402 protein-coding genes, 5 pseudogenes and 2 riboswitches (2 of these 409 running past the window's edge) are annotated in these 460,068 nt (G+C 62.2%); of the genes and pseudogenes, 190 read left to right on the forward strand and 217 right to left on the reverse strand.

All coding sequences use genetic code 11. The features are described from left to right. From JTF07_RS10685 to JTF07_RS10710, 6 genes are all read left to right on the forward strand, one after another. Positions 1-326, forward strand: partial view of an ArsR/SmtB family transcription factor gene (locus JTF07_RS10685; protein WP_204234263.1) — the 3' portion only. 10 nt of this gene lie to the left of the window's left edge; only the last 326 of its 336 coding nucleotides appear in the window; its start codon lies beyond the left edge, outside the window; the stop codon is at positions 324-326. 223 nt (positions 327-549) lie between these two features. Beyond that, positions 550-822: a GlsB/YeaQ/YmgE family stress response membrane protein gene (locus tag JTF07_RS10690; RefSeq protein ID WP_204234264.1), complete on the forward strand. Its 273-nt coding sequence runs from the start codon at positions 550-552 to the stop codon at positions 820-822. A gap of 164 nt (positions 823-986) precedes the next feature. After that, positions 987-1,652, forward strand: a complete 666-nt coding sequence (locus JTF07_RS10695) for a TetR/AcrR family transcriptional regulator (protein ID WP_204234265.1) — start codon at positions 987-989, stop codon at positions 1,650-1,652. Positions 1,653-1,700: 48 nt separating this feature from the next. Further along, positions 1,701-2,762: an acyl-CoA dehydrogenase family protein gene (locus JTF07_RS10700; protein WP_204234266.1), complete on the forward strand. Its 1,062-nt coding sequence runs from the start codon at positions 1,701-1,703 to the stop codon at positions 2,760-2,762. Beyond that, positions 2,759-4,165, forward strand: a complete 1,407-nt coding sequence (locus JTF07_RS10705; RefSeq protein ID WP_204234267.1) for a PIG-L family deacetylase — start codon at positions 2,759-2,761, stop codon at positions 4,163-4,165. The genes JTF07_RS10700 and JTF07_RS10705 overlap by 4 nt, the downstream gene beginning before the upstream one ends. Further along, complete coding sequence (locus JTF07_RS10710; protein WP_204234268.1) at positions 4,158-4,868, forward strand: glycosyltransferase family 2 protein; 711 nt, start codon at positions 4,158-4,160, stop codon at positions 4,866-4,868. The genes JTF07_RS10705 and JTF07_RS10710 overlap by 8 nt, the downstream gene beginning before the upstream one ends. Positions 4,869-4,932: 64 nt before the next feature. Here the strand turns inward: JTF07_RS10710 and JTF07_RS10715 are convergent, their stop codons facing one another. The 3 genes from JTF07_RS10715 to JTF07_RS10725 are packed head-to-tail and all read right to left on the reverse strand — an operon-like array spanning position 4,933 to position 7,431. After that, positions 4,933-5,394 (reverse strand): DUF3151 domain-containing protein, encoded by a 462-nt coding sequence (locus tag JTF07_RS10715; protein WP_204234269.1) that lies wholly within the window; start codon positions 5,392-5,394, stop codon positions 4,933-4,935. A 34-nt stretch (positions 5,395-5,428) separates the two neighbouring features. Then, positions 5,429-6,355 carry a hypothetical protein gene (locus tag JTF07_RS10720; RefSeq protein WP_204234270.1) on the reverse strand — a complete coding sequence of 309 codons (927 nt, stop codon included), beginning with the start codon at positions 6,353-6,355 and terminating at the stop codon, positions 5,429-5,431. Continuing rightward, entirely contained in the window at positions 6,352-7,431 is a 1,080-nt protein-coding gene (locus JTF07_RS10725) for a glycosyltransferase family 2 protein (RefSeq protein WP_204234271.1), read from the reverse strand. The genes JTF07_RS10720 and JTF07_RS10725 overlap by 4 nt, the downstream gene beginning before the upstream one ends. Before the next feature lie 187 nt (positions 7,432-7,618). Between JTF07_RS10725 and JTF07_RS10730 the strand changes: the two genes are divergently transcribed. From JTF07_RS10730 to JTF07_RS10745, 4 genes are read left to right on the forward strand one after another with little or no spacing between them, the layout of a single operon-like run. Beyond that, positions 7,619-9,211, forward strand: a complete 1,593-nt coding sequence (locus JTF07_RS10730) for a sodium:solute symporter family protein (protein WP_204234272.1) — start codon at positions 7,619-7,621, stop codon at positions 9,209-9,211. Next, positions 9,204-10,121 carry a dihydrodipicolinate synthase family protein gene (locus JTF07_RS10735; protein WP_204234273.1) on the forward strand — a complete coding sequence of 306 codons (918 nt, stop codon included), beginning with the start codon at positions 9,204-9,206 and terminating at the stop codon, positions 10,119-10,121. Before JTF07_RS10730 ends, JTF07_RS10735 begins: the two co-directional genes overlap by 8 nt. Beyond that, the gene (locus JTF07_RS10740) at positions 10,118-11,140 is read left to right on the forward strand and encodes an ROK family protein (RefSeq protein WP_353843935.1); all 1,023 of its coding nucleotides are present in this window, start codon (positions 10,118-10,120) and stop codon (positions 11,138-11,140) included. The genes JTF07_RS10735 and JTF07_RS10740 overlap by 4 nt, the downstream gene beginning before the upstream one ends. Then, positions 11,140-11,829: an N-acetylmannosamine-6-phosphate 2-epimerase gene (locus JTF07_RS10745; protein ID WP_204234274.1), complete on the forward strand. Its 690-nt coding sequence runs from the start codon at positions 11,140-11,142 to the stop codon at positions 11,827-11,829. Before JTF07_RS10740 ends, JTF07_RS10745 begins: the two co-directional genes overlap by 1 nt. 15 nt (positions 11,830-11,844) lie before the next feature. Here the strand turns inward: JTF07_RS10745 and nagB are convergent, their stop codons facing one another. Both nagB and JTF07_RS10755 read right to left on the reverse strand, forming a co-directional pair. Continuing rightward, positions 11,845-12,627 (reverse strand): glucosamine-6-phosphate deaminase, encoded by a 783-nt coding sequence (gene nagB, locus JTF07_RS10750; RefSeq protein WP_204234275.1) that lies wholly within the window; start codon positions 12,625-12,627, stop codon positions 11,845-11,847. 13 nt (positions 12,628-12,640) lie between these two features. Further along, positions 12,641-13,324 (reverse strand): FadR/GntR family transcriptional regulator, encoded by a 684-nt coding sequence (locus JTF07_RS10755; RefSeq protein WP_204234276.1) that lies wholly within the window; start codon positions 13,322-13,324, stop codon positions 12,641-12,643. 170 nt (positions 13,325-13,494) lie between these two features. Here JTF07_RS10755 and JTF07_RS10760 point away from each other — a divergent pair, with 170 nt between their 5' ends. The 3 genes from JTF07_RS10760 to JTF07_RS10770 all read left to right on the forward strand — a co-directional run bounded on the left by JTF07_RS10760 (position 13,495) and on the right by JTF07_RS10770 (position 15,762). After that, the gene (locus JTF07_RS10760; RefSeq protein ID WP_204234277.1) at positions 13,495-14,577 is read left to right on the forward strand and encodes an SPFH domain-containing protein; all 1,083 of its coding nucleotides are present in this window, start codon (positions 13,495-13,497) and stop codon (positions 14,575-14,577) included. A 226-nt stretch (positions 14,578-14,803) separates the two neighbouring features. After that, positions 14,804-15,328, forward strand: a complete 525-nt coding sequence (locus JTF07_RS10765) for a MarR family winged helix-turn-helix transcriptional regulator (RefSeq protein WP_204234278.1) — start codon at positions 14,804-14,806, stop codon at positions 15,326-15,328. An 11-nt stretch (positions 15,329-15,339) separates the two neighbouring features. Further along, on the forward strand, positions 15,340-15,762 hold the full coding sequence (locus JTF07_RS10770; protein ID WP_143923618.1) for an organic hydroperoxide resistance protein: 423 nt from the start codon (positions 15,340-15,342) through the stop codon (positions 15,760-15,762). 126 nt (positions 15,763-15,888) lie between these two features. On the opposite strand, the gene JTF07_RS10775 is transcribed toward JTF07_RS10770, so the two are convergent. Then, complete coding sequence (locus JTF07_RS10775) at positions 15,889-17,097, reverse strand: NAD(P)-dependent malic enzyme (protein WP_204234279.1); 1,209 nt, start codon at positions 17,095-17,097, stop codon at positions 15,889-15,891. Between the two features lie 432 nt (positions 17,098-17,529). On the opposite strand from JTF07_RS10775, the gene JTF07_RS10780 reads away from it, so the two are divergent. Together JTF07_RS10780 and JTF07_RS10785 are read left to right on the forward strand one after the other, a co-directional pair. After that, complete coding sequence (locus JTF07_RS10780; protein ID WP_204234280.1) at positions 17,530-18,072, forward strand: TetR/AcrR family transcriptional regulator; 543 nt, start codon at positions 17,530-17,532, stop codon at positions 18,070-18,072. Further along, positions 18,060-18,731 (forward strand): NAD(P)H-dependent oxidoreductase, encoded by a 672-nt coding sequence (locus JTF07_RS10785; RefSeq protein WP_204234281.1) that lies wholly within the window; start codon positions 18,060-18,062, stop codon positions 18,729-18,731. The genes JTF07_RS10780 and JTF07_RS10785 overlap by 13 nt, the downstream gene beginning before the upstream one ends. A 10-nt stretch (positions 18,732-18,741) precedes the next feature. Here JTF07_RS10785 and JTF07_RS10790 read toward each other — a convergent pair whose 3' ends face one another. Both JTF07_RS10790 and JTF07_RS10795 read right to left on the reverse strand, forming a co-directional pair. Continuing rightward, positions 18,742-19,554, reverse strand: coding sequence for a CoA-transferase subunit beta (locus JTF07_RS10790; RefSeq protein WP_204234282.1), 813 nt, complete (start codon positions 19,552-19,554; stop codon positions 18,742-18,744). Then, positions 19,551-20,483, reverse strand: a complete 933-nt coding sequence (locus tag JTF07_RS10795; RefSeq protein ID WP_252199742.1) for a CoA transferase subunit A — start codon at positions 20,481-20,483, stop codon at positions 19,551-19,553. Before JTF07_RS10795 ends, JTF07_RS10790 begins: the two co-directional genes overlap by 4 nt. A gap of 224 nt (positions 20,484-20,707) precedes the next feature. Between JTF07_RS10795 and JTF07_RS10800 the strand changes: the two genes are divergently transcribed. Beyond that, positions 20,708-21,361 (forward strand): histidine phosphatase family protein, encoded by a 654-nt coding sequence (locus tag JTF07_RS10800; RefSeq protein WP_204234283.1) that lies wholly within the window; start codon positions 20,708-20,710, stop codon positions 21,359-21,361. A 7-nt stretch (positions 21,362-21,368) separates the two neighbouring features. On the opposite strand, the gene JTF07_RS10805 is transcribed toward JTF07_RS10800, so the two are convergent. Continuing rightward, entirely contained in the window at positions 21,369-22,721 is a 1,353-nt protein-coding gene (locus tag JTF07_RS10805; protein ID WP_213018797.1) for a 2-hydroxycarboxylate transporter family protein, read from the reverse strand. Positions 22,722-22,876: 155 nt separating this feature from the next. Here JTF07_RS10805 and JTF07_RS10810 point away from each other — a divergent pair, with 155 nt between their 5' ends. Genes JTF07_RS10810 through JTF07_RS10820 form a run of 3 tightly spaced genes read left to right on the forward strand, consistent with a single transcriptional unit; the run spans position 22,877 to position 25,740 of the window. Then, positions 22,877-24,097, forward strand: a complete 1,221-nt coding sequence (locus JTF07_RS10810) for a CaiB/BaiF CoA transferase family protein (RefSeq protein WP_204234284.1) — start codon at positions 22,877-22,879, stop codon at positions 24,095-24,097. Continuing rightward, positions 24,097-25,032 carry a hydroxymethylglutaryl-CoA lyase gene (locus tag JTF07_RS10815; RefSeq protein WP_204234285.1) on the forward strand — a complete coding sequence of 312 codons (936 nt, stop codon included), beginning with the start codon at positions 24,097-24,099 and terminating at the stop codon, positions 25,030-25,032. Before JTF07_RS10810 ends, JTF07_RS10815 begins: the two co-directional genes overlap by 1 nt. Before the next feature lie 6 nt (positions 25,033-25,038). After that, a complete protein-coding gene (locus JTF07_RS10820) occupies positions 25,039-25,740 on the forward strand; it encodes a GntR family transcriptional regulator (protein WP_204234286.1) in 702 nt (233 codons plus the stop codon). A 46-nt stretch (positions 25,741-25,786) separates the two neighbouring features. On the opposite strand, the gene JTF07_RS10825 is transcribed toward JTF07_RS10820, so the two are convergent. Genes JTF07_RS10825 through JTF07_RS10835 form a run of 3 tightly spaced genes read right to left on the reverse strand, consistent with a single transcriptional unit; the run spans position 25,787 to position 28,869 of the window. Beyond that, positions 25,787-27,277 carry an amidohydrolase gene (locus tag JTF07_RS10825; protein ID WP_204234287.1) on the reverse strand — a complete coding sequence of 497 codons (1,491 nt, stop codon included), beginning with the start codon at positions 27,275-27,277 and terminating at the stop codon, positions 25,787-25,789. A 57-nt stretch (positions 27,278-27,334) separates the two neighbouring features. After that, a complete protein-coding gene (locus JTF07_RS10830) occupies positions 27,335-28,123 on the reverse strand; it encodes a hypothetical protein (RefSeq protein WP_204234288.1) in 789 nt (262 codons plus the stop codon). Positions 28,124-28,140: 17 nt separating this feature from the next. Beyond that, positions 28,141-28,869, reverse strand: coding sequence for a DUF5058 family protein (locus tag JTF07_RS10835; RefSeq protein ID WP_204234289.1), 729 nt, complete (start codon positions 28,867-28,869; stop codon positions 28,141-28,143). Positions 28,870-29,007: 138 nt separating this feature from the next. On the opposite strand from JTF07_RS10835, the gene JTF07_RS10840 reads away from it, so the two are divergent. From JTF07_RS10840 to JTF07_RS10850, 3 genes are all read left to right on the forward strand, one after another. After that, complete coding sequence (locus tag JTF07_RS10840; RefSeq protein ID WP_204234290.1) at positions 29,008-30,003, forward strand: Lrp/AsnC family transcriptional regulator; 996 nt, start codon at positions 29,008-29,010, stop codon at positions 30,001-30,003. 44 nt (positions 30,004-30,047) lie between these two features. Further along, positions 30,048-30,665 (forward strand): DUF4166 domain-containing protein, encoded by a 618-nt coding sequence (locus JTF07_RS10845; protein WP_204234291.1) that lies wholly within the window; start codon positions 30,048-30,050, stop codon positions 30,663-30,665. Between the two features lie 78 nt (positions 30,666-30,743). After that, positions 30,744-31,637: an oxidoreductase gene (locus tag JTF07_RS10850; RefSeq protein WP_204234292.1), complete on the forward strand. Its 894-nt coding sequence runs from the start codon at positions 30,744-30,746 to the stop codon at positions 31,635-31,637. 30 nt (positions 31,638-31,667) lie between these two features. On the opposite strand, the gene JTF07_RS10855 is transcribed toward JTF07_RS10850, so the two are convergent. Then, on the reverse strand, positions 31,668-32,579 hold the full coding sequence (locus tag JTF07_RS10855) for an NADP-dependent oxidoreductase (RefSeq protein WP_204234293.1): 912 nt from the start codon (positions 32,577-32,579) through the stop codon (positions 31,668-31,670). 95 nt (positions 32,580-32,674) lie between these two features. Between JTF07_RS10855 and JTF07_RS10860 the strand changes: the two genes are divergently transcribed. Beyond that, positions 32,675-33,181 carry a MarR family winged helix-turn-helix transcriptional regulator gene (locus JTF07_RS10860; RefSeq protein WP_252199743.1) on the forward strand — a complete coding sequence of 169 codons (507 nt, stop codon included), beginning with the start codon at positions 32,675-32,677 and terminating at the stop codon, positions 33,179-33,181. Here JTF07_RS10860 and JTF07_RS10865 read toward each other — a convergent pair. The 3 genes from JTF07_RS10865 to JTF07_RS10875 form a co-directional block, all read right to left on the reverse strand. Next, positions 33,178-34,044, reverse strand: coding sequence for a uroporphyrinogen-III synthase (locus JTF07_RS10865; RefSeq protein ID WP_204234294.1), 867 nt, complete (start codon positions 34,042-34,044; stop codon positions 33,178-33,180). The two genes, JTF07_RS10860 and JTF07_RS10865, sit on opposite strands and share 4 nt — an antisense overlap. A gap of 100 nt (positions 34,045-34,144) precedes the next feature. Beyond that, positions 34,145-35,839: an SLC13 family permease gene (locus JTF07_RS10870; protein ID WP_252199744.1), complete on the reverse strand. Its 1,695-nt coding sequence runs from the start codon at positions 35,837-35,839 to the stop codon at positions 34,145-34,147. 257 nt (positions 35,840-36,096) lie between these two features. Then, a complete protein-coding gene (locus tag JTF07_RS10875; RefSeq protein ID WP_204234295.1) occupies positions 36,097-37,260 on the reverse strand; it encodes an enolase C-terminal domain-like protein in 1,164 nt (387 codons plus the stop codon). A 133-nt stretch (positions 37,261-37,393) separates the two neighbouring features. Between JTF07_RS10875 and JTF07_RS20355 the strand changes: the two are divergent. Together JTF07_RS20355 and JTF07_RS10880 are read left to right on the forward strand one after the other, a co-directional pair. After that, positions 37,394-37,558: pseudogene (locus tag JTF07_RS20355) on the forward strand (GntR family transcriptional regulator); the annotation flags it as partial. Between the two features lie 39 nt (positions 37,559-37,597). After that, positions 37,598-38,077 (forward strand): FadR/GntR family transcriptional regulator, encoded by a 480-nt coding sequence (locus JTF07_RS10880; RefSeq protein ID WP_252199784.1) that lies wholly within the window; start codon positions 37,598-37,600, stop codon positions 38,075-38,077. A gap of 24 nt (positions 38,078-38,101) precedes the next feature. Here the strand turns inward: JTF07_RS10880 and JTF07_RS10885 are convergent, their stop codons facing one another. Then, entirely contained in the window at positions 38,102-38,587 is a 486-nt protein-coding gene (locus JTF07_RS10885; RefSeq protein ID WP_204234297.1) for a DUF2000 family protein, read from the reverse strand. A gap of 48 nt (positions 38,588-38,635) precedes the next feature. Here JTF07_RS10885 and JTF07_RS10890 point away from each other — a divergent pair, with 48 nt between their 5' ends. After that, the gene (locus JTF07_RS10890) at positions 38,636-39,412 is read left to right on the forward strand and encodes a helix-turn-helix transcriptional regulator (protein ID WP_204234298.1); all 777 of its coding nucleotides are present in this window, start codon (positions 38,636-38,638) and stop codon (positions 39,410-39,412) included. Between the two features lie 24 nt (positions 39,413-39,436). On the opposite strand, the gene JTF07_RS10895 is transcribed toward JTF07_RS10890, so the two are convergent. The 3 genes from JTF07_RS10895 to JTF07_RS10905 form a co-directional block, all read right to left on the reverse strand. Beyond that, entirely contained in the window at positions 39,437-40,255 is an 819-nt protein-coding gene (locus tag JTF07_RS10895) for a 2-keto-4-pentenoate hydratase (protein ID WP_204234299.1), read from the reverse strand. Positions 40,256-40,308: 53 nt separating this feature from the next. Continuing rightward, entirely contained in the window at positions 40,309-41,274 is a 966-nt protein-coding gene (locus tag JTF07_RS10900; protein WP_204234300.1) for an NADP-dependent oxidoreductase, read from the reverse strand. A gap of 110 nt (positions 41,275-41,384) precedes the next feature. Then, positions 41,385-42,347, reverse strand: coding sequence for a CPBP family intramembrane glutamic endopeptidase (locus JTF07_RS10905; RefSeq protein WP_213018799.1), 963 nt, complete (start codon positions 42,345-42,347; stop codon positions 41,385-41,387). A gap of 107 nt (positions 42,348-42,454) precedes the next feature. Between JTF07_RS10905 and JTF07_RS10910 the strand changes: the two genes are divergently transcribed. Beyond that, complete coding sequence (locus JTF07_RS10910; RefSeq protein ID WP_252199745.1) at positions 42,455-43,054, forward strand: TetR/AcrR family transcriptional regulator; 600 nt, start codon at positions 42,455-42,457, stop codon at positions 43,052-43,054. Positions 43,055-43,108: 54 nt separating this feature from the next. On the opposite strand, the gene JTF07_RS10915 is transcribed toward JTF07_RS10910, so the two are convergent. From JTF07_RS10915 to JTF07_RS10945, 7 genes are all read right to left on the reverse strand, one after another. Continuing rightward, positions 43,109-44,065, reverse strand: a complete 957-nt coding sequence (locus tag JTF07_RS10915) for an alpha/beta fold hydrolase (RefSeq protein WP_204234301.1) — start codon at positions 44,063-44,065, stop codon at positions 43,109-43,111. Beyond that, positions 44,062-44,763, reverse strand: a complete 702-nt coding sequence (locus JTF07_RS10920; RefSeq protein WP_204234302.1) for a TetR/AcrR family transcriptional regulator — start codon at positions 44,761-44,763, stop codon at positions 44,062-44,064. Before JTF07_RS10920 ends, JTF07_RS10915 begins: the two co-directional genes overlap by 4 nt. Positions 44,764-44,812: 49 nt before the next feature. After that, on the reverse strand, positions 44,813-45,838 hold the full coding sequence (locus JTF07_RS10925) for a phosphotransferase family protein (RefSeq protein WP_204234303.1): 1,026 nt from the start codon (positions 45,836-45,838) through the stop codon (positions 44,813-44,815). Continuing rightward, complete coding sequence (locus tag JTF07_RS10930) at positions 45,835-47,058, reverse strand: acyl-CoA dehydrogenase family protein (RefSeq protein WP_204234304.1); 1,224 nt, start codon at positions 47,056-47,058, stop codon at positions 45,835-45,837. Before JTF07_RS10930 ends, JTF07_RS10925 begins: the two co-directional genes overlap by 4 nt. A gap of 66 nt (positions 47,059-47,124) precedes the next feature. Beyond that, entirely contained in the window at positions 47,125-48,126 is a 1,002-nt protein-coding gene (locus JTF07_RS10935) for an NADPH:quinone oxidoreductase family protein (protein ID WP_204234305.1), read from the reverse strand. Positions 48,127-48,209: 83 nt separating this feature from the next. After that, entirely contained in the window at positions 48,210-48,992 is a 783-nt protein-coding gene (locus JTF07_RS10940; protein ID WP_204234306.1) for an SDR family oxidoreductase, read from the reverse strand. Between the two features lie 35 nt (positions 48,993-49,027). Continuing rightward, positions 49,028-49,507, reverse strand: a complete 480-nt coding sequence (locus tag JTF07_RS10945) for a MaoC family dehydratase (RefSeq protein WP_204234307.1) — start codon at positions 49,505-49,507, stop codon at positions 49,028-49,030. 144 nt (positions 49,508-49,651) lie between these two features. Between JTF07_RS10945 and JTF07_RS10950 the strand changes: the two genes are divergently transcribed. Beyond that, complete coding sequence (locus JTF07_RS10950) at positions 49,652-50,611, forward strand: phosphotriesterase family protein (protein WP_204234308.1); 960 nt, start codon at positions 49,652-49,654, stop codon at positions 50,609-50,611. Between the two features lie 74 nt (positions 50,612-50,685). Beyond that, the gene (locus JTF07_RS10955) at positions 50,686-52,083 is read left to right on the forward strand and encodes an MFS transporter (protein WP_204234309.1); all 1,398 of its coding nucleotides are present in this window, start codon (positions 50,686-50,688) and stop codon (positions 52,081-52,083) included. 73 nt (positions 52,084-52,156) lie between these two features. Here JTF07_RS10955 and JTF07_RS10960 read toward each other — a convergent pair whose 3' ends face one another. Further along, the gene (locus tag JTF07_RS10960; RefSeq protein WP_204234310.1) at positions 52,157-52,951 is read right to left on the reverse strand and encodes an SDR family oxidoreductase; all 795 of its coding nucleotides are present in this window, start codon (positions 52,949-52,951) and stop codon (positions 52,157-52,159) included. Between the two features lie 159 nt (positions 52,952-53,110). On the opposite strand from JTF07_RS10960, the gene JTF07_RS10965 reads away from it, so the two are divergent. Next, on the forward strand, positions 53,111-54,646 hold the full coding sequence (locus JTF07_RS10965; RefSeq protein ID WP_204234311.1) for an AMP-binding protein: 1,536 nt from the start codon (positions 53,111-53,113) through the stop codon (positions 54,644-54,646). Positions 54,647-54,810: 164 nt separating this feature from the next. Here JTF07_RS10965 and JTF07_RS10970 read toward each other — a convergent pair whose 3' ends face one another. Then, positions 54,811-56,754: a SpaA isopeptide-forming pilin-related protein gene (locus JTF07_RS10970; protein ID WP_353843937.1), complete on the reverse strand. Its 1,944-nt coding sequence runs from the start codon at positions 56,752-56,754 to the stop codon at positions 54,811-54,813. A 581-nt stretch (positions 56,755-57,335) separates the two neighbouring features. Here JTF07_RS10970 and JTF07_RS10975 point away from each other — a divergent pair. Then, positions 57,336-59,156 carry a sigma-70 family RNA polymerase sigma factor gene (locus tag JTF07_RS10975; protein WP_204234313.1) on the forward strand — a complete coding sequence of 607 codons (1,821 nt, stop codon included), beginning with the start codon at positions 57,336-57,338 and terminating at the stop codon, positions 59,154-59,156. 49 nt (positions 59,157-59,205) lie between these two features. Here JTF07_RS10975 and JTF07_RS10980 read toward each other — a convergent pair whose 3' ends face one another. The 3 genes from JTF07_RS10980 to JTF07_RS10990 are packed head-to-tail and all read right to left on the reverse strand — an operon-like array spanning position 59,206 to position 62,078. After that, positions 59,206-59,916 (reverse strand): response regulator, encoded by a 711-nt coding sequence (locus JTF07_RS10980; protein WP_204234314.1) that lies wholly within the window; start codon positions 59,914-59,916, stop codon positions 59,206-59,208. Then, on the reverse strand, positions 59,903-61,609 hold the full coding sequence (locus tag JTF07_RS10985; RefSeq protein ID WP_204234315.1) for an ATP-binding protein: 1,707 nt from the start codon (positions 61,607-61,609) through the stop codon (positions 59,903-59,905). Before JTF07_RS10985 ends, JTF07_RS10980 begins: the two co-directional genes overlap by 14 nt. Positions 61,610-61,649: 40 nt before the next feature. Next, positions 61,650-62,078, reverse strand: a complete 429-nt coding sequence (locus JTF07_RS10990) for a hypothetical protein (protein WP_502710964.1) — start codon at positions 62,076-62,078, stop codon at positions 61,650-61,652. A 169-nt stretch (positions 62,079-62,247) separates the two neighbouring features. Between JTF07_RS10990 and JTF07_RS10995 the strand changes: the two genes are divergently transcribed. The 3 genes from JTF07_RS10995 (at position 62,248) to JTF07_RS11005 (ending at position 65,977) form a co-directional block, all read left to right on the forward strand. Next, positions 62,248-63,633 carry a cation:dicarboxylate symporter family transporter gene (locus JTF07_RS10995; RefSeq protein ID WP_252199746.1) on the forward strand — a complete coding sequence of 462 codons (1,386 nt, stop codon included), beginning with the start codon at positions 62,248-62,250 and terminating at the stop codon, positions 63,631-63,633. Positions 63,634-63,804: 171 nt separating this feature from the next. Continuing rightward, positions 63,805-64,965 carry a YbfB/YjiJ family MFS transporter gene (locus tag JTF07_RS11000; protein WP_252199747.1) on the forward strand — a complete coding sequence of 387 codons (1,161 nt, stop codon included), beginning with the start codon at positions 63,805-63,807 and terminating at the stop codon, positions 64,963-64,965. Between the two features lie 100 nt (positions 64,966-65,065). Then, positions 65,066-65,977 carry an LCP family protein gene (locus tag JTF07_RS11005; RefSeq protein ID WP_204234318.1) on the forward strand — a complete coding sequence of 304 codons (912 nt, stop codon included), beginning with the start codon at positions 65,066-65,068 and terminating at the stop codon, positions 65,975-65,977. A gap of 2 nt (positions 65,978-65,979) precedes the next feature. Here the strand turns inward: JTF07_RS11005 and JTF07_RS11010 are convergent, their stop codons facing one another. Together JTF07_RS11010 and JTF07_RS11015 are read right to left on the reverse strand one after the other, a co-directional pair. Next, the gene (locus tag JTF07_RS11010; protein ID WP_252199748.1) at positions 65,980-67,050 is read right to left on the reverse strand and encodes a hypothetical protein; all 1,071 of its coding nucleotides are present in this window, start codon (positions 67,048-67,050) and stop codon (positions 65,980-65,982) included. Positions 67,051-67,781: 731 nt separating this feature from the next. Next, positions 67,782-68,618: pseudogene (locus tag JTF07_RS11015) on the reverse strand (IS110 family transposase); the annotation flags it as partial. Between the two features lie 499 nt (positions 68,619-69,117). Between JTF07_RS11015 and JTF07_RS11020 the strand changes: the two are divergent. Both JTF07_RS11020 and JTF07_RS11025 read left to right on the forward strand, forming a co-directional pair. Then, on the forward strand, positions 69,118-72,885 hold the full coding sequence (locus JTF07_RS11020) for a CDP-glycerol glycerophosphotransferase family protein (RefSeq protein ID WP_204234321.1): 3,768 nt from the start codon (positions 69,118-69,120) through the stop codon (positions 72,883-72,885). Positions 72,886-72,982: 97 nt separating this feature from the next. Beyond that, positions 72,983-74,614, forward strand: coding sequence for a CDP-glycerol glycerophosphotransferase family protein (locus tag JTF07_RS11025; protein WP_204234322.1), 1,632 nt, complete (start codon positions 72,983-72,985; stop codon positions 74,612-74,614). A gap of 15 nt (positions 74,615-74,629) precedes the next feature. On the opposite strand, the gene JTF07_RS11030 is transcribed toward JTF07_RS11025, so the two are convergent. From JTF07_RS11030 to JTF07_RS11080, 11 genes and pseudogenes are all read right to left on the reverse strand, one after another. Then, positions 74,630-74,770 carry a hypothetical protein gene (locus JTF07_RS11030; protein WP_204234323.1) on the reverse strand — a complete coding sequence of 47 codons (141 nt, stop codon included), beginning with the start codon at positions 74,768-74,770 and terminating at the stop codon, positions 74,630-74,632. Positions 74,771-74,968: 198 nt separating this feature from the next. After that, positions 74,969-75,313 (reverse strand): annotated as a pseudogene (locus JTF07_RS20875) (XcbB/CpsF family capsular polysaccharide biosynthesis protein); the annotation flags it as partial. 10 nt (positions 75,314-75,323) lie between these two features. Next, positions 75,324-75,665, reverse strand: coding sequence for a hypothetical protein (locus tag JTF07_RS11040; RefSeq protein ID WP_204234325.1), 342 nt, complete (start codon positions 75,663-75,665; stop codon positions 75,324-75,326). Between the two features lie 132 nt (positions 75,666-75,797). Next, on the reverse strand, positions 75,798-79,325 hold the full coding sequence (locus JTF07_RS11045) for a bifunctional glycosyltransferase/CDP-glycerol:glycerophosphate glycerophosphotransferase (protein ID WP_204234326.1): 3,528 nt from the start codon (positions 79,323-79,325) through the stop codon (positions 75,798-75,800). Continuing rightward, complete coding sequence (locus tag JTF07_RS11050; RefSeq protein WP_204234327.1) at positions 79,322-80,203, reverse strand: DUF6270 domain-containing protein; 882 nt, start codon at positions 80,201-80,203, stop codon at positions 79,322-79,324. Before JTF07_RS11050 ends, JTF07_RS11045 begins: the two co-directional genes overlap by 4 nt. Further along, entirely contained in the window at positions 80,200-81,510 is a 1,311-nt protein-coding gene (locus tag JTF07_RS11055) for an ABC transporter ATP-binding protein (protein ID WP_204234328.1), read from the reverse strand. Before JTF07_RS11055 ends, JTF07_RS11050 begins: the two co-directional genes overlap by 4 nt. Continuing rightward, positions 81,497-82,396, reverse strand: coding sequence for an ABC transporter permease (locus JTF07_RS11060; protein WP_204234329.1), 900 nt, complete (start codon positions 82,394-82,396; stop codon positions 81,497-81,499). The genes JTF07_RS11055 and JTF07_RS11060 overlap by 14 nt, the downstream gene beginning before the upstream one ends. Beyond that, entirely contained in the window at positions 82,393-84,156 is a 1,764-nt protein-coding gene (locus JTF07_RS11065; RefSeq protein WP_204234330.1) for a glycosyltransferase family 4 protein, read from the reverse strand. The genes JTF07_RS11060 and JTF07_RS11065 overlap by 4 nt, the downstream gene beginning before the upstream one ends. Then, complete coding sequence (locus tag JTF07_RS11070) at positions 84,153-85,514, reverse strand: glycosyltransferase family 4 protein (RefSeq protein WP_204234331.1); 1,362 nt, start codon at positions 85,512-85,514, stop codon at positions 84,153-84,155. Before JTF07_RS11070 ends, JTF07_RS11065 begins: the two co-directional genes overlap by 4 nt. Beyond that, a complete protein-coding gene (locus JTF07_RS11075; RefSeq protein ID WP_204234332.1) occupies positions 85,511-86,548 on the reverse strand; it encodes an MraY family glycosyltransferase in 1,038 nt (345 codons plus the stop codon). The genes JTF07_RS11070 and JTF07_RS11075 overlap by 4 nt, the downstream gene beginning before the upstream one ends. Beyond that, positions 86,548-88,485: a polysaccharide biosynthesis protein gene (locus tag JTF07_RS11080; protein WP_204234333.1), complete on the reverse strand. Its 1,938-nt coding sequence runs from the start codon at positions 88,483-88,485 to the stop codon at positions 86,548-86,550. Before JTF07_RS11080 ends, JTF07_RS11075 begins: the two co-directional genes overlap by 1 nt. A gap of 231 nt (positions 88,486-88,716) precedes the next feature. On the opposite strand from JTF07_RS11080, the gene JTF07_RS11085 reads away from it, so the two are divergent. The 5 genes from JTF07_RS11085 to JTF07_RS11105 all read left to right on the forward strand — a co-directional run bounded on the left by JTF07_RS11085 (position 88,717) and on the right by JTF07_RS11105 (position 96,550). Continuing rightward, on the forward strand, positions 88,717-90,609 hold the full coding sequence (locus JTF07_RS11085) for a glycosyltransferase family protein (RefSeq protein ID WP_252199749.1): 1,893 nt from the start codon (positions 88,717-88,719) through the stop codon (positions 90,607-90,609). A 150-nt stretch (positions 90,610-90,759) separates the two neighbouring features. Next, complete coding sequence (locus JTF07_RS11090; RefSeq protein WP_204234334.1) at positions 90,760-91,095, forward strand: hypothetical protein; 336 nt, start codon at positions 90,760-90,762, stop codon at positions 91,093-91,095. Beyond that, complete coding sequence (locus JTF07_RS20880) at positions 91,092-93,743, forward strand: glycosyltransferase (RefSeq protein ID WP_204234335.1); 2,652 nt, start codon at positions 91,092-91,094, stop codon at positions 93,741-93,743. Before JTF07_RS11090 ends, JTF07_RS20880 begins: the two co-directional genes overlap by 4 nt. Continuing rightward, positions 93,736-94,605, forward strand: coding sequence for a hypothetical protein (locus JTF07_RS11100; protein ID WP_204234336.1), 870 nt, complete (start codon positions 93,736-93,738; stop codon positions 94,603-94,605). The genes JTF07_RS20880 and JTF07_RS11100 overlap by 8 nt, the downstream gene beginning before the upstream one ends. Beyond that, positions 94,598-96,550, forward strand: a complete 1,953-nt coding sequence (locus JTF07_RS11105) for a hypothetical protein (protein WP_204234337.1) — start codon at positions 94,598-94,600, stop codon at positions 96,548-96,550. Before JTF07_RS11100 ends, JTF07_RS11105 begins: the two co-directional genes overlap by 8 nt. Here the strand turns inward: JTF07_RS11105 and JTF07_RS11110 are convergent. Together JTF07_RS11110 and wecB are read right to left on the reverse strand one after the other, a co-directional pair. Beyond that, the gene (locus tag JTF07_RS11110) at positions 96,529-97,710 is read right to left on the reverse strand and encodes a glycosyltransferase (protein ID WP_204234338.1); all 1,182 of its coding nucleotides are present in this window, start codon (positions 97,708-97,710) and stop codon (positions 96,529-96,531) included. The genes JTF07_RS11105 and JTF07_RS11110 overlap by 22 nt on opposite strands. 8 nt (positions 97,711-97,718) lie before the next feature. Then, entirely contained in the window at positions 97,719-98,882 is a 1,164-nt protein-coding gene (wecB, locus tag JTF07_RS11115; protein WP_204234339.1) for a non-hydrolyzing UDP-N-acetylglucosamine 2-epimerase, read from the reverse strand. A 239-nt stretch (positions 98,883-99,121) separates the two neighbouring features. On the opposite strand from wecB, the gene wecC reads away from it, so the two are divergent. Together wecC and JTF07_RS11125 are read left to right on the forward strand one after the other, a co-directional pair. Further along, positions 99,122-100,381 carry a UDP-N-acetyl-D-mannosamine dehydrogenase gene (gene wecC, locus JTF07_RS11120; protein ID WP_204234340.1) on the forward strand — a complete coding sequence of 420 codons (1,260 nt, stop codon included), beginning with the start codon at positions 99,122-99,124 and terminating at the stop codon, positions 100,379-100,381. Positions 100,382-100,432: 51 nt separating this feature from the next. After that, positions 100,433-101,626, forward strand: coding sequence for a PucR family transcriptional regulator (locus JTF07_RS11125; RefSeq protein ID WP_204234341.1), 1,194 nt, complete (start codon positions 100,433-100,435; stop codon positions 101,624-101,626). Between the two features lie 4 nt (positions 101,627-101,630). On the opposite strand, the gene JTF07_RS11130 is transcribed toward JTF07_RS11125, so the two are convergent. From JTF07_RS11130 to JTF07_RS11165, 8 genes are all read right to left on the reverse strand, one after another. Continuing rightward, on the reverse strand, positions 101,631-102,962 hold the full coding sequence (locus JTF07_RS11130; protein WP_252199791.1) for a TRAP transporter large permease: 1,332 nt from the start codon (positions 102,960-102,962) through the stop codon (positions 101,631-101,633). A gap of 6 nt (positions 102,963-102,968) precedes the next feature. Beyond that, complete coding sequence (locus JTF07_RS11135) at positions 102,969-103,538, reverse strand: TRAP transporter small permease (protein ID WP_204234343.1); 570 nt, start codon at positions 103,536-103,538, stop codon at positions 102,969-102,971. Positions 103,539-103,553: 15 nt separating this feature from the next. Then, on the reverse strand, positions 103,554-104,588 hold the full coding sequence (locus tag JTF07_RS11140; protein WP_204234344.1) for a substrate-binding domain-containing protein: 1,035 nt from the start codon (positions 104,586-104,588) through the stop codon (positions 103,554-103,556). Between the two features lie 40 nt (positions 104,589-104,628). After that, positions 104,629-105,759: an N-methyl-L-tryptophan oxidase gene (gene solA / locus JTF07_RS11145; protein WP_204234345.1), complete on the reverse strand. Its 1,131-nt coding sequence runs from the start codon at positions 105,757-105,759 to the stop codon at positions 104,629-104,631. A gap of 435 nt (positions 105,760-106,194) precedes the next feature. Then, complete coding sequence (locus JTF07_RS11150) at positions 106,195-107,010, reverse strand: ABC transporter ATP-binding protein (RefSeq protein WP_204234346.1); 816 nt, start codon at positions 107,008-107,010, stop codon at positions 106,195-106,197. After that, on the reverse strand, positions 107,003-107,854 hold the full coding sequence (locus JTF07_RS11155) for an ABC transporter permease (protein WP_252199750.1): 852 nt from the start codon (positions 107,852-107,854) through the stop codon (positions 107,003-107,005). Before JTF07_RS11155 ends, JTF07_RS11150 begins: the two co-directional genes overlap by 8 nt. Positions 107,855-107,929: 75 nt before the next feature. Continuing rightward, positions 107,930-109,162 (reverse strand): FAD-dependent oxidoreductase, encoded by a 1,233-nt coding sequence (locus JTF07_RS11160; RefSeq protein WP_204234348.1) that lies wholly within the window; start codon positions 109,160-109,162, stop codon positions 107,930-107,932. 73 nt (positions 109,163-109,235) lie between these two features. Further along, positions 109,236-110,027, reverse strand: coding sequence for a pyridoxamine 5'-phosphate oxidase family protein (locus JTF07_RS11165; RefSeq protein ID WP_252199751.1), 792 nt, complete (start codon positions 110,025-110,027; stop codon positions 109,236-109,238). A gap of 224 nt (positions 110,028-110,251) precedes the next feature. Between JTF07_RS11165 and JTF07_RS11170 the strand changes: the two genes are divergently transcribed. Further along, on the forward strand, positions 110,252-110,578 hold the full coding sequence (locus JTF07_RS11170; protein ID WP_096167848.1) for a rhodanese-like domain-containing protein: 327 nt from the start codon (positions 110,252-110,254) through the stop codon (positions 110,576-110,578). A 27-nt stretch (positions 110,579-110,605) separates the two neighbouring features. Here the strand turns inward: JTF07_RS11170 and JTF07_RS11175 are convergent, their stop codons facing one another. Next, positions 110,606-110,947: a cupin domain-containing protein gene (locus tag JTF07_RS11175; protein WP_204234349.1), complete on the reverse strand. Its 342-nt coding sequence runs from the start codon at positions 110,945-110,947 to the stop codon at positions 110,606-110,608. Beyond that, complete coding sequence (locus JTF07_RS11180; protein ID WP_204234350.1) at positions 110,944-111,234, reverse strand: DUF4287 domain-containing protein; 291 nt, start codon at positions 111,232-111,234, stop codon at positions 110,944-110,946. The genes JTF07_RS11175 and JTF07_RS11180 overlap by 4 nt, the downstream gene beginning before the upstream one ends. A gap of 305 nt (positions 111,235-111,539) precedes the next feature. Between JTF07_RS11180 and pgm the strand changes: the two genes are divergently transcribed. The 4 genes from pgm (at position 111,540) to JTF07_RS11200 (ending at position 115,991) form a co-directional block, all read left to right on the forward strand. After that, entirely contained in the window at positions 111,540-113,186 is a 1,647-nt protein-coding gene (pgm, locus tag JTF07_RS11185; RefSeq protein WP_204234351.1) for a phosphoglucomutase (alpha-D-glucose-1,6-bisphosphate-dependent), read from the forward strand. A gap of 106 nt (positions 113,187-113,292) precedes the next feature. Beyond that, positions 113,293-113,928, forward strand: a complete 636-nt coding sequence (locus JTF07_RS11190) for an XRE family transcriptional regulator (protein WP_204234352.1) — start codon at positions 113,293-113,295, stop codon at positions 113,926-113,928. Then, positions 113,928-115,133 (forward strand): MFS transporter, encoded by a 1,206-nt coding sequence (locus JTF07_RS11195; RefSeq protein ID WP_204234353.1) that lies wholly within the window; start codon positions 113,928-113,930, stop codon positions 115,131-115,133. Before JTF07_RS11190 ends, JTF07_RS11195 begins: the two co-directional genes overlap by 1 nt. A gap of 399 nt (positions 115,134-115,532) precedes the next feature. After that, positions 115,533-115,991, forward strand: a complete 459-nt coding sequence (locus JTF07_RS11200) for a hypothetical protein (RefSeq protein WP_204234354.1) — start codon at positions 115,533-115,535, stop codon at positions 115,989-115,991. A gap of 114 nt (positions 115,992-116,105) precedes the next feature. On the opposite strand, the gene JTF07_RS11205 is transcribed toward JTF07_RS11200, so the two are convergent. Beyond that, complete coding sequence (locus JTF07_RS11205; protein WP_204234355.1) at positions 116,106-117,155, reverse strand: LCP family protein; 1,050 nt, start codon at positions 117,153-117,155, stop codon at positions 116,106-116,108. Positions 117,156-117,400: 245 nt separating this feature from the next. Here JTF07_RS11205 and JTF07_RS11210 point away from each other — a divergent pair, with 245 nt between their 5' ends. Further along, positions 117,401-118,639 carry an MFS transporter gene (locus JTF07_RS11210; protein ID WP_096162505.1) on the forward strand — a complete coding sequence of 413 codons (1,239 nt, stop codon included), beginning with the start codon at positions 117,401-117,403 and terminating at the stop codon, positions 118,637-118,639. A 63-nt stretch (positions 118,640-118,702) separates the two neighbouring features. On the opposite strand, the gene JTF07_RS11215 is transcribed toward JTF07_RS11210, so the two are convergent. The 4 genes from JTF07_RS11215 to JTF07_RS11230 all read right to left on the reverse strand — a co-directional run bounded on the left by JTF07_RS11215 (position 118,703) and on the right by JTF07_RS11230 (position 121,151). Then, positions 118,703-119,284, reverse strand: coding sequence for a GyrI-like domain-containing protein (locus tag JTF07_RS11215; RefSeq protein ID WP_204234356.1), 582 nt, complete (start codon positions 119,282-119,284; stop codon positions 118,703-118,705). Positions 119,285-119,346: 62 nt separating this feature from the next. Further along, entirely contained in the window at positions 119,347-120,132 is a 786-nt protein-coding gene (locus JTF07_RS11220; RefSeq protein ID WP_204234357.1) for an SDR family NAD(P)-dependent oxidoreductase, read from the reverse strand. Positions 120,133-120,148: 16 nt separating this feature from the next. After that, on the reverse strand, positions 120,149-120,514 hold the full coding sequence (locus JTF07_RS11225; protein WP_204234358.1) for a nucleoside triphosphate pyrophosphohydrolase family protein: 366 nt from the start codon (positions 120,512-120,514) through the stop codon (positions 120,149-120,151). Then, the gene (locus JTF07_RS11230) at positions 120,507-121,151 is read right to left on the reverse strand and encodes a TetR/AcrR family transcriptional regulator (RefSeq protein ID WP_204234359.1); all 645 of its coding nucleotides are present in this window, start codon (positions 121,149-121,151) and stop codon (positions 120,507-120,509) included. Before JTF07_RS11230 ends, JTF07_RS11225 begins: the two co-directional genes overlap by 8 nt. A gap of 289 nt (positions 121,152-121,440) precedes the next feature. On the opposite strand from JTF07_RS11230, the gene JTF07_RS11235 reads away from it, so the two are divergent. Further along, positions 121,441-122,235 carry an SDR family NAD(P)-dependent oxidoreductase gene (locus JTF07_RS11235; RefSeq protein WP_204234360.1) on the forward strand — a complete coding sequence of 265 codons (795 nt, stop codon included), beginning with the start codon at positions 121,441-121,443 and terminating at the stop codon, positions 122,233-122,235. Between the two features lie 424 nt (positions 122,236-122,659). On the opposite strand, the gene dld is transcribed toward JTF07_RS11235, so the two are convergent. From dld to JTF07_RS11255, 4 genes are all read right to left on the reverse strand, one after another. Further along, positions 122,660-124,369 (reverse strand): D-lactate dehydrogenase, encoded by a 1,710-nt coding sequence (gene dld, locus JTF07_RS11240; protein WP_204234361.1) that lies wholly within the window; start codon positions 124,367-124,369, stop codon positions 122,660-122,662. Between the two features lie 88 nt (positions 124,370-124,457). Further along, positions 124,458-125,801, reverse strand: coding sequence for a replication-associated recombination protein A (locus tag JTF07_RS11245; RefSeq protein ID WP_353843941.1), 1,344 nt, complete (start codon positions 125,799-125,801; stop codon positions 124,458-124,460). An 86-nt stretch (positions 125,802-125,887) separates the two neighbouring features. Continuing rightward, on the reverse strand, positions 125,888-127,108 hold the full coding sequence (locus JTF07_RS11250; RefSeq protein WP_353843942.1) for an MFS transporter: 1,221 nt from the start codon (positions 127,106-127,108) through the stop codon (positions 125,888-125,890). Further along, on the reverse strand, positions 127,105-127,776 hold the full coding sequence (locus JTF07_RS11255; RefSeq protein ID WP_204234362.1) for a GntR family transcriptional regulator: 672 nt from the start codon (positions 127,774-127,776) through the stop codon (positions 127,105-127,107). The genes JTF07_RS11250 and JTF07_RS11255 overlap by 4 nt, the downstream gene beginning before the upstream one ends. Positions 127,777-127,925: 149 nt before the next feature. Here JTF07_RS11255 and JTF07_RS11260 point away from each other — a divergent pair, with 149 nt between their 5' ends. From JTF07_RS11260 to JTF07_RS11270, 3 genes are read left to right on the forward strand one after another with little or no spacing between them, the layout of a single operon-like run. Then, complete coding sequence (locus JTF07_RS11260; protein ID WP_204234363.1) at positions 127,926-128,135, forward strand: helix-turn-helix transcriptional regulator; 210 nt, start codon at positions 127,926-127,928, stop codon at positions 128,133-128,135. Then, positions 128,132-128,695 (forward strand): hypothetical protein, encoded by a 564-nt coding sequence (locus JTF07_RS11265; RefSeq protein ID WP_204234364.1) that lies wholly within the window; start codon positions 128,132-128,134, stop codon positions 128,693-128,695. Before JTF07_RS11260 ends, JTF07_RS11265 begins: the two co-directional genes overlap by 4 nt. 45 nt (positions 128,696-128,740) lie before the next feature. Then, positions 128,741-128,980 (forward strand): hypothetical protein, encoded by a 240-nt coding sequence (locus JTF07_RS11270; protein ID WP_204234365.1) that lies wholly within the window; start codon positions 128,741-128,743, stop codon positions 128,978-128,980. Positions 128,981-128,998: 18 nt separating this feature from the next. Here JTF07_RS11270 and JTF07_RS11275 read toward each other — a convergent pair whose 3' ends face one another. Further along, positions 128,999-130,417: an FAD-binding oxidoreductase gene (locus JTF07_RS11275; RefSeq protein ID WP_204234366.1), complete on the reverse strand. Its 1,419-nt coding sequence runs from the start codon at positions 130,415-130,417 to the stop codon at positions 128,999-129,001. Positions 130,418-130,433: 16 nt separating this feature from the next. Here JTF07_RS11275 and JTF07_RS11280 point away from each other — a divergent pair, with 16 nt between their 5' ends. Both JTF07_RS11280 and JTF07_RS11285 read left to right on the forward strand, forming a co-directional pair. Then, complete coding sequence (locus JTF07_RS11280) at positions 130,434-131,345, forward strand: sigma-70 family RNA polymerase sigma factor (protein WP_204234367.1); 912 nt, start codon at positions 130,434-130,436, stop codon at positions 131,343-131,345. 179 nt (positions 131,346-131,524) lie between these two features. Next, a complete protein-coding gene (locus JTF07_RS11285) occupies positions 131,525-131,821 on the forward strand; it encodes a hypothetical protein (RefSeq protein ID WP_096162434.1) in 297 nt (98 codons plus the stop codon). 55 nt (positions 131,822-131,876) lie between these two features. On the opposite strand, the gene JTF07_RS11290 is transcribed toward JTF07_RS11285, so the two are convergent. Continuing rightward, the gene (locus JTF07_RS11290; protein WP_204234368.1) at positions 131,877-133,634 is read right to left on the reverse strand and encodes an FAD-dependent oxidoreductase; all 1,758 of its coding nucleotides are present in this window, start codon (positions 133,632-133,634) and stop codon (positions 131,877-131,879) included. 77 nt (positions 133,635-133,711) lie between these two features. Here JTF07_RS11290 and JTF07_RS11295 point away from each other — a divergent pair, with 77 nt between their 5' ends. Then, the gene (locus JTF07_RS11295) at positions 133,712-134,707 is read left to right on the forward strand and encodes a LysR family transcriptional regulator (RefSeq protein ID WP_204234369.1); all 996 of its coding nucleotides are present in this window, start codon (positions 133,712-133,714) and stop codon (positions 134,705-134,707) included. A 19-nt stretch (positions 134,708-134,726) separates the two neighbouring features. Here JTF07_RS11295 and JTF07_RS11300 read toward each other — a convergent pair whose 3' ends face one another. From JTF07_RS11300 to JTF07_RS11325, 6 genes are all read right to left on the reverse strand, one after another. Then, on the reverse strand, positions 134,727-135,437 hold the full coding sequence (locus tag JTF07_RS11300; protein WP_204234370.1) for an NADPH-dependent F420 reductase: 711 nt from the start codon (positions 135,435-135,437) through the stop codon (positions 134,727-134,729). A gap of 107 nt (positions 135,438-135,544) precedes the next feature. Further along, positions 135,545-136,384 (reverse strand): NADPH-dependent F420 reductase, encoded by an 840-nt coding sequence (locus JTF07_RS11305; RefSeq protein WP_353843962.1) that lies wholly within the window; start codon positions 136,382-136,384, stop codon positions 135,545-135,547. 30 nt (positions 136,385-136,414) lie between these two features. After that, positions 136,415-136,798 carry a MerR family transcriptional regulator gene (locus JTF07_RS11310; RefSeq protein ID WP_204234371.1) on the reverse strand — a complete coding sequence of 128 codons (384 nt, stop codon included), beginning with the start codon at positions 136,796-136,798 and terminating at the stop codon, positions 136,415-136,417. Positions 136,799-136,814: 16 nt separating this feature from the next. Then, positions 136,815-137,798: an LLM class flavin-dependent oxidoreductase gene (locus JTF07_RS11315; RefSeq protein WP_204234372.1), complete on the reverse strand. Its 984-nt coding sequence runs from the start codon at positions 137,796-137,798 to the stop codon at positions 136,815-136,817. A gap of 174 nt (positions 137,799-137,972) precedes the next feature. Then, on the reverse strand, positions 137,973-138,623 hold the full coding sequence (locus JTF07_RS11320; RefSeq protein ID WP_204234373.1) for a copper resistance CopC family protein: 651 nt from the start codon (positions 138,621-138,623) through the stop codon (positions 137,973-137,975). 33 nt (positions 138,624-138,656) lie between these two features. Beyond that, positions 138,657-139,169 (reverse strand): low molecular weight protein-tyrosine-phosphatase, encoded by a 513-nt coding sequence (locus tag JTF07_RS11325; RefSeq protein WP_204234374.1) that lies wholly within the window; start codon positions 139,167-139,169, stop codon positions 138,657-138,659. A gap of 109 nt (positions 139,170-139,278) precedes the next feature. Between JTF07_RS11325 and JTF07_RS11330 the strand changes: the two genes are divergently transcribed. After that, positions 139,279-141,225, forward strand: a complete 1,947-nt coding sequence (locus JTF07_RS11330) for a M13 family metallopeptidase (RefSeq protein ID WP_204234375.1) — start codon at positions 139,279-139,281, stop codon at positions 141,223-141,225. A gap of 274 nt (positions 141,226-141,499) precedes the next feature. Here the strand turns inward: JTF07_RS11330 and JTF07_RS11335 are convergent, their stop codons facing one another. After that, positions 141,500-142,279, reverse strand: a complete 780-nt coding sequence (locus tag JTF07_RS11335; protein ID WP_204234376.1) for an enoyl-CoA hydratase-related protein — start codon at positions 142,277-142,279, stop codon at positions 141,500-141,502. 71 nt (positions 142,280-142,350) lie between these two features. Here JTF07_RS11335 and JTF07_RS11340 point away from each other — a divergent pair, with 71 nt between their 5' ends. Together JTF07_RS11340 and JTF07_RS11345 are read left to right on the forward strand one after the other, a co-directional pair. Further along, complete coding sequence (locus JTF07_RS11340) at positions 142,351-143,244, forward strand: alpha/beta hydrolase family protein (protein WP_204234377.1); 894 nt, start codon at positions 142,351-142,353, stop codon at positions 143,242-143,244. After that, positions 143,241-143,678, forward strand: a complete 438-nt coding sequence (locus JTF07_RS11345) for a MarR family winged helix-turn-helix transcriptional regulator (RefSeq protein ID WP_204234378.1) — start codon at positions 143,241-143,243, stop codon at positions 143,676-143,678. The genes JTF07_RS11340 and JTF07_RS11345 overlap by 4 nt, the downstream gene beginning before the upstream one ends. 43 nt (positions 143,679-143,721) lie before the next feature. Here JTF07_RS11345 and JTF07_RS11350 read toward each other — a convergent pair whose 3' ends face one another. Next, on the reverse strand, positions 143,722-145,236 hold the full coding sequence (locus tag JTF07_RS11350; protein ID WP_353843943.1) for a DUF1684 domain-containing protein: 1,515 nt from the start codon (positions 145,234-145,236) through the stop codon (positions 143,722-143,724). Positions 145,237-145,420: 184 nt separating this feature from the next. On the opposite strand from JTF07_RS11350, the gene JTF07_RS11355 reads away from it, so the two are divergent. Next, positions 145,421-146,800, forward strand: coding sequence for a M18 family aminopeptidase (locus tag JTF07_RS11355; RefSeq protein ID WP_204234380.1), 1,380 nt, complete (start codon positions 145,421-145,423; stop codon positions 146,798-146,800). 418 nt (positions 146,801-147,218) lie between these two features. Here the strand turns inward: JTF07_RS11355 and JTF07_RS11360 are convergent, their stop codons facing one another. Together JTF07_RS11360 and JTF07_RS11365 are read right to left on the reverse strand one after the other, a co-directional pair. Beyond that, the gene (locus JTF07_RS11360) at positions 147,219-148,211 is read right to left on the reverse strand and encodes a TAXI family TRAP transporter solute-binding subunit (protein WP_252199752.1); all 993 of its coding nucleotides are present in this window, start codon (positions 148,209-148,211) and stop codon (positions 147,219-147,221) included. A 16-nt stretch (positions 148,212-148,227) separates the two neighbouring features. Further along, positions 148,228-150,474 carry a TRAP transporter permease gene (locus tag JTF07_RS11365; RefSeq protein WP_252199753.1) on the reverse strand — a complete coding sequence of 749 codons (2,247 nt, stop codon included), beginning with the start codon at positions 150,472-150,474 and terminating at the stop codon, positions 148,228-148,230. A 338-nt stretch (positions 150,475-150,812) separates the two neighbouring features. Here JTF07_RS11365 and JTF07_RS11370 point away from each other — a divergent pair, with 338 nt between their 5' ends. Continuing rightward, complete coding sequence (locus JTF07_RS11370; RefSeq protein ID WP_204234381.1) at positions 150,813-151,583, forward strand: amidohydrolase family protein; 771 nt, start codon at positions 150,813-150,815, stop codon at positions 151,581-151,583. A 104-nt stretch (positions 151,584-151,687) separates the two neighbouring features. After that, positions 151,688-153,454: an ABC-ATPase domain-containing protein gene (locus JTF07_RS11375; protein ID WP_204234382.1), complete on the forward strand. Its 1,767-nt coding sequence runs from the start codon at positions 151,688-151,690 to the stop codon at positions 153,452-153,454. A gap of 33 nt (positions 153,455-153,487) precedes the next feature. Here JTF07_RS11375 and JTF07_RS11380 read toward each other — a convergent pair whose 3' ends face one another. Beyond that, entirely contained in the window at positions 153,488-154,957 is a 1,470-nt protein-coding gene (locus JTF07_RS11380; protein ID WP_204234383.1) for an MFS transporter, read from the reverse strand. A 294-nt stretch (positions 154,958-155,251) separates the two neighbouring features. Here JTF07_RS11380 and JTF07_RS11385 point away from each other — a divergent pair, with 294 nt between their 5' ends. Then, on the forward strand, positions 155,252-155,992 hold the full coding sequence (locus tag JTF07_RS11385) for a TetR/AcrR family transcriptional regulator (protein WP_353843944.1): 741 nt from the start codon (positions 155,252-155,254) through the stop codon (positions 155,990-155,992). 25 nt (positions 155,993-156,017) lie between these two features. On the opposite strand, the gene JTF07_RS11390 is transcribed toward JTF07_RS11385, so the two are convergent. Further along, positions 156,018-158,366 (reverse strand): thioredoxin domain-containing protein, encoded by a 2,349-nt coding sequence (locus JTF07_RS11390; protein WP_204234384.1) that lies wholly within the window; start codon positions 158,364-158,366, stop codon positions 156,018-156,020. A 149-nt stretch (positions 158,367-158,515) separates the two neighbouring features. Here JTF07_RS11390 and JTF07_RS11395 point away from each other — a divergent pair, with 149 nt between their 5' ends. After that, positions 158,516-159,406 (forward strand): hypothetical protein, encoded by an 891-nt coding sequence (locus JTF07_RS11395; protein WP_204234385.1) that lies wholly within the window; start codon positions 158,516-158,518, stop codon positions 159,404-159,406. Positions 159,407-159,408: 2 nt separating this feature from the next. Here the strand turns inward: JTF07_RS11395 and JTF07_RS11400 are convergent, their stop codons facing one another. Continuing rightward, positions 159,409-160,224, reverse strand: a complete 816-nt coding sequence (locus JTF07_RS11400; RefSeq protein ID WP_204234386.1) for a glycerophosphodiester phosphodiesterase — start codon at positions 160,222-160,224, stop codon at positions 159,409-159,411. Positions 160,225-160,562: 338 nt separating this feature from the next. Here JTF07_RS11400 and JTF07_RS11405 point away from each other — a divergent pair, with 338 nt between their 5' ends. Beyond that, entirely contained in the window at positions 160,563-162,056 is a 1,494-nt protein-coding gene (locus tag JTF07_RS11405) for an alanine/glycine:cation symporter family protein (RefSeq protein WP_204234387.1), read from the forward strand. 98 nt (positions 162,057-162,154) lie between these two features. Beyond that, positions 162,155-162,454 carry a hypothetical protein gene (locus tag JTF07_RS11410; RefSeq protein WP_204234388.1) on the forward strand — a complete coding sequence of 100 codons (300 nt, stop codon included), beginning with the start codon at positions 162,155-162,157 and terminating at the stop codon, positions 162,452-162,454. Positions 162,455-162,479: 25 nt separating this feature from the next. On the opposite strand, the gene JTF07_RS11415 is transcribed toward JTF07_RS11410, so the two are convergent. The 8 genes from JTF07_RS11415 to gcvP form a co-directional block, all read right to left on the reverse strand. Then, positions 162,480-162,908 (reverse strand): hypothetical protein, encoded by a 429-nt coding sequence (locus JTF07_RS11415; RefSeq protein WP_204234389.1) that lies wholly within the window; start codon positions 162,906-162,908, stop codon positions 162,480-162,482. A gap of 598 nt (positions 162,909-163,506) precedes the next feature. Then, positions 163,507-163,899 carry an ectoine synthase gene (locus JTF07_RS11420; protein ID WP_101573238.1) on the reverse strand — a complete coding sequence of 131 codons (393 nt, stop codon included), beginning with the start codon at positions 163,897-163,899 and terminating at the stop codon, positions 163,507-163,509. 155 nt (positions 163,900-164,054) lie between these two features. After that, positions 164,055-165,347 (reverse strand): diaminobutyrate--2-oxoglutarate transaminase, encoded by a 1,293-nt coding sequence (gene ectB, locus JTF07_RS11425; RefSeq protein ID WP_204234390.1) that lies wholly within the window; start codon positions 165,345-165,347, stop codon positions 164,055-164,057. Between the two features lie 167 nt (positions 165,348-165,514). Further along, positions 165,515-165,955, reverse strand: coding sequence for a diaminobutyrate acetyltransferase (ectA, locus tag JTF07_RS11430; RefSeq protein ID WP_204234391.1), 441 nt, complete (start codon positions 165,953-165,955; stop codon positions 165,515-165,517). 634 nt (positions 165,956-166,589) lie between these two features. Next, positions 166,590-168,086 (reverse strand): L-serine ammonia-lyase, encoded by a 1,497-nt coding sequence (locus JTF07_RS11435; protein ID WP_204234392.1) that lies wholly within the window; start codon positions 168,084-168,086, stop codon positions 166,590-166,592. 115 nt (positions 168,087-168,201) lie between these two features. Then, the gene (gene gcvH / locus JTF07_RS11440; RefSeq protein ID WP_204234393.1) at positions 168,202-168,600 is read right to left on the reverse strand and encodes a glycine cleavage system protein GcvH; all 399 of its coding nucleotides are present in this window, start codon (positions 168,598-168,600) and stop codon (positions 168,202-168,204) included. A 94-nt stretch (positions 168,601-168,694) separates the two neighbouring features. Then, positions 168,695-169,978, reverse strand: a complete 1,284-nt coding sequence (locus tag JTF07_RS11445; RefSeq protein WP_204234394.1) for an aminomethyl transferase family protein — start codon at positions 169,976-169,978, stop codon at positions 168,695-168,697. Beyond that, positions 169,978-172,929, reverse strand: coding sequence for an aminomethyl-transferring glycine dehydrogenase (gene gcvP / locus JTF07_RS11450; RefSeq protein ID WP_204234395.1), 2,952 nt, complete (start codon positions 172,927-172,929; stop codon positions 169,978-169,980). Before gcvP ends, JTF07_RS11445 begins: the two co-directional genes overlap by 1 nt. 117 nt (positions 172,930-173,046) lie before the next feature. After that, positions 173,047-173,168: riboswitch (glycine riboswitch) on the reverse strand. Between the two features lie 124 nt (positions 173,169-173,292). Between gcvP and JTF07_RS20660 the strand changes: the two genes are divergently transcribed. Beyond that, positions 173,293-173,415 (forward strand): hypothetical protein, encoded by a 123-nt coding sequence (locus JTF07_RS20660; RefSeq protein WP_286672954.1) that lies wholly within the window; start codon positions 173,293-173,295, stop codon positions 173,413-173,415. Between the two features lie 134 nt (positions 173,416-173,549). Here JTF07_RS20660 and JTF07_RS11455 read toward each other — a convergent pair whose 3' ends face one another. The 5 genes from JTF07_RS11455 to JTF07_RS11475 are packed head-to-tail and all read right to left on the reverse strand — an operon-like array spanning position 173,550 to position 179,688. Continuing rightward, entirely contained in the window at positions 173,550-174,836 is a 1,287-nt protein-coding gene (locus tag JTF07_RS11455; RefSeq protein ID WP_204234396.1) for an MFS transporter, read from the reverse strand. A gap of 4 nt (positions 174,837-174,840) precedes the next feature. Further along, positions 174,841-175,926, reverse strand: coding sequence for a phosphotransferase family protein (locus JTF07_RS11460; RefSeq protein WP_204234397.1), 1,086 nt, complete (start codon positions 175,924-175,926; stop codon positions 174,841-174,843). After that, positions 175,923-177,164 carry an acyl-CoA dehydrogenase family protein gene (locus tag JTF07_RS11465; protein WP_204234398.1) on the reverse strand — a complete coding sequence of 414 codons (1,242 nt, stop codon included), beginning with the start codon at positions 177,162-177,164 and terminating at the stop codon, positions 175,923-175,925. Before JTF07_RS11465 ends, JTF07_RS11460 begins: the two co-directional genes overlap by 4 nt. Continuing rightward, on the reverse strand, positions 177,161-177,940 hold the full coding sequence (locus JTF07_RS11470) for an SDR family oxidoreductase (protein ID WP_204234399.1): 780 nt from the start codon (positions 177,938-177,940) through the stop codon (positions 177,161-177,163). The genes JTF07_RS11465 and JTF07_RS11470 overlap by 4 nt, the downstream gene beginning before the upstream one ends. Before the next feature lie 14 nt (positions 177,941-177,954). Beyond that, positions 177,955-179,688 carry a class I adenylate-forming enzyme family protein gene (locus JTF07_RS11475; protein WP_204234400.1) on the reverse strand — a complete coding sequence of 578 codons (1,734 nt, stop codon included), beginning with the start codon at positions 179,686-179,688 and terminating at the stop codon, positions 177,955-177,957. Positions 179,689-179,921: 233 nt separating this feature from the next. On the opposite strand from JTF07_RS11475, the gene JTF07_RS11480 reads away from it, so the two are divergent. Then, positions 179,922-180,503 (forward strand): TetR/AcrR family transcriptional regulator, encoded by a 582-nt coding sequence (locus JTF07_RS11480; protein WP_252199755.1) that lies wholly within the window; start codon positions 179,922-179,924, stop codon positions 180,501-180,503. 168 nt (positions 180,504-180,671) lie between these two features. Here the strand turns inward: JTF07_RS11480 and JTF07_RS11485 are convergent, their stop codons facing one another. Continuing rightward, positions 180,672-181,472 carry an SDR family oxidoreductase gene (locus JTF07_RS11485; RefSeq protein WP_204234402.1) on the reverse strand — a complete coding sequence of 267 codons (801 nt, stop codon included), beginning with the start codon at positions 181,470-181,472 and terminating at the stop codon, positions 180,672-180,674. Between the two features lie 120 nt (positions 181,473-181,592). On the opposite strand from JTF07_RS11485, the gene JTF07_RS11490 reads away from it, so the two are divergent. Further along, entirely contained in the window at positions 181,593-182,174 is a 582-nt protein-coding gene (locus JTF07_RS11490) for a DUF1990 family protein (RefSeq protein ID WP_204234403.1), read from the forward strand. Positions 182,175-182,197: 23 nt separating this feature from the next. Here JTF07_RS11490 and JTF07_RS11495 read toward each other — a convergent pair whose 3' ends face one another. Beyond that, entirely contained in the window at positions 182,198-183,109 is a 912-nt protein-coding gene (locus JTF07_RS11495) for an aldo/keto reductase (RefSeq protein ID WP_204234404.1), read from the reverse strand. 118 nt (positions 183,110-183,227) lie between these two features. Here JTF07_RS11495 and JTF07_RS11500 point away from each other — a divergent pair, with 118 nt between their 5' ends. Next, complete coding sequence (locus JTF07_RS11500) at positions 183,228-183,809, forward strand: TetR/AcrR family transcriptional regulator (RefSeq protein ID WP_252199756.1); 582 nt, start codon at positions 183,228-183,230, stop codon at positions 183,807-183,809. Further along, a complete protein-coding gene (locus JTF07_RS11505) occupies positions 183,806-184,642 on the forward strand; it encodes a phosphotransferase family protein (protein ID WP_204234406.1) in 837 nt (278 codons plus the stop codon). Before JTF07_RS11500 ends, JTF07_RS11505 begins: the two co-directional genes overlap by 4 nt. Before the next feature lie 59 nt (positions 184,643-184,701). On the opposite strand, the gene JTF07_RS11510 is transcribed toward JTF07_RS11505, so the two are convergent. Next, positions 184,702-185,607 carry a LysR substrate-binding domain-containing protein gene (locus JTF07_RS11510; RefSeq protein ID WP_204234407.1) on the reverse strand — a complete coding sequence of 302 codons (906 nt, stop codon included), beginning with the start codon at positions 185,605-185,607 and terminating at the stop codon, positions 184,702-184,704. 162 nt (positions 185,608-185,769) lie between these two features. Between JTF07_RS11510 and JTF07_RS11515 the strand changes: the two genes are divergently transcribed. The 3 genes from JTF07_RS11515 to fabG are packed head-to-tail and all read left to right on the forward strand — an operon-like array spanning position 185,770 to position 189,042. Then, on the forward strand, positions 185,770-186,999 hold the full coding sequence (locus JTF07_RS11515) for a CaiB/BaiF CoA transferase family protein (protein WP_204234408.1): 1,230 nt from the start codon (positions 185,770-185,772) through the stop codon (positions 186,997-186,999). 30 nt (positions 187,000-187,029) lie between these two features. Then, entirely contained in the window at positions 187,030-188,193 is a 1,164-nt protein-coding gene (locus JTF07_RS11520) for an acyl-CoA dehydrogenase family protein (RefSeq protein WP_204234409.1), read from the forward strand. Between the two features lie 51 nt (positions 188,194-188,244). Then, positions 188,245-189,042 carry a 3-oxoacyl-ACP reductase FabG gene (fabG, locus tag JTF07_RS11525; RefSeq protein ID WP_204234410.1) on the forward strand — a complete coding sequence of 266 codons (798 nt, stop codon included), beginning with the start codon at positions 188,245-188,247 and terminating at the stop codon, positions 189,040-189,042. Positions 189,043-189,172: 130 nt separating this feature from the next. Here fabG and JTF07_RS11530 read toward each other — a convergent pair whose 3' ends face one another. Next, on the reverse strand, positions 189,173-190,486 hold the full coding sequence (locus JTF07_RS11530; protein WP_204234411.1) for an acyltransferase family protein: 1,314 nt from the start codon (positions 190,484-190,486) through the stop codon (positions 189,173-189,175). 46 nt (positions 190,487-190,532) lie between these two features. Beyond that, entirely contained in the window at positions 190,533-192,407 is a 1,875-nt protein-coding gene (locus JTF07_RS11535) for an amidohydrolase (protein WP_204234412.1), read from the reverse strand. Between the two features lie 103 nt (positions 192,408-192,510). Here JTF07_RS11535 and JTF07_RS11540 point away from each other — a divergent pair, with 103 nt between their 5' ends. Further along, positions 192,511-193,020: a hypothetical protein gene (locus tag JTF07_RS11540; protein ID WP_204234413.1), complete on the forward strand. Its 510-nt coding sequence runs from the start codon at positions 192,511-192,513 to the stop codon at positions 193,018-193,020. A gap of 19 nt (positions 193,021-193,039) precedes the next feature. On the opposite strand, the gene JTF07_RS11545 is transcribed toward JTF07_RS11540, so the two are convergent. The 6 genes from JTF07_RS11545 to JTF07_RS11570 form a co-directional block, all read right to left on the reverse strand. Then, positions 193,040-193,795 (reverse strand): iron ABC transporter ATP-binding protein, encoded by a 756-nt coding sequence (locus JTF07_RS11545; protein WP_204234414.1) that lies wholly within the window; start codon positions 193,793-193,795, stop codon positions 193,040-193,042. Continuing rightward, complete coding sequence (locus tag JTF07_RS11550) at positions 193,792-194,856, reverse strand: iron chelate uptake ABC transporter family permease subunit (RefSeq protein ID WP_204234415.1); 1,065 nt, start codon at positions 194,854-194,856, stop codon at positions 193,792-193,794. The genes JTF07_RS11545 and JTF07_RS11550 overlap by 4 nt, the downstream gene beginning before the upstream one ends. Before the next feature lie 8 nt (positions 194,857-194,864). Beyond that, on the reverse strand, positions 194,865-195,878 hold the full coding sequence (locus tag JTF07_RS11555) for an ABC transporter permease (RefSeq protein WP_204234416.1): 1,014 nt from the start codon (positions 195,876-195,878) through the stop codon (positions 194,865-194,867). A gap of 30 nt (positions 195,879-195,908) precedes the next feature. After that, positions 195,909-196,901 (reverse strand): siderophore ABC transporter substrate-binding protein, encoded by a 993-nt coding sequence (locus JTF07_RS11560; RefSeq protein ID WP_204234417.1) that lies wholly within the window; start codon positions 196,899-196,901, stop codon positions 195,909-195,911. A 132-nt stretch (positions 196,902-197,033) separates the two neighbouring features. Then, complete coding sequence (locus JTF07_RS11565; protein WP_204234418.1) at positions 197,034-197,996, reverse strand: inositol monophosphatase family protein; 963 nt, start codon at positions 197,994-197,996, stop codon at positions 197,034-197,036. Positions 197,997-198,439: 443 nt separating this feature from the next. Next, positions 198,440-198,595: a hypothetical protein gene (locus JTF07_RS11570; protein ID WP_204234419.1), complete on the reverse strand. Its 156-nt coding sequence runs from the start codon at positions 198,593-198,595 to the stop codon at positions 198,440-198,442. A gap of 415 nt (positions 198,596-199,010) precedes the next feature. Here JTF07_RS11570 and JTF07_RS11575 point away from each other — a divergent pair, with 415 nt between their 5' ends. Beyond that, the gene (locus JTF07_RS11575) at positions 199,011-201,923 is read left to right on the forward strand and encodes an FAD-binding and (Fe-S)-binding domain-containing protein (RefSeq protein WP_204234681.1); all 2,913 of its coding nucleotides are present in this window, start codon (positions 199,011-199,013) and stop codon (positions 201,921-201,923) included. Between the two features lie 76 nt (positions 201,924-201,999). Here the strand turns inward: JTF07_RS11575 and JTF07_RS11580 are convergent, their stop codons facing one another. Both JTF07_RS11580 and JTF07_RS11585 read right to left on the reverse strand, forming a co-directional pair. Further along, the gene (locus tag JTF07_RS11580; RefSeq protein WP_143923086.1) at positions 202,000-202,389 is read right to left on the reverse strand and encodes a universal stress protein; all 390 of its coding nucleotides are present in this window, start codon (positions 202,387-202,389) and stop codon (positions 202,000-202,002) included. A gap of 109 nt (positions 202,390-202,498) precedes the next feature. After that, entirely contained in the window at positions 202,499-203,473 is a 975-nt protein-coding gene (locus tag JTF07_RS11585) for a helix-turn-helix transcriptional regulator (RefSeq protein ID WP_204234420.1), read from the reverse strand. An 86-nt stretch (positions 203,474-203,559) separates the two neighbouring features. Between JTF07_RS11585 and JTF07_RS11590 the strand changes: the two genes are divergently transcribed. Further along, positions 203,560-204,156 (forward strand): mycothiol transferase, encoded by a 597-nt coding sequence (locus tag JTF07_RS11590; protein ID WP_204234421.1) that lies wholly within the window; start codon positions 203,560-203,562, stop codon positions 204,154-204,156. Positions 204,157-204,320: 164 nt separating this feature from the next. On the opposite strand, the gene aceB is transcribed toward JTF07_RS11590, so the two are convergent. Then, a complete protein-coding gene (aceB, locus tag JTF07_RS11595; protein ID WP_204234422.1) occupies positions 204,321-205,925 on the reverse strand; it encodes a malate synthase A in 1,605 nt (534 codons plus the stop codon). Positions 205,926-206,184: 259 nt separating this feature from the next. Further along, positions 206,185-207,495, reverse strand: a complete 1,311-nt coding sequence (gene aceA, locus JTF07_RS11600) for an isocitrate lyase (RefSeq protein WP_204234423.1) — start codon at positions 207,493-207,495, stop codon at positions 206,185-206,187. Positions 207,496-207,672: 177 nt separating this feature from the next. Here aceA and JTF07_RS11605 point away from each other — a divergent pair, with 177 nt between their 5' ends. Beyond that, positions 207,673-209,124: a helix-turn-helix transcriptional regulator gene (locus tag JTF07_RS11605; protein ID WP_204234424.1), complete on the forward strand. Its 1,452-nt coding sequence runs from the start codon at positions 207,673-207,675 to the stop codon at positions 209,122-209,124. A 49-nt stretch (positions 209,125-209,173) separates the two neighbouring features. On the opposite strand, the gene JTF07_RS11610 is transcribed toward JTF07_RS11605, so the two are convergent. After that, the gene (locus tag JTF07_RS11610) at positions 209,174-210,796 is read right to left on the reverse strand and encodes an FAD-dependent oxidoreductase (protein WP_213018803.1); all 1,623 of its coding nucleotides are present in this window, start codon (positions 210,794-210,796) and stop codon (positions 209,174-209,176) included. A 37-nt stretch (positions 210,797-210,833) separates the two neighbouring features. Between JTF07_RS11610 and JTF07_RS11615 the strand changes: the two genes are divergently transcribed. Beyond that, entirely contained in the window at positions 210,834-212,054 is a 1,221-nt protein-coding gene (locus JTF07_RS11615; RefSeq protein WP_204234425.1) for a site-specific DNA-methyltransferase, read from the forward strand. Between the two features lie 192 nt (positions 212,055-212,246). Next, the gene (locus JTF07_RS11620) at positions 212,247-212,543 is read left to right on the forward strand and encodes an antibiotic biosynthesis monooxygenase family protein (protein WP_204234426.1); all 297 of its coding nucleotides are present in this window, start codon (positions 212,247-212,249) and stop codon (positions 212,541-212,543) included. A gap of 38 nt (positions 212,544-212,581) precedes the next feature. Here the strand turns inward: JTF07_RS11620 and JTF07_RS11625 are convergent, their stop codons facing one another. Together JTF07_RS11625 and JTF07_RS11630 are read right to left on the reverse strand one after the other, a co-directional pair. Next, a complete protein-coding gene (locus tag JTF07_RS11625) occupies positions 212,582-213,316 on the reverse strand; it encodes a potassium channel family protein (protein ID WP_204234427.1) in 735 nt (244 codons plus the stop codon). A 40-nt stretch (positions 213,317-213,356) separates the two neighbouring features. Continuing rightward, complete coding sequence (locus JTF07_RS11630) at positions 213,357-214,691, reverse strand: TrkH family potassium uptake protein (protein WP_204234428.1); 1,335 nt, start codon at positions 214,689-214,691, stop codon at positions 213,357-213,359. Between the two features lie 253 nt (positions 214,692-214,944). On the opposite strand from JTF07_RS11630, the gene JTF07_RS11635 reads away from it, so the two are divergent. After that, entirely contained in the window at positions 214,945-216,399 is a 1,455-nt protein-coding gene (locus JTF07_RS11635; protein WP_204234429.1) for an APC family permease, read from the forward strand. A gap of 521 nt (positions 216,400-216,920) precedes the next feature. Here JTF07_RS11635 and JTF07_RS11640 read toward each other — a convergent pair. Continuing rightward, positions 216,921-218,225, reverse strand: coding sequence for a glycine cleavage T C-terminal barrel domain-containing protein (locus JTF07_RS11640; protein WP_252199758.1), 1,305 nt, complete (start codon positions 218,223-218,225; stop codon positions 216,921-216,923). 156 nt (positions 218,226-218,381) lie between these two features. Between JTF07_RS11640 and JTF07_RS11645 the strand changes: the two genes are divergently transcribed. The 3 genes from JTF07_RS11645 to JTF07_RS11655 all read left to right on the forward strand — a co-directional run bounded on the left by JTF07_RS11645 (position 218,382) and on the right by JTF07_RS11655 (position 220,808). Beyond that, complete coding sequence (locus JTF07_RS11645; protein WP_204234430.1) at positions 218,382-219,242, forward strand: methylenetetrahydrofolate reductase; 861 nt, start codon at positions 218,382-218,384, stop codon at positions 219,240-219,242. 145 nt (positions 219,243-219,387) lie between these two features. Continuing rightward, positions 219,388-219,888: a carboxymuconolactone decarboxylase family protein gene (locus tag JTF07_RS11650; protein WP_204234431.1), complete on the forward strand. Its 501-nt coding sequence runs from the start codon at positions 219,388-219,390 to the stop codon at positions 219,886-219,888. Positions 219,889-219,902: 14 nt separating this feature from the next. Next, a complete protein-coding gene (locus tag JTF07_RS11655) occupies positions 219,903-220,808 on the forward strand; it encodes a sigma-70 family RNA polymerase sigma factor (protein WP_353843945.1) in 906 nt (301 codons plus the stop codon). Positions 220,809-220,917: 109 nt separating this feature from the next. Here JTF07_RS11655 and JTF07_RS11660 read toward each other — a convergent pair whose 3' ends face one another. After that, positions 220,918-221,667, reverse strand: a complete 750-nt coding sequence (locus JTF07_RS11660) for an IclR family transcriptional regulator (protein WP_204234432.1) — start codon at positions 221,665-221,667, stop codon at positions 220,918-220,920. A gap of 121 nt (positions 221,668-221,788) precedes the next feature. On the opposite strand from JTF07_RS11660, the gene JTF07_RS11665 reads away from it, so the two are divergent. From JTF07_RS11665 to JTF07_RS11680, 4 genes are all read left to right on the forward strand, one after another. Then, a complete protein-coding gene (locus JTF07_RS11665) occupies positions 221,789-222,565 on the forward strand; it encodes an IclR family transcriptional regulator (RefSeq protein WP_204234433.1) in 777 nt (258 codons plus the stop codon). 141 nt (positions 222,566-222,706) lie between these two features. Continuing rightward, positions 222,707-225,220 (forward strand): GcvT family protein, encoded by a 2,514-nt coding sequence (locus JTF07_RS11670; protein ID WP_204234434.1) that lies wholly within the window; start codon positions 222,707-222,709, stop codon positions 225,218-225,220. Between the two features lie 3 nt (positions 225,221-225,223). Next, complete coding sequence (locus JTF07_RS11675; RefSeq protein ID WP_204234435.1) at positions 225,224-226,000, forward strand: electron transfer flavoprotein subunit beta/FixA family protein; 777 nt, start codon at positions 225,224-225,226, stop codon at positions 225,998-226,000. After that, positions 225,997-226,965, forward strand: coding sequence for an electron transfer flavoprotein subunit alpha/FixB family protein (locus tag JTF07_RS11680; RefSeq protein WP_204234436.1), 969 nt, complete (start codon positions 225,997-225,999; stop codon positions 226,963-226,965). The genes JTF07_RS11675 and JTF07_RS11680 overlap by 4 nt, the downstream gene beginning before the upstream one ends. Before the next feature lie 19 nt (positions 226,966-226,984). On the opposite strand, the gene JTF07_RS11685 is transcribed toward JTF07_RS11680, so the two are convergent. Continuing rightward, the gene (locus tag JTF07_RS11685; protein ID WP_252199759.1) at positions 226,985-228,133 is read right to left on the reverse strand and encodes a CaiB/BaiF CoA transferase family protein; all 1,149 of its coding nucleotides are present in this window, start codon (positions 228,131-228,133) and stop codon (positions 226,985-226,987) included. Positions 228,134-228,311: 178 nt separating this feature from the next. Here JTF07_RS11685 and JTF07_RS11690 point away from each other — a divergent pair, with 178 nt between their 5' ends. After that, on the forward strand, positions 228,312-228,713 hold the full coding sequence (locus JTF07_RS11690; protein ID WP_204234438.1) for an acyl-CoA thioesterase: 402 nt from the start codon (positions 228,312-228,314) through the stop codon (positions 228,711-228,713). A gap of 83 nt (positions 228,714-228,796) precedes the next feature. Further along, a complete protein-coding gene (locus JTF07_RS11695; protein WP_204234439.1) occupies positions 228,797-229,213 on the forward strand; it encodes a VOC family protein in 417 nt (138 codons plus the stop codon). Here JTF07_RS11695 and JTF07_RS11700 read toward each other — a convergent pair. Next, positions 229,196-229,918: a helix-turn-helix domain-containing protein gene (locus tag JTF07_RS11700; RefSeq protein WP_204234440.1), complete on the reverse strand. Its 723-nt coding sequence runs from the start codon at positions 229,916-229,918 to the stop codon at positions 229,196-229,198. The two genes, JTF07_RS11695 and JTF07_RS11700, sit on opposite strands and share 18 nt — an antisense overlap. 115 nt (positions 229,919-230,033) lie before the next feature. Here JTF07_RS11700 and JTF07_RS11705 point away from each other — a divergent pair, with 115 nt between their 5' ends. The 8 genes and pseudogenes from JTF07_RS11705 (at position 230,034) to JTF07_RS11740 (ending at position 238,126) form a co-directional block, all read left to right on the forward strand. Next, entirely contained in the window at positions 230,034-230,606 is a 573-nt protein-coding gene (locus JTF07_RS11705; protein WP_204234441.1) for an HAD domain-containing protein, read from the forward strand. Further along, the gene (locus JTF07_RS11710) at positions 230,603-231,403 is read left to right on the forward strand and encodes a glutamate racemase (RefSeq protein WP_204234442.1); all 801 of its coding nucleotides are present in this window, start codon (positions 230,603-230,605) and stop codon (positions 231,401-231,403) included. The genes JTF07_RS11705 and JTF07_RS11710 overlap by 4 nt, the downstream gene beginning before the upstream one ends. Positions 231,404-231,523: 120 nt before the next feature. Continuing rightward, complete coding sequence (locus tag JTF07_RS11715; protein ID WP_204234443.1) at positions 231,524-232,510, forward strand: slipin family protein; 987 nt, start codon at positions 231,524-231,526, stop codon at positions 232,508-232,510. A 13-nt stretch (positions 232,511-232,523) separates the two neighbouring features. Beyond that, positions 232,524-233,120, forward strand: a complete 597-nt coding sequence (locus tag JTF07_RS11720) for an HdeD family acid-resistance protein (RefSeq protein WP_204234444.1) — start codon at positions 232,524-232,526, stop codon at positions 233,118-233,120. 121 nt (positions 233,121-233,241) lie between these two features. Next, positions 233,242-234,147 carry a MerR family transcriptional regulator gene (locus tag JTF07_RS11725; protein ID WP_204234445.1) on the forward strand — a complete coding sequence of 302 codons (906 nt, stop codon included), beginning with the start codon at positions 233,242-233,244 and terminating at the stop codon, positions 234,145-234,147. A 358-nt stretch (positions 234,148-234,505) separates the two neighbouring features. Next, positions 234,506-235,264, forward strand: a pseudogene (gene erm / locus JTF07_RS11730) (23S ribosomal RNA methyltransferase Erm); the annotation flags it as partial. A gap of 653 nt (positions 235,265-235,917) precedes the next feature. Then, a complete protein-coding gene (locus JTF07_RS11735) occupies positions 235,918-237,420 on the forward strand; it encodes an inorganic phosphate transporter (RefSeq protein WP_204234447.1) in 1,503 nt (500 codons plus the stop codon). 138 nt (positions 237,421-237,558) lie between these two features. Further along, positions 237,559-237,670: riboswitch (SAM riboswitch) on the forward strand. Between the two features lie 33 nt (positions 237,671-237,703). Continuing rightward, on the forward strand, positions 237,704-238,126 hold the full coding sequence (locus tag JTF07_RS11740) for a hypothetical protein (RefSeq protein WP_204234448.1): 423 nt from the start codon (positions 237,704-237,706) through the stop codon (positions 238,124-238,126). Here JTF07_RS11740 and JTF07_RS11745 read toward each other — a convergent pair. After that, a complete protein-coding gene (locus JTF07_RS11745; protein ID WP_204234449.1) occupies positions 238,118-238,831 on the reverse strand; it encodes a metal-dependent transcriptional regulator in 714 nt (237 codons plus the stop codon). The genes JTF07_RS11740 and JTF07_RS11745 overlap by 9 nt on opposite strands. 133 nt (positions 238,832-238,964) lie before the next feature. On the opposite strand from JTF07_RS11745, the gene JTF07_RS11750 reads away from it, so the two are divergent. Both JTF07_RS11750 and betT read left to right on the forward strand, forming a co-directional pair. Continuing rightward, positions 238,965-240,083, forward strand: coding sequence for a hypothetical protein (locus JTF07_RS11750; protein WP_204234450.1), 1,119 nt, complete (start codon positions 238,965-238,967; stop codon positions 240,081-240,083). A 219-nt stretch (positions 240,084-240,302) separates the two neighbouring features. Next, positions 240,303-242,567, forward strand: coding sequence for a choline BCCT transporter BetT (gene betT, locus JTF07_RS11755; protein WP_204234685.1), 2,265 nt, complete (start codon positions 240,303-240,305; stop codon positions 242,565-242,567). Between the two features lie 183 nt (positions 242,568-242,750). Here betT and JTF07_RS11760 read toward each other — a convergent pair whose 3' ends face one another. Next, a complete protein-coding gene (locus JTF07_RS11760) occupies positions 242,751-243,641 on the reverse strand; it encodes a LysR family transcriptional regulator (protein WP_252199795.1) in 891 nt (296 codons plus the stop codon). 134 nt (positions 243,642-243,775) lie between these two features. On the opposite strand from JTF07_RS11760, the gene JTF07_RS11765 reads away from it, so the two are divergent. The 3 genes from JTF07_RS11765 (at position 243,776) to JTF07_RS11775 (ending at position 247,953) form a co-directional block, all read left to right on the forward strand. Then, positions 243,776-244,960, forward strand: a complete 1,185-nt coding sequence (locus tag JTF07_RS11765; RefSeq protein ID WP_204234452.1) for a CaiB/BaiF CoA transferase family protein — start codon at positions 243,776-243,778, stop codon at positions 244,958-244,960. Between the two features lie 13 nt (positions 244,961-244,973). Then, complete coding sequence (locus JTF07_RS11770; protein ID WP_204234453.1) at positions 244,974-246,299, forward strand: SLC13 family permease; 1,326 nt, start codon at positions 244,974-244,976, stop codon at positions 246,297-246,299. Between the two features lie 118 nt (positions 246,300-246,417). Continuing rightward, positions 246,418-247,953, forward strand: coding sequence for a lipase maturation factor family protein (locus JTF07_RS11775; RefSeq protein ID WP_213018804.1), 1,536 nt, complete (start codon positions 246,418-246,420; stop codon positions 247,951-247,953). A 49-nt stretch (positions 247,954-248,002) separates the two neighbouring features. On the opposite strand, the gene JTF07_RS11780 is transcribed toward JTF07_RS11775, so the two are convergent. Then, a complete protein-coding gene (locus tag JTF07_RS11780; RefSeq protein WP_204234455.1) occupies positions 248,003-249,265 on the reverse strand; it encodes an Nramp family divalent metal transporter in 1,263 nt (420 codons plus the stop codon). Positions 249,266-249,375: 110 nt separating this feature from the next. On the opposite strand from JTF07_RS11780, the gene JTF07_RS11785 reads away from it, so the two are divergent. The 5 genes from JTF07_RS11785 to JTF07_RS11805 all read left to right on the forward strand — a co-directional run bounded on the left by JTF07_RS11785 (position 249,376) and on the right by JTF07_RS11805 (position 253,614). Next, positions 249,376-250,026, forward strand: coding sequence for a TetR/AcrR family transcriptional regulator (locus tag JTF07_RS11785; protein WP_204234456.1), 651 nt, complete (start codon positions 249,376-249,378; stop codon positions 250,024-250,026). Positions 250,027-250,054: 28 nt separating this feature from the next. Beyond that, the gene (locus JTF07_RS11790) at positions 250,055-250,414 is read left to right on the forward strand and encodes a DoxX family protein (protein ID WP_204234457.1); all 360 of its coding nucleotides are present in this window, start codon (positions 250,055-250,057) and stop codon (positions 250,412-250,414) included. 236 nt (positions 250,415-250,650) lie between these two features. After that, the gene (locus JTF07_RS11795; RefSeq protein ID WP_204234458.1) at positions 250,651-251,433 is read left to right on the forward strand and encodes a methyltransferase type 11; all 783 of its coding nucleotides are present in this window, start codon (positions 250,651-250,653) and stop codon (positions 251,431-251,433) included. A 93-nt stretch (positions 251,434-251,526) separates the two neighbouring features. Further along, positions 251,527-252,069, forward strand: coding sequence for a hypothetical protein (locus tag JTF07_RS11800; RefSeq protein ID WP_204234459.1), 543 nt, complete (start codon positions 251,527-251,529; stop codon positions 252,067-252,069). Between the two features lie 156 nt (positions 252,070-252,225). After that, the gene (locus JTF07_RS11805) at positions 252,226-253,614 is read left to right on the forward strand and encodes a uracil-xanthine permease family protein (protein ID WP_204234460.1); all 1,389 of its coding nucleotides are present in this window, start codon (positions 252,226-252,228) and stop codon (positions 253,612-253,614) included. A gap of 27 nt (positions 253,615-253,641) precedes the next feature. Here the strand turns inward: JTF07_RS11805 and JTF07_RS11810 are convergent, their stop codons facing one another. Genes JTF07_RS11810 through JTF07_RS11820 form a run of 3 tightly spaced genes read right to left on the reverse strand, consistent with a single transcriptional unit; the run spans position 253,642 to position 256,829 of the window. Continuing rightward, positions 253,642-254,658, reverse strand: a complete 1,017-nt coding sequence (locus JTF07_RS11810) for a LacI family DNA-binding transcriptional regulator (protein ID WP_204234461.1) — start codon at positions 254,656-254,658, stop codon at positions 253,642-253,644. 24 nt (positions 254,659-254,682) lie between these two features. After that, on the reverse strand, positions 254,683-255,429 hold the full coding sequence (locus JTF07_RS11815; RefSeq protein WP_353843947.1) for a sulfite exporter TauE/SafE family protein: 747 nt from the start codon (positions 255,427-255,429) through the stop codon (positions 254,683-254,685). After that, positions 255,405-256,829, reverse strand: a complete 1,425-nt coding sequence (locus tag JTF07_RS11820) for an amidohydrolase family protein (RefSeq protein ID WP_353843949.1) — start codon at positions 256,827-256,829, stop codon at positions 255,405-255,407. The genes JTF07_RS11815 and JTF07_RS11820 overlap by 25 nt, the downstream gene beginning before the upstream one ends. Positions 256,830-257,034: 205 nt before the next feature. Between JTF07_RS11820 and JTF07_RS11825 the strand changes: the two genes are divergently transcribed. From JTF07_RS11825 to JTF07_RS11835, 3 genes are all read left to right on the forward strand, one after another. Then, complete coding sequence (locus JTF07_RS11825) at positions 257,035-258,240, forward strand: methyltransferase domain-containing protein (RefSeq protein ID WP_204234462.1); 1,206 nt, start codon at positions 257,035-257,037, stop codon at positions 258,238-258,240. A 363-nt stretch (positions 258,241-258,603) separates the two neighbouring features. Beyond that, a complete protein-coding gene (locus JTF07_RS11830) occupies positions 258,604-258,984 on the forward strand; it encodes a VOC family protein (RefSeq protein ID WP_204234463.1) in 381 nt (126 codons plus the stop codon). Positions 258,985-259,140: 156 nt separating this feature from the next. Next, complete coding sequence (locus JTF07_RS11835; RefSeq protein WP_204234464.1) at positions 259,141-259,953, forward strand: endo alpha-1,4 polygalactosaminidase; 813 nt, start codon at positions 259,141-259,143, stop codon at positions 259,951-259,953. A 187-nt stretch (positions 259,954-260,140) separates the two neighbouring features. Here JTF07_RS11835 and JTF07_RS11840 read toward each other — a convergent pair whose 3' ends face one another. Then, entirely contained in the window at positions 260,141-261,025 is an 885-nt protein-coding gene (locus JTF07_RS11840; RefSeq protein ID WP_204234465.1) for a LysR family transcriptional regulator, read from the reverse strand. Between the two features lie 88 nt (positions 261,026-261,113). Between JTF07_RS11840 and JTF07_RS11845 the strand changes: the two genes are divergently transcribed. The 4 genes from JTF07_RS11845 (at position 261,114) to JTF07_RS11860 (ending at position 266,179) form a co-directional block, all read left to right on the forward strand. Continuing rightward, positions 261,114-262,544: a CitMHS family transporter gene (locus JTF07_RS11845; protein ID WP_353843950.1), complete on the forward strand. Its 1,431-nt coding sequence runs from the start codon at positions 261,114-261,116 to the stop codon at positions 262,542-262,544. 56 nt (positions 262,545-262,600) lie between these two features. After that, complete coding sequence (locus JTF07_RS11850) at positions 262,601-263,998, forward strand: acyclic terpene utilization AtuA family protein (protein ID WP_353843951.1); 1,398 nt, start codon at positions 262,601-262,603, stop codon at positions 263,996-263,998. Further along, positions 263,995-264,294, forward strand: a complete 300-nt coding sequence (locus tag JTF07_RS11855; RefSeq protein ID WP_204234467.1) for an AtuA-related protein — start codon at positions 263,995-263,997, stop codon at positions 264,292-264,294. Before JTF07_RS11850 ends, JTF07_RS11855 begins: the two co-directional genes overlap by 4 nt. Before the next feature lie 214 nt (positions 264,295-264,508). Next, complete coding sequence (locus JTF07_RS11860; protein ID WP_204234468.1) at positions 264,509-266,179, forward strand: BCCT family transporter; 1,671 nt, start codon at positions 264,509-264,511, stop codon at positions 266,177-266,179. Between the two features lie 40 nt (positions 266,180-266,219). Here the strand turns inward: JTF07_RS11860 and JTF07_RS11865 are convergent, their stop codons facing one another. The 6 genes from JTF07_RS11865 to JTF07_RS11890 form a co-directional block, all read right to left on the reverse strand. Further along, positions 266,220-266,969: an IclR family transcriptional regulator gene (locus JTF07_RS11865; RefSeq protein WP_204234469.1), complete on the reverse strand. Its 750-nt coding sequence runs from the start codon at positions 266,967-266,969 to the stop codon at positions 266,220-266,222. 3 nt (positions 266,970-266,972) lie between these two features. Then, a complete protein-coding gene (locus tag JTF07_RS11870) occupies positions 266,973-268,325 on the reverse strand; it encodes a formimidoylglutamate deiminase (protein ID WP_204234470.1) in 1,353 nt (450 codons plus the stop codon). After that, entirely contained in the window at positions 268,322-269,572 is a 1,251-nt protein-coding gene (locus JTF07_RS11875; protein ID WP_204234471.1) for an allantoate amidohydrolase, read from the reverse strand. Before JTF07_RS11875 ends, JTF07_RS11870 begins: the two co-directional genes overlap by 4 nt. A 1-nt stretch (position 269,573) precedes the next feature. Beyond that, entirely contained in the window at positions 269,574-271,283 is a 1,710-nt protein-coding gene (gene hutH / locus JTF07_RS11880; RefSeq protein ID WP_204234472.1) for a histidine ammonia-lyase, read from the reverse strand. A gap of 89 nt (positions 271,284-271,372) precedes the next feature. Further along, on the reverse strand, positions 271,373-272,653 hold the full coding sequence (gene hutI, locus JTF07_RS11885) for an imidazolonepropionase (RefSeq protein WP_204234473.1): 1,281 nt from the start codon (positions 272,651-272,653) through the stop codon (positions 271,373-271,375). A 116-nt stretch (positions 272,654-272,769) separates the two neighbouring features. Beyond that, a complete protein-coding gene (locus JTF07_RS11890; RefSeq protein ID WP_204234474.1) occupies positions 272,770-274,071 on the reverse strand; it encodes a class I adenylate-forming enzyme family protein in 1,302 nt (433 codons plus the stop codon). Positions 274,072-274,217: 146 nt separating this feature from the next. Here JTF07_RS11890 and JTF07_RS11895 point away from each other — a divergent pair, with 146 nt between their 5' ends. After that, on the forward strand, positions 274,218-275,531 hold the full coding sequence (locus tag JTF07_RS11895; protein ID WP_204234475.1) for a PucR family transcriptional regulator: 1,314 nt from the start codon (positions 274,218-274,220) through the stop codon (positions 275,529-275,531). A gap of 67 nt (positions 275,532-275,598) precedes the next feature. On the opposite strand, the gene hutU is transcribed toward JTF07_RS11895, so the two are convergent. After that, a complete protein-coding gene (gene hutU / locus JTF07_RS11900; protein WP_204234476.1) occupies positions 275,599-277,320 on the reverse strand; it encodes a urocanate hydratase in 1,722 nt (573 codons plus the stop codon). 353 nt (positions 277,321-277,673) lie between these two features. Here hutU and JTF07_RS11905 point away from each other — a divergent pair, with 353 nt between their 5' ends. The 4 genes from JTF07_RS11905 to catA all read left to right on the forward strand — a co-directional run bounded on the left by JTF07_RS11905 (position 277,674) and on the right by catA (position 282,321). Continuing rightward, a complete protein-coding gene (locus JTF07_RS11905) occupies positions 277,674-279,308 on the forward strand; it encodes an ATP-binding protein (protein ID WP_204234477.1) in 1,635 nt (544 codons plus the stop codon). Continuing rightward, positions 279,305-280,273 carry a LysR family transcriptional regulator gene (locus JTF07_RS11910; RefSeq protein ID WP_204234478.1) on the forward strand — a complete coding sequence of 323 codons (969 nt, stop codon included), beginning with the start codon at positions 279,305-279,307 and terminating at the stop codon, positions 280,271-280,273. The genes JTF07_RS11905 and JTF07_RS11910 overlap by 4 nt, the downstream gene beginning before the upstream one ends. Further along, complete coding sequence (locus tag JTF07_RS11915) at positions 280,270-281,373, forward strand: mandelate racemase/muconate lactonizing enzyme family protein (RefSeq protein WP_204234479.1); 1,104 nt, start codon at positions 280,270-280,272, stop codon at positions 281,371-281,373. Before JTF07_RS11910 ends, JTF07_RS11915 begins: the two co-directional genes overlap by 4 nt. Positions 281,374-281,451: 78 nt before the next feature. After that, on the forward strand, positions 281,452-282,321 hold the full coding sequence (catA, locus tag JTF07_RS11920; RefSeq protein WP_204234480.1) for a catechol 1,2-dioxygenase: 870 nt from the start codon (positions 281,452-281,454) through the stop codon (positions 282,319-282,321). Between the two features lie 160 nt (positions 282,322-282,481). Here the strand turns inward: catA and JTF07_RS11925 are convergent, their stop codons facing one another. From JTF07_RS11925 to benA, 5 genes are all read right to left on the reverse strand, one after another. Then, positions 282,482-285,271 carry a LuxR C-terminal-related transcriptional regulator gene (locus JTF07_RS11925; RefSeq protein ID WP_353843963.1) on the reverse strand — a complete coding sequence of 930 codons (2,790 nt, stop codon included), beginning with the start codon at positions 285,269-285,271 and terminating at the stop codon, positions 282,482-282,484. Then, positions 285,268-286,086, reverse strand: coding sequence for a benzoate diol dehydrogenase BenD (gene benD / locus JTF07_RS11930; protein WP_204234482.1), 819 nt, complete (start codon positions 286,084-286,086; stop codon positions 285,268-285,270). The genes JTF07_RS11925 and benD overlap by 4 nt, the downstream gene beginning before the upstream one ends. After that, entirely contained in the window at positions 286,076-287,638 is a 1,563-nt protein-coding gene (benC, locus tag JTF07_RS11935) for a benzoate 1,2-dioxygenase electron transfer component BenC (protein ID WP_204234483.1), read from the reverse strand. The genes benD and benC overlap by 11 nt, the downstream gene beginning before the upstream one ends. A gap of 65 nt (positions 287,639-287,703) precedes the next feature. After that, entirely contained in the window at positions 287,704-288,237 is a 534-nt protein-coding gene (gene benB, locus JTF07_RS11940) for a benzoate 1,2-dioxygenase small subunit (RefSeq protein ID WP_286672956.1), read from the reverse strand. A 17-nt stretch (positions 288,238-288,254) separates the two neighbouring features. After that, positions 288,255-289,637 (reverse strand): benzoate 1,2-dioxygenase large subunit, encoded by a 1,383-nt coding sequence (gene benA, locus JTF07_RS11945; protein WP_204234484.1) that lies wholly within the window; start codon positions 289,635-289,637, stop codon positions 288,255-288,257. 317 nt (positions 289,638-289,954) lie between these two features. On the opposite strand from benA, the gene JTF07_RS11950 reads away from it, so the two are divergent. The 5 genes from JTF07_RS11950 (at position 289,955) to JTF07_RS11970 (ending at position 296,151) form a co-directional block, all read left to right on the forward strand. Then, positions 289,955-290,617, forward strand: coding sequence for a DinB family protein (locus JTF07_RS11950; RefSeq protein ID WP_204234485.1), 663 nt, complete (start codon positions 289,955-289,957; stop codon positions 290,615-290,617). Positions 290,618-290,723: 106 nt separating this feature from the next. Continuing rightward, positions 290,724-292,133 carry an MFS transporter gene (locus JTF07_RS11955; protein ID WP_204234486.1) on the forward strand — a complete coding sequence of 470 codons (1,410 nt, stop codon included), beginning with the start codon at positions 290,724-290,726 and terminating at the stop codon, positions 292,131-292,133. Positions 292,134-292,161: 28 nt separating this feature from the next. Next, positions 292,162-293,448, forward strand: a complete 1,287-nt coding sequence (locus JTF07_RS11960; protein WP_204234487.1) for a benzoate/H(+) symporter BenE family transporter — start codon at positions 292,162-292,164, stop codon at positions 293,446-293,448. Between the two features lie 86 nt (positions 293,449-293,534). Beyond that, a complete protein-coding gene (locus tag JTF07_RS11965) occupies positions 293,535-294,443 on the forward strand; it encodes a LysR family transcriptional regulator (protein WP_204234488.1) in 909 nt (302 codons plus the stop codon). A gap of 310 nt (positions 294,444-294,753) precedes the next feature. Next, entirely contained in the window at positions 294,754-296,151 is a 1,398-nt protein-coding gene (locus tag JTF07_RS11970; protein WP_204234489.1) for an MFS transporter, read from the forward strand. Positions 296,152-296,234: 83 nt separating this feature from the next. Here the strand turns inward: JTF07_RS11970 and JTF07_RS11975 are convergent, their stop codons facing one another. Together JTF07_RS11975 and JTF07_RS11980 are read right to left on the reverse strand one after the other, a co-directional pair. Continuing rightward, entirely contained in the window at positions 296,235-297,011 is a 777-nt protein-coding gene (locus JTF07_RS11975; RefSeq protein WP_204234490.1) for a CoA-transferase subunit beta, read from the reverse strand. After that, entirely contained in the window at positions 297,008-297,955 is a 948-nt protein-coding gene (locus JTF07_RS11980) for a CoA transferase subunit A (RefSeq protein ID WP_204234491.1), read from the reverse strand. Before JTF07_RS11980 ends, JTF07_RS11975 begins: the two co-directional genes overlap by 4 nt. 197 nt (positions 297,956-298,152) lie before the next feature. On the opposite strand from JTF07_RS11980, the gene JTF07_RS11985 reads away from it, so the two are divergent. The 4 genes from JTF07_RS11985 (at position 298,153) to JTF07_RS12000 (ending at position 303,128) form a co-directional block, all read left to right on the forward strand. Then, a complete protein-coding gene (locus tag JTF07_RS11985; protein WP_204234492.1) occupies positions 298,153-299,046 on the forward strand; it encodes a LysR family transcriptional regulator in 894 nt (297 codons plus the stop codon). Positions 299,047-299,167: 121 nt separating this feature from the next. Then, positions 299,168-300,322, forward strand: coding sequence for a CaiB/BaiF CoA transferase family protein (locus JTF07_RS11990; RefSeq protein WP_204234493.1), 1,155 nt, complete (start codon positions 299,168-299,170; stop codon positions 300,320-300,322). A gap of 29 nt (positions 300,323-300,351) precedes the next feature. Further along, positions 300,352-301,491, forward strand: coding sequence for an acyl-CoA dehydrogenase family protein (locus JTF07_RS11995; protein WP_204234494.1), 1,140 nt, complete (start codon positions 300,352-300,354; stop codon positions 301,489-301,491). 200 nt (positions 301,492-301,691) lie between these two features. Next, complete coding sequence (locus tag JTF07_RS12000) at positions 301,692-303,128, forward strand: purine-cytosine permease family protein (protein WP_204234495.1); 1,437 nt, start codon at positions 301,692-301,694, stop codon at positions 303,126-303,128. A gap of 132 nt (positions 303,129-303,260) precedes the next feature. Here JTF07_RS12000 and JTF07_RS12005 read toward each other — a convergent pair whose 3' ends face one another. Next, on the reverse strand, positions 303,261-304,823 hold the full coding sequence (locus tag JTF07_RS12005; protein ID WP_204234496.1) for a Na+/H+ antiporter NhaC family protein: 1,563 nt from the start codon (positions 304,821-304,823) through the stop codon (positions 303,261-303,263). 367 nt (positions 304,824-305,190) lie between these two features. Between JTF07_RS12005 and JTF07_RS12010 the strand changes: the two genes are divergently transcribed. From JTF07_RS12010 to JTF07_RS12020, 3 genes are all read left to right on the forward strand, one after another. Beyond that, positions 305,191-306,633, forward strand: coding sequence for a lipase family protein (locus JTF07_RS12010; protein ID WP_204234497.1), 1,443 nt, complete (start codon positions 305,191-305,193; stop codon positions 306,631-306,633). Positions 306,634-307,061: 428 nt separating this feature from the next. Beyond that, positions 307,062-308,549 (forward strand): Nramp family divalent metal transporter, encoded by a 1,488-nt coding sequence (locus tag JTF07_RS12015; protein WP_204234498.1) that lies wholly within the window; start codon positions 307,062-307,064, stop codon positions 308,547-308,549. Then, positions 308,549-309,493, forward strand: a complete 945-nt coding sequence (locus JTF07_RS12020) for a phosphoglycerate dehydrogenase (protein WP_204234499.1) — start codon at positions 308,549-308,551, stop codon at positions 309,491-309,493. Before JTF07_RS12015 ends, JTF07_RS12020 begins: the two co-directional genes overlap by 1 nt. A gap of 63 nt (positions 309,494-309,556) precedes the next feature. Here JTF07_RS12020 and JTF07_RS12025 read toward each other — a convergent pair whose 3' ends face one another. Both JTF07_RS12025 and JTF07_RS12030 read right to left on the reverse strand, forming a co-directional pair. Beyond that, complete coding sequence (locus tag JTF07_RS12025; protein WP_204234500.1) at positions 309,557-310,450, reverse strand: dihydrodipicolinate synthase family protein; 894 nt, start codon at positions 310,448-310,450, stop codon at positions 309,557-309,559. Between the two features lie 32 nt (positions 310,451-310,482). Beyond that, complete coding sequence (locus tag JTF07_RS12030) at positions 310,483-311,463, reverse strand: aldo/keto reductase (RefSeq protein ID WP_204234501.1); 981 nt, start codon at positions 311,461-311,463, stop codon at positions 310,483-310,485. 139 nt (positions 311,464-311,602) lie between these two features. Here JTF07_RS12030 and pdxA point away from each other — a divergent pair, with 139 nt between their 5' ends. Continuing rightward, positions 311,603-313,894: a 4-hydroxythreonine-4-phosphate dehydrogenase PdxA gene (pdxA, locus tag JTF07_RS12035; protein WP_204234502.1), complete on the forward strand. Its 2,292-nt coding sequence runs from the start codon at positions 311,603-311,605 to the stop codon at positions 313,892-313,894. Between the two features lie 170 nt (positions 313,895-314,064). Beyond that, on the forward strand, positions 314,065-314,847 hold the full coding sequence (locus tag JTF07_RS12040) for a DeoR/GlpR family DNA-binding transcription regulator (protein ID WP_204234503.1): 783 nt from the start codon (positions 314,065-314,067) through the stop codon (positions 314,845-314,847). A gap of 31 nt (positions 314,848-314,878) precedes the next feature. On the opposite strand, the gene JTF07_RS12045 is transcribed toward JTF07_RS12040, so the two are convergent. Both JTF07_RS12045 and JTF07_RS12050 read right to left on the reverse strand, forming a co-directional pair. Continuing rightward, positions 314,879-316,048, reverse strand: a complete 1,170-nt coding sequence (locus JTF07_RS12045) for a sialidase family protein (protein ID WP_204234504.1) — start codon at positions 316,046-316,048, stop codon at positions 314,879-314,881. A gap of 63 nt (positions 316,049-316,111) precedes the next feature. Next, the gene (locus JTF07_RS12050) at positions 316,112-317,464 is read right to left on the reverse strand and encodes an Nramp family divalent metal transporter (protein WP_204234505.1); all 1,353 of its coding nucleotides are present in this window, start codon (positions 317,462-317,464) and stop codon (positions 316,112-316,114) included. Positions 317,465-317,767: 303 nt separating this feature from the next. Between JTF07_RS12050 and JTF07_RS12055 the strand changes: the two genes are divergently transcribed. Further along, the gene (locus JTF07_RS12055) at positions 317,768-318,499 is read left to right on the forward strand and encodes a sulfite exporter TauE/SafE family protein (protein WP_204234506.1); all 732 of its coding nucleotides are present in this window, start codon (positions 317,768-317,770) and stop codon (positions 318,497-318,499) included. Here the strand turns inward: JTF07_RS12055 and JTF07_RS12060 are convergent. Further along, positions 318,489-319,229 carry a DUF1345 domain-containing protein gene (locus tag JTF07_RS12060; RefSeq protein WP_204234507.1) on the reverse strand — a complete coding sequence of 247 codons (741 nt, stop codon included), beginning with the start codon at positions 319,227-319,229 and terminating at the stop codon, positions 318,489-318,491. The two genes, JTF07_RS12055 and JTF07_RS12060, sit on opposite strands and share 11 nt — an antisense overlap. Positions 319,230-319,494: 265 nt before the next feature. On the opposite strand from JTF07_RS12060, the gene JTF07_RS12065 reads away from it, so the two are divergent. From JTF07_RS12065 to JTF07_RS12080, 4 genes are all read left to right on the forward strand, one after another. Further along, positions 319,495-320,850: a GntP family permease gene (locus tag JTF07_RS12065; RefSeq protein WP_204234508.1), complete on the forward strand. Its 1,356-nt coding sequence runs from the start codon at positions 319,495-319,497 to the stop codon at positions 320,848-320,850. 251 nt (positions 320,851-321,101) lie between these two features. Further along, positions 321,102-322,073, forward strand: a complete 972-nt coding sequence (locus JTF07_RS12070) for an AraC family transcriptional regulator (RefSeq protein WP_204234509.1) — start codon at positions 321,102-321,104, stop codon at positions 322,071-322,073. A 196-nt stretch (positions 322,074-322,269) separates the two neighbouring features. Continuing rightward, positions 322,270-322,851 carry a flavin reductase family protein gene (locus tag JTF07_RS12075; protein ID WP_204234510.1) on the forward strand — a complete coding sequence of 194 codons (582 nt, stop codon included), beginning with the start codon at positions 322,270-322,272 and terminating at the stop codon, positions 322,849-322,851. A 138-nt stretch (positions 322,852-322,989) separates the two neighbouring features. After that, complete coding sequence (locus JTF07_RS12080) at positions 322,990-324,576, forward strand: 4-hydroxyphenylacetate 3-hydroxylase family protein (RefSeq protein ID WP_143922997.1); 1,587 nt, start codon at positions 322,990-322,992, stop codon at positions 324,574-324,576. A 192-nt stretch (positions 324,577-324,768) separates the two neighbouring features. Here the strand turns inward: JTF07_RS12080 and JTF07_RS12085 are convergent, their stop codons facing one another. The 5 genes from JTF07_RS12085 to JTF07_RS12105 form a co-directional block, all read right to left on the reverse strand. Continuing rightward, positions 324,769-326,139 carry an amidase gene (locus JTF07_RS12085; RefSeq protein WP_204234511.1) on the reverse strand — a complete coding sequence of 457 codons (1,371 nt, stop codon included), beginning with the start codon at positions 326,137-326,139 and terminating at the stop codon, positions 324,769-324,771. 52 nt (positions 326,140-326,191) lie between these two features. Continuing rightward, entirely contained in the window at positions 326,192-327,724 is a 1,533-nt protein-coding gene (locus JTF07_RS12090; RefSeq protein WP_204234512.1) for an amidase, read from the reverse strand. After that, positions 327,721-329,061 (reverse strand): M20 family metallo-hydrolase, encoded by a 1,341-nt coding sequence (locus tag JTF07_RS12095; RefSeq protein ID WP_204234513.1) that lies wholly within the window; start codon positions 329,059-329,061, stop codon positions 327,721-327,723. Before JTF07_RS12095 ends, JTF07_RS12090 begins: the two co-directional genes overlap by 4 nt. Before the next feature lie 77 nt (positions 329,062-329,138). After that, complete coding sequence (locus JTF07_RS12100; RefSeq protein WP_252199760.1) at positions 329,139-330,458, reverse strand: MFS transporter; 1,320 nt, start codon at positions 330,456-330,458, stop codon at positions 329,139-329,141. 98 nt (positions 330,459-330,556) lie between these two features. After that, complete coding sequence (locus JTF07_RS12105) at positions 330,557-331,483, reverse strand: LysR family transcriptional regulator (RefSeq protein ID WP_204234514.1); 927 nt, start codon at positions 331,481-331,483, stop codon at positions 330,557-330,559. 77 nt (positions 331,484-331,560) lie between these two features. On the opposite strand from JTF07_RS12105, the gene lgt reads away from it, so the two are divergent. Together lgt and JTF07_RS12115 are read left to right on the forward strand one after the other, a co-directional pair. Next, positions 331,561-332,541 (forward strand): prolipoprotein diacylglyceryl transferase, encoded by a 981-nt coding sequence (gene lgt / locus JTF07_RS12110; protein WP_353843952.1) that lies wholly within the window; start codon positions 331,561-331,563, stop codon positions 332,539-332,541. Positions 332,542-332,567: 26 nt separating this feature from the next. After that, positions 332,568-333,110: an acyl-CoA thioesterase gene (locus JTF07_RS12115; RefSeq protein WP_204234515.1), complete on the forward strand. Its 543-nt coding sequence runs from the start codon at positions 332,568-332,570 to the stop codon at positions 333,108-333,110. A gap of 71 nt (positions 333,111-333,181) precedes the next feature. On the opposite strand, the gene JTF07_RS12120 is transcribed toward JTF07_RS12115, so the two are convergent. The 5 genes from JTF07_RS12120 to JTF07_RS12140 form a co-directional block, all read right to left on the reverse strand. Then, positions 333,182-334,027 carry a siderophore-interacting protein gene (locus tag JTF07_RS12120; RefSeq protein WP_204234516.1) on the reverse strand — a complete coding sequence of 282 codons (846 nt, stop codon included), beginning with the start codon at positions 334,025-334,027 and terminating at the stop codon, positions 333,182-333,184. After that, positions 334,024-334,953, reverse strand: a complete 930-nt coding sequence (locus JTF07_RS12125; RefSeq protein WP_204234517.1) for an ABC transporter substrate-binding protein — start codon at positions 334,951-334,953, stop codon at positions 334,024-334,026. The genes JTF07_RS12120 and JTF07_RS12125 overlap by 4 nt, the downstream gene beginning before the upstream one ends. A gap of 137 nt (positions 334,954-335,090) precedes the next feature. Continuing rightward, positions 335,091-336,287: a pyridoxal phosphate-dependent aminotransferase gene (locus tag JTF07_RS12130; protein ID WP_204234518.1), complete on the reverse strand. Its 1,197-nt coding sequence runs from the start codon at positions 336,285-336,287 to the stop codon at positions 335,091-335,093. Positions 336,288-336,549: 262 nt separating this feature from the next. Then, positions 336,550-337,476 carry a hydroxymethylglutaryl-CoA lyase gene (locus JTF07_RS12135; protein WP_204234519.1) on the reverse strand — a complete coding sequence of 309 codons (927 nt, stop codon included), beginning with the start codon at positions 337,474-337,476 and terminating at the stop codon, positions 336,550-336,552. Further along, positions 337,473-338,786, reverse strand: a complete 1,314-nt coding sequence (locus JTF07_RS12140; RefSeq protein ID WP_213018826.1) for a hydroxymethylglutaryl-CoA reductase, degradative — start codon at positions 338,784-338,786, stop codon at positions 337,473-337,475. The genes JTF07_RS12135 and JTF07_RS12140 overlap by 4 nt, the downstream gene beginning before the upstream one ends. 165 nt (positions 338,787-338,951) lie before the next feature. Here JTF07_RS12140 and JTF07_RS12145 point away from each other — a divergent pair, with 165 nt between their 5' ends. Continuing rightward, positions 338,952-340,298, forward strand: a complete 1,347-nt coding sequence (locus tag JTF07_RS12145; RefSeq protein ID WP_204234520.1) for an MFS transporter — start codon at positions 338,952-338,954, stop codon at positions 340,296-340,298. On the opposite strand, the gene JTF07_RS12150 is transcribed toward JTF07_RS12145, so the two are convergent. From JTF07_RS12150 to JTF07_RS12175, 6 genes are all read right to left on the reverse strand, one after another. Beyond that, on the reverse strand, positions 340,266-342,218 hold the full coding sequence (locus JTF07_RS12150) for a helix-turn-helix domain-containing protein (RefSeq protein ID WP_204234521.1): 1,953 nt from the start codon (positions 342,216-342,218) through the stop codon (positions 340,266-340,268). The two genes, JTF07_RS12145 and JTF07_RS12150, sit on opposite strands and share 33 nt — an antisense overlap. Positions 342,219-342,257: 39 nt before the next feature. Beyond that, a complete protein-coding gene (locus JTF07_RS12155; protein WP_204234522.1) occupies positions 342,258-343,073 on the reverse strand; it encodes an enoyl-CoA hydratase/isomerase family protein in 816 nt (271 codons plus the stop codon). Further along, positions 343,070-344,332, reverse strand: a complete 1,263-nt coding sequence (locus tag JTF07_RS12160) for a CaiB/BaiF CoA transferase family protein (RefSeq protein WP_204234523.1) — start codon at positions 344,330-344,332, stop codon at positions 343,070-343,072. Before JTF07_RS12160 ends, JTF07_RS12155 begins: the two co-directional genes overlap by 4 nt. Beyond that, positions 344,329-346,530, reverse strand: a complete 2,202-nt coding sequence (locus JTF07_RS12165) for a hydantoinase B/oxoprolinase family protein (RefSeq protein WP_204234524.1) — start codon at positions 346,528-346,530, stop codon at positions 344,329-344,331. Before JTF07_RS12165 ends, JTF07_RS12160 begins: the two co-directional genes overlap by 4 nt. 24 nt (positions 346,531-346,554) lie before the next feature. Continuing rightward, positions 346,555-348,618 (reverse strand): hydantoinase/oxoprolinase family protein, encoded by a 2,064-nt coding sequence (locus JTF07_RS12170; protein ID WP_204234525.1) that lies wholly within the window; start codon positions 348,616-348,618, stop codon positions 346,555-346,557. A gap of 310 nt (positions 348,619-348,928) precedes the next feature. Then, positions 348,929-349,309, reverse strand: a complete 381-nt coding sequence (locus tag JTF07_RS12175; RefSeq protein ID WP_252199761.1) for a cupin domain-containing protein — start codon at positions 349,307-349,309, stop codon at positions 348,929-348,931. Positions 349,310-349,510: 201 nt separating this feature from the next. On the opposite strand from JTF07_RS12175, the gene JTF07_RS12180 reads away from it, so the two are divergent. Beyond that, positions 349,511-350,965 carry an NAD(P)/FAD-dependent oxidoreductase gene (locus tag JTF07_RS12180; RefSeq protein WP_204234526.1) on the forward strand — a complete coding sequence of 485 codons (1,455 nt, stop codon included), beginning with the start codon at positions 349,511-349,513 and terminating at the stop codon, positions 350,963-350,965. 5 nt (positions 350,966-350,970) lie between these two features. On the opposite strand, the gene JTF07_RS12185 is transcribed toward JTF07_RS12180, so the two are convergent. Beyond that, a complete protein-coding gene (locus JTF07_RS12185) occupies positions 350,971-352,596 on the reverse strand; it encodes an amidohydrolase (protein ID WP_204234527.1) in 1,626 nt (541 codons plus the stop codon). 51 nt (positions 352,597-352,647) lie between these two features. Continuing rightward, the gene (locus tag JTF07_RS12190) at positions 352,648-353,970 is read right to left on the reverse strand and encodes an MFS transporter (protein WP_204234528.1); all 1,323 of its coding nucleotides are present in this window, start codon (positions 353,968-353,970) and stop codon (positions 352,648-352,650) included. Between the two features lie 137 nt (positions 353,971-354,107). On the opposite strand from JTF07_RS12190, the gene JTF07_RS12195 reads away from it, so the two are divergent. From JTF07_RS12195 to JTF07_RS12225, 7 genes are all read left to right on the forward strand, one after another. Beyond that, positions 354,108-355,106, forward strand: coding sequence for a LysR family transcriptional regulator (locus JTF07_RS12195; RefSeq protein ID WP_204234529.1), 999 nt, complete (start codon positions 354,108-354,110; stop codon positions 355,104-355,106). Further along, complete coding sequence (locus JTF07_RS12200; protein ID WP_204234530.1) at positions 355,103-356,272, forward strand: pyridoxal phosphate-dependent aminotransferase; 1,170 nt, start codon at positions 355,103-355,105, stop codon at positions 356,270-356,272. Before JTF07_RS12195 ends, JTF07_RS12200 begins: the two co-directional genes overlap by 4 nt. Before the next feature lie 88 nt (positions 356,273-356,360). Further along, positions 356,361-357,044, forward strand: a complete 684-nt coding sequence (locus tag JTF07_RS12205) for an SDR family oxidoreductase (protein ID WP_204234531.1) — start codon at positions 356,361-356,363, stop codon at positions 357,042-357,044. 224 nt (positions 357,045-357,268) lie between these two features. Then, the gene (locus JTF07_RS12210; protein WP_204234532.1) at positions 357,269-357,979 is read left to right on the forward strand and encodes a GntR family transcriptional regulator; all 711 of its coding nucleotides are present in this window, start codon (positions 357,269-357,271) and stop codon (positions 357,977-357,979) included. Then, entirely contained in the window at positions 357,966-359,117 is a 1,152-nt protein-coding gene (gene solA, locus JTF07_RS12215; protein ID WP_252199762.1) for an N-methyl-L-tryptophan oxidase, read from the forward strand. Before JTF07_RS12210 ends, solA (JTF07_RS12215) begins: the two co-directional genes overlap by 14 nt. Beyond that, positions 359,114-360,547, forward strand: coding sequence for a sodium:solute symporter family protein (locus tag JTF07_RS12220; protein ID WP_204234533.1), 1,434 nt, complete (start codon positions 359,114-359,116; stop codon positions 360,545-360,547). Before solA (JTF07_RS12215) ends, JTF07_RS12220 begins: the two co-directional genes overlap by 4 nt. Beyond that, complete coding sequence (locus JTF07_RS12225; RefSeq protein WP_204234534.1) at positions 360,544-361,689, forward strand: NAD(P)/FAD-dependent oxidoreductase; 1,146 nt, start codon at positions 360,544-360,546, stop codon at positions 361,687-361,689. Before JTF07_RS12220 ends, JTF07_RS12225 begins: the two co-directional genes overlap by 4 nt. A gap of 103 nt (positions 361,690-361,792) precedes the next feature. On the opposite strand, the gene JTF07_RS12230 is transcribed toward JTF07_RS12225, so the two are convergent. The 4 genes from JTF07_RS12230 to JTF07_RS12245 all read right to left on the reverse strand — a co-directional run bounded on the left by JTF07_RS12230 (position 361,793) and on the right by JTF07_RS12245 (position 365,575). Continuing rightward, on the reverse strand, positions 361,793-362,929 hold the full coding sequence (locus JTF07_RS12230; RefSeq protein WP_204234535.1) for an NAD(P)/FAD-dependent oxidoreductase: 1,137 nt from the start codon (positions 362,927-362,929) through the stop codon (positions 361,793-361,795). 86 nt (positions 362,930-363,015) lie between these two features. Next, positions 363,016-363,807: an amino acid ABC transporter ATP-binding protein gene (locus JTF07_RS12235; protein ID WP_204234536.1), complete on the reverse strand. Its 792-nt coding sequence runs from the start codon at positions 363,805-363,807 to the stop codon at positions 363,016-363,018. Next, positions 363,800-364,651 (reverse strand): amino acid ABC transporter permease, encoded by an 852-nt coding sequence (locus JTF07_RS12240; RefSeq protein ID WP_204234537.1) that lies wholly within the window; start codon positions 364,649-364,651, stop codon positions 363,800-363,802. Before JTF07_RS12240 ends, JTF07_RS12235 begins: the two co-directional genes overlap by 8 nt. A gap of 6 nt (positions 364,652-364,657) precedes the next feature. Further along, positions 364,658-365,575 (reverse strand): ABC transporter substrate-binding protein, encoded by a 918-nt coding sequence (locus JTF07_RS12245; protein ID WP_204234538.1) that lies wholly within the window; start codon positions 365,573-365,575, stop codon positions 364,658-364,660. A gap of 78 nt (positions 365,576-365,653) precedes the next feature. Between JTF07_RS12245 and JTF07_RS12250 the strand changes: the two genes are divergently transcribed. Beyond that, complete coding sequence (locus JTF07_RS12250) at positions 365,654-366,502, forward strand: MurR/RpiR family transcriptional regulator (protein ID WP_204234539.1); 849 nt, start codon at positions 365,654-365,656, stop codon at positions 366,500-366,502. A 4-nt stretch (positions 366,503-366,506) separates the two neighbouring features. Here JTF07_RS12250 and JTF07_RS12255 read toward each other — a convergent pair whose 3' ends face one another. The 7 genes from JTF07_RS12255 to JTF07_RS12285 form a co-directional block, all read right to left on the reverse strand. Next, positions 366,507-367,136 (reverse strand): RraA family protein, encoded by a 630-nt coding sequence (locus JTF07_RS12255; protein WP_213018807.1) that lies wholly within the window; start codon positions 367,134-367,136, stop codon positions 366,507-366,509. Further along, positions 367,133-367,534 (reverse strand): RidA family protein, encoded by a 402-nt coding sequence (locus JTF07_RS12260; RefSeq protein ID WP_204234540.1) that lies wholly within the window; start codon positions 367,532-367,534, stop codon positions 367,133-367,135. Before JTF07_RS12260 ends, JTF07_RS12255 begins: the two co-directional genes overlap by 4 nt. Beyond that, positions 367,531-368,940, reverse strand: a complete 1,410-nt coding sequence (locus JTF07_RS12265) for an MFS transporter (protein WP_252199764.1) — start codon at positions 368,938-368,940, stop codon at positions 367,531-367,533. Before JTF07_RS12265 ends, JTF07_RS12260 begins: the two co-directional genes overlap by 4 nt. A gap of 230 nt (positions 368,941-369,170) precedes the next feature. Further along, positions 369,171-369,803 (reverse strand): homing endonuclease associated repeat-containing protein, encoded by a 633-nt coding sequence (locus JTF07_RS12270; RefSeq protein ID WP_252199765.1) that lies wholly within the window; start codon positions 369,801-369,803, stop codon positions 369,171-369,173. Positions 369,804-369,808: 5 nt separating this feature from the next. Next, positions 369,809-370,219: a hypothetical protein gene (locus JTF07_RS12275; protein WP_127362643.1), complete on the reverse strand. Its 411-nt coding sequence runs from the start codon at positions 370,217-370,219 to the stop codon at positions 369,809-369,811. A gap of 17 nt (positions 370,220-370,236) precedes the next feature. After that, positions 370,237-370,851: a small multidrug efflux protein gene (locus JTF07_RS12280; RefSeq protein WP_204234542.1), complete on the reverse strand. Its 615-nt coding sequence runs from the start codon at positions 370,849-370,851 to the stop codon at positions 370,237-370,239. Positions 370,852-370,944: 93 nt separating this feature from the next. Continuing rightward, the gene (locus JTF07_RS12285; RefSeq protein ID WP_204234543.1) at positions 370,945-371,709 is read right to left on the reverse strand and encodes a MerR family transcriptional regulator; all 765 of its coding nucleotides are present in this window, start codon (positions 371,707-371,709) and stop codon (positions 370,945-370,947) included. A gap of 121 nt (positions 371,710-371,830) precedes the next feature. Between JTF07_RS12285 and JTF07_RS12290 the strand changes: the two genes are divergently transcribed. Beyond that, positions 371,831-372,001: a KOW domain-containing RNA-binding protein gene (locus tag JTF07_RS12290; protein WP_167854093.1), complete on the forward strand. Its 171-nt coding sequence runs from the start codon at positions 371,831-371,833 to the stop codon at positions 371,999-372,001. Positions 372,002-372,023: 22 nt separating this feature from the next. Here JTF07_RS12290 and JTF07_RS12295 read toward each other — a convergent pair whose 3' ends face one another. Continuing rightward, complete coding sequence (locus tag JTF07_RS12295) at positions 372,024-372,371, reverse strand: biopolymer transporter Tol (protein ID WP_252199766.1); 348 nt, start codon at positions 372,369-372,371, stop codon at positions 372,024-372,026. Between the two features lie 45 nt (positions 372,372-372,416). Here JTF07_RS12295 and JTF07_RS12300 point away from each other — a divergent pair, with 45 nt between their 5' ends. Beyond that, complete coding sequence (locus tag JTF07_RS12300; protein WP_204234544.1) at positions 372,417-375,464, forward strand: DEAD/DEAH box helicase; 3,048 nt, start codon at positions 372,417-372,419, stop codon at positions 375,462-375,464. A 4-nt stretch (positions 375,465-375,468) separates the two neighbouring features. Here the strand turns inward: JTF07_RS12300 and JTF07_RS20885 are convergent, their stop codons facing one another. The 4 genes from JTF07_RS20885 to JTF07_RS12320 form a co-directional block, all read right to left on the reverse strand. Next, positions 375,469-375,666, reverse strand: coding sequence for an Ldh family oxidoreductase (locus JTF07_RS20885; protein WP_204234545.1), 198 nt, complete (start codon positions 375,664-375,666; stop codon positions 375,469-375,471). 93 nt (positions 375,667-375,759) lie between these two features. Next, positions 375,760-376,002 carry a hypothetical protein gene (locus JTF07_RS12310; RefSeq protein ID WP_204234546.1) on the reverse strand — a complete coding sequence of 81 codons (243 nt, stop codon included), beginning with the start codon at positions 376,000-376,002 and terminating at the stop codon, positions 375,760-375,762. Position 376,003: 1 nt separating this feature from the next. Beyond that, a complete protein-coding gene (locus tag JTF07_RS12315; RefSeq protein WP_204234547.1) occupies positions 376,004-377,356 on the reverse strand; it encodes a TRAP transporter large permease subunit in 1,353 nt (450 codons plus the stop codon). 43 nt (positions 377,357-377,399) lie between these two features. After that, positions 377,400-378,755 carry an RraA family protein gene (locus tag JTF07_RS12320; protein ID WP_252199767.1) on the reverse strand — a complete coding sequence of 452 codons (1,356 nt, stop codon included), beginning with the start codon at positions 378,753-378,755 and terminating at the stop codon, positions 377,400-377,402. Positions 378,756-378,915: 160 nt separating this feature from the next. Here JTF07_RS12320 and JTF07_RS20365 point away from each other — a divergent pair. After that, a pseudogene (locus JTF07_RS20365) lies at positions 378,916-379,092 on the forward strand (helix-turn-helix domain-containing protein); the annotation flags it as partial. A gap of 54 nt (positions 379,093-379,146) precedes the next feature. After that, complete coding sequence (locus JTF07_RS12325) at positions 379,147-379,680, forward strand: IclR family transcriptional regulator (RefSeq protein ID WP_252199802.1); 534 nt, start codon at positions 379,147-379,149, stop codon at positions 379,678-379,680. Here the strand turns inward: JTF07_RS12325 and JTF07_RS12330 are convergent. Next, positions 379,671-379,850, reverse strand: coding sequence for a hypothetical protein (locus tag JTF07_RS12330; RefSeq protein WP_204234548.1), 180 nt, complete (start codon positions 379,848-379,850; stop codon positions 379,671-379,673). The two genes, JTF07_RS12325 and JTF07_RS12330, sit on opposite strands and share 10 nt — an antisense overlap. A gap of 86 nt (positions 379,851-379,936) precedes the next feature. Between JTF07_RS12330 and JTF07_RS12335 the strand changes: the two genes are divergently transcribed. Then, complete coding sequence (locus JTF07_RS12335) at positions 379,937-380,194, forward strand: hypothetical protein (RefSeq protein ID WP_204234549.1); 258 nt, start codon at positions 379,937-379,939, stop codon at positions 380,192-380,194. A 407-nt stretch (positions 380,195-380,601) separates the two neighbouring features. On the opposite strand, the gene JTF07_RS12340 is transcribed toward JTF07_RS12335, so the two are convergent. The 3 genes from JTF07_RS12340 to JTF07_RS12350 form a co-directional block, all read right to left on the reverse strand. After that, positions 380,602-381,444, reverse strand: coding sequence for a PhzF family phenazine biosynthesis protein (locus JTF07_RS12340; protein ID WP_252199768.1), 843 nt, complete (start codon positions 381,442-381,444; stop codon positions 380,602-380,604). An 87-nt stretch (positions 381,445-381,531) separates the two neighbouring features. Beyond that, a complete protein-coding gene (locus tag JTF07_RS12345; protein WP_204234551.1) occupies positions 381,532-382,116 on the reverse strand; it encodes a YdeI/OmpD-associated family protein in 585 nt (194 codons plus the stop codon). A gap of 17 nt (positions 382,117-382,133) precedes the next feature. After that, positions 382,134-383,168, reverse strand: a complete 1,035-nt coding sequence (locus JTF07_RS12350; protein WP_204234552.1) for an NAD(P)-dependent alcohol dehydrogenase — start codon at positions 383,166-383,168, stop codon at positions 382,134-382,136. 94 nt (positions 383,169-383,262) lie between these two features. On the opposite strand from JTF07_RS12350, the gene JTF07_RS12355 reads away from it, so the two are divergent. Then, entirely contained in the window at positions 383,263-383,850 is a 588-nt protein-coding gene (locus tag JTF07_RS12355) for a TetR/AcrR family transcriptional regulator (RefSeq protein WP_204234553.1), read from the forward strand. A 7-nt stretch (positions 383,851-383,857) separates the two neighbouring features. Here JTF07_RS12355 and JTF07_RS12360 read toward each other — a convergent pair whose 3' ends face one another. Then, on the reverse strand, positions 383,858-384,808 hold the full coding sequence (locus JTF07_RS12360) for an AraC family transcriptional regulator (protein WP_204234554.1): 951 nt from the start codon (positions 384,806-384,808) through the stop codon (positions 383,858-383,860). A gap of 74 nt (positions 384,809-384,882) precedes the next feature. On the opposite strand from JTF07_RS12360, the gene JTF07_RS12365 reads away from it, so the two are divergent. Next, complete coding sequence (locus JTF07_RS12365; RefSeq protein ID WP_204234555.1) at positions 384,883-385,662, forward strand: SDR family NAD(P)-dependent oxidoreductase; 780 nt, start codon at positions 384,883-384,885, stop codon at positions 385,660-385,662. Positions 385,663-385,683: 21 nt separating this feature from the next. Here JTF07_RS12365 and JTF07_RS12370 read toward each other — a convergent pair whose 3' ends face one another. Beyond that, entirely contained in the window at positions 385,684-386,346 is a 663-nt protein-coding gene (locus JTF07_RS12370; RefSeq protein WP_204234556.1) for a GntR family transcriptional regulator, read from the reverse strand. 189 nt (positions 386,347-386,535) lie between these two features. Here JTF07_RS12370 and JTF07_RS12375 point away from each other — a divergent pair, with 189 nt between their 5' ends. Next, a complete protein-coding gene (locus JTF07_RS12375) occupies positions 386,536-388,113 on the forward strand; it encodes an AbgT family transporter (RefSeq protein WP_204234557.1) in 1,578 nt (525 codons plus the stop codon). A gap of 50 nt (positions 388,114-388,163) precedes the next feature. Continuing rightward, positions 388,164-389,243 (forward strand): NAD/NADP octopine/nopaline dehydrogenase family protein, encoded by a 1,080-nt coding sequence (locus tag JTF07_RS12380; RefSeq protein WP_204234558.1) that lies wholly within the window; start codon positions 388,164-388,166, stop codon positions 389,241-389,243. Positions 389,244-389,310: 67 nt separating this feature from the next. Here the strand turns inward: JTF07_RS12380 and JTF07_RS12385 are convergent, their stop codons facing one another. From JTF07_RS12385 to JTF07_RS12395, 3 genes are all read right to left on the reverse strand, one after another. Next, positions 389,311-390,054 (reverse strand): VOC family protein, encoded by a 744-nt coding sequence (locus JTF07_RS12385; RefSeq protein WP_204234559.1) that lies wholly within the window; start codon positions 390,052-390,054, stop codon positions 389,311-389,313. Positions 390,055-390,132: 78 nt separating this feature from the next. Then, positions 390,133-390,330 (reverse strand): VOC family protein, encoded by a 198-nt coding sequence (locus JTF07_RS12390; protein ID WP_204234560.1) that lies wholly within the window; start codon positions 390,328-390,330, stop codon positions 390,133-390,135. A 176-nt stretch (positions 390,331-390,506) separates the two neighbouring features. Beyond that, positions 390,507-390,833 carry a CHY zinc finger protein gene (locus tag JTF07_RS12395; protein ID WP_204234561.1) on the reverse strand — a complete coding sequence of 109 codons (327 nt, stop codon included), beginning with the start codon at positions 390,831-390,833 and terminating at the stop codon, positions 390,507-390,509. A 99-nt stretch (positions 390,834-390,932) separates the two neighbouring features. On the opposite strand from JTF07_RS12395, the gene JTF07_RS12400 reads away from it, so the two are divergent. Then, complete coding sequence (locus JTF07_RS12400; RefSeq protein ID WP_204234562.1) at positions 390,933-391,994, forward strand: DUF2891 family protein; 1,062 nt, start codon at positions 390,933-390,935, stop codon at positions 391,992-391,994. A gap of 61 nt (positions 391,995-392,055) precedes the next feature. Here JTF07_RS12400 and hutH (JTF07_RS12405) read toward each other — a convergent pair whose 3' ends face one another. The 5 genes from hutH (JTF07_RS12405) to JTF07_RS12425 form a co-directional block, all read right to left on the reverse strand. Beyond that, positions 392,056-393,615, reverse strand: a complete 1,560-nt coding sequence (gene hutH, locus JTF07_RS12405; protein WP_204234563.1) for a histidine ammonia-lyase — start codon at positions 393,613-393,615, stop codon at positions 392,056-392,058. Positions 393,616-393,655: 40 nt separating this feature from the next. Further along, complete coding sequence (locus tag JTF07_RS12410) at positions 393,656-395,197, reverse strand: BCCT family transporter (protein WP_204234564.1); 1,542 nt, start codon at positions 395,195-395,197, stop codon at positions 393,656-393,658. Positions 395,198-395,450: 253 nt separating this feature from the next. Continuing rightward, positions 395,451-397,007 (reverse strand): zinc-binding metallopeptidase family protein, encoded by a 1,557-nt coding sequence (locus JTF07_RS12415; RefSeq protein ID WP_204234565.1) that lies wholly within the window; start codon positions 397,005-397,007, stop codon positions 395,451-395,453. Continuing rightward, complete coding sequence (locus tag JTF07_RS12420) at positions 397,004-398,707, reverse strand: amidohydrolase (RefSeq protein WP_204234566.1); 1,704 nt, start codon at positions 398,705-398,707, stop codon at positions 397,004-397,006. The genes JTF07_RS12415 and JTF07_RS12420 overlap by 4 nt, the downstream gene beginning before the upstream one ends. A gap of 32 nt (positions 398,708-398,739) precedes the next feature. Further along, a complete protein-coding gene (locus tag JTF07_RS12425) occupies positions 398,740-400,041 on the reverse strand; it encodes an MFS transporter (RefSeq protein ID WP_204234567.1) in 1,302 nt (433 codons plus the stop codon). 208 nt (positions 400,042-400,249) lie between these two features. Here JTF07_RS12425 and JTF07_RS12430 point away from each other — a divergent pair, with 208 nt between their 5' ends. The 4 genes from JTF07_RS12430 (at position 400,250) to JTF07_RS12445 (ending at position 404,025) form a co-directional block, all read left to right on the forward strand. Continuing rightward, positions 400,250-401,152, forward strand: a complete 903-nt coding sequence (locus JTF07_RS12430; protein WP_204234568.1) for an Lrp/AsnC family transcriptional regulator — start codon at positions 400,250-400,252, stop codon at positions 401,150-401,152. A 121-nt stretch (positions 401,153-401,273) separates the two neighbouring features. Continuing rightward, positions 401,274-401,696, forward strand: a complete 423-nt coding sequence (locus JTF07_RS12435; protein ID WP_204234569.1) for a (deoxy)nucleoside triphosphate pyrophosphohydrolase — start codon at positions 401,274-401,276, stop codon at positions 401,694-401,696. A 2-nt stretch (positions 401,697-401,698) separates the two neighbouring features. Next, a complete protein-coding gene (locus JTF07_RS12440) occupies positions 401,699-402,628 on the forward strand; it encodes an HNH endonuclease (RefSeq protein WP_353843955.1) in 930 nt (309 codons plus the stop codon). A 635-nt stretch (positions 402,629-403,263) separates the two neighbouring features. Next, positions 403,264-404,025, forward strand: a complete 762-nt coding sequence (locus JTF07_RS12445; protein ID WP_204234570.1) for an alpha/beta fold hydrolase — start codon at positions 403,264-403,266, stop codon at positions 404,023-404,025. 51 nt (positions 404,026-404,076) lie between these two features. On the opposite strand, the gene JTF07_RS12450 is transcribed toward JTF07_RS12445, so the two are convergent. After that, positions 404,077-404,883: an IclR family transcriptional regulator gene (locus JTF07_RS12450; RefSeq protein ID WP_204234571.1), complete on the reverse strand. Its 807-nt coding sequence runs from the start codon at positions 404,881-404,883 to the stop codon at positions 404,077-404,079. Between the two features lie 121 nt (positions 404,884-405,004). Here JTF07_RS12450 and JTF07_RS12455 point away from each other — a divergent pair, with 121 nt between their 5' ends. The 4 genes from JTF07_RS12455 to JTF07_RS12470 all read left to right on the forward strand — a co-directional run bounded on the left by JTF07_RS12455 (position 405,005) and on the right by JTF07_RS12470 (position 409,990). Then, a complete protein-coding gene (locus tag JTF07_RS12455) occupies positions 405,005-406,150 on the forward strand; it encodes a CapA family protein (protein WP_204234572.1) in 1,146 nt (381 codons plus the stop codon). A gap of 125 nt (positions 406,151-406,275) precedes the next feature. Beyond that, positions 406,276-407,484 carry a dipeptidase gene (locus JTF07_RS12460; protein ID WP_204234573.1) on the forward strand — a complete coding sequence of 403 codons (1,209 nt, stop codon included), beginning with the start codon at positions 406,276-406,278 and terminating at the stop codon, positions 407,482-407,484. Then, positions 407,481-408,650: a M20 family metallopeptidase gene (locus JTF07_RS12465; RefSeq protein WP_204234574.1), complete on the forward strand. Its 1,170-nt coding sequence runs from the start codon at positions 407,481-407,483 to the stop codon at positions 408,648-408,650. The genes JTF07_RS12460 and JTF07_RS12465 overlap by 4 nt, the downstream gene beginning before the upstream one ends. A gap of 35 nt (positions 408,651-408,685) precedes the next feature. Beyond that, positions 408,686-409,990: an MFS transporter gene (locus JTF07_RS12470; RefSeq protein ID WP_204234575.1), complete on the forward strand. Its 1,305-nt coding sequence runs from the start codon at positions 408,686-408,688 to the stop codon at positions 409,988-409,990. A 134-nt stretch (positions 409,991-410,124) separates the two neighbouring features. Here the strand turns inward: JTF07_RS12470 and JTF07_RS12475 are convergent, their stop codons facing one another. The 6 genes from JTF07_RS12475 to JTF07_RS12500 all read right to left on the reverse strand — a co-directional run bounded on the left by JTF07_RS12475 (position 410,125) and on the right by JTF07_RS12500 (position 417,551). Next, positions 410,125-411,327, reverse strand: a complete 1,203-nt coding sequence (locus JTF07_RS12475) for a CoA transferase (RefSeq protein ID WP_252199769.1) — start codon at positions 411,325-411,327, stop codon at positions 410,125-410,127. A 9-nt stretch (positions 411,328-411,336) separates the two neighbouring features. Then, complete coding sequence (locus JTF07_RS12480; RefSeq protein ID WP_204234576.1) at positions 411,337-412,206, reverse strand: HTD2 family dehydratase; 870 nt, start codon at positions 412,204-412,206, stop codon at positions 411,337-411,339. Position 412,207: 1 nt separating this feature from the next. Continuing rightward, entirely contained in the window at positions 412,208-413,386 is a 1,179-nt protein-coding gene (locus JTF07_RS12485) for an acyl-CoA dehydrogenase family protein (RefSeq protein WP_252199770.1), read from the reverse strand. 14 nt (positions 413,387-413,400) lie between these two features. After that, a complete protein-coding gene (locus JTF07_RS12490; RefSeq protein WP_204234577.1) occupies positions 413,401-414,549 on the reverse strand; it encodes an acyl-CoA dehydrogenase family protein in 1,149 nt (382 codons plus the stop codon). 93 nt (positions 414,550-414,642) lie between these two features. Next, complete coding sequence (locus JTF07_RS12495) at positions 414,643-416,358, reverse strand: FumA C-terminus/TtdB family hydratase beta subunit (RefSeq protein WP_204234578.1); 1,716 nt, start codon at positions 416,356-416,358, stop codon at positions 414,643-414,645. Positions 416,359-416,363: 5 nt separating this feature from the next. Beyond that, positions 416,364-417,551 (reverse strand): CaiB/BaiF CoA transferase family protein, encoded by a 1,188-nt coding sequence (locus tag JTF07_RS12500; RefSeq protein WP_204234579.1) that lies wholly within the window; start codon positions 417,549-417,551, stop codon positions 416,364-416,366. Between the two features lie 170 nt (positions 417,552-417,721). Between JTF07_RS12500 and JTF07_RS12505 the strand changes: the two genes are divergently transcribed. Continuing rightward, a complete protein-coding gene (locus JTF07_RS12505) occupies positions 417,722-418,402 on the forward strand; it encodes a GntR family transcriptional regulator (RefSeq protein ID WP_204234580.1) in 681 nt (226 codons plus the stop codon). A gap of 73 nt (positions 418,403-418,475) precedes the next feature. Here the strand turns inward: JTF07_RS12505 and JTF07_RS12510 are convergent, their stop codons facing one another. After that, positions 418,476-420,197, reverse strand: coding sequence for a PucR family transcriptional regulator (locus JTF07_RS12510; protein WP_204234581.1), 1,722 nt, complete (start codon positions 420,195-420,197; stop codon positions 418,476-418,478). 181 nt (positions 420,198-420,378) lie between these two features. On the opposite strand from JTF07_RS12510, the gene JTF07_RS12515 reads away from it, so the two are divergent. Genes JTF07_RS12515 through JTF07_RS12525 form a run of 3 tightly spaced genes read left to right on the forward strand, consistent with a single transcriptional unit; the run spans position 420,379 to position 424,063 of the window. Then, positions 420,379-421,392, forward strand: coding sequence for an ABC transporter permease (locus tag JTF07_RS12515; protein ID WP_353843964.1), 1,014 nt, complete (start codon positions 420,379-420,381; stop codon positions 421,390-421,392). Then, positions 421,389-423,287, forward strand: coding sequence for a dipeptide/oligopeptide/nickel ABC transporter permease/ATP-binding protein (locus JTF07_RS12520; protein WP_204234583.1), 1,899 nt, complete (start codon positions 421,389-421,391; stop codon positions 423,285-423,287). Before JTF07_RS12515 ends, JTF07_RS12520 begins: the two co-directional genes overlap by 4 nt. Then, entirely contained in the window at positions 423,284-424,063 is a 780-nt protein-coding gene (locus JTF07_RS12525; protein ID WP_204234584.1) for an ABC transporter ATP-binding protein, read from the forward strand. The genes JTF07_RS12520 and JTF07_RS12525 overlap by 4 nt, the downstream gene beginning before the upstream one ends. A gap of 101 nt (positions 424,064-424,164) precedes the next feature. Here the strand turns inward: JTF07_RS12525 and JTF07_RS12530 are convergent, their stop codons facing one another. Genes JTF07_RS12530 through JTF07_RS12540 form a run of 3 tightly spaced genes read right to left on the reverse strand, consistent with a single transcriptional unit; the run spans position 424,165 to position 428,111 of the window. Then, positions 424,165-426,102, reverse strand: a complete 1,938-nt coding sequence (locus JTF07_RS12530; RefSeq protein ID WP_204234585.1) for a S9 family peptidase — start codon at positions 426,100-426,102, stop codon at positions 424,165-424,167. Beyond that, a complete protein-coding gene (gene menC / locus JTF07_RS12535; protein ID WP_204234586.1) occupies positions 426,099-427,226 on the reverse strand; it encodes an o-succinylbenzoate synthase in 1,128 nt (375 codons plus the stop codon). The genes JTF07_RS12530 and menC overlap by 4 nt, the downstream gene beginning before the upstream one ends. 36 nt (positions 427,227-427,262) lie before the next feature. After that, complete coding sequence (locus JTF07_RS12540; RefSeq protein WP_204234587.1) at positions 427,263-428,111, reverse strand: hypothetical protein; 849 nt, start codon at positions 428,109-428,111, stop codon at positions 427,263-427,265. Between the two features lie 229 nt (positions 428,112-428,340). Between JTF07_RS12540 and JTF07_RS12545 the strand changes: the two genes are divergently transcribed. Genes JTF07_RS12545 through JTF07_RS12560 form a run of 4 tightly spaced genes read left to right on the forward strand, consistent with a single transcriptional unit; the run spans position 428,341 to position 433,865 of the window. Beyond that, positions 428,341-429,255 (forward strand): serine hydrolase, encoded by a 915-nt coding sequence (locus JTF07_RS12545; protein WP_204234588.1) that lies wholly within the window; start codon positions 428,341-428,343, stop codon positions 429,253-429,255. A 10-nt stretch (positions 429,256-429,265) separates the two neighbouring features. Beyond that, positions 429,266-430,867 carry an ABC transporter substrate-binding protein gene (locus JTF07_RS12550; RefSeq protein WP_204234589.1) on the forward strand — a complete coding sequence of 534 codons (1,602 nt, stop codon included), beginning with the start codon at positions 429,266-429,268 and terminating at the stop codon, positions 430,865-430,867. A 50-nt stretch (positions 430,868-430,917) separates the two neighbouring features. After that, a complete protein-coding gene (locus tag JTF07_RS12555; protein ID WP_204234590.1) occupies positions 430,918-432,393 on the forward strand; it encodes a serine hydrolase domain-containing protein in 1,476 nt (491 codons plus the stop codon). After that, a complete protein-coding gene (locus tag JTF07_RS12560; RefSeq protein ID WP_204234591.1) occupies positions 432,390-433,865 on the forward strand; it encodes an amidohydrolase family protein in 1,476 nt (491 codons plus the stop codon). The genes JTF07_RS12555 and JTF07_RS12560 overlap by 4 nt, the downstream gene beginning before the upstream one ends. Before the next feature lie 329 nt (positions 433,866-434,194). On the opposite strand, the gene JTF07_RS12565 is transcribed toward JTF07_RS12560, so the two are convergent. Then, positions 434,195-434,797, reverse strand: a complete 603-nt coding sequence (locus JTF07_RS12565; protein ID WP_204234592.1) for a DUF308 domain-containing protein — start codon at positions 434,795-434,797, stop codon at positions 434,195-434,197. A 31-nt stretch (positions 434,798-434,828) separates the two neighbouring features. Then, the gene (locus JTF07_RS12570) at positions 434,829-435,248 is read right to left on the reverse strand and encodes an organic hydroperoxide resistance protein (RefSeq protein WP_204234593.1); all 420 of its coding nucleotides are present in this window, start codon (positions 435,246-435,248) and stop codon (positions 434,829-434,831) included. A gap of 119 nt (positions 435,249-435,367) precedes the next feature. Between JTF07_RS12570 and JTF07_RS12575 the strand changes: the two genes are divergently transcribed. Continuing rightward, a complete protein-coding gene (locus JTF07_RS12575; RefSeq protein ID WP_204234594.1) occupies positions 435,368-435,961 on the forward strand; it encodes a TetR/AcrR family transcriptional regulator in 594 nt (197 codons plus the stop codon). Positions 435,962-436,006: 45 nt separating this feature from the next. Here the strand turns inward: JTF07_RS12575 and JTF07_RS12580 are convergent, their stop codons facing one another. Continuing rightward, entirely contained in the window at positions 436,007-436,753 is a 747-nt protein-coding gene (locus tag JTF07_RS12580; protein WP_204234595.1) for an SDR family NAD(P)-dependent oxidoreductase, read from the reverse strand. Positions 436,754-436,854: 101 nt separating this feature from the next. Here JTF07_RS12580 and JTF07_RS12585 point away from each other — a divergent pair, with 101 nt between their 5' ends. The 5 genes from JTF07_RS12585 (at position 436,855) to JTF07_RS20895 (ending at position 441,346) form a co-directional block, all read left to right on the forward strand. After that, complete coding sequence (locus tag JTF07_RS12585) at positions 436,855-437,454, forward strand: TetR/AcrR family transcriptional regulator (protein ID WP_204234596.1); 600 nt, start codon at positions 436,855-436,857, stop codon at positions 437,452-437,454. 233 nt (positions 437,455-437,687) lie between these two features. Continuing rightward, entirely contained in the window at positions 437,688-438,731 is a 1,044-nt protein-coding gene (locus tag JTF07_RS12590; RefSeq protein ID WP_204234597.1) for a DctP family TRAP transporter solute-binding subunit, read from the forward strand. A gap of 2 nt (positions 438,732-438,733) precedes the next feature. Then, positions 438,734-439,366, forward strand: coding sequence for a TRAP transporter small permease (locus JTF07_RS12595; RefSeq protein WP_252199806.1), 633 nt, complete (start codon positions 438,734-438,736; stop codon positions 439,364-439,366). Further along, the gene (locus tag JTF07_RS12600) at positions 439,366-440,652 is read left to right on the forward strand and encodes a TRAP transporter large permease (RefSeq protein WP_204234599.1); all 1,287 of its coding nucleotides are present in this window, start codon (positions 439,366-439,368) and stop codon (positions 440,650-440,652) included. The genes JTF07_RS12595 and JTF07_RS12600 overlap by 1 nt, the downstream gene beginning before the upstream one ends. A gap of 328 nt (positions 440,653-440,980) precedes the next feature. Next, entirely contained in the window at positions 440,981-441,346 is a 366-nt protein-coding gene (locus JTF07_RS20895; protein WP_353843965.1) for a class I SAM-dependent methyltransferase, read from the forward strand. Positions 441,347-441,571: 225 nt separating this feature from the next. Here JTF07_RS20895 and JTF07_RS12610 read toward each other — a convergent pair whose 3' ends face one another. From JTF07_RS12610 to JTF07_RS12620, 3 genes are read right to left on the reverse strand one after another with little or no spacing between them, the layout of a single operon-like run. Beyond that, positions 441,572-442,234 (reverse strand): response regulator, encoded by a 663-nt coding sequence (locus JTF07_RS12610; RefSeq protein WP_204234601.1) that lies wholly within the window; start codon positions 442,232-442,234, stop codon positions 441,572-441,574. Next, complete coding sequence (locus tag JTF07_RS12615; protein ID WP_204234602.1) at positions 442,231-443,487, reverse strand: sensor histidine kinase; 1,257 nt, start codon at positions 443,485-443,487, stop codon at positions 442,231-442,233. The genes JTF07_RS12610 and JTF07_RS12615 overlap by 4 nt, the downstream gene beginning before the upstream one ends. Positions 443,488-443,545: 58 nt before the next feature. Continuing rightward, positions 443,546-444,493, reverse strand: a complete 948-nt coding sequence (locus JTF07_RS12620; protein ID WP_204234603.1) for a CPBP family intramembrane glutamic endopeptidase — start codon at positions 444,491-444,493, stop codon at positions 443,546-443,548. A 316-nt stretch (positions 444,494-444,809) separates the two neighbouring features. Here JTF07_RS12620 and JTF07_RS12625 point away from each other — a divergent pair, with 316 nt between their 5' ends. From JTF07_RS12625 to JTF07_RS12635, 3 genes are all read left to right on the forward strand, one after another. Beyond that, positions 444,810-446,153 carry a hemolysin family protein gene (locus JTF07_RS12625; RefSeq protein WP_204234604.1) on the forward strand — a complete coding sequence of 448 codons (1,344 nt, stop codon included), beginning with the start codon at positions 444,810-444,812 and terminating at the stop codon, positions 446,151-446,153. Beyond that, positions 446,150-447,184 (forward strand): CNNM domain-containing protein, encoded by a 1,035-nt coding sequence (locus JTF07_RS12630; RefSeq protein ID WP_204234605.1) that lies wholly within the window; start codon positions 446,150-446,152, stop codon positions 447,182-447,184. Before JTF07_RS12625 ends, JTF07_RS12630 begins: the two co-directional genes overlap by 4 nt. Positions 447,185-447,263: 79 nt before the next feature. Further along, entirely contained in the window at positions 447,264-447,533 is a 270-nt protein-coding gene (locus JTF07_RS12635; protein WP_204234606.1) for a DUF3263 domain-containing protein, read from the forward strand. A gap of 61 nt (positions 447,534-447,594) precedes the next feature. On the opposite strand, the gene JTF07_RS12640 is transcribed toward JTF07_RS12635, so the two are convergent. After that, positions 447,595-448,158, reverse strand: a complete 564-nt coding sequence (locus tag JTF07_RS12640; RefSeq protein WP_204234607.1) for a dihydrofolate reductase family protein — start codon at positions 448,156-448,158, stop codon at positions 447,595-447,597. 278 nt (positions 448,159-448,436) lie between these two features. On the opposite strand from JTF07_RS12640, the gene JTF07_RS12645 reads away from it, so the two are divergent. Together JTF07_RS12645 and JTF07_RS12650 are read left to right on the forward strand one after the other, a co-directional pair. Beyond that, positions 448,437-449,459 (forward strand): aldo/keto reductase, encoded by a 1,023-nt coding sequence (locus JTF07_RS12645; protein ID WP_204234608.1) that lies wholly within the window; start codon positions 448,437-448,439, stop codon positions 449,457-449,459. A 155-nt stretch (positions 449,460-449,614) separates the two neighbouring features. Then, positions 449,615-450,865 (forward strand): ATP-binding protein, encoded by a 1,251-nt coding sequence (locus JTF07_RS12650; protein ID WP_204234609.1) that lies wholly within the window; start codon positions 449,615-449,617, stop codon positions 450,863-450,865. A 5-nt stretch (positions 450,866-450,870) separates the two neighbouring features. On the opposite strand, the gene JTF07_RS12655 is transcribed toward JTF07_RS12650, so the two are convergent. Then, complete coding sequence (locus JTF07_RS12655) at positions 450,871-452,181, reverse strand: Nramp family divalent metal transporter (protein ID WP_204234610.1); 1,311 nt, start codon at positions 452,179-452,181, stop codon at positions 450,871-450,873. 210 nt (positions 452,182-452,391) lie between these two features. Here JTF07_RS12655 and JTF07_RS20900 point away from each other — a divergent pair, with 210 nt between their 5' ends. Continuing rightward, positions 452,392-453,567 carry an MFS transporter gene (locus JTF07_RS20900; RefSeq protein WP_353843956.1) on the forward strand — a complete coding sequence of 392 codons (1,176 nt, stop codon included), beginning with the start codon at positions 452,392-452,394 and terminating at the stop codon, positions 453,565-453,567. 13 nt (positions 453,568-453,580) lie between these two features. Here JTF07_RS20900 and ltaE read toward each other — a convergent pair whose 3' ends face one another. Genes ltaE through JTF07_RS12685 form a run of 5 tightly spaced genes read right to left on the reverse strand, consistent with a single transcriptional unit; the run spans position 453,581 to position 457,057 of the window. Next, the gene (gene ltaE / locus JTF07_RS12665) at positions 453,581-454,609 is read right to left on the reverse strand and encodes a low-specificity L-threonine aldolase (protein ID WP_252199771.1); all 1,029 of its coding nucleotides are present in this window, start codon (positions 454,607-454,609) and stop codon (positions 453,581-453,583) included. Between the two features lie 4 nt (positions 454,610-454,613). After that, positions 454,614-455,081 (reverse strand): carboxymuconolactone decarboxylase family protein, encoded by a 468-nt coding sequence (locus tag JTF07_RS12670; protein ID WP_204234611.1) that lies wholly within the window; start codon positions 455,079-455,081, stop codon positions 454,614-454,616. Continuing rightward, on the reverse strand, positions 455,078-455,455 hold the full coding sequence (locus JTF07_RS12675) for a GNAT family N-acetyltransferase (RefSeq protein ID WP_204234612.1): 378 nt from the start codon (positions 455,453-455,455) through the stop codon (positions 455,078-455,080). The genes JTF07_RS12670 and JTF07_RS12675 overlap by 4 nt, the downstream gene beginning before the upstream one ends. Positions 455,456-455,509: 54 nt before the next feature. Beyond that, positions 455,510-456,568, reverse strand: coding sequence for a pirin family protein (locus JTF07_RS12680; protein WP_204234613.1), 1,059 nt, complete (start codon positions 456,566-456,568; stop codon positions 455,510-455,512). Between the two features lie 36 nt (positions 456,569-456,604). Next, on the reverse strand, positions 456,605-457,057 hold the full coding sequence (locus JTF07_RS12685; RefSeq protein WP_204234614.1) for a MarR family winged helix-turn-helix transcriptional regulator: 453 nt from the start codon (positions 457,055-457,057) through the stop codon (positions 456,605-456,607). A gap of 185 nt (positions 457,058-457,242) precedes the next feature. On the opposite strand from JTF07_RS12685, the gene JTF07_RS12690 reads away from it, so the two are divergent. Then, on the forward strand, positions 457,243-458,547 hold the full coding sequence (locus JTF07_RS12690; RefSeq protein ID WP_353843957.1) for a glutaminase: 1,305 nt from the start codon (positions 457,243-457,245) through the stop codon (positions 458,545-458,547). A 68-nt stretch (positions 458,548-458,615) separates the two neighbouring features. Here JTF07_RS12690 and JTF07_RS12695 read toward each other — a convergent pair whose 3' ends face one another. Both JTF07_RS12695 and JTF07_RS12700 read right to left on the reverse strand, forming a co-directional pair. Next, a complete protein-coding gene (locus JTF07_RS12695; RefSeq protein WP_204234615.1) occupies positions 458,616-459,008 on the reverse strand; it encodes a GNAT family N-acetyltransferase in 393 nt (130 codons plus the stop codon). A 68-nt stretch (positions 459,009-459,076) separates the two neighbouring features. Then, positions 459,077-460,068: the final stretch of an MMPL family transporter gene (locus JTF07_RS12700; protein ID WP_204234616.1), read on the reverse strand. The gene runs 1,315 nt beyond the window's last position; 992 of the gene's 2,307 nt are visible here — the last part of the coding sequence; the start codon falls outside the window, past its right edge; the stop codon is at positions 459,077-459,079.

Below are 460,068 nucleotides of genomic sequence, written 5' to 3' on the forward strand. Positions count from 1 at the left end.
TCGACCACCCTGAACGGGATGAGATGCGACTCGACACCGTGCTCGCCGCGCTCGCCGACCCGATTCGCAGACACATCGCCTGCCGCCTGAACAGCACCGACGACGATCATGCCTGCGCGACATTCGAGCTGCCGGTATCGAAGTCGACGTCGACCTATCACTTCAGAACCCTGCGCGAGGCTGGTGTGATCCGCCAGGAGTACCAGGGCACGTCGATCATGAACTCGCTGCGCAAGGACGATCTCGACGCCCGCTTCCCCGGACTGCTCGATTCGGTCTTCACCGCCCAGAACATCGAAGGCGGAGCGGCAGTCATCTCAGCCTGAGGCACGGACCACACCCTCAGCTTCGGACTGCAGCCAGCCGAGGCACTCGCTGCTTCGCCTGCTGCAGACAGCACGCGCCAGGCACATCACCATTGACCACTGACCGCATTGCCCAGCACTCAACTCCTCTGATATGTTGCTTACACTGTAAACATTGATTACAGTGTAAACATCGAGAGGCCTCAGGCCTCGCGCTTCCCCGCACTATCAAAGGAAACTACCCATGGGCTTCATCGCTTACCTCGTCCTCGGCCTCATCGCCGGGGCTATCGCAAAGTTGATCCTGCCGGGACGTCAGGGCGGCGGCTGGATCGCCACCCTCATCCTGGGCGTCATCGGCGCACTCCTAGGCGGCTGGATCGGCAGTGCCGTGTTCGGCGCGGGAGTCAGCTCGTTCTTCGATATCTCCACCTGGCTGTGCGCCATCGGCGGTTCGCTGATCGTCCTCATCGTCTGGGGACTCATCACCGGCCGCAGTCGGGCCGCCAAGGCCTGAGGATCGATCCCTTCGATACCTGCACATCCCCAGTGCACTCTGCGCCCCGAGCTCACCTGAGCTCTGGGCGCAGAGTCGTCTCCGGTGACCACAGGACCGCTAGGATGAATGCGGACCGGGCCCGTTCACGGATGTCCGCCGATTCACCGATGTGAGGAGATTCCATGATTCGCCGGCGTCTGAGTCGCACCGAAGTCGTTCAAGCTGCAATCACCTTCATCGACGACAACGGAGTCCAAGCCCTGACCATGAGACGGCTGGGTGCCGCACTCGGTGTCGAGGCCATGGCCCTGTACCGACATGTTCCCGGGCGCGAAGAACTCATCTCTGCGGCCGTCGGTGAACTCATCGACGATCTCTTCAATGACGATCTGATGCAGGAGAGGCCTTCGTCCTGGGAGGGCTATTTTCAATACGTTGCGAATGCGATGCGCAAGCTCGCGCTGACCCATCCGAAGATGTTTCCCCTGATGATCACCCAACCGCCAGATGCCCCGTGGCTGCGCCCACCCTTGCGCAGCATCCGCTGGGTCGACTATTTCCTCACGTCACTGAAGGAGTATGGGTTCTCCGACGATCGTGCCGTCAGCGCCTACAAAGCCTTCACCAGCTTCCTCCTCGGCGACCTTCTGCTCCAAGTATCGGCCCTGGGCGTCAGTCCAGTTCCGATTGCGGAGAACAGCAGCGACGAGCAGGACAACGAGAACCTTGGTGACTATCCGACGGTGCAACGGCTGCAGAGCAAACTCGCTGAGAACCATTCCGCCCGAGAGTTCGACGACGGACTCGACGACCTCATCGAACGACTCCGCACCGCGATGGACTCCTAGCACCCTGCTCTCTTCCGTCCAGGCACCGATTATCCCGAAGGAAACGATATGAGCAGAGACTTCGCTAGTTCCGACTCAGGTGGCTTCTCCTCTCCACTGGCCCCCTGGTTCGAGCTCCCCCGAGCGTCCTCCCAGCGTGAGGCCCTGATTCAGCTGGTCACTGACGGCACAGCCCCACCGACGAAGATCACCTCACTGCAGAACCATTTGGACCTCACCGGTACCTCGTCCCAACTGCACCAGTGGGAGGCTCTGTCGATGGTCGCGTCGATCGATGTGGCCGTCGCCCGCATGCTCGAGCCCCATATCGATGCCCTCGGCATCATCGCCGAGGCGGGTCTCGAGCCACCCGGAGACCAGACCACATGGGGTGTCTATGCTGCGGAAGTCCCTGGAAAGGTCGTCACTGTCGCCGAGGCGGATGGCTGCACCGTCATCACCGGAGAGAAGGCGTGGTGTTCCTTGGCATCAGAGTTGAGTCATGCCATCGTCATCGCCCATCGCAATGGACACGGGCAGGCTGTGGCGGTGGGCATGGATGATCCGCGAGTCCATCCCGACCAAACCGCATGGCCGAGCCTTGGTCTCCGCGAGATCCCCAGCGGGTCTGTGACGTTTGCCCAGGCTCCCGCCGAGGCGGTCGGTCCGCCCGGCTGGTACCTCGACCGTCCGTCGTTCGCCTGGGGCGGGATCAGGGTCGCCGCCTGCTGGTTCGGTGGTGCCCTGGGCCTGGCGCAGAATGCGGCGCGCCGACATTTCGCGCGCCCCTCTCCCGCACCGATGGGCGATCTCTGCTTGGGACAGCTCGATGCGGAGATCTTCGCGACCCGTTCGGTGCTCGCTCACGCGGCCGAGGCCGCAGACGGTGACGAGGAATTCTCACGCGATGATGCCTGGTCGTTAGCTCTGCGGGTGCGCAACATCGTCTATCGCGGTGCCCAGCAGATTCAGCTTTTGAGCCGAGAGCTCGCAGGGCCTGCCGCACTCACCGGCGACAGAGCCTTCGCGAAGGCCGACGCGGACCTCACCGTCTACCTCAGCCAACACCACGGGCCCCGCGACGAGGCGTCCCTGGGCGAAGCGCTCGTGAGAGATTTCACAGCACAATGAGCTTCAGTCACCTAGATGAGAGCACCAGCGAAGAGGCGTGGGTTCAGGCCGGAGCCCTCGACCTTCCTCTCCTGACCGACGATGTCTGTGCTGAGGGTGGTTCCGTCCTGGTGCTCGCGGCCCACCCCGATGACGAAGCATTCGGCGCCGCCTCGCTGCTGTCTCACGCTCTGGCGTGCGACGCCGATGTGACGGTGCTTCTGTTCACAGCCGGGGAGAAGTCGCACCCTCATTCGACCACACACACCCGAATCCGCCTCAAACAAGTTCGCCTGCAGGAATTCGAAGCTGCGCTGAGCACGCTGGGCCCGTCAGTGACGAGCAGATTCCTCGAATTCGAGGATGGCAACCTGGCCGAGCACAGCGACCAGATACTGCAGGAAATTGTGTCGGAGCTCTCTGCAGCTCAGGGGCCAGTCTCCATCGTCGCCCCGTACAGCCGTGATGGGCACGCCGATCATGAGGCACTTGGTCAGGCCGCTCTGGCTGTGGGACGGCGAAGCAGGGCAATGGTTCTCGAATATCCCATCTGGTATTGGCACTGGGCTACACCCGAAGACTCACAGTGGCGATCGTGGCGCTTCCTCCCTGACCCTGAGGGCCTGGACAGGCAGGCGGTCTTCGAATGCTACCCCTCGCAGACTCTGCCCCTGTCCGACCAGACCGGCGATGAGGCGATCCTCAGTCGGGCACAGTTGGAGCACTTCAACCGAGGCGGCGACACTTTCAAGGTGACGGACTTCGGCGCCGACAAGTCGGAGACAGCTGCCGAGGCGGGTGTCAATGACGCGCACACAGCCTCACGGGTCTTCGACGGCGTCCACATTGATCGCAGTGATCCCTGGGCCGTGCGTGATTCCGCATACGAGATCTCCAAACGTGCGACTCTGCTCGCCCACCTTCCGCAGACCTCGTTTGCCCATACGCTGGAAATCGGCTGCTCCATCGGGGTCCTCAGCGAAGAACTCGCTGAGGTGAGTGAACGCGTGACCGCTGTCGATGCCAGCAGTCAGGCTCTGACCATCGCCGAGCGGCACCGCCTGGACAACTCCCGAGTCAGTTACATTCGCGCCACGGTTCCATTCGAGTGGCCCGAGGGGCTCTTCGACTGTGTTGTCCTGTCCGAGACGGGCTTCTACCTGTCTCGAACCCAGTTGCATCAGACTCTGCAGCGCATCAATGAGTCCACGACTCACAGTTTTGTGTTGGTGCTCTGCCATTGGAAGGGCGAGATCCGCGATTGGCCCTCGAATGCCGATGAGGTCCACGACAGCTGCCTGAGCTTCTGGCCTCAGCACAGGGTCGAGTTCCATGCTGATGCGAAGTATCGTCTCGACATCCTCACTGTGACGAAGCCCCCGAACGATTCTGCAGCAGCTGCCGGGGGCGACACCGATGATTGATGTCTTTGCGGTCATCGTCCCGGCGCACAATGAGGAAGATGAGATCGAAGGCTGCCTCGAATCGGTGATGGCCTCGATTGCGCACGCACGGCACACCTCCACAGTCGTGCACATCCGGGTGATCGTCGTGGCCGATGCGTGCACGGATAATACGCTCGACCTGGTCACGGACTTCGCGTCTCGGAATCCGATTGTCGAGGTGGTCACTGTCTCGTTCAACAATGTTGGCAACGCTCGCAATGCCGCCGCCGAGTACTTCATCGGACAAAGGGGCATTCACACCCAGCAGGCGCTTGATGCGATGTGGCTCGCGTTCACCGATGCCGACAGCCGCGTGCCCGAACATTGGATCGCCTCCCAGATCCGTAATGCCGAGCTCGGTGTCGACTGCATCGTGGGCACGGTTGCTCCGAGACCTGAGACCGGGTCGTCCGAGCTCCTTGCCAAATGGCATGACGCACATGAACTGGGCGAGGACCACCCGTTTGTCTTCGGGGCCAACCTTGGTGTCCGCGGAACCTACTTCGAACTCGTCGACGGAATTCCGCCCCTGCCATGCGGTGAGGACGCGGCCTTGGTGGCTGCGGTTCTCGAGGCCGGCGGCCGGGTGCTGCGCACCGACACCTGCCGGGTCCTCACCTCAGCTAGGTTGGAAGGACGAGCCGCAGGCGGCTTCAGCACCTACCTGCAGGAGCTGGCGTGAACTGGCTCCCAAGACAGCATGGAGCCGACCTCCCGCGATAAAGAGTTCTTCTTCTGAGGAGCCGCTACTCCCCCGCCGCAATCGCGTCGATGGCAGCTGGGTCTGACGAGCGCAGGAACTCTTCGATCCGCGCCGCTTCTTCACCTTCGCCGATCGCGCCGGCAGCACGACCCAGGGCGTTGAGCGCGCGCAGGAAACCGCGATTGATCTCATGCTTCCACGGGATCGGACCGGCTCCGCGCCATCCGGCGGCACGCAGCGAATCGAGGCCCCGGTGGTAGCCGACGCGAGCATAGGCGTAGGCGTCCACGAGGCGGCCCTCGCTGTGTGCTTCATCGGCCAGGATCGCCCAGGCCAGGGATGAGGCGGGCAGGCTGGCAACGATGTCGATGGGCTCTTCGCCGGCGTCGAGGCGTTTCTTGGCTTCAACGTCCGCGTGGTCATCGGGCAGGTAGGTCGGCTGGGGGCCGAGCTGCGCGGCGTCGAGGTTCCCGATGTGCGATGGGTTGCCGATGGGCTGTGTCATGTCATCTCCTGATCATTGATCTGGTGCAGGGTTGTCAGTTGGACTTCACTTCTGAGGGCTGGATGGAATACGGGTTGGTGCTCAGGGCTCCATAGATCCCAGCGTCGGCAAGTTCCTTGAGCTGCTTCTCGTCCTTGACTCCGGTGGCCCAGACCTTGAGATCCGACCCGGTCCATTGTGCCGCCGTCGCCGCGTCCACGGCAATCATGGTGTATCCCGAAGAGGACAAGGACTCCGTTGCGGATGCCGTCGGATCACCGGTGAACATCACGGCAACCTCGGCGTCGGATGCGGCCTTTGCGACCTCGGCATCATCGGTGCGCACGATGGTCGAATCGGCGATGTCCGCCTCGGCGATCTTCTGCAGCACTGGGGTCGCCACCTCGGGTGATTCGACCAGGGGCATGAGCACGGTGGCTCCAGCCATCTCATCGACCATCTGGTCCCAGGTGATGGGCTCACCGGGTGCGGTGTTCTTGCGCGGAGGCGTGATGTCCTGGCCGAGGAATGAATCGCGATCCAGCGAGGCCAGGTCCTCCTTGAGCTCCATCGCCTTGGGCGCGGACTTCGGATCCGCGGCGACGATGGTGCCATCGCCCAGTTCCGACAGGGTCGGTGCGGGCAGGTAACCGAACTTCGCATTCTCGGTGAAGGCGAATGCGGAATTCGCCGGGTAGACCTCGGAACCGCCGTCGAGGGCGGCGACCGCGGGCTTGTTGAGCGAGTCCACGGTCAGGTGGTCCTTGCTGCTGAACATGTTGAACCCGAGGACGGCGACGACCGCGATGACGACGATGATGCCAGCCCACAGCGGTGCGTTGAACTTCTTCGGTGCCGGACGCTCGGGCACCGGAGCGCGTCCGGTCTCGAACGGCTCGTCGGCAGGCTGTAAGCTGCCTGCTTGTGCGCGAGTGTTCTGCTCGCGTTCACTGCGACCGTAGCGACGATTCTTCTTGCTCAACGACTGCCGTCTTTCGTCGATCCAGCGCCGGTGACCAGGCCCCGCAGGAATCCGGCACCCCAGCACAGGTGCATGGTGGGCAGGATGAGACCGAACCAGGCGCGTTCGCGTCGCCCGCAGTCCTGAGCCGCCGAGGCAGTCGCGAGGATTGCCGACACGTACCCCAGGCTGGGCACATGAACCAGAGAGGTGAAGCGGCGCAGGAATTTCGGCCATGTCTTCGTGCGCCCCGTGAGCTGCAGGAGGGCTTCGATGACGCTGGCGGCCATCCCGAGGACCAGTATCGGCGGCGCAAAGTAGCGCAGCGAGTTGGCCGACCCGTAGCGACGGATGAGTTCAGCGCGCCAGATGCCGGTGGCCCAGAACTGCTGGGAGATCTTCGACCAGGAATCCCGCGGCCAATAGGTGACTTCCATATTCGGGTTGAACCAGATGCGCCCGCCTGCGGTGCGGATGCGCAGGTTGAGTTCCCAGTCCTGTCCGCGTTTGATGCCTTCGTCGAACCCGCCGAGGTGGTCGAAGACCTCACGACGGTAGACACCGAGGTAGGCCGACTCGGCCTCGCCCGCTTCGTCTCCGGAATGGTAGGCAGGACCGCCGAGGCCGACGGGTGACATGTAGGCCCGGGCCACTGCCTTCTGGAAGGAGGTGCGTCCGCGGGCGAGCATGAGTCCCCCGCAGTTCGCGGCCTGCGTCTGGCGCAGGGTGTCGATGGCCTGCTCGGTGTAGTCGGTGCGCAGCCCGGAGTGTGCGTCCACGCGGATGATGACCGGATGATGAGTCGCGGCGATGGCCAGGTTGAGGCCGATCGGCGTAGCCGCCTGGGGATTGTCAACGGTCTGGATCCTCGGATCGTTGGCCGCCATGTCCGCGATGATGCGGTTCGTGTCATCGGTCGAGGGCCCGAGGGCGAGGACGATTTCCTTGTCTCCCTCGTAGTCTTGGGCCAGGATCGTGGTGATCGCTTTGGCGATGTGCTCGGCCTCATTGAGGACCGGCATGATGAAGGAGACACCGGGGCGTTCGGCCAGTGGCGGCAGACCCTCCGGCGTCAGGATCTCAAGAGTTTTCGACACGCCTCCAATCTTCCCACACGCCCACCGTCTCGGTCTTGAGGGGTTGCTCAGGAGCGGCGGTGAGCATCAAGGCTTGTGCGCCTGCCTACATTCAGCGTAGATTGGCAACATAGGACATCAGACGTCTTATGTATCAATCGGGATCTGCATCGACGCGTTCCCGTTCGGACTCACGTGAGGAGGGAGCATGGACGCTCCGGGACTCGGCGGCCTGAACTGGGCCGTGATCATCATCTATCTGCTGGCAACGCTGGGAATCGGGGTCTGGTTCACCCGCAAGGCGAGCGCCGGAACCGACTCCTTCTTCAAAGCCAACGGCCGCATCCCGGCCTGGGCGGCAGGCTTCAGCATCTATGCGACGACGTTGTCTGCCATCACCTACATGTCCACACCTGAGCAGGCCTTCCTCACCGACTGGTCCTACGCGGCCGGCAATGTCGCCATCTTCGCGATCGTGCCGCTCCTCGTCCTGTTCTACATCCCCTTCTTCCGCAAACTCGACGTCACCACCGCCTACGAGTACCTCGAGGAACGCTTCGGCCCCACCATCCGTGTTCTCGGATCGGTCCTCTTCGTGCTCTTCCACATCGGACGTGTGGCCATCGTCGTCTATCTGCCGACACTGGCCATCAGCTCGGTGACCAGTATCAGCCCTGTGCTCGTTGCCGCCGCGGTCGGCGTCCTCTCCGTCGTCTACACCTTCCTCGGCGGTATCGAAGGCGTCATCTGGTCCGACGTGGTCCAAGGGATCATTCTCCTCGTCGGCGCAGCCGTGATTCTCATCTTCGGTATCGCCGCCCTCGATGGGGGTCTGGCCACAGTGGCCGCTGACGCGGCAGCAGACGACAAGTTCATCTCGGCCGACAATTGGAAGTTCGGCGGAGCAGCGGCTGCCATCCCGATCGTCTTCCTCGGTTCCGTGTTCAACAACCTCCACCAGTACACCGCCAGCCAGGACGTGGTGCAGCGCTATCAGACGACCGACTCTCCCAAGAGCACGATCCGGTCCCTGATCGTCAACGGGTTCCTCGCGCTGCTGACCATTCCTCTGTTCTACGGAATCGGCACCGTCCTCTACAGCTACTACCAGCACGCCGAGGCTCTGCCTTCCGGATTCAACACCTCGGCACTGGTGCCCTACTTCGCCGTCACCGCACTGCCGGCAGGCATCTCAGGTCTGCTCATCGCCGCGATCTTCGCGGCCGCACAGTCGACGATCTCGTCGAGCCTGAATTCGATCTCCGCCTGCGTCACCGTCGACATCAGGGATCGGTTCTTCCCGCCCAAGAACGGCCCGGCACGAACAGGCGTCGGCTTCTCCCGACTGGTCATTGTCATCGTCGGAGCGATCTCGGTCGGGGTCGCCCTCTACCTGTCCGCGACCGATCAGGCCCAGACCTGGGACCTCTTCCTGTCCATCACCGGACTCTTCGGGGTTCCCCTCGCCGGTGTCTTCGCTCTCGGCATCTTCACCACACGAGCCAACAGCGCCGGAGTGCTCAGCGGACTGGTACTCGGTGCCGCCGTCGCCTGGTACGTCCAGGACGTCGCGGGTCTGACACCTTTCGCAGTCTCGGCCGTGGCCTTCGTCGGCGCCGTCGTCTTCGGCTACATCATCTCCCTGTTCACCGGGTCGCAGAACCGTCGCGCCGTCCACGACGTGACGGCCCTGACGATCTACGGCAAACGTGACCAGTACACACGTCGCATCCCAACCTCCCCGACGACAACCTCGGCGGGGGACAGCAACAGCATCAAGCAAGGACAGACCAATGAGTGAATTCCACGGCATCATCCCCCCACTGCTGACTCCACGCACCGAAAGCGGAGAGCTGGACCGCGAGAGCACTTCGGCCCTCGTCGATCATCTCGTTGACGGCGGGGTCCACAACATCTTCGTTCTCGGCTCCTCCGGTGAGGTGCCCTACCTCACCGCGAGCGAACGCGACCAGGTGCTCGAAACCGCGCTCGAAGCTGCCGACGGTCGGGTCCCGATTCTGGTCGGCATCAGCGAGCAGACGACCGGTCGCGTACTCGACGAGGCCAAGCGACTGCTCTCGATCGGCGGAGACGCCGCCGTGGTCACCACCCCCTTCTACGCCCTCTCCGATGCCGCCGAGATCGAGCAGCACTTCCGCACGGTCGCCGAACGCCTCGACGTTCCGGTCTTCGCCTACGACGTCCCCGTGCGCACCCACTCCAAACTGCCCCATGACGTCACCGTGCGCCTCGCCCGCGAGGACGTGCTGGCCGGAGTCAAGGATTCTTCGGCCGATGACGTGTCCTTCCGTCGCCTGCTCATCGAGACCAAGGATCTGCCCGACTTCGCGGTCTTCACCGGCCACGAGGTGGTCGCCGACGGTGCGCTCCTCGGCGGCGCCGCCGGCATCGTCCCAGGTCTGGGCAATGTTGACCCAGCCGGATACGTTCGCCTCTTCGACGCCGCCCGAGCCGGTGATTGGAACGCAGTCGCAGCCGAACAGGACCGCTTGGCCCGACTGTTCCAGATCACAGCTGCGCCCACCCCTGGACGCGTCTCCCCCGGCGCCGCCGGCCTCGGCGCATTCAAAACGGCCCTGGCGCTTATGGGCGTCATCGCCTCCAACCGCATGGCCGAACCGATGCTCGCACTCGATGCAGAGGAGACCAACCGCGTCAGGGAGGTCATCTCCGCCGAGGGGCTTCTGTGACCTCAGCTGCCATCGTCGCCGTCGATGTCGGAGGCACGAAGATCCGTGCCGGTTCCGTCATCGACGGGGTCTTGGACCACCTCCGGGAGGTGCCGACGCCCGCAGCCGCTGGTGCCCACGCCATCCTCGACTCCATCGCCGAGGTGGTTCGCGGGGTCATCCGTGACACCGAGGTATCGTCTGTGAGTGGTCCCGCCCCCGCCTGGAAGGTGGGCATCGGGTCCGCCGGAGTCATCGATCCCGAATCGGGAACCGTCGTCTCGGCCACGGACTCCCTGACTGGTTGGGCCGGGACCGCGTTGACGTCCGAGGTCACGGAGCGTCTTAGGGTCGAGACTCGAGCCGTCAACGATGTCCATGCTCATGCGCTCGGGGAGGCACTGTCCGGTGCCGCCCGCGGAACCCGAAGCTCGCTGCTCGTGGCCGCCGGAACGGGCATCGGTGGCGGATTCATCACGGACAACCGACTGCTCACCGGCCGCCATTGCGCGGCGGGCCACATCGGTCACGTTCCGGTCGCCGCCGCGCAGGGCCTGTCCTGCCCCTGCGGGGGCCGGGGGCACCTTGAAGCGATCGCCTCCGGGCCGGCTGTGCTCTCGGCTTACCGTCGAGCAGTCGCCGAACGAGGCCCGAGTGGGTCACGGGTGACCACGACGCGTAAGTTGGCCGAACTCGCCCGTTCCGGGGACGCACCGGCTCAACGTGCGTTCGAGCAGGCTGGCCGAGCCCTGGGCACTGCCCTGGGCGGTGTGGCCAATGTGCTGTCCCCCGAGGTCATCGTCATCGGCGGCGGCCTTTCGGGAGCCGGTGAACTGTGGTGGACCCCGCTGCGCGAGGCGTTTGCGGCCGAACTCATTCCCGCCGTTCGCGGGCTGCCCCTTCGCCCGGCACAATTGGGACAGGATGCTGCTCTCATCGGCGCGGCGAGCCTGTGGTCGACCGGCCGCGGACCCGGCAGAGACACCCATAGTAGGGACACCCACGGAACCACGATGACCAGCAGCGAGGAGCCTCAGTGATGTTGACCAAGCAGGAGATCGTCGATTCCCTCCGCGGAGGTCTCATCGTCTCGGCCCAGGCCTACCCGGGTGAGCCCATGCGTGATCCTCGAACGATGGCTCAGGTCGCGGCTTCCGCTGTGCGCGGCGGTGCGGCTGCCGTGCGCATCCAAGGCATCAGTGACATCCAGGCCACCCGGTCCGCCGTGGAGACTCCGATCATCGGGCTGTGGAAGGACGGTTCCTCCGACGTCGTCATCACGCCGACCTTCCAGCACGCGCACGCCGTGGCTCTGGCCGGCGCTCAGGTGGTCGCCCTCGATGGCACTCGCCGAGCACGCCCGGACGGACTGAACCTTGCCCAGACCATCACACGCCTGCATGAGGAGACGAACGCTCTGGTCATGGCCGATTGCGGCAGTCTCGAGGATGCACGTGCCGCGGCCGCCGCCGGTGCTGACTTCATCGGCACCACTCTGGCCGGGTACTCGGGTGAGCGCCCGCCGACGACCGGTCCTGATCTTGAGCTTGTGCGTGAGATCTGTGAGGCAGATCTGGGACCGATGCTTGTCGCCGAGGGCCGCATCCATTCCCCGGCTGATGCTGCGGCGACCTTGGCCGCCGGTGCCCAAGCCGTGGTCGTGGGCACAGCGATCACGCACCCGACGACGATCACGTCCTGGTTCGTCGACGCCTGCCAGGATCGCTGACGGCAGGACCTGAGCTCAGAGCCTCTGCCCGTCGAGCTTGCTTGCGTAGGTGTGTCGGTAATAGTCGCCCAGCTGCAGTCGAGACGCGGCCTCGTCGTCGACGAGGATCGTGACATGGGGATGCATCTGCAGCACGGTGGCCGGCCACATCGATGAGACCGGACCTTCGACCATCTGGTGCACTGCCTCTGCCTTGTGACCCCCGGTAGCGATGAGCACGAGGTGACGGGCTTCGAGAATCGTTCCCAAGCCCTGAGTCAGACAGTGCTGCGGGACTGCGTCGATATCATCATCGAAGAAGCGAGCATTGTCGATCCGCGTCTGCCGGGCCAAGGTCTTCACCCGCGTCCGTGAGGACAGGGACGATCCGGGTTCATTGAAGGCGAGGTGGCCATCGGTGCCGATGCCGAGGATCTGCAGGTCGACTCCCCCAGCCTCGGCGATGGCACGGTCATAGTCAGCCGCGGCCGCACCGAGGTCTTCAGCCGTCCCATCCGGGCCCTGCACCGCCCCCTCGGCGAAGTCCACACGGGAGACGAACTCGGCGTCGATCACGTTGCGGTAGCACTGCGGATGCGAGGCCGGCAGCCCCACATACTCGTCGAGCATGAAGCCGCGAACCCCGGCGAACGAGAGTCCGTCCTGCTCGTGACGCTGCGTCAGCTCATCGTAGACGCTGAGCGGACTCGATCCGGTTGCCAGGCCCAGTACGGGTGAAGGCTCCTCGCGAACAAGACGCTCGATTGCGTCGGCGACGAGAGTGGACAGCTCGTGTTCAGGGGCGATGATGACTTCCATCAGTTCTCTTCTCTCAAACGACGTCGCGGTCGAGGGCTCGGGCAATCGGGTCATAGTGGACTGTGATCGCAGCGTGAAAGGCCCCGACATCTCCATTTTGGGCTGCCTCGAGCATCTGACCGTGCGCTTGTGCGGTCTGTTCCAGATCGGCGGCCACTGCGACGTTGAGCCGGGGAAGCACTGCCGTGTGCACGTCCCAGAAGGCAGCGACGAGCTGGCCGACGAGCGAATTGTCCAAGGCCGACAGCAGCCCCGTGTGGAATGCCCGATCCTGCTGGGGAAACGAGCGCCCCTCCTTGGCCATGGCGACCATGTCATCGACCAGCGCTGAGAGCTCAGGGTTCGTAGTGCCTTGGAGACTTCTCACTATCGCCTCGGACATTCCGAAGTCGAGGGCCCGGCGGACTTCGACGACGTCCCGCAGGGCGCGCAGGTCATCGCCGGGACTGAGCACTCCGCGGAAGACCAGTGCCTCGACGAGCGCGTCGAGGGACATCTCGCCGACATAGGTTCCGTGCCCGTGCCGGACGTCGACGATGTCGAGTGTCGACAGCTTGCGGATGGCTTCCCTGATATTCGATCGGGAGACGCCGAGGCGGTCGCACAGTTCCCCTTCGGTGGGCAGGAGATCGCCGGGCCTGAGCCCATCGGAGAGAATAAGATCCTTGATCCGATCAGATGTCGTTGCCTTCGCCATCCTCGCCCTCCACAGATCGATTAGCACCGGACCTCCATTATACGTCTGACATCAGATGTACTGCCACCGATTGATTTTGAGAACCCTGACACAGGACCCGCCGTTGTCACTAGAGTGGTCAGCAACAGATGTTGTCCGAAGCACCGCACCTACCCAAGCTCGGAGGAGCCATGGAAATTCTCACCGGCGGCGTCATCGTCGTTATCGTCATCGTCCTCATTCTTGCCGTCCTGCTGTTCGGCAAGCTGAGGACCAGCTTGTTCTTCACGGTCAAGACGCAGGAGAACATCATCGTCGAGCGATTCGGCAAGTTCAAGAAGGTTGCGAAGCCGGGCCTGAACTTCAAGATGCCGCTCGTCGAAACCACCAGCAAGCCGATATCGCTGCGAGTTCAGCAGCTTGAGGTCAACATCGAGTCGAAGACGAGCGACAACGTCTTCGTCACCGTTCCGGTGGCCGTTCAATACGTCGTGGAGGAAGACAACGTCACCGACGCCTACTACAAGCTGGCGAACTCCGAGGAGCAGATCCGATCCTATGTCTTCGACACCGTGCGTTCCGCCCTGTCGGGACTGACCCTGGACACGGCCTTCGAGTCGAAGGACGATATCGCTGAAAACGTCGAACGTCGCCTCTCGGAATCGATGCGCCGGTACGGGTTCAAGATCGTGAGCACCCTGGTCACGGATATCACCCCGGACTCGAAGGTCCGCGACTCCATGAACTCGATCAATGCCGCACAGCGCGATAAGGTCGCCGCGCAGTCCCTGGCCGAGGCCGACAAGATCAAGCGAGTCACCCAAGCTCAGGCCGAATCCGAAGCGATGCGACTGCACGGCGTGGGCGTGGCCGCTCAGCGCAAGGCCATTGCCGAAGGTATCGCCGAACAGTACGCGAAGCTGCAGGAAGTGGGTATCGACAAGACCGCCGAGCAGCTGCTCATGATGACTCAGTACTTCGACACCATGCAGAACGTGGCCCAGGAGGGCCGCTCGAATGTGCTGTTCATGCCCTCAAACCCGGGCGGCCTGGGCGAGATGACGCAGGAGATCAGGAACACTCTGTTCGCGGCCAACGCATCCGAGGATGCGAAGAACACCACCGGGCTGCACGGAGCCACCGGGCCCCAGTCTCAGCAGCAGTCTGTGTCGAAGGCGGCACAGAGCGCCCGAGCTGACACGAAGTCGGCCCTCGACCGCGCCGCCCAGCAGGCGCGCACCGAAGACTGGAATTCACCCGCCGACGATGCCTGAGGCGAACAGCCTGCGGCAGGTCTTCTGAAACGACCACCTGATATGCGCAGACGGGCGCCAGTGCGAAATTTCGCACTGGCGCCCGTTTGCGTGCTGACAGGAACTTGCACGCATGCAGGCACCGATCGAAGCAGCCGACTCCGAGCGACCCCATCAGCATCCGCCTGGGAATCAGCGGTTCAAAATTTCAGTTGTGCACAATTTAATTGTGTGCAACCATTAAGGCATGGACCCGCTCGCACTCGACAGGCAGCTCTGCTTCGCCCTCTACTCGGCCTCTCGAGCGATGACCTCGACCTACCGTGATCTCCTCGACGATCTCGGCATCACCTATCCGCAGTACGTAGTGATGTTGGCCCTGTGGGAGCACTGCCCTTCGGGGAACTCGTCGCAGGACAACAGAGCCGCACCGAACCATGACCCCGGGACGAGGAGCACAGGCCTCTCGGTCAAGGAGCTGGGTTCACGACTGCAGCTCGATTCGGGAACCCTTTCGCCGCTGCTGACTCGCCTCGAGGGTCTCGGGTTTGTCACCCGCCGACGCTCGACAGCGGACTCCCGCAGCGTGTTCGTCGATCTCACGTCGCGGGGAGCAGCCGCCAGATCCGATGCCGATTGCATTCCGCGCGATCTGGCCGAACGCACGAAGATCGACACCGACGAGATGTCGGATCTGCTCGACGCACTGCAATCCCTGACGCGCAATCTCCGCGAGACCCCCACGACACACCACACAATGCATCACCGATGAAAGGACTGATCATGAAGGCTCTCTACACCGCAGAGGCGCTGGCCACAGGAGAAGGACGCGACGGGCACGGACGCACAAGCGACGGGAAGGTCAATCTCGACCTCGCCACCCCAACCGAGATGGGAGGGTCCGGCAAAGGCACGAACCCGGAACAGCTCTTCGCCGTCGGCTATGCCGCGTGTTTCCACTCGGCCCTTCGCCTCGTCGCCGGACAAGCCAAGGCAAATATCGACGACTCCGCCGTCGGGGCACAGGTGAGCATCGGCAAGAATGATGAGGGCGGCTTCCAGCTCGCCGTCGCACTCGAGGTCACTCTCCCTCACCTGGAGCAGACCGAGGCCCAGGCGTTGGCCGACAAGGCTCACAAAGTCTGCCCGTATTCCAATGCCACACGCGGAAACATCGAGGTCACAATCACCGTCACCGACGACTGACCTCGTCAGCCTCGACCGATCCACCCTCCCAAGAGGGTCCCAGCGATCACAGACACCAGAAAGAGCTTCGGGCTCGGAGGGCATCTGCCCGCCGAGCCCGAAGCTCTCATCTCATCGAATGCCGAGTCAGCGCCTCGCGACGCCTTCGGCATCCGCAGCGGCCTCAACCGCAGCAGCGACGGCTGGAGCGACCCGCTCGTCCATCGCGCCGGGCACGATGTAGTCCGGTCGCAGGTCATCGCCGACCAGGTCGGCGATGGCACGCGCAGCGGCGAGCTTCATCGCGTCTGTGATGTCGGTGGCTCCCACGTCCAGGGCTCCGCGGAAGATTCCGGGGAACGCGAGGACGTTGTTGATCTGGTTCGGGAAGTCGCTGCGTCCGGTGGCCACCACTGTGGCGTACTTCGCGGCGATGTCCGGCAGAACTTCCGGGTTCGGGTTGGACAGGGCGAAGATGATCGCGTCATCAGCCATCTGCGACAGGTGCGCCTCGTCGATGGTGCCGCCGGAGACTCCGATGAACGCATCGGCACCGTTCAGCGCTGTGTCGATTCCGCCGGAGATGGCCCGTGGGTTCGTCTCGGCGGCGAGTGCCTGCTTCGTTTCGGTGAGATCGCTGCGGCCAGCTTCCACAACGCCCTTGGAGTCGAGGACGACGACGTCGTCGACACCGGCATCACGCAGAATCTTGACGACGGCCACACCGGCTGCACCAGCTCCTGAGACGACGACACGCAGTGACTCGAATGGCTTGTCGACCACGCGCAGCGCATTCGTCAGCGCGGCGAGCACGACGACGGCGGTTCCGTGCTGGTCATCGTGCATAACGGGAATGTCGAGGGCGGCTTTGACGCGGTCCTCGATCTCGAAGCAGCGAGGCGCGGAGATGTCTTCGAGGTTGACGGCGCCGAAGGTCGGAGCCATGCGCACAATGGTCTCGACGATCTCGTCGGTGTCTTTGGTATCAAGCACGATCGGGATCGCGTTGAGTCCGCTGAAGCTCTTGAACAGCGCGCACTTGCCCTCCATGACGGGCAGAGAGGCCTTGGGGCCGATGTCACCGAGGCCAAGCACAGCCGAGCCATCGGAGATGACGGCGACGAGGCGGCCGGTCCAGGTGTGGGTGCGAGCCAGTTCCGGCTCGTCCTTGATCGCAGTGCAGACCTTGGCCACGCCCGGCGTGTAGGCGATCGAGAGATCGCGCTGGGTCTCGAGCGGTCGAGTGAGCTCGGCGGAGAGTTTTCCGCCTTCGTGTGCGGCGAAGATCTCCCCATCGGTGATGGCAGGAGCAGAGGTCTGTGCCGACTCTGCGGCAGTTTCGGTCGTAGTCGTCATGATTGATCCCTTAAGGTCGTGTGACGGCCGGCTGAGAACCAGTGCTGTCATCGAATTTCGGCGATCACTGCTCGTGCACCGAATGGTGCTCGAGACAGCGCTCGGTCAGGACTGAAGGCCACGCGAAGGTTGGTGCGGTGACGTCTGCGATGATGCGTGCCCTGACCCCTTTGTGAAGGAATCGGCGACCATGCGCAGTGCAGAAGCGGCACGCACAAGAGCGAGCTTCGACCTTGTGGGTCGCTTCCGGCAACTTGGCCAGCATAGACCAACACCGTCGCCGGGTCACCCGAAATCGTCACCTCCACCGAGGTTTACCCTCATTCCAGCGGCATGTTCATCAGACCTTTGACCACAGTTTGACCACCGCGCCTCCGATTTCGCCGTCTCCGGGCCTCGCCAAAGTAAAACGTTCGTTGTACAGTTGCGCTCATGCCCACTACACGCACCGACATCGTCGCCAGCTGTGAGCCCGTCTTCGACCGGCACGGCTTCGCCGCAACCGGCATGGACACCCTCACCGAGGCGGCCAACGTCTCCACAAGGACCCTGTACAAGCATCTGGGCAGCAAGGCCGGACTCACGGTCGCCGTCCTCGAGGCCCGGATGGAGCGCTTTTTCAGCACGTGTACGGCGTCGACCTTCGACGAGCTGCTCACTGACCTTGAACGATGGATCGAAGCAGAAGGTGCCCGCGGCTGCCTGTTTCTGCGTGCTCAGGGAGAAGCCGATGCACTGAGCGCCGGGGCTGGGGTCTCCACGGTGGTCGCGGAATATCGGCAACGACTACGTTCGCTCATCGGCCGCCTCGTCATCAGCGAACTCGGCCGCGAGGATGAGACTGTGTCCGATGAACTGCTCATCATTTTCGAGGGAGCAACATCGACAGCCTCATACCTGGGCCCGCAGGCCATCATTGCGGCCCGCAGCGCGGCGAGCACCGTGCTGATGAGAGGAGATCCATGCACCTGCTGACCGTCTTCGCCCACCCGATCCGCACGAGCTACCCGGGAGCGGTGATGGATGCCTTCCACGAACCGTTCCTGGCCGCAGATCACTCGATCGATGTCCTCGACCTCCACGACGAGGACTTCGACCCACGATTCACCGAGGCGGACCACACCCACTTCTGGGGCGGTCCGATCCCGTCCGGCATCGCCGGTATGCATCAGCGGGTCGAGGCAGCAGACCGGTTGGCGTTCGTCTTCCCGGTCTACTGGTGGTCGATGCCGGCGCTGATGAAGGGGTGGATCGAACGGGTCTTCACCGGCGACTGGGCCTATCAGTACGGTGCGGGTGTTGCCGACAGAGGCAAGGAGCCGCTGACCGGGCTCCTCCCCCGCGTACCGGCAGCGCTCCTCGGAGTCGGCGGTTCCAAGCAGCGCACGTATGACAAATACGGGTATGGGGAAGCGATGCACGCCCAACTCGACATCGGCATCTTCGCCTACTGCGGAATCACAGATGTCGAAAGCCACCTCATCTACGACGTCGAGGGTGAGCACAACGCCGATAACCGAACCGCCGGAACCGCCCAGGCGCGAGACATCGCCACCGCATTCGCGTCTGAGACCCGCACTCCGAGAAACGCCAAAGTGGATTATCTCGAGTACCGTTCAGCGCGCTCGGCTTGATCAGCTCAGCTCAGCGCAGATAGATGCGGGTGGGGTCGAGATCGTCCCTGAGCACGGCCAACTCTTCGGGCGTAGGTGCCTGAGTCGTTTCGAGGTCAGTCGCGACCTGCAGGTCCCATCCGGTCTGTCGGACGACCTCGGCGGGGTCGACTCCTGGATGAACCGCGCTCAACGTCAGTTCTTCGTCCTGGGCGAATCGGGTCATGATTCCCAGGTCCGTGATCACATGGGTGACTCCTGCACCGGCGGGCATGGTGCCGACCTCATACTGTGCCGCCCGGTGGGGGCTGGGCGAGGTGACGAAGTCGAGGGTCTCGACGAAGGTTCGCGGGGTGTGGCGACGCATGACGAGGAAGATCTCGGCGGCCCCGGCCATGGCCTCGATCGCTCCCCCGGAACCGGGAAGCCTGCTGTCAGGGTGTTCCCAGTCATCACCGATCAGAGTCGAGTTGAGGCTGCCGTAACGATCGACCTGCGCTGCACCGAGGAAGCCGACGTCGATCCGCTGCCCCTGCAGGACATAGTTGAACAGGTGGGTCATCGGAATCACCGAGGCGGCTCCCGGCACCAGCACAGAGTCGGAGATGGTGCGCGGAAGGTCCGGTGGCCTGGCCCCAGTGACACCCGATTCGTAGACGATCTCGATCTCCGGTGCCACGGTGCGCTGAGCCAGTGAGGTGGCCAGCGTCGGCAGTCCGTGTCCGGCGAAGACGACTCGGCGTCCGGCGAGGGCTCGAGCCGAATGGATGGTGAGCAGTTCACTGCTCGTGATGCCCCCACCGATGCTCTTCGTGTCGGTGTGTTCAGGTGTGCCAGCGGTCATTGCCGACCTCCATAGTTGACGGGTGTCGAATAGGCGTCACGGATGCCCAATTTGTCGAAGTGGTCGGCTCCGAGCAGGGCCAGGAACTCCTCATGGTCTGCAGTGTCGTGGATGTTTGTCTGCAGCCACTGCGTGACCGACTCGGCATCACGGGCCAGAGCCGACCAGTCGCGAGAGAAGGCGTCATCGCGGTCGTAGTATCCCTGCACGGCGTGCGGGTGCGCGCCGCGTGGCACCTCAACGACAGCGTCGACGACGTGGGAGGGAACGATCGTGCGGTTCGGGTCGGAGCGGATGATGGACTCGTCGACGATCTCTTCAACGGTGACGATGAGCCGGCGGCCGGCGAAGGCTGCCTCTGTCTGGATCCCGAGCATTCCCCAGGCCTGCACATTGCCGGCGGAGTCGGCACGTTGGGCGTGGATGACTGTGAGGTCCGGGTTGAGGGCGGGGACGACATAGATCGGCGAGCCGCCGAATGGGTCATCCACGGCCTTGATCCGAGGATTCTTCTGGGCGAGATCGCTTCCCCGGTAGGAGGCGATCGGTTGGAATGGGAGTTTCGACGCTCCGGCCTGGTACCTGGCCACCATTCCGCCGTGGCTGTATTCGTCGAACCACAGCGGCTCCGGATCCGAATGCTCGACTCTCCGACGAAGTTCGTAGAGGGAGCCTGCCGAGCTGTTGGCTACGAAGGCAGCGATCAGTCCCGTAAGACAGTTCGCGCCGAGGAGCTGGTCGACGATGACATCACAGGACATGCGCGCCAGGGTGAGATTCGAGAACTTCTGACGGATGATCTCGTGTGCAGCAGCGACTGGCACGAGGTGCCCGAAGCCCTCCAGCGCGACCGTATCTCCATCGTTGAGATGGGTGCTGATCGCCTCTGACAGACTCATCGTCTTGTCCATCGCGTCCTCCTTGAGCATCGATTGACTGTGACCTCGATCATCCTGCCAAAACAATTTATGCCAGTCCAATGCAGAAACTGCCCGCCATTCATACATTCTGAGCATTATTTGCCACTGGTCGCTGTGTCGCGAGATTGTGTCGACCGAACGATCGCTCAGGTTCGATCGGCACCGTAGACTCGAACTCGATCGGCAATTGTGCGCACCGGCTCCGATGGCGGACGGTCGAGATGAGGAGAGACATGAGTGTTCTGTATCTGGTCCGACATGGCCAAGCATCATTCGGCACCGATGACTATGACCGGCTGTCCGTTCTCGGCAAAGATCAGAGCCGCATCACCGGCGAGCATCTCGCAGCGCAGGAAGTCGCACCGGTTCGCATCATCCACGGTGAGATGCTGCGCCAGAGGCAGACTGCCGAAGGCATCCAGGCCGGACTCGGAATCGGCCTGGATCCTCATATCGACTCGGGCTGGAACGAGTATCGGGCCTGGGAACTCACCGGAGCACTGAGTGACCCCGATCCTCGTGCGCCGAAGGATTCCACGATCTTCCAGGCCGAGCTCGAACGCGGGGCTGCCCGCTGGGCCAGCGGAGACCACGACGGCGACTATACGGAGTCGTTCACAGAGTTCACCACCCGCGTCAACACCGCCCTCGATGACGCGTGCGCGGCGATGAGTTCTGGCGAATCCACGATCGTCGTCTCCAGCGCCGGGGCAATCGCGTGGACGGCGGCCAGATTACTCGGCGGCGGCTTCGACCAGTGGATGGCATTCAACCGGGTGACCGTCAACACCGGAATCACGCGCATCATCACCGGTCGCAGCGGCACCAGCCTCATATCGTTCAATGAACACGGCCACCAGATCCCAGAGCAGGTCACCTACCGATAATCAACCTCTACAGCAGGTACGGGGCCAACGCGGACAAGGCAACGAGGACCAGGCCACCGCCGATGCGTGAGGAGATCGACAGGAACGGCAGCAGGTTCAGCCTCTGCGAGGCCTGCAGCACAGCAAGGTCACCACTGGATCCGAAGTCGGCCAGTCCCAGCCCCGCTGAGATTGCCGATTCGATCCAGTACAGCTTGACCAGCCAGCCGACGAAACCGGCAACGAGGGTAGCCACGACCACGGTCAGCAGAGTCATCGCCATGTATCCGGGATCCGAGACCAGCGAGAGCACTTCATCGATATTGATGGCAATCACGCTGATGGCGACGAGGATCGCAGGAATCATCGCGTTGGCGACGAAGACGTACCAGAGGTCGACCGACTCTTCCACGTACTGCGGCATCGGGACGAAGATCTTCGCCAGTGCGCAGATGAGGATGAGGAACACGTAGGCGTGCAGTACTGGAAACAGATCACTGAGCAGGTTCGACACGGTGAAGAGTGCGCCGGCGATGAAGAAGCCCATTGCGGCCAGCTTGACCGCTGCCGCCGGTGAGCCGAGCTTCTCAGCCGTCGCTTCGGGCAGACGAACTCCCTGGGCGAGGACCCCATTGCCGTTGAATGCCTTGAGACGGTGCCCGTGCTTCTTGCCCACATTGTTCAGGACCGCAGCGATGATGATGCACATGATGTTGGCGACCGCGACCGCCGGCACCAGGGCTGTCAGGTATTCGGCCGCGGATCCCCCGCTGTTGTGAGCGATGATCTCTGAGATCGGAATGGCTCCAGCTGCAACGCCGCCACCCAGAACCGGTCCGGCGACGAAGAAGATCGCATAGCCCGCACCGACTCCGGTGACCTGTCCGATCAGCCCGATCACGGTGAAGCACGCAGCGATTGTGACGATGATCGGGATGAGAATTCGGGCGCCGGCCTTGATGAGCAGGCTGCGAGGCATCCCGAGGATGCTGCCGGTGATGAGCGCCGCCACGACGAATTCCCCGAACCCTGAGGTGTCATAGAAACTGGTCACCAGGCCTTCGATGGAACCAGGGAGAACACCGACGTATTTGAAGATCGCCGGAACGAGGATGCAGAGAATGACCCCGCCGCCGATCACCTTGAAATAGGGGATGGAATTTCCCACCCACATCAGGATCCCGCCCAAGGAGATGACTACCGCGAAGGCCGCCGTCATCCCGGTCCCCTCAGATGTGAGGCTCACCGCGATGAGGGCGATGATCGCCATCGGAATGAATGCCAGGATTGGCAGCCCCATAATCGTGCGATCGAATGACCTCGCGCTCTCCTGCACCTTCTCCGCCTGCGCAGAGTCCTCTTTGACTTCTCGACTTGTCATGATTGTTCCGGTCCTACCTGGTAGACAAACTTCGTTGATTGCATACAGATTCGTGTATGGTGTTTCTGGAATCGGCTCCATTGCTGGGAACGATTGAAAGCATACCTCAGAATAACGATTGATTGTATGCAACTTGTTGTTTCAAAGGAGAACCAGTGAACGAAGTGACATCGCGACCCTCAGGTACAGGACCGCTGAGGGGAATCCGCGTTCTTGAGATGGGACAGCTCATCGCCGGTCCCTTCTGCGGACAGCTGTTGGGCGATCTGGGCGCCGAGGTCATCAAGATCGAGGACCCCAAGAACGGTGATCCGATGCGCCAATGGGGACAGGCCACCATCAAGGGGTCATCACTGTGGTGGTCCGTCCTGGCCCGCAACAAGAAATCCGTGACCCTCAACCTGCGCACCCCAGAAGGCCAGGAAGCTGCACGAGCATTGGCGAAGTCCGCCGACATCGTCGTCGAGAACTTCCGTCCGGGCTCACTCGAGAAATGGGGGCTGAGCCACGAAGAGCTCCAGAAGAACAACCCCGGACTCATCATGCTGCGCGTCTCCGGGTTCGGCCAGTCAGGGCCTTATTCCAAACAGGCCGGCTACGGGTCCATCGGTGAAGCCATGGGCGGTCTGCGCTATGTCGTCGGAGACCCGTCCACTCCCCCATCACGGGTCGGTGTCTCGATCGGTGATTCCCTGGCGGCCCTGTTCGGAACAATCGGCGTTCTCGCCGCACTCCAGGAAAGGCACAACAGCGGCCTCGGCCAGGTTGTGGACTCTGCGATCTACGAATCGGTCCTGGCAATGATGGAGTCCATGGTGCCCGAGTGGGCAGACGACGGCATCCAACGCGAACGCAGCGGTTCGACCTTACCCAAGATCGCGCCCAGCAACGTCTACCCCACCGCAGACGGTCAGTGGCTCATCATCGCCGCCAATCAGGACACGGTCTTCGCTCGCCTGGCCGCGGCCATGGGCAACCCCAGACTCGCCGAAGATCCGGAGTACTCCACCCATACAGCCAGGGGCGAGCGCCAAGCCGAACTCGACGAGCTGGTCGCCGAGTTCTCAATGCAATTCAAGGCCGACGACCTAGTCGAACTCCTCAACGAGCACTCCGTGCCGGTCGGGAAGATCTTCCGGGTCGAAGATATGCTCAGCGATCCGCAGTACAAGGCCCGCAGGTCCGTCGTCGAGGTCGAGAGCAAGGACTATGGATCGGTCACGATGCAGAACGCCTTCCCCCGGCTCAGCCGCACAGACACCGCCGTGCGGTGGGTCGGGCCCGAGCTCGGCCAGGACACCGACGAAGTGCTCACAGAGGTCGGCTACGACCATGGTGCACTCACAGATTTAAGAGACAAGGGTGTGATCCGCTGATGTGGAATCTGCCAGAGCGTGCTCGCGTCGTCGAGGTGGGACTCAGAGACGGTCTCCAAGCAATCGAGGCGCCGCTGTCCACCGATCGCAAGATCGCCATCGTGTCCGAGATGATCGCCGCCGGATTCAAAGAGATCGAGGTCGCCTCCTTCGCTCACCCGAAGGTTCTGCCGCAATTGGCCGACGCCGAGGCTGTGCTGGCCGGAATCCCCCGCCCCCCTGATGTGCGCTTCCGCGCCCTCGTTCCCAACGCCAGAGGCGCGGTTCGAGCCGCACAGTGCGAACTCGACGAGCTGACGTTCGTCGTCCCGGCAGAGGACGGCATGGCGATGAAGAACCAAGGGACGACGACGGACGGCCTCTTGGCGCAACTGGACGAGATCAGAGAGGTCTCACGAGGTGCAGGACAACGACTCATCGTCGCCGTCGCCTGCGCCTTCTTCTCCCCCTGTTATGGACCGGTGTCGAAGGCGGCACGCGACAAGGTCGTTCGGAAAGCGCTCGAGGTCGGGGCCGACGGCGTCTACCTCGCCACGACGACCGGCGAGGAGACCCCATTGGAGGTCTTCTCCGGCATCAGCGAGACCAAGCGCGATTTCCCAGACCTGGAAGTCGGTGCGCATCTGCACAACCGCAACGGCTTCGCCCCGGCGAATGCTTTGGCTGCCCTGTCTGCCGGCGCCGACTGGCTCGAAACTTCGGTGGCCGGGCTCGGCGGAGACATGTGGTTCCCCGGGGACCCGAGTGTGCTGGGCAACATGGCAACCGAGGATCTCATCCACCTGCTTGATGGAATGGGCATCTCCACCGACATAGACTTGAGCCGTGTCAGACATATATCTGAAAGTCTCATCGAAGAGACGAGCTTCCCCGTCTCCTCGTTCGTCAGCCGAGGTGGCACCCGTGAGGAACTCGCCAACGCATCGTGGGGATAGTTCCCGATGCCTCTAGACGATGACGCGATGCCGCCTCAGTTCGGCGACTCGCACTGGACCGAAGTCAGCTCACGCATCCTCGGCTTGGTGGTGTCCGGGGATCTGCCACCCGGGTCATGGATCCGTGAGAATGACCTCGCCGGCCGCCTCGGTGTGAGCCGGACCCCCATTCGCGAGGCGTTCCGTGAATTGGTGGGCGTCGGTGTCGTCGAGGTCGTACCGCGCCGCGGAACGCGTGTGCGCAGCTATGACGCCGAGGAGATCGAACAGATCTACCGCTCACGTGCGGTCATCGAACCCTATGTCATGTCCGAAAGCGTCGGACGGCTGACCGAGGATGACTTTTCCTCACTGTCCGAGCTGAGCGAGCAGATGAAGAGCCTGGGGTCCGATCCGACGACGCGGCACCACATCGCCTCGGTGAACAACGAATTCCACGCCATCTTCATCCGCAGCAGTGCGGCCCAATCCCTCATTTCGACGACGTACAACCTCATGATTCCCATCGTGGTGGCGAAGCTGTTCGCGTCATACTCGGACAACGATGTGTCATCGAGCATGAACCATCACGATGAACTCATCGCTGCGGCCCGGGCCGAGGACAAGGAATGGGTCGCGGCAGTGAGCAAGACACATATCATCAGTGGGCTCAACCGGTTCAAGGCCATGCAGATCGAACAGACGCCGGGGCACGACGACCTCCAATAGGCGTCGTGCGCCGGGGCCGCCGCAGTCTCAACCACCGCGCGGGTCCCTACTGCCCGGCCGAGCGTCCGTCTTTTCGCAGCGGCGGTGCCACGACGCCGTCTGGGATCGGCGGCAGGTACGGAGTCTTGGCCATGATCTGGCCATGCTCACGTTGGGCATCGGCCAAGAGCTGAGGATTGCTTGCAATTGCCGTCGCGGTGGCCGCCATGGACTTCGCCGCGTGGATCATGCCCTTGTGCGCGGACGGCAGTTTGCCCTGTGCCACCGTCTGCCAGGCGTGGAATGGTGTGCCGAGAGCTGCCGTGGACGAGCTGATCTGGACTGTGGGCACCACCCAGCTCACATCGCCGACGTCAGTGGAACCGGTTCCCTGATGACGCGGCATATCTGGATGAAATGGGGCTATGTCGTCATGAATGGCTCGCTGGTCATCAGCTGCCCATCCGACGTTGCGCTTCGCCTCGGCGATGGCACGATCATCCAGACTGACGGCGAACCCGGCGGCTGCAGCCTGATCTTCGGCGTCGAAGGGCACCGGCCCCAGTTGGTTCAGCACTCCGTTGAGTGCCTGCTCGAGTGCCTCGTTGGGCAGCACCTCGGCGCAGGCACCGTCGAACTCGATCTCCAATTCAGTCTCTGTCATCAGCTCAGCACCTCGGGCGATCTTGACCACACGTTCGTAGAGGTCCTGCATCTGCCGGGTGTCCTCGGCCCGGACAACGTAGTAGACGCTGGCGTGGGCTTGGACGACGTTGGCAGACCTGCCGCCAGCATCGGTGATCGCGTAGTGGACACGGGCGCTGTCGGGCATGTGCTCACGCAGGAAATTCGTTCCGACGTTGAGCAGTTCGACCGCGTCGAGGGCGGAGCGCCCCAGGTGCGGCATGGCACCCGCGTGCGCGGCGAGCCCGGTGTAGTGGAAGTAGACCTGTGAGTACGACAGGGTCAGGTGCTGCCTGGCGTTGGTGGTCGGGAACGGGTGCCAGGTGACGGCAGCGTCCACGTCGTCGAAGGCACCGGACTGGACCATGAAGGTCTTACCGGCGGCGGCTTCTTCAGCCGGGCAGCCGTAGTAGCGGACTTGGGCTTCGATACCGGCGGCCGCGAAGTACTCGGCAGTGATGACCGCAGCCATGAGCGCACCGGAACCGAGCAGATGATGCTGGCAGCCGTGCCCGTCGCCCGAGGTGTTCGCCGGGTCGGGGGTGCGTGCAGGATTGCCGGCCTCCTGACTGATGTCGGCAAGGGCATCGTACTCGCCGAGGAAGGCGATGATCGGTCCAGAGGTGCCGCGATGGGCACTGAACGCAGTCGGGATGCCTCCGACGGCCTCGGTGACGGTGAATCCGTGTGCCCGGGCAGCAGCCTGGTGCTTGTCCTGGGCGCGGAACTCCTCCCAGCGCATCTCAGGGTCGTCCCAGATCGAATCCGCCATCGCGATGAATTCCGACGCTGCGGCATCGGCTCTCTCGACGATGGCGTCCAGGTGTTCGGCTTCCAATGGTTGACGGGTAGGTGTGGTGGGGTCTGCGGTCATGGTGGTGCCTTTCACTGGTGGCGTGGTGTCGCTGGCTTCAGTTTGGTCCGGTCGGCGTCAGTCCTGCTTGGCCGCCTCAGCTCGCGGACTCGCGAGTTGCTGTGCGCCCGCCTCGGCAGAGACTGTCGAATCGGTCGCCTCGGCCTTGGGCGCGGGCTTGAACATCAGCATCGCGATGACGGCAGTGAGGACCACACCGAGGAACGGAGCCGCGTTGGCCAAGGCCGGCGTCAGCGGGGCCAACCCATAGATGACGACGATGCCGACGATGAGTGCCGTGACGATGAGCTTCGGCTGCTTGCGGTTGCCGATGACGTTCTGCATCACGAAGGCTCCAAGGACTGCGGGAACCACGTACGTGGTCACAGCACCCAGCACATCAGCGGGGATGACGGTGAGCAGCCATTGGCCGAAGACGCCGACGATGAGCATGAGGCCGATGACATGGATGAGTGCGGCCGAGCAGATGGCCAGGGCCGCTGCGATCTGCGCCTGAGGCGTGCCGGATTTGGCCTTGATGCTCTCCTGCGCGGTGACGGCTGCGGGAAGGAGCTTCGTGGAGATGTTGCCGATGAGGAAGGCCTGGTACATCGCGCCGGGGCCCAGGATCGGGAAGTACGAGATGGGTTCGATGACCCAGATGACGCCCATCACCGCGGCGATCGCCACGACACAGGCGACCAGGGTCATCGGCTCGATGGAGTAACCTCCGAACGCGACGAGCATGAGCGGGCCCGAGAGCATGGCGGCCATGCCGGCGAGCATGGTGATCGGCCCCCATGTGGACGTCGTCTTGTCGAAGTCGGCCATGGGGTTGGCTGTGGTGGGGTTGGTGCTTGCAGACATGGTGTTCTCCCTGGATCTCATGAGATGAAGTAGCCGACGGCGATGGCGACGATCATGGCCGCGCCGAGTGCGAACTCGCGCAGTATGGGTCTGTTCAGCCACTGTGCGACCAGCGTGAGCAAGAGCATCACGCCCGCCGAGGTGACGAAGACGATCGCGGCATCTGAGCTGGCCGCGAACTCCTTCAGACCCAGAGTGAAGAAGGCTCCCAGGAGCGCTGCGGTCGGCAGGAGCGCCCAGCGTGCCGAGCGTTTGCGTGCGGTTTTCGTGGTTGTTCCCTCTCCCAGGCCGCGTTTCATGATCGGGGTCATGATGAGGGTGACGACCATCCAGCCGCTGCCGCCGATGGCCAGGGCCAGCAGCATCGTCACCAACATGTTGCCGTCGACGTTGGGCTCACCGAGTCCGGTGCCCATGACGCCCAGGGCCAGGTTGGCCGCGATCGTCTCATAAGCGGCGCTGCCGATGAGTCCCAGGCGGGTGATCGTGCTGGGAGTGCCGAAGAGCGGAAGCAGGGCGAGCGCCACCAAACAGACCGCGATCGAGGGGCCGATCGCCGAGATGCCACCGGCGCGGAAGGCCGTGTTCACCTCGGTCCCGCTCATACCCACCTTGACCGCGGCACTCTTCGCTGCGCGCAGGTAGATCACGCTTTGGACGGCGATGATGACGAGGACGGCGATCGCACCGATCCACAGCAGCGGATGGCTGACCGTCTGTGCCAGAGTCGACGTGGTCTTCTCCATGTGTTGTGCCTTTCGCATCGAGTCGTTTCCCGTCGTTGGGTCGAACGATCTGCCAAGTGATGCTAGTCACGCAGTGTGCTCCGGACGCCAGATCGCGATGATTCTGTGACAATTGACGATATTGTGATCGATTCCCTGATGTCAGACAGCGATGCCCGGCTGATTCACGCACTTCAGCTCGCCCCCAGAGCGACCTGGAGCGAGCTTTCACGGGTCCTGGCAGAGAGTCCTGCCGTTTTGTCCCGACGCTACGATCGTCTGCGTGCGGCTGGGGTGGCGAAGGTCATCGGGCACCCTTCCGGATTCAACATCAGCCGCAATCTCGCCTTCGTCGAGATCGAATGCGAACCCGGATCACTTGCCGCGGTTACGGCGACCCTGGTGGAGCTTCCGATGGCGATGACCTTGGACGTCACATCATCGGGCACCTGCCTGATCGCCACGTTGATCGCGCCAGACGATGAGTCTCTCGCGGCTGTTCTGCTCGACACTCTGCCGAGCCTGCCTGGCATCCGGAAGGTGCAGACCCACATTGCCACATCGACGCTGAAGACGGGAGACAACTGGAATCTCAGGGCCTTGGACGCCGAGGAGGTCGCCTTGCTGCCTGCCCCACGTCCTCCGCGAGCTCGAGCCGCGCGAACACTTGAACCGCAGTTTCGCAGTGATCTGATGGCCAGTTTAGGCAGGGATGCGCGCAAGCCCGCTGCGGCCTTGGCACGCGAACTGGGTGTCAGCGAGCAGAAGGTCCATGATGCGATCGCTCGGCTCGTTCACACGAAGCAGTTCCTGCTGCGCACCGATGTGACCAGCGCGTGGAGCGAATGGCCGGTCCACGTCTGGTACTTCGCCGACATCCCACCGCGCCAACTCAGCACGGTCGCAACGGCGCTGTCCGCGCATCCGGAGATCCGGTATGTCGGCACGTCGGCGGGGCCGGCCAACCTGTCCTTCGATGTGTGGCTGCGCACCTTAAGCGTCATGCACGTGTTCGAGGAGAGGATCTCATCGCTGGCCCAGGCCGGAATCAAACTGCGCCGCCAGGTCATCCTGCGCACCCCCAAACGCGTGGGACACGTCCTCAATGATGCCGGTCGGTTCACAGATCGCTACATCCCGCTCTCGGGGCTGTGAATCTCACACGCCGCCCGACCTGAGCGACACATATACTCGCAGGCATGGAGCCTGAGACGAGATCGCCGTACGAGCGGACTCTCGGTTCCCAATTGTCTGAACTGCATCCGGTGCTCCAACGCTACTTTGCAGCGATTCCCGCAGGCTCCGTCGGCATCGGCGAAGGCATCTTCGAACGCTTCGGCACTGAACGTTGGTGGCTGCGGCCGCTGCTCGGGTGGTTGGCACGACGTCATGTGATTGTGCCCGGGATGCACCACAAGGTCCCGTTTCGGATCGAGAACCGAACTGTTGCTGGCTATCAGACCGCGGCCCGCACCCTGGAACTGGAGTCGGGCACATGGACGATGGTCGACGCGGTGTCACTGTCTGAGTCGGGCCGAGTCGTCGATGTGCTTGGCCGACCGGCCCTCGTGGAGGCTGCCTTTGATGTCGCGGCGGATGACGGTGGGCTGAGCCTGAGCAGCCGTAGCGTCACGGTGCGGTTGGGGGCCATTCGTCTGCCTGTCCCGAAGGTCATTCGTCCGGTGATCGCCCTGAGTGAGCGCTTCGACGCCGAGGCGGCTCGCCAGTGCGTACGACTCACCGTTGATGTCCCTGCCCTGGGTCGGGTGTATGAGTACACCGGGTCGTTCACCTATCGAATTGAGAAGGAGACGTGAAAGCGGAGGCGTCCGGGCTGTTTATCTGAGTCTGGTCGCGACCTTGTTCCTGCGAAGCCCACTGCGTAGCCTCGGGACATGGTGAAGTATCAATGGACAGCAGCGGACATGCCCTCATTGGATGGCCGCACCGTGGTCGTCACCGGGGCCACCAGCGGTGTCGGCGCCGCCACCGCGACCGCGTTCTCACGCGCGGGAGCGCATGTTGTTCTGGCCGTCCGCGATGTGCAGCGCGGCAGGGATGCCGCGCGCACCATGGGCGGAAGCACTGAAGTCCGAGAACTCGATCTTGCCGATCTGTCCTCGATCGGATCGTTCGTGCAGTCCTGGGACGGTCCGCTCGACATTCTGATCAACAATGCCGGAGTCGCCGGGCGCCGAGGTGCTCGCACCAAGGACGGTTTCGACCTCCAGTTCGGCACCAACCATCTGGGCCATTTCGCACTGACGAACCTCCTCTTGCCACACATTTCCGATCGCGTGGTGACTGTGGCGTCGGGCGCGCACAAAGCAGGCGAGATCCATTTCGACGATTTGACCTTGAGCAGACGCAGATACGGATTCGCCGAGGCATATGGCCAATCCAAGCTGGCCAATCTGCTGTTCGTCCTCGAACTCCAGCGTCGCCTGCGCAGGGCCGGTACGAAGGTTCGCTCCGTAGCCGCCCATCCCGGCTATTCGGCAACGAACCTCGGGACCACAGGTCAACCCAAGGCCCTCGTTGCCGCGGCGAATCTGGCAGGACGGCTGTTTGCCCAAAGCAGTGAACACGGCGCCCTGCCCACACTGTTCGCCGCGACTCAGGACCTCCCTGAGGCCAGCTATGTCGGTCCGGACGGTCGCGGGGAGCTGCGCGGATCCCCCACCTTGGTGGGACGATCGGCGAAGGCCAGCGATCTCACGACTGCTCGTCGCCTGTGGGAGGTCTCTGAGCAGCTCACCGGCGTCAGCTTCGGCCTCGATACGGATTAGCTCACCCGGCCGATGATGAGAGCTGCACCCTCAGTCTGTGGCGGCAACGATGACGACGACCTTGCCCTTGCCGCTCTCGGCGTTGTCATGTGCCTCGGCGATATCTTCCAGCGGGAGTTCAAGGTCCACGCGCGGCGTATAGAGTCCGCGCTCACCCAGTTGGGCCCCGCGTTCGATCAGGGCGGATTCGTTCCGAGCGTCGACCTTTTTCGCGCCGAGCTGGGCCGCCCCTTCGTCATCGATAACAGTAACGACGCGAGCCGGGTCACCCACGATCTGGACGAGGTCAGGCAGGGACGCGGACGGCGCCAAGTGCACGGCAGCGCCGATTCCCTCGGGAGCGAGTTGGACCAGACGCTCGGCAAGACCATCGCCATAAACTGTCGCAGTGATACCCAGAGTGGTGAGGTAGTCCAGATTGCGTTGTCCTCCGGTGCCGATCACTGTGGCTCCGGCAGCGAGGGCCATGGCGACCGCTGCTGTGCCGACTGCCCCCGACGCCCCCTCGATCAGGATGGTCTGGCCATCGAGATCACCGAGCTCCTCGATTGCTGCGGCCGCGGTTGCCGAAGCGAGCCCTGCTGCAGCTGCCTGGGCAGTGGACCACCCCGAAGGAGCGTGACTCCATGCGGTGAGCACGGCGTATTCACCGCTGGTATCGCTCACCCCGCCAAGACCGAATACGCGGTCGCCCACGCTGGTCCCTTCGACCCCATCGCCTACTTCGTCGACGATGCCGACGGCGTCTCGCCCAGGGACAGCAGGAAGATCCAAGGGCAGAAACTCCCGCACACTGCCTGCACGGATGATGTAGTCGATGGGATTGACGCTGACGGCCTGCACAGCGATGCGAACTGACCCTGGAATCGCGTGTGGGTCGGGGGCGTCTTCAACAGTGAGGACTCGCGGTTCGCCGTAGGAGTGGAAACGTGCTGCTTTCATAGGACTTCCTTGCTGAGCGGGAGAGACGATTCTTTCTGCGGAAAGTAACTCTAGCAGAAATGCTTTCCACGGAAAGCAACGCTATGATTCCATATATGATGCCGGACTCACACCTCACCTCTCAGCAGGATCGCACCTGGAACCTACTGGTCGGCGTCATGATGTGGCTCCCTGCTGAACTCGACGCCTTCCTCCAGCGAACCACCGGGCTCAGCCACTGTGAGTACCAAGTGCTGCGCTGGCTCTCTGCAAGCGAGGAGCGCGAAATTCATATGAGCCGTCTTGCCGCAACGGCAAACGTCACGCCCTCCCACCTCTCACGGATCGTGGCACGACTCGAGAAGCAGGGCTGTCTCACTCGTTCGACCGACCTGGCCGACGCCCGCAAGACCCTCGCACGTCTGACCGATGCTGGGACTCTCATCGTCGAGGAGACCGAGCCTGCATACGTTGCCGAGGTGCGCCGACATGTCTTCGACCGACTCGATCAGCAGGCGATCGAACAACTCGAGACTCTGACCGAGACGATCCTCACGCCCCTCCGCAGCGACTGCGTAGCAGTGCTGCCGGCCCGGAACTCGCACGAGAAACGTGCAGTTTAACTGCGACGGTCTTCCCCTGCCTGCTTCCGCGCCGAAAGTTCGGCGACCATCGAACGCACGAGCGAACCCAGGCGGAACCTCTCGGGGGTCAGCGGCCTGATTCCGTGCTCCACCAGCGGTGCCCCCGTGACGTTGCCGACCACCGCGGCGAGCACACCGTTCTCGTCGGCGAGAGCGGCGAGGACCGCCGGCAGCAGATCCTGGTCCCGAGCGGAATCCAGGAATGCGGTGACCCCGGGCGCCGAGGTGAAGGCCACGGCATCGCAACGGCGTTGTGCGACGAGGCCGACGGCTGCCACCACGGCCTCCGGATCGGGCGCAGGGCCCCACCGGTAGACCACCAGAGAGCTGACCTCGGCACCGGCTGCGGCGAAGGCGTCGTCCAGACCATCGGCGCCGGCACCATGGTGCTGCACCGCAATCCGAAGGCCGCGCACGCCCTCGTCGAGCAGGACCTCCTGGATCTCGGAGTTGGTCTCTGATTCAGCAACCCAGGCTGGTGTCAGCCCGGCGGCTTGGATTGCGCCGCGTGCCTTGGGACCTCGGGCGATGATCCGGGCGCCTGAGAGCATGGCGTGCCACTGTTCACTGAGGCCCTCGGCCTCGGCGACTTCGGCCCAGCCGTTGAAGCCGACGCCGGTCGTGACCACAACGACGTCGGGTCGAGCATCGATGAGGGCACGCGTGCGTGCGACGAGCTCAGGGTCATCGATGTTCGGGATGACCGACAGTGTGGGCGCGTGCACGATGGTCGCACCGTGCCGTTCGAGCGCACCAGCAAACTGTTCGGCCTTCCGCTGGGCAGTCAGAATCACACGGCATCCGGCCAGCTGACTGCTGCGGTCACTTCGAGACTCGTCCATGCACACATCCTTGCTTCCGCTGGACGTCAGGGCAACTCGCGGATCGAGGTCAGGGACGCTGAAATCGGCTCGGCTGATCTCTCGGATCCACGACGGCCTCTCACATAAATGCGGCAGGCGTCGAGAGCAGGTCAATCCCCCACAGCCAGGGGAGCACGAGAAACACTGCTGCAATGATGAACACCAGGGCAAATATGTTGATCCAGAATCCGGTCCTCACCATCTCCAGGATCGTGATTTTCCCGGTTCCGAACATGATTGCATTCGGTGGTGTCCCCACTGGGAGCATAAAAGCGCAGTTGGCTGCCATTGCGCATGGCACCATCAGCGCGTACGGGTGGATGCCAAGGGCAAGTGCGAAAGCCGCCATGACTGGGAGGATCATCGTTGCAGTTGCAGCGTTTGACGTGATTTCCGTGAGGAACAGCACGAGCGCGGTGGAGATGACGATCACGAGGAGGATGTTGATCCCGTTCAGGTTACGCAGCTGTTCGCCGATCCACTCGGAGAGGCCACTGTCGACGAAGCCTGCGGCAATGGCCAGGCCGCCGCCGAACAGTAGAAGAATTCCCCACGGAATCTTGGTGGAATCCTCCCACCGGAGAATTCGCTTCTCTTGGGTGCCGCGGCTCGGCAGCGTGAACAGAACGATCGCACCCATGATGCCGATGACGCCGTCGCTGATACCCGGAAGCAGATCTTCCCAGATGAATGAGCGGGTGACCCACATGAAGGCAACACCGATGAAGACACAGAGAACTGTCTTCTCCTGGCTCGACGTTGCTCCAAGGGCAGCCTTTTCGTCCCTGATGAGTTCTTCTCCGCCCGGCAGCTGTTTGAAGCGGACCTTGAACTTCACGCCTGTGAGGTAGAGCCAGGTGAGAGTCAGCAGAATGATGACGATGGGGACTCCGAACAGCATCCATTGCGCGAACGAAATGGTCTCGTCGAACAATTCTCCGACCGTTGCAGAGAGTACGGCGAGAGGTGGCGTGCCGATCAGAGTTCCCAGCCCTCCGATGGTGGCCGCGTACCCGATGCCGAAGATGATCGATTTCTCGAACTTGGGGAGTTCGTCGTGGTACTCGCCTCCACGCAGAGATCGCGCGGCCTGGTAAGCGACAGCCAAACCGACGGGGATCATCATCATTGTGGCCGCGGTGTTGGACACCCACATGGAGAGGAAGCCTGTTGCGACCATGAAGCCGAGAACAATGCGGCGCGGGCTCGTGCCGATCGCTGCGACGATCGAGAGTGCGATGCGTTGGTGCAGATTCCACTTCTCCATCGCGATCGCCAGGGTGAAGCCCCCGATGAACAGGAAGATGATGTCATTGCCATAGGCGGCAACGACCGAATCTCCGTCGAGCGCTCGGGTAAGAGGAAGCAAGACCACTGGAAGCAGAGATGTAGCAGGGATGGGGATCGCCTCGGTGATCCACCATGTCGCTACCCAGAGCGTGCTGGCGAGGACTGCCTGCGCCTCAGAACTCAGCCCGTCAGGTTTGAAGAAGACGAGAGTGAGTGTGAAGAGCAGTGGTCCGAGAAACAGCCCCGTCAGGCGTGCAGGCGTGTAACCGGGTCCACTGGGGTCCGGAGCCTTCTCCGCCCCGGCCTCGTCGGTGTGCTCGGAGCGGTCTGTGGTCGACGTGCCTTCAGCTGCGCCGCTCATCGCCATGGCTTGGATACCGGCTGGCTTTCGGACATTGGAGAACGTGAGGATCTTCTTGATCTCGTAGTGCGACGCCCACAGGCTTGCCCATATGGCGTTGAGATGAGAGTGTGCTGTTGCCATTGCTGTACCTTCTTTGGTCTCTTGCTCGGCGTATGTATTGCAGTGTCAGATCGTGAGTCACGCGCGAAGCGCTGTCCGACTTCGTCATCAGATGGAACTGTGATGCCGGGTGTGTAGAGGCCGGTCGGTGTGAGAGGAAGAGCCGGCGGCGTTGACGGCGATCGGTTGGCGACCCGGTAGAGGCAGATCGTTCGTAGCAGCTGGCGGCCCCGTTCTGCCGAGAAGGCCACGGGGGCCGCCAGTCGGATGTGGTGAGATCAGGTGTGCAGGTTCCGCAGCACCTCGTAGAACGCGGCCTTTCCTTCCAGCCCGATGCCCGGCAGGTCTCCGGGTGATACTCGGCCTTGGGAGATGACAGCGTCGTCGGTGAATCCGCCCGTGGGCTGGAATTCCCCGGGATATGATTCGTTGCCGCCGAGTTTGAGCGCGGCGGCAATGTGCAGTGAGAACTGGTGACCGCCGTGCGGGATGCAACGGCGCGATGACCACCCGTGTTGGGAGAGCATGTCGAGGACACGCCTGTACTCTGTCAGGCCATAGCTCAGAGCGGGGTCCACTTGGATGTAGTCACGGTCGGCACGCATGCCCCCGTATCGAATCAAGTTGCGAGCGTCTTGGACAGAGAAGAGGTTCTCACCGGTGGCAATGGGATTGCGGTAGTTCTCCGACAAAGTTGCATTGAGTCCGTAATCGAGTGGATCGCCTACTTCCTCGTACCAGAACAGGTTGTACTGGTCGATGGCTTTGCCGTATTCGAGCGCGGTGTGGAGGTCGAACTTGCCGTTGACATCGACCATGAGCCGCGAGCCATCCCCGTCGAGTACGTCAATGACGGCTTCGATGCGCTCGAGGTCTTCGGCGAGGTCGGCACCACCGATTTTCATCTTGACGTTCTCATAGCCGGAAGCCAGGAAGCCTCGCATCTCGTCCTGCAGGTCGTTCAGCGTCTTGCCGGGGGCGTAATAGCCACCAGCTGCATAGACGAAGACGTCATCGTCGGGATTGCCATCACCGTAGTGGTCGGAGATCCAACGGTACAGAGGAACTCCAGCGATCTTGGCGGCCAGGTCGTGGAGTGCCATATCGGCAACGCCCACCGCGACAGAACGTTCACCGTGACCGCCCGGCTTCTCGTTGGCCATCATGATGTCCCACGCCTTAGCTGGGGAGAGCTCGCCGTCGTCGGTGATCTCGTCAATCGATGCGTTTTCGAGTCGTGGCAGGATGCGGTCGTTCAATATGGCAGTGGCGTTGTACCGACCGTTCGAGTTGAAGCCGTAGCCGACCACCGGCTTGCCGTCGACAATGACATCGCTGACAAGCGCCAGGATCGTGCAGTCCATCTTGCTGAAATCAATGTAGGCATTGCGCATCGACGAACTGATCGGAATGGTGCCCGCATGAGCAGAGACAATCCTCATGGTCCTCCTTCTTCGGATTAGGATCTTATAAGACTCTTATAAGATGGTTATACCGTACACTGGCCGGACGAGCGGTACAAGGCCGAAAGGGCCTTTTCTTGGGAATGGGGTCACCATGAATGGCGCTGGCGTAATGCCGAGCAAAGGTTCGCAGGCGTACGCGGAGCTTCGGCGCCGGATCACATCAGGCGAGCTCGCTCCTGGGTCGCGCTTGTCGCAGTATGAACTCGCAGCGAACCTGGGGATGAGCATCACCCCACTTCGTGAAGCAATCCGACGGTTGGCGAGCGAAGACTGGCTCACAATAGATGCCCATCGGGACGCACGCGTCGCCCCGATGAGCGCATCCGAGGCCCGTCATCTGCTGGAGGTCCGCTACTCGCTGGAACCATCAGCCACCGAATTGGCCGCCAAACGCAGAACCGAGAGGGACATTGCCGCAATGAAGGCCGCGGCCGACAACCTGCTGCCTGTGACTCGGGACTGGGGGGAGGAAGCCATCGGTGCGCACAGGGCCTTCCATCGGTCCATCTACGTCGCCTCGCACAATGACGTGATGGTCAAGCTCTTAGACGACCTATGGGACAAATCCGATCGGTACAGACGCATAGGCCTCGAGCTTCCCGCTGGCGCCAAGCCTCGCACCATCGATCAGAATCAGCACCACCAGATCCTCGAACTGGTCATTGCCGGCGATGGAATCGCAGCCGCCGATCTCGTCCGCACCCATGTCAGGAACAGCCTCGGCGCCGAAGTCACGGGAGCTCTGGAGAACCAAGAGTTCGGCTATTTCCCGTTTGCAGAGCATTTCGCCTGAGAGCCGGGAACCTGCGGATTGAGATCACCCGTGCATCCGCGCGCCTTTCACCAACCGATCCACCGCATTCTTCGGCCCGCGCAGAGCAATGCCGACTAAGTTGAGATCATCGGCCGCGACCGCAGCCACAGCCTCACGGTTGGCGGCATCGTGGCCGGTCGAGAACAGTTCCTGCGTGTACACAGCCATCGGTATCCCGCGGCCCAGCGCCTTCGTCCGAGCCGTGGCCAGCACCTCGGCGCCGGCGGTCATGACGAGGACTGGCTGGCGCAGCATCGGAAGATAGTCGTTGCCGTCGGCATCTCGGTAGCTCTCCCCCACCAGGTTCGGTTCGCTGGTCGCGATGCCGGACATGAGGAACGCGGTGACGTTGAGCTCTTGCCAGGGCAGCAGATCATCGCGCAGGACCACGACGACCTTCGTGTCGAAGCGGACCACCTCGGTGCTGGCGGGACTGACCGCATCGGTGGTGCCTGCGACTGTCTCTGCTGTGTTCGTGTTTTCGTGCATGCTCCCACTCTTGTTCAATTCCCCAGGTGGGTCTTGTACGTTTGTGACATGGCTGATGTGATCCACGCGTGGCACCCGGATGTGCCCCTGGTGCAGGAGGTGCTCCACGCACAGTTCGAACGTCATGCCTATCCGTCTCACACTCATGATTCATGGACGGTTCTGCTCGTCGATCAGGGCACCGTCACCTATGATCTGGACCGGCACGAGCACCAGACGACGAACTCGACGGTGACGCTGCTGCCGCCCCAGGTGCCCCACGATGGTCGCTCGGCGACTCCTGATGTCCCGTTTCGCAAGCGTGTGCTCTACCTCGAACCCGAATGGCTGCCACTGGACGCCGTCGATGCCGCAGCGCAGACACCGATGCTCGTCGACCCGGGCGTCACCTCGACGGTCGGCCAGATCCATGCCGCGTTGAATGACCCGGCCGATGTCCTCGCAGCCGAGTGTGGAGTCCTTGCGCTGCGTGACCTCGTGCAGCCGCACCTGAAATCACCAGTCGACACGGCTTCCGACAAGCCACTTGCTCGTCGTCTGCGCTACCTGCTCGATGATCGCCTGGACGAGACCTTCACCATCACCGAGGCGGCCGCTGACTTAGGTTCCCACCGCAGTCACCTGGTTCGGGTGTTCACCCAGACTTACGGGATCGCCCCGCACCAGTACGTCATCGGCCGTCGCGTGGACCGCGCACGCAGGCTTCTCCTGTCCGGATTCTCCCCCGCCGAGGCGGCCGCCCAGTCAGGCTTCCACGACCAGTCCCATCTCACCCGGCACTTCCGCCGGACCTTAGGAACGACCCCGGGTGTGTTCGCGGCCTGAGGCTCTCAGCGGTAGGTCCTCGGTTCAGGCCACGAACGTGCAGGTGACAACACCCAGACCGTCGAACCTCGCGGACAAAGAATCACCCGGTTCAACTGGGATGGGTTCGCTGCACGTGCCCGTAGTGATGAAATCCCCCGCAGCCAGACCGATGTCGACGGCGGAGAGCTCATTGACCAGCCAGGTCAGCGCTGCGGCTGGGTCACCGAGAACGTTTCTGCCTACTCCCTCAATGGTTCGGGGCCTCGATGGGCCCTCGACGTCGGCGGTCATCGACACCTCAGCCAGATCGCGCGAGGTCCAGGTCTTCTTCGCCGCGGGTCCCAGCACGAAACGATGTCCGCAGGCGTTGTCGGCGATCATCTGCAGTGCACCGGCTGTGGTGACATCGGTGAAGCGGGAACTTGGCAGTTCGATGCCGAAGTGCAGCGCAGCCACCGCCTCCATCACCTCGTCGAGGGTGTAAATGTCTGTGCGCGGAGGCAGCGCCGTGCCGAGGACGAATACGAACTCCGGCTCGGCCAGGCACATCGAGTTGCCGCTCAGCGACACGGCCTCCCCGTCTCCTTGGACGCGGTCGGCGAGCACGCGACCACCCAGCGGGCCCGCGACATTGATATGCCGTTGCCCGGCCTCGCTCGTCGCCGCGATCTTCCACCCTCGGGTGGGTTGCCCTTCCAACTCGGCAGAGCGGGTCTGCATCGCGTAGGCCTCTGCCCGAGTCGCAGGAACAGCTTCTGCCGGGAGCGCATCGATCGCTGCCCCCTGCAGACCCACCTTGTGCACGGCGGTGGCACCGCGTTCGATCTTCTCCGTCGAAGACATCGCATTCACGTCCGTCATGGGATCAGTGTGGCACGCCACGATCGAACCGTGGAGGTGTGACCGTCAAGCGGTCATATCGTCAGCACTGTCTTCGGCAGGTGGCCGTCGTCCATCTGCCGGTGAACGGCCACAACGTCCTCGAGCGGGGCCATGGCCGGAGCAGGCACCTGAAGCCCCCCGGTCTCGATGAGCTCAGCGACATATTCGAGCGCAACATGATCCGGTTCGACGATGACGTTCGTCCAGCGGACGCCCGCCTGTGCGGCAGCCGCGTCGAGGCCTTGCTGCTGCCCCGAGGGCACTCCGACGACGATCCCGTCGGGTTTGGTCAGTGGAACTGCGCGAAGGGCGAACTCCCCACCGATGAGGTCGATGACGACGTCGACATCACTGATTCCTCCGCCGCCGAGGTTGGGGTCGTCGAACTCTTCACTCGCGTAGTCGATCACCCGGTTCACACCGAGAGACTCGAGATGCTTGCGCTTCTCTCCCGTTGCGTGACCGATGACAGTCGCGCCCAGCTTCTTCGCCATCTGCACAACATAGGTGCCGACGGTGCCGCCACCGCCGAGGACGAGCACGCTCTGTCCTCTGCGCACGTCCGCGGCTTCGTGCACGATCTGGTACGCCGTTGTGGCAGGCAGAGGGATCGACGCTGCAGTCGCGAAATCCAGAGAATCGGGAATGCGTACAAGGTGGCGAGACGGTGAGGTCACAAATTCGGCATACCCGTTGGCCGGGTAGGGAAAACGGGGCATCCCGAAGACGCGATCACCGACAGCGAAACGATTCACCCCATTGCCCAGGGCGGAGACCTCGCCTGCGATATCCCACCCGAGGGTGATGGGGAATGCGCCCATGAGCTTTGCCACAGATGCTCCGCCACGAGTCTTTCCGTCGACCGGGTTAACTCCCGCATGGCAGACGCGCACCTGAACCTCGGTGGGAATGGGTTCGGGGATCGGTGCGTCGTGGATCAAGGTGAGGACTTCCGGCCCGCCGAATTCGTTCTGGACTACCGCACGCATCTTGCTCATCTCTCCTCACGTCTGCTTCGCCCTGGCCTGCTGCAGTGACACATCGAGGGCAGAGGATGGGGTCAGACAGTGAGCATATCCCGCACATCGGCATCGCTGGAGTTGACGTCTCACTCCTCGTCTCCGCGTTGGAACCCATCATTTGGGGTGAGAGCTGGGCCTGACTTGCGTGTCCACCACCAGATGATCGCCGTGATGACCACCATGACGAGGGCGGGAAGAAGCTGATACGGCGTGCCGACACCGGCGGATCGGTCTCCGATGGCCGCTCCGAAGTCAATCCGCAGATAGAAGGCCGCAAGGAAGCTCAGGGTGTTGAGCAAGGCGTGGAGGACGATTGCGATCTCCAACCCACCCGTGCGCCACGTGATGATGGACAGGCAGGTGAACAGAGTCAGATACCAGGTGATGATGTACGGATCGGTGGATCCGTGCATAGCGGTGAATGCCGCGCTGGTGACGACGATTCCGATGATCAGCCCGAGGCGCCGGCTGTGCGTCCAGCTCCCGAGGATGCGGAAGACCAATCCGCGGAAGCCGTATTCCTCGCCCGCCGCCTGCAGCGGAGTCAGGAGGAAGGTGAAGAGGAACATTGCGATGAGATCCGCGTGCGACCAGGGGACTTCTTCAACTGGTCCCAGAAAGCCGATGGCGTTGACGATGAGCCACGCGGGACCGAACACCAGAAGCGATTTTCCAAGCAGGTCGAATCGGAACCGCGAGGACACGGAGTGCAGCGACCCTGTGGGCTTTCCGTAGAGCCAGCGCTGGATGAGCATGCTCCACGGGATGAGAAGGGCAAGGCCGATCATGCTTCCGGCGTGCCGGGCAGGCGTGTAGTCGGATGGACTGTTTCCCAGCCCCGTGTCGATGACGGCGCTGAACCAGTTGGTGCCGAGGGAGAAGAAGACCAGTCCTGCCAGCAGCAGCACGATCGCAAGGATGCCGCGTCCTATGCGCCGATGGCTGCCGGTGAAGACTCGGTGATACTCCACTCCTCTGGGAATTGCAGAGAAGTCCCTCGGCTTCCCCTCAGGGCTGAGAAGCCAGACAGGCCTGCTTGACGTCGTCATGAGATTCCTTCCACGGTGACCACCAGAATACCCCCTCGGGCAATACAGTGTATTGGTGACTTGATGGTCACTAGCGTAAACTACTAATACGGCGTAATGGAAGGGGGATGATGGAACTTCAGCCACCAGAGGGCATCAGCAGCAGAGACAAAATCCTGTGGGCTGCCGCGACGATGCTCGGAGAAGAGCCCGGAGCGATGATGAGCGTGCGGGCAGTTGCCAAGCGGGCCGGAGTCAGCACGGGGTCGCTCCAACACCACTTCCCCACCAAACGTGCGCTGATGGACGAGGTGATCGCTCGGGTGTATGACCTGATCATTCCCGCCGACGCGATGCACGACACGTCAATACCTGCACGGGAGAGACTCGTGGCATGCCTGCAACGACTTCTCGTATCGGCCGGAGCCGATCCGCGAGAAGCGTGGCGTGAGACCTTCGACCGTTACATCGCAAACGAACCCTCCGAAGGCGCCAGGGCACAGTTTCTGGCCAGCGAACGAGAGCTTCACCGCCGCATCGAATACTGCCTGAATACCCTCGAAGACGAAGGCGCATTGCAACCGGGTGACAACGCTCGACGAGCTCGTATCCTCTTCACCTTCGTCAACGGGCTCTCGATCGCACAGGCACTGCCCTCTGACGACGAGCATCTGCCCACCGAAATCGACGCGCTGTATGCGGTCGCCGATTGGGTGCTATCGCAATGACTATCTGGCACTCGCGGCGCGGACACCTTCGATCGGCACCTGCCCTGCCTGCACCTATGAAGACGAGTGTTCTCGCGCCACAGCGATGGCCTCACGCGCAATCTCAGCGGGGTGCGATTCCGGTAGCCAATGGGATGCGCCTTCGAGGGGGACGAATCGGTATGGGCCTTCGACATACTCGACTGTCAGCTCCGCAGTGGCACGCGGGAAGGCGATATCTTCACTGCCCCACACGAAGGTCGTCGGAACGATGACTGGAGTGCTCGACAATCGAGCACGGCCATCCGCGGCCTGGTAGTACTTGAGCACCGAGTCCATTGCTCCAGGCTCGCTCAAGCGCGCTGCGTAGGAGGCCGCCATGTCATCAGGGACGTCACCAGCGTAGAGAGCGATGAGCCTCTCTGCGTTGTTGCGCAGCAGAGTGCGGGCAACTCCGTCCGGATGGTCCTGGATCGCGCGCATGTATTCCATGCGCTCGTACTGGTCGGGGTCCGCCTGCACCTGCTTGGCATGGGCGATCGGATGTGGAGTCGAGACGACGGTGTTCGTCAGCAGACGCTCTGGATGGTTCGCAGCGTAATGCCACGCGACCATCCCACCCCAGTCGTGACCGACAAGGTGGAAGCGGCCCAGTCCCACCGAGCGTGAGATCTCGTCGAGATCCGCGACCAGATGGGGCATTGTGTACTCGTCAACAGATTCCGGGCGCGCGCCCGGCGAATATCCCCGCTGGTCATAGGCGAACACGCTCATCCCCTGTTCCAGGAGCAGCCCGGCTGTCTTCTCCCAGCAGGAGGCGTATTCGGGCCACCCGTGCAGCAGCAGCGCATCTCCCAGCCGCGGATCTGGACGGGCCGGTGTCGCCTTGAAACCGGCGAACTCCCCGCCCGAGGTGCTCACCGTCAGCGCTCGCGCATTCTCAACGAACGGCAGTTCGAGCAGGCGAGCGGCCACCGAAGCGTTGTCGAACGGAGCGCCAGCGCTGGCGGCAGGTGTCGCTGACGATGTCATGGAGACCCCTCGGCGCGACGGGAACCGTCGGCGGGAATGCCCAGTGCGTTGACCCACAGCTTTGTCGCGGTCTCCACCAGGAGGTCGTCCGAGCCCCAGTCCGGTTCGTCCAATGCGTATTTGTAGTAGGCCATGCGCCCGACCATGAGCGACAGTGCGCTTGCCGACATGACCGGGTCAAGACTCGGATCGGCGAAGCCTTCATCCTGAAGCTTCTTGACCCACTTGCTGTTGCGCTTGGCGAAGGCCTGCCCGCGATTGAGGCGCAGCTGCCGGAACTCCGGATCGACCGATGCGACCTGCTCCAGCAGGAGCATCAGCCTGGCATTGCGCTTGTACGCCTCGATGTAGGCCCGATTACCGGCCTCGAGCGACTCCACGACGGTGCGATTCTCATGATGCTCCTGCGGAGGACCAGGATGGAGCATGTCCTCCTGGGCCTCCTGCAGAACCGCGGCCAGTGCCTCTTCTTTGCTGTCGAAGTAGGTGTAGAAGGTACCCGTTGAACACTGGGCTTCCTTCGTGATGTCCGTCAGACGCGAATCGATGAAGCCGTCGCGCTCGAACACGGCACGGGCAGCGGCGACGAGGGAGGCGCGAGTGCGCAGTCCACGCGCGGTCGTCGGGAGGTCACGCTTCGGTGCCGCACCGCCGTGTGCAGGCGGATTCTCACCGTGTTCTTCGTTCTTCGACATCATCAGCCCATCATACGATCCGCTGTGTCGCCGGCAGCTGGCGTCGAGCGCCTCATGATGCCAACCCGTTCTCTCTGGCGACATCCCAGCCGTGGTCGATGAGCGCTTGGATGTTCTCCGGCGTCGGGGTGAAGCCGGCGGCGTTGGCGGGGTTGTCGAGAACCCTGCGATAGACACCTTCGGCGATGATGGCGACCTTCCAGACGCCGAGCACGTGCCAGAAGCCCAGGCTCTGCCCGCTGCGCCCGGACGCCTGCAGATATTCCGCGGTCATCTCGGCTCGAGTCGGAAAGCCCTCGACCATCGATGCGGCGAACATTCCGCAGGGCATCTCACCTGCCTGAGTCCAGTAGGCGAGCGCACTGCCGGTATCCGCCAGCGGATCCCCCAGGGTCGAGAGCTCCCAGTCGAGAACTGCACGGATCTCCCCGCTGCGCTCATCGATGATGACGTTGCGGACGTGGAAGTCACCGTGGACCAGCCCGATCTCGTCCGATTCGGGCTGATGGTCCATGAGCAGCTGGCTGAGGGCGTCGAGATCAGGCCGCTCCTGGGTTCGGCTCTCCTCCAGCTGCCGAGTCCACCGTTTGAGCTGCCTCGGCGCGTAGGGCTTCCGCGAGGCCAGCTCGCCCAGTCCCACAGCATCGATGTCGACGGCGTGGACCTTCGCCAGCGTCCGTGCCAGGTCGAGGCCGAGCCTGCGCCGCGCCTCTGGACTCAGTGCCCGTGTGGTCTCCTCATCATCGACGACCGTTCCCTCGACGTGTTCCATGAGGAAGACGGGGACGTCGGCGACACCACCATCGGTGCACACGCCGATGGTGGTCGGGACCGGCACTCCGGTTCCCTGCAGCGCCGACATGATCCGGTACTCACGTTCGACGTCGTGCGCCGAGGCGAGCAGCCGGCCCAGCGGGGGCCGGCGGGCAATCCAGGAATGTCCTGCCTCATCGTCGATGCGGTAGGTGAGGTTCGATTGCCCTTGGCCGACCCTGGTACCGCTCAGCTCTCCGGTGACCGGTTCGCCGATGTCGCGCATCCAGGCGGAGAGCGCTTCCAGGTTGAGCTCGACGCTCATCCGGCTTCCCGAGCATTCTTTCGCCGGCGCAGCTCTCGCCGGGCGATCGAGCGCTTGTGCACCTCGTCGGGTCCGTCGGCCAGTCGCAGGGTGCGCAGGTGAGCGTAGAAGCCTGCCAGCGGGAAGTCGTCGGTGACGCCACCGCCGCCGTGGACCTGGATGGCGCGGTCGACGATCGTCAGCGCCATCTCGGGTGCTTTGACCTTGATGGCCGCGATCTCCGTCGCCGCTTCCCTGTTGCCCACGGTGTCCATCATCCATGCCGCCTTGAGCACGAGGAGGCGGGTGGCTTCGATCTCGATGCGCGCCTCGGCGATCCACTCTTGGATGTTGGCCCGCTCGGCAACTGGCTGCCCGAAGGTCACCCGCTGTTGAGCCCGGTCGATGAGCAGGTCGAGGGAGCGTTCTGCCATACCGATCGACCGCATGCAGTGGTGGATGCGGCCGGGACCCAATCGCGCCTGGCTGATGGCGAAGCCTTCGCCTTCGCCGGAGAGCAGTGCGGACTTGGGCACCCGCACGTCTTCGAAGAGGATTTCGGCGTGACCTTCGCGGTCCATGTACCCGAACACAGGCAGTCCGCGGACAATCGTGATTCCCGGAGTGTCCTTGGGCACGACCAGCATCGACTGCTGGCGGTGGGTCTCGGCGCTGGGGTCGGTCTTGCCCATGACGATGAAGACCTTGCAGTTGGCGTGAAGCGCATTCGAGGCGAACCACTTCCGACCGTTGAGCACGTAGTCATCACCGTCGGAGGCGATGCTCATTTCGATGTTCGTCGCATCGGAGCTGGCTACAGCCGGCTCTGTCATGCAGAAGGCTGAGGCGATCTCACCCGCCAGCAGGGGCTTGAGCCACTTCTCCTTGTGCTCGTCGGTCCCGAAGAGGGTGAGCACTTCCATGTTTCCCGTATCCGGGGCATTGCAGTTGATGGCTTCGGGCGCGATCTCCGGGCTTCGGCCTGTGATCTCAGCGAGGTGGGCGTACTGCACATTCGTCAGTCCTGCGCCCCATCCCTCGTAGGGCAGGAACAGGTTCCACAATCCTTGGCTCTTCGCCTCACGTTTGAGGTCGTCGAGGATCGGCGGGTGGAAGTTCGGATCTCCGGATTCCGCACGCTGCTGGTGGTAGACCGACTCTGCCGGGTAGACGAATTCGTCCATGAAGGCGTTGAGTTTGTCTTGGTATTCGCGGGTCTTCTCATCGGGTGCGAAGTTCATGGTTCCTGCTTTCTGATCAGTTCTGTTGAGTGGTGCGACGTGTATCGAAGGCGCCGAGGCGGCTGGTCATTGCGCGGCGGCGGCGCCGTCATCGGCCTCACCGTTGACCTCGAGGAGCACCTTGCCCCGCACGGAGCGAGAGTCGATGATCTCGAGTGCTTCGCCTGCCTTCTCCAACGGCAGGACAGTGTGGACGGCCGGGTTGAGATCACCGGTGGACAGATGGGGCCACAGCGATTCCCATTGCTCGGCCACCATCCCCGGGCGCACGGCCACAGCAGCACCCCAGCCGACTCCGGCGACGGAGACATTGTTGAGCAGCAAGCGGTTGACCTTGACCTCCGGGATGGAACCAGCCGTGAAGCCGAGGACCAGGAGGGTGCCGAACGGTGAGAGGCAGCGCAGGGAATCGGTGAAGCGATCTCCGCCGACGGGGTCGGCGACGAGGTCGACTCCGCGCGGGAAGATCTCCTTGACGGAGTCCTTGAACCCGTCGGCGAGGACGACATGCTGGGCGCCGAGCTGAGTCACCGTCTCCGCCTTCTCCTGAGTGGAGACGACGGCGATGACTTCCGCCCCGTAGGCCAGTGCGACCTGCACCAGTGCACTGCCGAGGCCGCCGGCTGCACCGTGGATGAGGACGCTCTGTCCTGCTTCGAGCCGCCCTCGCACACGAAGTGCGAAGTCTGCCGTGAGGAGGTTCATCGGCATTCCGGCTCCGGCTTGCAGCGAGACGGTCTCCGGCAGCGGTAGGACGCTTGAGGCGGGAACGGCCATGACCTCTGCGTACGCTCCGGTGCCCGCGACGCCGACGACCCGGTCGCCGACGGCGAAGCCGGTGACCCCTTCTCCCACGTCACGCACGGTTCCAGCGACCTCCGAACCCATGGTGTAGGGCAGAGGCGGCTTCATCTGATACTGCCCGCGCGATTGCAGCAGTTCGGGGAATGTCACTCCCGCGTAGGCGACGTCGATGAGGACTGTGCCCTGTCCTGCCGAGGGGGTGTCGACGTCGGCGAGCGCGAGTGAGCCCGGTCCGTCTGTTGCGTTGAGCTGTACTGCCTTCATGGTGTCTGCTCTTCCTGTTTCTCTGTGTCTGAGGGGCGGAATGTCTGCGGGGCGGAGAGTGCCAGCGGCGGGTTTTCGCCGCCTCAGATCCCTGTTGATGCGACGACGCCGCCGTCGACGACGATGGTTTCGCCGACGACGTAGTCACCGGCGCGCGAGGCGAGGAAGGTCGCGGCTCCTGCCATGTCCTCGGGTCCGCCGATGCGCCCGGCGGGGATGCGCTGCTGCACCTCGTCGCCGTTGTCGCGAGCGTCTTTGTTCATCCGCGAGGGGAACGCGCCGGGCGCGATGCCGCTGACGATCACGCCTTCGGGCGCCAGCCGCGCCGCCAGGCGTTTGGTCAGGTGGATGACTCCGGCCTTGCTCGCGTGGTAGCTGTACGTCTCGTTCGGGTTCGTCCTGATGCCGTCGATCGAGGCGATGTTGATGACCTTGGCGAGGTGGTCTCCACCGGCGGCGGCTGCACGCAGCTCGGGGGCGAGTTTCTGGGTGAGGAAGAACATGGATTTGAGGTTGAGGTCCATGACCTTGTCCCAGCCGTGTTCCGGGAACTCGTCGAAGGGTGCACCCCAGGCGGCCCCGGCGTTGTTGACGAGGATGTCCAGGCTCGACTCATACTCTCGCAGTCGCGAGACGACGGCGTCGAGTCCCTCCGGGGTGGAGATGTCGCCGGGGATGGAGGTGCAGGTCCCCTTCTCAGACATCTCAGCTGCCGCTGCGTCGCATTCCTCGGCCTTGCGTGCGGTGATGTAGACGCGCACGCCGAGTTGGACGAAGCCTTCGGCGATCATTCGGCCGATGCCGCGTGAGCCGCCGGTGATGAGCGCACAGCGGCCTTCGAGGTTGAAGAGTGTTGACATGTTCATGCGGATTCCTTCAGTCGTGTGGAGAGACTCGGGTGTCAGACTTCTGCGCCATGTTCGGTGAAGAAGCCGATCGATTCGGCCACGCACACGGGCTTGTCGATGCCTTCGGCTTCGAAGACCTGAGTCGTCGTGATCTGGGCGGACCCGGTCTTCTTTCGCTCCACCTCGGTGACGGTGGCATGCATGCGAACTCGTGAGTCCACTGGACGGGGGTTCGGGAAACGGACCTTCCCGTACCCGTAGTTGAGGCTGTGAGCGAAACCGTCGAAGGCCATCAGCTCCTCCATGAAAGCCGGGCCAAGGGAGAGTGTGAACAGGCCGTGGCCGATGGTTCCGGCAAACGGTCCTGCTGCCGCCCGCTCCTCGTCGACGTGGATCCACTGATGATCATTCGTCAGATCGGCGAAGGAGTTGATGTCGTCTTGGACCAGCACATGCCAGCCGGTCGGGCCGAGCTCTTGGCCGACGAGTGCCTCGAGGTCGGCGATCGAGGTGGGGCGAATGGGAGTTGTCATGGTCTGCCTCTCTGTGGGTGCCAAGCCACACTTGAAATTGAGTTCATATTCGATAACGTAAGAGTAGCCGTGTGAGCCGCATCACTTCAAGTGGCGGTGGCATCTGGTGCACGGTCGAGCCACGTATGCGAAGGAGCAGCACCTATGGCACAAGTGCAGACTGTCACCGGTCCCATCGACAGCAGCAGCCTCGGCAGGACCCTCGTCCACGAGCACATCTTCATCGTCAACGAGGAGATGCGGCAGAACTACGACATGGGGTGGGACGAGGAGGAGAAGATCGCCGACGCCGTGGCGAAGCTCAATGATCTCAAGGCCGCAGGCATCGACACGATCTTCGACCCAACCGTCGTCGGACTCGGACGCTACATCCCCCGGGTTCAGAAAGTGGCGGAGCAGATCGATCTCAACATCGTCGTGGCCACGGGACTCTACACATTCAATGATCTGCCGCATAAATTCGATCACCACGGCCCGGGGCTGCTCATCGATGAGCCGGAGCCGCTCGTCGGTCTCTTCATCGCTGATATCGAGACCGGCATCGCAGACACAGGAGTCAAGGCGGCGTTCCTCAAGTGCGCCATCGAAACGCCCGGCCTCACTCCTGGAGTCGAACGCACGATGCGCGCCGTCGGTCAGGCGAGCGCGCAGACCGGTGCGCCCATCACGGTCCACACGAACCCGAGCACCGAATCGGGCCTGGTCGCACAGAGAGTCCTCAAGGAGGAGGGCGCGGATCTGAGCAAAGTGGTCATCGGGCACTCCGGGGATTCGACCGATATCGACTACCTGATGACGATCGCGGACAACGGATCCTTCCTGGGAATGGATCGCTTCGGAATCGATGCCTATCTCCCGACCGAGCAACGCGTGAAGACAATCGTCGAACTCGTCCGCCGCGGATATGCCGAGAAGATCACTCTCGCCCATGACGCGTCGTGCTATATCGACTACTTCACGCAGGAGGAGAAGGAGACAGCGCAGCCCAACTGGCATTTCCGTCACATCAGCGACGAGGTCATTCCGACTCTGCTCGAACGTGGCGTGAGCGAGTACGACATCGACACGATGCTGGTGAAGAACCCGCGCCGCTATTTCGAGTGACATCGCTGCCACGACGGACATCACCACGACACACATCACCCACCGAGCAGCCTTCAACGAACAAAGGACGCCACATGCCCCCAAACTCCACCGCGAACCTCAGCCGCAGAGACTCAAAGGTCCACGCCGGAAAGCACGGCCGACTCCGCGCGGCCGGACTCATCGGCTCATCGATCGAGTGGTACGACTTCTTCCTCTACGGCACCGCCGCGGCACTCGTCTTCCCGCACGTGTTCTTTCCGGACGCGGAGGGCATCAACGGCGTACTCCTGTCGTTCTCAACCTTTGCCACCGGCTTCATCGCCCGACCGCTCGGCGGGCTGCTCGCGGGCAACTACGGGGACAAGCTCGGCCGCAAACCCATGGTCGTCATCTCATTGCTGGCAATGGCGATCTTCACGTTCGCCATCGGGTGCCTGCCCGCAACCGCGACCATCGGCCTCACGGCACCGATCCTGCTCGTGACGTGCCGGTTCCTCCAAGGTATCGCCTGCGGGGCGCAGTGGGGTGGCCTTGCGCTTCTGCTCAGCGAATCAGCCGGGCCCAAACATCGGGCGTTCTCGGGTTCCTTCATGCAGGTGGGAGTCCCCTGTGGAGCGCTGTTGGGCAATCTCGTCTTCGTCATCGTCTCCACGTCCATCAGCCATGAAGCCTTCATCTCGTGGGGATGGCGGGTGCCGTTCTGGGCCACAGCACTCCTCGTGCCGGTCGTCATGTACATCCAGCTCAAGATCGAGGACTCCCCCGAGTTCGAAGCGCTCAAACGCGAAGTCTCGGAAGTCTCGGCACACAAACCCGCTGTCGTGCGTGCACCGCTGTGGCAGGCAGTGAAGTCGAACTGGAAGACGATCCTGCTCGCCTCCGGCACACTGTCGGCCACGAACTGCGTCTTCTACATCACGATCGCCGGCGCCCTGTCCTACGGCACGACGTACCTGGGCATGGATTACAACAGCATGCTCATCGCAGCCATGCTCTCCACCGTCGTCGCGATCCCAGTGACTCTCCTCGGCGGCAGGCTGGCCGATCGGATCGGACGTCGACCGGTCATCATCATCGGCGGAGTCGGGATCCTCATCTGGGCCTTCCCCTACTTCGCTCTCATCAACGCAGCCAACATGGCCATGTTCACGATCGCGGTCAGCGTGGCTGCCGTATTCCAGTCACTCGTCTATGCTCCGGTCGCCTCGTATTTCGGCGAGCTGTTCGCACCGCAGATCCGCTTCTCCTCGGTGTCACTGGCCTATCAGCTCAATGCGATCATCGTGTCGGGATCGACGCCCATCGTGATGACTTGGCTGATCGCGAAGATGGATGGTTCGACCGTGGGCATCGCGCTCTTCGTCTGCGCCACGGCGTTCATCACCATCGGCTGTGCCATCGCTCTGAGAGAGACCAACCCCAAGGCGGTCAGGCAGTCCCCGACGGCCGTTCCCGGCGAGCACCTGCACGCCAACAGCATAGGAGACTGAGGTCTCAGACGCAGATTGAGCGGCAGGGACGGATCCCTGCCGCTCAATCATTTCCGCAGTGGCGTTCAGCTCATCAGTGCCCCTGCAGCTTCGCCTGGTAGCGGCGCATGCCGCGCAGCCACCTGTCGTAGTCCGAGCCCTTCATGCGGTACATGTCGAGGACTTCGGGGTGGGGCAGGATGAGGAAGGTCTCAGCCTCGATGGCGGCCATGACGGTGGTGGCGACGTCTGCCGGCTCGAGGACGTTGCCCGCCTCGGCGACTGCTCGCTGTCCGGTCAGCGCATCCCCGGTGATCGCCTTGGGATCCTCACCCCACAGGATCTTCGTGTTCACACCCATCGGGGCGAGCACGGACACGCGCAGACCCTCGTCGCCATAGGTCACGGACAGCCATTCGGCGAAGGCGAGCGCGGCGTGCTTGGTCACCGAGTATCCTGCCTGTCCGATCTGAGTAAGCAGCCCCGCCGCCGAGGCGGTGGCGACGAAATATCCTTCCCCGCGCCCCGTCCACTCGGGGACGAGTCGTTCGGCGGCGCGGATGTGGGCCCGCAGATTGACGTCGATGACTCGGTCCCAGTCGTCCTCGCCGCCGAGACCGGTGGCTCCGGTGATCCCGGCATTGGCGAAGTAGAGATCAACCTGCCCCAGTTCGACTTCGGCGGCGGCGAGCAGCCCGGTCACGCCCTCTGCCGAGGACACATCCCCCGTCCAATGCGGCTGCCCCAGCGTTGCCGCGGTGTCGGCGACCTCCTCGGCGAGGTCAGCGAGGAGCACTCGCGCCCCGCGTTCATGCAGGGCCGCTGCGATCGCGGCACCGATCCCTCCGGCCGCGCCGGTGACTACCGCGTTCCGTCCTTTGAGCTCCATCGACTTCCCCCTTCAGCACAATGCCCCACCTCATTGTGTGCAGGGCCACATCCATCTATAGTTGAACCCGCACTCAGTTTCAAGTAAACAGAGCGGCGATGATGGGCGCCGGACCCGGCACGGGTCCACTCCTGCACCGTCGTGATCCAAAGGAGTCTCATGGCCGCGACCCTGCGCACGTCAATCATCGATCTGCTCATCCCCTGGGCGCAGACGATCCCGGACTCCATTTCAGTGCGCACTCCCCCTGGCCCGGACCGGGTCTCGCTGTCTCATCTGCGCTTCCTCGGCGAGATCGAAGCCGCACGCGATCGCTGCCGTGCCTCCGGTCTTCTCCCGGGCGATCGGACGGTGCTCATCGCCCCATCGTGCCCGGAGTTCCTCATCGAATTCTTCGGCGCCCACGCCGCCGGACTTGCGACCGTCGCCGTCAATCCGCTCTCGACGACCCGGGAGCTGGACTACATCCTCGAAGATTCGGATGCAGGGCGTCTTGTGGCCCACCCAGCCATGGCCGAGGCCGGACGCAGCGCTGCGAACGGCCGCGGCATCGACTTCGACACCCTGCCGTTGGTCGGCAACGAGGGGCCGAGCCTTCGGCTGAGAGAGGACGGCGTCGCCGAATTCGATCGTGTCGACTTCGACTGGGACGACCTGGCCGCTCTGCTCTACACCTCGGGCACCACCGGCAAGCCGAAGGGCGCCATGCTGTCCCTGGGTAACTTCATCGCCACCACGGACATCGTCAAGGAGATGACTCAGACCTCCCCTGATGACCGGTCGGCCACCGGCCTGCCACTGTTCCACGTCTTCGGGCTCGCCGACATGGCCCTGCCCGCTCTGAGCGCCGGTGCCCCTCTCACGCTTTTCACGCGGTGGGATCCGCAGGCCTTCGTCGATGCATTGGCGAAGGACGAGGTCTCCATCATCTCCGGCGTGCCCACCATGTGGATGTCGGTGCTCACGAACGCTGATGGTGCCGCGACACCGAACCTGCGGCTCGTCAGCTCCGGCGGTGCGGCGATCGCCGGAGAGGTGCTCCGCAAGGTCGAAGCGCGATTCTCTGCACCCGTGGCAGAGGGATACGGACTGACGGAGACGGCGGGGCTGGGCACCTTCAATCCGCTGTTCGGGACGAGGAAGGTCGGAAGCGTCGGCCTGCCCACACCTGGCTTCGAAGTCAAGGTCATCGACCTGGAAGGATCACCGCTTCCTGCAGGTGAGGTCGGCGAAGTTGCCCTCCGCGGCCCGGCAGTCATGCTCGGGTATTGGAAGAAGCCTGAGGCCACCGCCGAGGTGCTCGATGACGAGGGGTGGTTCCGCACCGGCGATCTGGGCCACCTGGATGAAGACGGATACCTATTCATCGTCGACCGGATCAAGGACCTCATCATCCACGGCGGCTACAACGTCTACCCGCGTGAGGTCGAAGAGGTCCTCTACGAGATCCCCGGAGTCGCTCAGGCCAGCGTAGTCGGCACCCCCGATGAGAAATACGGGCAGCAGGTCACCGCTGTCATCGCCCTATCCCCCGGAGCCCACCTCGACGCTGAAGACGTAGAGAAGTTCGCCAGGGAGAACCTGGCCGCCTACAAGATTCCGCGGATCATCGAGTTCGTCGAGGAGCTGCCCAAGGGACCGAGCGGGAAGATCCTCAAGCGCGAGATCGTGGCGATGTACTCGCGGAGTTCGTGACCATTCGGACGAGACGATGATCCGTCTCCGTCATCTGTGTGCCTCGGCTTCCCAGACCAACGCATCTGATTCCCCACCGAGTCGATGAATGCCCGAAGGCGTCGCCGGATCTCCCAGCGGAGATTTTGACGACGCCTTCGGGGTTCGACTCAGAATCATCTACATCATGCCTGACGAGTGCTCCGCCGTTTCGAAACAATGACGGTGATGATGCCACCGATGACAAGCAGCAGCCCCAGGCCGCCGAACGTCATGGCCCCGGTTGCACCGGTTCTCGGCAGGTGGCCGCCATCACTTCCCTCATCGGACTCCTCGTCGCTCGACGCAGAGCGTTCGGCAGATGCACCGTCAGCAGATCCGGACGCGCTCGAACCCGACGAACTCGTCGGGTCCTGATTCGCATCCGAATCGGCTTCGGCAGTACTCGCCGGGTCCGCACCAGTCGCAGCGTCGCTTTCCGCACCTTGATCAGTCGTCGCGCTGGCATCGATGCCCGGGTCAGACGAACCCGTATCGCTCCCGGTGGGGTCGGTTGAGGCATCGACGCCAGCCTCCGGGTCAGCAGCTACGTTCGCATCCGACTCCGCACCTGGATCAGAAGAAGCATCGACATCCGCTTTCGGGTCATTGGAGGAGTTCTCGTCAGCCTCCGGATCAGACGACGCACCGGCATCGGCGCCCGGGTCAGTTGAGGTGCTTGCGTCAGCTTCCGGATTCGCCGATGCATCATCGCCTGCGTCGGCCTCTGGATCAGCCGATGCGTTCATGTTTGCATCGGAGTCGGGCGTAGCAGTCTCTGACTTCTCATTGACGACATCGGAGAAGACCTGTTCAAGATCGTCACCGTTGACTGCCACCGTCTGCGTTTCTTCGGAGATTTCATAACCGTCAGGAGCCCGGGTCTCCTGCAACGTGTACTCGCCCCAGGCGAGATCAGTGACTTCGAACTGCCCAGCGGTGTCGTTGACATCGAGTTCTCCGTTGTCGGCCACGACGAAGTCGTGCCCGTCTGGACCGGTGAGGGTGAACTCTGCTCCGGCCAGGACATCCCCGCTCTCATCGATCTTCTTCCAACTCAGAGAACCCGGGATCTGCTCATTGACGAACTGACACGAGATGATTGCATCCGTGTCGACTGTTTCTGTCAGTTCGAACCCGTTGTCGATGTTCTTCGTTCCGACTTCTCTCCCATCAGCGGTGCAGACGGCATTCGCTCCCGATTGTTGTTGCAGCCGATAACCGTCCTGCTGCTCTTCGAATGCCTGAACACCATCGGCGGGTGTCTTCAGCTTGAAACTCACGGTGCCATCAGAGTTAGTCAGCTTTTCAACTCCATCGACCGAATCCGGTGAGGAGATGGTCCAGCCCTCGCCACGGAATTTCGCCGTCTCAGAGCCATGTTCGCCAACTCCTGGGTCAATGAGCTTGGTGACGTTGAGAGAGCCGCGACAGCTCTTGGCAGCGATCTCACGGAGCTGTTTGGTCAATTCTGAATAGTCGGAGATGACATAGTAATCGTCGTTCGCCGCAGGGCCTGAAACCAACTTGATATTGTCTTCGTTGATTCCGCTCCCGACACCGAGACCGACAACCTTGGACCCCTGAGATTTCAGAGAGTTCGAAGATTCCACAGCCTTGTCGACATCGATCTGGTCTGTCCGCGTACCGCGATCGCTGTTACCCCTTTCGGAGCCAGGCTCTCCGTAGGCTGTGGGTTTGCCATCAGTCACGAAAAGCACCAGATCGTGACTCTTGCCGTCAAGCTGGCCAAGCCCACGATCCCAGTTCGTTCCACCTGAGTCCTGCGGTACGCGTTGCAACGCGTCTATCCGCTGATTCAGAGAATCGACGGATTCGGAGGTTGAAACAGAGCTGCTGGCAATCGGTTCGTTGGTGCCATCTGGTCCGAACGTCGCAAAGGTATTGACGGACACTCTGCTTGGCGTGCCTGAAAGACCACTTGAGACAGCTTTCGCGGCCTCTTTCGAGTCGATGACATCAGAGTCGGACAATGAATTCGACAGGTCGAGAACGACGCTGATGTCCAGACCACATTTTTCGGGCAATGAGGGATTAGGCAACGGTTCGACTGCAGCCTGGGCAGGCACAGCCGAAAAGCCGAACAGCGCTGATGAGGCAAGAACAGATGCCGCCAGTATCGTCGCACCATGCCTTCGCAAGTGACGTCGTATGAACAAAAGGGTACTCCTTCATGGGAACCACCCAGTCTCCGAAACCGGAAGCGTTCTGGACAACGCCACCGAAACGATCGGACACCGGCAGTGGAAAAGCACGGACCAGTCAGTTGTGAGGTCCTGCAGGCACCTAAACCTGCAGGACCTCACTGGGAATGAGTTCAAGACTCAGAGGGGGTTGTCGAGGCGAGCCGCATCCCAGCCGCCGTCTCGACAGTGAAGCGGCGGGTGATTCTTTGCCTCTTCATTAACTGAGACCCACGAGCAATTGCTTTCGTTCGCGAGTGAGAAGTTTTTCTTCTTCGATACAGAACCTCGCTGCCGAATCCTTTCGGATCGGTCGGCGTCGAACAGATTCTTGTTTGACACAGGAGTAGTCCTGTAGAGTCTCATCACCCCTGATGTACCCCGTACTGTTATCCCCATTTCTTCGAGGTCTCCAACATGTCGGTTCGACAGACGTACCCTGACCCTGCCAATCTCGAGTGGCACGCATGAGCGAGGCGTGGTCTTCCCCACGCCACGACCTTGGCTCCTCTTTCGAGCACTCGTCCGACACTACTCAGCGCAGTGACTCCGAACTGTGCGCGCAGATCCGGCAGAGTTCTCCGAATTCGCCGGCTGGTCGGGCGGCCTTCGGAGAGCTCTACGCCCGGCACAGGTTGCCTGCACTTCATGTGGCTCTGCGGCTTAATCGAGATCGCAGCCGAGCAGAGGACTCAGTCTCCGAGGCGTTCACCAAAATCTGGCAGGCCTGGGGAAACGGTGCCGGGCCCAATGACTCGTTCAAGCCCTATCTCATGGCCGCGGTGCGTTCCGAATCGTACAGACGTAAGGCCACGACTCGTGCGACCACCGCCGTTGAGCCCGACGTGCTGAGCTTTCTCGCAGGCCCAGAATTGCTCGACTACGCCAACGAGGTGACAGAACGCGATCAGCTGGGCCGAGCGTTCAAAACTCTGCCTGACTCGTGGCAGTCTGCGATCACGATGATCGACATCGACGGGGTCCCGGTCTCTGCGGCGGCGGAGTCGATGGAGCTGTCGCCGAATTCCTTCAATTCGCTCCTACGTCGTGCCCGAGAAGGACTTCGTGTGGCTTATCTGCAGGAGTATGTCGCGCCGAGTCGCCCAGAGTGCGCAGAGTACTCGGCTGATCTCGCAAGTTATGTTCGAGGTCGGCTGGGCTCGAGACGAGTGAATTCCCTCGAAGCCCACCTGAGCCAGTGCAAGGACTGCGACCCACAGGTAGCCAGACTCCGAGACCTCAATACAACTTTCCAAGCGTGGATAACCCCTGTGGTGATTGCGGCCGCGCTCATCAAGATCGAGCATTTCCCCACCAGTGCAGTGCCCGCAGCAGACGGAAGTATATGGAGCCCGGTGCTTGGATCGTCCTCAGGCGAAGGAACAGGAGCAGTGGGAACAGGGACAGGGACGAATGTCGGACCCTGGGTAACAGCAGCCTCGGCAGACACCACGACTGGCGTGGGTGCAGGCGCTTCCGGCTCCGGTGTGGGCAGTCTCGCCGTGGGCACTGCCAGTATCAAGATCACTCTCGCCTGCATCGCCGCCGCCGTGACCATTGTCGCAACCGCAGCCGGCATCGTCGCGATACAGAACGATTCTGCCCCGCAAACGCCGTCCGCCGCCGGTCATTCAGACGTTCCAGCGACCACTTCCACTCCGACGACCGAACCTGTTCGAGACGACGGAGATCCGGAGCCGCGACCTTCAGCCGCACAGAGCAAGAATCACGGTCCGCAGCACGACAAGCCCTCAGCACAGGCATCTCCTCGTGACCCGTCAAGTCCCGGGAAACCTGTCGACGTTCCTCCGACGGAGTCAGAGCAGCCACCGCAATCTGGGAATGCCGATGACCATGCAGCGGACTCCAATGAAGTTCATCCAGAGCCGAACGCGGCACCCTTGCCGCAGCCTGGTCCGGAATCAGACAGCGCTGCAGACAGGCCGCAGGAATCACCCGCCGATGACGAAGAACCGGCTGCGCCTTCCGAAGAACCGACCGACGCCACTCACAGCAAGGCAACCAGCGAGACAGACTCAGCCGGACGCTCGAACGATGATACCGGCGAGGCGTCCACAGAAGAGCCCAATCCGGACGTTGAGCCCAACCCGGGTGACGAGTCGGCATCGCACGATGACGAATCCGAGCCTGGGGAGGAATCGCCCAGCCCCAGCGAGACGTCAAACTCGGGTGAGGAAGAGACTGGCTCCGACGACACGGCGACTGCCTCAAACGACGACGAGGGAATCCACTGCCATGACTTCGACTCGTGGTATTACTGCCACTGACTCATCAACGTCAGCCGGCTAGCTTCCCACCGCACAGACCCCAAGCTCTTCACACCCACCGGTACTCATACTCGGGCCGGCCCGGCGTCCCATGTCGTGGCTGCTTGACCGCCTGCTTCGTCTTCACCAGATGCTCCAGATACCGGCGCACCGTCACGCGTGAAAGATCCAAGGCCGTTGCAACCTCGGTCGCTGATACCGCCGAGGAAGCATCCCGCACGACACCAGAGATCGCTGTCAGAGTCTCCTCGATCAACCCCTTGGGCAAACGGCCTGAGGAGACCGAACGCAGGGCGCTGAGCGCGTTGTCCACCGAGGCCTGCGTGGCCAAGGAACCGGCGCCGGCACCGTCGAGGTTGAGGCGGAAGTCCCGCTGGTTCTCCAGCTTCTCGCGGAAGATGGTGAAGGTGAACGGTTTGATCAGATACTGCGTCACCCCGCTCGAGATCGCGGACCGGATGACCTGCAGGTGGCGCACCGCAGTGATCGCGATGATGTCGGCACCGTAGCCTCTAGCGTTCATCCGCTTGGCCACGTCGAGCCCGTGCGAATCGGTGAGATTCATGTCCAGCAGCACGATGTCGACCGGATCCCCACTCACTCCGAAAGCCTCGAACTTCTCGAGCGCATCGTGACCGGACAGGCAGGTGCCGGCGACGACGAATCCGGGCACCCGGCGCACGAAGTCCGCGTGAGCCTCGGCTGTCATCGGGTCGTCTTCGACGATGAGCACCCGCAGTTCGCGTTCATCGGCCATCATCGCCTCCTCCCTGTTCGTTCCCGGCATCGTTGCTACCCTCGCCGAGGCTATCGGCAGTCAGCGGCAATGTCACCGTGAAGATCGCTCCCCCGTCGGATTCGACCTCGAGATCTCCGCCGAGTCTCGTCACAGCCTGGCGCACCAGCACCAATCCGAACCCGCGCCCACCGGATCCAGCCGGCGCCGCCTTCGCAGAGGTGCCGAGATGGAAGATCGCGTCGATCTCCTCCGTGTCGATACCCGGCCCCGAGTCCGCAACCGTGATGATGAGCTCACCGTCGGCGGCGACGAAGTCCGCCCACACATGTCGCTCTTCAGAGTCCGCTGCAGCATCGAAGGCGTTGTCGAGGAGGTTGCCGGCCACGGTGACCAGGTCGCGAGCGTCCAGGCTGCTCGGCGGAAGCTCACCGACAGCGGTGACGGTCAGCTCGATCCCGCGCTCGTGAGCCTGGGCGGCCTTGCCGATCATCAGTGCCGTAATAAATGGCTCGTCAAGGGAATCGACGAACGAATCGGTCAGCCGTTGGGACTCCTGCTGATCCCGAACCGCGAAGTCCAAGGCCTCCCGCGAACGCCCCAGTTCAATCAACGTCGCCACGGTATGCAGACGGTTCGAATGTTCATGAGTCTGGGCCCGCAGCGCCTCGGACAGGGTCCGCATCGTCTCGAGTTCACCGGTGAGTTCCTGAATGTCCGTACGATCGCGCAGAGTTGCCACTGTTCCCCCAGAACCAGCACCGCCCCCGCTGACCCCTCCACGATCGGGCTGGCTCGCCTGCTTCTGGTTGACCACGAGCACCCGGTCACGGGTCAGGTGGATCTCATCGACGGCATCCCGACCCGACGACAACAACGATGACACGGACTGAGGCAGGGCCACCTCGGCGAGGGGGATGGGAGTGCGGTCATCGGGCTCCGGTAGACCCAGCAGCTCAGCGGCCTCATCGTTGTAGAGGACCAGCTGCCCATCATCGTCGACGAGGATGAGGCCCTCTCGCAGCGAATGCAGCGCGGAGTCGTAGAACGCGAACAGGGATTTGAGCTGCTCGGGGCCGTAGCCGAGGGTGACTCGGCGCAGATAGCGGCTGAGTATCCAGGAGCCCAACCCACCGAGACCGATCGCGGCGAGGCCGACGATGATGATCTGCGGCAGTGCGGCAGCCCGGGCCACCGACAGGGTCTTCAGCGTCACCCCGACCGCAACCATGGCTGTGACCTCGCCGGATGCGTCGGTGACGGGCACGATCGCGCGCACCGACTCCCCCAGCGTGCCCTCGTACTCCTCGACCTGGCTCTCACCGGACAGCGCCTGATCGATGCTGCCGATATAGTCCTTGCCCAGCTGCTGGGGGTCGGGGTGCGTGTAGCGGGTGCGGTCGCGGTCCATGATCGTCACGAAGTCGACCTCGGCGGTGTCGATGACGGTCAGCGCATAGGGCTGGAGCTTCGCCGAGGCATCGGCATCCTCCACCGAGGAGATGACGAAGGGGTCATGGGCCAGGGTCTCGGCGATGGAGAGCACCCGCTCCGAGGTCGCCTGCCGGGCAGAGCCCAGCGTCGAGACGTAGCTGGTGATGGACAGTGCGACACAGACGACGGCGATGAGCGCCAGCTGCACGAAGAAGAGCCTGCGCGCCAACGTGCCGCTGCGCCGCCGGTGCCGGGTACGGCCGAGCGTCCCCGATGCGTTCACTGCCCAACTGCCCCTTCGTCGATGACGACGACCTTGACACCTACTTCTTCTTGAGTTTCTTCTTTTTCTTGTCTCCGGTCGTGAACATCAGGGCCAGTCCGATCGCGGCCAGCCAGGTGTCCTTGGCCACGGCAGTGCCGGACTCGGAGGGGCGGATGCCGTCGTCCTGGGTCATGGAGTCGATCGCGAAGTAGTTCGCGACGAGCCCGGCGGAGAACGTCGTCAGAGCGGCTCCGGCGATGCGGGTGGGCACGAAGGGCAGCAGCAGTGCGGCACCGACGGCGATCTCACCATAGGACAGGAACTTCCCGAACTGAGCGGGAGTCATCTCTTCAACGAACGGGACACCATTGGCGGCCATCTGCTGCAGGCCGGCGGCGGATTCCTCATCGAGGCCGAGTTTGCCGATGCCGGAGTTGAGGATGAACGCACCGGGAACGGCGCGCAGAAGTGCTGTATCGAGTCTCATGAGCATTCCCTTCGTTTCGTGATGTCGTACAGCCCCACAATAGTCGACGATGTGATCGCGGCCATGAACACTATGAACGCAACCGAGACAGCCGTCACAGTCTCTGGAATGCTCATGGAGAAATTCTTCGCGGCCCGATGTCGCGAGCACCACCACTCAAGGAGGAGACATGGCAACGTTGCCATCAGACAACACCGTCGCCGAGGCGGATCCCACCCCGCCCCAGCGCAAGAAGGACCGTACGCACTGGCTCTACATCATGGTCATCATCGCCGTGTTCGCCGGTGCCGCCATCGGACTCATCGCCCCCGAAGCCGGTAAGGCGCTCGAACCGCTGGGCAAGGCCTTCATCGCACTCATCAAGATGATCATCGCCCCGATCATCTTCTGCACCATCGTCCTCGGCGTCGGCTCCGTGGCCAAGGCGGCCACCGTCGGCAAAGTCGGCGGCATCGCTTTGATCTACTTCCTCATCATGGCCACCTTCGCCCTGGTCATCGGCCTCGTCGTCGGCAACCTCATCCACCCGGGTGAGGGCCTCAAGCTCGAACCCTACGAGGCGGCCGCAGACGGGGAAACCAACGGAACCGTTGACTTCCTCATGAGCCTTATCCCCGGTGATATCGCGGTGCTGCCGACCCTGGTCCTCGCCCTCCTCGTCGGATTCGCCCTGCAGTCGATGGGCAAGGCCGGCGAACCCGTCCTCAAGGGTATCGGCCACATCCAGGCCGTCGTCTTCAAGCTCATGATGATGATCATGTGGGCCGCTCCCGTCGGTGCCTTCGGTGCCATCGCCGCGGTTGTCGGCAAGACCGGTTGGGCCGCGATCGGTGCGATGGCGACCCTCATGGGTGCCTTCTACCTCACCTGCGCCCTGTTCATCGTCATCGTCCTGGGCTCCATCCTCAAGGTCGTCACCGGCCTCAACATCTTCCTGCTGCTGAAGTACCTGGCCCGTGAGTTCCTTCTCATCTTCTCGACTTCCTCGTCCGAGTCGGCTCTGCCGCGTCTGATCGCGAAGATGGAACACGCTGGAGTCTCGAAGCCCGTCGTCGGAATCACCGTGCCCACCGGGTATTCGTTCAACCTCGACGGCACCGCCATCTACCTGACCATGGCCTCGCTGTTCGTCTCCAGCGCCATGGGCATGCCGATGAGCATTCCTGAGCAGATCTCGCTGCTGGTGTTCATGATCATCGCTTCGAAGGGTGCCGCCGGTGTCTCCGGTGCGGGCCTGGCGACCCTGGCCGCGGGCCTGCAGTCACACCGCCCCGAACTCCTCGACGGCATGGGCGTCATCGTCGGCATTGATAAGTTCATGTCCGAGTGCCGTGCCCTGACGAACTTCACCGGCAACGCCGTGGCCACCCTGCTCATCGGCAAGTGGACCCACGAGATCGACATCAACCAGGCACGTGCAGCTCTGAATGGCTCCAGCCCGTTTGACGAGCAGTCGCTTGAGCCTGATGTTCACGGTTCGGTGGCAGAGGCCACCCCATCGGCCGCGGTTGCCGACGAGCCGGATGAGAAGGGCCGGGTCACCGTCAACGCCTGATCGCCGAAGCAGCAGTCACCACCGATGCGGGTGCCGAGACTCCTCAACAGGGAGTATCGGCACCCGCGTTGTTTCGGCACCACCCGAACCGAATCGGTGACATGCTGAAGCCAGACGACAAGACATCTTCGAACGAAAGAGGGTATGGCTGTGGGTGCCAACTCCCCGGGCATGATTAACCCCATAGCCATCCGCGGCACCCTGGGACTGGCACTGGCCATGGGAATGGGCAGGTTCTTCTACACACCCGTCCTCCCGCTCATGGTCGCCGCCCTGCACTGGAGCTCGGCTCCCGGTGCCTGGATCGCCACACTCAACTACGTGGGATACTTCATCGGTTCCTTGATCATCGCCCGCGGCTGGGTTGAACCCAGCCGAGGCGTCTACCGCTTAAGCCTCGTCGTCTCCACCCTGTGCCTGGCCGCCATCCCCCTGACGTCGAATCTGATCTGGCAGGGGTCGGTGCGCACACTGGCCGGAATCGCCTCAGGCCTGATCTTCGTCTGCATCACCCAGCGCATCCCGTTCGTGGCCCGCAGACCTGCCGATTCCGGCCTCGTCTATGCGGGAATCGGCACCGGCATCCTTATCTCCGGAGCCATCGTCCTGACCACCGGTTCTCTTGTCGATTGGCGCGAGCTCTGGCTCATCTGCGCACTCCTCAGCGCCGTATTCACCGCCATCGCCTGGACCTGGCCTATGCCTGCACGCGAAGGCGATAGAGCTGCTAGGCCGCCCGCCGAGGTGGCCGGCGCGAGCGAGCATCCCACCGTCATCCCGACGGCCCCGATCGTCCGCCGGGCCATGACGGTGCTGACTGCGGGCTACTTCTTCCAAGGCTTCGGCTACATCATCATCGGCACCTATCTGGTCGTACTGGCCAAACCGGTCTTCGGTGAGACAGCTGCCGCATCAACTTGGGTTGTCGCCGGCATCGCAACCGCGGCCTCACCGTTGATCTGGTCGAACGTCGCCGCCCGCATCGGCACCCGCCGCGGACTCGTCGTCTGCTACTGCCTGCAGGTCGGTGGAGCCGTTCTCGCGGTCTTCGGCACCAATCCGGTCCTGCTCCTCATCTCCGCGGCACTCTTCGGTGGGACGTTCGTCGGGGCGGTCATGATGACCATCGGCGAGGGCTCTCAGATGGGCATCACCGCAGCCGCGGCCAAACTCACGACCTGGTACAGCCTCGGTCAGATTGCCGGCCCCGCGCTGGTCGCCCTTGCCCTGAGTGGGACCATCGTCGGCAGCTTCATCGCTGCCGCGGTTGCCCTGCTTCTGGCCATGGCTTTGACTCTGCTCGGCTCGCTGGCTGGCAACGGCAAGAGATGACCATCCTTCCCGCACCCACCCAACGACATCTGTCGCATCGTCCCCGCTATGATTGAAACTGCAGACTAAGTACTGATCACACCGAGGGAGACGCACCGCGATGGCGAAGCTGAAGAAGATGGTCTCGGCAGTAGGTTCCATCAAGGACCTCAACAGCGCCCGAGCCGAGTTTGACGATGCCTCCCGCATCCTGCCCGACGAGGCGATCTTCCCACCCGATGACATTCGCCCTGCGCAAACTGATGCCCGTCCTCTTCTGCTGCGGATCACGCATGCCGCCGAGTCACAGAAGACCGATAGCCAGGGTGACACCTTCGCGGCCATCCATATCCCTGCCGCGAATGACTTCGCGGTCGTGATGACACTTAACCCATCGGCGCAGATCGAGTCGGGTCAGACCTTCGCCACGATTGCCGATGAAGGTGGTTGGCCGGTCATCGTCGCCATGGTCGAAGACATCTTGGGTGTTCGCATCGATCACGTCGCCGAGCTCGAAGCCTCTGCCCTGGGCGCTGTCGTCAATGAGCTAGGTGGCCTGCCGGTCTACAGCCGAACCGCGTTCTCAGCAGGCGATGTGGAGTTCATCGAGGGCACCAACAACCTCAACGCCACGTCAGTCGGCGCATTCGCCACCGCCGACCCGGTCGACGACGCCGGCCAGACACGCACCCGCAATCAGCGCGCCGCACTGCGCGCCCTCATCCAAGCCCTCAAGACAGGCGGCCTGGCCAAGGACCCCAACAAGGGGGCGACTGTGCTCGGTCATTTCGCCAGCGGCATCCATCACGATCAGGCCCTGACGACGCTGGAGCTGGCCAAGATCGCCCACAGCCTCCGCCAGCTCGAATCAGATGACATCGCCGTCGTCACCATCCCCACGACTTCGCGCCGAGAGGACAACGGAACCGTCATCATTGACCTCGACGCAGAGGCCATGCCGGCGCTCAAAGACGCACTGGCTGGCAACGACCTGCCCGACTTCTTCCGGTACCTGGTGTCGCTGGGGTACTGACCCTATTTCTTGCGCATGATGAACACGGTCACCGAGCTACCTGCTATATCAATGTTGAGCTCGTTGTCGTCAGCGCCCGGGCTCGCTGCTGCACTCGCGCTACCGGTCTTCTTCGGCCCACTGTAAGGGATCGTGTCCGGCAGCGGATTGGATGGAATCACTTGAGTCGCGCTTTTCGCATCGTTCGAGGGTCCATATACCTGAGAAGCCCTGTCGACTGAGAATCCCTTCGGCAGATTCAGCGACACTGGATTGCCTCCGACCTCGGCAGCATCATTGGCGTTGATAATCGTCGTCACGAGCGTCTTGCCGTTGTCCTTCGACACGGTATAGGCGCTCATGTTCCCACCGCCCTTCACCGAGGTCTTGGTAAATGTTCCTCCGATGCTCGGGACGACGAGCCTGAGCCCCAGCATGTTGGGCCGGGGAACGAAGGTATCGGATCGCTGCCCGTGATCGGCCGGGTCGCAGATCAGCGACATCGGCGCTCCCCCATTGCAGGCACCGAGCATAGAGTGCATCGCCATCCGTTCCACCCCGAGCTGCGCCGCGTAGAGAGTGTAGTCAGCAGCCCACAGGGCCGAAGCGTTGGTCAGCGAGGTGTCGTTCGTTCCGGGGCAACTCGTCGGACCGGTCTCTTCAAGCCAGAGAGGAAGGCCAGCAGAGTCGGCCTTCTCTTTGCCGATCCCCAAATTCTTCCTTGCCGACTTCTTCGCCAGGGGATCGATAAGATTCTCCGCTTGGGGCCCACGTCCGGGCACCTCTCCGGCATCGCATTCAGGGAGTTGATACCAGTGCTGAGTGATCGCGGTCTTGTGCTTGACGTCCGAATCGGCAAATGTCTCCATCCACTCACCGTCGTAGACATCCGGGCCAATAGTGGGAGCGTCGGGGCGTTTGGCATGGATCGCCTTCGCATATGCTTCAAGCTGCTTGACGTACTTCTCCTTGTTCCACCCGTTGCCTCGAACAGCCCCGTTGGGCACGTCCTTCACCGTGTACCCATTCGGCTCATTCCCGATCGCAAGACCAACTAAGGAATCGCCGAGGATGTCGACCGCATGAGCTGCCATGTCGGCTCCACGTTTGGGATCGTATGTTCCCAGCGGGATGCCGAGTGTCACGGTGGACCCGGTGGTATCGACAAGCATTTTCAGGCGTTCGAGATCATCCGGGGTAATTGTGGTTTGCTCGGAATGTTCGGGCTTCTCTGACCTTGACGTCCAAAAGGTTCGCCTATCGAGGGCATTGCCACCGAAACGTAGAGCAGGTGAACCGAGTGTTTTCAATTGCTCGTCAAAGTTGGACTTCGCAGGGTCCAGACGCGAGTCGGCAAGGTCAGTGGCTTCCAAGGAGATGCCGAGGTTATCGGCTCGTAGATCGCGGGACTTCTTACCCGTCGACGTGCTAACTATTGCTGATTCGCCATCGATCTCGCCACTGGAGCTTTGCTCGAAGAGGGTCGGGGTCGGACTCGATCCTTCAGACGCCGACCTATTGTGAGCGGGCTGCTCATGGTCAGAATTCCCGGGAGAACAGCCGACGAGAAGGAGAACGATTATTGTGCAGGCGGCGAATATTCTGGCCAGCATCAGCCGACTCCCCCCCCTGTCCTACATGCGTCAATACAATCGGCCTGCGCCCCGATACATGTTCCCATGAGAACCAGCGGCCGTATCTCAACTATCGCATAGTGTTTCGCTGTGGAATTCATCGGTTTCGCCGACCACGCGATCAGGTTGTCGATAATCTGTTTCGGTATTCGTCTGAATAATCAATAGCCTTCAGTCCGGCCGATTCCGAACCCAGGAGTCCTGAAAGCAGAAAAGTCACCGGCTGCCAGGAGGATCTGGGCCGCGGTCTTAACGCCGACTCCCGGCATGGACGTTAAGACCTGAAGAAGAGGGAGCGAATCAGCCAACGCTTCAGCTTCCGCTTCAATCTCTTTGCGCTCAGTTTTCAACGCTTGGATTCTGGTTGCGTGTCGCGGCACCACGGACTCCGATGCCTCAGTGCCTGGCACGGTCACAGTCTGCTCAGCCAGTGCGTCAAAGATGGCATCGATGAGTGCCGATGGATCTTTACGAGTGTGGTTCTTCGCCCACCGCTTCACCCCAGACTTCCCAGCCGACCGCAGCCCAGCCGGCCCGCGATAACGGACCAACAGATCTAACACGATCGTCCTGGTCAGGACTGTGCCCTTGAAGACGCGCTCCAACGCAGGGTGGATCTGCAACAACAAGGACCGCAGCCTGTTGATCGCTCTCGTGATGTCATGGGCAAGGTCCTCATCGGTTCCAGCCAGGACCTTGAGATTGGCCAAAACGTCGGACTCACGATCAACGGACCGAAGCGTGTGCGGCATGCTTCTGGCGGTGTCGGCGATGATGAACGCGTCCCGCGCATCAGTCTTCGCCTGCCCTGGATACAGGTCGGCAGCCTTGCGCATCGCAAGCCCGGGCAGGTAAGCAATATCGGCACCGCAGTCGTGCTGCAAGGTCGTAATCACGTCCCGAAGCGCACCCTCGTCCTGCGGAAGTTCGTGATCGAAGACCCGCTCACCCATCGGATTGAGTCCGCACCCGTGATGGTTAGTTTTTCCGACGTCGAGGCCTAACCAGACGTCGTATTCGTTGTTCATGACAGTCCTCCTCGACCATCCACACCAGTGGCCGTTGGTTGTCATGACACCCGATGCTGGCACCCACGTTATGACGAGACCTCAACACGAAGTTGGGTCGAGCCCCTATCAGCAGTCAACCCGCGTCCTGGATTCCTGGCGGCAACACCCCCCGGATCATCAATGACAGGGCAAATCAGCCATACCAGGACCAGCGACCAGGCCCTGTTCGGGGCCTGCCAATAAATATAGGGGCACCCCCCTGCTGAAGTGGCTAGCCGCCGTAGAACCGTCCTGAAAGCGCCATCAGGGGAATAATCGCCAAGTTGGACGGCCGCATTTCCGATCATGGTTTTGATGTGGCTGCGTCTCGATCCGGCTCAATAGGATCGCGGAACTGAGTATAGGGAGCCATAGCCATCAGGACGAATGAAGCAAAGCGCTAGAATCGCCTAAAAGACAAACCTGACCGACAGCTGCCAGTCGGCAACCGTGATCACACCAGCCGAAAGCAACAGCAATGACAGATGAGCCCTCGACCGTCACGATGCGCAAAATGACCGGAGCCCGCCTGGGAAAATATCTGGAGCACCGCGGCCGACTTGAAGCCGCTCTATCGATCTATCGACGCGCGTTCGCCTCTCCGCTGGCGCCAAGGGAAGCTTGGGCCATCGGAAACTGTCTCTATCGATTGCAACGGTATGAAGAGGCTCTACCTCTTCTGAGGGTCGCCGCCATTGAAGATGGGGGCGCCGAACAGCGCATCAACCGATATCTCAACGCTGTCGACTACATTGGGGATTACGCGGTCGAATTCGACGCCTTAGACGACTCTTCGTCGCTCAAATCGAAGGTCTCAAAGCGGCATGCCAGGCATTTGGAGAGGTTAGGCGACAGCGAAGGCGCGCTTGCAGCTTATCTGGCTTCCAACTCGTCGGATGATGTCGAGGTTCTCGACAAAGTCGATCAGCTGACCCCAGCCTCTGCGCCGGCATGGCAGCGCATCGAACGGCACAACGCAACAGCTGACTTCCACCGCCGCGACTCGACGTGGTTGCGAAAGCTCGGAGACCTGCTGTTCGAAGCTCACAAATTTGCTGAAGCCGGCGAGGCATACTCGCAACTGCTCTCGGTCGATGACTCGTCTTCTTGGGACTCCTACTGCGCGGGACTCAGCTTAGAGTTGGCAGGCAACCCTGACTATCAAAAACACTATGAACTCGCACGGCAACTCGACTCCTCGCTGGACGCGGAGACATATGGAATCGGCGTTTTCCATGAGAAAGCACTACGCTACAAGCGGGCCGGACACGCGTATCGGGCCGAAGCCGATCAGACACTCTCACCAGCAACTCGTGCAGAGCTGCTACGCCGAGCTGCTCTAACCTTCCAAGGTGCGTTTGACCTGAAGGAAGCGGAGTCTGACATTCTGCGGGCAATCGCCCTACGGCCGCAACGACCTGAATTGCACGCCTTGTTGTCACTCAATTCCTATCTACTCAACGACTTCTCCAATGCATCCGCATCTGCAGTACGCGCCCGACGGCTCGGCGACACCAGCGCAGAAATCAAAAATCTCAATTTTCTGAGCTACGTTCGCACCGGAGAATTCGAACGGGCCGTCACGTCCTTCCTTGACAAGAGCATCGAGGAATTGCGAGTGGCGTTCGATAGAGGTTCAAACAATGAGGAATCGGCTCCAGGATCGATCGTCGTGCCACAGGATCTCCCGGACATCGAGTCACACCGCCAATGGTCCCAGGTTCTGCTTGACGCAGGACTTTTGGCTGCCTCAGCCGACCTCTTGACGATCGGTATGGAGCGATATCAGGCGCATTTCGAGCACTCGGATGCGCTGCAGGCCGCCAGCGCGCTAATGTTAACGGGCCGAGCCGAGGAGGCTGCCCGCCTCATTCACCAATCCATTCGCTACACCGATCCTGTCCCGAAGATCTATGGCAATCCGAAAGTCCCGGGCCTTGGAACGATCTTCATGTATCGGTCGTGGCTGGACACCGAGCCGATTCGGCCGAAGGACATCCTATTCGAGTCCAATCTCGGCCTAACCGTCGATTGCAACCCACTGGCCATCTACCGGTACATCCGTGACAACGAGTACGACGACTTCACGTTCTACTGGGCCGTCGACAAAGACACTGTCGTCCCGATCGATGTCTGGCAGGATCCAAATACCGTCATCGTCAGAAAGAACTCGTCTCGATACGTCAAGCTCCTAGCGACGGCCGGATACCTGGTGAATAACTCAACTCTACCGACATACTACGTCCGGCGTTCCGAGCAACAGTATCTGATGACCTGGCACGGCACCCCTTTCAAGACACTCGGAAAAGACCAGCCCGAGCTACTCGGCCACGCTAATATGACCAGGAACCTTCTCCAAGCTTCCATCGTGTTGCATCCCAACAGCCATACGCAGCGTGTTCTCATGGAAAGTTGCGATGTCGCTGAACTCGCAACGGCAAAGTCTGTGATTACCGGCTATCCACGCAATGATGCCCTCAATGGTCACAAAGCAGAGAGCAACCAGCGCAGCGAGAAGCCATTCGCGCTCTATGCTCCGACTTGGAAGCCCGATACCGAGCTGTCTGACCAGGCAGCTTCTGTCGCCGAGGTCGTCAGCGCATTTGAAGCTCACGGCTACGACGTCGCCGTCCGAGCCCATCACTACGTGGAATCGAAACTCGCCGAACTCGCCCCGGACGTCAGCACAGTACCGCGAAACACCCCGACGAATGACTTGCTACCCCAGGTCGACGTGCTTGTCACCGATTATTCGAGCATCTACTTCGATTTCGCCATTCTGCGCCGACCGATTATCTTCTTCGTCCCGGATTGGGACGACTACACAACCGCACGCGGAGCCTACTTCGCGGAGGATCACCTTCCGGGGCTCGTCTGCCGGACACCTGCGAACCTCAAAGAAGCGATTGAACGTCTGGACACGGATCCTCATGAGGCTCGGCCAGCTGAGTCGTTCATCAAGGAATATGCCCCGCAAGACGACGGGCAAGCCAGCGCGCGTGCCACTGACCTCCTGCTGAGAGGCGATCGTGCGGGCTCAACCTCCGCCTTCGCCTCCGCGGCTACACAGAAGAACGTGCTATTCCGACAGAGCTTCATCCCCAACGGGATGACTTCTTCGTTTGTGAATCTGGCGAGATGCCTGCCACGTGAGAAATATCGTCCGTTCGTACTTACAGATGCAATTGCCGTGCGGTCGGATGATGCTCGGGGCGAGATGGTCAGGTCGCTACCACGCGATGTGGGTGTCATAGGTCGGATCGGAGGGCACGCTGTTTCACGCAAAGAACACCTCGCGCTCCGTGCCATCTCCGGCGATTCCTCGGCGATCAGTGATGAGGCAAGGCGCATCCGCAGAGAATCTTTCGAGTTCGAGGCATCACGCGTGACTGGAAACGCCCAATTCGACAAGGTCATCGAATACGACGGCTATTCCTCATTCATGGCAAATATAGTTCTGGGGCATGCCAGTCGCACACGCGCGACTGGGCTTCTTCTCCACTCGGATCTCAAACGCGAAGCGGCACTGCGGTTTCCCGAGATCTACAGAATCATAGACCAAATTTCTGAGTTCGATCGCGTCGCCGCGGTCTCACCCTCATTAGCCGAGATCAACGAGGAGGGGTTAGCTTCCCTCGGTGCCGGGAGCCCAACAATCGGTCATGTTCGAAACGTCATTGACGCCGAATCGATGACCCGGCGCTCGTCGGAGCCTATAGCTCCTGACTTGCGAGGATTCCTTGAGAGTTCCGGCGAGTTGATCATCTTCCTGGGGCGACTTTCGCCGGAGAAGAATCTCGCAGATACAATTCGTGCATTCGCAAAGGTGCATGCGAACCGTTCCCATGTCCGTCTACTAATCATCGGGGATGGCCCCGAGCGCGCGAAGCTGGGTGCGCTGGCTAAGACTCTGCTTCCCAACGGTTCGTATAGATTCGCGGGCCACCGAAGCAATCCATTCCCCTATCTGGCCGCAGCAGACGCGCTAGTCATGTCATCCTTCCATGAAGGCCAGCCAATGGTCATTCTCGAAGCACTGACATTACGCACCCCGACAGTGGCCATGCACATCCCGACACTGTCTGAATTCGAAGACCTGCCTGGGGTCGTCGTCTCTGACTTCGACGCCGATTCACTCGCGCTGAAGATCGGTTCCGTGCTATCGGACTCTCCTGCCGTCGGCTTCGACCCAGCGGTATACGTCGAATCCGTTCTCAGCGAGTTTGATCTCGCGTTCGGACAATAGCGGAACACGGCCTGAGTTCAGCAGGCCTCATACGAGCTCAGAACTAGCTTTCCGGCCGAAGGGCGAACTCAACAGTACTCGAAATAAGGTGGAAGCTGTGAAGGATACGCAGGAACAAAAACACAAGGATTCGTGGGGGAGGAAGTGGCTTCAGACAGTCACGGACAGGGAAGAGCGCAAACAGCTGTTCCACGAGTTCCAGCAGACAGTCGATTGTCACCCCGAAATCATCTTCTATGAGAGCATGTCCGGTGCAAAAATGATGGACAGCCCTTTCTCCATCTTCGAGCATCTGTTCGAATGCCCTCCAACCGACAGCGGCTATCTTCACGTGTGGTCCGCCAGGTCTCAGGAAGTTGTTCCGCTACGGTATAGCGATCTCGATTCCGTGGTCACGGTGCGACGTCACACTCCAGCATATTTCTACTATCTCGCGCGGGCCAAGTACGTCATTAGTAATTCGGCATTGCCCGAATACTTCGTTCGTCGGCCAGAACAGCGCTACCTCAATACATGGCATGGGATCGGCTACAAGACGCTAGGACGCACCGACCGGAATCCCTTGGGAGCTGCTCTCGCAGTGTCGAACATGCTTCAGGCAACACATGTGATTAGTCCATGCGAGTTCATGACCGGAATCCATCTTAATGGATTCTCCATGGCCAATACGTTCGCAGGTAAGTTTGCAGAAACAGGATACCCTCGGATCGACGCTACTTTGAACGCCAGCGAATCCGATAAGAATGAGCTGTATTCGATCCTGGGGTGTAAGTCTCAAGAGCGAATCGTCACTTATGCTCCAACTTGGAGAGGCGAGGCATTCGATGTCGACCGCCTGCGATCTGACCTGCACAGTCTGGCACAACTAGACTGCACAGTCGTCTTCCTGGGGCACCACCTTATGCTCAAATATGTCAGTCTTGACATCCTGGACGAAGTTGTCGTTCCTCCGGAAGACGTAAACACCAACCGACTGCTGTCAATCACTGATGTTCTCATCACGGATTATTCGAGCATCTTCTTTGATTTCCTAGTAACCGACCGCCCCATCGTTCACTATGTCTACGATTACGCCGAGTATTCGATCAACCGCGGGCTTAACCTCACAAAGGACGAATTACCGGGGCTCGTTGCTTCCACCTCGGACGAACTCATCACCGCTGTTTCGTGGTCACTAACCACGGGACTAGGCGCCACTGGAAACTATCGTGACCACTTGGCTCGGTTCAATCCCCATGATTCTGGCGACAGCACCCGCCGAGTAGTCGACTGGTTTCTCCGAGATCGCACAGCGTTGGTACGTCAGCTCGAGGGGATCAACGAACACCCTCGAATCGTTTTCTGGGGCGGTCGCCTTGGCGCCGACGAAGTCCTCGACACCTACTTTCGGGAGATGAAGACCACTGCTGAAAATAACGACGCAGATGTGTCGCTTTTCATTTCTCGATCGGTACGCAGAAACCAAGCAGCTATGAAATGGATCCGTTACTTGGGGCCATCGATCTCAATCATTGTGCGCGACGAATACTCATTCGGAATGACGGCTGACGAGCGTGCTGCGCGCGAGGTGGCGGGAACGCAACGATCTGGTCTGGAAACGTTGGCCTACGACAGGATTTATCAGCGGGAGTACCGACGAATGTTCGGAGACACGCGATTCGACGAGGTCCTCCAGTTCCCCGGTCTCTCACACTTCTGGAAACGACTTTCCCAGGAAGCCTATAAGTGAACCGTCACATCGGTGCTACGGAATCGAGAGTGCGCCGACCGGAATTTCCAAACCGAGAAGTAACGAATTGATGGCCATGACTTGAGCATAGATTGTCTTCGGCGCCACATCAGGATGCTTATTGATGCCGGTGTTCTGCGAATCGAAGATGGTCATTCTCTCCTGCAGCGGCTCGATCACCTCGGACGTGTAGGCGAACTGCGGAGAACGGACTGAAGTGATAAGAACTGAGCCCAGTTCGGGTGCGTTCCGATCACGCGAAATCTCGGTAAAAAGCTCTTGGAATACTTCCTGTTTTGACCGCGGAAAGGCACCGCCTGCCGTGAAGTGATAGTCATTTTTGTAGGTTTCGTACTAATCGTCCGACAGAATCGGGTCGACCGCTACATAACGCCAGCCACCGGCAATCCCGTGATAGACAGCACCGGTACCACCCTTGGATGCCCCGTAGATCACAACCTTGTCACTAGGAACAGCGAATCGATTCACCATTTCGTCGATCAGTCGGTAGATGTTGAAGCTGTTCTCAGGAAGTGCGGTCGTGTCTAGGTAGAAGGCCCCTTTGACTCCCCCTATGTCAGCCACTCGGAACACTGCGGTATGCGGCGCTAAGTACTTCTGTAGCGTCGCGAAAGACGGCCGAAAATAGCGAATCAGTCGCGCTCGTGAACTGACTGGTGAGAAAACCACCACAAGCCTCTCAACTCGATCACTGAGGGGGGTCTTCTAAAGTGTAGAAAATCCCGCCGGACGACACGCTGATGGCTCCGCTTTTCACCGCCGGCCAATGATGGCGCAGACGGTCATGACGGATGAAACGGCTCTCTCCGTCCGCGTGGTAATAGAGCGAATAGCCGAGATTCGTCAGTTTCAGAATCAGAAGTTTGGCTCGCGCATCTGACAGGGCGATCTTCATGAGATCCCGCCTCGGGTCCAGACCGGGAGCCGACTGCACACGGAAATAGCGCGGTAGCCCCTCGTTTTCGGCGACGGCGAGATCGATGTCGCCGGGCCCCTTGTGGGCGACAATCCATAGGATGCTGTTCTTCACGGCTACACGTTACCCCCATGCGAGTACGCTCGGATCCGGTGGCGAGAATCTACCAATTTGTAATGTGGATCAGGGCTCTACTATGGCAGCAAGCGATGTACGGTGAATATCATTTGCGTACGTGAAGACACTCTACGTACTTGCCTCACTGTTGGTGAGCCCGATTCCGTCATTCCGCTTCAGCGCATGTTCTTCCACGAGTCGAACCAACTCACCCATCGCTGGCCACTGCTGGCTACTTGCAGGCACTATCCGCCCATTTGCAAATCCGTCAGAGACAATTTGCAACAACTCAGTGAAGTTCTCGGCTACGTTACGGCCCTGGGCCCAATCGGGATAAGTGCCTCGTTCCTTTCCATAGCTTTTGAGATCCGGCACGAAATGCACTGCCATGCCGCCCGTCAAATCGAAGTCGTAGACGATAGACGAGTAGTCGGTGATGAGAACATCGGTGACTGCCATCAGATCTTCGACGTGAGGACAGTCCGAAACATCCTTGACTCCCGGGAGGTCCGTTTTCTCAGGCTTCGCCACGTGGTGCGCACGCACGAGAACGCGAGCATCGGTCGCTTCCGCGAGCCTCTGCGGGTCGAGAAACTGTCCCCAGCACATTTGACGACCGTCCCGATCCGAGTTCCTCCACGTGGGCACATACAGGATTATTCGTTCATCAGCGTCTAAGCCTAGTTGCTTCCGTATCTCGTCCTGTCGGCGGAGACAATGGAGCAATCGAGCATTTCGTGGCTGTTCTCCCACGACAATTTTGCCTTCGTGTCCCAGGCTCGCACGCAGGCTTTTCGCCGCCTCCTCCGACTGTGCCAACAGCAGATCCCATTGCGGTACCTCGATCCGCATAATACGACGGTAGCTCAGAGGCACCTCGCGACGTGAAATGTCCAACAAAAGCTTCTTGATCGGTGTCCCGTGCCAAGTCTGGAGGTAGAACTGCCCCTCGCGCTTTCGTGTGTAATACGGGAAGTTGTTGTTGTTGACCCATACCCTGCTCGTTGCCATCGCCTTGTGCCATGCCGCGGTTCCCTCTACCACTGGGATGCCACCGTCCGGTACATCGATACGGCGATCACGCACTGACCAATAGAGTGGGACTTCCTCCCTCTTAGCCTGAATTGCGTCGAATATTGCCCGAGGATTGTCGTTAGCGGACTTTCCGTTGTAAGACTCAAAGACGATCCCGCTCGCCAGCGGTCCCCAATCCCGATTGCGCAGAGCAAAACGGCCATACTTAGTCCGTTCCTTGGATGACCATGGTGGTGATGCCGTAATGGCTACAGAGCCGGAAGCACGCCCCTCAAGTCGGATGGTGTTCCATTCCGTGAACACATCGACAGGACGAATCGCGAGCTTCCCGGCGACTCTTGCCCATGAATCGGAAGTCTCAGGCGTGGTGCCGAACCGCACGTGATATCCGCCCGACAGTTTAGCTACGGTGCCATTTTCCGGACCAGCCGTCGTGAGGTTATAGACCGTTGTGAATCCACCGTCGGCATGCATCGTGGTTTCCTCGGGAGCAATCGTCTGTCTGGATGATTTGAGGACTACGCTGAGCCTTTGCGGAGGGTCAATTCTACCCGTAAGCATGAGTCGATCTCGGTCGCTGCCGGCGCCCGTCACGCTGACTCGGACCGCCCGTTGGGCGACCTTCACTTTTCCGGCAATATTAGGCTCAGGCCGAGCGCTTCCAGTATCGGGAAGAAGATAATCGACGGAATCATAGTAGACATCTGCCGTCTGTCCATCGGCCTTCTTGGCTCTGAGCGCCCATATCCGGTCTCCACCGGCCTTGTATGCGTCAGGCAGCGGAGGGAGCGCTCCGCTGAAGATCGAACGGTTCTGAACAACTAACTGGTGGGTCTGATGGCGGTGAACCAGCTCAAGTGCGCGGACATCTGCATCGGATGACAAGTTCACGGTGATTCTTCCGCCCTGGACGGAGACGTTCTTGGCAATGATTGGAACAGTAGGGAGCGAGACAGGACGGATTGACAATTCATCGTGCTCGTCGGCGATGACAGTTACACGCTGACCAGCGACCATTGGACTGGGTGCAATCATCCCAACCACCGTAGACGAGGTTGCGGGCGCTTTGAGGCGGGTAACCCTAGCGTCAAATACCCCGAAGAGGTCGATTCCTCGCGGTGAGATATCGTCGATCTCTCGGAAGTCGAAGCGAACCCTGAAACCGCCACCGGCATAGCTACGCCACGGATCTCCGGCTTCTAGGTCAACCCGATTGTCGTCTCGGCTGTCGACTGGCAAGTCGAATACTGTGGCCCCGTCCATCACGCCTTGGATCCGAACACCAAGTTCGGTTGGATCGATTCCAGGAATATAGGCACAACCTTGGAGTTCAAGCACTCCTTCGCTCACCCACCTGGCATTCCTCACTAGGACAACCGGTCTAAAATCTACCTGCCGTGCCCTCAACAACTGCGAAGGCAACCGAGTTTCGAGTCGGTCCACATATGTAGGAGCAACATTCCAACGCCCATCGGCATACTTCAAAGGCACTGCAGTTGTCTCTTCGAGCCGCGTGCCGAGAATTTCTTCGATATCGTCAAGTCTGCCGGTGGCCACAACCCACATGAAAAGTCGTTCCTGAGCAGGGATAAGCTTCCATGCTCGCCGTGGCATCGTCTTCTTCAGATCGTTCGCAGCCGTGCACACCGTTCTGCGAAACCTTTTTGATGCCGTGTCCAAATACTGTGCATGCATGGCAAGATCCGTGCCCATCCAGATAGCATAGGCCCTTGTTCTAACATTGTCCGGCTCATGTTTGAGCACATTGCTGAGTGCCTCAATAACCTCCAACTTGGCGCGCAAGTCTGCCAGTCGGGCTTTGCGCCGAGAGCGTGTGTCCCGGCCTTCGGCCAAGCGCCATGCGTACACATCAGTGGTCAGCACATCAATTGCTGCAGCGCCGACCAGCGCCCGGTAGACGGGTTCTTGATCTTCATAATTGGAGTAGGACTTCATGTGGCCGACGTGCCGATCCCAAAAATCGCGTCGATAGACTTTGTTCCACAGAACCGGCTCCTCAAGCAGTTCAGGCATGTCATCGAGTCGAACGGCCAACCGTTGACGGGCATGCACACTCGCCGTCAGCTTCGGCCGCGATCTTCCCACCGCACCAATTCGGATATATGACCCCGTTGCGATGTCAGAGCCGGTGCGATCGAGGGAGTCGACCATGGTGGCGTAGGCATTCGGTAGAACTTCATCGTCTGCGTCTGCGAATGCGAGATAGTCTCCGCGAGCTGCTTCGACACCGCGATTGCGTGCAACAGCCGGACCGGAGTTGCGACCGGTAATCACATTGACTCGACCATCAAGTTCCGCGACCTGTTTCGCCTTCGCCACAGTATCGTCATTGGAACCGTCGTCGACGAGGAGAACTTCGAGGTCGATGCCCTTTTGAGCGAGGATACTGTTCAGGCACTTCTCGATGAAGTCACTTGCGTTGAATGTCGGCACCACGATGCTGAGGGAAGGCCTGTCTTCCCCACGGCTGGCCCACTCCGCCGCGACCGAATCATCCGAGGAGTCATCGGTGAACTTGGACTTTCGTTTATAATCCCGGAATCCTTCGATTCCGCCGTGCCGCAGGTGCCACAGTGCCTTACGCCACTGCCGACCGGTCACGGGTGTCCACCACCAATCTCCTTTGTCTGTTCGAGAATGCTGTCTACGAGCGAAATATAGTCAGCTTCTCGGTAGTGGAACGGTTGTGGGCCCCACTTGTGGGTCTTGTCGATTCGAACCTGATTGCTTGACCTCACCACCGAAGCCGGCACCAGCAATCGTGCTTCTTTACGATACCGGATGTAGTTCGTGTTCGCCGCTAACGCTCTGTCCGCATAGTCCTCAGCCTCCGTTGGCTTGACGGTTCGCAAGGTTGTCCAGGCGTCGCCGAGACCGCCACCTCGGGACAGGGCTCGTCCAGCGTCACGGGTACCCCGCTGAAGTTTCCGCCATTGCCTTCCAAGTTTTGCAATACCGTCGTTCTGTGGGTGCTTCGCACCATCGACGGCTCCCGCCCATTCGATATCGAGCAGTAAAGTCTTATCCCACAACCCTGCTTTATCGAGGCCTGCCTTTAGTTTATCGAACCCTGACTTCCATGCCTCGAAGTGTTCGTCGGTACCGAACTCAACCAAACGTGCTCCTGCACGACGCGCGACCCGAGCGACTCCACTGGATTCGACTTCAAGTGAGTTAGTCATGGTCGTCCCATCAAGAAACAGCCAAAAACCTCGTCGTTCGTCAACGAGGTCGATAAGAACGAGGTCAAGATCCTCTGCATTCTTTACGATTCTTGCGATCCCATTGCCTTTGAGGTCGCTGGTCACCATCCGTTTCTGGAACGCAGAATCGAGTCCGCTGATATCGACATCTTTGGAACCATGCGGCGATTTGAGACTCGTCACCGAATGCCGCGCAACGTAGGTGACCACATTCGACGCGGGGATGAACTCACAGGTGTCACGACTGACGCAGGAGCCGAAGATCGCGATATTCATGTGTGTGAGTCCTGAGCAATCGAGTCGGTCGTCTCCCTCAGTTTCTGACGCTCGAGATAACGTTCATCAGCAATCTTGCGTGCCCTCGATTCGAGGCGTCGACCAGTCAGGTCATCTGATGCAGCCACCGATGAAGCTCTGTCCTTGGGATCCGCCGCGCGGAGGACAACCCTTTTATTACTTGGGCGCAACCGCAGAGGCGGTGGCTCGTCGTGGATTCGTGGCGCGCTGACTGCTTCAGACGCAGGCTTGGGCAAGACTGGGAATTTCGCAACAGCCAGTTGTTCGACGTCGATTTTCTCTGTCCACACCTGTGACTCTGCTGCAGCCAGGAGCGGTTCTTCCGTCTCTTCGATTTCATCGACGTGAGTATTACGCCTTACGTGGCGAGCATTTTCTGGTCGCTTCACCTTGTTAAGGCGGGAAGCATGACGCGGAATCGGATCTCTGATCAATTCGGGTTCAAGAATATTGATCTCTTCTTTGACGGCGCTGCTGACGACATCGTGAAGAAGCTTGTCCGCAATATCCTCCTTGCCTTTGGCAACATTCCAGGCCCACCACCGGTACTTTTCAGCCACAGCCTCGGCAGGGCCATTCATGAGAATCTCACCCTTATGCATCCACACAGCACGCGTACACAGCTCCTGGATCACCTTCGCTGCGTGGTTGACAAGCAGAACGGTGCCAGCTTCAGCAAGCAATTCGTCCATAGCTTTTTCGCTTCGTTCTGCGAAGGTCGCATCACCGGTCGAGAGAGCTTCGTCGATGAGCATGATCTTCGGTCGCGCGGCCAGCGCGATTGCAAACCGCAGCCTTGCGCCCATTCCCGAGGAGTAGGTCCCCATGGGACGGTGGATGGCTGCGCCCAAAGCGGAGAGATCGACGACATAGTCGAAAGCTTCGGCCGCTTCCTCCGGTGACAGCCCCATGGCCAGACACCCCAGACGGACATTTTCACTTCCAGACAGTGCCGGCTGGAGAGCCGCACTCACGCCGAGGAGCAGAGGCTGATAGCGGACGAGAATACGGCCGCGATCGGGTTGTTCGACTCCTGCAACATTACGCAGGAACGTCGACTTACCGGAGCCGTTAGCACCGACAATGCCAACCATCTCACCTTCGCGAGCGATGAAGTTCACTCCCCGCAGTGCACGGACGGTCGTCTGCCCTTGGCGCCCGCGCAGAACATTGCCCACACGTCGCAGCCCCTTGGCCTTCAGGCCCGGATCATTGGTGTTGACGGTATAGCGCACCTGGACGTTCTCCGCCACGATGTTAGGTTCTTGGAGCTCAGAGTCGACCATAGCTCTCCTCCCCTCGCCAGAAGAATAGGAATCCGACGATGAGCAAGCCGAAGGCCCAGACGATTGCCATGAACCACAACCACGGAGATGAGTCGGTAGCGTAAAGCAGGGAATTCCTCACCAAAGTCAGATAGGCGTGCATCGGGTTGAACTGCATTGTTGCCAGAATCGCAGGATGATCAGCCAGGCGATCTTCGATGGAGAAGAAGACGCCCGAACCATACAGCCAGAACCGACTGACGATGGACATGAAATTCGTCAGGTCCGGGATCTTGTGGCCTACTCTCGCCAGGAAACAAGCGAGTCCGACGTTGAAGATCGTCTGCAGAATGATAACTGGAATAACGAGGACAACTCTCCAAGTAATCACGTCTGGAGGGGTGATGACAGCGATGAGCAGAACCATGACGACGGCGGTTGGAATGAAGTCGAGGAAGTTCCGCACGACAACGGAGATCGGCAGGGCCGCGCGCGGGAACTGGAAGCCTTTGATCATCGAGGCACCCGACCGGATCGCCCCGGTTCCGCCAGTCATGGACTTACCGGTGAACTGGAAGAAGAAGACACCGATGATCAGATAACCGAGGAAGTTGTCGATATCACGATCGGATTCGAGGATGAATCCGAAGATGAACCAGAAGGCCATCACCGACAGCAGTGGATTGAGGAACAGCCAACCGTAGCCGAGAAGGTTCTTTCTCGTCGACCCGCTCATCTTGGCCCGAGATTCGGCCAGGATGAAGTGCCGACGGTTCCACAGCGCCCCAAGGTAGCTGCGCAGGCTGGTGCGTCGACCAACAGGGACGAGCCCCTCGCTCGAGACAGACGGAATCGAGCTCAGGCCCAGCGGATTTGTCGCCACGCTTGAGCTTGTCGTCTCACTCACCTGACACCAACCTCTGTGAGCTGCGAATAGACCTGTCCGTATCGACGACCGATGTCCTTCCACCTCCGAGTCCCAAGAACATGTTCACGTCCATTCTGTCCCAAACTCTTTCTCGCGCTAGGATCGCAGGCCAACTGAGAGAGCACGTCTGCCAGCCCCTGGGGACTCTCCGGATTGACATAGAGGCCTGCATTTGCCGGGACCAATTCCCTCAGCGCCGGCAGATCGGAGATGATCACCGGACGGGCCAAGCCCATTGCTTCGATCGGTTTGATCGGGGTCACAAGTCCGCACACCGGCACGTTCTTACGGGGGACGACGATTGTGTCGAGCGCCAGCTGACGCTCAATCGCCTCAGTCTGAGACACCCGTCCAGTGAAGACCGCGTGCTCGCCCAGAGCCTTGGCACGTTCTCGCAGCTCTGGCAGCGCGACACCGTCTCCTGCAATGAGGAGCCGCAGATCAATGCCTTGGGCGCGCGCAAGGATGACAGCGTCGACCAGGACATCGAGGCCTTCATAGCCGACGACCGAGGCAGCGGTGCCTACCCAGATTCCCTCTTCAGACATTCCGAGGCTGGCCCTGACCTCAGCCGGTGTGCGGGAGACGTCAGCGTTGACGACGGCGTCGGAGACCGAGTTCGGGATGAGGGTGATCTTGTCTGCCGGTACTCCGCCCGCAACGAGGTGGTCACGCATGGTTTCGCCGAGTGTGATGACCGCATCGGCAGCCGTAGCGACCTCAATCTCTTTGGCTCGCATGAGTTGGAAACGCTGGCTGGATCGACGGGCTGCGCGATCGGCAAGAGTGGATCCGCCTGCTGCCCAGGTTTCTTCAAGCACGCCACGGACCTCGTAGACCCACGGCAGGCCAGCAGCGTGCGCTGCTGCACCGGTGGCCAGACCGTTGACATAGTGCGTGGTCGTGTGGAGAACCTGGGCCCCACATTCCTGTGCCTGAGTGGCAAGCCAGTCTGCCTGATCACGCAGACGGGCAGAGGGTGTGGGCAGCGGACGCAGCGGCACCTGCCGCATGTAGTCGATACCGTCGACGGACTCGACCGGGCCTGAGCTTACCCGCCCGATCGTCACCGGATAGGAGGGCCGGGTCGCTGCGGCCACCCGGTGTCCGGCATCCTGCAACGTGGTGAGGATGGCGTGCGAACGATATGCGTATCCGGAGCGGGTGTGGGGCAGAGAGTTCGTCAGCACGTGCAGGGCCGCGGGCCGGTCGGTCTCACCCATCGTGGAGCTCGTTGAAACCGGCTTCGCGGCTCGGACACGCCTGGCCGTGACGTGACTCGTTGCGGTGGGCCACCAGCCTGGCTGCAGGCAAAGCCGTTCGTCGACGAGCCTAGTGCGACGAGCACCGTCGGGCAGGACGTCGATCGCCTCGTCGAGCTGACCTTTGGTCCAGCGAATGCGTGAACTCAGAGCGGCAGCGTCGGCCACCGAGTCAGCGATGCCTTCGGCCTCGTCGAGGAGTCCGAGGTTAAGGGCGATCTCTCCCAACAACCTGGACGGCGTCAGAGATTTCGACACGAGGCACTTCGCCTTCGTCTCCTGCCCCAGCAACCAGGCTGATGCAGCCTGTCCTGCATCACCGGGCACGAAGCCGAGGGCATGGCCGATGAGGCGCGAAGCTGGCCCGGGCAATCGCCGGGCGAGCTGCATACCGAAGAACACACGATCATCGTTGATGTGGGACGCCGTCGTCGAAGCCACATTGGCAAGCTGGCGGACGAGGAAGATCAGGTTCATGAGACCGCCTGTGTGAGGACACGCTCGTAGCTGTGACCCATAGCCGCAGCCGAGGCGTGCCGGATCACCCATTCACGAGGTTTCTGACCGGCAGGAGGATTAGTGCCGAATTCTTCTCCGGCTTCAACGCGGTGTCGCATCCGAGTCATGGCCGCGGACACTGAAGTGACATCCCCGGGAATCGCCACTTCACCGGCTGCGGTGCTGGTGATGATGTCTGCGGCCTCGCCGGCGACGACGCCCAGGACCGGGATCTTACGAGCCATAAGCGAATAGAGCTTCGAGGGCACCGTGCATTCGTAGGACTCGAGTGGGCCGAGACTCACGAGGCCAGCATCGGCCCAGTCCCAGTGGGCGGCGAGTTCCGCTCCTGCGTGCTGAGAATGGAACTCGACAGGGACCCGGTGTTCAGCCGCCACGGACTTGAGTTCGGCCGAAACCACACCATCGCCGACGATGCGCAGGCGCACGCCCTCGGTGTGGGCCAGAGCACGGATCGAGGTGCCCAGGTCCTGGGAGCGTCCGACGGTGCCCACGTAGAGCAGATTTAGTCCGGTGCGTGCGGCAGAAGAGCTACGGTTCACGAAGTCGGCTGCGTTCACGGGCTCCTCAGCCGGTGGGATCAGGGGAATCGCTCCAGTGGCGGTCAGCCCGGAGGCACCTTCGAGCTCTGCAGGAGAGACCCCGCTGCGCACCACCTCGGCGGTCACGCCCCGCTGCTCCAAGCGGTGCTTGAAACCATCCGTAGTGACGACGACGACCGCGGCGCGACGCTGGGCACGGGTGAGAAGATCCGGCAGGAGCCGATGTTCGAGAGAGCCGGTGAGTGTGCCCGGCAGGTATTTTCCGAGGGCACCGGTGACCAGGTTCATCTCAGAGATGAGATCCGGCCAGGCGTCGCGTACCTCGGCGACGTGCGGCACGTGCAGAATCCGGGACAGGGAATCTCCGGCGAGCAGGAACGGTAGTGCCGGGGTCGTGGAGACGATGACATCGGGTTTCATCCTGCCGCGCAGCCGGTCGATGACGGCGGATATGGCACCGGTGGCCGACACTGTCTGGTCGAGCATCTGTCGCGCCATAGACGAACCACTGTGCAGATAGGGAACCCGCAGGATCCGTTCGCCGTCGATTCCGGTGTCCCAGGTGCCGCCGAGGCGCACTGCGACTCGACGGCGACCTCGACCAACCCGGGACCCGAAGAATCCGTCTCTATCGGGATAGGGGTAGTGCGGGTGCGGGGCGACGGTGATGACCTGATGGCCGGCGGCGCGGAGGTGGTCGACAAGTATCCGCCACCGACGCTGTGGGGCACCGACCTCAGGGTAGTAGTAGTGACTGAGAAGCAGGATCTTCATGCATTGACCGCCTTTGCTGTCTCACGTCTATTCAGCCACATCGGCAACAGTGCGTAGAGGGCCAAAAGACCTGCCCAAAACACATGAGACGGATAGGTTGCCGCAGTGTTTCCTGCGATCAGGGTTGGTACGGCCAGAATACAGGCGAGGACGCTCAGTGAAGCGTGGAAGAGCGAGACGCTTGCGTGCGACCAGCCGGCCTGTTGGATCCGTTGATAGATGTGCTGACGGTGCGGGAGGAGGATGTTCTCTCCTTTGAACAGGCGAAGCACAAGGGTGAGTCCGACATCGAAGAGGATGAAGATCATAGGTGCGATGATGACTACGATCGGCACACCGATGACGAACATCCACACCGCGATGGCGAAGACCGCTGCGCCGATGCCGTAGCTTCCCGTGTCACCTAAAAAGGCCTTTGCACGACCGAGGTTGAACGGCAGAAATCCGGCCGCGGCTCCGGCCAGCGCCAGGGAGAGCAGCGCGAGGTCATTCTCATCGATGTAGTACCCGACGAAGGCGAACCAGGCGCCGGTGACGATCGACCAGCTCGTGACATAGCCGTTGAGGCCGTCGACGAAGTTCACAGCGTTGACCAGGGTGACACCGATGACGGCGAAGACGAGGACGTGAGCGATGCCCTGCGTGGAGAACAGAGCGATGCAGGCGCTGAAGACCACCGCGAGGATGACCTGCCCGAGCAGACGGCCGACCGGCTGCAGCGAATCAAGATCGTCGCTCATTCCGATAGCAGAATAGCACCAGGTCAGCACCAGGAATCCGACGGGCAGCATGAGACTGCCGAGACCGTATACGCCATGTTCGGTGACGTTCCAGACCATCGCCAGCACGGTCGCCACGGTGATCCCGCAGCCGATGGCGACTCCCCCGCCGCGCACGGTTGCCTGTGTATGGGATGAGCGGTGAGACGGCACATCGACGACACCCGCCCGTCGCAGCAGCGGAAAGGCGACGAGAGCGCTGACCGTTGTGACCACTGCGGCCACGACGAAGATCACCAGCGACTGCAGATCCATCAGCTGGGGGTCCCGACGTCTTCAGCTTTATCATCTGAACCAGTGATCTCCGGACGCTTGCGCTCCAGCGACGGAGCAAGGACACGGGTGAGGTCGTCTTCGAGTTGTGTTCGCCGAGTGTAGACGCCGGCATCTCGAGAGGCATCGACGAGTCTTCTCAGCGCGTCGAGGTCGATCGGAGTGATCGGCACCTGGGTGATAAGCGGATGAGTCGGCCGGACATCTTCCTCGCCCGGAGACAGGAGTGCCTCGGTCAGCTTCTCCCCTGGCCGCAGTCCGGTGTAGACGATACGAGCATCAGAGCGCCCGCTGAGTGCGATGACGCGATGGGCAAGATCGTTGATCTTGATCGGCTCACCCATATCGAGAACGAGTGTCTCACCGGGGCGGCCGATGGCCGCAGCCTGCAGGACGAGTTCGCAGGCTTCATCGGCCGTCATGAAGTAGCGGGTGACTTCTGGGTCTGTGACCGTGACCGGATCGCCAGCCGCGACCTGGGCGACGAAGGTCTCCAGCACCGATCCGCGGGAACCGAGCACATTGCCGAAGCGCACGGACATGTATTTCCGGCCCGAGGCTGCAGCCACCGAGGCGACTGCGCGTTCGATCGAGAACTTCGTGCGGCCGAGCACTGAGGTGGCTCCAGCTGCTTTGTCCGTCGAGATGTGGACGAAGGATTCGACGTCGTTGGCCACCGCGGCGTCGAGCAGGTCGAGACTGGCACCGACGTTGGTGCGCACCGCCTGTTCAGGGAAGCGTTCGAGGAACGTCAGGTGTTTGAGCGCCGCCGCATGGAAAATGATGTCGGGTTTGACCTCAGCGACGAGCGCATCGATGAAAGCGGTATCCCGCAGGTCACCGAGCACTAGGTCCTCACTGGTCAGTAAGGCTGAGCCCTCAAGCCCGAGCTGGGTGGCGTGCAGACCGGACTCGTCCCGGTCGGTCATGACGAGTCGTGCCGGGGCGAACCGGGCAACTTGTTTGCACAGCTGGGAACCGATCGATCCGCCGGCTCCGGTGACAAGCACGACACGGTCAGTGATGGCAGACGAGATGTCCTCGACATTTGTCGTGATTGGCTGGCGTCCGATGAGATCTTCCAGACTGACGTCACGGAAATTGCGATGCCGCAGGTCGGCCACATCGGTTGATTCCGGTTCCGGTCGGCTGTAGTCGGAGACAGCGAATCGCGGCATGATCTTGATCTCGACTGGCCTGGATTCGAGATTCGAAGCGATGGCTTGGAGTTCTTCAGGAGGCAGGTCGGTGATGGCGATGAGCACAACGCTGGCTCCGGTTCGGTCAACCTGGTCCGCAATGCTGGAGATGGGTCCGAGCACGCGGATTCCGTTGTAGCGCAGATGTCGTTTGCTCGGATCATCGTCAAGCATCCCGACAGCCGCGTATTCGCCGTGGGAGTCCTGGGCGATCATGTCGAGGGCCAGGGTTCCCTGGCTGCCAGCCCCGACGACGAGGGCCGGCCGAGAGGATCCGGAGGACGTCAACGTCCGATGGCGCAGATTGCGACGAATCCAGTTCTCCAAGCTCTTGACCACGAGCATCATGGCTCCGGCCGCGATCGGCACACTGGTGGGAATCAGCAGCCGGTCGGCGAAGACGAATTCGGCGACCCACATAATTCCCACACCCAGGGCCACGGTACCGGCAATCGCCGCGAACTGATCGGTCGAGCCGCGGCGATAGCGTCCACGATAGACAGCCAACGGGCCGCAGACGAGGAAGACAACCAAGGCGATCGCGGCGCAGACGAACATGCCGAGGAAATTCACGCGGTCGAAGTAGAAGTCATAGCGGACAAGAGTCATCGCGATGACAAGAAAAGCGAACACAATTCCATCAGTGACGGAGAGGATGAATGCGAAGAGGCCCTTAGCCAGAGGGGTGCGTGAATGAATGGGTCCGGAGTTGCTTCCCACAGTTCTCATTTCACTCGACTCACGCGCTCTGATTCGGTGGTCGAATCTGTGAGACAGACCGTGCCACAGCGGCCGCAGCCAGCGCTTTCCAACTCCCCGATTATACTATTGACTATGACAGAATTGACACAAAAGTAGTGTAGCCAACATTAAGATTCGGTTGCGGATCCTGGATCATTGCAAGCCGGCATGGCTGAACGGAGCGCGAGTCTCCGAGAAGAGGAATGCACTTTGGCCACAACGCCGCTTCACACCCTGAGAACTGCACTGTGGCATTGGCGGAAGGGCGGGTTGTCCCAGCTGTCGGCATGGAGCCGACGCCGCTCGATCGCTCAGGGGGCGGCAGAGGCCCCACCGCAGATTGCCACCGGATCGCTGTCTGAAGAGGTTCTGGCCGAGCTGTTTCCTCCCATGCCGGTCCCCGATCGCATCCCCGTATTCGCGCACACGCGTGTCGGAGTCATCCTCGACGAGTTCTCAGCTCAGAGCTTCGGCTTCGAATGGTCGACAACGGAACTCACTCGCGGTGATTGGTCGAATCAACTCGATTGCCTCGACTTCGTCTTCGTCGAATCGGCTTGGAACGGCAACGGCGGTGACTGGAAGTTCAAACTCAATGGTCCTTCTGGCCCAGGACCTGACGTCGTCGAGCTGCTTACAGAATGCCGACGCCGAGGACTGCCGACCGTGTTCTGGAACAAGGAGGATCCGCCGCATTTCGAGGATTTCCTCCCCCTGGCGAAACTCGTCGATGTCGTATTCACCAGCGACGTCCGGCTCGTCACCGAATACCGCGCACGGCTGGGTCATGACCGCATCGCTGTCCTCCCGTTCGCGGCCCAGCCCGCTATCCATAACCCGTCCAGACCCGCCAGGAATTTCGCGGCCCGTGATATTGCCTTCGCGGGGATGTACTTTGCCCACAAGTATCCCGAGCGCCGGCAACAGATGGATCTTCTACTCGGTGCCGCCGAAGCGGCCTCGGGCCGGATGCAGCATGGGCTGGAGATCTTCTCCCGTTTCCTCGGCGACGATGAGCGCTACCAGTTCCCGGGCAGCTTGGCCGACCGAGTGGTGGGCGGTCTCCCGTATCGGAACCTGCTCACCGCGTACAAACATTTCAAGGTGTTCCTCAATGTGAATTCGGTCGTCGACTCTCCCAGCATGTGCGCCCGTCGCATCTTCGAGATCTCGGCCGCTGGGACCCCTGTCGTGACCACTCCCAGTGCAGCGACCAGAGAGTTCTTCCCCACTGCGGAGGTGCCGCAACCGGAGACTTCTGAAGAGGCGGGATGGACGCTGCGAGCATATGTCCGCAGTCCCGAACTTCGGGATCGCACTGTGCATCTGGCGCAGCGGCGGATCTGGGCCGAGCACACCTACTCTCACCGGGCGATGACCGTCATGGACTCACTTGGAGTCGACTACGAGCAGCCATTTCCGACCTCTGTGTCGGCGGTGGTGTCGACGAACCGTCCGGACCACCTCGGCGAGGTGCTGATCACACACGCTTCTCAGGTGCACAGAGACAAGGAGCTCGTGCTCGTCGCCCACGGTTTCGATGCTCCCACCGATCTTCGGTCACGGGCGCAGAACCTCGGGATCGAGAACCTGCAGGTCGTCGAGGTCGGAGACGACCAGCCGCTGGGAGTCTGTCTCAATCGAGGCATCGCTGCCGCCTCGGGCGAAGTCATCGCGAAGATGGACGATGACGATGTCTACGGTGCCCACTACCTGAGCGATCAATTGGCAGCACTGCGCTATTCCGCGGCCGACCTTGTCGGAAAGCAGGCGCACTACCTGCACATGCGCGGCAGCGACATCGTCATCTGCCGGTTCCCCGAGCGGGAGCACAGGTTCACAGACCTTGTCATGGGCCCGACCCTGATGGCACTGAAGTCGACGCTTCTGGAACATCAGTTCGCAGAGCGCACCCTCGGCGAGGACACAGACCTGCAGAATCGTCTCATCACGGCCGGAGCCAGAATCTACTCGGCCGATCGATTCAACTTCGTCCAGATCCGAGGATCGCACTCGCACACCTGGGCTGTCGAGGACAACCTGCTGCTGGCCAATGGGGATGTCCACGCGTTCGGATATGCGAAGGGACACTACTGCTTCTGAGCCTTCTCGGGCACGGGCCTAGGAGCGTCGGGGAACTCTTCATGAGTGGAGAGTGAACTGTTGATGAAACCAGCACGATCGCCTGGTTTCCGCCAGTAGCGTGGCTGAGAGCTGTGAAGAATCCGCAGTGGAAGCGAACCTGGAGCCCACTTGAAAATCGCCACGAATGACACCGAGAGTGTCGACGTCATCCGGCGCAATGTCGCCGCAATCGTCGATGAAGCGTCGAAGTCGAACGTTGATCTCACACAGGAACTCCTCACGGCATACGAGCGTGAGTCGAAGCTGCTCGGTGGCATCCGCAAGCGTGAGAAGGAGATCGCTCGGCTGAAGTCCGAAGTGGCGAAACGAGACGCGAAACTCGCATCGGTGACGGAACGCCTGGAGCGCCTCCTCGAGTCCAAGGCCATGCGGGTCCAGCGAGCCTATTGGCGACTGCGCCGCCCCAACGACAACGGCACTCGCCTCGAAGGGTCCCTCAGGTGAAGGACTCTGAGGTCAAGCGCAGACAGGATCAGATCGGTCAGCGAATCCAGGAGCTCAAGTCGCTGCGGACTCGGCAGAAGGCCCTCCACGAGCACACGAACTCCGACTATTTCCTCGACGGGCTGCTCGGTCACCACCCGTACCTCGTTCAGGCAAGGACCAGGGCAGAGTATCTCGAACGCTACGCGTCCTTTGCCGGCCCGGTCGAGGACAAGATCTCCAGCCTCATCGCGGAGTCACAGAGACTGCCGGTCGTCACCAGGCAGCGTTGGGACACTCGACGTGATCTGCGAATCGGCATCATCGCCGACCGATTCCTCTTCGACTCACTCAAAGATGCGGCGCACTTCGTGCCGATCGACCCTGACGGCGCTGAGGAGCAGGTGGAAGAGCTCGACCTTCTGCTGATCACCTCGGCCTGGCGTGGGCTTGACGACGAATGGTTCAACGTGTCTCTGTCCGGCTCGCCGGCCCGGCATGCGCTGGAGACGTCAATCGTGCCCCTGGTCCGGGAACGCGGAATTCCCATTGCGTTCTACTCGAAAGAGGATCCGCCGAACTACGCGCGATTCGCATCGCTGGCGAAGCTGGCCGATCACGTGTTCACGAGCGCGATCGAATGCGTCCCCAAGTACCGCAGCTACCTCAACCCAGAAGTGCCTGTCTCCGTACTGCCGTTCGCAGTCAACTATGTCCATCACAATCCACTTGGGTGCATGCGCCACCAGGGACGAGAGTTCGTGTTCGCAGGTTCCTGGTTGGAGCACAAGTATCCCGAGCGGAAATCAGCCGCCCTGCGGATCTTCGATGGACTACTCGAGGCCGGTGCCGAACTCACGATCGTCGACCGGAACCTGGAACTGGATGAGGAGCGCTTCGCGAATCCCGAACGCTACCTCTTTCCCGAACGCTACCTTCCGCATCTGCACCGCCCGTTAGATCATGAAGTGCTGCTGGGTCTGCAGCGACTGCTGCCGGTCAGCATCAATCTCAACTCGGTCACGGCCAGCCAGAGCATGTTCGCCAACCGCGTCATCGAACTCCAGGCGATGGGCACCTACGTCGTGTCCAACTACAGCGCCGGGATGAATTCGCTCCATCCACAGGTGTGCATTCCTGACAGCGTCCTCGACATGAAGCAGACCTACCAGGCATTGACCCGGTCAAGCATCCGGCAGGCTCAGGTGGCGGGCATCCGACATGCCTTCACCGATAACACCGCCTTCGACCGCATCGATACGATCGCCGAGGCAATGGGGCTGAGCACTGGTGCACCCGAGCACACCGTCTACGTCACGGGACTCTCAGCTCACGAATTCGAAGAATTCCGCGCCACTCAGACCTATGCGGGTCAGTTGGAGCGCCTCGACGCCGTAGGTGAGAGCCAGGCGGCAGGGCCCGATGGTGACGTCGTTCTTGATCTTGCGGGAAGCGCACCGGCCGGACCGCACCTGGTCCAGGACGCCGTCAACGCCTTCCGTTATTCGGATGTCGACGAGGTTCTCGTACGCCCGATTGATTCCACTGACGGTCTCTTTGAGTACGTCGATCGTGCGGAACGGTCCAGGACCGACGACAACCGGCAGATTCGGGCCACGTGGGTACGACAGGGGGCTCACCTCGGCGAGGTTGATGATGTGCCGCGTGCGGCAATGGCCATTGCCTCCGATCTCACTGCTGATCGTGTCGGATCCATCACGGTCACGGCTGAGCCTGAGATCAGCGTCGTCGTGCCCGTGTACAACAACGGCCCGCATCTGAAGTTCAAATGCTTCGAATCCCTGCGCCGGTCTTCGATCTTCGACCGTGCCGAGGTCCTCCTCATCGATGACGGCTCGACCGATCTTGAGACTGTGGCGATCCTCAATGAACTCGATCGCACCTACCCCAACGTTCGAGTGCACCGGTTCCCGCCCGGTGGCTCGGGAAGTGCCTCTCGACCGCGGAACAAGGGCCTCGAGCTCACCCGCACCCCGTATGTGACGTACCTCGACCCCGATAACGAACAGACTAATGACGGCTTCGCCGAGCTCCTCGCGATGGTCAAAGACAACGATTACCAGTTCGCCATCGGCAACATGGTGCGGTTCAAGGACAAACGCATCACAGTGAAGAACGCACCGATTCTGCACTCCGTCGTCGGCGAGGATGGGCAACTGGGGAACAACGCACTCTCACGGGTGAAGTTCCAACCGATGAGCATCCAGGCCCTCGTCGCCGACACCCGATGGCTCAAGAGTCTGGGTATCTACCAGCCGGTGGGAGCTGTAGGACAGGATTCGTACTTCTTCCAGCAGATGCTCTTCCATGCCAATCGAATCGGCCTGACGAACACGGCCATCCACACCTACTACGCCGCGGTAACGAACTCCACGGTCAACGCCATCGGCCCCCGCTTCTATGAGAAATACCTGCCGCTGGAAGAGCATCGTGCCACCTGGCTGCGGGATGTGGGGCTACTTGAGGACTACAACGCGAAACGACTCGAGCCCTTCGTCAAGGGGTGGTTCGTCAAGAAACTCGACTTTGTCGCACCCGAGGACCAAGCCGTATGCCGGGAGCTCATCCGTCGTCTGACCCAGTTCTACGGAAAGTCCACATGGACGGATCCGGACCTCGCCACATTACACTCAACCGCACATGGCTGAGGCTGAAGAAGTCACAGCGCCTCCCATCGACAAGCTCGGAACGCTCCTGCCAGGCGACCCTGTGACACGTCGTCCCGGGTGCTTCCAACGCTTCGATTTCCTCGCTGGCAAAGTCACAGTACCAGCAATGCTGTGGTGTCACCCCAGATCCACCGGAGCCCTGCTGATCGCGTTCAATGGCGCTGTTCGCCGAAAGAAGGCGAAGAATCCGGCGGAGATCTTCCAACGCAGCACCTGGGTTCATGACATCGACTCTGATGTCCTCTTCCTTGCCGATCCGACTCTGCGTACCGATAACAAGATCTCCATCGGTTGGGGACAGGGCCAACCGGGCGCCTATGCGATTCCGGCGATGGCGCAGACCGCCTTCTTCGTGGCAGAGCACCTTGGGGTGGCCTCATCCAAGCGCGTCTACTACGGCAGCAGCGCTGGAGGCTTCCAGGCGCTCCAGGTCGCTGCCCGTGATTTCAGTTCCTGCGCACTGGTGAACAATGCTCAGATAGATTGGACGCTCTACGCACGACAGAACGTTCAGGCAATCTGTCAGACGTCCTATCATGGCCGATCAGCGGCGGAGATCACGAAGGCCTACCCCGACAGGACATCGACGGCTCGGGCCTTTGGCGAATTCGAGAATATTCCACGCACCAAATACCTCCTCAACACCGCCAGCCAGAACGATGCGGCCAAACAGTTACCAGCTCTCGTGTCTGAACTGGGAGCAGGCACCGCGCCTACCCAGCAGCGAGTGGACGTGTCTATGTATATCGACCCGGCTGGAGGACATAATCCTCTGCCGAAGTCGAGAACCATCACAGAGATCAACCAGATGTTGAGTGAGGTGTCTTCAGCTCATGAGTGACACGGACCAGCCGCAGGTGGCGTTGGTCGGCGCGCTCGAACGTTCCAACGAACTCATCGCCGAGCCCGGTGCCGACCTGAGCCTCGTTGTGCAGAAGATCTCTGGGGAGCTACGCGATGTCTCGTGGTCGAGTCTTGCGTGCCGGGTCCTGTTCCGCTGTGCTGTCCTCGAAGGCTCATCGAACCGTGCCCGCTTTGTGTCACTTGTGCTCAGCGCTCGGGGCCATGCTGAGACTGCTCGCTTCCTCGCTGGCCACGGAGCCTCGTCTGGAGCGAAGCCCTGGCAGCGACGCCGCTTGGCGGAACTCAGTGACATACCAGCGAGCGCTGAACCTGCTGCCTCGACTCGCGGCCGATTCTGTCTCGAGGTCGATGATGACGGTCAGGTACGAGTGTGTGAGCGCTTTGTGTCCGGGGGGCGGGTGTCCGGCACTGTTGACAATCGCCGCGAACCCGAAGGAGCACTCTCCGTTCCCGACGCCGGCTGGCTGCCGGACTTGATCACAGCGCTCGATCGCGAACCGGTCGGCATCCACCACGACGTGCTCACAATCAATGTCGGCAACGGAGAACACGCTCTTCGTTCACTGCGTTCCGTGCTCCCTGCCATCCAGCTGCTGCCCGTCGTCCCGGTTCTGTTGACGTCGTCCGCAGCTGCGGTTCCCGACATTCTTGAAAGCCTGATTTCTCTGCGTACGGACTGTCTCAGCCCAGTCATTGCCGCACCCACTCGCTCTGGAGAGTACGGACTGATCACTGCAGGGGGAGGCGAACTCCTCGACGCAGGTCCGACCGAGGACTTGGTACTGGGAACGGTTGAAGACCTGGTCAGTGTCGCTTCGGCAGTGGGCTTGCTCGATCTCTATGACTCACCTGTGCTGAGCGCTCAGCGAGCTGGGCTTGTCGAATCGTTCCGCACTGAATCAGCCGCGTTATTGCCCGTGCAGAACTCCACTCGTGCATTCTCACGGGCCCTGCGTTTTCGCGGAACGTCTCGGACAACTTCACAGCTGAGAGCAAGGCTCATGGACCACCTCGTAGTTTCCGGATTCTTCGATGAGGCGCAAGCTCTCCTGAACACCGCTTTGCCGAGTGACCGGGACCGTGTCCGCAGTGCATTGTCGATGCGATCGGTGCCTGCTCAGGGACATCATGAGTTCGAGTCAGTCAACACTTTCGCTGGGCCAGTCCCAGCAGAATCGAGTACCTACACCATCACAGTCGGCGGTCTGCCAATCGACCTGCGGTTCGACGACAGAGGCTTTGACACAACGGTCGTGTTCTTCCATCCCGCGATCACAAAAGCGGTCAAAAGGTATCCGTTGTTCTCGGGAGCAACATTCTCCGAACATCTCAAGGCGAACCGCCTCTTCGTCAGCGACCCGTCGCTCTATGTCGACCAACGACTGAAGCTCGGTTGGTATGCTGGCAATAAGCTCCAACCAAAGTTGCAGGATGAACTGGCTGCAATCATATCCAAGTTCGTACGGACCGAGCAGCGCCTTATCTTCTTCGGTGCCTCCGGAGGCGGATTCGCCTCACTCTTCTATGCGACGAAGTTCCCTGGCTCCATCGCTGTCCCGGTCAATCCGCAGACAATGATCGGTGCGTATGTGCCTGCGATCGTCAATCGATATCTGAGTCATGCATGGGATGGATCGACTCTCGATGAGATTCCGGTCTGCACTGATGTTCGTGGGCTCTATCAGAACCCGGTCGACAATGTGGTGGTCTATGTGCAGAACTCAGGCGATACCGATCACATGGACCACCACTATGCGCCGTTCATGGATGCCCTGCCCAAAGGCCATCGAGTATCTTCGCTGCTCGTCGACGCCGGCGAAGGACACGTTCCGCCGCCGCGTGAACAGCTCGGGCAGATTCTCGAAGAGGTCATCGGCGGGGCCTTCCCCGGCGAGCGTCCTCATGCCACGTGCAGAGGGTAGGCGAGCGTATTCACCGGGGTATCACCGTTGAACTGACGCAGTTCGATGCTCCACAGGGAGGCGCGAAAACCCTGCTCGATTGACCATGAGCCATCTTCGGCATCGCATATTGATGTGCCCATCTGCTTGAAGTCTCTGCGGCCTCGTATCCAGAGTTCGATGCGGGTCCCTGGTGTACCGACGCCGAGGAACTCGCTGCGACCGGGCCTCAGGCGCTTACCCGGCAGTGGGGAGCGCGCATAGAAGAACGGTTCGGAGTCACCGAAGATGTCAGAATTGATCCGAATGCACTTCTCCTTGACAGACTGTGTCCGCTTCTTCAATTCAAGCAACTCGTACTGCTGGGGTTGGGTGCGCCGCCAGGTCAGACCCATCGTCGCTGGGGTCGACTCATGATCGCGCACACTGTTTTGGAACGCATCGAGGTCGATTCCGAACGGGTCCAGGTCCGACTGCTCAAGAGCTCGCATCGAATCACCGAATTGTGCGATCCGGGAATCGTATTCCCCATCGCCCTGACGGTGGTACAGGTAGAGCCAGTCATCGGATCGAGATTCGACGCTATAGGCCCGCCCGCCTCGTTGGACAGCCGTTCGCAGCCACTTCCGATGTGAGGACAGCATGAGGTCGCCGACCTCATCGGCAAAGCCGAAGAACGAGGAATTCGGGACATGGCTGGGATAGACGAGTTCACCACAGTTTCCACGTGGCGCGTCGATGCCCAGCCCTCGAGGGGTAGTGGCAACCTGCGCACCGTTGGCGTCTGGGTCGAATACCACGAAGTGGGCGTCATGGAGTCGGGCAGAAATCGCGTCATCGTCATCGAGCATCTGTGCGTGTACTCGACGACGAGGGTGAGTCTCTGCCTGTATCGCCTCGCGGACAGCATCACTGAGCCCAGAATGATCAGGCACGAAGTGGAAGCGAACCCGATCCGACAGACCGTGGGCATCGAATACGTCGCGAATGTCGCCGAGGATGTTCGACGGAAGCTCTGAATCGACCAGGATTGCCCAGATCAGGTCCCGATCCCCCATGTGCGCGACGCTGGCGGCAGTGATGCAGTTGAAGAGTCCAAGCCGGGTCTTCCACCAGACGGGGTCGAAGATTCCGACACCCATACGAGTGACGAGGACTGTGCGCACCTCCACTGCCATCATCTGGCCAGTCAGTCGGCGAAGACGGCCGCTGGTGAGAACTCATCGATTCTCTCACCGACTCCGAGCAGTGCTTCGATCGCGGCTACGGAACGTGCTGCTCCACGCCCGTCACCGTAGGGGTTTACCGCTCTGGCCATGGAATCGTAGGCCACGGAATCATCGAAGAGTCGGGCCACCTCGGCGACGATGAGGTTCTTGTCGGTTCCGACCAGCTTCACGGAACCGGCGTCGACGGCTTCGGGGCGTTCGGTGTTCTCGCGCATGACAAGGACGGGCTTACCGAGGCTTGGAGCCTCCTCCTGAATGCCACCGGAGTCCGTGAGGACCACGTCGGATGCGGCCATGACCGTTGTGAACTCACCGTAGGACAGTGGCTCAGTGACCAGGACATTCTCGAACTTGTCGACTCGGGGAAGCACTGCTTCGCGCACAAGCGGGTTGCGGTGTGCGGGCAGGAGGATGAGGAGGTCGGGCCGTGACTGTGCAAGTTCAGCCAGGGCGTCGCCGATGTTCTCCATTGCCGAACCGAGGTTCTCTCGGCGGTGAGTGGTGACCAGCAGTTTCGGCCGGTCGGCAGCCACGTAGTCTGCGACGATCGGGTCCGTCGGTGCCACATTCATGTCCACTGCGAGGTGGAGTGCGTCGATGACGGTGTTGCCGGTGACGACGACGTCGGCGGGGCTGATGCCCTCGGCGAGGAGATTGTCTCGCGAACGCGGGGTCGGTGCGAGGTGGAGCGCTGAGAGTTGGCTTGTCAGCTTTCGGTTCGCTTCTTCGGGGAAGGGGCTGTGGAGATTGCCCGATCGCAGACCTGCCTCGAGATGGATGACCGGGATGCCGCGGTTGAACGCCGCGATCGAGGCCCCCATCACCGTCGTCGTGTCGCCTTGGACGAGGACGGCGTCCGGTGCGGTCTCTGCCAGGGCTGCGTCGAGTTCTGCAATGACGCGTGAGGCGATGCCGTTGAGAGTCTGGCCCTTCGACATGATGTTGAGATCCGTGTCGGGCACGATGCCGAAGAGGTCGTTGACCTGGTCAAGCATCTCCCGGTGCTGCGCGGTGACAAGGGTGAGGGAGTGCAGGGAGCTGCTGGCTTCGATGGCGCGGATGAGGGGCGCCACCTTGATGGCTTCCGGCCTAGTGCCGAAGACAGTGAGGACTGTGGGGGTCAAAAGCACTCCTGGTCAAGAGAACTGGGTGCGCCGTAGGGTTCACGGACGAATAGTCTTCATTATCCCATCACGTTTGTCGCGCAATCTCGCAGTGATTATCGACCCTTTGCCGCTCGTTCACTCACTATTGTCCGGATCGCCACTCGAAGTGCCTTTCTGTCGACCATTCTGATGTAGTTGCCCATTCTGCGATTCGGGTAGCATCAGAATCTGTTCAGCAACAGTTTGGAGCACCATCCATGAACGCTATCGCCCTTAACAACCGACCTTCGGTCGCAGTGATCGGTCTCGGTTACATCGGTCTGCCGACTGCCGCGGTCCTCGCCAGCTCTGGGGCGGATGTTGTGGGGGTGGATATCAACCAGGATGCCGTCGACGTCATCAACGCCGGCCAGGTGCCATTCGTCGAGCCCGATATGGCGACGACTGTTGCCGGTGTCGTCTCCCAGGGCTACCTCCAGGCGACGACGGTGACTCCGCACGCGGACAACTACATCGTTGCCGTCCCAACGCCGTTCACCGATGGCAAGAAGCCTGACCTGTCCTACATCGAAACCGCGGGCAAGCAGATCGCACCGCTGCTCGAGGGTAATGAGCTCATCATCCTCGAATCGACGTCACCTCCCGGTGCAACCGAGTTCCTCGCCGAGACGATCCTCACCGTTCGCCCGGACCTCACGCTCAAGCCTGGCAGCGCCCAGTCGATCTACTTCGCCCATTGCCCAGAACGCGTTTTGCCGGGGCGCATCATGATCGAGCTGCGCACCAACGACCGCATCGTCGGCACTCTCAACGGTGAGGCCGGCGAACGGGCGCGTGAACTCTACGAACTTTTCTGCGAGGGCGAGTTCCTCATGACAGATGCTCGGACGGCAGAGATGGCGAAGTTGACAGAGAACGCCTACCGCGACGTCAACATCGCCTTCGCCAATGAGCTGTCGATGATCGCCGATGGCCTCGACATCAACGTCTGGGAACTCATCCGACTGGCCAACCACCACCCTCGGGTGAACATTCTGCAGCCCGGTCCCGGAGTTGGTGGCCACTGCATCGCCGTCGACCCCTGGTTCATCGTGGCCACAGATCCTGAACGCTCCTCCCTGATCAGGACCGCCCGCGAGGTCAATGACGCCAAGCCGGGCTTCGTCCTCGACAAGCTGTTGCCCCAGGCTAAGCGCATTGCCGATGTGCAGATCGCAGCACTGGGGTTGGCATTCAAGCCAAATATCGACGATCTACGGGAGAGCCCTGCCCGGCAGATCGTGGGTCGTCTCGCAGACGAGCTCCCACAGGCGAACATCATGGCCGTCGAACCCAACATCGAGGAACTGCCTTCCGAATTGGATGCGCGTAAGAATGTGACGCTGACAGAGATGAACGAGGCCGTTCGTGCCGCCGATATCGTGCTGCTGCTCGTCGACCACAACGAGTTCGTTCGCCTGGACCGGACGCTGCTTGCCCAGAAGATCGTGCATGACACTCGAGGCGTGTGGAGCTGAGGGGGCACCCACACGTATAGCTCGGGGAGGCCGACACTGTAGATTCGGCTTATGTTCATTGCAGACCCGGTTCTTGAGGTCGTTGAAGACCTTGCTGAACGCATTCAACGCAGCGTCGCCGTCGACGATGCTGAACTCAACTACCTTTCGCACAGCACCCACCGTTTCGGTGACGAGGACCAGCTGCGACTGCGTTCCATCTCCGAGCGCCAGTTAATCGCACCAATCCGCGAGTACGTGATGTCGATGAACTTGGAGAAGGTTCGCGAACCGATCTGCATCCCGGCAACGCATGATCACGGATTCGACCGCGACAGACTCCTCGTGCCGATCCGCTCATCACACAGACTGGTCGGGGTGATTTGGATCATCCACAAAGCGACGCTTTCGGAAGAGGAGCACAACGCTTGCATTCAAGCTGCTGAGCATCTTTCCAAGCTCATTTCGACCTCAGACGACGAAATCAAAGAAGCTGTCTTCGAACGTGTACTGCACGATCTTGTCTCTGGGAGCGAAACGTCGCGGCATATGGCCGCGGAGGCACTGCACTCACGAGATCTCTTCAATTCTGGACGTCCAGTCCTGGCGATCGCCACAGCGCGCGGCGACTCCACCGAGCTGTCTGCCGAGGAACGACAGGGGCTGCGCCATGCCTGGGCTGACGCCGAACAGCGGAATCGCTCGCAGGTCTTCTCTGCGACTGGTCGCACGCATGGTTTCGGCCTACTCGAACTTTTGCCGGAGACATCACACGACGATGTAGTCCGCGCCTGCGAATCCATCAGGACGCAGGCTTCGGCTCACCTGCCCGAACACTGTGGTGCCCTGCATTGGGGTGTCGGGGCTCAGCGGGAATTCGACGGCGTCCGCTTCGCCTATCGTGAATCGCTCTCGGCCATTCGCATCGGAATCCGCCAGGGCAGGCCCCTCAGCCTTTGGGAAGACCAGCCGCTGGATGCCTTTCTCGATTCTGCTGTGCCGGAAACGATACCGGTAGAGCAACTCCCCCCGTTACTTCGCGAGACGATCCGAACAATCAGTCCAGAAATACTCGACACTGTCTCCACTTACCTCGACTTTGCGGGCGGTGCCGCGCGAGTGTCAGAAAAACAGCACCTCCACCGTGCAACGGTCTACTACCGAATTAAACAGTTCGAGAAGCAATCCGGCCTCGACCTAAGGTCAGGTCGAGACCGGCTACTCATTCATCTGTGGTTCCAGCTGCGCGAGCGCTTCGAAGAATGACGTGTCATTGCGGGGTGTATCCGAGGACCAGCTCCGGCAACCAGAGAGACAGTTCCGGAACGAACGTCGTCAGCCCAAGAGTGGGAATCCAGCCGACGGCGATCATCAGCAGAGTTGGCTTCATCATTTCATTGATCGGCGCCCGTCCCAGCTGCGAACCGAAGTACAGCAAGGGCGCCGTAGGCGGGGTGATATTAGCCATGCCGAGGTTCACACCGACGATCGCTGCGAAGTGAATCGGGTCGACTCCGATCCCTACCGCGACGGGCAACAGGATCGGAGTGACGAGGAGGACCCCACTGACGTCGTCGATGAGCATTCCGAGGATGACGATAAAAAGGTTGATCATGAGCAGGATGATGACAGGCTGTTCCGAAATGGAGAGTAGTACCGAGCTGATGGCATCGGGCAGCCTTTCCATGGTGAAGATCCGCGACAGCACCATCATCGAATAGGCCATGATCATCACAACACCGGTGGTCGCAGCGCCCTCGACCAGCACATCTTTCAGGTCTCTGACCTTGAGCTCACGATAGACCCACAAACCCAACGGGATCGTGTAGATCGCGGCTACAACGGCAGCCTCAACGGTGGTGAGAATGCCGCTGTAGATGCCGCCGAGGATGATTACCGGCAGAAGAAGCGCGGGAATTCCAGTCACCGTGCGCTTGCCGAAGGTGCGCGCAAGTTGCTTTGTCGGCACCGGCTCAAGAACCACGCCCCCTTTCCTGCCTACGTTCACCTGTTGGCGCGAACCGGCACGCATGTATACCAAGGTGACTACGCTAAGCAGCACCGTAAGAATGATGCCTGGAAGCAGCGTCGACAGGAATGTGGCAAGAACGGAGACGTTGGCCAACCACGCGTAGAGGATCATGATTCCGCTGGGAGGAATAAGCAGACCAAGGATGGAGGCATTGGCCAGCAACGCCGCAGCGAAACCGCGCGGGTACCCGGCTCGATGTAGCTTACCGAACATGATCGAACCGATCGTCGACAGCGCCGCGAGGGCGCTACCAGAGATCGAACCGAAGATTGCGCAGGCTAAAACCGAGGCAACGCCTAGACCACCTTTGATGCGACCGAGTAACACTTCGGCCCATTTGACGATGACATCGCCGACTCCGCCCTTTTCGATGAGCTTGCCGGCGATGATGAACATCGGGATAGCTAACAGCAACGTCGAATTGAGCTGGCTGAACCCATAAGGAAGGAGGAAGTTCGGGTCATACCCGAGGGAGAGGACGAGGAACACCGCCACCCCGAGGAACGTCCAAACGACCGGGACGCCAAGAGCAAGGAGAACGATGAGAAGAATGAGACCGATGAGCAGCATAGACAATCAGTTTTCCTTCTCTTCATAGGCATTGATGCCCTCTGCGGAAGCCTCAACATCGACTGATTCAGACCGCTCGGCGGATCCGGTGCGGAGGGTCGTGATCTCTGAAAAGAGATTCACTGCGGTGTAGAAGGTCATCAGCACGAATCCAACGAGTACCGCCACCTGCACCGTGATAAGTGGAATCTCGTACACCGAGGTGCTTTTGGGACGGGAGAGACCATGTTCGACATAGAGAAAGGCCCACCAGCTGAGGATCAATCCGATGGCGACGCTGATCACCGCAACTATTGCCCGTATGGCCCCTTTTACCCTCCTATTCCGAATGTAGGACTGAAGGACATCTGCTGAAATGTGGGTCCGTTGAGCACTGGCGTACGAAGCACCGATGAAGTACATCCAGAGGGTCGGAATTAGGATGAGTTCGCTCAGGCCCAGCATCGTTGTCTCGAATACATAGCGAAGTATTACCTGTGCGAAGAGCCCGATGATCACGCAGGCGCAGCAGATGAACATGATCCATCGCTGTGCAGAGATTAGACCTTTTGCTCCAGAGGCGAGAAAAGTCGTCATTGATATAGCCCTTCCTCACGCGCTCGGAGGCGTGTAGTCGAAGCCCATCTCGGTCGAGAGTTCTTCGATCATCTTCACTTGGCCGGGGTCGCCGAGGATCGACCATGCGGACTTCCGAGCGTGCTCGGCGAAGCTCTTCAGGTCGGCATCGTCGAATTCGACCACCTCGATGCCTTCGTCCGCCATCTTTTTCCGGTAGGTTACCTCAGCATCTTTCGAGATATCGAAGCTGTTTTTGGTCATTGTCTTCCCAGCCTCCCTGAGAACATCCTGATCTGCTGGAGACAGCGATTCGAATGTGGGGCGATTGATCAGTAGATGGGTCGCTTCGAACATGTTGTTGTACTGGTAGTAATGGGTGATGACATCCTTGAACTGCAAGTAGTTGACCAACGGATGTCCACCTGTCCAACCGTCTACAGCTCCCGTCTGTAGTCCCTGATAGACATCGGCGTATGCCATCGATACCGTGCCAAATCCCATCGATTTCGCATGCCCTGCGGAAATCGGTATCTCTGGCACCCTCAACATGACGTCCTTGTCGGCTCCCATCTCGGCCGGAGAGGACACGGGGCGGTTGGTCGCGATGCCTCCGAAACCTTCTGCGAACAGCCCAAGGAGTTCGATATCTTGAGCACGATGGATCTCCCTCAACTGCTGTCCGAGCAGCGAGTCGAGTGTGAAGTAGCGATACACGTCCGAGTAGTTCGTGAAGAGGTAAGGCAGAAACTGGATCTCAAGTCGATTGTCGAGGCTGGTCGGGGTCGAGATCAGTCCCATGTGCATGGTTCCCTGCCCGAGCTCGTCATACATCAATGTGTAGTCACCGAGCTGGTTGTTCGGGTAGATCTCCATTCGAACTCGGCCTGACGTCCCTTCCTCGACAGTCGTCGCCATCTTCTGCAATTCGGTAGTGTTCGGATGCTCGTCATTGTTTTGACCAGCTACGCGGAGAATGAGCGCACCATCATCGTCCGAGCTAGCGCATCCTCCAGTTGCCAGACCGAGTGCAATTGCACCGGCCGATGCGAGCAGTTGTCGACGTTTCATCGGGGGTTCCTGCTCCTTCGAGCGTAGGAGAACAGCAAAATCATGCTGAGAATCGGGCGGGAGAGAGATGCCCGATCGAGTGTGAAGTTGAACCTGACATGGCCAGGTCCTTTGCGATTTCGCCCATTACAGGGGCCATCTTGAATCCATGGCCGGAATAGCCGCCGAGAACGAAGACTTGACTGCTTCCGGGGACGGGTCCGACGAGCGCATGTTCATCGCTGGTGTAGGCATCCATGTGGACGGACACCCGGGACGGGGTGGTCCGCAGTCCGGGGTGGCACCTTGCAACTTCTCTGTTGATTGCGTCGAGTTCGGCCAGGTCGACATCCCGGTGCAACTGCTCGGGGACGACGACGTCACCGAAGGTGTTCACACTGCCGATCTTCGTCATCGTTCCTTCCAACGAAGGAATACCGAATGTCTGAATTTCTCCTCCGACCCTCCCGAATGCCGGAAAGGCGTCCGGAGTGTACTCGTGGAGCCGATCTGACAGATACCAAGTCATCACTATCTTCTTCGACACCAAATGAGCGGAGAACTGAGGAAAGACGCGGGCAGTCCAGGGCCCCGCCGTGACGATCACTTTGTCGAATTCGTGGACTGCACCACCCGCAGTGATCTGGACGCCCGCAGGTATTTCGTCGATCGCTTCGACCTCCGTATGGTCATGGATCGTCGCGCCCAAGGCCGCCGCGCGCTCGGCCGCGGTGAGGACAGCCAGTTCTGGTCGGATGACGCCTCCTTCACGATCGAGGACAGAGATCTCTCCGTCCTCGAGCCGATGCTGAGGATAACAAGCCATCGTTTCGGCGCGGTCAAGAATTACATGATCGATCTCGAAGTCTTCTACCGAGCGAATGACGTTGGCAATGCGAGGGTCTTCTCGGGGACCGATCATCAAGGCGCCGTTGAGTGTGAGAAGGCTCTGCCCAGTCTCAGCTTCGAGCTCTCGCCACAATCGGCGAGAGGCCTTGAGCAGAGGGACATAATCGGCTCCCTCCATATAGGCGGTGCGAAACATCCGTGATTCGCCGCCCGCGGCCGACCGTTCGTGGGCAAGTCCATACTGTTCGAAACCAACTGCGTCGATGCCCGCCTTCGCCAACTGCCAGAGCGCCATGCTCCCCATTGAACCGATTCCGACGACCGCGACTCTAGGGCTACTCATTCTTCTGTTCCTCCTGTGGGCCACAAGCTCGTGTGCCTCGTCTTCGATGGCACCTTCACTCATCGAAGCAGAAAGAATCCTTGACGTCATCAGTCAGTCGTCAAAACCTGGTCGCACCGAATTCGACAATTGTTGTAATTGCGTGCCAGGTGCTCCGCAATCTAGACCGTTTAAGCAGTATGTGATGAATTGCCAGTCGACACCGAGCCTCCCGAAAACGCTACCGTCATATCAATAGGATTGGTCGTCCTCGCCTCGAACATCAGTGCTCTGCCCATCGACTCCCCCAATTTCGACCAGTTTGATCATTCACTACTCGCGCAGAAAGACACGGTGAAACTCGGCAAGGAGCTGCTGGCTAGTCTCAAATCGTGCTGTGAATGCTGATAGGTGCCTGGTCAAACGACCGGGCACCTATCAGCATTCACAGCAGGGTCAGTCCTTCTGCGCCTTTGTGAAGGCCTGATATTCCTTGATGACGTCCGCCGCCGGACCGTCGGAACGCAGGACACCCTGCTCGATCCACAGCGCACGGTTGCACGTGTCCTTGATCGTGCGCATCGAGTGCGAGACGAGGAAGACCGTACCGGCGTTCTCTCTGATCGCACGGATTCGGCCCTCGGACCGGTCACGGAACTTCTTGTCACCGACGTTGAGTGCCTCATCGACGATGAGGATCTCGTGCTGGACCGAAGTCGCGATGGCGAACTTCAGTCTCTGGGACATGCCCGAGGAATAGGTGCGCATCGGCAGATCGATGAAATCGCTCAGTCCGGTGAACTCGACGATATCGTCGAACTTCTCCTCCACCTCGGGGCGGGTCAGCCCCAGTGCCAGGGAACCGAGAACAATATTGCGCGCACCAGAGAGATCAGGAATCAACGCTGCGCCGACGCCGAGGAGGTTCGGCCTCGAGGTCGCGTAGATCGCGCCTTCCGAGGTGGGCGTCAGTCCCGTGATGGAACGCATCAGCGTGGACTTGCCGGAACCGTTGGAACCAATGACACCGATGGATTCGTTCTTGTGGGCGACGAAGCTGACGCCCTTAAGGGCATGGACCTCGCGAAGTCCGCGCCGCTTTGTCATCACGTCTTTGCTGCCGAGCTTGAGCTTCTTACCCGTCGCCAAGGTCTTGTAGCGGACGTGAACGTCGTCGCAGACCACAACGGGCGGATGGTTCTTCGTCACGTCGGGAAGACTGCCGGTGTCGTAGACAACGTCATTGGATTCGAGATCGTCATTGTCACTCATCGCGACCGAACCTCTCCTCGGCCTGCCAGAAGAAGACGAAGCCGATGATGAAGATGCCGAAGGCCCAGATGGCCAGGTGCCAGAAATAGTCGTAGGGGATGACGCCATCCTTCATGAGGATTCCACGAGCAATAGCCAACACGTTGTTCAACGGCTGCCAATCGGCGTAGGGCTGCAGAGCGGGGTTGATCTTCTCAACCATGACCTTGAGGTCGAAGAAGACACCGGAGGTGTAGAAGATCATCCGCGAAATGAAGGGAGTGACCTGAGAGAGGTCACGGAAATGGACAGTAGCGCGGGCGAAGATGAAGGCCACGCCCTGGTTGAAGATCCAGAACAGGATGACGAGTGGGATGAAAAGGAACCAGTCCCAGCTGGGCCTCGCCCCCCACAGCATGACAAGGAGTGCCATGAAGATGAAGGTGGGGATGAAGTTCAGCAGGTTCTGAAACACCGTGGCAATGGGCAGAACGATGCGCGGGAACGGCAGAGACTGCACAAGGGATGCGTTCGAGATGATCGACTTCGCACCGCCGTTCATCGAGGTGTTGAAGAACTCGAGGACGAAGACGCCGATGATGACGAAGGGAGCGAAGTCCGGAGGACGCGCGGTGGCGCCCTGCATGATGAAGCCGAAGACCGTGCCGTAGATGAGCGCGGAGAATGCGGGTCGCAGAAGCACCCAGAGCATTCCGAGGCGGTTGCGTTCGTTCTCACTCTGCATCCGGTACTTGGCGAGAGTGTAGGTGAAGTCGCTGCGAGTGATCAGCTGCTTGATGTACTGAGGCAGTGACGGCCGACCGCCGACTCTTTCGAGCCCATGCTCCTCAGCTAGCTTAGCCATATCCATGTACAGAAGTTTCTCTCGTCGGCGACTGGGGCGAACACAGGAAGTCTACGTGATGAGGGTGGCCGATTCTCACAGTCGACTATGAGCCTTGAAGTCGAAATCAGGGTCGTCGATCTGGGCCCGAGTCGGAATGTTATTACCTGCCAGTATTCGACGGGCGGCTGCCTGCATGGGCGGCCAGTTGAGAGTCTCGACACCGACGAGCCGTGCATCTGGGCCAGATCCATCGAAGTGGAAGACCTGGAATTTCTTGCCGCTCGGATCGTGTCTGATGATCGCTTCGGTAGCATCGGTGCTGGTCAGGCCTGCAGTGAAGACCTTTTCCGGGCCTTGGAAACTCCAGTGCCACGGGATATCAGACCAGGGTTCGGCTTTGCCGGCCACGTCGGTACTCAGCAGTTCGGCGAGGTATTTGCCGTGGCTTTCGGCCACCGGTTCGCAAGCCCAGGGATGGTCAAGGGCGAAGGTACCGTCGGTGATCTGCGCGCAATCACCTGCCGCCCAGACGCCTGGGTGAGATGTTGCCAATTTCTCATTCACCTCCCACGCCTCGGCGGGTCGGAGGCCATCGATGGGAATGAGGGCTGGGCGGGCTCCGACACTGGTGACGAACAGGTTGTGAATGTCTGCCGGGATCTCGTCCGGGCTGCTGGTGTGGGCAATGAACGTCACGCCGGCTTCTTTGTGCTTCTCAAACAGTGCCTTGCGCACTGGTGCAGATAGTTGCTTTCGCAGGGGTTCGTCGCCGCGCAGGTAGACGGTGGCTTCATGTCCAGCGGCGACCGCCGAGGTCGCCACTTCCATGCCCAGGTACCCGGAGCCCAGGACGCCGACGTTGAGCGGGGCACCAGATTCGGCGACGAACTCACGGATCCATTCGGCCTCGGCCAGGTTGTACACGGGCAGGGCATCCGGGTAGCCGGGGATCTCCGGCCGGTTCGCCTCCATGCCCGTGGCGAGGATGCAGTGGGTGAAGTCCAGAGTCTCCCCCGACGCCAAGTGGACGGTGCCTGCTACTGGGGTACCGCCGGTGGGACCGGCCTGCTGGGACTGGGCCGCCGCCTCGGCGAGCGTGATCTCTGTGGCCTTGTCACGAACGAAGGTGATGAACTCACCAGCTTCCAGGTGGAAGGGCAGGTGGTACCGGGAGTCGTCGAAGAGGTGCTTCGACAGGGGCGGCCGTTCGCTGGTCTCCCCCGCGGCCGGGTCGACGAGCGTGACCGCCCGACCGCGTTCGCTGAGCTCCCGGGCGGCGGTGGTTCCGGCTAGCCCTGCACCGATGATGACGATCCTCTTTGCCATGTCTCCATGCTAGACCGCAAGCAACGAAGTGTGGTGTGAGATGAGACGCTGCAGTGTTCAACACGGCCTGGGCTCAGAGTTCTGTGGTGCTGCTGCCTCCCCCGGTGCGCTGTCCCGTGACCTTGGCCTTGACGATCTGGGCCAAGCCCGCGACCTTGCCGCCCTTGAGACCCCAGTGCTGTGCGGATTCTCCGGTGACCTTGATGAGCCCGAGGTCCGGGTCATTGAGTCCGCCTTCGAACCAGGTGGCAGCTTCCTTGTTCCACAGCTTTGCGAGCTTGGCCTGATCATCGACGAAGTCGACCCGACCGGCCACCGAGAGCCAGTTGCCCGCCTCGGAGACGGCGATATTGACATGCTGATTCTGCAGCAGTGCCGTTGCTTGGTCGCCCTGCAGACCGATGAAGAACCACACGTCACCGTCGTCGGTGACCTCTTGGGGCACCATCGGGTGGGCGAGCAGCTTGCCGTCGTCGAGGGCGGTCGTGAGCATCACATAGCCGCTGTCGCGGAGGATCTTCACGACGTCCTTCTGCTCGAGGGACCCGGTGTCAGCCCCACCTGCTGTATGCGTCGTGTTGCCCGTTGCTGCTGGGCTCGCGTCGGAGTCTTTCTCAGCAGCCTTCACAGCGCTTTCATCGACGGCCGTATGTGAGCCGTCGGGGTTGCGGTGGAGAGTCACACCGATGTCAGCGGCCGTGTCCTGGGCACGGTCTTCGACGTTCTCTTCGGTGTAGCCGACCTGCGTGTGCGATTCGACGTCGGAGGTGCCGCCAAGTGGCTCAGTCGCCTCGTCGAGCTTCGCTGCGGCATCGCGTGCCTTCTTCTCGCCGGTGGATTCGTTGCTTATGTCTCTGTTGCTCATCAACATTCCCTTCACAGACGATTCTTGCCCCAAGTCTCACACGGGGCCGCGAACAACAGAAGAGGGCGCAGAGAAGTTTCCAGGTTTGTCAGGCAACCATCAGACACTGATTCACTCGAGGTCAGATACGTGGCCACGTGTCAATCGGATGAGGTGCTGTGCTCGACGAGGCTGTCGACGGTCGCGGGATGCACGGCGAATGTGCTCATGCCTAGACTGTGAGCATGGATGAAGAATCAGTCTCCGTGACAGAGATCCCCGAAGGCGCTGCCATCATCGACGTTCGTGAGGACGACGAATGGGAGGCCGGACACATCGAGGGCGCACTGCACGTGCCACTGGGCGAACTGCCCACCCGACTCGACGATCTCCCCCTCGATGACGACATGTACGTCATCTGCCGCACCGGCGGACGCTCCCACCGCGCAGTCGCCTGGCTGAGCAACAACGGCTTCGACGCCTATAACGTCGCCGGCGGCATGGGTTCTTGGAACCTCGACCACGGCAAGCCGATCGTGTCGGAAAACGGCGAGGAGCCCTGGGTGAAGTAGAGGTCCCTCGGCAGAGGAGCGCCTCAACTATCCGGCGACGAACTCCTGGATGATCTCCGGAGATGCGTGAATGCACAACATCTGCAGGTTGCCGCCTCCGAAACTGCGGAAACGGTGAACAGTCTCCGCCGCAACGGTGACGATATCTCCTGCATGAGCCTCAAAACTCTCACTGTCAGCCTCGATACGTGCCTCGCCAGCCAGTACCACCCATGTCTCCGTGTACGGATGCCGGTGCAGATCGGGACCCTTCCCCGCTGGCACGTCGACCCAGAAGAAGGAGACATCGGCCCCATGCTCTGCGCCGATGAATTTCGCTGTCGCTGACCCGGGCAACAGCGTCTGATTGCGGTCGGTGATCGTGATCATGCCGGTCTGCTCGCTTTGCCATCGAGCCAGAGGGTGTCCGACTCGTCGCTATGGACCCCCTCTGTGCCGACATGCTTACTGCCGATCTGCGGCCCCTTCTTGATGACGTGGACCAACGCCATGCCATGTCCGCGGCCGAGCCCGTAGTCAGTCTTGAGCCAATCGAGGATTGCCCCGGCCTTCACCGCAGGATCGTCATAGCCGTGAGTCTTGGCGATGTCGATGAGTTCGCGCGGAGTCAGCCCCGTCTTGTCTTCGATGGTGTCGAGATAGGCCTGGAAAGACATGTCATTGTCCTTTTATCGTCGCAGCGCCGGGCTCCAATGCTCGGCATGCGTGTGTCTGAATAGTACGGCCAGGCGGTAGTCCCAGTCCATGGACGCGAATTTGAAGGCCTACTTCGTCGGATCCGGGATCTCATCGGGACGATACTTCGGCACGGTGATGAGCCTCGGCGAGGGAACGGGCTGTTGCAGAAGGGCCGGGCAGGTCGCCGGCGAATTTCAGGCGGCGTTGGACCCTCACCGTCCACGATGCAAGAACCCCGTGGACACAACTGTGCGAGGCGGTGGGAGTTTGGCACAGTAGTTCTATGACTACTCGCGCCGGCCAGCTGGCCCAGGACAGGGATCTCGTCGATATCTCCGCACTGCTTGATTCGTATTACGATCTCGTCCCCGACTCCTCCGTGCCCGCGCAGGCTGTGAGCTTCGGGACCTCGGGACACCGCGGGTCAAGCTTCAACCGTGCGTTCAACGAAGCCCATATCGCAGCGATCACCGCCGCCATCGTCGACTTCCGCAAGAAGCAGGGCATCCATGGGCCCATCTTCTTGGGCCGTGACACCCATGCGCTGAGCGAACCAGCGTTCCTCACTGTTCTCGAGGTCCTCGCCGCAGCGGAGGTGCCGGCGCTCATCGATGAGCGCGACGGCTTCACCCCTACTCCTGTGCTCTCCCACGCGATTCTGGGTTTCAACGCGGGCAAGACCGCAACAGATGCTCAGGCCGACGGCATCATCGTGACCCCCAGCCACAACCCGCCCTCCGACGGCGGCATCAAGTACAACCCGCCGCACGGCGGCCCGGCCGGCTCAGAGACGACGACGTGGATCGCCGAGCGTGCGAACTCCTACCTTGAGGCCGGATGGGAGAAAATTCCGCGCACCGGGTTCCAGCGGGCCTTCCATCTGGCGAACACCGAGAACTTCGACTTCATCAGCAACTACACGAATGACCTCGAGTCGGTCATCGACCTCGATGTCATCCGCAGCTCCGACATCCACATCGGCGCTGATCCTCTGGGCGGCGCCAGCGTCGACTACTGGGCCGCAATCGCCGAGGACTTCGACCTCAACCTCACCGTCGTCCATCCCGAGATCGACCCCACCTGGTCATTCATGACCCTGGACTGGGACGAGAACATCCGCATGGACTGCTCCTCGCCCTACGCGATGGCCGGGCTCATCGCCTCCCGCAACGACTTCGACATCGCCACAGGCAATGACGCCGATGCCGACCGCCACGGCATCGTCACCCCCGACGCCGGGCTGATGAACCCCAACCACTATCTGGCGACCGCGATCGACTACCTGCTCGACAACCGACCAGAATGGTCATCCAGCGCCGGCATCGGCAAGACCCTGGTCACCTCCTCGATCGTCGACCGCATCGTGTCCGCCCACGACAGGCCGCTGTTCGAAGTTCCCGTCGGCTTCAAGTGGTTCGTCCCCGGACTCCTCGACTCGACACTGGCCTTCGGCGGTGAGGAATCTGCAGGTGCCTCATTCCTGCGCCGCAACGGCAAGGTCTGGTCGACAGATAAGGACGGCATCATCATGGCCCTCCTGGCCGCAGAGATGACGGCCAAGACCGGACAGACTCCGTCCCAGCGGTACGCAGGACTGGCCGCGAACTTCGGCACCAGTGCCTACGCCCGCCAAGATGCCCCCGCCACCCGCGCACAGAAGGCGAAGCTGGGGGCACTCGACGCCTCCCAGGTGAAGGCGAAGACCGTCGGCGGTGAACCGGTGACCTCAACTCTCACCTCGGCGCCGGGAAACAACGCACCCATCGGCGGACTCAAGGTCACGACCGAGAATTCGTGGTTCGCGGTGCGCCCCTCCGGCACGGAGGACGTGTACAAGATCTACGCCGAGTCACTGCGCGATGAGGACCACCTGCGGGCCGTCCAGCACGACGCACGGACATTGGTGGATGGGGTGCTGGAGCAGGGGTGAACCCAGCTGCACCATGACCGGTCCCGCCTGCTTCGGTAGGTCCAGGGCCGGTCTTCTCCGTTGGATAGTCGAGTACCGAATCTCGATGTGCAGTATAGTGCTCATCATGTCGATGAAGAGCCCGCGCATCCAGACCTTCCTCGATCGCGTCGGGCACCGGGCCCGCAGCCTTCGCAAGGCGCGGGGGTGGACCATTCAGCGCCTGGCCGACGAGGCTGCGCTGAGCCGACGTATGCTCACTCAGATCGAGCTGGGACAGGCGAATCCGAGTCTGGCCACCATCGACCGCATCGCCCACGCCCTCGATGTGAGCTTCGCCGATCTGGCTCTCAGCGATGCTGCTGCCGCGGGACCCGGCAACTCGACGCCCTCGCCATCAGAACCGGGGCGGCCTGCGAACCTCCGCAGCACCGACCATTCAGATCCCAGCAACGATCACCCCCTGGCCTGGGAGGGTCCGCACGAGAGCACCGCGTATATCCTCGGCGCTTCGTCGACTCCCGGCACAGAACTATGGCGGTGGCACCTGGGACCGAGCGTGGCCTATCAGGCTGAAGCCGACCGCGCCGGGACCGAGGAGATCCTCCACGTTCTGTCCGGGGTACTCGTGGTCGAACTCAACGACGAATCTCTGACACTGTCCGCGGGAATGTCGAGAAGAATCTCCACCGACCGGGGCTACTCCTACACAGCCGGCCAGGAGGCCCCGGTCGACTTCATCCGCGTGGTCATCGGTGCCTGATGACGCGACCTGAAGCTGATGCATCGCAAGGCGAGGGCGGTTCGTCGCGTTCTCGCATCAACGTGCTGCGCTGGCAGATCGGCTACGGGACGTTCGGTGTTCCGCAGGCGGCGGCACCCATTGCCTTCGCCCTCCTCGCACTGCCGCTGACCGGGTCCGCCGAGTCAGGTGCCGGCCTGGTCTTTGCGATGACGGCGGCACAGATCCTCGGCTCGGTGCCCATCACTCGCCTAGGCCACCGTTTCGGCAGCGTCGGCTACCTGCGCACACTCATCGCCTTCCGGACGCTCGGGCTGCTCGCGGTGACGATCCTGGCCGCTGCCTCGGCACCGTTCGGATACCTCATCGTCGCCGTCGTCGTGGCCGGGCTGGTCAATGGTGCGGCCTACGGCTACATGCGAACACTGCTCAACCACCTCGTCGAGCCCTCGGGAATGCCACGCGCCCTAGGAATCGCAGCCACCCTCAACGAGGTCGCCTTCGCCACCTCACCAGTGCTGGCATCCCTACTCGGCGCCTGGTCACCGGTTGCTGCGATGGCTGTTGTCACCGTCCTCGGCGCGGGGCCGATGCTGCTCATCCCTGCCATCCCCGAGGCCCGGTCGACGCCTGCGACCGTGTCGGGTTCGGGGCGTCGAGCTCCGGTGCCGGGTGCGGTCTGGATCTGGCTGTTCGCCTCCGGAGCGACCGGAGCCTCCATTGCGGGAATCGAGGTGGGAGCGGTGTCCTTCGCACTGTCGTTCGGGCTCAGCCCGGCCTGGGCGTTCCTGTTTGCCCTGGCGATGTGCATCGGCTCGGTCCTCGGCGGAGTCTGGGTGAGCATCCGCAACCGCATGCCCGGGCGGTGGAAGGTCACAACCTTCTTCGCCATCACCACGCTCGCCTTCTCCCTGCTCCTCGTCGATGGGCATATTGCGCTGACACTTGCCGGTGCCCTCATCGTCGGATGGTTCCTGCCGATGCTCGACACCTTCTATCTGCTCGCACTCGACAGCCTTGCACCGGAGGAACGCCGAGCCGAGATGTTCGCACTGCTGCGGACGACGAATGCCCTGGGCATCATGGCCACAAGTGGCCTGCTCGCCCTCCTCGGGCTGACGGCAGCGCTCATCGGAGCGCTCGGGCTGCTTGTCATCGCAACAGTACTGGCGGCGGCCTACTTCACACGCGGACAGCGGAGCCGGCGGGAAGTGCCGCTGGGGTGACAGGGACCGCGTGCTGGCCTGCGCAGTCGACGGCAACGCCGAGCAACCTCGGCGAGGTCCGATCACGATCGGATTTCACTGTTCTGTCGAAAACGTAGCAAATGGTGCTTCGCAACAAACGTTCGTCACGGTCGGGTCTCCTCTGCCCAGGACTTCGTCGAACCGCACTATCAGGCAATAGATGTTGTGGTGTGAGAGCCTTTGCTCCGGTATGTGTCAGTCACCGCCGCAGGACTGCAGACAGCTCGTCTCCAAGCTGTTACTCACTCCGAGCGTCCTCCCAGCCGCTGTGGTTCTGACTTCAAGCGCGGCGGCAATACTGGGCCGCGTCACTGATGTGCCACCCATCCGGTGGCATCTCTGACAGAAAACGCCCCTCGAAGAAGAAGGATCGACACTATGAAGACCACCATCCGCAATCGCACAGCAGCTCTGGGAATCGCCGCCGTCGCCGGCCTCGCAGGAATCGGCCTGGCCAGTGGCCCCGCGCTGGCAGCCCCCGCACCCGCAGAGGGTACGAGCTCAGCCGCCGACGCCGCACCGCAATCGGTTCACTTTCCCACCGACACCGGCATCTACGCCGATGAGCTAGTCAGAGCCTGGGGCGCAGACAACGCCGACCGGGTCGAAGCCTTTGCCTCACCGCAGGTCGTCGAGGCTCTGAACGAGCACGGCAACGAGGATGCGACCCACTGGGTCAGGACCGGCGGCGACGGAGCCGCAGGGACCATCTATTCGACCTATGAGAACACCGTCACCGGCGAGACGATGTCCGTCGGTGTCTCCAATGAAGAAGTGTCGAACGGCGGCGAGTGGGGCGCACCTCACGGAGTCCACAAAGTCCAGTTCGGCAACTGAGGCAACCTCACCCGATACGGGTGCGAAGAACCCCGCCCCTGAGAACTCAAGGGGCGGGGTTCTTCACGTGCACGGGTGGGCGGGGCCACCTCGGCGAGGTATCTGGTCTGACGTTTACAGGTGCGACTCCGGAGCGTTCTGGACGTACTCATCGAGGGTGTCGTTTTTGTACGCGTCCTGGACCTTCTTCAGTTCCTCTTCGTCGACGTTGACGATCGACTGACCGTCACTCGAGGTTCCGACTCCCGCGGTTGGGGAGGTGAAGAACTCGATGTCACCGGGGCGGACGTCGCGCATCGCGAAGGCCGTGGCAGAGATGTACTGCGCGTCGAGACCGGAGTCGACGTACATATACGGAGAGAAGTCCTTGACCATGTTCTGGATCTTCTTCGGGTTCGACAGTGTGTCTGCGGAGATGATCTCGTTGGTCAGTCCCCGGATGAAGGCCTGCTGGTTGCGGGCGCGCTGGAAATCGCCGTCCTGGAAGGACTTGCGTTCGCGCACGAAGGTCAGCGCCTCGTCACCGTCGAGGACGTTCTCTCCCTTGTCGAAGGTGTAGCCGTTCTTCTCAAAGCTCTGCTCCGAGTTCACGGTCACTCCGCCGAGGCTGTCGGTCAGTGCCTTGAAGCCCTCGAAGTCGATGATCGCGACGTGGTCGAGTTCCGTGCCGATGAAGTCCGAGATCGTCGACACGGCCAGGGGCAGGCCACCGGTTGAGAGTGCCGAGTTGATCTTGGCCTTGCCATGGCCTTCGATGTCGACCCAGCTGTCACGCGGGATCGACATGACTTGGACATCGGATCCGGACTCCGGGATGTGCATGACCATGATCGTGTCCGAGCGCAGTCCGCGAGAGTCGTTGACGTCGACCTGGTCCATGGGTTCGTCGGAACCCAGCAGCAGGATATTCGTGCCGCCGTCTTCCTTCTGATCGTCAGGACGCTGCGTGCCGAAGATCTGCTCGTCGGTGAGCTTGTTCGCGTTGTTGTCGAAGGTCCGACCCACGTTCCACAGGTAGAGGCCTACACCGAGCACGCCGAGGATGACGATGACGAGCAGGGCGACAAGGATCTTGCGCCACACTTTCTTCTTTTTGCGTTTGGGACGCTGCGGTCGGTCTTCCTGGCTGTCGAACAGATCATCGAAACTGCTGTTGTCCGTCATCGGCACTCCGGGTTTCAGTCAATGCGGCGTGGGTGCCGGCGGGAGAGGATTGCAATATCAGCAATTATATAGCTTTTGTTACATTCCCCCGGACACCTTGCCCCGGTGCTCGGCTGTGTCTTGCCTGTGACCTGGGTTGATCGCTCGCCTGCGACTCGAATGACCGTCGCCGAGGTGACTCGACTCACCGGTAACAACGTCATATCCGTATAGTGGGCGCTTCATGCGCTAGGTAGACTTTGCTGGTGTTCAACAACTATCGGGAAATTCTGTCTCTTCCCGGTGCTCTCAAGTTCTCCTTGGCCGGTCTTGTTGCACGTATGCCCATCGCAGTTCTGGGCCTGGGAATCGTTCTGTTCATCCAGGGCGTCAGCGGCTCCTATGGTCTGGCAGGCATCGTCGCCGCCGTGTACATGATCGTCCAAGCTCTTGCCGGCCCCGGGATCGCGCGCCTTGTCGACCGTCGTGGCCAAGCCACCGTCATGGTGCCCATCGTCATCACCCACCTCGTGGCGCTCTCGCTGCTCATCGTCTCCGTCTACGCAGACTGGTGGGTGGGCCTCATCTTCGTCTTCGCCGGAATCGGCGGTGCCACTGTCGGCTCCGTCGGTTCGCTGGTGCGTTCGCGCTGGTCACACATCGTGGATTCGCCGAAAAAGCTGCAGACCGCCTTCTCCTGGGAGTCCGTCGCCGATGAGCTCCTCTTCGTCACCGGCCCCGTCGTCGCCACCGTGCTCGCCACTGCTGTGTTCCCACCGGCAGGCATCATCCTCTCGATGCTCACCGCCGGGATCGGCTCGGCTCTGCTCTACATCCAGAAGTCGACCGAGCCCCCGCCGATCGAACGCACCACAGAGGCTCGCGGGCACGTGTTCTCCAATCCGGGGATCTTCACGATCATCATCGTCAACGTGTTCCTGGGTGTGAACTTCGGCGCCATCGACGTCATCGCCGTGGCCTTCGCCGACGAGCAGGGTGTGAAGTCCCTGGCCGGCATCCTGCTCAGCGCCTTCGCCCTGGGCTCACTCATCGCCGGTGCGCTCTACGGGTCGAGGAACTGGAACTCTGCAACCCATCACCGTTTCGGCGTCACCGTTGCCCTGCTGGCCATCGGCGCGTGTTCGATGATGCTGGCCCAGGGAATGGTCTCCTATACGATCATCCTGTTCATCGTCGGCTTCACGATCGCCCCGAGCCTCATCGGCGCCAACTCCGTCATCGAGGCACTGGCACCGCCGAGGCGTCTGACTGAGGCCTTCGCCTGGCTGGGCACATCCTTGGGCTTCGGCGTCGCCTTCGGATCGGCCCTCGCCGGCAACATCATCGACGCCGCGAATGCGAAGACGGCGATGCTGCTGCCGGCCGGCTGTGCCATCGTCGGTGCTCTCTTGGCGCTGTCGCTGCTCAAACTGCTCAACCCGAAGCGGTCGAGTCACGAGGTCAGGTCAGCCCGGGACCTCCGGCGGGTGAACATCGAGGAGTAGCCGGGGCTGGGGGTGCGGTCAGTCACGGTATGCCTTCCGATGAGTGCGTGGAACGCCGCGTGTTCAATCTGCGGCCACAGGGTCACGCAGGATGGTGCGTAGCCTGTCTTGCGGTGTCTGACGAGTGAAACCGTCGAGATGGATTTCAAGGTGTGGGCCGCTTCGGTGGACTCTGCGCTTCTGTGCGAGCGCGCCGAGGCGTTCGAGAGTTGCGAACTCCTCGGAGAATGGTCCGTGGTGCATGACCTGGACGACGTCCTGTTCGGGCGTGGTGTGCAGCTCGATGGCGTCGTTGTTGCGATCGGCACTGCTGGCTGCGCGAACTCGCACAGCAGTCAGGTCCTCGATCGTCGTGGTATCGGGGATGGCGGCCAGGACCCGGTAGATCAGTGAGGGCACAGGATTGACGGTGTAGAAATCCCCGATCTCGACCGGAGTCGATCCCTCGGGATACCAGTACTGAATCTCAATGACAGGGCCCTTATCCCCGGTGATTTGGCGAGCGACGTCGCCAAGGAGGGCCATCTTGCGGTAGAACTCGTCGGTGCCGGGTGATCCGGAGCCAGCGATAGATGCGTAGGTCACCGCGGGGACGCGGACGAACTCGGGGTCGTCTGAGGCATGGAGGTGTGGGGCTGTCGTCATGGGTGGGTCCTCTCAATCTGAGCCAGCGGCCCGGAGGTCGATGATTGTGGTGGTGAATGTGTTCACGCGCTGTAACCGCCGTCGATGTCAAGGGAGGCGCCGTTGATATAGGCGCCGTCCTCACTGGCCAGGTGGGACACGAGGGATGCAACCTCGTCTACTCGGCCGAATCGTCCGACTGGGATTGTTGCGCGAAGCGTGTCTCCGTAAGGTCCGTCCTGGGGGTTCGCCGGTGTGTTCACAGGTCCGGGCTGGACGTTGTTGATTGTGACACCGCGCGGGCCAAGTTCACGCGACAGACCACGCACGAGACTTGCTACCGCACCCTTGGTCATTCCGTAGATCGACGTGACATCGTCCGGGAAATGATTCGCGCTGACGCTGCCGATCACGATGACCCGGCCACCTTCTCCCAGGTGTGGCGTACTGAAGCGAACGGTGTCGAGAGTTCCTCGGATGTTGACATTGATCATGTGATCGATCTCGTCATCGGAGAGCTGATCGACGCGCTTTTTCGTCCCGCCGCCGGCGTTTGCCACGACGATATCGAGGCGCCCCTCCTGGGCGGTGGCGTTGGAGATCACTTCGCGAATCTGTGCCCGATCGGCGCTGTTCGCCTTGACTCCTATAGCCTGGCCACCGGATTCGGCGATACGCGTCACGAGCGCGTCCGCCTCTGCAGTGGCTGAGGCATAGGTGAAAGTCACTCGCGCGCCCTCGGCCGCGAGACGGCTCACTATTCCGGCGCCTATCCCACGGGCACCGCCCATCACCAACGCGACCTTCCCTGCGTGCCGGTTCTCAACATAGTTCTTGGTGCCGTTTTGAATGGTGGTGCTGTGTGTCATGGAGTCCTCGCTGGTTTCAATGTGAAGGGTTGACGGGTTCGGTGCGGGCGATCGTGCCGTTGAGTCCGGTGCGAATGTTTGCCATGGTGTCGGTGAAGGCCTGATCGATGTCGATGTCGAGCCTCTCGGCGAGGACGAAGACCCACCACAGGGTTTCGGCGAGTTTGTGTTTCAGCTCGGCCTCGCTGTCGCCGTCGATCCCCCATGTTCCGTCCTGGGCGAGAATGAGGCGGCCGATGTAGCCGACGTCGTTGGAGAGGCCGAGCATGAGCTCGTGGAGAGACCACGTCTCGCCATTGAACCGTTGCTCGAGGATCTCGTAGAGGCGACGGACCTCGAGTGCTTCATTTCGTGCCGAAGCGAGGTTTCCTGATTCAGTCATGTGTCATGCCTTTCGAATTGGGATGTGAAGGGGTTTGTGTGGGAATCGCGGATTCGGGTTCTGGAAAGACTGCAAGCGCGCGGCGGGCCAGAGCGATGAGCGCTTGCCGGGGTTCGCCATCGGCGGCGCGAATGGCAAAACCGGTGGTGAGTGTGATCATGAACCGCGAGAGCTCCTCGGCGTCTTCATGGTATGGAAGGTCGCCGTCGCGGATCGCGCGGCGGAATCGGGCGGAGAGTCGCTCTTGGATGGCCAGGCGGTTCTTCGCGAGCAGTGAGAAGGCATCCGCTTCATCTGTGACCATCGCCTGGACGGACAGACAACCAGGCGGACGCCCGGGGGTCGTTACCGCCTCAGCGTTGCCGACCAGGAACGACTCGGCCACCTCGCGCGCCGTGGGCTTGGCCAAGGCGGCCTCGACATACTCCATGTTGCGTGCGATGTAGCGCTCCAATGCTGCGCTGAACAACTGCGCCTTATCACCGAACGCCCGGTACAGAGCGGGTCGACTGATACCCATTGCCCCTGTGAGCTCAGCCACTCCGGCCGCGTCATAGCCATGCCGCCAGAACGTCTCAACAGCAGCATCCAGGGCAGCCTCCGGTTCGAATGCGCGTGGCCGTCCTCCTGGCGCCATCAGCGCCTCCCTTCAGTTACGTATCGATCGGTACGTAAATAGTATTGCACATTCTGCAGCCGAGTGGTGCGTTCGAAGTCAATGACGGCTAAAAGCTCGGTCGCCTATCCCTGCACTACTCCGCCCGGCCTCGACGCCTCTCCGGTACCTGGTAGTACCGGATGGCCCCGTATCGCACTGGTGATGAAAGCGAGCGCCACGTAGGCTCGGGAAGTATCATCGGCAACAGTCAAACTGGCTTCACCTACGGCATCTGCCTCCGCCTTTGTTCAGCCCGAAAGGGGCTCGCATGCTCATTGATCTTCACAACCGCACTGCCCTTGTCACAGGTTCGACGCAAGGTATCGGAAAGGCGATCGCCGCCACACTCGCTGATGCCGGGGCCCGCGTGGCAATCAACGGACGCCGCCGCGAGAGCGTGGATTCGGTCATCACTGAACTGCAGTCCGAGTCCGCCAGCCGCGACCTCATCGCAGCTCCCGGCGACGTCACCGACGAGGCCGGCACCTCAGACGTGCACGCCGCTGCTGGCGACATCGACATACTGGTGAACAACCTCGGCATCTTCGGAGCGACGTCAGCGCTGGGCATCTCCGACGAGGAGTGGCGACGCTACTTCGAGGTCAATGTGCTCTCGGCCGCTCGACAGATCCGCAGCGCTCTCCCGGGAATGGAGGAGCGTGGTTGGGGTCGTGTGCTCAACATCGCCAGCGACTCTGCAGTCGTCATCCCGGAAGAGATGATCCACTATGGCATGTCGAAGACCGCCCTGTTGGCGGTCTCGCGAGGATTTGCGAAAGACGCCGCCGGCACAGGTGTCACCGTGAATTCAGTGATCGCGGGCCCCACACACACCGGCGGAGTCGAGAACTTCGTCTACGAGTTGGTGGACCCCGCCACCCCGTGGGATGAAGCTCAGCGCGAGTTCATGCTCACTCACCGGCCGCAGTCGCTTCTGCAGCGGCTCATCGAGCCCCAAGAGATCGCGAACACGGTGGCCTACCTCGCCTCGCCGCTCGCGTCAGCCACGACCGGTGCCGCAGTGCGAGTCGATGGCGGGTACATCGACTCCATCATCCCGTAGGCATATCCTCCGTCTGCGTGATCAGGAGGTGGGCTCAACCAGTGCGCAGCTCGATGTCGCCGTTCTCGGTTGTAACGTCGATCAGGTTTAAGCGCCTTATCTTCGACGGCTTGCAACCCTCCATACGTCCAGAGCTCGTGGTTCTGCTCGTCTTGGCCGGGCCCCTGCGGAGAGAAGGGAAATCCGGGAAGCGCAGGAATGATCACGGTGAATGCGTCAGCAGCTTCGCCGCCGTGATGCGTGGGCTCTGCTCAGCGTCTGGCGCACTCGACAAGCTCGAGCGCAGTGCTCGACCAGCCATTCGTAAGAACGAGCGGGAGGGCACCGGAGACCTCTGCATCGAATCGCCGATAGCGGATTGGCGTACCGGAGACCAGCTGGATATCGAAGGTGCTGACCAAGCGAAACGTTCACATCCAGAGGGTCATCCCCAGTTCTTGTGCGGCGAGGTCTCTCCGACGCCCGGGTTGAAGACGTTGCAGGGATCGAGTTCTTTGAAGTGGGCTTCCATCTCCGGCGGCACCTGGTAGAGACGACCGTAGTTGTGCTCGGCGGGCACGGCCGCTCCGCGTGCCTCGAGCAGCGCCGTCATCTGCTTCTTCAAAGCGATCGGGTCGACTCCCTTCTTCGCCACATGATCCTGGGTGAAGACGTGGCAGAAGAAGTGGCCGTAGTAGGAACTGATGTGCAGCTGGTCCGAGATCTCCGTTGGCAGCACCTCGAGCCAATCCTCGTCATCGCGTGTCAGCGCAACGTCGAAGGTGATCATCTCCGAGGACTCTTCGCGGTGGAGATTGAAGTAGCGGGTGGCAGCACTGGCGGCACCGAAGCGGTGGAGCATGGCGGACTGAGCCTCATCGGCAGTGCAGATGAAGAATTCACCGTCACGGCCCGCCTCGGCGAAGAAGGTCGTGAGGAACTCCTCGGTCCTCTGCTTCTGGTCGCCGCTGACGACGAGGAGCAGATGGTGTTCAAAGCGGTCGCGGTACTCAAGCATTCGGTCCGGCAGCTGCTGCGGCAGCAAGCTGAAGGCACCCTGCGCAATGGAATCGGCGACGGTCTGCCCGAAGAAGGGCAGCTTCGCGAACACCCCGTTCGCCCAATTCTTCAACGCGAAGAGCTTGATCTGTTCGCGGCTGCCTGCGTGTTTGACGGAGACGAACGTGTCCTTGCCGTACTTCTCGGCAAGGTCGAAGGAGGGCCGTCCCATGTACTCACCGGAGATCGGCAGCGGCATGTCCGAGGTCAGGATCGCCCGGCGCAGGGCCTCGAGCTCGGCGGGGCTGTTGGTCCCCACGTAGAAGGTCGTCGAATCCTTCTGCTTGGGGAAGGTCCGCGTGCGCACGGCGAAGACCATGAGTTTGCCGGCCGACCCTGACGCCTCGTGGAGGAACTTCGGGTTGGCGTTGTAGCGGGCAGGAGAATCGGTGATCTCGCGGACGTGCTCGCTGTATTCGGTATCGGGGCTGTCTTCCGGGGGCGGCGTGACATCGGCTTCGTCCCATTCCCCGCGTTGGAGTTTGTCGAGGATATGGGCCGGATCATCGCCGAGGCTGATGCCCAGGTGATTGACGAGTTCGACCCTGCCCTCGTCATTGACTCGGGCGAAGATCGCGTGCTTCGTGAAGGCCGGGCCCTTGCGAATCTGGCTGCCGCCGGAGTTGTTCGCGATGCCGCCGACGACCGAAGCACCGATCGAGGACGAACCGATCACCGAGTGGGGTTCACGCCCGTGAGGTGCCAGCTTGTCATCGAGTTCGTACAGCGTGGATCCGGCCAGACACACGGCCTCACGAGCATCGTTGATGAGATGGATCTGGTTGATGCGCAGGGTGGAGATGATGACGATCTCACGGTCGTAGTCCTGATCGCCGGGGCCCGAGCCTCCGGTCAGGCCGGTGTTCGCCGACTGTGGGATGACGATGAGATCGTGATCGACGCAGACCTGCAGAGCCCGCCACATATCGACAAGGCTGCCCGGCTTGAGGACAGCGAGCACATTGCCGCCGCCGAAGCGATTGCCTTTGGCGAAGGGTTCCGTCGCCCGGGCGGAGGTGAGCACATGACGACTGCCCATGATGTCGATGAAGGCGCTGACCGCCGCTGATGGTCTCTGTCGTTGACTTCCGAACATTGTTGATAGCTCCTCTTGCATCGATGCGAACGTTGTTCACTCTACAAACCTGCGGATGGAATGGCGCCTGCGCCCATCCGTTATTTGTTCATGTGTCCCCATCGTCTGACGGGTCATTGTCGGCGCGACCTTCGTGCTGACGTTTTTCAGCACGCATCCGATCCCACTCGGTCAGACGCTTCGCGATAATGTGCTCGTAACCGTTGCTGGTGGGTCGGTACACCTTCTCCGGTTCCATGCCTTCGGGAAAGTAGTTCGCACCGGAGAAGCCTCCCGGCCTGTCCGGGTCATACTCGTAACCCTCCCCGTAGCCGAGGTTCTTCATCAGCTTCGTCGGGGCGTTGAGAATATTTGCTGGTGGCATGAGAGACCCGGTCTGTTTCGCGAGCTTCTTCGCGGCGTTGAATCCACGGTAGACGGCGATGGACTTCGGTGCGGTTGCGAGATAGACGACAGCTTGGGCGATGGCGAGTTCCCCCTCTGGGGAGCCCAGACGTTCGAACACGTCCCATGCCGCCAACGCTTGCTGGATGGCTTGCGGGTCGGCAATCGCGATGTCTTCGTTGGCGAATCTGACCAGCCGTCGGGCGATATAGAGGGGATCTTCCCCACCCTCAAGCATGCGCGCCAACCAGTACAGTGACGCGTCGGGGTCTGATCCGCGCATTGACTTGTGCATCGCGGAGATGAGGTTGTAATGCCCCTCTTGGGCTTTGTCGTAGATCGGTGCGCGCTGTTGAACCAGCTCGACAAGGCCCGAGGTGTCGAGAGTCCCGCTGACGGTTTGGAGTTGTTCGATGAGGTTGAGCAGGTAACGGCCATCGCCGTCAGCCATCGCCACCAGGGCATGTCGTGCCTGCGCATCAAGAGGCAGTTCTCTTTCAGTGGTTTCCTCTGCTCGTGTGATGAGCGTGGTCAGCGCTTCCTCGTCGAGGCGTTTGAGGACGAATACCTGAGCGCGGGAGAGCAATGCTGAGTTGAGCTCGAAGCTGGGGTTCTCCGTGGTCGCACCGACGAGCACGACCGTGCCGTCTTCCACGTAGGGGAGGAAGGAATCCTGCTGGGCGCGGTTGAAGCGGTGGATCTCATCAACGAACAGCATCGTCCCCTGGCCGATCTCGCGGCGTTTGGCAGCTGATTGGAATACTTTGCGGAGTTCGGCGACACCGGAGAAGGTCGCTGAAACCGATTCGAAGACGAGGTTGGTGCGCTCGGCCAGCAATCGCGCGATAGTTGTCTTCCCACAACCCGGTGGTCCCCACAGCACCATCGAGACCAGCCTGCGTTCGGCGAGCATCCGACCAATCGGGGCCTCTTCCCCCAGGAGGTGATCTTGCCCGATGACATCGCCGAGGGACTTCGGGCGCAGACGATCGGCCAGCGGGCGGCCCACATCGTCAGGCTCAAACAATGACGGCGGTTCTTGGCTCACGATGTCACCTCCATCTTCATAGCCTAATTGCCGCGGCTGATCGAATGGTGCTCGCGCCGCTGTCTATCGCGAGGGACGCAACGGCGTTACGCGCGAGCCTTCGACGCCAGCGACACCGCGGAGAGGCTGAGCAGACAGATCACTGCGACTGCCCCAAGCGAGATGCTGTAGGGCATGAGCGGCAGCAGCGCCGCGAGCACTGTGGGCAGCAGGAACCCGGAGTACGCCAGCGAGTAGTAGACGCCGGTGATCCCCGCGAGGTCCTTCGGCTCGGCGATGGCCTGGACGATGACCAGACCGGCCACCACGCAGATGCCATACGCGATGCCGAGGACAATGGCGACGACGAAGGCGACGATCGGGTTGGCAACCAGTGCCGCGACGACTGCCAGCCCCATGCCGAAGGTCATGAGCGTGAGCCCGACGACCAGCGCACGTCCGCCCGTCCACCTGTTGATGCGTGGGACGAGGTTCTGCACCAGCGCCCCCGCGCCCAGGGTGACGACGGTCAGCACGGTCGCGTACATGGTCGTCCACTCCCCCAGCTCATCCTGGACCAGAGCGGGCATGACCGCGTAAGCGACACCCGCTGCGGCGAAGACCCACGGTGCGGCTGGGATGATGAGGCGGATGAAGGTGCGATGGCCGACCAGCGGTATCCGCAGGCCCCGCCACCAATGATGGGCCGACCGGCGTTCCCTCGTCAGGGTCTCCGGCGCGGTGAACACGATGAACAGCGCCACGATGGACAGCAACCCGTGGACCGCGTAGGGAATCGTTTCGGGCATCGGCCCCCACTGCGCCAGGCAGCCGGTGGCCGCCGCACCCATGGCGAATCCCACTGTCAGCGTCAGCGCCGGACGGCGAGCACCGGCGGTGATTCCGGCCTTGTGGTCAAACGGTGGTGACGAGAGTTCCTTGATCCAGCTCGTGCCCACCGACATCGCCACTCCCACGCCGATTCCCGCGAGCACGCGGCCCACACACAGCAGCCAGAAGAGGTTGAAGCCGATGCCAAGAAGAACACTGCCGATAATGGCGGCGATCGTTCCGGCAATGAGAATCGGTTTGCGTCCACGTCTATCTGAGAGCGCCGAGGCGACCAGGAGCCCCGGTATCAGTCCCCCGACGTACATGCCGAGAAGGAGATTGGCCTGCCAGACCGCGTAGCCGCCGTCCTCTTCGTACATGTGCACGAGTGGGGTGAAGTGGTTGCCGCCCCAGGCGAGCAGGAACATGGCGGGGGCGACGCGAAGCCAAGCACCACCTCGGCGGTGGGCCTCTGTTGTTGCGGTTTCCGAGGTCACTGGTTCTCGGGGAAGTGCGATGACTGAATGTGCTCGCGCACGACCTTTCCGAAGCCCTTGGCCTCGCCGCGTTCTGCGAGATCGGTGAGCTCGGCATGCTCGTCGAAGAGCGTGCGCAGCGAACTGGGCTGATCGATGACCACTTGGTAGGTCAGGCGGGCCAAGCGCGGGCCCATCGTGGTCAGCATCTCCTCGACAATGCTGTTGCCGCCGCTGCGGATGATACGGGCGTGGAAGGCGTAGTCGGCACTGGCGAAGTCGAGTGGATGACTGGCATCCAGAGCCTTCTGCTGCCGGTCGAGGAGCGTGCGCAGGTCTGCCGCCAGCGGCGCGAAGTCGCTGTCGAGAGTCAATGCCTGGACGGCGTCGGTCTCGAACATGGCGCGCACCGCAAGCAGGTCGCGGCGCTCCTGACGGGTCACCGTGGTCACGATCGCGCCCTTCTTCGGCACGAGGCGGACCAGCCTCCAGCGCTCGAGTTGGAGCATCGCCTCCCGAGCCGGTGTGCGACTGGCCCTCTGAGCCTCGGCGAGCTCAGCCTCGGTGAGGAGTTGGCCGGGCTCGTAGCGCTGCTCGATGATCTCGCGGGCGGCCCACGCAGCCATCCGCGCAGCGATCGGGGAAGCATCGTCGGTGGTCTCCCACGGGAGCGTCAGCAGGTCTTTCATTCCTCCACGCTATCAGATGCATACATTGATAGATGCATCAGTGATCAGGGAATTGCTGTGTCAAATATTCTTGACATTAAGATGTCAACGATGCTTTACTTTTTATGTAAAGAATCATTGACATTGCAAATGAGGTGCGAGGAAGCAGTATGGATGTTCAGACGTCGAGCCTCAAACAGGTTCGCAAGGCGGCTGGCTACACGCAGGCCCAGCTCGCCCAGCTCACAGGCGTATCGCGTCAGACCATCATCGCCACCGAACGCGGCGACTACGCACCCAGCGTGTACCTGGCACTGCGGATCGCCCACTCCCTCGACACCACTGTCGAAGAGATCTTCTCACTTCAGGAGGAAGCATGAGCAACACCGACAAGGCTCACCGGCCCAACGCTCTGGCCGACCGGATCGCGGGACTCAACGATCCGTCGATGGGAGATGAGCGCGAACGCGATGTCATCCTCCGGGCGTATATGTTCGGCTCGGTCCTCACCATCTACGTCTTCCTTGCCCTCGCCGTTCTCTTCGCAGTCATCGGAGCAGGATTCTGGACCCTTCCTCTGCTGCTTGGCTCAGGAGTGCTGAGTGTCGCAGCGGCCAGTTACTGCAAACGTGAAAACGTCGATTTTGACCTCGCAACGGCGCTCTCTTCGCCGAGGCGGCTCATCATCTCCTACGTCACATGTGGTGCGTTCGCAATCGCCTGGGTCTTCGCCATCGGGTTCCATCAGATCACCGGCCGCCCTCTTCTCCCAGCAGGATTGGGTTCGATTGTGGAAAGCGCCAACGGCAGTTCCCTTGTGATCGGCGGGATCGTTGGAATGGTCCTTGCGATTGCGGCGATGACCATCACCCGCCAGCGCAAGCTCAAGCAGGCCCGCCTCCAGGCCGCTCGGGCCGCCGAGATCGAAGACGAGGACTGATACCCGCCTCGTCAGCAGCAAAACTACCCGCTGCAACGGGATGAAGTGGCATTACCCGTCAGCGTCCTGCTCATCGGAGACCTACTGCAGGCCATCGGCACAGGCCTACTCACACCGATCGGCATGAACATCACCCTGGCTGTCTCCCCGCGTGAGGAGTTGGACATGGTCATGGGCATCATGGCCGCCATGACCATATTGGGGCCGGTGCGGGAGCAACGTTCTGGTCAGCGCGCCGCGACTCAGTTGACTGACGCGCATGAGGGGAAGCTGCCCGCAGTCTGAACGCCACACACGGCAAGCTCATCTCAGGTTGCTGAAGTTCCCGCGGAAGACCCCGGCCGGGTCCCGCTCCTCCTTGAGCCGACGCAGCCGCAGCAGCGACTCTGCGGGCAGCGCATCCGCGAGGCTCTCGCTCGGGTTGAGGAACGTCACCGGCTTGCGTCCGGTCGTCGGCAGAGTCCGCGCCAGATCTGCCTGCTTCTTCGTGATGGACTCAGCGGCCACCTCGGTGATGGGCAGTCCGAACATGTAGACGCTGAACTGTTCGCTCAGTGCCCCGTGCGGATTGTCAGTTGCTCGTGCAAGCGCTCCGCCGAGGTGCCTGACCTGCACCGATAGCAACGGGTCAATGGGTGTCTCCAGCAGAGCGTCGAGCGCGGCATCATCCAGAGTGGTGAGCAGCTCTGCGCGGGAGCTGCCGGGAACAGGGTCGGTCGGTTCGGCAGTGATGGTTCCCAGTTCTGCCACGCTCATCAATGCACGAGTGTCAGAGAGCGGCGTCGGCAACGCTTCGCTCGCGCGCATCAGACTGCGAGCCTCGGCCTCCTCCCCGAGGGAGGTTGAGTCGATCGCGACCATCGGGTCTGCGCCGGGGAAGCTGAGGAGCTCCAGCCACAGATTCAGATGATCCGGCGCAGTCGCCGTCATCGACCGGAACACCTCGGCGACCTCCCTGGCATGGACGGCTGGCCAGAGTTGGCGCCCACCGAACACCTTCGGAGCCTCGTGCAGCTGAACCTCAAGACCGGTGACGATGACGAGTTCGCTTCCCCCGCCGCGCAGAGCCCAGTAGAGCTCGGGATCCGTATCCGCTGTGACCCGTCGGGCCTGACCCTCGGCGTCGACGATGTCGAATGCGCGGATGTTGTCACCCACCCACCCGAAGGACCGGCCGAACCAGCTCAGGCCACCGCCGAGGGCAACACCGGCCACCGTCACCACTGGTGAACTGCCTGGAAGTCCCGTGAGTCCGTGCTTGGCTGCGGCAATCTGCAGCTGCCCGGCTTTTGTGCCGGATCCGATCGTTGCCGTGCGCTGGCTCAGGTCGATGTCGATCGAATTGAGCTGGGTGGTTCGTAAGAGGATCGCCCCGCCTGCTCGCCCGGTCGCGCCGTGGCCGGACGGTTGGGTCGCGATCGACAGGCCCTGAGCCCGGGCGAAGCGCACAAGATTGCTGATGTCGCCGACGTCAGCCGCCTCGACCACGGCGAGGACGTCCTGGTCGATGGCGCGATTCCATGGTCGATGAACCTCGTCGAAATCTGCGCTGCCGGGGAACCAGAGGCGTCCCTGGACAGTTGCTTGCAGCTGGACAAGAATGGATGTCGGCAGAAGAGTCACAATTGCTCCTTGGCTGGTGTTGGTGCGGATGTTGGTCAGTCCGACATCTGCCGAACGTACCCATGAGTCGTTTCCCACGACGAAAACGTGACGAGTCACCACCGGCAGGATGGCTATGACATCGAATTCGACGCCCCACCCCCTCGCCGAGGTGGCCGATCAGTTCTCCCTCCATCGACCCAAGCTGTTCGCCATCGCCTACCGCAGCATGGGATCTCCCTGGGCCGCTGATGACGTGGTGCAGGAGACGTGGATTCGATTGCAACGAGCAGACATCGCGGCCGTCGACAACCTCGAGGCGTGGTTGACGACGGTGACCTCCCGAGTGTGCATCGACCTCATCCGCCGCGACGCCGCGAGACGCGAAGACCTGCGCTGGTCCGCGTCGGCCGAAGAGACGGCGGCGGAGGAAGCGCTGGAGGGTCAACCGGCAGACAGTGCCGTGCTCAAGGTCGATCTGTCGGCTGCTTTGGCCATTGTCCTCGATACTTTGGGGCCTCTGGAGCGTCTCGCGTTGGTCTTGCACGACTTCTTCGCGCTGACCTATAACGACATCGCCCCCATCGTCGACCGCACGCCCATCGCGACCCGCCAGCTGGCGTCCCGTGCACGAGCGCGCCTGCGTCGCGTTGACGTCACCAGCGTTCAACACAGGCAAGAGTCTGCGATCACGGCCTTTCTCTCCGCAGCCCGTGAGGGAGATTTCGGCGGTCTGCTCCAACTGCTTGATCCCGAGATCGAACTGCGCAGCGACCCAATGGCCGTGGGGTTGGCCCGGGCTGGTGCAGAATTCGGCGCACCTCTCCTCGATCGCGAAATCGCCGGCGCTGACGCCGTGGCCCGAGTTTTCAACGGACGCGCTCAGGCGACCAGACTTGTCCATATCGATGGCGTTCCCGCTGCCGCGTACCTCGTCGATGGCGCTCCTCGGGCAATCTACTGGTTCCGGTTCGCATATGGCAGGGTCGTCTCCGTCGATGTGCTCGCCGATGAGACGATCCTGGCCTGTCTCGACATCATGGTCTAGGTGTCGTTCAAGAACTCGGAACTCGTAGGCACTGTGGACAACGCCGGTAATACCGGTAACGCAGTCAATACAGAATGCGAGACATTTTTTACTCAACGATCCTTGTCAGTTATTGTAGTCCTCGGCGCTATTCCGCGCTCAACGTCGAGCACAATTACAGAGGAGATTTCCGGGCACCCATGAGCTGGGCATTCGGTGGTGTGATCAACGTGGAATCAGTTATCTGGAGCGCCATCACCCTCAGCCTCATCACCGGAATGCTGTCGAAGGCATTGCCTCGAGTTCCGGGCGCGGTCGTGGGAACCGCGTGGGGAGCCACTGCACTGGCGGTGACCGGAGCTCTTCTCGTCAGAGACACCGCCGACACCAACCTTGAGATCGTTGGGCTCGGGCTCTTAGCCACTTTCCCGGCCTTCCTCACAGGTTTCACCCTGATCAGCCTCGTCGGGGATTGGAAGCGCGAGCTCACCGCCTGACAGCTCTGGCGGTGAGCTCGCGGCCCGAGGAACGCCGTCTCACTCCACTGCTGCTTCACTCCACGAGCTTGCCGACCTGGCTGATCTCCTCGACTCGCATGAGCTCGGCGACCTCGGGATCGACGGCGGGAATACTCTCCTTCACCACCCCGGTCGATGGCGACCACACGAGGTTGACCTGCAGGTTCTCATCCTGCTCGGGGTAGTCGCTGCGGTTGTGGCAGCCACGGGTCTCGCGGCGCTCGAGTGCGCATTCCAGCGTGGCGCGCGCTGCCAGAGCCGAGGATCTGAGGTCGAAGGCGTGTGAGAGGTCGGAGTAGCCGGCGATGTCGGGGTGGATGCCCACGTCGCTCATGCGCGTTTCGATCGACGCGAGCTTCTCGAGCCCTTCGGCCAATCCGGCCTCATCGCGGACGACTCCGGCATGGGCGGTCATGAGGTTGCGGATCTCGCGCTGCAGCGCCCTGACATTCTCCGTCCCCTCGGAGGACAGGAGATCATCGATCTCAGCTCTCGCCTCGGCGATGGCAGATTGCGACCGCACCTGCGCCCCCAGCTCAGACGAGTACGCGATGGCGGACTGACCGACGATGCGGCCGAAGACGAGGAGTTCGATGAGCGAATTGCCGCCGAGGCGGTTGGCCCCGTGCAGCCCGGACGAGGCCTCGCCGATGGCCCAGAGTCCCTCGACGTCGGTGCTGTGCTCGACCGGGTCGACCCACACCCCGCCCATCGAGTAGTGCGCGGTCGGGGCGATCTCGATCGGTGACTGGGTGATGTCGAGCATCTGCGTCTCCATCATCGTCTGGAACACGCGGGGCAGCCGGTTCATGATGGTTTCGCGTGGCAGGTGGGAGACGTCGAGCCAGATGCCGCCGTTCTCCGTGCCGCGGCCCTCGGCGATCTCGGTGTAGGCGGCTAGGGCCACACGGTCGCGGGTGGAGAGTTCCATGCGCTCGGGGTCGTAGCGTTCCATGAACCGCTCTCCCAGTCCGTTGCGTAAGATTCCGCCCTCACCACGTGCGGCTTCGGAGACGAGGGTGCCGGCAGCGTTCTCTGGTTCGATGATGCCTGATGGGTGGAACTGGACGAGCTCGGCGTCGCGCAGGCGGGCTCCTGCCTCGACGGCCAGGCGGAAGGAGTCGCCGGTGTTCTCGTCGCGGCGGGAGGATGTGCGGCGCCAGATCCGGTTGTGGCCACCGGCTGCGAGGATGACCGCGTCGGCATGGATCCGGTAGCGGGAGCCGTCGACGATGTCGAAGCCGAATGCGCCGAAGATGCGACCGTCGGCGACGAGGAGTTTGGTGATGTAGACGCGGTCGAGGATAGGGACATTCAGGGCCTCGGCACGATGAATGAGGGTGCGCTGGATTTCGAGTCCCGTGTAGTCGCCGGCGAAAGCGGTGCGACGCCAGGTGTGGGCGCCGAAGAAGCGCTGCGAGATCCGACCGTCGTCCTCCTTCGCGAAGTCCATTCCGTATCGCTCCAGGTCAGAGATTCCCTGCTCGGCTCCCTGGGTGACGATTTCGACGGTGCGGGGGTTGGCGAGGTCATAGGATTCCTTGATCGTGTCGGCTGCGTGCTGCTGCCAGGAGTCGTCGGGGTCCATCGTGGCCAGGGCCGCGTTGATGCCGCCGGCGGCCAGCGAGGTGTGCGCGTCGTCCTTGGGTCGCTTGCCGACGGCGAGGACGTCGGTGCCGGATTCGGCGACCTCGATCGCGGCGCGCAGGCCGGATCCGCCGGTGCCGATGACCAGCACCGAGGTGGAGATCGTGTGTTCGTGTGCGTGGGCATTTCCCTGTGTGGAGTTCATGTATTCCACGCTAGGTTCGGCCGCCTCATGCGTCCAATGTATTGTTTCGCTTGAGTTGATAGCGATACGCTATGAACATGAATCTGGAACAGCTCGCGAGCTTCGTCGAGATCGCCAACACCGGTCATTTCACGAGGGCCGCTGCCACGCTTCACCTGGCCCAACCCTCATTGAGTCGGCAGATCTCGACGCTGGAGAAGGAGCTCGGCTCCGAACTCTTCCATCGCGCCCATGGACACATCAGTCTCACCGCCGCAGGCGATACGCTGCTGCCGACCGCTCGACGAATGCTCGCCGACGCCGAGGCGGTCCGTCGTGACATGGATGAGCTCGCCGGGCTGCGCAAGGGGCGGATCCGTTTGGGCGCGACTCCGACGCTGTGCGTCAGCCTCGTCGCCGAGGCGATCAGCAGCTTCCATCATGAGCATCCCGGGGTCGAGCTCGAGCTTGTCGAGAAGGGGTCGCGTGAGCTCATCGAGGCGCTGGGTGCCGGCGAACTGGACCTTGCACTCATCACGCGGACGTTGACTCCGAGCGCGCAGATGCCGAGGTTGCGGATGCGGGAAGTGCTCAGTGAGGACCTGGTGGTGATTGCGGGGGCGGATGGCGGTTCGGGCGGGCTCGGCTCACCGACGGATTCCGATGGAGGACGGGGAGGTGCTCTACTCCTGCCCGGTGAGACGGTCACGTTGGCGGAGGTCGCGGCACTCCCCCAGGTGCTGTTCCATCACGGATACGATCTGCGCGAAGCCACCTCGGCGGCCTTCGATGCGGCCAGGTTGGCACCGAACATCGTCGTCGAGGGAGCCGAGATGGACGCAGTGCTGCGCTTCGTCGAACGCGGACTGGGGGTCGCAATCGTCCCGGCCATGGTCCTCGTCGATCGGCCGCGCCTGACCTCGGCACAGCTGCTGGAGCCGAGCCTCTCACGCACGGTCAGCCTCGCCACCCGAGCGGACGTACGGCCGACCAGAGCCGCCTCGGCGATGGAGACAACGATCCTCTCGACTGCGAGGGCCCTGACCGAGGAGGACACCGGACTGGCGGCGTATGTGCGGCTTGTAGACCGATGATGCCCCCGGCGGCTGATTCCTACATGAACTCGCCCACCTTTTTCATTGCCGCGTCGAAATCTTCAATCTGGTCGCGGTCTTCGTGGTACCTGCCGATGTCCTGGCGGGTGGTCTGCTGCAGTCCGGTGCGCATCTCATCGGCAGTCATGTCCTTGCAGTAGATAGGTGTTCCGGGCTGCAGTCGCCATGATTGCCCAAGATCGCCACCGTCTACAGGGTCGAACCCGAGCTGGACGATGAGCTCAGATACCTTCTGCTTGTCCTCTCCAGACGGCCCAGCGACAGTGAGGCCCAACTTCTGGCCCTCGTCATCCGTCCCCTTGTATTTCAAACTGGGGGCACCAATATTATTGAACACCTTGAAAACTGGACGCCCAAGGATGCCAGCGACCCACTCGCTGTCGGCAGTACCCTGATCGAGCGCGTCAATGTTGCCGTCTCGGACAGGGTAGTAGTTGCCGGTGTCGATCACGATCGGCACGGACATCAGTGTGGATTTGAGGGACTCCGACAGTGTGCCGATCGCCTTCTGCGGGAGGCTGAGAATCACGATGTCGACGCCATCAGCAGCCTCATCCGCCCACACTGGCGTGATCCCATCGTCGTTCTCAAACTCGGTCAATGACGACGGCTCCCGCGAGTTCGCGATGCGCACCCGATGTCCGATCGACGCGAGCTTGCGGGCGAGCGTTCCCCCGACGAGTCCAGCTCCGATGATTCCAATTCTCATATGTGTCCTCTTCCATCGTGTGACCCCTCATCCGGGAGACCATCTCACATGCAGTTCGTGACCATCACACGCGATCGTGTCGATCCTTGTCTGCCGGATAATCCGGTTTACATGAATAGGACGCGACTGAGTCGTACCCCGAAGCTTGAATCGGGGTTGGTGGTGCTGTCACCTGCTCGCTCAGCGAAGGCAGCAACAGCAATATCTCGCCGTTTCGGCAGCCGTTCCGCCTGCGCTGAGGCCAATGCCTCGGGCAATTCTTCGCCGGTGAGGTCCGTGCAGTACGCAGGCGCACCGGGCTGCTGTCGCCAGGAGTCGGCCAAGCGACCAGCATCGAACCCGTCGAATCCGGTGTCGCTGACCAGGTCCATGCCGATTTGACGATGCGTCGGATCGTCGGCTGCGACAGGAATAGCGATGCGATCGGCGCCGCCTGCAGGTTCGCCCTTCTCCGCCAGTGAGGCGGAACCGATGGCATTCCACGCTTTGACGACCGGGCGACCCAACTGCTCGGTCACCCAGAGGCTCTCGACCTGCCCGGCGTCAATCGCCTCGACCCTGCTGTCGCGGACCGGGTAGTAGTTCGAGGTGTCGATGACGATCGTCTCGGGTGCTGCACCGGCAATCGTCGCAGCGATCTGCGGCATGCGATTGAGAGGAATGGAAAGGATCACGACGTCGACATCTCTCACGGCCTCATCCGCCGTGACGGCCTCCGCTCCACCTGCCAGCACCTCAGCGCCGATCGTTTCTGGCCCGCGCGAATTGGCGACCTTCACCTCATGCCCTGCTGAGCTCAATGTGCGGGTCAAGGTCTCCCCGATGTGCCCGACGCCGATAATGCCGATCTTCATGTCGCTCCTCATCTGTCCTGAGTTCGAGTCGGCCTTGCTTCGGCCGATTTTCTCGTTGTACCCCCATCGTCCAACGTTGACATAAATGTCAATGTCAAGAACGGAGCAAAATCACTCGAGGGATCAGGTCAGCGAGACTTCATCCGCACTGGCTCGATCCATCGCCGCGATGTACCGATCGAGGGCATCAAGATTCTGCTCGAGGAACGCGATGCGACCTTCCATCTTCTCCCGCTGCTCGAACAGCAACGCACGCAATTCAGGGTCGGGATCGGCCACTACGGTCTCGCGCGTATCGTTGAGACACGGAAGCATGTCGCCGATGATCCGTGTCGGGATTCCCGAGTCGAGGAGTCCGCGGACCTTGCGCACGCGTTCCACCAGGTAGTCGTCATACTCGCGGTACCCGTTGTCGAGGCGACGTGGCGCGATGAGGCCCTGCTCCTCGTAGTAGCGCAGCATTCGAGTGGGCACCTCGGTCTTCTTGGAAAGCTCACCGATTCGCATTGTGAAACTCCCGGAATCAGAACCAGGCGTCGGCGAGCAGCTTCAGGGAACGCTCGGCCGTTGCTGGGTCGTAGGCGTAGGTGACGGTGATGAGCTCATCTGCCCCGGTGCGCTCGACGAACTCTGACATCTGACGGGTCGCAGTCTCGGGTGAGCCCACGGCGCTGATCTGAAGCATCGGGTTGTCACCGCCGCCGGCCAGCTCACTCGGGTCGACCGGTGGCTGCAGCCGACGGCGGCGACCGCGGCCGATGTCGGCGAACATCTGCTTGACCGACGTGAACTCGCGCTCAGCCTCTGCGTCAGTCTCTGCCACCATGACGTTGATGCCGGCCATGACGTAGGGCTTGTCGATCTGCGCGGTCGGTGCCTCGGTGGTGAAGGATTCACGGTAGACGCGGACTGCCGCATCGATCTGATCCGGAGCGAAGTGGGAGGCCAATGAGAACGGCAAACCAAGCTGACCGGCGATCGCGGCGCCGTTCGTCGTCGAGCCCAGCACCCAGATGGGGACGTCGGTATTGGCCGAGACAGCGGATTCGATCGGCATCGTATGAGCCTTGCCCTCGGAACTGAACCAGCCCTGCATGTCATAGATGTTCTGGGCAAAGGACTGCGGTTCGGCCGAGGAACGGCTGAGCGCCTGCGCTGTCATTCCGTCTGTGCCCGGCGCGCGGCCCAGCCCAAGGTCGATGCGATCGCCATGGATGTTGGCCAAAGTGCCGTACTGCTCGGCGACCATGAGCGGAGCATGGTTGGGCAGCATCACTCCGCCTGAGCCCACACGGATCTTCTCGGTCACCGACGCAGCTTGTGAGATCAGCAGCGCCGTGGCACTCGCAGCCAGTCCCATGGTGTTGTGATGCTCAGCGAACCACAGACGACTGTAGCCGAGCTCATCGGCCAGGCGTGCGGCCTGCATCGAGGTGTCGATGGCTTCGCTGGCGGTGGATCCGTCACGGATGGGGACGAGGTCGAGAATATTCAGTGGAACGGACAAAGTGATGGGTTCCTTCGGTCGAGGGTCTAAGAGATCAGTCGTTAAGGCCAACAGCCGCGCGCCGAGGTTCTATTCCGCAAACGTGCTCAGACGCGGTGAGGCCCCGAGCACATATGCGCTCGGGGCCTCACCATCAGTTCAGAGCTGATCTCTCATGTCAGCGTCGGATCAGCATCACTCGTTCTTCGGGCCGTCTCCCGAATCATCATCATTGGTGGTGCCGGGCAGGCCCTGGGCCTTGCGCCGCATGAGGAGAACGACGATGACGATGATCGCCAGGCCGCCGACTCCGAGCAGAACGATCATCGGTGTCGACATGCCGGAATCACTTCCGGTCGATTCGCCGATCTCGCCGCGCTCTTCGGTGTCCTTGCCCGGTTCGTCGACGACGCCGCCGCCGAGTCCGGCCTGTGAGGACTCTTCGACCGAGCCGCCGGCACCTTCGGCGTCAGCGATTGTGAAGTCGAAGTCACCGGAGATCGGGTGACCGTCCGATGACACCACGCGCCAGGTGACCGTGTAGTCACCGGGCTTGAGGTTGTCGGGCAGTGCAACGGTGAGCTTCTTGCCGTCGACAGCGAGTTCACCTGCGGAGACGTTCTTGCCGTCGATGACGACCTTGACCTCGGAGCCGACCTCCTGGACTTCACCGGAGAAGGTCATCTCGATCCATTCAGGCTGCTGGTCGACCGTCGTTCCATCCTCGGGGTTCGAGGATACGAGCTGGTCGTGAGCACTGGCCGGGGCAAAAGCAAAAACACTCAAAGTAGCCACCAGCAGGGCAGCGAAGCCGAGCTTGAGGGCGGACCACGTGGTTCGAGTCATGTCAGTTTTCTCCTTCAACAATTACCTTCAGTATCACCGAGTCTGCTCGGCCAAAGAGTGCAGATAGTCTGTGATTCCCGGCACGGACACTTCAATTGTCTCAAGAGTTTCTTCGAAATCCTTTAATTGCCCCGCCCACGGGTCGGGAACATCCGGTGCGGGAGCATCGGCTGGCGTCTCCTGAGCCACCCGCGGATCGAATTCGCGCAGCATACGCAGCTGCGGGCGCACCTCGGCGGGGAGGTCTGCGATGAGGTTCTGCAGGGCCTGGTAGTGCCTGCGGGTCATCGCGATGGCCACGTCACGTTCGGCCAACCATTCGGAGGTGATCTGGCGCGCCACGTGATCCTCGGTGCGGTACCCAGCGGTCTTCAGCACCCGTGCCTGAGTGGGGTCGATGGGGTTGCCGGCCTCTTCATCGCTGATGCCGGCAGAGTCCACGACCGCCTCGGCGCCGCTTCGTTTCAGGTGGCTCTGGAGCACGCGTTCGGCTGTGACCGAACGACAGATATTGCCCGTGCACACGAACACCACGGATGCCGCCATTGTGCGTTCCTCCTCGTCGACCCGATACCCACAGCTGCGGTGGGCCACCAGCGCATGCGCGCCGGAAAATCCTGACCACTGTCCCTACTGATCACGATACTGTTGCACCATGACATCTGTTACATCGAACGCTTCGGCGCGCCCTCAGGACGATCTGTTCCGCCACATCAACGGCGAGTGGATCGACTCGTTCACCATCCCCGACGACCGTGCCGGCGACGGCGCGATGCGCGAACTCTTCGACACCGCTGAGACCAAGGTCCGCGACATCATCACCGCCGTCTCCGACGCCCCACAGGAGCCGGGCAGCGAAGGCCAGAAGGTCGCGGACGTGTTTTCCTCGTTCATGGATCTCGACCAGATCAACTCGCTCGGAGTCACTCCCCTCGATTCCTCCTTCGCCGCCATCGACGCGGCCGAGGACAAATCCGAGCTGGCGAATCTGCTCGGCCGCCTCGAGACCGAAGGCGTCGGCGGTGTCCTCGGCGGCTACGTCACCGCCGATGCGAAGGACTCCGACATCTACGCCCTCTACCTCGTTCAGGCCGGCATCTCCCTGCCCGACGAGGACTACTACTTCAACGATGACCACGCCGAGGTGCGCGTGAAGTTCGTCGATCACGTGAAGAAGATGTCCGCCCTCGGCGGGATCGGTGCCAAGAGCGGAATCTCCGACACCGAGGTGGCCGCCAAGGTGATGGCGTTCGAGACCGCCCTTGCCCGCCACCACTGGGACCGGGTCGCCTGCCGTGATGCGGAGAAGACCTACAACAAGTTCACCCTCGAGCAGCTGCGCGAACTGGGCCCGGGCTTCGACTTCGACTCCTGGTTCTCGACACTGGCTGCCGATGTCGACGGTGAGCTGTCCTACCTGGTCGTCGGCCAACCCTCTTACGTCACCGGCCTGGCCGAGGTGTGGGAGCAGACCGACATCGAGACGATCAAGACCTGGCTGCGCTTCTCCGTCCTCTCGGACACGGCCTCGCTTCTGACCGATGAGATCGTCGAGGAGGACTTCGACTTCAACGCCCGCACCCTCTCGGGCACACCTGCTCTGAGGGAGCGCTGGAAGCGCGGTGTCGGACTGGTGCAGGGCCTCCTCGGCGAGGCTGTGGGCAAACTCTACGTCGCACAGGAATTCCCACCGGCGGCCAAGGACGCGATCGACCACCTCGTCGAGATGCTCATCAAGGCCTATGACAAGTCGATCAACGAGCTCGACTGGATGAGCGCGGAGACGAAGCAGAAGGCCCTGATCAAGCTCTCGAAGTTCACACCCAAGGTCGGCTACCCCGAGGTGTGGCGCGAATACCCGGCCGCGATCGACTCCTCGGATCTGGTCGGCAATGTCCGTCGCTGCTCCCGCGCGGAGCACGTGCGCCAGATCAAGCGCATCGGCAAGGAGATCGACCGCACCGAATGGCTGATGACGCCGCAGACAGTCAACGCCTACTACCACCCGGTGATGAACGAGATCGTCTTCCCGGCCGCGATCCTGCAGCCGCCGTTCTTCGACGCCGCCGGTGATGTGGCCGCGAACTTCGGTGCCATCGGCGCGGTCATCGGCCACGAGATCGGCCATGGCTTCGATGACCAGGGTTCGCGCTACGACGGCGACGGCAACCTCGTCGACTGGTGGACGGCCGAGGATCGGGAGCGCTTCGAGGAGCGCACCAACGCCCTCATCGCCCAGTACGAGGCCCTGGTTCCGGCCGGCCTCGAATCATCACAGCATGTCAACGGCGCACTGACCGTGGGCGAGAACATCGGCGACCTGGGCGGGCTGTCCATCGGCTGGAAGGCACTTGAGCTGGAGTTGGGTCGGGTGCCGTCGTCCGATGAGGCCGCGACGTTCTTCGAAGCCTGGGCCAAGGCCTGGCGGGCGAAGATGCGCACCGAGGAGCGCGTGCGACGGCTGAGCATCGACCCCCACGCGCCGGAGGAATTCCGCTGCAACCAGGTCGTGAAGAACATGACCGCCTTCCACGACACCTACGGCGTCAAGGAATCCGACGGCATGTACCTGGCCCCAGAGGAACGCGTCACCATCTGGTGAGCCGGGTTCCTGGGCTGGCCGGCAGAGTGCTTGGGCTGGCCAGCAGGGTGCCTGGGCTGGCCAGCAGGGTGCCTGGGCTGGCCAGCAGGGTGCCTGGGCCGGTGAGCCGGGTGCTTGGGCTGGCAAGCAGAGTGCCTGACCCTTGGAAGTGAGCCGCCGCCTGTCTGTGCCGCCAGCAGTGACCGCACCTGCTAAACCGCCCCGACGTCACTAATGACGCGCGGCGCCGGGCGAAAATAGTGACGTCGGGGAGTTTTAGCGAGAATGCATCGGCTCAGGAGAATTGGGCGAAGTCAGGTCGGCGCTTCTCCCTGAATGCGGTGAAGGCCTCGAGCGCCTCGGGGCTGGCAAGGCGCTCAACGAACAGTGCGGATTCGGCGGCGACCTGCTCCAGCGTCGGTTCCACATCACGCATCAGCCGCTTGGTCGCCGTCAGTGATCCTGCAGGCTGAGCCGAGAGCTTCGCGGCGATCGTCTGCGCCTGTTCATGGAGCTCGGCTGCAGGCACGATCGCGTTCGCGACTCCGGCCAGCACGGCCGACTGCGCATCCAGCGACTCTCCGAGCGCGAACATCGCGAATGCCCGAACGTGGCCGATTCGCTGGGTCAGCAGCCTGCTCGAGGCGGCTTCGGGAACGAGTGCGAGGCTGACGAACGGGGTGCTCAGCTGGGCGTCTTCAGTCAGAAGAACATAGTCGCAGTGCAGAAGCATTGTGGTTCCGATGCCGACAGCTTGTCCCTGCACGGCCGCCACGATGGGCGTCGAAGAGTTGACCAGCGCTCGGATGTAGCGCTGGACAGGCTTCTCTTCGGCGGAAGCGGCTCCCTTGTCAGCCGACTGCTCGGCGAAATCGCCGATGTCGTTTCCCGCAGTGAAGGTGTTGCCAGCCGAGCGCAGGACGACTGCCCGGATGGAGGAGTCTGTGTCTGCGCGCTCAAGGGCATCAGCCAGTTCGTCGTACATGTGGTTGGTCAGAGCGTTCTTCTTCGCCGTCCGCGTGAGCGTGACTGTGAGCACGCCCTGGTTCTGAGCGATCACGATGTCCTGGGCCATTGGGTCAGTCTCCTTCAGAATGATGAGCCATGGTGTTTCGCACCATCAGCATGTGAGGTAGATTACTTCGCATGCGAAATAATATCAACGAGATCGAGGCTGTGAGCGTCCGCATCCCCACATCATCCGGTCCGATCCATGGACACGTGATCGAGCCGGGGAACTCCGAGAGCATTTCCGCAGTCGTCGTGCTCCACCCGGCCACTGCTGTCCCCGAGCGTCTCTACAGGGGATTCGCTGAGTTCCTGGCCGGCGATGGCTTCGCCGTCATCACCTACGACTACCGAGGGACCGGCAACTCAGGTGCGCCGAGTGAGAACCGGGGCATCCGAATGCGCGACTGGATGGCCCTCGATGTTCCGGCAGTCGCGCAGTGGGCCAGCGAGCGGTTTCCGGATGTGCCGCAGCTTGCGGTCGGGCACAGCATCGGCGGCCATGCCCTGTCACTGGATTACGGCTCATCCGGGCTGCGGGGGTTCGTGACCGTCGCGTCTCACGCCGGTGTCACCGCCGCCATTCCGAAGCTCTCGGAGAAGCTGCGAGTCGGCCTTGTGCTGCGCGTGCTCGGCCCCCTCACGGCTCGGCTCCTCGGGTATGTGCCGGGCCGCCGCTTGGGCCTGGGTGAAGATATGCCCGGCGCGTCGATGCTGGAATGGAGCAGATGGTCGAGACTGCCCCGCTACTTCTTCGACGACCCTACAATGGGCGCCGAGGCTCGAGCGGCGCGGGTGACGACGCCTGTCCTGGCGATCGGATTCAGTGATGACCTCTGGGCGACACCCGAGCAGATCGATGCCATTGCCGATCAATTGACCAGCGCCGAGTTGGAACGACGCACCATCGACCCAGGTTCCGTGGGCGCCTCGGCGATCGGTCACATGGGATTCTTCCGGCGAACGAATCGGGACGCTCTCTGGCCCGAGGTGAGCGCGTGGCTGCGACAGCGACTGGAGTTGATCCCATGAGCCGCGCCCGCACGCCTCGCCTGATCTTCCTCCTCAGCAATGCCGAACGCGCCGTCCGACGATGGATCGAAACTCGTGGCAGGTCGAACGGCATGACGGCCGCGAAGGGCGGGGTTCTGCTGTATCTGCGCCAGAACCCGGCGGCGACAATGAGCGAACTCTCGGCAGCGCTGCGGGCTTCCCCCGCCGGTGCCAGTGGGCTGTTGGCGAGAATGGAAGCTGGCGGACTCGTCGTCCGCGCCCCGGATGAATCGGATCAGCGCATCACACGGGTCACGCTGACTCAGCAGGGCAACCACGTTGCCGGCGAGACGATGACTGCGCTCGGCAGCCTCAACGCAGCTCTGACCGAGGGATTCGATGAGCAGGAACTGGCCATAGTCGCTCGCTGGCTGAGTCACGCCGCCGACGTCCTCAACACCGCTCAGCGGTGACGGCCCCTCCAGCGTTCAGCGGTGATGGCCCGTCCAGCGCTCCTCAGCGGTGCTGGCGGATGAGGCAGACCATGCGGTAGTCGAACTCTTCCCAGCTGGTGATCGGGGCGTTTGCCTCCATGGCCGCCTCAAACTCGTCGATCTCGTCGAAGTCCGACTCCAGCGGGATGTCGTAGGACATCTCGACGTAGATGAGTCCGCTCGCATCGGTGTGCGCAACGACGAATCCGGCGTTCTGCGGCGTCAGCTCATTGTTCATCACGATGAGCAGCTTGCCGTCGGTGCCCGCGTACTCTTCCTCGATGCCGTCGACATAACCCTCGGACTCGCGCAGTTCGCGCTGAGCTCGGATGACGAACTCGGCATACGCGCCGATGCCGATCACGGGGATGCGGGAGGTCAGGGCCTCGGTCGCGACCTTGACCAGGCGCGACCTCGCCTTGCGCGTCAGCGGCGCGACATCGCCTCCGGACATGGCAACGCCGTCGAAGCCGACCAGCGATTGAGCGTTGTGTTCGTGATTCGGGTTGAGCAGCGTGGTGTCGAGTCCGAAGCGGGCATACCACGGCCGGGTCACCTCGGCGCTCTCTTCGTCCCACCACACGTAGAACAGGAACGGCACGTTGATGCCAGCTTCGGAGAAGTAGAACGGCGGGGTGCGCTCCCCCGCGGTGACCTCGAAGGGAACGACGTTGCCCTCGATCGGTGCCGGGCAGGTGGCGAAGGCAGTGAACGCGAACGGGTAGTTGACGGCCCGGTTGAAGTCGACGACCAACGAGCCGTCTTGGTTCGGGACACCGAGGTCGAGGGTCCTCCACGCGGGTGTGGAGACTCCATTCGTGGAGTCGTGGAAGTCGAGCTGCAGCCCGCTGGCGGGGTTGCCTGTGGCTAAGAGCTTCACCTCGCCTGCCTCACTGGCGAAGGAGACGGTGCCGACTGCCGGAGTCAGCACGTTCAGGTCGTCCTGCGCCGTGTTGATCGTGTGCACTTCAGGCTTCTCGAATGGAGTGAATTTGGCGAGGAACACGAAGCTGAGGTTCGGTTCGAAGACGGGAACTTCGAAGAACTTGCCCAGCAGCGGCGACTTGGAATCGCGCACTCGGATTCCGATCCGTCCGGCACGGTCGATGAGTTCGTAGAGCACATTGCCGACGGTGAACCATTGGAGTGATCCACCGGCAGGCAGCTTCGCGCTGAATCCGTTCTCTTCGACCCGCACTTCGGGCCCTGCGATCTCGGTGATCTTCGGCAGAATCGTGGTGTCGCTCGGCACCGAAGCCGAGCTGGAAGGAGACGCAGCATTGATGCTGGGGCCCGCCTCGGCGGACTTGCTCATGAGGTCGAAGGTCGCGGCAGCGGGACCGGCTTTGATCCCAGGCTCAAGGGCCACACTGACCCAACCGTCATCGTCGACGGTGAAGGTGCCGGGAGCGTCGGGCCAGGTCGTCGTGTCTTCGAGCCAGTGCAGACCGGACACACTCAGCCAGCCGAAGGGAGTCGCCAGTGCCGAGTTCCTAGAATCCCGCCATGTGTTCCATTCGGTCACGAACTGGTTCACTTCGAACACTCCTTGCATTGCATTGCTTCTTGGCGCTGGTTCACGGGTTCTCGGGTGATGGACGGCGCAGCCCGAGCGGTCGATGGCTCCTGGAGCACCGGCCCCTCGCCCGCTGCTGTGTCGACGCGGCCTCGAAAACCAATGCCCTTGTGGCCAAAGCTACCGCAAACGATAGGCTGTGAAAATGAGTACATCGCCCGTGAGACCACGTACGAAAACCCAGGTCGCAGCCGATCTGGCAGACTTCATCAGTTCTTCTCCCAGCTCCTATCATGCCACCGCGACGGCGGCTGCACGATTCGAGGCCGCAGGTTTCCTCCAACTCGACGAGCGCGAGAAATGGTCTCTCGAGCCTGGTCAGAGCCACTATGTGATTCGTGACGGTGCGATCATCGCATGGCGGACTCCGGCAAGCAAAGTCGGCGCCTCCGCCGCCCGCGCGAATGGACCGTCCAACGACTCAAGTGAACTTTTCAGCAATTCGGGTGGACTGCCCGGCACGGTTCCCGGCTTTCGCGTGTTCGGTTCTCACACGGACTCCCCAGCCTTCAAACTCAAGCCGGGCGAGGAGTTCACCGCCGAGGGAACTCGGCAAATCGGCGTCGAGATCTACGGCGGGCCGCTGCTCAACTCGTGGCTCGACCGGGAGCTCGCACTGGCTGGGCAGCTCAGCCTCGCTGACGGTTCCGTCGTCCTCGCGCAGACCCCGCCCATTGCGCGAATCCCACAACTGGCCATCCACCTCGACCGCCAGGTCAATGACGGACTGACGCTGGACAAGCAGCGCCACACGACCCCCATCATCGGCCTGGCAGGTCTGGCTGAGGCCGATGTCATCGAGATCCTCGCCGCCTCCGCCGAGGTGGATCCTGAGCAGGTCGTGGGACACGACGTCTACACGATCCCCGTTCAGTCCCCCGGGCTCTTCGGTGCCCAGGAGGAGTTCTTCGCCGCGCCGAGGTTGGACAACCTGTTGTCTGTCCACGCCGGTGTCTCCGCGTTGGTCGACGTCGATGCTGCGTCGTTGGATTCCATCGCACTCTTCGCCGGGTTCGACCATGAGGAGATCGGGTCGAGCTCACGCTCCGGTGCCTGCGGGCCCTTCCTCGCCGACGTCACCGAACGCATCATCGCCTCCCTGTTCCCAGGGTCGACGCGCAGCGACTACCTGGCTGCACTGGCCTCGTCGATCTGTGTGTCCTCCGACGCGGGGCATGCGGCCCACCCGAACTACCCGGAACGCCACGACCCTCATGTCCGGCCCCGCCTCGGCGGTGGTCCGCTGCTGAAGCTCAACGCCCAGCAGCGCTACGCCACGGATGCGGTGGGCACCGCCGTCTGGTCGCAGGCGTGCGCGGCGGCTGGTGTTGAGTACCAGAACTTCGTGTCGAACAACGCGATGCCCTGCGGGTCGACGATCGGCCCGCTGACCGCAACCCGCCTGGGCATGACCACCGTCGATGTGGGCCCGGCGCTGTATTCGATGCACTCGGCCCGCGAAATGGTCGCCATCGAGGATGCCGTGTCGCTGGGTGCGGCTGCGAAGGCGTTCCTGCAAGGTTGATCGCGGAGCCGCCGGGGTGGTCGCGTTCCCGCAGCGTGTCGCGTTCCCACGGGGTGATCGCGTTCCCACGGGGTGATCGCGTTCCCACGGGGGTGTCGCGTTCCCGCGAGATGGGGCTGAGTGCGGCGCTGTGCTGCCGTGGCCGCGGTGCGGTGCCGACATGCTGGCGCGAGGCTACTGGTTCGCGCGGAGTCGAGCTCTACAGGTTAAGTCAGGCTGAGTTGGTTGCAACCAACTCAGCCTGACTTAACGTATAGAGCTCACTCGAAGCACACCTCGCGTGCGGTTACTGGCCGGTCGAAGGATCCGCAGGACTCTGAGCCACGCGGCTTGATTCCAACCAGCCTCAGACAACCGGTCTCAGACAGCCAGCCGTCAGCCAGCGATAACCAGCCGTCAGCCAGCTGCCGGCACCTCCCTACTTGTTCAGCTCCTCCAGGGCCTTCTTCGAGCCCGGATGGAGTTTGATCGGATCAGGTGTCTCGGCGTTTTCGAGCTTGATGTCCTTTGCCGCTGCGTGGACCTTCTCCAGGTCCGCCTTCTTGTCATAGATCAGCTTCGTCAGAGCGCACGCTGTACCTTCGTCCATGTCGTTGCGGACCATGAGGACGTTGGGGGTGACGATGGTCTTGACGGTCTTCACACCCTTGTACGTATCGGCGGGGATCTCGTCGACCTCGTAGACCGGGTTGATCTCCTTCATCGGGTCCTCGAGCTTGGAGATGTCGATGAATTCGACGTCCTTGCCGTTCGAGGTGAAGAGGTCGGTGACGCCGGCCGTCGGCAACCCGCCGGACCACACCATGCCGTCGATCGTGCCGTCCTTCATTCCGTCAACGGTCTTGGTCAGGTCGAGGCGCTGAGTTGTCACATCGTCCTTCTTCAGCCCTGCCGTTTCGATGAGGCGATTGGCGATGACCTCGGTGCCGGACTTCGGCGAGCCGGTGGAGATCGTCTTACCCTTGAAGTCCTTGACGGATTTGATGCCTGCGTCCTTGCGCACGACCACGTGAGTGAAGTTCGAGTAGATGCGCGTCAGTGCCGAGATGTCTTCCGGCTTCTTGAAGTCCGCGTCACCGTTGACCGCGTCGGCCGCTGTATCGGCGAGTGAGAATGCGACGTCGTAGTCCCCGGATGACAGCTGCTGCAGGTTCTGCACGGAGGCACCGGTCTCGGCTGCGGTGGCCTTCAGATCGGAGTTGTCGGAGATGATCTGCGCCAGACCGCCGCCGAGGACGTAGTACACGCCCGTCGAGTTTCCGGTGGCGACGGTGATCTGCCCGGAGGCCGCGGTGCAGTCGCCGCCGCCCTCGCCTGCCGGTTTGGCTTCCTGCTTACCGCCGCATGAGCTCAACGCCAGCACCGCGGCAACGGCTGACGCCGTGATTGTGAACATCCTTGTTCGCTTCATGGACTTCGTCCCTTTCTCAGTTGGACTCGGCCGGAGATCCGGTCGAGTGTGTTTCGGTGGATCCGATATCGCTGGTCGTCGCCGAGGTGGTCGTCGGTTTGCGACGCAGCAGCAGGTGAACGATGACGGCGAGGATGAGAGCGGAGAACCCGATCATCATCGACATGGGCTGGAGGTAGAGCAGGGCGCCTGCGGCGATGAAGCACAGAATGCGCTCCGGCCAGCCCGCACGGCGGATGATCCAGCCACCGGCACCGGCGGCGAGTGCGGCCACGGCGAATGCGGAGACGAGCCCGGTCCATACCGCGCCGATGAATCCGCCCTGGGCCACGAGGCTCGCACCCTCGGGTGTGAAGGTGAAGGCCAGCGGGACCAGGAACGCAGGAATCGCGTACTTGCAGGCCTGCCACATCGTTGCGATGACCCGGCCACCGGTGATCGCCGAGGACGCGACGGCCGCCAGAGCTGTCGGGGGTGAGACCTCGGACAGGACGGCGTAGTAGAAGATGAACATCGCGGCGGCCGCCTCGGGGACACCGAGTGAGATCAGTGCCGGGCCGACGATGACCCAGCTGATGATGAACGAGGCCGTCACGGGCACCGCCAGTCCGAGGATGGTCACGGCCACGGCAGCGAAGATGCAGGTGAAGATGAGGACCGCGGTCGGGTCTGTCGACAGTGCCTGCGCGCCCTTGATGAGGATGTCGGAGATGACCTGGCCGAGGCCGGTCTTCGTGATCGTCGAGACGATGATGCCTGCGGCCGCGCAGACGCTGGTCACCGGCAGCACCGAGCGGATGCCCGAGGACAGTGCCCCGTAGAAGACGTCCCAGATCGCGAGGAGAATCGCTTTCGGCTCGCCGAGGCGGGAGATGACGATCTCGATGATCCCGAAGCCGATGCCCACCAGGGTGGCGTAGACGACGGCCTTGAAGGGTGCCATGCCCATGGAGAGGAAGACGACGATGATGCTCAACGAGATGAAGTGATAGAAGCCCCTCTTCAGGATGGGCCACGCGCGCAGGCCAGGAGGCGGCGTGTAGTCGACCTCGATCTTGCGGGAGTCGATTTCGATGGCGAGGAAGATACCCAGGTAGTACAGAAGGGTCGGGACCACAGCCCACAGCAGAACGAGCCCATAGGAGACGTTGAGCAGCTCCGCGATGATGAAGGCGGCGGCGCCAAGGGTCGGAGGTGAGAGGATCGCACCGATGCCGGAGGCTGCGAGCATTCCACCCGCGTTCTCCTTCGGGTAGCCCGCCTTCTTCAGCACGGGCCATGTCACGGCACCGAGTGAGACTGCAGTGGCGGTGCCGGAGCCGGATACTGTGCCCAGGAGGAAGCCGGAGAGAGCGACGGTGCGTCCCGGCGCTGCCTTCGACTTCTTGAATAGTGAGAAGCTCAGGTCGATGAAGAAGCTTGCTGCCCCGGTCTTGTCGAGGACGGCTCCGTAGATCGTGAAGAGGACGATGTAGGTGGCCGCGACGTCGAGGGGGATGCCGTAGAAGCCGGATGCATCGTTGTACAGGGCGTTGACGATCTGGTCGAAGTTCTGGCCTGCATGGGATCCTGGCCAGCCGATCGGAATGTAGGCGCCGTAGTAGCTGTAGAGGAAGAACACGATGCAGAAGATCGGCAGAATCAGGCCAGTGGTTCTGCGCGTCGCCTCAAGGACGAGGAGAAGGAGAATGCCGCCCATGATGACGTCGAGCGAGGTCAGTGAGCCCTGCCGGTTGAGGAACTCGTTGAAGCCGCCGGAGAAGAAGGGCAGTACCGGGTAGGCGCAGGTGAGGAAGGTGAGAACGACGAGCACCCAGTCGATGATCGACGGATTGTCATTCGACCGGCGATTGGCCTTCCTGCGTGTTTTCGCGGTGGAGTCAGCAGCCGCACCGCTGCCAGCGTCGACAACGCTTCCAGCGCTGCCAGAGCCGACATCACTGTCGACCGCCTCGGCGACTTCCAGCGCCTGGTCGGCGACATCGCTCTTGCGGCCGAAACCTGGCCGGTAGCAGATGAAGACCAGTGGCAGGACGAACGCCAGGAACCACATGAGGTAGTACTGATTGCCTTGAGTCAGCGGGAAGAACACCTGTTTGAGAACGAACAGTGACACGACGAAACACACGATCCCCACGCCGAGGTCGAGCCTGCGTGTCAGGGTGCGCTGAGGAAGCTCTTCATCGTACTGCGCGATCAGTTCGTCGACGTTCGTCTGCGGTATCGGGTTCGCAGGCGACGCCTCGGAAGGACGTGCGGACATCATTGTCCTTTCGGATGCTCGGGTCATGAAGCTCAAGCTATGCTGCTCAGGGACTGTTGTGAACTACCTCACAATATACCGAGCGTCCGCTCACCTTCCTCTCCCGTGTCCCGACCAGCGGTCATATTGTCGAGATCGTTACTCGCAGTGCCGATAGGTGGGACTGGGACACCGTTCTCACGGCAGTGCGCCCCCACTTCGTCGCAGGGCACCCCGACCTCGTCGCAGGGCACCCCGGCACACGACGGGGCTTCACGATTCAAGTTCCGCATTCACCGACCGAGTGGCCGCCCTTTGAGATGAAATGTGCCTTGCCATATACGGGGTAGATTGGGGCCATGAATTCTCCGACTCCGGTCTTCGACTCACACCTGCACATCATCGACCCCAAGCATCCCCTCGTCGAGAACAACGGCTACCTGCCGGGCCCCTTCACGGTCGAGGATTATCTGATGCGCGTCAGCGGTCTGGGCATTGCCGGCGGAGCAGTGGTCGCCGGGTCATTCCAAGGGTTCGACCAGTGTTACCTTGTCGATGCCTTGAGCACTCTTGGCCCCGAGTTCGTCGGCGTCACTCAACTTCCCGTCGACACATCCGATGATCGCATCCTGGAGCTCGACCGCGACGGAATCAAGGCACTGCGCTTCAACGTCGCCCGCGGAGGCTCAGCAGTCTTGGACGACATGGAACATATGGCTCGTCGAGTCTATGACCTCGCCGGGTGGCACTCGGAGCTCTACATCGATGCCCGCAGCATCGATGAGGATCTCAGTGACCGCATCGCCGGTTTGCCCGCCGTGAGCATTGACCATTTCGGTATGCACCGCGACGGACTGCCCGCCCTGCTGAAGCTGGTCGAACGTGGCGTCAAGGTGAAGGCGACAGGCTTCGGCCGAGTCGAACTCGACCCTGCCACCACGATGCGAGCGATCGTCGACGTTGACCCCTCGGCACTCATGGTGGGCACGGATCTGCCGTCGACCAGGGCTCCTCGACCGTTCGAGAACACAGATTTCGACATCATCCGTGACACCCTGTCGCCTGAAGAACTCACCGCGGTGTGCTGGGACAACGCCGCAGAGTTCTATCTGGGACGCGAACGCAACTGATCACGAGGCCATCGAGAGCCTGGTCGCGGGGCAGCGGGCCAAGTCCTCGCGAAACACGGGCTCGTCTTGGCCTGCGTTGACCTCAATCAAGTAGCATTCCACGGATGAACTCCCCACGATCGAATCTCGCATCCACTCTGCACAACCTCGATGGCCGCAGCTACGGAAATTACAAGCAGATCCGTGGCAGCTACGAGTTCGGGCCGGTCACCGTGTTCATCGACCGGGTCCAGGTCGATCCTTTCGCCTCACCGTCGAAGGTCCGGATCAGGATCAACCGCGCCGAGGCGGGGTTCCCCACTGACATCACTACCGAACGCACAGATCGCGTCGCAGCCGCTGACTTCCTCTTCCGCGTCGGTGATTCATTCCTGCACCGCAATGACCGGCGTTCGATCATCCTCGGACGTCCAGGGCAGGAGGTGCTCGAACGCACCAACGTCCTCATCGATGACGAAGGCTTCGAGGCACGTCTGCTCGTCAATCTCCCTGCTCGGGGCCGTCGCATCCTGGGCCATCAGGCAGCTGACATCCTCACCCGGGATGTGCCAGAGCTCGCTCAAGCCATGTTCGTCTACTCCGATCTCGCTGCCGCCTGCCCGTCTGCCAAGAACCAGTCCGGCAAGAACCAGTCCGGCAAGAACCAGCCCAGCCAGGTCCAGTCTGGCAGGAACCAGTCCAGTGACGACCTGCGCGAGCATGTCCAACTCCACCGGGATCAGCTGGAACTGCAGAGCCACCTCGGCGAGGAAGGTCTTCTCGCGTTCATCGGCAATGGCGCGATCCTGCCGAGGCGATCCGGGGATTCTGACATGCCGATGGATTCGAACGCTGTGGCCTTCACCAGCCCGAGTTCACTCGAGCACGCATTCACGCTCTCGAGCGGACGGAAGCTCACCGGCATGGCGATCCCCCGTGGTGTCACTGTCATCGTCGGCGGCGGCTATCACGGCAAGTCGACGATCCTGCGTGCCCTCGAACGCGGCGTCTACCCCCACATCGCCGGAGACGGGCGTGAGTGGGTCATCACGGAACCCAGTGCCACCTCCATCCGGGCCGAGGACGGTCGTGCCGTGACCGGCGACGACATCTCGCCCTTCATCAACAATCTGCCATCCGGCACTGACACGAGAGCCTTCACCACAACGAACGCGAGCGGGTCCACGTCGCAGGCGGCCAACCTCGTGGAAGCCGTGGAAGTCGGTGCTCGTTCGCTGCTCATCGACGAGGACACCTCGGCGACGAACTTCATGATCCGCGACGATCGGATGCGCGCGCTCATCCCAGCCGACCGCGAACCCATCACCCCCTTCGTCGATCGCATCCGTCCGCTGTTCTCCCACCGAGGCGTCTCCACGGTGCTGGTCGCCGGTGGATCGAGCGCATTCTTCGAGGTGGCTGACCATGTCATCGCCCTCGATGCGTACGTGCCCCATGAGGTCACCGAGAAGGCGCACGAACTCGTGGAGGTGAAATCAGCCGATGACGCAGGAGAGGCGTTCGCCACGCCCCGGCCCCGGATCCCAACTGCGAAGGCGCTGCACCCCAGCTCGAAGACGAAGTCGGCGAAGGCGAAAGGGCTTGGCCAGGTTCAGTTCGGCAAGGCCTTCATCGACCTGACCGCGGTATCCCAGCTCGTCGACCCGCAGCAGACGACAGGCATCGCCGAGGCGCTTGAGTATATGGCCGAGATCTTCGACGGCCAGATCTCACTCACCGAGGCTCTGGCCGAGGTCGAGGACATGCTCGACGCACAGGGAGTCGACGGGCTGACCGGCAACCGCGATCATCCGGGACATGTCGCCCGCCCCCGGGCACAGGAGATCGCGGCGGCGCTCAACCGCTTCCGAGGTCTGCGCCTCGTCGACTGAGCTTGGGTGCGAAACAGACTCGCGGGCACCTGCTCAATGCTCGTCGGCTTCCCTCGAGTCGGTCAGCGTGCGAATCCCGATGACCGACATCACCAGCACGATACCGGCGAGGACCGTGAACGAAATCTGCTGTGAGTGCACGAAGCCGGCAACCGTCGCCGAATCCCAGGCCCCCTGCGGCAGTGTGCTGCCGAGAACCGTGGCCATGATCGTGCCGACTATCGCAACGCCCACTGCATTGCCGAGCTCTTGAGCGGTGTCGTTGAGCGCCGATCCGATCGACGTGTGCGTCTCAGGCAGGGCGCCGAGGAGGGCGACCGCACCAGTCGTCATGATCGTCCGCATCCCCATAGTCATGATGAGCATCCCGACCGCGCACCAGAGGAAGCCGTGTGTGAGCGCGAAGATCCAGATGATGAGGCTGACGAGGACGAGCGCAATACCGCCGATCGAGGTCTTACGGTGGCCGAATCGGGCCACGGCGCGATCGACGAACGGGCCGGCGAGCAGCATGCCCGCGACGAACGGAAGGTTCGCCAATCCCGCCTGGAATGCGGACCAACCCCAGGCGAACTGGTAGAGCTGAGTCGAGACGAACATGACTCCGACCATGGCGATCATTGTCGCGGTCTGCAGAATCGCTGACCCGCTCACTGTCGGCAGGGCGAGCAGTTTGAGATCGAGCATCGGATCCTCGGCGGTCTTCTCACGCCAGATGAATCCGGCAAGGGAGAGCACACCGGCGGCGAAGACGATCACCGTCAACGGTGCAGCCCAACCGTTTTCGACCCCAGCGGTGAAGCCGTAGAGGAGGAAGCCCAGCGAGGCCACAGACAAGATGCCGCCGGGAATGTCGGCACCGCCTTCGCGACGGTCTGCCGGGTCGTCCTCGGCGACCCCGAAACGCACACCGAGCCAGGCGATGACCGCGACAGGGGCGTTGACCACCAAGAGTGCCTGCCAGGGCAGATTCGTGATCGCCAATCCGGCGATGGTCGGGCCCACGGCGAAGCCGATCATCGAGACGACCACGATGAGGCCGATCGCCCTCGTGCGCAGGTCATCACGGTCGAAGAGGCGGAAGATCAACGACATGGTCAATGGGGCGATGAATGCGGCGAAGACTCCTGCCAGTGCTCGCACCGCGATCAGCTGTGCGGGCGTGGAGACGAGCAGCACCGCGAGTCCGGTGAGACCGAACAGCACGAGGCCGAAGAGGAGGGTCCGACGGCGACCGAGCTTGTCGCCCATCGTCCCGCCAACCATGAGCAACCCGCCGAACGTCAGCGAATAGGCGCCGACGATCCACTGCAGGTCTGCTGGAGAAGCGCTGAGGTCTCGCCCGATCGTGGGCAGAGCGACGTTGAGAATCGAGTTGTCGACCATCTCGACGAGCATGGTCAGACACAGAGCGAGAAGAGCGGGCCAAGCAGCTCGGAGACTCTGCGGTTTGCGTGCTTGCGTATCGGCGGATGAGGTGATCGAGGAGTATGGGGAGGACATGTAGGTCCTTTCGCGGGTAGGTCGAAAGGTCGGCGGGAGTGCCGGCGAGAGAAGAACGTTGCGATCGAACAATGTTCGCCAATGGAACGACGTTCGATGCATCGAACTGTGTTCGAGGATAGAACGGTGTTTGATTGAATGCAAGTCTCTCGGTAGATTCAAGGCATGGCATCTGAGACTCCCCCGCGTCCGCGAGGCGACCACAACGTGAATTCACGCAGCCAGGACCCTCGTGATTCATCGACGGACGCTCAACGCAGGAGCATTCCCTCCCGACGCCGAGGTGGTCGTGGGGTGGCGCGCACGCGTACGTCCCTCTCGCTGGAGCAGATCATCGAGGCCGCGATCACCACGCTCGACGCCGTTGGGGCGGAGAAGATGACACTGCGCGGACTGGCCGCACAGCTCGACAGCGGCGTGGCCAGTCTCTACTGGTACGCCGCCGGCAAGGACCAACTGATGGCCATCGTCTCCGATGAGCTGCTGGGACGTGCATTGGACGAGGCCGAGGCCCTCGAACGTGCTGATCAGCCGCACCCGAAGCAGTTTGAGAACTATCCTCCCCCTGAGCCCGATGGCCGCACGAGCACCGGTACCGCTGAGGGCCTGCTGCAGATTCGACGGCTCGTCCTGTGCCTGTTCGTCCAGATGCTCGAGCACCGCTGGCTGGCCTCCCAGCTCATCAAGGCGGGCCCCGATGAGCAGAATTCGCTGACCTACTGGGAGCTGGTCGGTCAGGCCCTCCAGAATAGTGGGCTGGACCTGACCCGCCAGCTTCAGGCGTCAATGGTCGTGTCCACCTATGCTTCCGGCATGGGCGCGGAAGTCTCTCAGCGTGCGATCGAACGTGAAGCCGCCGAGGATGCCGAAGCCCAACAGACTGCCCAGATCGACCACTGGGCAAGTTTCAGTGAAGAAGACTTCCCCTTCGTGCACTCCGTGCTCGGCGAGTTCGAGAATCTCGACGAGGCATCGGACTTCATCATGGGCCTCGACCTCGTTCTGTCAGGCCTGGAACGCCTCACCTGGGACTGAACTGCTTGAAGGGTGAGGCTACGACTCAGAACCCGTCGAGCTGCTCGAGGAGTTCGCCCACTGTGGCCACGGGCAGCGAGCACTGCGTCCCTCGGCAGACGATCGCTGTACCTTCGGGCACCTCGACCTCGGATCCGCTCACGCCCGGGACTCCGGTAGAAGTGGTCAGGAGCGTGACCGCAGGGTGCCGGGCAGCAAATCCGCTCAACTCGGCATTTCGAGTGGCCACACGCACCGGGCTGAGTGCTCGTTCGGACTGCCACAGCGCGTGACCGCAGCCGCGCGGGGCTCGGCCGGCGAGTGCCCTATAGACACCGAGCAGGCGATCGCGCAGTTCAAGAAGTCCTCCAGTGCTCAGATCCTCAGCCTCAGCGGTGCCAGCGGACGAGTCGCCACCCACCGCAAGACTGGCTGTCGGGCCATTTCCAACACTGCTGTCGACACCGAGCTCTGCGAGCAGAAGCGCCACCTCTGCTGCGGCAGATCTGCCGGAGGGCACCGTGTTATCCACCGGATCGGATGCTCTCACACTCAGGATCTCGTCGCCCATGGAGTCGAATACCTCGAGCGTCTCCCCTTCAGCAGTGAAGTCGGCGAACATCGTCGCGCTCAACGACACCAGGTCACTCACCTGCACGGACGCCCCCGGCAGCTGTCGAACTGTGATGCCGGCAGTGATGAACTGTGCCCAGTCAGCGAGTCCGGCCTGGCCGGGTCCAGGTGTGTCGCCGGTGAAGCTGCGGCGGACGTTGAGCCTCGAATCGGAGCTGGCACCACCGGCGCTCACGTCTGAGTCGCCGTCAACGCGTGGACCGGAGTCGCCGAAGCGCGCCAGCATCGCGTCCCACAGATGGACTGCCGCACTCCCCCAGCTCACCGACGCATCAGTGTCTGCGGAAGCCCCGGCATCACTCGTCGCGTCCGCATCGCCTGTGGAACCGGTGTACAGCGCCGCTTCGGCCAGAGCCGTCACTGCCAGTGAATTCCATTCGGTGATCGTCTTCTCATCCCGCGCCGGCTGGGACCGCTGCTCCAGCAATTCTCTGAGCCCGGATCGTTGCGCGGCCGTCGCCGAGGTGGCCCACGGCGCGGGATGCTCCTCGTCGAAGGGCACCTCGTCCATGCCCAACCAGTCGATGATCCGGATGGCGGCGATGACGTTCCCGGAGAGCTCTGCGCCAGCCGGCGATTCGACGAGTTGGAGCAGCCCCTCCTGCCCCACCTCGGCAAACTCCTCGGGTGTCACGACGTAAGCGGCGCCCTCTTCCAGCACACCGTCAGCGTTGAGGGAGTCCGCGTCGAGCGCGGCGATGAAGCGGTCCCCGTCGGACATGTCCGCGTTGAGGAAATTCGCGGTGTCGGTGACCTCGCGTTCGGCGAGCGCCAACCACTTAGAATCCGGGTTGAGCGCGCGTTCGACCTTCGCCCACTGGACGGCGGCGCGCAGGTAGAGCGCATTGTCGTAGAGCATCTTCTCGAAGTGCGGCACGAACCACTGCCGGTCGACGCTGTAGCGGGCGATGCCGCCGCGCACCTGGTCACGCATGCCGCCGCTCGCGATCCGTGCGAAGGTGCTGCGCACCGCGATGAGGCAGTCTAGGACGAGCTCGCCCTCGAGATGTCCGTCGGCGCCGACCCTGTCGACCTTTCCGGGAGCAAGGCCCCCTTCCCTCGCCGAGGTGGTCCCACCCAATCGTACGAATGTGGCCAAGAGCTGCATGAGGTTCATCAGCGGCGGGAACTTCGGTGCCTTGCCGAACCCGCCCCACGCGGGGTCATACGAGTCGAGCAGGGACTCGGCTGCCGAGTCGAGCTCCTCGGCGCTCAGCAGTTGGGAGGCGGCTTCGGCCGGCAGGGCATCCGAGACGGCGCTGGCCATATCGGCGAGCCCACGATCCAGGCGTTTGGTCATCTCGGTCACCTCGTCCCGACGCTCCATCCACGACTGGGACACGGCCGCGAGCACCTGGGTGAACGCGGGCAGGTTCCCCCGCGGTGCCGGCGGGAAGTACGTCCCAGCGTAGAAGGGACTGCCTTCGGGTGTGGCGAAGATCGTCATCGGCCAGCCGCCCTGTCCACGCATCGCCTGGAGGGCGTTCATGTAATAGGAGTCGATGTCCGGGAGCTCTTCGCGGTCGATCTTGATCGGCAGGAAGTTCTCGTTGATGACGCGGGCTATGGCCTCGTCCTCGAAGGATTCGTGGGCCATGACGTGGCACCAATGGCATGTGGAGTACCCGATCGAGACGAGCAGCGGCACGTCTCGACGGGCCGCCTCGGCGAGGTTGTCCTTCGTCCACATCCGCCAGTCGACGGGATTGTCGGCGTGGGCGCGGAGGTACGGACTGGTGGACGACGCGAGTTCATTGGCCATGGTCCCAGCGTCTCATCCGGAGGCCCCTGCTGAGAACCGGCCCTTCATTCCACCGGCCCTGACCATGGCGTCGACCGCTGCTCAGAACCATCCCTTTACCGACAAGCCACGTGGTCAAAAAGCGTATGGTTCTGTGGGATGATTCCACCATGGATGAGGTGACGTATTCGCAGACGAAAAGTCCTGGAGCAGGTACCGCCGAGGACCAGAATCCTGCTCTCAGCGGCGCCCTGACCCCGATGCGCTTCACAGTGGTCGCACTCGCGTTCGTCGTTCATTTCGTCGCTTGGATCGGCTACTGCGCACTCATGGTCGCCTCGTCCAACTACTACTTCGCCCAGGGCGTGCCCACCGGAGTCGCCATGTTCGTCCTGGCTTGTGTGGCCGGTGCCGCTGCCATCGTCATCGCGCGCGAGCTGCCGCCCATCCCGCGCAGCATTGTCACCGTGCTCAGCATTGCTGTCTTCGGAATCTCCGGCCTCGCCGAGGTGGTCGGACGCGTCGAACGACCGACGCCGGAACTGATGGTTGTGACCTTCGCAGAAATTGTCCCGCTCATCGGCATGTTCGTCTTCCCCTTCATCATCGCGGGGGTCCTCGTTGCAGTGGCGAGCAAGCCTGCGGTGGCGGGCCGGCCGACAGTCGGCGCAGGTATCGTGCTTCTTGCCTGTGTGGTGATCGCGTTCTGCTGCCTCCTGCCGTACTTCGGGGTCCTCGATCCGACTGCGCTGCCCTCATGGTTCAGGACGGAGTTGCCGATCGCACTGAACTCCGGAGTCGGCACGGTTGCCGTGGCGTTCGTGCTTGGGCGTGTGCAGCTCCGCGCCCTGTCGTTCGGCTGGTCTCTGGCCATCCGAGCCTTCGGCTTCGTCACCCTGGCTTGCGGAATGCACCTGTGCAGCCTCTCGACAGGTCTGCTCGTGGGCTTCTATCCTCTTGGCGACGGCGGCAGGATGTTCTGGAGGGGAGCCACGTTGGGGTTCCCCATCGGCGCAGCGGCCCTGCTCGTCTCTGTGGCAGCGGCGAGGCGTCGGCGCTGACCTCAGAGGTCTTCGACGACCGCGACGAGCCGGTCGGGCCTGTTGGTGATGATGCCATCGGCGCCGAGGTCGACAGCCTTCTCCATGTCTTCGACGCTGTCGACGGTCCACACAAGGCTCGACATCCCCAGCTCGTGAACATGGCCGAGGAAGGTGGCATCGGCCGCGATGTACTGGGGATTGACCTGATCGACCCAGGTGGCAAAGTCGCGCAGTTCGTCCGGGCAGGGCCGCCCCAGAACCCCGACGGGGATCTCCGGCGCCAGCGCGTGGAACTCACGAATGAAGGCCCAGTCACCGGACTGGACGACGAGCATCCCCGCCGCCAATGCCCGGTCCAGATAGTCAGGCGATGCGGTCAGAGATTCAACGAGCGCCTGGGCGAACCCCGGGTATTGGGTGGGGTGTTTGACCTCGAGGAGCAGCCCGGTGCGGGTCACGTGCACCAGATCGAGCACCTCGGCGAGAAGAGGGACCCGGACGCCGGTGAACGATTCGGACTTCCAGCTGCCCGCGTCGAGGCTGGCGATCTCTGCTGTGGTCATGGTCTTCACGCTGTAGTCCGTGCGGTCAGGATGGGCGAGGCGGACATTCGTCGTCCGCTCCACGGTGACATCGTGGATGACGACGAGTTCTCCGTCAGCATTCATGTGCACGTCGATCTCGAGCATGTCGGTGCCCTGGTCGATGGCGGCGACGAAGGCCGGGATCGTGTTCTCCGGATAGTCAGCCGACGCGCCACGATGCGCGATGACCAGAGGCGGAACCCGGGTGTGGGTGACGGCCTCGGAGGCGTGGTTTGCGAGGGTGATTGGCATGGCGGGGACTCCTCAGAGTTGGCGACTCGGTGCAGGCTCGAGCGGCCGATGGTGCAGTGTATTGCGGACAACCCTAAGCAACCCGAGCAATGAACGGATGATGTCTGGGTAGACGCGACGTGAATGCTGGCTGGGTCAAGCGTCAGTTTCGGTCGGCTTCCGCCTTCCTGAGGGGATTTCACCTGTGTGAGGGACTTGCACAAGGGCGATGTCATGCGTTTCCTCACTTCGGTGGCAGACTGGAGGGCAACTGCAGAAGTAGCACATGGTGTTCACACACCCACATAGCCGCACACCCACATACCAAGCACTGAGCTTGTCGAAGGAGGCATAGATCGATGGAGATGCTCCAGAGCGCATTCGACAGCGTCAGCGGAGTCATCACGTACGTTCTCGTCGCAGTTCTCATCCCCACAGGGTTGTACTTCACGATTCGTACGGGTGCCGTCCAGCTGCGGCTGCTGCCCGAAATGTTCCGCACGATCGTGGAGCCCGGCGGACACGATTCCGACGGCAATCGGAACATCTCTCCGTTCCGTGCCTTCTCCATCTCCGCCGCCTCTCGTGTCGGCACGGCCAATATCGCCGGTGTCGCTCTTGCCATCTCCTTGGGCGGTCCCGGTGCGGTGTTCTGGATGTGGCTGACTGCCATCGTCGGCGGCGCCACTGCCTTCGCTGAGTCCGCACTCGGGCAGCTCTACAAGGAAAAGGACGGGCCGAACTTCCGGGGCGGTCCTGCGTACTACATCAACCGCGCGCTGAACATGAAGTGGCTCGGTCTGGTCTTCGCAGTCATCGTCGCCATCACCTATGGCATCGTCTTCAACTCCGTGCAGTCGAACTCTATCGTCGACGCTGTCGGAGCATCATTCAACGTCGACGATTCCAACTTCGCCTTCACCGCAATCACTGGTGTGGTCGTCGCGGTCGGGGCCTACCTGATCTTCGCCGGTGGTGCCAAGCGCATCTCGAACGTCTCCGCATACCTCGTCCCGATCATGGCCGGACTGTATCTGATCGTCGGCATCATCGTAGTGGCGATCAACCTCGGCGCTGTCCCCGGAATGATCGTCACCATCTTCAGCGACGCGTTCAGCTTCAACTCGATCGCTGGAGGCTCGATCGGCTCGATCATGCTCATCGGTGTTCAGCGCGGCCTGTTCTCGAATGAGGCCGGCATCGGTTCGGTCCCGAACGCGGCGGCGACGGCGTCGGCATCGCACCCAGCCAAGCAGGGCTTCGTTCAGGCACTCGGCGTGTACTTCGACACGATCCTCGTCTGCTCGATCACCGCTTTCATCATCCTCCTATCGAACCCGGACTACGGCAGCTCGGCCGAGGGGGTCCAGCTGACGCAGACTGCCTTGAGCGGACAGCTCGGCCAGTGGGCGATCCACTTCCTCACGTTCGCAATCTTCCTCTTCGCGTTCACGTCGATCCTCGGCAACTACTACTACGGCGAAGCCAATATCGAGCATCTGACCCGCAGCAGGACCGCGCTGCGCATCTATCAGGTGATCGTGATGGTGGCTGTCTTCATCGGCGGGATCGCCGCACTCGACCTGGTCTGGACGGCGGCAGACATCTTCATGGCGATTATGGCGCTGATCAACCTGTTCGCGCTCCTGATGCTCTCCCCTGTGGTGTTCAGCCTGTTGAAGAACTATATGGAGCAGCGTCGCGCTGGGCTGGAGCCGATCTTCCGCCGCGGTGACCTTCCCACCTTCAAACGCATCAACACCGATGTCGACGCCTGGGACGGCACGGACGAAGTCACCACGGCGAAGTTCTGGCAGGACCGTGGCAAGAAGGTACGCCCGGACGACGAGTGATGCTGCCAGCACAGTGATCGTGAAGCCACATCGGGCGTCCCCTTCTCAGGGAGCGCCCGATGTGGTCTCCAATGTCCTCTACATAGGAGAAAGTTCCCATGACTGTGGATCGCACAGAATTGGCCGAATCCCTCGCCGAGGCGACCGGATGGTCGGTCACGGCCGATTCCCATCGAGTGACGTTCACCAATGATGATCCACCGCAGGTGGTTATCTGGACGGTCACCGATGCGGACCTCGGGCGCATCCGTTACTACGAGAACCTCCGCGCAGCAGGGTACGGGGGCCGCAAGACCGCCGATCTCGGGGCCTTGTGGCTGCCTCTCGCCGAAGCGCTAGGTCCGTTCGAAGGATCCCGGGGATATATGCAGGGGGCAGACCTGACAATCCGCGAGTGACTTGCCAGTCGTCACTCGCGGACAGTCAGCGCTTAGATGACTTCGAGGTGGCGCCGGTTGCCCAGCTGACCTGGCTGAAGGTCACGCGATAAGTCTTCTTGCTCTTCGTCTTGACCTTGTACGTGGCCGTGCCTTTCTTGGCAGTCACGGTCTTGATGGTCTTCCACTTGCTCCCGGACTTGACCTGGAACTTCACCTTCGGGTTGTAGCTGCGCTTCTCATCCCATTTAGGGTTGTAGTACTTCGTCTTCGACGTCAGAGTAACGGTCGTGCCGCGGCGCTTGCTCGACAGTGAGGCGTACGTCTTGCCGCGGACGTAGAAGTAGCCCTTGGTGTAGTCGGGACCCTCAACCTTCGCGTACTCATCGTCTTCGTAGTCGCCGTAGTAATAGGCACTGATCTCGGAAGGGCCAAGCGTGTATTTACCCAGGCCAGAAGATGAAGGACAAATCATGTACCGGTCCTTGGATGCGCCTGCGTATGAAGAGAACCAAGCCGAATCATCGTAACCGTGTCGGCCTCTCACTTCGACATCAACGTCCCAATATTCAACCTTCGACTTTTTGTGCTTCATATACAGATTCGTATATTTGCAGTTCCAATCGGAGACGACAACGCTGTCGCCCGACAACTTGGTCACGTCGAAGGATGTACTTGCCGCCTCCGCGGACACAGCTGGACCGACAACGAGGGCTGCTGCCGCAATGGCAGAGACGAGGGCACGCCTGATGAACTTCATAGAGACTCCGAAGGTAAGAGGTAAGAACTGGGATTGCCAGAGTTGGAGTCTTGGAATGTTGAGTCGGCAGCGTCAGGTATCGAAACTTGAAAGTTGTATGACCGAAGAGTACCACAGCTGAAGTGGGCCTGGTTGGGACTTCGTCAGAACACCGAAAAGGTGGCCACGAAACCAAGCGCAAGCCGCGCACAATGCGGACTAGTCTCGGTTCCGTGGCCACCATTTTTGTGGTGCCCGGAGGCCGGACGATGCTTCAGTGTCTGATCAACGATCAGCCACCTCGGCGAGGGAGCTTCTCAGCTCACGAGAGGACTCAGTCCTCTTCGACGATGAGCGGGTAGACGCCGTTCTCGTCGTGGGTCTCACGGCCGGTGACCGGCGGGTTGAACACGCAGGCCATGCGCAGCTCTTCGTCAGCCACGACGGTGTGCTTCTCGTGTCCGTCCAACAGGTACATGGTGCCATCGGAGAGCGGATAGGTCTCGCCGGTCTCCTGGTCGGTCAGAGTACCCTTGCCCTGCACGCAGTACACAGCTTCGACATGGTTCTGGTAGTGGAAGGTCGAGGTCGTCCCGGCGTAGATCACGGTGTCGTGGAGCGAGAATCCGACACGTTCCTTGCCCAGCACCATGCGGCGGCTGCGCCAGGTCTCTGACTTGATGTCGCGGTCTGTGTCATTGAGGTCATCGCGGTTGACTACGTACATTCGTGGTCCTTTCATTTGGCATATCAGACGGGTTGCCGATGTTTCAGTCGAAATGTCGACCGATCCACCGGCAACGCGTCATACAAGTTTCATGCTTGAGTCTCGGCGAACCGAAGCTCAGGTCTACAGGCTCTCGCGCTCAGCTGGGAGCAGGCTCAGACCGCCGCTGGTTCTGCGGCCGGAGCGAACTTCAGCACAGCAGCCTCGATGATGTCGAGACCCTGCTCCAGATCATGCGAGGAGATGGTCAGCGGAGGCATCATCTTCGTGACCTCATCCTTGGGACCGGAGGTCTCGAGGAGCAGGCCGTTGTCGAAGGCTTCCGCTGCCACCTTGCCGGCGATCTCGTCGTCCTCGAAGTGCAGTCCGGCGAGGAGTCCGCGCCCACGGATGGATGCCCCCTCTGCCTTCTCCACAATCGAGTCGAGGCGCTGGTGCAGTGCGGCGATCGTGTCCGCCAATTCGTTCTGGAAGGTGTTGTCTGCCCAGAAGTTCTTGATCGCGGCGGTCGCCGTGACGAATGCGGGGTTGTTTCCGCGGAAGGTTCCGTTGTGCTCGCCTGGCTCCCAGACATCGAGCTCGGGACGGAAGAGAGTCAGTGCCATCGGCAGACCCGAACCGGAGATCGACTTCGACAGGCATACGATGTCAGGTTCGATGCCGGCCTCTTCGAAGCTGAAGAATGATCCGGTACGGCCACAGCCGGCCTGGACGTCGTCGACGATGAGCAGGATGTCGTGCTTCTTGGTCAGCTCGGACAGAGCACGAAGCCATTCGGCGCGAGCGGCGCGGAGGCCACCTTCGCCCTGCACGGTCTCAACGATGACAGCGGCTGGCTTATCGACGCCGGAGCCGGAGTCTTCGAGGACCTTCTCAAGCCATAGGAAGTCAGGGATCTCGCCGTCGAAGTAGTCGTCATAAGGAATCTTCGAGCTGTTGGTCAGCGGAATGCCTGCGCCTTCGCGCTTCATCGAGTTGCCAGTCACCGACAGCGATCCCAGGGTCATGCCGTGGAATGCGTTGGTGAAGGACAGCATGTGCTGACGACCGGTGACCTTACGAGCCAGCTTGAGGGCAGCCTCGACGGTGTTGGTTCCCGTTGGTCCGGGGAACATCACGGTGTAATCGAGTCCGCGCGGCTTGAGGATGAGGTCCTGGAAGGTCTCGAGGAACTCACGCTTGGCCGGGGTCTTCATATCCAGCGAGTGCAGAACAGCACCTGACTGGAGGTACTCGACCAGAGGGTTCATCACGACAGGGTTGTTGTGCCCGTAGTTGAGAGCCCCGGCGCCGGAGAAGAAATCGATGAATTCCTTGCCGTCTTCATCCCACTGCTTCGCGCCATGTGCCTTGGCGAAGGTGGCGGGCCAGGAACGCGAGTATCCTCGCACGGCTGATTCGCGGGTTTCGAAGATGTCGGGAGTTGTGGTCTTAGAGGTTTCGGTCATCACTTGAGTCCTTTCGACTTCTGGATTACGCGCTTGCTTCGTGAGCAAGCAGCTAGGCGGTGGCCGCAACCGATCAGTTTCGGGTACGACTGTCGCCGGTCGGCGTCCTCAGGCGGAATCATCAGATCCCCAGGGCGCCTGGTGGCACCACGCTTCTCAGCGGTGCATCACAGTGGTGCGATTTCGTACAGGTACTCGGTGTCGTGGCCGTCCGGGTACAGCTCCGGAGTGATCAGCGCACGTCGTTCGCAGTTTGCGTCGCGCTGCTCAGCGAATGACTGGAACAGACGGTTTGACGCGTCGTTGTCATCGGTGATCGTCGTCTCCAGGCGAAGCGCATTGGTGCGATCAGCCAGCTCGTTGAGCATGGTCTTCGCCAATCCGTGTCCGCGGAAGTCCGACGAAACTGCGACCTGCCAGATCATCAGCGTGTTGGGCCGATCCGGGCGGGTGTAACCGGTGACGAACCCGGCGGGCTCTCCGCCGATTCGCGCGATGGTCGAGGTTGCCGAGAAATCACGACACCAGAGGATGTACGAGTACGAAGAGTTGAGGTCGAGAACGGCCGAATCTTTAGCCAGTCTCCACATGTGTTGTCCGTCCTCCATGGTCGGAGTACGGACATCGGTTTCTGTTTGAGGTTCAGCGACTGCGTTTCTCACGCCCCCAAACCTAACGACCTGAGGATGAGCGTCAACTCCGAAATCGGCGATTCACGCCACATTCGTGGGTGATTCCCGCGCGTGTCCCCCAAGTCACGAACCGGGGCTTCCCCGTGGCATCTCTGGGATGCGCCAGGGCGCTCCTCCGCGCTCATTCCGGGGCAGAGCTTCGTTATCGTTTCGTTACATTCCAACGGGCTTGGAACAGCGGTTCCACGCCTGTTCCACGTTTCGACGTCTCCTCTGGACATGACTGAGGGATGACTTTCTGTGTGTGGTGCTCCAGCTGTACGCGATGCAGGAAGAGACAGCCAGAGGAGACTTCTGGCCGACACAACGCCGGTGCCCCCAGACACCGGTGCACGCAGCGTCTAATCGGATCGCAGGCGTGGTCTCGATGGCGGCACAGCCTCTGACTGGGGCTTCCCTGCAGGCAGTTGTGGTCCCGAGGGGAGCAGGCCGCAGGGCAGCAGGGCAGGCGAGCCTCGGCCACACAGACGAGCAGCGCAGTGGGCCGGCTCAATGAACCGGCTCACTGCCACGTGAGGCCCTGCCGCGTGAAGCTGCCTCACGGGTTACTTCAGCATTCGACGACGTTGACGGCGAGGCCGCCCTGCGCTGTCTCCTTGTACTTCGAACTCATGTCCGCCCCTGTCTGGCGCATCGTCTCGATCACCTCGTCGAGGCTGACTCTGTGCTGGCCATCGCCCCACAGGGCCATCCTCGAGGCGTTGATGGCCTTGCCGGCGGCGATCGCGTTGCGTTCGATGCACGGGACCTGCACGAGCCCGGAGATCGGGTCGCAGGTCAGGCCCAGGTTGTGCTCCATGGCGATCTCGGCGGCGTTCTCGACCTGCTCGGGAGTTCCGCCCATGATGGCGGCCAGTCCCCCGGCGGCCATCGACGACGCGGATCCGACCTCGCCCTGACAGCCCACCTCGGCGCCGGAGATCGATGCCCTCTCCTTGTACAGAACACCCACCGCCGCCGAGGTGAGCAGGAAGTCCACGATCGCCGTGTGCTTAGCGGCCTCGCCGCCCTTGACCACGGAATCCACGTAGTTCAGCGCATAGTGGAGGACAGCAGGGATGATGCCGGCGGCACCATTCGTCGGCGCGGTGACCACACGGCCGCCCGAGGCGTTCTCCTCGTTGACGGCCATGGCGATGAGGTTGACCCATTCCAGGTAGTAGCCGGGATCGCGATCGGGGTCCTCGGCCTTGAGCTTGAGGTACCAGTCGTGGGCGCGCCGCCGCACCTTGAGTCCGCCGGGCAGATACCCAGAGCGATCCAGGGACGCCGAGGCGCATTCCTCCATCACGGAGTAGATGTGGAGGAGTCCGTGGCGGATCTCGTCCTCATCGCGCATCGACTTCTCGTTGACCAACATGATCTCAGCGACGGACATGCCCGTCTCCTTGCATCGCTGCAGGAGTTCAACGGCCGAGTGGAACGGGTACGGCAGCTCTTCGCTGTAGGACTGCAGCTCGGCGTCGACGACCGAATCAGCAACGGCGAACTCTGTGGCGTCGTCTGCTTCCGACTCAGCAACAGCCTCGGCGGCCAGCTCCTTCTCACGGAACTCGGTCTCAGATGTGACGAAGCCACCGCCCACGGAATAGTAGGTCTCTTCGGCCAGAGTCTGACCCTCGGAGTCGAAGGCGGCAATGGTCATCGCGTTCGTGTGGCGGGGCTTGATCGTCAGGGGACGCTTGACCATATCGTCTTCGGTGAAGGCGATCTCGACGCCGCCGTCGGCAGCACCAGTGCCACCGACAGCGTCGCCGAGGAGGATCGTGCCCGTCTCGGACATGCGAGTCCGGCGGGCGGTGAGTTCATTGGCTTCGACGCGATCGGGTGCACAGCCTTCAAGGCCGATCAGGATGGCGTCGAAGGTGCCGTGACCGGCACCGGTGGCGGCAAGGGATCCGAACACATCAACCTTGATGCTGGAGACGGACCCGAGCTTGTCGCCCAGAAGTGTGAGGAAGCTCGATGCCGCTCGCATCGGGCCGACGGTGTGGGAACTCGACGGGCCGATGCCGACGGTAAAGAGATCGAAGACGCTCAGTGGCATGGAAGATACTCCGATTCTTTTCGGGTGATCGATGGGACCGACTAAGGCCGGAAGTTCCAGCCCGGTCGGACTGCGTCGTTCCAGCCGTGGCCGGTCCCATCGGTCGGAGGGTGTGTCAGAGGGAATTGGCCTCTGCGTAGCCTGCTGCGTCCATCACTTCGCCCAGTTCGGTGACCGTGACTTCGAACAGCCAGCCGTCGCCGTAGGGGTCGGAGTTGAGCAGTCCTGGGTTGTCCGTGGCTGTCTCGTTGATGGAGGTGACTTCACCGGTCACGGGGCTGTACAGGTCAGAGACCGACTTAGTCGATTCGACCTCGCCACAGGTCTCGCCTGCGGTGACGGTGTCGCCGACCTCGGGGAGATCCACGTAGACGACCTCACCGAGGGCGTCAGAGGCGACTGCAGTGATGCCGACCTTCACCGTGCTGCCGACGATCGCGTCAGCGCTGGCGTTGATCCACTCGTGTTCGGCGGAGTAGGTGAAGTTCTCTGGAAGTGGGGGCAATTGCGCCATGATGGTCCTTTTCTGCTTGATTGACAGCTGTGTGGGTGAGCAGGTGCCCCCAGTGTACGAGTCACCCGGGGGCACCAGCACCAGGTGCAACGGATCAGTTCTCGCCGCGTTTGTAGAACGGCAACTCGGTCACTGAGAATTCATGCGCCTTGCCGCGGATGTCGACGAATACGGGCGTGCCGGGATCGGCGAGTCCGCGCTCGAGGAACGCCAGGGCGATGGGGTGACCCAGCGTCGGCGAAGGCTGTCCGGAGGTGATGGTCCCGACGGCTGTCCCGCCTTCGGCACCGACCTCGTCTGCCGAGGCGAAGACGCTGGCTCCCGAGCGTGCGGCGCGACGGCCAGCCGAGGTGAGTCCGACGAGCACGCGGGCCGGTTCAGTCTCTCCCAGCTTCGCCAGTGCCTCACGTGCGGCGAAGTTCTCCTTCGTCTTGAACCCGATCATGCGGCCGAGTCCGACGTCGAAGGGCGAGGTCTCGAGGCTGAGTTCGTTGCCGTAGAGCGGCATGCCCGCTTCCAGGCGCAGCGAATCACGTGAGGCCAGGCCGCAGGGCACGAGGCCGTAGTCGACTCCGGCCGTCGTCAGGGTCTCCCACAGACGCTCGGCGGCAATGTTGGGAATATAGAGTTCGAAGCCGTCTTCGCCGGTGTAGCCGGTGCGCGCGAGCATCAGGTCGATGCCCGCGATCGTCAACGGCATCCACGCATAGTACTTCAGCTCTCTAACCGCCTCGCCGACGGTGATCCCAGTCGAGTTGACCGAGGAATCATCTGCGGCGCCGTCGACGGCAGCATCGTTGGCCGCTGATCCGTCCGCTGCGGTGGTTGCGGGGCCGAACTCCCCATGTGCACCCTCGTCGAGGGCACGGAGGATGATGGCCTCGGAGTTCGGTCCCTGCACGGCGATGAGCGCCGTGTCCTCGGACTCGTCGAAGAGTTTGGCATCGGCTCCCGGGGACTCGTCCCGCAGGAAGTTCTGCAGCCGTTCCTTCAGGGTCGTGACGACGGTCGGGGTATTCGAAGCGTTAGGGACGATGAGGAACTCTTCGTCGCCGACCCGGTAGGTGATGAGGTCATCGAGAAGGTAGCCCGACTCGTTGACCAGCACACCGTACTTGGCCTTGCCGATCTTCATCTTCGAGTACTTCGCCACGAGCGCGTAGTCGAGGAACGCGGCAGCATCGGCGCCGGTGAGACGGACTTCGCCCATGTGTGAGAGGTCGAAGATTCCTGCGGCCTCACGCACGGCACGGTGCTCGGCCAGCTCGGAGCCGTACTTCAGCGGCATGTCCCAGCCGCCGAAGTCGGTGAAGGATGCGCCCAGCTTCTCGTGAGTTGAGTGCAGCGGGGTCTCGCGCGTCGAGTTCTCAGTACTCATCAGTCGTCCTCTTCATCGTTGACTTCGAAGGCCTCTGGCGGCGGGCAGGTGCACACCAGGTTACGGTCGCCGTAGGCACCGTCGATGCGGCTGACCGGCGGGAAGTACTTGGTTGCCTTCAGTCCCTTGACCGGGAACACGGCAGTCTCGCGGGAGTACTTGGCATCCCAGTCGTCCATCACGACGGTTGCCGGGTGCGGGGCACCGGCCAGTGGGGACTCCTCGTAGGTGTACTGATCGCCGATCGAGTCGATCTCTGCGCGAATGACGCGCATGGCTTCGATGAAGCGGTCGAGTTCATCCTTGTCCTCGGACTCGGTCGGTTCGACCATCAGTGTGCCCGGCACCGGGAACGCCAGGGTCGGGGCGTGGAAGCCGAAGTCGATGAGGCGCTTGGCCACATCCTCGGCGGTGACGCCGGACTGTGCTGTGGCCTCGCGCAGGTCGAGGATGGTCTCGTGTCCGACGAGTCCGTGCTCACCCGAGTAGAGGATGGGGAACACGTCATGGAGCTTGGCCGCCAGGTAGTTCGCACCCAGGAGTGCAGCACGAGAGGCCTCGCGCAGTCCGTCGCCGCCCATCAGCTCGAGGTAGGCGAAACTGATCGGCAGGACGCCGGCTGAGCCGAACAGCGAGGCCGAGATCGGCAGCTCGTGCGCGTCGTCATCCCCGGCCACGAGTTCCGCCGAGGTGGGATCGCCGGGCAGGTACGGGGCGAGGTGTTCGCGCACCGCGACAGGTCCGACGCCGGGTCCGCCACCGCCGTGGGGGATGCAGAATGTCTTGTGCAGATTGAGGTGGGAGACGTCGCCGCCGAACTCGCCGGGCTTGGCCAGACCGACCATGGCGTTGAGGTTCGCACCGTCGACGTAGACCTGACCGCCGGCCGCGTGGATCTTCTCGCAGACCTCACGGACCTCGGATTCGAAGATGCCGTTGGTCGACGGGTAGGTGATCATGATCGCGGCGAGCTTGTCCGCGTTCTTCTCGATCTTCGCGTCGAGGTCGGCGATGTCGACCGATCCGTCCTCGGCTGTCGCGATGACCTGGACCTTGAGTCCGGCCAGGACAGCGGAAGCGGCGTTGGTGCCGTGGGCCGACTGCGGGATGAGCACGACGTCGCGGTCGGTGTCACCGTTGGCGACGTGGAAGTTGCGGATTGCGAGCAGGCCGGCAAGTTCGCCCTGGGAGCCGGCGTTGGGCTGCAGGGACACCCGGTCGTAGCCGGTGACCTCGACGAGCGAGTTCTCCAGGCGGGTGATGAGGGTGCGCCATCCGTGCGTCTGTTCGACAGGGGCGAAGGGGTGGATCGAGGCGAACTCGGGCCAGGTGATGGGTTCCATCTCTGCTGCGGCGTTGAGCTTCATCGTGCACGAGCCCAGCGGGATCATCGTCCGGTCCAGCGCCAGGTCCCTGTCGGCCAAGGTGCGCAGGTAGCGCATCATCGAGGTCTCGGAGCCGTGTGCGCTGAAGATCGGGTGGGTGAGGAACTCAGTCGTGCGGTGGAAGCTCTCGTCGAAGGCCGGGGTGGGCACGTGGTTGGCTCCGAATGTCCCCGCTGAGGCGGCCTCGAAGTTCGCTTCATCGACCCGGGCGATGATGCCCAGTGCCTCGAGCAGTCCGTTGGCATCGGCGACCGAGTGGGATTCGCCGAAGGAGACGCCGATGGTGTCGGCGTCGATGACGCGGACGTTGTAGCCGCCGCGCTCTGCGACGACTCGGGCTGCTTCTGCGTCGGCAACACGGATGGCAACGGTGTCGAAGAACTCACGGCTGACCACCTCGGCGCCGGGGGCGGTGTGCGCTGCGGTCGCGAAGGCCTGGGCCAGGCGGTGGATGCGGGAGGCGATGCGGGTGAGGCCGACGGGGCCGTGATAGACGGCGTACATCGAGGCGACGTTGGCCAGCAGGGCCTGGGCGGTGCAGATGTTGGAGGTCGCCTTCTGGCGACGGATGTGCTGTTCACGGGTCTGCAGGGCCAGACGGTAACCGGGCTTGCCTTGGGCGTCCTTGGACACGCCGACGAGGCGGCCAGGCAGCTGACGCTGGAGACCGGACTTCACGGCCATGAAGCCAGCGTGGGGCCCGCCGAAGAACAGCGGGACGCCGAAGCGCTGGGCCGAGCCGACGGAGATATCAGCACCCTGGGAGGCAGGATCCTTGAGCAGGGTCAGGGCCAGGAGGTCGGCATCGAAGGTCACGAGTGCGCCGCGGTCGTGGGCGCCGTCGACGGCTTCGGTGAAGTCACGGATGACGCCGGTGGTGCCGGGCTGGGCGCAGACGATGCCGAAGATGTCCTCGCCGGCGAGCCCCTCGGCCAAGTCGGCGACGGTGACGCGGAAGTCCATGGCCTTCGCACGGGCGCGGACGACGGCGATGGTCTGCGGGTGGAGTTCGGAGTCGAGGACGACGGTTGTCCCCTTCTTCACTGCTCGACGCATGAGAAGGACAGCCTCGGCGACGGCGGTGGCCTCATCGAGGAGCGAGGCGTTGGCGATGTCGAGACCTGTGAGGTCCTGGACGACCTGCTGGAAGTTGAGCAGCGCTTCGAGGCGGCCCTGGGAGATCTCCGGCTGGTAGGGGGTGTATGCGGTGTACCAGGCGGGGTTCTCGACCAGGTTGCGGCGGATGACGGCCGGAGTGATCGTGTCGTAGTAGCCCTGGCCGATCATCTGCTTGCGCATGATGTTCTGACCGGCGATCGCGCGGAGGTCATCGAGGACCTCGGCTTCGGAGCGGCCCGTTGGCAGGTCGAGTCCGTCGATCTGAATGGATTCTGGGATGGCTGCGGCCGACAGTGCTTCGAGGGAGTCGTAGCCGAGTTCGGCCAGCATTGCTGCAGTGTCGTCGGCGCGGGGGCCGATATGCCGGTCGGAGAAGGGGCGTTCGGTGTCTCCGGTGGGAGCCGTGGTGTGCGCGAGTGAACTTGTGTGGGCGAGTGAACTGGTCAATTGCCGTCCTTGGGTCGGTGTCGCGCCCGCCTATGGAGGACGCACTGAGCAGTGGCGGTCCTCCCCGATCTGTCAGACGTTCACCGCGCAAGCGCAGTGGCGGTCCTTCAGATATGCCTGCAATCGGTGGTACTGGGCCTGAGAGTTTCCCGGGGAGGGAATTGCACCTACGGCGCTGCTTCGCACTGTTCGGGCAACCGGTGGTTGCGACAGTTGAGCAGCTCTCCCACGTCATGTCTTAACGGCAGTATTCAATTGTGTGGTTTTGCGTGTTGCTGGTGTGGCTAAACTCTTATGACTGGTGTGGCTATGAACTTATGGGGCTCAGTCTAGTGGCTGGGATCACGGCGGACAAACACCGTGATGAGGCTCGAATACCAGCAGTCGAACATCGTGTTCAGCGCCTTCAGCGAGACCCGCGAGATCCGCGCCTTCAGCGCCTTCAGCGAGACCATCCGCCCTGAACGCCCACCTGTGGCGGAGTAACGGCAATTGATGTGGAGGAATGGTCGTTCGAACACGGTTTGTGCGACCATTCCTCCACAGACAGTTCAGCCAGAGCGGCCGATTCTCCTCAGCGAACGAGGAGAATCAGGCGTTGCCGCCGGCGGAGAACCGCATCAGATCTCTGCGAGGTCCTTGCCCTTGGTCTCCGGCAGCAGGACCATGGCGATGACCGTACCGAGGCACAGCAGGATCACCCAGCCGCTCGAGAGCCAACTGAGATCGAGCGAATTGAACAGCCCGTTGAGATAGGGCGCCGTGCCACCGAAGACTGCGACGGACACCGAATAGGCGAAGCCGATGCCCTGGGTCCTCACCTTCGTCGGGAATGCTTCCGAGAGCACCGCGGACAGCAGCGCACCGGACATCGCGACGATGAGGAGGGCAACAGAGGAGGCCACGAACAGTGTCCATCCCGCCGAGGTGATCATGGCCATGAGCGGAAACTGGAAGACGACCATGAGGAGACCGAAGCCGATGATGACCGGGCGACGACCGATCTTGTCCGAGAGCGCTCCCCAGAATGGCAGGGAGATGAGCGCAATGATCTGTGCGCCGACCGTGGCCCAGTAGGCCGTCTGCGCGTCCATGCCGCGTTCGGTGATCGCCAATGTCGAAGCGTAGGACGACCAGGTGTAATGGGCCGCGGTGATGCCGGAGGTCATCAGGACGACGAGGACGATGGCGCGGGCGACTCGTCGGCGATCGAGCGGTACGACCGCAGCTGTATCGGCTTCTTCGGCTTCGAACACGTCGCTTTCAATCATGCCCCGGCGCATATAGAGGGCAACCAGTGCGAGCAGACCACCGAGTGCGAAGGGGATCCTCCATGCCCAGTCGCCGACAGCTGCTTCGGAGAAGACGTTCGTGATGATGCCGCCGATGGTGTAGGCCAGCACGGATCCGCCGAAGATCGCGACGAAGACGATGCTGCCCCAGAAACCGCGCCGATGCGCGGGAGCGATCTCCGCGATATAGGAGTTCGCGGTCGCCGATTCACCTCCGTGGGCAAAGCCCTGGGCCACGCGAACGAGAAGGAGCATGATCGAGGCGAAGATGCCGATCTGCCCGTACCCGGGCATGATCGCAATGAGGAATGACCCTCCGGCCATGATGAGCATGGTGACGATGAGGACGAACTTCCGGCCTCTGCGGTCAGCGATCCTGCCGAACACGATTCCACCCAGGGGCCGCATCAGGAATCCGACTGCGAAAACGCCGAGCGTGGCAAGGACCGATGACACCTTGTCATCACTGTTGAACATGGCCGCGGCGATGAATGGAGTGAACACCGCATAGGCGCTCCATTCGTACCACTCCAGAACATTGCCGATGGTGCTGGCGAAGACCGAACGCCTCTTCAGACGCAGAGGCGCCGTTGCCGCTGCTGCTTGTGCTGTCATTTCTCTACCTTTCAAGGTTCTTCGAGATCGCCGAGGCGGACTCGAGGAGCAGTGGAACACCCTGTTTGAGTGAACCGGTGAAGTCGCCAGCGGCCGGAGCTTCGCCCGAGAGCCAACGTGTATAGATCGCTTCACTGAAAATCGCTGCCTTCCACAGCGCCAAGGTCTGATACCAGGGCAGCGCGGAGAGGTCGAGGCCCGTGTGTTCTTGGTACCTCTGCATCATCTGCGCGCGATCGAGGAAACCGTCCTGACTGGTCACAGGCGTGAGATCCATGATGGTCTGCGGATACTTGGGATCTGCGTAGGTCGCGGTGAAGTACCCCAAGTCCGCCAAAGGATCGCCCAGCGTCGACATCTCCCAGTCGAGGATCGCGGCCACTTCGATCGGCCGGTCCGGCTTGATCATCGCGTTGCCGGCCCGGTAGTCACCGTGGACCACCGAGTGGCGCTGCGTCTCCGGTCGGTTGTCCTCCAGCCATTGACCGATGCGGGCGACTTCGGGCAGGGAGCGTGTCGTGTTCTGGTCCCACAGCGAGGAGAACAGAGCCACCTGTCGCTTGAGGTATCCGTCCGGACGTCCGAGAGCCGCCACATCGGGGACGGTCACGTCCACGCTGTGCAGAGACGCCAACTGATCGACGAGGATCTCGCTGAACCGCTGCCTGTCGCTGCGCTCATTGAGGATCGCCGGGAGTGCATCGGTGACGACGAGGCCGTCGACGAAGTCCATGATGTAGAACGGAACCCCGAGAACCGACTCGTCCTCACAGACCTGCAGGATCCGTGGAACATCGACCCCCTGGGCACCGAGCGCGATCTGAATCTTCGCCTCGCGCACCATGTCATGGGTCGATTTCGGAATCGGCGGCCTGGGGCCACGTCGCAGGACAACATCAGCGTCACCTCGGCGAATCCGGTAGGTGACATTCGACTGTCCCTCTCCGATCCTCGACCACTGCAGCCGGCCGCTGCCGATCCCGCAGGCGTCGAAGTACTCCGTGAGCGGCTCGGTGACGAGCAATGGCGGTGCCGGGAGTTCGGCGGCTTCAGCGAAGGTGTCGACGACATCGACGAGAGTTGCACTCAAGGGGTACCACCAACGACATCGCGACGTGGCTCGCCTGCGGCGACTTCCTTCCGACGCTTCGACGAGGCGCGGCGTGAGATCGCAAACTTGTGCGTCTCGGTGGCGCCGTCGTAGATGCGGAAGGGCCGGACTTCATTGAGGTACTGGATGAGCGGAAGTTCATCTGAAACCCCGTCGCCTCCGCACAGCTGCACGGCTCGGTCGATGACCCGATAGACGGCTTCCGAACAGTAGACCTTGGCGATCGAGGACAGAGAGCCTGCCTGCTTCTGATCTCCTTCGAGGACGAGCCCGGTCTTTGTGATCATGGCGTCAGCGGTTTCGATGTCGATGACCGACTGGGCGATCAGCTCTTGGGCCAGTCCCTGTCGGGCCAGAATGTCGCCGAACACCTCGCGGTTCTCACACCGGTCGAGCGCGGTGTCGAGGGCTCGGCGGGCCAGACCCAACCACCGCATGCAGTGCGTGAGTCGAGCCGGTGCCAGACGGACCTGGGCGTAGGCGAATCCCTGTCCGGGCGCGCCGAGAACTGCGGATTCGGGTACGCGCACATCGGTGAAGTGGACGTAGGGGTGACCGCCTGCGATGGTCCGGTCGACGGTGTGGATCGACCGGCCCACCTCGATGCCGGAAGTGTCCCGGTCAACGAGGAACATCGTCGCCGACTGACCTCTTCCTGAAACTCCCTCACCTTGGGACGCACTCGAATCTGTGGCGGCCATGACGATGAAGAAACTCGAGAGTTCGGCCCCGGAGATGAAGCGCTTGTCACCGTTGATGACCCAGTCCTCGCCATCTCTGATTGCCGTGGTGGCCAATGCTGCTGGGTCTGACCCGGTGCCGGGATGCGGTTCGGTCATCGCGAAGGACGAGCGGGCATCACCGGAGGCCAGCGGTGCCAGGTAGCGCTGCTTCTGCTCGTCGGTGGCGATGAGTCCGAGCATGTGCATATTGCCTTCGTCGGGCGCCATGCAGTTGAGGACAGCGGGTCCGATCGGCGAGTATCCAGCCTCTTGGAAGATCGGCGACCAGTGTTCGATCGGCACGCCCTGTCCGCCCCATTCCTTGGCTACATGGGGAGCGAAGACACCGGCCGACTTCGCTTTGGCCTGGAGATCCAGACGCACATCTTCATCAAGGTAGACTCCCGGCCGAGGCTCGGCGGGGATGACGACCTCACGGATGAAGGTCCTGGTCCGGAGCCGCAGCTCCTCGACTTCGGTGGGCAATGCGGTCATGCTGTTCCTCCTGCGGTGATGAGTCCGCCATCGGCGGTGAGCACCTGGGCGGTGATCCAGTCGGCATCGGAGGAGGCGAGATACGCCACCGCTGCTGCGATGTCGTCCGGGGTGCCGAGGCGTTTGAGCGGGTAGGCGTCGGCGACTTCCTTCTCCTTGCCTTCGTAGAGGGCGGTGGCGAAGTTCGTCTTGACCACGGCCGGGGCCACGGCGTTGACGCGGATGTCGGGCCCGAGTTCGACTGCCAGGGTTCTGGTCAGGTGGGAGACGGCGGCTTTGGAGATTCCGTAGAGGCCGATGCCGGGGCTGGGCACCTCACCGGTGACGGAGGATACGCTGACGATCCGCGCCCTGTTCTCCCGGAATCCCAGCCTTTCGTGATGGACGGCGTTCTGGATCCAGGCGAGGGTGCCCAGGACGTTGACGTCGAGGACCTTGCGGGCTGCGTCGAGGTCGAGGTCGATCATCGATCCGTAGACGGGGTTGATCCCGACGTTCGTGACCAGAACGTCGAGGCGACCGTACGTGGAGGCGATGGTGTCGAAGACTTCCGCACGATGATCGGCGTCGTCGGATTTTCCGGCGATGCCGACTGCGGTGCCCTCGGGGAAGGTCGCGACCACCTCGGCGAGAGCCTCGGGTTTGCGCGCGGTGATCACCACCTTTGCGCCCTCGGCTTGGAGCCGCTTGGCGATCCCGAGTCCGATGCCACGGCTGGCTCCGGTCACCAGGGCAATCTGGCCTTCGAAGCGACGGCCGATATTTGGCTCAGTCATGTTCACTCCTATCATCATGGTCTGTTCCCCGCCGCTCTCTGGCCGCGCAGCAGCCTGCGTTGGATCTTTCCGGTGTGTGTCTTGGGCAGGTCGCCGATGATGTGAACGGTCCGCGGATATTTGTATGCCGCGAGCCGTTCCTTCGTGAAGGCGATGAGATCGTCACCCGTGGTGGTCTCGCCCATGCGCAGCGACACGAAGGCGACGACCGTTTCACCTCGGTACTCGTCGGGCTCGCCGACCACAGCGGCCTCGAGCACGGCAGGATGTTCATAGAGGACGTCCTCGACCTCTCGCGGCCACACCTTGTAGCCAGACGCGTTGATCTGGTCCTTGATTCGATCGACCAGGTAGATCCATCCGGCGTCGTCGATGACGGCGACATCGCCGGTGCGAAACCACCCCTCGTCGAAGGCGGTCTCATTTGCCTCGGGCTTGTTGAGGTAGCCGGGAGTGATCTGCGGTCCGCGCAGTTCGAGTTCACCGGCACTGCCATCGGTCACGACCTGCTGATCGGCGATGCCGACGACGCGGGCTTCCAGACCGGGAAAGGGCACTCCGATGGCCAGGGTGTCGGTGGCCGGGTCCACGGGAGCCTCGGTGTTCGGTGGGACTCCGATGACCGCCGAGGCGGTTTCGGTCATTCCGTAGATGTTGTGGATATAGAGTCCGAACTTCTTCCGGAACCGATCGACCGTGGCCGGCGGCACAGGTGCACCGCCGGAGTAGAGGAAGCGAATGCTGGCGAAGTCCGCCGAGGTGGCTGTGGAGTGTTCGAGCAGAGCGTTGTAGACGGTGATCGAGCCTATGGTCACCGTGACTCCATAATCCCGAATGGCCGTGACGATCTTGTCGGCATCGACGCGACCGGTGAATGCAAGGGTGATCGGGAAGACCAGTGAGGTGGCGGCGCAGGCAACTGCTCCCGTGATGTGGAAGAGCGGTGCGACGGCGAGCATCACGTCACGCTCGCCCAGCCCGAGCCACTGCCCGTATCCCATTGCCACGCTCATCACATTCCGGTGGGTAGCCACCGATCCCTTCGCCGGTCCCGTGGTGCCGGACGTGTAGGTGAGCAGGGCCGGGTCGTCGAGACCGGGCAGCAGCTCCTCGTGTCTCGTCGACCCTGCCCGGTGCGCGTCGAGAAACGTTTGCCACGAGTCGATGTCGACACCAGTGCTGCCAGCGGATGCCTGTGCCGAAGGAGTGGGCTTGGAGGCGGCCGCCTCTTCAGTGCGCCCCGACGAGTACTCGCCATCGGTGGTGGTGAGCACCCACCTCACGGAGCTGTCGGCCACGGTCTGCACGAGGGATTCGAGGTCACCTTCGTCGCAGACAACAGCTGCTGCCTGGGAATCATCGATGAGCGCCCGCAGCTCTCGCCCCCGGTACATGGGGTTGAGGACGAGCGGGACGACACCGAGCTTCCACGCGGCCATCAGTGCCACCGCGAACTGCGGAACGTTCTGCAGATAGATGCCGATGATCGTGGACTTCCCGAAGCCCCGGGCGAGGAATCCGGCTGCGAGGGCCTCTGCATCCCCATCGATATCCGCGGTGGTGAAGATGCGGTGCTGATAGACGATGGCAGTCTGCCCAGGGTTCCTGTCCACACGGGCGTTCCAGGCATGAGCCACTGATTTCTCGCGGATATCCGGGTCGAGGCCGACACCCGCAGGATAGAGCTGTGTCCACACGTGCGACGAGGCGGGGGCCGTATCAGCGGTGTTCAGGCGTTCATTCGTCATCGAACATCCATTCTTGGTCTGGGGGCTTTCGCTTGGACCGACCGAGCGCTCGCTCGGTAATGCCTGTATCCTAGGTCACAGGAACCAAAAGGCACAAGGGGTCGACTGCGCTTCGCAGCGGGAGCGTCAGCGCTCAGCCCCTGAGTACCCGTAGATTAGGACTGGAAGCAGTCATCGCCGTTCGCTTGAGACAAGGAATTTTCGTGGGCAGTTGGAGAAATTATCAGACGCCGTTGCTTCCTCCGATCCTGCAGGCGGCGCTGGAGAACTTCGTTCACGGCGGCTTCCACGGAACCAGCATTCGCCAGCTTGCTCATGCGGCCGGCCTCTCCGTTCCCGGCCTCTATCACCACTATCAATCGAAACAGGCGATCCTGGCGGAGATCGACAGGCTGGCGATGGTGGATCTCTGGTCGCGCAGCATTGAGGCCTTGTTCGACGGCCCGCAGGAGCCCCTCGCCCGCTTCGAGCGACTCATCGAATGCCTGCTGCTCTTCCACGCCCAGCAGTCGGACATCGCCTTCATCGCGTTCAGCGAGATCCGCAGCTTGCAGGGCGAATCGCGGGAGGCCCATATTGCCGCACGTGACCGGCAACAGCAGCTTCTCGACGACGTGGTCGCCGAATGCGTCTCCGACGGCAGCTTCGCGACAGAATTCCCGCGGGATGCTTCCCGCGCCATCACCACGATCTGCACCGGTGTATCCCAGTGGTACCGCCCAGGCGGCGAGCTCGATCCGGCCGGAGTGGCCGAGCGGTATGGCAGAATCTGCCGCCATGCGGCAGGACAGCTCGCCTCAGACCATCCGCGCTGAACACCTTCTTGCGGCGGAGTAACGGCTTCCTGTCGCGGAGTAACGGTTATTCCTGCGGAGTAACGGCAATTGATGTGGAGGAATGGTCGTTCGAACACGGTTTGTGCGACCATTCCTCCACAGACAATTCAGCCAGAGGGGCCGATTCTCCTCAGCGAACGGGGAGAATCAGGCGTTGCCGCCGGCGGTGATGACTCCCCCATCGGCGGTGAGCACCTGGGCGGTGATCCAGTCGGCATCCGAGGACGCCAGGTAGGCCACGGCAGCGGCGATGTCCTCGGGAGTTCCGAGACGCTTGGCCGGGTAGGCAGAGGAGACTTCCTCTTCCCTGCCTTCATAGAGTGCGGTGGCGAAGTTCGTCTTCACCACGGCTGGGGCAACGGCGTTGACCCTGATGTCGGGGCCGAGCTCGACGGCCAGTGATCGAGTCAGATGTGAGACCGCTGCCTTCGAGATGCCGTAGAAGGAGATACCCGGGCTCGGCCGGTCCCCAGCGACGGAGGAGATGCTCACGACCCGCCCCTTGTTCTCACGGAAGCCCAGCTTCTCGTGATGGACTGCCTCCTGCACCCAGGCGAGCGTGCCGATGACGTTGACGTCGAGGATCTTGCGAGCGGCATCGAGGTCAAGGTCGATGAGCGGACCGTAGACCGGGTTGATGCCCACGTTCGTGACCAGCACATCGAGTCGACCGAACTTCTCCGCGATCGTGTCGTAGACCTCCGCGCGGTGCTTGGGGTCATCGGACTTCCCGGCGATGGCCAGGGCAGTGCCTTCGGGGAACTGCGCGACCGCCTCGGCGAGGGCCTCGGGTTTGCGGGCGGTGAGGATGACGGTGGCGCCTTCGGCCTGCAGCCGCTTGGCGATGCCGAGTCCGATTCCACGACTGGCACCGGTGATGAGTGCGACCTGACCGGCGAATCGCGCGCCGAGGTGAGTCTGGTCTTGGGTGCTGGCGTGTTCTGTCATGCGTGAACTCCATCGTCCGTCGAGTTAACCGAGCGTTCGCTCAGTGCTGTGTTTGTATCGTAGGCAGGAGCGACCGACAATCACAAGGACGAGTTGGTCGGCAGCACCAGGAGATGACGGATGAACCGATTGAAGCAGACACTCGACCTGGGCCCGGCCGAGCTGTTCCCGATGGCAAGAGAGGCGATCCTGACATGGAAGCTGCAGGAGTCTGCCGGTGTCATCGCGCGTCCAGTCCGTCGTGTTCATGTCGGTCAGGTCGTGAATCTCTGGCTCAATCCGACTTGGCCGCTGCCTGCACCGCGTCTGCGCGGACGCGAGCTCACAGTTCCGGTCGGATCCTGCGAAGTCATCGAGGTCATCGACGCAGAATCTGCAGCGGGTTTCGTTTATCGCACTCTCCCTGGGCACCTCGAGTCCGGGGAGCAGACGTTCCTCGTGTCCATCAGTTCGGACTGTCGCCTCGGTGTCTCCATCACCTCGGAATCCGTTCCCGGACACTCGCTGCTGAAAGCCGCCGCGCCGATGTCCCTCGCAGCGCAGCGGATGATGGCCCGGCGATACGCCGCTGGCCTGAAGCGGATGCTGCAGCAGGCAAGTGTGCGCGGGACCGACCGTCAACCTGCCGCTCAATCCGCTATGACCCCTGTCGCCGAGGCGGTCGGGGCAGCCACCCGGACCGGCACTCGCCACTCGGTCTAGTCAAGTTGGTCGAGCTTGCCGGGCTAGTCAAGTTGGTCGAGCTTGCCGGGCCAGTCGAGCTGGTCGAGCTGATCCATGACCTCGGCGGAGAGTTCGATCGCACTGACAGCGAGGTTCTCCCTCAGGTGAGCAATGGAAGTGGTGCCGGGAACCAGTACGGTATTCGCCGCATGGTGCAGCAGCCACGCCAAGCCGAGCTGCGCCGGTGTGATGCCCAATGTTGCCGCCATGTCACGAACGACAGGATGCGAACCGACCTTCGCGATACCCGGCTGCGCTCCTCCCAGAGGGAAGAACGGCATCCACACCACCCCGTTGTCGGCACACGCACGGAGAGTCGGTTCGTCGCTGCGATCGACGAGGCTGAAGTTGTTCTGCACGGCAGCGGTCACCCCGAGAACTGTCTCGTCGAGGGAGTCGCCGGTGATGCCACTGAGCCCGATGTGACCGATCTTGCCCTCAGCCCGCAGCTGTTCCAGCTCCGCCAGCTGGTCGTCCAATGCGACCAGCTGGTCACCCTCCGCAGTGATTCCGGGCCCCGCATCGAGACGACGCAGGAAGAGCAGATCGATGTATTCGACACCGAGACTTCGCAGATTATCTTCGACACCCGCTCGCAACTGGTGCGGCTTCTGCGCCGGACGGAGCGGGATCGCACCCGCCGGATCGTATTCGGCCCCGACTTTCGTCGACATCACGATCTCTTCATCGCCCGTCAGCGCTCGCCGCAGAATGTCGTTGACGAACCCGTCACCGTAGAAATGAGCGGTGTCGATCACCCCCACCCCTTCGTCGACTGCTCGCCGAACCACCCCGATCGCTGCCTGCGGATCATCGCCGAGGCGCTCAAGCTGCATGGTCCCGTATCCGACCTTGGAGATGGTGAGACCGGCGAGCTCGATCGTTGCGTCGCGTCTCGTTTCGGCGGTGCTCATGAGAGCCTCCTATGTGATAATCGTCAGCGAGCGGAGGTTCCTCCGCTTTGTGGACACCACGCTACCGGAGTGTCCTCCGTTTATGAATCCTGAATCCGACCCAATCCCAGGAGCACCCATGCGGGCCGACGCACTCCGCAACCGCAGCAAAATCCTCGCCGCGGCTCGCGATGCCTACTCAGACGGGGACGCCGGTGCGTCACTGGACGCCATCGCACAGGCCGCAGGAGTCGGCATCGGAACCCTCTATCGCCACTTCCCCACCCGCGAGGCACTCGTTGATGCCCTCTACGCGACAGAGTTGGACGCGGTCATCGCAGCCGCCCCGAGCCTCCTTGAGGACTACCCCGCCGACAGAGCACTGCACATCTGGGCGGGACGTTACTTCCAATTCGTAGAGCTCAAGCACGGAATGTTCGAAACGCTGCGTTCAGGATGGGCCGCCGGCACCATCGCCACCCCGGACACGCGCTCACGCGTGACTGAAACAATCGCCGCCTTCCTCTCGGCAGGAAGCAGCGCCGGCGTGCTTCGCAATGATGTCGACGCAAAGGACGTCACGGCTTCGCTCATAGGAATCCAACTTGGCCACGCCGTCGCCGGGGACTCTCCCGCTCAGCGCGAACGCCTCCTCGATCTGCTTCTCGACGGACTCGCGACCGGAGCCGCACACTCCCAGCCGCAGAACCCAACAGTATGAGAAGCGCTCCGCTCGGCGCAGATGCCGTCAGGCTGGTCCGCAGCGCCTCCCGCCTTCTCGGGCGCGAGCTGATCTTGGTCGATTACCTCACAGGCGGTCAGCACGCAACCACCCTGCTAGCGACCGACGGAGAGACAGAATACGTCGTCCGCGGCTTCCCTGCACATGACGATTCGGCCGTCAGGGAAGCTGAGATCCTCAACCGGATATCAGCTCTGGGTGGCTGGGTTCCCCGACTGATCGCAGTCAGCGATGAACTGCGCGATCCCGTCATCGTGACCTCGCGGGTCGCCGGCACTGCACCCTACCGCGAGCTGCCACCAGCAGTGATCGCCACGGAGATGGCGGCTGCACTGGTGCGGATCCACGCACTCGACGGAAGCGGGCTGAGACCCACTCCTGCAGAGCCCCCGCACGGACACTCTGCTCTTGGACTCCGTGCTCAGCGAGAATGGGATTGCCTGGACATGCGCGATCCAGTACTCACTCACTCGGACTTCTGGTGCGGTAATGCATTATGGGAGGCGGGCGGGCTCGCCGGAGTCGTCGACTGGTCGGGTGCACGCCGAGGTCCGCGCGGAGTCGATCTGGCATGGTGCCGACAGGATCTCGTCCTCCTCGGCTCCCCCGAAGCTGCCGGACTCTTCCTCGAGGAGTACGAACAACTGCGGGGACGCACAATCAGTGATATCCACGCCTGGGATGTGCAAGCCGCGGCTCGAGCCCACGACCGTGTTGAGACCTGGCTGCCCAACTACCTCGGCATCGGCCGGACCGAGATGACCTCAGGGATCCTGCGTCAGAGGCTCGATGCGTGGAACGCGACCCTCTGACACAGTCCGACGAGGGGCGCCGAGCCCAGGGCAAGGCGCATCAAGGCACCGCGCGGCACTCACTCTGTTACGACGGTCGGCAAGACCTCCTCCGCGAGGGTGAGCACCGCCTCCAGCGACGATTTGCCATGGTCGGTCCGGTGCGCCAGGTACAGAGTCGAGGGATCCTGCTCGATGTCGAGGGGCACGGCCACGGTTCCCGCCTCACGCGTATTCGCCGAGACCGAGTCGAAGGTGATCGAGATACCCAGTCCTGCTGCAACAAGGGCGCCGATCGTCTGCGAATCCGGCGCCGCCTGAGCCAGGCGAGGCGTGAAGCCGGCATCGTGGCACAGCCGTAAGGTGTTCTCTCGCAGCGTCGAGCTGGGATGGGCAGGCAGGGTGATGAAGTCTTCGTCAGCAAGTTCTTCCACGCGCAGAGAGGAACGTTGCGCCAGCCGATGGCCTTCGGGCAGGGCGGCGCACAGACGCTCGATCATGACCGGCCGCCCCGTCACCCCGGGCGGCCGCTTGTCCCATCTGACCAAAGCGAGATCAAGGGTTCCGTCGACCAGCCTGGCCAGGCCCTCCTCAGCGAAGACGTTGGACTCGAGGCTGAAGACGATGCCCGGACTCCGCCCTCGCGAGGCTGTCACCAGGGCAGCCGCCAGAGCCCGCGAGGATGACCTGGCGAAACCGAAGCTGATGCGCCCGGTCTCCCCCGCTGCCGCCCGCTGAACGGAATCGACGGCAAGACTCTGGTATTCGAGCATTCTTCTCGCAGGTTCGATCAGCGCCTCACCCTCCGGCGAGAGCCTCACATTCCGAGTCGTGCGCTGAAACAGGGAGACCCCGAGCTCGTCCTCGAGGGCACGGATCGTGCGACTCAGCGGAGGCTGGAGCACACCCAGCCGCGCAGCGGCACGGCCGAAGTGCAGCTCCTCGGCGACGGCGAGAAAGGCACGCACCTGCTGAATCTCCATCATGTTCCACTCTCCATCTACCTACGTCCGCGCACAGATCCCGCATTCGCTTAAATACCATCACTGATAACAATCACTTCTCATTATTGCTCACATTGCTATATTGTGGGGTGAAACACTCTGAGGAGCCTCAGAGTCGAGCAGAATCACCGGGAGCGTTCATCGATGAATGGCGAGACAACCACGAGCCAGGCACAAGCGGATCACGGGACGACCGCGAGAGATCAGGCCGCGTCCATCGCCGATTTCCTCCCACGCGCTGGCAACGGTCCCCTCTCGGGGCAAGTCGTCGTTGATTTCTCCCGTGTCCTCGCCGGTCCCTATTCGACGATGATGCTCGCCGACCTCGGCGCCACGGTCATCAAGGTCGAAAGCCCCGGCGGTGACGACACGAGGAACTGGAGCCCACCGGTCCGCGATGACGATGCCACCTACTACCTGTCGATCAATCGCAACAAGTTCGACATCGTGCTCGACTTCTCCGATGCCGATGACCTTGAAATCGCCCAGAAACTCGCTGCCAAAGCCGACATCGTCGTCGAGAACTTCAAACCGGGCGGCTTGAAGAAGTACGGCCTCGACTACAACTCGGTCAAGGACGCCAACGCTGAAGTCATCTATGCCTCTGTCACCGGCTTCGGCGCCCACAATGCGCTGCCCGGCTACGATCTCCTCGTCCAGGCCATGTCCGGGTTCATGAGCGTCACCGGCAGTCCCGACGGTTCCCCTTACCGTGCCGGCGTCGCGGTCTTCGACGTCATCACCGGTCTGCACACGACGATCGGGATCATGGCCGCAATCCAGCACAAGACCCTCACCGGCGAGGGTCAGCTGGTCGAAACCAACCTCATGTCCTCAGCGATGTCGGGCCTGGCGAACCAATCCGGAGCCTATGCCGCCGCAGGTGTGACACCGACGCGCATGGGCAACGCCCACCCCAGCCTCTACCCGTACCAGCCGATGGCCACGAAGGACGGCGAGCTCATCGTCGCCGCGGCCAACGACGGTCAGTTCGCCACCCTCGCCACGGCCCTCGGGCGACCGGACTGGGCCGAAGACGAACGCTTCGCAAGGGCCAAGACTCGCAACGCCAATCGTGACGAGCTCGAACCCGAATTACTCGTTGCCCTGCAGCAGCATACGGCTCAGGAATGGTTTGAGAAGCTCACGGCCGTGGGCCTGCCCTGCGCCCCGATCAACTCGATCTCCCAGGGAGTCGAGCGCGCCCGGGACCTCGGCCTCGACCCGATCGTCGAGACCGGTCAAGGCGAGCGCATCATCCCCACGATCCGCAACCCGATCCGACTGGCGAAGTCCGAGGTCTCCTACGACCTCGCACCACCGGAACTCGGGGCCGACTCCGATCAGGTCCGCGCCTGGATCGACAGCCTCTAGCCCCACCTCACCACACTAGGAGAGCGAAGAATGGATACTTCGGAACTGGATGACGTCCTCTCGATCGTCCGCGAATTCGTCCGCGAGAAGGTCGTCCCCATCGAGCTCGATATCGAGGCCGACGACGCCATCCCTGAGTCGATCATCAGGGAATCCGCCGACCTGGGGCTCTTCGGCTGGGCGCTGCCCGAGGAGTACGGCGGGCTGGGCATGAATGCCGAACAGGATGCGCAGTTGGCAATGGAGCTCGGCTATACGACACCGGCGTTCCGGTCCGTCTTCGGCACGAACAACGGCATCGCCGGGCAGGTCCTGGTCAACTACGGCACCGACGAGCAGAAGAGCGAATGGCTGCCGCAGCTGACCTCGGGCGATGTCGTCGCCTCCTTCGCTCTGACCGAATCCGAGGCCGGATCCGATCCCTCGGGCATGCGCACCAGAGCCGTGCGCGAGGGCGAGGACTACGTCATCAACGGCAGCAAGCGCTTCATCACCAACGCCGAGTCCTCCGACGTGCTCATGGTCTTCGCCCGCACCGATCCGAACGCGCGGGGATCGAAGGGCATCTCCGTCTTCCTCGTCCCGACGAAGACGGCCGGCGTCACAGTCGGAACCCATGACAACAAGATGGGCCAGGCCGGCGCCTGGACCTCGGAGATCTTCTTCGACGACGTCCGTGTGCCCGCCGCCAACCTCATCGGCGGTGAGGAAGAGAAGGGCTTCTACGCCGCGATGGCCTCGCTGAACAAGGGCCGCCTGCACATCGCCGCGATCTGCGTCGGCCAGGCCACCCGCATCCTCGATGAGTCCGTGAACTATGCCGCCGAGGCGAAACAGGGTGGAGAGCCCATCGCCCGGTTCCAACTGGTCCAGGCCATGCTCGCCGATATCTACACCGAGGTCGCCGCCGCCAAGGCTCTCGTACTCGCCGCTGCGAAACGCTGGGATGCCGATGAGGACCGGAAGCTCGGTCCCAGCTCTGCAAAGCTCTTCGCCTCAGAGGCTCTGGGTCGCATCGCCGACAAGGGTGTGCAGATCCAAGGCGGAACGGGCTACATGCGTGAGTCCGCCGTCGAACGCTTCTACCGCCATGCTCGCCTGTTCCGCATCTATGAGGGCACCTCGGAAGTCCAGCGCGTCGTCGTTGCCCGGCAGCTGCTCAAGGGCGCCCACAAAACCCAGTTCAACCTGTAACTCGCCTCCACGCTGAGAAGACACATCCACACGCAAAGAAAGTAGAACCTGATGACCGACGCACCAGCCACCACCGACTCCACTGCCCAGGGCATCTCCGAGATCCCCGGCCTGCTCACCGGCAAGGTCGCCGTGGTCACCGGCGGCGCCCAGGGACTCGGACTGGCCATGGCTCGCAGCCTCGTCAACTCCGGAGCCAAGGTCGTCCTCGGCGACATGAACGAAGAGAGCCTGCAGTCGGCCGTGACCGAACTCGGCGGATCCGACTCTGCCGCCGGGGTCGTGTGCAATGTAGCCTCTCTGGAGAACACACAGAATCTCGCCGATGCGGCAACGACGACCTTCGGCGGCGTCGATATCTGGGTCAACAATGCCGGCATCACCCGTGACGCGACGATCCGGAAGATGACCGAGAAGGAGTTCGACGACGTCATCTCCGTCCACCTGCGCGGGACCTGGAACGGGCTCAAGGTCGCCACCGGGCTCATGCGCGAACAGGACCGCGGAGGGGCGATCGTCAACGTCTCCTCCATCAGCGGCAAGGTCGGCATGCTCGGTCAGTCGAACTACTCCGCGGCGAAGGCCGGCATCGTCGGCATGACCAAGGCCGTGGCCAAGGAGGTCGCGTTCAAGGGCATCCGCATCAATGCGATCCAGCCCGGCTTCATCAACACCGCGATGACCGCGGCCATGCCCCAGCACGCGATCGATTCGAAGCTCGCCGAGATCCCGCTGGGCCGTCCCGGAGAGCCTGAAGAGGTTGCCTCAGTGGTGCTGTTCCTCGCCTCCGGCCTGTCCAGCTACCTCACCGGAACGGTCACCGAGATCTCCGGCGGACGCCACATCTGATCTCGCCGACGCCGCCCGGTCCCTATTCGAGGAAGAATTCGGCCTGAACCTTCGCCGAGGTGACCCGACGTCCCCGCGGGGACGTCGGGTCTTCTTGTTGTGGGGTCAGCCTCGGCGAGGGTCTGCGTGGTCAGTCTCGGTAGGAGCGCCTACGCGGGAGTTTGACCACGCCGAAGACGATCATGCCCACCAGCGGCAGCAGCGGCCAGATCCAGGTCACCCCGGATGCATTGACCATGCCCACATCGGCCATGATCGCCAGTCCCGCGCAGATCGCTGCCGCGGCGAGGATCGGCATCCACACCGGCGGAGCAGGGCGATCGTCGGGCTGCGCAGATTCGAATCGGCCGAAGATCACTACGAGGACACCGGTGATCGCGAGCAGCGCCAGGCACCACAGGGGGCGGGTCAGCCACCACACACCGGTCAGCGGGGTGGGCAGCAGTGCCTCGGCATCGAGTGCGAGGAGCACGTGGGCCAGCCCCGTCAGCGCGGTGAGATGCCAGAGGAACCAGGTCATGATCCGCTGGTTCACAAGGACGGTGAGCATCCACAGTCCGGGGCTGCGCAGCAGCGCCGCCAGCGGTCGCTGAAGCATGAGCACGATTCCCGCCTGGGCCATTCCGAGGAAGGCCATGGTCACCCGCGTCGGGGCTGAGTTGGAGATCGCATCGGTGCCGGCGGTGATCATCGAGACCGGGTACGGACCGAAGCCGACGAGGAGTCCGAGCCCGAGGGCGCCGATGGCGAAGAGCAGCAGGCAGCGCTTCAGGCTCGAGAGCCTGCCGTCGAGCCACGCATAGCCGAACTGGTGGAAGCTGGCCCACACGAGCAGGTAGTTGGGGTAGCCAGCCAGGATGCTCCCTGTGGTGATGCTGATGACGTCGATAATCCCTGCCGCGGCGATGCCGAGGACGATCGACCACCACCCCCATTTCTCCCACAGCACCAAGCAGGGCGGAGCGACGATCGCGACCAACAGGTAGGCGGCGAGGAACCAGGTGGGCACCAGGGCCATCTGCGATGCCAGCTGCACCGCAGCTGGTTCGGCGCCGAAGCTCAACGCGATGATGCAGGTGAGCAGCCAGACGAGCAGAAGCGGAATGAGGGGCAGCCCCAGGCGACGCAGGCGGGCGCGCAGCCATTCGGCGTAGCCGATGTTCTTCCGTCTCGCCGAACGCCAGGACAAAGCGTTGGAATAGCCGCCGACGAGGAAGAAGATCGGCATCACTTGGAACACCCAGGTCAGCGGGTGCGTCCAGCGAGCCTCATCTAGCAGGCCGTGCGGCTCGATGCCTCCGGTGGAGCTCACCGCGATGATCGTCCAATGTCCCAGCACGACGACGGTGATCGCTGCCGCGCGGAGGAAGTCGACTTCTCGGTTGCGGGAGTCAGGGGTGGCGGCATCGATCTTCCGAGCCCGAGCCATGAACGAGCGAAGCATATGTGAGGATCCTTTTCGGCAGGATGGGGCTTCAGGGAGGTGGCGGTCAGGCTCGGTATTTCACCTGGCCGCCGACCACTGTCAGCGCGACTGTGGTGTCACGGATCGCCTCGGCGTGGGCGAAGAGTGCTTCTTCGGATTCATAGCCGAGCAGGCCATCGTCGGAGTTGGCTGCGTTGGGATTGAGCCCCTCTGCCACATACGGATCGGTGTCGACGACGATGAAGTCGGCGTCCATGCCCGGGGCCAGGTAGCCTCGGCGATCGTCGAGTCCTGCTGCATAGGCCGGGCCCAGAGTGTGCTGCCGAATTGCCTCAGCGGCGGAGAGCCGACGTCGAGGCTGGAAACTCGTGGCCGCGTCTCCGGAGATGTTCGCCCTGGTCATCGCCGCATAGATCGCTGCGAAGGGATTGGCGGGCTCCACCGGCCCGTCGGAGCCGAAGGCCACGTGTGCCCCGGCGGCCAACAGGTCCGGCCAGGCGTAGGCGGCAAGTTGCGCGGATTCGTCGATGAGGTGAAGCAGGTGCAGGTCAGAGATGCAGTGACGAGGCTGCATGGAGGCGATGACGTCGAGTTCGGCGAATCGGGCGACATCGGCAGGCTGAATGAATTGGGCGTGCTCGACACGATGGCGCAGTGGGCGTTCGAAGCGCTCCTGCGCCTCCTTCGTGGTCTGGTGCAGACGTTCGAAGACGTTGAGCACATGGTGGTTGGCCTGGTCGCCGATGGCATGGATGGCAACAGAGATACCGGCCTCGGTGGCACGGCGTGCGTTCTCGAACAGGTCGTCCTCTGACATCTGAGCGATCCCATAGTTGGCATCCTCTGGTGCACTGCTCAGGGCGTCCTCGGGCACAGTGCCGGGGTAGGTGTAGAACTCCTGCTCGGCACCTGCCTCGTCTCCAGCCTCGCCGGGGGTCACAGTCTCTGCGTGAGCGTGCGGCTCGGGAAACGGTGAGGACATGTGACAGGTGTGCGAGCCCAGGGCTCCATCGGAGAACAGCTTCAGGCCACCTCGGCGCAGCCAGTCATCGCCGTCGCCTGTGTGCCATCCGGTCTCGATGGCCCAGGGCACCTCCGGTGAGCGCAGGTACTTCGTGACACGGATGTGCTGTCGGTCGGCTTCGCGCAGGTCGTACCACCCCAGCGTCGAGGCGATGGAGTCGAAGTCGTGGATCCCGGTCAGCCCTTGGGAGAGGAACAGCTTCTGGGTGCGATCGAGTCGCTCGACCTGTTCTGCGCGGGAGGGTTCGGGAATGAATCTGGCCACCAGGTCGGTGGCATCCTCACGGACCAGCCCGGTCAGCGAGCCCTCGTCATCGCGCACGAATTCTCCGCCGAACGGGTCCGCGGTGAGATCATCGATGCCGGCGATCTCCAGGCCGTGGGCATTCGTCCAGAGGGTGTGGAGATCGACCGACCACATCGCCACCGGGTGGTCAGGCACGGCTTGGTCGAGGAGTTCGCGATCGGGGTAGCGCGGGTCATCCCACTTGTTGATGTCCCACCCTGAACCGACCACCCATTCGCCGAACGGCATCTGGCTGGCGCGTTCTCGGATGGCGTCGACCGCCTCGGTCAAGGATCGGACATCGGAGAGATCGAGGTCGGTCAGGGAGTCCGCGTAGTGGATCGAGTGCATGTGCGCGTCTACGAGGCCGGGCAGGATGACCTGGCCGGCGCAGTCGATCTCTTCGATTTCGAGGCCCGGAATCACCGTTGTGGCTCCGATTCCTCCCGCCGAGGCGAGCGCTGCCGTAGTCGAAGACTCGGAGGCTGCGATGTCGAGCAGTTCGGCTCTGGTGCCCACGGCCACGATCGTCTCCCCCTCGACGAGGATCGAGTCGGGTGCCACCGCCGAGGTGTCATCAGGGGCGGCAGGTGCAAAACTTCGCACGACGGCATTGGAGAACAGACGCATGAGCACCAGTCTAGAGCGCAAGTGCACGCGTTCCGGGCTGGGGCGCGAGGTGGTTTCTGCGCGCCGATACCGCGGCTCTTCTACCGGGAGTAGAATCCGAGGCATGGCCACTGTCTTCAGTTCTCAGGACACCCGTCTCGCCGCGGGTGCTCGCATCGTTCTTCCTGCCATCTGGCTCGGTCTCATCATCGGCATCTCCCTCATCGAGGCGCCGCTGAAGTTCACCGCGCCGGGCATCACGATCCCGCTGGGGCTGGGCATCGGCCGTCTGGTCTTCACCGCCATGAACTGGGTCGAGATCGTCATCGCCGTGATCCTGCTGTGGTCGGTGTTCAAGTCGGCCGTCGGTGCCCGGTACCGGCAGCTGACATGTGCGGTGACGGTCGTCCTCATCGCCAAGGTCGCCGTGATCCGACCCCTGCTCAACAAACGCACCGATGCTGTGCTCGCCGGTGTCGATGACGGCGGGTCGAGCCTGCACCTGTTCTACATCGCCGCCGACGGTCTGCTCATCGTCGGCCTCGCGGCCGCACTCGTCGTCGCTGTACGCCGCTGGGTCACGATCCGACCAGCCAGTGCCGACTCGGCAGGCAGTTCAGACTCCCTGCACTGACGCTCAGTAGTACACGCACTCAGTAGTACACGGCCAACCGACCGCGCGGGCCGTCGATGACGTCGACGGGGGTGTCGAAGACGCGGGTGAGCACCTCGGCGGTCATGATCTCCGCAGGTGTCCCGAACTCGACGATGCTGCCGGTCTTCACGGCACAGATGTGATCGGCATAGTGCCCGGCGAAGTTGATGTCGTGAAGAACGATGACGATGGTCCGCCCCATCTGTGTGGCGGCCCGACGCAGGTGCGCCATCATCTGCACGGAGTGCTTCATGTCCAGGTTGTTCAGGGGTTCGTCCAGCAGGACGTAGTCGGTGTCCTGAGCCAGCACCATGGCCACGTAGGCGCGCTGCCTCTGCCCGCCGGAGAGCTCGTCGATGAACCGGCCCTCGAGGTCACTGAGTTCGAGGAAGTCGATCGCCTGGGAGATGATCTCCTCGTCGGCAGCTGTCAGGCGTCCCTTGGAGTAGGGAAAACGGCCGAAGCCGACGAGCTGGCGGATCGTCAACCTGGTGATGAAGTGGTTCTCCTGGCGCAGGATGGACACGATCTTCGCCAGGTCCTTCGACTTCGTTGACGACACGTCATAACCGGCGACCTCGATCGCCCCCTCGTCGATGCCCAGCAGGCGGCCGATCATCGTCAGCAGCGTTGACTTCCCGGCGCCGTTGGGTCCGACCAGCGCGGTGACTCCCCCGGCGGGGATCTGCAGATCGACGGGACCGATCTCGACATCGTTGCTGTAGGACTTGCGGACATCGCGCAGTGTGATCACAGGCGTCCCTTTCTCATGATGACGAAGAGGAATGCACCTCCGCCGATGACCTCGATGATGATGGAGACGACGCCCTCGGCGTAGAACAGGTTCTTCATAATGAAGTACGCCCCGCCCAGGACGACGAACCCGAGGAGTCCGGCCATCGGCAGCACGTATCTGTGGTCGTAGGTGTCGGAGAACTGGTAGGCGAGCATCGCGACGAGGAAGCCGAGGAAGATCATCGGTCCGATCATCGACACGGACACGGCCATGAGGATCGAGACGAAGAACAGGATCTTCATCATCTCGACCTTGTGGTTGAGTCCCAGGTTGCTGGTCGTGTCCCTGCCGAGTGCGAGGACGTTGAGTCGGGAGGAGCTCAGGTAGATCGCGGCGCAGGCGAGCAGACACAACGGGATGGAGACAGGGAGATAGCTGGAGTCCGAGTTCGAGATCGAGCCGAAGAGCCGGGCCGCGAGCACGTCGAATTCACTCGGTGTCAGGGTCCGCTGCATGAACGTCGCGATCGAGCCGAGTCCGCCGCCGATGACGACGCCGATGAGCAGCATGATCGCGATATTGCCGTATCGGCCTGAGAGCAGCCAGCCGTAGAGCGCGAGCGAGAGCCCCACCATGAGCAGCAGCTGCACGGTGAAAGGCACGAGCCCCTTGAGCTCGACGATCGCTGTGACCCCGAAGAAGTACATGGCCCCGGTTTGGATGGCAACGTACAGCGATTCGAAGCCCATGATCGACGGCGTGATGATCCGGTTGTTCGTCACCGTCTGGAACGCCACGGTCGCGAACGCCTGGCACAGTGCGACGACCGCGATGACGACGAGGTTCTTCATCCGCAGCTGCGCAATGAGCCAGAATCCCTCATCGGTGATCGGCATCGGGTTGTCCCAGGCCAGGAGGCCAAGGGCGATGGCCGCCGAGGCGACGATGAGGCCGACCATGAGCGACCAGTACCGCCACTTGGATGTGGGCGTGGCCAACGACCCGGAGGAGCGCCGAGGCGGTCCCGGGGTCCGCTGTATCCTCGCCGAGGCCGCGTGCTCTGTCGTCTCAGCAGACATGGCGCGCCTCATCCCCGCTTCCGCTGCCGTAGGAGGAGCCCGACGAACACCGCGGCGCCGACGACTCCGAGGATAACGGAGACCGGCAGTTCGAAGGGCATGATGATGACTCGGCCGATGAGGTCGCAGATCGTGACGATCGCAATGCCCGACAAGCAGACCCAAGGCAGATTGCTGCGCAGGTCATCGCCGCGGATCATCGAGACGATATTGGGCACGATGAGGCCGAGGAACGGCAGGCTGCCGACCACCACCGTGACGACTCCAGTGGCGATGGCCACGAGGATGGTGCCGATGAGAATGACCTGGTTGTAGTTGAGACCGACGTTCGTCGCGACCTCTTTGCCCAGTCCGGCGACGGTGAAGCGATCGGCTGTGATGAAGACCGCGATGACGACGATGACAACGACCCACAGGATCTCGTACTGGCCCCGTAGGATCGAAGTGAAGTTGCCGGCGAACCAGATGCCCAGGCTCTGGAGCATGTCAGTCTGAACCGCGATGAAGGTCGAGATCGCACCGACCACCGCGCCGAGCATGATGCCGATGATGGGCACGATGAGCGATGACTTGAGGGAGACCCGGCGCAGGAACATGAAGAAGACCAGCGTGCCGATGAATGCGGCGATGATGGCCCCGATCATCCGTGCCAGGATCGACGCGTCCGGGTAGACGATGACGGTGAGCATCAGACCCAACCCGGCCCATTCCGTGGTGCCGGTGGTCGTCGGTTCGACGAATCGGTTCTGCGTCAGCAGCTGCATGACCAGGCCGCACATGGCCATCGCCGCACCCGAGAGTACGAGAGCGATGGTGCGCGGCACGCGGGTGATCTGGAACATCTCGGCTCCCCCAACCCCGCCGAAGATGTCGTAGACGCCGGTGAAGAGGGAAAGTACGAGAAGGAGCAGGACGCCGAGGACGCCCACTGCCAACTTCCAGCTCAGCAGCTGCCCCTTTGCCCCGGCAAGGCTCTTCCTCGCCGAGGTGGCCTCGGCGAGGCCGTCGCGTGTACTCGTCATTCTCTCGATCTCAATTGCTGCTGCGCGGCGCTATTTCTGCTCTTCGAGCTTGTCAGCGAATGAGTTGAAGAACTCGGTGTAGGTCTGGATGCCTTCATTGAGATAGGTGTCCTGCGGGAAGTACACGATCTTGTCGTCCTTGACCGCGGGCACATCCTTGAGCGCCTCTGACTTCTCGAGCACCTCGGCGGCGGGAGCCGATCCCTCATCGCGCTCGTCGGGGGCGAAGGAAGCGTCACGGTCCAAGACGATCATGAGCTCGGGTTCGGAGTCGGCGATCGCCTCGACGGAGATGTCGTCTCCCTGGTGGTCCTCGCTGCTGGAGTCCACTTCGAGGGCCGGATCCAGACCGAGGATGTCGAAGACCGGTCCGACGGTGCGCCCGACAGAAGGAGCCGAATAGCCGATGTCACCCGCCGAGGTGATGAGGCCCATGGCCTTGTCATTGCTGTCGTAGGCAGCCTTGGCTCGTTTCACCGAGGCATCGTAGTCGTCGACGATCTTCTTCGCTTCGTCCTGTTTGCCGAAGACCTCTCCCAAGGTTGTCGTCTGGCGTTTGAGCTCGGAGCCGAAGTCTTCGCCATCGCGCGGATCGAGTTCGACCACGGTGGCCTCGGGTGCCAGCTTCGCAAGGTCGTCATGGAACTGTGCGAATCGCTGGCCGTTGATGATGAGGTCGGGCTTGGCCTCGACGACCTTCTCCAGGTCGGGCTCACGGTGGGATCCGAGGTCGAGGACGGAGTCGTCCTTCGTGTAGCTGAGCCCCTCGGGCATCAGAGAGACCGCCCCAGCACTGAGTTCGATGCCCCACGTGTCGAGAGTCTCGAATGTGCGGTTGTCTGTGGCGACCACAGATGAAGGAGGGCTCGCCACGCTCTGCGCTCCATTGTTGTCCTCGATGTCGATGGTGCTGCCGGAATCGGCATCGGCACCGGTGTCATCGGCGGCAGCTTGGCCGCAGCCGGCCAGAGCGAGTGCAACGACGCCGGCCAGGGCGGTGAAACGAAGACGTGACGAACCCATGGTGATCTACTTCCTGCAAAAGTCATTGATGTCAGATGAACACGAACCGTGAATTAGCTTAGCCTAAGCTTCACGAAATACGTGAGCATAATCTATCGTTATTCATCTCACATTGACAGCGGAAGTAGTCAGTCAGATCGAGGCGATGAGGCGTCGCACTTCGTCTTCGGACTCCGCAGCGGCAGTGGGACCACCTGATCCACCGCGGTGCACGAAGGCACCGGACTCGGCGGCAATGACGCCGCCGCCTGCATAGTCATAGATTCCGAGTCCTCGTTCGGCATAGCCGTTGACCTTGCCCTCTGCGAGCATGCACAGGTCGATAGCCGCCGATCCGCAGCGCCGGATATCGTCGTAGCCGTCCATGAGGGTGAACAGCTTCGCCAGCTGCGGGCCGCGATTGCCCCCGGTGTAGGCGAAGCCGGTTGCCAGCAGCCTGCCGGAGAGTCCGACCGGTGTGCCGCGCAGCCGTCGAGCGGGGAGACGATCCGCTCCTCGACCCCCGGAGAGCTGCCCCTCGACGCGATAGGCCCCACGCCCCTTCGCTCCCACCCAGGTGGCATTCAACCCCGGAGAGGCGACGAGGCCGATGAGCCACCGCTCCTCGCCAAGGCCCCGCCCGTGGGCCTCGCCTGCCTCACAGACCCCAACCGAGAAAGCGTAGTGCTCGATGTTGCGCACGTAGTTCACGGTTCCGTCGATGGGGTCCACATGCCACTCCAACGGCGGACCGTCGTCGCTCATGTCGAGGAGGTCATCGCCACCAGGGTCGAAGCCGTTGAGCCTGACTACAACCTGCGCATCGAAGAAGTCGATGGGATCCAGCGCCGGCGCACCTTCCTCACCGACCATGGTGTCCGAGGGGCGAACCTTCGCCAGGTATCCGCGGACGAGTGATTCGATCTGCGCGTCTGCGAGAGTCACGAGGTCGTTGGGCGAAGTCTTCGTATCCACCACGGAAGCGTCAAGCTGCGCCCCGAGGGAGCTGCGCCAGGCTTCCATCTGCTCCCACGCCATCAAGGATAGGTCCGAGGCGATGCGCATCAATGGCAGATCGTTGAGGGCACTGGGCAGAAGGTCGGTCTCTGAGCTCATGGTTCAACTCTAGTCGGCCCCAGCGGGGCCTCTCCTGTAACAACACTGCAATACAGGTCCGAGTGTGTACTTCTTGTATCTAAGCGTGATTGCAGCCGAACACCAGGGGGTTCGGGACTGGCGAATTCGACCAACCGGACTTCACTGCGGGGAAGAGAAATCGATACTCAGGAACCGGACTTCCCGATCGCAAGAGCACTCGACCAGAAGGCCTCTCCTCCGGCCCTGGTCGGCCGTTCATCTAATGCCGTGTGCATGATTTTCACATGATTTCCACAATAAAGAACTCTTGTTATCAAAAGGTGATAAAACGAATGACTGAGGTCACCATTGAGCAAACGAGGTGCCCCTCGGGTGCGAATCACGTCACTGTGATGCGCAGTCCCGAGGGGCACCTCGGTCCACCGTCGCTCAGCGAGCGCCTCTCCGGCGCCGCCTTGGCCCTATTTCGCGGGGGCTGGAATGGATCGTACGGACTCGCTGCGCTGGACCTGACCATGCCTGCGCACGATCTCCTGCACCGCCTGCGAGGAGGTACCCGCCGCCTCGGCGATGGACCCGAAGGTGGCCCCTTCCTCACGAGCGCGAAGAATCGCCATCACATAATCGGTATTGATCTTGGCCCGTTGACGAGAAACCTTTCGAACTGCACCAACTAAGGCTGTCTGGTCAACTGTTAATTCACGGGCGCGACGCGACATGGTTTCTTCCCCTACTTATGACTATGGCTCGATGCCATCTAGATGTGTAGTTCCATTAAATACCACGTATATGAGAATATGCCAATAATTCCCGAATTATAGAAGCTCAGGCGCTTTATTGCTCATTTTATGTAACGGTTCAATAACGCCCGCGGGCTTTCCCGTTCCTTACTTAGGGGTAACCTCGTCCGCAGTCGGCACCATCCCACTCTCTGTTGAGCGAGTACCTCACTGACAACTGAAGTGGCAGAATGCGGACATGACCACATTGGCTCACAGCTCCAGTGCACCTCGGAAGTCTGCGGAGACAGAGATGTCTCTCGCCGATGTCCTCTCGACCGAGCTCCGGGCCGCGGGGGTCCGGGACTTCAGCGTCGACGACACCGATCGTGCCGCCTACACCACTGACGCCTCCCTCTTCCGCCTGGTTCCACAGGCGATCGTCTTCCCTCATGACGAGGCCGATGTCTCGCACACACTCGCGATCGCGCGCCGGCTGGGAGTACCCATCACCAGCCGCGGCGCAGGAACCTCGATCGCAGGCAATGCGATCGGCACGGGCATCATCCTCGACTTCTCTCGCCATATGAACGAGGTCCTGGCCCTCGACCCCGAGGCGCAGTCCGCCTGGGTTCAGGCCGGATGCATCCACGCTCACCTGCAGGCACAGGCGCGGCCCCACGGCCTGCGCTTCGGCCCTGATCCCTCTACTCATACTCGCTGCACGATCGGCGGGATGATCGGCAACAACGCCTGCGGGCCACGCGCTCTGGGCTACGGACGCACCGGCGACAACATCCTCGCGCTGATCGTCATGCTCGTCGACGGTACAGTCGTCACCCTCGACGACACCGACTCCTCAGAGACGTTCCCGCGTCTGTATGAACTCGTCGGCAGGTCGCTGGGCACCATCCGGACTAATCTGGGCACCTTCTCTCGACAGGTCTCCGGGTATGGGCTGGAATCCCTGCTGCCGGAGAACGACTTCGACCTGCGCCGGGCCTTCGCCGGGACCGAGGGCACATGGGGCATCGTCCTCGCCGCGAAGATGCGCCTGGTCAAAGACCCCACCCACACCTCGGCGGTGGTGCTCGGGTACGAGGACATGGTCGCGGCCGCACATGATGCTCCCCTGCTCAAGGGGTTCCCGGTGGCGGCCTGCGAGGGCCTCGACTCGCGCATGCTCGATCGGGTCATCGAGACCAAGGGAGCCGAAGCTGTCCCCCGCCTGCCCGAGGGCGGCGGCTGGCTCGTCGTCGAACTCACCGGCGAGGACGAAGCCGAACTGGTCGATGAGACGAAGCGCCTCATCAGAGAGTCGGATGCTCTGGATTCGGCGGTGCTCGGCCCCCAGGCGGCAGCCGAGGTGTGGGGCATTCGCGCCGATGGAGCCGGTCTGGTCTCCCGCACACCCGATGGACGTGACGCCCACGCCGGGTGGGAAGATTCTGCGGTTCCGGTCGAGCACCTCGGCGACTATCTGCGTGAACTCATGGATCTGCTCACCGAGCATGGGCTGTGGGGAATTCCCTACGGGCACTTCGGCGATGGCTGTCTGCACATGCGCGTCGACTTCCCGCTCGAGGATCCCGACGGACCCGAGGTGATGCGGACGTTCATGGTCGCGGCGACGAAGCTCGTGGCGCGTTACGGCGGGTCTGTCTCCGGTGAGCATGGCGACGGCCGTGCCAGATCCGAGCTGCTGCGTCTCATCTATCCCCCAGCCGTATTGGAGCTGTTCACAGAGGTCAAGGAGCTCTTCGACCCGCAGTACCTGCTCAACCCGGGTGTCATCGTCGACCCGGATGCCCTCAGCGAGTCCCTGCGGCTGACCCAGCTGCCGCTGCGGGAGGAGCTGCCCGGAACCTTGGCCATGGCCTACGAGGGAGAGTCGGCGGGCTTCGCCTCCGCCGTCCATCGCTGCACCGGCGTCGGCAAATGCCGTGCCGACTCTGCCGACAGCGGTGGCGTCATGTGCCCGTCCTATCAGGCCACCCGCGATGAGCGGCATTCCACGCGCGGTCGTGCCCGGGTCCTGCAGGAGATGGTGTCCGGGGATCTCCTCAACTCATCGTGGCAGTCCCCCGAGGTCGCCGATGCACTCGACCTCTGCCTCTCCTGCAAGGCCTGCGGCACCGAATGCCCGACCGGCACTGACATGGCCACCTACAAGGCCGAGGTCCTCCACCAGTCCTACAAGGGCAGGCTGCGCCCGATGAAGCACTATTCGCTCGGTTTCCTGCCGCAGCTGGCACGCGTCGTCACACCCCTGGCCCCCGTGGTCAACCGCGTCTCGGGCCTGCCGGGGCTCACGACAGTGGCCAAGAAGCTGGCCGGGATCGACATCCGCAGATCCATCCCGCAGTTCGCCTCGACGACGTTTCGGAAATGGTGGGCGAAGACAGACAGCACCGCCGAGGTCGGGCCCAGCACGAAGACCCGTGAGGTGATTCTGTTCGCCGATTCGTGGTCGAATCATTTCGCGCCGCGTATCCTCGCCGCCGCCGTTGCCGTGCTCGAACGCGCTGGCGTCACGGTGCGCGTCATCGACCAGACAGTGTGCTGCGGTCTGCCCCTGATCTCGACCGGTCAGCTCGACGCGGCGAAGGCGAATCTGGGAGCAACGATCGGTGCCCTCGACGCAACCGGGGAAGTGCCCATCGTCGGGGTCGAACCCTCATGTCTGGCGACTCTCAAGGACGATTCGCAGAAGCTCTTGGCCGATGAGGCCTCGGCACGAGTCGCCTCACGGGTGCAGACCTTCGCGCAGTACCTGCTCAGCGTGGGTGCCGAGCTGCCTCCGTTGGACGGAGTCGAAGCGCTCGTGCAGCCGCACTGCCATCAGTCGGCGATCTTCGGCACTGCCGCGGACAAGGAGCTGCTGGCCAGAACCGGTGCTGCAAGCCGATTCCTGGGCGGCTGCTGCGGTCTGGCCGGAAACTTCGGCGTTGAGGAAGGACATTACGAGACCTCGGTCGCTGTGGCCGAAGTGGCTCTGCTGCCGGCCCTGCGGGAGCAGGAAGCACTGCGCAATCGGGCGCCGAACGCGCTCGGAGCCGGAGGAGCGGCCGGGACACAAGGACATGCCGGCGACGGTGAGCGAACACGGGTCGTCTTAGCCGATGGCTATTCCTGCCGCACACAGATCGCCGACCTCAGCGATGCACAGGGTGTGTCGCTGCCGGAGCTTCTCGCTTGGGGCTGGGGACTCGAACCCGCCCGCTGATACTGCTGGGCGACGGGCTCAGACACGCGGAGACTGAAGTCAGGCCGCCAACTACCAGGCTCAGGCCTTGACCGGCTCAGGCCTTGGCGGTGAGGACCGGGACCTCTGCTTCGAGCAGGATCCGCTGAGCCTGCGAGCCGAGGATGAACTTACCGATCGCCGAGCGTTTGCGCAGGCCGATGACGATGAGCTGGGCGTCGTGTTCTTCCACGAGGTCGTTCAGCGTTCCCGGCAGATCATCTTCGTGATCGGGCTGGAGAACCTCGACCGCGACGTCTGAGTCCTTGCCCAGTGCGACGATGCGGTCGATGACGTCTTGGTCGATCTCGGTCGGGGTGCCACTGGCTCCGCGTCGTTGGGAGTTGATCACGACAGCATTGCTCGACCGAAGTTTGGCTTCTGCGAAACCCGCACGCAGAGCCGCCTCACCCTCAGGAGCAGGAAGGTAGCCAATGAGAATCGTCATATCGAGAAGTATATTAGCTCTGCCCTGATTCGTTCATTCCCGTATCACCGCGAGGACACCTCACGGTCATCGCAATCGGACCTCCGACACCCGGCGTGCGCATCGCAGCTCAGCCGATGCCGCTTGCACCGGTCCTGCTCACCTGGGCCGCCCGCTCACCGAGATCGCGCAGCGCACCCAAGAGCTCCGGTGGCTCGACGACTCGGAAGTCCACGGGAGTCGCTGCGGTGATCACTGCCGCCCAGGCAAGGTCCTCGACACCGAATTCGATGCGGGTGCCGTCGGCGGTCTTCGTGATCGTCGCTGTCCTCGTCGGGAACCACGATTTGGCCTCAGCCACGGTTGCGTCGACATCGAGGATCACGGTGTGGCGGTACGCGTCGGTGGTGACGGCGGAACTCACGGCCGCCTCTGCATCGGGATGGTCCCTGGGCGCGAAGGCGAAGGTCGTTTCGTGAACCTGACTCATCCGATCGAGGCGGAAGACCCGCCAATCACTGCGAGCGAGATCCCAGGCGTAGAGATACCAATGCGCGCCGAGGACGACCATCCGCACCGGCTCCACCCGGCGCTCCATCGACTTCGTCCCCGAGCTCTCTGCGCTCTTCCGTTTCACGTGGGCGAAGGTCAGGACGCTCCGGGACGCAATCGCCGAGGCTGTCGTCATGACCGCTGCCATGTCGACTCCCGGTTCGTGACCAGCGACAACAGAGACTGCTGTGCTGATGTCCCCGATCGTCTCGCGCATCCCGGCGGGAAGCATCCCGCGCAGCTTCGCGGTGGCCGAATCGGCGTTCGAGGTGCCCAAGCCGGCGCCGTTGAGCAGAGCCAGGCCGAGTGCTGTGGCCAGAGCCTCACCGGTCTCGAGCTGCAGCGGGGGCAGAACAGTGCGCGAGTGAGCACGGTATCCGCCGGCCGCACCCGAGACAGATTCGATGACATAGCCGAGCTGGCGCAGATTCGCGATGTCGCGGCGAATGGAGCGAGGCGTGACGCGAAAGTGCGCGGCCAGCTCGGCCGCGGAGTAGGTTCGTCCCGAGGCGATCATCCCCAGCATGGACAACAGTCGAGAATCAGCGGTCATAGCGGACATTATATGTCCGCAAACGGTTGGACACTGGTGTCACAGATCCGGACAACCGGTTCTGCACCAGACGATCAGGAGAGATCATGCCGTTCTTCGCCCCATCAGTCACGACCGAGGCCGACGCCCAGTTCTCGTTCCTCGAACAGCAGTGCTCGCAGCTCAAGATCACCGCTCTCGGCCTCACCGACGAACAGGCTCGCAGTACGCCGACGGTGAGCGCACTGAGCATCTCCGGCCTCTTGACTCACGCCGCCCAGGTGCTGTTCTCCTGGATCCAGCAGGTCCGCGATCCTTCGCTTGAGGTCACGGCGGATGATTATGCCGACTACAACCGACGCTTGGGCCTCGACGGAATGTTCGATGGGTCTGCTCTTCCCGACCTCGCTATTGGCGATGTGGTCACCGCTTTCGAGACAGCCATGGCCGAGATCGACGTGGCACGCAGGGCGGTCGAGGAGAACGGGACCGATCTGTCCACGGTCGTCCCGATGCCTCACAATCCGTGGATGCCCAAGGACTTCGTCATGAACGTCCGGTGGATCCTGGGCCATCTCAACACCGAGATCGCCCGCCATGTCGGTCATGCCGACATCATCCGCGAGTCCATCGATGGCGCGATCGCCTATCAGCTCAATGCCCAGGCCGAAGGTCAGCCCTGGCCACCCGAGGGATGGAGCTGAGCTTCAGCGCAGGCGGATCACCCGCAGGAGCAGCTGAATCAGCCTGGCGCCTGCAGCACGCAAAAAACTACCCGGTTCTGCATCAGCACGGTGAGTGCGACGTGCTGATGCAGAATCGGGTAGTTGGTCTTGCCGGCCATGCCGACAGCGTCGGCGCAAGAGATTCAGGCCGCGAACACGGCGCCCTTCGACACCCTGTCGACCAGGTGGTCGGTGTAGGCAGGCATCGTGAGGAATTCGGGGAAGTCCTCACCCAGTGCGCTCTTGCGGAAGATCTCAACGGCCTCGGTGTAGTGGTCTGCGGGGTGGCGCTCGATGACTGCGAGCTCCTCGCCCATGTACCGCTCCACCAGGTCGCGGGTGACCTGCTTCCCGTTGTCCAGCGTCACCGAGTGGCGGATCCACTGCCAGATCTGGGACCTGGAGATCTCAGCGGTCGACGCGTCTTCGAGCAGGTTCTCGAGTGCGACGTTGCCGTTGCCGCCCAACCATTCGTTCATGTAGCCGATGGCCACACGGATGTTCAGTCGAACACCTTCCTCGGTGACCGTGGGGTCCAGTCCCGACACGTCGAGCATGTGCTCGGCGCAGGCGTGGGCATCGGCCCGGCGGTTGTCGAGCTGATTAGGCTTGTCGCCGAGTGCGGCGTCGAAGACCTCGAGCGCGTCATCGACCAGTCCCGGCTCGGCCACCCAGGTGCCGTCGAAGCCGCGCGAGGCTTCACGAGCCTTGTCTTCACGCATCTTCACCAGCTCCGAGGCAACGAATTCCTTGTCCGGGTGAGTGGTCATGAGGTTGCCCATGGTCCCGATCGCGTGTGCTCCGCGGCGGTGGCAGGTCGAGACGAGGCGGTCCGCGAACGCCTGCAGCAGCGGCAGTCCCATTGTCAGGTGCTCGCGATCCGGCAGCACCCACTTCGGGGAGTTGCGGAAGTTCTTCACGAGTGAGAACAGGTAGTCCCAGCCTGCGGCATTGAGGCCGGCGCAGTGATCGCGCAGCTCCCACAGGATCTCTTCCATCTGGAACACAGCGGTGATCGTCTCGATGTGAGCGGTCGCCCGGATGGTTCCCTGCGGAATGCCCATGTAGTCCTGAGCGAAGACGAAGATCTCGTTCCACAGGCGTGCTTCGCGGAAGGACTCGAGCTTCGGCAGGTAGAAGTATGGTCCCGAGCCGCTGTCGACGAGTCGGCGGGCATTGTGGAAAAAGTAGAGACCGAAGTCGACCATGGCACCTGAAGTCTCCGACTGGCTGCCCTGGGCATCGACGTGGATCAGGTGCTTCTCCGGCAGGTGCCAGCCGCGGGGACGCAGGCCGATGGTGGGCTGCTCACGGTTGTTCACGCCCGGCAGGTTGCCGCGGATGGCGTTGAACAAGTTGAGTTGTCCGCCGATGATGTTGGACCAGGTCGGGCTGGTGGCGTCTTCGAGGTCGGCGAGCCAGACCTTCGCACGGGAGTTCAGCGCCGCAACTACTTCAGGTTCGGAGACGGGGCCGGTCAGTTCGACACGACGGTCTTCGAGACCGGGGGCTCCGGCCGCGCCGGCGACCTTCCATGTGGTGTTCGCCCGGATTCCTGCGGTGTCTGGGGTGAACCTCGGGAACGTGCCGTTCCGGATGCTCTGCGCCTGACGTCCGCGGACTCCCAGCAGCTTGCCCAGACGTTCGCTGAAGCGATCGTGGAGGGCTGCGATGAAGTTGAGAGCGGACTCCGAGAGGATCGTGTCGAAGCCTGGTTCGATGGGGGCGTTGATTTTGATGTGAGACATGGGGCTTCTCCTCACCCGTCGGAATGTGTGCTGCTGATGTGCGTTGCGGTGGCTGTGCTGCGGTGATGCGATGGCTGTGCTGGTTCTGCGGTGGTGCTGGTGTCGCCGAGGTTGTGGTTGGAGCTGTGATGTCTGGTGTGCCGGCGCGGACCAACAGTGCAAACCCCGTGAAAACACTGTCGATCCGCGCCGAGTACTGGGTGACCGGTCACGCGAGGCCGGTGTCCGTCGTCGCGTGACCGGTCGGGTCACCGAAGGCTCAGCTGAACTGAGCGGATTCGGTCGATCCGGCCAGAGCTGTCGTCGAGGACTCTGGGTTCAGCGCGGTCGAGACCAGGTCGAAGTATCCGGTTCCGACCTCACGCTGGTGCTTGGTTGCGGTGTAGCCGCGGTCCTCGGCAGCGAACTCGCGTTCCTGCAGCTCGACGTACGAGGTCATCTGGTTGCGGGCGTAGCCGTGAGCCAGATCGAACATCGAGTAGTTGAGCGCGTGGAAGCCGGCCAGGGTGATGAACTGGAACTTGTAGCCCATGGCTCCCAGCTCACGCTGGAACTTCGCGATGGTGGCATCGTCGAGGTGCTTGCGCCAGTTGAACGACGGCGAGCAGTTGTAGGCCAGCATCTGGTCCGGGTACTCCGCATGGATGGCGTCCGCGAACTGCTTGGCAGCGTCGAGGTCCGGTGTGGAGGTCTCCATCCACAGCATGTCCGCATAGGGAGCGAAGGACAGTCCGCGGGCGATGCCTGCTTCGATGCCGTTCGTGATCTTGTAGAAGCCTTCAGAGGTGCGCTCACCGGTGACGAAGCGCTGATCGCGCTCGTCGATGTCCGAGGTCATGAGCGTTGCCGCTTCTGCGTCGGTCCGGGCGATCACGAGGCTGGGCACGTTCTCGACGTCGGCCGCGAGGCGAGCCGCGTTGAGGGTGCGGATGTGCTGCGAGGTCGGGACGAGAACCTTGCCGCCGAGGTGACCGCACTTCTTCTCAGAACCGAGCTGATCCTCGAAGTGCACACCGGCTGCACCGGAGGAGATCATCGAGCGCATGAGCTCGTAGACGTTGATCGAACCGCCGAAGCCTGCTTCTGCGTCGGCCACGATCGGTGCGAACCAATCGTCGACGTTCTTCTTGCCTTCCGAGGTCTCGATTTGGTCGGCGCGCATCAGAGCGTTGTTGATGCGACGCACGACCTGAGGCACCGAGTTCGCCGGGTAGATCGACTGATCGGGGTAGGTCTGTCCGGCATTGTTCGCATCGGCGGCGACCTGCCAGCCGGAGAGGTAGATGGCGTTGAGGCCGGCCTTGACCTGCTCCACTGCCTGGTTGCCTGTCAGCGCACCGAGTGCGTTGACGTAGTCGCCGGACTTGATGTCGGTGGAGGCCACCTGGTTCCAGAGACGCTCTGCACCGTGGCGAGCCAGTGTGTGCTCTTCGATCAGCGAACCGCGCAGTTTGACGACATCCTCGGGCTCGTAGTCACGAGCAACTCCCGACCAGCGGGCATTGGTGGCCCAATCGCGGCGGATGGCCTCAGCATCGTGCAAGCTGCTCTGCGTGGTGTTCTCAGTCATTCTCATTCACTCCTCGTCGTTCGGGGTTGGTGAGATCAGTCTGCCGTGACTGCAAGGGGGCCGATAGAGATTTCTCCGATGAATAATCGACTGTTTTCCGGTTTTGGAAATTATCGCGTTCTGTCATACTGATTCTCAGCGCATGTGAACCACGCCACGATGTCGAATGGAGCCGCAATGACGAGCAACGAGACTGATCTGAGGGATGCCGAAGCAGAAGCGGACACCCTGAGCATAGGCAGAAGAATTCGCTTTTTTCGCAAACAGCGTGGGCTGACCCTCACCGAGCTGGGTGAGAAAGTGGGGCGTGCAGCCTCCCAGATCTCGACGATCGAGAACGGCAAGCGAGAAACTTCTGTCACCCTGCTCAGTGCCATTGCGAAAGCCCTGCAGACCGAGGTCGCCGAGCTCATCGATCCCACCCCCGTCGATGGCAGACAGGCTCTCGAGCTTGAAGCCGAGCGCAATCAGGCCTCACCCATGTACTCCTCCTTAGGTCTGCCGCAGGTGCGGATCAAGTCGCTGCCCCATGATGCCCTCGAAGCGATCGTGGGTCTGCAGAGACAGCTCGGCCAGGTCCTCGAACGCCGTGCCGCGACCCCGGAGGAGGCTCGTCGGGCCAACCGGGAGCTGCGCGAGCGGATGCGCGAGAAGAACAATTATTTCGCCGACCTTGAGACCCAGGCCGCGGAACTTCTGCGCCTGGCCGGATACGAATCGGGCACAGTCTCCCAGCGGCAGACGGCCACGATCGCGGAGAAGCTGGGGTTCAGCCTCCACTACGTCTCTGACCTGCCCTCATCCACCAGATCGATCTCCGACACTGCGAACAATCGCCTCTATCTGCCCAATACAGATGCGGCCTTCGACCCACGCTCACATCTGCTCACGAGCCTGGCCGCGCACGTGCTCGGCCATGATGCTCCGAAGGATTTCAGCGAGTTCCTCCAGCAGCGGGTGGAGGCGAACTATCTGGCCGCCGCTGTTCTGCTGCCGCAGAGTTCGGCGGTGCCGATGCTCATCGAGGAGAAGAAGAAGCGCGAGCTCTCCGTCGAGCATCTGCGCGATATGTTCGGTGTCGGCTACGAGATGGCCGCCCACCGATTCACGAACCTGGCCACCGAGCACCTGGGTCTGCCCGTGCATTTCATGAAGGTCCACCGCTCGGGCACGATCCACAAGGCGTACTCGAACGACGGTCTGCCCTACCCCACGGACCCGCTCGGCGCGATCGAGGGCCAGTTCGCCTGCAAACGATTCACTTCTCGCACTGTGTTCCGCGTCGCTGACAGGTTCAGCCCGTACTACCAGTACACGGACACCCCTGAGGGTTCCTTCTGGTGCACCGCACGCGTACTGCCCGGCGGTGACTTCGCCATCAGTGTCGGAGTCCCCTTCGCCCACGTGAAGTGGTTCGAGGGACGAGAATCCCCGATCCGGTCCAAGTCAGCCTGCCCGGATCCCGCGTGCTGTCGCCAGGCACCCGATGATCTGGCCGAGAAATGGGAGAACCAGGCTCTGCCCTCGGCACAGATGCATGCGTCTCTGCTGGCAGCAGTTCCCCCCGGCGCCGTTCCAGGCGTCGATGATACCGAGGTCTACGAATTCCTCGAACGCCACTCCGGCTGATTCGGACGGATCACCCGTAGGCGCCGTCTGAGGTCACCGAGCGTTCGCCTCAGCCGTCCGCGTCGGCGGGACCGTCGAGGACTCGGTTCGCGACACGTTCGGCCGTGGCCAGCGCAGAGGCGGCCCCTGACCTGGGGAGGCTTCTGACTATGGTGAGTCTGCCGCGCGTGGTCACCCGCAGCTCGTCCACGAGCGTGCCATCGGCGTCGATTGCCTGCGCGCGGATTCCGCGCGAGTCGGCCCGGACGGCCGAGGCATCGATGGCAGGAACGAACTTCCGGATCTCTTCGACGAAGGCAGAGGTGCTCACGGCCGGCTTGGCTCCGCGAGCGGCGGTCTTCGCTGTCTGCGCCGCGAACTTCCAGAATCCTTTGAAGCCGACGGTCGACCCCAAATCGCCGAGGTCGAAGCCGTGCTTGTCAGAGCGTTCGCGCCCCAGCGACACGATGGTGTTCGGGCCCAGAACCAGCCCACCTCTGATGCTTCTGACCACGGATCTCTCGGAGAACGGGGAACTCGGATCGGGAACCGTGCTGATGATGCCCCGGACCACCTCGGCGGGGTCGTCGATGTCTGGGTCGTCGATGGCGTAGTAGTCGCTGGTGAACGGGACGATGCGAGGTTCCTCGTTGAACCCCGCCGCCGCTGCCAGGCGGTCGGCTTGAACGCCGGCGCAGACGATGACGAGGTCGAACACTGCCGTATCCTCGGGCCGGACCGTACGTTCGCGCTCGCGTCCGGCAGGTTCCCGGTGCTCGTCTGCACCTGTGTGCCGGGGCTCACTCCCACCCGAGGGTCGCGAACGACCTGAGGCGGGATTGGAGAATCTTTCGCTGAGACTACCGATCGTGTCTTCGACCTGTTTGAACCAATCCTGAGAGCCGAAACGACTGCGCAGCTCGTCGCGGACGTCGATGACCGGTCCGGTGGTGTTATCGCCGCGATAGGTCCGCGGAGCCTCGTGCACCTGATCGTCGATATCGCCGTCGGATTCCGCGGCGGAGTCAACGTCACTGACTGAAGCCGAACCATCGGAGCCTGAAGCGGAGTCAGCGTCGGAGCCATCAGGGCCGACAGCGGGCTCGCTCTGTTCGGGCGCTGCCGTGCGCAGGCGCAGACGAACCTCGTTGCTCATCACGTCGAAGCCGGTGACCTCTGTGCCGAAGCGGAACGTGCCGCCGGCAGCGCTGACATCGGAGGCGAGCGCCTCGGTCAGAGCCGTGAAATCGGTGACGGCCGTGTGCGGTGCGTAGAGTGCGAGGACGCCCCTGGCGTTGGGTTCGACCTCCAACATCTCCTTACGGTCAAGCAGCCGGACTCCCGGGATCGAGTTCGCTTCGGCCCGGGCGAGGATCTCCTCGAGTCGGTCGGCCTCATCCGTGTTCTGCGCAACGAGCAGCTGCCCGCACTCGCGGTAGGGAATGCCGCGTTCAGACACGAACGGGACCAGCAGCTCCACACCTCGGCGAGCGAGCTTCGCCTCCGGCGAACCCGGCTGCGCAGCAAGCGCGGGATCCACGACTCCCGATGTGTGCCCGCTCTGATGCGCGGCAAGGCGTTCTGCCTTGTCGAAGACGGTGACTTCGGCGGCGGGGAGCCTGCCGGTGAGCTCACGGGCGAGCGCCACTCCGACGATTCCGGCACCGACCACGGCCACTCGTGAAATACTCATACAGCAATCTTGGCACCGATCGCGGAGAAGGAGAAGGATGTCGACGGCCCTGAACTGGACTGGCAAGGACGCCGCCTTCGCACTCGGTCGACGGCTGATCTCCGCGGATGCTTCCGGCCGCCTCGGCGAGGGTCCGCACTTCCTTAGCGACGGTGACACCTACGTCCCCACCGTCGATGAGAACATGCTCATCGTCGGAGACAATCTGCCGGCGCTGACCGGGCTGCTTGGCACGCACCGGGGACGGATCAAGGTCATCTACATCGATCCGCCCTACAACACGGGCAACGCGCTGGCGTATAAGGATCACGGGCATGATCACGCGAGCTGGCTGAACTTCATGACGCCCCGGCTGATGCTGGCACGCGAACTCATGCGCGAGGACGGGGTGATCTTCATCCACCTCGACGATGGTGAGAGTGCCTGGGCGCAGCTGTTGGGGCACGAGATCTTCGGTGAAGCCAATTCGCTGGGCACCCTGATCCACCAGCGTGCGAAGGGCGGCGGCAACTCCCCCTCCTTCGTCCGCGGTCACGACTACGTCCACGTGTGGGCGAAAGTCGCTGATCAGGCGGGTGCGTTCCTGACAGAGAAGAAGGCGCCGGCGAAGCTCGAGATCATCGACGGCAAACGCATGCTCGTCGAAACCGATGTGCTCCGCGCCGGATTCGGCCGCTACGCTCGCGGCCAGGAACGTCGGCTCATGTACGAGGACATCCTCGAGGTCAAGGGCGCGAAGAAGCTCGCCGAGGTGGACGCGAAGTTGGGCACGGGAGAATATGTGCTGCGCGCCTGGGGTCCAGCGGGCAAACATGCTGTGGTGCGGGTGACGCCCGCGGAGAAGGCGAGTTCCAAGCTCTACTCGATCATCAAGGCCCTGGGCGGGCAGAACGACCTCGAGGATCTGGGGCTGGGTGGGATCTTCAGCTATCCGAAGCCCGTCGAACTGGTCAAGACACTCGTGGCCTCCCAGACCTTCTTCGACCCCGAAGCAATCGTCCTCGACTTCTTCGCCGGCTCGGGCACAACCGCGCAGGCGGTGATGGCTGCCAACCAACGCGACGCAGGCTCACGCACGTTCATCCTCATCCAGACCCCGGAACCGCTGCAGACGAAGAACGCGCGCAGCTTGGTGGGCGCGGACTCCGAGGACGGCTTCCCCGAAATCAGCCGACTCACCGCGGAGCGGATCCGACGTGCCGCGAAACGCCATCACCCCGATCTTCGCTTCACCGAAATCGCCGTGGCCGAGCAGTGAATTCTCATCAGCATCCTTGAGTCTCTCCTGGCGACGGTGTAGGCATGCATCAAGGCTGATCGGCCTCATCGACGCGGAGAAGAAGACCGCAGACCAACCGACCCGGTGAGAACTTCAGCGGAGATCCAGAATCGGATCGTAGGCTGAGGAACGACCGGTCAACGCCGCGAACCCTCTTCACAAGGAGCCATCTTGTCAGTCGTCGCCATCAACACCCTCACCGTTCCCGAAGCCGCACGCGGTGAACTCGAGAAGCGCTTCGCGGCACGCAAACACTCCGTCGACGGTTCGCCCGGCTTCGAAGGCTTCCAGCTGCTGCGACCGGTCTCCGGCGGTGACCAGTACTTCGTCTACACCCAGTGGGCCACCCGTGAGGACTTCGAGAACTGGCGCGAGGGGCGCAGACCCTCACACGAAACCAGCGGCAGAGAACCCGTCTCGGAACAAGCCAATCTTCTCGAGTTCGAGGTCGTCGACCTCGGCGACTGAGATTTGTCGTCGAGGGACAAGAGGAAGCGGATAGCGCTCTAGCTGTCGTTGTCCTTATCGAGTTCGCTGAAAGTCTCCACGTTCCGCGGTGTGCCGGCGATGAGGATCTCATCGTTGGCGTAGAGCGTGACGTCGCGGTCGGCGATGTCCCAGGAACCGCCTCCATCGCGTTTGAAGGCGACGATCGTGACTCCGTATTCCGTCCGCAGACCCAGCGACGCCAGCGGCACATCGGCGACTCGCACCGGAGGTGTGGTTCTGGCGAGGACGAAATCCTCATCGATGGGCAGGAAGTCCGAGATGTGTCCCTTGATGAGATGCGCCAGGCGCCGACCCATGTCGTTCTCCGGACTGACCACGTTCTTGACCCCCAGCTGATGCAGGATCTCGGCGTGGGGTTCGGTGATGGCCTTGGCCCAGATGTGCCGATTGCCCATTTTGAGGATGCGTGAGGTGATGAGGATACTCGCTTCGAGGTCGCTGCCCACTGCGATGACGACACGGTCGACCTCCACGATGCCGATCTGACGCAGAACCGTCTCATCGGTGGCATCACCGCGGGAGACGTATGTCAGCACCTCGGCGTGGTCCGACACGACCTCCTCGGAGATGTCGATGCCGATGACCTCGACTCCGTGCTTGACGAGCTCCCTCGCCAAGGAGCCGCCGAACCGGCCCAGACCGATTACGGCCACCGCGCCATGCCGGGCAGCAGGTTTCGGATTGCCGGCGAAGAACACCGCAGGCTTAGCCAACCAGGATTTCTCGTTCATTTCGACGTCCTCTCTGAACTCTCAACGGTACTGTCATCCATCAGCCGATCAGCGGCCTTTCCTTCGGCAGTTCGAATCGCTGTGGGCGCACCCGCAGGGCCAGCACCGAGGCGACCGTCACCGGACCGAGTCGCCCCAGGGCCATCGTGATGATGATGACCACTTGGCTGAGTCCCGGCAGATCTGCTGTGATTCCCGTCGACAGACCGACGGTGCCGAAGCCTGAGATGACTTCGAAGAGGATCCGATCGAAACCGAGCGACGGAGCATCGAGCATGATGACCGTGGTTGCCACAACGATGAGTCCCGAGGACAACACGATGACCGTCGTCGCCTGTCTGTGCACGGACCTGGACACTCGCCGGCCGAGCAGATTCACCGCCCGTCCACCGGTGATCTCTGTCCATGTCATGGCCCCGAGCACGAGGAACGTCGTGATCTTCACACCGCCGGCGGTACCGGCGGGGCCTCCTCCGATGAACATCAGAATGTCCATTCCGAGCCAGGTCGCAGGATGCATCTGCGAGATGTCGACCGAGTTGAACCCGGCTGTACGGGTGATCGTGGACTGGAACGCCGACGCCTGGATCTTTCCCCACACGTCGAGAGTTCCCATAGTGTTCGGGTTGTTCCATTCGATCACCGCAATGTAGATCATTCCGGCCACGAGCAGCACCGGTGTCATGACGACGACGGCACGGGTGGTCAGACTCCATGTCAACGGTGACCGGTAGCGTCTCGCCAGTTCGATGACCACCGGATACCCGAGACCACCGAGGATGACGGCGCAGCTGATCGGGCCGCAGATGAATGGGTCCGCCACGTAGTCCATGAGGCTGGTGCTGTGCAGACCGAAGCCTGCGTTGTTGAAGGCTGAGACCGCGTGGAAGACCGCGCTCCATACCGCTTCGCCCAGCGGCTCGTCGTAGAAGAGGCGCAGACGCAGGAAGAGCGCCACAGCGACGACGAACTCTGCTCCCACGGCAAGGACGACGATGCGCCGCACCATGGGTGCGATTCCTCCGATCGCAGAGCTCTTGGTCTCCGTGGCCACGGACTGGCGAAGTCTCAGACCCGTCTTGCCCGCCACCACGATCGCCAAGAGAGCGGTGAAGAGCAGGACACCGAAGCCTCCGATCTGGATGAGGGCGAGGATCACCGCCTGCCCGAAGAAGGTGAAATCTCCTCCGGTGTCGAGAACCGCCAATCCGGTCACGCTCAGCGCCGAGGTGGCGGTGAAGAGTCCGGACAGCAGCGAGATACCGCCCGGTGCCACCGTAGCGGCAGGCATCATCAGCAGTCCCGTACCGATGACGAGAGCTGTGAGGTATCCGATCACCACACGGGCGATGGCATCACGATGAGTGCTGTGCACAGCGAGAAATCTAGCACCATGTCACCCGCCGAACTCGAGACACGGCGAACTCACAGGTCGGGTCCTTGCAGCCGCCAGCACAACAGCCACCGGGTTGCCCGCTCCGCGACCCATAGGCTCTGGCTGACAGCACTCATTTGCTGAGTGATCGCACCCGTGTCCCTTTCGGAGATGGCGTTGACATTACCGGCCGGAAACTCTCAGAATCCTGCTACTGTGCACAACAGCACAGTCGGGTGAAAAGAGGGATGCGATGTCGCAACAGCAGACAGAGGTCGGAGACCGGGGCCACGGTTTCGTCAAGGCGCTTGGCACGGTCGATGCACTTTTCATCGGATTCGGGGCGATGATCGGCTTCGGCTGGGTCGTCCTCACCGGAGAATGGCTCAGCGGTGCCGGCACAATGGGCGCAATCCTCGCATTCGTCGTCGGCGGCATCATCATGTGCTTCGTCGGCACGGTGTACTCCGAGATGGTCGCTGCCATGCCGCACGCCGGAGGTGAGCACAACTATCTCATCCGGGCGATGGGTCCCAAGGTCTCACTCTTCGGGTCCTGGGCGATCACCGGCGGATACATCAGCGTTGTCATGTTCGAAGCAGTCGCAGTGCCGAAGACCGCCTTGTACCTGTTCCCGAACCTCGAACACATCAAACTGTGGACCATCGCCGAATTCGATGTCTACCTCACCTGGGCTCTCGTCGGCACCGTCACCGCGATCATCATCGCTTGGATCAATATCCGCGGAGTCAAGCTTGCTTCGCTCGTGCAGACGTTCGTGGTCTCGTTCCTCATCCTCGTCGCCCTGATGCTTCTGACCGGCGGTCTGGTCGGCGGTGAAGCAGTCAATGCCGAACCGCTCTTCACCGGTGGTGCCGCAGGCTTCATTGCAGTAGTCGCCGTCGTACCCTTCCTCTTCGTCGGCTTCGACGTCATCCCGCAGTCGGCGGAGGAGATCAAGCTTCCACCGGCAAAGATCGGGAAGCTCGTCGTGGCCTCAGTCTTCATGGCGATCGCGTTCTACATCATCATCATCGCGATGACCTCGCTGGCAATGCCGGCCTCGGACCTGGCCACCCACGACCTCGTCACGGCGGATGCGTTGGCGACGATGTTCAATTCCGCCTTCTGGGGCAAGCTTGTCATCGCCGGTGGACTCGCCGGCATCATCACCTCGTGGAACGCATTCCTCATGGGGTCGTCCCGCCTGATGTGGGCCATGGCCGTGGCCGGCATGATTCCCGCCTGGTTCGGCAAGCTGCACCCCAAGTACCGCACCCCCGTCAACTCGATCATCTTCATCGGAATCCTCTCCGCCCTGGCTCCGTTCCTCGGCTCAGCGGCCCTGGGCTGGATCGTCGACGCGGGTTCACCGGCAATCGTCATCGCCTACTTCCTCGTCAGCGTCGGGTTCATCATTCTGCGCAAGCGCGAACCTGCGATGGGCCGTCCCCTGCGCATCGGCGGAAAGGGCAACGGCGGCATGGTCATCGGCACCATCTCTGCCGTGCTCACTCTGGCGCTCTTCATCCTCTACCTGCCCATCACCCCGTTCTCCGCGCAGCTGGCGTGGCAGTCTTGGACGATGTTCGGACTCTGGCTCGCCGTCGGCATCTTCTTCATGTTCCGCCTGCCCACCGGCATCAAAGCAGGGCCCAACGCCGAAGACGAACTCCTGGCCAAGGTGAAGTCGCTGCGCAAGACATGACTCGGTGAGGATCAGCCGCAGTGAGAAGCGGCCTGCGACACGGAGGCTGAATCTCAGCAGCAGACAATTCACCGCTTCGTGTGAGCGCGGCCAAGACCATAGTGCGGCCATCGGAGACATCTCCGATGGCCGCACTACGTTGCACGCGTGTTGGTGGGCTCCACCTCACCGCAAGCCGCAAATCACCCCGCCGCAGATGTATGAATCGGCAGGACCAGTGCCTCAGGTGAAACCAGCGGTTGCTATCGGCACCGCGAGGAGGCAGCAGCCGCGCGGGGAGTCTTTGGCTCCGCGGGGAGGCAGTAGCCGCGCAGCGAGGCAGTAGCCGTGCGGGGAGTCTCTGGCTCTGCGCGAAGTCTTTGACTCTGCGGGGAGCGAGATACCCAACTGTGGTGAGCAAGATACCCAGCTGGAGGCACAAGCGAGCGCGGCCACCGGCATAGTGCACGGTGACCGCGCTCGGATCAGGGGAGCGGGACTCAGAGGCAGAGACCTCCCACTATCCGGTCACTCGCCGCCGATCAGACGGCGGCGTCGAGGCCGTTCATCTTCAGGCGTTCACGCTGGTTGGGGTTGACGCTTGGTCGGAACGGCATCTCCACCACCTCGGCGCGGACGGGCTCTCCCGGTGTGTCGGCGAAGGGCTCGGGCAGATGCACCCAGTATTCGGTACCCAGCTCACTGGCGTCGACCGGCACATGGGCCATTGCGATATTGGCTTCGAGCTCCGGCGAATACCACGGTGAGGTCACGTAGCCGACAGCCTCGCCTCCAGCGGTGGCGCTGACCAGCCAGAAGTCGGGGGCGTAGTCCGTGATCGGATTGCCGCCGACCAACAGCCCCACGAGCTGAGTCCGAAATGGTGGGGTTCCGGCTGCGATCTGCTCACGAACAGCTTCGAGCTTCGCCTTGCCGATATAGTCGGCCTCCTTCTTCCGCGGCACCTGATAGGCGAGGTTGACCTGGAACGGGTAGGTCTCGAAGTCCATGTCCTGACCCCACGAGAGGATGCCTGCGGCGATCCGGCGGTGATGGCTGGGAGCGACGACCTTGAGGTTGTAGGGAACGCCGGCTGCGAGCACCGCGTTCCACATGTCCTCGGCATACTTCGTCGAGTCCTTGAGGTAGATCTCGTAGCCCTTCTCCCCCGTGAACCCGGTCTGGGAGATGATGACATCGTGCCCGCCGACCTGGGCCTCCATGAGCCCGTAGCTGGGCAGCGTACGTCCTTCCTCACCGACGAGGTCGGCGATGACGTCGACGGACTTGGGTCCCTGGACCTGCACAGGCGAAACGTCGATCTCGGCAATGGTGACGTCGAACCTGCTGCCGACATTGACACCCTGCAGCCAGAGCATGAGATCGGTGTCGGAGAGGCTGAACCAGAATTCGTCGATCGCCACCCGCAGCAGGATCGGGTCGTTGAGGATGCCTCCGGCCTCATTGCACAGGATCACATAGCGAGCGCGCATGACGGGGATCTTGGTCGCGTCACGGGTGATGACATAGTTCACGAACGCCTCGGCGTCGGGACCCTTGACCTGGATCTGGCGTTCAACGGCGACGTTCCACAAGGTCACGTCGTTGACGAGGGACTGATACTCGACCATCATCCCGCCGTCTTCTCGGGGCACATAGCCGCGCGGGTGGTACATCCGGTTGTAGATCGAGGCCCGCCAGCAGCCTTCCTGCATGGACAGCTCCCAGTACGGAGACTTCCGCACTCGGGTGTCGATGAGCATCTCGACCGGTGTGGGGCCTGATTGGCGTAGGTTGATTGGGACTTGTCTGTCGCTTTGGTCCACTGATGGAACGTTGTTGTCCATGATGTTCCCTGCCTCAAACAGTTCTATAATATGGAACTGGATTCCCATATTATGGGTACAATTAGTGTAGGATCGAAGTATCGGCGGACGCAAGGGTTTCCGAAGTAAATCATCATCCGTCGACCACTTCCCAGGAGCCTCTCAAGGGAGCCGAGGATGTCACACGAAGTTCTGGCCTCACTGCTGAAGTCCGCGCGGTACGAAATCCTCCCCACTGCGGGCGTGGTCGACCGTGTCCACGAATATGTCGTGCCCGGCCGCGTGATCACCGTGACCGCCTCGACCGGACTGACTCTTGAGGCGACTCTGTCCACGGCAGAGCAGCTGCAGGCGCTCGGATTCCATGCGGTGCCCCACATCGCGGCACGAATGGTCCAAGGCAGAACCGAACTCGAGGAGATCGTCGACCGGCTGACGCAGGCCGGCATCGATCGGATCTTCGTCCCGGCCGGCGACGCCACCCCGCCTGCGGGTGGCTATGCGGGAGCACTCGACCTCATCATCGACCTCGCAAGCATGGCGGCACCGATCCAGCACCTCGGCGTCAGCGCCTATCCGGAGACCCATCCGCTCATCCCCGACGATGTCACCGTCCAAGCGATGTGGGACAAACGCGACTACGCCACTCACCTCGTGTCGAACCTGTGCTTCGACCCTGGAACCCTCTCCACCTGGCTGGCCAGGGTACGAGCGCGCGGCATCGATCTGCCACTCATCCTCGGCATTGCGGGCAAGGTGGAATTGGCGAAGCTGGCGCGAGTCGCTTCAAAGATCGGGGTCGGCGAATCGACACGGTTCCTGCGCAAGAACACCGTCACGTTCACCAAGATGGCCAAACCCGGCGGCTATAACCCCCGGAAGTTCCTGAACAAGCTCGCCCCCGTCCTGGACAACCCGACCATGGGCGTGGCCGGCCTCCATATCTATACCTTCAACCAGATCAAGGACACAGAGACCTGGCGGCGCAGGCAGCTTGCTGCTCTCGGTCACAACGACGAGGTCCCAAGCACATCCTGAGGAAGCAGGCGTGCCTGATCGACAACAGATTCGTGTGACCATGTCACACTTCAAGGCCGCCATCCGACGAAGTTGGTGACAGGCGAAATACGACTGTCGCAGCGTTCCCACCGGAACCTGCCGTTCCCGTCAGAAAAGGACACTCATGGCTCGCATCAGCCTCGACCACGTCAGCAAGAAGGGCTACTCCCACGTCGCTCGGCTCGACACCTACTGCCGCACCGCACTCGGCGATGAACTCTACGATCTCATCAAGCTCCGCGCCTCAATCGTCAACGGCTGCGGCTTCTGCGTCGACATGCACTCCACCGACCTGGAACGGCTCGGCGTCCCGTCCCGAAAGCTCTTCGCTGTTTCCGCCTGGCAGCACGCAGGTGCCCTGTTCGATGAGAGTGAGCGCAGTGTCTTCGCCTTCACGGATGCGGTGACGAAGCTCGGCCCGGAGACCGTGACGGACGATATCTGGGATGAGGCGGCCAAGCACTTCAATGCCGAGCAGCTCGGCGATCTGCTCCTGGTCATCTCCACGATCAACATCTGGAATCGCCTGGCGATCGCCACCGAGACCACTCCACCGGTCGGCGACGAAGCTGCAGCGCCCGCCGAGGAGACCGTCGCCTCGGGCGCGGAATCATCGGCCGACTGATCTACATTGGGAAGGTGGACGAGATCGAGCTGGGCATCGCTGAGGACACAGACGCCGTCACCGAGGCGACCCGAGCCTGGGACGCTGAGAAGGGTCGTCTGTTCGGAATCGCCTACCGCATCCTCGGCGATGCCGGCCATGCTGAAGATGTGGTCTCAGAAGTCGGCATTGCCGCAGTCGTCCACGAGCGCAAGACCGACGAGGCCATTGCTTCGTGGCCGGCCTGGCTGACAACAGTGAGCGTCCGACGTGCGATCGACCGCTCCCGGCAGCTCTCACACATCAAGGAGGACTATCCCGGCCCGTGGCTGCCGGAGCCGGTCGCGACCGATCAGCTGCCTGAGGACGCCGTCGCGAACCGGGAGCTGCTGTCGCTGACGCTTCTCCACCTTGCCGAGCAGCTGAGCCCAGAGGCTCGAGCGGCCTTCGTCCTGACTCGGGCATTCGATATGAGCACCGAGGAGGTCGCCCGGATTCTCTCGAAGAAGCCGGCCGCTGTGCGGCAGATGGTCTCACGTGCGGCACGCCGTCTCGACGTCGACCAGCCGGTGACTCGTGCAGCGGACAGGACGGTGCTGACTCGTCTCATCGACGCCATCCACAGTGGGGATCCGTCCACCGCGCTTTCGCTGCTGCTGGCCGAGGATGGCGTGTTCTGGGCCGATGGAGGAGGAAAGGTAACCTCCGCGCTCAATCCGATCTTCGGTGCCGAACGGATCACCCGGTTCTTCAGCTCCGTCATCACACCCGGTGACCCGAGCGGTCTGGACTTCAAGGGGATCGTCGACCTCAACGGCGGAGTGGTCGTCGCTGTGGTTCGTGCCGGTCACGACCATGTCCTTGAGGTGCAGGTCGATGCCGCCGACCGCATCTGCAGCCTGCGCTTGGTGAGCAATCCGGACAAACTGGGTCGGATCTGAATTCGCAGGAGAACGTCTCATTCCTCACCGGGTTGAGGCGCACCATAACCTCAGAGAGGCATGCTGCCGGACATCGCGAGAATGTCGACGACACGAGCCGCGAACGTGCCTACCGGTGGGTGACCTTGCGCTTGAGACTGCGGGAGAGCAGACCTGCCTCGTCGACGAGGAGTTTGCCGACGGTCTCGTGGTGGTCAGCGATGCGCATGGTCGGGCCCGAGATGCCAACGGCTGCGACGACGCTGCCGTCAACGCCGTACACGGGAGCGGCCAGGGCATCGAGCCCCTCCTCGAATTCCTCGTGCACGAGCGCATACCCGCGTTCGCGCACCTCGGCGAGGTTGTCCATGAGTTCCTTCCGGGACCCCAGGGTGTACGGGGTGCGCCGTTCCAGCCGGCCGGAGGGGACCGGGATGATGTCGAAGGCGTACATGATCTTGCCCAGCGCCGAACAGTGCGCCGGCACCTCCACGTCGACCCAGTTGGTGGCGCCGAGGACGAAGGTCGAATCGACCTGCGCGACCTGCACGACGCCTGTGGAGCTCGGGACAGCGAGGTTGACCGTCTCCCCGGTCTCCTCACTCAGCCGCTGCAGCGTGGGATCGGCCGCCGTGACCAGCGTTTCGACCCGATCGAAGCGAGAAGCGTAGGTCGCGAACAGAGAACCTCCGCGATAGAGCCCCTCGCCGTCACGTTCGACCAGCCCGTTGCGTTCGAGGGCGGAGAGCAGGCGTGAGACCGTCGAGCGAGCCAGCTCCGTCGACTCCACCACCTCGGTGTAGGAGATCGGGTCATCCGACTTCACCACCAGCGACAATATCTCTGCGGCGCGATCGATCGACTGGGTCCCATTGGTCATAGCGCTCAACTCCGTCGGGGAAAGATATGCCGCGGCACCATTGGCACTCCGGCGGCATTCACCCTACATCACACGTGGTTCACCTCTGTCCGTGTTGTGTCATGTGAGCTACAGTTTCGGGATGGGCAACAGCGAGACGCACTCCGGCTCCGTGCAGTCGGTTGACCGCGCGGTCACGATCCTCGAGGTCATCGCCCGCACCGGGCTCGCCGGGGTCACCGACATCGCCGCCGAACTCGGCGTGCACAAATCGACCGCCTCGCGCATCGTCTCCACGCTCGAGGCCCGCGGCCTCGTCGAACAGGACCAGCATCGCGGCAAATACCGCCTGGGTCTTGGCATCCTTCGCCTCGCAGGGGCCACCACAGCACGCCTCGACATCGTCCAGGAAGCCCGCCCCATCGCCAAGCGCCTAGCCGAGCAGACCGGTGAGACGATCAACGTCGCCGTCCTCTCTGACGGCGCGGCCCTCTACCTCGACCAGGTATCGGGCAACGCCTCTGTCCAGAGCCACAACTGGGTCGGCCAACGCATCCCCCTGCACGCAACCTCGAACGGCAAGGTCCTCCTATCGGGCCTGAGCGAGGCAGGCATCCGCACCGCGCTCGAAACGAAGCTGCCGACCTACACCCCGCACACGGTGACCTCGATCCCCCACCTGCTCACCGAAGTCGCCGAGGTTGTCGCCGCCGGGCACTCGATCGTCATCGACGAGCTCGAGGTCGGCCTCACCGCCGTGTCTGCACCCGTCCGCAACGCCCACGACGATGTCATCGCCTCGATCTCGGTCTCGGGCCCGGGCTTCCGATTCACCAACACAAAGGTCGATGCCGCCAAGGACCTGCTGGTGGCTGCGGCCGCCGACATCTCGGCACGGTTCGGCTGGCGCGAGCACTGAGGAACGCTCGCTGCACAAACCCTTGACACACCTCGGCGGGCGGAGGACGATCGAAACACCCAGTTTCACATAGTGCGTCACGTTGCATATTACGCAACATGTGCCGTTGAAGGCGAAGATGCCTTCGGAGAGGAGCCTCCTATGGCTTCCATTCCCACCCAGGCCAGTGTCGTTGTCGTCGGTGCAGGCATCGTCGGCAACAGCCTCGTCCACCATCTGGCCGAGCTCGGCTGGAGAGACATCGTCCAGGTCGACAAGGGCCCGCTGCCCAATCCGGGCGGCTCGACCGGACACGCCTCGAACTTCATCTTCCCGGTCGACCATTCCCGCGAGATCACGGACCTCACCCTCGACAGCGTGCGCCAGTACAAGGAACTCGGCGTCTTCACGCAGTCCGGCGGCTTCGAAGTCGCCCGCACCCAGGAGCGCATGCAGGAGCTGAGACGACGGATGGCCTCGGCGAAGGCCTGGGGCATCGAGTCCCACCTGGTCACCCCCGAAGAAGTCGTCGAGAAGGTGCCCTTCCTCGACCCCAGTGTCATCGTCGGCGCCTTCTGGACACCAACTGTCGGCGTCGTCGACTCCGTGGGTGCGGGGACGATGATGCGCGAATCCGCGCAGAACAAGGGCGCGCTCACGGTGTCACCGAACACCGAGGTGACCGGCATCGACGTCGAGAACGGGGCGATCGCACGCGTCCACACGACCAAAGGGCCGATCGAGACGGAAAAGATCCTCATCGCCTGCGGAGTCTGGAGTCCGCGCATCGCGGCCATGGCAGGTGCCGCGATCCCGCTGACCCCGGCGGTGCATCAGATGATCAGCGTCGGCCCGGTCCCGCAATTGGCCGAGCAGACGGGTGAGATCTCGTTCCCGATCGTGCGCGACATGGACACCTTCTGCTACGAACGCCAACACGGCTCGGACATGGAGATCGGCTCCTACGCTCACCGGGCGATTCTTCACGAACCCGACGAGATCCCATCGATCGAGGCCGCGAAGCTCTCCCCCACGGAGATGCCCTTCACCGACGACGACTTCGACCCGCAGCTCGAACAGGCCCTCGAGCTCATGCCCGATGTCCTGTCCAACCCCGACGTCGAGATCCGCTACGCGATCAACGGCCTCCTGTCCCTGACTCCCGACGGCGCTCCCATCCTCGGTGAATCACCCGAGGTCAAAGGCTTGTGGTCGGCGGCAGCGGTGTGGGTCAAGGAAGGCCCGGGCGTGGGACGAGCGGTGGCCGAATGGATGACGAACGGATGCCCGGAGGTCGACGTGCAGGGCGCCGACATCGCCCGTTTCCACCCGCACCAACGCACTCGCGAACACGTGCGGGCCCGCACCTCGGAAGCCTTCATCAAGACCTACGGCATCGTCCACCCGGGCGAGCAGTGGAACTCCGACCGCAATGTCCGCCTCTCCCCCATGCACGAGCGCGAGAAGGAACTCGGCGCAGTATTCTTCGAAGTCGCCGGCTGGGAGCGCCCCCAGTGGTACGCATCGAATGCGCCGCTGCTCGAGGAATTCGGCGAGCGCGTCATGGACCGCACCGCCGAATGGGACTCGCGCTGGTGGTCGCCGATCATCAATGCCGAACACCTCGCGCTGCGCGAGCGCGCCGGACTCGTCGACCTCTCAAGCTTTGTCATCTTCGACGTCTTCGGACCTGCAGCCCTCGATGCCGTCCAGTCCATCGTGCTGGCCCAGATGGACGTGGGCATCGGTCGCGTCGTCTACACCCCGGTCCTCGACGAGACCGGCGGGTTCCGCTCGGACCTGACCATCATGCGATTGGCCCACGATCGATTCCGGGTCGTCACGGGTGCCGCCCACGGCATGGTCGATGTCAAATGGTTCGCCGATCGGCTCCCAGGGACAGGTGCCCAGATCACCGACCTCACCTCCTCGTGGACGACGATCGGCCTCTGGGGGCCACGAGCACGCGACATCCTCTCCCAGGTCACGAACGCGGACGTCTCCCACGAACGCTTCAAGTTCGGCACAGCCCGGACCATCGAAGTCGGCTCTCTGCAGGTCCTGGCCTCCCGGATCTCCTACGTCGGCGATCTGGGTTGGGAGCTCTACATCCCCATGGAAACCGGACTCAGACTCTGGGACGTCCTCACCGAGGCGGGGACAGAACACGGCCTCGTGCCCGTGGGACTCGGCGTCTACGGCACGACCGGTCGCATCGAGAAGGGCTATCGCGCCTTCGGTGCCGAACTCGACTCCGACCGCAGTGTCATCGAGGTCGGCATGGCTCGGCCGAAGGTGAAGTCGCAGGGCTTCGTCGGCCGCGACGCCCACCTGCGCCACCGTGAGGAGGATCCGAAGGCGATCCTGTGCTCGCTCACGGTCGATGATCACACGAGCGCCAGCGGCGAGAAGCGCTACATGCTCGGCGGGGAACCCATCCGATCACAAGACGGGCAGCCGCTCATCGACGGGCACGGGCACCACGCCTTCGTCACCTCGGCGGGGTCGGCCCCGAGCCTGGGCAAGCACGTCCTCATGGCCTTCCTCCCTCCCGCCGAGGCGGTCTTGGGCAACCAGCTCACCGTCGTCTACATGGAGGAGGCCTACCCGGTGACGGTGGCCTCGATCGACGCCACCCCGCTGTTCGATCCCAGCAACGAGAACATCAGGAGGTAGACGATGGACATCCTCGTCTGCATCAAACGCATCCCCGACATCGCGGGCCAGATCACGCTCGACGGCTCCGGCACGGACATCGACGACGCCGGCCTGGGCCATACCACGTCGGCGCATGAGGAATGCGCGGTGGAGCTGGCCATCCAGACAGCCGCAGCCACCGGCGGCAAGGTCACGGTACTGACGTTGGGCCCCGCCGAGGCAGTCGAACAGCTGCGCGCGGCTGTGGGCGTGGGAGCCAACGATGGAATCCTCATCGAGGCCGAGGATTCGGGTGCGTTCGGGACTGAAGACATCGCCCAGGTCATCGGCGACGTCATCCGCGACCGCACCGAAGGAGGCCAGAACTTCGATCTTGTGCTGCTGGGCAATGATGCCGCCGATACCGGCGACTTCCAGGTTCCCATCCGCCTGGCCTACGACCTCGGATACCCGGTGCTGACGAGCATCTCGACCTTCTCTCCCGCCGGCGGGCCCGTGATCGAGGCCCGCGGGATCGGTCCGTCGGGCACGGAGATCTTCTCGCTCGAGCTGCCGGCCGTCGTCGCGGTCCAAGAGGGCGGCGTCGACCCGCGCTATCCCTCGATCACCGGACGGATGAAGGCGAAGAAGGCTCGCATCGCCGAATATGTGGCGCCCGAACCGGGTGCCGGAAATCCGCGCATCGGCCTCGAGCTGCCACCGGACACGGCGAATGAGGTCACCATCCTCGGCGAGGGCCCGGATGCAGCTGGGGCCCTGGTCGACGTTCTGGAAGAGATCGGAGTGATCAGGTCATGAGTCTCGTATTCGTCGAAACCGATGAGAGCGGTGAGGTGGCGCTGACGTCGGCCGAGGCGCTCACCTTCGCCCGCACGAACGCGGACGTCCTCGCCGGTTCGGTCCTCGAAGCGGCCGTCATCGGTACGCTCACCGAGTCCGCCCACAACCAACTCGCTGTACTCGGCGTGGACCGAATCCACCACCTGGAGTCTGCTGATCTCGAGGCGTATTCGGCCACAGCTTGGGCGCAGGCCCTGGTCGACATCGCGCCGGAGACCGGGACGGTTCTGGCCTCGGGCACTCCTCGCGGCATGGAGCTCATGGCGCATGTGGCGGTGAGAACCGGGGAGCGGATGGCGGCCAATGTCGTGGCTGCCGATGAGGAGGGCCTGCTGCGGCAGGTGCTCGGCGGGGCCGCGTTCGAACGCCTTCAGCTCGGCGGTGACCTGCAGGTTCTCACCCTCGCCGGTCACGCCTGCAAACCCGAAGAGACAACGCCGACGACACCGGAGATCCTCACCCACTCCCCCGAATCGGCGGCCGAGGATCTGCGTACCCGCGTTGTTCGCACCGAGGTCGAGACCGACGCAGACAACGACACCTCGGGCCTGACCCAGGCCCGCGCCGTCGTCGGTGCTGGTCGCGGGGTCGGTTCGGAGAACGGATTCGGCGAGGTCCTCGAACTCGTCGACCACCTCGGCGGGGCGCTGGGTGTCTCTCGCGTGGTCACGGGTCTGGGCTGGCGACCGCATTCCGAGCAGGTCGGTCAGACTGGCAGTCGGATCACGCCCGATGTCTACATTGCGTGTGGAATCTCCGGCGCGATCCAGCACATGGCCGGCATCGAGGGTGCGAAGACGCTCATCGCAATCAACACCGATGAGGAATCGACGATGGTCCAGCGTGCCGACTACGCAATCATCGGAGACCTCCACGAAGTCGTCGGGGCCGTCAATGAGGAGATCCGGAGCCGCCGCGGCTGAGCTCAGCCCCTGAGCTCGCTCACAGTCCCAATTCGGCGATCACCGCGTCGGTGTCGGCACCGATGACCGGTGCCCGCCGAGGTTGGCCCGCACTGACCGCACCAGTTGAGGTGCCCGCGCCAGTTGACGTGGGGGCGATTGCCTGTTTGAACCTCGGTGCCGGTGCGGGTTGCTCGATTCCGGCCTCATCGGTGGAGAAGAGTCCGCGGTGCTGGTTATGAGGATCGGTCTTCGCCTCGGCCATGGTGCGGACCGGTTCGACGCAGGCATCACGACCACTGAAGAGCTCTTCGAGTTCGGCCAAGGTGCGTGAGGCGAGCGCCTCGGCGAAGACTGGCCGCATGAGGGGCCAGTGCTTCGGCTGCCAATGGTTGATCTCGCCCAGCGGTTCGGGCAGGCGGTCCTCGATGTCGAGAGTGCGCACAAATTCGGCGAAGAAGGCCGGTTCGATGCAGGCAACGGACACGTACCGGTCATCGGCGGTGGGGTAGACATCGTAGAACGGTGCTCCTGAATCCAGGAGATTGCGCCCGCGTGCGTCGTGACGCCACATGCCGATTTCGGAGAAGCCGTGCATCATCGAATAGAGGAGATTCGCGCCGTCGATCATGGCAGTGTCGACGACGGTGCCGATGCCGGTGGTGCGGGCACTGGTGAGTGCGCCGAGAACGCCGACGACGAGGAGCATGCCGCCCCCACCGAAATCACCGATGAGGTTCGCAGGGAACTGCGGCGGTCCATCGGCGCGGCCGAGCTGGTTGAGCAGTCCGGACGAAGCGATGTAGCCCAGATCGTGGCCTGCCTTCTGCGACTTCGGCCCGTCCTGTCCGTAGCCGGTGATGCGGCCGTAGACCAGGGCAGGATTGAGCGCGTGGAGATCATCGGGGCCGAGGCCCAAGCGTTCCGCGGCGCCTGGGCGGAAGCCTTCGATGACGATGTCGGACTTCGCAGCCAGGGACCGGGCGAGTGCGATGCCGGCTTCGGACTTGAAGTCTGCGGTCATCGACCTCTTGCCACGGTCGAGAACAGGGTTCATGGGCTGGCCGGCTGTCTTCGGCGGATCAAGGCGAATCACCTCGGCGCCCATATCTGCCAACATCATTGCGGCGAAGGGGCCGGGGCCGATTCCGCCGAGGTCGAGAACGCGCACGCCTTTGAGCACTGCCATGATTTCCTTTCGTCGATCAAACATGTTCCACTATAGAACGATCGATCAGTCCCGAAGAGTCGGCAGGGCCGCACCCGACGATAAGAGGTCCCGGTGCTCGGGACCGTCCGGCCACCCTGGTAACCTCCCATAGTCGGAGGCGGAGAGCCTCCGAAGCAGATGAGTCGAAAGGTTGTCCGTGAAGACATTCGAGTATTCCCCAGAGGTGCGCTGGTCCGATCAGGACATGCTCGGCCACGTGAACAACGCGCGTATGATCACCCTCATCGAGGAAGGCCGCATCAGGTGGCTCCACGAGGCCAAGGCCGGGAGCTTGACCGGCGGTGGCATGCTCGTCGCCAACCAGTCGATCGACTACCTGCTCCCCGTCATGTACGGCCCCGAACTCACAATGACGGTGACCATCAAGAGGATCGGCAATTCCTCATTCACCGTCCATACGCGCGGTGACCAGAGCGGCCAGAAGGTGTTCAACTCCGACGTCGTCCTCGTCCATATCGACCGGGAGACCGGCAAACCCTCGCCGATCCCCGAGGGCATCCGCAGCATCCTCGGGGACTACCTCGCCGAAGCCGACTGAGGCTCTGCCGCCCGCAGTGCCTCTGTGGGAAGATGGCCGTTCTGTTCATGCTCAACCGGGCCTCGTGCCCATAGCCTGGGAACATGAAACTCGACGCGATCTCAATCATCACCGCAGACATGTCCGCAGCAGTGCAGTTCTACACCGCGCTCGGCCTCGACCTCGTCGACGGCGGCGCGGATGCTCCGCATTCGGAGTTCTCCTCGGGCAGCCTCCGCCTGCTCCTCGACACTGAAGCGGTCATGCTCAGCATCGATCCCGAATGGACCTGGCCGACCGGTGGCCACAAGATGTCCCTGGCCTTCGACTGCACCACCGCCGAGGCGGTTGACGCGACTTTTGCTCAGCTCACTGCCGGTGGTGCCGGTTCAGATCCCGTGGCCGGAGTCGTCCACGAGCCCTGGGATGCGTTCTGGGGTCAGCGGTACGCCGTGGTCTCCGATCCCGACGACAACTATGTCGATCTCTTCGCAGCACTGGGTTCACCGGCCCAGCAGTGACTTCTCGTCTCTCCACAGATGGGCTGCATCGGCGTAACCCGTTGCCGTTGCGGCCGCTGTGCGGGTCGAACCTGCGTCGATGAGTGCGCGTGCGGCCTGCCAGCGCAGGACCTTCGACAGGTGCTTGGGGCCGTAGCCGAACCATGCGGAAGACAGCCTCCGCAGCTGTCTGGGTGAGTATGCGAACTGTGCGGCCACCTCGGCGATGTCCGGCGCCGGTGATTGCGCACGCACGCCCAGCAGACTCGCCAGCTCAAGCGGCGTCGAGTCGATGTCGGCCCGAGACGTCAGCATCTCGGCGATGTCCACCAGCTGCCGCTGCCCGACGCCAGGTCCGAGTTCGGGGATGATTGCGCGGCTGCCTGCAGTCATCACAGCATCGAGAGGGGTCACTGCGTCGGCGAGTTCGGCCGCCGAGGTAGCCAGCAGCTGCGGGAGCACTCCGGGGTCGAAGCGCAGACCCACGACCGGCTCCGCTGCACCACCAGTCGACGCAGAATGGAAGGTTCTTGCGGTGGAGTCTGCTCCGGCGACGACGACGCGGGAATCGATGACGATGAGATCCATGCAGCCATCGGGCACGATGAGGGAAGGCTCGGACGGGACACTCACAGCCACCTCGGCGAGGGCCGATGTCGAGCGAGCGTCGGGGGTCGACGACCACAGAGAAGCGCGGAGCTTGGGGATGCGCATCTCCGTGTACATAGGGTGCTCGTCCTTCTTCAGTTTCGAGCGGTATTCTTGGAACTCATCGGCCCGTCCCAGGCCGACGCCGCCTGTTCTCAGACTAGCCGGTACGAGACTCCCCCAGGAAGGACCAATGGCAGCTGCATCCCCCTCGCCGACATCAGCACGTCGGCAGGCACGGCATGTCACTGTCTTCCTCGACGTCGACGGGGTGCTCAACTCGTACCCGGTGCCCAAGCTGCGCATCATGACCGAGGGGCGTAAGAAGCTGCAGGCCTGGCACTACGAACTGCACTATAAGCCTGCGGTGATCGCGTTCTTCGACCGTCTCGTCGAAACCCACGATGTCGACGTCGTGTGGCTCTCCACCTGGTCTCAGCGGTGCAAAACGGAGCTGGAGCCGAAGTTCGGTCTGCGCAACTCCTTCGAGGTCATTGAGATGCCCGATGAGTCTCACAACCGCTACGCCAACGATCCGCACCTGTGGTGGAAGGCCCGCGCAATGGAGGACTGGCTCGCGGAGCACGAACACGGTCGGGCCGTCTGGATCGATGACGATCTCGCAGCACCGGATACGCACGACTACTTCGTCGAGCACTATCCGGCGAACCGGCTCAAACTCATTGCTCCTGAATTCGCGCAGGGCCTGACGAAGGCGCACCTGAAGGAGATCAAGGAATTCGCCTACCCGAAAGAGGATTCATGACGCGTATCGGTCTGCTCGATTCCGGACTCGGGCTCCTCGGCACCGCCGATGCGCTGTTCCACCTGGCTCCGCACGCGGATCTGATCCTGGCCATGGACCCGGACTTCACCCCCTACGGCAGCCTCAGCCCCGAAGCCCTCGAAGCCAGGGCCCTGAACTCGGCAGCGGTGCTTGCCGAGTGGGAGCCCGATGCGATCGTCATCGCCTGCAACACCGCCTCCGTCCAAGCCCTCGAAGCCGTACGCACCTGCTACGAACCCGACATTCCCGTCATCGGCACCGTGCCGGCAGTGAAGATGGCGGCCGGGACGGGACAGGACTTCGCGATCTGGGCGACCCCGGCTACGACGGGCAGCGACTATCAGCAGAACCTCATCGACACCTTTGCCGCCGAGGTCACCGTGTCTAAGGTGGCATGCCCGGGTCTCGCCGAGGCGATCAATGAGGCTGACATCTCCACGATCGATTCCGCGATCGATGCAGCCCTGAACCAGATGGATCCCGGCATGGAGACCATCGTGCTCGGGTGCACCCACTACGGCCTGGTGGCCGACCGGATCATGGCCGCCCGAGCCGGTGCGATCACACTCTTCGACTCCCCCATTCCGGTGGCGAAGCAGACCCTGCGCAGGATCGGGGTCGAGGCCCACGGCGTCAGCCCGAATCAGCCCGACACCGGCGAGGTCATCGCCACCTATGCCTCCGGTCGACTCGTGCGCCTGCCCCAGTCACTGGATGCCTATCCCGCCGGCAAACGACTATTGGCGCGAGAGCGAATTGCGACAGCAGCGTCCTGACGACTCGCGACTCTTCGGACCATTGCCGGGAGTCGGCCCGGCAATGTCGCCGCGCCGGGTCTTTTTCGCTGCAACGGGGTTAATCTGAAAGGACAGGCAATCGTCTGAGGAGGCGGTTCGATGTTCCTCTTAATTCTCATCTTCGGTCTGATCGCGCTCGGTGCCATCGGCCTCGGAAACAGTCTGAAGATCGTCAAACAGTACGAGCGCGGTGTCGTGTTCCGCCTGGGTCGAGTCACCGAGGAACCCAAGCGTCCCGGCATGACGGCCATCATCCCATTCGTGGACAAGCTGGAGAAGGTCAACCTGCAGATCATCACCATGCCGATCCCGGCCCAGGAAGGCATCACTCGTGACAATGTCACCGTCCGGGTTGATGCCGTCATCTACTTCAAGGTCGTCGATGCCAGGCGTGCCATCGTCGATGTCGAGAACTACCAGCTCGCCGTCGGACAGGTGGCACAGACGTCTCTGCGCTCGATCATCGGCCAAAGCGACCTCGATGATCTGCTCACGAACCGAGAGCGGCTCAATCAGGGGCTGGCGATCATGATCGACAGCCCGGCCGTCGACTGGAGTGTCCACATCGACCGGGTCGAGATCAAGGACGTGGCTCTGCCGGAGTCGATGAAGCGATCGATGTCGCGTCAGGCAGAGGCCGAACGTGAGCGTCGGTCACGCGTGATCATCGCCGACGGTGAGTTCCAGGCCTCGAACAAGCTCGCCCAGGCCGCAAGCGCGATGGCGGATACGCCCGCAGCTCTGCAGCTGCGTCTGCTCCAGACGATCGTCGAAGTCGCCTCCGAGAAGAATTCGACTCTGGTTCTGCCCTTCCCGGTCGAGCTGCTTCGCTTCCTCGAGGGGAACGCCCCGAAGGCGTCGACCTCAGCCGAGGGGGTCCCCGCGGGGACGCCGAGCAGCGAGCGCACCGGCGCGTCGACGAACGCCTCGTTGAGCGCCACCTTCGGGGCCAAGGACACAGAACATTCGTTGGACGATCTCAGCGGAATGGTCCGTGCCCTCTCCGACTCGATGAGGCTCAACGAGACGATGCACCTGCCAGCATCGATCAAGCTGCCGCGCTCAGCGAGCTTCCATACCCAGTGACTACGCTTGAGACATGGATCTGAAGCGCACCGGCAGAACAGTCATCGTCAACGGCATCATCGCCTTTCTCGTGGGTGTCCTCATGATGGTGTGGCCCGGCACCAGCGCCGAGGTGGTTGTCCAGATCTTCGCTGTCTGGCTGGCCGTCATCGCCGTCTCCTCCTTCGTCCTCGCCCCGAAGGGTGGACGTTCGGGGAGCTTGGCTGCCCGGTCAGTCCTGCTGATCCTCCTCGGCGCGCTCATCTTCTTCTCCCCCATGTTCTTCGCGTCCTTCGTCGCCATTGTGACCGGGTTCGCCATCATCTTCTTCAGCTTCCTCGCCGTCACCGTCTCCCTGTTCATCCGCCGGATCGGTGTGCGGATGTGGTGGCTCCTGACAATCATCGGAATCGTCGGCATCATCCTCGGCGGCTTCTTCCTCTTCGCCCCACAGTCCGGGGTCACCGCACTGATCTTCACGCTCGCGATCTTCATCGTCTTCGTCGGCATCGCCTTGGTCAGCCTCGGCTGGCGTCTGCGCAAGACCGCTGAGGCCATTCGCCAGGATCCACACCGCAGGCCACCCGAGGATGGTGGCGGTGAGATCATCAGCGGCGAAATCATCGAGTAAGCCCCGGCCACCCCGCAGGCACGCGAACAATCGCTTCGCCGAACGGACCAGGAGTTGCACCTCCCGTAGCGTCATGTGGTCCGATGGAATCACGTCCCGCCCCACCGAGGAAGGCCTGCTGATGAATTCGTCGTTTGTTCCGCCACGTCGAGTCAAGATCGGTGATGCCGCATCGTTTGTCGGCACCACACCGCGAGCGATCCGTCACTACCACGAGATCGGCCTGCTCCCCGAGCCCGAGCGGGGCAGCGACGACCGCCGTCGCTATGGCTACGACGAGATGATCCAGCTGCTGTGGATCCGCAAGATGACTGAGGCCGGAATCGCCCTGGATGACATCCGCGACGCCTTTGTCGACGCGGCTCCTGATGGCCCCGACAGCGACCACGGCGTCGCGGGCATCCTGGAAAGGCTGGAGAGCACCCTCGTCGCCCAGGAAGCTGAACTGGCACGACAGCGGAGTGCAGTGCAGCGCATGCGCACCCGCGGCAGCAGGATGGGTCTGCTCTCCGATTTTGTCACCAACCGCTTGGAGAGCCTGCCTGAGGGCTCGCTGCGCCAAGCGGACCTGGACAACCTGCTGGTCATCGAGCGAGTGTTCGGTCCTCTCGGTGCTGCGGTCAATGCCACCCGCTACATCGCCTTGTCCACCCACCCGGGTCTGCGGGAAGAATCCGACCGCGTCGATGCCGCAGAGGAGGCCCTTGACGACACGATCGCCGTCGACGATCCCCGCGTGGCACAGGTGGCCGCCGAACGGCACGCCTTCGAACTGGCGCTGGACGCCGTGATCGAAGAATCCGGCCTGGCACAGGACGATGATGCACTCTTCGACTCCTGGGACGTTCTGCACCCTGCTGCCGCCGATGACGGTGGCGCCGAGGCCAGCCAAGACTCTGGCGGGGAGCAAAGGTCCATGAACGTGGGCGAAGCTATTGGAAAGATGCCCTACGACTGGTCCCCTGCTCGATTGCGCTGCATAGAACTGGCCGAAGAAATGTCCGCCCACGAGTCCACCTCATCATGAACAAGGTCTCGTTTCCTGGCTCAGGACACTAGATCCCACGCAGTCGGCGTGCTAACTTATTCACCATGGGAACATTAAACAGCAGCGCAACGACAGCGCTGAGCTTCTACATTCGTGATCGCCGCGCCTGACAGCGCGCTCGATTCACTTCCTGTGATCCGCTGACCTCATCGAACCCTCGGCACCACCGGTCCATTGACGGACCCGTCGCCGCCGAACCGATCGAGCAGGATCTGTAGCAGCGCGTTGTCGACCCGGACAGACATCAGCATCCGGGGCGAAGCCGCAATTCTCTGACACGTGTCTTTGCACATTGTGCTGCCCTGGGTGCTCCCTTCTTCATTTCCGGAGCGCGCCCATGCGACCTCATTCATCATTCGGCGGCCGACACGAACTCGGCCAGAACTTCCTGCATTCACCCTCAGCTCTCACGACGATCGCGAACCTCACCCGCGCCACCACCGGTTCCATTCTGGAGATCGGGCCCGGTACCGGCGCGGTGACGGCTCAGCTGTACACGCTGGGCAGACCGCTCACGCTCGTGGAACTCGACGAAACGAGGATCTCTCACCTTGAACACTCATTCCCGCGCGCCCAGGTCAGACACGCAGATGTCCTGAGGTCCAGACTCGATCAGCCCGTGATCGTCGGCAGCCTGCCCTTCCACCTGACCACACCCATTCTGCGCAGACTCCTGCACGCCGGCAGATGGCAGAACGCCATTCTGCTCACCCAATGGGAAGTGGCCCGCAAACGCGCCGGTGTCGGCGGATCGACCATGATGACCGCCCAATGGGCACCGTGGTTCGACTTTCGGCTCATCGAACGCGTACCTGCCCACGCCTTCACACCGAAGCCCAGCGTCGACGGCGGCATCCTCACCATCGATCGCCTGGCAAACAGCCTCGTGCCGGACCGGCACAGGTCGGACTACCAACAATTCGTCCGCACAGCCTTCACCGGGCGCGGACGTGGGATGAAAGGAATCCTCACGACAATGAACCTCACTGACCGCACCACGCTGCAATCGACCATGGACCGCAATGACGTCAGAGGAGACACCTTGCCACGAGATCTCAAACCCGAACAGTGGGCCGGACTGTATTCGGCCCTCGGCACGACCGAGACAAGCACCACGGAGAACCCATCAGCTGCACAGAAGCAGAGCAGGAGATCACAGAAGAAGGGAAACACAATGCGAAACAACAAAGGACACAAGAGCCCCAGCGTCGGCGCCGGAACGGGAGAGATCCCCGTGATAGCCGAGAAGCCGGTGATCACGGGCGAGATTCCCATCGTCGGCGCCGACCAAGCGGCAAAGAAGCTCGAGGCCCAGATTCCCGGTGTCGACCCGGAGGCCAAGACGAAGAGCCACGACAAGGGACACCTGCAGGCCGAGCGCGGTTTCATGCCGCAGCACGGCAAGCCGTCCCAGCCTCAGCCGCGGTGGAATCTGCCTCGGCGCCAAGGCTGACGGTCACATCACACGCGGGCACGAGCCAATCGTGCCCGCGTGTCCATCATCACAGCCAGGGTTCCGCCCGGCCGACATACTCGCTGAGCTCGAATCAGATGCCTTCCGCATACCATCTGACCTGGAAGTTCAGGTGAACATCAGACCAACTACGGCTATTGTGCATCCGCTGTTCGCCGGATGAGCTGAGTGTGTTCACTCTCCATTCATGAAGTCCTTAACCTTGCGGACATCCAAAGTGAGAATCATGGGAATCAGCCGGAAACTCACCTCGAGATCCTCACAAGGAGACACACATGCCCCAGCTCCTGGCCCCGGAGACTTTCGCTCCGAAGCCTGAAGTCGGCCGCAGCAATGATCGCCTCTGGCACTTAGCCTTTGGTGGACTGCTCACAATCACCCTCATCGCCTTCACCCTGTGGTCATTCGACTTCGTCGGCCAGGACGCGCCACGCATGGTGCTCATCACGACCGTCATCTTCGGTGCGTTCATGGCCTTCAACATCGGCGGCAACGATGTGGCGAACTCCTTCGGCACCTCGGTGGGCGCAGGTACCCTGACGATGAAGCAGGCGCTCCTCGTTGCAGCTGTCTTCGAGGTCAGCGGTGCACTGCTGGCCGGCGGCGAGGTCACGGACACCATCAAGAGCGGAATCGTCGACCTTGGCGCCGTCTCCCTCGACCCGATGGAGTTCGTCTACATCATGATGGCCGCCCTCCTCGGTGCGGCAGTGTGGCTGCTGATCGCCACCCGCATGGGCTGGCCGGTCTCGACCACGCACTCGATCATCGGCGGCATCATCGGCGCCTCCCTGACCATCGGCTTCGTCACCGGTTCCGGAGGCTTCGCCATGGTGCAGTGGTCAGAGGTCGGCATGATCGCGATCTCGTGGGTCCTCTCACCCGCGCTCGGCGCACTCGTCGCCTTCCTCATCTACGGGGCGATCAAGAAGTACGTCCTCGGCGATGCCCTGTCGATGACCCTGAAACCCCATATGCTGGCTCCGACCGGAAATGGCAGTGACGCTGCAGAAGCCCGAATGGACCTCGAACGCGACCCCGCATCTGCAACCGCTGGCGCTGTCGGCTCGCACTCCACGCTGCAGCGCTGGGTTCCACTCATCGCCGCGGGCGGTGCCGTCATCATCACCGCAATGCTCCTGTTCAAGGGCCTGAAGAACCTTGACGTGGCCATCGGCACCGTTGGCGGCATTCTCATCATGGCGATGATCGGCCTCGCCGTGTGGATGGCAGTGTTCGTCTTCGCCAAGACCCTGCGCAAACAGACTGTGCCTCGGGCGACCTTCGTCCTCTTCTCCTGGATGCAGGTCTTCACCGCCTCCGCATTCGCCTTCAGCCATGGCTCCAACGACATTGCGAACGCGATCGGGCCTTTCGCCGCTGTCCTCGACGTACTCAAGACCGGCACCATCGACTCCGAGGCGACCGTTCCTTTCGCCGCTATGCTCACCTGCGGGATCGCCCTCGTTGCCGGACTCTGGTTCATCGGCCGCAAGGTCATCGCCACGGTCGGAACCAAGCTCACGGAGATCCACCCGGCATCGGGATTCGCCGCCGAGCTCGCCGCTGCCGGCGTGGTGATGGCTGCTTCGATCAGCGGCCTGCCCGTCTCTTCCACCCATATCCTCATCGGTGCGATCATCGGCGTCGGTCTGGTCAACCGATCGGCGAACTGGAAGTTGATGAAGCCGATCGCCATGGCTTGGGTCATCACCTTGCCGGCCGCCGCGAGCATCGGAGCCATCAGCGTCCTCACCTTGCGCACGTTCTTGAGCTGATTCTCCGATAGTCGCCTCGGTGGCCTGCACAGCGGGCCGCCGAGGCGACTTTCTCATTCACCGACAGGTGGGGATATCGACACCGACAGTTCCGCTCCTGACATCCGTGTCAGCCCCTTCCGCTAGAGTCGTCCACACGTTCATGAGTCGTGGCTACCGGTACCTGGCCGGCCACGCGGCAACCCGTCATCGACCGGGTGCCCCAGGGGAAGAACGGGTCAGCGCCATCAGGCGCTGGCAAGATTCGATCCGGGCGCATGGTGCCCGAGAAACGAGTGTCACTGTGTCTCACGAGGCAATCGAACGTTGGCCGGGATTCTCCGAAACGGAAGCCCTCGAATGGAGCCGTGTGATCCTCCATCACTCTCCTTGCCCCCTGCCAGCCAGCATCAAGGCTCAGATGTCGGCGGCGATCAGGAGAGGAACTCCGGTCGCGGCACCTGGTTGGGCTCGGACGGCCGATCAGGCACGCGACTGTGGTTTCACACCGATCCTCTACCACTCACTATTCGCAGTGCTCAATGCGATCGATCCGAATTCCTTCAGGTCGCATCCGCACCATCGCCAGGTCACCCACCGCAACCAGGTTCCGGGCATACCGTTCGAAGCCGAGCTCTGGCAAGAGTGGCCACGGCTGGTGCTCAAAGAAGGTTTCTCACCGGGGACAGCGGCCGAACTGGTGCTCCTGTTCGCAACATCAACCTGATGCCTTCAGATGCACCGCCGAGGCGACCGGACGGTCCACATCTATGCGTTTCATGTCGCTTTGTCCGGCTCCGGTCTGCTCTGATTCGAGAGGGTCGCTCAACACCGAAATCGAGACAGCTCCGCCGCCTTCTCTCTCGGCGACGTCGAGGCGTGCACCCGGGCGCACCCCGACCTCGGCGAGATGGGCAAGGACTGAGGGATCCGCGTCCGAGACCCGGATGACCGTGTAGGACCCGGGTTCCGCCTCGGCGAGGAGGAGCGAGGAATCATGGGACTCGATCGTCCCGTCGGGGCCGGGGATCGGGTCACCGTGAGGATCGGCCTGGGGACGGCCGAGGAACGCGTCGATGCGATCGACAAGTCGGTCCGAGGCCGCATGTTCGAGGATCTCCGCCTCATCGTGGACCTCGTCCCAGCTATAGCCCAGGGATTCGACGAGGAACGTTTCGAGCAGGCGATGCCTGCGCACCATCGATAGGGCTATCGTCTCCCCTTTCGAGGTGAGCACCGGAGGACGATAGGGCACGCGGACGATGAGCCCGAGCTCGTCGAGACGTTTGAGCACCTCGGTGACGTTGGCCTTGGTGGTGCCGAAGCGGTTCGCCAACTCTGTGGCAGTCATCGGTGTCCCACCCCATTCCTGGGCAGACCAGATCGCCTTGAGATAGTCCTGGCTGACCTCGGACACTTCACCTGCACGCATGCGCTCAGCGTAGCCGATGGGATCAGAATCGGTCCTCGGCCCGGGTGAAGCCTGTTCCGACCGAACACGAGGGGTCACGGATCTGGAACATCTTTCGTCTGCGGGAGAAGGTGCCGCCTGGAAGAATCACAGCATGAAGATGAGGACGCATAAGTTGAGCACGACCCTGGTCTATGCAGTGACTCTCGCACTATTCATGGTGGTCATCTTCTTCCTCACGAACGCCGGCATCGACCCCCGGGCCAGCCGCATCGGGGATTTCGACCCCAAAGGTGCCGCGACGGCGTGCTTCGGCCTGCTTGGCCTCTATCACTCGATTGCGATCATCTTCTTCGACGAGGATGACTCATCGAAGTCAGCCGCTGCCGCCGCCGATTCCCACCTCCCTAGGGCGCCCGATTCGTACACCGGTTTCATCCGACAGTCCTGGTACAAGGTGCTGTCGGTGGGGCCCATCTTCGCGGTCTTCTGCGCAGCCTCGGTGTTCATCTGGCATTCGTTGGCCGAATTCCCGGGAAGTCCGGGAACGGTGTGGGGTGACTACGCCACATCACCAGCTCCCGCCCTCACCCTCTTTCTCCTGTGCTGGGCCAGCACCAATGTCGGGTTCATGTTCGCCTCCATCGCCGAGGCATTCAACCGTGATCGGTTCGGTCTCTTCATCACGGCGATGGTCATCATGTTCATCGCCGCCCTCGGCATCACTGTCGGTTTCATATTCATCCCGGAGCAGTCGACCGGCCCGGCGCTGACGATGGCCGCACTGATTCTGCCCTTGACCCTGATCACCGTCATCGGTGCTCGCGCTTGGGCCATCGCCCGAGTGAATCGCTACGATGCGAACCACCCCAGGTTGAGTGCTCGGGAGCGACGGCGTTCGGAGCAGTTCGGCCCTGATCGTCAACGCCGGCCTGCTCCAGATCCGCCGCCGTTCGACATGCTCCGGGATGGAGAGGAACTGCTCATGCACTTCAAGAGCGAGCGAACCCCGGAACCGCAGATGCTCATCGCCACGAATCAGAGGTTCGTCCGTGCCTCGATCCTCGGATCCGATCGGACCTTCATTCTCGAGCAGGCCAGTCCCGGGCAGCTCCTCGGCGCCAGCTCTGAGCGTGTGGGCCACGATCTGATGACCACTGCGCACTTCCGCGACCGCCAGGACATGCGCGTCGTCGGTGGAGATCCCGAGCAGTCCCGTGCCTTCGCCGAGGCGGTCACCCGTCTCGTACGAACAGGACAGCTCCGCAACTGAGAGCAGACTGGTCCGCGGTTGGGAGCCAGACCGTCGTGACCCCTCCTCACCGCCTTCTGCCGGGCGACACGGGCTGCCTGAAGCGAGCGAACTCGCCCTGAAAATAGGGGGCGGAGTCCCTGGCAAAGCACCGAGAGTCTACGATAGATCGGTGCCCTTTTGGGCGAGTCCAGAGTTTCCGACCGGAGGTTATGCGTGCAGGATCCCAACGAAGAGAAGATGAAACGGCCCATCGTCGAGCGTGAGCGCTTCGGCGGAACCGACAGATCTGCCCGAGACGTCGACCCTGAGAAGCGCCCTCCGATCTCCAGCACGGAGATGAGCCGCGGCCCTGCCGAGCTCACGGACGAGCGGGGATCCCGAGTCAACTGGAAGGTCTTCATCATCTCCTCGGCGGTGATCCTCGGCTTCTCGATCTGGGCAATGCTCATGCCTGGCATTGCGCAGACGACGATGAAATCGATCGTCGACTGGATCGCCACCAACCTCGGCTGGTACTACGTTCTCACAGTCACCGTCGTCATCGCCTTCGTCCTCTGGGTCGCCCTGTCCAAAGAAGGTTCGGTCCGTCTGGGCCCGGACCATTCCCGGCCGCAGTACAACCTGTTCACCTGGGTCGCGATGCTCTTCGCCGCGGGTGTTGGCATCGACATGCTCTTCTACTCCGTGACCGGGCCGATCACCCAGTTCCTGCAGCCGGTCAACGCTGATCCCGAGTCAGCGGCCGCCGCGCAGGACGCTGTGGTGTGGACGATGTTCCACTACGGCATCGCCGGTTGGTCGATGTACTCGCTGCTGGGCATGGCCATGGGCTACTTCGCCTACCGCTGGGGCATGCCCCTGTCGATCCGCGCAGTTCTCTACCCCTTGCTGGGCAAGCGGGTGCGCGGAGCCACGGGTGACGTCATCGACATCTTCGCGCTCGTCGGCACCGTCTTCGGCGTAGCCACCTCGATGGGCATCGGCGTCGTCCTGCTCAACGTCGGCTTCTCCGAACTCTTCGGTCTGCAGCAGGGCCTCGCCCTGCAGATCGCGCTGGTCATCGTCGCGGTCATCATGACGATCGCGGCCTGCACCTCCGGCGTCGACAAGGGCATCCGACTGGTCTCCGAGCTCAACCTCTGGTCCTGTGCCGCGATGATGCTCTACATCCTCGTCACCGGCAAGACGGCATTCCTGCTCAATGCATTGGTCGAGAACATCGGCCGCTTCATCTTCACTCTGCCAGAGCGCACCCTGTCCACGTTCGCCTATGTCGATGACGGCTCTGCCTGGATGGGCGCCTGGACGCTGTTCTTCTGGGCCTTCTGGCTGGCCTGGGGTCCATTCGTCGGATTGTTCCTGGCCCGCATCTCCCGTGGACGCACACTGCGCGAGTTCGTCATCGCTGCGATCACAGCACCCGTGATCTGCGACTTCATCATCGTCTCGATATTCGGCAACTCCGCTCTCTCGGAGGTCTTCAGCGGCAATAGGGACTTCGCTCAGCAGGCCATCGATTCACCCGAACAGGGCTGGTATGCCCTCCTCGACATGTTCCCGGGATCGACGTTCCTCATCGGCCTGGCCACGCTCTCCGGTCTGCTCTTCTACCTCACGAGTGCGAACTCGGGTGCGATGGTGATGTCGAACTTCAGCTCCACCATCCCCAACCCCGAGGAGGACGGAGCGAAATGGCTGCGGATCTTCTGGGCGGTCGTCACTGCTGTGCTGACGATCGCCATGCTCGTCGCGGGAGGGGTGACGACGATGGAATACGCGACCCTGATCTTCGCCCTGCCGGTGACGGTCATCGCCTACCTCGTCATGGCCTCCTTCTCGAAGGTGCTGCGCATGGAGCGAGCCGAACGAGAGGGCCGGACCCGCAGGCGCCGGACCACGGCCGCCCACGGTGGCCGCACCCCGGAGAAGACCTGGCGTCAACGCCTGGCGACTCTGCGCTCGTACCCTTCGAAGAAGTCCGTCGACAGGTTCGTCAATGAGGTGGTCGAACCCGCCCTGGAAGCCGTGGCCGCCGAGTTCCGCGAACTCGAATACACGGTCGAGCTGACTCAGGAGACTGGGGCGGAGTCCGGAATCACGGAGTCGACGCTCATCGTCGACATGGACGAACAGCGCAACTTCCAGTATCAGGTCGCCGCTGTCGAACACAATGTCCCCTCATTCGGTGCACGCAATGCCCCGCGCGGGGATGACGTGTACTACCGGATCGAGGTCTTCACTCAGACCGGCTCCGAGGGCTATGACCTCATGGGTCTGAGCGGTCAGCAGATCATCGACGACGTCCTCGATCGCTACGAGAACCACCTGTCGTTCCTCGCCTACTCGCATGAGCACTCGTACCAGTCGGTCGTCACGCCTCCGACTCCCCCGGCCACGGATTCGATTCCAGCGGTGCCTCCCTCGGCCGAGGAGATCGAGGAGATCGAGGAGATCGAGGAGATCGGCGAAGGTGATCCGGAACCTGCCGGCGAACGTCGTTGATGCGCCAGACCGTGCAGTGACCGAGACAGAGATTCATCCCTGAGTCGCCGAGGTGTTCCTACCAATGGAGGAACACCTCGGCGAGTTTTCTGCCACCTTCTTCCCCTGATCACACCCGGCAGCCAAGCTCCATCTTTTGGGCACGCTCTGGAAGCCATGCGGTTTGTGTCGGGGAGCCTCCGGTCAACTCATCGAATCCAAAACTCGTGCGGCTTGCTCTTCAATGAAACGGCGCACGATTAGGGCAGTTGTCGATGGCTGGCTGTCGCTGCGATGTACCAGGCAAATGTCCAGAGCGTGCGTATCGAGAAGGGGTATCCAGGCAAGATAAGCGGCGTCAATCTGACTGTCGACGGCGGCAAGGATCCCCACACCCGCGCCATTGCCCACCATGACCTTCACTGTTCGAGCCGAGGCCGCCTTCACCACAACGTCCGCGTGAGGCAGTCGATCTGCGACGAGCTGCCCGATCACCGTGCCAGGACGCATAGTGACCACCGGCCACATCTCCACGTCTTCCCAAGCAACTGCCTTTCTCTGCGCAAGAGGATGTCCTCTGGGTACGATGATGCCCAGCGGAAGTCCAACCAACCGAGTGCGGCTCAGTCCCTGCACCACCGGAGACTGCGGTCTCGTGATGACGCCGATATCGAGATCTCCGGTGAGCACACCGGACTCGACGTCTGACGAGTTCGCCTCCGATAGCTCGAAACGCAGGTCGGGATGCTGTTTCAGTAGCCTGGACGCCACCGGTGCCAACAGCGTCTCAGCCAAGGCCGAAATGGCGCCGATCGCGACACGACCGCGAAAAGCTCCTCCCATCTCGGCAGCGGTGCGATGAACGGCCTCTTCAGCGGCGATCAGACGGGTGAAGTGCGGGATAAGACCCTGCCCGACCGGCGTAGGACGGACGCCGGCTCGACTTCTGACGAGTAGGACCACATCGAGTTCCTCCTCGAGCAGGATAATCTGTTCGCGAAGCGTCGGTTGGCTCACTTCGCACCGCGCCGCTGCCGCGCGCAGGGAACCGAACTCCACCGCCGCGAGGAAATATCGTGCTCTCTGGACTCGCATAGTGAAATCATAAAGGTAATGCCTATCACCACTGCGAGGTTTGCACTTCTTCCTAGGTGACCTTTCAGCGCGGAAGCTGGGGTGAGCGAATATCCGCTGCACTCGCTTCACAACGTAGTGAAAGGAATTCACATATGCCAGACCAACCTTTGTCGGGAATCAGAGTTCTTGATATTTCGACCATCCTCGCCGGCCCTTTGGCTGCAACACTGCTCGGCGAGTTCGGAGCGGACGTTATTAAGATCGAACATCCGACATCCGGAGATCCGGCACGGCAGTACCCTCCGCTCGTCGGTGACACATCAGCCGCATGGGTAATGCACGGTCGCAACAAAAGGAGCGTCACGATCGATCTCCGGCATGCCGAAGCCGCCGAGCTCGTTGGCCGACTCGCGGAGAATGCGGACATCGTCGTCACGAACTTCCGCCCTGCCACGTTGAAGAAATACCACATCGACTTCGACGACCTTCGCCGATATCGCTCCGATTTGGTGATGATCCACGTCAGTGCCTACGGGCGGACGGGACCGTATGCCGACCGCCCCGGCTTCGCTCGTGTCGCAGAGGGCTTCGCCGGTTTGACCCATCGCACTGGTGACCCCGCCGGCCCTCCCATGTTCGCTGGGTATCCCGTCGCTGACGGAGTGACCGGATACTATGCGGCCTTTGCTGCTCTCCTCGCCCTCCGACAGCGAGACCTCACTGGTGAAGCACAGCTGGCCGATATCCCCCTGTTCGAACCGCTGCTTCGCATGATGGAGGATTTCATCGCGGACTTCAGTGTCACCGGGACAAGCGTCGGACGGCAGGGCAATGAGAACCCACACATCAGTCCCAACAACATGTACCGGACGAGAGACGACCAATGGGTTGCCATCCCTGCTTCCACACAGCGCATGTGGGAGAGACTAGTTGAAGTCATCGATGTTCCCGAGCTCATGGTGCATCGCACTTTGACCAACCGGATCGATCATCGCGTCGAAATCGAATCAAAAGTCGCAGACTTCGTCAGTTCCTACGATCTCGATCCATTGCTCGAGAAGCTGACTGCGGCAGGGGTCGCCGCTGGCCCACTCAATTCCGCGGAACAGGTATGCAACGATCCGCAGATTCGACACCGTGGTTCGATCATCGAGGTTGACGATGGCCAAGGGGGATCGCGTCTGGTGCAGGCACCGGCAGGACGTTTCTCCGGATTTGAGTCAACGATCGGCGGAGCACCTCCCGCCGTCGGCGCAGACACCGAAGCCGTGTTCGGGACATTGGCAGGACTGACTACCGACGACATCACCACACTCCGCGACCGCGGCGTGCTCTGAGAGGAAGTGCACAATGAATATTGCAGATATCTCGATTGTCGTGCTCCTTCTTCTCTTCACCGCCACAATGTTGCCTGGGTTCAACCTCGGGTTGGGGTGCTTCGCCGCGGCGTTTGCCTTCAGTCTCTGGGCAGGCTCTGAGACTGGTGATATCAATGCCCTGTTCCCAGGCGATTTCTTCATAATGATCGTTGGAGTGACTGCCCTGTTCGGGGTTGCACAAATCAACGGAACGCTGGACTGGATGCTGGACGGGATACTTCGCCTCGTACGTAGCAACGCCGTCCTGGTCGCATTGGTGCCGTTCTTCGCCGGCGCACTTCTGACAGCATTCGGAACACTTCCGGCTGCAGCGACTGCGATCGTGGCTCCCATTGCACTAGGTCTCTCTGCCCGCTATGGCCTGCCTGCCCTCATGATGGCCGTCCTCGGCATCATGGGCATCCTCAGCGGCCTGCTGTCCCCACTCGCCGTCTTCGGCATCACCGCCCACCAGCAAGCCGCGGCCACGGACATCACATTGCCGGAACTTGCGCCAGTGACGCTGCTCGGAGGCTCGATCCTCGCAGGCGTCCTCGTCTGCATTGGGGCCCTCATCTACACCCGGTCACGAGGTCTCCTGCCCCGAGGACGCATCCGCATACCTACTTCTGACGATTCAGAGACTGGCGGCGCCAGCAACGCCGGCACACGTGGCATCAGCGGCGGAAGCGATATCGGTGGCGGAGTCGACGCTGTGCTCCGCACCTCTCCGAGACACCGTGATCTTGTTGTGACTCTGGGAGGAATCGCTGTTGTCTTGGTCTTTGCAGTCGGATTCGATATGAACATCGGCCTCCTGGGAGCCACAGTTGCCTGTGTTCAGCTCGTCGTCCTGCGGATGGAACCTGCCCAAGCCGTCGCGAAGATTCCTTGGGGCGTCATCCTCTTGATCGGTGGACTGCTGACATATATCGGAGTGATGCAGAAACTCGGCGCGTTTGCCCGCATCAGTGAGTTGTTGACCATCGACGGATCTCCGATGATCACTCTTCTGCTTTTATGCTACATCGCCGGTATCACCTCATTCGCCGCCAGTTCCATCGCTGTCTTCGTCACTGCTATGCCGCTCATTCCGAGTGTTGTGGCAGCAGGTGTATCTCCAATCGGTGCGATCCTCGCTGTCGCTCTGTCGGCGGTGATCGTCGATATCAATCCCTTGGGAATTACAGGCGGCCTTATTCTGGGAGCGGCGCGAGAGTCCGAGCGACCTCGGCTTTTCAAACAGCTGCTGACTTACGGTCTGATTTCAGTTGTTGTCGGCCCACTCATCGTGTGGGCACTGTTTGGCTGGTGGTAGGTCCTCTCCCTGCAATTCTCCTGCCCCGGGTTATACGCAGCTCCGTTGACCTGGGCCTTGCATAGCCACAGCGACCAGACCATAGTCGAGACAGAGATGTCGAGCGCTCTGCGAATGCATGAACCGGGAGGTGGTCATCGTGGACATCACCGCGGTGCTGTCATTCTTGTCGGCCGAAGATTACACGATCGCCCGCGAGGTCCTCCAGCGCGGATTCGGCCTCCTCTTCTTCATCGCTTTCCTCAGCGCCTGGAACCAGTTCCCCGCCCTGCTCGGTGAGCGCGGGCTGACCCCAGCACCTCGCTTCATTGCACTCACCACCTCCGCTCAGGCACCGAGTCTGTTCCGGTGGAAGCACTTCACCTACACAGACCGCCGGCTGCACATCGTCTGCGGCATCGGCATGATCGTGGCGATGACCGTCGTCGTCGGCCTCCCCCAGGCCGGGCCCGCGTGGGCGACAATCCCGGTGTTCGGACTCATGTGGTGGCTCTACTTCTCGATTTCGAGCATCGGGCAGCGCTTCTACGGCTTCGGCTGGGAATCGCTCCTGCTTGAGGCCGGATTCCTGGTCGGATTCCTCGGCTCTCACGAGGTGGCTCCCTCGCTGCTGATGATCGTCTTCCTCCGCTGGTTCGTCGTCCGCGTCGAGTTCGGGGCGGGCATGATCAAGATGCGCGGGGACAGCTCCTGGCGAGATCTCACCGCCATGGACTATCACCATCAGACTCAGCCGATGCCGGGCCCCTTCAGTCGCCGAGCCCACCTGATGCCGGGATGGTGGCATCGCGGTGAGACTCTTGGCAGTCACGTCGTCCAACTCATCGCACCGTGGCTGCTGTTCCTGCCCCAACCCATCGCATCCTTCGCGGCCGTGGCCATCATCATCACACAGCTCGCTCTCGTCATCACCGGCAACTATGCCTGGCTGAATTGGGCCACGATCCTCCTGGCCTTCGCTGGGATCAGCGATTCGTTCCTGGGCTGGATCATCGGCGGCCAGTGGCCCGGGTGGGGTCTGCCTGATTATTCCGGCGCCGAGGTGGCTGACGCTTCCTACGCTTTCCCACTGTGGTGGGCGATCCTCAGCGCGGCCTTCGTCATCTGGCAGTGCGTGCTCAACATCCCTGCTCTGCGCAACCTATTCTCGCCACGTCAGAAGATGAATGCCAGCTTCAATCGCTGGGGCTTGGGCAACGCCTACGGCGCCTTCGGCTCGATGACCGAGATCCGTGACGAGATCATCATCGAAGGCACCTTGGATCCCGATGCGACGATGGACTCGGGAGACTGGCGGCCCTACGTGTTCAAGGGCAAGCCCGGTGACGTGCATCGTCGCTCCCCGCTCGTTGCGCCCTATCACCTGCGCCTGGACTGGTTGATGTGGTTCGCGGCCCTTGGTGACTACCGGCAGTCCTGGTTCTATGCGCTGCTTGAGCGCATCGGGGACGGGGATGCGCAGATCCGGACGCAGCTGGGCCCTGACCCCTTCGACGGTCAGGCACCGGCCCTCATCCGGGTCCGGATCTTCACCTACCGCTACGCCACCGGTGAGGAACGACGGCAGGCTCGGGAGGAAGGACAACCTCGGCCGTGGTGGGTGAGGTCGAATCCTCGTACCATGGTCGATCCCACGGACCTGCGGGACGGGTGAGGTGGAGGGCTCGCCCGTGTGACCGAATTCAGCTGAGTGCGTGCTGAACTCAGTCGATGCCCAGCGCCAGCAGCACGATGAGTACGACGTTGAGGGCGATGATGAGCCCCGACGCGAAGATGGCGACGAGCGTGATGATCCGTGAGTTCGCGTACTGGCCCATCACCGTCCGATTCGTCGTGAGCCTGACCAGGGGAATCATCGCGAACGGGATGCCGAGGCTGAGCACGACTTGGCTGAGGACGAGCGACCAGGTCGGGTCTGCTCCGATTCCCAGGATGACGAGTGCCGGGATCATGGTCACCGCCCGCTGCCACACGATCGGGACATTGACCCGCAGCAGGCCCTGCATGATCGAGGCCCCCGCATAGGACCCGACAGCACTCGAGGCCAGGCCTGAGGCGAGCAGTCCGATGCCGAAGAACAGGCCCACAACCTCGCCGAGGTTGGCCGACACGACCGCGTGCGCACCCTCGATCGTGTCGGTCCCCTCCTGACCGCGCAGCGAGGCAGCGGCCAGCAGAAGCATGGCGATATTGACCGAGCCTGCAATGACGAGGGAGAGCACGACGTCCCACCGACTGGCCCTGAGCAGCTGGGGAATCGACGCACGCGGTGCTGCCCCGTGCCGGTCGACGGACAGCGCCGAATGCAGGTAGATCGCGTGGGGCATCACGGTCGCACCCAACATGCTGGCAGCGAGGACCACCGAGTTCGTGCCCTCAAGTCTGGGCACGATTCCACCTGCCGCTTGTCCCCAATTCACATCGCCGACGAACAGCCCTGCTAGAAAGCCAATGGCGATGATTGCGAGCAAGGTGATGATCACCGTTTCGAAGGGGCGCTGACCACGGGTGGATTGGATCGAGAGCAGAAACAGAGACACGACGCCGACGATGACCCCACCCAGAAGCAGCGGCAGGTCGAAGAGGATCTTCAAGGCGATGGCACCACCGATCACCTCGGCGATGTCGGTGGCGATAGCCACGATCTCCGCCTGCCCCCAATATGCCAGTCGTGACCGGCGACTGAGCTTGTTCCCGAGGAGGCCGGGCAGCGACTGCCCGGAGACAAGACCGAGCTTCGACGACAGGTACTGCACGAGAACGGCGATGAGGTTGGCCGCGACGAGGACCCACACGAGCAGATATCCGTATTGGGCGCCCGCGCTGAGGTTCGCGGCGACGTTGCCGGGATCGACGTATGCGATCGCCGCGACGAAGGCCGGCCCCAGGAGGAAGAACGTCGAGACCTTCTTCGGGCGGGTCGCGGAGACTTCGGGGCTGCCGGTTTTCGATGGATCGACGCTCATAAAGTTAAGGTACATTAACTTTCACTTGCGGGCAACATCTCCGCTTGGGACTGCGCTTCTGGATTCGACTACCCCTGGTCACTGAACACAGAAAGGCCTATGATTCGACTATGCTCACTGAACATGTTCACTCACGTGCAGGTCGCCGGCTGAGAACCGAGGAGAAGATCATCTCTGCCGCCGCCGATCTGTTCCTCGAATTCGGATACAAGACCACGACCGTCAGGGGCATCGCCACACGCGCCGAGGTGTCCGTGGGCAGAGTGATGGCCGCCGGCGACAAGGACGTGCTCCTCGTTCGCTGCTACGACCGCTGGATCGGCCAGCTCCAGTCCGGGACCTACACTCTCCCGGCTCGGGCACGTGCCATCACGGAGGCCACGCAATCGGCGCGAACCGGCGCCAGGCCAGCGGCCACCTCGGCGGTGCAGAACCACCTGGTGGGGATCTTCCTGCCGTTCCTCGAATTCTTCGCCGCTCACGAGGACCTGTCCCGGGACTACGCGGCCGCGCTGATGCGCGTGGTCGGCAAGCCTCAGGTGTTCGAGACCCTGGCGGCGGACCTGCAGGACAAACTGTCTTCGAGCCTGGTCTCGATCGGGATCAGCGAGGCATATGCCAAGGCCAGTGCCGTCGCACTCTATGACTCCTACCTCGGCATCCTGTTCCGGTGGGCGGCCAGCGATATGAGTCTCATCGAGGCAACCGAAGCCCTCTCGGACAGCATCGCGTTCCACACCCAACTGAGGCGACCCGTATGACGCCGTCTCCCGATATAAGGAGTTCGACATGACCCTGCTCCCCGAACCCTGGTGGCCGGTGGCGGTGATGGCCTTCATCGTCCTCGTCGACGGTTTCCTGACATTCTGGCCGCCGAAAGTCATCGCCGACTGCCTTGACGGAGTCGGTCTCCCGCGCGATTGGTGGTGGGTGCTCGCGGTCGTGAAGTTCCTCGCGGCAGCCGGGCTGGTCACCGGCTTCTGGATTCCGGGCGTCGGCCTGGCTGCGATCGTCGGCCTCATCGTCTACTTCCTCACCGCTGCCGCCGCCCATCTGCGTGCCGGCTATGTCGGCCGCGACTTCTGGGTCAACTGCCTGGGACTGCTCGTGGCCAACGTCCTCATCCTCGTCTTCTGCTTCCTCATCTGAGCCGCCGCCAGGACACCGCAGAATCGCCTCGGCGCCCGCGACGGAGAACTTGTTCTTCACCTGTGGAAGCGTGTGGCCCCTTGCGGTAGATTTCATTGTGGAGTTGCGGTCGACTACCGGCGTTTTATCGCACGTAATTCCACAGTGACCGGCGCTTCGGCCGAACATCTGGCACCGCGGCCCAACGGCAGGCGCCAGAGCCGAGAGGTCGGCAGCGAGACGGAAGGATTGGCAGCGTGGCCGAATCTGCAGAGGACCGATACGCCCGTTGGTCGTGGATCCACGAGACCGCAGTGATGACCGGGTGGAACTTCGCCGCACTCGGCTCCCGCCTGAGAGCCGACGACCCGCCCTGGGACTTTGAACTGGCCTGCGCCAAGGCGATGGCGAGGTCAGCTGCCTGCCTCGATATGGGAACCGGGGGCGGCGAGCGCCTTCGTGATCTCGTCCGGCGCGTCAGTGCAGTCGGCGGCTTCCTCGGTCGCGAACCCATTCTCCATGCCAGCGAGGGGTGGAAGCCGAATCTGAATGTGGCCACCTCGGCGCTGGCGGAGTACGGCATCGAGGTCCGCGAGTACGACAGCGAGGCCGGCGAGCCCATGCCGTGGTCCGACGAATTCTTCGATCTCGTGATGAACCGGCATGAGAGCTACGATCCAGCCGGGCTCGCTCGAGTCGTGAAGCCCGACGGAGGCTTCCTCACCCAGCAGGTCGACGGCACAGAAGCCTCCGAGTTCAGGCTCTGGTTCGGAGGCCGTCCGGAGACTCCCCAGAACCGGCTCGGTCCGCGCCTCAATGAGCTCGAGGAACAGGGCTTCACCATCACCGATGCCGACGAGTGGACCGGCACGATGGAGTTCGCCGACGTCGAAGCGGTCATCGAGTACCTCGCCTATTCCCCCTGGGACGTCCCGGGGTTCACCGTGGCCGACAACCTCGTGGCCCTCGACCGGCTGGCGGCCCGCCGCTCTCCGATCGAAGTCACTCAGAAGCGCTTCCTCATCGTCGCCGAACGCTGACCATCTGCCTTCGCAGATGGTCAGGTTTTCCCGACCTCGGTCACAGGTAAGCCGCATGGGCGGGCAGCGGTCGGCGTGGATAGTGTCGAAGACATGACCTCGCCGGACTTCATGTACCCTCAGCCCACCGATGACGAGTTGGCCGCTCAGCAGCCCTATACCGCGGCGCTGGGTCTGGGAAGTCACGCGCACGACACCAGTCATCGCAGCGCCAGTCACAAGCACAGCTCTGGTCATCCACCCGCTTCAACCAACGCTGAGACCGATCTTGACGGGGCAACGTCCGCAGGTGCGAACCGGCCGCAGCTGGGCAAGGTGTCCCTGGTCCTCACAATCGTCGCCGCAGGACTGTCCCTGCTCAGCTCGATCGTCCTCGGCGTCACCATCGGACCATCGGAGGCTGAATTCGGCGACTACTTCACCGACGTTCCACGCTGGTATCAGAACCTCGCAATCGCACTGGCCGGCCTTCAGGTCCTGTGCGCCGCTCTCGGCGTCACCGGCCTCATCATGGGCATCGTCTCAGCCGGTACCGGCCGCGCCAGGACTCAGGGGTTCGTCGCAATCGCCATTGCCATCTCAGCGCCCCTCATCTCCCTCGGGACCTTCCTGGTCCTCAGCTTCACCTTCGCCTGACGCTCTCGCACAGTTCAGCCTCGGCTTCGTCCGCTATCCAGTCCGATATTCAGACTGACTCTTGACACGATCCGTGTCTCCAGGGACGATTAAACAAATCGATTTGGCTCCCAATGTTGCCGGGCCAGATCATGATGCGTTTCCGAGGAGAGTCCCATGACCGCCGCACCCGAAGCAGCCGAAGCCGTTCATCCCGTCGACCAGCTCCGACCGATGCACAGGCTCATCCCGTTCGCCATCCAGCACGTCCTGGTCATGGTGGCCACACCGATCTCCTCGGTCTTCCTCATCGCCGGCGCATTGGACCTCAACGAGGCTGCCACCTCGGCGATATTGGCGGCGGTCTTCATCTTCTCCGGCCTCGGGTCGATACTCCAATCCGTGGGCGTATGGAAGATCGGAGTCAAACTGCCCTTCGTCATGCTCCCCGGTGGCGCAGCCACGGTTCTGTTCATCACGATCGGGCAGGGCACCGACATCGAGACGGCCGTGGGTGCGGTCATCCTCACCGGCATCTTCTACATCTTGGCAGTCACCCTGTTCGTGAAACTGCTCAAATTCTTCCCGCCGCTGGTCATCGGGATCATGGTCATCGTCATCGGCGTCAACCTCGTCCAAGTCACCGGCAAGCTCATCGTCGGTGAGGCCGACACGAAGGCATTCGGTGATCCGCAGAACCTGCTGCTCGGCCTCATCACAGTCGTCATCACCGTCCTGTGCTTTCGGTTCCTGCGCGGAATGCTCGGCAAACTCTCGGTCGCACTCGGACTCATCGGCGGCACCATCGTTGCCGCATTCACGGGCGTGACCGACTTCGCCGCACAGACCGGCGGCCCGCTGCTGGCGGCCCCGACGCTCTTTCCCTTCGGCACCCCGAAATTCGATGTCATCGCTGCGATCCCGATGCTGCTGTGGGCATTGGCCTCCATGGCAGAGGCGACCGGACAGACGATCATCAACGGCGAGGTCGTCGAGAAGAAGGTCGACGCCAGTCGCGACGTTCCGCGGCTGATCCGCGCAGATGGCATCATCACGATCTTCGGTGGACTCTTCGGCACACCGGCAATGGTCACCAGCGGTGAGAACGTCGGCATTGTGCGTGCTTCGGGTGTGCGCAGCAGGTTCGTCACAGCTTTCGCCGGCGTCCTCCTCATCATCATCGGCATCAGCCCCATCGCCAGGATCCTCAACGGCATACCGGCGGCAGTCGTCGGCGGAACGGCAGTCGTGGTCTTCGCGATCATCGCCGTTCTGGGCATACAGATGCTCGCCAAGGTCGACTTCAACCAGACCGGCAACCTCATCACCGCCACCGTCGGATTGGCCGCCGGGCTCCTCCCTGTGCTCATTCCGGGCATGTACTCGCAACTCTCACCCAACGTCGCCTCGCTGCTGGGCAGCGGGGTGGCGATGGCCGCATTCGTCTCGGTGCTTCTCAACCTGCTCTTCCACCACACCGGCAAGCGCAACAGGCACCCGAAGTCTCGGACGGCAATCGACGATCCCAGCCACCTGGCTCAGCGCCCCGGTGACTACCGGATCTGATGTGCCGGTATGGCTCTGCTGATCTGATCAAGCAGGCCCGGAGGTCGATTCTCTGACAACGAGGGTCGGTGCGGACGCACTTGAGGCGTCCGGCTCGGATCCACCATCGAGAATAGCTACGAGGCGCTCAACGGCCGCGCCCGAGATCTCGTCGAGCCCCAGGTCGACAGCGGTCAGCGGCGGTGTGCTCGTGCGGGCGCGCAGACCGTCATACCTCGTGGCGATGAGCAGATCGTCTCCGACCGTCCGTCCCGCCTCGACTCCCGCCCGCACGGCACCGGTGGCGAACGCGTCGATGGGAACGATCAGTCCATCGACCTCCGGATACTCAGCCAGCAGCCGGGCCGACGCGCGGTACCCGCCGTCCTCACCGTCACTTTCGTCCGCCTCGGCGATCAGAGGGGTGAACCCGACACGAGCGGCAGCAGCCTCATAGACCTCTCGTGCGGCAGCCTGCGATCTGCGCCGATCCGTACCCGCGACGAGCGCCGGATGCTGCGCTCCGCGCTCCACGAGATGCGAAACGAGGAGCTCGGCGGTGTCTTCATGATGCAGATCCACAGTGCGTTCGCCTGCAGGACCATCGATGACCACGAACGGAATGCCGCGGTCGCTCAGAGCCGCCGCGATGGGGTCATCAGCAGCTGGCTCAAGGAGGATCGCACCATCGATGTCGAGCCGGTCGACGGGATTGGCATCGCCGTCGGGTGGAGCGAGGACGAAGACGTAGCCCTTGAGCAGAGCGATCCGTGCGCATCCCATCGCGAGTTCGGTGAAGAATCCCAGCTGCGACGGTCCAGCGGACACGGCCGAGGGCATCGATGACAGAAGGGCGAGCGCCTGGGACCGGCCGGACCGCAGACCTTGGGCGCGGACACTGGGACGATAATTCAGACTGGCGGCGACCTCTTTGACTTTGTCGCGCGTCGCGGAGTTGACCTTGCCCAAACCGTTGAGGGCATGGGACACGGTCGTGCGCGAGACACCGGCTTCACGAGCCACATCGGCGATCGTGGCCCGACTCGGACGCGAAGAATCTCCCATGACCTCAGACTACTGGACGAGGGCTCATGACTGGATGATGACGATGGCACCGGAGATGATCGCGAAGCCGAGGACGATGTACCGCAGCACCGGACCGTCGAGGCGGTGGTGGACGTATCTGCTGAGGAAGGATCCGATGGCTAAGAAGGGCAGCATGGCGACGGTGAACAGCATCGTCGGCCCACTGACCTGACCGCTGATGGCCAGGACGATCAGGGAGATGACTTCCCCGACGAGGAAGCATACAGCCACCGTCGAGCGCAGTTCCGGGCCGGGACTGTGCTGGTAGGCCAGTGCGTAGGGGGGTCCGCCGATGCCGGTGGAGGTCTCGGTGACGCCGGTGATGAGTCCGACGATCGCCAGAACGGACTTGTTCGGAGTGAACTTCGGGGCGAGCAGTGCGATGATGGCGGCCACGAGCGTTGACCAGCCGATGAGCAGGGCGAGTTGGTGGAGGTTGACGATGACGAGGATCCACAGCCCGAAGAACGTGCCCGCGAAGCGGCCCACGCTGATCCATTTCACCCCGTGCCAGTGGATGTCGGATCGCTCTCTGGCCGCAACGTAGAAGTTCAACGGGATCATCAGAACGAGCAGCATCACGGGGATGAGGCTTGGGTCGATGAAGCTGACGACGGGTGCCGTGATCATGGCGAAGCCCATGCCGGTCGAGCCCTGCACGAAGGCTGAGAGCAGCACGGTGATCGCGACGATGCTGAAGGCGAGGATCGAGAGCCCGAGGACCGTCACCGGCGGTGCTCGCTCATCCACGCCGCGCGATGTTCACTCGCCGACGGGTCGATACGGGTGATCGGAGAATCGGCGACGACTCGCTGGGAGACCTCGCGGGCACGCTCAAGGAAGGCACGTCCGTCCCAGTCGACGGGCCACCCCCTCTCGAGCCGGAGCCTGCCGTCGACGATCACGGCCTCGATCTGGTCGCGGTTGGCGGTGCGCACGAGCTCCCAGGGCACATCCCAGGACGGCACGAATTCGGGAACCTCGAGGTCGATCACGAGCAGGTCCGCAAGTGCTCCGGGTGCGATCTCTCCGACCTGTCCTGCCAAGCCAACTGCGTCGGCTCCCCCGCGCAGTCCCTGTTCGAGCCAGGTCCAGCCTCCGCCGCTCGAGGAGTCGCCGACGGCGGTTCCACCGGTCAGTCTCTGTGCTGTTTCAGCCGCATCGAGGAGACGGAAGGCATCCGAGCGCGTGCCGTCGGTGCCCAGCCCCACACGCATTCCCAGTTCATGCATGAGCAGAGCGGGTGCGACCGCATTGCCCTTCCAGGAGCTCGCCACCGGATTGTAGGCGACGGCCCCTCCGCTGTCGGCCAGGAGCCGGATCTCGCGTGGAGTCAGGAGGGTGGCGTGCGCAGCCAGGAGTTCGGGACCCAGGGCGCCGAGGCGGGCGAGTCGTTCCAGCGGACGCTCTCCGTTCGCGATGAGGGATCGTTCGACTGCGGCGAGATGTTCGTTGAGGTGGGTCTGGAAGGGGACTCCTGCTTCGCGTGCCAGCTGCGTGACCGCGATCAGGGCTTCGTCCGAGGCGACCTCGGGAATCGAGACTGCCAGCGAGGGGTGGACCAGAGGATCGGAGTCCCACCGGTTCAGGTGCCGTTCGGCGGCGGCGACCACCTCGGCGACCTCAGCGGTTCTTCTCCCTCCGCCGAGGTCGTTGCAGATCACGCCGAGTACGCAGCGCAGGCCGAGTTCGGAGGTGACATCGGAGATGGCCGAGACATCGACGCTGGCCCGGGTGCCCGCATCGGCGACCGTGGTGAAGCCGCCGCGCAGTGATTCCCACGCGGCCAGACGGGCAGCGACGTCGATGGCCTCGGCGTCCATGTTCGCCTCCATCGGCACCCAGACGCGCTGGAAGATCTCGGAGGGTTCACCGAAGACGAGTGACTTGCCGAAGGACTGCGTGAGGTGATGATGGGCGTCGATGAAGCCCGGCATGAGGAGGCGCCCTGGCAGGTCGATGCGGCAGACATCGGCGGGGGCTTCAGCGGCAACCGCTTCGAGCGACCCGACTGCCGCGATGCGACCGTGGGCAACGAGGACGCCGTAGTCGGACTGCGAACCTTCGGGAAGGAGGACCTGTTCGGGGGTGAGCAGCGTCGGGGCCTGATGCAGATTGCGCAGCTGAGTCATGTCATCCTTCGTCGTCACAGGGGCCTCTTCGACCCTGCATTTTCCTCTGGTCAACGCTATCGAGCGGAGGTCTCCACCCAAGAAAGCCAAATCGATTTGGTCACTTTAGTCTACGGGTCGTCACTGGGGTGCGTCAACGGCCCGAAAGTCTGTGGCCAGCACGGCGTGCTGCCCTGGGGCGGAACACGGGGCGGGGCACGGGCCGAGACAGTAAAATGGGTCCATGACCTCTTTGCCCCTCACCCCCACCTCGGCGGAAAACGGGCAACTGGACTGCCACTATTTCAACGACGGGCTGTGCCGCTCCTGCACCTTCATCGAAACGCCCCTCCACGATCAGGTGGCGGACAAAGAGGCCTGGTCCCGCCAGGTGCTGGCCGACCATTCCCCCGAAGTCTGGCTTCCGGCCGCTGTCGGTGGCGACCACGACTTCCGCAACCGGGCGAAGCTTGCCGTGGGCGGTTCGACCGGCGCAGTCACCTTGGGCATCCTGGATCAGGACTTCCACGGTGTCGACCTGCGCGAGTGCGGAATCCAGGCCCCTCAGATCCGCGCGATCATCCCGATCATCGGCCAGTTCCTCAACAATTCGAGCCTCGACCCCTATGACGTACTAGCTCGCCGAGGTGAGCTGAAGTTCGTCCACATCACCGCCGCACCTGCGGGGGATCTGATGATCAGATTCGTCGTCCGTTCCCAGCACGGCCTCGACGTGCTGCGATCCAGGCGTGACCAGCTCATTGCGCTGGTCCCGACGGCCACGGTCATCTCCGTCAATCTGCTGCCGGAGCACAAGGCCGTACTCGAGGGCAGTCAGGAAGAGATGCTGCTCGGTGGTTCTCTGCGCATGAACCTCGACCGGGTCGACCTGCACCTGCGTCCGCAGTCCTTCTTCCAGACCAACACTGCTGTGGCGATCGGTCTCTACAACCAGGTAGCCGACTGGGTCGAGGAGATTGCGCCGGACTCGCTGTGGGATCTGTACTGCGGCGTGGGCGGGTTCGCGTTGTACTGCGCGGGGGCGAGCGTTCAGCAGACTTCGCGCACGGTCACCGGCGTCGAACTGAGTGACCAGGCCATCGAATCCGCGAAGATCAGCGCTGCCGAACTCGGTTTCGGCTCCCAGTCAGGTGCCACAGTCGAGTTCATCGCCGGCGATGCAACGGAATTCGCCGAGGCGAACCTGGCGACCGGCGAACGACCGGACTGCGTGATCGTCAACCCACCTCGGCGAGGGATCGGGGCCAGGCTGTCGGCAGCCTTGGACACCTCCGGCGTTGAGCACGTCGTCTACTCGAGCTGCAATCCGCTCACCCTTGCCAAGGACCTCGACCGGATGCCGAGCTACGCGGTCGTCCAGGCCCGGGTCTTCGACATGTTCCCGCATACGAAGCATCTCGAGGTCGCTGTGGTGCTGCGACGTCAGTGAACTCGACGTCCGCGCGCAGAGCACCTGCATTTGGCGTCAACGACTTCCCACACTTGCCTGGCGGCCAGCAACGGTTGGTAAGTCCTGCTCGATCCCGGTGCCTGGATCGACCAGTTCTTACCAACCGTTTCGAGCTTCCATGGTTTGAGAGCGGCTGATTTCAGAGATCCTGATGTTCCTTTCGCACGGGCGGCTGACCCTCACATCGGTTAAGCTGTGGACCATGACCGGACAGGCTTTCAGCCGCTCACGGATCGGTCACCCGGTCGACCGTTGAGCCGCCGTGGACGCGAGTGCGATATTCGCGGTCCACCCCCTTTCGAAGGTATATCTCACGCAGAATCCACTTTTCGAAAGGACATCATGTCAGCAATCTTCAACCACACCATCATCGCCGCCGCCGATCCGGCGGAATCGGCTCAGTTCTACGTCGACGTCCTCGAGGCCGAGCACACTCGGTCGTGGGGAGTCTTCTCCAACATCATGCTCGACGAGGGTGTGATGATTCAGTTCGCGACTCCCCCGCCGACCTTCGAAATCCAGCCCGTGCACATGGCCTTCATCTGCACGGATGATCATTTCGATCGCGCGGTGGCACTGTTGGACGAACGGGGCCTCGACTACTGGGCGGACCCGCAGCGGACTCGCCTGCACGAGACGAATACCGAACACGACGGCCGAGGCGTGTACTTCTTGGACCCGTCCGGCATGTATTTGGAGCTCATCACGAAGCCGTACCTGTGAGTCTATGCCGGTGAGGCCCGCACTTGAGTGAGTCAGCCAGCCCCGGTTTCCGGTGGCCGGGCACGGATCCGCTGCACAGCCTGGTTTGCTGGTCGGTCAGGAGCACCCACCAGGCTGTGTAGGATCTGTTGCATGCGGCGCGAAGGATCAATCCTGGTGATCGGAGCATTGATCGCAGCCTCGCTTGCTGCCTGCGCACCGAAACCGACCCGAACCTCTCCCCCTGACGGCACGACAACAGCGCATGCGGTGGAAGCTCCGCCTGCCGGGGGCCTCCCCGATTACCAACTCGGCGGCGCGTATGAGCCAGCTGAAGGTGTCAGCATCGTTGCGCGTGACAGGTCGGTCGAACCAGCCCCTGGTCGCTACTCGATCTGCTACGTCAACGGCTTTCAGACACAGCCGGATGAACTTGGGTCCTGGGACTCGGATCTGCTGTTGTCCAGAGACGGCAAGGCACTTGTCGATCCCGAGTGGCCTGATGAGGTTCTGATCGACACGTCGACCAATGACAAGCGCAAGAGAGTCTTCGACACGGTCAGTGCGTGGATACACGAGTGCGCCGAAGCGGGCTTCGATGCCGTTGAGTTCGACAATTTCGACTCGTTCACCCGCTCTCAGAAGGCGCTCGTCATGGAAGACAACGCAGCTCTGGCAAGCTCCTTTGTTGAACTCTCTCATCGCCTCGGCCTCGCGGTCGGACAGAAGAACGCAGCAGAATTCTCACGTATTCTGCACGAAGAAGTCGGGTTCGATTTTGCCGTCGCCGAAGAGTGTTCGGCCTTCCGAGAGTGCGATGAGTACAGCCGGGTCTACGGCCAGGCGGTCATCGACATCGAATACACCGACAACCTCCCTCGCGACTGGGACGACATCTGCGGAGACCCCGAGACACCGACCTCAGCTGTTCTGCGCGACCGCGATCTCACTGTCGCCGATAACCCGCGCCACACAGCTCGCCACTGCTGATCCCGCTTCGACCTTCGAAGACCCGAGAACAGGGTCGCCCACACGCTTGCCCTTCGGCCGAGCAACGAGCAACGAGCAACGAGCAACGAGCAACGAGCAACGATCGGTCAGTCCTAGTCGATCCAGGCGCTTGGATCGACCAGAGCTTACCAATCGTCAGTCAGATCCTGGGAAAGGCGGCGAATCGTCACGACAGCAGGCTCTGGCGGAACCGTTCGACGACGGCTGGGAGTGGACCGCGCTTGCGGTGGACGACAACTAAGGTGCGTTCGATGGCTGGGCTGATCGGCACGCTCTCGATGCCCTCGAACTTCACCAATGGAACGACCATCTCGGGCACGACGGAAACACCCAACCCGGCCGAAACCAGGCCGCCGACAGCCGGGATGCTGCGTGCCGTCTGCACGATGTCGACGGTCACATCGTGCTTGGCGAAGGCGTGGGTGACCAAGGGCCCGATGCTGGTCACGGCGTCGAAGCCGATGAACTTCTCGCGAGCGAAGTCGGTCCACACGAGCTCTTCCCGCTGAGCGAGGCGGTGCCCAACGGGCATGATCGCCACCAACCGGTCTGAAGCAACTCCCTCAACCTCCAGCTCGGCTGGGATGCTTGAGTCGAGTGCCAGAATTCCCAGATCAACCGTTCCATTGAGGATCTTCTCGGCCACGTTCTCCTGCGGTTCGTCATGGATCTTCAGACCCACCTGCGGCAGATCGCGACGGAAATCGGAGATCACCGCGGGAAGCAGCGTCGCGGTCACCGAGGGCAGGCATGCCACCCGCACAACCCCGTCATCACCATTCATATGCCGTGAGATCCGGTCGAGCGCCTCATCGTAGGTGGCGACGGCCATCGAGGCGTGAGCGGAGACCTCCTCGCCCAGACGCGTCGGCACGACCGAGCGCGTGCTGCGATCGAAGAGTCTACCGCCGATACGCCGTTCGGCTTCGGCCAGCGCCCTGCTGACTGCAGGTTGAGAGACCTGCACGTCCTCAGCGGCGAGGGTGAAGCTGCGCAGTCGGTGCAGCGCCTCGATTGTGCGCAGGTGGTACATCGCCAGATTGATAACCATAGATCATCAGTGTAGAGCGAATCGGTATTGGACTGGTCGCTCAATGATCCTGGATCATAGAAGCTGATCTCTGAGAAAGGAATCAAAGGTGCTTTCACTCATTGGATACGTATCAATGCTGGTGATTCTCGCTCTGCTGCTCATGCAGAAGGTCTCACCCATCGTTGCACTTGCCGGAGTCCCGATCGTCGCGGCTCTCATCGCTGGCAACTCACCGTCGAAGGTCAGCGAATTCGCGTTAGCCGGCATCACCAGCGTCGCCAGCGTCGTCGTGATGTTCGTCTTCGCGATCGTCTTCTTCGGAATACTGCGCCACGTCGGGTTCTTCGATCCGATCATCGATCGGATCATCCGCCTCGGCGGCTCTTCTCCGAAGGCCGTCGCCGTAGCCACGACCCTCCTGGCCAGCGTGGCCCACCTCGACGGCGCCGGTGCGACCACGTTCCTCATCACCATTCCGGCCATGCTGCCGATCTACCAACGTCTGGGCATGAGCCGCCTGACGCTGACAGCATGTGTGGGTCTGGGTGCCGGTGCCATGAACATGCTCCCCTGGGGTGGACCGACCGCGCGTGCCGCGGCCACCGTCGGCGTCGAGGCGAACGAGGTGTGGACACCGCTGATCCCCTCTCAGATCGTCGGAGTCATCGCCGCGCTCGGAGTCGCCTGGTTCCTCGGCAGTCGCGAAGCCAGGCGCATCGCCAAGGGAAAGCCCTCCGAATTCGCCGAACCTGTCCACGCCCATGATTCCCACCGGACCACACGTTCCTCCGGTGCAGACGACGGGGCACGGACCTCCTCGGTGATGGTGGACGCCGATGCCCACCGCACCGCCGCCGATGGCACTGACAGCCCTGCTGCGACCGATGACTCCCCCGAAAAGGACCACCGCAACATCCCACTGTGGGTCAACGGCCTCATCCTGCTTGCGACTCTCGTGGTGCTGATGTGGGGCATCGTCTCGCCTGCCATCACATTCCTCGCAGCCACGATCCTCGCGCTCATCATCAACTTCCGCGGCCTGGAGAATCAGTCCCGACAGTTCGATATCAGTGCGAAGTCAGCCATGCTCATGGCCAGCACACTCTTGGCCGCCGGCGTCCTCCTCGGCATCCTCGATGAAAGCGGAATGATCGAGTCGATGGCCGACTCCGCGGTCCAGGTCCTACCCGCCGGGATCATGCCGATCCTGCCCATCGTCGTCGCGGTGCTGGGCGTGCCCATGAGCCTGTTCTTCGGCCCCGACGCCTACTACTTCGGCGTCCTTCCCGTCCTGTCTGCAGTGGGATCGAACTACGGCATCGACCCGGTCGTCCTCGCCCAGGCTTCGGTCATCGGGCAGGAGACTCTCGGCTTCCCCATCAGCCCGCTGACCGGTTCGTTCTACCTGCTGGTCGGGTTGGCGAACGTACCGATCGGCAAGCACATCCTCGGCCTCATCGGCTGGGCCTGGCTGGTCAGTATCATCGTCCTCATCGCTGCAATCGTGATCGGAGTGATTCCCCTGTGGGTAGCTTGACCCTATCGAGCCCGTCCGGGCTCTCATCACCGCCCAAACCTGCCCATCATGTCCGGGTGGGGGCTGGGGCGGGATTCGCCGGTGACCGGCTCGATCCCGCGATCTCCTTGGCCGAGCATGGCAGGCTCGATTTCCTCGTCTTCGAACTCCTCGGAGAGAGGACGGTGGCCGCGGCCCAGCGCCGTGAGAGGGAGACTGCACATACCGGTTTCGACCCGACTCTGGTCGAGCGCATCCGGTCAGTCGCCGTTCACTGCGCCGCCAACGGTACCCGCATCGTGACCAACGGCGGTGCCGCGAATCCGCGGGCTGCTGCGCATGCCGTCGCCGAGGCGGTTCGAGAGTTGGACGTCGACCTGCCCGTTGCCTACGTCATCGGGGACGACGTTCTCAGCATCGTCAGCGACGAGGATCCGCTGACATGGGAAACCGGGCAGCCGGCATCCACCGCCGACGGTGAGCTGATTTCGGCCAATGCCTATCTGGGGGCCGAACCGATTCGCCGAGCTCTGGACTCCGGTGCACGCATCGTCATCACCGGACGCGTCGCAGACCCCTCGCTCTACGTCGGTGCTCTGGCACACTCCTTCGATTGGGACCACAGCGATGCCGATCTCATCGGCCGAGCCACGGTCATCGGACATCTGCTCGAATGCGCGGGTCAGGTGACCGGCGGCTATTTCGCTGACCCGGTGACGAAACCCGTTGCCGGCCTCGCCCGTCTCGGATTCCCCTTCGCCGACGTCGACGCGAATGCGCAGGCCGTCCTGAGCAAACTCGAGGGTTCGGGAGGCGAGGTCACAACACGTACCTGCACCGAACAGCTCCTCTACGAAGTCTCTGACCCCAGCGCCTACATCACCCCCGATGTCATCGCGGACTTCTCCCACGTGCGCTTCGAGGAGGCAGACGTCGACCGAGTGCGTGTGAGCGGAGGGACGGGAACGCCCCGGCCCAGCACCCTCAAGGTCACTCTCGGCTACGACTCCGGGTGGCAGGGCGAAGGACAGCTCAGCTACTCCGGTCTCCGGTCGAAGGAACGTGCCGAACTGGCCGCGGCCATCGTTGTCCAACGCCTCGATGAGCTCTACGATGTCGATCCCGAGTCGGTGTTCGTCGAATACATTGGAATGGCTGCGGCATTCCGCGGTCTGGTCGCAGTCGATGACCCCGCTGAGGTACGTCTGCGCATCGTCGGGAGCGCAGCGACCCGGCAGGTGGCTTCGATCATCGGTGATGAGGTCGAAGCTCTTTACACCAATGGTCCGGCCGGAGGTGGGGGTGCCCGAAAGTCCGTACACAGCGTCGTCTCGGTGAAGTCATGCAGTGTGGATCGGACGATCATCGAAGAAGCGGTCAGCGTCGAGTTCGTTGACGACTCAGCGAATGCACCCGCGAACAACGACCCCGCCGATGAGAACACCGCCGCCAGGCGAAGAGGAGACCCCGCATGACCCAGATCGACGAACTCGCGTCGGTGCGCACCGGAGACAAGGGCGATACCCTCATCCTCGCAGTGATCGCCCATGACCAGGCGGCCTTTGAGCTGCTTGACCAGGAGCTCAGCGTCGAACGCGTCGCCGCTCACTTCGGCCTCAACGCACGGGCTGTCACGCGCAGTGAGCTGCCGACTCTGCACTCCTTCAGCTTCGAACTCTCCGGGCTGCTCGGCGGCGGAGTCACCGGCTCTCCCAACCTGGACGGACACGGAAAGACCATGAGCTACCACCTGCTCACGCTCGAAATCTGACTCCCGGGTGTCCTAGCGAGATACCTCACACTCTTCATCAGGGTGCCGAAACGAGGCGGACATTCCACGCTGAAGCGAATACACTCGTCACCTACAAGGCTCCACGAACACCCCAGTTCGCGGAGCCTGTTTCTTGCCGTTGCGCACTACCCCCACCGCCCCCTGATGAAGACTCCTGCCCGCCGCCGAGGCGGACTCGAGCTTGGAGACCACGATGACGATGCTGGACAACCACGTACCCGAACCGGAGCCTGACCCCGCGGCTGAACCTGACTCGGAGCCTGACCCCACTGCGAATACCACTGCATCCGACAAGATTGCCGCAGACGCAGCAGCCGCGCAGGATGCCGACTCCGCTCGTCGCGGCTCGATCGGCACCGTCTTCTACTGGTCGGTGGCCTTCGTCATCGCCTTCGTCGTCTGGGCCACAGTCTCCCCTGACAGCCTCGGCGACATCATGACCACAGCGATGACCGCAGTGTCATCGAGCTTCGGGTGGATCTACCTCGTCGTGCCCTTCGCCGCGATCGTCATGCTCGTGTGGTTCGCCGCGAGCCGATTCGGGCGCATCAGACTCGGATCCGCAGATTCACGACCGGAGTACACCACCCTCACCTGGCTATCGATGGTCCTTGCCGCGGTCATGGGCATCGGCCTTGTCAGCTACGGTGTCGCCGAACCCATGTCCCACTTCATGGTTCCACCACACGGCCTGGCCGAGCCGGAGACCATGGACGCCGCGATCCGAGCCATGCAGTTCTCCTATCTCGACTGGGGTTTCCAAGCCTGGGCCATCTTCGGCGTCTTCGGTCTGGCGATCGGCTATTCGACGCACAGGAAAGGCCGCCCAGCGCTGGTCTCAACCATGCTGCGTCCGGTGCTCGGCCGGTTCGTCGACGGTTGGGTCGGCAAGTTCATCGACATCCTCACCATCATTGCCACTCTCTTCGGGACGACAACCTCGCTGGGCCTCGGCGCCTCTCAGATCGGTGAAGGACTCAACACTGTCTTCGGCATCGATGCGACCATCGTCTTGCAGATCGTGGTCATCGGTGTGCTGACGCTGCTGTTCACCACTTCGGCATTCACCGGAGTCAGCCGCGGCATCAAGTACATCTCACAGATCACGCTGACAATGGCGACCATCCTCGGACTCTTCGTCTTCATCACCGGGCCCAGCGGCTTCGTGGCGAATCTCTTCGTGCGCTCGGTCGGCTCCTTCGCCGGCAACTTCCTCGAACTGAGCTTCATGACCCCTTCGAGCGCCGAAGACAGCGAATGGATGCTCTCTTGGACGTACTTCATGATGGCCTGGTGGCTGTCCTGGAGCGCCTTCGTCGGGATCTTCCTGGCCAAGATCTCCAAGGGTCGCACGATCCGCGAATTCGTCGCCGGTGTCCTGCTCGTCCCCAGCGCGGTGTTCTTCGTGTGGTTCACCATCATGGGAGGGTCCGCGATCAAGCTCGACATCGACGGTGCGAAGATCGGAGAAGCCACTCAGGCCAACCTCGACACCGCGTTCTTCAGTCTTCTCGATCAGCTGCCGTTCTCGCTCCTGTCCTCGGTCTTCACGATCGTCATGGTGACCTTGTTCTTCGTCTCCTCCGCTGATTCGAACACCTTCGTGCTCAGTTCGCTGTCCTCGCGAGGTTCGTTCGAGCCGAAGCGGCCGGTCATCGCCACTTGGGGATTCCTCACCGGGGCCTGCGCCATCGTGCTGCTTCTCGTCGGAGGCCTGCAGGCACTTCAGCAGGCGGCGATGCTCTCAGCAGTACCGTTCACCATCATCGTCATCATCCTCGGCATCGCATTGATCAAGGAGCTGCGCAGCGACCATCAGATCGTTGAAGAAGTCGCCCGCGAGAGGCGCGTCCTGGGACTCTGAGTTCCGGCTGCGCCGAGCGGACCACCGAACATCGAGCGGATCACCGCAGCTTGGCGGTCACCTCGGCAGCGGCCGCGAGGACCTTGTCCACGAGTGGTTCGGTGTCGGTGTCCTCTGTCAGCGCATCACCAGCGAGGGAGAGTCCGATTGCCGCGATCGGACGAGAGAGGACATCGTAGACGGGGGCCGCGATCGTTGAGATTCCCGGGGTGACCTCGCCGTGTTCGATCGCCCACCCGGCTCGCCGGTCCTGGGCCAGGATCGCGTTGAGCGCCTTGACCGTGGTCGGGCCCTGACCGGTGCGGGTGACGAATCCGGACTCGGATTGGAACATCGCCAGCACTTCTGACTTGGGCAGATGCGCGAGTATCGCCCGCCCGGTCGCCGTCAGGTAGCTGGGCATGCGCACCCCCGTCGCAGTGATCACCGCGACCGATTTCAGCGACTGCTCCTTGAGAACGTACACGGTCTCCCAACCGCGGATGACGGCAAGCTGGGCAGTGGCAGCAGTGTCGTCGGCAAGCTGCCGAACGATGGGCTGCGCCAGGCGCTGCAGAGGGTTCGTGCGCAGGTAGGAGCTGCCCAGCTCGTGCACGCCTGCCCCCAGGACATATCCCGTTTCAGTGCGAACGACGAGTCCCAGCTCCTCGAGCACGGTGAGCAGTTCGTAGGCACTCGAGCGTGGGATCTCCAGCGCCCGCACCAGTGCACCGGCGGAGATCGGACGATTCGATGAGGCAAGATGCCGCAGGATCGCGATCGAGCGCCGCAGTGCCGGAACCTCAGCCACAGCTCAGACCTCCATCCCAAGGGCTGCGAACGCAGCCCGGTAGAGCTTCGAGATTTCGCCGAGTTCGGTGTGCACACCGTCGCGGACCCGGACGTGGGCACCGCTGACAGTCATCGTCACATCCGCCGAGGTGGCCGAGAGGATGATCTGTTCACCCACCGCTCCGAAGGTGCGCATGCTGTCGGTTCTCACTGCGATGAAGTCACATGCCTTGCCCACGGCCAGTTCACCGACGGGCAGGTCGAGGCTGCGCGCCCCACCCGTCGTCAGGGAGGTGATGAGCTCGGCAGGCGAGAATCGTCCCCTCTGACCTGACCGCAGACGCTCCCCGGCTTCCATACCCTGGGTCTCGCGCAGGGCGTCGAGGACCACGTGCTGATCGGAGCCGATCGAGATCGTGGCCCCAGCGTCGGCGAGTTCGCGGGCCGGGCCGATGCCGTCGGCCAAGTCGGCTTCCGTGCACGGGCACATGACGATGGTGGCCGGGGCCCGGCCCAAGGTCGCGATATCGTCATCGCTGAGGTGCGTGGCGTGGACGGCCGAAAGATTCGACGCGACCACGCCTGAGCGGTCGAGGACCTGCGTGGGTGTCGTTCCGTAGGCGGCTTGGCAGGCGTCGTTCTCTGCAGGCTGTTCGGACAGGTGCACGTGAACGGGTCCCTCAAGTTCGGCGAATCTGGGCAGGTTGGCTGCCGGGACCGCGCGGATCGAGTGGATGGCCGATCCCACGTAGACGAAGCTCTCACCAGGAGATCCGACCGGGAACTCGGTGTCGAAAGACTGTGATAGGTCCGCGTGGCGGTCCATGTAACTGTCGATGCCTCCGTCACCGAAGCGAGCTTGTTCCTCCGAGAGATCGGTGTCGATGCCGCCCGTGAGGTAGCAGGTGTCGAGGAGTCGGATGCGCAATCCTGCCGAGGTGGCTGCTCGTGCCAGCGCCCGTTCCATCGCGTGAGGGTTCGCATACGGCGTCCCGTCGGGTGTGTGGTGGACGTAGTGGAACTCCCCCACCGAGGTGTAGCCGCCGGCGAGCATCTCCGCGAAGACCGCCCGAGCCACGGTTTCGTAGTTCTCCGGGCTCAGCTTCGCGGCCACGGAGTACATGACGTCGCGCCACGTCCAGAAGGTGCCGCCGTCACCGTGGGTGCGGCCGCGCAGGATGCGGTGGAAGGCGTGGGAGTGGGCGTTGACCCCACCGGGCAGGGTGAAGCCGGGAACCACCTCGGCGATGGTGGGTGGAGTGTCGATTCCTGTCTCGACTGAGGTCAGGGTGCCTGCCTCATCGGCAGTGAGCAGGACGCCGGTGGCGAGCTCTCCGTCGACCCAGGCGGTTTCGCACCAGAAGCGTGTGCTCATGATGCGGCCTCGACAGACTCGGCAGCACCCGAACCGCTCACTCCAAGCTCCCCTTCGAGGACCTTGACCAGGGCGGAGACACCGGCGCGCTGGTCGTCGACCTCGCAGGCCTCTTCGGGTGCGTGCGAAACTCCGGTCGGGTTGCGCACGTAGAGCATCGCCGAGGGCACGTGCGGTGCAAGGATGCCCGCATCGTGTCCGGCGCCCGAGGGCAGCAGCGGCGCATCGGGCAGCACAGAGGTCAGCCGGGAGTTGAGTTCGGCGGTGAAGTACGTCGTCGGTGAGTACGATTCCTGGGAGATCGACACCTCAACGCCGGCACTCTCGGCGTGCTCGCGGGCGCGCTTCGAGATCGACTCGAGCACGTGTCTGACGACAGCGTCATCGGCGTGACGGATGTCGAGCCAGAAGCTCATGCCCGAGGCGATGACGTTCGTTCCGCCCGGGTGGATGAGGGTGCGGCCGACCGTGGCCACGGCTTGGTCGTGGGTGGCAGCGAGGACCGGGATGTCTCCGATGACGCGACTGCCGGCGACGACCGGGTCCGCGCGGTGGCTCATCGGGGTGGTGCCGGCGTGGTTGCCCTGGCCGGAGAACGCGAAGTGCCAGCGGCCGTGGCCGATGATCGAGGAGCCGATCGCCACTGCCTGGTCGGTGTTGATGAGACCGATGCCCTGCTCGACATGGAGTTCGATGAAGGATCCGACCTGCTCCAGCCGGGCTTCGTCGGTGCCGATGCGGTTCGGGTCGAGCCCGTAGCCCGTCGCAACGTCGGCGAAGGTGTCACCATTGGCGTCGGTGAGTCCCAGTGCCCGGTCGGCCTCGATGGCGCCGGTGATGAGGCGCGATCCGAGGCAGGCGACGCCGAAGCGTGAGCCCTCTTCCTCGGGGAAGACGGCGAGCGCGAGCGGCCGCTGGGCGCGCTCGAGTGCTCCCGACGCCTTGAGGTCATCGAAGGCCGCCAGCGCCGAGGCGACGCCGAGGGGGCCGTCGAAGGCACCTCCGCCGGGGACGGAGTCGAGGTGAGAGCCGGTGACGACGGCGTTGTCACCGGGCGCGGTCGCCCACGCCCAGGTGATGCCATTGCCATCGATCTCGGTGTCGAGGCCTCGGCGGGCCGCCTCGGCGAGGAACCAGTCGCGGAGTTCGCGTTCGGTGTTCGAGAACCCTGCCCGCTGGTAGCCGGGACCACGAGTGTCACGGCCGGTGTCCTCGATCTGGGCCAGGAGGGAGACGACGTCGCTCATCTCAGTTCGCCTCGCCCGAACCGTTGACTCCGGCTGCATCCCGGTGGGTCGTCGCCGCGTCCGTGCCGGAGGCTGCGGCGGCCGCATCGAGGTTGCCCAGGGCGGTGAAGTCGGGGTCGTTGACCGCTGGTGATCCACCTTCGGGCAGCCAGGTTCCGGCGGCCGAGGTGACGGTGTGCTGCAGCGGTGAGACTGACTCTGCAGCGGCCACCAGGGAGCCGTCCTTGACCTTGGCGATCGTCTCGGCCAGCTCCGGGGACAGGAAGCGGTCCGGGCCGGGACCGGGCACGGTTTCGCGGATCGCGGAGATCACGGCACCGGTGACCGGTGCCGGTGCGGCTTCGCGCATATCGCAGGCGCGCGAGGCGGCGTAGAACTCGATGCCGACGACGCTGGCGAGATTGTCGACGACCTTGCGCAGCTTGCGGGCGGCCGACCAGCCCATCGATACGTGATCTTCCTGCATGGCCGAGGACGGGATCGAGTCGACCGAGGCGGGGCTGGCGTTGCGCTTGGCCTCGGAGACCATGGCGGCCTGGGTGTAGTGGGCGATCATCAGACCCGAGTCGACGCCGGCGTCGTCGGCGAGGAACGGGGTGAGGTTCTGGTTGCGGGTGACGTCCATCATCCGGTCGGTGCGGCGTTCGGACATCGAGGCGACATCGGCGGCGACGATGGCGAGGAAGTCCAGGGCATGGGCCAGGGGCGCACCGTGGAAGTTGCCGTTGGAGGAGACCATGCCGTTGGTGAGCACGACGGGGTTGTCGATGGCCGCACGCAGTTCGCGCTCGGCGACCTGCGTGGCAAAGGCGACGGCATCACGGGCGGCGCCGTTGACCTGCGGGGCGCAGCGCATCGAGTACGCGTCCTGGACCAGGTGGGTCGAGTCGCGGTGACTGGCCGTGATGCCCGAGTCCTTCAGCGACGTCAGCATGTTCGCGGCGGCCGCGGACTGACCGTCGTGGGGGCGCAGTGCGTAGTGGAGTTCGGGGGCGAAGACGGCATCGGTGCCGAAGAGTCCCTCGATGCTCATCGCTGCGGAGACGTCGACGGCGGTGAGCAAGTTCTCCAGGTCGGTCAGGGCCATGATGAGCATGCCGAGCATGCCGTCGGTGCCGTTGACCAGCGCCAGGCCTTCCTTCTCGGCCAGGGTGACCGGAGCGATTCCGGCCGCGGCCAGCACTTCTTCGGCGGGGCCGGCAACTCCGTCTGGACCGGCGGCCACGCCTTCACCCATCACGACGAGCGCACAGGCAGAGAGCGGCGCGAGGTCACCGGAGCAGCCCAGCGATCCGTATTCGTGGACGACCGGGGTGATGCCGGCGTTGAGGAGGTCGACGTAGGTCCGGAGCACCTCGGCGCGCACTCCTGCTCGGCCCGTGGCCAGGGTGCGGGCGCGCAGGAGCATGAGTGCGCGCACGACTTCGCGTTCGACGGGTTCGCCGACGCCTGCGGCGTGGGAGCGGATGAGTGATTTCTGCAGTTGGGTGCGCAGTTCGGCGGGAATGTGGCGCTGGGCAAGTGCCCCGAAACCGGTGGAGACTCCGTAGACGGGCTTCTCGGCCTGAGCGAGCGCGTCGATGGCTTCGCGGTATTTGTTCACGCGGGCCAGGGTGGTCTCGCTCAGGGCCACCTTCGCATCGTGGCGGGCGACATCGACCACCTGGGCGAATGTGAGGGTATCGGGATCGAGATCGATGAAGACTGACATCTTGGACCTTTCGGTTGAGTGAGTTATACGTTCGTGTGGTGTCATCAGACGGCGAAGAGGCGGGAGGGCCGGGCCCGGCCCTCAGCAGTTCAGACCTGTGGTCTGTTGTCGGCGACGAGTTCGCCGCCGCGGTAGACGCGTTCGACGAGGTGGACGCCGGGCCGGTAGGCCAAGTGGCGGTAGCTGGGCGCGTCGAGGATGGCGAGATCGGCCCGAGCTCCGGCGCCGAGGTGGCCGACATCGGTGCGCTGCAGGGCGTTGGCCCCACCGGCGGTGACGGCCCAGACTGCCTGTTCGACGGTGAAGTGCATATCGCGAACCCCGATGGCGATCGTGAAGGGGATGCTGTTGGAGAATCCCGATCCCGGGTTGCAGTCCGTGGCGATCGCCAGGCTGACTCCCGCCTCTACGTAGCGGCGGGCGTCGGGGTAGGGCTGGCGGGTGGAGAATTCGATGCTCGGCAGCAGCGTGACGACGGTGCCCGCCTCGGCGAGGGCTGCGAGGTCCTCATCGGAGGCGAATGTCGCATGGTCGACGGACACGCAGCCGAGTTCGGCGCCGAGTCTGAGCGCTCCCCCCTCGGTGAGCTGGTTGGCGTGCAGGCGCGGTTTCATGCCCGCGGCCTTGCCTGCTTCGATGATGCGACGCGTCTGGTCTTCGGTGAAGGCACCCTTTTCGCAGAATACGTCGATCCACTTGGCCTGGCCGATCGCGGCGGGGATGATCTCGTCGATGACGAGGTCGACGTAGGCTTGAGGGTTCTCTGTGAACTCCGGCGGCACCACGTGGGCGGCGATGAGCGTGGATTCTTCGGTGTGGCGGTTGATGATCTGCAGCGCGCGGAGTTCGTCCTTCACGGTCAGACCGTAGCCGGACTTGACCTCGAAGGTCGTCGTGCCCTGCCGGGTGGCCTGACTCATGAGGTGGACGAGGTTGGCCTCGAGCTCCTCGTCGCTGGCGGCCCGTGTGGCCGCGACAGTCGTGGCGATGCCACCGGCCGAGTACTTCTCACCCGCCATGCGCGCGGCGAACTCCGCCGATCGGTCGCCGGCGAAGATGAGGTGGTTGTGGCTGTCGACGAAGCCCGGGATGACGGCCTTGCCGCCCAGGTCGATGGTTTCGAGCTCCACACCGGCTCTCGCCGAGGTGAGGGTGCCGTTTTCGATGTCGTCGTCGTTGACCACCTCGGCGGGGGTGGAATCGGCATCGCCGAGGTGGTCGTGAAGTGCGGTGTCCGCCTGAGCGGACGGCCCCGACCACAGAATCCGCCCCCCGTCGATGAGCACTGCGGCGTCCTCAACGACGTTCAGGGCGCCGAGTGTGTCGAGGTCATTGACGACGAGTTCGCTGATCCCGGTGATGAGCTGCAAGGCGGTGTCCTTCGCGATCGAGAGTAGTTCACTCTCAGTATGGACCGCGCAGGCTCACCGCTGAAGTGCGATCGAAGGAATTTGTCCGATATTTCAGACAGTTCGTGATCGGCGACTCATACCGCTGTATCCAGACTGTTGACGCACTCGACGAGGGTCAGGAATCCGTCCTCGTCGAGGAATCCGAGGTCACCGGTGTGCAGCCAGCCATCTTTGAGCGTCTCGGCCGTCTCCTCGGGACGGCCGAGGAAGCCGTGCATGACGGTCTGCCCGGAGACGACCACCTCGCCGACTTCGCCTGCAGGCAGTTCTCGGCCGTCCGGACTGCGGATGGCCACGGTGATTCCCGGCAGCGCCGTCCCCACGGTTCCGAGGCGGCGGGAGCCGTCGTTGCGGTTGAGGGTCACCGCCGCCGAGCATTCCGAGAGACCGTAGCCTTCAAGGATCGGCACCTCGAACTTCGATTCGAACCGGGTGATCACGTCGACCGACATCGGTGCGGCCCCACAGATGACGAACTGCAGGGAGCTTGCGTCGACGTCCCGCTTCTTCGTGGCTTCAAGGGCCGAGATGATCGTCGGCACAGTTGAGAAATAGGTCGGACGCTCTTCCTCGACGACGCCCCAGAAGGTTCTCGGATCAAAGCTCGGCAGCACATGGACGCTGCCGCCGAACATGAGAGATGAAACGGTGCCTGCGAGAAGCCCGCGGCAGTCGAAGAGAGGCAGCACCAGCAGGCTGCGTGCATCAGCACCGAAGTCGATTCCGGTGAGGGTCGACCATGCCATGGCCGAGACGTTGGAGTGGCTGAGCAGGCAGCCCTTGGGCCGGCCTGTCGCCGGCGAGGCATAGACGATGAGTGATCCGTCGCCGCCGCGAACGGCGAGATCACTCATCGGTTCGGCATCGCCGCGGAAGCATTCGTCCTCGACGGAGAGGAAGCTGAGGCCGCGGACGTCGGCAACCACCTCGGCGTGGGAGTCCCCGATGAGCAGCACGACTCCGGAGTCGTCGAGCTGGAAGCTGACCTCGTCGTTGGTCAGGGCAGGGTTGATCGGGGTCAGGACCGCACCGAGGGACCAAGTGGCGAACATGGTCGTGATGACCTCGGGGACGTTGTCCAGCAGCACACCGACCACCGCACCCTGACCGATCCTGAACTGAGTCCTCAAGGCGCCTGCGGTCGCGGCCACAGCTGATGCGAATTCGGCGTTGTCGAAGCTGCCGCCGGGCCAGCTCAGGCAGGGCCCGTGAGGGTCGGAGCGCGCACGGTCGGCGGGGAGTCCGACCAGGTCGGCCACAGGGAAGGCTGAGGTCACAGCCGCCTCGGCGACCCCCTGTTCGGCGCGAGCCGCTTCGTCTGCATATGTCGACGCATTGTTCCTGGTCGGCGCGGAAGTCCTGTTCGAAGTCTGCATGGATCAAGCGTATCCAGGCATCGTGGTCAGCACACTGGTCCCACATGTCAAAGCATTCCCCATCCTTGGGTCAAAGCTACAAACAGATCTCCAGAGCTTTCGGCGAACTTCTCACCACAGCCGGCAGTTCGCGCTAGTCTTCTCCTATGGTCGCCTCTCCTTCGTGGACGCCCGGCGACGGGCCTGGTCCCACACCTGCCACCGCCGAGGTGATGGCGCAGCTCTCCCGGATCTCCGCGGAGCTGAGTCCGCGCGTGCCGGAGCTGACCCAGAGCGTCTACGACTATCTGGCCACGAGGATCGCCGAACTCGGTGAGGAGCGCACGCTCCTCGAGCTTCTCAGCGCGAGCATCGAAGGCAATATCGAGACCATCTTCCATGCTCTCCGGCATGGGATCGCTCCGGACAACCTCGAACCGCCGGTCGCCGCCTACGAATACGCCAGACGATTGGCACAACGTGGGATTTCAGTCAACGCCCTGGTCAGGGCCTATCGTCTGGGACAGCAACGGCTGCTGCAGACCGCCTACGACTACATCACCACCGGTGCCGATCTCCCGGACGATCTGGCCTCCGCAGTGTTCCAGCGACTCGTCGATGAGGTCTCGGAATACATCGACTGGATGTCACAGAAGGTCGCCCTCCTCTACGAAGAGGAACGCGAAGCCTGGCTGGCCAACCGCACCACCGCACGGGAATCCCAGGTCAGAGGCATCATCGAAGGTGGGCACGTCGACGCCGCTGCGGCCGCGGCAACACTGGGCTACAGTCTCACCGCCCGACACGTGGCGGTCATCGCCTGGACCCACCATTCGGCACCGGACACCATTGACGGCCTGGGCAGATTCACCTCCGCCATCAACTCCGCGGCCGCGGAGATGGGCTCCCCACGTTCCAGTCTGATCATCAGTCGCGACCAGGACACCGCCTGGGGATGGATCACGGTGCCCGAGAGCTGGCAGTATGAGGAGTCCCTCCGTGATCGACTTCGCTCGAGTGCCGCCGACGCCGTGCACCTGGCGCTCGGTTCCGCTCACACAGCGGCGCAAGGATTCCGGCTCTCTCACCAAGAGGCACTGCGAGTCCAGAACGTGTGCCTTGCCAGACGAACACCAATGCCGCTGCGCTCCCACGACGAACCCGGAATGGCTCTCGTCTCACTGCTGTCCACCGACGTCGAGGCAGGCCGTGACTGGGTGCGATCCGTCCTCGGCCCGCTGGCGGAGGACTCTGCAGCCAATACTCGGCACCGCTCGACGTTGTTGGCATATATGCTTCACGATCTCAGCTACACGGCTACGGCAGCCGCGATGTCGATGCACAAGAACTCGATCCGCTACCGCGTGGAGATGGCGGAATCGATCCTCGGCACGGATCTGGGATCGAATCGGCTCAACATCGAGGCAGCCCTCTATGCCCACAGCTATATCTTCGAGTCACGGGAACCAGTTCCGGACTGAGCGTGGGGCGCGGCTCGATGGCGTGCTGGCGAGTCAGATCGCAGACCCGCTGCAGCCGTGCGGCACCCTACTGCGCGGCGGATTCCTCGTCGCGCTTGTCGAGCTCGGGAATCATCGGAACGCGCATGCCCCGCTCTTCGGCAACCTCGGCAGCGCGGTCGTAACCGGCGTCGACGTGGCGGATGACGCCCATGCCCGGATCGTTCGTCAGCAGACGGGCGAGCTTCTTCGCAGCCAGCTCGGTGCCGTCGGCCACGGAGACCTGACCGGCGTGGATGGAGCGGCCGATGCCGACGCCGCCGCCGTGGTGGATGGACACCCAGGTGGCACCCGATGAGGTGTTGACCATGGCGTTGAGCAGCGGCCAGTCGGCCACGGCGTCGGTGCCGTCGAGCATCGATTCGGTCTCACGGTAGGGGCTGGCGACCGAGCCGGAGTCGAGGTGGTCACGGCCGATGACGATCGGGGCCGAGATTGCGCCCTCGGCGACGAGCTGGTTGAACAGCAGTCCGGCCTGCTGGCGCTCCTTGTAGCCGAGCCAGCAGATGCGAGCCGGGAGACCTTCGAACTCGACGTACTCATTGGCGGCGTCGAGCCAGGTGTGGAGGTGCTCATTCTCGGGGAAGAGCTCCTTGAGTGCCTTGTCCGTGACCTCGATGTCCTTGGGATCACCGGACAGGGCGACCCACCGGAACGGTCCGAGACCTTCGCAGAAGAGCGGGCGGATGTAGGCGGGGACGAAGCCGGGAAACTCGAAGGCGCGGTCGTAGCCGGCCTTGCGGGCTTCGTCGCGGATCGAGTTGCCGTAGTCGAAGACCTCGGCACCGCGGTCCTGGAACTCCACCATGGCACGCACGTGCTTGGCCATAGATTCCTCGGCGCGGATGGTGAACTTCTCCGCGTCCTGCTCGGCTTCATCACTCCAGTCATCGACGCTGACGCCGATGGGCAGGTAGGACAGCGGGTCATGCGCCGAGGTCTGGTCGGTGACGATGTCGACCTCTGCGGCCTCTGGACGATCGAGGATCATCGGCAGGATCTCAGCGGCGTTGCCGACGAGTCCCACGGACAAGGCCTGCTTGTTCTTCTTGGCCTCGATGACCTTGGCAAGTGCTGTGTCGAGATCGGTCTCGACCTCGTCGAGGTAGCGCTTGGACTTGCGACGGTCGAGGCGGGTCCTGTCGACGTCGATGATGAGGCAGGCACCGCCGTTGAGCGTCACGGACAGCGGCTGGGCGCCGCCCATGCCGCCGCAGCCGCCGGTGATCGTCAGGGTTCCGGCCAAGGTGCCGTTGTAGCGCTTGTCGGCGATGGCGCCGAAGGTCTCGTACGTGCCCTGGAGGATACCCTGAGTGGCGATGTAGATCCAGGAGCCGGCGGTCATCTGGCCGTACATCATGAGACCCTCGGCCTCGAGCTCGCGGAAGTGCTCCCAATTGGCCCAGTCGCCGACGAGGTTGGAGTTGGCGATGAGCACGCGCGGGGCCCATTCGTGGGTGCGCATGACGCCGACCGGCTTACCCGACTGGACGAGGAGGGTCTCATCGTCCTCGAGGTCATCAAGGGTGCGCACGATCGCGTCGTAGGCCTCCCAGGAGCGAGCCGCTCGACCGGTGCCGCCGTAGACGACGAGGTCTTCGGGACGCTCGGCGACCTCGGGGTCGAGATTGTTCATGAGCATGCGCTTGGGCGCTTCGGTCTGCCAGCTCTTGGCTGTGATCTCTGTGCCGCGGTCGGCGCGGATCACGCGTGAGGGATCGTGCTGGGTGAAGCCGGGCTTCGTGGTCATGTGACTCTCCTTGTCGTCGTGTCCGGCAGAGCGGAATGGTTCCGGGGGTTCGGCTGTGCGGAGATTGATTCCTCAGTGCCGGTGTCGTCCCTGACTACACCATCCATTCTGACGGCTGGCGAGAATTGCGACAGTGGTCTGGATCAAGTTCCGTCCGAAATATCGGACACATGTGCCGAGGTCGGGCGTGGCATTCCGCGCCGCTTCCCCATCCATTCATTCCGTCTGCTTCTCAAGACTTATGCCTCCTACTTCTCAATCGAGACGATATCGATTCTGTAAGTAATGATGAAAAGGGCATAGTGTGACGAGTGAATCACCGAATCTCCGAGCATCAGAGAAGAGGAACGACGATGTTCACTGCCCCTACCGCGGTCGTCGCGGGCACCGAGTCCCAGGACCTTCTGACCACCCGTACGCGGGCCCAGAACTGGCGCTCGAAGGAGATCGGAATTCCCGACCGCGACCTCACGAACCAGGCTCTGGCCGATCTTGCGACAACGGCGGCCACCCTCGGCGACCATCCCTTCGAACGCACCGTCGCGGCGATCCAGTCAAGCCGCAGCGGTGACTACCCGATCATCCCCGACATCACCTCGGCCTCCGAGGTCCTGCGCGAATTCCTCCGCGCAGGCCGAATCGACGGCTGGCTCTACGTGCGCGAATCCGACGGTTACGTCCATCCCTACCTCGTGATGACCATCGCGGTCGAACACGGGGACAAGACCCGCGGACCGCGCGTGAAGCTGACTCTCGAGGCCGACAACCCGACGGTCAAGCGCCCCTCCCGAGTTCCGCGCATCCTCTATTTCGAAGACACCGAGATCGTCGGCAAGACGCCCGAAGAGGCACTGACCGCAGCCGGAGCCTTCCACGAGAACCAGTCGCTCAAGGACGAATATTCGACCCGACTGGCCGAGTTCAAGGAGATCATCGAACACGGCTTCGGCTCCCAGTACATCTTCACCGGGCGCGCGATCCGCACCGACGACCACCGCGCGGCCAATCGCCGTGCCGGACGCAAGGTCGTCAACGACGTCGCCCCCGATGAGATCGCCGGCCTGCGCGGATCGACCCCTTCCGTGCTCTTCGACGAAGACGAGCTGGGAACGATTCCGCTGCTCACAGCCGTGCGCGTCTTCGACCTCGGCGCCCAGGACTACATCGACGTCAATACCGGCGACCTCGATGCATACGACTACGACCCGAGCCTGCAGGACAAGCTGGTCCTCCCCGACGAACAGCGTGAGCTGCTGACCATCCTCACCTCGGACATCGGCGTCTTCACCGGTGACATCATCAACGGCAAATCCGCGGGCAACGTCATCCTCGCCAAGGGGCGCCCCGGGGTCGGCAAGACCCTGACCGCCGAGGTGTATGCCGAGGTCATCGGCAAACCGTTGTACTCGATCCACTCCGGATCGCTGGGCATCACCCCCGAGGCCGTGCGGAAGAACCTCGAGGTCATCTTCGACCGAGCCAAGCGCTGGGATGCCGTGCTCCTCCTCGACGAGGCCGATGTCTTCGTCCTCGAACGCGGTCTCGATCTCACCCAGAACGCGATCGTCGCGGAGTTCCTGCGCACCCTCGAATACTTCGATGGGCTCCTCTTCCTCACGACGAACCGGATGAACGGAGTCGACGAGGCGATCCTCGCACGCTGCGCAGCCGTCATCGAATATCACGCCCCGAGTCCCGAGGATGCCCGTCAGATCTGGCAGATCATGGCCCGCGGCAACGACATCGAGCTCGACGCGGTCCTCCTCGACCGCCTGGTCAGCGACTTCGTCGACATCACCGCCCGTGACATCAAGATGGTGCTGCGTCTGGCACTGCGCATCGCCGCCCACCGAGGTGCGGCGCTGAGCATGGACGACTTCATCCACGCCGCTCACTTCCGCGGAATCCATACAGAGGCTGAGGACTCCGCAAGCTCGACGCTGAGAGCAGAACAGTCCGCTCCGGCCACGGCAGGGGCATCCATATGATGCTCGAGACCCGCCAGCTGCAGTACTTCGCCACCGTTGCCGAGGAACGCCACTTCGGCAAGGCGGCCGAGCGCCTCAAGCTGGCTCAACCCTACCTCTCCCAGCAGATCCGCAAGCTCGAACGACAGCTGGGCACCACGCTTCTCAACCGGACCACCCGCACGGTCGCCCTGACCTCGGCGGGAAGCCACCTCCTCGAGCAGGCCCGTCGAGTCCTGTCCGAACTCGACACCCTCGGCACCGAGGTCCAGCTCATCGGCGCCGGACTCAAGGGCCCGCTGCGCCTCGGCTTCACCGGCTCCACAACTTATGGAGTGATGCCGCAGGTCGTGCGCCGCACAGCTATGGCCGCACCCAACCTGCAGTTGGGCGTCAGCGGCGAGATGACCACGCCCCGGCTCGTCTCCCAACTGCTCGAACGCAGCATCGACATCGCGCTCCTGCGCTACGGCTCTCCGGTGAAGGGGCTGAGTTATCAGGTACTCGGACATGAGACCTGCATCCTGGCTGTACCGACCGGTTCACCGCTGGACGACCTCGAGTCGATCACAGCCGCTGAGTTAGCCGAGACGCCCTTGGTCGGCTATCCGGAGAACTCCGTCGTGTCGGCGGTCACGACTGCGTTCCTCTCCGAGCAGTCGACGTCTCCCGACTACTCGATCCGCGCCTCGGAGACCTCGACTCTGATGTCACTGGTCGCCGCCGGGCTGGGGCCCGCCATCGTCCCCCGCACTGCCACTGCCCTGGAGATCCCAGGCGTCCACTTCCGTGAGATCACTCAAGCGCCCCGGACAGAACTCGCGCTGGCGTGGCGAACAGACGAAGAGACCCAGACCGTGACTCGCATGGCCCGGATCATCACCGAGGTGGCCTCTGACGTCATCGACGACACAGCAGCCGATCCGGTGGAGACGCTGACCGATCCGGCCGAGTCGCCCGCCGAACCGAAGGAGAACGCATCGTGAAGATCACCCGCCTGGAGACGGTGCCCTACCGGATCCCGATGAAGAAGCCGCTGAAGTTCTCCAGCGGCGCGGTCCACCACATCGAGCATGTGCTCGTGCGCCTCCACACCGATGAGGGCCTCGTCGGCACCGCGGACATTCCGCCCCGCCCCTTCACCTACGGGGAGACCGTCGAGTCGGTCATCGCCGTCATCAACACGATCTTCTCCGACGCACTCATCGGCGCTGACCCCCTCGACCGCGCGGCGATCCACGCCAAACTGCATCGCACGATCGGCAACCAGACAGCCAAGGGCGGCGTCGACATCGCCCTCTGGGACCTCATCGGCCAGGCGTATTCGACCCCGGTTCACCGTCTCCTGGGCGGATTCGCCTCCTCTCTGGAGGTGACCCACATGCTCGGCTTCTCCCCCACCGAAGCGGTCGTCGACGAAGCATTGTCCTTCCGCGAGACCTACGGAGTCCGCTCGTTCAAGATCAAGGTCGGCCGCCGTCCGGTCTCCCTCGACATCGAACTCGTCACTGCCCTGCGTGAGGCTCTGGGAGCCGAGGCATTCCTCTACCTGGATGCGAACCGAGGCTGGAACGCCACCGAGGCCGCGCAGATGCTGGCGGGCACAGCCGATCTCGATCTGCGCTTCTTTGAAGAACCCAATGATGCCGCCGAGGTGCTCACACGCCGCCAGCTGGTGACGAACTCACCGATTCCGATCATCGCCGACGAATCGGCGCCCAACCTCGGCGATGCCGCCCGGGAGATCCATACCGGCGGAGCCAACGCGCTGTCGATCAAAACGGCTCGAACCGGCTTCACGGAATCCCAGAAGATCCTGTCCTTCGCTGAGGCTCTGGGCCTCGACGTGCTCATGGGCAACCAGATCGACACCCAGCTGGGCAGTGTCGCAACGGTGACCTTCGGTGCGGCGTTCGAGCACTCCTCCAGGTACCCGGCAGAGATGTCGAACTTCCTCGATATGAGCGATGATCTCATCGCCTCCCCGCTGGAGATCAAGGACGGGCACATCCACGCACCCACCGTTCCCGGCGCCGGCACCGCCGTCAACGAGGACAAACTCTCCCACTACCGCACCGACAGATAGCTTCCCAAGGCCGGTGAACCAGCCGGACCTGAGTGATCCACAGAACCCGACGAACACCACATCAACAAAGGAGTAGACATGTCAGAGAACAGTTTCCAGACTGAGACCACCGCTAAGGCAGCGGACTCGGGCGCCAATGCCTCCGCCCGCTTCCGCGAACGCCAGTCCAAGGCCGGCGGCGGAGTCGTCGACCATGAGCGGGTCGCCCTACTGGCTGGCAAGGCCGTCAAGGCTCTGACCGACATCGTCGAAGAGGAGCAGGTCAGCTACGAGGAGTACAACGCACTCAAGGCCTGGTTGATCCAGGTCGGCGAAGACGGCGAATGGCCTCTGTTCCTCGACGTGTGGATCGAGCACGCGGTCGAGGAAGTCGCCAACCAGGACCGTGAAGGTTCCAAGGGCACCATCGAAGGGCCGTACTACCTCGACAACTCACCTGAGGTCGAATGGAACGGCACCATCGACATGCGCCCCGACGAACCGGGCACCCCGTTCGTCTTCAAGGGCCAGGTCACCTCGACCACCGGTGAACCGCTTCCCGGAGCCAAGCTCGAGCTGTGGCACGCCGACAACCTGGGCTTCTACTCCCAGTTCGCTCCGGGTCTGCCCGAGTGGAACCTGCGTGGAACCTTCGTCGCCAACGAAGACGGAGCCTACGAGATCCACACGATCCGTCCCGCTCCCTACCAGATACCCACAGAGGGCGCCTGCGGTCAGCTCATCGAGGCGGCAGGATGGCACGCCTGGCGTCCGGCCCACCTGCACTTCAAGGTCCACGCCCCCGGGCACAAGCTCATCACCTCTCAGCTGTACTTCCCTGGCGATCCGCACAACGACGACGACATCGCCTCGGCGGTCAAGCCCGAGCTTCTGCTCGATCCTCAGGACAACCCGGACGCCGAAGGCGAGATGACGACCTACAACTTCGTCCTCGACCCCGACGATTGAGCTGAGCCCGACGGCAGGACCGACCCCGAGAACTGAGCCGCCTCAGTCACAGAGCAACGCGGAGGGCGCCACGGCAAATGCTGTGGCGCCCTCGCTCATTCATGAGGCCAGAAGATCCAAGTGGCCAGAAGTTCACATTTCTGCAGTCACATCTCCACCATCACACAGACGGCACATCCCCGGACAGGTGCACGGCGGCGAGCTCTGTGCGAGATCGGATCCCGAACTTTCCGTAGATGTGTGTGAGGTGGTACTGCACGGTCTTCTCTGCGATGAAGAGCTTGCGCGAAACCTCGGCGTTGGTCATTCCCTGGACGACGAGGTCGGCCACGGACATCTCCTGCGGGGTCAGCGGCACGTAGCCGCCTGCCTCGACGGAACTCTTGACCGCACCCCTGCCGTTGTCGGTCTCCGACATGCCTCGCCAGGACATTCCGGTAGCGCGCAGCTCCTGATCGCAGTGCTTGATGAGGACCGTGGCGCCCACGCCTTCGTAGAATTCGCGCGCCCTCACCAGGCTCTCCACCGCCTCACGTCGCCGGTTGGCCCGCCGCAGCATCTGGCCGCGGCGCAGCAGCACTTGAGCGGCCGCTGTGTCCTGCTGACTGCGGGTGAAGAGTTCGAGGGCCCGGGAGAAGTCCGCTTCCGCACCCGCGATGTCACCCGTGTCCTGATGGATCCTCGCCGAGGCGAGCGCTGACTGTGCGCGGATGTGTTCGCTGGCTTCGGCGGTGTTCTTCTTGAAATCCGCTGCCACCTGCTGTGCCTGGTCGGAGTGGCCGAGGGTGATGAGCGCATCGACGTATTCGGTGGACCAGGGCCAGAAGGAGGCCCTGTCCTGGGTCCACGAGTCCACGTCAAGCAGCGGCCGCAATGCTGCCGCTCGCCCGTCATGATCTCCTCTCACGCTCGCTGCCACGGCACGCACCAGGCGTGCCGGTACCTGCATGGCCAGATAGTCGCTGAGGATGGCGCTGCTGTCTGCCCGTCTCATCACCTCATCGACGGGGTATCCGCGCCAGAGTTTGATCTCTGCGGCGGTCCAGTTCAGCAGCGGGGCCACGAGAGAGATATTGGCACTGTCGGCTCGCCGCAGACCGATTTCGGCCGTACGCAGACCCTCATCCCATTCGCCGAGGAGATACTGGACCCGGGCCAGCCAGCCGTGAGCCCACAGCGATATCCGCAGGGATCCTCGTTCGTACTGGGTCGGGACGGCGGCTTCGAATTCCCGCACCGCTTCGCGCAGGTCTCCGGCCAGCATCGACACCCATCCCACGCAGAGCCGAACCCTCTGGTTCTGGGCCCCGGTGAGATGACGATCGGAGAGGTCCTCGAGATCCTCCATGGCTTCGCCGATCTTGCCCTGAGCGGCGAAGCCCAGTGCCCGCATCGCATGGGACTCGACGTTCGCGGGTTCGTCGACCCCGCCCAGGGACATCGCCCGGTTCGCCCATTCGCGGACCTTCGGCCCGTCCCAGCGCACCAGGGAATCGAGCGTACGGCGCAGCGCGATCTGTGCGGTGAGCCCGTCGTCGTCCGTGGGCGCGGCGGCGGCCCGGGACAGAAGGTCATCGGCCTGTGCGGCATGTCCCCGGTGGATGGCGACATTGGCCAGGACGGTGTCGCGCAATGTCGAGGGCGCGATGTTCTTGCCGATGTCGATCCAGGGCAGGACCTCAACGACCCGGCCTGCACTGGCCAGGGCGTCGATGCCTGCCAGCAGCTCGTCATCACGGTCGGCCGAAGGCGCCAGGACACGTGCCGCACCGAAGTGCAGCTCAGCAGCGTCGGCCCACCGCCCGAATCTCTCGGCGACGGCAGCTGAGTCCCTGAGGCGACGGGCGAGTTTGCCATCGGCGCCGAGCGCGGCCGTGGCGAGGTGGACAAGGCGTTCGTCTTCCCGGTAGGCGGAGTCAGCGGCCCGTTCGTGAAAGATTCGTCTGGTCGAGGGTGCCATGGCGGCAATGATCACGCGGGCCGAGGTCATGCGGCTCAGAGCCAGGGTGAGCCGTCCGGCCGAGTTCCGTTCGCGGAACACTCCGTGGGCCACACCGAGGTCGACTGCGGGACCCGGATCGAGCAGAGAGGCCACGCTTGCGATGCGTGCAAGGTCCTGGGGGCCGCCGAGGATCGCCAACGCGGAGGCCACATCTGAGACTTCCGTCGAGCCGGTGGCCTCGATCGGGTCGAGGACCTCCCGGATCACACTGTCGGGCATGGGCAGGTCGGCGGGATCTGCCGGCCAGCGGCTCTCGGGCAGCAGGGACAGGATCTCCTGTGCCACGCGCAGACGACCGGAGCTCTGGGCCACGAGCACCGAAGCACCGTGCTCGCCGATGTCGTAGACCTCGTGGGCACGCGCCAGCTCAAGGGCGTCGGCGCGACCGAAGTCCGGGATCGTGACCCTCTCGGACACGGGACTGGTCGTCATGCGCAGAAAATCGCGGTCCACCTCGGCGGACGCCTTCGGATCGACGGCGATGAGGAGCAGGACGCGGGTCCCGCGCAGACGACGCCCCAGCAGGCTGAAGATCTGCAGGCTCTCCGGATCTGCGAGGTGGACGTCGTCGAGGACGACGATGCGCTTCTCCTCATCCTCGCTCTGCAGCTCCTCGAGGAGGGACTCCGCGATCTGCACCCGGTCGCTGGCCGAGCACTCGCCGTCGACGGACTGCCAGATGGGGTCCCTTGTGCGCAGCTGCCCGAGCATCGCGTAGGGCACCTCTCGGCTCCATTCCGCGCCGACGAGGATCTCACAGTCATCATCGGTCTCGTCCTGGACGGCCCGCAGGACACTGGACTTGCCGGATCCGGAACCTCCCTCGAGGACGAGGACCCGACCGCCGCTGTCAGCGATCGAGTCCCACAGCTCGAGCACGGAGTCCAGGGCCTGAGCAGGACCGGGAAGAAGGTCGCGCCGGCCGATGCCTGCGATTGGTTCGTCTATCCCTGATCACCGCCGCCGATGGGCAGAACGGAACCGTTGATGTAGGACGCTGCGTCCGAGGCGAGGAAGACGATGGGCCACGCCTGTTCCGGCAAGGTCCCATACCTCTTGAACAGGCTGGACTCGGTCGTCTGTGTCACGACTTCGCGGAACCATCCTTGTTCCTCCTCGGTCTGGGCTCCCGGACCCCTGGGGATCCGGCGTTCTGGTGCTTCGGTGCCGCCGGGTGCGGTGGCCACGATCCGAACTCCCGCCTCGGCGGCCTCCATGGCCAGTGAAGCGGTCAGCGCGTTGACCCCGCCCTTCGCAGCGGAGTACGGGACTCGGTTGATGCCACGTGTGGCGATCGACGACACGTTGACAATGGTACCTGTCCCCCGTGACTTCATCTCGGGGAGAATCGCCCGGCACATCCACATCGTCGGGAACAGGGAGCGGCGGATCTCGGCTTCGATCTTCTCGGGCTCGTAGAGTTCGTAGGGTTTGGCCCAGATGGTGCCGCCGACGGCGTTGATGCAGACGTCGGGGAAGCGCAGCTTCTTCGCCGCCTCGGTGACGACGTGTTCCGCGCCCTCCCAGGTTTCAAGATCGCCGAGCACCGTCGCCGAGGTGAGGCTTCGTCCTCGTGCATCAGCGATGGCCTTCGCCTCGGTCTCGGTCTCCAGCACGAGGTCCGAGCGGTCGGACAGGATCAGGTCCGCGCCCTGAGCGGCCGCGAGGAGGGCGGTTTCGCGCCCGATGCCCTGTGCGGCTCCGGTGATGAGGACGAGCTTGCCGGCCAGCAGCCCCTGCTCGACGAGCGGATCAGGACTCATGCGGGACCACCTTGCTCATGGTCGCACGGGAGTGCTCACTGTGGGCGCGCAGGACACGGCGGGCGGCTTCGATGTCGTTGTTCTCGAAGGCGTCGACGAGTTCGAAGTGCTCCTTGTCGACCTCGGGTGCGATCCAGCCGCCGTTCTTCAGCGCTTCGACGATCTGGCTTTGGACCTGCAGGCGGCGGAAGCTTTCGAGGAAGGCAGGGTTGTCGGAGAGGATGAAGAGGTATTCGTGGAATTCCTCGTTGAGCTTGCCGAACTCCTCAGCGTCAAGGATCTCGTCGCCTTTGAGCTTCGTCGACACGTTCTCCGCCAGGCGGCGGAACTGTTCGAGCTGCTTGTCGGTCAGCCTGCCCATGAGCAGTTCCGTCACGGCGAGTTCGAGGCCGGTGCGGGCCTCGAGATGGGCCATCGAGTCCTGGTGGGTGAAGGAGAGGCGGCCGGTCTCTATCGACGAGACGGCTTCCCCGGCACTGACCTTGTCACCGGATTCCTTGATCGACTCGGTGCTCATCGGTGCACCCGATTCGTCGTCATCGGTCGAGCCCTTGGGTGCGAAGCGTTCGTAGTAGAAGTTGGCCGGGGTGATTCCCTCGTCGCCGAGCCACTTCGAGACCGCGTCGACCATCGGCGGTGGACCGCAGAGGTAGATGTCGACGTCGCCGCCGGCCAAGTGCTCGTCATTGAGGAATTGGGTGACATAGCCCTTCTGCTCAGCGGTGGTCTCCGGGGAGGACACACAGTAGCTGTAGGTCAGCGTGCTGATCTTCTTCGCGTATTCGTCGAGGATGTCGAGGCCCACGAGGTCCGAGTCGTTGGTGACGCCGTAGACGAGGTGGATGGGCTGGTCGGTTCCGTCGTCTGCGATCTTCTCGAGGATCGACAGGATCGGGGCGAGTCCGGTTCCGCCTGCCAGCAGCAGCATGCGACGCTTCGGAGGTCGGAGGAAGAACGTTCCGAACGGACCGGTCATCGTCAGCTTGTCACCGATCGCGGCACGCTCGGTGAGGAAGGTCGACATGGCACCGCCCGGGGTGTTGCGCACCATGAAGGAGGTCTTCTCGACCTTCGGGCCGGAGCTGAAGGAGTAGGAACGGGCCTGATCCGTGCCCGGGACCTGGAGGTTCATGTACTGCCCCGGCAGGTAGGCAAGATCATCACGCTTGTCCACGGCCAGGGTGAAGCTGACCGTGGAGTCCGCGTGGAACTCCAAGTCGACGATCTCGGTCTCGAACTCCGAGGCCGAAGTCTTCGCGATGTCCGAGGTCGTGGGCACGTCGATGACCATGTCGGACTCGGGAGTGGCCTGGCAGGTCAGAACGTATCCGGCCTCAAGCTCCTCCTCCGTCATCGCATCGTCGATGAAGTCGCCCGGGTCGAACTCGCCCGAGGTGCAGAAGGACTTGCATGTTCCGCAGGCCCCGTCGCGGCAGTCAGACGGAAGGTTGATCCGTGCCTTGAAGGCGGCTTCCATCACGGTCTCGTACGGGTTGACCTTGATGATCTTGGTGACGCCATCTTCGAAGCTGATGGCTACGTCGTTGCTCATGGTTGTCCTTCTTGTCTCTCGGGCTGCGCGTCCTCACGCAGATGGTCATTCGCGATCAACGCGGTTCAGATCATGTAGATGTCGATGAGCTGATGCACGGTGTCGTTCTTGAGGATGACCTTCTTGGCCGTGATCACCGGGCTCTGGCCGGAGATGTCGAGCGTGTAGAGGCTGTGACCGTAGTAGGTCAGCGTGGACTGGTACCGGTAGTAGTGGGTGGTCCAACTGAAGCGAGCCTCCACCGTGTCACCGTCACGTCTGAGGAACTCCACGCCGCTGATGTTGTGCTCGGTGCGCGGCTCCGGCATCGATGTGGCGGCCGACCGGTCGGTCCTGATGCGGAAGACTCTGTCTTCGAGTCCGCTGCGGTTCGGGTACCAGATGAGTGAGATCTCGTTCTGGGGGTCCGTGGTCAAAGTGTCGTCGACGTCCCAGGCCGGCATCCAGAACGGAGCGTCGGGGTGGTAGCACTCCAGCCACTCCTCGAAGTTCCATTCGTCGAGGAGCCTGGCCTCACGGTAGAGGAACTGGCGGATCCATTCTGAGGTCTCGGGATCGACGATCAGTGCGGACTTCGTCGCAGGTGCTGTCATGGTCATGATTGCAGGTTCCTTTCTTACTGCTGCTGCCGTGCGGCGGCGCGAGCGTCCTCTGTGGCGAGAGCGTCAATCATCACCGACTGCCAATACTCGTGCTGGACCGGGTAGAGTCCCTCGTCCTCGGTCTTCGCGCCCGAGGCGATCGGGTTGATGCCCAGTTCCTTGGCCTGCTCGTCGGGGCCCTCGATCTGGTGTTCCTGGCCGCGGGACATGTCGTTCCACGGTGCCGCCGAAGCCTGGTAGGTCTTGTGCGCCGACCGGAATTCCTCGAGGTCGTCGGGTGTCGCCATTCCGGTGGCGTTGAAGAAGTCCTCATACTGGCGGATGCGGTTGGCCCGGGCCTCCTGGGATTCGCCCTTGGGGGCGATGCAGAAGGTCGTGACCTCGGTCAGGTCGGCAGCGATCGGGCGGATGTGCCGGATCTGCGAACTGAACTGGTCCATGAGGTAGACGTTGGGGTAGAGACAGAGGTTGCGGGAGATGTTGGTCATGAAGTTGGCCATCGTCTCGCCGTACTGCTCGACGAGGCGTTCGCGCTCGGACCACAGGGACCGGTCCTCGGGGTTCGTCCACTCCTGCCATAGCAGCAGGTGGCCGTAGGGGAAGGAGTAGAAGCCGCCGGCGACCTTGCCCCAACCGCCGGCATCCATCGCCTTGGTCTCGTTCTCCGACTCACCGGATTTGCGGCGTGCGGTGGTGGCCGCGTAGTTCCAGTGCACCGAGGTCACGTGGTAGCCGTCGGCACCGTTTTCGGCCTGGAGCTTCCAGTTGCCTTCATAGGTGTAGGTGGTGGCGCCCTTGAGGATCTCGAGGCCGTCCGGTGACTGGTCGACGACGGAGTCGATGATGACCCGGGTGTCGCCGAGGTGGTCCTCAAGGGGCTGCACATCAGGGTTGAGTGAGCCGAAGAGGAACCCGCGGTAGTTTTCGAAGCGCGCGACCTTGGTCAGGTCGTGTGAGCCTTCCTTGTTGAACTGCTCCGGGTAGCCGCCGTTGCGTCCGTCCTTGACCTTCAGCAGCTCACCGGAGTTGCGGAAGGTCCAGCCGTGGAAGGGGCACGTCAGGGTGGTGCGGTTGTCGGTCTTGCGGCGGCAGAGCATCGCCCCGCGGTGGGCACAGGCGTTGATGAGGCAGTTGAGTCCGCCCTGCTTGTCCCGGGTGATCATGATGGGCTGTCGACCGATGTAGGTCGTGAAGTAGTCGCCGATCTCGGGGATCTGGGATTCGTGGGCGAGGTAGATCCAGTTGCCTTCGAAGATGTACTTCATCTCGAGCTCAAAGGTCTCTTCGTCGGTGAAGATCTGCCGATTGACGCGGCGGACTCCCTCTTCGGGCCGTTCCTGGACTCCGTTCGCGATGAGATCTCGAGTGTCAGCGCTGAAATCGAGGGTATCGGTCATGGTGAGCCTCCATTGGTCTCTCGTTGAGTAGGTCGCTTGTCGATGGGCATCGTGCTGGTCGTCGGCCTGCCGCCGATGAGTTGACCACTCCATCCTGGTCCCCGGTGATGCAGTTCACACCAGGGGGACCCCTAGGAGTGACCTAGGGCATCAGGACTGGGGTTCTCAGGGCCTGTCATGCAGGTCTGCGACCCGTAATGTGACCGGTGACCTCACAGCGAAAACTGCTGTCGACTCGGCAGGGGCAACTGCCGGAGTTCATCTAAGTCTCTGCGCGCACAAGGGTGTTCTGCGCGGATGAGGAAAGGACTGCAATCGTGAATCGCATCGAAGCGCTGTATTCGGATCTCTCACGTCTCGGACGGGAAACGGAGATGATGGACACCGTCATCACGATGCTCGCCGACGATCTTTTAGAGTCGACGACTGCCGACGGACACAGCAGGCAGGTCGTCATCTCCCGCGTCGTGGACGGCGGATTCGAACTCGCCGATCTCATCGGGCAGAAGCTGAACCTGCCGGCAACCGACGATGACCAGACCGACGATGTCCGTGCCCGCTATCGCCGGTGCCATCTCGCCTTCACCGCTGCCGCCGCTCAGCTGGCCAAGCTGCCCGAGGACACCGTCTTCGACTACCGCGGCCTCCAACTGACCCCAGGCGACATCGTGCCGCAGCGGATCGGGGAGATCGTCATCGCCCACGATTCTCTGGGCACCGCGTGGACCATCGAAGAGGCGGATCCCGATTCCGCCCTCGACGCACTGGAGACCCTGATCAGACGCCTGACGATCGCCGAGGAGGCACCCGCTTTGGTCCTGGACTCGACCGAGGGCGACCACTGGGCGATCGGTGACAACGGCCAGGCCGTCAGCGGTGACCGTGAGGATCTCGTCCAGTGGCTGGCCTGGGGCTACCCCGGTGAGCTGGAATCCGACCGCGAGCTGCCCACTCTGCCCACACTTCCGCGCTGGACCTGAGCACCGACGCTCACATCCGACCACACCCCCTGACCACCTCGGCAGGGGGGTGCCCCGGAACCTCTCCGAGGGCCGATCAACGCACCGACCTGAAGGACTGAAGACCATGTCGCACACACTTGTCAGCGCACAACCTGCGCAGGAACGGAAGACAGCGGGCTGGGTGGCGTTCATCGCCTGCGGCGCTCTCGTCTTCGACGGCTACGACCTCACCATCTACGGCACCATCATGCCCACGCTGCTCAACGACCCCTCCCAGCTGGGTGCCCTCGACCCATCTACGGCAGGACTCCTCGGCTCCTACGCTATGCTCGGCGTCCTCGTCGGAGCGCTGACCTGCGGGGCAGTCGGAGACTGGCTGGGACGCCGCCGCCTCCTGCTCGTGAGCATCTCCTGGTTCTCACTCGGAATGCTCTTCACCGCGTTCGCCACCTCCGTGATGGCCTTCGGCATCCTCCGCTTCCTCAGCGGCCTGGGCCTCGGTGCGGTGTTGGCGGTAGCCGGGGCCACCATGGCGGAGTTCGCCCCCGCGAACAAGCGCAACCTCTACAACGCCATCGTCTACTCCGGTGTCCCGGCCGGCGGCGTGCTGGCTGCAGGACTGGGAATCATCCTCCTTGAGCCCCTGGGATGGCGCGGACTCTTCATCATCGGTGCCGCTCCCCTCATGTTGGTGCCCATCGCCTTCTTCAAGGTCCCTGAATCGCCGAGGTGGCTGCTCACTCGCGGCCGCCGCGAGGAGGCAATCGCAACCGCTCGTCGTGCGGGCACTCCCTTGGTCGACGATTCCCAGCTGGTCACCGATTCGGCGTCGGTCGAACGCACCGGCTTCGCCGCTCTGCTCACGCCGCGCTGGCGCATGGCCACCATCTTCCTCGGGTTCCTGTCCTTCGCCGGCCTCCTCCTGACATACGGCCTCAACACCTGGCTGCCGGAGATCATGCAGGGCTACGGTTATGACACCTCGGGGTCCCTGGCCTTCCTCCTCATCCTCAACGGAGGTGCCGTCATCGGCGCCCTCATCGGCTCGAAGATCGCCGATCGCTTCAGCCCTCGTCCGATCATCGTCTCCACCTTCGTTCTCGCCGCGATCACGCTCACCCTGATGACCTTCCAGCTGCCGATCGCCTTCCTCTTCGCGTTCATCGCCATGGCCGGAGTCGGAACCCTTGGCACACAGGTTCTCGGCTACGGATACGTCTCGACGTACTACACGACGAACGCGCGGTCGGCGGGTGTGGCCTGGTTCGCCGGGTTCGGGCGCATCGGCGGGGTCATCGGCCCGTTCATCGGCGGGTTCATCGCCTCTATCGGACTCGGAGGGGCACAGGCGTTCTACGTGTTCGCCGGTGTCGCTCTGTTCGGCGCACTGATGGCCTATCTGGTTCCCAGGCAGCCTGACCTCGAAACCGCCGGCACAGACCAAGCGGCCACACCCGCGACTACAGCCACGACTACCGACCGAACTCCCCTGACCCCGAACGACGCCGCAGCGACGTCCCACCCGCAGAGCTGACAACGACCACGAGACGAGATATCACTGTATGCACGAGAACCCGGCGACCACCTCGGCGAATTCGCGCTCGACTGAGAAGGACCCCCTGATCGAGCGCCCGACGATGCGGATGCCCAGGCTGCGCGACATCCGTCGGGACATCGGACTCGAGTACTGCCTCAATGCCGTCGTCGGGCTCATCTTCGGCATCACCGGCCCCATCGCCGTGACCATGGCGGTGGGTCTGGCCGGCGGGCTCAGTGATGCTCAGCTCTCGTCCTGGGTCTTCGGGATCTTCCTCTCTGCGGGCCTGGCCACCCTGGTCATGTCGCTGGTCTATCGTCGACCTTTGGGTTTCGCCTGGTCGATTCCCGGCACCGTTCTGCTCGGCCCCTCGCTGCAGCATCTGAGCTTCGGGGAGGTCGTCGGGGCCTTCTTCGTCGCCGGTGTGCTGACTCTGGGGTTGGGCATGAGCGGCCTGGTCAGGCGCGCCATGGCCGCGATTCCGCCTCCGATCGTCATGGCCATGGTGGCCGCGATCTTCCTGCGCTTCGGCATCGACATCGTCGACGCAGGGCGCTCGACTCCGGCGATCGTCATTCCCATGATCATCGCGTTCATCGCACTCACGGCCCTGCCGGGGCTGGCTCGCTTCATGCCTCCGGTCCTCGGTGCCCTGCTGGTCGGCTTCGTCGCCGTCGTCGTCCTCGGGCAGCTGGACCTCTCATCCGGTGGTCCGATCCTCGCTCACCCGGTGTTCACCCCTCCCGAGTTCACCTGGGCGGCTCAACTCGAACTCGTCGTTCCGCTGACCCTGACAGTGCTCGTCGTCCAGAACGGCCAGGGTGAGGCGGTGCTGCGCGCCGCCGGACATGCGACTCCCGTCAACGCCTCTGCCGTGACATCGGGCCTCATGTCGGTGCTCAACGCGTGCTTCGGGGCGGTCTCCGCGTGCCTGACCGGGCCGACCAACGCCCTGCTCACCTCGTCCGGGGATCCCAGACGGCAGTACTCCGCGGCCGTCTTCTACTCTCTCCTCTGCTTCATCGCAGCACTGTTCTCACCGCTGGTCACCCGGTTCATGCTCGGCACCCCGGAGGCCTACATTCTGGCGCTGGGCGGAATGGCGATGCTCGGTGCTCTGCGCCAGGCCTTCGTCTCAGCGTTCTCATCCAAGTACACCTTCGGCGCCCTTGTCACCTTCGTCGTCACGATCGCCGAGTTCGACCTGTTCAACATCCATGCGGCGTTCTGGGGAATCCTCATCGGCTGCATTGCCTCCCGGTTCCTCGAGCCCGGGGACTACAGGGCGGAGGCGGGAGCCGACCACACTTGACGCGACCTCTCTTCCGCGGACAGATCCGCCTCTGCACGTACAGTGATGGAGGCATGGAACGTCGACCATCGGAGGACTGAAGGAACATGAGCGAACCGAGCCTCCGGCGTCTGCGCTACTTCATCGCTTTGGCCGAGCATGGGAAGTTCCAGACCGCGGCCGAGGCTATGAGCATCTCCCAACCGGCGCTGAGCGCCGAACTGAGGCGACTCGAGGATTTCGTCGGCAGGCCGCTGTTCCGGCGCAGCCCGTCCACCAGGCTCACTCCCGCCGGACAAGAGCTGCTCCCCCACGCCAAGGCGGCGGTCGGGGCAGCGAATCGCTTCAACGGAGTCGCCACCGAGCTCGGCTCCGGGGAGTCGACGACGATCGCCATCGGCACGGTCGCCACGTTCCTCCACCGCGGCCTGCCGGAAGCGGTGAAGGAATTCACCAGCGATCGACCGCGCATCTCTGTGACCACTCGGGAAGCCACCTCAGCGAGTCAGAGCGACATGCTGCTGGGCCACGAGATCGACATCTCGTGCGGGCACATGCCGGTGCAGCACCCCGGCGTCATCTGCACTCCGGCCGCGCGGGAGAACTTCTGGCTGTGTGTGCCTTCGGAACTGAACGGCATGTCCCTCGCAGAGGCGACTGACCAACCGTTCGTCATCTTCCGCAGGAGCGCCTCCCCGATCTACCACGACACCGTCGTCGGCATCTGCCGCTCCCATGGGTTCGAGCCGCGCATCCGACACGAGACCACCAGTTGGGCGACGGCCGTGGAGATGGTCGCGCATGGGTTGGGTATCACCCTCGCTCCCACTCCGCTGGCTCGCAGTTCCCGTCGTGATGAGCGTCTGTCGTTCAGCCGGATCGAGTCGGGTCCGAACGCGCCGCAGGCCTGGGTGACGATCCGACGAGAGGAACAGTCCGGACCGGTGGGTGAGCTGAGCATGGCCATCGTCGTCGCCTCTGAGGAGTCGACAGACACGGCGCCGACGACTGACTGACTGACTGCACCGGCAACACCTGAGGGCACCAAGGACTCCTGACCGGGTCAATTGATACCCCGAATGCAACAGTCCTTTGACACTGGTTCCGTCTCAGATGGTGAAGCCTGCGAAGAAAACATCGGAACACCGACTCTCAGGGAAGACCAACTGTGACCTGGGCTTCACTCACGTACATCACCATCAGTTATATCGTCATAGCACAAGGTTATTTGCCGCCGACTGTCCACCCGCTTACTGTGAAGCCATCATCGACGGCGCTGTTCTCGCCGTCGGCTGGTGCAAAGATGCTCCATCTGAGAGGACTCGCATGTCAGTTACGGCCAATTCAGCCAAGAGCGCCCGCAAGGCAGGAATCGCCTCCTATGTCGGAACCACCATCGAGTGGTACGACTTCTATATCTACGGCGCCGCTTCGGCCCTCGTCTTCGGTCACGTCTTCTTCCCAGACAACCTGCCCGACGGGGTCGGCACTCTGCTCTCCTTCGTCACCATGTGGGCGGGCTTCATCGCTCGTCCACTCGGCGGAATCGTCTTCGGCCACTTCGGCGACAAATACGGTCGCAAGAAGACACTCGTGGTCACACTGATTCTCATGGGCGCAGCTTCGTTCGTCGTCGGCCTGCTGCCCGGCTACTCGACAATCGGCCTCGCGGCGCCCATCCTCCTCACCTTCCTGCGTGTCCTCCAGGGCATCGCCGTCGGCGGCGAGTGGGGCGGATCCGTACTCATTGCCAGTGAGAGCGCGCCGAAGGGCAAGAGCATCCTGTATTCGGCTTTCGCCCAGCAGGGATCACCAACCGGCAATCTGCTGGCCACCGGAGCCTTCTTCTTCCTCGCGATGATGCCGACACCGGAGTTCATCCTCTACGGCTGGAGGATCGCCTTCCTGGCATCCATCCTGCTCATCGTCGTCGGGCTCGTCATCAGGCTCAAGCTCGAAGAGCCGCAGATCATGCAGCAGGCCCGCAAGAAGGACGCAGTGGTCAAGGTGCCGGTGGTCGAGGCGTTCAAGAAGCACTGGGCGATCATCCTCATCGGCGCCGGCGCCCTGCCGCTCGTGCAGGTCACCTACCTGAAGACCACCTTCGCCACGGCATGGGCCACGGACAAGTCCCACGAATGGGCCTACGGCACGTCAAGCTTCCTCGGCATCGTGGCGATCGCACTAGTCGTGCAGTTCATCGTCCAACCCTTCGGCGCAGTCATCCTCAGCCGGGTCAAGGACATGCGCAAGGCGATCTTCTGGATCGTGGTTCCCGAATTCGTCCTCATGCCGCTGATGTTCTTCGCCATCCAGACCGGCAATACCTGGCTCGCTATCCTCGGCATGGCAGCGGCCACCGTTCCACACTCGATGTTCTATGCGGGAATCGGCGGAATCCTGGCCCGCGCCTTCCCTGCAAAGGTGCGCTACACGGGTATCTCGCTGTCCTACCAGTTGTGCTCGATGACCGTGGCCGGAGCCACCCCGGCATTGGCCCAGTGGATGTACACCAGCACAGACACGATCATGCCGGTGGCGATCCTCGGCGCATCCTATGCCGTGGTCTCGCTCGTCTGCACGCTGATCCTCCTGCAGAAGACCGGATGGGTGGCATCCGAGGACTCGAACGCCGAGAAGGCAGAGAAGATCGAACTCGCCGAGGAGACCGCTGAGGACGAGCGCCTCGCTGCCCCCGACCGCGGGGACGCTTCCCGACCCTGAGTCCGTGGACGTCCCCGCGGGGACGTCCACAGGTCACGAAAAGTGCCCCATGCACATTGCGCGTGGGGCACTTTTCGCTCCGCTCACCGCAGGTAGAGCCGGACCGTATCGATCTCGTCGCGGAGAAGTCGGACCTCCTCGGCGGTGGGCTCCTGGGTGACGGACAGATCGTCGGAGACCACCAAATCCCACCCGGTCTGCTCCCACACCTGCTCACTCGTGACACCGGGATGGACGTGGGTGAGCTCCAGCTCGCCGAGGCGGTCCTTGCGTCGCAGGATCCCCAGCGGAGTGATCACCGTGCTGACCCCGAATCCGCGAGGCTGGATGAAGTCGGGATGCTCAGCGGCTCTGACTGGCGAGGCCGAGGTGACGAAGTCGAGTTCACTCGGCAGTGCCGCCGGATCGTGGCGGCGGAGGATGACGAAGACTTCGCCGGCGTTCGCCATGATATCGGCGGCACCGCCGGATCCGGGCAGACGCACCTTCGGCGAATCCCAGTCCCCAATAACCGTGGTGTTGAGGGAACCGAAGCGATCGATCTGAGCAGCACCGAGGAACCCGACGTCGACGTTACCGCCCTGGAGCACGTAGCCGAACAGGGCATGCATATTCACCACTGCCTCGGCGCCGGAGACGACGACCGAATCGGCGATGCCCTCAGCCATCGACTCCGGGTGGGCACCGGCCACACCGGATTCGTAGACCAGCTGGATATCGGGATTGAGGGTGCGGTGGGCCAGGTCGACGGCCAGCGTGGGCAGGCCGATGCCGGCGAAGACCGTGTTGCTGTGGGCGAGCATCTTCGCCGCAGCGCACACGACCAGTTCGGTCTCTGTGAAATCAGCAGCCGTGGTCATCGTGAGCTCCGTTCTGTCGATGCATCCGGTCGTCGCCCGTAGTCGACGCTGCCCGAAGGTCTGGGTGCCATCCGCAGGGCCGCGATCCGATCACGGCCGATGGCATCGAGGTACTCCTCGTGGTCCTTCGTTCCGCGGATGTGCGTATCGATCCACTCGCGCAGTCGAGCCGGATCCTGTGAGATCGGCGTCCATTCACGGTAGAAGGCGTTGTCCCGGTCATAGGAGCCCTGCACATAGGAGGGATGGGCGCCGGTCAGGACTACGCAGACGGCATCCACGGCGTGGGCAGGGATGAGGGTGCGATTCGGGTCGGCTCGGACGACCTCATCGTCGACGATCTCTTCGACCGTGACGATGACCTTGTCGGCCGCGTAGACGGCTTCCTGCTGGACTCCGGCAATGCCCCAGATCTGGACGTTGCCCTTCCGATCAGCGCGCTGAGCATGGATGATCGTGACGTCCGGGTTGAGCGGGGGCACCACATGGATCTTCTTGCCCGTGTAGGGATCGACGACTGCACGGATGTCCGGGTTGATGCCCGGCATATCGGATCCGACGAAAGAGCTGATCGGTGCAAACGGGAGCCGGGCGGCGCCAGCGTGATAGCGAAGCGTCATCGCATGGTGAGAGTACTCCTCGACCGGCAGCGGGGCGGGGTCCTGGGATTCGATGCGCCGGCGGACCTCATAGAGGCTGCCCGCCGAACCCGAAGCGAAGAACGAACACACGAGTCGATCGATGCCTCCGGCAGCGATCATCATGTCGCTGAGCAGATCGGGCGTCATCCGACAGAACGTGAGACCGGTGATCCCCTGGCGGATGATCTCGTGGCCCGCGGCGAACGGGATAAGGTGAGAGAAGCCCTCCAGGGCAATCGTGTCTCCGGCGTTGACGAGCTTCTCCACCGCGTGCGGCAAACTGACGACTGTGTCACTGTCCATAATTCGCAGACTATATTAAAGACCGAGTTCCGCAAAAGACTGACCTAATTATTACCGAATCGTGCAATAATGATGAGCGTCGTGCGGAACGGGAATCTGCGTCCGCGGGCCAGAGTTTTGTGCCAGGGAGCAGACTGTCCCAGCCCGCAGACCACACCCGTCAGCAGGCGACTAGTGAGCAGATGGAGACGTCGAAGATGGAACTGAGTCAGATCCGCGCATTCGTCGCGGTTGCCGAAGAGCTCCATTTCGGCCGTGCCGCCGAGCGACTCGGCATGGCCCAACCGCCGCTGAGCCGGACCATCCGCGCACTCGAGACCGAACTGGACGCATCACTGTTCCAGCGCACCACCCGATCCGTCAGCCTCTCCTCCGCCGGGGAGGCCTTCTACGAGCCCGCCAAGCACATGCTCGCCACCCAGCAGGCGGCCGTCGAATCCGTGCATCGATCATCGAGTGGGCAGATCGGACGGATCCGATTCGGCTACTCCCACCCCTCTTCCCGTCACTTGGTCGCCGCCCTTGTCGCAGCCTCTGAGGACAACAATCCTGGAATCTCCTTCCAGCTCGAGTCGAGGGTGTACGCCGATGAGGGCCTCGAACGGATCATGGACGGCACCCTCGACCTCGCTCTGGTCCGGTGGCAGCAGCGACCCTCACTCATCGCCGGACGACCGGTGCAGATCGAACGCCCGTGCGTCGCCGTTCCCCCTGGGCACCGTCTTGCCAAACGGTCATCTGTCGACGTCGCTGAACTCAGCGGGGAGCGTTTCATCTTCCTGCCCTCGCGTCCCAATTCGAATCTGCGCGAAACCGGGATGCGCCTGTGCCTCGACGCGGGCTTCGCGCCGACGGTCGTTCAGGAAGCTCCGGACTCGCAGTCCATCGCGGCACTCGTGGGTGCCGGCATGGGGGTGACGATCACCTTCGACTCGGTGGCGGCCGGCTACGGCTCGGACGTCGTCGCCGTCCCCCTCAACGCGGACAACGAGACGACGAAGCTCTATCTCGCCTATCGCCTCGACCACCACGACGCCGCACTCGATTCGGTCCTCGACATCGCCGAGGCGGTCCTGCCCACTGTGCGGTGATCTCCACTCAACCTGCGATAACTCTGTCTGCTGCGCCGGCCACGCCAGCCATCCGACATATCGGACGAATCTCAGTCGGGACTCGTTGTCTTCCGTGCTCCTCACCTCGAGGATTGTCCTCATGGATGCAAAGAAGCAACTACTTTCCGGGGTCAGGGTCGCGGACTTCTCGCGAGTGCTGGCCGGACCGTATGCCACCGCCATGCTCGCCGATCAGGGCGCCGAGGTGTTCAAGATCGAGATGCCGGGACACGGCGACGACTCCCGGCATCTGGGGCCCTTCACCGAGACCGGCTCGACCTACTTCACCTCTCTCAACCGAGGCAAACGATCCATCGAAGCCGACCTCAAGGATCCTGTCGCACACGAGAAGCTGCTCGACTTCATCCGCACCTGCGATGTCGTCGTCGAGAACTTCCGCCCCGGCGTCGCGGCCAAACTGGGGCTGTCCTTTGAGGACGTCAAGGCAGTCAAGCCCGACGTCGTCTACGCTTCGATCTCCGGGTTCGGCCAGACTGGTACCCAGGCGAAACTTCCCGCCTACGACACCGTCATCCAGGCACTCAGCGGGCTCATGTCATCGACCGGCTTCCCCGACGACTCCCCTACCCGCGTAGGCGAATCGATTGCGGACGTCTCCGCAGGAGTCTTCGCCGCCTTCGGCATCTCGAGCGCGCTCTTCCACCGACAGTCCACCGGCGAAGGTGCCCACATCGACATTCCGATGCTCGACGTCATGCTCGCGATGCAGCCGACGAACACCGCCATCCATGCGGCCGGCTCCACACCGAACCGCGTCGGCAATCGACACCCCATCTCCGCACCCTTCGACACCTACGCCGGATCCGACGGTCTCGTCGTCATCGCTGTGGCCAACGACAAGCTCTTCGGCGTCCTCGCTGCCACGCTCGGCAGACCCGAGCTCGCCACCGATGCCCGGTTCGCCACAGACGGACTCCGCTCAGACAACGACGAGGATCTGCGCACCGAGATCGAGGAGTTCACCGGCACTCACACGGTGGCCGAGTTGTGCGCGATCTTCGACGCGGCAGGAGTCCCCAACTCCCCTGTCCTCAACTTCACCGAGGCGATCGAGGGCCCCACCACCGCCGGCCGCGATCTCACCACCACCGATGCCCGCACCGGTCATACGCACCTGCGCCACCCCCTCCTCATCGACGGCGCCAGGCCGACACCCGCGCTTCCGGTGCCCCGCCTCGGCGAGCACACTGACGAGCTGCACGCACCGCGGCCACGCACGACCACCGACTGGTAGACACCGCCACTCATCGAAGGAGTAGGACCATGGGATTCGACATCAGCACGGATGAGCAGGAACTCGTCGACGCCGTCGCGCAGATCAGCAAGGACGTCCTCGCCCCGCAGGCGGCGACTGCGGACGTGAACGAACGCGTCGCAGATGAAACCCTGAACACCCTCGCCGAGGTGGGGGTGCTGGGTCTCAATCTGCCCGAGGAATTCGGTGGGCCCGGCGTCGGCTCCGTGGCGATGAGCCAGATGGTCGCCGCCGTGACCGAGGCCTGCGCTTCGACCGCCTCGATCATCACCGCGCAGTTCCTCGCCACCGACTCGATCCTCCTCGGCGGCACCGACGCTCAACGCGAATCGTGGCTGCCGCGCGCCGCAACCGGTGAGGTCATCGGATCGTTCGGACTGACCGAACCGGGCGCAGGATCCAACCCTGCCGAGATGTCGACGAAGGCGACGAAGGTCGACGGCGGCTGGCACCTCAAAGGCACGAAGTGCTTCATCACAAACGCCGGATTCGCGGACTTCATCGTCGTCTACGCAAAGACCGATGTCGACGCAGGCCACAAGGGGATCAGCGCATTCATCGTCGACACCGCGGCCGCCTCGGCGGGGCTGGACTTCAATCCTCCGGAGAAGACCATGGGACTCCGCGGCAGTCCGGTCTATGAGTTCGTCATCGATGCGATCGTTCCCGACGACGCGCTGCTGGGCGTCGAGGGCGAGGGCTTCACCACGGCCATGCGCGTCCTCGACCGGGGCCGCATCGAGGTGGCCGCGATGAGCCTTGGCATCGGCAAAGCTGCCCTTGACGCTGCCGTGGACTGGGCCGGCGAGCGCAGGATCAGCGGCAAACCGCTCAACCGGCTGCAGGGGATCGCCTTCAAACTCGCCGATATGTACACGAAGTACCGATCGGCGTGGCTGCTGACGATGGACGCCGCAGAGCAGAGGGACGCTGAGGTGGACTTCACCAGGTCCTCGGCCACAGCCAAGCTCGCTGCATCAGAGGCTGCAGCGTTCATCGCCGACGAGGCGCTGCAGATCCACGGCGGCTACGGTTTCACCAGGGACTTCCCACTCGAACGCTACGTCCGCGATGCCAGGATCTACCGCATCTATGAAGGCTCCTCGGAGATTCAGCGCACGATCATCGCCAGGTCGCTGTCGAACTGAACCCGTCGAAACAGAACCGAAACCTGCATCGGAATACGATCAGTTCGGGGTTCAAGGGTGATCGATTCGCCCGTGAACCCCACTATTCATTCCACGACCGCGATGATCCGATATGTCGGACAGTTTGTGTGACTCAGGTCTCGTATAGCTCTGATTTCGGGTGTTGACTGGGTCTGATTCATCATTCTAAGGAGAAACCCATGGCGAGCTCATCCAATTCGGGGATCGAGAAACGATCCATCGAAATGGTGCCTGACAATGAACGTCACGGCACCGCACGTTCCCAGTTCACGCTGTGGTTCGGCGCCAATACCCAGATCACCGCCATCGTCGACGGAGCTCTCGCCGTCGTCTTCGGTGCCGATGCACTGTGGGCCATCATCGGCCTGCTCATCGGCAACATCATCGGCGGAATCGTCATGGCCCTCCACTCCGCGCAGGGCCCACAACTGGGTCTGCCGCAGATGATCTCCTCCAGAGCTCAGTTCGGCATCATCGGGGCGATCATTCCGCTGGTGCTCGTCGTGCTCATGTACATCGGCTTCGCCTCAACCGGTGCAGTACTCTCCGGCCAGGCCGTCAACCTCATCATCGGCGTCGATACGCCGGCAGTGGGCATCGTCATCTTCGGCGCGCTGACCGCTGCGGTCGCCCTGCTGGGCTACAAGTACATCCACGTGCTCGGCCGGATCTCCTCAGTCACGGGCCTGCTCGGGTTCCTCTTCATCACCTACTGCGTGTTCACCAAGGTCGACGTTCCCGGACTGATCTCCAACTCGTCCTTCGCGTTTCCAGCATTCCTGTCAGCGATCGCGCTGTCTGTGGGCTGGCAGCTGACCTACGGCCCTTACGTCGCCGACTACTCGCGCTACCTGCCGCGGTCGACTCCTGCATCGAAGACCTTCTGGTTCACCTTTGGCGGCTCTGTCATCGGATCACAGTGGTCGATGACCCTGGGCGCCCTCATCGGCGCCGCCGCCATGACCGAGACCGGCAACTCCTTCGTCGAGAACCAGGTCGGCTTCGTCGGCGACATCGTCGGCGGAGGCGTCTATGCCCTCCTCATCTTCATCGTCATCCTGATGGGCAAGCTCACCGTCAACACCCTCAACGCCTACGGTGCGTTCATGTGCACGCTGACCATCCTCACCTCCTTCGGTGAGAAGACGAACATCCGCCGCTGGACGCGTGCGGTCTTCGTCATCGGCATCGTCACTCTGACCGTGCTTGTCGCCCTGTTGGCGTCGGAGGACTTCCTGGCGAACTTCAAGAACTTCGTCCTCGCCCTGCTCATGGTCTTCACTCCATGGAGCATCATCAACCTCACCGACTTCTACCTGATTTCGAAGGACCGCTTCGACATCCCCGCCTTCTACGACCACAAGGGCCGTTACGGCACCTGGAACTGGCGAGCACTCCTCGCCTACGGAGTCGGCGTCGTCGTGCAGATTCCTTTCCTCGCCCAGTCCTTCTGCACCGGGCCCCTGGTCGAGAAGCTGGGAGGAGCCGACATCTCCTGGATCATCGGCATCGCAGTGACCTTCGCCCTCTACTACTTCCTCCTCCGCAACCGCAGCGTTGCCCCAGCAGAGACCATCTACCCCGATGTGGAGGCACTGGACGCACAGCGCGCCTGAGTCTGTCGCCGAGGCTGCGGCTTCGCGAATGCACTAGGAAAGTGCACAGTTCAAGTCAGGCTGAGTGGGTTGCAACCTACTCAGCCTGACTTGAACTGTCTGACGCGCGCCAGTCCTCGTGTCGGGCCCAGATCAGTCCACCTCGGCGAGAGGCGAGGTGTCAGTCCCGGCAGTGCGCTGCTGCCGTGCGGCACTCACCCGGGAGATGACGAGGTAGGTGATGATCATCGCGGCGATGCTGAATATGACGATGTACGGGCTCTCCAGGAACCCTGCGATGACGAATGACACTGCGACGATGACTGCGTTGATGACCGCATAGGGAATCTGAGTCTTGACGTGGTCGACCAGGTCAGTGCCGGCTCCGGTCGAGGCGAGGATGGTCGAATCGGAGATCGGGGAACAGTGGTCTCCGAAGATTCCCCCGGAGAGCACGGCGCCGATGCACACGATGACAGCCGCGTCGAGTCCGAAGGCGACCGGGATCGCCAGGGGGATCATGATGGCGAAGGTGCCCCACGAGCTGCCGGTGGCGAAGGACATCACGGCCGCGCAGATGAAGATGAGAACGGGCACAAGAGCAGCAGGGACGACACCGGACATCATCTCGACGAGGAAGTTCGCGGTCCCCATCGCCTCGAGCAGCCCACCCAAGGTCCAGGCCAGAACGAGGATCAGCACCACGCCGATCATCTTCTCCATGCCCTTGACGTAGTTCCCGAGAATGACACCGATCGGGTTGATCTTGAAGATGAGCATGAGCGCGATGAGAACCACAGCTGCGAAAAGGTAGGCGGTGCTCAAGGCAGCACGGAATTCCTCGCCAGGGATCGGCTCGGCAGGGAAGCCGAGAGTCACGAGGATCGAGAAGAGGGTGACGAAGAGTACGAGCAGCGGCAGCCAGATGACGATCGGGCGACTCTCCGAGGCCACTTCAGGGCCGCTTGCAGGATCATCCTTGGTGGAATCGGTTCCTCGCAAGGGTTTCGAATTGGGCCAGTGGATTTCGCCAGTCTCCTGCACACGTCTTTCAGCTCGACGCATAGCGCCGAAGTCCGTGCGTGTCAGCGCCACGACGGGGATCGCGGTGACAGCGAGGATAGCGTAGAACTGAAATGGGATCGCCTGCACGAAGACCGTGAACTCGGAGATCTGAAGACCTTCTCTGTCGAACTCTTCTCGAATGAGCCCCATGATGTAGATGCCCCACCCGATGAAGGGGATGAGCACTGCCACAGGAGACGATGTCGAGTCGAGAATCCACGCCAGCTTCTCGCGAGAGAGCTTGAGTTTGTCGAAGATCTTCTCGAAGATCGGTCCCACGATGAGAGGGGTGCCCAGATCGGAGAAGAAGATGATCAGTCCACCCAACCATGCGGAGATCTGCCCTTTGCCCGGGGTGTTGATGAGGCGTGAGGCCCTCGCAGCCAGTGCGGCCCCTCCACCCGAGCGCTCGACAAGCGCGACGAAGCCTCCGATGAAGAACAGGAGGATCATCACGCCGGCGTTGTAGCTGTCGGTGACCACCGGCGCGAGATGATCGGTGACGAGCCCCATGGTGGTCGTCACCGGGTTGGGTCCGATGACGATCATCAGACCAACGAAGATTCCGACGAACAGTGCGATGACGACATTCCTGAAGAGCACCGCGAGCAGGATCGCCAACAACGGCGGAATCAGAGATACGAGTCCCATATGGTCCATAATCAGGGTGCCCTTCGTGTCATGGCTCGTCGATGTGCCGTGGTTCGCTTGATATCAGCGAATTCACAATATCGGTTCTCACGACACCCGTCCTTGCCAATCTCAATTGTGAGATACTCACTCCGCAATTCCGCCTGCAGACCGAATCTCACTACGGCCCTTCTCTCAACCTGATTGACCGAGAAAAAATGTTACTGGTAAGTTCTACTATCGAGTAAGGTTGTGACGCCCGTCACCATACGGTGTGCACAACAGCGATGACCGAGCGGATGGCACTCCTGTCTGACCGGCCAGCGACGCCACCACTGTCCGCGCACTCTCAATGCCGAGACACACGACAGAACAGGATTGCACGCAGATGAGAACGTCCCGACATGCCACATTTCCACACGTACGACGCATCGCAACGGCGAGCGCAGCCGCCGTTGCCGGCCTGGCGCTCACGATGGGCACCGTGACCACTCCAGCCCAAGCCCAGGACCTTGTCCCACAATCGGACAAAGAAGCCAAGAAGGTGGTCGAAGACAGACAGGCCGAGGACTCAAGCTCCCTCAATCGGAGCAACGTCCCCGAAGGCGTGAGCGTTGAGCAGGCCAAGAAGGCCATCGAGAAATCAGACGAGATCACCACCGCTGACGTCGAGTACGCAGCAGCGCTCCAGGACCTTCCCGATTCGGGAGTTCCTGAGGACTTCTACACGACCCCAGCGACACTGCCGGATGAGAACGGCGGAGTGGTCAAACAGGTGGCTTCGAAGTTCTATCTCGATCCGGCCAAGCTGATTGAGCACAGCGCGAAGTCAGAGACGTTCATGTACAAGACCACTGATGAAGAGGGCGCAGCGCGAGCCGCAACCGCCACACTGCTGACCCCCGAAGGCGCGAAGGAAGACGCAGAGGATGCCGTCGTCATCGCCCCGGGCACGCAGGGCATTGCCGACAAGTGCGCCCCCAGCCGACAGATGGGCATGGGCACCGAATACGAAGGAATCTCCGTCACCTCGGCACTGGCGGCCAAGCGCCCCGTGGTCGTCGTCGACTATGTGGGACTGGGCACCGAGGGCGCGCACAGCTATCTCAATCGAGTCGAAGAGGGCCGCTCAGTGCTCGACGCAGCCAGGGCCGCGCAAGAGGTCAAAGGAAGCTCGATCAACGCCGACACGAAGCTTCAGCTGCGAGGGTATTCGCAGGGCGGACAGGCCACCGCGGCGGCCCTAGAGCTCAAGAAGGACTGGGCACCCGAACTCAATGTCGTCTCCGCCTCGGCGGGCGCCGTGCCCACGGACCTGTACGAAACCGTGTCCGGACTCTCGAGTGTCTACACGGCCTTCGCCCTGTACGGGGTCGATTCGTTTGCGCGGCAGGCGGATGTCGACATGACCAAGCACCTCAACCAGAAGGGCCTCGACGCCGTCGACCGTGCCTCGAACCAGTGCACCATCGAGGCCCTCGTCTCGAATGCGTTCCTCGACACCGACACCCTGACCAAGGACGGAACGTCGTTCCAGAAGCTCATCGAGGACAATTTCCTCGAGGTGGCAGACAAGCAGAAAATCGGACAGGCGGAGATCCCCGACATCCCGCTGCTGGTCAACCACAGCCACCTCGATGACGTCGTGCCCTTCGCCCTCGGAAAAGAACTGGCCTCAACCTGGTGCGACGCCGGCCACAAAGTCCTGTTCCGGGACAACCTCGGGCTGACTCATCTCGGCGGATACATCGCCGCCGTTCCCCGAATCGAAATCTTCACGAACCGCACGCTCGCCGGGAAAGCTCCGGTCGACAGCTGCTGGAGGTTGTGAAGTGCATTGACCCCTAGAGTTGCTCAAGGCCGTTGGAGCACCACGGTCATGAGCAACTCACCCTGAGGCACCACCTCTGTCACTGTGGGCGATCCGTGCTGAAAGTTTCGTACTTTCCGGCGCGGGTCGCCCATTTCGGCGCGCCATCGCCCCGTTTGCGGCACAGGAAGATCACCCCCGGCACCACCGCGAGCCGACAAGTCCGCACGGCCCGCTCCCAATATTCGCGCATTTCACGCATCCATGTTGCGCAGATCACGCACAACTGACAGAATGACTTCATCGATGGACCTGGCCTCTGCGCGCTTCGCGTCGAGACGTGCAGCACCGCACTACGTCATATTGCTTGCGCTGCACATTCGCGAACGCGGTATGCCAGCGACCTCGACACTGAAATCCAGACCGGACATCGTGCAAGGAAGCCGACAATGACGACGAATCACACCACAGACGGAGACTCCACCTACGGAGCTTCCGCTGACGGCGGCTCAGCCGCAGCCTCACCACATGTCTCCGCAGCCGTCACGCCCAACGTCGACCCGTATCATCTCGATCCGGCAGACGTGCTTGAGCCGCCCACCACGTTCGCGGGAAAGCTCAAGTACCTTGGCCCCGGTCTGGTCATCTCAGCAGCGGTCATCGGCTCCGGTGAGCTCATCACCACGACGGCTTTGGGCGCCAAGGCTGGCTTCGTCCTCCTCTGGCTCGTCATCATCTCGACCGCGGTCAAGGTCTGGGTTCAACTCGAGATCGCACAGTGGACGATCCTCTCGGGCAAGCCCGCACTTGAGGGCTATGGGCACGTCGGCCCTCGCCTCATCGGTCGAGCCGGGTGGATCAATCTGCTCTGGATTCTCATGGACTTCGCGAAGGTGCTCCAGCGCGGAGGCATCATCGGCGGCGCCGTCGCCGCCCTGTCGATCATGCTTCCGGTCTTCAGCGAGCCTCTCTCCACACCCTCGCTCGTCTTCTGGACGGTCGTCTCCCTCGCCGTCGTCATCTCCCTGCTGGTGACGAACAAGTACAGCATCGTTGAGAAGTTCTCCGTCGCGGCCGTCATCATCTTCACCGTCTCAACGGTCGGGCTCGCACTCTCACTGCCATTCACCGACTTCGCCTACACCTCGGCGGACGTCATCACTGGACTGACCTTCGCGATCCCCGCGGGCACGCTCGGCTTTGCGGTCGCCATGTTCGGCATCACCGGAGTCGGGGCCGACGAGATGACCACTTACACCTACTGGTGCCTCGAGAAGGGATACGCCCGCTACACCGGCCCCAACGACGGCTCCGCGGAGCGTGCGCGTCGTGCGCATGGCTGGATCTCCGTGATGCGCACCGACGTTCTCGTCTCCTGGATCGTCTCGACGGTGTGCACCATGTCCTTCTACGTCATCGGTGCCGCGATCCTCCACCCCCAGAACCTCGTCCCCGAGGGCAATGAGATGATCACGACGCTGTCGTCGATGTACTCCTCGGTGATGGGCGAAACCGGCCATTGGATCTTCCTGATCGGCGCCTTCGCCGTTCTGTTCTCCACCTTCATCGCGTCCTCGGCCAGCGTTCCCCGGCTCTGGGCGAACACTGTCTCCATCCTCGGCGCCTTCGACTGGACGAACCTGCGCACTCGCACTCGCATCATCCGCGTCCTCACCGTCGTCTTCCCCATCATCTGGGCGATGAGCTATCTCATCATCCAGTCCCCGGTGATCATGGTGCAGATCGGCGGCGTCGCCAGCGGCATCTTCCTCGTCGCGGTGGTCATCGCTGTCTGGTACCTTCGCACCCGTGAGGTCCCCGCCGAGTTCAAGTCCAACAACTTCTTCACCGTGATGCTCGTCTTCGCCTCACTGGCCATCGGGCTGCTGGGGATCTATTCAATATTCGAGACCTTCGGGATCGAGATCGGAGCCTGATGCGCCTGAGAGTCCTCACCCCTTCATTCGGAAAGTTCTCGGTCGCGCCCCGCGACCGCGCCGATTCCCTGGGCCTCGACCTTGAGCACCGGACCGAGAATCACCCCAAGTCCGGTCGAGAGCTCATCAGAGCACTGGCCGGCGCCGAGGCGGTTCTCGTGGGTCTCGACCGGATGGACGCCGAGGTCTTCGCCGGCTGCCCCGATCTCAAGGTGATCGCCAAACACGGGGCCGGGGTCGACAACATCGACCTCGAGGCAGCGGCGGCTGCAGGGGTGACGGTCGTGAATACCCCAGGCGCCAATGCCGATGCCGTCGCCGATCTGACCATGGGATTCCTGCTCATGGGCGCCCGACGCATACGTGAGGCCGAAGAGTCTCTGCGCAGCGGGAAGTGGGATGTCTTCTTCGGCACCGAACTCAGCGGCAAGCAGCTGGGAATCCTCGGCTTCGGCCGCATCGGTCGCGCCGTCGCCCAGCGGGCGAGAGGCTTCGGCTTGCAGATCGCGGCGTACGATCCCTTTGTTCCCGACGAAGCCATCGCCGCAGCAGGGGCACAACCCCAGAGCCTCGCCGAGGTGGTGGCGGGCTCAGATTTCCTCACCCTCCACCTGCCCGGTGGAGAAGAGCCGCTGCTGTCGGCTCAGCACATCGAATCGATGCCGCGAGGAGCTGGCTTGATCAATGCTGCCCGCGGCGGATTGATCGATGAGGCGGCACTGGTCTCGGCACTGCATGACGGTCGGCTCTCCTTCGCGGCTCTCGATGCGTTCGCCGCCGAGCCTCCTCCAGTCGACGATCCGCTGCTGCAGGCACCGAATCTCATCGCCACCCCACATATCGGCGCCTACTCGGATATCGCCAACGCCAATATGGGCACCTGGGCCGTCGAAGACGTCGTCCGCGTGCTGCAAGGCCAGGAGCCGCGCTTCCCAGTGCGCTGACTGCCGGACATGACGCCAGGGGCTGCACCGAATCGGTGCAGCCCCTGGCGTCATCCCCGCTTCTCAGGCCAGTCCGCGCTCCAGATCAGCGGTGACGGTCTCTGAGATCTGCTTCTTCGCCGCATCGGAGAGCGCATTGAATGGGGCCCGCGCCGGCCCCAGGCCGAATTCGCGGACGTTGGCTGCGTGCTTGACCACGGTGTTGGGGTTGCCAAGCGCCAGGCAGTTGCGGATCGGACGAATGCTGTCCTGCGCGGCACGCGCACCCTCCGAGTTCCCGGAGACGAAGAGATCGTAGATCGACGCCATGGTCTTCGGATAGACGTTCGCAATACCGCTGATGCCCCCGGAGCCGCCGGCGAGGAGTGTCCACAGAATGAGTGAGTCATTGCCGGAGATGACGTCGAAACTCTCCCGGTCTGTGCGCTCCAGGTACTGCAGGATCGTGTCGAAATTCCCGCTCGAGTCCTTCACCCCGGTGATGTTGTCCACCTCGGCGAGCCTTTCGAGAGTTGCGGGCGCTACAGCATTGCCGGTTCGCGCGGGAATGTTGTAGACGATGACCGGGACATCGACCGACTCCGCCACAGATTGGAAATGATTGGTGATCTCCGTTTGTGACGCCGCAGCGAAGTACGGGGTGATGATGGAGAGCGCATCGGCTCCAGCAGCCGCGGCATCCTGAGCGATGATGATGGTCTCTCGAGTGGTCGCGGCACCTGCGCCGATGACGACGGGAACCTGACCGGCCACCTCATCGATGACCAGTCGAGTCGCTTCGGCGCGCTCCGCCGCGGACTGAGCGTAGAATTCTCCGTTTGTGCCGAGGGCGAAGATGCCGTGGATACCGGCATCGAGCTGACGGCGCACGTGAGCGCGCAGAGCCGATTCGACGAGCTTCTCGTCGTCATCGAACGGAGTGGCTACTGCGGCGAGAACGCCTGTGATCGAGGACATGGGTCTTCCCTTCTTAAGGATGTGAGTGGAGTTCAGCGGTTGTATTTGGGCTGCGATCCACGAACCGAGACTGTTGCCTCGTCGATCGCAGTGAGAACGTCTTCTGGTAAGGGCCCTTTGGCCGCGGCGGCGATGTTCGCTTCCAGCTGCGAGACACGGCTGGCACCCAGCAGAAGAGAGTCGATTCCCTTGGCGCCTGCCACCCACCTCAGAGCCAGCTCCGGTTGAGGGATGCCGGCTTCATCGGAGACGGCGGCGAAGGCTTCAACCATCGTCAGCACCGAATCGGAGAGATAGCGTTGTGAGTACATCTGCGCGAGGACAGATCCGGTGAAGCGGTCCGGAGTGCCATCACTGGACGGACGCCGGGCCAGAAGCCCACCGGCGAGCGGGTTGTAGGCCATCGTCGCGATGGCGTGCGCAGCACCGCATTCGAGCCATTCGTCTTCGATCTGGCGGGCGAGCACGCTGTAGACATTCTGTGCGATCGCGGGCCGTGGGGCACCGGCGACACCCGCAGCAGCGATGACGTCCACGGCCTGCCATGCGGCGAAGTTCGAGATGCCCAGGGCTTTGATCTTGCCCTCAGAATGCAGCTGCGCCACGGCTCCCATAGTTTCCCCGAGACTTGCAGCCCGGTCCGGCTGGTGCAGGTAGAAGAGGTCGATGGAGTCGACGTCGAGACGCCGCAGGGAGCCCTCGACACTGGCCCTCAATCCTGCCGCCGACAGCGGCGAATCGTCTCCTGCATCGGCGTGGGGCATACCTGCCTTGGTCGCCAGCACAATGGAGTCTCGATGCTTCTTCACAAGTGGTGAGATGAGCCCTTCGGTGGCCGACTTCGCATAGCCGTTGGCGGTGTCGATTCCGGTGATGCCCGCGGCCAGGGCCGCTTCGATCACTTCGTGCGCGGTCGCTTCCGGGACGGTGTCTCCGAAGGTCATGGTGCCTAGAACCAGCGGTGACAATGGGACGGGGACACCGTCCAAGGAGAGGCTCTTGTCTGCTGTCATACGGTGCTCCTCGTCGAGTGAATGGTGCGATCCATGTCAATGAATCATCGCACTTCTGCGTGCAACGTGCAAAGATTTGCGCATTTCGCGCAATCATGGCAATCTGGAACTCCAGCCAGATCGGACGCAAAGGAGTGCCATGCCTGCAAGCGACCCCGGCGTGCTCATTCTTGCCGATGACCTCAGCGGAGCAGCGGAAGCGGCAGCCACCCTCGGAACTCCAGTCCGCATCCTGCTCACCGACTGGAGTGGACGGCCGACCTCGCCCGAGAGCGCAAAGGCGACTCCGCAGGATGTCGCGCTCGACCTCGACTGCCGCTATCTCACACCGGTCGAAGCAGCCTCACGCACACGTTCTGCACTCGAGACACTGCGAACCGAGAATCAGACCACCATCATCAAAGTCGATTCTCTGCTGCGTGGAAACGTCAGAGCACATCTGACTGCGGCTCTGGAGAGCACGAACGGACCGGTGATCTTCGCTCCGGCACTCCCCCAACACAACCGCACCGTCATCGGCGGCGTCCCCTACATCGACGGTAAACGGCTTGCCGATACACGTGCTTGGAACATTGAAGACCGTTCGGGCCCGGACAGCCTCAATGACCTCTGCCCCGAAGCACCGACTCTCCTCGAACTCAACCAGCTTCGCACGAGCAGCCCGCACGAACTGGCAGCACGATTCCGGTCAGAGCGCCTCATCACCGCCGACGCCGAAACCATGGACGACATCGGGCAGGTCATCGCCCTCGCCGCATCCACCGGTGCCACCGTCGTCGGATCAGCAGCATTGGTTCGTGCGATCGCCGACGGTCGACCCCTCAGACGCTCTGCGCCGCTCGTCGAACCACCGACAGCCTTGAGCGCTCCAGTCCTCTTCGTTCTCGGTACGGCAGCAGATCGCATCGATGGTCAGGTGGCGCACCTGCAGGCACACGCCCAAGTCGGCGTCCTCGACATCCCTGCCACCGAAGTCTCGGCCTGGAACGACAACCCCGATGACCTGCACGTCACCGCATCTGAGATCCGAAATCGACTGACATGCGGCAACCTCGTCATCCGGCTCACGGACACCGGAGACTCGGTCGATCCTCGCCCGCTTCCAGGCCTCCTGGCCGAACTCGTCGCACGCTCGCTCACAGACATCGGTCCTGTCCACCTGGCCGCCACAGGAGGCGAGACTGCGCGAGCAGTGCTCGACCGCCTCGGTGTCGGAGAAGTCGTCACGATGCGCGAGATCCACCCGGGCGCGGTCCTCTCTCAGGTGGGGACCACCTCGGCGAGGCCCGGTGAACACAGTGAGCTCGGTCGTGTCGTCACGCGACCCGGCGGCCAGGGAGACGAGGATTCCCTCACTCGCATCCACGAAGCGCTGACCCACGGGACAGCGCCCACCCCGATCACCGCGAATACCGTCGCAAACCACGAAGGAGAACGAATGACATCGCGTCCCACAGTCGCAGTGACCATGGGCGACGGAGCCGGAGTCGGTCCAGAGATCTGCGTCGCCGCCTGCCTCGACCCCACAGTGCTCGAGGTCGCTCGGCCCGTCGTCATCGGTGATGCGGCTCGGCTCGAACAGGCCGCCGAGATCCTCGGCGTCAGTGCGTCGATCCGCGTCATCGACTCCCCGGCTGCAGCCGAGGACTCTCCAGGCGTCATCGACGTCATCGACCTCGGCCTGCTGCCTTCTGATCTGGAGTGGGGGAAGTTGTCCGACACTGCCGGCGACGCCGCATTCCGCTACATCGAGCGGGCCTCGCAGTTGGCCATGGCCGGCGAGGTCCAGGCAATCTGCACGGCGCCGCTGAACAAGGAAGCACTGCACTCCGCCGGCCACCAGTACCCCGGGCACACCGAGATGCTGGCCGCTCTGACCGGAACCGAGGAGGTCTCGATGATGCTCTCCTCACCCAAGCTGCGAGTCATCCACGTGACGACCCACATCGGTCTCATCGATGCCGTGGCCACAATCGAGCCCGGCCTCGTTGAGCGCACGGTCCGTCGCGGGAATGACGCACTCATCAGAGCAGGAATCGAGCGGCCCCATATCGGTGTCTGCGCGATCAATCCGCATGCCGGAGAGAACGGGCTCTTCGGCTACGGGGAAGAGGCGGAGAAGATCACTCCCGCCATCACCGCACTCCAAGGTGACGGAATCGACGCTGTCGGTCCCCTCTCTGCCGACACCGCCTTCTTCCTCGCAGGACGCGGCGACTACGACCTCATCGTCGCGATGTACCACGATCAGGGACATGGGCCGATCAAGGTGCTCGGCATCGACGCCGGGGTCAACATCACTGTCGGACTTCCCGTGATCCGCACCTCCGTCGACCACGGAACGGCGTTCGACATCGCCGGCACCGGCACGGTCGACACTGAAAGCATGAGTGAAGCCATGCGACAGGCCGCAACGCTGGCGACCGTCTGAACCAGTCCGACACCACGATTCCAGCGCCCTCGTGATCGCTGGGGCAACCCCAGACCACCGGCCAGGGATTCAGCCAGCCGTGGTCAACCGCGATACAGTGGCCGCACGGCTAAGAGCCGCCCATCGGCGGGCGGCGGGTTTCGACCACCGACAGCAGACATCGGAGAGTGATGAACGCAGGCGATAGGCGCGAGGAGATCATCCAGCGGGTTCGGGCGCAGGGCGAGATGAGTGTCGAGACGCTCTCGGAGACGCTCGGTGTCACCGCCTCGACGATCCGGCGTGACCTCGCGCGACTCACCGACTCAGGGGACCTCGCACGCACCTACGGCGGTGTCATCGCCGTCCCTGCGGAGGCGGAGAGCACACTGGATGAACGCTCCCACGAGGCTCCTGAAATCAAACGGGCGCTTGGTGCGTGGTGTGCGCAGCAGGTACCGGCGGGGTCACATGTCCTCCTCGACGCGGGCAGCACGACTGCGCAGATCGCACGTGCACTGCGCGAGACGACTCCGCTTTCGGTCGTGTCCACAGGGCTTACCTCTCTGCAGCAGATGACGGGCGCGGAGGGGATCGAATTCACCCTCCTCGGCGGCCGGTACCGTTCGATCAGCCAGGGCTTCATCGGTCCGATCACCGAAGTCGGGCTGGAGAAGTTCACCTTCGACTTCGCCTTTCTCGGCGCCGATGCCGTCACCGCCGAAGACGGCGTTTGCGAAGCCACTGCAGAGCAGGTGCGACTCAAAGAGTTCATGAGCCGACGTGCCACCCACGTCTTCGTCGTCGCTCACTCAGCCAAACTGGGCCAACGCCCCTTCCACGCCTGGGCAGACCTGGGCAATGGGTGGACGCTCGTGACCGATGAGGCAGCTGAAGCTGAGCAGATCACGGCATTCGAATCCCGCGGCATCCGCGTGGTCACCGTCGACGACATGGGCAAGGCTCACGACTAGAAGGACGCGTTCCCTGACGCCCCCGACGGAGTCAACCCCAGAGTTTGCAGTCGGTATGGACTTGGTCCTCGACTCCTGAGATCCAGTCCTCGGCGAAGACGACGTGCCTGACTGCTCGACGTGAGCCGTAGGCGTAGACGACGTGGATGAGCCCATCGGAGTCGACGATTCCGTGCGGGTACTCCTGCCGGCGGTTGCTGCGCAGATTGCCCGAGCCTGCGAATCCGTCGCCGGGCTCGATGACCCGACGCACCGGCCAGGTGCGGCCTTCGTCGTTGGAGACGGCGATGACCATTCTCATCCGCTCATAGGGCCACACCACCTCGGCGGGCTCGTAAGTGACCTGGTGCTCGTTCGAGACCAGAGCCAACATTCCGGACGGCAGAAGGAATGCACTGAGTCCGGCGTTGTTATTCGGCACATCGGTTGCCTCTGGAACGGTCCAGGTCTCGCCTCCGTCTTCGGATCTGCTGATGTAGACCCAGTCGGCGAAGCGCGAGCGGAACAGACACACCAGGCGCCCGGGCTCAAGCTCGACGACATTGGGATGGACCCTGCCGCTCGCGTCAGGGAATTCGATCTGGCGCCAGGTACCGCCCTTGTCCTCGGAGATCTGAAGCACCGGCTGGTCCGAACCGTTCTTCGAATCGTCATCGAAGCACAGCCACTGGGGATGAACCCATCTGCCGTCGCTGAGGACCTGGATCGGTTGGCGGCAGAATGTTCCTTGCCTGTCGAACAGCGTCTTCGGCTGAGACCAGTTCTTGCCACCATCAGCGGAGCGAACCACCTTCACCACCGAGGTGTGCTGCAGATTGAAGGTCTCAGGCACACCTGACTGCCGCGACAGCTGAGAGGTGTAGACAAGCCAGATCTGACCGTCGGGGGCCTCGAACAGACCTGGATTCTGGTCTGAACGGATCTCGTCGTGTGTGACAGCCGCAGAAGCAGACCACGTGGCAGTGGTCGAGTCGAATCGGGAAACGAGCACGTCGATGTCCTTGTTGCCCTCGTCGCTGCCGCCGAACCAGGCCGCGAGCAGGGTTCCGTCACGCAGCGCCAGAACCGACGGAGCGTGGTTGGAACGGCGATCGGTCGGGATGACTGCCGCGGCATTGCCCGAATCGTCGAAGTATCGGAGTCTGCCGTCGGCGGGCGGCTCGGATACGTGTTCAAGCCTCTCGTTCGCGAGCAGATTCATGCGTGACTCCTTTGCTGTGTGGTCCGGTCAGTGTCGCATCCGGTGCGGATCATCCGGTGCAGGTCATCCGAAGGCGGTGTCAAACATCGACGGAATCTGCATCGCAATCTGAAATCCGATGATGATCGCAATGACACCGAGAAGCGCCAGCAGCGCCGTCTGCCACTTCGGGTTCACCGCGTAGCTGTGCATGTGCTTCTTCCGCGATGTCAGGAGCAGAATGCAGACGACGATGATCGGCAGGCTGAGCACCGTCGAGATCGCGGTGCCGACGATGTTGAGTGAGATGAGATCCGGTGCGCCCGGAATGGTCGAGATCAAGGGGACGATGATGAAGACGATCGCCTGAATCCACCGGAACGCAGGGTTCTCCTCATCTCGGCCGAGGAACTTCCGCATCGAGGGCACGGAATGGTTGATGCCGTTGATCGCGAGCTGCGCGAACCCTCGAGACTGCGGTGGGAAGCTCGTCATCGCGGCGAAGAAGATGCACATCCACAGCAGGAAGGGACCCGCCGGCCCCACCGCAACGGAGAGCATGTGTGAGAGATCGAACTCATCAGCGATCGAGAATCCTGGATGTGCGGCGCTGAACTCCGCGGCGACGATCCAGAACAGAAGGTTGATGACGAGCAGAGGTGCCATTCCAGCGATGAGGTCGAACTGCTGAAGGCGACGATATTTCGGTCCGACCCAGCCTTTGTCTCGCATGAAGCCGGAATACAGCAGGTTCGGCATGTTGCCGGCAATCGTGCCGATGGTGGCCGAAGCGATGACGATGGGGGCGAAGGCGGAGGTGTTCTGCTCCTCTGGGATCTCGAATGCGAGTCCCTGCATGAAGCCCCCGATGTCGAAGGTACCGATCTTGATCAGTGCATAGATGAACGCAACGATCATCGCGACCGAGGCGAAGCGCGCGAAGTACTCGAGGACGACGAACTGCTTGCGCAACATCACCAGTGACAAGGTCAGCGCTACGATGATGATCGCGCAGAAGAAGCGGCCCCAGCCTCCACCCCATTGGCCGCCGGTGAGCTCATGCAGTCCGGTGGACGCCGCGAGAACGAAGGTGGCCTGGGTGATGAAACCGGCAACGATGACGACAGCGGCCATGATCCCCGGAAGCACGGGGGCCAGCCGGGCGAACCCGTCGAGGATCTGCGTATCTCCGTGCCTATTCATCAGCGTGTACTTGGCGATGGAGGAGATGATGAAGGTGCGAGCGATCAAGGACAGCACCAGAGTCCACAACAGCGCATATCCGTACGATGCACCTGAGACCGAGGAACTGACGAGGTCGCCTGTGCCGAGGAAGGACATTGCCAGCACGAGGCCCGGCCCCACCGATGTGACGAGCCCGAGGCCGCGTGGCAGAGGAAGCTGATTCGGCTTCGGTGAGCCGGAACTGCCGTTCATGCTATGGACGTCCGTGGCCATGGCGTGCACTCCAGTGTGTAGACGATTGTTTGGCTGGTGACCGCGGTCTCAGGGTCGCTGACACAGCGTAGCGATGCAGCAAACAATCTGCGCGGTCTACGTAGAGAGTAGACCATGGTTGCGTGTTTCGCGCAACAATTAGTCCAGATACCGGACGTTTGGCTCATTTTGCGCACAGTGGTGGAAGACTGTTGGCTTGATCAGAGCTCGAGGTTGATTCCGCAGTTGAGTTCGCGGCGTTCGCCCCGTCTCGACGACGCAATGCGAAGGAGCAGAGTCCCGATGGAGTTGATCCACTACCTCATCATCGGAGCAGTGGTGCTGGGGTCTTCCTGCGTGCAGGGCTCCGTCGGGTTCGGTCTGGGTATGATCACGGCCCCGGTGCTCGTACTGCTCGAACCGAACCTGCTTCCTGCCGCACTGCTTCTGCTCGCCACTCTCACGTCGTTCACCGCCTTCATCCGCGAACGTGCCGACGTCGACTGGAAGCTCGTCGGCTGGGGCGCGCTCGGCCGATTGCCGGGAATCGTCATCGGCACGACTGCAGTGGTGCTGCTGCCGGATCAAGGGCTGTCCCTGCTCCTAGCGGTCACAGTCCTGGCCGGAGTCGGTTTCAGCCTGGTGGGCTGGTCGCCGGCTGCCAGCAACCGCAACATGTTCTTCGCCAGCAGCGTCTCTGGCATCTTCGGCACGTCGACAAGCATCGGCGGCCCGCCCATCGCCCTGGTTCTGCGCTCTCTGGATCCATCATCGATGCGGTCCACTATGAGCGCCTACTTCACCATCGGCAGCATCCTGTCCCTGACCGGTCTGACGATCGGAGGCGAGGTCCGAAGTGAACACCTGGTCGCGGCGGCCACTCTGCTGCCATTCATGCTTGCAGGATTGTGGCTGTCGAACCTGGTGATCCGACGAGCGAACAAGACAGTTCTCTATCGTGTGGCTGTCAGCGCATCGATCCTTGGGGCGATCCTGGTCATCGGCGAGGTTGCGGCTCCCCTGCTCAGAGCTTGAGGTATGACAGAAACATCGACACCAATGTCGCAACGACGACCGAGTTGAAGCCGAAGGCGACGATGACGTTCGTGCGGACCAGTCTCCATCCTGCGCGAGTCACGGCTCTGCCCGGCAGAGCTGCCGTCATCGTCGAGGACAGCACCGCGAACGTGAGGTAGTCGCTGAAGACCCTCTCCTCCGGCATGTCGAATTCGAGTTGTCTGGCACCGGGGCTTCCACCGCCGCCGAGGTCGAGTCGCATGAATTCGAGAGCGAACGAATACACCATGACCGACCACGAGGCGACGACATTTGCCAGGCCGAGGGTGACTGCGAGTCCGATGTTGGTTTCGGACCCCATGGTGACGAGGTAGACGTTGAGGATGATCGCGACATACGCAGCGATGGCAGCCCACGACACTGCCCCTCCCGTGCCTAGATATCGTGCCCAGAATGTTCGCCTTCGCGCGAGCGCCCATCGAGAGTGGACCATGAGCTCGGTCTCGCTCAATTCGTTCAGCCCCGCGTGGGTCCACAGCAGGTAGACGAGGGCGAACACCGGCCAGGCAACGAGGAAGAGCGCGATGAGCTTCGCGAAGAGCTCACCCAACTGCGAGGCTTCAGGCCCGAGCGGGCTGAAGTCGAACCCCAAGACCAAGACAAGTCCGACGACGAGTGCCGGCACCATGGCCACGTTCGCGCGCGTGTCATCGGAGATCGTGATGACTTGGCTGTGCGTGGGCCTCATGACAGGACGGTTCCGCTTCGATTGTGGCTGATGGGCTCATCATCAGCTTAACCGAGCCCACGCTGCTGACGCAGTGGACGATCTATGTCGACGTATCAGTCATTCTTCGACACAGATCGTCGGTCCCCGGTGGTGCAGGTTCAATGGGACCATTGACCGTGGAGTTCGTCTTCTGTGCAACACATGTGGGGCACGCACTACCGCATATATCGGCAAAGTGATTAAATGATCTAATAACCTATCTCAGCTCGACGAGGAGCAGCCATTGGTCATTCTCCACGCAATCATCGCAATTCTCGCGATCGTCCTGCTCATCATCCTGCTGAAGGTCGATCCAGTGATCTCGCTGGTCATCGGTGCCATGTACTACGGAATCGCCGCTGGTCTCGGCTTGGAAAAGACACTGACGACGATAGTCGAAGGATTCGGCTCGATCATGGCCGAGGTAGGTCTGCTCATCGGCTTCGGGGTGCTCATCGGGGCATTGCTCTTCACTATGGGGGCATTGCAAAGATTCGTCGAACTGCTCCTCCGACTCCTGGGACCGCGGAAGCTGCCCTACGCACTGGCAGCAGCACTCACCGCGGTCTTTCCTTCGATCTACGTCGACGTACAGCTTGTGCTCGCATCGCCATTGGCTCGGAATGCTGCACCCGCGCTCGGACGTCGGGGTTTGGGCATCATGGCCGGCTCGGTCACTGCCGGCATCCTCGTCGGATACGTGTTTGTGGTCCCTGGTCTCGGCACGATTTCGATCGCAGGACTCCTGAACATTCCTCTAGCACAGATGCTCGGCATCGGACTCGCCGTCGGTGTGGCTACGGTCCTGCTGACGGTGTTCGTCTATTCGTTCCTCGTCAATCGCGGGTTGTGGAATCCCGCGACAGATGAGACCGGAATCGTACCCGACGCAGAACAGGACGATTCGTCCGAGGCTGGTGGAACCACCACCGTTCGAACTCGTCAGCCGCATTTGGCTGTGGCACTCAGCCCGGTCTACGTGCCTCTGATCCTCATTGCCACCGGAGCAATTCTCGCCGCCTTCAACGCCGCGAATTCCGTCACCGATTTCCTCGGCGATCCAGTCTTCGCCCTGTTCTTGGGGCTCGTCATCGCGTATGTGCTCTCGCAGATCTTCAACGGTCGGGAGAAGACGAATTCGTCGATGGAAGAAGGCTTCAGCACCACTGGGCAGATTCTGCTCATCACAGGTGTCGGTGGGTCTCTTGGCGAGGTCATCAGCGCTACGAACCTGGCAGACGTTCTCGGCGGTCTCTTCACAGCGAATTCGGCCGCTCCCGTCATCGTCAGCGTCCTCATCGCGTGGCTCATCGCCGCTGTTCTGCACCTCGCGATCGGTTCCATCTCTGTCGCGGCGATCGCAGCTGCCGGCATCATCGGACCTATCCTCGGTCAGCTCGATGTCTCACCGATCATCATCGGTCTCGCCATCGGCTCGGGTGCTCTGTTCGCGCTGCAGGTCAACAGCAATTTCTTCTGGATGTTCCAGACGATGATGCAGGTGACGACCAAGGGTGCACTGAAGGCGCTGACCTTTGTCACGGCCCTCGCCTCTGTCATCTCGCTCATCATCGTCTGCCTGCTCACACCGTTCTTCTGACACTGACTCGATCGTGAAGGGCTTCATCAGCCCAGCTGAACCGATTTCGGAGCCAGCGGTTCGCAGCTCTTCCGGAGGAGGCGGGATTGGATTGGCTCTCGATCTCGGTGCTGTCCCAGAGACCGCAGGCAACAATCAGAGATCGTCGCCGAGAAGCTACCATGGGCTGACAACAACGATGTTGCGATCGCCGCCGGGGCCCACACCCAAAGATCCTGCGCTTCGCACCGGAGACTGGGAGGAGCTACTCCATGGCTGAACCACCGACGCCTCATTCCACCCCGGACCCGCTGCGGTTCTCGACCGCCCAAATCCCTTCCAAGAATCGAATCGAATATTGGGAAGCACATAATGCCAAGGCGCTCATCGGCCTAGACATTCGCACCTTGGAGGACACTCCCCTGATGGCAGAGGAGATCAACCTCCACTTCCCTGCGCTCCGGTTTGCCGGAGTCAAGGGCTCATCCCAGATCGTCGAGCGTTCCGCACGAATGATTGCCGCTCATCCCACCGGTGACATCGCCATATTCTTCGCAATGAGCGGTGATGCGTTTTTCTACCATTCCAAGGGGACGATTCTCCTCAAACCTGGCCAGGCTGTCGTCTACGACGCGGACCGGCCATTCGTCCGCGGTTTCTCACACGGCCTCTACGAGCTGGTGCTCACCATCCCGCGAGAAGACTTCGCCCACCTGTCAGGCGGAAGAGATCTCAACGAACCGCTGGTGTTTGAGTTCGGGTCGGATCTGCGCAGACGATTCCCCAACCCCAGCGCCACAGACCTGGTCTCGGTGATTGACTCCGCACTGCGGCGTTCCCCCGACGATCTGTATCGAGTGGAGCAGGAGACCTTCGAACTGGTCGAACGAATGCTCTCGCCCATGGTGGATTCCGGCCGGGAGGCCAGGTATCGACATGCCTTGCAGGAGATCGAGCGCCATTTCGGCGACGGCGCGCTCAATCGTGCGAAGGTCGCTGCGGCCATCGGAGTCAGCGAGCGTCAGCTTTCGCGCATCTTCGCTGCACAGGACGAGACCTTTGCCGACCACCTGCAGAACTATCGATTGCAGATCGCGGAGACAATCCTGGCTTCGGAACCTCACACCACGGTCGCCGAAATCGCACGTCGGTGCGGGTTCGCCTCTCCCTCGCATTTTTCCCGTGTCTTCAAAGCTCGCACCGGGTTGACTCCGCTGGAGCGGCAACGCGCAACCGAGTTCTAGAAGGACTTCCAGAGCATAGATCCATACTCCCCAGCATCTCAATCCATTGTTCTGAGTTATCGCTTTGGTCTGAGCGGGACAGGCGATGTCCCAGCCGGGACGAACTCTTCACATCGCGAATGTGTCCCACAACACTGTCAAGAGACAGCAACTCCGGCCAATCTCCGAAAGCTGCTCCAGGGAGAGGACTCATTCGATGACTAAGACCATCGCAACAGAATCGCCGAGGCAGACGATCAATCCCAAGGATCTTCGCCGTGCGTTCGGAAAGTTCGCCACCGGTGTGACTGTGGTGACCTGCCAGGCGCCCGACGGCGCACCGCACGGCGCTACGGTCAATGCCTTCACCGCCGTCTCACTCGACCCGCCATTGGCCCAGGTGACACTGATCCGCGGCAACAAGGCATCCGAGTATCTCGAGGACCGGCCATTCGCCATCAATATCATGTCCGAAGATCAGCTGAGCACCTGCATGAACTTCGCAGGAAAGCCCTCGAAGACCCCGGTGAAGTGGCGTTGCGAAGGCGAGATCCCTGTCCTTGAAGGCAATGCGGCAACCATCGAATGTCGCCCCTGGCAGATCTACGACGGCGGCGACCATTTGATCGTCATCGGCGAAGTCATTGATCTGGAGATCAATGACATCGATCCGCTGCTCTTCATCTCAGGCAAGTTCCATCATGCCGGCACTCTGCACGGCGGCACTCCCTGGGAAGCATCGGGCGATTCGATCGCCCACGGCTGGTTCGAGGGATCTTCCACGTTCAACGCCGTCTGAGCTGATCTACTGCGGAACGAAACATCTGAACGCCACAACCACGGGGCTTCCGGCTCCCAGCGCACAACCACCGAAGAATGCACCCGTCGTGCTGCTTTCTCAGCAGCAGTTCGGCACATCAATGAAAGGACGGTCGTCATGACCACTGAAGAGAACCAGCAGAACACAATGTCCGAAAGGACCACCCCGGCCAATCCGAAGCTGCCGATGACAGGCGACGAATACATTGATTCCCTCCGCGACGGTCGAGAGATCTATCTGCATGGAGAACGCGTCGAAGATGTCACCACGCACCCCGCATTCCGCAACTCCGTACGCATGGTGGCACGGCTCTATGACGGTTTCCACGATGAAGCGACGGCCGACAAGCTGCTAGTCGACACCGACACCGGCAGCGGTGGTAAGACCCACCCCTTCTTCAAGATCCCGAAGTCCGTGGACGACCTCAAAGACAGCCGGACCGCGATCGAGACCTGGGCTCGTATGTCCTACGGCTGGCTCGGCCGCTCCCCTGACTACAAGGCCGCCTTCCTGGGGACTCTGGGCTCGATGCCCGAGTTCTATTCGCCCTACCAGGAGAACGCGCAGCGTTGGTACAAGGAGTCACAGGAGAAGGTCCTGTATTGGAATCACGCCATCATCAACCCTCCTGTGGACCGTCACCTGCCCCCGGACGACGTCAAAGACGTCTTCATGAAGGTGGAGAAGGAGACCGACAACGGCGTCATCGTTTCCGGAGCAAAGGTGGTGGCCACAGGGTCCGCCATCACCAACTACAATTTCATCTCCCACTACGGACTGCCGATCAAGCGTCCCGAATACGCTCTGATCTGCACTGTCCCGATGGATGCTCCCGGCATCAAGCTGATCTCGCGAACCTCCTACGCACAGAACGCAGCCGTGACGGGCACTCCCTATGACTACCCGCTGTCGTCGCGCATGGACGAGAACGACGCGGTGTTCATCTTCGACAAGGTGCTCGTGCCATGGGAGAACATCTTCGCCTATGGTGATCCGGACCAGATCAATGGGTTCATGCCCAAGACCGGGTTCATCCAGCGCTTCACCTACCAAGGCTGCATCCGCTTGGCTGTGAAACTGGACTTCATCGCGGGATTGCTGCTCAAGGCTCTGGAGATTGCCGGTACTCAGGACTTCCGCGGAGTCCAGGCTCGGGCCGGAGAGGTCATCGGCTGGCGCAATATGTTCTGGGCACTCGCTGATGCCATGATGCTCAACCCCGACGAGGGGCCGAACGGATCCGTGCTGCCGAAGATGGACTACGGCATGGCTTACCGCATGTTCATGGCCCAGGGCTACTCACGAATCAAGGAGATCATCGAGCAGGATGTCGCCTCTGGCCTCATCTATCTGCCCTCCGGCGCACAGGACTTCAAGAACGCCGAGATCCGACCATACCTCGACAAATATGTGCGCGGATCCAACGGCGTGCAGGCCGTGGACCGCGTCAAACTGATGAAGCTGCTCTGGGACGCCATCGGCTCCGAGTTCGGCGGCCGTCACGAACTCTACGAACGCAACTATTCCGGCAACCATGAGAATGTGCGCGTGGAGATGCTCATGAATGCCATGAACAACGGCACCGTGGACTCGATGAACGGCATGGTCGAACAGTGCATGGGCGAGTACAACCTCGACGGCTGGACGGTCCCGGACTTGTTCAACAGCGATGACGTCAACGCCTACATGCGGGGCAACCGCTAGACACTGACCGTGGCTGCTTCTGGCATCGTAGCCAGACGAAACAGCTATTCCTTGTTGCCGGGCACGCTCATCCGTGCCCGGCTGCAAGGCTTTGCATCCGCCGGGAGCCAGGTGTCGCCTCACCGCTTGGGGTGCGTCAGGATCATCAACACCACGGTTGGTGGACTCCAGTTCAGTGCAGCTGAACCGCTTTCAGAGCCCCGCGACGAATGCGAGCAGCTTCTCGTCGCTGTGAGGTGCGCCGACGACCTGGACCGATAGTGGTTTCGCTCGGGGTGATGTCGCGGCAGTCGTGTCAGAAGCCTCGCCGCAGACTGTGCCAGAGCTCTCGTCAGAGCCAGACGTAGTTCCATCGAGCACCGCCCCGATCGGCAACGTCACTGCCGGCCACCCGAGAACATTGAACGGCAGCGAGTAGCGCATGAATGTCGCGGCCGAGTCTGATCCGAGTTCATCCCATGCGATCACATCACCGCCCATTGCTGGTGTGATGATGAAGTCAACATCGTCGAAGAACGATTCGGCGGAGGCACGAAGTTCCTCGAGCGCGACAACGTTGGACTGGTATTCAGCCTCGGTGATGTTCTGCCCCGACAGGATCTTCGCCCAGACGCCCGGCTGGTACTTCTCTCCCTGGTCATCCAGGAACTGTTTGTGCAGAACATAGGCTTCATAGCGGAGCACGATGTCGTAGTAGTCGATCCCTCGCTCGATGAGCTCCGTCAAGTGATCAGTATTCTCTGAGGTGATGGAGGCGATCGCTGAATCACCGAGGTGCCGTGAGACCCACGACTGTACGTCTGCCGATGACTCGTCTGTGGGATTGAGCAGGCTCAGATCGACGGTCGGCGCCTTCGCCGGTGAGGAACCTGTTGGGATTGAGCCAGACCCGTTCCCGGATATCACTGCGAATGCGGCGGTGAGCAGCGGCAGATCGCGTGCGAACAATCCCACCGTGTCGAAGGACGGCGACAGAGGGAACACTCCCTCGACAGGAACCATGCCGAAGGTCGGCTTGAACCCGATGACGCCCTGGCAAGCGGCCGGCACTCTCACGGAGCCCGCAGTATCCGTTCCCAGTGCCAGCGGCACCACCCCGGCAGCGACAAGGGCTGCCGAACCCGAGCTCGACCCGCCAGTGCACAGCGTGGGGTCGATCGGGTTGATGACTCGCCCGAAGGCACTCTCATCACCAAGGATGCCGTAGGAGTACTCCTGACAGTTCGTCTTCACCACCGGCAGCGCGCCCGCTTTTTCGAGGAGGGTCACGACGGGGGCGCTCGTGCTGGGGTCAGGTCCGCTGCTGACGTTCGACCCCATTGTCGTGGGGATGCCCGCCACATCGATGACATCTTTGATGGCGACGGGAACACCTTCGAGGAGACGTTTCGGCTCACCGACTGCGGCGCGCTGCACGGACTTCCGCTCAAGGGTACGTGCGCGACCCCTCATCACCGAGGTGACTGCATTGAGTTCTCGGCCGATTCCTTCGACTGCAGCCAGTGTCTGTTCGAGGCTCTGCATCGAACCCTGCTCCCCTTGTGTTCCGTTGGTTTCGTCCACGATCCTCATCGTGCCAGAAGGCGAAGCTCCGTATCGGACGACATGCCAGCACTCACCCCGGAGCGAGTCCCGTCCACGGCACCAGCTGCTCGACCGCGGCCGCGATATCGAAAGCGGCGCGGTCGTCGAAGGGATGGGCGATGACCTGCAGGCCTGTTGGGATCCCGCAGTCAGCCATGCCGCTGGGCACGTTGACGATCGGCACCCGGTTGCAGATGTTGAACGGCATCGTCATGTGCGCCTGCCAATAGTGCTCAAGCCGCACTCCCTCACCGTCAACACCCTCAGCACCGACGCCGGTGCCGTGGACGGTCCCGGAGGTCTCACGCCCGACACCCGACGAGTCGACCGTGATCCCGTCCAAGTAGCTCGAATCGGCCTCGAGACCTGCCACCGCCGAGGTGGGAGCCAGGAGGACATCGAATCCCTCCATTGCGGTGGCGAGTTCCGCTTGAATCTGCGCCTCCGCGGCCAGCCCCTCGTAGAAGGCATGACGACTGGCGACCGCCTCGGCGTCGGCCATGAACTGCAGCGTGTAGTCGGCGAGAGTATCCTCATGCCCGCGGGTCGAAGTCCGCATCGCAGGCGCGAGGAGATGGCCGAAGTGAGTGAACGCGGTTTCGAAGATCCGCTCTGCCGTCCACGGCAACTCGATCTCCTCGACGATTGCACCCGCAGCTTCCAGCGCCGAGGCGACTGCACGGATATTGGCAATGATGTCCTGGCCGACGGGGAAGTCGCCCAAGCGCAGGCACATTGCGATCCGTCTTCCCTTCAATCCGTCGACCACCTCGGCGGAAGAGGCGTCGAAGCCGTCGAGGAATCCAGACGATTCGATCGTTGCATGATCGCTGGGATCGACACCGACCATAACACGGGCCAGCAGGGCGGTGTCGGCGACGGTGCGCGCCATCGGCCCGTCCCCGCGGTACCAGTCCGCGGCCAATGGCTGCAGGCCGGGGATCCGACCGTAGGGTGCCTTGAACCCGACCGTGCCGGTGAATGCGGCGGGCAGCCTCGTCGATCCGGCGATGTCCGATGCCGTCGCCAGGGGACCGAAGCCCGCTGCCAGGGCGGCTCCGGAACCGCCCGATGACCCTCCGGGTGAGAGTTCGGTGTTCCACGGATTGCGGGTCACGCCCCACATCGGCGAATGGGTGATCGTCGCACAGCTGAGTTCCGGAGACGTCGCCCTGGCATGCACGAATCCCCCGGCCACACGGATGCGGCGGATGATCGCGGCATCGGCCCCGGCCACCGTGTCTCGTTCGTGCATGAGGCCCTGGGTGAGTGTGCGACTGGAGATCGCGTGCTTTTCCTTGGCGATCACAGGCAAGCCGAGCAGGGGCTGGGAATCGGCCGCTTCAGCAAGGAAATCGGGTGTCGCCGATGCGTAGAACGCCTCCGCCTCCCGCGCCGAGGTGACCGCCTCCTCCACGACCTCCGTGACCGCATTGATGCGATCGTCGCCGGTGGTGATACGTCCGATCTGCGCACTGAGGTACTCGACCGGAGAGAGTTCCTTCGACCGGAACTTCGCGAGCGCCTCGGTTGCCGACAGCGCCCACGTTTCGCTGCCGCTCATGCCCGGGCCTCGGCGACGGACTGACCGACCCACACATCGCCTTCGCGTTCCTCACTGAGTTCACCGTTGACCAACTCCATGGCGACCGACGTCAGTACCCCGAGACCGCGGATCATGTCCTCGTCGGTGGTGAATTCGCGTTCGCAGTGGGAGACGCCATCGACGCTGGGCACGAACATCATCACGGCGGGTACCCGGTGGTTCATGGCCACAGAATCATGGCCGGCCATGGTCTCGAGGCGCCGGATCGACAGCCCCTCATTGGCCACGGCCTTCTCAGCCAATTCGACACCGGTCTCCGGGAAGTAGAGCTTGCCGCGGACATCGAAATCCTCAACCTTGATGGTGATGTCGTGCTCCAAGGCGATGTTCGCGATCTGCTGGTGCAGGGAGTCCCGGGCAGCTTTGACGATGTCCGGGTCGGAGGAACGAAGGTCGGCGACCATGTGCACGCGGCGGGGTACGACGATGGGTGAGTTGGGTTCGACGACATGCTGGCCGACCGAGGACACGAGCGCCTCGTCGGCGAACTCGTTGACCACGTCGGCGACAGCGAGGACGATCTTGGAACCTGCGACGAGAGCATCGTGGCGATCGGCCATGGCGGTGGCGCCGGTATGGGACTGTTCGCCGAGGACGTCGATGTCGAGCTTCTGCGTATACCAGCTGGATTCGACGACCCCGATGTCTGTGGCCTCGCGCTCCAAGATGCGGCCCTGTTCGATGTGGATCTCTGCGTAGGAGATCGCCTCGGGTGGGGTGTCGGTGCCGTCATAGCCGATGGCGGCGAGCGCCTCGGCGACGGAAGTGCCCTGGAGATCCTCCACGGCGAGCATCTCGTCGAGGTCGAAGAGCCCGGCGTAGACCGAACTGCCCATGATGGACGGGGCGAAGCGTCCGCCCTCCTCGTTGAACCAATTGACGACAGCGATGTTGAACCGCGGCTTCTGCCCGGACTCGGCGACGTTCTCCTTGACTCGCAGAGCTGCGAAGAGTGCCGCGATGACTCCGTAGGCACCGTCGAAGCGACCGCCGAGGGGCTGGGAGTCCAGGTGTGAGCCGATGAGGACGTAGGGGGCTTCGGGGACGAATTCGAGGCAGGCGAACATGTTGCCGATCGCATCCACACGGATCTCGAAGCCGTTGCCTTCGGCCCAACCGCGCATCCAGTCACGCGTCTGCTTGTCCTCGACCGTCAGCGCCTGCCGGTCGACGCCGTCGTTGTCGGTTGCGCCGATCGCGGCGACCTGATGGAAGTCGAGGAGGAAGGTGGCATCACTGGAGGCGACCGCGGTCGAAGAGGCGGTGCTCGACGAGCCTGGGGAGGTGGTGGTCATGGTGCGTCTCTTTCTGTTGCTGAGCTGCTGTTGAAGTGAAGGTCGCTGAGAGCTGGCCCAAGGAGGTGACCGGTCGATCAGCCCAGCCGGCCTCGGGTCTCCGGGAGGCGGGTGATGAAAATGAGGACGAGGACGATCACGGCGCAGATGGTCATGTAGTAACCGGGAGCGGTGTTGACTCCGGTGATGTCGACGAGCCAGGTGCCGACGAACGGAGCGGTTCCGCCGAGGATGGCGTAGGAGACGTTGTAGCTGATCGCTGCCGAGGTGAACCGGGTCTTCGTGGAGAAGCGTTCGCAGAAGAAGGTGTAGCAGCCTCCGCCGTAGCAGCACAGGGAGAGCACGAAGATCGTCTGCCCGAGGAACGCCAGGCCCATGTTTCCACTGGTCACCAACCCGAAGGCGGGAACAGAGGTGACGGCCAGAAGGATGGAGCCTGCGATGAGCATCGGCTTGCGCCCGACCCTGTCGCCGATGGCTCCGGCGATGGGCAGGAAGATCGTATAGCTGGCCATGGCGATGGCGTTGGTCAGCAGCGACTGCTCCCGGGTGAGGTCGCCGGTGGTCTGGATGTAGGTGACGAAATAGGCGGAGAGCATGTAGAAGCCCAGTGCGGTCAAGCCCAGGACGAAGAAGACCTGGAGCATTCCCACCGAGTTCTCGCGGAAGGAATCGCGGATGGGGCTGAACTCCTTCGGCCGTTCGGCCGCGGTCTTCTTGAAGAGTTCGGACTCATCGGTGCGCGAGCGGATCCAGAGACCGACAGCCGAGAGCGGCAGCGCCAGGAGGAAGGGGATGCGCCAGCCCCAAGAGTCGAAGGAGGCATCGCTCATCACCGTCGAGAGCAGCAGGATGAGGCCGCCGGCGAAGACCGAGGGCAGTGCGGTGGCGGCCAAGGTGATGTTGATCCACAGGCCGCGCTTGCCCACCGGTGCGTGTTCGTAGACGAAGGAGGGTCCGCCGACCGATTCGCCGCCGGCGGAGAAGCCCTGGCCCAGGCGGGCGAGGATGAGAAGGATGGGGGCGAACCAGCCGATCTGGTCGAAGCCGGGCAGTACGCCGATGAGGGCGGTGCAGATACCGACGAGGAAGATCGTGATGGTCAAGGTCTTGCGCCTGCCGACCTTGTCACCGAGGGCACCGAAGAACAGTCCGCCGAGGGGACGCATGACGAAGGCGACGCCGAATGTGGCGAAGATGACGAGCAGCCCAGTGACCTTGTCGCCGTCGGGGAAGAAGTACTCGGAGAGGATGACGGCCGAGAGCCCGTAGAGCGTGAAGTCGTAGAACTCGACGAACTGGCCGATGCTGCCGCCGACGAGCACCTTCTTCTGCATGCTCGTGGTCTTGCCGGTGTGTTTCGGTTGTGTCTCCGGCGTCGCAGGTGTCGCGGACATGGAAGCTCCCTTGCCTAGTCCTCAGGTGTGGGAACCATTGTTGCCTGCTACGAGAGATCAGTCCAACAGATACTAGTTAGACCGGGCATCAGTTCAATCTATGAGTCTGACGCTGCGGGTCCCAGGATGTCGCGGGTCAGTTCGTTGAAGGCGCGTGCGCGCTTACTCAGACGCACGTCCTTGGGCCACACCATGGAGAGGTCGATGCTCGGGAATTCGTCGAGCAGCGGCACGTCGACGGTCATCGATCCGATGTACGTTCCAGAGGACACGCTCTGGCTCAGCAGCGAGTACCCGTGGCCCATCGCGACGAACGACCGAACCGTCTCGTAGCCCGCGAAGCTGTGTCGCACCCTCGGTACGATGCCGGCGATGCGGAAGAGCTCATCGTAGTACTGCCGGGAGAACGGCAGATCGAGCTGCACGTAGTCTTCGTCGGCGAGTTCACGCAGATGGATCGGACGCGGCCCCTCCGCTCCCCCAGCGAGGCGGTGATCGAGAGAGACGAGTGCGTGCGGTTGGACGATATCGATGAGGAATGAATCGAAGCGGTCGGTCAGTCCCAGCGTGTAGGTCAGCGCGATGTCGCAGACTCCGGCGATGACCGCTGTCTGCAGTTCATGGAGGTCGGCCTCGAAGTAATTGACTCTCACGTCGGGGTAGCGTTTTTCGAACTCTGCGTGGATGAGCGGCAGTCGGGTCGGGGCGATGGGTGAGAAGACCCCGACCGTGAGATTTCCGCTCAGCGACTGGGCCAGTCCGTGCGCGGTCTCCCCCAGTGCATCGGAGGATTCGAGGAACGGATTGACTTCGAAGAGGAAGCGTCGGCCTGCGGGTGAGAGGACCACGGAGCGGTTCTTCTGCCGGATGAACAGGTCGATGCCCAGGGTCCTCTCGAGCTGAGCCATGGCTGTCGAGATCGCCGACTGAGTGACGTTGAGATGCTTGGCCGCCTCTGTCATGTTCTCGCGGCGGGCAACCTCTTGGAAGTACCGGAGTTGAACGAGAGTGAAGTCGAGGGCCATGGTTCACATCTTCCCATGGGCAAGCTGTGGAGCTCGCTCAGCTGTCGGTCTGAGGGGGTTGGAAATAGACTGACCTCGTGCTTGCCTTTTCAGCGGTCAATGACCTGCCCACGCTGCCCCACGATGTTCTGGCCTCCATCCCGAGTCCGAGTGTCTCCAGCTTCTCGCTGGGTCCTCTGACGATCCACTTCTATGCGCTGTGCATCCTCGCTGGAATCGTCATCGCCATCGTGCTGACCAATCACCGTCTGACCAAGCGAGGAGTCGAGGACTGGCAGGTCCTCGACATTGCGACCCTGGCCGTCCCGATGGCCATCATCGGGGCCAGGATCTATCACGTCATCACGCACTACACGGACTATTTCGGCCCTGGGCGCAATCCGTGGAACCCCTTTGAGCCGGGCTCCGTGTGGGCGATCTGGGAGGGCGGGATCGCAATCTTCGGGTCGCTGATCGGCGGTACCCTGGGCGCGCTGATCATGTGCCGCCGACTCAACATCAAGCTGACGGCACTCCTCGACGCCATCGCCCCGGGACTCATCCTCGCCCAGGCCTGCGGACGCTTCGGCAACTGGTTCAATCAGGAGCTCTTCGGTCAGCCGACGACTCTGCCCTGGGGTCTGGAGATCGACCCGAACAATCCGGCCTTCCCGCCCGGACTGCCCGTCGACACACTCTTCCACCCGACGTTCCTCTACGAAGTCATCTGGAACAGCCTCGGCGCCCTTGTCCTGCTGTGGCTGGGACGCCACCTGTTCTTCCAGTGGGGACGCCTCTTCGGCATGTACCTCGTCTGGTACGGCGCCGGCCGCATCGTGTGGGAATCCATCCGCCTCGACCCCAGCTTCGTCGTCCTGGGTCTGCGCACCAACGTGTGGGCGGCAATCGGCGCAGTGGCCCTGGGTGTCCTCATCATCGGCATCCAGCGAATGCGGCATCCCGAGCCCGAGGAGTCTCCGTTCATCAAGGACCGGGAGCCGCAGACGACCGCCTCAGACGGACCGAACTCCGGTGTCGTCGGACCCGACACCGGCGGCCCGAACCTGAACCCAGCGTGACGATACGGCCCAGTAACATGGGATGTATGCACTTCACGCGTATGCTCTTGCACCTGCTCAGATCTCGTCGCCGTCCCACGCAGGGCATATGGGATGACTATTCCCTGCCTCTGCGAGTTCTCCCCACCGAGATCGACATCTTCATGCACGTCAACAACGGCATGTACTTCTCAATCATGGACTTGGGTCGTCTTGACATGATGGTTCGCAGCGGAGTCTGGACCTCCATTCGGAACAAGGGGTGGAGCGGCGTCGTCAGCGCCGAGACCATCAGCTTCCGCAAGTCCCTCAAACTCGGCCAACGCTATAGCGTTGAAACGAGGATCAGCGGAATCGATGACCGCGCCGTGTATTTTGAGCACCGCATCGTCGTCGCTGGAGAGATCTACGCTCGTGCCTTCGTCGCCACGCTGGTGACCTCGGAGAACGGCACAGTCACCCGCGATGAACTCGTCGACGTATTCGGGTCACCGCCTCCTGGCATGGATCTGCCCGACTGGCTCCACGAATGGCGCCTCCACAACTCGCTGCCAAGCCCCCGGCGACCGGCAGCGCACCGATGGGCGTAGCCAGTGCCCGCGGACTGATCAGACCATCAGAGACGAGCGATTGACCAACCGATCCTGCCGGAGTCGCTGCTTCAGGCGACCAAGGGCCCGCCGGTCTTCCAATACCCGAGGAAGGAGATGCGCTCCTTCGCGATTCCCAGGTCCTTCGTCAGATAGCGCCTGATTCGCGTGACAGCACCAGACTCTCCGGCGATCCAGATATACAGGTCCTCGCTCAGATCTTCAGGGGCACGGCGGCCTCCCCATTCGCGGGTCAATGCTTCGAGCCCAGATCCGGGGCCCGTGATCGGCTCGCGCACCAGCGACCTGTCACCGGTGGGCAACAGGGTCCCGTCGAGCGGGTTCGCTGCTTCAGCGAGGATCTCGACCTTCGCGCCTTCGCCGAGGCTGCGGTGGATGTTCGCGATCGCAGGGAAGGCCGTCTCATCGCCGATGAGCAGCAGCTCGTCCGCCGTTCCCGGATCCCAGTGGAGCCCGTACCCGGTGAAGCCGTTGCGCACGTCGGGGCCGTTGATGACGACACAATTCCCCACCTCGGCGTCTTGAGCCCACTGCGATGCCTGCCCCGCGGGGTGATGGATGAAGATGTCGACGTCGACTTCGCGCGCTTCGGGTCGAATCCCCGACGGAGTGTAGGTCCGCAGCACATTGCGCTCGTGCGCCGGCAGCTGCCTCCAGCGCGCGTACCAGTGCGATGGGTGCGGTGTCGGATCCGTGAGCAGTCCGAAATCAGTGATGCTTCCGTCCAGCAGGGGAAAGACTAATTTGATCCTCTGGTCGAGGCCCCACGGAGCGAAGCAGTCAAGAGTCTCGCCCGTGAACGTCACACGAATGAAGTTCGGTGCGATCTGAGCGATCGCGGACACCGTGACCGGAAACGCCGTATAGGCCCACGGTCGAGGCGACTCCACATTCATGCCTGTTCGGCGAGGTAGCTCTCGATGTCATCGAGAACCTTATGAGCGCCCTTCGGCCCCACCCCGGAGACCCAGTAGCTGGTGTCGACAGGCGTCACGGAGGGAAACGCGTCCGAGTTTCCGGCAATCACTTTGGGCACAGCGGAATCGTCGCTGACATCGTCGGCGGTGACGAAGACGGCATCGGCTCTGGCGTCGACGGAGTTCTCCGGTGAGATATCGGCCTGCAGTCCGTCGGCCCAATCCTGATCGGGAATCGAATAGCCCACGCATTCGAGCAGGCTGCCGGCGAATGAGTCCGGACCGTAGAGGCTCAATGTCGTCTCGTCGCGCGGCCGAATCATCTGGGCGGTGTCACCGTCGATTCCGTATTCGGCTTTGATGGATTCGCAGCGCTCGTCGACCTCGGCGAGGAGTGCCTCGGTCTCGTCCTTGCGGTCAAGGGCGTCCCCGATCAGAAGCGCGTTGTCCTTCCACGAATCGGCGTGGTTGGCGATGAAGACCGTCGGAGCAATCGCATCAAGCTCGTCGTAGAGCTTCGAATGCCGTGATTCGGTGCCGAGGATGAGATCCGGCTCCAGAGCCGCAATGGCTTCAAGGTCCGGCTCGGGCACCGTTCCGACGGATTCGACGCCGTCGACGCCGAGGTAGTCGGGAATGCCTGCGACATTACTCGCCACCGCCGCCCCCAATGGGGTCACACCGAGCGCGACCGCGGTGTCGAGCTCGAGGGGTTCCAGGGTCACGACCTTGTCGGTCTTGGCGATGATTTCGGCAGTTCCACGCGCGTGTTCAACCGAGTGCGTACTTGACCCTTCGTTCGTCTCCTCTGCACGGCTGCCGCTGTCGCATGCGGTCAGGAGGGCGAGGAGACTGATTGCGACACCGATTGCGGCTGGTCGGAGTCGGACTGCGGTTGGGTTCATGGTCAACTTCCGTCACGATGAGCGGTCGCACAGCTAGCGCGACCCGGCCATAGGTAAGGCTACCCTGACTAAGGACCGGGGGCCAGTCCTCATCAGACCATCGATCGCTTCGAGTCAGTGGCCCGCCGGTGACCCGATCAGCCCTCGGTGATCCACTCCTTGAGGAGGCCAAGACCCTCATTGATCTCGTCGAGCCCGATGCCGGAGTAGGCCAGACGGATGTAATGCCGGTCCTCCCCGCCCTGTCTCCTGCCGAAGTGCTCGCGGGTGCAGAACGAGACTCCGGTGTTGTGCAGCGCCTCGATGGAGAAATCGGCGAGGGTGGCAATCCCCTTGGCTTCCATCGCTTCGGTGACATCGGGGAAGACGTAGAACGTGGACCCGGGAGTGGCGACGCTCATTCCCGGGATCGAGTTGATGATCGAGCATGTGGCATCACGGCGTTTGCGCAGCACCTCGAGCATCCGCCCGACGGAGTCCTGCGGCCCTTGGAGCGCGGCGATGCCCGCCCACTGGACGTATTGGGTGGTGCAGGATTCGTCGTTGGTGTTCATCGTGGAAATCGCCCCAGCAACCTCCGGCGGTGCGACGGCACAGCCTAGCCGGGATCCCGTCATCGCGAACTTCTTGCTGAATGTGTAAAGGATGACAGTGCGCTCGCGCATACCGTCGAGTGCTGCGATGGACGTCGAACGGCCCTTGTAGCGCATCTCGAAATAGGCTTCGTCGGACAGAACCCAGAGGTCGAATTCCTGCGCGATCGCGGCGATCGCCTCACGTTCGGCATCGGTGGACTCGGCCGAGATCGGGTTCTGCAGGTCGTTGTAGATGATGGCCACCGTCTTGTCATCGATGGAGGCCCGCAGATGGTCGAGGTCGATGGCGAACCCGTCGTCAGTGGGCACATACCTGTAGGGAAGCGCGGTCCCGCCGAGGTACTCGATCTGAGATTCATAGATCGGGAACCCTGGGTTGGGGTAGAGCACACCCTCGCCCGGATCCATGACCGCCTGCAGGAACTTCGTGATCACCGGCTTGCCGCCGGTGGTGACGATCACCTCGGCGGGGTCGATGCTCATGCCTCGCCGGGATCCGATGTCTGCTGCCAGTGCCGCACGCAGCTCCGGAATTCCGGGGCCTGGGCAGTACCCGGTCTTGCCATCTTTGATGGCCTGATCCATGGCTTCGACGATGTGGCCGGCCATGGGGAAATTGAGGTCGCCGAGGTGGAAGGGATAGACCTGGTTGCCCTGAGCCTTCCAATCGGCGGCGGCCTGGGCGACCCGGAACGCGGTCTCGGTGCCCAGGTTGTCCAGGCGTTGAGCAGTCTTCATTGTCGGCTCCTTTATGCTGATCACTGACGGTCCGGTCATCCCGGGTCTTGAGCCCGTTTCCCGTCGCTTCCCTCACGATAGAGCACAGGGGTGCCGACTGTCAGCGATGATCAGACGTCAACATCATGCCGGGCGACCAGTTGCAGCTGATCTCGGACTATCAATTCACAACCGCAGGGCTATGCCCGACGAGTAGTACTCTGACCAGCAATATGCGCACGATCTGCTCCCTAAATTGCTGTGTTCTCGGATCTCTCTTTGCTCAGTTCGACAGTGCACGGACGACTGAAGAAGGTGATGTGCGACCGAGGAGCTTTGCCATCCACTCGCTGGTCGCGGCCAGGGACGACAGATCGACGCCCGTGGAGATTCCCATACCCTCAAGCATCCAGACGAGATCCTCGGTGGCCAGATTCCCGGTCGCGCTTCCGGCGAACGGGCATCCTCCCAAACCGCCTGCTGCAGAGTCGAAGACCCGGATCCCCGCGTCAAGTCCTGCGAGAACATTGGCGAGTGCCTGCCCGTACGTGTCATGGGTGTGAAGAGCGAGCCGATCCCGCTCCTGCTCGGTGAAGCCCTCAAGCAGCTCTCGCACATGGCCGGGGGTGCCGACCCCGATCGTGTCGCCCAGACTGACTTCATAACATCCGGCAGCCAACAGACGACGAGTCATGGACAGGACATCCTCGATCGGCACCTTCCCTTCCCACGGATCGCCGAAGCACATGGAAACGTAACCACGCACCGTGATGCCAGACCCGAGTGCCTCGGCGGTGATGTGCTCAGCATCAGCCAAAGCACCGTCCTTGTCGGTGTTGAGGTTCTTCCGTGCGAAGGTCTCCGTTGGGCTCACGAAGACGGCGATTGTCTGCGCGTTAGCCTTCTGGGCACGCTCAAGCCCACGATCATTGGGCACCAGCACCGGCATGCGCAGAGGAGCAAGATCACGAACGCCGTCGAGCACCTCGGCGGAATCCGCAAGCTGCGGGACCCAGGTAGGTAAGACGAAGCTGGTCACCTCGATCGGATTGAGACCGGCAGCAGCGAATCGATCGATGAAGTCGATCTTGTCGACCGTCGCCACCGATTGCGCCTCTGCCTGCAGACCATCGCGGGGCCCGACCTCGTAGATGCTCACCTCCGGGCGCTCTGGGCCACCGGGATGAGGATCCGGGAAGGCAGGATTCATTGCCGAATCCCAGTCAGAATCTCGGTGGCATGTTCGACCCTGACCGCGCCATCGGCAATGAGCTGTCTGACTACCAGGTCGACCTCTTCGCCTTCCGCCCCCGCGGCGACAGCGACATTGCGGGCGTGAAGAGACATGTGGCCGCGTTGGATCCCTTCGGTGGCCAGGGCTCGAAGCGCCGCGGCGTTCTGGGCCAGGCCGACCGCCATGATCACCGAGGCCAGCTCAGCGGCGGTTTCGACGCCCAGCACCGATACGGCGGTCTTCGCCCCGGGATGCACGCTCGTCGCACCGCCGACCAGCCCGACAGGCATCGGCAGTTCCATAGTTCCGACGAGGTTGCCCTGCCCATCGGCTTCGTAGCGTGACATTGCGGTGTAGAGTCCATCTGCCCCGACGGCATGAGAATGAGCCCCGGACTCAACGGCTCGTGTGTCATTGCCAGTGGCGAGGACGGCCGCGGTGATGCCATTCATGATCCCCTTATTGTGCGTTGCCGCCCGGTAGGGATCGGCAACGGCGAATTCCGCGGCGTCAAGCATGTTCTCCACCACCTCGGGGCCGCCAAGGAGTTCAGCGTCGAATACTGCGCGAACACGAGTCAGTCTCCGGTCCGCCTTGTTCGTGAGTATTCGCAGGAGTGTGCGGCCGCCAGCGATCTCGGCCAGTCGTGGCGCCACCGCCTCGGCCATCGTGTTGACCGCATTCGCACCCATCGCATCCTTGACGTCGACGACCAGGTGGACGACGACGTAGGTTTGCCGTCTGCTCGGCACGAGGCGAACGACGATGTCGCGCACACCGCCTCCGACCTCGACGAGTCGCGTGTCCTGGGCGTCGGCAAGTGCACCGATCTCCTCGCTCGCTTCAAGAAGACGCAGGCGAGCTGCCTCGGGATCAGCGACATCGAGAATCTGTATCTGGGCCTGCATGAGCGGCGGTGTCTGCGAAGTCCGAAATCCGCCGAGTTCGCGGGTCATCCGGGCAAGGTTGCTCGCGGCAGCAACGACCGATGGCTCCTCAGTGGCCATCGGGACGAGCACCTCCCGACCGTCGACACGAAAGTTCGTCGCAATGCCGATCGGAATCCCCAGCACTCCGAGAACGTTCTCAATCATCCGATCGGCCTGGTCGAGGGACAGACCCGTCTCCGGGCTCCAGGCTTCCAGCGCTGTGACCGGCACTCCCGACATCCTCGCCACCTCAGCGCGCCGTTCCTCGATCGAGTACTTCCTGAATCCTGAAATCCTGCTGCTGTGCGCCGCTTCTCTGCTCACGCTTGCCCTCCGGTGACGTATCGATTGCCTCAGTTGTGGTTGCTCAGCTCACTGTAGGTGCCGATCCGGACCCATCGGTATGGTTGATTGCCCAAGCAGAAGCTCGTCGAGGTGGTCGCTCGTCTATAGGTTCTTCGGTGCCAGCTTGGAACCATGGCACCATCCCCTGCCTACCGAACCATCTCAATGAGGAGAATCATGACATCGAACATCGCCGACGAACCGACGGACAAGACCAGCACACGGCCGAGTAAAGCGCCGAGTGAATCGGTGGGTGCCGACAACCGGGCACATCAGCCCAGCATGCGGACCATTGCCCTATCGAGTCTCCTGGGCACCACCGTCGAGTGGTTCGATTTCTTCGCCTATTCGACGGCCGCCGCGCTCGTTGTCAATACGCTGTTCTTCCCCGAATATGATCCGGTGGTCGGCACGATACTTGCCTTCGGTGGAATCGCCGTCGGCTATTTCGGACGGCCTCTCGGGTCGATCGTCTTCGGCCACTTCGGTGATCGCATCGGTCGCAAGACCATGCTCGTGCTGTCCCTGATGCTCATGGGAGGGGCGACCTTCGCCATCGGTCTGCTTCCCACATACGCTCAGATCGGTGTGGCCGCTCCGCTGCTGCTCATGTCCCTGCGCTTCATCCAGGGATTCGCCCTCGGCGGCGAATGGGGTGGAGCCGTGCTCATCGTCGTCGAACATGCACCCGCCAACCGCAAGGGTCTCTACGGAAGCGTCCCTCAGATCGGACTCGCTCTCGGGCTCACATTGGCAACGCTGATCTATCTGGGACTCAATCAGCTCCCCGCTGCCGCATTCGAATCATGGGGTTGGCGTGTGCCGTTCCTCGCGAGCGCCGTGCTCGTGGTTCTCGGTCTGCTGATTCGACTGAAAATCTCCGAGACGCCTGAATTCGAGGCGATCCGAGCTCAAGGGCGAAGCGCTCGGGTACCGATCGCGGAGACGCTGAGCACTCATTGGCGCGAAGTCTGCCTCGCGGCGCTGAGCTTTGCCGGGATCGGCGCGGTCTTCTACATGCTCTTCACCTTCAGCCTGACCTACGGCACCGAGTACATCGGTTTCGATCGCGGCCAGATGCTGCTGATGGCGACCCTGTGTTCGATCGGTGCTGCGATCGGCATTCCGGTCGCCGGTCATCTGGCGGACAAGCATGGTGCTCGCCGGATCTTCACCATCGGCTCGGCGGCCATCGCCATCACCGCTTTTCCCTCATTCTGGCTCATCGACACCGGCAACCTCATGCTCGCACTGTTCGGCTACGCGCTTGCCACCATTGCCTTCTGCGCCTCCTATGGCACCCTTGGGGTGCTCTATGCTGACGCTTTCGATGTGCGGATCCGCTACACCGGGATCTCGCTCGCCTTGGGCATCGGAACGATTGTCGGATCTGCGTTCGTTCCGATCATCTACCTTGAGCTCCTCTCGACCTACGGCGGCTCATGGGCCATCAGCCTCTACATGATCGTCGCCGGAGCAATATCGATGATCTCAGCGCGGCTTCTGCGCCAGCGCGGACTCTAAGAGTTCTCCTCGGAGGCGGAGGAGACGAACAGCCGCATTCACCCGGAACCGATACTCCGGGTCGGCCAGTGCACCATCGGTGAGTTCGTGGATCCGTTCGAGGCGCTGATGGATGGTGTTCTTATGGACGTGGAGCATCCGCCCGGCTCCACTACCGCTCTCACCAGCGTCGAAGTAGGCACCGAGAGTAGCAATGAGTTCGGTCCCTCGACGTTCATCCCAGGCAATGATCGGATCGAGCATCTGCGCGATGAACTGCACCGCTGCATCTGGATCCGTGGACGCCAAGGCTTGATAGGGGACAAAGGACTCGGCAGGAACACTCAATCCGGCGATCCCCAGCGACGGGAGAATCTCTAGGCAGCGCGCAGATCGTTCGGCCGAGGCCACGAGAGACTCATCGTGGATGGGGGCGAAGACCGCTGTGATGGCCGAAGGCATCTCGGCAGCAAGTTGTCGTCGCAGCCGTTCCGTATGCTCCGGCCCGTCCGCGATCGCCCATAGGACTATCAGTTGATTGCCTCGCAGAGTGAATATTGCCTCATCACCGACGAGCTGGGCGATCCGTCGTGTTGGGCGGACCGTGTCGCCATCGGGAATGCTCAGTGCCGATGCCCACCGGATCTGACCGGAAAGCGTTAAAAGCTCCGAGGTGGGATCGGCTCGTTCGAGTTCGGTTCCGTCAAGGAGATCGCGGAGGATGCGTGATCGACGTTCCGCGCGAGCGGTGTCCACGGCGTCGCGTTTCAATGACAGCAGCGCCGCCACATGTGCCGCACGCTCGAGGAGTCGATATTCGACGGCACTGTGACTGCCGGACTCCGCCTGCATGATGAGCGCTCCAGTCAGGGAGTCGGCACCCACGATCGCGATGGTGATCCAATGGGTGTCGTCTATCGTCGCTTCCGCGCAATGCCCAGTCTCCCGGCTCTCCGCCACCGCGGCGGCGAGCTTGTGTGCAGCCGGCACGGAAACCACGTCGATGGGATCGGCCGTGAGTCGGCGCAGTCGGGCGTCAAGAGCAATCACCGGATGCGCGAGGGCCCGTGACATCGTGGTCACGATCTCCCCGATCGAACCACCCGCGACCACGGCCGCTGTGAGCGTCTCATGGACTTGATTCGCCCGCTCCATCTGCGCGACATGATCGGCGAGCTCACGATAGGCAGTCTCGGCAGCCTCGGCGGCTTGGTGACTGTTGCGCAACAGTCGGGCGGAATTCAGGGCGACCGTGGCATGATCGGCGAAGGCCGACAGCAGTGCGACCTGCTCCGGAGTGAAATCGTGGCCGAACCGGTTGCAGGCGAAGAGGGCACCGAGGATCTCGTTTCCGACGATCATCGGGACACCGAGGAATGAGCTCAGCCCTTCGGCCTCGACCGCTGCATCGATACCGGGATCACGAGGTGCCTCGATCATCTCCTCGTAACGGGAAACCCAGACCGGGGCACGCGCCTCGACAACCTTGCTTGCCAGCCCCTTCCCCATGGGAACGACGAGGTCGCGGAAGAGTTCCGAGACGGTGCCGACGGAATGGCGCACGCGCATTCCACCGGTGCCCGCCTCAATCTCGGACAGATAGGTGACGTCCGTTCCGATCAGGTCGTGGGCGCGCTGGACCAGACGCTGGAGCACCGTATCTACATCGTGCAGCGCCACGAGTTCTCGGGCAGATGACAGCAGCCCGGCGAGTTCCTGTGATCGGCGATGCAGATGCGAATGCGTGTTCTGCAGCTGCCGTGCCTCGGCGATGATCCGCTGTGCCGTGCGGGGGTCAAGACCCTCAGCGCGGATGCGCGAGTCGATCTCCTCAATCGCAGCAGTGTGGTCCGCAGATGTCGCTCTGAGGAGCGCCAGCACCGTGTCGGCCGATACCTCGTCGTTGAGTTGAGATGCTCCTACAGGTCCGTGGTGATCCATGCCTTCATGATAGATTGCCACATTCTCCGCCCGGTTCGATTATTCGGCTTCGCTGTCGTCGATCCCGGACTCGGACGCCGAGGCACGACTGGGGAACTGTGGGGCGCGGCCTTCGGCGAACGCGGCGAGGCCCTCCTTGGCATCGGGGCTGGCGAAGGCCTGCTGCCCGTAGAGCGCTTCCGCGTGAAAAGCAGCGCTCAGCGGCATCTCCGCCAGTTGCGAGACCGAGGATTTGATGACTGCGAGCGAGTTCCCGCTGAGTTGCAGCAGTCGTTTCGCCAGGCTCACCGCATTGTCGAGGAGATCGGCCGCGGGCACCACCCTGTTGACCAGGCCGCGCTGCAGTGCCGTCTCCGCATTGATCGGATCGCCCGTGAGCAGCAGTTCCATAGCCCACGGATACGGCATCTGCCGAGTCAGCCGCGCCAGGGTCCCACCTGCAGGAACGACTCCGACGCCGGGCTCGGGCAGCCCGAAGCTCGCCGAATCGGCGGCGATCCGCAGATCGGTGGACAGCATGATCTCGAAGCCGCCTCCCAAGCAGAGACCGTTCACCGCGGCGATGACCGGCTTGGACAGCCTGCTGTGTTTCTGGTGAGCGCCGTCCCATTCGGAGATGTCGAACCGCCCCTCGGCGAGTGCCGGGATCGACTCCTTGAGATCGGCACCGACGCAGAACGCCCGCTCGCCGGCGCCGGTGAGGATGGCCACTCCGAGGTTCGGATCATCGCGAACCTCGTCGAACGCCGCAGACAGCTCCTCGTACATCGCCAGGGTCAGCGAGTTGAGCTTCTCGGGCCGGTCGATTGTGATGATCCCGATCCCCTCAGAACGTTCGAACCGGATCCCACTCATCGCACTGTCCCCGAGGCCCGCAGATTCGCAATGGCCTCGTCATCGAGTCCCGCCAGTTCACGCAACACGGCATCGGAGTGCTCACCGGTCCCGGGGGCGAGTGCTCGTGTGAGCGGCGGTGTGTGGCTGAGTTTGATCGGTGAACCGAACATCCGCACCGACCCATGGTCCGGGTAGTCGACCTCGACGATCATGTCGCGAGCAATGATCTGGGGATCGTTGATCACCTCGCCGATGTCCTTGACCGCACTGAGGGGAACAAGATCACCGGCCATCTCCTCGAGCTCGACCTTCGTGAGATCGGCAAACCATTCGTTGATGATCGGCCTGATCCGACGCTCGTAGGTCTCCTGGTCGAATCGTTTGGCCATGGAGTCGATCTCAGGATCAACAGCCTGGTCAGCGGTGCCGAAGATCTCGCAGCTCAATGTCCAGAACTTGTCGGTGTATCCGCCGAAGAAGACATAGCCGTCCTGGCAGGGGAAGAGTTCATAGGGGCGCACGAAGGGATGCTGGTTACCTAACGGCTCCGGCACGGTGCCTTCCGCGGTGTAGGAGACCACGGCATTCTCGGTCAGGCTGAGAACCGAATCCTGTTGGGAGATGTCCACCAGCTGGCCCTCGCCGGTCGCCTCGGCATGTCGCAGTGCGGCCAAGGTGCCGATGACGCCGTAGAGACTAGCCGAGAGATCACCGATGATCGTGCCTACGCGGGTTGGCGGTCCCTCGCGCTCACCGTTCATCGACCACAGTCCTCCCGTGGCCTGTGCACTGTTGTCATAGGCGGGTTTGCGCCGATAGGGACCAGTCTGGCCGTATCCGGAGAGCGCGGTGTAGATGAGTTTCGGATTGACCTCACGCAGCTCGGTCCACCCGAGTCCCAGTTTGTCCATGGTCCCAGCCCGGAAGTTCTCCACGAGCACATCGGCACGTTCGACAAGCCTGCGCAAGGCATCCTTGCCTTCTTCGTGACGAAGGTTGAGTGTGAGACCGAGCTTGTTACGGTTGTACTGGGCGAAGAACCCGCTCACCGACTCCCCGTCCGCCTCGCTCGGCAGTTCCGGAGGAAACGCCCTGGTGTAGTCCGGATCGTCGGGGTGCTCGACCTTTACCACGGTTGCTCCGAGGTCGGCGAGCATCGTGGAACAGTACGGTCCTGCCACGACGCGGGTGATGTCAAGGACGATGACTCCGTTGAGCGCTCCCGGGCTCACTGCTTCTTGGCGCAACTGTCCAAGAAGCGAATCGATCTCGCTCATGCTCTGACCTCTTCTGATTCGATGATGACCCGCGCCGAGAGCAGGGTGCCGCACTCCGGACTGAACAGCTCTTCGACGAGGACCCTCTCCGTGTCCGATATGCGTTCACGTGCGCGAACTCCGAGCTCCTTGAGTCGCTGTCCCGCAGGGGTGAGAGTCCGTACGGCCGATGACCGCCAGTCCTCTCCGGTACCCAGGCGAGCGCCTGAGGCGGGGCAGTACCATCCGGTGCCATCGTGCTTCGGCGCGGAGAACTCCGCCGTAGTGGCTGGGTGCGAGGCCTCCAACGAAAGGAGATCGCCTGGTGTTTTCGACACACGGGATGCGCGAATGCGAGTGCGCTCTGCGACTGTCGCCTCGACATCGACGACGGCTTCGGAACCGTCACGGCCAGGGGCGGAATCGTCCGGGCTCAGAATGACGCCATAGACGTCATGGGCAACGGCCGGGGTGACGTATCGGTCGACGAGGTCGGACCGGACCGCTTCGGGATCGCGAAGTAATGGGTCTCCATAACCTCCGCCTCCGGCGATCCACTGGACGAGCACGTCGTTCTTCCGAATCGGCACCGACTGCTGGTTGATCTCGAGCAGCTCGTCCGCGCTGTAACGCAGGTGCTCGAGTTGGGGCACTCGCCCTTCCCGGTAGCCGTCTGCTGCGTCGGTTTCACGCAGGACTCTGTGTCCGCTGCCTCCTCCGGGCAGTCCGCCGGCGAACCCATCGGCGACGACCGCCGAATTCGGTGCGAATACGGTCTGGGTGACTTCCTGAGCTCCGTGCAGCGTCCATGCGAACTCGAGTCCGAGCCCGCCTCGGTGCGCTCCGTGCCCGGCGCTGTCGATGTTGAGTCGCTTCCACAGGTAGAGAACGGGATAGAGCATCTCATTCATCTCGACATCGGGAAGCATGTTGTTGACCTGCGTCATCATTCCGGCGCAGTCAAGGCCGTCGCGCACGGGTTGCGCCCCGGCTCCCATTCCTCCGCCGTCCATGTTGAACAGGACGAAGAACTCATCGTTGTCGTCGGTTCCGGCAGAGATTCCGCCGGTCCAGGAGTCGGCCCACACTCCCTGTGACCGGCCGAGGATCTCCTCATCGCTGCTTCGGCTGCAGGCCTCGCTGAGCAGCTTCGTGATCACCCGGCTGACTCGGGCGCCTGTGGTCAGATGCCCGTTGCTGATCGGCGCTGGGGGGACGGGATTGACGATTGATCCTGCCTCGGCTTTGACCTCGAATGCTGTCATCACTCCCTCGTTGAAGGGAACGTCCCAGGCGAGGATCGGCACCACGGCAGAGGCGACGCTGCCGACGAGGGCACCGTAGCTGCAATTGACGAATCCGTCTGTCTGGGGGCTCGAACCGGTGAAGTCGAAGTCGATCTGTCCGCCGGATTTGGTCATCGTGCAGGCGACTCTGAACAGTTCGTCGACGTGCCCGTTGTGTTCGGTCCATTCTTCGGCGCTGTAGACGCCGTCGGGGATCTCGGAAATACGTGAGCGGACAACCTTCTCGGCAAGTTCGAAGCTCAACCGAGTGCATTCTTTGAACTCCGTGATCCCGAATTCGTCGATCGTCTCGAGCAGGCGCCTGATGCCCGTGTTGTTGCTCGCAATGAGAGACCGGACGTCGTTCCAGAACAGCGCCGGCACACGAACATTATTGAGTATCAGTCGCCTGATCGCATCCACCGGTTCGCCGCGGTCGAAGATCTTCACTCCTGGAGGCAGGCGGATCGCTTCGCTGTAGCAGTCATAGGCACCGGGAGCGAAGCCGCCTGCGGTCATGCCGCCGACGTCGACCAGGTGGGCCTGGGACTGTGCCCATCCGATGAGTTCCTCTCCGGCGAAGATCGGAGAGATGATGTTGGTATCCGGCGGATGGCTCGCCCCCGAAGTGTGGGGGTCATTGCTAATGAACGCATCGCCGGGGTAGATCGGATCGTCTCCGATGACTTTCACGAGTTCCTCGACCGCGACGCTGCCGGAGCCGATGTGGAATTGTACGAAATCCGAATAGGCGTAGATTCGGCCCGTCGGGTCAAACAGCGCGGTGTTGAAGTCACCTGCTTCGGTGATGACCGGGGATCCGGAGGAACGGATCATTGCAATGCCCATTTCCTCAACTATCGAATCCAGGCGCATGCGGATGACTTCGAGGCGAACAGGGTCAACCTTTGAGTGCTGGTGTGTCGTGGTCATGGTGTGCTCCTAACGGACGATGAGTCAGGCCTTGGCGCCGAGGCGGATGAGGAAATGTCCTTGCGGTGTCATCTCGACCGAGGCACCTGAAGGGACGTAGATGGTGGTGTCGGGTTCTTCGAGCAGGCACGGGCCCTGGGCAGAACCGATTACGGAGAAGTCCCGGTAGACATCGGCCTCGACCCGATCTCCGTGTGGTTCGAGGATTGTGCGGGTGAATGTGGCCGCATCATCGCGTTGATCTACGACCGAGGACAGGGACTGCGTGCTTTGGATTTCACTGTGGCCCACCGCCCTGACCCGCGAGTTCACGAGAAGCAGTTCGGCTTCTGTCCACGCAGTTCCGGTTCCGAACTCGGACTCGTAGTCTTCGACGAAACGTCGGTGCAGTTCGGCCTTGTCCGATTCGGTGAATGGTCCCGGTGGGAGGGTCGTGGTCACCTCGAAGATTTGACCGACGAACTTCATATCGGCCTCGCGGGTGAGTTCTCTGCGCTGGGTCGGAATGTTCTCTGAGGTGAACCAGGCCTCAGCGTGGTCCTCGAGTTGGGAGAATTCCGACTCGAGAGCCTCGGCGTCCATCCCCATCGTCCACGGACTCGTTCGTACGGCCGAGTACACCGAATCGGCGTGCATGAGACCGTATGCGGAGAACACTGCGGCATTGCGGGGTATGACGATCTCGGACACTCCGGCCTCCTTCGCCAGGGCGGCAGCGAACAGGCCCGTCGCTCCGCCGAATCCGACGAGAGTGAACTCGCGCGGATCGTGACCGCGGTTCACGGTGATCTTGCGCAGTGCGTTCGACATCTGAGAGCTGGCAAGTTGGTAGATGCCCTGGGCAGCTTCGTCGACGTCCAGCCCCAACGGGGTCGCCACATGCGATGCGATGGCATCGCGTGAAAGCTCCGGATACAACGGCACCGTACCCGCCAGGTAGTACTCGGGATTGATGAGCCCCAAGGCGAGTGCTGCATCGGTGACGGCGGGATGATCTCCGCCGGCTCCGTAGCATGCTGGGCCTGGAACCGAGCCCGCACTGTGCGGCCCGACGCGCATGAGCCCACGTCCGTCGACCCAGGCGAGGCTTCCACCGCCGGCGCCGATAGTTTCGATGTCCACGGCCGTCAGGCTCGTCGGCATTCCTCCGACCTCAGCGCGGGGAAGGACCCGGAACTCACCGTCCATGATCGCTGCGGCGTCGAGGCTCGTTCCGCCCATGTCTGCTGTGAGGATGCGTGATCGGCCTAGTTGCTCACCGAGGAGCCGTGCACCTGTCACGCCTCCCACCGGTCCGGAGTTGAACATGGAGATCGGCGCCTTGGACGTCTCTTCGACGGAGAGGAACCCACCGTGGACCTGCATGATCTGGACTGGCGTTTGGAGTCCAGCCCTCTTCAGTTGGGCGTCGAGCTCCCGGAAATGTTCGGTGACCAGCGGTTTCACGGCGGCGTCGAGTGTCGTGGTCACCATTCGCTCGTACTCGCGATAGACCGGGGTGAGGCGACTCGAGAGCGTGTAGGGAACATCGGGGTGATGCTCGTCGAGGTAGCGTGCGATCGCCTCTTCGTGTGCCGAATTCCGAAATGACCACAACAGGCACACGGCGACCGACTCCGCACCGGTCGACAAGGCGCTTCCGACCGCTGTGCCCACGGCCTCGTCAGTCAGTTCGAGCAGCACCGAGCCCTGGGCGTCGATTCGTTCTGGGACTTCGACGATGCGCCTGCGTTGTACGACGTCCGGTGGGGACGTCATTGCGTGGGGGTTTCGTTCATCGGTTCGGGCTGACCGTGCGATCCGCAGCGTGTCGCGGAATCCGGCGGTGGTGAGCAATGCGACGGGTGCGTACTTCTGCTCGTCGACGGCGTTCGTCACGATCGTGTTGCCGAGGACGAACCGCTCGATCTCAGGGACAAACTCCGATTCACTGCGTCCCAGTCGGCCCCGCAGCACTTCAAGAGCCTTGAGGATTCCTGTCGTGACATCTCGGGTGGAGAATGCCTTTGCCGTGTACGCGTGTCCGTCGTCGAGTGCCACGGCGTCGGTGAATGTTCCCCCGACATCGATTCCCACATGCAGCGTCATGCTGTACTCCTGTCTCGCCATTGAGGTCGTATCTTCCGTCGAGCAATACGTTCAACTGCTCAGACAAGTCGAGCCTAGAATGGAAAGACCTCGTTGAGTATGTGACAAAGCCACAGGGTCGACCAAGGGGATATGGGCAATCTTCTAAACAGGGTCGCTGACCGGGGTAACTCTGATGGAGCCGAGGCCCTATGGAAGGTGGAATCGAACCATCCTCACTGACATTGATGTATTGAGTTCACGGCCCCGTCTGACCTTGCGCCAATAACCCTGCAGCTGCGTACCGAGCGGTTAGATAGAGCGCTTCTAGTCAATCGCGTGGAGAGATGAACAACTTGCGCAGCGGTGCTTCGTCGACGTACCACCGGGTCTTCATTCCAGCTTCGAGGCGGACGAGTCTTCCCGGTGACAGCACGACCGGTGACAGTTCCGGAGAGTCGAATTCGATCCGACCGGTTCCGCTGATGACGAGGAAGACTTCCTCGCCTTCGACGTCGCGCATCGCCCCAGCGCTCATCTCCCACAACCCGTATTCGGCTCCGGCAATCGTGCCCAACTCTGCGAATGCTGTCGTCGTGCCCGCGACCGAAGTGCCGTCCGCCGAGTCGGCAGTTTCCATCCGCTGCCAGTCTTCAACAGGCTCGTGCTCGAGGGGAAGATCGTGGGTGCCAATCGGCTCCATTGCGCTCATGGAATCAGTGTATCCAGGGACCCGTTTCCTTGCGCTGCGGAAATCGTGAAATCAGAACTCATCCGCGCGGATTTCATATGGCAATACGCGACCCCGCGACCATTTACTTCGCGCCAGCCATGAGATAGAACTGATTCCGTACACTGTCAGCGCTGACAAACCGTCATCGCTCGCCGGGTACCCACGATCAGGAGAGAATGAATGTCGTACCTCAACGGTGAGGCGTCTCACTGGCTGTCGCAGTCCCCCGCCGAGACCACCGCCCCTTCCCCACTTCCCGCAGAACAACAGGATCTTGTCATCGTCGGCGGCGGTATGACCGGGCTGTGGTCCGCCTACTATGCCCGGCAAGCCCACCCTGACTGGCAGATCACCATCATCGAAGCCAAGCACATCGGCTTCGGCGCCTCGGGTCGCAACGGTGGGTGGCTCTCGACTCTGTTACCCGGCAACCGGGCCAAGTACGCCGAGGCGGTCGACCGTGCCCGAGCCACAGACCCCACGGGTCCGGTTGGCTCGGCAGACCAGGACGGGGTGGATTCGGTGAAGTCGTTCCAGTCGGCTCTGTTCGACTCGATCGACGAAGTCCTCGAGGTGCTCGACCGGGAGACCATCGACGCCCACCAGATACGCGGCGGCCACATCGACATCGCGCAGACCGAAGCGGGAATGGCGAGAGTCCACGAACTCTTCGACGCCAACCAGAAGTACGGCTACGGCCTACAAGACATGGAACTCCTCGGTGCGGAGGAGACACGGACACGCATCAGGGTCGATGGCGCCCAGGGCAGTGTGTTCGTCCCGGGCACGGCCCGAATTGACCCGGCCCTTCTGGCCCAGGGACTCGCCCGCGTGCTCCGTGCTCAGGGAGTGACGATCTGCGAAGACACCACCGCCGGCCACATCGGCAAAGGCGTCGTGTCGACGAATCGCGGCCCGGTCACCGGGCACACGATCTTCGTGTGCCTCGAGGGCTACTCGGACACCGTCGGCGGCGACCTGCCGGGGTTGCAGGGACGCCAGGTCATTCCCGTGTTCTCGTCGATGATCGCGACCAACCCGCTCCCCGCCTCGGCGTGGGAGGACATCGGTTGGCACGGCAGGGAATGTTTGGGCGATACCGCGCACACCTTCATCTACGCTCAGCGCACTGAGGACGACCGGATTGCCCTGGGCGGGCGCGGAGCACCGTACGCATTCGGCTCCGGCCTGCCCGGTCAGGGTCAGGTTCCCACCGAGGTGGTCGAATCGCTGCGCACCCGCTTGGGTTCGCTGTTCCCCGAGCTCGACTTCGAGGTGGCCCATGCGTGGCGGGGCGCGCTAGGAGTCACCCGGGACTGGTGTGCCGGGATCTTCTTCGACAACAGTCAGCGCATCGGTGTCGCCCGCGGCTACGCCGGCCACGGTGTCACGGCGACACATCTGGCGGCGAAGACCCTGATCGACCGGGCCGCCGGCATCTCGACTCCACTGACATCTCTGCCGTGGAACGACCACCATTCGGGGCAGTGGGAACCGGAGCCGATCCGATGGCTGGGAATTCGCTCGATGTACAAGATCCTCAACTTCGCCGACGACTGGGAACGCATCACCGGCGCAAAGAAGACGAGCCTGCTCGCACAGTTCGGCTCAAGGCTGGCCGGACTTCACGAATAGCGACATCATTGAGCCTCGCCGTGGAGCAGTTCACCGCCGATGACGGTCGCCGAGGCAGTGATCGTAGAGATCTCAGGAGAGTCAACGGAAAGGATGTCCTGGCTCAGGGAGACGAAGTCGGCGAGCTGTCCGACCTGCAGAGCCCCGACCTCGTTCTCCCGATCGACGGCATAGGCGGATCCATAGGTGTAGGCCCGAAGCGCCTCGGCAATCGTCACCTTCTCGCTGGGTGCGAAGTCCGCTCCCGAGGAGGTCTTCCGGTTGACGAGGTCGTGCATGGACGCGAAGGGGTTCGCATCGGAGACCGGTGAATCGGTCGAACCCGGCACGACGATTCCGGCATCGAGCAGGGACCTCATGCGATAGGTGCCCTGGGAGCGTTCGGCACCGATGGCGGAGAGGATCCCATCGCCGAATTCGGAGATGAAGACGCCCTGCGGGACGGGAATGACACCCAGATCGGCGGCGCGTTCGACCTGCTTATCGGTGGCGATCGCAAAGTGCTCGATGCGGTGTCTGACCGTCCTCGGTGAGTCCGCGACCGCGGCGGCGATTCCGTCGAGAGCATGGTCGATCGCCCGGTCACCGATGGCATGAGTGGCCACAGTCCAACCGGCCCGGTGGTAGGCCGGGATGATCGTCAGCAGCTCTTCGGGTTCGACGACCATGAGTCCTCGGTTCGCGTTCTCCCCGCAGTAGCATTCGTGTACGGCAGCGGACCGGCCGATGAGTGACCCGTCGGAGACGATCTTGACCGGGCCGAATTTCAGTCGTTCGTCGCCGAAGCCGGTACGAATACCCAGGTCGAGTGTCTTCATGCCATCGGCATTGAGCTCGAGTTCGTGAAGGACCTGGTGGAAGGGCATGACCGTCATGCGCGGTCGCAGCACGTTCTCGGCAATGGCCTTCTGGTAGATGTTGAGGACCGGGGAATTGATGCCTGTCGCTCCACCGACAAGGATCCCGGGCTCGGTGAGACTGGTCAGTCCGTACTCGAGCGACTGTTGGGAAGCCAGGCGCAGGGCATTGAGCGATTCCGCCTCGGTGACCTTTGCCGCTTCGAATTGGATCGGCTCACCGGCGGTCTCCTGCAGCAGACCTTCGGCCCGTCCCTCACCGTCGCGAACGACCCGTCCGCCGGGGATGTCCGCGTAGTTCCGTCGCTCCGTGGCGCCGACGCGTTCGAACGCCGCTGTGTTCGCGACGATCATGTGATGCGAGACATGTTCGATGATCGCCGGGCGCCCACCGGTGACCTTGTCCAGACCCTCGGCAGTGGGATGTCCGCCGAGGCGGTTCTGATCGTAGCCGCTACCCCGCACCCAGGCGCCGGCGGGCAGTGACTGCGCCCGCTTCGCCAATGCCGCATAGAGATCGTCGAGGTTCCTGACGGCTGGGTAGCGCAGGTCGACGTTGGCGAGCTGCTCACCTGTGCCCATCGTATGGTGGTGGGCATCATGGAGACCAGGGATGACACGTGCGTCACCGAAGCTGAACTCCTCCCTCGCGCTCAGACCGTCCACCTCGTCGATGGCGATGATTCGACCGTTGTGGACGGCGACGATCTTTGCTTCTGGCCGTTGAGGATCACCAGTCCAAAAACGTCCGTGCCAGATGCTGTCGATCTTCATTCCTGCCTGCTTTCTTCGCTTGACGCACTAATGGCGCAGATTTCGAGTGAGTCAGACCGATGAGGTCTGTGCAGTCGTCGACTGCTGCCGGGACTTCGTTCGATACAGCCCGATGACCCCGACAATTGAGAGCACGACCTGGATGATGTAGAAGGCCATCACCGACCAAGGACTGTTTCCGGTCGAGTTGAGAAGCCATTGCGCGACGATCGGCGTGGACCCACCGAAGATCGTCGCGCAGAGCTGATAGGCCAGAGAGACTCCCGTATAGCGAATCCGTGCCGGGAAGGCATCGGATAGGGCGGTGGCAAGCATCGCATAGTACGCGGTCGCGCCGATCGTGTTGATGACAAGAGTGATCGCCAGGAAAAGTTCGTTCTTCGACTGGATCGCCATGAAGAACGGCGGGGTGACGATCAGGGTGAGGACGAGACCCCAGATGAGAATCGCCTGAATCCCATACTTCTCCGACAGTTTCGCGGCCACGGGTTGCCAGAGGAACTGAACGACTGCAGCGAGCAGGATGAGATTGAGGATGACCGTGCGATCCATGCCGAGGATCCCAGTCGTCCACGACAGCATGAACGTGTTGTTGAAGTACGCCGAGGCGATTCCCACGATCGAGGCGAGGACGCCGAAGAATATGAAGAGTCCGGCAACGCTGAAGGCCTCGACCACGGGAACCTTCGGGGTCTCACCGGCAGCCTTCACCTCGGTGAACTCCTGAGATTCTTCGACCCGAGACCGGATCAGGAGGGCCACGATGACGAGAACTGCGGAGAACAGGAACGGGACTCGCCATCCCCAGGTCATGAACTGGTCGTCGGGAAGCAGGCCGACGAGCATAAACGCAGCCGTCGAGAGGATCGATCCTGCGGGTGAGCCCTGCTGCACCCAGGCTCCGGCGAGTCCTCGTTTGTCCGAGCTCGAGTTCTCGGTCGCCAGGACGACCGCGCCTCCCCACTCACCGCCCACCGCGAGTCCCTGGACGGCGCGGAGGACAACGAGGAGGATGGGCGCGGCGAGTCCGATCTGCCCGTAGGTGGGCAGGAGGCCGATGCAGGTCGTGGCGATGCCCATCATGAGCAAGGTGACGATGAGAGTGTTCTTGCGCCCGATTCGGTCACCGAAGTGGCTGAAGATCAGACCGCCGATGGGGCGAGCGAGGAACCCGACCCAGAAGGTGGCGAAGGAGGCGAGCAGCCCGGATCCCAGCGCCATGTCAGGGTAGAACACGGTGCTGAAGACGAGAGCGGCGGCAGTGCCGAAGGCAAAGAAGTCATACCATTCGATGGCGGTGCCGACGAAGGCGCCGGTGATCGACCGTTTCTGACGCTGCTTGGCACTCTGGGCAGTCTGAGCTGTCGCTGACATGGGTGGTGTCTCCGTTGACGAATGGCTGAGTGAACATGCGAATGGTTGAGTCAATGCACGTTGGACAGCCCCACTCTAGGGTCAACCCTTCCATACACTCCAATACTAATTACTGAGGAGTGTGATAACTTCCGTGCATGGATATTGCTGCATGCGAGAGTTTCCTCGCGGTCTTCGACACCGGCACCGCCACCGCAGCCGCGACCGCGCGTTTCGTTTCTCAACCGGCGCTCTCCCGCCAGATCCACGCCCTGGAACAGCGATGTCGAACGGTGTTGTTCACACGGTCGAAGACCGGAATGAAACCCACCCATGCGGCGCGCCAACTCGAGCCGGTCTTCCGGCGACTCATCGAGGAGGTGCGAACAGCCGAGTCGGCGATCTCGACCTTCAGCCAGGAGCGGGTTCCCCTCTCAATCGCGTGCCCGACGATGGTCGCCGAAGGTGTGATCCTTCCCTTTGTCGCCGATTCGAGAACCGAGGTGGCGAATATCGTCGAACGTCCCACAAACACGATCTTCGACGCTCTGGCTCGGCGCGAGGCCGATCTCGCTCTTGCCCCAGCAGTCCCGCCCCCGGAATTCACGTCTAGAATGATCTACCGGATCCCCTTCACTGTCCAGGTCCCAGAGTCCTCGCAGCTGGCCGAGCGTGATTCGCTCGATATCCGCGAACTCGACTCTCTGCCGGTGATCGTGCCGGACAAGTCCAATGGAACACGAATCAGCCTCGACCGACAGCTGTCGCGAGCACACGTCAACTACCGTCCACCGCAGGATGTCTCACGTGCTCACATTGGCCAGGCTATGGTCAAAGCCGGGAAAGGGGTCGTCATCACGGTCGATCCGCCCAAATACGGTCTTGTCGCACTCACGCTCGCCGACGGCGATTCCCCGCTGTCGATGGAAGAGTGGGCCGCTTGGCCGTCTGAACATTATGCGGAAGACTCCATCAACCATTTCATCGATTCGCTCCTTGACTGGATGCAGACCAGGCCGCTGTTCGACAACTTGGACTTCTCACCTTCTGCCCGGGCCGAGCCGGATCGTGAGGAATCGGACGCGGGAGACCAGCGCCCGGAGGTCAAGATACCGTTGCAAGCACCGATGCCTGCAGAAGGAAGAGTGACCCAATGACCAACGACTACCGCCGCATCGCCCCCATGGCCGCGAACTACCCTGCCTCGAATATCCGCAAGATGTTCAATCTGGCACTGGACCACCCCGATGCCGTGAAGCTGACGGTCGGCGAGCCCGACTTCAATACTCCCGACCACATCAAGGCCGCCGGCATCCGTGGAATCGAGCACAATCAGACTCGGTACGTGGCCAACGCCGGGATCCCACCGCTGCGCACAGCGATCGCGGCGAAGTACGCGGGCCGGTGGAATCGCGAAGTGACCGCCGACAACGTCATGGTCTCCTTCGGTGCGATGGAGGCGCTGACCTTCGCCCTCGACGTCACCGTCTCCCCCGGTGAGGAGGTAATCATCCCCGATCCCAGCTTTCCGAACTACGTGGGACAGATCCACCGCCTCGGCGGAGTTGCGGTGCCGGTGCCGGTTCGTGAGGATGCGGGGTTCAAGCTTCGCGCGGAGGATATCCGTGGCGCGATCAGCGATAAGACCGCGGCGATCATCATCAACAGCCCGTCGAATCCCCTGGGGTCGGTCATGGACCGGGCCGAATTGGAGACCATCGCCGATCTGGCCGAGGAGTTCGGCTTCACGGTCATCTCCGACGAGGTCTATGACCAGATCACCTTCGACGATGCCCAGTTCACCTCCATCGCCGAGGTGCGACCTGGCTTCGATCGGTTCCTCGTCGTCAACAGCTTCTCGAAGACCTATGCAATGACCGGGTGGCGCTGCGGTTTCGTCATCGGGTCGGTCGATCTCATCGCACCGATGGCCTTTCTCCAGGAGGGAATCACCTCGAGCCTGCCCGGATTCGTGCAGGAGGCGGCTCTCGCTGCGATCGAAGGTCCACAGTCCGACGTCGACATGATGGTGCACACCTATGCGCGGCGCCGCGACCTCATCACCGAACGCATTGCGGCCATCGACGGGATCAGCATGCTCCGCCCCGAGGCCACTTTCTACGCTTTCGCCAACATCAAGGACTGGGGACTCACCTCGTGGGAGGCGGCGACCGCACTGCTCGAGAACCATGGGCTGGCGACCATTCCCGGTTCGGCGTTCGGCATCCAAGGCGAGGGCTACCTGCGGCTGACGTTCTCCGTGTCTCCGGAGACCATCAATGAGGCGTGCGATCGGATTGCCGACTTCGCCGCAACGCGGTGAGCACAACGCCTCTGTGGAATACACCGAGGCTCATCTGCCTTTACACCATTGAGACCAGAGGACGCACCCAAATATTCGAGAGGCAGATATGTCGACAATCACCATCATCGGCGGCCACGGAAAAATAGCGCTCCTTGTGGCACCGCTGCTCAGCAAGGCCGGCCACACGGTTCGTTCGGTCATCCGCAAGGAGGAGCAGTCCTCCGATATCGAGGCAGCGAACGCGACGCCGATCGTCGCCGATGTCGAACAGCTCGACGTTGACGCCATCGCCGAGGTGCTGGCTGGCAGTGACGCGGTCGTCTGGTCCGCGGGCGCCGGCGGAAGCGGTGAGGACCGCACCTGGGCGATGGATCGCGACACTGCCATCCGCGTGATGGATGCCGCCCAGAAATCGGGCATCCGCCGATTCGTGATGGTGTCTTACTTCAATTCCCACCTCGTCGACGGCGAGTTTCCCGGCGTTGAGAAGGGCGATGGAATGTACGCCTACTACAACGCGAAGTCGCAGGCAGACGAGCATCTGCGCACGAAGACCGATCTCGACTGGACGGTCCTCGGCCCTTCGGTCCTGAACCTGGACCCCGCGACACTGACGATCACCGTGGACAGCTCCGGGGAGACCCGCGATCTGGAAGTGCCATCGACGTCACGTGACAACGTCGCTCATGTCATCGCTGCGACCCTCGGTGAGCCCGCTGCTATCGGCAAGACGCTGAATTTCCACGACGGTGACACTCCAATCGCCGAGGCGGTCGCCCAGGGGGTCTGAGACCTAATCGTTCCCCGGTCATCTGCCGCATCAGCGCAGCGACAGGGCATGCGGTGTGACCACTTCCGATCGACCCCCTCCTCCATTGCCGCCATCCCCACGTATTGCCGCGATCCCCACGTTTTGGCACGCCCAGTACCAACAGGCGGGAATCCTTGCTTGTTTTTTAAAGTAATTACATTCGATCTATTGCAATGACATAGGTCGGTGATTAGGGTCACAGTATGGCCGCAGCGAAGCACCTGGAGATCCGCGAGAGCATCGAATCCGACATCCATCGCGGAATTTATAAAGTCGGTCAGAAGCTTCCCACCGAACGCGAGATCATGGAGCGCTTCGGCGTCAGTAGAAACCCGGTGCAGAAAGCAATGAGCGCGCTCGTCGAAGCTGGGTTGGTGACCAGACGCCGGGGTGCAGGCACGGTCGTCGCCTCCGCGGGACTGAGGAGCAATCTGCTCCGAATGATGGACCCAACACTCACAAGCCCGGAAGTGGACGGCGATCATCGCGTCCTGAATGTGCAGGTCTCTTCTGCCGAGTCCTTCGATCTGAGCCGGTCCGTGTTCGATCACGGACAACCCACAGCCTTATTGACTCGTTTGAAGTTGAGCAACGATGGGCGTCCTCTGGCCCTCGAGAGATGCGTCATCGATTTGGTGCACGCTCCCGAACTGCTCTCACAGAATCTTGAGGCGCTGACGACCATCGCCTATTACAACTCATTGGGTTTGCGGGTGCGCCGCGCCAACACCGTACTCACAGCTGTCCACCTGAACACGGCTGATGCCGGGTCCTTGGACATTTCGATGAAGGAACCAGTGATTCGGCAGGAGCGAACGACGCACCTGAATGATGAGTCCGTCATCGAAGTTGCCGAATTCCTCATCCATCCACACAACATGACACTGGAGGTCAGCCAAATTGACAATAGTTGAGAAGCAGAAGATCGCCGTCATCGGAGCCGGCATCATCGGCACGATGTCGGCATGGCAACTGACCAAACGCGGATTCGATGTCACCGTGTTCGAACAATGGAACTCTCCCAATGACCGCGGAGCCTCCGCCGGTGAGTCCCGCATTTTCCGGACCATCTACAAAGAGGGACCTCAATACGTTCCGATCCTGAAGAAGTCGCACGACTTGTGGCAGGAGTTGGAACACAACCAGTCCTCGCAGGTCTTGCAGATGTGCGGCGGGCTGATGATCGGCCACCCCGATCAGGCAGATGTGGCCGCCGTGATCTCATGCGCGCAGTCAGCCGATCTCGACCATCGGGTCCTCGATGCCACCGACATGTCAGCAGAGTTCCCTCAGTACCGACTCGACGACGATGAGGTCGGGGTCTTCGATCCGGCCTCCGGGGTCTTTCGTCCAGAGGCCGCCGTCCTGTCCGCCCGCAAGGAAGCCGAACGCCTCGGCGCCATTTTCCATCCTTATACTCGCGCGCTCAACATTCGCAGCCACAGCACCGCTGTCATGATCGACACCCAGAACGGGGCCCAAGCCTTCGACAAGGTCGTGGTGTCGACAGGACCATGGGCAAATGAGCTGACGGGCTTTGACCATAAGGTCCTCACACCTCAACGCTTGGTCGCACTCTGGTTCCCGGCCAGGGACGTTCCGCTGCACACTCCCGAGCACATGCCGGTCTCCATCCGACGCCACGCCGAAGGCGGATTCTCCTGCTTCCCGGCCCTCGACGGATTGTCCGTGAAGATCTTGCCCCATCACCTGGCCTGGACGGAACTCGACACCGTCGAAGACCTGCCCCGGTTCATCGAACCCGATTTCGTCAGGGCCGCAGAACACGCTGTGGCCCGTCTGATGCCCGGGCTCGAACCGATCCCGATCCGTGTCTCGACGTGGACCGAAGGCTTCACTGTCGATGAGACACCGATCCTCGGCCCGATCGATGCCGATCCCCGCATCATCCTTGCCGTCGGCATGTCCGGCCAGGGATTCAAGTTCTCTCCCATGATGGGATCCATCGTCACCGACATGGTGGAATCGGGCACATCGGCCGACACTCTCGCGGCCATGGATGCGAACCGATTCGAGGGGAGCCGATCATGAACCTGGGCACTACCCTCCTCATCTCTCTCACTGCTGCCCTTGTCATCGGCATCGGCGCGTTCATCTCCTTCAGCGTCGCGAAGAAGGCGAAGTCCAATGACTCCTGGGTCGTCGGGGGCCGGAATCTCCCGCTCTACGTCATCGCTTTCACGCAATATGCCACGGCAGTCGGTGGCGGTGTTCTCGTCGCCCACGTTGGAATCGCCTACGCTTGGGGCTTCTCCGTCTTCTGGTACGAATTGTTCGTCGTCGTGGGCATGCTCATCATCTCGCTGTTCGCAGGATGGCTGCGCCGTCGTACCTTCTCGACCATCCCCGAGGTCTTCACCAGGCTCTACGGGGAACATCGGCTCATGCTCACCCTCGTCGCGCTCGCCGTGATTGTGGTCCCTTTCGGCTGGCTGACCACCCAGTTCATCGCGTTCGCGAATCTCTTCAACGCGGTGACCGGCATCGGCATAACACCGCTGATCATCATCATGGCCATCGTCAGCATCGCTTTCGTTCTTCCAGGCGGACTGACCTCGGTGGCCTGGTCGGACTTCTTCTTCGGCGTGTTCATGGTCATCGCATCAATCGTGGTCGGCGGTTATGCCATTGTCCGGGCTGGCGGCCCCTCCACCATCATGGAGAATCTTCCGGAGGATCTCATCACGATGCCTACGGGGCTGACCGCGGCCGGTGGAATGACAATTCTTCTCTGGCTGTTCGCAATCCTGCCCGGAACCCTGACGAATCAGCTCTACTACCAGCGAATCTTCGCCGCGAGCAGTGTGAAGCAGGCACGCCAGGGAATCTATCTCAGCAGCGCCCTCATCGCCGTCTCCGGCATCTACGCACTGGTCATCGGACTGTCAGTGCGCAGCATGACCGACCAGTTCGGCATCGACGGAAGAGAAGGGGCCGCCGGCTGGTTCCTGTCCGAGCTTCCGCTCTGGTTGATCGCGATCTATGGAGCCTTCTTGATGGCGACCATCGTGTCGACCACCGGCTCGGCACTCCATTCAGTCGTCGTTAACCTCGTCAACGATCTCCGACCTGCATTTGTGAAAACGAAGGACACGGCGTCCGACCTCGTCAAAGTCTCGCGGTGGTCGACAGTCATCGTATCCGCATTGGCCGCCGTTCTCTCCATCGTTTATCCGTCCGCGCTGAATTGGCTGGTCGCCACCTATGCATATTCGGCCGCCATGCTTGCGGTTCCGTTCCTCTTTGGAATGGTGCTGGCGAACAAATGGGTCATCCACGTGTCCGTCGGGTATTTCTCGATGCTCGCCGGGCTCCTAGCCTGCGCGATCTCGCAGATCGCCTCCACTACTATTCCGTACGCCGTCTTCGGCATCCTAGGAAGCCTCGTCGCCTACCTCGTCATGCTTGCCATCAGGAAACCACAACGTCGAGCCATCAATGTTCAAGGAGTCACCTCATGAAAACACTCGTCATCGGTGCAGGAGTCCTGGGGCTCGTCACTGCATGGAACCTGCAGAAGGACGGTCACGATGTGACCATCGTCGACAAGGTCGGAAAATACGCGGGAGCCAGTCATCGATCATTTGCCTGGATCAATGCGAATCACAAGCTCCCAGAGTCCTATCACCGCCTCAACGCCGCAGGCGTCGAGGCTCACGAGCGACTCCAGGAGGAGTTGGCAGAACATGGTAGGTGGTTCCACCAGCTCGGATGCATTCTGTCCGATTCCACGCAGGACGCGAGCGAGAACTACGCGGCCCGAGCTCAGGAATCACAGGAGTTCGGGTACCCGGTCGAATCAGTCGATCGGGCCCAGCTGGGTGAGTTGGAGCCCGAAATCAAATGGCCCAACGACACCGCACTGTTCTTCCCCAAAGACGGGCATCTGGACAACTTCACATTCGGTGATCTGGTGCACCGCCTGCTCACCGAGTCCGGCGTGGACGTCCTCATCCGCGAAGTTGGGAGCATCAACACGACCCCCTCGTCCGCAGACGTCGCATTCGTCGATGGAAGCACCGAATCGTTCGATCAAGTGGTCATAGCCGCGGGTGCGGAGTCCGGGTCCATCGCGCAGCGCTCGGGCATGACCCTGCCGGTCGCTCCGTTGGACTCCCCCGGGCCGCGCACCCACAGTCTCCTCGGAATCACCACCCCCACCGAGGTGGAGCTCGGTCGCGTCGTCATCTCCGACCGCATCAATGTTCGGCCCCGAAGCGACGGCAGCATGTTCGTCCAGATTCCTTCGGTCGAGCACCGGACTGAAGAGAGCGAGAGCCCAGAGCTGCTGGAAGAGATCCGAGTGGTGATGGAAACGTCACTGAATGAGCTCTTCGGAACCCCTGTCCCCGTGGAAGAAGTGATATTCAGCGGTCGCAGCTTCCCAGAGGATGGACTGAGCATCGTCGGCTACCTCGATGACTCTCGCCGGGTCTATTCGCTGGTCACTCACAGCGGCATGACCTTGGGCCCACTGCTGGGGCGGCTGGTCGCCAATGAGCTCAACGGCGGGCAGGAAGAGCTGCTCGATGAGTTCCGCCCGTCCCGGTTCCGCAACGGGGTCGTTCCGGAGACGCCTGATAACTTCATCGGCCGACAGTAGGAGGCTGCCAGTTGAGCCCGACGCGAGTCTGGCGCCGCCCGGATCAGGGCAGCGCCAGACTGTTTTCCCACCGGCAGCTTCTTCGTAGAAGCCAAGAGAACAGTCACGAAGCTGCGAACCGGTCCAGCGCGAACGGTCTGAGCTCTCGTGGCTTCTCACCAGTGGTCAGCCACTGAGCGACGAGGGTGCCCACAGCCGGGGAGATTGCGAAACCGTGGCCGCTCCACCCGGTGCTGAAATGGATTCCAGGATGGCCAGGGACCTCATCGATAATCGGGACTCCATCGACGCAGAGTGAATCTGCTCGTGAGGCATCGGTCATCACAATCTCTGCGTCGACGAATTCTTCGAACAGCTCGGCAGCATCGGCGACAGACATCTGGGCGGTGATCTCACGGGGATGACCTTCATCCGCGGAGTAGTCCCAATCACCGGTACGACCTCCAGAGAGCATCACCTGACCGTCTCCGATCGTCTTTGCCGCGAACGGCAGCGAATGGTGGGACAGCAGGTGGGAGAAGGTAAATCCGGACCGGGTCCGCACCGGCGTCATCTGAGGATTGAAGCGAGTGATCGGCAGATCGAGCCCGAATGATTCTCGCAACAGCGTGCGAGAATAGCTGTTCGCGGTGACCAATACCTGCGCGCTTTGATGGACGTTTCCGCCACTAGTGGTCACTGTATAGCCGTCACCGTCAGCGGCGATGGCGACGACTTCTTCATTCTCACGAACGTCTGCCCCGAGCCGCGCGGCGGCAGCTGCATAGCCGCGGGTCACCTCGGTGTGATCGCCTACCCCATCCTTAGGACTGTAGATGGCCCCGGCTACGGAAGAGGCGGCTCCCGGCTCAAGTTCGTCTAAACCTTCCCGGTCGAGGAGCTCCGTGGGGATTCCAAACGAGGACTGGACCGCGATCCGGGTTTCGATCTGCTCGCGCACACTTTGGTCACTCAGGTCTTCGTCGCTCAACAACTCGAGTCCGCCGAGACGCTGGTAGCCGGGTTCGATCGAGAGCTCAGCATTGAGATCCGGCCATAGGTCATAGGCCAGGGCCATGAGTGGAAGTTCACGAATATCTCTGTTGTTTGCGCGAACACCGCGGTATCCGACTCCACCTGAAGCTCCAGAAGCGACCTGGTTTCGTTCGAGGAGGAGTACCCGCTTGCCTAGTTTGGATAGATAGTAGGTGGCGGCACTGCCGTGGACACCGGCACCGATGACAATGTGGTCTAATTCCATATTCGTTTCTCTTTCTTTGAGGGTGAATTGGTGAGGAGCTGCGACTATGTCCCGCTGCCGCGGAGAACAGCGGACGACCGCTGGGATCAGTGGATACGTGAGATGAACTGCCGGGTGCGTGCTTCGACAGGGTTCTCAAGCACAGATGTCGGATCGCCGGTCTCCACGATCTTCCCGTCGGCCATGAACACAACGACATCGGCGACCTCTCGTGCGAAGCCGAGTTCATGGGTGACCACCAGCATCGTCATTCCTGATGCAGCGAGTTTCTTCATGACGACAAGAACGTCATCGACCAGCTCGGGGTCCAGCGCCGAGGTGGGCTCATCAAAGAGCATGACTTGTGGATCCAGCGCCAATGCTCGGGCGATTGCCACTCTCTGCTGTTGGCCCCCGGACAGCGACGACGGATAGGCGTCGCCTTTCTCCCCCAACCCGACACGGGCCAGGAGGTCACCAGCGATAGTCGTGGCCTCGGTGCGCGAGCGCTTGAGGACGTGAGTCTGGGAGAAGGTCACGTTCTCTCTCACCGTCATATGCGGAAAGAGGTTGAACTGCTGGAAGACCATTCCCACCGCACGCCTCTGCTTCGCAGCCGCATACTCGGATAGCTTATGCAGTCCGTCCTTCTCACGCCGGTAGCCGATGTATTGTCCCGCCGTTTTGATTGAGCCGGAATCGATGGGCTCAAGATGGTTCACACAGTTGAGCAGTGTGCTCTTGCCCGATCCGGAGGGTCCGATGATGCACACAACCTGTCCCTTTTCGACCTGGAGTGAGACATCCTTGAGCACTTCGTTTGATCCGAACGACTTCGATACCCGGCTGATGTCAACGAGGGGAGCGTGGGCATTCCTGCTCGATCCGACGTCATCCACGGTTGTAGTGTTTTTCAATGTAATGCTGTCCAATCGAGAGTAATGAAACAATGACCAGGTACCACAGGGTTGCGACTATGAGCAGTGGAATGGTCTCGAAGTTTCGCGAGTAGATGAGTTGGGCCGAGTACAGGAGATCTGCCAGCGCGATCGTTGACACCAATGCTGTGTTCTTCACCATCGAAATCAGCTCATTGCCGACCGGTGGAATGATCACGCGCATGGCCTGCGGGAAGATGATCCTGAAGAATGAGAGCATCGGGGTCATGCCCTGTGCCTTGGCCGCACGCCGCTGACCATCAGACACTGAGTTGATTCCGGCTCGCATGACCTCGCCGGTGTAGGCCGCCTGGCTGAGACCGAATCCCAAGATCGCTGCGCTCCACGGTGTGATGATGTCGTTGGTGTTCCAAGCGAAGAGCTCCGGGCCGAAGGGAATGCCGACGACGATCGAGCGATACAGCGCCGCGAAGTTGAACCAGAAGATCAGCTGTACGAGCTGTGGAATGCTGCGGAAGAACCAGGTATAGAGCCAACTCACCGACTGCAGGACTACGTTGTCGGACAGCCTCATCACTGCCAGAACGACACCGAGGATGATGCCGATGGACATAGCCACCGCGGTCAACAGCACCGTCCTCCCCAGTCCTTCCAAGATCTGAATGTTGAAGAAGTACTGTGCGACGACGGGCCATCCGAAGTTCTCGTTGCCGAATACGGAGACGGCCGCAAACATCGCGATCAGAACGAGGAGTCCCGCGAACATCCACGAGAGTCGAGTCTTTCGGCGATGGATCGCCAGTGGTTCTGGGAGTGCCTTCTGTGGAGTCTGAACTGCAGTCATGGGCGCCTACTGGTCCTTTACCTTGGGATTGACGACAGCCTCATCGATGATGCTGTCTGGGATTCCCCACTTGTTCATGATCTTTTCGTAGGTTCCGTCCTCGATCAGGGCGTTCACAGCGTCAGCGTAGGACTGGGAGAATTCGGAGTCCTTCGACAGCGCCCCACCCAATGGATACGGCTGAAGATGGTGGCCCACGATGTCGGCTTTGCCCTTGCTGACCTTGACGAAGTAGTTCATCGACGTCGAACCGCTCCAGCTGACGTCGGCGCGGCCGCTGAGCATGGCAAGATTGGCCTTCGTCCCATCGTCGTAGACCTGGATTGCAATGGGCTCTTTGCCTTCGGTGGTGCACTTCTTCGTCTGTGCCTCGGCGAATTCCTGTTGGCGGGAGCCGCGTGTGATGCCGATTGCCATTCCGCAGAGTGCGCTGATGTCCGGGACCACGGTGTCGGAGTCGCTGGGTGCAGCGAAGGCCTGATTGCCCAGCCCTGTCGCCACCTGATCGATCTTCTTCATCCGTTCGTTCGTGATGCCGATCTGACCGAAGGCAATGTCGTAGCGCTGAGCTTGCAGCCCGGGGATGATCGAATCGAAGCTGATCTCGGAGAATTCCGGGTTCAGGTCGAGCTTGTCCGTCGCAGCTTTGGCCACATCGACCTCCCATCCCACCAGGTTGCCGAATTCATCTTGAAATACGTCGGGTGCGCTTCCCACTGCAACGGCGATGTTCAGTTTCCCCTTGTCCTCGATCGAATCAGGGAGGTCACGGACGAGCTCTTTGTCTGCACTGACGTCAAAGGTCTGTTTCGGCACCGGATTGTCTTCCACGCCGATGCCACAGGAACTGAGCAGAATACCGGAGAGGACAATGATCGATCCCACCGAAAGCTGACGCTTGAGGGTAATCGACGGTAGTTTCAAGGTACCTCCTCGGCTGGTGGGCACCGTTGCTCACCGGGTAATGTAGTAGAACATACATCAAGAACGGCGCGTGTATCAATGGTTACATCGGAATCCTTTTCGACCCGAGTCACCCGGCTCGCCGGAGCGCTGACGCCAAATCAGCTCAAGGCAGCCCGATATTTTCGGCAGAACGCCACTATGACGCTTACTTCCTCGACGAGTCTCATAGCGAGCAAGGTCGGGGTCAGCACCGCCTCGGTGATTCGAACGGCCCAGTCTTTGGGATATGCAGGTTTTCCCGAGCTCAAGCAGGCCCTCGCCGACGAGCTCAGCGACACCGGCACGGAACCTCGCAAGCTCATCGGGCGCCGGGTGAGCGCTCGCCAAGCGGGACGCAACAGTCTGATGTCGGTGATTGAGGATTCGATCACCACCCTGGATGAAGCGACCACGACGATCGACCGGACCGTCTGGGATGAGGCGGTGGGAGCGCTGGCAGGGGCGTCCGAAACCTTCACCTACGGTGTCGAGGAAGCAGGACATCTCGCCGAGATCTTCGCTCATCACATGCGAACATTCGGCTTCAAGGCTCAGGCCAACCGGCACACGGGCCGCTCTTTGGCACCGTTCGTGACTTCTCTTGGAGCCAACGACTGTATTGTGCTCTTCGCGCCGCTGCGTGTCTTCCCGGAGATCAAGGAGATCTTCGCCTATGCGAAGGACCGCAGCATTCGAACGATCCTTGTCACGGAGATCGTCGACACCTCGTTCGCAAACGACGATTCGCTCGTGCTGGCAACACCGAGCACCGTTCTCACCGACACGGAGAACATCATGGCACCGCTGGTCGTTGCGTATTCGCTTGCCCACGATGTCGCCAACCGCAGTTCCTCAAGCTCGATGGATGCCTACAACGAGATGGTCGAACGACGCGAACGTCTCTGAACACCTACCCCGGCAGCAGCTCCCGCAGATCCTCCCCCGCCGCGATCCTCGCCAACAGCGCCGGCTCTCCACGATCGGAGGCCAACGCCGCCTGCAGCACCTCACTGCCTGGCCCTGCAGGCGGAAGAATCAGGACACCCTGACGATCGCCGAGCACCAGATCGCCCGGCTTCACCGTGACGCCGTCGATGTCGACCTCACAATCGAGGGCGTCATCGCCGAGGCTGCCAGTGCGTTTCGTCGTCCGTGCGATCAACCCTGTGGCGAAGACCGGAAGCTTGTCCTGCACGATCCGCAGCACCTCGGAGTCGGTGGCGGGGCCGTCGACGACGATGCCTGCGGCACCCTTCGCGATCGCTGCAGCCGCAGTGACCGCCCCGACCGGGGCGTGGATACCACTCGCGACCCGGATGACGAGGACGTCACCTGGGTTCAGTCCGTGCAGTGCCCGATTGACGGCGAGCGCATCGGGTTCGCGCAGATCCAGAGTTCGAGCCCTGCCGACCATCTGCGGTCCTTCGTTGATCGGGACCATGCGCGGAGAGCAGAAACCGTCCTCGAGGAAGTGACCGAGCGTCGGCAGCTCGACCTCCCGGAGTGCCTCGATCACTTCAGCGGGGATCGCAGCGCTCATGCAGCCCCACCCTTGGCTTCGGGCAAGTCTCCCAGGACCGCCACGCATTCGACCTCGAGGGAGATGTCCCAGATCGAGACGCACACGGTGGTCCGCGCCGGCTTCGCCTCACTGAAGAATTCGGCATAGACACGGTTGAACGGCTCCCGCTGTTCGGGTGCGGTCAGGTAGGCGTTGACCTTGACGACCCGGTCAATCCCGCTGCCCGCCTCGTCGAGAACCGATCGCAGGTTGGCCAGACACGTTCTCACTTGGTCTTCGAACGCCTCTGGGGTGACACCGTCGGCGCCGAAGGGCACCTGCCCGGTGGTGAAGACGAACCCGTTGGCGACCACGGCCTGTGAGTACGGACCGATGCTCGGGGCCAGCCCCGGCGCGGTCTCGATGTGACGGATCATCGGTTCTCCACCTCCACCTCGGCGGACGTGGCGCTGTCGACTCTCGCCTCAGCGGTATCCGCCTGGTCGATGCTCTGCAGACGGTTTTCGGTGAGCAGGTACAGGGCGATGAGGGACAGGACCGCGGAGCCGGCGATGTACCAGGCCATCGAGTCGGACTTGCCGGTGACGTCGAGCAGCCACACGGTGATCGCGGGGGTGATGGCCGAGCCCAGCAGGCCCGAGAGCATGTACGACACGGACAGCCCGGAGTAGCGGATCTTCGCGCCGAAGAGCTCGGCGAGGAAGGTCGCGATCGGACCGTAGTTCGCGCAGAATGCGATCATCATCAGCCCGTAGGCGAGGAAGACTGCGGCGGCGTTTCCGGTGTTGATGAGCCAGAAGAACGGAAAGGCGAGGATCACTTCGCCGGCGATTCCTGCGGCGATGATCGGGCGGCGTCCGACCGTGTCGGAGAGGCGGCCGAAGACCGGGATGAAGATGAGTCCGACGATGCAGGCGACGAGGACGACCCAGAGCATGAAGTTGCTCGACAGCCCCTTCTCCTGGGTGCCGTAGTTGACGCCGGAGGCGACCATGAGCGTGAAGGTCGACCCGGTCGACAGGGTGGCGATGCCGCCCAAGATGACGGGCTTCCAGTAGTGGCGCATGAGGTGAGCGAAGGGCAGTTTGGCCTTCGCCCCCTGTTCGCGGACCTGCTGGAAGCTCGGGGTCTCTTCGATGTTGAGGCGGATGTAGATGCCGACGGCGACAAGCAGCACGGAGGCGATGAACGGAACCCTCCAGCCCCAGGAGATGAGCGCTTCCTCGGACACGAGACCGGTGACGATGAGGAAGGCGAGGTTGGCCAGCAGCGTACCCACGGGGACTCCCACCTGGACCATCGACCCGTACCAGCCTCGACGCTCCTCGGGTGCGTGTTCGACGGTCATGAGAACCGCTCCGCCCCATTCGCCACCGAGTGCCAGCCCTTGGATGATGCGCAGGGTGAGCAGGATGAACGGTGCGGCGATGCCGATCGTGTTGAAGTCGGGGACCAAGCCGATGGCCAGGGTCGCACCACCCATGACGAGGAGGGAGACGAGCAGCATCGACTTGCGTCCGAGGCGGTCGCCGAAGTGTCCGAACAGGACCGCTCCCACCGTGCGCGCCAGGTAGGCGGCGGCGAAGGTGAGGAACGCGAGGATCGTACCCAAAGCCGGTGAAAGCTCGGGGAAGAACACCTGGTTGAACACCAGCGCCGAGGCGGTGCCGAAGAGGAACAGGTCGTACCATTCCACGGTGGTGCCGATGACGCTGGCGGTCGCGATCTTGCGCATCTTCGCGCGATCGAGGCGAGCGCTGGCGGCTGTTTCGGTGCCCGAGTTGTCGACGGATCCGTCGTCGGTGCGAGTGGGCGAACTCATGGTGGTGCCTCCCGGAGTGCAGATGAACAGAGTTGAAAGTGACTGTCATCACTCTTCCCTGTGCGCACTTCGGCGACAATGAAATTTCACACCGAGGTGGGACTCAGAATTGTGTATTTGCACATTTGCGCTGTTGGGCGGTCCTTGTGCCACCAGCTACCCGAACCTGCACGACCACTCCACCTGCGCCGCGCTTTTGCAGGTTCGGGTAGCCGATGGCGACCGGTGGCTCACCCCGCCGAGGCGAGCGCTGCGTTCCAGCTTCCGTAGAACTTCCGCACCGCCGCGGCCGAGGGCACTTCACCCTTGTGTTCGGCGGCGTATTCGCCGTAGGCCTTGTAGGTGGCACCGAGATCACGGTCGTCGCAGTCAGCGACGAACGTGGCAATTGCCTGATCGTAGGCAGCCTCATCAAAGCGCAGCTGACCCTTTGCGCGACCGACCGAGCTCCTCGCCAGCCCCGCGGCCTTGAGCGCCTCGTTCCAGGAACCGAAGCGCTGGACGGCGGTCTGACTCGTCGGCGGCCACACGCTCGCGCCCTTGCTCGAGACCACGCCAAGCTGGCCGAGGACGGCAGTGCGCTGCCTCTCGTATTTCACTGCGGTCAGCGGCACCGGGCTGGCAGAGCTGCGCACGCTGGCGATGGATCCGGCCACCTCGGCGAGGGCATCGTCCACGCCTCGCCCGCTCAACGTCTGATTACGCAGGGCAGCTTCCACCTCGGTGAGGATCTCGCTGTCCTCGGGACTCAGCGCAGATGACGTGGCCGAGCGAAGGCCCGCGTCGATCGCGGCAAGGTGAAGCAGCGCCCCGATGAGTGCGGGGGCGGCGGTGTGGGACCTATCGGCGGCGGAATCATTCATCGACTTCATCTTACGTGGGATGCACCGATTCCACGGTCGATGGCGAAACTCAGCGCGAACAGCAGTCCGCAGACAGTGACGGCCATGAGCAGTGAGGCGAGCGCGGAGTCGACGATGAGGAAGTAACCGCCGCCCAGGAGCACCATCGAGGCACCGGCCGAGACCAAACGTCCGGTCAGCGTGCCGCCGATGTCGCTGCCATCGAGGATGACGTCGATGAGCCGGGAGATGACGAACCAGGCGAGGAAGACGCCGAGGGTGGCCAGCAGCGACTCGGAGAAGGCCAGGCGCATCGGCACTTCGAGTGCCCAGCCAAGCAGCGTGGCAGAGAACGGCATGACGAACGGGAGTCCGGTGGCTACGAGGATCAGGGCCGAATAGGTGAGGGCCTTCCTGTGTCGGTATGCGGTGGTCATGACTCTTCCTTTCTTGTTCAACCGGTGATGAGGCCGAGTGCTCCGATGGCGATGAGCGTGGTCAGGGTCGTCCAAGCGACGATGGCGATCCCTTGCCACAGCAGGATCCAGGAGGTTTTGACGCCTGCGCTGACCAGGATCGTCGAGGTGATCTGGGTGGGGATGGCCAGGGGGCCGAGCAGGCTCGCACCCGGGACTCCGAAGCGGTTGAGGAAGCGTTTGAACTTGATGCGACCCTTCGATTCGGGCTTCTTTTCGACAGGTGGCTGGTCGAGGAACCTCGCTTCGCCCTCCGCCGTTGTGCTCGAATCGGCAATTGCGCTTTCGTCGGCAATGACTGTTCCGGGCCCTCCGACACCAACGGGAACGCTCTCCGGTGTTCGGCTCCGGCGAGTAACCACGGCCCTGCGTGCCCGGGCACCGAGCAACACGATGACGGTGACGCAGACGAAGTTGCCGATGGCCCCGGCGAGGCCCGCGACGATCGGGTTGAGTCCGGCCCACACGCCGATGACGGCAGAGACCTCCCCTTCGACGAAGGGCACTGCGCCGGCGAGCGCGATGATCAGCGGCTGCAAGAGGTCAGGGACGTGGGAGGCGAGGTCTTGGAAGAAGGTGATGGCGGTGTTCATGATGTCCTCTGGAAGTAGTCCGATTGATTACTACCAGTGGAAACTGTGTTCTCAGAACAGGGTCAAGTCCGGAGGACTGAACTCAGGAAATCCTCAGCCGGATTCCTCGGCTATGCGGGCTTTGATGAAGGCGGCAAAACGCTCACGGTGCTCTTCCGCCACGTCCAAGGTCGGGTACACCTGGAGGAAGGCTCGTTGCATGACGTCGATCTGGGCCTCGTTGTAGAGCTCGGTGATCGATCCGATGATGGCCGATTGCCCCATGGCGACGTCTCCGCGCATCCCGTGGTGCGGGGCGAGCAGCCAGGGGTTGGTCTCCAGATGCTCCTTCATACTTGGCGCAATCGCTTCGGCCAGCCTCGCGCGAGTGGCGTCATCGGCATCCTCGGCGAGGTCATCGACTTCTCGGTCATAGGGAGTCGTCGCGGTCATGATCGTCTTCATCTCAGCCATCGTCGCCTCATCGTAGAGACGCGAGTAGAGGGACATCAGGCTGCGATCGGGGCTGGACATCGTGGCCGCAATGTCGATGAATTCTGAGGCGGTGTCGATTGGGGCGCCGTGTTGCAGCAGCTTCGCGATCTGTTCACGAGCCTTCTCCAACTCGGCGATGTTCTCCCCGAGTTCGACGTCGAGCCGCTTGAGCGCGAGCTGCTGCGCTTCGTGGTCGTCTTCAACGGAGCTGATGTCGGCCAGGGGGATTCCGAGTTCGCGCAGTCGTCGGATCTGCAGGAGCCTGAGCACATGTGAGGGCCCGTACTGTTTGTACCCGTTGCTCATCCGCTCGGGGTCCGCGAGCAGATCGAGCTTGTGATAGTGCCGAATCGTGTTGACCGTCGTTCCGGTCAGCTCCGCCAACTCACTGGTGCTCCACCCCACTAGCCGTTCCCCTCGCCGCCGCGTCGTCGGTGCCTCATCATTGCCTGACTGAGTCCAGTGTATTGGCCTCTTCCTCGAGTCGGCATGTTTAGACTGAACCATGACTGAGTTCAATATCGGCGATACCGTCCAGGTCACCTCCGGAGCAATGGCACACAGTGTCGGCACCGTCGTCTACCTCTATGAGAAGACCGGAAAGTACCTCGTGCGGACTGGCGCCGGGGCACAGGACTACTACGGCCCGGACGAGATCGAACTGTTCAATCCCTGACGCACGCACCGCTCCACGGTCCTCACCGCAGACGGGCCAAGGATTCCTCAGCGCGCGCAATTCGCTTGTCCACGTCCATCTGCCACCAATAGTCACCCCGTTCCCCAAGTCCGTGCTTGGCGATGGAAACTCGATTTCGGGCAGCACTGACATCCTCGTCCATTCCCGTCTTCTGTGCGGTGCGGACAGCGTTCCGCGCTGTGCCGAGATGGCTTTTCAGTTCTGCAACCATCTCCTCAGGCAGTTCCGGATCGGTTCTGCGCCATTTTCGGCCCTTGATGACCATCCACTTCTGCTCGTCGCTGTACTCACGCTCCCCATCCTGGCCCATGATCAACAGTCTGTTCTTCTCGAACGACTGTGTCCACATCGAGTGTCCACGTGATGTGTCCGTGGGCAATGAGAAGATGGCACGGTGCCTGAGAATCCCACCGCGTCCTCCGACGCCGCCACCGCCGGCTGGCGCGACGCCTTCGCCTCCCTCACCGAGGCGGCCCCGCAGGAGTACACGCCAGTGGCCCTGGGATTCGAACTCGTCGAGGTGGTGGCCCGGACGTGGTTCGAACCGAAGCACTCTGTGGTTCTGGAGAAGCAAGCGGTCTCCCCCGGCACGGATCCCAGCCTGGCGATCCGCCCCCTGATCCTCAGCGAATCAGGTAACTGGGTGAAGAAGTCCCTCACGTGGCGCACCATCGATCGCATGGCCAGGCAATTCAACGTCGACCCCCGTCACCAGGAATGGTTCACTCAGCTCGCGGGCTTGCGCACCCGGGACAAAACCGACTTCACACCCGATGGTGCGCCGTACAACCTCGGCGACTTCCATACTCCGCTGCTGTGGGACATGTTCGCTCAGGCCACCGATATCGGGATCGAACTCGTCGGCGTCAATCAGGGCATGCACGTGCACATCGGACGCGAGGCGAAGGCCATCATCGACGTCAATCGGGTGAAGAACCAGCTGCGGGTGCAGCCGCGGGTGACGATTGATGAACGCGAATTCTCCCCGGGCCTGACTAAGCCGATCTGGACGCATGGGTTCTTCGGCGTCGACCTGGATTCGGGCTTTGCCGTGACGCTGGCGCCGGCGTCGAAGCCGACGGCGCAGTCCGCACTGACCGTCTTCGCCTCACCCGGTCCGATCACGATTCCGGGCAGCGAGTCCGAGGAGTTCTTCGAGGAGTACTATCCGCTGCTGCGCACCTCTGCCGAGGTTGTCAGCACAGATGAGACCGTGAAATTTCCCCAGTTCAGCGACCCGCGGCTGGTCCTCTTCATGGCGTTCGGGGCGAAGGACCACCTGAGTCTGCAATGGTACTGGGAGTACTCGGGACCCAGACGGACTCTGCCCGTGGTACCGCTGTCGAAGCTCGGCACCTCCGCCATCCGCAGCAACGCAGCCGGTCGAAGCACTGCAACGGCCCCGACACCAAACCTCCGCGACAACCGCGATCTCGAACACGAAGCCCGTGTCCTTGCCCAGGTCGAATCGATCCTCGCCGAGACTCAACCGCCCGGCCACCCCCGCGACATGGAACTCACGGACGCCGACACTGCGGACTTCGTCGTCAATGTCCTGCCTGGGCTTGAAGAGATCGACCACGTCAAGGTCATCACGCGCGGGAAGAAGCAGCCCTATCGCGAGCTCGGCGGGGAGCCCAACATCACGATCACCTCGGTCGAATCGGAGAAGAACGACTGGTTCGACCTGGGATTCCAGATCACCATCGACGGCAAACCCATCCCCTTCGTCAAGCTCTACAAGGCCCTGGCTGCGGGGACGAAGAAGATCAAGCTCGTCGACAACACTTTTCTGTCGCTGAACAAGCCCGCCTTCGACAAGCTCAAAGCGCTCCTGGCTGAAGCAGACCTCATCCCCGAGTGGGAGCCGGAGTCCCCGAAGATCACTCGCCTGCACGTGGGGCTGTGGTCGGAGTTCGAGGAAATCGCCGATGAGACGCTTCCGGCCCAGTCTTGGCAGGAGTCCGCACAGGCACTGCTCGACCTCGACCACCTGCCTGCCACCCAGGTGCCACATCTGGGCGGGGTCACCATGCGCCCCTATCAGGTACAGGGTTTCCGGTGGTTGGCACTGCTGTACAGGTGCCACCTCGGCGGGATTCTGGCCGACGATATGGGACTGGGCAAGACTCTGCAGACTCTGGCGTTGATCGTTCATGCGCAGGCAGAGCTTCCGTTCCTCGTCGTCGCCCCCACCTCGGTGGTCGACAATTGGGCGAAGGAAGCCGCGAAGTTCACCCCTGACCTCGACGTTCGTGTCGTGTCCGAGTCGACGCAGAAGAGGAAGACCGCCCTCGCCGAGGTGGTCGCCGGTGCCGATGTCATCATCATGTCCTATGCGATGCTGCGCCTGGACGAAGACCCCATCTCTGCCCTCAAATGGGCTGGGTTCGTCCTCGATGAGGCGCAGTTCGTGAAGAACAGCTCCTCTCAGGTCCATCAGGCGGCGAAGTCGGTCAACGCACCGTTCCGCCTGGCGCTGACGGGCACTCCGATGGAGAATTCTCTGCGCGATGTGTGGTCGCTGTTCGCCATCACAGCACCAGGGCTGTTCCCCAGCGCCCACCGTTTCGAGAAGGAGTATGTGCGGCCCATCGAAGTGGGTGAGGACCCCGGTCGATTGAAGCGTCTGCAGAAGCGGATCCGACCGTTCATGCTGCGCCGGAACAAGGATCTCGTTGCTGCGGATCTGCCCGAGAAGCAGGAGCAGGTCATCAATGTCGAGCTCAATGCCGCTCATCGCAAGCTCTACGATCGGGTGCTGCAGAAGGAGCGGAAGAAGATCCTCGGCTTCATCGACAGCGAGTACGATAAGCAGCGCTTCATCGTCTTCCGTTCACTGACTCTTCTGCGCATGCTGGCCCTGGATCCGCGCATCGTCGACGGTGAACACGAAGGCGTACCGTCGAGCAAGCTTGCGGCCCTGATGGAACGACTCGAGGATGTCGTTGCCGAAGGTCACCGCTCGATCGTGTTCAGCCAGTTCACGTCGTTCCTGACCATGATCGCTGAAGACCTCGATCACCGAGGCATTCCCTACGTCGTCCTCGACGGCTCCACCAGGAACCGGGGCAGAGTCGTCGAAGAGTTCCGGACCGGTAAGGCACCAGTGTTCCTCATCAGCCTCAAGGCTGGCGGGTTCGGCCTCAATCTCACCGAAGCCGACTATGTCTTCCTCATGGACCCGTGGTGGAATCCTGCGACGGAGAATCAGGCGATAGACCGAGCCCACCGGATCGGGCAGACGAAGAACGTCATGGTCTACCGCTACGTTGCCGAGGGCACGATCGAGGAGAAGGTCCTCGCCCTGCAGAAGAAGAAGGCAGAACTCTTCGACTCCCTCATGACCGACGGCGGGGCCTTCGAGGGTCGCAGTCCAAACGGGCAGGCCTTCAGCCAGACGGTGACGGCCGAGGATATCCGGGAGCTGCTGGAGGGATAGGGACTCAGCGCCCGAGCAATGATTGAATATCGACGTGCTCCACATGGTTGGCTAATCTCGTCATCCCATGGGAGCCGATGCCCGTTCGGTCGGCGCTGGACAACACATCAGCGACGATCCCGGCGTTGGATGCAGACATGCCGGCCCGAACCAAGACTGTCGCTGCGTACTGCCAAAGCCTGTCGACGGAAACCCTGACCACCCTGATCTCCTTACGAGTCGTTCACGGGTGAAAAGTTCCCGTGAGGGAAAGGCCCGTGCCGTTGATTTGAATTGATCGATATCACGAACTTGATCAATCGTCGGCAACGTCCCCTTTGTCGATCGTGGTGTAGTAGGCGTAGCCAGACAGCCCGACAATGATGGCCGCGATGATGCTGGGGCGAGCCAGAGCCTCGTAGGCGCCGTCGATCCACTGACCTTGTGCAGTCACGAGCCCGATGACCTGAGTGAAGACCAGGGCGAAGGCGATGACCAAGAACGCAATCATCGCCAGAATGAACAGTGGCAGCAGGATGATTCGCAATGTGTTTCTCATGTCAGCCTCCCATTGGGACAGGAACGATGCCCAGCGCGATGAGCACGCCGAGGATGAAGAACGGGACAACGTAATAGACAACCAGGGGGATGAAGGTCTTCTCCGGCCGAGCGCCGGTGATGCCGCAGGCTACGAAGATCGACCCCGAGGCTGGTGGCGACGCGCCCTCTGTCGAAGCGAAAACGAGGATGGCTATGACCGCGAGAAGTGGATCGACTCCCGCTCCGACCATTCCAAACAGTGCCACCTGACCCACCGCGCTCAATGTCGCGCTCGACGACAGAGGGCCTGCAACAACGACGATCAACAGGCCGATCAATGTGACCAACAGCCAGAGTGGCAGATTCATCGCGGCGAGGACATTGTTGACGTCGGTGTCCAGGCCCAACGACGCCAGGACTTCCGAAGCCGCAATAGCGAAGAAGAGGATCGCGCCGATTGTGTAGAACTTCGGAACCGACCCTTCCATGAACATCCACCATTGTCGGGGAGTCTTGGGCAGCTGCTTCCAAGCGACAGAGGCGCTGATTCCGATGATGAGGACAGGTATCCACATGATGAGTGAGATATTCTCCATCGAATCACCCAGAGAAGGAGCCGCAGCAAGTAGATCAGCGACCGGACCAACCGAGATGGCGATCGGAATGATTGCGCCGAGGAAGATGAGCGCTGACGTCCAACCCCGGCTCAGCGCAACACGAGCAGGGACGTGGTCGGTGCCCTTCTCGGCTGTGATTCCGTCTCGATGGACGAACCATCCAGTCAGCAGGATTCGGAAGATTACCTGGTAGGAACCGGCTACGAGAAGCGCCAGGTACACCTGCGACGTCGTGACCAAGGTACCGGCGAATCCGATCATGATGATCATCGAGGCACTGGGAGGAAGTGCAGAACCGAGTCCTGCGTTGCCTGCAATGACCGTGGCAGCGCGTTCTTTCTTCCAGCCGGTTCGGACCATCCATGGTCCGGTGATGGAACCGGATGCCGCAGCATTTCCGGTGTTCGATCCGCCGGCTACAGCACCCATTGCACCCGAGGCGAAGGTGTCGACATAGGCGGGCCCGCCGGGGAGTCGCCCCAGTAGGGACGAGAGGATGCCGATAAGCTTGTCCATGACGCCGGTCTTCTCCACGAAGTAGGTCATGAATACAAAGGCAACTGCCGCGTAAAGGACCTCGTTCTCGGAGGCCTCGACGAAGGCATTCACGGCATACTGCGGTGCATCGGCTCCGGCGAAGAACAAAGTGACCACGAAACCGAGCAGCATCGCCTCGGCCATATTTCTCTTGACGACGACGTTCCAGATCACGATGACCGCGATGAACACCGCTAGGGCGATAAGGGCGAGAGGCATCGTTGTCCTCCCCTTTCAGATCAGTGGTGTGGTGGGATTCCGACTAGTTGTTGGAGAGGGATTGCTCTGAACGCATCTCCGTTTGGCGCCGTCTCTCATCGTCGACGACAGCCAGACCGTCGGCGAGTATCTTCTCGGCAGCAATCGCGGGAACGACGAGCACTCCATCGGCATCAGCCACGACGTAGTCGCCATGGCGGCAGACGGCTCCGGCAACTGCGATGGTTTCCCGGAGTCGACCAGGGCCCGATTTGTACGGTCCGGCCGGTGAGACTCCTGTCGCCCAAACGGGGAAGCCGATCTCTTCGATCTCTTTTACGTCACGGATGGCACCGTCGATGATCATTCCTGCGATCCCGCGGATGTGGGCGCGTTCAGCGATGAGCTCTCCGATGAGTGCGCGTTCGCTGTAACCGCCTCCGGCGACGACGAGGACATCACCCGGGGCAGTCAGAGGAAGAGCCCGGTGGATTGCCTGATTGTCACCTGGCCGGGTCTGCACGGTGAAAGCTCTGCCTGCCAGGGGCGGACTCTTCCACATCGGCTTCACCGACGAGTTGAGGAAGCCAAGACGATCTCCAGCATCACCGAGCGCTGAGGTGGGAACGGCCGCCAGCTGATCAGCAAGGGGCCCCTCGGTGTCTGCGGCGAGGCTGAGGTGGACGGCGCGCGCAGCCACTGTCATGGGCCACGGGTGTTCAAGCCCCGAGAGGAGGTCGACGCTATCCCCGAGCTCGACTGAGCGTCGATAGGCATGAGTCCGTGTGCCGCTGAGGAGCCGGTCAAGAGTCTCGCCTCCCTGCACCAGTTCACCGGCGATCTGGGTGCGCATCCATTCGACTTCTCCGGTCTCTTCGCCGGCCCGCATGGCTTCGGTGAGCAATGCACCGAGCCCCTTCATGAAGACGCTGCGCAGTAGCTTCCGCCGAGAAGCGTCGCCGACCTGCCCGCGGATCGATTCGGCCTCTGCCCCGATGGCTTTCAGCTTCTCAGCAGCTTCATCAGAGTGAGCGCCCGAAAGCAGAACATGAACCTGAGCACCAAATCGCTGCACCGATCCGATGACTGCCCCGTCGACGAATTTCGCATCAGCACCCAATGCATTCTGGACTTCACGTTTCCGGTGTGGCGAGGCCGCATTCATATCGATGTAGACAGAGTCGCCTGCCAATGAAGCGGAAGCCTCGGCCGCCACCGACACAGACGGGCGAGACGTGGTCAGGCCCAGAACTAGGTCGGCTCCGCTGACTGCTTCGACCACACTGGCCGCCTTGACCACACCAGCAGCTGTCTCCAGGTCACGAGGGTCGAAGCCCGCCACCTCATGTCCTGCCTCAGCAAAGGCCCTCGAATACTTGAAACCAGCCTCGCCAAGCCCGAGAACTGCCACTCGCATCATTGCGCTCCTATCATTGGGTGATAGTGTATATCACTGAATAAGTGTCTCGATCATTGTGCGCAAGGTCATGCACTCTGTCAAGCCCGCCGTTTCCGAGCCGTGTAAGGCTTTGGCGCCACGAACTCTGCCAAACTGAGGGTTGGCCATAACCACTAGTCACATGGGGGCGAGAAACTTGGAGCCGAAGAGCAATCAGGGACGAACTCTAGATCGAGCCTTGGACGTGCTCGAATGCGTCACCGACACGCATGCTCCAGTCAGCCTGACGCACATTTCGCGCACTACTGGACTGCACCTGGCAACGACACAACGCGTTGTTGCCCAGCTGGTAAAGCGTGACTATCTGAAGAATTCCACATCGGGATACACCTTGGGACCGCGCGTGCTGCCAATGTCGCACACCTTTGTGGTGCAAGACCGCTTAGCCCTGCTCGCCCCGAGTGTCCTTTCGGAGCTGACCTCGCATACCTCACTGACTTCATCCGTCTTCGTGCGCACCGGGGACAGGCGGGTACTTGTTGCCCGCATTGAGGCACCAAACCCCCTCAGCTATCAGTTTCCCGTCGGACAGCTACTCGGATTGTTCGTCGGCGGCGGGAAGGTGCTGTTGGCCCACGCCGAGGAAGCGGATCGACAACGACTTCTCGCAGACTATGAGCCCATTCAATTCGAGAACGGTCGACTGCAGGATCTTGACGCCCTCCTCGCCGACCTCGAGGTTATCCGCGAAACCGGGGTCTTCATCTCGGAATCCGAACGCAGGCGTGGAAGCCTCAGCATCACCGCACCCATCTGGGCGCCAGACAATGAGCTGCTGGGCTCAATCAACCTCGTCGCCGACTCCTGGACGACCGGCAACTCAGGAATCGTCGAACACAAATCGACTTTGATGCAGGCCAGTCAGAGGATCACTTCTCAAATGTGAGAACGGCGGGTTCCGCCTCGGGCCAAGCATGAGGCAAAGACCGAGACCACCGCACCGATGAAGGAGATGGTAAGAGCAACGAAGAGCGGTGCGCCCATTTCGGTCTGAATTGCATCCCGCTGATTCCGAATCTTCGCCGCCAAAACGGACAACCGCTCTTCAAATTCCACAATCACTCCTCATTGCGACGTCATCAGTAGTTGATGTGCGCTAAACCGCAGCCGGGCTCAGCCATTTCGGAGCGTGTGGTCGCCCCATGCCCTACACCGTCGAACTCCGCTGGACACCTCCGAACCCAGCCGAGCTGAGCGAGAAGGACAGAGCCTCAGGCACGTACCGCGCATATCTGCCCGATGAGCTTGCCATCACGCTCCCAGAACTCGGCGCCAAAGCACAGCATGCAGCCGAGGAGGCGGCGGTCGTCCTCGCTCGACTCGACGAACGAATCAGCGCGTCGGGCAGCACCTACCTCAACCATCTGCTTATCCGGTCCGAAAGCATCTCCTCGTCGTGAATCGAGGGCAATCCGGTCATCCGCGCCGCAATCGCCCATGCTCAGTTCGAAACGATCCATCCCTTCGCCGTCGCGAAATCGGCAAGTCACCGATCCACCCAAGGGCCGGTTCGGTCATCCTCAAAATCCTCGACTGCTTAGCTCGAGAGCCGGTGATCACCATCGATTCGGCGGCGGTCGAGCACGGAGTCTCTCGCGCTGCTGCCCATCGGGCTCTCGTCGAGCTCGCCGTGGCAGGGATCCTCAGGAAAACCAAGAATCACAAAGGCAAGGTCGTCTGCTATTCGGCAGACCAGCACCTAGCGTATGTTGAGTTGTCGGAGGAGAACCACCGGGGCCGAAAGGTCTGAGCCTCGTTCGAGTGGACGGGTCTCTCTAAGCGGGCCAGTCGCGTCGCGCCCCACTAGTCACAAGTCAATGGTTCCAGACAGGACAACCTCAGTACGACCTCCCACCCACAGTCGGCCATCGTCGTAACTGATGTGGACGCGACCGTCACGGCCCATCGCTGTGCCCTGAGCAGCAATATAAGGAGCGGAGGCACGGTCGGTGGCGATCAGCCATTCCGCGGCCGCAGCGTTGAGACTTCCCGTGACCGGGTCCTCGCGCAACGGTTCATCGCCTTCGGTGAAGAAGGCGCGAACCTCGAATGCCGCCTCGGCACCTGACTCGTGGGCTCCGATCACACCGATATCCCACCGTCCCGGATGCGCGGATGCGTCGGGGCGCAAGTCGAGTACGGTCTGTGCGCTGTCGAGAAGAACCCCGACCCAGCCGGGGCCGTTATCGAGCCACTCGGAATCAATCACGTGGCGGCCGTCGATGCCGAGAATGTCGTTCAATGCAGACATCATCGTTGAGTCAACTGGACCAGACCGCAGGCGAGGCGGGGGCGTGAAGGCAAGCAGATCCTCCTCGACGCGAATTGGCACCAGCCCAGCCCCACATTCCTGAATGAGGACTCCAGGAGTCGATGGAACTCCGCCGGAGTCCAACCAGGCTCGGGCAGTGCCCAATGTCGGATGCCCGGCAAAGGGCAGTTCGGTACTCAGACTGAAGATGCGGACCCGGTAGTCAGCACCTGGCTCTGTCGGCGGCAGAACAAAAGTGCACTCGGACAGATTCGACCAGATCGAAAACCGGCGCAGGCTCTCGTCATCGATTCCTGCGGCGTCGAGCACCACGGCGACCGGGTTACCCGTGCACGGCTGGGTACCGAAGACATCCACTTGACGAAATCCACGAATCATAGGAGCAAGCCTACCCATCTCCCGGCAGGCAGACAGCCTTTAGTGATGGTCACCGAGCTCGTTGTTCTGGGCGGAGTCAATCCACCCTCACCCCTGTCGCTGGTCGAACTCGCCGAGGCGGTCGACGAGTCGAGCGATGATCCTGGCCCTGGTCTCATCGCTGCGTGCAGTGAGGATCGGCAGCATCGCTGAGTACCGCTCTGCACGAGTGAACCGATCGAACGCGGCGCGGGCGGTCGGCGCCCTGGAGAGAGCATCGCGAAGATCATCGGGAACGGTCACCTGCGCCTGCCCAAGGTACGCATTGGCCCAGCGTCCATCCGCCTTGGCAGCAGCAACCTCGGTGCCGCCACGCTCCCGCATTCGTCGGTCCTCGATCAGGCGTTGGACGATCTCAACATTGCGCTTCGACCAGTTCGAGCGGGAGCGGCGGGGAGTGAAGCGCTGGACGAATGTCGTGTCGTCGAATTTTCGGCGTTGTCCGTCGATCCAACCGCTGCACAGGGCTTCTTCGAGAGCTTCCTGGTAGCTCAGAGATGTCGGCGTGGTGACGTTCTTCTTTGCCAGCAGCAACCACACGCCGTCTGACGTGCGGTCATTGCGCGCCAGCCAGTCTCGCCACTCGGCAGTATCGGCGAGGATGAGCGGGTGGTGCTGGGGGTGCTCGGTCATGGCTCCATCCTGTCAGGTCAATCCAGGTCGGACAGGTCCAGGACGAATCGGTACCGCACGTCGTTTGCTGCGAGTCGTTCAAGCGCCGTGTCGACCTGTGAAGACGGCAGCACCTCGACGTCGGGGACGACCCCCTTGTCGGCACAGAACTGCAGCATTTCAGCGGTCGAAGGTCGACCTCCGCTGCCTGCGGAACTGAGCTTCTTTCGACCGATGAGCAGGTCGGTGACCTCTACGGTGAGCGCGCCCAGGTAGCCGAGGACACTGAGGGCCCCGTCCAGCCCGAGCAGCTTGAGATAGGGCGCGATGTCGTGTGGTGCCGAAACGGTGTCGATGACGACGTCGAAGCTCTCCCGCGCCGCCGTCATCTGCGCAGAATCGGTGGAGACGATGAACCCATGCGCGCCGAGTCGGCGGGCGTCGTCGGCCTTGTCCGAGGTGCGGCTGATCACGGTCGCGGTGGCGCCGAGTGCGACTGCGAGCTTGACTGCGAGATGGCCGAGGCCGCCGAGCCCGACCACGGCAACACGTACACCCGGCCCGACATCCAACGCGCGCAGTGGCTCCCAGACGGTGATGCCCGCGCACATCAGCGGTGCCGCCGCGGCTGGATCCAGCCCCTCGGGAAGTCGGTAGGCGAAGTCTTCGCGGACAACGCACTCCCGCGAGAACCCGCCCAGGGTTGTCGATCCGTCGACACGATCCTTCCCGCCATAGGTCAGGGTGGGAAATTCGTGGCAGAAGTTCTCCTGTCCTGCCCTGCACATGGGGCACTGACCGCAGGAATCGACGATATTGCCCACCGCGACATTGTCGCCGACGGAGAAGGCTGCCACGTCGAGCCCAACCTCGGTGACGACGCCGGTGAACTCGTGCCCCGGAACGAGGCGCGAGTGACCATCATGGTCACGCAGTGCCTGCAGGTCGCTGTGGCAGAGCCCGCAGTAGTCAACCCTCACAGCGATGTCATCCCGGCGCAGTTCGCGCCGCTCCAGCAGGCCAGCAATCAATTCCGAGGAGCCAGTCGCCTGCCATCCAGTGGTCGTTCGCATCACAGATCTCCCTAAATAGACCATTTGGTCTATTTAGCGTACTGCCACCCTCCTGACGAAGCAAACCAACTGGTCTGTTTGATACTGTGTTTGCATGCCCGAACAACCCCAGACCCCCCGCGGGGCAGCGACCTACCAGCGCATCCTCGACGCCGCTACCGAGGAGTTCGCCCAGCACGGCATCGCCGGGGCCCGCGTCGACCGGATTGTTTCGGCCGCACGGACGAACAAGGCTCAGCTTTACTCCTACTTCGGCGACAAGGGCCAGCTCTTCGACGCCATCTTCCTCGACTCCCTCGACAGCATCACCAATACGGTGCCCATCGACGCCGAGGACCTCGCCGATTGGGCCGTGCGCCTCTACGACGAATACCTCCGTCGCCCCGACCTCATCCGACTGGCCACCTGGACGCGATTGGAGCGACGACCCACGGGTCACCTCACCGAAGCCCACGATGACTATGATGACCACAAACTCTCGGCCATCGCCGCTGCTCAGAAGGCGGGGCAGGTCCGGGACGGTGACCCCTTCGACATCATGGCGATGGTCATCGCGATGTCCATGGCGTGGTCACCGGTGAGCAACGTCTACGCCGCCGACAGCAGTGAACCCGACGAGGTACACTCCTCCCGCCGGAGGTTGCTGCGCGAGTGCGTCTCCCAGGCCATGAGACCCCATTGACGCATGGTCAGACGCGGGCGGCAGTCCCTTTCGGAGCCTGCTGAGCAAGGATGCGCGTCCGATACCGATGAGGAGATTCGCCCACATTGCGCTTGAATGCGGAACTGAAGGAACTCTCCGAGGAGTACCCGAGCTTGAGTGCGAGCAGTTTCATCCTCGAGTCGGCTGACTGTAGTTCGCGCTTGGCCAAGAGCATCCGCCACCGCACGAGGTAGGTCAGCGGCGGCATGCCCGCGACCTCGCGGAAGCGAACCGCGAAGGCCGTGCGAGACATCGCTGAGGCTCGGGCGAGGTCGTTGAGCCCCCAAGCCACCTCGGGGCGTTCATGGATGAGGTCGAGAGCAGGCTTCAGCCGATCGTCTCCCAGCAGCCTCAGCCACCCCGACGGGACGACGGCGTGATCGGAAAACGCCCGCAATACGTCAAGGATGAGCAGTTGGCTGCACTCACGCACAGCGAAGTCCGCGCCGGGTCGCTTCGCGGAGATCTCCTCGAAGAGGCGATCGATAGTACCGCTCACGCGAGAGGACGATGGGGAGGAAGTGCGGATGTGGGCCACAGGCGGCAGCGCATCAAACAGGAACTCATGGCCGGCGGAATCAAGGTCGATTCGTCCGCCGATGAAGATGTCCGAATTCTCAGGGTCAGGCACGTCGAGGCGAGCGATCTCTGCGTTCGCCGGCTGCGCCACCCGGGTCAGCGGACCGTCACCGGCGCCCCCGCGCAGGGACAACCATGACCGGGCATTGAGGATCGCCACCTCACCCTCGGCCAACGCGATCGGCTCCTCGATGCCATCGGTCATCAGCGTGGCCCGGCCGCGGACGATCGCGCAGAATCTCAGCTCTTCATGGACGGGCGACTCGGCAGACCATCGTCCACTGGCGGCAGCACCGCCAGAGACGACGCCGCGCACCGAAATGAGGTCAAGCACTTCCGAGAGATGATCGCCGGCCATGCCTGAACTATAGAGCATGATTTGCGGACTCTGCATTATTCCAGGTACGAAAAGAACCAGGCAGAGTAGGAGACATGAATACAGAAACCACTGCCCCATCACCGACCACATCACAGCCAGTCGCTCTCATCAGCGGCGCGAACAGAGGAATCGGGCTGCAGGTCGCCAAGGATCTTGCAGCCGCTGGCTTCACCGTCTTCCTCGGGTCCCGTAACGAGACGAGCGGGCGTGAGGCCGCTGCTGAGATCGGCGCCGGCACCATCGCCCTCCAGCTCGACGTCACCGACCAAGACTCCGTCATTGCGGCCGCAGAGCGCATCGAGTCGGAGTTCGGGCGCCTCGATCTGCTGGTGAACAATGCTGGAGTGTCGTTCCTCGGAGATCGCAGCACACCGCTGCCTGAGAGAGCCCGCTCCGGACTGCTGACCAATGCGCCGCTTGAGTCAGTGCGGGACATGTACGAGATCAACGTCTTCGGAGTCATTGCGCTCACCCAGGCTCTCCTTCCTCTGCTGCGCTCCGCACCCGGATCACGCGTGGTCAACGTCGGCAGCGGCGGCGGATCATTGGCGGCGAATGCCGATCCCGAGAACCCGCATCGGCGGATGTTCGGCCTCTACTCCGTGACCAAGACCGCCCTGCACGCGGTCTCTCTGGCCTTCGCCACAGCGCTCGAACCCGAGGGCATTCCGGTCAACACCGTCGACCCGGGAATGACGTCGACTGCACTCAATGATTTCCAGGGAACGAAGACTGTCGAACAGGGTGCGGCCCATATCGTCGCCGTGGCACTGCGCGGGACCGACGGACCGACCGGAACGTTCACCAGCGACGAAGGCACGGTGCCGTGGTGATCGGCAGCTGAACGCTTGCCATCACTCCTGGTACAGGGCTGAAGCAGAGCCCGAGTGACTGGTGAGAACTGTCATCATATGTGATCGTGCACGTTCGATGCCCTGCAATGCGGTATTGCGGATGACGTCGGGATCACGGCCTTCGATGGCGTCGACCAAGCGGCCGTGATTGACCGCTTTGTAGGGTCGTCCCAGCTCCTTGCGCAGGTTGAGGCAGCGTTCGATCTCCTCATGGATCGAGCGCACGGTTTTCGCAAGCACAGGAACACCGGACAGTTCGGCGATCCGGACGTGGAGCTGCCCGTTGCGCTCATTGAGCACGTGTTTCTCGACTGACGGGTCGATGCTCAGATCGCTCAACTCCGCCAGATCTTCGAGTTCAGCCGACGAGGCGCGCTCCGAAGCAAGAACGGCCGCTTCCGGTTCGACCATCTTGCGCAGGGCGTAGAGATCCTGAATCTCGCTGAAGTCGATCGGCTTGATGAACGTGCCCCGTCGAGGCATGACCACGACTAGACCCTCACGACGCAGGCTGTTGATCGCTTCCCGAACCGGAGTGCGACTCATCTCGTATTCTTCGGCGATCGCCGAATCCGAGATCATGGTGCCAGGACGCAGCGTCGTTTTCACGATGTCTCTCTTCAACTGCGCGTAGGCCTGGTCGGCCATTGAAGTCTTTGTCACCGCCGAACAACCTTTCAGATCACTGTGCTGAGACTCGTCCTACCGAAGAACAAGTTGACTTCCGATCGGTGCCACTCTAGCATCCTTGTTATATATCAGACGGATACTTTACGGATACACGATACTGATATTGCGCCTGAGAGGGCCTCACACAATGAAGTGCACATCGCCTCACCTGAAAGGCATCGAATGACAGCCACCACGGAAGACCACGCGGTTGCCAACCCAGACAATCGCTTCTATCGCATTCTGACTTCGATCGAGCGGGCAGGGAACAAGCTTCCGCATCCGTTCTGGCTGTTCGTCATTCTCTGCCTGGCGCTCGGAACGACGAGTGCGATCCTGGCAGGACTCGGAGTGTCGGTGACTCTGCCCGTTGACGGAGAGACAGTCGCGGTCAACAACCTCTTCTCAATCGATGGAGCACTCTTCGCCATCGAGAACGCCCTGACGAACTACGCGACGTTCCCGCCATTGGCCATGATCGTCGTCGTGTTGCTCGGCGTCAGCGTCGCAGAGCGCAGCGGCTTGCTGACTGCTCTGCTGCGTGTGACGGTGGGCAGGCTTCCGAAAGCTTGGCTGACCTTCTCGATCGCCTTCGCCTCGATGATTGCGCACGTCATGTCGGATTCTGCGTACCTCGTGATGATCCCATTGGGTGCCCTGGCCTTCCGCGCTGCCGGACGGAGTCCGTTGCTCGGTCTCATGGTCGCCTATGCGGCCACAGCCGTCGGTTTCAATGCGAGTCCGCTCGTCACACCCTCGGACGCCATTCGCGCTTCACTGTCGATGGCGGCGTCCCACATTGTCGACAAGGACTATGTCGTCACACCGTTCGCCACCTACTTTTTCACGGCCGCGTCGTCAGTGGTGCTGTCGATCACCATCGCCGTCGTCGTCGACAAAGTGCTCAGCCGCCGTCCTGAGTTCTCACCCGAACGCCTCTCAAGTGACTTCCGAGTCTCGGACAAACTGTTCAATACGGAGTCCACCAACCATGAATCCGTCGAGCTGAGCGCTGAGGAGCGTCGGGGCCTCATCGTGTCCGCTGTCGTCTTCGTCGTCGCAGCCGTCGGGATCGCGTTGATACTCATGCCGGGCTCGCCGTTTCGCGGAGAAGGCGGAAGCATCATTCAGTCGCCCGTGCTCAAGAACATCGCCATCTTCATTTCGCTGGTCTTCGCCCTGCTCGGCATCGTGTACGGGCGGATCACACGATCGATCCCCCACCTCGGCGATGTTCCTCCGGCAATGGCCGAAGGCATCCGAACCTTGGCGCCAGTCCTCGTGCTCTTCTTCGTCGTCTCCCAGTTCCTCGCGTATTTCGAGTGGACGAACATTGGGTCGGTCATCAGCGTCAACGGTGCCGCGCTGTTCAAACAGCTCAACGCTCCGCATCTGGTTCTGCTGCTCATCATCGTTCTTGCCATCTGCGTTCTCAACATGCTGATCACCAGCGGCTCCGCGATGTGGTCGATCCTCGCTCCCGTCGTAGTTCCGCTCGTCATGTACATCGGAATGCGGCCGGAATCGGCAATGGTCGCGTTCATGATCGGCGATTCGGTCACCAACTGCCTGACGCCGCTCAACGGCTACTTCGTCCTCGCTCTCGGCTATGTCCAGCACTTCCGTAAGGGGGCCGGAGTCGGGACCATGCTCTCCTTCACCCTGCCCCTGGCCTTGGCAGTGCTCATCGTCTGGTCCATCTTCTTCGTCATCTGGTATCTCGTCGGAATCCCCCTGGGGCCAGGGGTGCCGGTTCGATGACGGATGCGTTCAATCGTGACAACAGAGACTCTCGAAAGGAAACAACACAAATGGGAACAATCACCGTCATCGGTGCGGGCAACGTTGGCCAGACGATCGCCGGGCATATGGCATTGCTGGGACATTCTGTGCGGATGTTCTCGCGCTGGGACAAAGAGTTTCAGCCGATCAGGGATCGAGGAGGAATCGAACTCTTCGGCGAAATCAACGGGATCGGCATACCGGACCTGCTCACCACCGACATCGGCACAGCTACGGAGAACGCCGATGTGGTTGTGGTCGCCGCACCCGCGTTCGCACACCCGGGCCTCTCCGAGTCGCTCGCTTCCACCCTGGAACCCGATCAACTCGTCGTCTTCCAACCCACAGTTCTGGGCAGCGGTGTGGAGCTGTCCCGCCACTTCGCGCTGGCCGACCGGCAACCATGCCTGATCGCAGAGAGCGCGACCAGCTTATACACGTGCCGGCTCAAGGAGCCCGCCAAGGTCTACGTCGGCGCAGTGAAGGACTCGATCGGCATTTCGAGCATTCCCAACAGCAGGACACAGGAGGTCATCGGTCGCCTCGTCCCCTTCTTCGGCGAACACTACAGCCCGGCAGCTGACAGTTTGGCGGTCGGCCTGAGCAATTCGAATCCGATCTATCACGTTCCGCCGGCAGTCCTGAACTTCAAGACTGTCGAAGACGCCGAACGTCTGCCACAGCACGAGCTCGTGACCCCGAGAATCGCCGAAGCCATCGATGCTCTCGATCAGGAACGACTTTCGCTGTCGACAGTGCTGCATACTCACACCACGGGATTCTGGCAGTTCCTGGACGATGCCTATGGAGTCAGCGAAGGCTCGTTCGTCGACAGAGTCGTACAGGGATACGGCCGACAGGCGTTTCCTGAACCGGACTCCCTGACACATCGGTACTTCACGGAAGATATCCCCTTCGGACTGGTCATCTGGAGTTCTATTGCCCGACAGATCGGTGTACCCATGCCGCTGACCGATGGCTTCATCACCATCAGCAGCGTGCTCTGCGGGGTCGATTTCTCTGCAAACGGCCGCACTGCAGAGTCCCTCGGCCTCGCAGACGCCGAGGTGGACGACATACTCGATGTCTTCCGCAATGGAGTGCGCTGACCCTTTCGGGCCAAAAACGTGGAAGGGCCGGGCAGACGTAGAGCCGTTCGGCCCTCCACGCGAATGTCTAGTCGACTGCGGCGCTGCAGGCCAGAACGGCACCGGCGGGGTCAGCAATGACGACATTCCGGTGGCTCTCTGTGTCGAAGGGCTCGAGCACGACTGTGCCGCCCAGCGACTCAACGAGCGCCGCGGTGGTGTCTGCGTCGCTGATGGCAACGTTGACAGCCCAGTGAGGTGGGGCATCACCGGCGTCGGAAAGCAGACCGATGGTGTGCCCGTCGAGACTCCACCGTGAGAAGGGTGCACCCGAGACCTCGTGGAGTTCCCAGCCGAAAAGCGCACCGTAGAAATCCTGCGACGCTCGAGCGTCGGGGCTGTGGAGCGAGGACATTGACCAGGAGTTGGTCTCGCCGACAGTCTCGGCCCGTTCGACGCCCTGGCCATCATTGACGCAGAAGGGGATGCCGCTTGGATCTGCGAGGATCGCGACTCGTCCACCCGTATTCTGTTCCAAAGACGGTAGAAGACAGCTTCCACCCGCGGTTTCAGCCTCGGCGATCGAGGCATCGACGTCGTCGACGAGGATATGGATCAACCACCCGGCTGGAACTGCCCGCGGTGCCTGAGCGATACCGGCGACGCTCTGCCCATCCAACCGAGCCACGAGCACATTGTCGTTCTCACCGGGGTCCTCGACGGCCCAGCCGAAGAGCTGAGTATAGAACTCGGCCGCCTCCGACACGTTCGGCTGGAGAGTCTCGATCCAGAACGGGGCACCGATCCAGTGAGTGCTGTCGTTGGCCATCATTGCCTTTCAACCATCGCGGACTGCCGCAGGCTCTCAGCTCTGCTCATGATTCGACAATAGTTACTCTTCCCCGGCCAGTCACTCCCCAGAACCGTCAGAAGACTGGGCGGTATCGACGATCCACGGCACTCCGTACCGGTCGAGGCACATGCCGAACCCTTCGGACCAGAACGTCGGACCAAGCGGCATTTGGATCTCGCCGCCGTCAGCCAGCGCAGCGAAGACCGTGTCAGCAGTCGCCAGATCAGCGGCCGTGTAGGACAGTGCAATACCCAACCTGGGGCCACCATCGCCCGTAGTGTCATCGGACCCATGAGCAGCGTGTCATAGAAGGTCAAAGCGGCGTGCATGACCGTGTCATGGCGCGGAGGCTTGTTCAACGCCCTCATGAGAACACTGCGTCAGCATTCCCTGCAGAAATGGAGTCGATGTTGTCTCTTGGTGCGGTGCCTCTACTGGGAACTGAAGTAGAAGTCCGCGTGTGCCGCACAGCGCGGATTGAATGGCGCCGCGCAATCCGGGCAAGCGCTCACGCCCAGGTAGGCCTCGATCGTCAGCTCCGTCCAACAGTGTCCACAGAGAATAGCCTTCTGATTCCACTGCTCTCGGGGCCACTGCTGGGCCGAGTGTTCAGCGCATTCGGAGTGGCAGAGATGGCACGGAAAGTACCTGTCGCAGCAGGCAAAGCGAATGGCGATGATGTCGAGTTCAGTCGAATAATGCTCGCATCGAGTGTGCTCATCGACGGTCTTGCCGAAAACTCGGGGTAACGTCGTCACGGCTCACCTGCCTCCTGTTGCTCTGCTCCCTGTATTCCCAGCCTAGTCGCCTGCGCTGTTCGGCGAAGTAAAATAGGGACCCCGAGCCGATGAGGACCAATGCCAACACCTGAAGATTTCGTCCGCCCCTTCGCCGAGGTGGCCCTGGCCAACATCACCCGCGAGTATCCGTTCGCCGCCCACCACGTCGCACGCGGATTGATCGACATCGTGCCAGCAAGCGAGAAGAACCCGGCCTTCGCGAACTCCTTCGACTGGCACTCCAGCGTGCACATGCACTACCTGTTGGCGTCACTTCTGGGCACCGAGTCTGCCCCTGGTGCGGAGTGGCGCGACGAAGCCATCGAGATCCTCGCCTCCCACCTCAGTGAGGATAATATGCGCGCCGAGGCGGATTTCCTCCGAGACAACCCGAGCTGGGAACGACCCTATGGTTGGGCATGGGCCATCGACCTCAACCGGGCTCTCAACGCCAGTGAGATCTCTGAACTGCGAACGCTGGGAAAGAATACCCAGGTCCTCGCCGATACCGTCTTCGAGCTGGTCCTCGAATGGCTGCCGAAGGTCCCCGAGCCGGTACGCCACGGAGTCCACTCGAACACGGCATTCGCTCTGCGCCGCATCCTCATCAGTGCCCGCGCACAGGACCGAGTTGATGTCGTCGACGCCATCGCCACGGCTGCCCACCGCTTCTATGCCGAGGACCAGGCCTGGAACTTCCGTCAGGAGCGCAGCGGCCATGACTTCCTCTCCCCCGGACTGTGCGAGGCTGACCTCATGGCCGAAGTTCTCACGGAGGACGAGCTCAAAGCGTGGCTGCCGAGCTTCCTTTCCGATCTGGCATCTGAATCACCGGCGCTGACTCCGGTGGAGGTTCTCGACCTCACCGACGGGCAGCAAAGCCACCTCTACGGTTTGGGACTGTCGGTGGCGGCATCGGTCATGAGGTTGGCGCCGATGCTGCAAAGCATCGGCAAAGAGGCTGATAACGGCGAGCTTGTAGAACAGTCGAAGGGAATGTTGGCTCGGGTCGATGCGCTGATGTCACCTGGACTGGACGCGTCGGTGTCCGATGAGTACATGTCCTCGCACTGGGTGGCGACCTTTGCGTGGGAGGCACTGGGGCTTCACGTCGCCACCGACAATGTGTTGTCAACATAGTCGCCCCCTTCACACCCGCCTCGTCGTGACGCCCGCCGTCATGCTTCTCAAGTCATCCGGGTCAAACTGTGCGCAATTTACTCCCGCCTGATTCCACAGCCGCAGTGAGTTCTTCGCCGACGATCAGAGAATGGATCGCCTCGATATCTTTGTGGACCGGGCGGTCTCTCTCGAGCTTCGGAACCATCGCTCGAATTGTGTCGTAAGCAGCGCCCACACCCCGTCCGATGGGTTCAGAGGAGATGAACTCCACTGCCTGGCATGCACACAAAAACTCGATCGCAAGTACGTGCGATACGTTCTCAATGACTTCGAGGCTCTTGAGCGCAGAAGAGGTACCCATGCTCACGTGGTCCTCCTGACCCGCTGCTGAAGGAATGGAATCGACCGAGGCAGGCTGCGCCAATCGCTTGTTGTCTGAGACCACCGCAGCGGCAGTGTACTGAGGAATCATGTACCCCGAGTCGGTGCCGGGGTTCGGCGACAAGAATGGAGGAAGTCCGCTATGGTCAGCGGAAGTCAGCCGGAATGTCCGCCGTTCCGAGATGCTGGAGAGTTCTGTGAGAGCTATCGCGAGCATGTCCAGAGCCATCGCCACAGACTCACCATGACAATTCGACGACGACAATGACATCTCGTCCTCGGCGAAAATCAGCGGGTTATCGGTCGCGGAGTTCATTTCGTCTTCGATCACGGATTTGACGAATCGAATCATATCTTTGGCGGCACCGTGTACTTGCGGAATTGACCTCAGGCTCAGAGCGTCCTGCACCTTGCGCTGGGATTCCGCTTCCTCCAAGCTGCTTCCCTGAAATAATGTTCGGAGGTTTTCGGCCGTCGCCCCGACGCCCTCGTGCTTCTTCACAGCGCCAATGCGGGCGTCGAATGCGGAGAGGTTCCCGCGAAGTCCCTCAACTGAAACGGCGCTTGCGATGTCTGCAGTCTTCAGCAGCGACAAGGCATCGTGCACGGCAAGGCCTCCGAGTGCGACCATGTCGCACGTGCCGTTGAGCAGGCTCAGTCCCTCTTTTGCCTGCAGGACGACCGGCCTCAGTCCCCGGCGTTTGAGCGCTTCTGCACCAGAGACCTCCGAGCCATCCACGCATGCTTCGCCTTCACCGATGAGAACCAACGCGATATGGGCTTGATACGCCAGGTACCCGAGCGACCCCTTGCGAGGCACTCGCGGGATCACGTCTTCATTCACCATGCCAAGAAGCAAATCCACGACTTCTTCCCTGATCCCGGAGTACCCGAGCGAAAGGTTTCGGACCATCATTGCCATCACCGCGCGCGTTTCGACCGCAGAGAGAGGGTCTCCTACTCCGCTGGCGTGGCTGCGGACAAGGCTGAGCTGCAGTTGGGCTGATTCCTCCGGGCTGATTCGGATCTTGCTGTTATCGCCGACGCCGGTCGTAATTCCATAGACAATTGCGTCCTGGCTCAGCAGATCGTCGACGACTCGCCGGGACTCCCGAATCCCGCGACGCGCATCATCCGAAAGCCGCACCAAACGTCGATCTCGGGCGATGCGATGCAGGTCATCGACGTTGAACCCAGAGGGACTGATGGTCACATATTCTTGCGTGTTGATCTCATGCTCCTTCGCTCGAAACGACATGCTTGATGCTTTCGGTCTGACGGCAGAAACGGGAACAGGCTCAGTTCTCGAGTTGCGCAGCTTTAGCCGGGTCAGCCCTCGGTTCACCCATTATTTTCGTGTCCGACCGAAGGTTTTTGACGGCAGAGAACGAGATGAGAATGATCAGGAACAAAACGGGGAATCCTGCAAGGGTTGCGGTCTGTTTGACTGCGTCGATGCCCGAAATCTCTCCACCGGTTCCGGCCGTCACGGTGAGTATGGCGAGAACTCCGATCAGTCCGCCCCAGAAGATCTTGACCATGGCCGGCGGCTCCGGATTTTTGAGGTCGTTTCCGGTCGTTGTCAGAGACGACATCGTGGTGGTCAGTGAATCAGCCAGAGTGGTGAAGGAGATGAAGATTGCGATCAGCATCAGGATGCCGAAGAGCAGCGATAGTGGGAGTTCATCCAGGAAAGCGAACAGGGACAGTGGCACACCGCCTTCGCCGTTGATGATGTCCCAGAGTTTGCCGTCGCCCTTCCAGTCGAAGTACATCGCCGCTCCACCGAATACCCAGAACCAGAATGCTCCGAATGCCGCCGGCAACAGCATATTGACCGTGACGAACTCACGGATCGTACGCCCATAAGAGACGCGAGCGATGAACATACCGATCAAAGGAGCATTTGCTCCCCACAGCGCCCATTCGAAAATCGGCCAATCGCGGGGCCACGATTCGCCATCCATCGGGCTGAACCATAGATGCATCTCCGCGAAATCGGAAAGGTACTTTCCAGTTCCTTGAGTACCAATGGTCATGATGTAGGCCGTTGGGCCAACCACGAGCACGAAGACCAAAAGCAAGAGGAAGAGCCTGGTGTTCTGCTCCGCCAGGAACTTGATTCCCTTCTGCAGGCCCGTGTAGCTCGACAGAATGTAGGTGATGGTGATGAGAATGGCAATGACAGCCCACAGGGTGGGCCCGTTGACGATGTCCGTATAGTGCGACACGCCGCTGCCGATCTGCAGGACCCCTTCACCGAGGATCGCGGACATTGCACCCGCAATGGCGAACATGCAGACATTGTCAACGATCGTTCCAATGCCCCCGAGCGCCCGCTTTCCGAAAATCGGATACAGCGCGGAGCTGACGGCATAGGGCATCCCCTTGTTGTAATGTGCGTATCCGATTGCTATTCCGCAGATGACATACAAGGCATATGGCGCGATCGTCCACTGCATCGTCACAGCCGCGATAGAGAACGTCGCTGCCTGTTCAGATCCTGGTTCCAGCCCAAGCGCCGCCGGAGGGTTCATAAAATGGGTCAGTGGCTCGGCGGTTCCCCAGAACAGAATGCCGGTACCGATCCCGCTGGTCAGCGAGATCGCAAACCATTGCCATTTCGTCATGGTCGGTTTGGCTGAGTCACCACCGATTTTGATCTTTCCGAATTTCGAGCAGCCCAGATACAGGCAGACGAAGATCAAAACGAAAACGGTCAAGCTGAACAGCCAGCCGAAGTTGCTGAAAGCGAACCCCACCACGGACGACTGTATGTTGTAGAACCACTGAGGGGCTGCGATACCCAGGACTGCTGTGGCGACCAGCAGGACAGCCATTGGGGCGAATACTCCCCACCGCATCTTCTTATTGTTCATCATTGACTCCGGTGGATTGTCCATCAATTACGACCAACCAACAGCACCGGGAAAACACCAGCTCTATACCGTCCTTGGTGACTCAGATGCTGATGCAAACATTGGCGTTAGAAAGGCCTCCGGCCATGCTGGCAGGTCGTTATCTGGCTCACAATGCGTTTCAAAAGAATTGTGTCCGACATATCGGACAATATTCTCAGATGTCCGACGGTACTCACCACCACCGCTGGCCACTTACCCGATCTAGTCTGTAGTCGGGCCATGGAAGTTCGGTAGGCGGAACGAAGTCGGCTGGCAACAACGCCGGCATCGGATCAGCGACAGCACGCGACTCGAACTCGCTCGTCGCCTCGGCGAGGACGTCAGGCTTGGCGAGCAGGTCGAGAAAGGTTCCCGAAACTGTCTTTCCAGCGGTGAGGATCGTCGGTGCGATCGTTTCGCGCATTCCACCCAGCGCATTCATCACCCATGCGGGATACGGGCCGGCACCGGGCGCCGGGGCCAGGGCCGGGCGCGAGACGTAGAACCGCACGAGGGGTGCATAGTGGCTCATCTCCACGTAGTCGTCGCTTGTCCAGTTTCGCTGCCATGCCGGCATCTGCTCGCGCAGCAGCCGTTCGGCTTCCTGCGGTTCGATGAGGTGTTCTGTTTCTGCGAGGAACGGCGTCTCGTTCACCTCGATACCTAGCTCCTGCTGCACCTCTTGGGCGAGCGCCACCGCCTCGGAACCGTAGGTCGGCGGCCCCACCTCGGCGAGGTTGTCGTAGAGCGCCTGCGCGAGGACGCGGTTTGTCCGTCCTGGTCGACTTCTGGCCACCCAGCGGTCTTCAACGTCGCAGTGGCCCATCATCGCTGCTGCCTGAGCATTGCGATCTAGGATGGCCAGGATGTGCTCGGCCATTTCGAGGTCTGGTGTGCGCCAGGAGAACTGAATTCGTGCGACTCTCTGGGGCAAATTATCTGCTGTTGCTTGACCGTCAGTGAGGATCGCGTCGGAGAAGCTCCAGCCGCCAGCCGCCGGCAGCATTGCGTCAAGCATCGACCTCGAAGAGGTCAGCATCTGCATCAGCGACAGATTCGCGCCCGGTGCACGAGCCGCCGAATGCGATGCGGGTATGGGCGAATGTGCGTCAGAGCTCGACAGCTGCCAGGTTTCTGGAGCATCGCAGACGAATGAATAGACCTTGCTGTAATAGGCCCCGCACTGGGTGTCCCAGCGGGCTGTATTGCACAGTGGCAGCATGTAGAAGGGATGGAAAGACACGATTGCGTCTGCATCGTCGTAATACCCGCGCAGTCCGTGGACGACCTTCGATCCATGCATCTTCTCCGCCGGTTCTCCCGTGTAGAGAAGTGTCCCGGTGATCCCGTGGGTGGTCATCGCGTGTTTGGTCGCAAGGAGCCCGGCTAAAGTAGAGATACCCAGCACCGAATGCGGATCCGTGTGCCCGGGCGCAAAGCGCGAGAGCCCCTCGCGCGGCTCCTCCCGAGTGGTTGCAGCCTGCGAGTTGCCGGGGACTGCGTCGTATTCGGCGTAAGTGAGCAGCGTAGGTCCTGAACCGTTGGACCAGCGCGCGCTGAAGGCCGTAGGCATGCCGCCCGAACCGTCTTCGACCTCGAAGCCTTCCTCCCGCAGCCGTTGCACGTACCAGGCTTGAGAGTCGTACTCCCGCCAGGCCGGTTCCGCCAGCTCCCAGATATGGGTATGCCAATCGAGAAGTTGCTCGAGATTCTCGTCGATCCATTCCTGGGCCGTTGCCTTCGCGTTCATGCACTCGCATCTTCCTGTGCTGATCCCGAAATATCACTCGTGCACAGCCTGGGCACCCCGTCGACCCAGGTCTCGAGTACAGGAATGGCAGCGATCTCTTCAACCGGCACGGTCAGGGGATCAGCTCCGAGGACAGTGAAATCCGCCCGCTTACCGACGCTCAGGGATCCGAATTCGTTCTCTCGGCCTAGGGTGATCGCGCCTTCCAGAGTGTGTGCCCGCAGTGCCTCCTCGGCTGAGATCCGCAGTTCGTCTGGTCCCAGCTTGTGTCCGCGTCTGGTTACCCGGGTCACTGCGGTCTGGATCGCTTCGAGTGGGCGGGGCTCGGCGACCGGAGCGTCCGAGGACAGGGTAATGGGCACACCGGCGTCACGAAACTCTCCGAGCGGATTGAATCGTTCCCCGGGTGTGCCGATTGCCTGCTCGACTCCTTCTCCCCAGTTGTAATAGTGCTGGGTCTGGTTGACCGGTCTGATTCCCAATTCGGCCATGCGTTTCACTTCGACAGGATCAGGGAGTCCACAGTGTTCGATTCGGTGGCGAGCATCGGGGTCGGGGCGCAATTGCAGTGCAGCCTCGATGGCGTCGACGACCATTTTGATGGCAATCGGCGACTGCGCGTGGGTTGCAGTCTGCAGGCCCGCGGCATGTGCCCGATGCACAAGTCCGGTGTACTCCTCCGGCGAGTGATAGAGCTGTCCGGTCCGGCACGGGTCACCGACATACCCGTCCGGGAAGTAAGCGGTCCACCCCCCTAAGGTGCCATCAGCGTAGAGCTTGATACCAGCGGCGGAGAGGAAGGCATTGCCGAAAGGACCTGTGAGGCCGAGATCGAGTACGGCGTCAAGTAGGTGGGAGAGGAAGTACATCGACACCCGCATCTGAAGCCCGCCCCGTTCAGCCATAGCAAGGTAGGCGGCAAACTCCCGCTTCGAAACCTGCGCATCCCCGATCGTGGTCACGCCGCCTGTGAGGAACTCGCGTTGAACGATGTCGAGTTGCTTCTGATGTTCGGCTGCTTCGTCGCCGAGGTGGAAGTTCGGCCCGTGACGTCCGATCTTGACCCCGCCCAGCCCGGTGAGGACATTGCATGCCGCGTCCGAGAGCTCTCCCGTCAGATCACCGTCAGGGTTACGGAAGAACTCGCCGCCCTCAGGGTTTGGAGTGTCACGGGTGACGCCGAATTTCTCGAAGGTGAACGTGTTGACGACTCCCCCATGGCCAGAAGCGTTCATGATGTACACCTCGCGGTCGCGAGCGACTTCGTCGAGTTCGTGTCGAGTCGGGTGCCGACGTTCGATGAGGTTGCGCTGTTCGTAGCCGTATCCACGGACGGGCACATCGGCGGGAAGCTTCGCTGATTCCCGGCGCAAAACCTCGACGATCTCGGGGATCGACGTTGCCGCATTCGGGGAGACATCAATCCAGGTGTGCAGCTGACCGTACATGAGCGGATGGGCATGTGGGTCAACGAACCCTGGGACGATTGTGGCGTCGGGAAGATCGACACGGACAGGATCAAGGCCACGTTTGGTGGCGGCCGCCTCGGCGTCGGTCACCGTTCCCACTTCGAGAATCTTCCCTCCGGCGATGAGCATCGCAGAGGCGCCGCGAGCGGTGTCGTCAACAGTGTGAATCACGTTCGCAGTGATCAGCGTGGCGGCGGAATCGCAGTCGTCAAAGGTGACCAATTGTCGCACGGGCGTCTCCTGGGATAGTGGTGTCGAGTAGGTCAGGTGTTGGCAGTTTCAGGTTCGTCGCTGTGCTGCGGTGCCAGTGCGGTGGCGATCCAGGCAACCGCGGAGAGGAAGCCGAAGAGACCGATGACGGACCAGATGGAACCGGTCGCTGCCATGAGGGAGGTCGCAACAATGGGTGAGAGCCCGCCCCACACCGCCGCGCCGACTCCGTAGGCCAAGGACATGGAGGTGTAACGAGCCTGGGGGCGATACATCTGTGTCAGGAGGGCGGACAGTGGCGCCCAGGTCGCGCTCATCGTCACTCGTATCGCACAGACGAAGATGTAGATCAGGGTCACTGTGTGATTCTCGATGGCGAGGATGAGCGGGATGGAACAGAGGAACGACAGACCGACGCCGAGGTACATGAGGCGTTTTCCTCCCCACTTGTCACCGAGCAAGGCCAGGGGAAGCGTCACGAGAGCTTCGAGAAAGGAAGCGAGCGTCATTGCCCCGAGGATGATGGAGGCGGCGAGCCCGATCTCTTCACTGGTGGCATAGCTCTGAACGTAGGAAGTGGCGAGGTAGTAGCCGCCCGAAGCGATGGCGACCATGCCGAATCCCAGAAGCACGGGATACCAGTTGAAGCGCAGAGTGTGGATGATCGGTGTCGTCTCGCTGGCGCCGCTTTGTTTGAAAACGGGGGTCTCTTCGATGCGCAGCCGAACCCAGATGCCCACAGCAATGAGGACGATGCTGATGAGGAACGGCACGCGCCATCCCCAGCTGAAGAGAACATCGTCACCCATGAGGGAGAGCACCCAGAAAGCGCCAGAGGAGAGAAGCGCGCCGAGGGGGTTGCCCAGTTGGGTGAAACCGCCGTAAAAGGTCTTGAACTTCGGTGGAGCGCTCTCGACGGCCATCAGGCTCGCGCCGCCCCACTCGCCACCGACTGCCAATCCTTGGATGATGCGGAGGATGATAAGGAGCACCGCTGCGGTCATGCCCCACGTGTCGTAGCCGGGCAGACAGCCGACGAGGACGGTCGCCACACCCATCATCAGCAAGGTAATGGTCAATGCCGGCTTGCGGCCGAGCCGGTCGCCGATGTGCCCGAAGATGATGCCGCCCAGAGGTCGGACGAAGAACGCCACCGCGTAGGTGCCAAACGATGCGAGGGTGCCCAGAGTTCGGTCGACCTCCGGGAAGAAGATTTGAGGGAAGACAATGGCGGCGGCTGTGGCGTAGACATAGAAGTCGTACCACTCAATAGTCGTACCGACGGCTGCAGCAAATCCGGATTTGAGCGCGCGACGATGCGTGCGCTCGGGGACGCTTGGTGCGGTTGAGGTCATGGTGAGCTCCTTTGCTCGGATCGCCACGATGACATAGCTGTGCGGCGAGTGGTGTGGCCTTGGAGTGATGGTAGGTCTGTTCGGGCACAGTGTCACCGGCAATGGTTAACCAGGGATGGGCCTGCGCCCGCTGATTTGCGAGATCCGGAGGCAGAGAGCGCGATAATGGAGAGCAACTACTCACCTCCACTGCACGATTGGAGCAATCATGGGGCATACGGAGGATTCTCAACTCGATGCTGCGATCATCCGTGCGCTTCAACGGGATGGACGCACGAGCGTGCTTGACCTCGGTCGTGCCCATGGAGTCTCACGACATGTCATCTCCGAACGACTGCGCGTACTCACAGAACGCGAAGGATTGCGCGTGGTCGCAGCGCTCGACCCCGGAGTTGCCGGCCATCATGTGCTGACACATTCCATGGTCCGCGTCGATGGCCCAGTATCCCCGGTCGCCGAGGCGGTGGGACGATTAGCGAATGCTGTGTTCGTGTCCATAGCAAGCGGAGAACGCCCGTTGGTATTCGAGTCTCGACACGGTTCGAGCCGGGAGCTTTTAGACACACTCGATGCGGTCAGAACGATCTCCGGCGTCCGTGAGATTCGAGTGACGACCTACGTCGAAGTACTGCGCGGCTTCTTCGTTCCCCAAAGACGCGAAGACATCGCGTTGGATGAACTCGACTTCGAACTCATCGCTGCGCTGCAAGTCGATGGCCGGATAAGCTATCGCACTCTCGCCGAGGTTGTTCACCGCTCACCGTCAGCTGTGCGGTCCAGGGTTCAACGGCTCACTTCTGCTGGAGTCATCCGTATCGCTGCGATCAAATCCGGTGGGCTCTCTACCAGCCGCTTTGCCACAGGGCTGGGCATCACCCTGGCAGGCAGCTTTGAGCCAGTGCGGCAATTCATTCTGGAATCCGACTCGATCGAGTTCGCCGCACGATCTCATGGCGCCCATGATTTCATTGCCACCGCGGTCGGCTCGTCTTCCACCGAGGTTCTTGCAACAGTCGAGGCTCTACGAGCGCTCGACGATGTTGCCGCCGTCGAGACCTGGGCACATTTCGATCTCGTCAAGGAGGACTATGCCCGAGCGATGGGGCGGTGAACGTAGAATCTTGTACAAATCTTCAAGCCAGGCCTCATGCAATTGCCGGCACTGCGACTGCGCACCAATCAATCCATACCCAACGGCTAGTTGGACGGAAGTCTGCCTATAGTGTGGGGTCATGGGCAAAACTCTGCGCGTAGTAGCGGCAATTTTCCATAGTGAGGGACGTGTCTTGGCATGCCGCCGCAATCCAGAGAAGGTAGCAGGCGGTAAGTGGGAGTTTCCAGGCGGCAAGGTCGAGAACGGAGAAGCTCCCGAAGAGGCATTGCTTCGCGAGTTGGCAGAAGAACTCAATGTCGGGACCGCCGCTGTCGGGAGCCTCGTTTCCCGAGCCACGACCACCACCGGTGAAGCCGCTATTGATCTTGCTTGCTATTGGGTGAAAGCCGAGTCAGTTCCTCAGTCAAGCACGGACCATGACGAGCTTCGCTGGACCGCAATAAGCGAACTCAGTGAACTTGATTGGGCTGCACCTGACTTACCCGCAGTGCGTGAACTGCAACAATCAACTGTCCTCTCGGGAAGGCAAGAAGAGTGCTAACTGTGGTTGAACCAGCCGGTCTACGCGAAGCAGCAATCTCATGGCTACAAATGAGGACGGACGATGGCCGCGATCCCCTTACTCGAGACGAGATCCAAGATTTCGAGTTTGGTGGTGAGCAATTCAAACTGCAATCAACACAACAAGGGATTCGGAAGCCCGCGGGGTTTTCAGCGGCCCTTTCAATTCAAACCGTATTCCGAAGGCCGGGCCAAGAACGCCCTTATGAGGACCTCATCGGAGACGATGGTCTATTGAGATACATGTGGCGAGGCGATGATCCGACGTTTCCTGAAAATGTTGGCCTTCGGAACGCAATGGAACAAAAGCTTCCCCTCATTTGGTTCTGGGGCGTTGCAATGCAACCAGCTCGATTTCAGGTGATCGCTCCTGTGTATGTTGTCGGTGAAGAGCCACACGAGCAACGATTTCTTCTCACTGCACCCGAACCGGCCGCCGACATCTCTGAGATAGATTTCTCGACTCACGAGTATGTGGCAAAAAGGTACCTCACGCAAATGGCCAAAGTCAGGGTCCACCAACCTGTCTTTAGAGCAATGGTTCTGACTGCATACGAAAATCAGTGCGCAGTCTGCAATCTGGCCCACCCGTCGTTACTCGACGCTGCTCATATAGTCGCAGATAGAGAGGAAATAGGAATCGCTTCAGTCGTGAATGGGCTAGCCATGTGCAAGATCCATCATGCGGCATTTGACAGGCACTTCCTTGGAGTCCGGCCGGACTATACCGTTGAAATACGCCATGATCTTCTCGAAGAGGTCGACGGACCAATGCTCCGTCACGGCCTTCAAGAACTTCACGGACAAAAGCTGATGACGATTCCAAGAGCTCGTCAAGATCGGCCGCAAACTGACCTACTCAAACTGAAATACGATGAGTTTCGTACTGCCACGAAGCAAGATGTATTCTGACCTCGAAATAGCGAACAGTGTCGGCTCCGCGACAATATCTTCACCCAGCGTTGGTATCGAAACAACAAGCGAGACTGGCAAGCCGCCAAGCAGAGGCAGCATCCGGGATTCCAGCATTTGTTCCGAGAACAGTAGGCTCTCCAATCATCAGCGCGGATCGGAACTCACTGACTCCTTGAACGTCTAACCACCCACACCGTAGAGTCGACTTTTCAGTACACCACGTGCCTTCCGAGTCGCCAGCGCCGCTGCCGTGACGCCTTTTCCCTCGGACGTGGTGCCCTGCATGAAGGCATCCTTCTTGGGATCGCATGCGGATGGCAATTGCAAATCGAGAACAGGGCCGAGCCCGGATCGCATCACTTGGGAGAAGACTGCTGAGAACAAGCGCGAACCGCCATCAGCGCGGCGACCATGTCAGTCGCTCTTCTGAGCACACGCTACGTCAGAGGCCTCCAAACTCTGCATAGATCCCATCGCCTTGAAGCGCGATTCGTCACCTAGCAAGCCTTGACTTAGTGTTTCGCTGAGCGATACACTCATGCCGCACATAGGTCCATCTTGACTTTTATGGGACAAAGGAGTCTGGTTTGCCAACATCGATTCAGTCACACCACGAAGTCAGTCGAGATAGCTTGACTCGGATCAGTTACACCGCCAGGGGCCCGCGACACGGAGGCGCAATCGTCTTCGTCCATGGATGGGGTTGCTGTCGACATGATTTCGACGATCTAATTCACTACCTCCCCGACAATCATCGAGTCCTTGCAATCGATCTTGCCGAGCACGGAGACTCCCGCTCCACGCGAACATCGTGGTCGATGGACGAGTTCGGTCGCGATATTGTCTCCGTACTGGAAGCGGAAGGCATCCGAGACAGCGTCATCGTCGGACACTCACTGGGCGGAGCTGCCGCAGTCGAAGCGGCAGCCCTTTCGCCGGATTCTGTCTCACGCGTGGTCGCTCTCGATGCACTGCACTACATGTTCCTTTTTCCGCCACTTTCTAACCAGCAGGAAGAGACGGCACTAGCACCATTTCGTAATGACTTCTCTTCAGCAGTACGAGGCATGGTTGAGGCAGGCTCTCCTGCGGGCACAGAAGAGGAACTGATCGAGGCCTACGTCGAGCAGATGTCGTCAGTGAGACAACCTGCGGGCTTGAAGTCGATGGAAGGACTTGTCCACTGGGACATGAACAGTGCACTCGCTCGAGCCAACCAACCAATCACTGTTTTTGCAGTTCACAGCCTCCTGTCGCCTCAAGCAGTCGAAAAGTACGGCGATAGGATCACGTTCGTCCCCATCGAGCTGGGTTCGCACCATTTCGCACGGGAGGCGCCTGAAGAAACGGCGCAGGTCCTCATGTCCGAAATCACCGGACGAGACAACACCTGACGATTCCGCCAGCGGCCACTACAACTTAGCCGCCCGAAACACGTCGTCTACTCATCTTTGTGCCAACAGTTCGCCGATCTCCGCAGCAGTCTTCACCACCAACTGGGCAAGCTCCTCCTCTTTCGAATGGTCGTAGCGCATCTCCGGAACTGACAGCGCAATACCTGCTATAGGCACACCGTCGACGCTGACAATCGGGGCACCGATCGTCGCGACATGGGGTCGATACCACGATGACATATTCAGCGAGTAGCCCCGGCTACTCGTCGCCTCTATTTCTTTCCGCAGTTCGTCGGGGCTAGGAACCGGCCCTCCGCCTACACTGTCGACCCGATGGTCGATCACAGCATCGACATCTCGCATAGATAAGCGAGAAAGAATGGCGACGCCCGCCGATGTCGCCTGCAAGGGGATGCGCGTACCGATTTCGAGATAGACCCGCACCGTATGCGTGCTGTCGATTCGAGCGATCATCACGCAATCATCACCGTCTCGCAGAGCCAGAAAGACGGTCTCCCTTGTCTGCGCCGCAAGACGCCGAATTGCCGGTGTGGCGATCTCATTTAGATCTTGCTCCCCGGCGCCACGTAAACCCAGAACAAGAGCCTTCGCGGTTACTCCCCAGCGAACCCGCTCTGGATCAACAATTCTCAGCCAACCTGCCTTTTGCAGTGTCACGAGGCATCTTTGAACCGAACTCTTCGGAATTCCCGTTTCGCGTGCCAACGCCGAAACACCTATCGGCTGCCGTGTAGCCACCTCTTCATAGATCCGGAGAGTGGTGAGCACGCTATTCATGGAACGCACACTGCTTTCTGACAGATCAGCTGCTTCTTGATGAGCTTTCGGAGTTTGCATACCGGCGATTCTATCAGCGACAACGGCTATTGTGCCGCAATGCGGCACAGGCGGACTAGACGAGGAATATGGTCTGGGCTACAGTGTGGAACGACCGTACCGTATATGGAAACGAGCGCACATGGAAGTGACAGTTGTCGGAGACGTCGTCGTCTCCGGGTTCCCACGTAAAACCCCATCCGAAGATTCCAGCCCAGGGAGCTCAGCCTTCGACCTCCTTCACGGCAACAGTCTCACGATCGGCAATCTGGAGGCACCGCTAACAGACGGCGTCGAACAAGCTCACAAACTCGTGACGATGAGGACACCGACTTCGGGAGCGCAGGAGCTCGCTGACTTCGGATTCGACGCAGTGTCGTTGGCGACGAACCATGCCCTCGACTACGGCAACGAGGGTATGCGCGATACCGCCCGCGCGCTCGACCAGTCCGGTGTTGCACACGCGGGCTTCGGAGAAAACCTCGCCGGAGCAAACCGACCGAAGACCTTAAACGTTGCAAAAGAGTCGGTGGCATTCTTTAGCTTTTGTGCGGCTCTGCCACTTGGATTCAACGCTACCGAACGCAGTGCAGGCATCGCATCGATTCGTATCCGTCAGCACTTCGAATATGACAGCGGCTTCCTCGATGAGACACCGGGAACCCCTCCCTACGTCCATTCGGTCGCGCATGAGCCGGATGTCCAAACAGCAGAACGCCTCATCGCTGAGGCAAAGGAATCACACGATCGAGTGATTGTCGCAATGCACTGGGGTGTGCCGTTCTGCTACCTCCCAGAAGCTCAAGGGCCCCTTGCCGAATATCAGCGGCCCTTGGCCCATCGAATGGTCGATGCAGGAGCTGACCTCATCATCGGCCACCATCCTCATTGCCTCCACCCAGCCGAGTTCTACGGATCCGGACTTGTTCTCTACTCGACAGGGAATTTCGTCTTCGATTGGTGCGATGGCTGGAGGCCCGATTCGATGGTTCCCAAGGAGGACGCCCATCTCGCCGCACCCTACAAAGCCGTTCTGATGAGCGGCCCGTGGTATGAAAGCGCTGTCTTTCGCGTCGAATTCAACGCTTCCGGTGGACCGCGATTGCGACTCGTCCCGATCGAACTCGACAGCGACAGCCAGCCAGTGCATCCACACCCGAACGTCGCCGAGCGCATCATCACAAATTTTGTGGAGAACTCCCGCAAATTGGATCCGTCGATCTCCATCGACTCCGACGGATGGATCCACGCTGACGCTCAGTCAACCCCGCAATCACGAAGGCGCTGAAGACCAGGCGACGCCACTGCGAACACGCCGGCGACTCCCGTCCACCACAACGTGCACCGACAACACTCTGTTTTCTTATTCACTACTGACCGCTGCACCACTTCCTTCCACTGAAAGTCTCAATCATGAATGCTCTCTCACCTGAAGTACCCGCCTACGAGTCCTTTCCTTATCTCACGCCGGGGATAGACTTCCCTGCTATTGACCTAGAACCGCACGCCAAGAGACGAAGTGACTACTCTTCGGGCCTTTCCCCTGAGAAATCGGAACGGGTCGATCGGCTCATGAACGACAACCCTCTGATCAGCTTCCACGATCACCCTCAGCGGCTTCCTGCGGACTTCGCCGATACGCCAGCATTTCTACTCTCCCCACACGAACAGACGGCATTCGCGGAGTTGCGGGCGTCCCGCTTGACTGCGGTATTCGATAATTGGTTCGGCGTGATCGGCAGTACACGGCGATCAGGATGGAAATGGGATGACTTAATCAGGACCCTTGGCCTCCGGCTAGCTGACCTTTCGCGTCAGGAAGGTGCAGTCGTCGCCCACAATGTGCACGACATACTCGATGCCCATCGCGAGCAGATTCTGGCCTTCGTCTTCGGGACTGAATCGTCCTCCATGATTGAGAACGACATCGACCGAATCGATGTCCTTTACGGATTCGGCATCCGCCAGATGGGGCTCGTCTATTCAGAAACGAATACTCTCGGCAGCGGTCAAAAGGAAGATGACGACGGCGGGCTGACAGAATTCGGCAGTCGAGCTGTTCGCCGAATGAACGACCTCGGCATACTCATCGATGTATCTCATGCAGGTGACCGAACCTCGTATGACGCAATCCGTGCTTCGAAAGCACCTGTCGGAATCACTCATGCGGGCGCACGTTCCGTTTGGCCCACAGCCCGAATGAAGCCCGACGACGTGCTGTCGGCTTGCGCCGAACGCGGAGGCGTCCTCGGTATCGAATCGGCCCCGCATACGACACTGTCCTACGACCACCGAAAGCAGTCACTCGAATCGATGATGGACCACTTCGTTTATGCCGTCGACCTCATGGGGATCGAGCATGTGGCATTCGGGCCGGATACCTTCTACGGCGATCATGTGCGCTTCCAAGACTCAATTCGAGAAATCATCGGTTCATCTCGAGTCTTCGACCCCGGCAACCTTCAATATGAGAACGTACCCCATGTCAACGGTGCCGAGAATCCGACCGAGACCTTCAGAAATATTGCGGGCTGGCTCGTTTGTCACGACTACAGCGACAGCGAGATTCAGGCCGTTCTTGGCGGCAATATCCTGCGTCTCCTCAAGGAAGTATGGCGATGAACGGAGTCAAGAACAAAGTCGCCGAGGCTTTCGAGCGCAATCTCCCGATCGCTCTGAAAGTCTCGCATACGATCAACAACAACCCCGAGCTCGCGTTCGAAGAGCATTCCACGTCCAAACTGCTCATCGAAACGCTTCAGGACCATGGCTTCACGATCGATCACGGAGTCTGCGATCTGCCTACTGCGTTCACAGCAACTTTCGGAAGCGGTCCGCTCGTTATCGGCATCTGTGCAGAAATGGATGCTCTGCCTGGCATCGGACACGGGTGCGGTCACAACGTCATTGCGGCATCTGCCATCGGCTGCGCTCTCGCGCTCGCTCCATTCGCCGACGAACTGGGGATCACGCTCCGAATCTTGGGCACGCCTGCGGAAGAGTCCGGTACCGGAAAGGAGCTTATGGTCAATCGTGGAGCGTTTGACGACATCCACGCCGCCCTCATGATCCACCCTTCGCTCAAGGACGTTGCCGCGCCATACTTCCGAGCGTCGCGATCGTGGAAAATCACCTTCACTGGCCGCGGTGGACACGCCTCTCGTCCTTGGAGCGCACTCAACGCCTCCGACGCGACAGTCATCGCGCTGACATCGATCGGGCTACTGCGCCAGCAACTGAAGGATGGAATCCTCGTCCATCACGTGGTCAAGGAATCTGGTGGAGCGGTCAATGTAATTCCCGACCAGTCGGTGGTCGAGTGCATGATCCGCTGCAATACGATCGACGAGGTCGACGAAGTGTGGCCAAGAGTGAACGCCTGCTTCGACGCGGGTGCTCTCGCCTCAGGAACGTCAGTCCGCGTCGAGGCCCTTCCCTCCATCTACCGCGAATTCGACCACAACGACGACCTTGTTGCAATCTTCAAACGCAACGCAATTTCGGTCGGCCGCACGTTCCCCGACTATGCGGACGCACTGTTCGGTTCGACGGACATGGGCAACGTGTCGCAGGTGGTACCAGCGATCCATCCCATGCTCTCGTTCGACCTGCCAGCGGAACAAGGAAATCACACTGCGGCGTTCGCGGCAGCGGCTGGCGGCCCAGAGGGCGATCGATTCGTTCAAGAGGGAGGAGCCGCGATGGCTCTGACCGTTGTGGACATTGCTTCTTCCCATGTCACCAGGGACCGGCTCATGGCCAATCGGCCGAAATCCCGACCCGTCTAAAATACGAAATTCTCACGATAAGATAAGAGAGCATCATGACTCACACCACGACCGGCAACGACGCCGGAACAAAACTCAGCACCAACGGCCGAAAAGCCATCGTCGCCGGAAGCATTGGAAACGCTGTCGAATTCCTCGACTGGGCGGTCTACACAACCTTTTCATCGATTTTTGCCCACCACTTCTTTCCTCCAGGAAACGAGGCAGCGGCACTGCTTTCAACTCTTGCAATCTTTGCTGTCGGTTTCGTTGTTCGTCCGATCGGCGCCGCAGTCATGGGTGCGTACGCAGATAGGTTCGGGCGAAAAAAGGGCCTCGTTCTGACCATTGGGCTAATGGCAGCGGCAACCTTCGTCATAGGAGTAGCTCCTGATTACGCGACTGTAGGAATAGCTGCACCGGTGATCCTAGTGACGGCTCGAATCATCCAAGGATTCGCTGCGGGAGGTGAGTTCGGATCTGCCTCGGCGTTCCTCGTCGAATCAGCGGCCCCGCAGCGGCGCGCATTCGGTGGATCGTGGCAACAAGTGTCCGTGGGAATTGGCCTGCTCACCGCTGCCGCGATGGGTGCGATTCTGACCAATACACTCTCCACCGAGGCCCTGGACTCATGGGGTTGGCGTCTGGCCTTCATCGTTTGCGCTGCTCTGGGCCTCGTAGGGCTGTGGCTTCGGCGCTCAGTCGAAGAAACCACTGCCTTCACGCAGTATGCGAAACTAGAGCAACCGGGAAAGAGGGGAAACGCTGTTCTGGACATGCTCCGCGAATATCCCGGTGCGAGCCTCAGAGTATTCGGGCTGAACATCGGCGGGGTCATCCTCTACAACATGTGGGCTACTTTTATGCCGACCTTTGTTGCGATATCCACCGATATCCCGCTGAGTCAGGCGCTTGTAGCCAATGTAATAGGAATCATCGTCTTCATCGCGCTACTTCCCTTCGCAGGTCTCCTATCTGATCTCGTAGGACGAAAGCCAACTCTTTCTCTCTTCGCGGGAGGCTTTCTCGTCTTCGCCTGGCCAGCCTTCACGTTGCTCCAAGGCGGCTTCGTGATGCTGCTGGTCGTTCAGATCACCGGGCTCATCCTGCTCCTCGGATATTCCAGCAACGTGGCTGCGGTGATGGCCGAACAGTTTCCGGCAGAAGTGCGAGCAACTGGGATCGGATTGCCTTATGCACTTTCTGTTGCGCTGTTTGGTGGAACTGTGCCATACATCGTCACTTGGTTGAACGACAACAGTTTGAACGATTGGATATGGATTTACTGCTCGGCGGGAGCCTTGGTCTCCCTGGTGGTGTTTCTGACGATGCCAGAGACAAGGGGAAAGACACTCAAGTGAAGTGGTCGCCGCCGAACTTTTTCGCTGCCCGGCGTAATACAGGAGATCCAATGCTGGCGCAAGATAACCATACTTAAAGTTGGCCCCTGCTTCTTGAAGAAGAGAAGCAGGGGCCAACGCCAGCTCGAAGACTGTCAGCTGATGGGTCCGTCGTCTTTCAGGCACGTAATTTCGGCAGTGCTGAAACCGAGTTCTGACTCGAGTACTTCCTCCGTATCCCCACCCAACTGTGGAGCAGGAACAGCATCAGCCGCAGGCGACCCCGAGAACGACAACGGCACCCGCGGCGCAATAACAGTCCCAACCCCCGGCTGCTCGATCTCCCCGAACAGCGGGTTCTCCAACGAGCACCACGGATCGTTGTTCACGAGTTCCTCAAAGGTCTGGAACCCCCCCTGCAGGACGCCTGCCTCGCTCAACGCTTCTGCCGCCTCAGCGGCAGTGTGCGCGGCGAACCACGGACGCACCACTGCATCGATCGCCTCGCGCGCCTCGAAGCGACCGCCCTCAGTCGAAAGATCGACGTCGAGCAGCGGCCCGATCATCTCGAGCTTCTCGCTCAAGCCAGTCGCCTTCCCAAGTCCGCGCCAGTGCTTGTTCGAGATGACGGCAACCATGATCTCGCGTTCATCCGAGGTCTTGAACGACTGCCCATACGCACCATAGAGGCCATTGCCCAGCGGTCCACGAGTCTTGCCGGTCGACTGCACCTCGGCGATGTAGCCGAGGTTGCCCACGGTTGCGAGCATCGCATCGGACAAAGCGAGGTTAATCTCCTGCCCCTTGCCCGAAGTCCGGCGATCGAGCTCAGCGGCAGTAATGCCATTGGCAATGTACAGGCCGGCGATGACGTCCCACGCCGGGATGGCATTGTTGACGGGACGCTCGTCATCGCCGGTGATGATTGGGAACCCGCTGGCCGCATTGATCGTGTAGTCCACGGCCGGCTTCCCATCATGGGACCCGTTGAGCCGCAGCATGACCAGATCTTCACGGTGCTGGACGAGGTTATCGTAGCTCAACCACCCACGGGCGGGCAGATTCGTCACCAGGGTGCCCGCCTCGGCGATGAGGTCGGTGGCGATCTTCTGTCCTTCTTCGGACTTGAGATCGAGGGTGACCGAACGTTTGCCTTTGTTCAGACTCGCCCAGTAGATGCTCGTGCCGTCATCGCTGATCGGCCACCGGTTGGCGTCGATGTTGCCGCCGATCGGGTCGATGCGGATGACGTCGGCACCCAACTGTGCCAGGGTCATCGCACCCAAAGGTGCTGCGACGAAGGCAGAGATCTCGACGACTTTCAGTCCGGTCAGTGGTGCCGGTCGTGTCTCAGACATGAGAGCTCCTCAGCTTTCCGTGGTCGTCACTGTTGCCGCGATCGCGGTCTGACCATCGGGTCCGATGGCTTCGAGTTCATGAGTATTTGCTCCGGTGCTGCGACCGACGAGGTGGATCTGCTCGTTCGCGAACAGGGGTGACTTCGCGCGGAAGTCGTACGTGGCGACGGTCGCCTCGGGGTGGTTCCTCGTGAATGCGTCGAGCAGAAGCGTGGCGGTCAGCGGGCCGTGGGTGACGAGTCCCGGATACCCTTCGACGCCCGTGACATACGGGTGGTCGTAGTGGATGCGGTGGGAGTTGAATGTCAGAGCTGAGTAGCGAAAGAGGGTGACCTCGTTGGGTCGCACCGAGCGCACCCAGTCCCACCCTTCGGGTGCCGGGGAGTCTTCCCGGGCAGGTGCTGCGGAGGATCCTTCGGGCGCCGAGGTGGCTTCCCGGTAGACGATCGTGTGCCGATCCGTCGTCGCGAGGTTTCCATCGGCGGAGACCTCGTGGCGCAGCACGACGAAGCAGAGGGAACCGCTGCCGCCGGTCTTCTCCGTAATCGATTCGATGGTCGTCGTCCGCGACAGCTTCTGCCCGGCGAGAATCGGTGAATGGAACTGCAGCTTACTGCCGGCCCACATGCGCCGAGGCAGTCCGACCGGCGGCATGAATCCGCCGAGCTTCACGTGACCGTCTGTTCCCAGCTCGCTCATCGGAACGTCGTCTTCGGCGAAGTGCAACCAGTGTCCCACCGGGAACAGTTTCTGTGGGCCCGAGCCTCCGGAAACGTCCTGTTCAAGCAGTGTGGCCAGTCGGGCCGCGCTGGTCGGAGAGGCAATGTCTTCTTCGGTGCTGGATCGGCCGACCCAGTCCTGCAGGTTGATCTCAGTCATGTCAACGTCCTAACAGTTCATCGGAGATGATGCGCATCTGAATCTCAGACGAGCCCTCGAAGATCTTCGTCAACCGGGCATCACGCCAATGACGCTCCACGGCAAAGTCCTTCGTGTACCCGGCACCACCATGGATCTGCACAGCCTCCGAAGTGACCTTCTCCGCCATCTCCGCAGCCAGATACTTCACCATCGCAGCCTCCTTGTCACAGCGTGCACCAGAATCGATCTGCGTACACACGTGATACATGAGTGCCCGGGATGCCTCGATCTGGGCGGCCATGTCAGCGACCTTGAACCGCAGATGCTGGAAATCAGCCAAGGGATGGCCGAACTGGACCCGCTGCTTGAGATACGCGATCGAGTCCTCCAGTGCCGCCTGCGCCAAACCAATCGAGCGAGCCGCCGTGTGAGCACGCCCCACTTCAAGACCCGACACCGCTTGATAGAAGCCACGATCTTCCTCACCCAACAAAGCCTCTGCCGGCAGGTGGAAGTCATCGAAGGCCAGATCCCAGGTCTTCCATCCGAAGTACCCGATCTTCTTCACCGCAGTCCCCGACATCCCTTCAGGGAACTCACCCCGATTCTTCTCGACCAAGAATGCCGAGATCCCGCGGTGGCGCTTGTTATCGTCTGTCGAGGTGCGAGCGAAGAGAATCACATAGTCAGCCTGATCGGCGAACGTGCACCACATCTTCGTGCCATTGATGACCCAGCCACCGTCCTCGGCACGAGTGGCCTTGCAGCGAATGTTCGCGACATCCGATCCGGCTTCTGCCTCGGACAGGGCGAAGGCACCCAAGTACTCACCTGTGGCGACCTTCGGCAGCAGCCGGGCTTCCTGTTCGGGTGAGAAGCCACCGCCCATCCCGTTGCCCCGAGCCAATAGTCCACCCACGCTCATCCAGGCTCTGGAGAGTTCTTCGGCGACGAGGCAGTACTCGAAGACACCCAACCCCAGGCCCCCGTATTCTTCGGGGATGAGGATACCGAAGAACCCCATATCGGCCATCTGCTTGATGAACCAGTCAGGGAACTGTCCCTCGATCGGGTCAAGCTCATTGGCCAGCGGCAGGACGACGTCGTGGGCGAACTCGCGGGCGAGCGCCTGGATCTCGAGGCGCTCCTCGGTCATGAAGTGCGGGGTGTTCGGGCGTGGCCTGGGCTTGTGCGTCATGGTGAGTCTCCCTCTCAGGCCTTGTTGCGGCCGATGAGCTGCTTGGCGATGACGTTCAGCTGGATTTCGTTGGTGCCTTCACCGACAATCATCAGCGGTGCATCACGGTAGTAGCGTTCGACGTCGTATTCGGTGGAATATCCGTAACCGCCATGGACACGGATGGCGTCAAGGGCCACCTCGGCGGCCATCTCTGAGGCGTAGTACTTGGCCATGCCGGCCTCCATGTCCACGCGCTCACCCGAGTCATAGGTGCGAGCCGCGTGGAGGACGAGCTGCCGGGCGGCCTCGAGCTTCGTCGCCATCTTCGCCAGCTGATTGCCCACCGCCTGGTGACGCCAAATCGGCTTGCCCATGGATTCGCGCTCCTGCGCGTATTTCACCGCGTCATTGAGCGCAGCCTGGGCCACGCCGAGCGAGCGAGAGGCCACCTGGATGCGGCCGATCTCCAGGCCCTTCATCATCTGCTTGAATCCGACTCCCTCTGCCCCGCCGAGCAGCTGGGACTGCGGCTGACGCAGGTTCTCGAACACGAGTTCGCAGGTCTCGACACCCTTGTAACCGAGCTTCGAGAGGTTCTTCGACACCGTGAAACCTTCGCCCTTCTCGACGAGGAGAATCGAAATGCCCTTATACCTGGGCTCGGCACTCGGGTCGGTCTTGCACAGCAGTGCGATGAGATCGGACTTGCGGGCATTGGTGATCCAGGTCTTCGACCCATTGATGACGTAGTCCTCGCCGTCCTTGGCCGCCGAGGTGCGCATAGCCTGCAGGTCGGAGCCACCGCCGGGTTCGGTCAGGGCCATGGTCGCGCGCAGCTCACCGGTGGCCATGCGCGGCAGGTACTTGTCCTTCTGCTCGGTCGTGCCGTATTCGGCGATGAGCTTGGCCACGACGGTGTGCCCGCCCATGGCACCGGCTAAGGACATCCACCCGCGGGCCAGTTCCTGCGTGATGAGCGCATACGCCTCGGTCGAGACCTTGCCGTCGCCCCAGGGCTCGTCGATCGCGAGTCCGTAGATGCCCATGTCCTTCATGGTCTGAATCCACTTCTCCGGATATTCGTCGGCGTGCTCGACCCGGTTGACGTGGGGTTTGACGTCGTGGTCGATGAACTCGGCGACCGTATCGATCATCATCTGCTCTTCGCTGCTGACTGCCATCTCGAATTCCTTTTCCTCTGCTGCTGAAGTTGTGATTATCTGCCTCGCCGAGGTGGCCCGACGTGACCGTGTTCGTGGTGGTCCGTGGCCGGTTCAGTCCAGCCGGGCGCCGTCCTTGGCTGTTCTCGTCCGCCCGAATCCGATCGTCGTATCCGGTCCAGTGCTGTCGAAGAAGTCGTTGCCCTTATCGTCGGTGATGATGAAGGCTGGGAAGTCCTCAACTGTGATCCGCCAGACTGCTTCCATACCGAGGTCTTCCATGTCGAGGACCTCGACTTCGGTGATGCAGTCCTGGGCCAGACGTGCCGCGGGCCCGCCGATGGAGCCGAGGTAGAACCCGCCGAACTCCGCACAGGAGTCTTTGACCTGCGCCGAGCGGTTGCCCTTGGCGAGCATGATCATCGACCCGCCGGCTTCCTGGAACTGGCGCACATAGGTGTCCATCCGTGAAGCGGTGGTCGGTCCAAACGATCCCGAGGGCATTCCTTCGGGAGTCTTGGCCGGTCCCGCGTAGTAGATGGGGTGGTCCTTGAAGTAGTCGGGTAATTCGCCACCCTCGTTGAGTCGCTGACGTAGGTTCGCGTGGACGATGTCGCGGGCCACGATCACTGTGCCGGACAGTGAGAGCCTGTCCCCTACGGCCAGTCGGCTCAGCTGTGACTGGAGTTCTGGCATGGGACGGTCAAGGTCTACCTCGGTGACATTGCCGGATTCGATCTCCTCGACCCGGCCCATCGAGGGCAGGAACCTGGCGGGGTCGTGCTCAAGCTCTTCGATGAAGACACCCTCGGCGTTGATGCGGGCGATGATCTGCCGGTCGGCCGAGCAGCTCACGGCGATCGCGATCGGCAGGGAGCCGTTGTGGCGAGGCAGTCGGACCACGCGCACATCGTGGCAGAAGTATTTGCCGCCGAACTGGGCGCCGAAGCCGAGTTTCTGGGTCAGTTGGAACACGGTGTCTTCGAAGTCCGTGTCGCGGAATCCGTGGCCCAGTCTCGCGTCCCCGGCCGTCGGCAGGTCATCGAGGTAGTGGGCGCTGGCTAGTTTCGCGGTCTTGAGTGTGAACTCCGCCGAGGGGCCGCCGATGACCACAGCCAGGTGGTAGGGCGGGCAGGCTGCTGTGCCGAGGGTCGAGATCTTCTCTGCCAGGAAGTCGAGCATCGATGACTCGTTGAGCACGGCCTTCGTCTCCTGGTAGAGGAAGGATTTGTTCGCACTTCCCCCGCCTTTGGCCATGAACAGCAGCTCGTAGTCATCGTCCGGGCTGAGGCCCACTTCGATCTGTGCGGGCAGGTTGGTGCCCGTGTTCTTCTCTTCGAAGAGGCTGACCGGAGCCAACTGTGAGTAGCGAAGGTTGAGTTCCTCGTACGCCTTGTGGATGCCGGCCGAGAGGTGCCTCGCATCGTCGCCGTCGGTGAGCACATTGGGGCCGCGTTTGGCGGAGATGATCGCGGTACCGGTGTCCTGGCACATCGGCAGGATCTCTCCGGCTGAGACTGAAGCGTTCTGCAGCAGGTCGAGGGCGACGAAGACGTCGTTGGCGCTAGCCTCCGGATCGTCGATGATGGCGCGCAGGCTGGCCAGGTGGTCGGTGCGCAGGTAGTGCGAGACCTCTTTGAAGGCCACCTCGGCGAGGTTGGCCAACGTCGACGGCGCGACCTGCAGGAAGGATCTGGTCTGGTCGGCCACCTCGGCGTGGATCTGCTTCACACCGTCGATGTCGAGGCGGCGCATGGCCGGCCCCGCACCGCTGGTGGGCAGCAGAGACGTATACGCGAAGGCCGGTGTTGAGTCAGGTTGTTCGGCCATGGTGATCAGACTGCTCCTTCGCGATGGAGTTCGGCAACCTTCTCAGGACTGATTCCCAGATCGCCGAGGATGGTGTCTGTATGGTCTCCGACATCGGGAATCGGATCCATCCGAGGTTCAACCCCGGACATGCCGACCGGAGGCAGCAGCATCGGGATCGGCCCGACCGGGGAACCGACGTCCTGCCAGCGATCGCGTTCGACCAGCTGGGGGTGATCGGCGATCTCGGTCATGTCCCGCTGCCGCGAATGTGCGACCTTGGCGGTTTCGAGGAGCTCGTCGCATTGCCCGCCGGTGAAGTCGGCGAAGACTGCTTCGATGATGGTTTGCAGCTCATCGCGGTGGGCGTAGCGGTGGGCTGCCCGGTCAAAGCGTTCGTCGGTGACCATGTCCTCTCGACCAAGGACCTGGGTGGCGAAGCTCTTCCATTCGCGTTCGTTCTGGATCGCCAGCATGATCTGGGTGCCGTCGCCGCAGGTGAAGGCGCCATAGGGGGCGATGGCAGCGTGCGAGGTTCCGGCCCGAGTGGGGCGGGTGCCGCTGCCGTGGGTGAAGTAGAGGGGGTAGCCCATCCATTCGACGAGGGAGTCGAATAGGCTGATCTGCAAGGTGGCGCCCTCACCGGTGCGCTCACGGTTGAACAGCGCGGTGAGGATGCCGGAATATGTGTACATGCCGGCGGAGATGTCCGCCGTTGAGATTCCCGTCTTCGCGGGATGATCCTCGGTCCCCGTTACGGAGACCAAACCTGCCTCGGCCTGCACAAGTGCATCGTATGCCTTGGCATCCTTGTACGGTCCGTCTGGTCCGTATCCGGAGATCGAGGCGTAGATGAGTCGATCGTTCATGCCGCGCAGCTCTTCGGCGCCGAAGCCCAGTCGCTCGGCGGCACCGGGGGCGAAGTTCTGGATGAACACGTCGGCCTCGGCGACGAGGTCTTTGAGGATCTTCTTACCCTCCGGGTGTTTGAGGTCGAGGCTCAGGCTCTCCTTGTTGCGGTTGAGCCACACGAAGTGGCTCGCCATTCCGTTGACCGTGGTGTCGTAGCCGCGAGCGAAGTCCCCGGTTCCGGGTCGTTCGATCTTGATCACACGAGCACCGAGATCGGCGAGTTGCCGAGACGCGAAGGGCGCGGCCACAGCCTGCTCGCAACTGATGACGGTGACTCCGGATAAGGGAAGTTCAGCGTGCAAGGGGCCTCCACAGCGAGTTTTCACGAGTTGACGTTCAAATAATACATCTTCTGACTGAGAATGCATTATTAACGATAGAATCTATTGATCGGGATAGACTCATCAAGTCAGACGTGACGATCGTAAGCACGTGTAGTGAGAGCGACGAGCAGAACGAAGGAAAACGGCAGATGGATCAACAGTCGGCTTCAACGAAGCGTGACATGATCGTCCTCGGCCTGCGCAGGAAGATCCTCGGCCGCGAACTTGAACGCGGCGAACGCCTGCGCCAGGACCAAGTGGCCGAATGGTTCAGCGCCTCGATCACCCCGGTCCGTGAAGCCCTGCGGATCCTCGAGTCCGAAGGCCTTGTGTCCTCCGAGGCTCACCGCGGTGTCCGTGTCGCCGGCGTCGACATCGACCGGCTCAAGTCTCTGTTCATCACCCGCAAACTCACCGAGACCTTCGCTATCGCTCGCGCGACGACAAGGATTTCCCGTCATGAGCTGCGCCAGGCAGAGAAGCTCCTCGAGGCACTGGACTCCGCCAGCGAAGAGGGCGATGCCATGGGCCGCAATACCCGCAACGAGGAGTTCCACTTCTTCTTCTACGACCGATGCGGATTGCCTGCCCTGCGAGATGACATCGCGACCAGGTGGCGGGCCTTCCCCTGGGATCTCACCCTCGACAGCTCGGACCGGCTCAACCAGGTCCACAGCGAGCACCAGGCCATCGTCGATGCCGTGAAACGAATCGATCCCGACGCAGCGGCGACCCACCTCGGCGATCACATCACCAACGGGTTCCTCCGTCTGGCCGAGTCAACCACGGGCGAACCGATCGCCGACCCCTTCGATTTCGACGCGGACTGAGCACAGATCCGGTGAGGAGAGCCAAGTCTGCTGTGAACCGAGACAGATCAGGTCCCTCCCGCTTTGAGCTCCTTCATGGTCCTGCGTGCGTCTCCGCATCTCCCGAAGCCAGTTGCGGATCTATCCGCAACAGGAGCTGGGCGGCGAAACGCGCATCCGGATCCTCGAGATCCAAATCGGCGATCTCTGCCAGGCGCCGCAGTCGATATCGCAGAGTATTCGCATGGACGTGGAGAAGATCGGCTGCTTTGCTGACATCGCCCATGCAGGCCAACCAGGTGTCGAGAGTCAGCACAAAGTCGGTGTGATTGCTCAAGTCGTAGTCATGCAGTCTGTGCACTGGTCCGGTCAATTGATCATGACGCAGTGACACCTGGTCGCGCAGGTCCAGCAACAGCGAATCGACATAGACTCGTGAAAGCACAGCCACCGAAACACTGCGATCTCCACGATCAAGGCAGACGCGCAGAGCTCGACGCGCGCCCTCTCTCGCGCTGAGCAGGTCCCGCGAGTCCGTGACGATCGGTCCGATCCCGCCGCAGACCCTGACACGAGTTCCCACCCGGGCAACTAGGTCGTTGACCAACCTCTGCGTCTGAGCCTCCCCGGCGTCTACGTCGTTGACCGGAAGTATCCCGAAGATTGTGCCGCCCAGGCGCGCCGCACTTGCCTGCGGGCGCACCGCGGCTAGGTAGACGTTGATGGCGTCGGCGATTCTCTGAGTCTCGATGGCTTCGTCCAATTGCGAACTCTCGTCCGGGTCGACTCCGAGCGCGAAGACCGCGATCGGAGACGATTCGACGCCCAGCTTTCGGATCGCGTACTCGGCACCGTCCCCGCCCTCGAGCGCGGTGGCGAGGAGGTCGGCCCTCAGCCGGCGATCCAGTCCGTCACCTGCTCGAAGCCTGAGCATGTGCAAGGCTGCGATCTTGGCCATGTCCTTCAGTATCTGCGCCCGCTCCTCGTCGATCTCGTCGGGCAGGGCTGCCCAAACTGAGCCGAGAATCTCTCCCCCGGCACGGACTGCGATCGCCACACGGTTCTTGATCTCGACCCCGTCGACATCGAGTCTGATTGATACCGGATCAGTCGAGGAATATAACCTGGTGAAGAACCCGGCAGACTGCAGCCTGCGCGTGTATTCGACGGGTACCTGCCGGTCGAGGATCGTTTCGATACGTGGGCCATCCGCGGCGTCCTGACCCGAGGAGAAGGCGAGAACCCGGGAATTGCGATCCTCGATCGTAATCGGGGCACCCAGCAGCGAGCCGATCGCATTCGCTACTGCGAAGAGGTCTCCGCCGGGGAGCCCATCAATAGTTTCAGTGTCATCGACCCCGCGCGGATCGACGAGCAAAGAATTGATGAGATTGCTTAGCTGCGTCCACGAAGCTCCGGACACCAGGGTGAACACGCAGATCCCGTGTCCATAAGCGGCCCGGGAGAGGGGCTCCAACACTTCCCCCGGTCCTCGCACGATGAGTACACGCGCGCCCGCTGCCGCCATGCTTCCCAGACATCGCCGGATATCGGCGGAATCAGCAAGACCGATGCCCAAGACGATCGACCCGGCGGGAATGATCTGATCATCGTGGGGGTCGAAGGCAACCACGCCGGTCACCGCTTGATGAGGCTCAGCGATTGTGGTGAGCGGATTGAGCAGAGTGGAACCGAGGTCATCGAGGATTCGTTCGAGGGTCAGTTGTGAGGACAGCCGCGGCAGAGGGGAACGCAGAGATGAGGATCCGGGCGACGTTTGGGTGAGACGCACATGTGTGGGGAGATCAGGCACCATCGATTCATCCTAGCGGCAGACGCCGGCTCGCTGCCGCTCGTTGGTCACTTGGACAAGTCGCCCATCGGATCGCTGGGGGATTGGACGAAGTGGTGCCGGTCATCACATTGGAATACTCGAGACTGGAGGTACTCACCAACTCAACGAGGAGGTTGGAGTGACAGGACAATCACCCTTGACCGTGCAAACAGCCCCCGGCCAAGCACCACCGGGCCACGCCGCACCCACACAGGCATCGGCTCTCGTCGGGCATCCGATGACGATGTACCTGCTGCGGAGATTCGGATACATCCTCATATCCCTGTTCGTCCTGGTCACGATCTCTTTCCTGCTCGTACAACTGATACCCGGTGACCCGGCCCGAGCCTCGGCGGGGGAAGCCGCTCCCCCCGAAGCAGTGGAGGCCAGAAGGGTCGAGCTCGGCCTCAACAAACCTCTGATTATCCAATACCTGGCGTTCTGGAGAGGTCTCTTCTCCGGGGACCTCGGAGACTCGATCAGCCTGCGCATTCCAGTCATCGATGTCATCACCGGGAGGGCACCGGCAACACTGGAGCTCGCCTTCATCGCCGTGGCGATAGCGCTGGTCGTGGCAGTGTGTCTCGGGCTCATGTTCGGTGCCCTCACTCGTTCCGGCAAACGGCACGGCACCGAGATCGGATTCACCTCCGTCACCGCGGTCGTCGCCGTGATTCCAGAGTTCCTGGCCGGTATCATTCTCGTCTATCTCTTCGCTGTGAGCTTCGATCTTCTGCCTGTGGCCGGGCGGACCGGTCCCGCTTCCTATGTACTGCCGGTCATCGCACTGGCGATCGGGCCTACAGCGGCGCTGACCAGGATCGTTCGAGCTGAGAGCCTGACAGTTCTGCGACAGGACTACATCCGCACCGCGCGCTCGAAGCGAATGTCATCGATCCGTCTGTACGGCAAACATGTGCTGCCCAATTTGCTGACCTCGACCCTGACGATCTCCGGTCTGCTCCTGGGTGGAATGATCGCCGGGACTGTGTTGGTCGAAAGCATCTTCGCCTGGCCGGGGCTCGGTGGAGTCATCGTCGATTCCATACAGGGCAAGGACTATCCGCTCATCCAGGCGATCGTCATCTTCTACGGTCTCGTCGTTCTGCTCATCAACCTAGTCGTCGATATCGCTCTGATTCTGCTTGATCCCCGAACCACATTGGATGCAGCATGACTACTTCCCGCAGACTTATCGCTTCCCTGCGCACACCATTGGGAATGCTCGCCCTCCTGGCGTGCGCGGCGCTCTTGTTCCTCGTCGTCCTGGGACCTGTGATCTGGGGGACCTCAGCCGCCGCCACCGACACCTCCAAAATCGCCACCGGCGCGAGTCCGGAGCATCCGTTCGGCACCGACGGCAGCGGCCGCGATATCCTCCTGCGCACGCTCGTCGCCGCCCGCCTTTCCGTGACGATGGCGCTGGCAGCCACAGCAGTCGGCGTCAGCGTCGGAATCGTCGTCGGACTGCTGCCATTCATCCTCGGCGGCCGATTCGGTCAGTGGATTGTCGCGGGCATCAATATTGGTGTGGCCTTCCCCGGGCTTCTGCTGGCCATCTCCTTTTCGGTGATTCTTGGTCAAAGCGGGCTCGCCGCTACCCTGGCGATCGCCATTGCCATGGTCCCCTCATATGGTCGGCTCACCCACAACCTTGGAGCCTCGGTGTGGGGCCGTGATTTCATCTCTGCGGCCCATGTTCTCGGTGTGCCGGTCTGGAAGACGGTGCTGCGTCATGTCCTGCCCAATGTCCGAGACCCGCTCATAGTCAATGCCGCGGTCACCTCGGGCAATGCACTGGTCTCGTTCGCCGGTCTGTCGTTTCTGGGCCTCGGCATACAGGTGCCTCACTACGACTGGGGGCGGATGCTCAGCGAGGGCATGAGCCGGATCTTCGTGAACCCCGCGGCAGCTCTGGTTCCGGGAATAGCAATCATTCTTGCGGGACTCACCTTCGTGCTCCTCGGCGAGGTGCTGGGCGCCGCGCTGGGCACCGGAACCCGCGGTTCGGTCATCGCCAAGTTCCGCCGACGTCAGAAGGCCCGGGAGGCAGTTCTCGAATCTCCCGCCTCCTCCACCCTCTCTCTGTCAGAGGACGCGGTGTACTCCGTGCGCAATCTGCGAGTCAGCGCATCTGGGCATCATGGAGAACCGAACGACCTCGTCAAAGGTGTGTCCTTTGACATCGGCCGGGGCGAGATCGTTGGCATCGTCGGCGAATCCGGTTCCGGCAAGAGCCTGACGCTCATGTCGCTGGCAGGGCTCATCGAGTCCCCACTGTATGTGAGTGCCGATTCCGCTCACTTCGACGGACAGGACCTCACAATCAGGGCCGATGGACACCCCGCACGTTTGGACCGCCATTTCGGTGAGAAGCTGGCCATGGTTTTCCAGGACCCCATGGCGTCACTCAATCCTGCCCTCCATGTCGGTGGTCAGGTCGCCGAAACTGGTCTCCTGCACTTGGGGCTGAGCCGCGCCCAGGCCCGTGATCGCGCGATCGAGCGCCTGGAAGATGTCCGCATCCCCGACGCCCGCCGTCGTTACGGGCAGTATCCGCACGAGTTCTCCGGCGGAATGCGTCAGCGCGCAATGATCGCTGCCGGACTCATGGGTTCTCCTTCCCTCATCCTTGCCGATGAGCCAACCACTGCTCTCGATGTCACGGTTCAAGCGGAGATTCTCACCCTCCTGCGTCAGATCAATGCAGATGTGGGGACATCGATCGTCTTTGTCTCCCACGACATCGCCGTCGTCACGTCGCTGTGTACACGTGTTCTCGTGATGTACCGGGGCCATCTGGTGGAGAACATTTCCGCAGAAGCTCTGCGTGCAGGTCACGCAGAGCACCCTTACACCCGGGCTCTGCTGGCAACGGTTCCCACCATGTCGACACCCCGTGATGTGCCGCTGCCGTCGATCCCCGATGGCACGGACTTCCTCGCCGAGGCGGATCAGCAGGAACCGTCCGATGCGGAATGTGCCCCCGGCCCGGAGGTCTCGTCGACAACCAATTCAGTGTCGGGGACCCCCGCGGCATCTGCACCCATCTTCGAGGAGGAGTCACGATGACCCGAGCACTGAGTTTCGATTCCGTGAGTATCAGTTACGGTCGCGGGGTAAACACATTCACAGCCGTCGATTCGGTCAGTCTGCGCCTAGTTCCCGGGGAGATCCTCGGGCTCGTCGGGGAATCAGGATCTGGCAAATCAACCCTGGCCAGAGCCGCTGTCGGCCTGACTGAACCAGCGGCAGGACACATCCGCCTCGGAGACACTGTGATCTCAAACGCCACGGGAACGGCGGTGAAGGAACGCAGACGCATTCAGATGGTCTTCCAGGATCCCCAATCCTGCTTCGATCCTCGCCGGACGATTGGCGAGTCCCTCGACGAGGCAATCGTCGCGGCTCATCGCAGAGAGAACGAACCTCGCCCCTCAACACGGTCGCGTGCCGCCCGTGTGAGCGAACTTCTCGACTCCGTGTCACTACCGGCCGACCGCGCCGCCAGTATGCCGGCTGAGCTCTCGGGTGGTCAGCGGCAGCGGGTGGCAGTGGCTCGGTCCATCGCAGCCAAACCCGAAGTCATCCTGGCTGACGAGATCACCTCGGCTCTCGACGTTTCGGTCCAGGGAACGGTACTCAATCTGCTGCGAGAACTGCAACAGGAGCTCGGGTTCTCACTGCTTTTCATCAGCCACAACTTGGCGGTCGTTCGGGCAATCTGCGAACGAGTCGCGGTGATGAGAGGGGGACGACTGGTGGAAGTGGGCGAAACCCTCGACATCATGGAGTCTCCGAAGCAGGAATATACGCGCGAACTCATCGCCGCCGTCCCCTCATTGTGAGCGACGTCCTCCCCTCCTCCTAAGCAGCATCGGGAGACAGCACCGCGCCCGGTGCCCCAGGACATTAGGGCCAGGGGCACCCAGCGTCCGCGACGGACAGGTCAGGCAGAAGGAGTGTGCGTCCTCACCCATTCGATGACTCGCTGGTTGTAGTCTCGGCGGTGCGTCACAGGTCCGTTGAGAATGAACACATGCGAGCTCTGCGGGTAGACGACGAGCCTGGTCTCAACTCCATTCCCACGGATCCTCGAATACCACAGCTCCGCTTGGTCGACGGGGCAGCGCTGATCCTCCTGACCGTGGAGAATGAGTGTGGGCATAGCGACCTGGTCCACGTGATGGATGGGCGAGAGATGGTCGAAGGCCTGCGACCCGAACTCAACCTCGCACAGGTGCGGTCCCATATCGCTGGTGGCTGCGAACATGTCCAGATCGCAGATGAGCCCTCCAGGAACGGCCGCAGTGAAGCGTTCAGGATGCTTCGATGTCAGCCAACAGGTCATGTAACCGCCGTAGCTGTATCCGGTGACGGCAACCCGATCCGAGTCGACGAGGCCCTCTTCGATCAAGGAGTCGAGCGGTTCGAGGAAGTCCTTCTCATCGGCCTCGCCCCATGCGCCTCGGGTAGCTTTGAGGAACCGGGAACCGTAGCCATCGGAGGCCCTTGGATTGAGAGTGAGGATGTTCCAGCCCTCCGCTGCCAGCACCTGATGGTAGATATGTGCGATGTCTGCGACTCCGGTCCAGGCATTGTGCGGGCCACCATGAATGTCGAGCAGCGTGGGCGCTGGGCCTTCCGTCGACTCGGCACGCAACAGCCATCCGTGGACTTCGAAGCCATCGGAGATGGAGAATCTCAAACTCCTCGGCCGGATGAAAGCGGCGTCGGGAATGTCCTCGTCCCAGAAATGCGTCAGCTCGCGCACCTCACCCGATTCGACGTCGAGCGCCATGATCTCACCCGGTCGATCAGCATCAGACACTCGCATCACGGCAATGGTGCCAACCACATCGAGGCCGCTGATCACCGCGGTCGCAGAAATTGGGTGGTGGAGAACCTCCGCTCCCCCGCCAGCGCCCCGCGGTGCGTCGAGGTCGATCGACACCAGTATGCTGCGTCCCTCTTCCCGCACGCAGAAATAGAGACGAGCGTCCTCACCGAAGACTGGAGCACCCCCGGGGTATCCGGACCCTCCGCCCATCACCCCGAGATCAAGGTCATCGGTGAGCACTGTGATCCTTGAAGTGTCCAGATCAAGTCGGGTCAGCCTGGGCAATTCGATACCCGGAACCATCTGACCGATCGCAATCACGGCGGTGCTCTCGGGTGTCCACACCAGTGGCCCACTCAGGCCGTTCGCGGCCCAGGGGAATCGCAGGCTTCTGGTCACAGCATCGGTGTCGACGAGGCCGATCTCCTGCGCCGGCACTCGAGCTGAGGCGGTGGCGCGGGTGCGCACGAATGCCAGCATGCGTCCATCCGGTGACCACTTCGGGTCAGTGCTGTTGCCATCGGTGAGGATGTCCGTGCTGTCTCCACCGCCGACTGGAATGAGCCGGATTCGGCTGCGTGCCGTTCCGATCCATCCCAGACCATCGATCTTATGAGCAGGTTCGCCATCAACCACCAGCGCAGCCCGAGGCTCCGTTGGTTCCTCGTCGACAAGGCAGGACAGCGCTATCGTGGTCCCGTCCGGAGAGAACACAGGGGTGCCGAGCGCCGCTAGTCCAGTGGTGTGAATGGTGACCTCACCGCCGCTTACCGGGACCAGGCAGAGATCCGAGCTGCCGGCGTTCGCTCTGAGGAATGCGACCATCGTCCCATCCGGAGACAGTGCGGGCGCGGTGTCATTGTGCCCGGATGTCAACGACCGGGCAGGTCCCACGCTGGTCAGGGGCAAGACGCGCAGTTCCGATACGCTTGGCCCTTCCACCGGGTGCCGTGCTGCGACGATGAGCACGCCATCGCCTCCGAGCAGGATTCGCGCGGACTGCGGATCGGTGATCCGGTTGAGAGTATCGAGGTCGGGGGCTTTCATGGCAGAGGCACCTCCTGCAGACGCGTCCGGTATCTCTCGACCTTCGCCCTATCGACCTCTATACCCATGCCCGGCCCGAGGGGCACATCGACGATACCGTCGTGCATTCTGATCGTAGTGGTCGTGATGTCTTCGGCGAAGAAGCGGTCCGAGCCGGAGATATCACCCGGCAGAGTGAACCCGTCGAGGGCGGCGAGCGCAGCATTCGCGGCGCGTCCCAGTCCGGTCTCCAGCATGCCACCGCACCACACTGCGATGCCGTTGGCCACGGCGAGATCGTGGATCTTGCGGGCGGCGAGATATCCGCCTACACGGCCGGGTTTGATGTTGATGATATCGACAGCACCGAAGGCGATGGCATCCGCTGCAGCTTCCGGGGAGTCAATGGATTCATCGAGGCAGATGGGTGTGCGAAGAGTTGATCTCAGCAAGGAGTGCTGCCTCAGATCTGCTTCACCCAAGGGCTGCTCGATGAGGAGGAGTCCGTAATCATCGAGTTTGGCCAATGTGGTGGCATCGGCCAGTGTGTATGCGGCATTAGCATCAACCTGGAAAAGGAGATCATCGCCGAACTCCTTTCGCACAGCCGCCACCGGAGCGATATCGGCGCCCGGCTGAATCTTCAGTTTAATCCGTGCATAGCCTTCGTCGACGTATCTGCCGATCACCCGCACGGTTTCAACGGTGGACTCCTGGATGCCGACAGAGACGCCGGACGGAACCGTAGTCCGCACAGCTCCGAGATAATCGTGGAACGATCGATCCTGCGATCTCAAAGCGGCGTCGAGGATCGCCATCTCCATCGAGGCCTTCGCCATGGGCTGACCGATGACATGGGACAACAGGCTCGACACTCGTTCTGGGTTGAGGTCTTCTCTCTCGGCGAGCACCGGTGCCAGCCAACGCATGACCACCTCGGCGGCGCCGTCAAGGTGCTCTGCGGAATAGAAGGGTCGGTCCAGGGCCACGTTCTCGCCCCACCCTGTGACGGAGCGTCCATCCTCGGTCTCGACCTGCGCTTCGATGAGGAAGCAACGTTTATGGGTTTGGGTCATAAAGGAGGTGGTGAACGGTGAGACCAAGGGCAGCTCAAGGTCGTGGATACGCAGAGTTCTCAGTTTCATAAGGGTCCTCTCTCAATATTGGTGAGCGGTTGATGGTCACGGGCGGCGCAGCACATACTGACCGTGGTGGGGACTGTGGCGGGAGAATCCGACGACTCGCCAGTTGTTGCCGAGCAGATCGGTGAAGGCGTCCCGGGTGACCAGGCGCCACGCATGTGCCCGAACCGGGTCTTCCTGCCGCAGTGCCTCGATGTCCCACGGAACGGCGATACTCACGGCGTGGACTCCGACTGTGGGCGGAACGTAGAGAGACGGTGTCCCTCCCCTGTCCCTGATCGCCGAGGTGATGCCTGCGTCAGTCTCAAACATCGGCGCGGTGGGATCGCAGGTGAGGTCCCAGAGGATGAGCATTCGGTCCGAGAGTTCTCCGGCGTTGATCGAGTCCGTCATCTGGCCGTAGAAATTCTGGAGGTATTCGACTGGGATCGCTCCGAGGCGTCCGATATTGAAGTAGGCGTTGCGACACACCAAAGGGTCATAGGTCCAGGTCATCTCCACGATTCCCTTCTCCAGACACCACGCTCGCTGCCGCAGCTTGATCGCATGCCCGAACCCACGTCCTGCAGAGCCTGGGAGAAAGCCGACGATGTGGGAGTGGAACGGAGATCTGGCCGGACCGCAGAAACCCACGGCGGCTCCGACCGCCTCGGCACCGAGGCGGGCCAGGAACACCGGGTTGCCGGCATGCGACATGGCGGTAAGCGCCGAATGGTCGATGATCGGTGCTCCCGGTGTCTTCCAAATCCGGGAAAAGATCTCCACGACCGTTCGCAGATCCTGAGGATCGCGGACCTCCTGGATATCGAGGCCAAGCTCCGCGCATCGCGCATCTGCCATGAATTCGGCCTCGAGCACGACGGACCGTGGAGGAGCCAGACGATTCATACTGTGTCCTTTCACCGTAGGAAACTTTGCTCCCAGCATTTCGTGTGCACGTGGCCGCGCACATCGGCGGATCGGAGCAGGGTTCGTGTCTGCGATTGTCGGGAACGACAAAACCGCCTCGTCGCCTACTCCAGACGCCGAGGGCCCTGTCGACTTGGACGAAACAGGTATCGCATCTTTGTCCTGAACTCCGAAGCCGACCCCCGGTGCCTTTGAGGAAGATGAGGATATGATCCTCGACACAGTGATCGGACGACTCGAAGATGAGCTGGGCATCACTTCTTTTGTCCATGCCCGCGACCTTGATCAGGTCCACGGCTCGCATGAAGGCTCCGGAGTCGGAGCCAGAGAAGCAGAGCCCGTAGTCACCGCCAGCGTGTTCAAGCTCCCGGTGCTCGTAGAAGCCTGCATCCGAATGAGCACTGGCAGCATCCCGGGCGATTATCGGATCAGCCTGAATCCGGACGATTTTCCTGTGCAGGGTGGGACCGGACTGGCGGTCTTCACCGATTCGGTGTCCGTGTCCTTCCGAGACCTCTGCCTGTCGATGATGACCGTCTCGGACAATCGCGCCACCGATGTCGTCATGAACATCCTCGGCCGCACCTCCATCAATGCACGGATGCGAGAGCTTGGACTGACGTCCACCGTGCTCGAAGGAGACTGCCAATATCTCTTCGACACAGCGGCTGCCGATCTGGCATCCCTGGAGCCTCCGGTGGCCTACGATGCAGAAGGTGCCAGCGAGGCATGGTCGGAGACTCGAACCCTAGATCCGGATCGAACGAACCGTTCAACTCCAGCCGAGACGACGGCGCTGCTCGCCGCGCTGTGGAACGAGGTGGGCATACCCGCTGCCGCCTGCACGGAGGCCAGGCGGATCCTGGGGCTGCAGGTGTGGCCACATCGTCTGCGACGGGGATTCGGCGACGAGGTGTCCGTGAGCGGAAAGACCGGAACCCTGCCTTTCATCCGCAATGAGTCCGGGGTCGTCGAGTTCCCGGAAGGCGACAGATATGCCGTGGCTGTCTTCCTACGCACCCCTTCGTCCCTGTCGATCAATCCCAGATTCGATGACGCCATCGCCGACCTCGCTGCTGCTGCAGTTACTGATCTTCGCTCGGTTCGAAAACTCACTCAATGAAGAGGACATCATGAAGAAACGCTTGCTCGCCGCCGTTGCCGGACTCTGCGCACTCACCCTCACCGCCTGCGGTGGAGGTGGTGGAAGCGGAGCCTCAAACGGTGAAGGAGACCCCGTCATCGACGGCACTCTCAAGGTTGCCGTCAATGAGGATCCTGGCAATCTGTTCCGACACGTCAATACCTCGGCGACTCTCAGCTATGTCTATCCCTGGGCCTACGAATCCCCCGTCTACTTCGACGATGATGGCGAGCCCCAGGGGTGGCTGGCGGAGAGGTGGGAAGAGACTCCGACGTCGCTGAGCTTCACCATTCGCGAGGGAATCACTTGCGAGGACGGGTCACAATTGACGGCCGAGACCGTGGCGAACAATTACCGGTGGATCCTCGATCCCAAGAACTCATCCAGCTTCAAGGGCCTCGTCGTCCCGGCCGATGCGACTGTAAAAGAGGACGAGGACGCACGGACCGTGACCGTCACGACGAAATCTCCCAATTCCTTCCTGCTGCCCCAGATGGGAATCCAACCGATCTACTGTCAAAGTGCCTTGGATGATCCGAAGAGTGTGGAGACCGCCACGAACGGCACCGGCATGTACTCGCTCAAGCAGGCAGTTCCCGGAGATCACTACACCTTCGAACGTCGAGATGATTACAACTGGGGTCCCGAAGGTTCTCCGACAGGAAAGACACCCGGCGTGCCCAAAGAAGTCGAGATCAGCATCGTCGACAATCCGAGTACTCGCGCCAACCAGCTCATGTCCGGCGAACTGAATATCGCCGCGGTGCAGGGTCCCGATGAGGAACGTGTGGCCTCCACCCTCCAACCGTTCTACCAAGACGACCTCATCACGGGCGGATTCGCCTACAGTCAAGCCAAGAGTGCGCCGACAGCCGATGAGAACGTGCGCATCGCCCTCACCGAGGCTCTCGACCTCGACGCGCTCATGCAGGTCCAAACGGCAGGCCAGGGCAAACGCGCCGAACGACTGGCAGTGCTCAAACCGACGATCTGCACCTATGATGCGGCAACCACTAATCTGCCGAAGTCCGATATCGCCGATGCTGAATCACGACTCGATGCGGCCGGCTGGAAGAAGGGGTCAGACGGCAAGCGCAGCAAGGACGGGAAGCCGCTGACTCTCGATTTCGGATGGTACACGCGTTGGCCCGAAACCTCGTCGACAGCCGAACTCATGGCCGAGCAATGGTCGAAGATCGGCGTCGGAGTGAAGCACCACGGTACGGATGCAGGCGCCTTCCTCGAGAAGATCAATTCGCCCGGCGCCGCCGAGGATTTTGATGTGATCTGGTTGGCCTCGAACTACTCGGTGCCCAATGTGCTCGCGACCTTCGTCTCCGGTCAAACACCGCCCAAAGGATCCAACTACGCCAGCATCTCCAACCCACAATTCGACAAAGAAGTGAAGGAAGCATCGAAACTCAGTGGCAAGGAGGCCTGCGGCAGCTGGGAGAAGGCAGAGGCCTCGATGTACCAGTCTGCGGATTATGTTCCCTTTGCCGTGCGACCGGATATCACCTTCGGCCAAGGCGTGAAGAACTCACTGGGCCAAGGCTGGACTAACGTCAACGGCATCACCTTGGTCGAATGAGACGACGCTCGACACAACAGCAATATGATGGCAATGCAAAGGAGCACCACATGACAGCCCGACTCGATCCACAGATCTTCGATCCCACCCGGTGGGAGGGAATCCTCGCCGATGTCGCTCGCAGGCACCAGGTGCCGGGGATCGTGGCAGGCGTTCTGCACGTCGATCCCACCAGCGATACGGAGCAGCGGTTCGTCGCAGCCGCCGGGGTCTCGAACCTGCGGACGGGCGTAGAGACCGATCGGTCCACGCTGTGTCAGATCGGATCGATCACCAAACTGCTGACGTCGACGATGATCATGCAGCTCGTGGACGAGGGGAAGCTGACCCTCTCCACCTCGGTCTCTGAGATCCTCCCCGACCTGAGATTGGCCGACCTAGATCCCGCCGAACTCACCGTTGCTCATCTGCTCACGCACACCTCGGGCATCGACGGCGACCTCTTCACCGACACTGGCCGCGGAGACGACTGCGTGGAGAAATACATCGCCACACTGTCCGAGGCGAAGTCCCTGTTCAGCCCGGGCGACGGATTCTCCTACTGCAATTCCGGCTTTGTCATCGCCGGCCGCATCATCGAGGTCATCGACGAGGTCACGTGGGATCAAGCCTTGGACATCAGGATCTGTCAGCGGTTGGGCATTGAGCATATGTTCACCCTGGCCGAAGACATTATCTCCCACCGACATCAGCATGGACATGTCGTGGTGCCGGGCACCCGAGCTTGGGCTCCTGCACCGGTCTCACAGATCACTCGATCCATGGGTCCCGCCGGACTTGTCACTTGCAGCGCAGACGATCTGCTCAGTTTCGGTGCCGCAATCCTGCGTTCGGGACAGACGAGTACTGGGGTGCCGATCCTCAGCGAAGCCTCCGCTTCGCTCATGGCCGAGCCCCAGCACACTCTCATCGATCAAGCCGCCAGCACCGCACCTCAGTGGGGGCTGGGGTGGATGCTTGATGAGTGGGAGGGTCAGAAGCTCCAGTGGCATGGCGGTACGACCATCGGCAACAACGCCTGGTTCCAGGTCCTGCCGGAGGCCGGTCTCGTGTTCGTCGTCTTCTGCAACGGCGGAGTCGCACCGCACGCCGCGCCCGAAGTCTACGGAGCTTTCGCCCGCACCTTCGCAGGGATCGATGCTCCGCCGGCCCACCACCCCCGATCGATCCCGGACACATTCACGATTCCCGAGGTCCACCTCGGCGAATATGCCGATGCCAGCACGACTCTCACAGTTATGAAAACCGAAGACGGTATCTACCAGGCACGAATCGGCAGCTCACTCGGCGAAGGTAATGACAACCCACCGCAGACGATGAATCTGTATCCTTCCGAGTCCGACACATTTGTTCTGGGTCGGCCCGATGGCCTCAGTGCATGGTCACCCTTGGCCTTTGCCGACGTCGGTGGCCGAGAGGTCGCCTATGTAGGCATCCGCTGCCTGCCACGTGCCGAAATCGCTATGCCAGTAAACGGAACATCAGCGAAGTCAGCCGCACAACAAGTCACGGAGGCCGGCGTATGACACCGACAATCATCTTCACCGGCGGACGGTACATCGACCCCGCCAGCAAGGTCGATGAGATCACCGATGTGCTCATCAAGGACGGTCGCATCGCCGAGCTGGGGTCTGGTCTGCATCATGTTGATGCCGAGGTCGTCGATGCCACCGGTCTCATCATCGGCCCGGGCTTCATCGATCTCCACTCCCACGTGAATTCCATTGCCGGGCAGCGCCTGCAGGCCATGGACGGTGTGACGACTGCACTCGAGCTCGAGGCCGGTTTGCTCCCCGTGGAACGCGCCTATACTCAAGCCGCGAAGGAGGGGCGCCCGCTGCACTATGGGTTCTCCGCATCGTGGGGTATGGCGCGAGCTGCCGTGCTGTCCAATCTGCACTTCGACGCGGATCTAGTCAGCGGCCTGTCCATGCTCGCTGATCCTCATTGGCAAGCCGACTCAAGTCCCGCTCAACTCACTCAGTGGCTGGGACTTCTGGAGACGGAACTGGAGGCCGGGGCTCTGGGCATCGGGATTCTGCAGGGGTACGCTCCCCGCACCGATCCACGCGAGTATCTCGCAGTGAACGAACTGGCGGCCAGGGCCGGGACACCGACGTTCACCCACGTGCGGGAGATCACCGAATCGGACCCGACGACTCCATTCGACGGTACCGAGGAGGCTGCCAGAGCTGCAATGGAGTTCGGCGGTCAGGTGCACCACTGCCACGTCAACAGCACCTCACGCCGACACATCGATCGAGTACTGTCCACCATCGACCGTGCACAGGAAGGCGGGGCGAAGTTCAGCGTCGAGGCCTATCCATACGGGGCCGGCAGCACCGGGATCGGAGCGGCCTTTCTGGCGCCGGAGAGGCTGCCAGCCTGGGAGCTGACGCCCAGCAACATCATTCTGGTCACCACGGGAGAGCGAATCCGCGATGAAGCTCATCTCCGTCATGTTCGAGAGGCGGATCCGGGAGCCGCATGCATCGTCGAATACCTCGATGAAGACAACGATGCAGATCGGGGCCTGCTGGCGAAGTCACTGGCGTTTCCCGATAGCATCGTCGCTTCCGATGCAATGCATGTGACTTGGCCCGATGGTTCCACGGACACCCGTCAGTGGCCGTTGCCTCCCGGCGGCCGGACCCATCCGCGCACGGCGGGCACGTATGCTCGGTCGTTGCGAATGATGGTCATCGATCATGAGGCGTGGACGTGGATTGAAGCCTTTAGACGCTGCAGCCTACTTCCGGCTCAGGTGCTCGAAGGGATCGTTCCCGCGATGCGCAGGAAGGGTCGAATCGGAATTGGGGATGATGCCGATGTCGTCGTCATTGACCCGGCAACGCTGCGTGATCAGGCCACGTATATCGACAGCACCCGCCCGTCGAAGGGCATCACTCATCTGCTGGTCGACGGCCAGTTCCTGGTCCGTGATTCCCAGCTCGTGCTCGATTCATACTCAGGACAAGGATTGCGCGCCAAAATTTGATGATCATCTTCGCCCTGCCCAGCTGGCGAGATCACCGAAACCACGGATTATATCTAGAATCACAACCACCGAGCGATCCAACCTAGGCTGACGACAAGCGGATTCCACTGACTGGCCGCGTCAACGACGAATGAGCCGAGCTTCTACCCGCTCGACGCCGACGCGGCTGGAGCAGCCGATAACGGCGAGCGTACCTCCGGTTCATGAGCGTGCCGAATTTCTCAAATAATTCAAACCGGGGGCGTTAGGATCGTGGCACCAATACTGTGATCGACCGCGTTGAAGCCCGGTTGACCGCACCCATCCCACAACCAACCGCAATTCCTGGCTCATGCGCTCTGTCCCTTCAGTTTCACGCTCAGACGGATGGCGGAGACGAGGAAGAAGATCGCGCCGAGGCTTGCGTATCCGGCCGCGCCTGAGATCATGCCGCTGCCCTGAAGCCCCTGGAAGAGGAATCCGGCACCAGCGAACACCGAGATGCCGCCTGAAAGCATCTGTGCGACCTGGCCGCCGTTGCGGCGGTTGCGGATCGCGGCAATCAGCTGCGGGACTCCGACGACGATCGCCCACACGCCCCAGACCGCAAGAACCGCGGGGAGAGCAATCGAGGACGAGATGCCGAGGGCGATCGCAATTGCGACGCTGATGACGACGTTGAGCCATTCGACTGTCTTCGAGCGCTGCTGATCCGGGTCTGCGCGCAGCTGCCACAGCACCGCACCGGCGTCGAAGACGGGGTAGATGACGAGGAGGCCCGTCAACAGCAGGGTCGGGTCGGCGGCTTTGGCTGCGGTGGCGAACATGATCCCCACCCAGACAGCGGCGAAGGCGAAGCGGACGAAATACAGCTTGCGCAGCGAACGGCTATAGGCCGCCGAGGTGCCAGATTGCACGTCCGTGGACTGTGCTGCGGTGGATTGCGTGGTCATTGTTCTGCTCCTGGTGAAGTCGTGTGGTCGCTCAGGCGACGGTGGTGGTGAGGGTGACGGGAATATTGCCGCGGGTCGCGTTCGAGTAGGGACACACCTGGTGCGCAGCCGCCACGAGCGCCTCAGCAGCGTCCTGGGCGATACCGCCTCCAATGTGCACACGCATCGTGGCGCTGAGGACCAAGCTGCCGTCGTCGGTCTTCGTCAGCGACACATCCGCGGTGACAGTCGAGTCGGTCACGGGCGTCTTCTGCTGCGCGGCGACCATCTTCAGGGCTGAGTGGAAGCACGATGACCATCCGGCAGCGAACAGCTGCTCGGGGTTTGTCGCGCCACCGGGGCCGCCCATCGAAGTGGGAGTGGCCAGGGTGACGTCAAGCAGGCCGTCTTCGGTGACCGCGCGGCCCTCGCCGGTCGAGGTGGCGGAGGTGGTGTAGAGCGTGGCGGACATGCGGTGTCTCCTTCTGGATGATGATGCGAACTAAGTAGAGTTACTAGTTCGTCTACTTCAATAATGTAGACTACTTCGTATACCGACGCAAGCAGCACAGACGAATTCGGAGAAAATCGATGCCACAGAAGGCCTCAGAAAGCACTCGCAGCAGATCGGGTTCCACCACGCGTGAACGCATTCTTCGGGCCGCGAATGAGATGTTCTACGCGCACGGGATCCGCGGCACGAGCGCGGATCGCATCATTGCGCAGGTGGGCATCACGAAAGTCACCTTCTACCGTCACTTCCCCACGAAAAGCGACCTCGTCGTCGCCTATCTGCAGCAGCAGGCCGCCGGAGAGCGCGCATGGTTCTCCTCGATGCGCCAAGTCGAGGATCCGGAAGGCTCGCTGCATGCGATCGCAGAGGGTGTCGGCACGGCGAGCTGCAGCCCGGGGTTTCGCGGCTGCGCGTTCATCAACGCCGCCGCAGAGTTCGCAGACCCGCAGGATCCGGTACGTGCAGTCGTCGATGAGCATCGGCAGTGGATGCTTGACGAGTTCGCCTCAATCGCAGCCGAGGCCGGGGCCTCAGATGCCAGCCTCACGGCCCAGCAGCTCATGATCCTGCGCGACGGCGCAATGGTCAACGGCTACCTCGGCGAATCTGCGTCCGTCACAGCGGCACTCTCCGCTGCATTCGCCTCGGTGATCGCCGCAGCGAACCTCTGAACCGAGCCCAGAAGGGCATCCACGATCGCTGTTGAGGCGAACTTGCTACGCACGGTACCCGCCGTCGATATTCAGCACCGTGCCCGTGACGTAGGACGCTTCCGGGCTGGCGAGGAAGACGACACCCGCAGCAATCTCCTCTGGCCTGGCGTATCTGCCGATCGCCGTCGTGGAGAGGAACATGGGTGCGACAGCACTGTCGGCAGGGTTCATCTCTGTGTCGGTAAAGCCGACTTGAACCACATTCACCGTGACTCCTCGGTGCGCGAGGTCGCGCGCGGCGCCGCGACTGTAACCCTCGAGAGCAGCCTTCGACGCTGCATAGTCAGCCATCCCGGGGAAGCCTGTGCGCGTGGCAACTCCACTGCTGATGCTCACGATCCTCCCGCCCTCAGGCAGGATCGGGAACGCTGCTCTGATCGCTGCGACTGGGCCGGTGTAGTTCACCGCGAACTGGTGGTCGATACCGGACTCGTCAATATCCTCGCTGTCGATCGGGGCTGCGGCGGTGACTCCCGCATTATTGACCAGTATGTCGAGGCGACCGAAATGCTCCTTCACGCTGTCGATGAGACCTGCCGCCTGCACCGCATCCGCCTGGTCGGCGCGAAAGGCTGCCGCGCGCACTCCTTTCGCGTCCAGATCAGCGACCACTGCCTTGGCCCGATCCGCCGAGGCTGAGTAGCTGATCGCCACATCAGCTCCTTCATCGGCCAGCGCCCGGGCCGATGCTGCCCCGATCCCTCGAGATCCACCCGTGACGATCGCTACCTTGCCATTCAGCTTTCCCATGATCTTCCTGCCTCCATCCCGATCTGCAATGTCATTATTGACCGTGCGGTCCACAATAGTGAGTTCTGGACCATTGAGTCAAGAACACGTACCCTGGGGTCATGGCACGTCCACGAGCATTCGACGAGACACAGATACTGAATGCGGCCCAGGAGCAGTTCTGGGACGCAGGCTACGCCGCGACATCGATGGAGGACCTGATGCAGGTCAGCGGGCTGGGCAAGGGCAGCATCTACGCGGCATTCGGCGACAAGCGCCAGCTCTTCCTCCGAGCACTGCGCAACTACATCGAAGGCAACCACGAGCAACTTCGGAGAGTCCTCAGCGATACCCCTCGCGCGATCGACGCTCTGCGGATGCTGCTCGACGCACCGGTCGACGAGGGGGCCGACTCTGGTGTTCGGCGGGGCTGCCTGCTAGCCAACAGCACCTGCGAGCTGGGCAATGCCGACCCGGAGGTTCTCGCCCTCGCTCATGCGACCTACGAAACATCGACCGAACTTATCGCCGATTGCATTTCCCGCGCCCAGGATGAAGGCGGTCTGCCGGCCCAATCGGATGCGATTGGGCTGGCACGCGCCATTCTCACCGCTCAACAAGGGATCGTGTACATGAGTAGGACGGGAATGACCACGGCCGCACTCAAGGCCACATCCCGGTCACTCGCAGATCACCTTCTCCCCGCCCACTCCGGCGCCTAGACCGTCAGGTACCGCGCATCACCGGCAAAAATCCCGCATCTCAAGAAATAATGCATTATTTTGAAGATAATATTGGAAATCGTCAGATTCTCGTCTAAGCTCAAGATCGTTTGGTTCCGAGAGTGGCTGCCTGGTCACGTGCACGTTGTCGTGCACAGTGCAGCGGACTGCGACGTCTGCACGTGTCACATCGGAGGCTGACACGACACTGGTCTCAATAACTGGAGCTGACGATGACGTCGATACGACGACCGAGGTGGAAACCACTGGTTGCCTGCCTGTCGATCTGCCTGCTCGCTCTGAGCGGCTGCAATCCCGCGCGCAGCGGCAAGCAGGAGAAGTTCGAACTGCGCTTTGCCCATGTGACGTCGACGGGTACGCCGAAGGGACTGGCCGCCGACTACTTCGCGAAGCAGATCGAGGAGAAATCCGACGGTCGTATCCAGGTCGAGGTGTTCCCGAACTCGGAGCTCTACGGCGACAAGGATGAGATGCAGGCACTGCAGTCCAACGCCGTGCAGATGCTCGCCCCGGCGAGCGCGAAGTTCACGACGATCGCACCGAGCCTGCAGGTCCTCGACCTGCCATTCATCTTCGACGAACCCGATGAGATCCCGGACATCGTCAGCCCTGAGACCGAGATCGGCAAGGCGATCTACGCCAACCCCGACCTCGAGGCCAACGGGCTCAAGGTCCTCGGCCTGTGGGACTCCGGAATGAAGCAGATCCACTCGAACAACCCAACGCTCTCGCCCAAGGACATGAAGGGCAAGAAGTACCGCATCCAGCCTTCCGACGTTCTGCGCACCCAGTTCGAGACCTGGGGCGGAATCCCCTCTCCCTTGGCCTTCGCGGAGGTCTACAACGGTCTTCAGCAGGGTCTCATCGACGGCGGTGAGAACACCTACTCGAACATTGAGTCACAGAAGATGCATACGGTCCAGAAGTACGTGACCGAACTCGACCACGGGTACATCGGCTACATCCTCACTGTGAACAAACGGTGGTACGACGAACTGCCGGCTGACCTGCAGGAAGTCGTCGACGAATCCGCTGACGAGGCCTCCGCATTCAATAGGCAGGAGTCGCAGAAGGTCAACGCAGAGTCGAAGCGACTCATCGAGGAATCCGGTGGCACGACAATCGTCGTGCCCACGAAGAAGGAGCGCCAGTCGTTCAAGGACATGGTTGTGCCCTCCGAGTACGAGAGGTACCGGGATGTCATCGGCCCCGAGGTCGTCGACGAGCTCCTGCAGCGTGACAAGGAACGGGAGTGACGATGAGAACCTTCGACAAGTATCTGAGCCGGGTGGAGAACTTCCTGGCAGGCGGCAGTCTCATCGGCGCTACAGCACTTGCGGTCTTCGCGGTGCTTCTGCGCAACATCACCGGTGATGTCCTGTTCTGGTCCGAAGAGGCCATCATCTACCTCATCATCTGTTCGACTTTCTTCGGCGCAGTCGTGACTCTGCGACACAACGAACACGTGGCCGTGGACATCATGCCGACGCTCCTCAAGGGCAAGAAGAAGAAGTTCTTCGTTGTCCTCGGTGGTCTCATGACTCTCGTCTACGCGGGGTTCATCGCCTACCTGTCCTGGGCACTCATCAGTGAGCCCTTCTCACGGACGACGATCACCCCGGCGCTCAAACTGCCCCTGTGGGTCGTCGAACTCTCGCTTGCTGTGGGGATGACGCTGTTCTTCATCCGTGCGGCCGAGATGCTCATCCGTGCCGTCAAGGCCCCAGCCGAAGAACTCGACAAGGACGTGTTCGCTGAGGAAGCCGCGGCGGTCGGCATCGACGTCAACGACATCGCCATCGATGACTCACCGACCACTCCCGGCCACAATCACAAGGCCGGGGAGACCAACCTCGGCGATGACGACGACACGAAGGAAGGGGATCGCTGATGCTCGAAGCAACATTCGTTCTCATTGCAGTCCTCATTCTGCTGCTCGTCACCTCGGCGCCCATTGCGGTGGCACTGGGCCTGACCAGCCTCGTCTACTTCTACTACTTCACGCTCATCCCGATGACCCAGGTCACGGAACGGCTGTTCAATGCGCTCAACTCGTTCCCGCTCATGGCGATCCCCTTCTTCATCCTCGCAGCCAACATCATGTCCCGCGGCGGAATCTCGCGGAGGCTGACCGACTTCGGTGCCGCGATGGTCGGGCACCTGCGCGGCGGAATGGCGATCACCACGGTGCTCGCGTGTATGTTCTTCGCTGCGGTCTCAGGTTCGTCACCGGCCACGGTCGTCGCCGTCGGTGCGCTGATGATTCCGGCCATGATCAAGAATGGCTATCCGAAGGAGTTCTCCACGGGGCTCGTGGCCACCTCGGGGTCCTTGGGCATCCTCATTCCCCCGTCGATTCCGCTCATCGTCTTCGGCATCGCCACCGAGCAGAACATCGGCGACCTGTTCCTCGCCGGTATCCTGCCGGGCATCCTTGCCGGTGTCATGCTGCTGGGTATGGCCGTGTTCGTGGCATGGAAGAAGGGCTACGGACACGCGGGAGCCGGCTTCAAATTGTCGAATGCCGACAAACTCAAGGCCTTCCGCGACGCCATCCTCGCACTGGCGCTGCCGTTCCTCGTCCTCGGCGGCATCTACTCCGGCTGGTTCACCCCCACCGAGGCGGCGGCCGTGGCAGTCGCCTACTCCCTGGTGGTGTCGTTGGTCATCTACCGCGAGATCAAGATCTCGCAGCTGTGGGAAGTCACGCTCTCGTCGGTGAAGACCTCGGCGATGGTCATGTTCATCATCGCCAACGGCATCCTGTTCACCTTCGTCCTGGCCAGCGAACGGATCCCGGGGTCGATATCGGCTACGATCACCGACTGGGACCTGCAGCCCTGGCAGTTCCTCATCCTCGTCAACATCCTGCTGCTATTCGTGGGCTGTGTGATGGAGACATCCTCAGCGATCCTCATCCTCGCGCCGATCCTGCTGCCGATCGCCATGGAACTGGGCATCGACCCGATCCACTTCGGCATCATCGTCGTGATGAACCTGGAGATCGGCATGATCACGCCACCGCTGGGGCTCAATCTCTTCGTCGCCTCCGGCATGTCGGGCATGAGCGTGATGAGCGTGGCGAAGGCCGCGATTCCGAGTGCGCTGGTGCTGCTGGGTGCGCTCATCCTGGTGACCTTCGTACCGTTCTTCGCGACGGCGTTCGTGGGGTCGTAGGCGGAGAGACCTACTGAACTGGAGCGGACGGACAGTTCGTAACTCGGGTGAGTTCTTGAAATGGCGGTGCATGCGGCAACTAGCATGCACCGCCTTTTTGGATGACGCACTGCGTGCGTATGGGTGCGCCGCGCGTGCCTTACAGTTCGCTGGCTATGCCGATAGATTTCCACGATCCCGCGACGCGGACCACTTACGCTCAAAGGCTTGCTGACAACAGCTGGTCGGACACGATGACTGGCCTCGTCGACCCCCGCGGCACTCGAGTTGCAGACATCGGCTGTGGCGGTGGCATCTACTCAACAGCCTGGCTCAACCTTGGTGCGGCATCGGTAGTCGGTGTGCTGAAGAACAAGAAGGCCTGTCCTTCGTCGCTGGCAACGCGACCGATACCAGCCTACCGAGTGGTGCCTACGACGTGGTTTTCCAGAAAGCCCTCATTCACCATTTGCCTGACCCAGCGAAAGCATTCGCCGAAGCGAAACGACTGCTCGCTCCGGGCGGCACTTTGATCGTTCAGGACCGCACGATGGAAGATGTGCGCAAACCAGGCAGCAGCGAACATCTACGTGGCTACTTTTTGAGGTCTTTCCAAAACTTCTGGCCGTTGAAGAACAGCGTCGCCCCGAGTCGGAAACTATTACTTCCTCTCTTCGCGCGCTCGGGTTTTCTGAGGTATCAACGTCTCAACTAGCTGAAAAGCGCCGGACCTATTCAGACGTGGAATCCCTCAGACAGGACCTGGCAGTTCGGACAGGACGGTCGATTCTTCATGACCTCACCGACAAAGAAATTGAGTCCCTCATAGACGTCATTTCCGCCATGGTCTCCGGGATGGATCGCATTGACGAAATCGACTATTGGACCGTATGGACAGCGACAGTACTTTGACACACGCAGGCCGCTAACGCCACGCGCCCTATCCAATCTCAACAATGTGGTTCTGGTACGCCCAGACCACGGCCTGAAGGCGCGAGCGCACTCCGAGTTTGGGAAGGATTCGTGCCAGGTGGGATTTGACCGTCGCCACCTCGACGGTCAGCTGTTCGGCAATTTCACTATTGGTCATTCCCTGCGCAAGCAGCATGAGGATCTCACGCTCGCGGGTGGTGATCACGGAGAGAGCACGAGAGGGAGTCACCGGCTGCAGCCGACGACGTTGAACGTATTCGCTGACGATCCGCCGAGTCAGTGAGCGGTCGAGTGTGCCGTAACCGCCCGCCACATGCCGGACCGCACGGAGGATCTCCTCGGGGTCGGAGTCCTTGAGCAGGAACCCCGAGACACCGGTCTCAAGAGCACGGAACATGTAGTCGTCGATATCGAAGGTCGTCAGCATGAGGACGGGAATCGGCGGATCAAGCTGTGGGGGTGAGATTCGGGCGGCGACCTCGATGCCATCCATCACGGGCATTCGAATGTCGAGGCAGGCGATATCCGGACGCAGTTCGAGCGCGAGCTCCAGCGCCTCACCCCCGTCTGCAGCTGCGCCGATGATCTCGATATCGGGTTCTGCGTCCAGCAGTGCGATCAGTCCCCCTCGTACGAGTGGCTGATCGTCGGCGAGAAGTACACGGATCATGAGATTCCTCGATCTGGGTCACGTGGGATGGTCATCTGTACGACCCATCCGCCATTCTCATCTGGCCCTGCTTCACAGGTTCCGCCGATGAGTGCCGCACGTTCCACCATGCCGAGTATTCCAAGGCCGCTTCCACTGGTGTGTGTTTCGCCGCTTCTGGCCGTTTGCGCTTCGCCGGTGGAGTCTCGCGCAGTGTTGCGCACGGTCAAATGCAACGCTTCCGGGTCCGTCCCTTCAATCACGACTGTGCAGGACGAACCGGGGGCGTGCCGGAGAGCGTTGGTCAAAGACTCCTGGACCATTCTGTATCCAGCGAGCTGGGCCAACGGTCCCACCCTTCGGCCGGGGTCCGTTCCTTCTTCGGCCTGGATCTGCAGTTCAACCTCGGCGCCACTCGACCGAACTGCGGTGACGAGGTCGGCGATGGTGGCCAGTGTTTTGAGACCTTGGTCGTCATCGTCACGCAAGAGCCCGACAAGCCGGCGCAGGTCGTCGAGGATCTCTCGACTCTGTTCACGAATCTGCAGTGCACCGTCCCGTGCAACCTCGGGATTGGTACTGATCTGACGTGCGATGGTTCCGGCCATCAGTGAGATGCCGGACAGGTGGTGTGCGGCGATGTCATGCAACTCGCGTGCCATAGTCGATCGTTCACGAGCCAGGGCCTCTCCGATCTGAGCATCCCGCTCGCGAGTGAGGGCATTGACGGTCTCTCGCTGAGACGCAGACAACGCTCGCTGGGAGGCAATGAACACCGCCGGCATGAGCGGCAGAAGAACGACGATCGCAGCCTGACCCATTGCGCCAAAGGCCGACGCGATCATGTTCTCCTCGCCAGCGCCGAGGCTGTTGACCCACTGCCCCGAGGCGACGATCACCGCGGTGAGGAGCGCCCACATGCCCAACCGCGACACCGTATTGCTGAGGCCGGTGAAGAACACACTGACGATGATCGGCAGGACTGTGAGTGTAAAAGCCGAGCTCGGCTGCACAGATGCCAGGCCCAGCGGCAGAACAGCGATGAGGAGCATTGTTGCAGCGGGCCAGCGGACCCTGAGGACAAGTGCAAGCGCCTGCAACATGAGAGTCGCTCCCGTGGCAATCCAGTCTGCGTCCATCATGGGCTCGTCGTGCAGCGACGGATCATGAGAGAAGAGCGAGGCTGTGAGAGCCAGAAGAGCGAGGGAGACGACCGCGGTAGAGATGGCGATGATCAGTGCCGATCTCCACCGCGGAAGCTTCACTGGCACCATATTCCGATCATACGTGAAGGTCTCGAGACCATGACCGGGACGCGAAGCGAACACGTTCTCATGAGACATTCCGCAGCGATTCGCTCGCGACCGCCGGGTACCCGAGCCTTCCTCGAGTCGCAATGACGATCAGGGTCGCGGCGACAACGGAGCCCAGTGCCATGGCGATCCAAATCAGGTCACCCTCGCCATCCAGGGTGGGAAAGACCTCGGCCCACATGACGGTGGCGAAGTTGTTCACACTCACGTGCATCAGCATGGACAGCGGGAGGCTTTCTCCGGTGCGGTTGAACACCCAGGACATGACGATGTTGAAGGCGATGCAGAAGACCATGAAGGCGAGCAGACGTGTCCAGGAGGAGTCTGGATATCCGCCCCATTCCGTCAGGAACAGCGGCAGGTGCCATACTGCCCAGATCGGGCCGAGGATGAACGCCGACTTCATCGGAGAGTGCATGCGCTGCAGGCGAGGCAGGGCGTAATCACGCCATCCAGGTTCTTCGGCAAGACCCGTCGTGACGAATTGGATGAGCAGCATCGGGACATAGGCGATGAGCGCAGTCAGCGAGGGCGCGGCAATGTCTGTTCCGACGAACATAGCCCCGGTGAGGACCATTCCGGCGGGGACGGCCAGCAAGGCGATGAGATACCACCTGGGCGCCGCTTTCCATCGCAGCAATCGCCCTACCCACGCCTTCAGCCCGGGTCGTCCGTCGACAAGTGCCGTCAGCAGGAAGGCCGAGCCGATCGGACCCAGGTAGGCACCAGGCAGAACGCCGAGAAGCTGGCTGGTTCCGAGAAGTTCGGGAAAGCTGAAGTCCCCCAGTCCAAGCCCGTTCTGCGAGAGGATATAAGGGGTCCAGGCCAGCCAGCTCAGTGCGTTCACCAGAATGAAGAAGCTGAGCAATGGTCGTTGCTTCACCAGACCGACGATCTTTCCTTCCGGCGGTGAAGTGCGTTGTCGTGGAATGGTTTCGGTTTTGGTTTCATCAGTTTCAAAGGTCATGCATTGATGCTATTGAGATCGGGATCCTTGCCTCTAGACCCAAAAGGGCGCACTGCGAAGATGCATACTTTAGTTGCAAATCGCTTGCTCGCACGGCCTGGTCGGCCTGAACCACGGTCGGTCTGAGCTTCGGCCATGCGCCGACGCGTCGCTTTGTCCACCCCACAGCGCGCTGCCAGCTTTTATCTGGATAATCGTAGTCAGCCGCCTACATGCAGACTTCCGGAAGGAACATGGACGACTATCGAAGTCCCGGCTGGGACATCATTGGCAGTATCAGACCTCAGCAACATCCCGCGCGGGCAGGTGAACTCCGTTGACCTGGCTTCTCTCGCTTCTCATCGGCCTGCTCGTCGTCCTGCTCATCACAGTGGCCACCGGCTACTTCGTGGCCCAGGAATTCGCCTATATGGCCGTCGACCGTTCTCGCCTGGCCGCCCGGTCGGCCGCCGGCGACAAAGCCGCCGAGCGCGCTCAATCGATCACTCGCCGCACCTCGTTTATGCTCTCCGGTGCTCAGCTGGGTATCACCGTCACCGGACTGCTGGTCGGCTATGTCGCCGAACCCCTCATCGGCACTGCCGTCGGTGAGGCCCTCGGCGGGACCGCGATCCCCACCGGCACCGGAGTCGTCATCGGCACTGTGCTCGCCCTGGTCGTGGCGACGATCATCCAGATGGTCTTCGGTGAACTGTTTCCGAAGAACCTCGCGATCGCCCGGCCTGAGCCCTTGGCTATCTGGCTTGCGCGATCGACTGCGATCTATCTCGCCGTCTTCGGTTGGCTCATCACGATCTTCGACAAGGCATCGAACGCCCTGCTGAAGGTCCTGGGGATCGAACCTGTCCACGACGTCGACCACTCCGCGACCCGTCGCGATCTCAAACATATCGTCGCGGACTCACGCCAGAGTGGGGATCTCGTCGACGAAGATTCCCTCATCCTCGACCGCATCCTCGACTTCCCACAACAGAGCGTCGACCACGCCACCGTGCCCCGCTCACGGGTCGATGTCATCGGCGAGGACACGCCGCTTCATCAGGTGCGAACTCTCATGCAGACCGGTCATTCCCGGTACCCGGTACTCAACGACGCCGAGGAGGTGGTGGGCACGATCGATCTCCTCGACGTCCTCTCCGCCGCTGACGGAGACGATCTGCGTCCCTTGCTCAAATCGCCGGTCTTCGTTCCCGAGTCCCTGCCGCTGCCCGACGCCGTGCGCACCCTGACTGAGAATCGGGCCCAGATGGGCTGCGTCGTCGATGAGTACGGAGGGTTCTCCGGCATCGTCACGGTCGAGGACCTCGGCGAGGAACTCGTCGGTGACATCGTCGACGAACACGATGAGGCGATCGAGGAGATCGTCGCAGATGATGACGGCACCTGGACGGCTCCGGGGGCGATGCCCCTCGACGAGCTCTCCCGCGCGCTCGAACGCGACCTGCCCGCCACCTCGGCGCAGACACTTTCAGGCCTTGTCATCGAAGAGGCCAAGGGCTTCCCCGAGGTCGGTGACCGGATCGAGATCACCTTGCCGGTCGACCCAGCCGAGCTCGCCGGCACACGAGCGCCGAGTCCGGTCAGACTCACCGTCGACGTCCTCGAGGTGTCCTCCCATGTGCCCTCCCAGCTGCGGATCGGAATCGAGGTTCAGCGATGAGCAACCCCTGGGTCATCGTCACCCTCACTGTCCTCTTCATCGGCCTCAGCGCGTTCTTCGTCGCCGTGGAATTCGCCCTCATCGCCGCCAGACGCCACCGGCTGGAAGATGCAGCGGCCGACAGCCGCTCGGCCAGAGCGGCGCTGCGCAGCTCCACCGAGCTCTCCGTCCTCCTCGCCGGTTCCCAGCTGGGCATCACGGCGTGCACCCTGGCGCTGGGTGCGATCACGAAGCCTGCGGTTCATCATTGGATCACGCCGGTCGCCGAGGCTCTGGGTCTGCCGCTGTGGATCGCCGACCTCACGGGATTCGTCCTCGCCCTCATCATCGTCACGTTCCTCCATCTCGTCGTCGGTGAGATGGCCCCGAAGTCGTGGGCCGTGGCCCACCCGGAGCGCTCCGCGATCATGCTCGCGCTGCCGATGCGGGCGTTCATGTTCCTCACCCGGCCCCTGCTCCACGTGCTCAACAACGCGGCCAACGCCTGCCTGCGGCTCGTCGGCGTCGAACCCGTCGACGAGGTCGATCAGGGCCACACCTCTGATGACCTGCGCGAGCTGCTGCGCCATTCGGCGCAGGCGGGAACCATCGAACGGGAGTCCTCGGAGGCACTGCTCGGTGCTCTCGAGCTGACTCAGCTCAGCCTCGGCGAACTGGTGGCGAAGCACGGGAAACTGACTGCCGTCGGCCCGCAGGCGACAGCGGACACAGTGCGAGAGGCCGCACAGCGCGATCGCCACCGACGCATCCTCGTGCACACAGCGTCTGGGCAGCCACCGACTCACGTGGTCCATGTCCGCGATGTGCTCGGTCTCGATGGCGGAGACACCGTCACCGAGGTGGCTCGCTCGGTCGAGGTCCTGCCCGCAACGATGACCGTCGGTCGCGCCTTCGGTGCAATGAAGGATGCAGGAACACAGTTGGCACTGGTCGAGCGATCTGATGGCAGCCATGCGGTGGTCACGGTCACCGACGTGCTCAGCTACCTGCTCTCGGCAGACGATTCCGGCAGACGCAGTGCCGAATTCTGAGGTTCACCACCTCGGCGATCCTCGAGCCTGGAACGCTCGCCTGCGTCGGCCTTACGGTCAATATGCGACACTGGCCCGTATGGTCCCCGGCACCGTGAATGAACTCTCAGCGCACGATCGAATGATCCTCGACCTGGAGAAGACAGAGCACACGTCAGCTGCTCGCGATGCGCTGTGTCGGCTCATCGAGCTGCCACTTGATAAGTACATTGTCGTGCTCGAGGGGATTGTCGATACGGATGCGGCCTATAGCTACGCCCCAGACGTCGTGAACCGAGTCAGGCATCTGAGAGCGGAGAGGTTTGCATTCGAACGACGGCACGGGCGGTGGAAGAACCCCCGCTCTTAGCTCGGCGCGTCACCACTCTAGTCTCACTCGGTCGGAGGAGAAAGGCCCCGATCAGACCGTCCTACGTGGTCGTGTGAGGCGTTGGTCCGCCCAAAACGCGGTAGGTCGTCTGGACCATCCCGCCATCGAGGACTGTGGTGCGCACGTGCTCGAGATCCACATCTCCGCCAAGTGACCCGAACAGTGATGGCCCATCGCCGATGAGCACAGGCACTTGGGACAGCGTGAGCTCCTCGACAAGCTTGGCGGCAAGGAACCACCGGACGGTCGCCCCACCGTCGACGTAGACGCGCTTACAGCCACTTCGCTCCGCTGCGTCGATGGCCGCTTCGGGTGAGCGGTGCACGATGATGCGAGGGTCTGCATCTGCGTCGAGGGTCGTACTGATGACGTGGATCGGGCGACCGAGGTAGGGCCACTCCTGGAAAGCAGCGATCGCCTCGTAGGTCTTCCGGCCCATCATCACCGCGTCAACCGACTCAACGAACGGCGTGAAGCCCGCATCTCCGGCGGCCTCGCCGCGGCTGGTCAGCCACTCCAAGTCCCCGTCCGGCCGCGCAATGCGGCCATCGACACTCAACCCAAGAAAGACAACGGCACGGAGGGACTGCTGTGACGCGGACATAGGGTCCAGTATGTCTGCTGCGAGCGAGAAGAATCAAGGAAAAGCCAACAGTACTCAGGCACCGCCACCTGAGGCTAACGATGAGTTTCTCCCAAACCCCTTGACTTAGAGTGCACTCACAGTCGTAGGTTTGTTTCCATGACCCAGCACACACCGCCCGTTAATATGAACGCGCTGGCCCGCTCGAGGTACCCCGATCGCAATCCGGGCACCTCCGGCGATGACTCCACACCAGCGGCCGCACAATCATGCAACACCGCCTCACAAGGAGATCCATCATGACCACCACTCATCTCGGCGACCTCACCGTCTCCCCCATCGGCTTCGGCTGCATGGCTTTGTCTCACGTCTACGGCGGCACCACCGATGAAGCGGCACGGGATACCCTGGGCGCGGCCGTCGACGCCGGTACCACCTTCCTCGACACCTCCGATGTCTACGGAAAACCCCGCGAAGGTGCCACCGGGCCGGCAGGAACGAACGAGGAGATGCTCGCACCGTTCCTGGCCAAGCGCCGCGACGAGGTGCAGTTGGCCACGAAGTTCGGTATCACCGCTCCCAGGGATGAGACGGGTGCCTCGGCCAAACGCACCGATGGTCGTCCGGAATACGCCCGTTCAGCCTGCGATGCTTCGTTGGCCCGCCTCGGCGTGGACACGATCGATCTCTACTACCACCATCGCCCGGATCCCGATGTGCCGATCGAGGAGACCGTCGGCGCCATGGCCCAACTGGTCGAGGCCGGCAAGATCCGCCACATCGGCCTCTCGGAGGTCACCTCCGAGGAGCTGCAGCGGGCCCACGCAGTCCACCCGATCGCCGCACTCCAGTCCGAGTGGAGCCTGTGGTCACGCGACGTCGAGGATCGTGTCGTGCCCGCCTGCGCCGAGCTCGGGGTCGGATTCGTGCCCTACAGTCCCCTGGGCCGCGGCTTCCTCACCGGCACCCTGACCAAGGAACAGGTCGCCGGTGACTTCCGCGGCGGCACCTCCCGCATGGGCGAGGCGTTCGACGCCAACCAGAAGATCGTCGACATCGTCGCCGAGGTGGCTCGCCGCCACGACGCCACTAACGCTCAGGTGGCGTTGGCTTGGCTCCTCCACCGCGCGGACCAGATGGGTGTCAGTGCGGTGCCGATCCCTGGCTCGCGCAAACCCGAGCGGGCTCTTGAAAACCTCGGGGCGGTTGGGCTGATTCTCGATGACGAGGACATGACGCGGCTCGACTCCATCCGCACGCTGGTGGAGGGCACCCGGAACATCGTCGACAATCCGAAATGGATCAGCTCGGGGCGGGAGTGAGCGGGCTTGCGAAAAGGTAGCGTATAGACATACGAAACAGTAGCGTATGGGATCTCGAAAAGGTAGCGTATAACCCTGTGAAATGGTAGCGTAGTGGGCCAGGACCAGCGAATCACTGACAAGTTCGCAGGTAACTACCACAGAGGACACGTTCCGTGGAATACCTTCCCCGCACCATCGATCTCGAGCTCAATGAACTGCTTGACGAAACTGCAGCCATAGCAATTGACGGGCCGAAGGGCATTGGTAAGACCGATACAGCAGTGCGACGATCAGATATCGCTTGGTACCTGGACAACCCGGGACAACGCGATGTCCTACGTTCTGACTTTTCGCTGAAGACAATCCCACAGGGCACTGTACTCTTCGATGAGTGGCAACAACTGCCACAGGTATGGGACTCAGTACGGCGCATGGTTGACGCAGGCGCACCGAGCGGACGGTTTCTTCTCACTGGCTCCGCATCGCCGGCAAATACTAGTGGCACCCACAGTGGAGCTGGTCGCATTCTGTCCCTCCGAATGCGACCAATGGGCGTGCACGAGCGCGGGCACGTCAAACCAACAGTCTCGCTGGCTCAGCTCCTATCGGGACAGGCAACACCACTCGAAGGGACATCGACATTTCTGCTAGCCGACTACGCAGGCGCCATCGTCTCCAGTGGCTTCCCAGGCATCATGAGTGCGGCACCAAGAGTCCAACGCCGCATGATAGATGCCTACCTTCAGAGAATCGTCGACAGAGACCTGCCCGACCTAGGATTCACTGTCAGACGTCCAGAAACGCTCAGGCGGTGGCTGGCTGCTTATGCTGCAGCTTCATCAACGACAACGGCATACTCACGCCTGCTCGACACAACAACGGGCGGTGACGGAACGCAACCAGCGAAAACCACGACTATCGCCTACCGGGACCACCTCAGCCAACTGTGGCTTCTCGACCCGGTCCCCGGCTGGGTACCGACCAACAATCCAAATCGACGCTTGCAACAGGCCCCAAAACATCATTTGGCCGACCCCGCTCTCGCTGCCAGCCTACTCAACCAGACTGCAGAATCGCTGTTGTCTCCCAGAGGAGCACACCTTGCGGGGCCCTTGTTTGAATCACTCGTGACGCTGGGTATTCGCGTCATGGCTCAAGCGGCAGAAGCTTCAGTCAGCCATCTCCGGTTGCATCGAGGCGACAGGGAAGTCGACCTTATTGTCGAAGGCGCCGACGGCGCGATACTCGGCATCGAGGTCAAACTTGCCGCCGACGTCTCCGATTCGGATGTTCGACACCTGCACTGGCTGCGGGACCAGGTTCCCGACCAGGTCGCCGACCTTGTAGTCATCACGACCGGAACTACCGCCTACCGTCGACCCGACGGAATCGCGGTCGTCCCCTTGGCCCTGCTTGGCCCCTGAGGCGACTACCCCAGCAGCCCCATCACCGACTCCCTGACCTGCAGCACAGCGAGGAAGCCGAACAACAGGAAGCACACGCTCAACAGCACATTCGACAGTCCGCGATTCCGCAACGTCTCCGGTACCGATGCGCGGTTGAGGATGACGAGGAGTGCGATCGCGAGCACCGGCAGGATGAAGGCACTGATCGCGGCGTAGATGAGGACCAAGGTGACCGGTTTGCCCAGACTCATGATCACCAGAGCCGCAATGCTGAGATAGACGAGCGCGCCGCGGAACTCGACGGACTTCGCCGACATCTCGAACTCAGGCTTGTCCTGATGCGGGTACCTGCGCAGCACCCGGATGCAGTCGGCGGTGACATAGGCGATCCCGGAGAACCCGCCGAGCACGCTCGTGTAGACCACTGCGAGGAAGCTGATGAGGAAGATGATGCGACCCGGTTCACCGATGCGGGTGACCAGGCTGTCGGCGATGGCGAAGAGCGAGCCGTTGTCGGCGATCGTGAAACCCTGCCCGTAGAGGATGAAGGCACCCACGGCGCTCATGGCTACGGCAAAGACGAACACCAGTCCGTAGCTGATGAACAGATCGATGCGCACGACCGGCTTCCACTGGGCGTCACGCCAGGACTTCTCACGGATCCAGTACGAGTAGGCGAGGATTCCCGTCGCACCGCCCACGCCGCCGATGAGCGACATGACGGTGATGATCGACCCGTTCGGGAAGGTCGGGGCAATGGTCTCTGCAGCGACCTCCTGGGCACCCTGGCCCTGGAACACAGAGATCGCGAGGGCAAGAATGCCGAAGAACATGATGATGCCGAAGCCGATCATCGCTTTCTCCACCAGACCGTAGCGTCCGATGCCGACGAGGACCGCAGCAGAGAGCAGGACGACGACCGCCGTCGGCCAGAACGGCAGCACCGGAAAGAGCGCCTGCAGGATGTTCGTCGTCACGGCGATGACGCCCGCACCGAAGAAGAGACCGACGAGCAGCTCGGCGATGAGGAACAGGGCTGGGAAGAGACGCCCGCCGAATGAGGTCAGGTGGGACAGCAGCGACCGGTCACCGCTCATCTGCAGACGGGACACCGCCTCAGAGAGGACGAATTTGAGGAGGATGCCGACGGTGAAGACCCAGATGAGGGCGAGCCCGTACTCGGCCCCGGAGTTCATCGTCGTGATCATGTCCGAGGCGCCGACGCTGGCCAGGGCCAGGACGATGCCCGGTCCGATCAGCCGCAGCCGTCCGGTCAATGATGCCGGCGCCGAGGTGGTGGCGCCCGTGGTCTGCGGTGTCGTTTCGGCGGACATGAGTGGGGTGCGGCTCCTTCACAGGTGTTCGTCGACGACGGCGCCGGCGTCGTTTACCCGGGCGTCGTCTGCTCAGGTGAGTATGGCCGATCCTCGAGATTCCTACGGTCTGGTCTCACCACCCGGGAAACCACTGGGCTGGGAACTCACGCCCACGATCACTCAGATCGCCGTCAGAGCTCTGCCACGCTCGGAGTACAGTAGTCCAGCGTGAGTACTGTCGCTGTCCCACCAGGCCCGACGCGGCCTCCGGTGCCCGTCTCCATAGCCGCGTTCGTCAGCAGCTTCGACCGTTTCGCGATCAGTCCCCTGATCGTTCTCGTCGCGGCCGATCTGGGAGCGACTCTGACTCAGGCACTGACGATCGCCAGCTCCTATTTCCTGGCATATGGCATCAGCCAACCCGTCTGGGGAGTGCTCTCCGATCGCATCGGGCGCATCCCTCTGATGAAGGCGACTCTGCTTGCCGCGGCGACGGCAGGAGTGGTCGCGACCTTCGCGCCGACCCTGACGATCCTCGTCATCGCTCGCGCCTTTTCGGGTGCCTTCTACGGAGCAATCGTTCCCACGTCCATGACCTATGTCGGGGACACCGTCGCCGAGGCTCATCGGCAGCCGGCGCTGACCGATCTCATGGCCGCGATCGCCCTCGGAACTGCCAGTGCCACAGCGCTGGCCGGGGCCCTCGCGCACTTCGCCGATTGGCGAATCGTCTTCGCCATTCCCGCGGTTCTGGCCGTGGGCTGTGTCGTCGGTCTGCGGCGACTGCGTGAACCAGCCCGCGAGGAGCAGGGCGGAGTCATCTCAACCCTCCAGGCGGCGGTGACCAACCGCTGGGTCCTCATCGTCATCAGTCTGGCGTTCGTGGAAGGCGCTGTGGTCCTCGGCGTTCTGACCCTGCTCGCACCGGCACTGCAATCTCAGGGAGTCGGCGCGGCAGTCGCAGGTCTGGCCACTGCGGCCTATGGAGTCGGCGTCATCCTCACCAGCCGCATGGTCAAAGTGCTCAGTCGCAGGCTGAGCATGCCCCGGCTCATGGTCATCGGCGGCGCGGCGACCGTGATCGGATTCGCCGTCCTCACCATTCACCTGTCCACGCTGACAGTCATCATCGCCGCACTCCTGCTCGGAGCAACCTGGTCCTTCCAGCATTCCTCGTTGCAGACCTGGGCCACGTCTGTCCTGCCGCGGGCGCGCGGAACCGTCGTCGCGCTCTTCGCAGGATGCCTGTTCGCCGGCAGTGCACTGGGCACATCGGTCGGAGGCACTCTCGGCGACAACGACCAGTGGACGCCGCTGTTCGCGATGACCGGCCTCGTGGCACTCGGGCTCACGGTCACCATCGTCATCAGCCGCCGCACCTTTGCCGGTCCGCGGAACGGCTGAGCGGACGAAGAGACTACCGCCCGAAGTACTCCTTGCACGCCCTGCGAACTCGCTCGATCGCTTCATCGTCGATGTCCAGGTGCGTGACCCACCGCGGCTTTCCGTGTCCGGCACCGGTGATGATGCCGCGTTCGGCGAGGAAGGCTGCGAAGGCGGGCATGTCGACGCCGTCTGGGGAGAGGAAGACCATGTTGGTCCGCGCCTGACCGGCGCCGAGTTCGGGAAACTCCGTGAACATCTCGGAGAGACGATCTGCCCGATCGTGATCCTCACGCAGACGGTTCACGTTGTTCTCAAGCGCATAGATCCCGGCTGCAGCGAGCACCCCGGTCTGGCGCATTCCACCGCCGAGCAGCTTGCGGATGCGCTTGGCTCGATGGACAAGATCTCTGGGTCCGGCGAAGACAGCACCGACGGGTGCGCCGAGGCCCTTCGACAGACACAGAGTGGCCGAGTCGAAGTCACTCGCGACGGATGACGGCCTGCTGTCCGTGGCCACGGCCGCGTTCATCATTCGCGCCCCGTCGAGGTGGGTCGACAAGCCGTGGCTGCGCGCCAGCTCGGTCGCCTCCGCGACGTAGCCCTCGGGCAGGGGACGACCGTTGAAGGTGTTCTCCAAGGTCAGCAGTCGGGTGACCGGATTGTGAAAATCATCGGGTTTGATCGCCGAGGTGATCGCGTCGAGATCGATGATGCCCTCGGGTTCGTTGGGCAGGGGTTGGGGCTGGATCGATCCCAGAACTGCTGCTCCCCCGCCTTCGTCGCGGTAGGCGTGCGCGGTCTGACCGACGATGTACTCATCGCCGCGTCCGCAGTGGGCCATGATGCCGGCGAGGTTGGCCTGAGTTGCCGACGGGAAGAACAGTCCCGCTTCCTTGCCGAGGATTTCGGCGGTCATCGCCTCCAACCGGTTGGTCGTCGGGTCTTCGTCATAGACGGCGTCGCCCACCTCGGCGTCGGCCATGGCCTTGCGCATTTTCTCGCTGGGCCGGGTCACCGTGTCCGAGCGGAAGTCGACCTCCGGGATCATTCTGTGGCTCATGTGATCACACTGCTTTCGCGCCGACGACCGGGTGATTGCTCGCGATCGAGATTCGGTTGAACGCGTTGATCAGCGTCACTGTCCACTCGACGGCGGAGATCTGCTCGGTGCTCAGATGCTGTCCCGCCTCGGCGGCGATCTCGTCACGATCAGCGCTCTTGTCGAGGATAGTCAGCGTCTCGGCGATGAGGAGTGCGGATTTCTCGGTGTCGTCGAAGATCTCGGCCTCTCGCCAACTGGGCAGCACATCGAGCTTGAGCTGATCGATGCCGGCCTTCCGTGCGGCCGGGGCGTGGATGCTCAAGCAGGTCCGGCAGCCGTTGATCTGAGAGACCCGCATGTTGATGATTTCGATGAGACCGTCATCGAGCCCGGCCGCCCGAGCGGCTTTGCGGGATGCGGTGGCGGTCTGCGCCAGGGCCTTGTAGACCTCTGGATGGGTCTTGTCCACATACGGGCGATTGGCGTTCATTCAGCATGCCTCTTGACGATGTCGATATCCGCACCGGTTGCCTTGCGGAATCGACCGCCCTCGGCCTGGTAGTCGTCCCCAGTGTCGTTGAGCTTCTTGACGAACAGCGGGCAGACCGGCACCACGGTGATGCTCTTCTCCCGAGAGTCGGCCAGGGCCTGTGCGACGAGAACCTTCGACAGTCCCCGACCGCCGAAGGCCCCATCGACGACCGTGTGGTAGAAGATCCGTTCAGTCTCGGCCTCCGGCCCGGGAAGGAAGTAGGCGTGACCGGCGACCTCACCGCCGTCGACTGTGATGACGTAGGACTGTCCTTGTTCATCGAGTTCCACATGCACGTCTGCGCCCGTGGAATCCTTGAGTGCTTCGCTCATTGCTTTCTCCTCTGCTCTCATCAATATGCTGGTCTCATCATCGCTGAGGTCGGCTCAGCTGCTCTTGGGCCCGCCCTGAACCTGCGGCGGCGGATTTCTGCGTGCTTTGATGGTCACGTCGGGCAGCCTCGGCGCGGGGAGGCGTCCGAGGCCCTCGGCGTTGGATCCTGGCCCGCCCTGGCCGACGTAGCCCTCGACCTCGCCGAACCGATCACCCTCGTCCTGCCATTCCTGCCGGAACCGGCTGATCTCCTCGTGGGTGCGGCCCACGAAGTTCCACCACATGACGATCTGCTCGGGAAAGGGCTCACCGCCGAGGAGGACGATCCGTGCCGTGGTGTCTGCGCGGTTGCTGATGCGCATCTCCTTCAGGCCCACGCCGGTGTATCCGATGGAGTTGACCGGCAGCGGAACGTTCTCGAGGGTGATGTCGCCGGCGTCGACGAGGACGCCGTGTTCGAAGGTCTCATCGACGGGGAGGTCGATGCTCGCGCCGGGATCCAGGCGGATCTCCGCACCGAGGAGGGGCGAATGGGTGCTCACGGGTGAGGCCGAACCCCACAGCTGGCCGAGGAAGACGAGGAACTCGCCTCCGTCGAAGCTCGTGACCTCGGGTGCGAAGTGCTCGAACTCGCGTGCTTCCTGGTGGCGAGTGTGATCAGGCAGGGCCAACCACAGTTGGACCCCGTGGAGATTCGACGTGTCTTCCGTCGACACCTCGGAGTGGCAGATGCCGCGGCCGGCGGTCATGAGATTGACCTCGCCCGGTAACACCAGGCCGGCATGTCCGCCGGAATCGATGTGCTGGACCGCTCCTTCGAAGAGCCAACTCACGGTCTGCAGACCGGTATGCGGGTGCGGCGCGACGTCCATACCCGCTGAGCCTGAAACATCATTGGGACCGTAGTGGTCGACGAAGCACCACGGGCCGATGAGCGAACGCTGCCTCTGTGGCAGGGTCCGGCGCACGGTCATCGCCCGGGGCCCGCCGAGGGGCACGTCTCGAGATGGGATGATCTCGACCGGCGAGCGGCCCCGCTCATCGCATTGCGGTCCGGGCAGGCCACCGGCCCGGCAGACCACTTGGTCCGGTTGGGCTTCGACGTTGCTCATTCGTGTCTCCTTCTCACTGCCGACCCACCTCGGCGGTCATCGTGGTTCGTTCGGTTCTGCTGGACTCGGTTGGATCTGATCGACCAGATCGAGGAGGACGCTGAGATTCTCTTCCGTCAATCCGGCGAAGGCGGTGCGGACGATGTCTGCGTTGGTGCGTGCAGATTCGCGTTTCAATCGCAGTCCATCGGGTGTCAGTTCCACGCAGACTCCGCGTTGGTCGGTCGAATCGGAGGTCTGGGTGACGAGTCCACGTGTCTCCAAGCGACCCAGCAGTCGTGAGAGCGCACTGCGGCTGAGCACAATCTGGTGCAGAAGCTCGCGGTGGCGGATGGTGGTCGTCGACGGGATATTGATGAGGACGTCGAACTCGGTGGCCGTGAGGCCGTGATCGGCGCGGAGCTTGGCTTCCAGAGTGTCGACGAGGTCTGCGTGCTTCTCAAGCATCCGTCGCCACACGGTGATGGGCCCACAGCCGGCCAGTTCCATGGGTCGCTTCCTATTTCCCGGCCTTGTCGCGGTCAACGGCTGGATCGCGGACCGGTTCGGGCTGAGTCGTGAAACGAACGTCGGTCATGTCGGCAACTCCTCATGGATCGGGGTCGAACTCGTGATTCGGCCTGGTGCACACGCGCAACTTGTTGCATTGACAACAATTTCATAGTTGGATGGACATGTCCAGGGTTGTCGGCGCTGACCGCTTGACGATCGCACTCTTCGAGAAGGGCACGCCCATGCGAACACCGATCCCTGACTATCTGACCGAGATTCTCGAGAGTCTTCGCTCTGAGGACGGCGGTGCCGTCGCGGACTACATTCCTGGCCTCAAGACCGCCGATGCTGAGCTGTTCGCAGTCGCGATCACAACAGTCGACGGCCGCTCCTATACCGCCGGCGACTGCGATGTCGAGTTCTCCATCCAATCCATGTCGAAGCCCTTCGCCTACGCGGCGGCCCTGGCCGATCGCGGAGAGGACATCGTCGCCGATCACGTCGGGGTCGATCCTTCCGGAGAGGCATTCAACGAACTGTCCCTTGAGACGGGGTCCCACCGCCCCCGCAATCCGATGATCAATGCCGGTGCGATCACGGCTCACAGCCTCCTCGTGGGACCCGGAGCATCCATCGAGGAGAGGGTGGAGCGCGCCCTCGGCTTCTTCTCGCAGCTGGCGGGACGCCGGCTGTCGATCGACGAGTCCATTCGCGAATCCGAATTGGCCACGGCTGACCGGAACCTGTCGATCGCTCATATGCTGCGCAGCTACGGGATCATCGACGATGACCCGCATGACGTTGTGGCAGGGTACACGGCCCAGTGTTCGATCACTGTGACTGTGCGCGATATCGCGATGATGGCGGCAACACTCGCCGCCGGAGGAGTCCACCCCGTGTCCGGGCAGCGAGTCATCGATCGCCATGCGTCTCGGCGCACGTTGTCCGTCATGGCTGCGGCCGGCATGTACGACGCGGCAGGGTCGTGGTTCAACGATGTCGGCATTCCGGCCAAGAGCGGCGTCGCCGGCGGTCTCCTCGGCGCGCTGCCGGGGCAGGTCGGGATCGGGTCCTTCTCACCTCGTCTCGACGATCACGGCAACAGCGTCCGGGGTGTGAAGGTGTTCCGCCGCTTATCAGCGGATATGGGGCTGCATCTCATGGAAGCGGAGGCGTTCGGCTCTCGCGCACTGCGAGGGGTTCACGATGACGGCGACCTGACGATCGTCAAGCTGCAGGGCGTCGTCAATTTCGTCGGCGCCGAGGGACTCCTCGACAGCCTCGATTCTCACCAACCGTCGACCGCGACCGTCGTCTTCGATACCAGTCGCGTCGACGACTTCACCGATGTCGGCCGGCGCATGACGCTCGAAGGCATGCGCCGTCTCGTACTCGATGGGCACAGTGTCGGCCTCATCGACCCGGGCAGGAAGCTGCCGGAACCCGACTTAGGCGACGGAACGCGACCGTTCGACGCAACCGAGTGAGACCGCCTCGGTGTGGGATGCACTGACAGACCCGCACCTCTGGACCGACACGGCCTGTCGACGGCGCTTCAGACGTGGTGCTTCACGAACTCCACGTCGGCCTCGGTGGCCCAGCGGAATCGGCCGCCGATGGCGAGGAAGTCGTTGCCGTGCTCTTTCAGTCGCTTGGCGAACAGCGGGCAGACCGGCACTACCCTGATTCCTCTGTCGCTGCTGTCCTTGAGCGCGTGGGAGACGAGGATCTTCGCCAGGCCCCGTCCTGCGAACTCTTCGCCGACTTCCGTGTGATACATGATCCACTCGGGTCCAGAACCGGCTTCGGCACCTGGCCCGGGACCGGTGAGATAGTGGGCTCTTCCAGCCACTGCTCCGGTATCGACCGTGACCACAAACGCCGAGGCTTCTTCGTCGAGCTCAACGCTCACCCTGGCACCGGTGGCATCCTGCACAGTTTCAGACATGCTCCAGCCTCCTCGATCGGAATCACTTCCATTGTGCGCTTTCACGACGGCTTTGCCCATCCCTGCGCTCAGTCGACGGGAATCCGCTTGCGCCACGGCCACCATACGTTTCGACCGATATCGTGGACAAGGGCCGGGACGACGAGAGAGCGCACGAGGATGGCGTCGAGGAGGACGCCGAAGGTGACGATGAAAGCCAGCTGGAACAGGAACATCACCGGGATGACCACGAGTGCGGCGAACGTCGCGGCAAGGACGATCCCCGCCGAGGTGATGACCCCGCCGGTGGCCACGAGCCCGGACAGCACGCCCTCGCGAGTGCCCACACGCAAGGATTCCTCGCGCACGCGGGACATGAGGAAGATGTTGTAGTCGATGCCCAGCGCCACAAGGAACACGAACGCGTACAAGGGCACCGATGGGTCAGCCCCGGAGAAGCCGATGATGTGGTTGAACACCAGAGCGGAGACCCCGAGCGCCGTGCCGAAGGACAGTACGGTCAGCGCCACGAGCAGCAGAGGGGCCAGCAGCGACCTCAGCAGCAGGATGAGGATGACGGTGATGACGAGAAGGATCAGCGGGATCGCCAGGGCCCGGTCCGCCTCGGCAGTGGTGTTCGTGTCGAGGTCGACCGCCGTCTCCCCGCCGACAAGCGCCTGGGCGTCGACATCATGGACGGCGTCACGGATCGAGGTGACGGTGTCCTCGGCCGCGAGGGAATCGGCAGCATCAGACAGGGTGACCTCGAGAAGAACCTGACCGTCGACCTCAGTGGGTGCCGGTGGGGATGCCGGCGGCGCACCCGCACCCTCGGGTCCGCCCTCGCGGCGCGGTGCCTGGAGAGTGCCCTCGTCGTCGATGGCAACGGTCCCACTCGGGGAGTCGTTGGCGACGACAGTCATCGACTCAACCCCGCCGAGGCTGCTGACGGCTTTCGCCGCATCCTTGAGCTGGTCCTCCGCCACGACGATCTGTGTCGGCGAACCTGAGCCACCGGGGAAATGCTCGGCCAGGACGTCCTGGCCGTCGCGAGCTTCGGACTCGCCCAGAACGAAGTCAC

Origin of the sequence: Brevibacterium sp. RIT 803 (assembly GCF_016892625.1) — a bacterium.
Lineage (GTDB): Bacteria > Actinomycetota > Actinomycetes > Actinomycetales > Brevibacteriaceae > Brevibacterium.

What these genes read in the sequence shown, in the direction of transcription:
- JTF07_RS10690 (WP_204234264.1), top strand. Translation starts at nt 550, where the DNA reads ATGGGCTTCATCGCTTACCTCGTCCTCGGCCTCATCGCCGGGGCTATC.
- JTF07_RS10695 (WP_204234265.1), top strand. Translation starts at nt 987, where the DNA reads ATGATTCGCCGGCGTCTGAGTCGCACCGAAGTCGTTCAAGCTGCAATC.
- JTF07_RS10700 (WP_204234266.1), top strand. Translation starts at nt 1,701, where the DNA reads ATGAGCAGAGACTTCGCTAGTTCCGACTCAGGTGGCTTCTCCTCTCCA.
- JTF07_RS10705 (WP_204234267.1), top strand. Translation starts at nt 2,759, where the DNA reads ATGAGCTTCAGTCACCTAGATGAGAGCACCAGCGAAGAGGCGTGGGTT.
- JTF07_RS10710 (WP_204234268.1), top strand. Translation starts at nt 4,158, where the DNA reads ATGATTGATGTCTTTGCGGTCATCGTCCCGGCGCACAATGAGGAAGAT.
- JTF07_RS10715 (WP_204234269.1), bottom strand. Translation starts at nt 5,394, where the DNA reads ATGACACAGCCCATCGGCAACCCATCGCACATCGGGAACCTCGACGCC.
- JTF07_RS10730 (WP_204234272.1), top strand. Translation starts at nt 7,619, where the DNA reads ATGGACGCTCCGGGACTCGGCGGCCTGAACTGGGCCGTGATCATCATC.
- JTF07_RS10735 (WP_204234273.1), top strand. Translation starts at nt 9,204, where the DNA reads ATGAGTGAATTCCACGGCATCATCCCCCCACTGCTGACTCCACGCACC.
- JTF07_RS10745 (WP_204234274.1), top strand. Translation starts at nt 11,140, where the DNA reads ATGTTGACCAAGCAGGAGATCGTCGATTCCCTCCGCGGAGGTCTCATC.
- nagB (WP_204234275.1), bottom strand. Translation starts at nt 12,627, where the DNA reads ATGGAAGTCATCATCGCCCCTGAACACGAGCTGTCCACTCTCGTCGCC.
- JTF07_RS10755 (WP_204234276.1), bottom strand. Translation starts at nt 13,324, where the DNA reads ATGGCGAAGGCAACGACATCTGATCGGATCAAGGATCTTATTCTCTCC.
- JTF07_RS10760 (WP_204234277.1), top strand. Translation starts at nt 13,495, where the DNA reads ATGGAAATTCTCACCGGCGGCGTCATCGTCGTTATCGTCATCGTCCTC.
- JTF07_RS10765 (WP_204234278.1), top strand. Translation starts at nt 14,804, where the DNA reads ATGGACCCGCTCGCACTCGACAGGCAGCTCTGCTTCGCCCTCTACTCG.
- JTF07_RS10770 (WP_143923618.1), top strand. Translation starts at nt 15,340, where the DNA reads ATGAAGGCTCTCTACACCGCAGAGGCGCTGGCCACAGGAGAAGGACGC.
- JTF07_RS10775 (WP_204234279.1), bottom strand. Translation starts at nt 17,097, where the DNA reads ATGACGACTACGACCGAAACTGCCGCAGAGTCGGCACAGACCTCTGCT.
- JTF07_RS10780 (WP_204234280.1), top strand. Translation starts at nt 17,530, where the DNA reads ATGCCCACTACACGCACCGACATCGTCGCCAGCTGTGAGCCCGTCTTC.
- JTF07_RS10785 (WP_204234281.1), top strand. Translation starts at nt 18,060, where the DNA reads ATGCACCTGCTGACCGTCTTCGCCCACCCGATCCGCACGAGCTACCCG.
- JTF07_RS10790 (WP_204234282.1), bottom strand. Translation starts at nt 19,554, where the DNA reads ATGACCGCTGGCACACCTGAACACACCGACACGAAGAGCATCGGTGGG.
- JTF07_RS10795 (WP_252199742.1), bottom strand. Translation starts at nt 20,483, where the DNA reads ATGCTCAAGGAGGACGCGATGGACAAGACGATGAGTCTGTCAGAGGCG.
- JTF07_RS10800 (WP_204234283.1), top strand. Translation starts at nt 20,708, where the DNA reads ATGAGTGTTCTGTATCTGGTCCGACATGGCCAAGCATCATTCGGCACC.
- JTF07_RS10805 (WP_213018797.1), bottom strand. Translation starts at nt 22,721, where the DNA reads ATGACAAGTCGAGAAGTCAAAGAGGACTCTGCGCAGGCGGAGAAGGTG.
- JTF07_RS10815 (WP_204234285.1), top strand. Translation starts at nt 24,097, where the DNA reads ATGTGGAATCTGCCAGAGCGTGCTCGCGTCGTCGAGGTGGGACTCAGA.
- JTF07_RS10820 (WP_204234286.1), top strand. Translation starts at nt 25,039, where the DNA reads ATGCCTCTAGACGATGACGCGATGCCGCCTCAGTTCGGCGACTCGCAC.
- JTF07_RS10825 (WP_204234287.1), bottom strand. Translation starts at nt 27,277, where the DNA reads ATGACCGCAGACCCCACCACACCTACCCGTCAACCATTGGAAGCCGAA.
- JTF07_RS10830 (WP_204234288.1), bottom strand. Translation starts at nt 28,123, where the DNA reads ATGTCTGCAAGCACCAACCCCACCACAGCCAACCCCATGGCCGACTTC.
- JTF07_RS10835 (WP_204234289.1), bottom strand. Translation starts at nt 28,869, where the DNA reads ATGGAGAAGACCACGTCGACTCTGGCACAGACGGTCAGCCATCCGCTG.
- JTF07_RS10840 (WP_204234290.1), top strand. Translation starts at nt 29,008, where the DNA reads ATGTCAGACAGCGATGCCCGGCTGATTCACGCACTTCAGCTCGCCCCC.
- JTF07_RS10845 (WP_204234291.1), top strand. Translation starts at nt 30,048, where the DNA reads ATGGAGCCTGAGACGAGATCGCCGTACGAGCGGACTCTCGGTTCCCAA.
- JTF07_RS10850 (WP_204234292.1), top strand. Translation starts at nt 30,744, where the DNA reads ATGGTGAAGTATCAATGGACAGCAGCGGACATGCCCTCATTGGATGGC.
- JTF07_RS10855 (WP_204234293.1), bottom strand. Translation starts at nt 32,579, where the DNA reads ATGAAAGCAGCACGTTTCCACTCCTACGGCGAACCGCGAGTCCTCACT.
- JTF07_RS10860 (WP_252199743.1), top strand. Translation starts at nt 32,675, where the DNA reads ATGATGCCGGACTCACACCTCACCTCTCAGCAGGATCGCACCTGGAAC.
- JTF07_RS10865 (WP_204234294.1), bottom strand. Translation starts at nt 34,044, where the DNA reads ATGGACGAGTCTCGAAGTGACCGCAGCAGTCAGCTGGCCGGATGCCGT.
- JTF07_RS10870 (WP_252199744.1), bottom strand. Translation starts at nt 35,839, where the DNA reads ATGGCAACAGCACACTCTCATCTCAACGCCATATGGGCAAGCCTGTGG.
- JTF07_RS10875 (WP_204234295.1), bottom strand. Translation starts at nt 37,260, where the DNA reads ATGAGGATTGTCTCTGCTCATGCGGGCACCATTCCGATCAGTTCGTCG.
- JTF07_RS10880 (WP_252199784.1), top strand. Translation starts at nt 37,598, where the DNA reads ATGAGCGCATCCGAGGCCCGTCATCTGCTGGAGGTCCGCTACTCGCTG.
- JTF07_RS10885 (WP_204234297.1), bottom strand. Translation starts at nt 38,587, where the DNA reads ATGCACGAAAACACGAACACAGCAGAGACAGTCGCAGGCACCACCGAT.
- JTF07_RS10890 (WP_204234298.1), top strand. Translation starts at nt 38,636, where the DNA reads ATGGCTGATGTGATCCACGCGTGGCACCCGGATGTGCCCCTGGTGCAG.
- JTF07_RS10895 (WP_204234299.1), bottom strand. Translation starts at nt 40,255, where the DNA reads ATGACGGACGTGAATGCGATGTCTTCGACGGAGAAGATCGAACGCGGT.
- JTF07_RS10900 (WP_204234300.1), bottom strand. Translation starts at nt 41,274, where the DNA reads ATGAGCAAGATGCGTGCGGTAGTCCAGAACGAATTCGGCGGGCCGGAA.
- JTF07_RS10905 (WP_213018799.1), bottom strand. Translation starts at nt 42,347, where the DNA reads ATGACGACGTCAAGCAGGCCTGTCTGGCTTCTCAGCCCTGAGGGGAAG.
- JTF07_RS10910 (WP_252199745.1), top strand. Translation starts at nt 42,455, where the DNA reads ATGATGGAACTTCAGCCACCAGAGGGCATCAGCAGCAGAGACAAAATC.
- JTF07_RS10915 (WP_204234301.1), bottom strand. Translation starts at nt 44,065, where the DNA reads ATGACATCGTCAGCGACACCTGCCGCCAGCGCTGGCGCTCCGTTCGAC.
- JTF07_RS10920 (WP_204234302.1), bottom strand. Translation starts at nt 44,763, where the DNA reads ATGATGTCGAAGAACGAAGAACACGGTGAGAATCCGCCTGCACACGGC.
- JTF07_RS10925 (WP_204234303.1), bottom strand. Translation starts at nt 45,838, where the DNA reads ATGAGCGTCGAGCTCAACCTGGAAGCGCTCTCCGCCTGGATGCGCGAC.
- JTF07_RS10930 (WP_204234304.1), bottom strand. Translation starts at nt 47,058, where the DNA reads ATGAACTTCGCACCCGATGAGAAGACCCGCGAATACCAAGACAAACTC.
- JTF07_RS10935 (WP_204234305.1), bottom strand. Translation starts at nt 48,126, where the DNA reads ATGAAGGCAGTACAGCTCAACGCAACAGACGGACCGGGCTCACTCGCG.
- JTF07_RS10940 (WP_204234306.1), bottom strand. Translation starts at nt 48,992, where the DNA reads ATGAACATGTCAACACTCTTCAACCTCGAAGGCCGCTGTGCGCTCATC.
- JTF07_RS10945 (WP_204234307.1), bottom strand. Translation starts at nt 49,507, where the DNA reads ATGACAACTCCCATTCGCCCCACCTCGATCGCCGACCTCGAGGCACTC.
- JTF07_RS10950 (WP_204234308.1), top strand. Translation starts at nt 49,652, where the DNA reads ATGGCACAAGTGCAGACTGTCACCGGTCCCATCGACAGCAGCAGCCTC.
- JTF07_RS10955 (WP_204234309.1), top strand. Translation starts at nt 50,686, where the DNA reads ATGCCCCCAAACTCCACCGCGAACCTCAGCCGCAGAGACTCAAAGGTC.
- JTF07_RS10960 (WP_204234310.1), bottom strand. Translation starts at nt 52,951, where the DNA reads ATGGAGCTCAAAGGACGGAACGCGGTAGTCACCGGCGCGGCCGGAGGG.
- JTF07_RS10965 (WP_204234311.1), top strand. Translation starts at nt 53,111, where the DNA reads ATGGCCGCGACCCTGCGCACGTCAATCATCGATCTGCTCATCCCCTGG.
- JTF07_RS10975 (WP_204234313.1), top strand. Translation starts at nt 57,336, where the DNA reads ATGAGCGAGGCGTGGTCTTCCCCACGCCACGACCTTGGCTCCTCTTTC.
- JTF07_RS10980 (WP_204234314.1), bottom strand. Translation starts at nt 59,916, where the DNA reads ATGATGGCCGATGAACGCGAACTGCGGGTGCTCATCGTCGAAGACGAC.
- JTF07_RS10990 (WP_502710964.1), bottom strand. Translation starts at nt 62,078, where the DNA reads ATGAGACTCGATACAGCACTTCTGCGCGCCGTTCCCGGTGCGTTCATC.
- JTF07_RS10995 (WP_252199746.1), top strand. Translation starts at nt 62,248, where the DNA reads ATGGCAACGTTGCCATCAGACAACACCGTCGCCGAGGCGGATCCCACC.
- JTF07_RS11000 (WP_252199747.1), top strand. Translation starts at nt 63,805, where the DNA reads ATGATTAACCCCATAGCCATCCGCGGCACCCTGGGACTGGCACTGGCC.
- JTF07_RS11005 (WP_204234318.1), top strand. Translation starts at nt 65,066, where the DNA reads ATGGCGAAGCTGAAGAAGATGGTCTCGGCAGTAGGTTCCATCAAGGAC.
- JTF07_RS11010 (WP_252199748.1), bottom strand. Translation starts at nt 67,050, where the DNA reads ATGGCAGCTCATGCGGTCGACATCCTCGGCGATTCCTTAGTTGGTCTT.
- JTF07_RS11020 (WP_204234321.1), top strand. Translation starts at nt 69,118, where the DNA reads ATGACAGATGAGCCCTCGACCGTCACGATGCGCAAAATGACCGGAGCC.
- JTF07_RS11030 (WP_204234323.1), bottom strand. Translation starts at nt 74,770, where the DNA reads ATGACCATCTTCGATTCGCAGAACACCGGCATCAATAAGCATCCTGAT.
- JTF07_RS11050 (WP_204234327.1), bottom strand. Translation starts at nt 80,203, where the DNA reads ATGAATATCGCGATCTTCGGCTCCTGCGTCAGTCGTGACACCTGTGAG.
- JTF07_RS11055 (WP_204234328.1), bottom strand. Translation starts at nt 81,510, where the DNA reads ATGGTCGACTCTGAGCTCCAAGAACCTAACATCGTGGCGGAGAACGTC.
- JTF07_RS11065 (WP_204234330.1), bottom strand. Translation starts at nt 84,156, where the DNA reads ATGAACCTGATCTTCCTCGTCCGCCAGCTTGCCAATGTGGCTTCGACG.
- JTF07_RS11070 (WP_204234331.1), bottom strand. Translation starts at nt 85,514, where the DNA reads ATGAAGATCCTGCTTCTCAGTCACTACTACTACCCTGAGGTCGGTGCC.
- JTF07_RS11075 (WP_204234332.1), bottom strand. Translation starts at nt 86,548, where the DNA reads ATGGATCTGCAGTCGCTGGTGATCTTCGTCGTGGCCGCAGTGGTCACA.
- JTF07_RS11100 (WP_204234336.1), top strand. Translation starts at nt 93,736, where the DNA reads ATGGCTGAGGCTGAAGAAGTCACAGCGCCTCCCATCGACAAGCTCGGA.
- JTF07_RS11105 (WP_204234337.1), top strand. Translation starts at nt 94,598, where the DNA reads ATGAGTGACACGGACCAGCCGCAGGTGGCGTTGGTCGGCGCGCTCGAA.
- JTF07_RS11110 (WP_204234338.1), bottom strand. Translation starts at nt 97,710, where the DNA reads ATGATGGCAGTGGAGGTGCGCACAGTCCTCGTCACTCGTATGGGTGTC.
- wecC (WP_204234340.1), top strand. Translation starts at nt 99,122, where the DNA reads ATGAACGCTATCGCCCTTAACAACCGACCTTCGGTCGCAGTGATCGGT.
- JTF07_RS11125 (WP_204234341.1), top strand. Translation starts at nt 100,433, where the DNA reads ATGTTCATTGCAGACCCGGTTCTTGAGGTCGTTGAAGACCTTGCTGAA.
- JTF07_RS11130 (WP_252199791.1), bottom strand. Translation starts at nt 102,962, where the DNA reads ATGCTGCTCATCGGTCTCATTCTTCTCATCGTTCTCCTTGCTCTTGGC.
- JTF07_RS11135 (WP_204234343.1), bottom strand. Translation starts at nt 103,538, where the DNA reads ATGACGACTTTTCTCGCCTCTGGAGCAAAAGGTCTAATCTCTGCACAG.
- JTF07_RS11140 (WP_204234344.1), bottom strand. Translation starts at nt 104,588, where the DNA reads ATGAAACGTCGACAACTGCTCGCATCGGCCGGTGCAATTGCACTCGGT.
- solA (WP_204234345.1), bottom strand. Translation starts at nt 105,759, where the DNA reads ATGAGTAGCCCTAGAGTCGCGGTCGTCGGAATCGGTTCAATGGGGAGC.
- JTF07_RS11150 (WP_204234346.1), bottom strand. Translation starts at nt 107,010, where the DNA reads ATGAGTGACAATGACGATCTCGAATCCAATGACGTTGTCTACGACACC.
- JTF07_RS11155 (WP_252199750.1), bottom strand. Translation starts at nt 107,854, where the DNA reads ATGGCTAAGCTAGCTGAGGAGCATGGGCTCGAAAGAGTCGGCGGTCGG.
- JTF07_RS11160 (WP_204234348.1), bottom strand. Translation starts at nt 109,162, where the DNA reads ATGGCAAAGAGGATCGTCATCATCGGTGCAGGGCTAGCCGGAACCACC.
- JTF07_RS11165 (WP_252199751.1), bottom strand. Translation starts at nt 110,027, where the DNA reads ATGAGCAACAGAGACATAAGCAACGAATCCACCGGCGAGAAGAAGGCA.
- JTF07_RS11170 (WP_096167848.1), top strand. Translation starts at nt 110,252, where the DNA reads ATGGATGAAGAATCAGTCTCCGTGACAGAGATCCCCGAAGGCGCTGCC.
- JTF07_RS11175 (WP_204234349.1), bottom strand. Translation starts at nt 110,947, where the DNA reads ATGATCACGATCACCGACCGCAATCAGACGCTGTTGCCCGGGTCAGCG.
- JTF07_RS11180 (WP_204234350.1), bottom strand. Translation starts at nt 111,234, where the DNA reads ATGTCTTTCCAGGCCTATCTCGACACCATCGAAGACAAGACGGGGCTG.
- pgm (WP_204234351.1), top strand. Translation starts at nt 111,540, where the DNA reads ATGACTACTCGCGCCGGCCAGCTGGCCCAGGACAGGGATCTCGTCGAT.
- JTF07_RS11190 (WP_204234352.1), top strand. Translation starts at nt 113,293, where the DNA reads ATGTCGATGAAGAGCCCGCGCATCCAGACCTTCCTCGATCGCGTCGGG.
- JTF07_RS11195 (WP_204234353.1), top strand. Translation starts at nt 113,928, where the DNA reads ATGACGCGACCTGAAGCTGATGCATCGCAAGGCGAGGGCGGTTCGTCG.
- JTF07_RS11200 (WP_204234354.1), top strand. Translation starts at nt 115,533, where the DNA reads ATGAAGACCACCATCCGCAATCGCACAGCAGCTCTGGGAATCGCCGCC.
- JTF07_RS11205 (WP_204234355.1), bottom strand. Translation starts at nt 117,155, where the DNA reads ATGACGGACAACAGCAGTTTCGATGATCTGTTCGACAGCCAGGAAGAC.
- JTF07_RS11215 (WP_204234356.1), bottom strand. Translation starts at nt 119,284, where the DNA reads ATGACGACAGCCCCACACCTCCATGCCTCAGACGACCCCGAGTTCGTC.
- JTF07_RS11220 (WP_204234357.1), bottom strand. Translation starts at nt 120,132, where the DNA reads ATGACACACAGCACCACCATTCAAAACGGCACCAAGAACTATGTTGAG.
- JTF07_RS11225 (WP_204234358.1), bottom strand. Translation starts at nt 120,514, where the DNA reads ATGACTGAATCAGGAAACCTCGCTTCGGCACGAAATGAAGCACTCGAG.
- JTF07_RS11230 (WP_204234359.1), bottom strand. Translation starts at nt 121,151, where the DNA reads ATGGCGCCAGGAGGACGGCCACGCGCATTCGAACCGGAGGCTGCCCTG.
- JTF07_RS11235 (WP_204234360.1), top strand. Translation starts at nt 121,441, where the DNA reads ATGCTCATTGATCTTCACAACCGCACTGCCCTTGTCACAGGTTCGACG.
- dld (WP_204234361.1), bottom strand. Translation starts at nt 124,369, where the DNA reads ATGTTCGGAAGTCAACGACAGAGACCATCAGCGGCGGTCAGCGCCTTC.
- JTF07_RS11255 (WP_204234362.1), bottom strand. Translation starts at nt 127,776, where the DNA reads ATGAAAGACCTGCTGACGCTCCCGTGGGAGACCACCGACGATGCTTCC.
- JTF07_RS11260 (WP_204234363.1), top strand. Translation starts at nt 127,926, where the DNA reads ATGGATGTTCAGACGTCGAGCCTCAAACAGGTTCGCAAGGCGGCTGGC.
- JTF07_RS11265 (WP_204234364.1), top strand. Translation starts at nt 128,132, where the DNA reads ATGAGCAACACCGACAAGGCTCACCGGCCCAACGCTCTGGCCGACCGG.
- JTF07_RS11280 (WP_204234367.1), top strand. Translation starts at nt 130,434, where the DNA reads ATGACATCGAATTCGACGCCCCACCCCCTCGCCGAGGTGGCCGATCAG.
- JTF07_RS11285 (WP_096162434.1), top strand. Translation starts at nt 131,525, where the DNA reads ATGAGCTGGGCATTCGGTGGTGTGATCAACGTGGAATCAGTTATCTGG.
- JTF07_RS11290 (WP_204234368.1), bottom strand. Translation starts at nt 133,634, where the DNA reads ATGAACTCCACACAGGGAAATGCCCACGCACACGAACACACGATCTCC.
- JTF07_RS11295 (WP_204234369.1), top strand. Translation starts at nt 133,712, where the DNA reads ATGAATCTGGAACAGCTCGCGAGCTTCGTCGAGATCGCCAACACCGGT.
- JTF07_RS11300 (WP_204234370.1), bottom strand. Translation starts at nt 135,437, where the DNA reads ATGAGAATTGGAATCATCGGAGCTGGACTCGTCGGGGGAACGCTCGCC.
- JTF07_RS11310 (WP_204234371.1), bottom strand. Translation starts at nt 136,798, where the DNA reads ATGCGAATCGGTGAGCTTTCCAAGAAGACCGAGGTGCCCACTCGAATG.
- JTF07_RS11320 (WP_204234373.1), bottom strand. Translation starts at nt 138,623, where the DNA reads ATGACTCGAACCACGTGGTCCGCCCTCAAGCTCGGCTTCGCTGCCCTG.
- JTF07_RS11325 (WP_204234374.1), bottom strand. Translation starts at nt 139,169, where the DNA reads ATGGCGGCATCCGTGGTGTTCGTGTGCACGGGCAATATCTGTCGTTCG.
- JTF07_RS11330 (WP_204234375.1), top strand. Translation starts at nt 139,279, where the DNA reads ATGACATCTGTTACATCGAACGCTTCGGCGCGCCCTCAGGACGATCTG.
- JTF07_RS11335 (WP_204234376.1), bottom strand. Translation starts at nt 142,279, where the DNA reads ATGGCCCAGGACATCGTGATCGCTCAGAACCAGGGCGTGCTCACAGTC.
- JTF07_RS11340 (WP_204234377.1), top strand. Translation starts at nt 142,351, where the DNA reads ATGCGAAATAATATCAACGAGATCGAGGCTGTGAGCGTCCGCATCCCC.
- JTF07_RS11345 (WP_204234378.1), top strand. Translation starts at nt 143,241, where the DNA reads ATGAGCCGCGCCCGCACGCCTCGCCTGATCTTCCTCCTCAGCAATGCC.
- JTF07_RS11355 (WP_204234380.1), top strand. Translation starts at nt 145,421, where the DNA reads ATGAGTACATCGCCCGTGAGACCACGTACGAAAACCCAGGTCGCAGCC.
- JTF07_RS11360 (WP_252199752.1), bottom strand. Translation starts at nt 148,211, where the DNA reads ATGAAGCGAACAAGGATGTTCACAATCACGGCGTCAGCCGTTGCCGCG.
- JTF07_RS11365 (WP_252199753.1), bottom strand. Translation starts at nt 150,474, where the DNA reads ATGTCCGCACGTCCTTCCGAGGCGTCGCCTGCGAACCCGATACCGCAG.
- JTF07_RS11370 (WP_204234381.1), top strand. Translation starts at nt 150,813, where the DNA reads ATGAATTCTCCGACTCCGGTCTTCGACTCACACCTGCACATCATCGAC.
- JTF07_RS11375 (WP_204234382.1), top strand. Translation starts at nt 151,688, where the DNA reads ATGAACTCCCCACGATCGAATCTCGCATCCACTCTGCACAACCTCGAT.
- JTF07_RS11380 (WP_204234383.1), bottom strand. Translation starts at nt 154,957, where the DNA reads ATGTCCTCCCCATACTCCTCGATCACCTCATCCGCCGATACGCAAGCA.
- JTF07_RS11390 (WP_204234384.1), bottom strand. Translation starts at nt 158,366, where the DNA reads ATGGCCAATGAACTCGCGTCGTCCACCAGTCCGTACCTCCGCGCCCAC.
- JTF07_RS11395 (WP_204234385.1), top strand. Translation starts at nt 158,516, where the DNA reads ATGGATGAGGTGACGTATTCGCAGACGAAAAGTCCTGGAGCAGGTACC.
- JTF07_RS11400 (WP_204234386.1), bottom strand. Translation starts at nt 160,224, where the DNA reads ATGCCAATCACCCTCGCAAACCACGCCTCCGAGGCCGTCACCCACACC.
- JTF07_RS11405 (WP_204234387.1), top strand. Translation starts at nt 160,563, where the DNA reads ATGGAGATGCTCCAGAGCGCATTCGACAGCGTCAGCGGAGTCATCACG.
- JTF07_RS11410 (WP_204234388.1), top strand. Translation starts at nt 162,155, where the DNA reads ATGACTGTGGATCGCACAGAATTGGCCGAATCCCTCGCCGAGGCGACC.
- JTF07_RS11415 (WP_204234389.1), bottom strand. Translation starts at nt 162,908, where the DNA reads ATGATTTGTCCTTCATCTTCTGGCCTGGGTAAATACACGCTTGGCCCT.
- JTF07_RS11420 (WP_101573238.1), bottom strand. Translation starts at nt 163,899, where the DNA reads ATGTACGTAGTCAACCGCGATGACCTCAATGACACAGACCGCGACATC.
- ectB (WP_204234390.1), bottom strand. Translation starts at nt 165,347, where the DNA reads ATGACCGAAACCTCTAAGACCACAACTCCCGACATCTTCGAAACCCGC.
- ectA (WP_204234391.1), bottom strand. Translation starts at nt 165,955, where the DNA reads ATGGAGGACGGACAACACATGTGGAGACTGGCTAAAGATTCGGCCGTT.
- JTF07_RS11435 (WP_204234392.1), bottom strand. Translation starts at nt 168,086, where the DNA reads ATGCCACTGAGCGTCTTCGATCTCTTTACCGTCGGCATCGGCCCGTCG.
- gcvH (WP_204234393.1), bottom strand. Translation starts at nt 168,600, where the DNA reads ATGGCGCAATTGCCCCCACTTCCAGAGAACTTCACCTACTCCGCCGAA.
- JTF07_RS11445 (WP_204234394.1), bottom strand. Translation starts at nt 169,978, where the DNA reads ATGAGTACTGAGAACTCGACGCGCGAGACCCCGCTGCACTCAACTCAC.
- JTF07_RS20660 (WP_286672954.1), top strand. Translation starts at nt 173,293, where the DNA reads ATGAGGCTCGAATACCAGCAGTCGAACATCGTGTTCAGCGCCTTCAGC.
- JTF07_RS11455 (WP_204234396.1), bottom strand. Translation starts at nt 174,836, where the DNA reads ATGACAGCACAAGCAGCAGCGGCAACGGCGCCTCTGCGTCTGAAGAGG.
- JTF07_RS11465 (WP_204234398.1), bottom strand. Translation starts at nt 177,164, where the DNA reads ATGACCGCATTGCCCACCGAAGTCGAGGAGCTGCGGCTCCGGACCAGG.
- JTF07_RS11470 (WP_204234399.1), bottom strand. Translation starts at nt 177,940, where the DNA reads ATGACTGAGCCAAATATCGGCCGTCGCTTCGAAGGCCAGATTGCCCTG.
- JTF07_RS11475 (WP_204234400.1), bottom strand. Translation starts at nt 179,688, where the DNA reads ATGACGAATGAACGCCTGAACACCGCTGATACGGCCCCCGCCTCGTCG.
- JTF07_RS11485 (WP_204234402.1), bottom strand. Translation starts at nt 181,472, where the DNA reads ATGACAGAACACGCCAGCACCCAAGACCAGACTCACCTCGGCGCGCGA.
- JTF07_RS11490 (WP_204234403.1), top strand. Translation starts at nt 181,593, where the DNA reads ATGAACCGATTGAAGCAGACACTCGACCTGGGCCCGGCCGAGCTGTTC.
- JTF07_RS11495 (WP_204234404.1), bottom strand. Translation starts at nt 183,109, where the DNA reads ATGAGCACCGCCGAAACGAGACGCGACGCAACGATCGAGCTCGCCGGT.
- JTF07_RS11500 (WP_252199756.1), top strand. Translation starts at nt 183,228, where the DNA reads ATGCGGGCCGACGCACTCCGCAACCGCAGCAAAATCCTCGCCGCGGCT.
- JTF07_RS11505 (WP_204234406.1), top strand. Translation starts at nt 183,806, where the DNA reads ATGAGAAGCGCTCCGCTCGGCGCAGATGCCGTCAGGCTGGTCCGCAGC.
- JTF07_RS11510 (WP_204234407.1), bottom strand. Translation starts at nt 185,607, where the DNA reads ATGATGGAGATTCAGCAGGTGCGTGCCTTTCTCGCCGTCGCCGAGGAG.
- JTF07_RS11515 (WP_204234408.1), top strand. Translation starts at nt 185,770, where the DNA reads ATGAATGGCGAGACAACCACGAGCCAGGCACAAGCGGATCACGGGACG.
- JTF07_RS11520 (WP_204234409.1), top strand. Translation starts at nt 187,030, where the DNA reads ATGGATACTTCGGAACTGGATGACGTCCTCTCGATCGTCCGCGAATTC.
- fabG (WP_204234410.1), top strand. Translation starts at nt 188,245, where the DNA reads ATGACCGACGCACCAGCCACCACCGACTCCACTGCCCAGGGCATCTCC.
- JTF07_RS11530 (WP_204234411.1), bottom strand. Translation starts at nt 190,486, where the DNA reads ATGCTTCGCTCGTTCATGGCTCGGGCTCGGAAGATCGATGCCGCCACC.
- JTF07_RS11535 (WP_204234412.1), bottom strand. Translation starts at nt 192,407, where the DNA reads ATGCGTCTGTTCTCCAATGCCGTCGTGCGAAGTTTTGCACCTGCCGCC.
- JTF07_RS11540 (WP_204234413.1), top strand. Translation starts at nt 192,511, where the DNA reads ATGGCCACTGTCTTCAGTTCTCAGGACACCCGTCTCGCCGCGGGTGCT.
- JTF07_RS11550 (WP_204234415.1), bottom strand. Translation starts at nt 194,856, where the DNA reads ATGTCTGCTGAGACGACAGAGCACGCGGCCTCGGCGAGGATACAGCGG.
- JTF07_RS11555 (WP_204234416.1), bottom strand. Translation starts at nt 195,878, where the DNA reads ATGACGAGTACACGCGACGGCCTCGCCGAGGCCACCTCGGCGAGGAAG.
- JTF07_RS11560 (WP_204234417.1), bottom strand. Translation starts at nt 196,901, where the DNA reads ATGGGTTCGTCACGTCTTCGTTTCACCGCCCTGGCCGGCGTCGTTGCA.
- JTF07_RS11565 (WP_204234418.1), bottom strand. Translation starts at nt 197,996, where the DNA reads ATGAGCTCAGAGACCGACCTTCTGCCCAGTGCCCTCAACGATCTGCCA.
- JTF07_RS11570 (WP_204234419.1), bottom strand. Translation starts at nt 198,595, where the DNA reads ATGGCGATTCTTCGCGCTCGTGAGGAAGGGGCCACCTTCGGGTCCATC.
- JTF07_RS11575 (WP_204234681.1), top strand. Translation starts at nt 199,011, where the DNA reads ATGTCTCTCGCCGATGTCCTCTCGACCGAGCTCCGGGCCGCGGGGGTC.
- JTF07_RS11580 (WP_143923086.1), bottom strand. Translation starts at nt 202,389, where the DNA reads ATGACGATTCTCATTGGCTACCTTCCTGCTCCTGAGGGTGAGGCGGCT.
- JTF07_RS11585 (WP_204234420.1), bottom strand. Translation starts at nt 203,473, where the DNA reads ATGACCGCTGATTCTCGACTGTTGTCCATGCTGGGGATGATCGCCTCG.
- JTF07_RS11590 (WP_204234421.1), top strand. Translation starts at nt 203,560, where the DNA reads ATGCCGTTCTTCGCCCCATCAGTCACGACCGAGGCCGACGCCCAGTTC.
- aceB (WP_204234422.1), bottom strand. Translation starts at nt 205,925, where the DNA reads ATGTCTCACATCAAAATCAACGCCCCCATCGAACCAGGCTTCGACACG.
- aceA (WP_204234423.1), bottom strand. Translation starts at nt 207,495, where the DNA reads ATGACTGAGAACACCACGCAGAGCAGCTTGCACGATGCTGAGGCCATC.
- JTF07_RS11605 (WP_204234424.1), top strand. Translation starts at nt 207,673, where the DNA reads ATGACGAGCAACGAGACTGATCTGAGGGATGCCGAAGCAGAAGCGGAC.
- JTF07_RS11610 (WP_213018803.1), bottom strand. Translation starts at nt 210,796, where the DNA reads ATGAGTATTTCACGAGTGGCCGTGGTCGGTGCCGGAATCGTCGGAGTG.
- JTF07_RS11615 (WP_204234425.1), top strand. Translation starts at nt 210,834, where the DNA reads ATGTCGACGGCCCTGAACTGGACTGGCAAGGACGCCGCCTTCGCACTC.
- JTF07_RS11625 (WP_204234427.1), bottom strand. Translation starts at nt 213,316, where the DNA reads ATGAACGAGAAATCCTGGTTGGCTAAGCCTGCGGTGTTCTTCGCCGGC.
- JTF07_RS11635 (WP_204234429.1), top strand. Translation starts at nt 214,945, where the DNA reads ATGTCGCAACAGCAGACAGAGGTCGGAGACCGGGGCCACGGTTTCGTC.
- JTF07_RS11640 (WP_252199758.1), bottom strand. Translation starts at nt 218,225, where the DNA reads ATGGACAACAACGTTCCATCAGTGGACCAAAGCGACAGACAAGTCCCA.
- JTF07_RS11645 (WP_204234430.1), top strand. Translation starts at nt 218,382, where the DNA reads ATGTCACACGAAGTTCTGGCCTCACTGCTGAAGTCCGCGCGGTACGAA.
- JTF07_RS11650 (WP_204234431.1), top strand. Translation starts at nt 219,388, where the DNA reads ATGGCTCGCATCAGCCTCGACCACGTCAGCAAGAAGGGCTACTCCCAC.
- JTF07_RS11660 (WP_204234432.1), bottom strand. Translation starts at nt 221,667, where the DNA reads ATGACCAATGGGACCCAGTCGATCGATCGCGCCGCAGAGATATTGTCG.
- JTF07_RS11665 (WP_204234433.1), top strand. Translation starts at nt 221,789, where the DNA reads ATGGGCAACAGCGAGACGCACTCCGGCTCCGTGCAGTCGGTTGACCGC.
- JTF07_RS11670 (WP_204234434.1), top strand. Translation starts at nt 222,707, where the DNA reads ATGGCTTCCATTCCCACCCAGGCCAGTGTCGTTGTCGTCGGTGCAGGC.
- JTF07_RS11675 (WP_204234435.1), top strand. Translation starts at nt 225,224, where the DNA reads ATGGACATCCTCGTCTGCATCAAACGCATCCCCGACATCGCGGGCCAG.
- JTF07_RS11680 (WP_204234436.1), top strand. Translation starts at nt 225,997, where the DNA reads ATGAGTCTCGTATTCGTCGAAACCGATGAGAGCGGTGAGGTGGCGCTG.
- JTF07_RS11685 (WP_252199759.1), bottom strand. Translation starts at nt 228,133, where the DNA reads ATGGCAGTGCTCAAAGGCGTGCGCGTTCTCGACCTCGGCGGAATCGGC.
- JTF07_RS11695 (WP_204234439.1), top strand. Translation starts at nt 228,797, where the DNA reads ATGAAACTCGACGCGATCTCAATCATCACCGCAGACATGTCCGCAGCA.
- JTF07_RS11700 (WP_204234440.1), bottom strand. Translation starts at nt 229,918, where the DNA reads ATGTACACGGAGATGCGCATCCCCAAGCTCCGCGCTTCTCTGTGGTCG.
- JTF07_RS11705 (WP_204234441.1), top strand. Translation starts at nt 230,034, where the DNA reads ATGGCAGCTGCATCCCCCTCGCCGACATCAGCACGTCGGCAGGCACGG.
- JTF07_RS11710 (WP_204234442.1), top strand. Translation starts at nt 230,603, where the DNA reads ATGACGCGTATCGGTCTGCTCGATTCCGGACTCGGGCTCCTCGGCACC.
- JTF07_RS11715 (WP_204234443.1), top strand. Translation starts at nt 231,524, where the DNA reads ATGTTCCTCTTAATTCTCATCTTCGGTCTGATCGCGCTCGGTGCCATC.
- JTF07_RS11720 (WP_204234444.1), top strand. Translation starts at nt 232,524, where the DNA reads ATGGATCTGAAGCGCACCGGCAGAACAGTCATCGTCAACGGCATCATC.
- JTF07_RS11725 (WP_204234445.1), top strand. Translation starts at nt 233,242, where the DNA reads ATGAATTCGTCGTTTGTTCCGCCACGTCGAGTCAAGATCGGTGATGCC.
- JTF07_RS11735 (WP_204234447.1), top strand. Translation starts at nt 235,918, where the DNA reads ATGCCCCAGCTCCTGGCCCCGGAGACTTTCGCTCCGAAGCCTGAAGTC.
- JTF07_RS11745 (WP_204234449.1), bottom strand. Translation starts at nt 238,831, where the DNA reads ATGCGTGCAGGTGAAGTGTCCGAGGTCAGCCAGGACTATCTCAAGGCG.
- JTF07_RS11750 (WP_204234450.1), top strand. Translation starts at nt 238,965, where the DNA reads ATGAAGATGAGGACGCATAAGTTGAGCACGACCCTGGTCTATGCAGTG.
- betT (WP_204234685.1), top strand. Translation starts at nt 240,303, where the DNA reads ATGAAACGGCCCATCGTCGAGCGTGAGCGCTTCGGCGGAACCGACAGA.
- JTF07_RS11760 (WP_252199795.1), bottom strand. Translation starts at nt 243,641, where the DNA reads ATGCGAGTCCAGAGAGCACGATATTTCCTCGCGGCGGTGGAGTTCGGT.
- JTF07_RS11765 (WP_204234452.1), top strand. Translation starts at nt 243,776, where the DNA reads ATGCCAGACCAACCTTTGTCGGGAATCAGAGTTCTTGATATTTCGACC.
- JTF07_RS11770 (WP_204234453.1), top strand. Translation starts at nt 244,974, where the DNA reads ATGAATATTGCAGATATCTCGATTGTCGTGCTCCTTCTTCTCTTCACC.
- JTF07_RS11775 (WP_213018804.1), top strand. Translation starts at nt 246,418, where the DNA reads ATGAACCGGGAGGTGGTCATCGTGGACATCACCGCGGTGCTGTCATTC.
- JTF07_RS11780 (WP_204234455.1), bottom strand. Translation starts at nt 249,265, where the DNA reads ATGAGCGTCGATCCATCGAAAACCGGCAGCCCCGAAGTCTCCGCGACC.
- JTF07_RS11785 (WP_204234456.1), top strand. Translation starts at nt 249,376, where the DNA reads ATGCTCACTGAACATGTTCACTCACGTGCAGGTCGCCGGCTGAGAACC.
- JTF07_RS11790 (WP_204234457.1), top strand. Translation starts at nt 250,055, where the DNA reads ATGACCCTGCTCCCCGAACCCTGGTGGCCGGTGGCGGTGATGGCCTTC.
- JTF07_RS11800 (WP_204234459.1), top strand. Translation starts at nt 251,527, where the DNA reads ATGACCTCGCCGGACTTCATGTACCCTCAGCCCACCGATGACGAGTTG.
- JTF07_RS11805 (WP_204234460.1), top strand. Translation starts at nt 252,226, where the DNA reads ATGACCGCCGCACCCGAAGCAGCCGAAGCCGTTCATCCCGTCGACCAG.
- JTF07_RS11810 (WP_204234461.1), bottom strand. Translation starts at nt 254,658, where the DNA reads ATGGGAGATTCTTCGCGTCCGAGTCGGGCCACGATCGCCGATGTGGCT.
- JTF07_RS11825 (WP_204234462.1), top strand. Translation starts at nt 257,035, where the DNA reads ATGACCTCTTTGCCCCTCACCCCCACCTCGGCGGAAAACGGGCAACTG.
- JTF07_RS11830 (WP_204234463.1), top strand. Translation starts at nt 258,604, where the DNA reads ATGTCAGCAATCTTCAACCACACCATCATCGCCGCCGCCGATCCGGCG.
- JTF07_RS11840 (WP_204234465.1), bottom strand. Translation starts at nt 261,025, where the DNA reads ATGGTTATCAATCTGGCGATGTACCACCTGCGCACAATCGAGGCGCTG.
- JTF07_RS11855 (WP_204234467.1), top strand. Translation starts at nt 263,995, where the DNA reads ATGACCCAGATCGACGAACTCGCGTCGGTGCGCACCGGAGACAAGGGC.
- JTF07_RS11860 (WP_204234468.1), top strand. Translation starts at nt 264,509, where the DNA reads ATGACGATGCTGGACAACCACGTACCCGAACCGGAGCCTGACCCCGCG.
- JTF07_RS11870 (WP_204234470.1), bottom strand. Translation starts at nt 268,325, where the DNA reads ATGAGCACACGCTTCTGGTGCGAAACCGCCTGGGTCGACGGAGAGCTC.
- JTF07_RS11875 (WP_204234471.1), bottom strand. Translation starts at nt 269,572, where the DNA reads ATGAGCGACGTCGTCTCCCTCCTGGCCCAGATCGAGGACACCGGCCGT.
- hutH (WP_204234472.1), bottom strand. Translation starts at nt 271,283, where the DNA reads ATGTCAGTCTTCATCGATCTCGATCCCGATACCCTCACATTCGCCCAG.
- JTF07_RS11890 (WP_204234474.1), bottom strand. Translation starts at nt 274,071, where the DNA reads ATGCAGACTTCGAACAGGACTTCCGCGCCGACCAGGAACAATGCGTCG.
- JTF07_RS11895 (WP_204234475.1), top strand. Translation starts at nt 274,218, where the DNA reads ATGGTCGCCTCTCCTTCGTGGACGCCCGGCGACGGGCCTGGTCCCACA.
- hutU (WP_204234476.1), bottom strand. Translation starts at nt 277,320, where the DNA reads ATGACCACGAAGCCCGGCTTCACCCAGCACGATCCCTCACGCGTGATC.
- JTF07_RS11905 (WP_204234477.1), top strand. Translation starts at nt 277,674, where the DNA reads ATGTTCACTGCCCCTACCGCGGTCGTCGCGGGCACCGAGTCCCAGGAC.
- JTF07_RS11910 (WP_204234478.1), top strand. Translation starts at nt 279,305, where the DNA reads ATGATGCTCGAGACCCGCCAGCTGCAGTACTTCGCCACCGTTGCCGAG.
- catA (WP_204234480.1), top strand. Translation starts at nt 281,452, where the DNA reads ATGTCAGAGAACAGTTTCCAGACTGAGACCACCGCTAAGGCAGCGGAC.
- benD (WP_204234482.1), bottom strand. Translation starts at nt 286,086, where the DNA reads ATGAGTCCTGATCCGCTCGTCGAGCAGGGGCTGCTGGCCGGCAAGCTC.
- benC (WP_204234483.1), bottom strand. Translation starts at nt 287,638, where the DNA reads ATGAGCAACGACGTAGCCATCAGCTTCGAAGATGGCGTCACCAAGATC.
- benB (WP_286672956.1), bottom strand. Translation starts at nt 288,237, where the DNA reads ATGACCATGACAGCACCTGCGACGAAGTCCGCACTGATCGTCGATCCC.
- benA (WP_204234484.1), bottom strand. Translation starts at nt 289,637, where the DNA reads ATGACCGATACCCTCGATTTCAGCGCTGACACTCGAGATCTCATCGCG.
- JTF07_RS11955 (WP_204234486.1), top strand. Translation starts at nt 290,724, where the DNA reads ATGTCGCACACACTTGTCAGCGCACAACCTGCGCAGGAACGGAAGACA.
- JTF07_RS11960 (WP_204234487.1), top strand. Translation starts at nt 292,162, where the DNA reads ATGCACGAGAACCCGGCGACCACCTCGGCGAATTCGCGCTCGACTGAG.
- JTF07_RS11965 (WP_204234488.1), top strand. Translation starts at nt 293,535, where the DNA reads ATGAGCGAACCGAGCCTCCGGCGTCTGCGCTACTTCATCGCTTTGGCC.
- JTF07_RS11970 (WP_204234489.1), top strand. Translation starts at nt 294,754, where the DNA reads ATGTCAGTTACGGCCAATTCAGCCAAGAGCGCCCGCAAGGCAGGAATC.
- JTF07_RS11975 (WP_204234490.1), bottom strand. Translation starts at nt 297,011, where the DNA reads ATGACCACGGCTGCTGATTTCACAGAGACCGAACTGGTCGTGTGCGCT.
- JTF07_RS11980 (WP_204234491.1), bottom strand. Translation starts at nt 297,955, where the DNA reads ATGGACAGTGACACAGTCGTCAGTTTGCCGCACGCGGTGGAGAAGCTC.
- JTF07_RS11985 (WP_204234492.1), top strand. Translation starts at nt 298,153, where the DNA reads ATGGAACTGAGTCAGATCCGCGCATTCGTCGCGGTTGCCGAAGAGCTC.
- JTF07_RS11990 (WP_204234493.1), top strand. Translation starts at nt 299,168, where the DNA reads ATGGATGCAAAGAAGCAACTACTTTCCGGGGTCAGGGTCGCGGACTTC.
- JTF07_RS11995 (WP_204234494.1), top strand. Translation starts at nt 300,352, where the DNA reads ATGGGATTCGACATCAGCACGGATGAGCAGGAACTCGTCGACGCCGTC.
- JTF07_RS12000 (WP_204234495.1), top strand. Translation starts at nt 301,692, where the DNA reads ATGGCGAGCTCATCCAATTCGGGGATCGAGAAACGATCCATCGAAATG.
- JTF07_RS12005 (WP_204234496.1), bottom strand. Translation starts at nt 304,823, where the DNA reads ATGGGACTCGTATCTCTGATTCCGCCGTTGTTGGCGATCCTGCTCGCG.
- JTF07_RS12010 (WP_204234497.1), top strand. Translation starts at nt 305,191, where the DNA reads ATGAGAACGTCCCGACATGCCACATTTCCACACGTACGACGCATCGCA.
- JTF07_RS12015 (WP_204234498.1), top strand. Translation starts at nt 307,062, where the DNA reads ATGACGACGAATCACACCACAGACGGAGACTCCACCTACGGAGCTTCC.
- JTF07_RS12020 (WP_204234499.1), top strand. Translation starts at nt 308,549, where the DNA reads ATGCGCCTGAGAGTCCTCACCCCTTCATTCGGAAAGTTCTCGGTCGCG.
- JTF07_RS12025 (WP_204234500.1), bottom strand. Translation starts at nt 310,450, where the DNA reads ATGTCCTCGATCACAGGCGTTCTCGCCGCAGTAGCCACTCCGTTCGAT.
- JTF07_RS12030 (WP_204234501.1), bottom strand. Translation starts at nt 311,463, where the DNA reads ATGACAGCAGACAAGAGCCTCTCCTTGGACGGTGTCCCCGTCCCATTG.
- pdxA (WP_204234502.1), top strand. Translation starts at nt 311,603, where the DNA reads ATGCCTGCAAGCGACCCCGGCGTGCTCATTCTTGCCGATGACCTCAGC.
- JTF07_RS12040 (WP_204234503.1), top strand. Translation starts at nt 314,065, where the DNA reads ATGAACGCAGGCGATAGGCGCGAGGAGATCATCCAGCGGGTTCGGGCG.
- JTF07_RS12045 (WP_204234504.1), bottom strand. Translation starts at nt 316,048, where the DNA reads ATGAATCTGCTCGCGAACGAGAGGCTTGAACACGTATCCGAGCCGCCC.
- JTF07_RS12050 (WP_204234505.1), bottom strand. Translation starts at nt 317,464, where the DNA reads ATGAACGGCAGTTCCGGCTCACCGAAGCCGAATCAGCTTCCTCTGCCA.
- JTF07_RS12055 (WP_204234506.1), top strand. Translation starts at nt 317,768, where the DNA reads ATGGAGTTGATCCACTACCTCATCATCGGAGCAGTGGTGCTGGGGTCT.
- JTF07_RS12060 (WP_204234507.1), bottom strand. Translation starts at nt 319,229, where the DNA reads ATGAGGCCCACGCACAGCCAAGTCATCACGATCTCCGATGACACGCGC.
- JTF07_RS12070 (WP_204234509.1), top strand. Translation starts at nt 321,102, where the DNA reads ATGGCTGAACCACCGACGCCTCATTCCACCCCGGACCCGCTGCGGTTC.
- JTF07_RS12075 (WP_204234510.1), top strand. Translation starts at nt 322,270, where the DNA reads ATGACTAAGACCATCGCAACAGAATCGCCGAGGCAGACGATCAATCCC.
- JTF07_RS12080 (WP_143922997.1), top strand. Translation starts at nt 322,990, where the DNA reads ATGACCACTGAAGAGAACCAGCAGAACACAATGTCCGAAAGGACCACC.
- JTF07_RS12090 (WP_204234512.1), bottom strand. Translation starts at nt 327,724, where the DNA reads ATGAGCGGCAGCGAAACGTGGGCGCTGTCGGCAACCGAGGCGCTCGCG.
- JTF07_RS12095 (WP_204234513.1), bottom strand. Translation starts at nt 329,061, where the DNA reads ATGACCACCACCTCCCCAGGCTCGTCGAGCACCGCCTCTTCGACCGCG.
- JTF07_RS12100 (WP_252199760.1), bottom strand. Translation starts at nt 330,458, where the DNA reads ATGTCCGCGACACCTGCGACGCCGGAGACACAACCGAAACACACCGGC.
- JTF07_RS12105 (WP_204234514.1), bottom strand. Translation starts at nt 331,483, where the DNA reads ATGGCCCTCGACTTCACTCTCGTTCAACTCCGGTACTTCCAAGAGGTT.
- JTF07_RS12115 (WP_204234515.1), top strand. Translation starts at nt 332,568, where the DNA reads ATGCACTTCACGCGTATGCTCTTGCACCTGCTCAGATCTCGTCGCCGT.
- JTF07_RS12120 (WP_204234516.1), bottom strand. Translation starts at nt 334,027, where the DNA reads ATGAATGTGGAGTCGCCTCGACCGTGGGCCTATACGGCGTTTCCGGTC.
- JTF07_RS12125 (WP_204234517.1), bottom strand. Translation starts at nt 334,953, where the DNA reads ATGAACCCAACCGCAGTCCGACTCCGACCAGCCGCAATCGGTGTCGCA.
- JTF07_RS12130 (WP_204234518.1), bottom strand. Translation starts at nt 336,287, where the DNA reads ATGAAGACTGCTCAACGCCTGGACAACCTGGGCACCGAGACCGCGTTC.
- JTF07_RS12135 (WP_204234519.1), bottom strand. Translation starts at nt 337,476, where the DNA reads ATGAATCCTGCCTTCCCGGATCCTCATCCCGGTGGCCCAGAGCGCCCG.
- JTF07_RS12145 (WP_204234520.1), top strand. Translation starts at nt 338,952, where the DNA reads ATGACATCGAACATCGCCGACGAACCGACGGACAAGACCAGCACACGG.
- JTF07_RS12150 (WP_204234521.1), bottom strand. Translation starts at nt 342,218, where the DNA reads ATGGATCACCACGGACCTGTAGGAGCATCTCAACTCAACGACGAGGTA.
- JTF07_RS12155 (WP_204234522.1), bottom strand. Translation starts at nt 343,073, where the DNA reads ATGAGTGGGATCCGGTTCGAACGTTCTGAGGGGATCGGGATCATCACA.
- JTF07_RS12160 (WP_204234523.1), bottom strand. Translation starts at nt 344,332, where the DNA reads ATGAGCGAGATCGATTCGCTTCTTGGACAGTTGCGCCAAGAAGCAGTG.
- JTF07_RS12165 (WP_204234524.1), bottom strand. Translation starts at nt 346,530, where the DNA reads ATGACCACGACACACCAGCACTCAAAGGTTGACCCTGTTCGCCTCGAA.
- JTF07_RS12170 (WP_204234525.1), bottom strand. Translation starts at nt 348,618, where the DNA reads ATGACGCTGCATGTGGGAATCGATGTCGGGGGAACATTCACCGACGCC.
- JTF07_RS12175 (WP_252199761.1), bottom strand. Translation starts at nt 349,309, where the DNA reads ATGAGCGCAATGGAGCCGATTGGCACCCACGATCTTCCCCTCGAGCAC.
- JTF07_RS12180 (WP_204234526.1), top strand. Translation starts at nt 349,511, where the DNA reads ATGTCGTACCTCAACGGTGAGGCGTCTCACTGGCTGTCGCAGTCCCCC.
- JTF07_RS12185 (WP_204234527.1), bottom strand. Translation starts at nt 352,596, where the DNA reads ATGAAGATCGACAGCATCTGGCACGGACGTTTTTGGACTGGTGATCCT.
- JTF07_RS12190 (WP_204234528.1), bottom strand. Translation starts at nt 353,970, where the DNA reads ATGTCAGCGACAGCTCAGACTGCCCAGAGTGCCAAGCAGCGTCAGAAA.
- JTF07_RS12195 (WP_204234529.1), top strand. Translation starts at nt 354,108, where the DNA reads ATGGATATTGCTGCATGCGAGAGTTTCCTCGCGGTCTTCGACACCGGC.
- JTF07_RS12200 (WP_204234530.1), top strand. Translation starts at nt 355,103, where the DNA reads ATGACCAACGACTACCGCCGCATCGCCCCCATGGCCGCGAACTACCCT.
- JTF07_RS12205 (WP_204234531.1), top strand. Translation starts at nt 356,361, where the DNA reads ATGTCGACAATCACCATCATCGGCGGCCACGGAAAAATAGCGCTCCTT.
- JTF07_RS12210 (WP_204234532.1), top strand. Translation starts at nt 357,269, where the DNA reads ATGGCCGCAGCGAAGCACCTGGAGATCCGCGAGAGCATCGAATCCGAC.
- JTF07_RS12220 (WP_204234533.1), top strand. Translation starts at nt 359,114, where the DNA reads ATGAACCTGGGCACTACCCTCCTCATCTCTCTCACTGCTGCCCTTGTC.
- JTF07_RS12225 (WP_204234534.1), top strand. Translation starts at nt 360,544, where the DNA reads ATGAAAACACTCGTCATCGGTGCAGGAGTCCTGGGGCTCGTCACTGCA.
- JTF07_RS12230 (WP_204234535.1), bottom strand. Translation starts at nt 362,929, where the DNA reads ATGGAATTAGACCACATTGTCATCGGTGCCGGTGTCCACGGCAGTGCC.
- JTF07_RS12240 (WP_204234537.1), bottom strand. Translation starts at nt 364,651, where the DNA reads ATGACTGCAGTTCAGACTCCACAGAAGGCACTCCCAGAACCACTGGCG.
- JTF07_RS12250 (WP_204234539.1), top strand. Translation starts at nt 365,654, where the DNA reads ATGGTTACATCGGAATCCTTTTCGACCCGAGTCACCCGGCTCGCCGGA.
- JTF07_RS12255 (WP_213018807.1), bottom strand. Translation starts at nt 367,136, where the DNA reads ATGAGCGCTGCGATCCCCGCTGAAGTGATCGAGGCACTCCGGGAGGTC.
- JTF07_RS12260 (WP_204234540.1), bottom strand. Translation starts at nt 367,534, where the DNA reads ATGATCCGTCACATCGAGACCGCGCCGGGGCTGGCCCCGAGCATCGGT.
- JTF07_RS12265 (WP_252199764.1), bottom strand. Translation starts at nt 368,940, where the DNA reads ATGAGTTCGCCCACTCGCACCGACGACGGATCCGTCGACAACTCGGGC.
- JTF07_RS12270 (WP_252199765.1), bottom strand. Translation starts at nt 369,803, where the DNA reads ATGAATGATTCCGCCGCCGATAGGTCCCACACCGCCGCCCCCGCACTC.
- JTF07_RS12275 (WP_127362643.1), bottom strand. Translation starts at nt 370,219, where the DNA reads ATGACCACCGCATACCGACACAGGAAGGCCCTCACCTATTCGGCCCTG.
- JTF07_RS12280 (WP_204234542.1), bottom strand. Translation starts at nt 370,851, where the DNA reads ATGAACACCGCCATCACCTTCTTCCAAGACCTCGCCTCCCACGTCCCT.
- JTF07_RS12290 (WP_167854093.1), top strand. Translation starts at nt 371,831, where the DNA reads ATGACTGAGTTCAATATCGGCGATACCGTCCAGGTCACCTCCGGAGCA.
- JTF07_RS12295 (WP_252199766.1), bottom strand. Translation starts at nt 372,371, where the DNA reads ATGTGGACACAGTCGTTCGAGAAGAACAGACTGTTGATCATGGGCCAG.
- JTF07_RS12310 (WP_204234546.1), bottom strand. Translation starts at nt 376,002, where the DNA reads ATGAGAAACACATTGCGAATCATCCTGCTGCCACTGTTCATTCTGGCG.
- JTF07_RS12315 (WP_204234547.1), bottom strand. Translation starts at nt 377,356, where the DNA reads ATGCCTCTCGCCCTTATCGCCCTAGCGGTGTTCATCGCGGTCATCGTG.
- JTF07_RS12320 (WP_252199767.1), bottom strand. Translation starts at nt 378,755, where the DNA reads ATGATGCGAGTGGCAGTTCTCGGGCTTGGCGAGGCTGGTTTCAAGTAT.
- JTF07_RS12325 (WP_252199802.1), top strand. Translation starts at nt 379,147, where the DNA reads ATGTCGCACACCTTTGTGGTGCAAGACCGCTTAGCCCTGCTCGCCCCG.
- JTF07_RS12335 (WP_204234549.1), top strand. Translation starts at nt 379,937, where the DNA reads ATGCCCTACACCGTCGAACTCCGCTGGACACCTCCGAACCCAGCCGAG.
- JTF07_RS12340 (WP_252199768.1), bottom strand. Translation starts at nt 381,444, where the DNA reads ATGATTCGTGGATTTCGTCAAGTGGATGTCTTCGGTACCCAGCCGTGC.
- JTF07_RS12345 (WP_204234551.1), bottom strand. Translation starts at nt 382,116, where the DNA reads ATGACCGAGCACCCCCAGCACCACCCGCTCATCCTCGCCGATACTGCC.
- JTF07_RS12350 (WP_204234552.1), bottom strand. Translation starts at nt 383,168, where the DNA reads ATGCGAACGACCACTGGATGGCAGGCGACTGGCTCCTCGGAATTGATT.
- JTF07_RS12355 (WP_204234553.1), top strand. Translation starts at nt 383,263, where the DNA reads ATGCCCGAACAACCCCAGACCCCCCGCGGGGCAGCGACCTACCAGCGC.
- JTF07_RS12360 (WP_204234554.1), bottom strand. Translation starts at nt 384,808, where the DNA reads ATGGCCGGCGATCATCTCTCGGAAGTGCTTGACCTCATTTCGGTGCGC.
- JTF07_RS12365 (WP_204234555.1), top strand. Translation starts at nt 384,883, where the DNA reads ATGAATACAGAAACCACTGCCCCATCACCGACCACATCACAGCCAGTC.
- JTF07_RS12375 (WP_204234557.1), top strand. Translation starts at nt 386,536, where the DNA reads ATGACAGCCACCACGGAAGACCACGCGGTTGCCAACCCAGACAATCGC.
- JTF07_RS12380 (WP_204234558.1), top strand. Translation starts at nt 388,164, where the DNA reads ATGGGAACAATCACCGTCATCGGTGCGGGCAACGTTGGCCAGACGATC.
- JTF07_RS12385 (WP_204234559.1), bottom strand. Translation starts at nt 390,054, where the DNA reads ATGATGGCCAACGACAGCACTCACTGGATCGGTGCCCCGTTCTGGATC.
- JTF07_RS12400 (WP_204234562.1), top strand. Translation starts at nt 390,933, where the DNA reads ATGCCAACACCTGAAGATTTCGTCCGCCCCTTCGCCGAGGTGGCCCTG.
- hutH (WP_204234563.1), bottom strand. Translation starts at nt 393,615, where the DNA reads ATGTCGTTTCGAGCGAAGGAGCATGAGATCAACACGCAAGAATATGTG.
- JTF07_RS12410 (WP_204234564.1), bottom strand. Translation starts at nt 395,197, where the DNA reads ATGGCTGTCCTGCTGGTCGCCACAGCAGTCCTGGGTATCGCAGCCCCT.
- JTF07_RS12415 (WP_204234565.1), bottom strand. Translation starts at nt 397,007, where the DNA reads ATGAACGCGAAGGCAACGGCCCAGGAATGGATCGACGAGAATCTCGAG.
- JTF07_RS12425 (WP_204234567.1), bottom strand. Translation starts at nt 400,041, where the DNA reads ATGACCTCAACCGCACCAAGCGTCCCCGAGCGCACGCATCGTCGCGCG.
- JTF07_RS12430 (WP_204234568.1), top strand. Translation starts at nt 400,250, where the DNA reads ATGGGGCATACGGAGGATTCTCAACTCGATGCTGCGATCATCCGTGCG.
- JTF07_RS12435 (WP_204234569.1), top strand. Translation starts at nt 401,274, where the DNA reads ATGGGCAAAACTCTGCGCGTAGTAGCGGCAATTTTCCATAGTGAGGGA.
- JTF07_RS12450 (WP_204234571.1), bottom strand. Translation starts at nt 404,883, where the DNA reads ATGCAAACTCCGAAAGCTCATCAAGAAGCAGCTGATCTGTCAGAAAGC.
- JTF07_RS12455 (WP_204234572.1), top strand. Translation starts at nt 405,005, where the DNA reads ATGGAAGTGACAGTTGTCGGAGACGTCGTCGTCTCCGGGTTCCCACGT.
- JTF07_RS12460 (WP_204234573.1), top strand. Translation starts at nt 406,276, where the DNA reads ATGAATGCTCTCTCACCTGAAGTACCCGCCTACGAGTCCTTTCCTTAT.
- JTF07_RS12465 (WP_204234574.1), top strand. Translation starts at nt 407,481, where the DNA reads ATGAACGGAGTCAAGAACAAAGTCGCCGAGGCTTTCGAGCGCAATCTC.
- JTF07_RS12470 (WP_204234575.1), top strand. Translation starts at nt 408,686, where the DNA reads ATGACTCACACCACGACCGGCAACGACGCCGGAACAAAACTCAGCACC.
- JTF07_RS12475 (WP_252199769.1), bottom strand. Translation starts at nt 411,327, where the DNA reads ATGTCTGAGACACGACCGGCACCACTGACCGGACTGAAAGTCGTCGAG.
- JTF07_RS12480 (WP_204234576.1), bottom strand. Translation starts at nt 412,206, where the DNA reads ATGACTGAGATCAACCTGCAGGACTGGGTCGGCCGATCCAGCACCGAA.
- JTF07_RS12485 (WP_252199770.1), bottom strand. Translation starts at nt 413,386, where the DNA reads ATGACGCACAAGCCCAGGCCACGCCCGAACACCCCGCACTTCATGACC.
- JTF07_RS12490 (WP_204234577.1), bottom strand. Translation starts at nt 414,549, where the DNA reads ATGGCAGTCAGCAGCGAAGAGCAGATGATGATCGATACGGTCGCCGAG.
- JTF07_RS12495 (WP_204234578.1), bottom strand. Translation starts at nt 416,358, where the DNA reads ATGGCCGAACAACCTGACTCAACACCGGCCTTCGCGTATACGTCTCTG.
- JTF07_RS12505 (WP_204234580.1), top strand. Translation starts at nt 417,722, where the DNA reads ATGGATCAACAGTCGGCTTCAACGAAGCGTGACATGATCGTCCTCGGC.
- JTF07_RS12510 (WP_204234581.1), bottom strand. Translation starts at nt 420,197, where the DNA reads ATGGTGCCTGATCTCCCCACACATGTGCGTCTCACCCAAACGTCGCCC.
- JTF07_RS12520 (WP_204234583.1), top strand. Translation starts at nt 421,389, where the DNA reads ATGACTACTTCCCGCAGACTTATCGCTTCCCTGCGCACACCATTGGGA.
- JTF07_RS12525 (WP_204234584.1), top strand. Translation starts at nt 423,284, where the DNA reads ATGACCCGAGCACTGAGTTTCGATTCCGTGAGTATCAGTTACGGTCGC.
- JTF07_RS12530 (WP_204234585.1), bottom strand. Translation starts at nt 426,102, where the DNA reads ATGAAAGCCCCCGACCTCGATACTCTCAACCGGATCACCGATCCGCAG.
- menC (WP_204234586.1), bottom strand. Translation starts at nt 427,226, where the DNA reads ATGAAACTGAGAACTCTGCGTATCCACGACCTTGAGCTGCCCTTGGTC.
- JTF07_RS12540 (WP_204234587.1), bottom strand. Translation starts at nt 428,111, where the DNA reads ATGAATCGTCTGGCTCCTCCACGGTCCGTCGTGCTCGAGGCCGAATTC.
- JTF07_RS12545 (WP_204234588.1), top strand. Translation starts at nt 428,341, where the DNA reads ATGATCCTCGACACAGTGATCGGACGACTCGAAGATGAGCTGGGCATC.
- JTF07_RS12550 (WP_204234589.1), top strand. Translation starts at nt 429,266, where the DNA reads ATGAAGAAACGCTTGCTCGCCGCCGTTGCCGGACTCTGCGCACTCACC.
- JTF07_RS12555 (WP_204234590.1), top strand. Translation starts at nt 430,918, where the DNA reads ATGACAGCCCGACTCGATCCACAGATCTTCGATCCCACCCGGTGGGAG.
- JTF07_RS12560 (WP_204234591.1), top strand. Translation starts at nt 432,390, where the DNA reads ATGACACCGACAATCATCTTCACCGGCGGACGGTACATCGACCCCGCC.
- JTF07_RS12565 (WP_204234592.1), bottom strand. Translation starts at nt 434,797, where the DNA reads ATGACCACGCAATCCACCGCAGCACAGTCCACGGACGTGCAATCTGGC.
- JTF07_RS12570 (WP_204234593.1), bottom strand. Translation starts at nt 435,248, where the DNA reads ATGTCCGCCACGCTCTACACCACCTCCGCCACCTCGACCGGCGAGGGC.
- JTF07_RS12575 (WP_204234594.1), top strand. Translation starts at nt 435,368, where the DNA reads ATGCCACAGAAGGCCTCAGAAAGCACTCGCAGCAGATCGGGTTCCACC.
- JTF07_RS12580 (WP_204234595.1), bottom strand. Translation starts at nt 436,753, where the DNA reads ATGGGAAAGCTGAATGGCAAGGTAGCGATCGTCACGGGTGGATCTCGA.
- JTF07_RS12585 (WP_204234596.1), top strand. Translation starts at nt 436,855, where the DNA reads ATGGCACGTCCACGAGCATTCGACGAGACACAGATACTGAATGCGGCC.
- JTF07_RS12590 (WP_204234597.1), top strand. Translation starts at nt 437,688, where the DNA reads ATGACGTCGATACGACGACCGAGGTGGAAACCACTGGTTGCCTGCCTG.
- JTF07_RS12595 (WP_252199806.1), top strand. Translation starts at nt 438,734, where the DNA reads ATGAGAACCTTCGACAAGTATCTGAGCCGGGTGGAGAACTTCCTGGCA.
- JTF07_RS12600 (WP_204234599.1), top strand. Translation starts at nt 439,366, where the DNA reads ATGCTCGAAGCAACATTCGTTCTCATTGCAGTCCTCATTCTGCTGCTC.
- JTF07_RS12610 (WP_204234601.1), bottom strand. Translation starts at nt 442,234, where the DNA reads ATGATCCGTGTACTTCTCGCCGACGATCAGCCACTCGTACGAGGGGGA.
- JTF07_RS12615 (WP_204234602.1), bottom strand. Translation starts at nt 443,487, where the DNA reads ATGGTGCCAGTGAAGCTTCCGCGGTGGAGATCGGCACTGATCATCGCC.
- JTF07_RS12620 (WP_204234603.1), bottom strand. Translation starts at nt 444,493, where the DNA reads ATGACCTTTGAAACTGATGAAACCAAAACCGAAACCATTCCACGACAA.
- JTF07_RS12630 (WP_204234605.1), top strand. Translation starts at nt 446,150, where the DNA reads ATGAGCAACCCCTGGGTCATCGTCACCCTCACTGTCCTCTTCATCGGC.
- JTF07_RS12635 (WP_204234606.1), top strand. Translation starts at nt 447,264, where the DNA reads ATGGTCCCCGGCACCGTGAATGAACTCTCAGCGCACGATCGAATGATC.
- JTF07_RS12640 (WP_204234607.1), bottom strand. Translation starts at nt 448,158, where the DNA reads ATGTCCGCGTCACAGCAGTCCCTCCGTGCCGTTGTCTTTCTTGGGTTG.
- JTF07_RS12645 (WP_204234608.1), top strand. Translation starts at nt 448,437, where the DNA reads ATGACCACCACTCATCTCGGCGACCTCACCGTCTCCCCCATCGGCTTC.
- JTF07_RS12655 (WP_204234610.1), bottom strand. Translation starts at nt 452,181, where the DNA reads ATGTCCGCCGAAACGACACCGCAGACCACGGGCGCCACCACCTCGGCG.
- ltaE (WP_252199771.1), bottom strand. Translation starts at nt 454,609, where the DNA reads ATGAGCCACAGAATGATCCCGGAGGTCGACTTCCGCTCGGACACGGTG.
- JTF07_RS12670 (WP_204234611.1), bottom strand. Translation starts at nt 455,081, where the DNA reads ATGAACGCCAATCGCCCGTATGTGGACAAGACCCATCCAGAGGTCTAC.
- JTF07_RS12675 (WP_204234612.1), bottom strand. Translation starts at nt 455,455, where the DNA reads ATGAGCGAAGCACTCAAGGATTCCACGGGCGCAGACGTGCATGTGGAA.
- JTF07_RS12680 (WP_204234613.1), bottom strand. Translation starts at nt 456,568, where the DNA reads ATGAGCAACGTCGAAGCCCAACCGGACCAAGTGGTCTGCCGGGCCGGT.
- JTF07_RS12685 (WP_204234614.1), bottom strand. Translation starts at nt 457,057, where the DNA reads ATGGAACTGGCCGGCTGTGGGCCCATCACCGTGTGGCGACGGATGCTT.
- JTF07_RS12690 (WP_353843957.1), top strand. Translation starts at nt 457,243, where the DNA reads ATGTCCAGGGTTGTCGGCGCTGACCGCTTGACGATCGCACTCTTCGAG.
- JTF07_RS12695 (WP_204234615.1), bottom strand. Translation starts at nt 459,008, where the DNA reads ATGTCTGAAACTGTGCAGGATGCCACCGGTGCCAGGGTGAGCGTTGAG.